Annotated in this window: 429 protein-coding genes, 4 tRNA genes, 1 other RNA gene, 2 pseudogenes, 1 riboswitch and 3 other annotated features (2 of these 440 cut by a window edge); of the genes and pseudogenes, 69 read left to right on the top strand and 367 right to left on the bottom strand. The window is 50.3% G+C overall.

Features of this window, described 5'->3' with window-relative positions; genetic code table 11:
• The 10 genes from der to ACLB09_RS03360 all read right to left on the bottom strand — a co-directional run.
• Positions 1-676, bottom strand: the 5' portion of a protein-coding gene (gene der / locus ACLB09_RS03405; RefSeq protein WP_410768342.1) for a ribosome biogenesis GTPase Der. Its footprint begins 647 nt before the window's first position; only the first 676 of its 1323 coding nucleotides appear in the window; the start codon lies at positions 674-676; its stop codon lies off the left edge, out of view.
• 184 nt (positions 677-860) lie between these two features.
• Positions 861-2096: a 30S ribosomal protein S1 gene (gene rpsA / locus ACLB09_RS03400; protein ID WP_410768341.1), complete on the bottom strand. Its 1236-nt coding sequence runs from the start codon at positions 2094-2096 to the stop codon at positions 861-863.
• A 103-nt stretch (positions 2097-2199) separates the two neighbouring features.
• Positions 2200-2799 carry a lysophospholipid acyltransferase family protein gene (locus ACLB09_RS03395; RefSeq protein WP_410768340.1) on the bottom strand — a complete coding sequence of 200 codons (600 nt, stop codon included), beginning with the start codon at positions 2797-2799 and terminating at the stop codon, positions 2200-2202.
• Positions 2796-3503, bottom strand: a complete 708-nt coding sequence (gene cmk / locus ACLB09_RS03390; RefSeq protein ID WP_410768339.1) for a (d)CMP kinase — start codon at positions 3501-3503, stop codon at positions 2796-2798. The genes ACLB09_RS03395 and cmk overlap by 4 nt, the downstream gene beginning before the upstream one ends.
• Before the next feature lie 116 nt (positions 3504-3619).
• Positions 3620-3829 (bottom strand): hypothetical protein, encoded by a 210-nt coding sequence (locus ACLB09_RS03385; protein WP_410768338.1) that lies wholly within the window; start codon positions 3827-3829, stop codon positions 3620-3622.
• A 95-nt stretch (positions 3830-3924) separates the two neighbouring features.
• Complete coding sequence (locus tag ACLB09_RS03380; RefSeq protein ID WP_410768337.1) at positions 3925-4578, bottom strand: flagellar brake protein; 654 nt, start codon at positions 4576-4578, stop codon at positions 3925-3927.
• 142 nt (positions 4579-4720) lie between these two features.
• Entirely contained in the window at positions 4721-6082 is a 1362-nt protein-coding gene (gene ypeB, locus ACLB09_RS03375) for a germination protein YpeB (RefSeq protein ID WP_410768336.1), read from the bottom strand.
• 296 nt (positions 6083-6378) lie between these two features.
• Positions 6379-7068 carry a glutamic-type intramembrane protease PrsW gene (gene prsW, locus ACLB09_RS03370; protein ID WP_410768335.1) on the bottom strand — a complete coding sequence of 230 codons (690 nt, stop codon included), beginning with the start codon at positions 7066-7068 and terminating at the stop codon, positions 6379-6381.
• 78 nt (positions 7069-7146) lie between these two features.
• On the bottom strand, positions 7147-7767 hold the full coding sequence (locus ACLB09_RS03365) for a genetic competence negative regulator (RefSeq protein WP_410768334.1): 621 nt from the start codon (positions 7765-7767) through the stop codon (positions 7147-7149).
• A 189-nt stretch (positions 7768-7956) separates the two neighbouring features.
• Positions 7957-8316, bottom strand: coding sequence for a hypothetical protein (locus tag ACLB09_RS03360; RefSeq protein WP_410768333.1), 360 nt, complete (start codon positions 8314-8316; stop codon positions 7957-7959).
• 96 nt (positions 8317-8412) lie between these two features.
• Here ACLB09_RS03360 and ACLB09_RS03355 point away from each other — a divergent pair, with 96 nt between their 5' ends.
• Positions 8413-9321: a polysaccharide deacetylase family protein gene (locus ACLB09_RS03355; RefSeq protein WP_410768332.1), complete on the top strand. Its 909-nt coding sequence runs from the start codon at positions 8413-8415 to the stop codon at positions 9319-9321.
• Between the two features lie 345 nt (positions 9322-9666).
• On the opposite strand, the gene serS is transcribed toward ACLB09_RS03355, so the two are convergent.
• From serS to ACLB09_RS03340, 3 genes are all read right to left on the bottom strand, one after another.
• Positions 9667-10968 (bottom strand): serine--tRNA ligase, encoded by a 1302-nt coding sequence (serS, locus tag ACLB09_RS03350; protein WP_410768331.1) that lies wholly within the window; start codon positions 10966-10968, stop codon positions 9667-9669.
• Positions 10969-11243: 275 nt separating this feature from the next.
• Positions 11244-11531 (bottom strand): hypothetical protein, encoded by a 288-nt coding sequence (locus tag ACLB09_RS03345; protein ID WP_410768330.1) that lies wholly within the window; start codon positions 11529-11531, stop codon positions 11244-11246.
• A gap of 104 nt (positions 11532-11635) precedes the next feature.
• A complete protein-coding gene (locus ACLB09_RS03340) occupies positions 11636-12229 on the bottom strand; it encodes a CPBP family intramembrane glutamic endopeptidase (protein WP_410768329.1) in 594 nt (197 codons plus the stop codon).
• A 229-nt stretch (positions 12230-12458) separates the two neighbouring features.
• Positions 12459-12695 (top strand) — a binding site (T-box leader).
• A gap of 216 nt (positions 12696-12911) precedes the next feature.
• Between ACLB09_RS03340 and serA the strand changes: the two genes are divergently transcribed.
• A complete protein-coding gene (serA, locus tag ACLB09_RS03335; RefSeq protein WP_410768328.1) occupies positions 12912-14501 on the top strand; it encodes a phosphoglycerate dehydrogenase in 1590 nt (529 codons plus the stop codon).
• 102 nt (positions 14502-14603) lie between these two features.
• Here serA and ACLB09_RS03330 read toward each other — a convergent pair whose 3' ends face one another.
• The 17 genes from ACLB09_RS03330 to ribD all read right to left on the bottom strand — a co-directional run bounded on the left by ACLB09_RS03330 (position 14604) and on the right by ribD (position 30416).
• Positions 14604-16040 carry a sensor histidine kinase gene (locus ACLB09_RS03330; protein ID WP_410768327.1) on the bottom strand — a complete coding sequence of 479 codons (1437 nt, stop codon included), beginning with the start codon at positions 16038-16040 and terminating at the stop codon, positions 14604-14606.
• Positions 16041-16757 (bottom strand): response regulator transcription factor, encoded by a 717-nt coding sequence (locus ACLB09_RS03325; protein ID WP_410768326.1) that lies wholly within the window; start codon positions 16755-16757, stop codon positions 16041-16043.
• 72 nt (positions 16758-16829) lie between these two features.
• The gene (gene ccsA / locus ACLB09_RS03320) at positions 16830-18092 is read right to left on the bottom strand and encodes a cytochrome c biogenesis protein CcsA (protein ID WP_410768325.1); all 1263 of its coding nucleotides are present in this window, start codon (positions 18090-18092) and stop codon (positions 16830-16832) included.
• The gene (gene resB, locus ACLB09_RS03315) at positions 18089-19762 is read right to left on the bottom strand and encodes a cytochrome c biogenesis protein ResB (RefSeq protein ID WP_410768324.1); all 1674 of its coding nucleotides are present in this window, start codon (positions 19760-19762) and stop codon (positions 18089-18091) included. The genes ccsA and resB overlap by 4 nt, the downstream gene beginning before the upstream one ends.
• A 21-nt stretch (positions 19763-19783) precedes the next feature.
• Positions 19784-20311 carry a peroxiredoxin family protein gene (locus ACLB09_RS03310; RefSeq protein ID WP_410768323.1) on the bottom strand — a complete coding sequence of 176 codons (528 nt, stop codon included), beginning with the start codon at positions 20309-20311 and terminating at the stop codon, positions 19784-19786.
• Positions 20312-20604: 293 nt separating this feature from the next.
• Positions 20605-21366: a pseudouridine synthase gene (locus ACLB09_RS03305; protein WP_410768322.1), complete on the bottom strand. Its 762-nt coding sequence runs from the start codon at positions 21364-21366 to the stop codon at positions 20605-20607.
• 72 nt (positions 21367-21438) lie between these two features.
• Positions 21439-21972: a spore maturation protein gene (locus ACLB09_RS03300; RefSeq protein ID WP_410768321.1), complete on the bottom strand. Its 534-nt coding sequence runs from the start codon at positions 21970-21972 to the stop codon at positions 21439-21441.
• 7 nt (positions 21973-21979) lie between these two features.
• The gene (locus ACLB09_RS03295; protein ID WP_410768320.1) at positions 21980-22612 is read right to left on the bottom strand and encodes a nucleoside recognition domain-containing protein; all 633 of its coding nucleotides are present in this window, start codon (positions 22610-22612) and stop codon (positions 21980-21982) included.
• Positions 22613-22642: 30 nt separating this feature from the next.
• Complete coding sequence (locus ACLB09_RS03290) at positions 22643-23824, bottom strand: D-alanyl-D-alanine carboxypeptidase family protein (protein WP_410768987.1); 1182 nt, start codon at positions 23822-23824, stop codon at positions 22643-22645.
• Positions 23825-23968: 144 nt separating this feature from the next.
• Positions 23969-24457, bottom strand: coding sequence for a GerW family sporulation protein (gene ytfJ / locus ACLB09_RS03285; protein WP_410768319.1), 489 nt, complete (start codon positions 24455-24457; stop codon positions 23969-23971).
• Entirely contained in the window at positions 24430-25113 is a 684-nt protein-coding gene (locus tag ACLB09_RS03280) for a DUF2953 domain-containing protein (RefSeq protein ID WP_410768318.1), read from the bottom strand. Before ACLB09_RS03280 ends, ytfJ begins: the two co-directional genes overlap by 28 nt.
• 224 nt (positions 25114-25337) lie before the next feature.
• Positions 25338-25967, bottom strand: a complete 630-nt coding sequence (gene scpB, locus ACLB09_RS03275; RefSeq protein ID WP_410768317.1) for an SMC-Scp complex subunit ScpB — start codon at positions 25965-25967, stop codon at positions 25338-25340.
• On the bottom strand, positions 25936-26751 hold the full coding sequence (locus ACLB09_RS03270) for a segregation and condensation protein A (RefSeq protein ID WP_410768316.1): 816 nt from the start codon (positions 26749-26751) through the stop codon (positions 25936-25938). The genes scpB and ACLB09_RS03270 overlap by 32 nt, the downstream gene beginning before the upstream one ends.
• 66 nt (positions 26752-26817) lie before the next feature.
• Positions 26818-27285 carry a 6,7-dimethyl-8-ribityllumazine synthase gene (gene ribH, locus ACLB09_RS03265; RefSeq protein ID WP_114495762.1) on the bottom strand — a complete coding sequence of 156 codons (468 nt, stop codon included), beginning with the start codon at positions 27283-27285 and terminating at the stop codon, positions 26818-26820.
• A gap of 36 nt (positions 27286-27321) precedes the next feature.
• Positions 27322-28560: a bifunctional 3,4-dihydroxy-2-butanone-4-phosphate synthase/GTP cyclohydrolase II gene (locus tag ACLB09_RS03260; protein WP_410768315.1), complete on the bottom strand. Its 1239-nt coding sequence runs from the start codon at positions 28558-28560 to the stop codon at positions 27322-27324.
• Positions 28561-28585: 25 nt separating this feature from the next.
• Positions 28586-29263: a riboflavin synthase gene (ribE, locus tag ACLB09_RS03255; protein ID WP_410768314.1), complete on the bottom strand. Its 678-nt coding sequence runs from the start codon at positions 29261-29263 to the stop codon at positions 28586-28588.
• Between the two features lie 13 nt (positions 29264-29276).
• Positions 29277-30416, bottom strand: a complete 1140-nt coding sequence (gene ribD / locus ACLB09_RS03250; protein ID WP_410768313.1) for a bifunctional diaminohydroxyphosphoribosylaminopyrimidine deaminase/5-amino-6-(5-phosphoribosylamino)uracil reductase RibD — start codon at positions 30414-30416, stop codon at positions 29277-29279.
• Between the two features lie 275 nt (positions 30417-30691).
• Positions 30692-30890, bottom strand: a riboswitch (FMN riboswitch).
• Between the two features lie 167 nt (positions 30891-31057).
• Between ribD and tlp the strand changes: the two genes are divergently transcribed.
• Positions 31058-31282 carry a small acid-soluble spore protein Tlp gene (gene tlp / locus ACLB09_RS03245; protein ID WP_410768312.1) on the top strand — a complete coding sequence of 75 codons (225 nt, stop codon included), beginning with the start codon at positions 31058-31060 and terminating at the stop codon, positions 31280-31282.
• 330 nt (positions 31283-31612) lie between these two features.
• On the opposite strand, the gene ACLB09_RS03240 is transcribed toward tlp, so the two are convergent.
• From ACLB09_RS03240 to fur, 16 genes are all read right to left on the bottom strand, one after another.
• The gene (locus ACLB09_RS03240; RefSeq protein ID WP_410768310.1) at positions 31613-32050 is read right to left on the bottom strand and encodes a peptidylprolyl isomerase; all 438 of its coding nucleotides are present in this window, start codon (positions 32048-32050) and stop codon (positions 31613-31615) included.
• 168 nt (positions 32051-32218) lie between these two features.
• Positions 32219-33550, bottom strand: coding sequence for a diaminopimelate decarboxylase (gene lysA / locus ACLB09_RS03235; protein WP_410768309.1), 1332 nt, complete (start codon positions 33548-33550; stop codon positions 32219-32221).
• 110 nt (positions 33551-33660) lie between these two features.
• Entirely contained in the window at positions 33661-35244 is a 1584-nt protein-coding gene (locus ACLB09_RS03230) for a spore germination protein (protein ID WP_410768986.1), read from the bottom strand.
• An 86-nt stretch (positions 35245-35330) separates the two neighbouring features.
• Positions 35331-35756 (bottom strand): stage V sporulation protein AB, encoded by a 426-nt coding sequence (locus ACLB09_RS03225; RefSeq protein WP_410768308.1) that lies wholly within the window; start codon positions 35754-35756, stop codon positions 35331-35333.
• On the bottom strand, positions 35753-36400 hold the full coding sequence (locus tag ACLB09_RS03220) for a stage V sporulation protein AA (RefSeq protein WP_410768985.1): 648 nt from the start codon (positions 36398-36400) through the stop codon (positions 35753-35755). The genes ACLB09_RS03225 and ACLB09_RS03220 overlap by 4 nt, the downstream gene beginning before the upstream one ends.
• 192 nt (positions 36401-36592) lie before the next feature.
• Complete coding sequence (gene deoD / locus ACLB09_RS03215; protein WP_410768306.1) at positions 36593-37300, bottom strand: purine-nucleoside phosphorylase; 708 nt, start codon at positions 37298-37300, stop codon at positions 36593-36595.
• 192 nt (positions 37301-37492) lie between these two features.
• Complete coding sequence (gene sigF / locus ACLB09_RS03210) at positions 37493-38248, bottom strand: RNA polymerase sporulation sigma factor SigF (protein WP_114495111.1); 756 nt, start codon at positions 38246-38248, stop codon at positions 37493-37495.
• An 11-nt stretch (positions 38249-38259) separates the two neighbouring features.
• Complete coding sequence (spoIIAB, locus tag ACLB09_RS03205) at positions 38260-38712, bottom strand: anti-sigma F factor (RefSeq protein ID WP_410768305.1); 453 nt, start codon at positions 38710-38712, stop codon at positions 38260-38262.
• Positions 38709-39062 carry an anti-sigma F factor antagonist gene (gene spoIIAA, locus ACLB09_RS03200; protein WP_410768304.1) on the bottom strand — a complete coding sequence of 118 codons (354 nt, stop codon included), beginning with the start codon at positions 39060-39062 and terminating at the stop codon, positions 38709-38711. Before spoIIAA ends, spoIIAB begins: the two co-directional genes overlap by 4 nt.
• Positions 39063-39151: 89 nt before the next feature.
• Positions 39152-40348: a D-alanyl-D-alanine carboxypeptidase family protein gene (locus ACLB09_RS03195; RefSeq protein WP_410768984.1), complete on the bottom strand. Its 1197-nt coding sequence runs from the start codon at positions 40346-40348 to the stop codon at positions 39152-39154.
• Positions 40349-40788: 440 nt separating this feature from the next.
• A complete protein-coding gene (locus tag ACLB09_RS03190; protein ID WP_410768303.1) occupies positions 40789-42120 on the bottom strand; it encodes a pyrimidine-nucleoside phosphorylase in 1332 nt (443 codons plus the stop codon).
• A 19-nt stretch (positions 42121-42139) separates the two neighbouring features.
• A complete protein-coding gene (locus tag ACLB09_RS03185) occupies positions 42140-42967 on the bottom strand; it encodes a purine-nucleoside phosphorylase (RefSeq protein ID WP_410768302.1) in 828 nt (275 codons plus the stop codon).
• A gap of 19 nt (positions 42968-42986) precedes the next feature.
• On the bottom strand, positions 42987-44174 hold the full coding sequence (deoB, locus tag ACLB09_RS03180; protein WP_410768301.1) for a phosphopentomutase: 1188 nt from the start codon (positions 44172-44174) through the stop codon (positions 42987-42989).
• Positions 44175-44259: 85 nt separating this feature from the next.
• The gene (gene xerD / locus ACLB09_RS03175; RefSeq protein WP_410768300.1) at positions 44260-45165 is read right to left on the bottom strand and encodes a site-specific tyrosine recombinase XerD; all 906 of its coding nucleotides are present in this window, start codon (positions 45163-45165) and stop codon (positions 44260-44262) included.
• A 102-nt stretch (positions 45166-45267) separates the two neighbouring features.
• On the bottom strand, positions 45268-45504 hold the full coding sequence (locus tag ACLB09_RS03170) for a DUF4227 family protein (RefSeq protein ID WP_410768299.1): 237 nt from the start codon (positions 45502-45504) through the stop codon (positions 45268-45270).
• Positions 45505-45724: 220 nt separating this feature from the next.
• On the bottom strand, positions 45725-46201 hold the full coding sequence (fur, locus tag ACLB09_RS03165; RefSeq protein WP_410768298.1) for a ferric iron uptake transcriptional regulator: 477 nt from the start codon (positions 46199-46201) through the stop codon (positions 45725-45727).
• Positions 46202-46783: 582 nt separating this feature from the next.
• Here fur and ACLB09_RS03160 point away from each other — a divergent pair.
• Complete coding sequence (locus tag ACLB09_RS03160; RefSeq protein ID WP_410768297.1) at positions 46784-47194, top strand: GNAT family N-acetyltransferase; 411 nt, start codon at positions 46784-46786, stop codon at positions 47192-47194.
• 91 nt (positions 47195-47285) lie between these two features.
• Here the strand turns inward: ACLB09_RS03160 and ACLB09_RS03155 are convergent, their stop codons facing one another.
• The 9 genes from ACLB09_RS03155 to ACLB09_RS03115 all read right to left on the bottom strand — a co-directional run bounded on the left by ACLB09_RS03155 (position 47286) and on the right by ACLB09_RS03115 (position 54200).
• Positions 47286-47573 (bottom strand): hypothetical protein, encoded by a 288-nt coding sequence (locus ACLB09_RS03155; RefSeq protein WP_410768296.1) that lies wholly within the window; start codon positions 47571-47573, stop codon positions 47286-47288.
• A 144-nt stretch (positions 47574-47717) separates the two neighbouring features.
• Complete coding sequence (locus tag ACLB09_RS03150; RefSeq protein WP_410768295.1) at positions 47718-48527, bottom strand: alpha/beta fold hydrolase; 810 nt, start codon at positions 48525-48527, stop codon at positions 47718-47720.
• Positions 48528-48552: 25 nt separating this feature from the next.
• Positions 48553-48783: a ribbon-helix-helix domain-containing protein gene (locus ACLB09_RS03145; RefSeq protein WP_410768294.1), complete on the bottom strand. Its 231-nt coding sequence runs from the start codon at positions 48781-48783 to the stop codon at positions 48553-48555.
• A gap of 88 nt (positions 48784-48871) precedes the next feature.
• Complete coding sequence (locus ACLB09_RS03140; RefSeq protein WP_410768293.1) at positions 48872-50011, bottom strand: sensor histidine kinase; 1140 nt, start codon at positions 50009-50011, stop codon at positions 48872-48874.
• Positions 50004-50684 carry a winged helix-turn-helix domain-containing protein gene (locus ACLB09_RS03135; RefSeq protein WP_410768292.1) on the bottom strand — a complete coding sequence of 227 codons (681 nt, stop codon included), beginning with the start codon at positions 50682-50684 and terminating at the stop codon, positions 50004-50006. The genes ACLB09_RS03140 and ACLB09_RS03135 overlap by 8 nt, the downstream gene beginning before the upstream one ends.
• A gap of 88 nt (positions 50685-50772) precedes the next feature.
• The gene (locus ACLB09_RS03130; protein WP_410768291.1) at positions 50773-51339 is read right to left on the bottom strand and encodes a class I SAM-dependent methyltransferase; all 567 of its coding nucleotides are present in this window, start codon (positions 51337-51339) and stop codon (positions 50773-50775) included.
• A 331-nt stretch (positions 51340-51670) separates the two neighbouring features.
• Positions 51671-52309 carry a stage II sporulation protein M gene (gene spoIIM, locus ACLB09_RS03125; protein WP_410768290.1) on the bottom strand — a complete coding sequence of 213 codons (639 nt, stop codon included), beginning with the start codon at positions 52307-52309 and terminating at the stop codon, positions 51671-51673.
• A gap of 128 nt (positions 52310-52437) precedes the next feature.
• Entirely contained in the window at positions 52438-53640 is a 1203-nt protein-coding gene (locus tag ACLB09_RS03120; RefSeq protein WP_410768289.1) for an endonuclease Q family protein, read from the bottom strand.
• Entirely contained in the window at positions 53637-54200 is a 564-nt protein-coding gene (locus ACLB09_RS03115) for an NUDIX hydrolase (RefSeq protein ID WP_410768288.1), read from the bottom strand. Before ACLB09_RS03115 ends, ACLB09_RS03120 begins: the two co-directional genes overlap by 4 nt.
• A gap of 82 nt (positions 54201-54282) precedes the next feature.
• Between ACLB09_RS03115 and mciZ the strand changes: the two genes are divergently transcribed.
• Both mciZ and ACLB09_RS03105 read left to right on the top strand, forming a co-directional pair.
• Positions 54283-54423: a Z-ring formation inhibitor MciZ gene (gene mciZ, locus ACLB09_RS03110; RefSeq protein ID WP_410768287.1), complete on the top strand. Its 141-nt coding sequence runs from the start codon at positions 54283-54285 to the stop codon at positions 54421-54423.
• A gap of 75 nt (positions 54424-54498) precedes the next feature.
• Complete coding sequence (locus tag ACLB09_RS03105) at positions 54499-55566, top strand: tetratricopeptide repeat protein (protein ID WP_410768286.1); 1068 nt, start codon at positions 54499-54501, stop codon at positions 55564-55566.
• Between the two features lie 79 nt (positions 55567-55645).
• Here ACLB09_RS03105 and ACLB09_RS03100 read toward each other — a convergent pair whose 3' ends face one another.
• Complete coding sequence (locus tag ACLB09_RS03100; protein ID WP_410768285.1) at positions 55646-56776, bottom strand: M20/M25/M40 family metallo-hydrolase; 1131 nt, start codon at positions 56774-56776, stop codon at positions 55646-55648.
• A gap of 81 nt (positions 56777-56857) precedes the next feature.
• Between ACLB09_RS03100 and prli42 the strand changes: the two genes are divergently transcribed.
• Positions 56858-56956 (top strand): stressosome-associated protein Prli42, encoded by a 99-nt coding sequence (gene prli42, locus ACLB09_RS03095; protein WP_410768284.1) that lies wholly within the window; start codon positions 56858-56860, stop codon positions 56954-56956.
• Here prli42 and lipB read toward each other — a convergent pair.
• The 5 genes from lipB to lpdA all read right to left on the bottom strand — a co-directional run bounded on the left by lipB (position 56953) and on the right by lpdA (position 62669).
• Complete coding sequence (gene lipB, locus ACLB09_RS03090) at positions 56953-57651, bottom strand: lipoyl(octanoyl) transferase LipB (protein ID WP_410768283.1); 699 nt, start codon at positions 57649-57651, stop codon at positions 56953-56955. The genes prli42 and lipB overlap by 4 nt on opposite strands.
• A gap of 26 nt (positions 57652-57677) precedes the next feature.
• A complete protein-coding gene (locus tag ACLB09_RS03085; RefSeq protein WP_410768282.1) occupies positions 57678-59084 on the bottom strand; it encodes a dihydrolipoamide acetyltransferase family protein in 1407 nt (468 codons plus the stop codon).
• A 27-nt stretch (positions 59085-59111) separates the two neighbouring features.
• On the bottom strand, positions 59112-60098 hold the full coding sequence (locus ACLB09_RS03080) for an alpha-ketoacid dehydrogenase subunit beta (protein WP_410768281.1): 987 nt from the start codon (positions 60096-60098) through the stop codon (positions 59112-59114).
• Between the two features lie 2 nt (positions 60099-60100).
• Positions 60101-61123, bottom strand: a complete 1023-nt coding sequence (locus ACLB09_RS03075; protein WP_410768280.1) for a thiamine pyrophosphate-dependent dehydrogenase E1 component subunit alpha — start codon at positions 61121-61123, stop codon at positions 60101-60103.
• 124 nt (positions 61124-61247) lie between these two features.
• Positions 61248-62669 carry a dihydrolipoyl dehydrogenase gene (lpdA, locus tag ACLB09_RS03070; protein WP_410768279.1) on the bottom strand — a complete coding sequence of 474 codons (1422 nt, stop codon included), beginning with the start codon at positions 62667-62669 and terminating at the stop codon, positions 61248-61250.
• 150 nt (positions 62670-62819) lie between these two features.
• Here lpdA and ACLB09_RS03065 point away from each other — a divergent pair, with 150 nt between their 5' ends.
• Positions 62820-63113: a DUF2627 domain-containing protein gene (locus ACLB09_RS03065; RefSeq protein ID WP_410768278.1), complete on the top strand. Its 294-nt coding sequence runs from the start codon at positions 62820-62822 to the stop codon at positions 63111-63113.
• Between the two features lie 36 nt (positions 63114-63149).
• A complete protein-coding gene (locus ACLB09_RS03060) occupies positions 63150-63539 on the top strand; it encodes a potassium channel family protein (RefSeq protein ID WP_410768277.1) in 390 nt (129 codons plus the stop codon).
• Positions 63540-63575: 36 nt separating this feature from the next.
• Here ACLB09_RS03060 and ACLB09_RS03055 read toward each other — a convergent pair whose 3' ends face one another.
• The 35 genes from ACLB09_RS03055 to ACLB09_RS02885 form a co-directional block, all read right to left on the bottom strand.
• Positions 63576-63791 (bottom strand): hypothetical protein, encoded by a 216-nt coding sequence (locus ACLB09_RS03055; protein ID WP_410768276.1) that lies wholly within the window; start codon positions 63789-63791, stop codon positions 63576-63578.
• A gap of 57 nt (positions 63792-63848) precedes the next feature.
• Positions 63849-64424 carry a methyltransferase family protein gene (locus ACLB09_RS03050; protein ID WP_410768275.1) on the bottom strand — a complete coding sequence of 192 codons (576 nt, stop codon included), beginning with the start codon at positions 64422-64424 and terminating at the stop codon, positions 63849-63851.
• A 35-nt stretch (positions 64425-64459) separates the two neighbouring features.
• Positions 64460-65506: a cation diffusion facilitator family transporter gene (locus tag ACLB09_RS03045; RefSeq protein WP_410768274.1), complete on the bottom strand. Its 1047-nt coding sequence runs from the start codon at positions 65504-65506 to the stop codon at positions 64460-64462.
• Positions 65499-65825: an ArsR/SmtB family transcription factor gene (locus ACLB09_RS03040; protein ID WP_410768273.1), complete on the bottom strand. Its 327-nt coding sequence runs from the start codon at positions 65823-65825 to the stop codon at positions 65499-65501. The genes ACLB09_RS03045 and ACLB09_RS03040 overlap by 8 nt, the downstream gene beginning before the upstream one ends.
• Positions 65826-66032: 207 nt before the next feature.
• Positions 66033-66833, bottom strand: a complete 801-nt coding sequence (gene spo0A, locus ACLB09_RS03035; protein WP_410768272.1) for a sporulation transcription factor Spo0A — start codon at positions 66831-66833, stop codon at positions 66033-66035.
• Between the two features lie 227 nt (positions 66834-67060).
• A complete protein-coding gene (gene spoIVB / locus ACLB09_RS03030) occupies positions 67061-68389 on the bottom strand; it encodes a SpoIVB peptidase (protein WP_410768271.1) in 1329 nt (442 codons plus the stop codon).
• 197 nt (positions 68390-68586) lie between these two features.
• Positions 68587-70308 (bottom strand): DNA repair protein RecN, encoded by a 1722-nt coding sequence (gene recN, locus ACLB09_RS03025; protein ID WP_410768270.1) that lies wholly within the window; start codon positions 70306-70308, stop codon positions 68587-68589.
• Positions 70309-70373: 65 nt separating this feature from the next.
• The gene (gene ahrC / locus ACLB09_RS03020; protein ID WP_410768269.1) at positions 70374-70823 is read right to left on the bottom strand and encodes a transcriptional regulator AhrC/ArgR; all 450 of its coding nucleotides are present in this window, start codon (positions 70821-70823) and stop codon (positions 70374-70376) included.
• Positions 70820-71320 carry a hypothetical protein gene (locus ACLB09_RS03015; protein ID WP_410768268.1) on the bottom strand — a complete coding sequence of 167 codons (501 nt, stop codon included), beginning with the start codon at positions 71318-71320 and terminating at the stop codon, positions 70820-70822. The genes ahrC and ACLB09_RS03015 overlap by 4 nt, the downstream gene beginning before the upstream one ends.
• A 153-nt stretch (positions 71321-71473) precedes the next feature.
• Positions 71474-72319 (bottom strand): TlyA family RNA methyltransferase, encoded by an 846-nt coding sequence (locus tag ACLB09_RS03010; protein ID WP_410768267.1) that lies wholly within the window; start codon positions 72317-72319, stop codon positions 71474-71476.
• A gap of 109 nt (positions 72320-72428) precedes the next feature.
• Entirely contained in the window at positions 72429-74336 is a 1908-nt protein-coding gene (gene dxs, locus ACLB09_RS03005; RefSeq protein ID WP_410768266.1) for a 1-deoxy-D-xylulose-5-phosphate synthase, read from the bottom strand.
• Positions 74337-74451: 115 nt separating this feature from the next.
• Complete coding sequence (locus ACLB09_RS03000) at positions 74452-75354, bottom strand: polyprenyl synthetase family protein (RefSeq protein ID WP_410768265.1); 903 nt, start codon at positions 75352-75354, stop codon at positions 74452-74454.
• Positions 75347-75604, bottom strand: a complete 258-nt coding sequence (gene xseB, locus ACLB09_RS02995; protein ID WP_410768264.1) for an exodeoxyribonuclease VII small subunit — start codon at positions 75602-75604, stop codon at positions 75347-75349. The genes ACLB09_RS03000 and xseB overlap by 8 nt, the downstream gene beginning before the upstream one ends.
• Positions 75579-76958 carry an exodeoxyribonuclease VII large subunit gene (xseA, locus tag ACLB09_RS02990; protein ID WP_410768262.1) on the bottom strand — a complete coding sequence of 460 codons (1380 nt, stop codon included), beginning with the start codon at positions 76956-76958 and terminating at the stop codon, positions 75579-75581. The genes xseB and xseA overlap by 26 nt, the downstream gene beginning before the upstream one ends.
• Positions 76959-76992: 34 nt before the next feature.
• Positions 76993-77850, bottom strand: a complete 858-nt coding sequence (gene folD / locus ACLB09_RS02985) for a bifunctional methylenetetrahydrofolate dehydrogenase/methenyltetrahydrofolate cyclohydrolase FolD (RefSeq protein ID WP_410768261.1) — start codon at positions 77848-77850, stop codon at positions 76993-76995.
• A 43-nt stretch (positions 77851-77893) separates the two neighbouring features.
• Entirely contained in the window at positions 77894-78349 is a 456-nt protein-coding gene (gene nusB, locus ACLB09_RS02980) for a transcription antitermination factor NusB (RefSeq protein WP_410768260.1), read from the bottom strand.
• Between the two features lie 185 nt (positions 78350-78534).
• On the bottom strand, positions 78535-78768 hold the full coding sequence (locus ACLB09_RS02975; RefSeq protein ID WP_114495067.1) for a DUF2273 domain-containing protein: 234 nt from the start codon (positions 78766-78768) through the stop codon (positions 78535-78537).
• 11 nt (positions 78769-78779) lie between these two features.
• Positions 78780-79322 carry an alkaline shock response membrane anchor protein AmaP gene (gene amaP / locus ACLB09_RS02970; RefSeq protein WP_410768259.1) on the bottom strand — a complete coding sequence of 181 codons (543 nt, stop codon included), beginning with the start codon at positions 79320-79322 and terminating at the stop codon, positions 78780-78782.
• A gap of 81 nt (positions 79323-79403) precedes the next feature.
• Positions 79404-79811 carry an Asp23/Gls24 family envelope stress response protein gene (locus ACLB09_RS02965; RefSeq protein ID WP_410768258.1) on the bottom strand — a complete coding sequence of 136 codons (408 nt, stop codon included), beginning with the start codon at positions 79809-79811 and terminating at the stop codon, positions 79404-79406.
• Between the two features lie 137 nt (positions 79812-79948).
• A complete protein-coding gene (accC, locus tag ACLB09_RS02960) occupies positions 79949-81292 on the bottom strand; it encodes an acetyl-CoA carboxylase biotin carboxylase subunit (RefSeq protein ID WP_410768257.1) in 1344 nt (447 codons plus the stop codon).
• Positions 81293-81352: 60 nt separating this feature from the next.
• Entirely contained in the window at positions 81353-81841 is a 489-nt protein-coding gene (gene accB / locus ACLB09_RS02955; protein ID WP_410768256.1) for an acetyl-CoA carboxylase biotin carboxyl carrier protein, read from the bottom strand.
• A 214-nt stretch (positions 81842-82055) separates the two neighbouring features.
• On the bottom strand, positions 82056-82874 hold the full coding sequence (locus ACLB09_RS02950; protein ID WP_410768255.1) for a SpoIIIAH-like family protein: 819 nt from the start codon (positions 82872-82874) through the stop codon (positions 82056-82058).
• A gap of 30 nt (positions 82875-82904) precedes the next feature.
• Entirely contained in the window at positions 82905-83549 is a 645-nt protein-coding gene (gene spoIIIAG / locus ACLB09_RS02945) for a stage III sporulation protein AG (protein WP_410768254.1), read from the bottom strand.
• Positions 83550-83568: 19 nt separating this feature from the next.
• Entirely contained in the window at positions 83569-84333 is a 765-nt protein-coding gene (gene spoIIIAF, locus ACLB09_RS02940; protein ID WP_410768253.1) for a stage III sporulation protein AF, read from the bottom strand.
• Positions 84334-84366: 33 nt separating this feature from the next.
• Entirely contained in the window at positions 84367-85560 is a 1194-nt protein-coding gene (gene spoIIIAE, locus ACLB09_RS02935) for a stage III sporulation protein AE (RefSeq protein WP_410768252.1), read from the bottom strand.
• Between the two features lie 17 nt (positions 85561-85577).
• Complete coding sequence (spoIIIAD, locus tag ACLB09_RS02930) at positions 85578-85967, bottom strand: stage III sporulation protein AD (protein WP_410768251.1); 390 nt, start codon at positions 85965-85967, stop codon at positions 85578-85580.
• Between the two features lie 11 nt (positions 85968-85978).
• Positions 85979-86182 (bottom strand): stage III sporulation protein AC, encoded by a 204-nt coding sequence (gene spoIIIAC / locus ACLB09_RS02925; protein ID WP_009225775.1) that lies wholly within the window; start codon positions 86180-86182, stop codon positions 85979-85981.
• Between the two features lie 60 nt (positions 86183-86242).
• Positions 86243-86761, bottom strand: a complete 519-nt coding sequence (spoIIIAB, locus tag ACLB09_RS02920) for a stage III sporulation protein SpoIIIAB (protein ID WP_410768250.1) — start codon at positions 86759-86761, stop codon at positions 86243-86245.
• Positions 86754-87746: a stage III sporulation protein AA gene (spoIIIAA, locus tag ACLB09_RS02915; RefSeq protein ID WP_410768249.1), complete on the bottom strand. Its 993-nt coding sequence runs from the start codon at positions 87744-87746 to the stop codon at positions 86754-86756. Before spoIIIAA ends, spoIIIAB begins: the two co-directional genes overlap by 8 nt.
• A 96-nt stretch (positions 87747-87842) precedes the next feature.
• Complete coding sequence (locus tag ACLB09_RS02910) at positions 87843-88109, bottom strand: YqhV family protein (protein WP_410768248.1); 267 nt, start codon at positions 88107-88109, stop codon at positions 87843-87845.
• 259 nt (positions 88110-88368) lie between these two features.
• Entirely contained in the window at positions 88369-89622 is a 1254-nt protein-coding gene (locus ACLB09_RS02905; RefSeq protein WP_410768246.1) for an aspartate kinase, read from the bottom strand.
• A gap of 221 nt (positions 89623-89843) precedes the next feature.
• Positions 89844-90401 (bottom strand): elongation factor P, encoded by a 558-nt coding sequence (efp, locus tag ACLB09_RS02900; RefSeq protein ID WP_410768245.1) that lies wholly within the window; start codon positions 90399-90401, stop codon positions 89844-89846.
• Between the two features lie 84 nt (positions 90402-90485).
• Positions 90486-91559, bottom strand: coding sequence for a M24 family metallopeptidase (locus ACLB09_RS02895; RefSeq protein WP_410768244.1), 1074 nt, complete (start codon positions 91557-91559; stop codon positions 90486-90488).
• A gap of 58 nt (positions 91560-91617) precedes the next feature.
• The gene (aroQ, locus tag ACLB09_RS02890) at positions 91618-92058 is read right to left on the bottom strand and encodes a type II 3-dehydroquinate dehydratase (protein WP_410768243.1); all 441 of its coding nucleotides are present in this window, start codon (positions 92056-92058) and stop codon (positions 91618-91620) included.
• A 131-nt stretch (positions 92059-92189) separates the two neighbouring features.
• Positions 92190-92684: a YqhR family membrane protein gene (locus ACLB09_RS02885; protein ID WP_410768242.1), complete on the bottom strand. Its 495-nt coding sequence runs from the start codon at positions 92682-92684 to the stop codon at positions 92190-92192.
• 148 nt (positions 92685-92832) lie between these two features.
• Here ACLB09_RS02885 and ACLB09_RS02880 point away from each other — a divergent pair, with 148 nt between their 5' ends.
• Complete coding sequence (locus ACLB09_RS02880) at positions 92833-93834, top strand: DUF1385 domain-containing protein (protein WP_410768241.1); 1002 nt, start codon at positions 92833-92835, stop codon at positions 93832-93834.
• 7 nt (positions 93835-93841) lie between these two features.
• Positions 93842-94168: a hypothetical protein gene (locus ACLB09_RS02875; RefSeq protein WP_410768240.1), complete on the top strand. Its 327-nt coding sequence runs from the start codon at positions 93842-93844 to the stop codon at positions 94166-94168.
• On the opposite strand, the gene ACLB09_RS02870 is transcribed toward ACLB09_RS02875, so the two are convergent.
• The 20 genes from ACLB09_RS02870 to adhE all read right to left on the bottom strand — a co-directional run bounded on the left by ACLB09_RS02870 (position 94162) and on the right by adhE (position 121492).
• A complete protein-coding gene (locus ACLB09_RS02870) occupies positions 94162-95133 on the bottom strand; it encodes a patatin-like phospholipase family protein (protein WP_410768239.1) in 972 nt (323 codons plus the stop codon). The genes ACLB09_RS02875 and ACLB09_RS02870 overlap by 7 nt on opposite strands.
• A gap of 65 nt (positions 95134-95198) precedes the next feature.
• Complete coding sequence (locus ACLB09_RS02865) at positions 95199-96842, bottom strand: family 10 glycosylhydrolase (RefSeq protein ID WP_410768238.1); 1644 nt, start codon at positions 96840-96842, stop codon at positions 95199-95201.
• A 172-nt stretch (positions 96843-97014) separates the two neighbouring features.
• On the bottom strand, positions 97015-97440 hold the full coding sequence (gene mntR, locus ACLB09_RS02860; protein WP_410768237.1) for a transcriptional regulator MntR: 426 nt from the start codon (positions 97438-97440) through the stop codon (positions 97015-97017).
• A gap of 131 nt (positions 97441-97571) precedes the next feature.
• Positions 97572-98285 carry a cytochrome c biogenesis CcdA family protein gene (locus ACLB09_RS02855; protein WP_410768236.1) on the bottom strand — a complete coding sequence of 238 codons (714 nt, stop codon included), beginning with the start codon at positions 98283-98285 and terminating at the stop codon, positions 97572-97574.
• A 34-nt stretch (positions 98286-98319) separates the two neighbouring features.
• Complete coding sequence (locus ACLB09_RS02850) at positions 98320-99123, bottom strand: metal ABC transporter permease (protein WP_410768235.1); 804 nt, start codon at positions 99121-99123, stop codon at positions 98320-98322.
• Between the two features lie 21 nt (positions 99124-99144).
• Positions 99145-99903 carry a metal ABC transporter ATP-binding protein gene (locus tag ACLB09_RS02845; RefSeq protein ID WP_410768234.1) on the bottom strand — a complete coding sequence of 253 codons (759 nt, stop codon included), beginning with the start codon at positions 99901-99903 and terminating at the stop codon, positions 99145-99147.
• Positions 99904-99939: 36 nt separating this feature from the next.
• Positions 99940-100953, bottom strand: coding sequence for a metal ABC transporter solute-binding protein, Zn/Mn family (locus tag ACLB09_RS02840; protein WP_410768233.1), 1014 nt, complete (start codon positions 100951-100953; stop codon positions 99940-99942).
• Positions 100954-101105: 152 nt separating this feature from the next.
• Positions 101106-103118 carry a methionine--tRNA ligase gene (gene metG / locus ACLB09_RS02835; protein WP_410768232.1) on the bottom strand — a complete coding sequence of 671 codons (2013 nt, stop codon included), beginning with the start codon at positions 103116-103118 and terminating at the stop codon, positions 101106-101108.
• Between the two features lie 404 nt (positions 103119-103522).
• The gene (gene yidD / locus ACLB09_RS02830) at positions 103523-103819 is read right to left on the bottom strand and encodes a membrane protein insertion efficiency factor YidD (RefSeq protein ID WP_410768231.1); all 297 of its coding nucleotides are present in this window, start codon (positions 103817-103819) and stop codon (positions 103523-103525) included.
• 1 nt (position 103820) lies between these two features.
• Complete coding sequence (locus ACLB09_RS02825) at positions 103821-104285, bottom strand: Fur family transcriptional regulator (RefSeq protein ID WP_410768230.1); 465 nt, start codon at positions 104283-104285, stop codon at positions 103821-103823.
• Between the two features lie 203 nt (positions 104286-104488).
• Positions 104489-106726 (bottom strand): copper amine oxidase N-terminal domain-containing protein, encoded by a 2238-nt coding sequence (locus ACLB09_RS02820; RefSeq protein ID WP_410768229.1) that lies wholly within the window; start codon positions 106724-106726, stop codon positions 104489-104491.
• Between the two features lie 225 nt (positions 106727-106951).
• Entirely contained in the window at positions 106952-108586 is a 1635-nt protein-coding gene (nagZ, locus tag ACLB09_RS02815; protein WP_410768228.1) for a beta-N-acetylhexosaminidase, read from the bottom strand.
• Between the two features lie 17 nt (positions 108587-108603).
• Complete coding sequence (locus ACLB09_RS02810) at positions 108604-110199, bottom strand: response regulator transcription factor (RefSeq protein WP_410768227.1); 1596 nt, start codon at positions 110197-110199, stop codon at positions 108604-108606.
• A complete protein-coding gene (locus ACLB09_RS02805; RefSeq protein ID WP_410768226.1) occupies positions 110196-112016 on the bottom strand; it encodes a cache domain-containing sensor histidine kinase in 1821 nt (606 codons plus the stop codon). Before ACLB09_RS02805 ends, ACLB09_RS02810 begins: the two co-directional genes overlap by 4 nt.
• A gap of 76 nt (positions 112017-112092) precedes the next feature.
• The gene (locus tag ACLB09_RS02800; protein ID WP_410768225.1) at positions 112093-112920 is read right to left on the bottom strand and encodes a carbohydrate ABC transporter permease; all 828 of its coding nucleotides are present in this window, start codon (positions 112918-112920) and stop codon (positions 112093-112095) included.
• Positions 112920-113804 carry a carbohydrate ABC transporter permease gene (locus ACLB09_RS02795; RefSeq protein ID WP_410768224.1) on the bottom strand — a complete coding sequence of 295 codons (885 nt, stop codon included), beginning with the start codon at positions 113802-113804 and terminating at the stop codon, positions 112920-112922. The genes ACLB09_RS02800 and ACLB09_RS02795 overlap by 1 nt, the downstream gene beginning before the upstream one ends.
• 136 nt (positions 113805-113940) lie before the next feature.
• On the bottom strand, positions 113941-115326 hold the full coding sequence (locus tag ACLB09_RS02790) for an ABC transporter substrate-binding protein (RefSeq protein WP_410768223.1): 1386 nt from the start codon (positions 115324-115326) through the stop codon (positions 113941-113943).
• A gap of 209 nt (positions 115327-115535) precedes the next feature.
• The gene (gene pflA, locus ACLB09_RS02785) at positions 115536-116279 is read right to left on the bottom strand and encodes a pyruvate formate-lyase-activating protein (RefSeq protein ID WP_410768222.1); all 744 of its coding nucleotides are present in this window, start codon (positions 116277-116279) and stop codon (positions 115536-115538) included.
• A 74-nt stretch (positions 116280-116353) separates the two neighbouring features.
• On the bottom strand, positions 116354-118624 hold the full coding sequence (gene pflB / locus ACLB09_RS02780) for a formate C-acetyltransferase (protein ID WP_410768221.1): 2271 nt from the start codon (positions 118622-118624) through the stop codon (positions 116354-116356).
• 252 nt (positions 118625-118876) lie between these two features.
• Positions 118877-121492 carry a bifunctional acetaldehyde-CoA/alcohol dehydrogenase gene (adhE, locus tag ACLB09_RS02775; protein ID WP_410768220.1) on the bottom strand — a complete coding sequence of 872 codons (2616 nt, stop codon included), beginning with the start codon at positions 121490-121492 and terminating at the stop codon, positions 118877-118879.
• A gap of 401 nt (positions 121493-121893) precedes the next feature.
• Between adhE and ACLB09_RS02770 the strand changes: the two genes are divergently transcribed.
• Positions 121894-122610, top strand: a complete 717-nt coding sequence (locus ACLB09_RS02770; protein ID WP_410768219.1) for a Crp/Fnr family transcriptional regulator — start codon at positions 121894-121896, stop codon at positions 122608-122610.
• A 235-nt stretch (positions 122611-122845) separates the two neighbouring features.
• On the opposite strand, the gene ACLB09_RS02765 is transcribed toward ACLB09_RS02770, so the two are convergent.
• From ACLB09_RS02765 to ACLB09_RS02720, 10 genes are all read right to left on the bottom strand, one after another.
• The gene (locus tag ACLB09_RS02765) at positions 122846-123625 is read right to left on the bottom strand and encodes a formate/nitrite transporter family protein (RefSeq protein ID WP_410768218.1); all 780 of its coding nucleotides are present in this window, start codon (positions 123623-123625) and stop codon (positions 122846-122848) included.
• A 48-nt stretch (positions 123626-123673) separates the two neighbouring features.
• Entirely contained in the window at positions 123674-124015 is a 342-nt protein-coding gene (gene nirD, locus ACLB09_RS02760; protein WP_410768217.1) for a nitrite reductase small subunit NirD, read from the bottom strand.
• A 32-nt stretch (positions 124016-124047) separates the two neighbouring features.
• Entirely contained in the window at positions 124048-126483 is a 2436-nt protein-coding gene (nirB, locus tag ACLB09_RS02755) for a nitrite reductase large subunit NirB (RefSeq protein WP_410768216.1), read from the bottom strand.
• A gap of 230 nt (positions 126484-126713) precedes the next feature.
• The gene (ric, locus tag ACLB09_RS02750; protein WP_410768215.1) at positions 126714-127424 is read right to left on the bottom strand and encodes an iron-sulfur cluster repair di-iron protein; all 711 of its coding nucleotides are present in this window, start codon (positions 127422-127424) and stop codon (positions 126714-126716) included.
• Positions 127425-127606: 182 nt separating this feature from the next.
• Positions 127607-128173 (bottom strand): NAD(P)/FAD-dependent oxidoreductase, encoded by a 567-nt coding sequence (locus tag ACLB09_RS02745; protein ID WP_410768214.1) that lies wholly within the window; start codon positions 128171-128173, stop codon positions 127607-127609.
• A 58-nt stretch (positions 128174-128231) separates the two neighbouring features.
• Positions 128232-128549, bottom strand: a complete 318-nt coding sequence (locus ACLB09_RS02740) for a winged helix-turn-helix transcriptional regulator (RefSeq protein WP_114495021.1) — start codon at positions 128547-128549, stop codon at positions 128232-128234.
• A gap of 207 nt (positions 128550-128756) precedes the next feature.
• A complete protein-coding gene (locus ACLB09_RS02735; protein ID WP_410768212.1) occupies positions 128757-129725 on the bottom strand; it encodes a sugar phosphate isomerase/epimerase family protein in 969 nt (322 codons plus the stop codon).
• 63 nt (positions 129726-129788) lie between these two features.
• Positions 129789-130871: a Gfo/Idh/MocA family protein gene (locus ACLB09_RS02730; RefSeq protein WP_410768211.1), complete on the bottom strand. Its 1083-nt coding sequence runs from the start codon at positions 130869-130871 to the stop codon at positions 129789-129791.
• Positions 130864-131634, bottom strand: coding sequence for a sugar phosphate isomerase/epimerase family protein (locus ACLB09_RS02725; RefSeq protein ID WP_410768210.1), 771 nt, complete (start codon positions 131632-131634; stop codon positions 130864-130866). The genes ACLB09_RS02730 and ACLB09_RS02725 overlap by 8 nt, the downstream gene beginning before the upstream one ends.
• Positions 131635-131695: 61 nt before the next feature.
• Positions 131696-132802 carry a Gfo/Idh/MocA family protein gene (locus ACLB09_RS02720; RefSeq protein ID WP_410768209.1) on the bottom strand — a complete coding sequence of 369 codons (1107 nt, stop codon included), beginning with the start codon at positions 132800-132802 and terminating at the stop codon, positions 131696-131698.
• Between the two features lie 145 nt (positions 132803-132947).
• Here ACLB09_RS02720 and ACLB09_RS02715 point away from each other — a divergent pair, with 145 nt between their 5' ends.
• A complete protein-coding gene (locus ACLB09_RS02715; RefSeq protein WP_410768208.1) occupies positions 132948-133769 on the top strand; it encodes an AraC family transcriptional regulator in 822 nt (273 codons plus the stop codon).
• Positions 133770-133860: 91 nt separating this feature from the next.
• Here ACLB09_RS02715 and ACLB09_RS02710 read toward each other — a convergent pair whose 3' ends face one another.
• On the bottom strand, positions 133861-134568 hold the full coding sequence (locus tag ACLB09_RS02710) for a TerC family protein (RefSeq protein ID WP_410768207.1): 708 nt from the start codon (positions 134566-134568) through the stop codon (positions 133861-133863).
• 365 nt (positions 134569-134933) lie between these two features.
• Between ACLB09_RS02710 and ACLB09_RS02705 the strand changes: the two are divergent.
• Positions 134934-135425, top strand: a pseudogene (locus tag ACLB09_RS02705) (TVP38/TMEM64 family protein); the annotation flags it as partial.
• A gap of 210 nt (positions 135426-135635) precedes the next feature.
• Positions 135636-136604 carry a peptide-methionine (R)-S-oxide reductase MsrB gene (gene msrB / locus ACLB09_RS02700; protein ID WP_410768983.1) on the top strand — a complete coding sequence of 323 codons (969 nt, stop codon included), beginning with the start codon at positions 135636-135638 and terminating at the stop codon, positions 136602-136604.
• Positions 136605-136704: 100 nt separating this feature from the next.
• Here msrB and ACLB09_RS02695 read toward each other — a convergent pair whose 3' ends face one another.
• Positions 136705-137286, bottom strand: a complete 582-nt coding sequence (locus ACLB09_RS02695; protein WP_410768206.1) for a CGNR zinc finger domain-containing protein — start codon at positions 137284-137286, stop codon at positions 136705-136707.
• Positions 137287-137426: 140 nt separating this feature from the next.
• On the opposite strand from ACLB09_RS02695, the gene ACLB09_RS02690 reads away from it, so the two are divergent.
• Positions 137427-137921: a DinB family protein gene (locus ACLB09_RS02690; protein ID WP_410768205.1), complete on the top strand. Its 495-nt coding sequence runs from the start codon at positions 137427-137429 to the stop codon at positions 137919-137921.
• 67 nt (positions 137922-137988) lie between these two features.
• On the top strand, positions 137989-138171 hold the full coding sequence (locus ACLB09_RS02685) for a DUF2188 domain-containing protein (protein ID WP_410768204.1): 183 nt from the start codon (positions 137989-137991) through the stop codon (positions 138169-138171).
• A gap of 51 nt (positions 138172-138222) precedes the next feature.
• On the opposite strand, the gene ACLB09_RS02680 is transcribed toward ACLB09_RS02685, so the two are convergent.
• Complete coding sequence (locus ACLB09_RS02680; protein ID WP_410768203.1) at positions 138223-138885, bottom strand: YitT family protein; 663 nt, start codon at positions 138883-138885, stop codon at positions 138223-138225.
• A gap of 452 nt (positions 138886-139337) precedes the next feature.
• Between ACLB09_RS02680 and hmpA the strand changes: the two genes are divergently transcribed.
• Positions 139338-140540 carry an NO-inducible flavohemoprotein gene (gene hmpA, locus ACLB09_RS02675; RefSeq protein WP_410768202.1) on the top strand — a complete coding sequence of 401 codons (1203 nt, stop codon included), beginning with the start codon at positions 139338-139340 and terminating at the stop codon, positions 140538-140540.
• An 89-nt stretch (positions 140541-140629) separates the two neighbouring features.
• On the opposite strand, the gene ACLB09_RS02670 is transcribed toward hmpA, so the two are convergent.
• The 12 genes from ACLB09_RS02670 to ACLB09_RS02615 all read right to left on the bottom strand — a co-directional run bounded on the left by ACLB09_RS02670 (position 140630) and on the right by ACLB09_RS02615 (position 154685).
• Positions 140630-141127, bottom strand: a complete 498-nt coding sequence (locus tag ACLB09_RS02670) for a Crp/Fnr family transcriptional regulator (RefSeq protein ID WP_114495008.1) — start codon at positions 141125-141127, stop codon at positions 140630-140632.
• Positions 141128-141279: 152 nt separating this feature from the next.
• Positions 141280-142197, bottom strand: coding sequence for a hypothetical protein (locus tag ACLB09_RS02665; protein WP_410768201.1), 918 nt, complete (start codon positions 142195-142197; stop codon positions 141280-141282).
• Positions 142198-142223: 26 nt separating this feature from the next.
• The gene (locus tag ACLB09_RS02660) at positions 142224-143588 is read right to left on the bottom strand and encodes a nucleotide sugar dehydrogenase (RefSeq protein WP_410768200.1); all 1365 of its coding nucleotides are present in this window, start codon (positions 143586-143588) and stop codon (positions 142224-142226) included.
• A 47-nt stretch (positions 143589-143635) separates the two neighbouring features.
• The gene (locus ACLB09_RS02655) at positions 143636-144442 is read right to left on the bottom strand and encodes a response regulator transcription factor (protein WP_410768199.1); all 807 of its coding nucleotides are present in this window, start codon (positions 144440-144442) and stop codon (positions 143636-143638) included.
• A 101-nt stretch (positions 144443-144543) separates the two neighbouring features.
• Positions 144544-145920 carry a glycosyltransferase family 2 protein gene (locus tag ACLB09_RS02650; RefSeq protein ID WP_410768198.1) on the bottom strand — a complete coding sequence of 459 codons (1377 nt, stop codon included), beginning with the start codon at positions 145918-145920 and terminating at the stop codon, positions 144544-144546.
• 43 nt (positions 145921-145963) lie between these two features.
• Entirely contained in the window at positions 145964-147157 is a 1194-nt protein-coding gene (locus ACLB09_RS02645) for a HEAT repeat domain-containing protein (protein ID WP_410768197.1), read from the bottom strand.
• A 72-nt stretch (positions 147158-147229) separates the two neighbouring features.
• Positions 147230-149449 (bottom strand): hypothetical protein, encoded by a 2220-nt coding sequence (locus ACLB09_RS02640; RefSeq protein ID WP_410768196.1) that lies wholly within the window; start codon positions 149447-149449, stop codon positions 147230-147232.
• Between the two features lie 623 nt (positions 149450-150072).
• A complete protein-coding gene (locus ACLB09_RS02635) occupies positions 150073-150570 on the bottom strand; it encodes a hypothetical protein (RefSeq protein WP_410768194.1) in 498 nt (165 codons plus the stop codon).
• A complete protein-coding gene (locus tag ACLB09_RS02630) occupies positions 150567-151820 on the bottom strand; it encodes a DNA polymerase IV (protein WP_410768193.1) in 1254 nt (417 codons plus the stop codon). The genes ACLB09_RS02635 and ACLB09_RS02630 overlap by 4 nt, the downstream gene beginning before the upstream one ends.
• 397 nt (positions 151821-152217) lie before the next feature.
• Positions 152218-152964, bottom strand: a complete 747-nt coding sequence (gene map / locus ACLB09_RS02625) for a type I methionyl aminopeptidase (protein WP_410768192.1) — start codon at positions 152962-152964, stop codon at positions 152218-152220.
• 50 nt (positions 152965-153014) lie between these two features.
• Positions 153015-153857 (bottom strand): TetR/AcrR family transcriptional regulator, encoded by an 843-nt coding sequence (locus ACLB09_RS02620; protein WP_461728998.1) that lies wholly within the window; start codon positions 153855-153857, stop codon positions 153015-153017.
• A 540-nt stretch (positions 153858-154397) separates the two neighbouring features.
• Positions 154398-154685 (bottom strand): stage VI sporulation protein F, encoded by a 288-nt coding sequence (locus ACLB09_RS02615; RefSeq protein ID WP_410768190.1) that lies wholly within the window; start codon positions 154683-154685, stop codon positions 154398-154400.
• A gap of 169 nt (positions 154686-154854) precedes the next feature.
• On the opposite strand from ACLB09_RS02615, the gene ACLB09_RS02610 reads away from it, so the two are divergent.
• Positions 154855-155352 carry a hypothetical protein gene (locus ACLB09_RS02610; protein ID WP_410768189.1) on the top strand — a complete coding sequence of 166 codons (498 nt, stop codon included), beginning with the start codon at positions 154855-154857 and terminating at the stop codon, positions 155350-155352.
• 105 nt (positions 155353-155457) lie between these two features.
• Here ACLB09_RS02610 and recG read toward each other — a convergent pair whose 3' ends face one another.
• From recG to ACLB09_RS02590, 4 genes are read right to left on the bottom strand one after another with little or no spacing between them, the layout of a single operon-like run.
• The gene (recG, locus tag ACLB09_RS02605; protein WP_410768188.1) at positions 155458-157503 is read right to left on the bottom strand and encodes an ATP-dependent DNA helicase RecG; all 2046 of its coding nucleotides are present in this window, start codon (positions 157501-157503) and stop codon (positions 155458-155460) included.
• Between the two features lie 18 nt (positions 157504-157521).
• On the bottom strand, positions 157522-158391 hold the full coding sequence (locus tag ACLB09_RS02600; protein WP_410768187.1) for a DegV family protein: 870 nt from the start codon (positions 158389-158391) through the stop codon (positions 157522-157524).
• 26 nt (positions 158392-158417) lie between these two features.
• Complete coding sequence (locus ACLB09_RS02595; protein ID WP_410768186.1) at positions 158418-160193, bottom strand: DAK2 domain-containing protein; 1776 nt, start codon at positions 160191-160193, stop codon at positions 158418-158420.
• A gap of 14 nt (positions 160194-160207) precedes the next feature.
• On the bottom strand, positions 160208-160567 hold the full coding sequence (locus ACLB09_RS02590; protein ID WP_410768185.1) for an Asp23/Gls24 family envelope stress response protein: 360 nt from the start codon (positions 160565-160567) through the stop codon (positions 160208-160210).
• Positions 160568-160862: 295 nt separating this feature from the next.
• Here ACLB09_RS02590 and rpmB point away from each other — a divergent pair, with 295 nt between their 5' ends.
• The gene (gene rpmB, locus ACLB09_RS02585) at positions 160863-161051 is read left to right on the top strand and encodes a 50S ribosomal protein L28 (RefSeq protein WP_068781907.1); all 189 of its coding nucleotides are present in this window, start codon (positions 160863-160865) and stop codon (positions 161049-161051) included.
• A gap of 103 nt (positions 161052-161154) precedes the next feature.
• On the opposite strand, the gene spoVM is transcribed toward rpmB, so the two are convergent.
• The 20 genes from spoVM to ACLB09_RS02485 all read right to left on the bottom strand — a co-directional run bounded on the left by spoVM (position 161155) and on the right by ACLB09_RS02485 (position 187245).
• Positions 161155-161235 carry a stage V sporulation protein SpoVM gene (gene spoVM, locus ACLB09_RS02580; RefSeq protein ID WP_036621610.1) on the bottom strand — a complete coding sequence of 27 codons (81 nt, stop codon included), beginning with the start codon at positions 161233-161235 and terminating at the stop codon, positions 161155-161157.
• A 185-nt stretch (positions 161236-161420) separates the two neighbouring features.
• Positions 161421-162080: a ribulose-phosphate 3-epimerase gene (gene rpe, locus ACLB09_RS02575; RefSeq protein WP_410768184.1), complete on the bottom strand. Its 660-nt coding sequence runs from the start codon at positions 162078-162080 to the stop codon at positions 161421-161423.
• Positions 162081-162084: 4 nt separating this feature from the next.
• Positions 162085-162993 (bottom strand): ribosome small subunit-dependent GTPase A, encoded by a 909-nt coding sequence (rsgA, locus tag ACLB09_RS02570; protein WP_410768183.1) that lies wholly within the window; start codon positions 162991-162993, stop codon positions 162085-162087.
• Positions 162994-163026: 33 nt separating this feature from the next.
• Entirely contained in the window at positions 163027-165171 is a 2145-nt protein-coding gene (gene pknB / locus ACLB09_RS02565; protein WP_410768182.1) for a Stk1 family PASTA domain-containing Ser/Thr kinase, read from the bottom strand.
• Complete coding sequence (locus tag ACLB09_RS02560) at positions 165168-165941, bottom strand: Stp1/IreP family PP2C-type Ser/Thr phosphatase (RefSeq protein WP_410768181.1); 774 nt, start codon at positions 165939-165941, stop codon at positions 165168-165170. Before ACLB09_RS02560 ends, pknB begins: the two co-directional genes overlap by 4 nt.
• Positions 165942-165947: 6 nt before the next feature.
• Positions 165948-166994, bottom strand: coding sequence for a dual-specificity RNA methyltransferase RlmN (gene rlmN / locus ACLB09_RS02555; protein WP_410768180.1), 1047 nt, complete (start codon positions 166992-166994; stop codon positions 165948-165950).
• Positions 166995-167206: 212 nt separating this feature from the next.
• On the bottom strand, positions 167207-170008 hold the full coding sequence (locus tag ACLB09_RS02550; RefSeq protein WP_410768178.1) for a DUF5704 domain-containing protein: 2802 nt from the start codon (positions 170006-170008) through the stop codon (positions 167207-167209).
• A gap of 511 nt (positions 170009-170519) precedes the next feature.
• Positions 170520-171431 (bottom strand): copper amine oxidase N-terminal domain-containing protein, encoded by a 912-nt coding sequence (locus ACLB09_RS02545; RefSeq protein ID WP_410768177.1) that lies wholly within the window; start codon positions 171429-171431, stop codon positions 170520-170522.
• 232 nt (positions 171432-171663) lie between these two features.
• On the bottom strand, positions 171664-173082 hold the full coding sequence (gene rsmB, locus ACLB09_RS02540; RefSeq protein WP_410768982.1) for a 16S rRNA (cytosine(967)-C(5))-methyltransferase RsmB: 1419 nt from the start codon (positions 173080-173082) through the stop codon (positions 171664-171666).
• 68 nt (positions 173083-173150) lie between these two features.
• Positions 173151-174095, bottom strand: coding sequence for a methionyl-tRNA formyltransferase (gene fmt / locus ACLB09_RS02535; RefSeq protein ID WP_410768176.1), 945 nt, complete (start codon positions 174093-174095; stop codon positions 173151-173153).
• A gap of 7 nt (positions 174096-174102) precedes the next feature.
• Positions 174103-174585, bottom strand: a complete 483-nt coding sequence (def, locus tag ACLB09_RS02530; RefSeq protein ID WP_410768175.1) for a peptide deformylase — start codon at positions 174583-174585, stop codon at positions 174103-174105.
• A 312-nt stretch (positions 174586-174897) separates the two neighbouring features.
• Positions 174898-177456, bottom strand: a complete 2559-nt coding sequence (gene priA, locus ACLB09_RS02525; RefSeq protein ID WP_410768174.1) for a primosomal protein N' — start codon at positions 177454-177456, stop codon at positions 174898-174900.
• Complete coding sequence (coaBC, locus tag ACLB09_RS02520; RefSeq protein ID WP_410768173.1) at positions 177453-178673, bottom strand: bifunctional phosphopantothenoylcysteine decarboxylase/phosphopantothenate--cysteine ligase CoaBC; 1221 nt, start codon at positions 178671-178673, stop codon at positions 177453-177455. Before coaBC ends, priA begins: the two co-directional genes overlap by 4 nt.
• 171 nt (positions 178674-178844) lie before the next feature.
• Complete coding sequence (gene rpoZ / locus ACLB09_RS02515) at positions 178845-179066, bottom strand: DNA-directed RNA polymerase subunit omega (protein WP_410768172.1); 222 nt, start codon at positions 179064-179066, stop codon at positions 178845-178847.
• 25 nt (positions 179067-179091) lie between these two features.
• Positions 179092-179691 (bottom strand): guanylate kinase, encoded by a 600-nt coding sequence (gene gmk, locus ACLB09_RS02510; protein WP_410768171.1) that lies wholly within the window; start codon positions 179689-179691, stop codon positions 179092-179094.
• 13 nt (positions 179692-179704) lie between these two features.
• Entirely contained in the window at positions 179705-179965 is a 261-nt protein-coding gene (gene remA / locus ACLB09_RS02505; protein ID WP_044479181.1) for an extracellular matrix/biofilm regulator RemA, read from the bottom strand.
• 51 nt (positions 179966-180016) lie between these two features.
• On the bottom strand, positions 180017-180907 hold the full coding sequence (locus ACLB09_RS02500; protein ID WP_410768170.1) for a YicC/YloC family endoribonuclease: 891 nt from the start codon (positions 180905-180907) through the stop codon (positions 180017-180019).
• 35 nt (positions 180908-180942) lie between these two features.
• Positions 180943-182829, bottom strand: a complete 1887-nt coding sequence (locus ACLB09_RS02495; protein ID WP_410768169.1) for a bifunctional homocysteine S-methyltransferase/methylenetetrahydrofolate reductase — start codon at positions 182827-182829, stop codon at positions 180943-180945.
• 675 nt (positions 182830-183504) lie between these two features.
• Positions 183505-184341 (bottom strand): diaminopimelate epimerase, encoded by an 837-nt coding sequence (gene dapF / locus ACLB09_RS02490; RefSeq protein ID WP_410768168.1) that lies wholly within the window; start codon positions 184339-184341, stop codon positions 183505-183507.
• A 105-nt stretch (positions 184342-184446) separates the two neighbouring features.
• Complete coding sequence (locus ACLB09_RS02485) at positions 184447-187245, bottom strand: calcium-translocating P-type ATPase, SERCA-type (RefSeq protein ID WP_410768167.1); 2799 nt, start codon at positions 187243-187245, stop codon at positions 184447-184449.
• Between the two features lie 183 nt (positions 187246-187428).
• On the opposite strand from ACLB09_RS02485, the gene ACLB09_RS02480 reads away from it, so the two are divergent.
• Positions 187429-189192 carry an Rqc2 family fibronectin-binding protein gene (locus ACLB09_RS02480; protein ID WP_410768166.1) on the top strand — a complete coding sequence of 588 codons (1764 nt, stop codon included), beginning with the start codon at positions 187429-187431 and terminating at the stop codon, positions 189190-189192.
• A 106-nt stretch (positions 189193-189298) separates the two neighbouring features.
• Here the strand turns inward: ACLB09_RS02480 and ACLB09_RS02475 are convergent, their stop codons facing one another.
• The 9 genes from ACLB09_RS02475 to ACLB09_RS02435 all read right to left on the bottom strand — a co-directional run bounded on the left by ACLB09_RS02475 (position 189299) and on the right by ACLB09_RS02435 (position 198055).
• Positions 189299-190174 carry a PHP domain-containing protein gene (locus ACLB09_RS02475; protein WP_410768165.1) on the bottom strand — a complete coding sequence of 292 codons (876 nt, stop codon included), beginning with the start codon at positions 190172-190174 and terminating at the stop codon, positions 189299-189301.
• A 43-nt stretch (positions 190175-190217) separates the two neighbouring features.
• Positions 190218-191123, bottom strand: coding sequence for a selenium metabolism-associated LysR family transcriptional regulator (locus ACLB09_RS02470; RefSeq protein WP_410768164.1), 906 nt, complete (start codon positions 191121-191123; stop codon positions 190218-190220).
• An 85-nt stretch (positions 191124-191208) separates the two neighbouring features.
• Complete coding sequence (locus ACLB09_RS02465) at positions 191209-191652, bottom strand: hypothetical protein (RefSeq protein ID WP_410768163.1); 444 nt, start codon at positions 191650-191652, stop codon at positions 191209-191211.
• 220 nt (positions 191653-191872) lie between these two features.
• Positions 191873-192136: a YlbG family protein gene (locus ACLB09_RS02460; protein ID WP_114494972.1), complete on the bottom strand. Its 264-nt coding sequence runs from the start codon at positions 192134-192136 to the stop codon at positions 191873-191875.
• A 39-nt stretch (positions 192137-192175) separates the two neighbouring features.
• The gene (locus tag ACLB09_RS02455) at positions 192176-192616 is read right to left on the bottom strand and encodes a YlbF/YmcA family competence regulator (protein WP_410768162.1); all 441 of its coding nucleotides are present in this window, start codon (positions 192614-192616) and stop codon (positions 192176-192178) included.
• Positions 192617-192728: 112 nt separating this feature from the next.
• Entirely contained in the window at positions 192729-194612 is a 1884-nt protein-coding gene (locus ACLB09_RS02450) for a helicase-associated domain-containing protein (RefSeq protein ID WP_410768161.1), read from the bottom strand.
• A complete protein-coding gene (locus ACLB09_RS02445; protein WP_410768160.1) occupies positions 194609-196300 on the bottom strand; it encodes a DNA repair helicase XPB in 1692 nt (563 codons plus the stop codon). The genes ACLB09_RS02450 and ACLB09_RS02445 overlap by 4 nt, the downstream gene beginning before the upstream one ends.
• Positions 196301-196398: 98 nt before the next feature.
• Positions 196399-196824 carry a CBS domain-containing protein gene (locus ACLB09_RS02440; RefSeq protein ID WP_410768158.1) on the bottom strand — a complete coding sequence of 142 codons (426 nt, stop codon included), beginning with the start codon at positions 196822-196824 and terminating at the stop codon, positions 196399-196401.
• A 61-nt stretch (positions 196825-196885) separates the two neighbouring features.
• Positions 196886-198055 carry a M20 family metallopeptidase gene (locus tag ACLB09_RS02435; RefSeq protein ID WP_410768157.1) on the bottom strand — a complete coding sequence of 390 codons (1170 nt, stop codon included), beginning with the start codon at positions 198053-198055 and terminating at the stop codon, positions 196886-196888.
• Between the two features lie 206 nt (positions 198056-198261).
• Here ACLB09_RS02435 and ACLB09_RS02430 point away from each other — a divergent pair, with 206 nt between their 5' ends.
• Complete coding sequence (locus tag ACLB09_RS02430; RefSeq protein ID WP_410768156.1) at positions 198262-198603, top strand: YugN family protein; 342 nt, start codon at positions 198262-198264, stop codon at positions 198601-198603.
• A gap of 12 nt (positions 198604-198615) precedes the next feature.
• On the top strand, positions 198616-199863 hold the full coding sequence (gene ftsW, locus ACLB09_RS02425) for a putative lipid II flippase FtsW (protein ID WP_410768155.1): 1248 nt from the start codon (positions 198616-198618) through the stop codon (positions 199861-199863).
• A 108-nt stretch (positions 199864-199971) separates the two neighbouring features.
• Here the strand turns inward: ftsW and ACLB09_RS02420 are convergent, their stop codons facing one another.
• A complete protein-coding gene (locus ACLB09_RS02420; RefSeq protein ID WP_114494964.1) occupies positions 199972-200334 on the bottom strand; it encodes an Asp23/Gls24 family envelope stress response protein in 363 nt (120 codons plus the stop codon).
• 131 nt (positions 200335-200465) lie between these two features.
• On the opposite strand from ACLB09_RS02420, the gene cax reads away from it, so the two are divergent.
• Entirely contained in the window at positions 200466-201536 is a 1071-nt protein-coding gene (cax, locus tag ACLB09_RS02415; RefSeq protein ID WP_410768154.1) for a calcium/proton exchanger, read from the top strand.
• 63 nt (positions 201537-201599) lie between these two features.
• Here cax and ACLB09_RS02410 read toward each other — a convergent pair whose 3' ends face one another.
• The 5 genes from ACLB09_RS02410 to ACLB09_RS02390 all read right to left on the bottom strand — a co-directional run bounded on the left by ACLB09_RS02410 (position 201600) and on the right by ACLB09_RS02390 (position 206688).
• On the bottom strand, positions 201600-201887 hold the full coding sequence (locus tag ACLB09_RS02410) for an Fpa/YlaN family protein (protein WP_410768153.1): 288 nt from the start codon (positions 201885-201887) through the stop codon (positions 201600-201602).
• A 202-nt stretch (positions 201888-202089) separates the two neighbouring features.
• Complete coding sequence (locus ACLB09_RS02405; RefSeq protein WP_114494961.1) at positions 202090-202335, bottom strand: HPr family phosphocarrier protein; 246 nt, start codon at positions 202333-202335, stop codon at positions 202090-202092.
• Positions 202336-202416: 81 nt separating this feature from the next.
• The gene (locus ACLB09_RS02400; protein ID WP_410768152.1) at positions 202417-203532 is read right to left on the bottom strand and encodes an aminopeptidase; all 1116 of its coding nucleotides are present in this window, start codon (positions 203530-203532) and stop codon (positions 202417-202419) included.
• A gap of 141 nt (positions 203533-203673) precedes the next feature.
• The gene (locus tag ACLB09_RS02395) at positions 203674-204510 is read right to left on the bottom strand and encodes a hypothetical protein (protein WP_410768151.1); all 837 of its coding nucleotides are present in this window, start codon (positions 204508-204510) and stop codon (positions 203674-203676) included.
• Positions 204511-204693: 183 nt separating this feature from the next.
• On the bottom strand, positions 204694-206688 hold the full coding sequence (locus ACLB09_RS02390) for a sensor domain-containing diguanylate cyclase (RefSeq protein WP_410768150.1): 1995 nt from the start codon (positions 206686-206688) through the stop codon (positions 204694-204696).
• A 470-nt stretch (positions 206689-207158) separates the two neighbouring features.
• Here ACLB09_RS02390 and rpsD point away from each other — a divergent pair, with 470 nt between their 5' ends.
• On the top strand, positions 207159-207758 hold the full coding sequence (gene rpsD, locus ACLB09_RS02385) for a 30S ribosomal protein S4 (protein WP_410768149.1): 600 nt from the start codon (positions 207159-207161) through the stop codon (positions 207756-207758).
• A 50-nt stretch (positions 207759-207808) separates the two neighbouring features.
• Here the strand turns inward: rpsD and ACLB09_RS02380 are convergent, their stop codons facing one another.
• The 3 genes from ACLB09_RS02380 to tyrS all read right to left on the bottom strand — a co-directional run bounded on the left by ACLB09_RS02380 (position 207809) and on the right by tyrS (position 210721).
• A complete protein-coding gene (locus ACLB09_RS02380; RefSeq protein ID WP_410768148.1) occupies positions 207809-208462 on the bottom strand; it encodes an SAM-dependent methyltransferase in 654 nt (217 codons plus the stop codon).
• Positions 208414-209244: a MerR family transcriptional regulator gene (locus ACLB09_RS02375; RefSeq protein WP_410768147.1), complete on the bottom strand. Its 831-nt coding sequence runs from the start codon at positions 209242-209244 to the stop codon at positions 208414-208416. The genes ACLB09_RS02380 and ACLB09_RS02375 overlap by 49 nt, the downstream gene beginning before the upstream one ends.
• A 223-nt stretch (positions 209245-209467) precedes the next feature.
• Positions 209468-210721 carry a tyrosine--tRNA ligase gene (gene tyrS / locus ACLB09_RS02370; RefSeq protein ID WP_410768146.1) on the bottom strand — a complete coding sequence of 418 codons (1254 nt, stop codon included), beginning with the start codon at positions 210719-210721 and terminating at the stop codon, positions 209468-209470.
• A gap of 62 nt (positions 210722-210783) precedes the next feature.
• Positions 210784-211054, bottom strand: a binding site (T-box leader).
• 155 nt (positions 211055-211209) lie between these two features.
• Between tyrS and ACLB09_RS02365 the strand changes: the two genes are divergently transcribed.
• Positions 211210-214320 (top strand): transglycosylase domain-containing protein, encoded by a 3111-nt coding sequence (locus tag ACLB09_RS02365; RefSeq protein WP_410768144.1) that lies wholly within the window; start codon positions 211210-211212, stop codon positions 214318-214320.
• Positions 214321-214375: 55 nt separating this feature from the next.
• Here ACLB09_RS02365 and acsA read toward each other — a convergent pair whose 3' ends face one another.
• Positions 214376-216100, bottom strand: coding sequence for an acetate--CoA ligase (acsA, locus tag ACLB09_RS02360; RefSeq protein ID WP_410768143.1), 1725 nt, complete (start codon positions 216098-216100; stop codon positions 214376-214378).
• A gap of 300 nt (positions 216101-216400) precedes the next feature.
• Here acsA and ACLB09_RS02355 point away from each other — a divergent pair, with 300 nt between their 5' ends.
• A complete protein-coding gene (locus ACLB09_RS02355) occupies positions 216401-217033 on the top strand; it encodes a GNAT family N-acetyltransferase (protein ID WP_410768142.1) in 633 nt (210 codons plus the stop codon).
• Between the two features lie 32 nt (positions 217034-217065).
• Positions 217066-218256, top strand: a complete 1191-nt coding sequence (locus ACLB09_RS02350; protein WP_410768141.1) for an acetoin utilization protein AcuC — start codon at positions 217066-217068, stop codon at positions 218254-218256.
• A gap of 34 nt (positions 218257-218290) precedes the next feature.
• Here ACLB09_RS02350 and ACLB09_RS02345 read toward each other — a convergent pair whose 3' ends face one another.
• From ACLB09_RS02345 to ACLB09_RS02330, 4 genes are all read right to left on the bottom strand, one after another.
• A complete protein-coding gene (locus ACLB09_RS02345; protein WP_410768981.1) occupies positions 218291-218998 on the bottom strand; it encodes a 5'-methylthioadenosine/adenosylhomocysteine nucleosidase in 708 nt (235 codons plus the stop codon).
• A gap of 142 nt (positions 218999-219140) precedes the next feature.
• Positions 219141-220145 carry a catabolite control protein A gene (gene ccpA / locus ACLB09_RS02340; RefSeq protein ID WP_410768140.1) on the bottom strand — a complete coding sequence of 335 codons (1005 nt, stop codon included), beginning with the start codon at positions 220143-220145 and terminating at the stop codon, positions 219141-219143.
• Positions 220146-220256: 111 nt separating this feature from the next.
• A complete protein-coding gene (gene ytxJ / locus ACLB09_RS02335) occupies positions 220257-220598 on the bottom strand; it encodes a bacillithiol system redox-active protein YtxJ (protein WP_410768139.1) in 342 nt (113 codons plus the stop codon).
• Positions 220599-220706: 108 nt separating this feature from the next.
• Positions 220707-221150, bottom strand: coding sequence for a hypothetical protein (locus ACLB09_RS02330; protein WP_410768137.1), 444 nt, complete (start codon positions 221148-221150; stop codon positions 220707-220709).
• A gap of 115 nt (positions 221151-221265) precedes the next feature.
• On the opposite strand from ACLB09_RS02330, the gene ACLB09_RS02325 reads away from it, so the two are divergent.
• Positions 221266-221802: a type 1 glutamine amidotransferase domain-containing protein gene (locus ACLB09_RS02325; protein WP_410768980.1), complete on the top strand. Its 537-nt coding sequence runs from the start codon at positions 221266-221268 to the stop codon at positions 221800-221802.
• A 95-nt stretch (positions 221803-221897) separates the two neighbouring features.
• On the opposite strand, the gene ptsP is transcribed toward ACLB09_RS02325, so the two are convergent.
• The 6 genes from ptsP to ACLB09_RS02295 all read right to left on the bottom strand — a co-directional run bounded on the left by ptsP (position 221898) and on the right by ACLB09_RS02295 (position 228508).
• The gene (ptsP, locus tag ACLB09_RS02320; protein WP_410768136.1) at positions 221898-223634 is read right to left on the bottom strand and encodes a phosphoenolpyruvate--protein phosphotransferase; all 1737 of its coding nucleotides are present in this window, start codon (positions 223632-223634) and stop codon (positions 221898-221900) included.
• Between the two features lie 210 nt (positions 223635-223844).
• Positions 223845-224270: a CoA-binding protein gene (locus tag ACLB09_RS02315; RefSeq protein ID WP_410768135.1), complete on the bottom strand. Its 426-nt coding sequence runs from the start codon at positions 224268-224270 to the stop codon at positions 223845-223847.
• A 24-nt stretch (positions 224271-224294) separates the two neighbouring features.
• Positions 224295-225587 (bottom strand): 3-phosphoshikimate 1-carboxyvinyltransferase, encoded by a 1293-nt coding sequence (gene aroA / locus ACLB09_RS02310; RefSeq protein ID WP_410768134.1) that lies wholly within the window; start codon positions 225585-225587, stop codon positions 224295-224297.
• Between the two features lie 30 nt (positions 225588-225617).
• Positions 225618-226094, bottom strand: a complete 477-nt coding sequence (locus ACLB09_RS02305) for a shikimate kinase (RefSeq protein WP_410768979.1) — start codon at positions 226092-226094, stop codon at positions 225618-225620.
• A gap of 250 nt (positions 226095-226344) precedes the next feature.
• A complete protein-coding gene (gndA, locus tag ACLB09_RS02300) occupies positions 226345-227754 on the bottom strand; it encodes an NADP-dependent phosphogluconate dehydrogenase (protein WP_410768133.1) in 1410 nt (469 codons plus the stop codon).
• Positions 227755-227911: 157 nt separating this feature from the next.
• On the bottom strand, positions 227912-228508 hold the full coding sequence (locus ACLB09_RS02295) for a hypothetical protein (protein ID WP_410768132.1): 597 nt from the start codon (positions 228506-228508) through the stop codon (positions 227912-227914).
• A 298-nt stretch (positions 228509-228806) separates the two neighbouring features.
• Between ACLB09_RS02295 and ACLB09_RS02290 the strand changes: the two genes are divergently transcribed.
• Positions 228807-229430 (top strand): YktB family protein, encoded by a 624-nt coding sequence (locus ACLB09_RS02290; RefSeq protein ID WP_410768131.1) that lies wholly within the window; start codon positions 228807-228809, stop codon positions 229428-229430.
• A gap of 898 nt (positions 229431-230328) precedes the next feature.
• Here ACLB09_RS02290 and ACLB09_RS02285 read toward each other — a convergent pair.
• Positions 230329-231645: an MFS transporter gene (locus ACLB09_RS02285; RefSeq protein WP_410768129.1), complete on the bottom strand. Its 1317-nt coding sequence runs from the start codon at positions 231643-231645 to the stop codon at positions 230329-230331.
• 189 nt (positions 231646-231834) lie between these two features.
• Between ACLB09_RS02285 and ACLB09_RS02280 the strand changes: the two genes are divergently transcribed.
• Complete coding sequence (locus tag ACLB09_RS02280) at positions 231835-233310, top strand: aminotransferase class I/II-fold pyridoxal phosphate-dependent enzyme (RefSeq protein ID WP_410768128.1); 1476 nt, start codon at positions 231835-231837, stop codon at positions 233308-233310.
• Positions 233311-233382: 72 nt separating this feature from the next.
• On the opposite strand, the gene ACLB09_RS02275 is transcribed toward ACLB09_RS02280, so the two are convergent.
• Both ACLB09_RS02275 and ACLB09_RS02270 read right to left on the bottom strand, forming a co-directional pair.
• Positions 233383-233706: a DUF1292 domain-containing protein gene (locus ACLB09_RS02275; RefSeq protein ID WP_410768127.1), complete on the bottom strand. Its 324-nt coding sequence runs from the start codon at positions 233704-233706 to the stop codon at positions 233383-233385.
• A 108-nt stretch (positions 233707-233814) separates the two neighbouring features.
• A complete protein-coding gene (locus ACLB09_RS02270; RefSeq protein ID WP_410768126.1) occupies positions 233815-234369 on the bottom strand; it encodes a copper amine oxidase in 555 nt (184 codons plus the stop codon).
• Between the two features lie 186 nt (positions 234370-234555).
• Between ACLB09_RS02270 and ACLB09_RS02265 the strand changes: the two genes are divergently transcribed.
• Positions 234556-235290: an MBL fold metallo-hydrolase gene (locus tag ACLB09_RS02265; RefSeq protein WP_410768125.1), complete on the top strand. Its 735-nt coding sequence runs from the start codon at positions 234556-234558 to the stop codon at positions 235288-235290.
• A gap of 63 nt (positions 235291-235353) precedes the next feature.
• Here ACLB09_RS02265 and ACLB09_RS02260 read toward each other — a convergent pair whose 3' ends face one another.
• The 9 genes from ACLB09_RS02260 to ACLB09_RS02220 all read right to left on the bottom strand — a co-directional run bounded on the left by ACLB09_RS02260 (position 235354) and on the right by ACLB09_RS02220 (position 241379).
• On the bottom strand, positions 235354-235593 hold the full coding sequence (locus tag ACLB09_RS02260) for a DUF3892 domain-containing protein (protein WP_410768978.1): 240 nt from the start codon (positions 235591-235593) through the stop codon (positions 235354-235356).
• Positions 235594-235674: 81 nt separating this feature from the next.
• A complete protein-coding gene (locus tag ACLB09_RS02255) occupies positions 235675-236124 on the bottom strand; it encodes a GNAT family N-acetyltransferase (protein WP_410768124.1) in 450 nt (149 codons plus the stop codon).
• A 271-nt stretch (positions 236125-236395) separates the two neighbouring features.
• A complete protein-coding gene (locus ACLB09_RS02250) occupies positions 236396-236647 on the bottom strand; it encodes a hypothetical protein (RefSeq protein WP_410768123.1) in 252 nt (83 codons plus the stop codon).
• 176 nt (positions 236648-236823) lie between these two features.
• The gene (locus tag ACLB09_RS02245; RefSeq protein ID WP_410768122.1) at positions 236824-238119 is read right to left on the bottom strand and encodes a glycosyltransferase family 2 protein; all 1296 of its coding nucleotides are present in this window, start codon (positions 238117-238119) and stop codon (positions 236824-236826) included.
• Positions 238112-238255, bottom strand: coding sequence for a hypothetical protein (locus ACLB09_RS02240; RefSeq protein WP_410768121.1), 144 nt, complete (start codon positions 238253-238255; stop codon positions 238112-238114). The genes ACLB09_RS02245 and ACLB09_RS02240 overlap by 8 nt, the downstream gene beginning before the upstream one ends.
• 32 nt (positions 238256-238287) lie before the next feature.
• Positions 238288-239163: a GGDEF domain-containing protein gene (locus ACLB09_RS02235; protein WP_410768120.1), complete on the bottom strand. Its 876-nt coding sequence runs from the start codon at positions 239161-239163 to the stop codon at positions 238288-238290.
• 79 nt (positions 239164-239242) lie between these two features.
• A complete protein-coding gene (locus ACLB09_RS02230) occupies positions 239243-240364 on the bottom strand; it encodes a glycosyl hydrolase (protein ID WP_410768119.1) in 1122 nt (373 codons plus the stop codon).
• Between the two features lie 77 nt (positions 240365-240441).
• On the bottom strand, positions 240442-240960 hold the full coding sequence (locus ACLB09_RS02225) for a hypothetical protein (RefSeq protein ID WP_410768118.1): 519 nt from the start codon (positions 240958-240960) through the stop codon (positions 240442-240444).
• 5 nt (positions 240961-240965) lie between these two features.
• A complete protein-coding gene (locus tag ACLB09_RS02220) occupies positions 240966-241379 on the bottom strand; it encodes a YkvA family protein (protein WP_410768117.1) in 414 nt (137 codons plus the stop codon).
• Between the two features lie 175 nt (positions 241380-241554).
• Between ACLB09_RS02220 and ACLB09_RS02215 the strand changes: the two genes are divergently transcribed.
• Both ACLB09_RS02215 and ACLB09_RS02210 read left to right on the top strand, forming a co-directional pair.
• Positions 241555-242208: a hypothetical protein gene (locus tag ACLB09_RS02215; protein ID WP_410768116.1), complete on the top strand. Its 654-nt coding sequence runs from the start codon at positions 241555-241557 to the stop codon at positions 242206-242208.
• Positions 242209-243322: 1114 nt separating this feature from the next.
• Positions 243323-243580 carry a hypothetical protein gene (locus tag ACLB09_RS02210; protein ID WP_410768115.1) on the top strand — a complete coding sequence of 86 codons (258 nt, stop codon included), beginning with the start codon at positions 243323-243325 and terminating at the stop codon, positions 243578-243580.
• 307 nt (positions 243581-243887) lie between these two features.
• Here the strand turns inward: ACLB09_RS02210 and ACLB09_RS02205 are convergent.
• Positions 243888-243960, bottom strand: a tRNA-Val gene (locus ACLB09_RS02205).
• Positions 243961-244149: 189 nt separating this feature from the next.
• On the opposite strand from ACLB09_RS02205, the gene ACLB09_RS02200 reads away from it, so the two are divergent.
• The 3 genes from ACLB09_RS02200 (at position 244150) to ACLB09_RS02190 (ending at position 245702) form a co-directional block, all read left to right on the top strand.
• The gene (locus ACLB09_RS02200; RefSeq protein WP_410768114.1) at positions 244150-244923 is read left to right on the top strand and encodes a polysaccharide deacetylase family protein; all 774 of its coding nucleotides are present in this window, start codon (positions 244150-244152) and stop codon (positions 244921-244923) included.
• Between the two features lie 137 nt (positions 244924-245060).
• Positions 245061-245426, top strand: coding sequence for a YidH family protein (locus ACLB09_RS02195; RefSeq protein WP_410768113.1), 366 nt, complete (start codon positions 245061-245063; stop codon positions 245424-245426).
• A 105-nt stretch (positions 245427-245531) separates the two neighbouring features.
• On the top strand, positions 245532-245702 hold the full coding sequence (locus ACLB09_RS02190; RefSeq protein ID WP_410768112.1) for a hypothetical protein: 171 nt from the start codon (positions 245532-245534) through the stop codon (positions 245700-245702).
• 104 nt (positions 245703-245806) lie between these two features.
• On the opposite strand, the gene ACLB09_RS02185 is transcribed toward ACLB09_RS02190, so the two are convergent.
• Positions 245807-246559: a glucose 1-dehydrogenase gene (locus ACLB09_RS02185; RefSeq protein WP_410768111.1), complete on the bottom strand. Its 753-nt coding sequence runs from the start codon at positions 246557-246559 to the stop codon at positions 245807-245809.
• 232 nt (positions 246560-246791) lie between these two features.
• On the opposite strand from ACLB09_RS02185, the gene ACLB09_RS02180 reads away from it, so the two are divergent.
• Positions 246792-247331 (top strand): DoxX family membrane protein, encoded by a 540-nt coding sequence (locus tag ACLB09_RS02180; protein ID WP_410768110.1) that lies wholly within the window; start codon positions 246792-246794, stop codon positions 247329-247331.
• Positions 247332-247368: 37 nt separating this feature from the next.
• Here the strand turns inward: ACLB09_RS02180 and ACLB09_RS02175 are convergent, their stop codons facing one another.
• Both ACLB09_RS02175 and ACLB09_RS02170 read right to left on the bottom strand, forming a co-directional pair.
• A complete protein-coding gene (locus ACLB09_RS02175) occupies positions 247369-247989 on the bottom strand; it encodes a phosphatase PAP2 family protein (protein WP_410768109.1) in 621 nt (206 codons plus the stop codon).
• A gap of 81 nt (positions 247990-248070) precedes the next feature.
• On the bottom strand, positions 248071-248772 hold the full coding sequence (locus ACLB09_RS02170; protein WP_410768108.1) for a PIG-L deacetylase family protein: 702 nt from the start codon (positions 248770-248772) through the stop codon (positions 248071-248073).
• Positions 248773-248892: 120 nt separating this feature from the next.
• Between ACLB09_RS02170 and trhO the strand changes: the two genes are divergently transcribed.
• Both trhO and ACLB09_RS02160 read left to right on the top strand, forming a co-directional pair.
• Positions 248893-249792 carry an oxygen-dependent tRNA uridine(34) hydroxylase TrhO gene (gene trhO, locus ACLB09_RS02165; RefSeq protein WP_410768107.1) on the top strand — a complete coding sequence of 300 codons (900 nt, stop codon included), beginning with the start codon at positions 248893-248895 and terminating at the stop codon, positions 249790-249792.
• A 27-nt stretch (positions 249793-249819) separates the two neighbouring features.
• Positions 249820-250446 carry a helix-turn-helix transcriptional regulator gene (locus tag ACLB09_RS02160; RefSeq protein WP_114494918.1) on the top strand — a complete coding sequence of 209 codons (627 nt, stop codon included), beginning with the start codon at positions 249820-249822 and terminating at the stop codon, positions 250444-250446.
• Positions 250447-250509: 63 nt separating this feature from the next.
• Here the strand turns inward: ACLB09_RS02160 and ACLB09_RS02155 are convergent, their stop codons facing one another.
• Positions 250510-250758 (bottom strand): YuzB family protein, encoded by a 249-nt coding sequence (locus ACLB09_RS02155; protein WP_410768977.1) that lies wholly within the window; start codon positions 250756-250758, stop codon positions 250510-250512.
• Positions 250759-250957: 199 nt separating this feature from the next.
• Here ACLB09_RS02155 and ACLB09_RS02150 point away from each other — a divergent pair, with 199 nt between their 5' ends.
• Positions 250958-251575, top strand: a complete 618-nt coding sequence (locus ACLB09_RS02150; protein ID WP_114494916.1) for a superoxide dismutase — start codon at positions 250958-250960, stop codon at positions 251573-251575.
• 929 nt (positions 251576-252504) lie between these two features.
• Here ACLB09_RS02150 and ACLB09_RS02145 read toward each other — a convergent pair.
• The gene (locus ACLB09_RS02145) at positions 252505-253536 is read right to left on the bottom strand and encodes a LacI family DNA-binding transcriptional regulator (RefSeq protein WP_410768106.1); all 1032 of its coding nucleotides are present in this window, start codon (positions 253534-253536) and stop codon (positions 252505-252507) included.
• Between the two features lie 110 nt (positions 253537-253646).
• Between ACLB09_RS02145 and ACLB09_RS02140 the strand changes: the two genes are divergently transcribed.
• Both ACLB09_RS02140 and manA read left to right on the top strand, forming a co-directional pair.
• Positions 253647-254564, top strand: a complete 918-nt coding sequence (locus tag ACLB09_RS02140) for an ROK family protein (RefSeq protein ID WP_410768105.1) — start codon at positions 253647-253649, stop codon at positions 254562-254564.
• Between the two features lie 21 nt (positions 254565-254585).
• Positions 254586-255530, top strand: coding sequence for a mannose-6-phosphate isomerase, class I (manA, locus tag ACLB09_RS02135; RefSeq protein WP_410768104.1), 945 nt, complete (start codon positions 254586-254588; stop codon positions 255528-255530).
• Positions 255531-255600: 70 nt separating this feature from the next.
• Here the strand turns inward: manA and ACLB09_RS02130 are convergent, their stop codons facing one another.
• The 10 genes from ACLB09_RS02130 to ACLB09_RS02085 form a co-directional block, all read right to left on the bottom strand.
• Entirely contained in the window at positions 255601-256125 is a 525-nt protein-coding gene (locus ACLB09_RS02130) for a DinB family protein (protein WP_410768103.1), read from the bottom strand.
• Between the two features lie 28 nt (positions 256126-256153).
• The gene (locus ACLB09_RS02125; protein WP_410768102.1) at positions 256154-256366 is read right to left on the bottom strand and encodes a DUF3006 domain-containing protein; all 213 of its coding nucleotides are present in this window, start codon (positions 256364-256366) and stop codon (positions 256154-256156) included.
• Between the two features lie 6 nt (positions 256367-256372).
• Complete coding sequence (locus ACLB09_RS02120; protein ID WP_410768101.1) at positions 256373-257077, bottom strand: ComEC/Rec2 family competence protein; 705 nt, start codon at positions 257075-257077, stop codon at positions 256373-256375.
• A gap of 337 nt (positions 257078-257414) precedes the next feature.
• A complete protein-coding gene (locus ACLB09_RS02115) occupies positions 257415-259637 on the bottom strand; it encodes an Ig-like domain-containing protein (RefSeq protein WP_410768100.1) in 2223 nt (740 codons plus the stop codon).
• Positions 259638-259769: 132 nt separating this feature from the next.
• Positions 259770-260444, bottom strand: a complete 675-nt coding sequence (locus tag ACLB09_RS02110; RefSeq protein WP_410768098.1) for a uracil-DNA glycosylase — start codon at positions 260442-260444, stop codon at positions 259770-259772.
• Positions 260445-260459: 15 nt separating this feature from the next.
• A complete protein-coding gene (locus ACLB09_RS02105) occupies positions 260460-261539 on the bottom strand; it encodes a hypothetical protein (protein ID WP_410768097.1) in 1080 nt (359 codons plus the stop codon).
• 196 nt (positions 261540-261735) lie between these two features.
• Positions 261736-264021, bottom strand: a complete 2286-nt coding sequence (locus ACLB09_RS02100; protein ID WP_410768976.1) for an ABC transporter permease — start codon at positions 264019-264021, stop codon at positions 261736-261738.
• On the bottom strand, positions 264021-264725 hold the full coding sequence (locus tag ACLB09_RS02095; RefSeq protein ID WP_410768096.1) for an ABC transporter ATP-binding protein: 705 nt from the start codon (positions 264723-264725) through the stop codon (positions 264021-264023). Before ACLB09_RS02095 ends, ACLB09_RS02100 begins: the two co-directional genes overlap by 1 nt.
• A gap of 38 nt (positions 264726-264763) precedes the next feature.
• Positions 264764-265387: a TetR/AcrR family transcriptional regulator gene (locus tag ACLB09_RS02090; RefSeq protein WP_410768095.1), complete on the bottom strand. Its 624-nt coding sequence runs from the start codon at positions 265385-265387 to the stop codon at positions 264764-264766.
• A 307-nt stretch (positions 265388-265694) separates the two neighbouring features.
• Positions 265695-265780, bottom strand: a tRNA-Leu gene (locus ACLB09_RS02085).
• A 131-nt stretch (positions 265781-265911) separates the two neighbouring features.
• On the opposite strand from ACLB09_RS02085, the gene ACLB09_RS02080 reads away from it, so the two are divergent.
• Positions 265912-266067, top strand: coding sequence for a hypothetical protein (locus ACLB09_RS02080; protein ID WP_410768094.1), 156 nt, complete (start codon positions 265912-265914; stop codon positions 266065-266067).
• An 86-nt stretch (positions 266068-266153) separates the two neighbouring features.
• Here the strand turns inward: ACLB09_RS02080 and ACLB09_RS02075 are convergent, their stop codons facing one another.
• Positions 266154-266408 carry a WGxxGxxG family protein gene (locus ACLB09_RS02075; RefSeq protein WP_410768093.1) on the bottom strand — a complete coding sequence of 85 codons (255 nt, stop codon included), beginning with the start codon at positions 266406-266408 and terminating at the stop codon, positions 266154-266156.
• 183 nt (positions 266409-266591) lie between these two features.
• On the opposite strand from ACLB09_RS02075, the gene ACLB09_RS02070 reads away from it, so the two are divergent.
• A complete protein-coding gene (locus ACLB09_RS02070) occupies positions 266592-267446 on the top strand; it encodes a manganese catalase family protein (RefSeq protein ID WP_410768092.1) in 855 nt (284 codons plus the stop codon).
• Positions 267447-267523: 77 nt separating this feature from the next.
• Here the strand turns inward: ACLB09_RS02070 and ACLB09_RS02065 are convergent, their stop codons facing one another.
• Positions 267524-268984 (bottom strand): aminotransferase-like domain-containing protein, encoded by a 1461-nt coding sequence (locus ACLB09_RS02065; protein WP_410768091.1) that lies wholly within the window; start codon positions 268982-268984, stop codon positions 267524-267526.
• A 103-nt stretch (positions 268985-269087) separates the two neighbouring features.
• On the opposite strand from ACLB09_RS02065, the gene ACLB09_RS02060 reads away from it, so the two are divergent.
• Entirely contained in the window at positions 269088-269879 is a 792-nt protein-coding gene (locus ACLB09_RS02060) for a PhzF family phenazine biosynthesis protein (RefSeq protein ID WP_410768090.1), read from the top strand.
• Between the two features lie 109 nt (positions 269880-269988).
• On the opposite strand, the gene ACLB09_RS02055 is transcribed toward ACLB09_RS02060, so the two are convergent.
• Together ACLB09_RS02055 and ACLB09_RS02050 are read right to left on the bottom strand one after the other, a co-directional pair.
• The gene (locus tag ACLB09_RS02055; RefSeq protein ID WP_410768089.1) at positions 269989-270210 is read right to left on the bottom strand and encodes a phage holin; all 222 of its coding nucleotides are present in this window, start codon (positions 270208-270210) and stop codon (positions 269989-269991) included.
• Between the two features lie 74 nt (positions 270211-270284).
• Complete coding sequence (locus tag ACLB09_RS02050; RefSeq protein WP_410768088.1) at positions 270285-270737, bottom strand: ASCH domain-containing protein; 453 nt, start codon at positions 270735-270737, stop codon at positions 270285-270287.
• A 116-nt stretch (positions 270738-270853) separates the two neighbouring features.
• On the opposite strand from ACLB09_RS02050, the gene ACLB09_RS02045 reads away from it, so the two are divergent.
• Entirely contained in the window at positions 270854-271192 is a 339-nt protein-coding gene (locus tag ACLB09_RS02045) for a L,D-transpeptidase (protein ID WP_410768087.1), read from the top strand.
• 76 nt (positions 271193-271268) lie between these two features.
• Here the strand turns inward: ACLB09_RS02045 and ACLB09_RS02040 are convergent, their stop codons facing one another.
• A complete protein-coding gene (locus ACLB09_RS02040; protein WP_410768086.1) occupies positions 271269-271739 on the bottom strand; it encodes a DinB family protein in 471 nt (156 codons plus the stop codon).
• 284 nt (positions 271740-272023) lie between these two features.
• Between ACLB09_RS02040 and ACLB09_RS02035 the strand changes: the two genes are divergently transcribed.
• The 4 genes from ACLB09_RS02035 to ACLB09_RS02020 all read left to right on the top strand — a co-directional run bounded on the left by ACLB09_RS02035 (position 272024) and on the right by ACLB09_RS02020 (position 274190).
• Positions 272024-272191, top strand: coding sequence for an aspartyl-phosphate phosphatase Spo0E family protein (locus tag ACLB09_RS02035; RefSeq protein WP_410768085.1), 168 nt, complete (start codon positions 272024-272026; stop codon positions 272189-272191).
• Positions 272192-272365: 174 nt separating this feature from the next.
• On the top strand, positions 272366-273037 hold the full coding sequence (locus ACLB09_RS02030; protein ID WP_410768084.1) for an SOS response-associated peptidase: 672 nt from the start codon (positions 272366-272368) through the stop codon (positions 273035-273037).
• A 158-nt stretch (positions 273038-273195) separates the two neighbouring features.
• Complete coding sequence (locus ACLB09_RS02025; protein WP_410768083.1) at positions 273196-273648, top strand: MarR family winged helix-turn-helix transcriptional regulator; 453 nt, start codon at positions 273196-273198, stop codon at positions 273646-273648.
• Between the two features lie 23 nt (positions 273649-273671).
• A complete protein-coding gene (locus tag ACLB09_RS02020) occupies positions 273672-274190 on the top strand; it encodes a GNAT family N-acetyltransferase (RefSeq protein WP_410768082.1) in 519 nt (172 codons plus the stop codon).
• A gap of 650 nt (positions 274191-274840) precedes the next feature.
• On the opposite strand, the pseudogene ACLB09_RS02015 reads toward ACLB09_RS02020, so the two are convergent.
• The 9 genes and pseudogenes from ACLB09_RS02015 to ACLB09_RS01975 all read right to left on the bottom strand — a co-directional run bounded on the left by ACLB09_RS02015 (position 274841) and on the right by ACLB09_RS01975 (position 283644).
• A pseudogene (locus tag ACLB09_RS02015) lies at positions 274841-275733 on the bottom strand (RCC1 domain-containing protein).
• Between the two features lie 119 nt (positions 275734-275852).
• Positions 275853-275926: transfer RNA gene (locus tag ACLB09_RS02010), tRNA-Ile, on the bottom strand.
• Between the two features lie 23 nt (positions 275927-275949).
• Positions 275950-276023 (bottom strand) — tRNA-Met (locus ACLB09_RS02005).
• Positions 276024-276079: 56 nt separating this feature from the next.
• On the bottom strand, positions 276080-276244 hold the full coding sequence (locus ACLB09_RS02000; RefSeq protein WP_181872992.1) for a hypothetical protein: 165 nt from the start codon (positions 276242-276244) through the stop codon (positions 276080-276082).
• Positions 276245-276348: 104 nt separating this feature from the next.
• A complete protein-coding gene (locus ACLB09_RS01995; RefSeq protein ID WP_410768081.1) occupies positions 276349-277860 on the bottom strand; it encodes an ABC transporter substrate-binding protein in 1512 nt (503 codons plus the stop codon).
• Complete coding sequence (locus ACLB09_RS01990; RefSeq protein WP_410768975.1) at positions 277857-278750, bottom strand: ABC transporter ATP-binding protein; 894 nt, start codon at positions 278748-278750, stop codon at positions 277857-277859. The genes ACLB09_RS01995 and ACLB09_RS01990 overlap by 4 nt, the downstream gene beginning before the upstream one ends.
• Before the next feature lie 49 nt (positions 278751-278799).
• Positions 278800-281739, bottom strand: a complete 2940-nt coding sequence (locus tag ACLB09_RS01985) for an ABC transporter permease (RefSeq protein WP_410768080.1) — start codon at positions 281737-281739, stop codon at positions 278800-278802.
• Entirely contained in the window at positions 281739-282839 is a 1101-nt protein-coding gene (locus ACLB09_RS01980) for an efflux RND transporter periplasmic adaptor subunit (RefSeq protein ID WP_410768079.1), read from the bottom strand. Before ACLB09_RS01980 ends, ACLB09_RS01985 begins: the two co-directional genes overlap by 1 nt.
• A complete protein-coding gene (locus ACLB09_RS01975; RefSeq protein ID WP_410768078.1) occupies positions 282802-283644 on the bottom strand; it encodes an ABC transporter ATP-binding protein in 843 nt (280 codons plus the stop codon). The genes ACLB09_RS01980 and ACLB09_RS01975 overlap by 38 nt, the downstream gene beginning before the upstream one ends.
• 192 nt (positions 283645-283836) lie before the next feature.
• On the opposite strand from ACLB09_RS01975, the gene ACLB09_RS01970 reads away from it, so the two are divergent.
• Positions 283837-285489, top strand: coding sequence for an S-layer homology domain-containing protein (locus tag ACLB09_RS01970; RefSeq protein WP_410768974.1), 1653 nt, complete (start codon positions 283837-283839; stop codon positions 285487-285489).
• 71 nt (positions 285490-285560) lie between these two features.
• Here the strand turns inward: ACLB09_RS01970 and pyrE are convergent, their stop codons facing one another.
• From pyrE to lspA, 10 genes are all read right to left on the bottom strand, one after another.
• A complete protein-coding gene (gene pyrE, locus ACLB09_RS01965; RefSeq protein ID WP_410768077.1) occupies positions 285561-286202 on the bottom strand; it encodes an orotate phosphoribosyltransferase in 642 nt (213 codons plus the stop codon).
• The gene (gene pyrF, locus ACLB09_RS01960) at positions 286199-286936 is read right to left on the bottom strand and encodes an orotidine-5'-phosphate decarboxylase (protein WP_410768076.1); all 738 of its coding nucleotides are present in this window, start codon (positions 286934-286936) and stop codon (positions 286199-286201) included. Before pyrF ends, pyrE begins: the two co-directional genes overlap by 4 nt.
• Before the next feature lie 81 nt (positions 286937-287017).
• Complete coding sequence (gene carB / locus ACLB09_RS01955; RefSeq protein ID WP_410768075.1) at positions 287018-290230, bottom strand: carbamoyl-phosphate synthase large subunit; 3213 nt, start codon at positions 290228-290230, stop codon at positions 287018-287020.
• Position 290231: 1 nt separating this feature from the next.
• Positions 290232-291368 (bottom strand): glutamine-hydrolyzing carbamoyl-phosphate synthase small subunit, encoded by a 1137-nt coding sequence (gene carA / locus ACLB09_RS01950; protein ID WP_410768074.1) that lies wholly within the window; start codon positions 291366-291368, stop codon positions 290232-290234.
• A gap of 28 nt (positions 291369-291396) precedes the next feature.
• Positions 291397-292692 (bottom strand): dihydroorotase, encoded by a 1296-nt coding sequence (locus tag ACLB09_RS01945; RefSeq protein ID WP_410768073.1) that lies wholly within the window; start codon positions 292690-292692, stop codon positions 291397-291399.
• A gap of 58 nt (positions 292693-292750) precedes the next feature.
• Positions 292751-293662: an aspartate carbamoyltransferase catalytic subunit gene (locus ACLB09_RS01940; RefSeq protein ID WP_410768072.1), complete on the bottom strand. Its 912-nt coding sequence runs from the start codon at positions 293660-293662 to the stop codon at positions 292751-292753.
• 1 nt (position 293663) lies between these two features.
• Positions 293664-294209: a bifunctional pyr operon transcriptional regulator/uracil phosphoribosyltransferase PyrR gene (pyrR, locus tag ACLB09_RS01935; protein ID WP_410768071.1), complete on the bottom strand. Its 546-nt coding sequence runs from the start codon at positions 294207-294209 to the stop codon at positions 293664-293666.
• Positions 294210-294670: 461 nt separating this feature from the next.
• Positions 294671-295924: an LL-diaminopimelate aminotransferase gene (locus tag ACLB09_RS01930; protein ID WP_410768070.1), complete on the bottom strand. Its 1254-nt coding sequence runs from the start codon at positions 295922-295924 to the stop codon at positions 294671-294673.
• 209 nt (positions 295925-296133) lie between these two features.
• The gene (locus ACLB09_RS01925; protein ID WP_410768069.1) at positions 296134-297084 is read right to left on the bottom strand and encodes an RluA family pseudouridine synthase; all 951 of its coding nucleotides are present in this window, start codon (positions 297082-297084) and stop codon (positions 296134-296136) included.
• Positions 297081-297575 carry a signal peptidase II gene (lspA, locus tag ACLB09_RS01920; RefSeq protein WP_410768068.1) on the bottom strand — a complete coding sequence of 165 codons (495 nt, stop codon included), beginning with the start codon at positions 297573-297575 and terminating at the stop codon, positions 297081-297083. The genes ACLB09_RS01925 and lspA overlap by 4 nt, the downstream gene beginning before the upstream one ends.
• A gap of 202 nt (positions 297576-297777) precedes the next feature.
• Here lspA and ACLB09_RS01915 point away from each other — a divergent pair, with 202 nt between their 5' ends.
• The gene (locus ACLB09_RS01915) at positions 297778-298515 is read left to right on the top strand and encodes a TraR/DksA C4-type zinc finger protein (protein ID WP_410768067.1); all 738 of its coding nucleotides are present in this window, start codon (positions 297778-297780) and stop codon (positions 298513-298515) included.
• Here the strand turns inward: ACLB09_RS01915 and ACLB09_RS01910 are convergent.
• The 42 genes from ACLB09_RS01910 to ACLB09_RS01705 form a co-directional block, all read right to left on the bottom strand.
• Positions 298502-298876, bottom strand: coding sequence for a DUF5665 domain-containing protein (locus tag ACLB09_RS01910; RefSeq protein WP_410768066.1), 375 nt, complete (start codon positions 298874-298876; stop codon positions 298502-298504). The genes ACLB09_RS01915 and ACLB09_RS01910 overlap by 14 nt on opposite strands.
• Positions 298845-298994 (bottom strand): hypothetical protein, encoded by a 150-nt coding sequence (locus ACLB09_RS01905; protein ID WP_410768065.1) that lies wholly within the window; start codon positions 298992-298994, stop codon positions 298845-298847. Before ACLB09_RS01905 ends, ACLB09_RS01910 begins: the two co-directional genes overlap by 32 nt.
• Positions 298995-299028: 34 nt before the next feature.
• Complete coding sequence (gene ileS / locus ACLB09_RS01900; protein ID WP_410768064.1) at positions 299029-302124, bottom strand: isoleucine--tRNA ligase; 3096 nt, start codon at positions 302122-302124, stop codon at positions 299029-299031.
• 54 nt (positions 302125-302178) lie between these two features.
• Positions 302179-302458 (bottom strand) — a binding site (T-box leader).
• A gap of 82 nt (positions 302459-302540) precedes the next feature.
• The gene (locus tag ACLB09_RS01895) at positions 302541-303053 is read right to left on the bottom strand and encodes a DivIVA domain-containing protein (protein ID WP_410768063.1); all 513 of its coding nucleotides are present in this window, start codon (positions 303051-303053) and stop codon (positions 302541-302543) included.
• A gap of 183 nt (positions 303054-303236) precedes the next feature.
• On the bottom strand, positions 303237-304019 hold the full coding sequence (locus ACLB09_RS01890; RefSeq protein WP_410768062.1) for a YlmH family RNA-binding protein: 783 nt from the start codon (positions 304017-304019) through the stop codon (positions 303237-303239).
• Positions 304020-304031: 12 nt separating this feature from the next.
• Complete coding sequence (locus ACLB09_RS01885; protein WP_410768060.1) at positions 304032-304304, bottom strand: YggT family protein; 273 nt, start codon at positions 304302-304304, stop codon at positions 304032-304034.
• 7 nt (positions 304305-304311) lie between these two features.
• Positions 304312-304761 (bottom strand): cell division protein SepF, encoded by a 450-nt coding sequence (locus tag ACLB09_RS01880; RefSeq protein ID WP_410768059.1) that lies wholly within the window; start codon positions 304759-304761, stop codon positions 304312-304314.
• Positions 304761-305453, bottom strand: a complete 693-nt coding sequence (locus tag ACLB09_RS01875) for a YggS family pyridoxal phosphate-dependent enzyme (protein ID WP_410768058.1) — start codon at positions 305451-305453, stop codon at positions 304761-304763. Before ACLB09_RS01875 ends, ACLB09_RS01880 begins: the two co-directional genes overlap by 1 nt.
• Before the next feature lie 7 nt (positions 305454-305460).
• Entirely contained in the window at positions 305461-306312 is an 852-nt protein-coding gene (gene pgeF, locus ACLB09_RS01870; RefSeq protein ID WP_410768973.1) for a peptidoglycan editing factor PgeF, read from the bottom strand.
• 103 nt (positions 306313-306415) lie between these two features.
• A complete protein-coding gene (locus ACLB09_RS01865) occupies positions 306416-306751 on the bottom strand; it encodes a YlmC/YmxH family sporulation protein (RefSeq protein ID WP_410768057.1) in 336 nt (111 codons plus the stop codon).
• Positions 306752-306928: 177 nt separating this feature from the next.
• Complete coding sequence (locus ACLB09_RS01860) at positions 306929-307546, bottom strand: hypothetical protein (protein ID WP_410768056.1); 618 nt, start codon at positions 307544-307546, stop codon at positions 306929-306931.
• 161 nt (positions 307547-307707) lie between these two features.
• Positions 307708-308490 (bottom strand): RNA polymerase sporulation sigma factor SigG, encoded by a 783-nt coding sequence (sigG, locus tag ACLB09_RS01855; protein ID WP_114494790.1) that lies wholly within the window; start codon positions 308488-308490, stop codon positions 307708-307710.
• 89 nt (positions 308491-308579) lie between these two features.
• A complete protein-coding gene (sigE, locus tag ACLB09_RS01850; RefSeq protein WP_114494789.1) occupies positions 308580-309302 on the bottom strand; it encodes an RNA polymerase sporulation sigma factor SigE in 723 nt (240 codons plus the stop codon).
• Between the two features lie 92 nt (positions 309303-309394).
• A complete protein-coding gene (spoIIGA, locus tag ACLB09_RS01845; protein ID WP_410768055.1) occupies positions 309395-310342 on the bottom strand; it encodes a sigma-E processing peptidase SpoIIGA in 948 nt (315 codons plus the stop codon).
• Between the two features lie 220 nt (positions 310343-310562).
• Positions 310563-315161 carry a pullulanase gene (locus ACLB09_RS01840; protein ID WP_410768054.1) on the bottom strand — a complete coding sequence of 1533 codons (4599 nt, stop codon included), beginning with the start codon at positions 315159-315161 and terminating at the stop codon, positions 310563-310565.
• 228 nt (positions 315162-315389) lie between these two features.
• A complete protein-coding gene (locus ACLB09_RS01835) occupies positions 315390-316214 on the bottom strand; it encodes a MerR family transcriptional regulator (protein WP_410768053.1) in 825 nt (274 codons plus the stop codon).
• A gap of 143 nt (positions 316215-316357) precedes the next feature.
• Positions 316358-317473: a cell division protein FtsZ gene (gene ftsZ, locus ACLB09_RS01830; protein WP_410768052.1), complete on the bottom strand. Its 1116-nt coding sequence runs from the start codon at positions 317471-317473 to the stop codon at positions 316358-316360.
• A gap of 57 nt (positions 317474-317530) precedes the next feature.
• On the bottom strand, positions 317531-318778 hold the full coding sequence (ftsA, locus tag ACLB09_RS01825) for a cell division protein FtsA (protein WP_410768051.1): 1248 nt from the start codon (positions 318776-318778) through the stop codon (positions 317531-317533).
• Positions 318779-318966: 188 nt separating this feature from the next.
• A complete protein-coding gene (locus ACLB09_RS01820) occupies positions 318967-319734 on the bottom strand; it encodes a cell division protein FtsQ/DivIB (RefSeq protein ID WP_410768050.1) in 768 nt (255 codons plus the stop codon).
• An 89-nt stretch (positions 319735-319823) separates the two neighbouring features.
• On the bottom strand, positions 319824-321104 hold the full coding sequence (murA, locus tag ACLB09_RS01815; protein WP_410768049.1) for a UDP-N-acetylglucosamine 1-carboxyvinyltransferase: 1281 nt from the start codon (positions 321102-321104) through the stop codon (positions 319824-319826).
• A gap of 16 nt (positions 321105-321120) precedes the next feature.
• Complete coding sequence (gene murB / locus ACLB09_RS01810) at positions 321121-322026, bottom strand: UDP-N-acetylmuramate dehydrogenase (protein WP_410768048.1); 906 nt, start codon at positions 322024-322026, stop codon at positions 321121-321123.
• A gap of 233 nt (positions 322027-322259) precedes the next feature.
• The gene (gene murG, locus ACLB09_RS01805) at positions 322260-323375 is read right to left on the bottom strand and encodes an undecaprenyldiphospho-muramoylpentapeptide beta-N-acetylglucosaminyltransferase (protein ID WP_410768047.1); all 1116 of its coding nucleotides are present in this window, start codon (positions 323373-323375) and stop codon (positions 322260-322262) included.
• A 4-nt stretch (positions 323376-323379) separates the two neighbouring features.
• Positions 323380-324477 (bottom strand): stage V sporulation protein E, encoded by a 1098-nt coding sequence (gene spoVE / locus ACLB09_RS01800; protein WP_410768046.1) that lies wholly within the window; start codon positions 324475-324477, stop codon positions 323380-323382.
• A 50-nt stretch (positions 324478-324527) separates the two neighbouring features.
• Positions 324528-325952, bottom strand: coding sequence for a UDP-N-acetylmuramoyl-L-alanine--D-glutamate ligase (gene murD, locus ACLB09_RS01795; RefSeq protein ID WP_410768045.1), 1425 nt, complete (start codon positions 325950-325952; stop codon positions 324528-324530).
• 2 nt (positions 325953-325954) lie between these two features.
• A complete protein-coding gene (mraY, locus tag ACLB09_RS01790; protein WP_410768044.1) occupies positions 325955-326920 on the bottom strand; it encodes a phospho-N-acetylmuramoyl-pentapeptide-transferase in 966 nt (321 codons plus the stop codon).
• Between the two features lie 24 nt (positions 326921-326944).
• Positions 326945-328342 carry a UDP-N-acetylmuramoyl-tripeptide--D-alanyl-D-alanine ligase gene (locus ACLB09_RS01785; protein ID WP_410768972.1) on the bottom strand — a complete coding sequence of 466 codons (1398 nt, stop codon included), beginning with the start codon at positions 328340-328342 and terminating at the stop codon, positions 326945-326947.
• Positions 328342-329832 carry a UDP-N-acetylmuramoyl-L-alanyl-D-glutamate--2,6-diaminopimelate ligase gene (locus ACLB09_RS01780; protein ID WP_410768043.1) on the bottom strand — a complete coding sequence of 497 codons (1491 nt, stop codon included), beginning with the start codon at positions 329830-329832 and terminating at the stop codon, positions 328342-328344. The genes ACLB09_RS01785 and ACLB09_RS01780 overlap by 1 nt, the downstream gene beginning before the upstream one ends.
• Positions 329833-329904: 72 nt before the next feature.
• Entirely contained in the window at positions 329905-331863 is a 1959-nt protein-coding gene (locus ACLB09_RS01775) for a stage V sporulation protein D (protein ID WP_410768042.1), read from the bottom strand.
• 77 nt (positions 331864-331940) lie between these two features.
• Positions 331941-334169, bottom strand: a complete 2229-nt coding sequence (locus tag ACLB09_RS01770; RefSeq protein WP_410768041.1) for a penicillin-binding transpeptidase domain-containing protein — start codon at positions 334167-334169, stop codon at positions 331941-331943.
• Between the two features lie 20 nt (positions 334170-334189).
• Positions 334190-334609: a hypothetical protein gene (locus tag ACLB09_RS01765; protein WP_410768040.1), complete on the bottom strand. Its 420-nt coding sequence runs from the start codon at positions 334607-334609 to the stop codon at positions 334190-334192.
• Between the two features lies 1 nt (position 334610).
• On the bottom strand, positions 334611-335585 hold the full coding sequence (gene rsmH / locus ACLB09_RS01760) for a 16S rRNA (cytosine(1402)-N(4))-methyltransferase RsmH (RefSeq protein WP_410768039.1): 975 nt from the start codon (positions 335583-335585) through the stop codon (positions 334611-334613).
• A gap of 75 nt (positions 335586-335660) precedes the next feature.
• A complete protein-coding gene (mraZ, locus tag ACLB09_RS01755; RefSeq protein WP_114494771.1) occupies positions 335661-336098 on the bottom strand; it encodes a division/cell wall cluster transcriptional repressor MraZ in 438 nt (145 codons plus the stop codon).
• 245 nt (positions 336099-336343) lie between these two features.
• Complete coding sequence (locus ACLB09_RS01750) at positions 336344-337609, bottom strand: adenosylhomocysteinase (RefSeq protein ID WP_410768038.1); 1266 nt, start codon at positions 337607-337609, stop codon at positions 336344-336346.
• 12 nt (positions 337610-337621) lie between these two features.
• The gene (gene bshC / locus ACLB09_RS01745) at positions 337622-339259 is read right to left on the bottom strand and encodes a bacillithiol biosynthesis cysteine-adding enzyme BshC (RefSeq protein WP_410768037.1); all 1638 of its coding nucleotides are present in this window, start codon (positions 339257-339259) and stop codon (positions 337622-337624) included.
• A 182-nt stretch (positions 339260-339441) separates the two neighbouring features.
• Positions 339442-340380 (bottom strand): ABC transporter ATP-binding protein, encoded by a 939-nt coding sequence (locus tag ACLB09_RS01740; protein ID WP_410768036.1) that lies wholly within the window; start codon positions 340378-340380, stop codon positions 339442-339444.
• On the bottom strand, positions 340377-341372 hold the full coding sequence (locus tag ACLB09_RS01735) for an ABC transporter ATP-binding protein (protein WP_410768035.1): 996 nt from the start codon (positions 341370-341372) through the stop codon (positions 340377-340379). The genes ACLB09_RS01740 and ACLB09_RS01735 overlap by 4 nt, the downstream gene beginning before the upstream one ends.
• An 11-nt stretch (positions 341373-341383) precedes the next feature.
• A complete protein-coding gene (locus ACLB09_RS01730) occupies positions 341384-342346 on the bottom strand; it encodes an ABC transporter permease (RefSeq protein ID WP_410768034.1) in 963 nt (320 codons plus the stop codon).
• A gap of 3 nt (positions 342347-342349) precedes the next feature.
• Positions 342350-343282, bottom strand: a complete 933-nt coding sequence (locus ACLB09_RS01725; RefSeq protein WP_410768033.1) for an ABC transporter permease — start codon at positions 343280-343282, stop codon at positions 342350-342352.
• 206 nt (positions 343283-343488) lie between these two features.
• Positions 343489-345198, bottom strand: a complete 1710-nt coding sequence (locus ACLB09_RS01720; RefSeq protein WP_410768032.1) for a peptide ABC transporter substrate-binding protein — start codon at positions 345196-345198, stop codon at positions 343489-343491.
• 221 nt (positions 345199-345419) lie between these two features.
• Positions 345420-345803, bottom strand: a complete 384-nt coding sequence (locus ACLB09_RS01715; protein WP_410768031.1) for a DUF3397 domain-containing protein — start codon at positions 345801-345803, stop codon at positions 345420-345422.
• 123 nt (positions 345804-345926) lie between these two features.
• Positions 345927-346901, bottom strand: a complete 975-nt coding sequence (locus ACLB09_RS01710) for a ketopantoate reductase family protein (protein WP_410768030.1) — start codon at positions 346899-346901, stop codon at positions 345927-345929.
• Positions 346902-347061: 160 nt separating this feature from the next.
• Positions 347062-347715, bottom strand: coding sequence for an RsfA family transcriptional regulator (locus ACLB09_RS01705; RefSeq protein WP_410768029.1), 654 nt, complete (start codon positions 347713-347715; stop codon positions 347062-347064).
• Positions 347716-348062: 347 nt separating this feature from the next.
• On the opposite strand from ACLB09_RS01705, the gene ACLB09_RS01700 reads away from it, so the two are divergent.
• Together ACLB09_RS01700 and ACLB09_RS01695 are read left to right on the top strand one after the other, a co-directional pair.
• Positions 348063-348299, top strand: coding sequence for a DUF2626 family protein (locus tag ACLB09_RS01700; protein WP_114494760.1), 237 nt, complete (start codon positions 348063-348065; stop codon positions 348297-348299).
• Between the two features lie 144 nt (positions 348300-348443).
• On the top strand, positions 348444-349529 hold the full coding sequence (locus tag ACLB09_RS01695) for a coiled-coil domain-containing protein (protein WP_410768028.1): 1086 nt from the start codon (positions 348444-348446) through the stop codon (positions 349527-349529).
• A gap of 38 nt (positions 349530-349567) precedes the next feature.
• Here the strand turns inward: ACLB09_RS01695 and ACLB09_RS01690 are convergent, their stop codons facing one another.
• Positions 349568-350821, bottom strand: a complete 1254-nt coding sequence (locus ACLB09_RS01690; protein WP_410768027.1) for an extracellular solute-binding protein — start codon at positions 350819-350821, stop codon at positions 349568-349570.
• 201 nt (positions 350822-351022) lie between these two features.
• Positions 351023-352354: a PhoH family protein gene (locus tag ACLB09_RS01685; protein WP_410768026.1), complete on the bottom strand. Its 1332-nt coding sequence runs from the start codon at positions 352352-352354 to the stop codon at positions 351023-351025.
• A 122-nt stretch (positions 352355-352476) separates the two neighbouring features.
• Between ACLB09_RS01685 and ACLB09_RS01680 the strand changes: the two genes are divergently transcribed.
• Complete coding sequence (locus ACLB09_RS01680) at positions 352477-353148, top strand: YhcN/YlaJ family sporulation lipoprotein (RefSeq protein ID WP_410768025.1); 672 nt, start codon at positions 352477-352479, stop codon at positions 353146-353148.
• Between the two features lie 38 nt (positions 353149-353186).
• On the opposite strand, the gene ACLB09_RS01675 is transcribed toward ACLB09_RS01680, so the two are convergent.
• The 6 genes from ACLB09_RS01675 to ACLB09_RS01650 all read right to left on the bottom strand — a co-directional run bounded on the left by ACLB09_RS01675 (position 353187) and on the right by ACLB09_RS01650 (position 358591).
• Positions 353187-353639, bottom strand: a complete 453-nt coding sequence (locus tag ACLB09_RS01675; RefSeq protein ID WP_410768024.1) for a pyridoxamine 5'-phosphate oxidase family protein — start codon at positions 353637-353639, stop codon at positions 353187-353189.
• A gap of 108 nt (positions 353640-353747) precedes the next feature.
• On the bottom strand, positions 353748-354827 hold the full coding sequence (locus tag ACLB09_RS01670; RefSeq protein ID WP_410768023.1) for an LCP family protein: 1080 nt from the start codon (positions 354825-354827) through the stop codon (positions 353748-353750).
• An 89-nt stretch (positions 354828-354916) separates the two neighbouring features.
• The gene (locus tag ACLB09_RS01665; RefSeq protein WP_410768022.1) at positions 354917-355231 is read right to left on the bottom strand and encodes a YlaH-like family protein; all 315 of its coding nucleotides are present in this window, start codon (positions 355229-355231) and stop codon (positions 354917-354919) included.
• Positions 355232-355271: 40 nt separating this feature from the next.
• Entirely contained in the window at positions 355272-357113 is a 1842-nt protein-coding gene (gene typA / locus ACLB09_RS01660) for a translational GTPase TypA (RefSeq protein ID WP_410768021.1), read from the bottom strand.
• 160 nt (positions 357114-357273) lie between these two features.
• On the bottom strand, positions 357274-357771 hold the full coding sequence (locus tag ACLB09_RS01655; RefSeq protein WP_410768020.1) for a hypothetical protein: 498 nt from the start codon (positions 357769-357771) through the stop codon (positions 357274-357276).
• 163 nt (positions 357772-357934) lie between these two features.
• Positions 357935-358591, bottom strand: a complete 657-nt coding sequence (locus ACLB09_RS01650) for a TerC family protein (protein ID WP_410768019.1) — start codon at positions 358589-358591, stop codon at positions 357935-357937.
• 147 nt (positions 358592-358738) lie between these two features.
• On the opposite strand from ACLB09_RS01650, the gene ACLB09_RS01645 reads away from it, so the two are divergent.
• Positions 358739-359449: a TerC family protein gene (locus tag ACLB09_RS01645; RefSeq protein WP_410768018.1), complete on the top strand. Its 711-nt coding sequence runs from the start codon at positions 358739-358741 to the stop codon at positions 359447-359449.
• 89 nt (positions 359450-359538) lie between these two features.
• Here the strand turns inward: ACLB09_RS01645 and thiI are convergent, their stop codons facing one another.
• The 6 genes from thiI to ACLB09_RS01615 form a co-directional block, all read right to left on the bottom strand.
• Positions 359539-360774 (bottom strand): tRNA uracil 4-sulfurtransferase ThiI, encoded by a 1236-nt coding sequence (gene thiI / locus ACLB09_RS01640; RefSeq protein ID WP_410768016.1) that lies wholly within the window; start codon positions 360772-360774, stop codon positions 359539-359541.
• A complete protein-coding gene (locus ACLB09_RS01635; RefSeq protein WP_410768015.1) occupies positions 360771-361925 on the bottom strand; it encodes a cysteine desulfurase family protein in 1155 nt (384 codons plus the stop codon). Before ACLB09_RS01635 ends, thiI begins: the two co-directional genes overlap by 4 nt.
• A gap of 168 nt (positions 361926-362093) precedes the next feature.
• On the bottom strand, positions 362094-362828 hold the full coding sequence (locus tag ACLB09_RS01630) for a lytic transglycosylase domain-containing protein (RefSeq protein ID WP_410768014.1): 735 nt from the start codon (positions 362826-362828) through the stop codon (positions 362094-362096).
• 173 nt (positions 362829-363001) lie between these two features.
• A complete protein-coding gene (locus tag ACLB09_RS01625) occupies positions 363002-363400 on the bottom strand; it encodes a hypothetical protein (RefSeq protein ID WP_410768013.1) in 399 nt (132 codons plus the stop codon).
• A gap of 29 nt (positions 363401-363429) precedes the next feature.
• On the bottom strand, positions 363430-363657 hold the full coding sequence (locus tag ACLB09_RS01620; protein ID WP_410768012.1) for a DUF1540 domain-containing protein: 228 nt from the start codon (positions 363655-363657) through the stop codon (positions 363430-363432).
• Between the two features lie 138 nt (positions 363658-363795).
• Complete coding sequence (locus tag ACLB09_RS01615) at positions 363796-364314, bottom strand: DUF3907 family protein (RefSeq protein WP_410768011.1); 519 nt, start codon at positions 364312-364314, stop codon at positions 363796-363798.
• Between the two features lie 183 nt (positions 364315-364497).
• Here ACLB09_RS01615 and ACLB09_RS01610 point away from each other — a divergent pair, with 183 nt between their 5' ends.
• From ACLB09_RS01610 to ACLB09_RS01595, 4 genes are all read left to right on the top strand, one after another.
• Positions 364498-366381 (top strand): S8 family peptidase, encoded by a 1884-nt coding sequence (locus ACLB09_RS01610; protein ID WP_410768009.1) that lies wholly within the window; start codon positions 364498-364500, stop codon positions 366379-366381.
• Between the two features lie 200 nt (positions 366382-366581).
• On the top strand, positions 366582-367610 hold the full coding sequence (locus ACLB09_RS01605; RefSeq protein WP_410768008.1) for a hypothetical protein: 1029 nt from the start codon (positions 366582-366584) through the stop codon (positions 367608-367610).
• 40 nt (positions 367611-367650) lie between these two features.
• The gene (locus tag ACLB09_RS01600; protein ID WP_410768007.1) at positions 367651-369384 is read left to right on the top strand and encodes an ABC transporter ATP-binding protein; all 1734 of its coding nucleotides are present in this window, start codon (positions 367651-367653) and stop codon (positions 369382-369384) included.
• A 16-nt stretch (positions 369385-369400) separates the two neighbouring features.
• The gene (locus ACLB09_RS01595; protein ID WP_410768006.1) at positions 369401-371170 is read left to right on the top strand and encodes an ABC transporter ATP-binding protein; all 1770 of its coding nucleotides are present in this window, start codon (positions 369401-369403) and stop codon (positions 371168-371170) included.
• 172 nt (positions 371171-371342) lie between these two features.
• Here ACLB09_RS01595 and rnpB read toward each other — a convergent pair.
• The 32 genes from rnpB to ACLB09_RS01435 all read right to left on the bottom strand — a co-directional run bounded on the left by rnpB (position 371343) and on the right by ACLB09_RS01435 (position 411750).
• Positions 371343-371748: RNase P RNA component class A (rnpB, locus tag ACLB09_RS01590), an RNA gene on the bottom strand.
• 54 nt (positions 371749-371802) lie between these two features.
• Positions 371803-372918: a Nif3-like dinuclear metal center hexameric protein gene (locus ACLB09_RS01585; RefSeq protein WP_410768005.1), complete on the bottom strand. Its 1116-nt coding sequence runs from the start codon at positions 372916-372918 to the stop codon at positions 371803-371805.
• Positions 372894-373655: a tRNA (adenine(22)-N(1))-methyltransferase gene (locus ACLB09_RS01580; RefSeq protein ID WP_410768004.1), complete on the bottom strand. Its 762-nt coding sequence runs from the start codon at positions 373653-373655 to the stop codon at positions 372894-372896. The genes ACLB09_RS01585 and ACLB09_RS01580 overlap by 25 nt, the downstream gene beginning before the upstream one ends.
• Complete coding sequence (locus ACLB09_RS01575; RefSeq protein ID WP_410768003.1) at positions 373652-374476, bottom strand: hypothetical protein; 825 nt, start codon at positions 374474-374476, stop codon at positions 373652-373654. Before ACLB09_RS01575 ends, ACLB09_RS01580 begins: the two co-directional genes overlap by 4 nt.
• Before the next feature lie 68 nt (positions 374477-374544).
• On the bottom strand, positions 374545-375675 hold the full coding sequence (rpoD, locus tag ACLB09_RS01570; protein ID WP_410768002.1) for an RNA polymerase sigma factor RpoD: 1131 nt from the start codon (positions 375673-375675) through the stop codon (positions 374545-374547).
• Positions 375676-375757: 82 nt separating this feature from the next.
• Positions 375758-377581 (bottom strand): DNA primase, encoded by a 1824-nt coding sequence (dnaG, locus tag ACLB09_RS01565; protein ID WP_410768001.1) that lies wholly within the window; start codon positions 377579-377581, stop codon positions 375758-375760.
• Positions 377582-377632: 51 nt separating this feature from the next.
• On the bottom strand, positions 377633-378094 hold the full coding sequence (locus ACLB09_RS01560) for a YaiI/YqxD family protein (RefSeq protein WP_410768000.1): 462 nt from the start codon (positions 378092-378094) through the stop codon (positions 377633-377635).
• 477 nt (positions 378095-378571) lie between these two features.
• Positions 378572-380650, bottom strand: a complete 2079-nt coding sequence (gene glyS / locus ACLB09_RS01555) for a glycine--tRNA ligase subunit beta (protein WP_410767999.1) — start codon at positions 380648-380650, stop codon at positions 378572-378574.
• Positions 380643-381530, bottom strand: coding sequence for a glycine--tRNA ligase subunit alpha (gene glyQ / locus ACLB09_RS01550; RefSeq protein WP_410767998.1), 888 nt, complete (start codon positions 381528-381530; stop codon positions 380643-380645). The genes glyS and glyQ overlap by 8 nt, the downstream gene beginning before the upstream one ends.
• A gap of 356 nt (positions 381531-381886) precedes the next feature.
• Positions 381887-382636, bottom strand: coding sequence for a DNA repair protein RecO (recO, locus tag ACLB09_RS01545; RefSeq protein WP_410767997.1), 750 nt, complete (start codon positions 382634-382636; stop codon positions 381887-381889).
• Between the two features lie 26 nt (positions 382637-382662).
• Entirely contained in the window at positions 382663-382803 is a 141-nt protein-coding gene (locus ACLB09_RS01540; protein WP_410767996.1) for a YqzL family protein, read from the bottom strand.
• A 139-nt stretch (positions 382804-382942) separates the two neighbouring features.
• Positions 382943-383845: a GTPase Era gene (gene era, locus ACLB09_RS01535; protein ID WP_410767995.1), complete on the bottom strand. Its 903-nt coding sequence runs from the start codon at positions 383843-383845 to the stop codon at positions 382943-382945.
• Between the two features lie 40 nt (positions 383846-383885).
• Positions 383886-384296 (bottom strand): cytidine deaminase, encoded by a 411-nt coding sequence (locus tag ACLB09_RS01530; protein WP_410767994.1) that lies wholly within the window; start codon positions 384294-384296, stop codon positions 383886-383888.
• Between the two features lie 28 nt (positions 384297-384324).
• Positions 384325-384699 carry a diacylglycerol kinase family protein gene (locus ACLB09_RS01525; protein WP_410767993.1) on the bottom strand — a complete coding sequence of 125 codons (375 nt, stop codon included), beginning with the start codon at positions 384697-384699 and terminating at the stop codon, positions 384325-384327.
• On the bottom strand, positions 384699-385196 hold the full coding sequence (gene ybeY, locus ACLB09_RS01520; protein WP_410767992.1) for an rRNA maturation RNase YbeY: 498 nt from the start codon (positions 385194-385196) through the stop codon (positions 384699-384701). Before ybeY ends, ACLB09_RS01525 begins: the two co-directional genes overlap by 1 nt.
• Positions 385168-387465 (bottom strand): HD family phosphohydrolase, encoded by a 2298-nt coding sequence (locus tag ACLB09_RS01515; protein WP_410767991.1) that lies wholly within the window; start codon positions 387463-387465, stop codon positions 385168-385170. The genes ybeY and ACLB09_RS01515 overlap by 29 nt, the downstream gene beginning before the upstream one ends.
• 120 nt (positions 387466-387585) lie before the next feature.
• Positions 387586-388557 carry a PhoH family protein gene (locus ACLB09_RS01510; RefSeq protein ID WP_410767990.1) on the bottom strand — a complete coding sequence of 324 codons (972 nt, stop codon included), beginning with the start codon at positions 388555-388557 and terminating at the stop codon, positions 387586-387588.
• Positions 388558-388563: 6 nt separating this feature from the next.
• Positions 388564-389745, bottom strand: a complete 1182-nt coding sequence (gene yqfD / locus ACLB09_RS01505) for a sporulation protein YqfD (protein ID WP_410767988.1) — start codon at positions 389743-389745, stop codon at positions 388564-388566.
• Positions 389742-390035 carry a sporulation protein YqfC gene (yqfC, locus tag ACLB09_RS01500; protein ID WP_410767987.1) on the bottom strand — a complete coding sequence of 98 codons (294 nt, stop codon included), beginning with the start codon at positions 390033-390035 and terminating at the stop codon, positions 389742-389744. The genes yqfD and yqfC overlap by 4 nt, the downstream gene beginning before the upstream one ends.
• A 110-nt stretch (positions 390036-390145) precedes the next feature.
• Positions 390146-390589, bottom strand: coding sequence for a GatB/YqeY domain-containing protein (locus ACLB09_RS01495; protein ID WP_410767986.1), 444 nt, complete (start codon positions 390587-390589; stop codon positions 390146-390148).
• 15 nt (positions 390590-390604) lie between these two features.
• The gene (rpsU, locus tag ACLB09_RS01490) at positions 390605-390778 is read right to left on the bottom strand and encodes a 30S ribosomal protein S21 (RefSeq protein ID WP_005547957.1); all 174 of its coding nucleotides are present in this window, start codon (positions 390776-390778) and stop codon (positions 390605-390607) included.
• A 132-nt stretch (positions 390779-390910) separates the two neighbouring features.
• Positions 390911-391273: a histidine triad nucleotide-binding protein gene (locus tag ACLB09_RS01485; RefSeq protein WP_410767985.1), complete on the bottom strand. Its 363-nt coding sequence runs from the start codon at positions 391271-391273 to the stop codon at positions 390911-390913.
• 311 nt (positions 391274-391584) lie between these two features.
• Positions 391585-392736, bottom strand: coding sequence for an ABC transporter permease (locus ACLB09_RS01480; RefSeq protein ID WP_410767984.1), 1152 nt, complete (start codon positions 392734-392736; stop codon positions 391585-391587).
• A 1-nt stretch (position 392737) separates the two neighbouring features.
• Positions 392738-393874, bottom strand: coding sequence for an ABC transporter permease (locus ACLB09_RS01475; RefSeq protein ID WP_410767983.1), 1137 nt, complete (start codon positions 393872-393874; stop codon positions 392738-392740).
• Positions 393875-393932: 58 nt separating this feature from the next.
• Positions 393933-394868, bottom strand: a complete 936-nt coding sequence (locus ACLB09_RS01470; protein WP_410767982.1) for an ABC transporter ATP-binding protein — start codon at positions 394866-394868, stop codon at positions 393933-393935.
• Between the two features lie 150 nt (positions 394869-395018).
• Entirely contained in the window at positions 395019-396128 is a 1110-nt protein-coding gene (locus tag ACLB09_RS01465) for a sensor histidine kinase (RefSeq protein WP_410767981.1), read from the bottom strand.
• A 4-nt stretch (positions 396129-396132) separates the two neighbouring features.
• Positions 396133-396774, bottom strand: a complete 642-nt coding sequence (locus ACLB09_RS01460; protein ID WP_410767980.1) for a response regulator transcription factor — start codon at positions 396772-396774, stop codon at positions 396133-396135.
• Between the two features lie 38 nt (positions 396775-396812).
• Entirely contained in the window at positions 396813-400265 is a 3453-nt protein-coding gene (locus tag ACLB09_RS01455) for an AAA family ATPase (protein ID WP_410767979.1), read from the bottom strand.
• Positions 400262-401443, bottom strand: coding sequence for an exonuclease SbcCD subunit D (locus ACLB09_RS01450; RefSeq protein ID WP_410767978.1), 1182 nt, complete (start codon positions 401441-401443; stop codon positions 400262-400264). Before ACLB09_RS01450 ends, ACLB09_RS01455 begins: the two co-directional genes overlap by 4 nt.
• Before the next feature lie 811 nt (positions 401444-402254).
• Positions 402255-406247, bottom strand: coding sequence for a helicase-exonuclease AddAB subunit AddA (gene addA, locus ACLB09_RS01445; RefSeq protein ID WP_410767977.1), 3993 nt, complete (start codon positions 406245-406247; stop codon positions 402255-402257).
• Positions 406241-409774: a helicase-exonuclease AddAB subunit AddB gene (addB, locus tag ACLB09_RS01440; RefSeq protein WP_410767975.1), complete on the bottom strand. Its 3534-nt coding sequence runs from the start codon at positions 409772-409774 to the stop codon at positions 406241-406243. Before addB ends, addA begins: the two co-directional genes overlap by 7 nt.
• A gap of 602 nt (positions 409775-410376) precedes the next feature.
• Positions 410377-411750: a class I SAM-dependent rRNA methyltransferase gene (locus ACLB09_RS01435; protein WP_410767974.1), complete on the bottom strand. Its 1374-nt coding sequence runs from the start codon at positions 411748-411750 to the stop codon at positions 410377-410379.
• Between the two features lie 321 nt (positions 411751-412071).
• Here ACLB09_RS01435 and ACLB09_RS01430 point away from each other — a divergent pair, with 321 nt between their 5' ends.
• Complete coding sequence (locus tag ACLB09_RS01430; RefSeq protein ID WP_410767973.1) at positions 412072-413094, top strand: Na/Pi cotransporter family protein; 1023 nt, start codon at positions 412072-412074, stop codon at positions 413092-413094.
• On the opposite strand, the gene ACLB09_RS01425 is transcribed toward ACLB09_RS01430, so the two are convergent.
• The 11 genes from ACLB09_RS01425 to ACLB09_RS01375 form a co-directional block, all read right to left on the bottom strand.
• Positions 413091-413522, bottom strand: coding sequence for an NUDIX hydrolase (locus tag ACLB09_RS01425; RefSeq protein WP_410767972.1), 432 nt, complete (start codon positions 413520-413522; stop codon positions 413091-413093). The genes ACLB09_RS01430 and ACLB09_RS01425 overlap by 4 nt on opposite strands.
• Before the next feature lie 128 nt (positions 413523-413650).
• Positions 413651-414991: a tRNA (N(6)-L-threonylcarbamoyladenosine(37)-C(2))-methylthiotransferase MtaB gene (gene mtaB, locus ACLB09_RS01420; protein WP_410767971.1), complete on the bottom strand. Its 1341-nt coding sequence runs from the start codon at positions 414989-414991 to the stop codon at positions 413651-413653.
• A 2-nt stretch (positions 414992-414993) separates the two neighbouring features.
• The gene (locus tag ACLB09_RS01415; protein ID WP_410767970.1) at positions 414994-415758 is read right to left on the bottom strand and encodes a 16S rRNA (uracil(1498)-N(3))-methyltransferase; all 765 of its coding nucleotides are present in this window, start codon (positions 415756-415758) and stop codon (positions 414994-414996) included.
• A gap of 122 nt (positions 415759-415880) precedes the next feature.
• On the bottom strand, positions 415881-416567 hold the full coding sequence (locus ACLB09_RS01410; RefSeq protein WP_410767969.1) for a site-2 protease family protein: 687 nt from the start codon (positions 416565-416567) through the stop codon (positions 415881-415883).
• Positions 416568-416571: 4 nt separating this feature from the next.
• Entirely contained in the window at positions 416572-417540 is a 969-nt protein-coding gene (gene prmA, locus ACLB09_RS01405) for a 50S ribosomal protein L11 methyltransferase (protein ID WP_410767968.1), read from the bottom strand.
• Between the two features lie 205 nt (positions 417541-417745).
• The gene (locus ACLB09_RS01400) at positions 417746-418867 is read right to left on the bottom strand and encodes an ROK family transcriptional regulator (RefSeq protein WP_410767967.1); all 1122 of its coding nucleotides are present in this window, start codon (positions 418865-418867) and stop codon (positions 417746-417748) included.
• Between the two features lie 41 nt (positions 418868-418908).
• Entirely contained in the window at positions 418909-420132 is a 1224-nt protein-coding gene (locus ACLB09_RS01395; RefSeq protein WP_410767966.1) for an MFS transporter, read from the bottom strand.
• Positions 420133-420177: 45 nt separating this feature from the next.
• Positions 420178-421305, bottom strand: a complete 1128-nt coding sequence (locus tag ACLB09_RS01390) for a Gfo/Idh/MocA family protein (protein ID WP_410767965.1) — start codon at positions 421303-421305, stop codon at positions 420178-420180.
• A gap of 62 nt (positions 421306-421367) precedes the next feature.
• A complete protein-coding gene (locus ACLB09_RS01385) occupies positions 421368-422165 on the bottom strand; it encodes a sugar phosphate isomerase/epimerase family protein (RefSeq protein ID WP_410767964.1) in 798 nt (265 codons plus the stop codon).
• A 193-nt stretch (positions 422166-422358) separates the two neighbouring features.
• Positions 422359-422538 carry a YfhD family protein gene (locus ACLB09_RS01380; protein WP_410767963.1) on the bottom strand — a complete coding sequence of 60 codons (180 nt, stop codon included), beginning with the start codon at positions 422536-422538 and terminating at the stop codon, positions 422359-422361.
• 42 nt (positions 422539-422580) lie between these two features.
• Complete coding sequence (locus ACLB09_RS01375; protein WP_410767962.1) at positions 422581-422949, bottom strand: hypothetical protein; 369 nt, start codon at positions 422947-422949, stop codon at positions 422581-422583.
• Positions 422950-423138: 189 nt separating this feature from the next.
• Between ACLB09_RS01375 and ACLB09_RS01370 the strand changes: the two genes are divergently transcribed.
• Complete coding sequence (locus ACLB09_RS01370; protein WP_410767961.1) at positions 423139-423579, top strand: hypothetical protein; 441 nt, start codon at positions 423139-423141, stop codon at positions 423577-423579.
• Between the two features lie 3 nt (positions 423580-423582).
• The gene (locus ACLB09_RS01365; RefSeq protein ID WP_410767960.1) at positions 423583-423861 is read left to right on the top strand and encodes a YxcD family protein; all 279 of its coding nucleotides are present in this window, start codon (positions 423583-423585) and stop codon (positions 423859-423861) included.
• Between the two features lie 86 nt (positions 423862-423947).
• On the opposite strand, the gene dnaJ is transcribed toward ACLB09_RS01365, so the two are convergent.
• The 15 genes from dnaJ to ACLB09_RS01290 form a co-directional block, all read right to left on the bottom strand.
• A complete protein-coding gene (gene dnaJ / locus ACLB09_RS01360) occupies positions 423948-425069 on the bottom strand; it encodes a molecular chaperone DnaJ (RefSeq protein ID WP_410767959.1) in 1122 nt (373 codons plus the stop codon).
• Positions 425070-425223: 154 nt separating this feature from the next.
• A complete protein-coding gene (dnaK, locus tag ACLB09_RS01355) occupies positions 425224-427068 on the bottom strand; it encodes a molecular chaperone DnaK (RefSeq protein ID WP_410767958.1) in 1845 nt (614 codons plus the stop codon).
• Between the two features lie 52 nt (positions 427069-427120).
• Complete coding sequence (grpE, locus tag ACLB09_RS01350) at positions 427121-427720, bottom strand: nucleotide exchange factor GrpE (protein WP_410767957.1); 600 nt, start codon at positions 427718-427720, stop codon at positions 427121-427123.
• Positions 427721-427837: 117 nt separating this feature from the next.
• Positions 427838-428869: a heat-inducible transcriptional repressor HrcA gene (gene hrcA / locus ACLB09_RS01345; protein ID WP_410767956.1), complete on the bottom strand. Its 1032-nt coding sequence runs from the start codon at positions 428867-428869 to the stop codon at positions 427838-427840.
• 104 nt (positions 428870-428973) lie between these two features.
• On the bottom strand, positions 428974-429441 hold the full coding sequence (locus tag ACLB09_RS01340; RefSeq protein ID WP_410767955.1) for an N-acetyltransferase: 468 nt from the start codon (positions 429439-429441) through the stop codon (positions 428974-428976).
• A 113-nt stretch (positions 429442-429554) separates the two neighbouring features.
• A complete protein-coding gene (gene hemW / locus ACLB09_RS01335) occupies positions 429555-430733 on the bottom strand; it encodes a radical SAM family heme chaperone HemW (RefSeq protein WP_410768971.1) in 1179 nt (392 codons plus the stop codon).
• A gap of 925 nt (positions 430734-431658) precedes the next feature.
• Positions 431659-433476, bottom strand: coding sequence for a translation elongation factor 4 (gene lepA / locus ACLB09_RS01330; RefSeq protein WP_410767954.1), 1818 nt, complete (start codon positions 433474-433476; stop codon positions 431659-431661).
• Between the two features lie 167 nt (positions 433477-433643).
• Entirely contained in the window at positions 433644-434702 is a 1059-nt protein-coding gene (locus ACLB09_RS01325; RefSeq protein WP_410767953.1) for a LacI family DNA-binding transcriptional regulator, read from the bottom strand.
• Between the two features lie 172 nt (positions 434703-434874).
• Positions 434875-439719 (bottom strand): glycosyl hydrolase, encoded by a 4845-nt coding sequence (locus ACLB09_RS01320; RefSeq protein WP_410767952.1) that lies wholly within the window; start codon positions 439717-439719, stop codon positions 434875-434877.
• 197 nt (positions 439720-439916) lie between these two features.
• Positions 439917-441986: a methyl-accepting chemotaxis protein gene (locus ACLB09_RS01315; RefSeq protein WP_410767951.1), complete on the bottom strand. Its 2070-nt coding sequence runs from the start codon at positions 441984-441986 to the stop codon at positions 439917-439919.
• Positions 441987-442052: 66 nt separating this feature from the next.
• Entirely contained in the window at positions 442053-443012 is a 960-nt protein-coding gene (locus ACLB09_RS01310) for an acetylxylan esterase (protein ID WP_410767950.1), read from the bottom strand.
• Between the two features lie 83 nt (positions 443013-443095).
• Entirely contained in the window at positions 443096-444118 is a 1023-nt protein-coding gene (locus tag ACLB09_RS01305) for a glycoside hydrolase family 130 protein (RefSeq protein WP_410767949.1), read from the bottom strand.
• Positions 444119-444153: 35 nt separating this feature from the next.
• A complete protein-coding gene (locus ACLB09_RS01300) occupies positions 444154-444987 on the bottom strand; it encodes a carbohydrate ABC transporter permease (RefSeq protein WP_410767948.1) in 834 nt (277 codons plus the stop codon).
• Positions 444988-444989: 2 nt separating this feature from the next.
• Positions 444990-445865, bottom strand: a complete 876-nt coding sequence (locus ACLB09_RS01295; RefSeq protein WP_410767947.1) for a carbohydrate ABC transporter permease — start codon at positions 445863-445865, stop codon at positions 444990-444992.
• 122 nt (positions 445866-445987) lie between these two features.
• Positions 445988-447340, bottom strand: a complete 1353-nt coding sequence (locus tag ACLB09_RS01290) for an ABC transporter substrate-binding protein (protein ID WP_410767946.1) — start codon at positions 447338-447340, stop codon at positions 445988-445990.
• 251 nt (positions 447341-447591) lie between these two features.
• Between ACLB09_RS01290 and ACLB09_RS01285 the strand changes: the two genes are divergently transcribed.
• From ACLB09_RS01285 to ACLB09_RS01270, 4 genes are all read left to right on the top strand, one after another.
• Entirely contained in the window at positions 447592-448611 is a 1020-nt protein-coding gene (locus tag ACLB09_RS01285; protein ID WP_410768970.1) for a LacI family DNA-binding transcriptional regulator, read from the top strand.
• Between the two features lie 233 nt (positions 448612-448844).
• Positions 448845-449801, top strand: coding sequence for a glycoside hydrolase family 113 (locus tag ACLB09_RS01280; protein ID WP_410767945.1), 957 nt, complete (start codon positions 448845-448847; stop codon positions 449799-449801).
• A 15-nt stretch (positions 449802-449816) separates the two neighbouring features.
• Positions 449817-451010 carry an AGE family epimerase/isomerase gene (locus ACLB09_RS01275; RefSeq protein WP_410767944.1) on the top strand — a complete coding sequence of 398 codons (1194 nt, stop codon included), beginning with the start codon at positions 449817-449819 and terminating at the stop codon, positions 451008-451010.
• Positions 451011-451103: 93 nt separating this feature from the next.
• Positions 451104-452273 carry a glycoside hydrolase family 130 protein gene (locus ACLB09_RS01270; protein ID WP_410767943.1) on the top strand — a complete coding sequence of 390 codons (1170 nt, stop codon included), beginning with the start codon at positions 451104-451106 and terminating at the stop codon, positions 452271-452273.
• Between the two features lie 946 nt (positions 452274-453219).
• Here ACLB09_RS01270 and ACLB09_RS01265 read toward each other — a convergent pair.
• The 4 genes from ACLB09_RS01265 to gpr form a co-directional block, all read right to left on the bottom strand.
• Positions 453220-454281 carry a LacI family DNA-binding transcriptional regulator gene (locus ACLB09_RS01265; protein ID WP_410767942.1) on the bottom strand — a complete coding sequence of 354 codons (1062 nt, stop codon included), beginning with the start codon at positions 454279-454281 and terminating at the stop codon, positions 453220-453222.
• Positions 454282-454385: 104 nt separating this feature from the next.
• Positions 454386-454931: a hypothetical protein gene (locus ACLB09_RS01260; RefSeq protein WP_410767941.1), complete on the bottom strand. Its 546-nt coding sequence runs from the start codon at positions 454929-454931 to the stop codon at positions 454386-454388.
• A 38-nt stretch (positions 454932-454969) separates the two neighbouring features.
• Entirely contained in the window at positions 454970-456295 is a 1326-nt protein-coding gene (locus ACLB09_RS01255) for a stage II sporulation protein P (protein ID WP_410767940.1), read from the bottom strand.
• 154 nt (positions 456296-456449) lie between these two features.
• Positions 456450-457466 (bottom strand): GPR endopeptidase, encoded by a 1017-nt coding sequence (gpr, locus tag ACLB09_RS01250; RefSeq protein WP_410767939.1) that lies wholly within the window; start codon positions 457464-457466, stop codon positions 456450-456452.
• A 171-nt stretch (positions 457467-457637) separates the two neighbouring features.
• Here gpr and rpsT point away from each other — a divergent pair, with 171 nt between their 5' ends.
• The gene (gene rpsT / locus ACLB09_RS01245) at positions 457638-457910 is read left to right on the top strand and encodes a 30S ribosomal protein S20 (RefSeq protein WP_410767938.1); all 273 of its coding nucleotides are present in this window, start codon (positions 457638-457640) and stop codon (positions 457908-457910) included.
• Positions 457911-458732: 822 nt separating this feature from the next.
• On the opposite strand, the gene holA is transcribed toward rpsT, so the two are convergent.
• The 3 genes from holA to ACLB09_RS01230 all read right to left on the bottom strand — a co-directional run.
• Complete coding sequence (holA, locus tag ACLB09_RS01240; RefSeq protein ID WP_410767937.1) at positions 458733-459752, bottom strand: DNA polymerase III subunit delta; 1020 nt, start codon at positions 459750-459752, stop codon at positions 458733-458735.
• 320 nt (positions 459753-460072) lie between these two features.
• Positions 460073-461302, bottom strand: coding sequence for an anti-sigma factor family protein (locus ACLB09_RS01235; protein ID WP_410767936.1), 1230 nt, complete (start codon positions 461300-461302; stop codon positions 460073-460075).
• Positions 461299-461373, bottom strand: the 3' portion of a protein-coding gene (locus ACLB09_RS01230) for an RNA polymerase sigma factor (protein WP_410767935.1). The gene runs 474 nt beyond the window's last position; the window shows 75 of its 549 coding nt (coding positions 475-549); its start codon lies off the right edge, out of view; it ends in the stop codon at positions 461299-461301. Before ACLB09_RS01230 ends, ACLB09_RS01235 begins: the two co-directional genes overlap by 4 nt.

The following is a 461373-nucleotide window of genomic DNA, read 5'->3' as shown; positions in this document are numbered from 1 at the left end:
ATTTTTGCCCGTCTTTTTCAAAAGGCGTATCGATGGCGTCGCGGGTCGTGCCTGCGATATCGCTGACTATGACGCGTTCTTCGCCGAGAATCGCGTTAACAAGCGAGGATTTACCGACATTCGGACGGCCGATCAGCGCCACCCGAATCACATCATCCTCGTAATTGTCATCCGGAAGCTCCGGCAAACTATCGGTGATCGCATCCAGAAGGTCGCCGATACCCGTGCCATGGCTACCAGAAACACCGATCGGATCGCCGAACCCGAGGTTATAAAACTCGTAAATATTTTCCATCCGGCCGATATTGTCCACTTTGTTGACCGCTACGACAATCGGCTTCCCCGAACGGAACAGCATCCCGGCTACCTCTTCATCGGATCCGGTAACGCCTGCCTTGGCGTCACACATAAAGACGATGACGTCCGCTTCTTCAATCGCAAGTTCCGCTTGCATGCGGATGGATTTCAGGATCGGCTCTTCATCGTCCAGCTCAATACCTCCGGTATCGATAATGCTGAATGGCTTGCCGTTCCACTCTGACGCGCCATAAATTCTGTCCCGGGTTATTCCCGGCTTGTCTTCCACAATGGCCAAGCGATCGCCGATAATCCGGTTAAAGATTGTGGATTTACCGACATTTGGCCTGCCAACGATGGCTACAACAGGTCTTGCCATGCGCATACCTCCTTAATTTCTGGATTTATATTTTAATCTTTCATGTCTATTTCCGGATATACCTAGAACATCATAGCAAAAAAAAGAACAAATGGCTAACCGGACCAAGGACAATTTCTAATGAAAGCAAAATCGGCGAACCCGATCAAAGGGTCCGCCGATCCATAGCCTGCCTAGGTCAAGCTTATTTCAATTTGCTCAGCTTGTCGCCGAAACGTTCTCCCAGCGTGATGCTCAGTCCTTGGTTGCTCAGCGAAACGTTAGGGTTGTCGCCCAAATCTTCTTTTCTTACGCTGCTACCCTTGGAAGGCTTCTCGCTTCTTGGAGCCGGAGCCGGAGCTTCTTCGGTTTCCTTGATGCTGAGGCTTACCCGTTTTTCGTTAGGATTTACATCCAGAACCTTCACTTGAACGGTTTGGCCTTCTTTCAGCACTTCATGCGGTGTGCCGATATGTTTATGCGAAATTTGAGAGATATGAACGAGTCCTTCAACGCCCGGTGCGATTTCAACGAATGCACCGAAATTGACGAGGCGCTTCACTTCACCGCTCACGATGTCGCCGGTGTGGAATTGCTCAGCTGCCGTTTCCCAAGGGCCTGGAGTAGCCGCTTTGATACTGAGGCTGATTTTGCCCTTTTCAGGATCTACTTTCAATACTTTAACTTTTACTTTGTCGCCTTCGGAGAGGACATCAGCAGGTTTCTCAACATGATTCCACGCGATTTCGGAAACGTGAACCAAGCCGTCAACCCCGCCTACGTCTACGAATGCGCCGAATTGGGTAAGGCGTTGAACCGTTCCTTCAAGAACTTCGCCTTCCTTCAATTGTCCCATTACTTTAAGCTTGTTGGCTTCGAACTCTTCGTCCAGGACATCCTTTTGGGAAAGGATGACTTTGTTGTTCTCACGGTCGATTTCCTTCACTTTAACGCGAAGCGTGCGGCCTTTGTAGTCGCTGAAGTCTTCAACGAAATGACGCTCAACCATCGAAGCCGGAATAAAGCCGCGAACGCCAACGTCCGCCACGATTCCGCCTTTTACCACGTCGGCAACCGTAACTTCAAACGTTTCTTGGCTGTCGAAACGGCTTTGCAGTTCGTCCCAAGCGTTTTCGCTGTCAATCGCGCGTTTGGAGAGAACAAGGCGTTCTTTCTCGTCGTCGATGCTGACAACCTTCGTTTCCACTTCCTGGCCAACCTCAACGGCATCAGCTGCACTGTCCAGGTGAACGGAGGACAATTCGCGAATAGGAATAACGCCGTCGTATTTATATCCAATGCTTACATAAGCTTGGTTATCTTCGATTTTGACGATCGTTCCTTTGACGGTGTCCCCTTTTTTCAAGGATACGATTTGTTCCATTTCTTCCTGGCTTGCCGTCTCGACGGCTTCCAATTCATTCTTTATTTCTTCCGACATGTGAATACCCTCCTCAATTCAGAAAAACCCATTTATTTAAACCCGCCTTGAAAGCGAAGTTCAAAACATATTCCAACCCTAGCTTTCCAAATGTCCCCTGCCTTCATGCATGAACCTTGGATGTTGCCTGTTGCTTGAGTTCCGCAATCCTCGACATGATCGCTTCGGTGGCCAATTCAGCCGAATCCGAGCCTTTCTCTTCCTTGAATGTCGACAAATCCACGGGTGCTCCGTAAATAACTCTCATTTTTCTAAAAAGTTTATAATTGCCGATAATCGCGACTGGTATGACAGCCGCATCGCTGCGGAGCGCGAACGTTGCCGCCCCTCTTTTGCCGATTCCTCCGTCTTCACCCTTGCTGCGGGTACCTTCCGGAAAAATCCCCATCACATGACCTTCACGAAGAAGGGTTAACGACGTTTTGATCGACTCTTTGCTCACGCCGCCGCGTTTGACGGGAAAAGCACCGAGCTTCTTGATCAACCAGCCGAAGCCAATAATATCGAACAATTCCTTCTTCGCCATAAAATGAACCTTCCGCTTCAGCAAGATGCCGATTGTCGGCGGGTCCAACAGGCTGATGTGATTGGAGCAGAGCAGAACGCCTCCCTCAGCGGGAATATGTTCCTTACCGCTTGCCTCCAAACGGAAAAGCAATTTGTAAATGAGGCGAAGCGCGCCCCGGCAAAAAACGTAGATCATCCCAGTTCTCTCTCTCTCACAAAAGTTCTGCACATGGAAACGATGGTTTCGGAAACTTCATCCAGAGTCATTTCCGTAGTATCCAGCAAAACGGCATCCTCTGCCTGACGGAGCGGAGAAATTTCCCGTTCCTGATCCAGCCGGTCACGTTCGCTGATGTCTCTGATGAGCTGCTCCAGTGAAATTTGGTGTTGTTCCTTCATTTCCCTGTAGCGCCGCCGCGCCCGTTCTTCGACGCTGGCAGTCATAAAAACCTTTACTTCCGCATCCGGAAGAACCGTAGTGCCGATATCGCGTCCATCCATCACGACGCCTTTGCGCAAAGCCATTTGCCGCTGAAGAGAGACAAGCCTGCTGCGCAGCCCCTCGATTTGCGCATATCGGGACACTTTGGCGTTGACCGCCAGGGAACGAATTTCTTCCGTTGCCTCTTGACCGTTGACGCGTACCCGTTGTCCATCTTCCCCGGGTATTAATTCAATAACCAGATTGGGTAACGTTTGAAGCACCTTTTCCTCTTCTTCCGGTTCAATCCCCAACTGGTCAAAATACCAGGTCGCCGCCCGGTACATGGCACCGGTGTCGACGTAAACATAGGACAGCATACCTGCAACCCTGCGGGCAATGGTACTTTTGCCTGCCCCGGCAGGCCCGTCGATCGCGATGTTAATCTTGCCATAAGATGATGACGCTCCACTTGCCAAAAGGGCATCCTCCTTAAAACACGGTCTCAAGAAAAAAGCAGGCATTGCCTGCGACGTGAAAATTATACCACACATAGCCAGGGGATGCAAAAGCCATCCGCGACCGGAAATGTTTTCTAGCGGCTTTCCGGCCGGTGCAAGGGTACTCCTTCATATTTGTCGGCCGATGCCAACAGATGCCGAAAAACCGGAATATTCAGCGCAGCCTGAAATAGGCAAAGGCTTACAACCAAAATGAAAATCGTTCTTCTGAGCCATCTCTCCGCCTGGTCCGAGAAAGTCAAAAATAAAGCCGTATAGGCTTCTCTCTCTTCCTTGTCGCGCATGAACGCTCCCCCTTCGGTGTATGGGTATCATCATCCATAGCATAACCAAATAAAGGAGTATTCTTAACTTCAATAACCGTAATATATAAGTTATTTTAACGATTGCGGAAATCGAACTGGCGCTCGAAACAGTAACGGATTATTTTTTGCCGCTCCATATCGGAAATACTGGCGAACTTGAGCATGATCAGCGTCTTTCCGGTTTCCAGCTTCTTGGTGCGGACGACTTCCGCTTCAAATGGCGCATGCTCGATGGAGCCGTTTTTATAAGGAATCAACAGCCAGCAGTACAGCTGGTCTCCCTGGGTCAATTTGTATTTTCCATCACACAAAAAAGAAACCCCGCCGCCGCCTACATCATCGGTATGTGCCACAAAACGGGTGTTGTCCTTCAGGCGGACCGCGATTTCCAGTTCAGCAACTACGCGCAGAAAATTGCGCCGCTGGATCTTTGTAATCGATTCCGGCACAGGCTTGCGGATCCGGATCAGTTGTACGACATCATCGACAAATCCCAGCACGTATGTATTGAAATAGTTTTTTATTCCGGCATCGGTTAAAAAATAGACGGACAGCTCGTCCCCGACAAATAGCCGCTTAATCCTTCCGCTCCCGATTTCGATCGGCATCTCGATCAGAAAAAAGTCTTCTTCAACGTCCGCGATACGGGATTTGCATTCTTTATCCGCTTCTTTATTATCCGCAGAGGCGACTTGGATATAGACCAGATCGTTTACTTTAGGCAACAACTTTCCCACCCACCCCTTAATGAAATCAAGCTGCTTTACTGTACAAGTATATCATGAGGCCGGACTTTCGAGCGAGGTTTTTAACGGTAAACAAAAATGAAAAAGGAGACCGCCTTAGATGGGTGGTCTCCTTTTAAATGCTTCACGAACGGGAAGGTGCGGCGGGACGGGTGTTGCGAATTTCTTCGATCGTCTCCTCAATACCGCTCTCTGCGTTAATGAAAATTTTGTAATCCGATCCGTTGATCGAACCGCCGAATTCGTAGGTCGTAACCTTCTCGGACATCTCGTTCTCGATTTGCGAGAGGCGGTGATACTTCTCTTTATAATCCGAATTCAAATATTTTCGGGCCTGCTGGACGGTTAGCTTCGGTTTCGCCGGCGGCTCCCGGTTTTCACGCTCGTATACGTAGTCGCTAGCCTGCATCCCCGTGACTTGCCCATTGTCCAATCCTACGCGAACCGTCACTTTTTCGGGATAAATCAGCACATCCCCTTCTTTGCTTACAAAAGTAAACGTGCCCGAGTTATCGTACTCGTCATAAGAAACCGGAGTCAAATCCGGGAATCCTTTATCCTTCAGGAACTTCTCCGCCTGTGCTCTCGCTTCCTTGACGCTTACCGTCTTCGGTCCGAGGGTCCGGCTATCGGCATACGCAATCAGATGCCCGCCGTTGCGCGTGAAGTCCAACGTCTTGGAGTCCCCTTGATTTCCTTGAATCTGAGCCGTAAAAGAAGCCCATTCCGTGCCGCGGCCGTTTTCGATGACTTTAATGTTTCCCGGATTCTCGTTGCCGGTAAATCGTGCGGCTTCCGTCTTGATTTTATCGACAGTCACCGGCGTACCGCCCAGTTTTTTGACCGAACGCTTATTGTACATACTGGATACGGAAGGCCCCCAGTCAAGCTCGGGATACTCGCCGACCTTCTTATCCACGGTTTTAAATCCGTCGATGATCGTATTGTCCCGCGGCTCCTTTTCGCTTGCGAGCGCTGTCTCTACATCCATCCAACGAAGCCGGTTATTGATGACCTTATTTTGAACAGCTTGTAAATCCTGCGATATCTGAGCCGAGCTTTTGTAAAGCTCTTTCAGATTTTTGATTTCGCCGTCCGACAACGGCTGCTTGGTCAAATCACGAACAGCCGTCTGGTAAGAAAACTTGGAGATCCGCGACAAAAACTCTTCCGTCTTGTTAAAAGGAAGAAGGGTCAGCGGAAGCTGGTTAATTTCATTTTGGGCTTCGCTCGTAATCCGCCATACATTGACCAGTCCCTTGCGGTGTGAGCCTGTCGAGGCGCTATGAACGGCAAGCGTGTTACCAAGTTCGCTATGAAGCTTGTCTACATGGTAGGACAGATCATGGAAAGCCCTTTGATATTGGTTCTCCGCTTTAATCAATATCGCGTTTTTCTCCTGATTCTCCTGATAGCCCCAGACCAATGATCCGATGAGTAGAATCGTGGCGATCGGAAATAAAATGGCACTCAATCGTTTATACATCAGTGAACGCACTCCCTTCTTCAACTGTCTGAGGATAGTTTGACTAGAAGCTGGGAGGTTTATGCGCGAAAATTACAATCTTTCCTCTTCGATTTCAAACAGATTGCGATTGTCGCAAATACACTGTTTAAAGCCGGTATCGATATGTCCCTTCTCTTTTTTGCCGCGAAGAATGAAACGCTCTCCACAATTTTTACATATGATTTTCACTTTTACCCGCACCAAAAAGGCACCCCTTCCAGATTAGCGGCACGTAGCCTTTCTTCTAGAATCAGGATGCCCTCTTTGAGTCAAAGTTAATCTTGCCCTCTCGCCTCCGTAATGCGGAACGGCGAACGGTTGTTGGCACGGATCATTTTACCGATTCCGCCGTACCATAAAAACGCCATCAGCGGAACGATATACCAGATCCAATATTGCGAAACGTTATCAAGGATCCAGTCGTACACCCCGTGCCAGAACAGCGGGAGCAGCAACGAGTAGATCAGGAACTTGCGGCTCTTCCAGCCGGTGGAGAATTTGGACCGGCCCAAGTAATAGCCCATCATGACGCCGAACATCGCATGACCCGAAACCGGAAGCAATGCCCGAACGAGCATCGTACCGATCGAAGCATGACTCGCCAAAGCGAAGATCACATTTTCGACGGTGGCAAAGCCGAGTGAGATTGCCGCAGCGTAAAGGATACCGTCATAAGGCTCGTCGAATTCCGTATGGTTGTAGATCATATGAAACAAAACAAACCATTTCAAAAATTCCTCGACGCCAGCGGATATCCAGAAAGCCGAAACCAAAGGGCCCTCGCCGAGCCAAATGGATAACCCCCGCTGCACGATCATCACCGGAAAAACAATCAAAAAGCCAAGCAGAAACACTTTGATAACCATAGAAAGCGGCTCGGCATCATACTTGTCCTTCAGATAAAAGTAGGTCAAGAGAGCGATACCGGGAGCAACCGCTGCCGAGGCAATCGAGAAAAAGAGCAACGGTTATCCCCCCTTACAGTCATTCGACCGTCCCTTATCTCCCATGTTGCAAATGTTCCATATCTGCATGATACGGAATTAATCCTGACGTTTAAAATGGCTGCAGATGACGTCGATCGCACGATCGGCCATGATTACATCGCCGTATTCATCCAGCATAGCCGGAGTTACGGAAGTCGCCTCGCCGAATTCGGCCAAGACAGCAATCAAAGCCGGGATTCTTCCTTCGTCAAGCTCGTCAGGTTCCAGCCTAAGAACCCATTTCCCGTTATATTTATACAGTCTGCCGGCTTCATCAAGCATATGCCGCAGAACGTGAGCCGCTTCGATCAGCACTTCAAAATCATCGAAAGAGTAGAGTATCGTATCGCTCTGCTCCAGCGTCACTTCCATTTCATATACTTCTTCGGGCAGTTCATCCTCATATGGCGATCCGACCCCAAAATGATGGTGATCGTATTTGCCTCTTGTTACGATGACGACCATTCCCTGTGCAGGAAGAGCAAACACTTCAACAGCCAGAGGCCCTGTGGCATCAAAGCCCACTTCGTTGTAAGCCTGATCCATCATCTCGGTGAACAGGTCGTGGACTTTAGGAATTTCCTGCCACATATCCTCTTTCTGAATACCGCGTTCGCTTAGATCGTCAAACGTGAGGAAAATCCGTATTTTATCCTGGCCAAGTCTCTCAATCCTCATACAGGATCCTCCTCTCCATACCGTGTTATAACAGATTATGAAACCTGCTCTAATATGTGCTGGAAATGGTTCTTTGTAAGTATGTTATCATTTATTTTCGGTAAATGCACGTAATAAAATAGTCAAAAAAGAATCATTTCCGGTTCCCGGAAAAGAGAAACCGAAAATGATTCCATGGGTGGTTATAAATTATAAACCGGGAATTGCGGTATGAGTCTCCTTCAAAATCGCATCGACTTCACGACGGACATCCGGATTGCCTTTAATAAAATCCGTGATCTGCTTCAAATTGTATTCCTTCGAATGACTCGAAGTTGACGAAGAAACCGGACTGGGATGCACCTGGGCCGTTGCTGCGGCTCCGCTTTTGTCTTGGCCGGAAGCGGCCTGCGACGGTTTGTTTTTTGTCTGATCCGAGTTAACACCGGGTATCTTCAGAAGCGAACCGGCACCGCCCATCATCGACATCATGCTTGATTTCCTGCGGGAGGCCCAGACGGCAGCTGCGGCCCCAAAAAGCACACCGCATAAAAATGAGGAAGATTTCACCTAAACAACCTCCTTAGATATGTTAAAATCAGTTGTAGTGTTCGCGCTTTAAAACAAACTCATGCGGCATAAATACAGGAAAGCGAGTTGATACACTTGATCAGCAAAAAAATACTGCTGTTTGCGGCTGTTTGTCTGCTTCTGAGCTCATGCGGCCAAAAACAGGCTGCTCCGGAACCTGCTCCTGCAAACGTAGAAAGCACAGCTCCTTCAACGAATGCCAACTCCAACTCCCCGGGCGGAGAGCAGGAACCGGGATCGGTGCAAGAAGAGGAAACGGGTACCCCGCCGTCTGATACGAAGGATCCAAGCTCGAATGAAACCAATCCGGACGGACAGGAGCAACCGGAACCGCCGGCCAGTCTTTACCATATCAACAAAGTTTACAACGTTGTTCCGAACGAGGAAGGGACCGAAAAGAAAGTCGTACTTCTTACGTTCGATGACGGACCCAAGGAGAAAGAAATGATCGATGGTCTCATCGATACGTTGGACAAGCACAAAGCAAAGGCGATTTTCTTCGTCAATGGCTACCGCGTCAAGGCAAACCCGGATCTTTTGAAATTGATTCATGACCGCGGGCAAATCATCGGCAATCATAGTTGGGATCATATCGATCTGAAAAAGGAAACGGAAGCTAACGCCCGCAAGCAGGTCGAAGACGTGCAGAGCATCATTGAGGAAACGATCGGAGAAAAGCCCCGCTTTTTCCGTCCGCCATTCGGCTCGGGGAACGACAAGCTGCATCAAATCGTCGAGGAGAACGACATGATTTACATGACCTGGTCAAACGGCTCACTCGACTGGGATTCCAAAAACAAAAACAAACCGGATGCGGTGATCCAGAACGTTTTGGACCAATTGCATGCCGGCAGCAATATTCTTATGCACGAGCTTCCCTGGACGGTTGAAGCCCTCGACGAACTCCTGACCAAACTGGAGTCCAAAGGATACAGTTTCGTTGACCCGGACACGATATCGGAAAGTCCGGAGGAATCCAAGTAGGGAGTCGAGTTCATGAAACGGTGTATTCGCGAACCGTACCGTCACCGAACTGAACGCCGCCTTACCTAGTTTGCTTCAATTAGCTGGATTTTCTACAGTTAATTCCTCGGACTTCTCAACATTTTATAAAATAGATGGAAAACCTCCAGCTAATCAACCGTATTTCCCAATTAATCAGGGATTGCGGCGGAAATAGCTGGAGGTTTTCCAGTTATTCCATGACAGATCGGTGGGCAGCCCAAAAGCAAAGTTCACTCTCAAGCGATAACATTCCTATCCCGACAGTTTATGGGTCAATACCTTTACTTTACCACTCACCACTTCATCGGCCTGCAGCTCAAGAGATCAGTCGGCCAGCGATTCAACAAGACCGGGAACCAGCGATTCCCTGCCGCCCAAATATTTGCGCAGCGCTTCGGGAATATGGATCGAGCCGTCCTCCCGCTGATGATTCTCCAGGAGCGGGATCAGGATCCGGGGTGACGCGACTGCCGTATTGTTTAAGGTATGACAGTGCACGAGCCGGCCTTCGCCATCACGACAGCGGATATTCGACCTGCGGGCCTGAAAACTGTGCAAATTGGATGACGAATGGGTTTCTCCATAGGCGTCCCGGCTTGGCATCCATGTCTCGATATCGTACTGCTTGTATGTTTTTTGCGACATGTCTCCCGCACAGACCGCCATAACCCGATAAGGAAGCTCCAGAAGCCGGAGCAATTGCTCCGCATAGCCGGTAATCTCCTGATGCAACGACTCCGACAGCACCGGGTCCGGCGCACAAATGATAACCATCTCCACTTTGGAAAACTGATGGACCCGGTATAACCCGCGGACATCCCGTCCGGCCGACCCGACCTCGTTGCGGAAACAGGTCGAGACCGCCGCCAATTTGACCGGGACCGCAGCATCGACAATTTCGTCGCCATAATATGCGATCAACGGCACCTCGGAAGTCCCCGCAAGCCAAAACTCTTCATCGTTGACCGAGTACGCCTGCTCTTTTCCCGTTGGAAAAAAACCGGTGTTCGTCATCTGCTCCCCTCTTACAAGCAGTGGAACCTCGAGCGGAGTGAATCCCGCATCAAGCAGCAGATCCAGCGCAAGCTGCTGAACCGCCCGGTGCAGCAAAAGACCTGGACCTTTCAAGTAATAACTGCGGCTACCCGCTACTTTCACCCCGCGCGGAATATCGATCATTTGATGCATCACCCCGAGCTCCACATGATCTTTCGGATCAAAATTCCATACCGGTAGCTCTCCCACTCTGCGGAGTTCCACATTGTCACTATCGTCCTTCCCAGGAGGCGTATCCGGCGAAGGTACATTGGGAACAAGCAGCATCAACCGGTTGAATTGATCCTCCGCCTCTTCCAATTCCACCGTTAAACGGTCCAACCGACCATTAATGGGCTTCAATGACATTTTCATTTGATCTGCCAGAGGGGTATTCCCTGCTTTAGCTGCCTCAGCAACCTTCCTCGAGCCTTCATTCCTCTGTCTGCGCAAATCTTCGCATTCCTGCAACAACTTTCTCCGCCGTTCATCCCACTCAAGCAATTCTGCCACAGAAACGTCCAGCTTCTTCCTGACAGCCGCTTCCTGCACCAGGGCCGCGTTTTCGCGAATCCAACGAATATCCAACATACTTACCCACCGCTCCTTTTCAGTGTAAAAAAACACAAAGAGCGCCCTCATCCTTGGGACGAGGAGCGCTCTGCTCGCGGTGCCACCCAACTTATTACAGGCAGAACACCTGTAATCACTTGGTTCCGCGATAACGGGCGGGCCGGTTAACTTAGAGAAACCTGAGGTTCCTCTTGGCGAAAACGCCTCCGAGTTGGATGCTCTTCATCGGCAATTTAACGAATTTAAAATTTTCCACATTATAGCGCATCGGATAAGCAACTTCAAGTCACTTCTTACATTCCGTGGCTCACTCCCCAAGGAGATTCACTAATCCCCCACCAAAGCAAAAAAATCATAATCGCGACAAATATGTACAATAAGGAATTGTAAAACCACCGCGTGAGTTTGATTCGTTGGGAAGGAAACATCTCCTTCCGTGTCGGAAGCTCGGCCAGATCGAGTTCTTTTTCTTCCGGGGGTATCTCGGCCCGTAAATAGTCATTGACGCTTTCCAAAGACATCTCAAGTACATCTTTCTCCAGCAAGAAGGATTCAACCGGTTCACGCGGTTCTTGAATCATTTCCGAAACTGATTCCTTCCGAGTTTCGGGCAACGCCATCCGGCGTGATCTGTTTGCGCTGCCTCGGCTTCTTCCATGCCTATCCGATCTGCTCAACCGTTCGTTCATGTTTCCCTCCGATACTTGATAGCTAATCCTGAGATGAGGTCGATGAGAAAATGGCAAATGATCGGTGCCCAAAGGGTACCTGTCTGAACGTAAATGAATCCTAAACCATAGCTGCTGGCAAACACCCAACCTGTCGGAATCCAATGCTTCAGATAACGGATATGGATCGCCGCGAAAAGCACGCTCGTCCAATAGGGGCCAAGTCCATGCTGAATAGCTCCACGAAACAACAGTTCCTCGCAAATGGACACAATCAGGGCGATCAGGACGATATGCCATACCGGCCGGTTCTGAAACAGCATGGTATTAATGCCGCCGTCATCCAAGGCTTCTTCCAGAACAAATTTGGACAGCAGCATGTCGATCAAAAGCATACATCCGGCCAAACCGATACCCCAATAAACAAATTCCGGGTTCACCGGAAACTTTAACACGGTGATCGGGTTTCTCTTTTGAAAAAAAAGAATGATCAATGCGACAAATAAAGCCAAGCCTTGCGTAAAATAAAGATTAATGAGCAGCAAGCGATCATTAAGCTGTGAAGGATCCACCTTCTGAATCTTCACGTTGCCGAATTTGAATTTTTTCATAATCTACGTCATACCCTGTCTTTTTAAAGTATAAGAATAATTCATACAGTAAGCAGTTATTAAATAAAAATTACATCCGTTCGTCTTTAACAGAGCAAATTCGACATTAATAAAATCATAACTAAAAAGAGTGCAGGATTCAAGCGCGCCCCGGCGTGCGGAAGAAGGGCGAACAAATAGTATTGACACCTCTTACCCGGCATGATACATTATGAAAAATTAGATTTCGCAAAATACTGTGAAGGAAACAAAGTCGTCCGGAAGCTCCCAGAGAGCCGGTGGTGCTGCAAACCGGCAGTGGAACGACAACTTTAGCGATCCTGAGTCACTGCGTTGAACTTATTGAACTTTTTAGTAGACGCAGTCGGAGGAAATCCGTTATCATTCCGTCATTATGACAATGAGGCTGTCACCTGCAAAGGTGCGGCGAATTAGGGTGGTACCACGAACAACTCTCGTCCCTTACTACGGCAGTAGTATGCGGATTGGGAGTTTTTTTATTGTTTTCTGCAGACTGCGGAAAAACTTCGGTTTGTCACCCCTTGCCAGGCCCATCCTTTGGTACAGTGTAACGGTAACGGAGAAAAGCGATCAAGTATGGTAATGCTCTACGGACTGTCAGGGAAACTTAACATTCCGGAAAAGCAATCCTATAAACAAAAAAATCAGGAGGCTGGAAATCATGTTTAAAGTATTAGTATCGGATCCAATCAGCGACATGGGGATTCAACAACTTATGGACGCAAGCGATGTAGTTGTGGAGAAAAAGACCGGGCTTAGCGAAGATGAGCTTGTGCAGATTATCGCCGGGTACGACGGTCTGCTCGTCCGCAGCCAAACCAAGGTAACCGAGAAAATTATGGAAGCCGGCAAAAACCTGAAAGTGATCGGCCGGGCCGGCGTTGGCGTCGACAACATTAATCTTGAAGCAGCTACCAAACGCGGGATTGTGGTCATTAATGCACCGGACGGAAACACGATCACCACCTGTGAACATGCATTTGCCATGATGATGGCTCTCGCCCGCCATATCCCGCAAGCCTACGCCAAGACGATTCAAGGAACATGGGACCGCAAATTCCTCGGCGTCGAGCTTCGTAACAAAACGTTGGGCGTACTCGGTATGGGCCGGATCGGCAGCGAAGTAGCCAAGAGAGCGAAAGCGTTCGGCATGGACATTCTCGGCTACGACCCGTTCCTGACCGAAGAGCGCGCCGATAAACTCGGCATCAAGCTTGCTTCCGTCGATGACATCGTACGTAACGCGGACTTCATCACGGTACACACTCCGCTGACTCCGGAAACGAAGCATATGATTTCCCGTCCGCAATTTGAAGTTATGAAAAAAGGGATGCGCATCGTCAACTGTGCCCGCGGCGGCGTAGTCGATGAAGCGGCGCTTGTGGAAGCGATCGATCAAGGGATCGTCGCCGGTGCAGCCTTTGACGTATTCGAGAAGGAACCGCCTGAAGCGGACCATCCGTTCCTGCACAATCCGAAAATCATCGTAACGCCGCATCTCGGGGCATCCACGATCGAGGCGCAAGAAAACGTGGCTATCGACGTTTCGGAACAGGTTCTGCATATCCTGCGCAACGAACCGTTCAAAAACGCCGTGAACATGCCTCCGGTAGCTCCTAGCGTGATGAACAAGCTGCAGCCTTACTTTGGCCTCGGCGAAAAAATCGGCGCATTTGCGGCCCAGCTTAACAATCAGGCCGTTCAGGAAATTCACGTGGATTATGCCGGAGACCTGGCTGAAGTCGATACTCAGCCGCTGACCCGCTACATCATTAAAGGCGTGCTGTCCCGTCATTTCGGAAATGACGTCAACATCGTCAACTCGGTGCATCTCGCCAAAGCCCGCGACGTGAATGTCGTCGTATCCCAGGCTTCGGCAACCAAGGGCTTCACCAATCTGATCAGCGTGTCGCTCAAAACCGAGGATGGCGCAGAACGCCGCATCGCCGGCACCTTGTTGAACGGCTACGGCGCCCGGGTGGTGCAAATCGATAAATTTCCAGTGGACATCGCTCCCGAAGGACATCTCATCTTCATTTCGCATAACGATAAACCGGGGATTATCGGCAGCGTAGGAACCCTGCTCGGCAAGAACGATGTCAATATCGCAGCGATGCAGGTCGGTCGTAAAATCGTCGGCGGCGAAGCGATCATGGTTCTGACCGTGGATAAAGAAACGCCTAAAGAAGTGCTGGATGAGTTAACTAAACTCCCGGAAATCAACAAGGCGCAACAAATTGTTTTCGAATAAATCCTGTTCAAATCAAAATATGTTTCACGTTGAACAAGATTAATCTTTCTGGTTCAACAAAAAAACACCCTTTTCTTAAAGGGTGTTTTTACATTTTTACCTTTATTGCCGCTTTTCGACAGGGAGCAGCATATGAAATACGGTGCCTTTGTTTACTTCACTCTCTGCATATATCGATCCGCCATGGGAATCCACAATATTTTTCACGATCGACAGCCCCAGACCCGTGCCTCCGCTCTCTCCGCGAACTCGAGCTTTATCGGCTTTATAGAACCGGTCGAAGACGAACCGCAAATCATCCGCAGGGATGCCGACACCGCTATCCTTTACGGACACGTGCAGCATGGTCCCTTTAAGGCCGTTCTCGGTCTCTGCTCCAATCGCAATCGTGCCGCCTTCGGGTGTATGGCGGAAAGCGTTATCCAGCAGATTCGTCAGAACCTGCTCCAGCCGATCCTCATTAGCCTCCTGCAAATCCAGGGGACCTTCCCCCAGCTCCAGTTGTAAAATAATCTCGTTCTCCTTGGCTCGCACGAGAAATTTGCGGTAAACCCGTTCGGCCAGCTCCCGGAAATCCATTTCCCGCATCGTCATGTCGGTGTGCCCGGCTTCCATGCGGGCCAAATCCAGTAAATCGCGGACCAGGCGGCCCATCCGCAGCGATTCGTCATGAATGACCTGCACCAGCTCCGCGCTTTCTTCCGGCGAGGCGGCCATGCCGTCGAGCAACGCCTCGCTATACCCTTGCATCATGGATAGCGGGGTGCGGATTTCGTGCGAGACGTTGGCTACGAAATCCCGGCGCATTTTTTCGAGCTGTACTTCTTCGGTGACATCACGAAGCACCGCCACCGCTCCGCGGATTCCACCGTCCGAAGCCAGCGGCGCCATATGCACGGACCAAACGCCTTTTTTCACATGAATGTTCATGCTTTGGTCGCCTTCCTGATCCTGTACGCGGCGAAACATCTGCAGAAGCGGCGTCGGAATTTTTTGCAACGACCCATGGGCCATTTCTGCCGTTTCGGTCTCTTCCTCCGGCAAATCGCTCCACATCTGCAAAATGCGATCCCCCGGCGGGTTGGTCAAAATGACATAACCGCTGCCGTCCAGCGTAATCACGGCGTCATTCATGCTGCGGAGCACGCTCGCCAGGTGTTCTTTTTCATGATTGAGGCTACGGATCGTTCCCTCCAATTCCTCGGCCATGTGATTGAACGTGTTGGACAGAACGCCGATTTCATCGCTTGTCCGCAAGGAAAGCCGGATGTCGTACTTCCCTTTCCGGACTGAATCGGCCGCTTGAATAAGCTGCTGCATCGGTTGGGTGATTTTAGTGATCAAGAACAAGGCAAAGAACGTCGTCAGCGAGAAGCCGATCATCGAAACGATGAGAAACAGTTTTTTGACGGCTCCCGGATTCGTAAAATTCGTATCGATATAGGGGAGAAAAAACAACCCGACAGACAGGAGAACAAATGCTACCAGACAGATGATCGTGATCCACAGCTTTCCGACAAGTGTTCTCAGGAAATTCACTTATTTCGCTACCTCCAGCTTGTAGCCCACGCCCCAGACGGTCGTGATCATGGCTGCGGATTCCGGAGATACCTTATTCAATTTCTCGCGAAGACGTTTCACGTGCGTATCAACGGTACGCAAGTCGCCGAAAAATTCATAATTCCAAACATCCTTCAGCAATTCTTCCCGGGAAAAAACTTTATCCGGCGAAACTGCCAAATAATGCAGCAGTTCATATTCCTTCGGCGTCAGACTGACCTCTTGGCCGCTGGCCGTTACCCGATGGGCATCATGCTCGATAACGAGATGAGGGAACACGATATTGTTGCTCGTTCCGCTTTCTTTGGTCAAATAAGCTGTCGCCGAAGCGCGACGCATAATTGCTTTGACCCGGTAAATCACCTCGCGGGGGCTGAACGGCTTGACGACGTAATCGTCCGCGCCGACTTCAAATCCCTGAACCCGGTTGATCTCTTCCCCTTTGGCCGTCAACATCAGGACCGGAGTCGCCTTCACCTGTCTAAGGCGGTTGCACACTTCCACTCCGTCGATTCCCGGCAGCATCACATCGAGCAAAATCAAACCGTAATCGTTAACGGTCGCTTTTTTCAGCGCAGTTTCTCCATCCTCGGCTTCATCGATTTCATATCCTTCTTTTTCCAGATACATTTTGAGTAGACGGCGAATGCGTTCTTCATCGTCAACTACCAAAATACGGTTTTCTTGATCTGACATGGACAACAACCCCTTCATCATCTTACACTTGAGCTCTGAACGTGGTTCATTATTAGTTAGATTATTATATCATTAGTCTGTGCCCGCATAGGAATGCAAACCTGCAATAATCAGATTGACCCCTACGAGAGTAAACATGACGACTAAGAAACCAAGCACGGCGAGCCAGGAAGCTTTGCGTCCCTGAAACCCCCGGGATAAACGAAGATGCAAATACGCACTGTAGAATAACCAGGTGATAAGGGCCCAAACTTCTTTCGGATCCCAACCCCAAAACCGCCCCCACGCCTGTTGCGCCCAAATCATGGCGAAAACTAACGCTCCAAGCGTAAAGATCGGAAAACCGATCGCGATCGCCCTGTAGCTGATTTCGTCCAAATCATCCGGATCGATGCCTTTCACCGTCGGTGCCAGTAATTTGCTGAGCGGACGGCGGACGGCCAGACGAAGCAGCGCATAGAGAATTACACCGGAAACCACTGCCCATAATACCGTATTGAACTTGCGTCCCGCGCTAGCCCCCTTCATCCAAGACGGAGCTTCGAACAAAGGCTTATCCATGCCCAGAAAAGGCTGAATACTCTCGGCATGGCTGCCATGCGGAGCTACAATCGGCGGCAATTTGTATACTTCTTGTTCTATTTTACTATCTTGCTCTACTTGGCTGTCAATCTTTGTCGCATTTTGGGTGAATACCGCTTCATATCCGGCGGTCCGGAATGCAAAAACAGATACAATAAAGCCCACTACTATAATAATAGAAAAAAGCGTAAATTCAACCCACCTTTTTTGCCGTCGGGAGGATTTGTCGGTTGCGTTAAAGTCGATCGTCCGCAGTAAATACATCAATCCGGCGGCAAAACCGACCGCAAAAAAAGATTCCCCCGTGGCTGCCAAGGTAACGTGAATGTACAACCAGATCGAGCGAAGCGACGGAATCAGCGGTTGCACATCCTGCGGAAACACCGCTGCGTAAGCCATAATAATGATAGCGATCGGAAGCGCGAACATCCCCAGCAGGATTTTGCGGTAAATCAAAAAAACGACCGTAAAAGCTATCATTACCATCATGGACAAAAACGTCATGAACTCGTACATATTGCTCACCGGGATATGTCCGCTATAGGCCCAGCGTGTAATGCAATATACAAGATGCGACAGCAGTCCAAGCGAAGAGGTCGCAAAGGAAATGACGCCCCATTTACGCTCGTGTCGTTTGGGATCGCGGTTTCTCCAGGTTTTCCCGGTTACCGCTACGACATAAAATATAAAAGAAAGACAGTATAAATAAAATGCGACTACAAAAGCCTGCCTGCTGATCTCCAAAAAATTCATGACCGGTTCCCCCCGTTTTCCAATTGCTTCTCATCCACTTCCACATCCATCGTTTTCAGGAACGAAGCTACCTCGCGGCGCAAGCCGAACCAGTTCTTCGCCGTGTGAGCACCGAGGGTCAAAACCCCGTCGTCGTCGACACGCAGCCAGATTCGCCGATGATGCCAGTAGAATCCCATAACCAATCCGAGCATAACGATGCCTAAGCCCAGCCATACGAAAGGCATGACCCGGTCAACACGGATGTTCAGATAGCTGGAAGACTGGATGAAATCCACATCCTCCATCCCGACGACATCCAGTGCAAGCTTATTTTGCAGGCCGCCCAATTTCTCGTTAATGGCATCCTGCTGGAAGCGTTCTTTGTCGATCTGTTTGGGAAAGTAAATATATTGGCTGCCTTCTTCAGGCAAATCCGGTCCCTTGACCACAAACAGAAATGCCGGAGCATTCGGATCCTTGGATTTGGAGATCGGCTGGCCCTGCTCGTTTAAGGAAAAGTCCATGTACTTATTTTTCAGTTCCAGCGTATAGGGTCCGAGTTGATATTCCTGTTGCGGATTCGTCATGTCCAGTTGGAACTTTCCGTATTGTTCCCCCGTCTCCACGTTAACGAGAACCGGTTTTACGGAGCGAAGCTTCGGCGTAAGATCGAAATCAAACTGATACGCTTTAAAGCCTTTATAATTCAAGGGGTCGTTTACCTGAATATCGTGCCGCTCGACCTCTTTCAATTGCGGTTCCTTGGAAGGATCGCCGCAATCCGCCGTACATTCGTAAAGGACCGCTTTGGTCTCAAACAGCTTGGGAACAATTTTACCCGTTCCGCGGAAATCTTCGGACATTTCTTCCTCGGAGTAATATTCAACCGTGAATTTTTCATTTTTCAAATAAAGATTCGTATCGGGGATTTTGGTGACTTCCCCTTCCGGGAACCAGTAGTGCTTATCCACATTCAGACCCGGCAATCCCCGGAACAGCACGGCAAGTAAAAAAATGATCAGACCGATATGAATGACGTAGGGTCCCCAGCGGCTGAACCGTTGCTTCTCCGCCAGGAGGGCAGAACCGTCCGTATGAACGCGGTATCCTTTTTTCTTAAGAGGCTTAACGGCCTGCTGCACCCATGTTGCACCATCTTCCCCTACCGTTCCTTGATAAACCACTTTCTGACGGGTCAAAAACTGCATATGCTTGCGGATTTTTTGTTTTGAAAGCGCTTTGTAAAGTGGAAGCACCCGGTCGAGGCTGCAAATGACCAGCGAGGCGCCGATCATGACGAGCAGCAGGACGAACCACCAGGACTCATACGTATGGGACAACCCCAGTTTGTAATAGATGTCGCCGATCGTTCCGTACTTATCCTTATAAAAGGTAGACGGGTCAAAGTTCACGAAATTGCTTTCCTGTTCGAAAACCGTTCCGAACATCGCCCCAATCAGCGTAAAGATAATCAGATAAATAGCGACCTTTACGGACGAAAAGAAATTCCAGATCTTATCGATGAAATTCGGATTGGCGCGTTGTGACCGCCTGGCCGCGCCGTCATACCGCATCTCCAGCAGTTCGTTGGCATCGCCGTGTTCATCGAGCGGTTTGCCGCAAGCCTCGCATAGAACCGTGCCGACCCGGTTCTGGTGCCCGCACTCGCACTTCGTATTTTTAATCAAAGCAAAGCCCCCTTACCTTCATCAAGGATTCACCAATTGCTTAATTTGGTCATCCAGTGTCGCCAAATTCAGCTCACCTTCATGGATAGAGGCAATTTTACCTTTCTTATCGACAAAGAAAGTCGTCGGCATCGGCACCACGCCGTAATCTTGAACAACTTCGTTATCCGAATCGTACAGGATCGGAAAATCAACGCCAAGCTGCTGTGCGAAGTTCCGCACCGTCATTTCGTCTTCCCCGGTATTGATCCCCAGCACGACCACACCTTGATCCTGCCACTTTTTCCACTGGGCTTGTAGCGCGGGCATTTCATTGACGCAGTAAGTACACCAAGTAGCCCAAAAGTTAATGACCACAGCCTTGCCCTTATAGTCTTCAAGGGTATGTACGTCACCGTCCAGCCCGAGCAGTTTGATCGCGGGAGGCTTATCACCAGTTTGCGGCTTTCCGCTTCCACCGCCGGAAACAGCCGTGCTGATGGCGTAGCCGCCAAGGATGACTATCAACACCAAAATGACGATCTGTACAGGACGTCTCGCCTTCCCCATAACCAACTCTCCTTCTATGACAATTATCATAATCAATGGACAAATAGTGAATATCCTATGAACATTATATCGAAAATTGCCACAGTTTCAGCCAGGGAAAATTTGAATATTATGTGTCCTTATCATTATATAATAATTTCATTATTCTGCAATTTACGGGACAGCGCAGTATAAAAAAACCGCCTTTTGCAAGGCGGCTAGCGTTGTTCCGGTATTCAAAATGCCGGTAAAAATCCTCTCCAGCCATAAAAAGAGGCACAGAATCCGACCGATTCCATGCCTCGTCCTTCTTATTACGATCTGTCCGCCGGCGCAATTCCGGATTTGTTGCCCGCGCTTTTGGCTTGTTTGATCAGCCCCTCAACCTCTTCCTTGGTCAGATGGCGATAAAGGCCTCTTTTCAGGTTACCAAGATAAAGATCTCCGAAAGAAATACGCTTCAATTTGATTACAGGATGCTGAATCGCCTCAAACATTCTCCGCACCTGCCGGTTTCTTCCTTCATAAATCGTGATCGAAATGGTCGATTGCTTCTGTTCAGGATCGATGTCATTGTATTCCACTTCTGCAGGCGCCGTCATGCCATCCTCCAGCATGATCCCTTTCTTCAGCTTGTCCAGTTCGGTTCCATGCGGTACACCCTTCACGGTAGCATGGTACGTTTTGGAAACGTGATGCTTCGGGTGCGTAAGTAAATGGGCGAAATCTCCATCATTGGTCAGCAGCAGCAAACCTTCGGTATCATAATCCAGCCGCCCTACCGGGTAGAGCCGCTCGGTAATGCCCTTCAGATAATCGGTGACGATTTTACGGCCTTGAGGATCAGATGCGCTTGTAATAACACCTTTAGGTTTGTTAAATACAATGTACATCTTTTTTTCAACGCCAATAGTCTTTCCGTTGACGGTTATGACGTCTACAGCCGGATCCGCCTTGGTTCCCAGGGTAGTCACGGTCTCTCCGTTAACCTGCACCTTTCCGCCGAGAATCAATTCCTCACATTTGCGGCGCGATGCTACCCCGGCCCCTGCCAATATCTTTTGCAATCTTTCCATGTTTATAAGTCACCTCATACACATGATACCCATAGGGGATGAAAATCACAATAGCGAGTGTATCGGATAGGACTATCCAAACAAGAACAGACACACGGCAATCGCGGCAATAAATCCGACAACGTCGGAGAAAAGCCCTACTTTTAAAGCATATCTGCCATTTCTGATCCCGACAGCACCGAAATATACGGTCAGGACATACAGCGTTGTGTCCGTACTGCCTTGAATCGTGGAAGCGATTCGCCCGATCATCGAATCGGGGCCGTACGTTTTTATCAAGTCGGTCGTAAAAGCCAGCGATCCGGTACCCGTCAACGGCCTTAAAAACCCTAAAGGCAGAATCTCTGACGGAACCTGCAGTTTCGCCAATAAGGGAGTCATCCAACCGACAAAGAACTCCAGCGCCCCCGAGGCGCGAAATACGCTGATCGCCACCATCATGCCGACTAAATTCGGGATAATGCCGATCGCCGTATTAAACCCGTCCTTCGCCCCGTCAACGAAAGATTCGTAGACGGGGACTTTTTTCAGATGCGCATATAAAGGAATGAAAGCAATCATTACAGGCACGGCCCAGGCGGACAAAATATTGATCCAGTTCAGCAAGAAGGTCTCACCTCTTCAACGATAGTGTAGACGAAGACGGAGGAACGAGCGGAGGCTGTTTCCAGGCATAGCGTTTTCTATACCAACGATCCGCCAATATCGCAGCCAGCGTAGCGATGGCGGTTGCGAGCAGAGTCGAACCGACGATTTCGGCAGGATTCGCGGAATGAAAATTTAGACGTATAGCAATCAGTGTCGTTGGAATCAGAGTGATGCTTGCGGTATTCAATGCCAGAAGCGTACACATTGCCGGCGACGCTGTCTCCTTGTCGGGATTCAGTTCCTGCAGCTGCTGCATCGCCCGGATGCCCATCGGTGTGGCAGCATTTCCTAACCCAAGCAAATTGGCGCTCATGTTCGACAAAATAAAACCCATTGCCGGATGATCTTTGGGAACATCGGGAAACAGGTAAGATACTACGGGACCGAGAATTTTTGAAATGGCTTTGACCAGTCCGGCATCCTCCGCCAGCTTCATGATTCCCAACCAAAAAACAAGAACGCTGATCAAACCCAGACAAACCGTGACGCCTGTCGCCGCCCCTTCAAATGCAGCCTGTGTTACGATGTTGATGTCCCCTTTGATCGCAGCGAAAAGAAATCCTATCAGGATCAGTGCCAGCCAAATTTTATTGACCATCCCATTCCCCCCTATCCTTCAATAGCTGCTCTAGTCTGCAAACATGAGCGCTCTCAGCACCGCTCCCAATGAGCCTGACCACTGAAGCCGCTTATTCATGGATCCGGTTCCGGCAGATGCCGAGATCTGCGTTCCGAAGCTCGGTTTTGACGGCGAACTTTGCCGTTCCTGCCCTTTATCATACACGGGTACGGAACCGATTCTGCTGTTCCCGATTGAAATCTCGATTTCTCCCCGGTATCCGAATGAATCGGTTCCCCCTTTTTTTAGCGCCAGCCTGATCTCCACATCCTCTTTTTCCTGTTCCGTGAGAGGATAACTGAAACTAATGCCTGTCTTTAGATCGTTTTGAACCGGCTGCCCCTCCTCGATTAATGTTTTGAGCGGATATTGGGTAAATCCGAAGTCGAGCAGCTTGCGGTGATCGTTCCAGTCATCCCCGTCATTGATCGTTACGACAACCAATTGCTGACCGTTTCTCGTCGCCGAGCTGACAAGGCATCGTCTGGCTGTTTTGGTGTACCCGGTTTTAACTCCATCCGCCCCTTCGTAAAAACGGAGCATTTTGTTCTTGTTATCCCAGCGGTAATCCCACGGATCATTCGGATTCGGGGCTTTTCTGGACGGCGTGCGCACGATTTCTTTGAATAACGGATTGTGAAGGGCGTAGGCGGTAAGCTTGGCCAAATCATTGGCGGAGGAATAATGCCCTTTGGCGTCCAACCCGTGCGGGTTTTGAAATGCGGTATGCTCAAGCCCGAGCAGCTTCACTTTTTCATTCATCAGATGGACGAAGCCCTGTTCCGATCCGCCGACATGTTCCGCAATGGCTGTCGCGGCATCATTCCCTGAGCGAAGCATCAAACCATACAACATATTTTCAAGGCTCATCTCCTCGCCGAGATGCAGATAAATCGATGATCCCTCTTTTCCGAACGCATTACGGCTAACTTTTACTTTCTCATCGGTCTTCCCGTGTTCTATGGCAACGATCGCAGTCATAATTTTCGTTAAGCTTGCTATCGGCAGCTCCTCGTCCCCGTGGGAACTATATAGAATCCGGCCCGAAGTAACATCTATCAGCGCTGCCGCTTGCGCATGTGTCGACGGCGGTTCCGGCGCCTCTTCCTTCGCCCCCGCCGCCATTGGGAGCGCCAATACCAGGCTTAGCGCCAACAATCCTACTGTTCTTATCTTGGCTGTAATTCTCATCATCTTCTTCCTCCGACTCTCGCTTGTGCGAACTAGTAAATACTATATGCTCCCGGACACGGGAGTATGTCCAAGCCTCCGCTTAATCCTACGTGTAATTATGTCAAAAAAAGACCCCTCCGGGGTTCCGGAAGGGAACGGCTTTTAAACATACGTCTGCGTAGTGGCTCCCGGCGGAATAACCGCTTCCGGATGGATCGGTACTCCTGCGCTTCCGGTCGGTTGCGATTCACTGTTAGCGGGGATCATCGACTGGATTTTATCGACCAGAATCGGTACGGAATCGATAATTTTTTCCATCAGATGGGTTTGATTATCCAATGGCACGATATGCACTCCTTGTTTACCTACCACCAGGAATGCGATCGGATTGATCGAAACGCCGCCGCCGCTACCGCCGCCAAACGGTCGGGACTTGCCCCCCTCGGACGAGGTTCCGCTTTTCTCCTGTTTATCGTCAATGTTGAAGTCGCTGCCCCCGGCCGCAAATCCGAAGCCGACGCGGCTGATCGGAAGGATCACGCTGCCGTCCGGCGTTTCGACCGCTTCGCCCACGATTGTATTCACGTCGACCATGTCCTTGATGTTTTCCATTGCCGTTTTCATTAGCCCTTGAATAGGATGCTCAACCACTTCTTCACTCCTCCTTTCACTTTTAACACGCGAACTATGAGTACCAGTCCAGCATATATAGCATATCCGCAGCGGATTTCAGCTATGCAGTTCAGTTCCGTGGAAAATAACGGTGGGCTTCCGAATACAGGTACGACAAATAACTTGGGTCGCTGCCGTAAGGAGATATGATAAGAAAGCCATCCGATCAGCGTAGTCTTCAATCCCCATAATGCCCCGGTCAGCGTAGCCGTATGCGCCGCGTCCGTAAGCGCAACATTCGTGGACCACTCCAAACTGAGAAAAGACACGCGGCGAAGCGTCGCGTTTGCCCATTTTTTCAGCCCTGCAGTTGCCCGCAAAATGTTGCGAAACTGGTCCGACCAATAGTTCACTTTATCCTTATCAATTTCCTGTTCCTCGGCTGAAGTGTGAGTTTTGAGAAAATTATCGACACGATCATTCTCGACCCACAAGCCCTCTTGGAGATTGTTCAGCCCGAGCGCGGGAATTTGATAATGAAACGTAAACAGCCCAAATAATAACGATACATCGATCAAAATCAATTCGTCCTTATTTTCCTTTTTGGCTTTCAATTCAATCCTAATTTTGGAAATCAAGATCAAAAACAGGATCAGCAGCAACAGGACCAGGATGACTCCGAGCCAAATCCACACGGGAGTGCCCTCCATGCTATTATCAGATAACAAGCTCTGAATAGTATGGCATGGTCTACTTTAAATAATTCCAAGTTTGGCATTTTGTAAATCTCCGGATCGGGAAAAGGAGCTTGATCAGGAGCTTACCTCATTCGTCATGAATGCAAAAAAGCCACCCTAAAAAGGGTGGCTGCTACGATGATCTTGTACAATCATGTACTTCAATCTTGTGACCGACTAGCTCAGTCCGCAGGTTCTTCTTCCCGTTCCGGCTTGTCCACATCATCAAACGTGAGCTGCTGCTCCTCCAGCTTCTGAAACAACAACTGCGTCTCTTCCTCCAGATGCTCCGCACTTTCGAAATCGGCTAAATCCGGCAAGTCCTTCAAGCTGGCCAACCCGAAATAGTCCAAAAATGCTTTGGTCGTTCCGTATAGGATTGGACGGCCAATCGCCTCCGCCCGGCCAACTTCTTCAATGAGATCCTTGTTAACCAGCGTATGAATCGCCCGTTCCGATTTTACCCCGCGAATCTCTTCCACTTCAATGCGGGTGATCGGCTGCCGGTAAGCAATAATGGAAAGTGTCTCAAGTGCCGCTTGGGACAAGGTAGAACGGGAAGGCGAATAGGCCAGTTTCTCGAAATAAGGGGCATGCTGCGGTAACGTTGCGAGCTGGTAATTCCCTGCAATCTGGACAATTTGCAGCCCACGTCCCTCCCGTTCGAAAGAGTTCTTCATGTCGAGCAGCGCATCGGTAATTAAATCCTGTCTCTGCTCGGTTACTTCCGCCAGCTGCTTCGGACTGATTCCCTCCTCGCCCGCGAGGAACAGCAATCCCTCAATAATCGACTTCAATTCCTGATATTTCATCTGCCTTTCCTTCCCCTCTCCACTCCATGACGATATCATCGAACAACTTGTTCTGATAACATACGATTTGTTTCATTTTCATTAATTCCAGAACCGCGAGGAACGTGACGACAATTTCATGCCGATACATTTCCTGATGCAACAGTTTGGAAAATAGCAGTCTGCCTCCCTTACCCACGCGTTCCAGCGCGGAGACGACTTCCTTGATCCGGTCCTTGACCGAAATTTCATCCCGGTGGATGCGGGCCACCGCGTTTCGCTTGACCGCTTTCCGGATCGCTTTCTGGAATACCGCAATCAAGTCCGCGGCATGCAAGCCCTTGACCGGATTTTCTTCAATCTCGGGTAAATAAGGCGTCAAATCCTCAGGCTCCTTGGAAAAAATCAGGCTGCGCTCCCATTCGCGCTCATGAAGATGCTCGGCAATCCCTTTATATTTGCGGTATTCGATCAGCTGGCGGATGAGTTCATCTCTCGGATCTACATCCTCCTCCATCAAATAATCGAAATCATCGTCAAACTCGATCACTGGCGGTTTGGGCAGCAATTGCTTGCTCTTCATCGACAGCAAGGTAGCCGCCATGACGAGAAACTCGCTGGTTACTTCCAGCTCAAGCTCCTGCATATTGTGCAAATATTCGAGGTACTGGTCCGTAATTTCACTGATCGATATTTGGTGAATGTCGATCTCCGCCTTATCGATCAAATGCAGAAGGAGATCCAGCGGTCCTTCGAACGTTTCCAGCTTGTATAATACGGTCGTCAATGAACATCCTCCACCCATAGCAAAACATAGCTTATAAAGAAAAATGCAGTACCCTGAAAAGAAGGGTACTACATTAAATAAGCACTATTTTAGCTGATTCGTCAAGTTCGCCATTTCAATCGCCGCCATAGCTGCATCCCAGCCTTTATTTCCGGCTTTGGTTCCGGCACGTTCGATCGCCTGTTCGATATTTTCGGTCGTCACTACGCCGAAGATCGTCGGAACCCCGGTTTTCAGGCCGATCGCGGCAACCCCCTTAGCGACCTCGTTGCAGACATAATCATAATGCGATGTGGAGCCGCGGATGACGGTCCCCAGCGTAATGACCGCGTCGTATTTGCCGCTTTCCGCCAGCTTTTGGGCGGCGAAGGGAATTTCGAAAGCGCCCGGCACCCAAGCCACGCTGACCTCTTCATCCTGGACTCCATGACGCTTCAGCGCATCCAGTGCGCCGCCAAGCAGCTTGCTTGTAATAAATTCATTGAACCGTCCCACAACAATCGCATATTTTAACCCGCTTGATACTAAATTACCCTCAAATACATTCATCATATGAATTCCGTCCTTTCACGAATAGAAATTATTTATTTAAACTTCGGAAGACTCGTTTTGTTCCAGATCGTCAAACTTTAACAAATGACCCAGTTTGGCCTGCTTTGTGTGTAAGTAGTTGGTATTATCCGCATTCTCCTTCATTTGAAGCGGTACGCGCTCCACAACCTCCAGACCATAGCCTTCAAGGCCTTTAATCTTGCGCGGATTGTTGGTCAGAAGCCGAATCTTTCGGACGCCAAGGTCCTTCAAAATTTGCGCCCCGATGCCGTAATCGCGCAGGTCGGCCGGAAAGCCGAGCTTCAGGTTGGCGTCCACGGTGTCCAGCCCCTGCTCTTGAAGTTTATAGGCCTTCAGCTTGTTGACCAGGCCTATACCGCGGCCTTCCTGACGCATATAAAGGAGAACCCCGCGGCCTTCCTGTTCAATTTGCCGCAAAGCCGCTTCAAACTGAGGGCCGCAATCGCAGCGGTGCGAATGGAATACGTCTCCAGTGAGACATTCCGAATGAACGCGCACCAGCACCGGCTCATCTCCGCCGATCTCGCCTTTGACAAGGGCGACATGCTCTTTGGCATCGACGTCATTGGTGTATGCAACGGTCCGGAATTCGCCGTAATCCGTCGGCATGCGGACTTCGACTTCCCGGTTGACCAGCTTTTCTTTCTCATTGCGGTAATGAATCAGGTCTTTGATGCTGATCAGCTTCAGATCAAACGTCTTGGCGATTCCCACCAGATCGGGCAGTCTGGCCATCGTTCCGTCTTCTTTAATGACTTCGCAGATGACGCCGGCCGGATAGGCCCCGCACATTCGGGCAAGATCCACCGCGGCTTCCGTATGGCCTGCCCGCCGCAACACCCCGCCTTTTTTGGCGATCAGCGGAAACATATGGCCCGGCCGGCGGAAATGAGTCGGCTTTGCCTCCGGATCCATGATCCCCCGTACGGTCAAAGACCGTTCATAGGCGGAAATGCCCGTCGTAGTGTCCTTATGATCGATGGAAACGGTAAAAGCCGTCCCGTGAAAATCGGTATTTTGCGCAACCATCGGCTGCAACTCCAACTCATCCGCCCGCTCCTGAGTAATCGGCAGGCAGACCAGGCCGCGTCCCTGGGTGATCATAAAATTGATGACCTCCGGTGTCGCTTTCTCTGCCAAGGCCACAAAATCGCCTTCATTTTCCCGATCCTCGTCATCGACAACAATGATCACTTTGCCGCGCATTAATTCATAAATCGCTTCTTCAACGCGGTCCAGTTGGATGTCGTTCATGATAATCCCCTCCAAATCGTTAACATTAAGCAAATCCGTGCTTCGAAAGAAATTCAAGGTCCAGGCTGCTTTCGTTCCCGACCCGATCACTCTGCATGCCGCTTTGAGCCGATCCGTAATTCAACAAATGCTCCACATACTTGCCAAGCACATCGCATTCGATATTCACCGTATCCCCCGGCCGTTTAAAGGCCAGGACGGTTTCCGCGAGCGTATGAGGAATGATGGAGACGGAAAATCGTCCTTCCACAGCTTTAACGACCGTTAAGCTGATGCCATCCAAAGTAACCGACCCCTGGGGGATAATATATTTAAGCATCGATGACTTTGCCGGTTCGATCTCATAAACGACCGCATTTTGATCGTGACTCGTATGCAGAATCGTCCCGATCCCGTCTACATGGCCTTGCACGATATGACCGCCAAACCGTCCACCGGCAGCCATGGCCCGCTCCAAATTAACCCTGCTGCCCTGTTTTAGGTTCATCAGGTTCGTATGGCGGTAGGTTTGCGGCATGACATCCACGGTAAATGAGGATTTATCAAAAGAAATCACCGTAAGACAAACTCCGTTGACGGCGATACTGTCCCCTAGCTTTATCCCGTCCGTAACAACCCGGGCCGAAATGCCGAGCAACATTGCCTCTCCTTGGCGACCGACCGACTTCATCGTGCCGATTTCCTCCACTAGCCCTGTGAACATAAACTTCCCTCCTTTACTCGGCGTTATTTGAATCTTGAATTTCAGCGCCGCTGTTAAGCCAAACCGGAGTGCCTTTAATACATACATTGTCGCCAATTTGCTCCACTTCGAGACCGGATAAAGTCACAGCGTCCGCCATCCGATCATAACCTTCAAACATAAAGCTGCCCGGCGCATGAAGGCCGCCGATCAACTTCGGCGCAAGAAACATCACGACCTCATCGGCCATTTGCTGCTCAAGCAACGAGCCGTTCAATCTCCCGCCGCCCTCCACCAAAATGGAAGAAATTTCGCGCTCCCCCAGTTGAGTCAGAGCCAGCTTCAAATCTACGCTTGGACCATCGCCGCAAATCAGCACTTCGATACCGCGTTCTCTTAAAGCGTCCGCTTTGTCACCATCCGCCTCAGACGTAGTCAGCAATAGTGTCGGGGCCAAACCATCGTTAAGCACTTTGCTGTTTAGGGGGATCCGCAGCGTCGAATCGGCAATGATACGCACCGGCGACAATCCCGGGACCGAAAGCCGGGTCGTCAATTGCGGATCGTCCGCCAGAATCGTACCGACACCGACCATAATCCCCTGATGCCGGTGACGCATCGTATGTACGATGTCGCGCGCGGCAGCATTCGAAATCCACTTGCTGTCCCCGGTTCTCGAAGCGATCTTGCCGTCCAGTGTGCTTGCCGTTTTGATCGTGATGTAAGGCAATCCGGTCGTAATGTACTTGATGAACATCTTGTTTAGGCGAATCGCCCGATCCCGGAGAATGCCGGTAACCACTTCGATGCCTTTTTCCCGCAGCATGCGAATCCCCCGGCCTGCCACCAGCGGATTAGGATCATCGCAGGCGATGACGACCCTGCTTACCTTTTCACGGATCAACCGTTCGGAGCAAGGCGGCGTCATTCCATAATGGCTGCATGGTTCCAAGGTGACGTAAACGGTACTCCCTTCCGCTTGCGATCCGGCCATATTAAGCGCATGAACTTCGGCATGCGGCGTTCCGCGTTTCAAGTGGCTTCCCAAACCAACGACAGCACCATCCTTAACCACTACCGCTCCAACCACCGGATTGATTCCGGTTTGTCCTTGGGCGCGTTCCGCCATTTGAAGCGCAAGATCCATATAGTATTCATCATCGATATTTTGCAAATCTCTCCCCCCTCTGCCGTGGAATAACACAAAAACCCTGCCGGAGCATTCCGGCAGGGTATATGAGAGTAATTTTAAGACAATAAGACAAGCAAGCATACGAAAAAAGAATGTGTCAAAACAAGACTATGACAAATCAAGCCGTCTGCTATCCCCAAAAAAGCATCCATTTCACTCATCATACCGAAGTTGTGAAAATAAACACTAAGTCGGATTGCTTACTTATGTTGAACACAAGTGTAAGAATCTGCTGAATTCTTCCACTTTATGTTCTTCGTCTCCTTCTCCCATCCAGACTATACTGTCGGTCCCGGAATCACACCGGCTCAGCCATATACGGCACTAATAGCGTATACGGGTCACGGACTCATGCTCGCCCCGTTTCAATCCATCTGGCATTAGCCAAATGAAATGTCTTAATCGGAACTCGCCATCACCGTCGGTAAGGAATTTCACCTAACCCCGAAGGAATGCTATTCAATTAGTTAGACCTTGCAAAACGAATGTTATCATTAACCCCCCTAAAAATCAAGGACATTACCTCACACTCGTCACAGAATAAAAAAGGGGATCGTGAGCGAAAATAATCTCGAAACACTTCAAACAGATCAAAAATATCACCAACCGGGAGGAATTTATTCGTGGCAAAACCAGACGACCGTTCCGATAACGTTGAAAAATTGCAGGGAAGCATTCAAAATACGATTCGTAATTTCCGGGAAGGCCAAGATTACTTAAGCGAACATGCCGATGAAATTTCCGGAGAAGAGAAACACCAGATTGAAGAAAAGAACGCCAGACGTTTGAACAGCATCCGCGGCTTCCGCGAGGAAGTCAAAGACGAGGCGTCAGAGCAACAGCAATAGTGTCTTTCGAATGGAAAAAGGTCGAGCAGGGGAAGAAATTTCTTCCCCTGCTCGACCTTTTTATTAGACAGCGGGCCCGCTAAGCTTAGTTTAGCTAAGCTGCAATGAAATTAACTGCAATTCCTACAGCTAATTTGATGCTGCAACCTTCTTCTTGCAGATTTACTGTAGAACCTCCAGTTATTTTCAACCTTTTAGCGGATATGGTGCAATATGCTGCAAATTAGCTGGAGATATTCCAGTTGTTTTGGCTGAAAGAGCTGAAAATAAAAAAATAACTGGATAAAATCCAGTTATTTTCCTAAACTCAACACAGAAACGATGCGATGCTTAAGCTTCGTCCCAAACGCTGACTTCTTTCATTTTGTCGCCAGGGCGAACCTGATCGACAAGGTCCATGCCGGAAGTCACTTTGCCGAATACCGTGTGAACCCCGTCCAGATGCGGCTGAGCTTCATACACGATGAAGAACTGGCTGCCGCCGGTGTCTTTGCCCGCATGGGCCATGGACAGTACGCCGCGCTCGTGTTTCGACGTGTTCGTGGCGGTTTCGCATTCGATGGTGTAGCCAGGACCGCCCGTTCCATTTCCGATTGGGCATCCACCTTGGGCAACAAAGCCCGGAATAACGCGGTGGAATGTAAGGCCGTTATAGAAACCGGAATTTGCCAGTTTCTCGAAATTTGCTACAGTTCCAGGTGCTTCTTCAGGCAGAAACTCGATTTCCACTTCTCCGCCTTTTTCCAAAACGATTTTCCCTTTTTTCATATCGGTCACTTCCTTCTTCGTTATACGATCAAACTTAAGACAAACCTATTCCAGTTTACTATGAAATGCCGCCCGTAGCAAAATTAACGGCATAAAAAACAGCATCTTCCGATCCAAACTTACGCCCGGACCGGAAGATGCTATCCAAATCAAGCTGCAATACGGCTATTACTTAAACGACGGTTGCTTTGCAATCCGCTCAGGAATGACATCGCATGCCGTAATATCTTGCAGCGATTCCCGTTTGACGACCAGGTCGCTCTGCCCGTTTTGGACGAATACGACCGCCGGCCGGCGAATCCGGTTATAGTTGCTGGCCATCGCATAGTTGTATGCCCCTGTGCAGGCAACGGCGAGCAAATCGCCGGATTTGACTTGCGGCAGTTCCAAATCCCAGATCAGCATATCGCCGCTTTCGCAGCATTTGCCCGCGATGGAAACCGTCTCTTCCGCGGCGTCACGGCCGCGGTTAGCCAGCATAGCTTCATACTTGGATTCGTACAACGCCGGACGAGGATTATCCGTCATTCCGCCGTCGACGGAAACATACTTGCGCACGCCGGGGATATCTTTGCTTGTGCCTACTGTATAAAGCGTAGTGCCGGCATCGCCGACGATGCTGCGGCCCGGCTCCACCCAGATTTCCGGCAGTTGCGGATAAGACTTTGCGAAGGACGATTTTACCGCATCCGTAATCGCCTTAACATAATCGGAAACTTTCAGCGGCGTGTCTTCAGCCGTATAACGAATTCCGAAGCCGCCGCCCAAATTGATGACTTTGAAGACGACATTCAGCTTTTCTTTCACATGAAGCGCAAATTGCGCCACCCGCTCCACAGCCAACTGGAAGCCTTCCACTTCAAAAATTTGCGAACCGATATGGGAATGCAGACCAAGCAAACGTAGGTTCAGACTGCGGGAAGCAAGCTTCACCGCTTCATACGCAGAACCGTTACCGATATCGAAGCCGAACTTCGAATCCGTTTGGCCCGTTGAAATATACTCATGCGTATGAGCTTCAACGCCAGGGGTTACGCGGAGCAAAATATTAACCGTGAGGCCTTTGTCTGCGGCCAGTGCTTGCAGCATGTGCATTTCAACGAAATTATCAACGACAAAGCAGCCGATATTGGCCTGGATCGCCATTTCAAGTTCTTCAGGCGTCTTGTTATTCCCGTGAAAATGGATTCGATGCGCAGGGAACCCTGCTTCAAGGGCCGTAAACAATTCCCCTTCGGACACGACATCAAGGGACAGTCCTTCTTCTTCGGCCAGCCGGCACATCGCCATCACGCAGAACGCCTTGCTTGCGTAAGCGACCTGAAATTGCAACCCCGATGCCCGGAACGCTTCCATGTATTCACGGCATCTTTGCCGGATAAGCGCTTCATCCATAATATACAGCGGAGTGCCGTACGTTTCTTTCAATTCAACTGTATCGCATCCGCCGATTTCAAGGTGGCCTTTAGGATTGATTTTGCTGGTACCGTGTAAATACATCTATGCAGTCCTCCACTTTCAATTTTCCACCAGTATAGCAAACAACGAGAGAACTGAAAAATGGATTTTTGTGAATATCATTTGTGTTTTTTACAGGACATGCTTAAAACCTACTTGTTGCGGGGCATCCGGGTATTGTCTCTCGTCTTGTTGAACGACGGTCTTTGTTTGGATGTCAGCACCGGAACCCGGAATAGAATTCCTGCCATTGCCTTTGCATTAAACGGTATTAACGGCCACAAATAAGATGAGTTGTACGAGCGTTGCAGACTGAGGAAAATGATAAACGCCGTGATTCCCCCCACCAGGCCTGGAGCACCGAAAATAGCGACCACAATGAGCAGGATTAGCCGGACCACCCGGTTGGCAAGTCCAAGCTCATAGCTGGGTGTCGCAAACATTCCGATCGCAGCGACAGCCATATATAGTACGACTTCATTGACGAATAAACCGGTTTGAACCGCGATATCCCCAATCAGGATTGCCGCGATCAGACCCATGGCCGAAGCTAACGGGGTAGGCGTATGCACCGCGGCCATCCGCATTAAATCAACCCCGAATTCCACCAGCAGAAATTGGACGATAATCGGGATCTTCGCCATTTTTTGCGGCCCTATGAATCCCAACGCAGCGGGCTTCAATTCGGGATGAATGACCATCAGCATCCACAGGGGAAGCAGGAATAAGGAAGCGAAAATCCCGAAAAACCGCACCCACCTGAGATAAGTGCCCATGAACGGTGTCTGTCTGTTTTCCTCAGCATGCTGACACAAATCGAAGAACGTCGTGGGCAAAATCATCACGCTGGGTGAGGTATCGACGAAAATAACGACTCGCCCCTCCATCAAATGAGAGGCGACCACATCGGGGCGTTCCGAATAGCGGACCAACGGGTAAGGATTCCAGCCCTTCTTCACGATCGCTTCCTCAAGCTGCTTGTCGGCCAATGGAATACCGTCGAGTTCCACGTTGGCGATCTTTTCTTTTACCGCATCGACCAGAACTTTATCCACAATATCATCGATATATGCAACACAAACATCCGTCTGGGAACGTCGCCCGACTTTCATTGACTCGAATTTGACGCCGGGATCTCGCAGACGCCTGCGGACGAGAATTACGTTCGTCACCAGCGTTTCGGTAAACCCGTCTCTGGCCCCGCGGACTACCCGCTCCAGGGACGGTTCCTCCGGGCTGCGGACCGGGTAAGATCGGACGTCCAGCAGAAGTGCCGTTTGTTCCCCCTCGATAAATAAAGCGGCCTGTCCAACGAGTACATTGTTGATGGCCGCGCTTAAATTGTCTGCTTTTTCAACCTGGATATGGGGAATGTATAAATCGAAAAACGAACGCAGCGCCCCCGAGCTGATATCATCGGGAGTCAGATAAGTGAGCCTTTTGATAATTTCCTGCAGGATACTGTCCTTCACAAAGCCGTTGATGAAAAAGAGGCCCGTCCGTTTTCCCCCAAAGGTCATCTCACGAAAAATGACGTCAAACCCCTGCCCGAGCCCAACTACTTCCTCCAGCGTTCGTTTGGTCGTATTCAGGCTGCGGCTGATCTTATCGCTCTTCTGCCAATACTCTACCGATTCCTTTACGGAGTCGGATCTTTCGGTTTCAACTTTGCGGCGACTCGTTTTCTTCTCTCCATCCTGATCTTCCTGCCAGGAAAACTCGCCGGTACCCGGCATAAATTCCGGTATGTCGTGCGAATGACCTTCCTGTCCCGTTCCTCCCCGTTCTTGATTCATCATCGCTGGCATGCCTCCTTGACTGTTTAACGCCTGTATATGAACCATTCAAACAACGAACCCGCTACCTTGCCGAAAACCATGGCGAGAAGAAGACCGAACAAATACTTTTGCATATGTAGTCTTTTCGCCAAAATAGGCAGCACATTCAAAACTTCCGTAAGCGCCGCCGCCAGCATGCCTACAAATACCCCGTTAAATAAGCCGACCACGCCGGTGCCAATCCAGGGACCGCGAATGTCCCAGTTCCAAAAATCCGCAACCGTTCCAAGAAATGAACCGCTCACCATCGCTCCCTCGTACCAATGAACCTTGTCATAGGATCTTGTGATCTGAGCGAGACGCGGTATCATATCCAGTACGATATATAAGGCGATCACCCCGCCTCCGACGGCGATGCCTCCCGACAACCCAAGGAAAAGAGAGAGGACCGCGGAAACAAAAGGGTTCAAGGATCTTTCTCCTTTCCGAGCGCTTCGGCTTTACGCATTTTCTCGTATTCCTCGGCGACGACATATTGATTCAAGTTTTCCTGGTACAGGTACATTTCCACTTCCAGCGGGGTAGGCTCTTCATTCCACTTTTTCTTGAACAAATGATTGAAAAAAATGATCATCCCGAAACCAATGCCTACGGAATAAGCGCCTTGAAACAAATAAGGATGATCATCTCTTTTTCCGGTCAGCATTTCGACGATCCTAACCTGTACAGCAGGCATGCTGACATCGGCGTGAAAATTCATGATTGTCAGGCCGGCACCGAAAAACAGCAGCAGCCAAACGATAGCAAACAGAATGAAAGATGGTTTCTTTTCGCGGGACACCATTTCTACCAGTACATGCGGCTCCCCCAGCACCTCAACCTTGATCGAAGGAAACTTCCGCCTTATGCAAGCAATAACCAGGAGCATGTCGATCACAATCAAATTGCCGTCACTGTATTCCGGCCTGTCCAGCACGAGTCCCAAAAGCTCGGTTTCGAGCTCGGGCTCGGCCAGGATACGCGCAATATCCCCCAGCCGGACCGGCGACCCGATCGGGAGCTTTACCTGCTTGCGCAGGCGCAGATAAACGGGAGAGACCGTCCCTTTCTCCATCATGGACACCCCTTTACTGCCGTATTGCCCATAGTATGCCAAGCCCGCCTCTGATTTACTCCCGGCTTCCGCGTTATGCAACAAAAGGAAGAGGCCGGGCAAGGAGCCTAATCTCTCCTTACTCGACCTCTTCGTCATTTATCATGATTTTCGGAAATCCAACAAAGCGATAGCTTTGAATTCCTGCTGCCTTTATAGCGCCGCAGCCGTGTCAAGCGCCACTTCCATCATCTGGTTGAACGTAGTTTGACGTTCTTCCGACGTGGTTTCTTCCCCGGTCAGCAGATGATCGCTCACGGTCAGAATCGTCAGCGCATTCACCCCATATTTGGCGGCCAGCGTATAAAGCGCCGTAGTTTCCATTTCCACCCCGAGCACGCCGTATTTCATCAGAAGTTGGGTAACGGACGTATCGTCCCGGTAGAACATGTCCGAACTGAAAATGTTGCCAACATGCAGCTTCAGTCCTTTTTCTACACCGCGTTCATAAGCTGCTTTCAATAAGTGGAAGCTGGCGATCGGAGCAAAATCGTATCCGCCGAACACATGGCGGTTCATGCTGGAGTCGGTGCAGGAAGCCTGGGCCAGAATCACGTCGCGTACATGGACATGCTCCTGCATGCCGCCGCAGGTACCGACGCGTATCAGGTTTTTCACGCCATACTCCTTAATCAATTCATTAGCGTAAATCGAAATGGACGGGATACCCATGCCTGAGCCTTGAACGGAAATCCTTTTCCCTTGATAGGTACCCGTAAACCCGAGCATTCCGCGTACTTCGTTATAGCAAATTACGTCGCTCAAATACGTCTCGGCAATATATTTGGCCCGAAGCGGGTCTCCCGGCAAAAGGATCGTTTCCGCGATGTCGCCGGCTTTGGCTGCAATATGTACACTCATGATAAGAATCCCCTTCATAATCAGTTTTGATGGTCGAACATGCTTTTATTATATAAGATGTACCCTTGCTCGTACATGAATACCTAAAAATGTTACCTGGACGAAGCACTTTCCTTCTACGCATGCATGAAAAATCCCCTCCGGTAAACCGCGTTGTTCACACGGTCTACATAAGGGGATCCTCTCATCAACCTATTGCGCGATCTGGTCGCGGATGTTCTGCAATATTTTCTTCTCCAGCCGCGATACCTGCACTTGGGATATCCCGAGCCGGTTGGCCACTTCGGACTGCGTCTGGTCGCGGTAATACCGCAAATATACGATTAACCTCTCCCGCTCGGATAGCCCGTCGATCGCCTCATGCAAAGCGAGTTTGTCAAACCAGCGCTCCTGGGACTCGTCGGCGATTTGATCCATCAGCGTGATCGGATCCCCGTCATTTTCAAATACGGTCTCATGAATGGAAGCCGGCGGCTTGTTCGCCTCCTGGGCAAATACGACGTCTTCCGGCGTAACCCCCAGCTCTTCGGCCACTTCCTTCACGGTCGGAAGCCGATTCAGCAGCTTGGACAGTTCATCCTTCTTTTTGCGTACTTTGTTGGCCATCTCCTTAAGCGAGCGGCTAACTTTAAGGGTTCCGTCGTCACGCAAAAACCGCTGAATTTCCCCGATAATCATCGGAACGGCGTAGGTTGAAAATTTCACGTCATAACTGAGATCGAACTTATCAACCGATTTCAGGAGGCCGATACAGCCGATCTGGAACAGGTCTTCAGGCTCGTAGCCCCGGTTCATAAACCGCTGTACGACCGACCAGACCAGCCTTATATTACAATTCACAAGGCGGTCCCTGGCAGCGGAGTCTCCGCTTTGACTCAGCGCGATCAACCGTTTAACTTCCGTGTCGTCCAAATACTCTCTCGAGGCTTGCTTCACTTCGGCATCCATAGCTCCAACCCCTAATTGTATAAAGCTTTCTTTGATACAATCCTCTTCTTCATCCGGATGGAAGTGCCTCCGTCCAGCTCGCTGGTCACGTCAAATTCGTCCATAAAGTTCTCCATGATCGTAAAGCCCATCCCGGAACGTTCCAGTTCCGGCTTGGAGGTAAACAGCGGCTGTTTGGCCAGCTCCACATCTTCTATCCCTCGTCCCTTGTCTTCTACGACCAAGGTCACGGTGTCCCCTTCGATCGCTGCGGAAATCGTTACGATTCCTTCCGGATCTCCGTCATATCCATGAATAATGGAATTGGTGACCGCCTCGGAAACCACCGTCTTCAAGTCCGTAATCTCATCCATGGTCGGATCGAGTTGGGACACGAAAGCTGCGACGGTAACGCGGGCGAACGATTCGTTCTCCGATTTGGCGGCAAATTGCAGGGTCATGAAATTGCGTTCGGTCTGGTTCATAGCGCGACCTCCAGTTCCGACAGCGCGGTGCTCTCGTTTTCGTAGACGGACATGATTTTGAAGAGCCCCGACATTTCGAGTAACCGGTATACCGGCGGATTGACGCCGCAAACGACCATGCGCCCGCCTTTCTGTTTGATCAGTTTGTATCTTCCCAAAATAACCCCTATGCCCGAGCTGTCCATAAACTGCAGAGACTCGAGACTAAGAACAAGATGGCGGCAGGCGCCGCGGCCGATTTCACCATCCAGGGACATCCGGACCTCGTCCGCCGTATGATGATCCAGCTCTCCTACCAAACGTACTACCAATGTTTCCCGGTGTCTTTCCATTTCCATTTGCAAATTCACGTCTGTTCACTCTCCTCCCTGACATGAACACAACAATTCTACAACCTAGTAATGGATTCCTTCCCGATGACAAAACTAGAAGAAAACTGCTAGGAATCTACAAAAAACAAATGTGAAGTCGTGCGCTTAAATATCGTCCACCAACCGGCCTTCTTGATTGACGAAGCTGCCTTCAGTTCGAACTCGGTCAGTGCCTGCCCGTTCTGATACACTACCAGCTTGCCGATAATCTGCCCCTGTTCCACGGGTGCGGCCAGCTTTTCCGGTACTTCCAGCTTCTGCGTGATCGCTCCCGGCTCGATTCCTTTTTTAACAAGCACACTCATCGTTCTCGAAGCTGCCAGTTCCAGCTGGGAAGCCTCTCCCTTGCGTACTTTGATCTTGCCGATCACTTCGCCTGCTTTGTAAATGGGATGCAAGGCGTATTGGGAGAAGGCATAGTCAAACATGGCTGATACTTCATTGTTGCGTGTTTTCGTATTCGGCTCGCCCAGAACGACCGCGATGAGCCGAAGTCCATCCCGCTTGGCCGTGGCCGCAAGACAAAATTTCGCTTCCGACGTATATCCTGTTTTCAGCCCGTCCGCACCGCTGTAAAACCGAACCAGCTTGTTCGTATTGACGAGCCAGAAGGGTTTCTCCGTCTCTTTGCGCAAATAGTCCTGATAGGACCCGGTATACTTCGTTATACCTTTGTACTTCAGCAACTCCCGGCTCATCATGGCGATATCGTGGGCGGATGAGTAATGATTCTCCACCGGCAATCCGTTGCAGTTGGAGAAATGGGTGTCCTTCAGCCCAAGCTCCCTGGCCCGGTCATTCATCATCTGCACAAATGCTTGCTCCGTCCCGGCGATTTTCTCGGCCAAGGCGACGGAAGCATCGTTGCCGGATGCCATCGCTACTCCCTTCAGCAACTCATCAACCGTCATTTCTTCCCCGGGCTCCAAAAAGATCTGCGATCCCCCCATGGAGGATGCGTACTCACTGGCCGTTACTTTGTCGCTCAACTTGAGCTTGCCCTTGTCGATCGCTTCCATCGTGAGCAGCATCGTCATGACCTTTGTAATGCTGGCGGGCGGCAGCTTCTCATGACTCTTTTTCTCGTAAATCACCGTTCCCGTATCCGCGTCAATCAACACGGCGGAAAGGGCGTTTTCGGCCAATGCCAGCTCGTTTGCCGCTACTTCCTCATGCGGTCCGCCGTGATTGGCAAAACCCGTAGCCGGCCATAGCGGCAGTGCCATGATCAGTGCGGTAAACCCGATTAACAACACCTTTTTCAACATTAGTCCCCCTTTTGTACAAAAATCAGGATTCTGCTAACCTAGTATGGACGAATTCATGTAATAATATTCCTTTACTAGTGCAAATGGGGGGCAAGCCGAATTAAGGTCAGCATATCGGAACTCCCATCGTTATGGAAAGCGACTTGGCTCATTCATTGGAGAAATTCCAATCTTGCAGCAAAAGCGTTAGCATAATGATCTCATTGGTTGGAAATTCCCCAAGGAAAAATGTGGTTTTCGGGAGAAAACCGGCCATCTTGGACGGCATCATTGGAATTCATCCAATCAAGACTCGGCTTGCCGAGGTTTGATCAAAATATATTGGAAATATTGCAATGAAAGCTGTCAAAAGAGTGGTGGAAATAAGAAAAGAGCGGTGCAAGAATGAAATCTTGCACCGCTCTTTTTTATCTTACGGGTTAATCGTAACCGTCTTGCTAGAATCTCCGGACTCCTTCGGGAGTCACTAGCGCAAACACCAGCGGTCTTCGCGGTACCTTGTCATTCGAGATCCCATAGGCTTCCCTCACTTTTCGGCTGGCTTCTTCAAGCCGGCCCTCGTAAGCGGAATTCAGATGCAGCACGGCCAACACTTCGCCGACCTCCACCGGATCCCCGATTTTTTTGCGAAGGGTGAGGCCGGCCGCCAGGTCGATTACCGAATCCTTCGTTTCCCGGCCGGCGCCAAGCAGCATCGCAGCGACGCCGATCTCTTCGGCTTGGATCGACTCGACAAAACCCCCGGCTTCCGCCTTCACTTCGATGTGAAGCTCCGCTTGAGGCAGCAATTCGGGGTTTTCGATTTGCGAAATATCGCCGCCCTGGGCTTCGACCATCATTTTCAGCCGCTCCAGCGCCTCGCCGCTCTCCAGCTTTTGCTGTAGAATCGCCCGTGCCTCTTCTTCACTTTCCGCCTTGCCGCCTAGAACGAGCATATGGGATGCGAGAATCAGACAAACCTCCTCCAGGTCTTTCGGTCCTTCACCGCGCAAGGTCGCAATCGCCTCCTGGATTTCAAGCGCATTGCCGATCCCGTAGCCAAGCGGCTGGTCCATATCGCTGATGACGGCGATCGTACTGCGCCCGACCTGGGTTCCGATATCGACCATAGCTTTGGCGAGCCGGATGGAATCGTCCAGCGTTTTCATGAACGCGCCGCTTCCGGTTTTTACATCCAGCACGATGGCATCCGCTCCGGCGGCAATCTTCTTGCTCATGACCGAACTCGCAATCAGCGGAATGGAATCCACCGTCGCGGTAACATCGCGCAAGCCGTACAATTTTTTGTCCGCAGGGGTCATATTTCCGCTTTGTCCAACGACGGCTAATCCGATCTCGTTCACTTGGCGGAAAAACTGCTCCTGACCAAGCTCCACGGAAAAACCGCGAATCGCTTCCAGCTTATCGATCGTTCCCCCGGTATGGCCGAGTCCCCGGCCGGACATTTTCGCTACGGGTACGCCGGCTGCTGCCACGAGCGGGCCGATGACGATGGTCGTCTTGTCCCCTACGCCGCCCGTAGAATGCTTATCCACCTTTACCCCGCGAATGGAAGCAAGGTCGATCATATCGCCGGACGAAGCCATGTGCAGTGTCAGGTCAGCCGTTTCCCGGGCGCTCATCCCCTGATAATAAACAGCCATCGCCCAGGCTGCCATTTGATAGTCGGGGATTTCTCCTTCACTGTACCCTTTGATCAGATAACCTATTTCTTCGCCGGTCAGCTCCAGGCCGTCTCTTTTTTTGCGGATTAGATCTACAGCTCTCATCTTATTCTCACCTCCCAGTTTACATCTCGGGAATAATCGACAACACCAGGCTCAAGAATTTCTCGCGGACCCGGTCCGTTGTCTCCATCACTTCATCGTGGGACAACGGTTGATCCAGAATTCCGGACGCCATGTTGCTAATGCAGGATATGCCCAATACCTCAAGCCCCGCATGTCTGGCCACAATGACCTCAGACACCGTCGACATGCCTACGGCATCTCCGCCCAGCGTGCGGAGCATGCGGATTTCGGCCGGAGTTTCGTAAGAAGGACCAAGCAGTCCAACGTATACGCCTTCCTGAATCGGAACGCCGCTGCCTTCCGCCGTTTTCCGCGCCAATTCCCGCAGTCTGCGGCTGTAGGCCTGAGACATGTCCGGGAATCGCGGACCCAGTTCATTATCGTTTTGACCAATAAGCGGGCTTGTGCCGGTCAAATTAATATGATCCGAAATCAGCATCAGGTCACCCGGTTGGAATGAGGTATTGATTCCCCCTGCAGCATTCGTAACGAGAAGCGTTTTTACGCCTAGCTCCTTCATGACTCTTACCGGAAACGCGGTCAATTGCGGACCGTATCCTTCATACATATGAAAACGGCCTTTCATCAGAACTACCGGCGTTCCGTTTAAAGTACCGATCATCAATTCGCCGGCATGGCCTTCCACGGTGGATTGCGGAAAATACGGAATATCCTTGTAGGGAATGCTCGTAGCTCCTTCAATATGATCCGCCAGCACGCCAAGGCCCGAGCCGAGAATCAGCCCCACCTTGGGTGTAATTTCCGTCTTGGATCGGATATAGTCGGCCGCTTCCCTTATCATGCCTATCGTAAGTATCGTAGTCATATTCATCTCTCCCGTTTGGTTATTTCAGCAGTTTCAAAAAGCTCTTTCCGTGCTCGGTGCCATGAACGCCGAAATTGTCGGCGATCGTCGCCGCCAAGTCCGAATACGTGGCCCTCACGCCAAGATTCCCTGGCGAAGACAATCCTTTGCCATAGACGAGCAGGGGCACATACTCACGGGTATGGTCCGTTCCCGCATGGATCGGGTCATTGCCGTGATCCGCCGTGATAACAAGCAGGTCGCGCTCGCCTACTTGGGCGAGCAAATCGGGCAGCGAGGCATCGAATTCTTCCAGTGCACGCGCATAGCCCTCCGGATCCCGACGGTGCCCGTACAACGAGTCGAAATCCACGAGATTCGTAAACAGCAATCCATGGAATTGCGTGCCCATCAATCGAATCGTTTCGTCAATACCATGACGGTTGCTCTTGGTCGGATAGGAAGCGGTGATGCCTTCCCCGGAAAAAATATCGTTGATTTTCCCGACGGAGATCACATCCTTGTCCGCATGCTTCAGCGCGTTCAAAACGGTCGGTTCCGGCGGTGTCACCGCGTAATCGTGACGGTTCGGCGTACGTTTGAAATCTCCGGGCTGTCCGACGAAAGGCCGGGCGATAACGCGTCCCACGGAATGCTCCGGTTCAAGGGTCAGGCGGCGGGCAATCTCGCATGCCCGGTATAATTCATCCAACGGAATGATCTCTTCATGAGCGGCGATCTGAAACACGCTATCGGCTGAGGTGTATACGATCCAGGCCCCCGTCTTCATGTGCTCTTCGCCCAACTCATCGAGAATTTCCGTTCCCGAGGCCGGTTTGTTCCCGATCATTTTGCGTCCGGTCTCCTGTTCGAAACGGGCGACCAAATCGCGTGGGAAACCATTCGGGTACGTTTGAAACGGAGTCTCGATCTTCAACCCCATGAGTTCCCAATGCCCGGTCATCGTATCTTTGCCTGTTGAAACTTCGGCCATTTTCCCATAGTAAGCCGCCGGTGCTTCTGCCAGGTTCAAATGGGGAAGTTCCGCGATATTCCCCAGTCCGAGCTTTTGCATATTCGGCAGGCTCGTGTTCGGTACCTTTTCCAGAATATGTCCCAGCGTATGAGACCCTTTATCCCCGAATTTATCCGCATCGGGCAATTCGCCGATACCCACGCTATCCAGTACAATTACTGTAATCTTATTGAAGCTGTTCTCATTAGTCATGTGTGTCACTCCTTCGACCTTTGCTGTTTAGTTATCCCTGCTTGAACCTAATCCATTCCCATACTTTACCCGCCGATAGACCGGATTATAGTTCGACCTTGCCCTTACTTCGCGGATGAAAATGATCATATACCGTTTTTAGATTCGGCCGGGAATAGTTTAAATACATTTGAATTGTCGCCAAATCGGCATGTCCGAGCATCTCCTGCACCGACCTTACATCCGCCCCGCCTTCAAGCAAATGAATGGCAAAGGAATGTCTCAGGGTATGCGGCGTAATCTCTTTCGTAATCCCTGCCGCTTTGCCATACTTCTTAATCACCTTCCAGAAGCCCTGACGACTCATTCTGTCGCCTGAACGATTGGGAAACAAGGGATCTTGCTGCCCATCAGGACTCCAGCCGGGCCGGACTTCGCGCAAATACCGGTTAAGCCATTCCGCTGTCACGGTCCCGAACGGCAGGATCCGTTCTTTCTCACTGTTCCCGGAACAGCGCAAAAAACGGACTCCCGTATCGACATCTTCGATGTTCAATGAGATGAGTTCGCTGACACGAACGCCTGTAGCATACAGGAGTTCCAGCATTGCTTTATCCCTCTGTCCGAGAGGCTGATTTAAGTCCGGCATGTCCAGCAATCTCTCCGTCTCTTCCACGGTAAGCACGGACGGGGGAGTTTTGTCGATTTTAGGCATCTTTACGGCTACAAAAGGATCCTGAAAAATGATCTTCTCCTGGAGAAGATACTGAAAAAATGCCTTCAGGGACACGGATATGCGCATAACCGTCGCCGGAGCTTTCCCCTGTTCCCGGAGCGCGGCAAAATACAGCAAGACTCCCGCACGGGTTACTTCGTTCAGATCTCCGATCCCCTTGCCATGCAAATATTCAAGAAACTGGGATACATCCCGCTTATAACTTTCCAGTGTCGAGCCGCTTAAGTCCTTCTGTCCGGTCAAATATGAAATAAAAGAGGCAGCATACGGCTCCATGTTTAGCGCCTCCTTTCGTCTCCTGAGCAAGGATGTCAGATAATAATAACACGCCTATTCATCAATTCCACACACGTTCTTCTTTTCCCTGCTGACGTCTCATTATTCCCCGTACCAAAAAAACAGGATCAACCGTTCACTTAACGTTTCCGTTTCATGACCCCCTAAGCTTCCGGGGAAAAACACTTTTACAGCCGAGCCTTCCGGGATCCGGTATTTGTCCAAAGGAAATACATAGGCATCCAATAACCCGAGTCCTTTATATAAAGTATAGGCTAACGCGACAAACACGAGCAAATACTTCAACGACCTTAGCATACTCCGCAGCGAAATAACCATAACTCTCCCTCTTTCATTACCCATTTTCCTGCATATCTTATAGGAGCCTGGACACTATTTCTATCAGTATATAGAGGGAGTTCTGACAGTATGCTGGGTTTGAAAGGGATAAACCTGCTCTATGGGATCAACTATGTAAGTGGATGTAGATTTGGATGCTACTTCATCCACAAATCAAAAAGCCCCTAACGGCCCGGCCGTTCGGAGCTTTGCGTCATTGTTATGATTTCTTGCCGCCGTTACCACTCTGGTCATTATTCTTGTCTTTGCACCGGTAGCAAATGCCTTGAAAATCCAAGCGGTGATCCAGCACCGTAAAGTTGAATTCCTTCTCCAGCCGTTCCTCCAGCGGTCCCAACCAATCTTCGCGAATCTCATCCATGGCTCCGCACTGTACGCAGATCAAGTGATGGTGATGATGCTTGGTCGTGTCCGTACGCAGATCGTAACGGGCCACCCCATCCCCGAAGTTGATCTTCTCGACAACATGAAGCTCACTCAGCAACTCCAGCGTCCGGTATACGGTTGCCAGGCCAATCTCTGGTGCTTTATCTTTTACCAGCATGAATACATCTTCCGCGCTGAGATGATCTTCTTCATTTTCTAGCAGTACTCGAACCGTGGCTTCCCGTTGGGGCGTCAATTTATAACCGTGGGATTGCAGCTGCTGTTTAATTTTATCGATCTTTTCTTCCATGTTCTCCCCCCCAGGAATTGCCGCAACTTGCATTTAAATCACTTCTTTCATTATAGGGGGTTGGAATCAACAAAGTCAAACATTTACTAGAGGTTATGCGGGACGGAAGACTTGTACGGATGGGCACACCACAATTTTCCTTTTGTCATTTTTCGATTAATAGTAATATTATGCTAGCAACTCCCTCAGCCGATGGGGAACTTATAGGGACGATATGGACTTAAAAAAAATATTTCTTGCTTTAATCTTCACGATATTGCTACCGGATGCGGCGACATGACCAATATATTCTTTTCAGCAATGGATTCCGAGGAGGAGACGACAGTCGATTCAAGCGATTCCCGAGATTCATTCCAAACGGAAGACATTCGATATACGCCTTATTCGGACGAAACGTTTTCAAATGACTATCCGGATTACTGGGAAGAGGTCGACTTGCAGGAGTTGAATAGTCCTTTAGTTAAGTCTGCCGTAAGAAATAATAATTCCCGGTATCGTTTAGTCGAAAAGTCACACATCTAATAGCGGTCACTAACAACTTGAATAATTAATCAAATCCCTGACTTAGAAAGGAAAAGATAAATGAGAATATCTTTTGCAACCGAAAAAGACTATGAGTGGATAAAAAATCGAGATCGTCATGTCGTAGAAAAATTGATATTGCCCAAAATCACTGGGCAGGAAATATACATATTGCAGGATGAAAACGAGGCCCGGTTCGGATGGATGCGTTACGGGTATTTCTGGGACAATACGCCTTTTATGAATATGCTTTGGATCGAAGAAGCTTTCCGTAATAAGGGCCTGGGAAAAGATGTGGTCCAATTTTGGGAGAACGAAATGAAACAACAGGGTCATAACTTGGTAATGACTTCTGCTCAAGCTGATGAAGGATCCCAACACTTTTACAGAAAACTTGGGTTTAAAGATGCAGGATGCCTGTTGCTTGATACCCAACCCTTAGAAATTATTCTTATAAAAAAGCTGAATTAACGGAGCAAGCAAACCCAAAATGGTAGTATGCGAAAAAGAAAAATCCCCGCCGATCGGTTAGATTGACGGGGATTTTGTTTACAAAACGTAATTAAAAATCAGAAACAGCAATCTGAATGGTTCCCGTTACTGCTCCGGCTGCCGTAGCTTGAAGGGCCGCTACCAAAAGCAGAGCCACTTCCAACGTGAGACTGTTGAATCCGGGTATAACATACGTTATGACAGGTGCGTTGACACGGGTAACCACAAGATTTACCGGATTGGCGCCGGTATTATTAACTGTAATTGTAGCATTTGTTCCCCCGTTTAAGTTCTCATAATAGGATTTACCTACTCCGGCAGCAAGATTATAAATTTGCGACGGTAAGAGAATCGCCATCTGAATCACCTCCTATCGATCTGGATACTGTATTCTATGATTTAAGTGAAAAATTGATAGGGTCACTAGAATCAGCAACAAGGCACAATTTTAACGAATAGAATGTTAGGCTCATAATATATAAAACAAACCCGCCAACCGTCTCTAGGTCAGCGAGCTTGTTGACAGAAAATCATGAACTGCTTGATTGAATTCGATCGACGCCTCGATAAACGGGAGGTGACCGCAGTCTTGCATGATTATTCTCGATGATAATTTTATTCTTTTATGTAAAAATTCCGCAGTCTCCCTGTTAAATCGATGATCTTGATCAGAGATTATGATCAGAGTAGGTATGTTTATTTCGTGTAATCGATTAAAAGCAAAAGGTTTAACAGTATTTGAAAGGCTCGGAGAGAATCTGCAAAAGTTGTTTGGATTCCTTACATTATCGAGTAATTTCGTTCTTGCTTCTTCTTTTTTTAAGGAAGGGAAAAAGTATTGCCAGAAAGGATCGGCTATGAATGATTCAATCGCTTTGTTGCGTCCTCTCAGGCGAAGAAGAATAAAATTTTTTATCCCTTGCCACATCATCTTCATAGGATAAGGATTACCGTTTATGGAGGGTGCAACCAATATAAGGTTTTTGACCAAATGAGGATAAGTAAGCGTGAAGTCTGTAGCAATGCTTCCACCCATAGAAGATCCAACTAAAGTAACGTTACCGAGCTCCAAAAAATCAGTCAGTGCTTTTAAATCATCAAGATTGGAGAATGTGGTGTTTGGCGTACTGGAAAGGCCGTATCCCCGCAAATCATATCGAACTAATTTATAATGTGCGGAAAAAGAGTCCACCTGTTCATTCCAGATTTGATGATCATTGAAATTCCCATGGATCAGAACAACGGGATCGCCTTCTCCGGAAACCGTGTAATAAAGCTGTCCGCCATCTATATTTAACAGGCCTTCTTTCATAACAAGAACCTCCCCACCTACTAAATCATAATTGAGCGGCATTATGAAGGTTATCTTCAATAATGGATCGCAAGACTTCGGAAACAGAATAATCCCCTCTGTGACAGTAGCGGTCTATTTCTTCCCAACATTCCTGCGGTAATGTTAATGAAATTTTTCTAGTTACGCCTATCGGCTTGCGGCCTGCCCCTTTTCGGTTGCCTCCCCTCTTTCCGGCTGAAAAATCTGCAACTTCAGTTTTAACTAAACTCGTCATATCATCACCCTATTTCATGATTCCACAATAATATTTCATAGTCAATTTGTGCTACCTTAATCAAACCCCCGAAATTTCATTCGCTACTTTATTCTTCATGATCGTTCGCTCTTACTGGCTCCATGCTGTTAGCCGCAATTCCGTCAATAGGCAAAGCAACAGTGAATATAAATAAGTTGTTTATATGGTTGAGGGTTAATGTCCCCCCATGCAATTCAATAATATTTCTGGCTATAGATAGACCAAGGCCAGCTCCCGTTTGAATGCCTTCGCTACTACGTGAATGATCAACTTTAAAAAATCGTTCGAAGATTTTGTTCTCTTGTTCTTGAGTAAGGGGTTTCCCTTTATTTTCGACATCAATCTTAATTTGCTTACTATCCGTTTTCATTAAAACGCGAATACTTCCTGGTTTTACGGAATACTTGAGGGCGTTCATTAATAGATTATCCATTGCTCTTGCTATTTTTTCACTGTCAATGAACGTTTCAACCGTAGAGGTCCCGATCTCTTTCACGATAAAGACGCCCTTTTCTTGGGCGATCGGCTCAAATTCAAATAACAACTGATCCAGCAGCTGAAATAAATCAATTTTCTTTATATCCAGGTTAAAATCCACCGAAGTTAGTCTCGTATATTCAAATAAATCATCAAGCAATCGTTTTAAGTGAATCGCTTTATTGTAGGTGTTTTGAACAAATCGCGTGTATTCTTCTTTATCTTGAAATGATTCTGTCCTTAAAAGCTCGATATAGCCAATAATGCTTGTAAGAGGAGTGCGTAAGTCATGTGATATGCCTGCGATCATCTCCATCTTTGACTTCTCGGTTTCGCGCTCCTTCGCAATCTGCCGTTGCAAACGTTCCGTCATTTGATTAATGTTAACCGCCACCCGCCCTAGTTCATCTTGTCGTTCAACACCTACCCGGTAATCTAAATCCCCCTCGGAAATAATTTGAAGCCCACGTTCCAGGTGTATTAGGTCTTTAACGATTTTTCGCGTTAAAACTAAAAAAATCATAATAAAGTTAACCATATAAAGAGGTGTAAGAAAATAAGGCAAGGAATTGAGGAGCCATCCCCATTTCAGTTCATTACCTACCTTGGTGAAAAGTAAAATGATTAAATTATTTATAGCAATAGCAATAATAAGACTTAGCACCATTCTGAACAATATATTAACCTGGATTTTTTTTTGTCTTTTTGGCTTTTTTACTTGTTCAGTCAATTTTATAACCCACTCCCCAAACCGTTTTAATATAATGGGGTTCTCTTGGTGATTCTTCTATTTTTTCTCGTAAATTACGAATATGAACCATTACGGTATTATCCGAATTCCCGAACGGCTCTTTCCATACGCTTTCATAAATCCTATTGGAGCTAAATACTTGTCCCGGGCGGCTTGCAAGCAACTCCAGAATCGAAAACTCCAAAGGGGTCAACGATATGTCGTTTCCTTTTAACGTAACCGAATGTTTATCCTTATCAATGACAAGATCTTTAATGAGGATTAGCGAATTAGATTCTTCTTTTCCTATTAAGGATTGTCGCCGCAGTTGAGCTTTTACCCAAGCAAGCAATTCTAGAGGATTGAAAGGTTTTATCATGTAATCGTCAGCTCCGGTAGTAAGACCCGTAATTTTATCAATATCTTCTTCTTTAGCCGATAACATGATAATCGGAGCGTTCGAGATTTCCCTAATTTTAATGCAGGCGCTAATTCCATCCATTCGAGGCATCATCACATCCAGAATGATCAACTGGATAGGGATTGTTTTTATTACATCAAGCGCGTCAAGGCCATCAACAGCATCGATTACGCGGTATCCTTCATTTCGCAAATAGATGTGAATCACATCCCGAATCTCCGAATCGTCGTCTACGACAAGGACTGTATTCATTGCTTGGTGCTCCTTTTTAATAGGTATTATAAGTTAAAATATAGCTATTAAATGTTAACCAGGAAATATATCAAGTCATTAATTTCATTTAAAGCGTCTCCCTTTTGCGACAGACATATACGAAAGCCGGAGGGAAATTGAATGGCACGAACTCAATTTTTTCGATAATTAATTCTTCAGCAAATGTTTTCTTCATCTGAAGGGAGTACTGAAAAGCGATAAAAATCCCTCCTGGTTTAAGTGCCTCAACAATCTGATTCAATAAATTTTCTCGCATTTCCTTCGTGAAATTAAAAAATGGCAGTCCGCTTATAATACAGTCAAGCTGACTGATTCCATCTTGGGTCATATTTTTAACTAATTGGCATGCATTGGAATGGCAAAAGTACTCGGGGTATCCTATCTTTAAATTATTTCTCATTTTCTTATCTCTTTCAAACAATAATACTTTTGTTGATTCGTTTAGCTGTGTTTTCATAAAACGCGTGATGGCACCTGTGCCGGACCCGAGCTCCGCGACTGCCTTTACCTCATTCCAAGATACTGGCTGAATCATTTTATCGGCTAAAAATCTGGAACTGGGGATGACACTCCCCACTCGTTGTGGATTATTGAAAAATCCTTGCAAAAATAATAAAGATTCATTGATTTTCAACTGCTATTCCCCCATTATTCAATTTTTTCTATTAATTACAGGCATAATTAAAGATCCATATAAAAAATGCCGGATAGCCGTAATTGTAGCGAAAAAGTCTAAGGATTTTATGAGGGTATATCTAAAGAAAATCTGAAGTTTCCGCTGGACGCGAATTTTTTCGATAATAAAAAGCGGCAAACTAAGATGAAAATAACTTCTTAGTTTACCGCTTTTATTTTTTTCTTATTCAAAACGAAATATTCAGCAGCCTTCCACTATCATAAAGCTTATTACCGATTTAGCAAAAGCTTTAAACGGCGAGCATCATGCTATTCTCTGCTAAAAGCGCCTACAAGCCGCTCTGGCCGATCATCGGCGTAACCCAACTCATCATCGTTGGCGTGACCCAGGTTTCAAAGGAAGAAACCGCAAGCAGCACCGCCGCCATCGCCAGTGTGAGGCCCGTATAGGACAAGAAGGGCTTTGCCGCGTTTCCGGTTCGATGGAGAAGGACCCGGTTGCGGATAATCCCCAAGGAGAAGCCGATGGCAGCCACGCTGCTGATAACAAGCGCCGGAATTACGATCAGATTGTGGGGAGCGACGGAGACGAGCGCGAACAGCAATCCTTTCCAAGTATATTGCCCCACAAGACAACCTACGGTAAATCCGATCAGCACGCCTTTAAGAAAATCCAGGACAAGAATCCCGGGAAGTCCGATCACGGAAAGTCCAAGCAGCCAGATTAACCCCAGCCATTTTAAATGTACACCGGCAACTTCCCAATAGGCCATAGGCTGAAAGCTCTCTCCGCCTTCGTTTACCGAGACGAAAAAGTTGCCCAAATACCTCGATAAATCCTGCTGTTGTTCCAACGTCAGCGCATTTACCATCAACGCTCCAAATACAACGCCCATCAAAAACAATGCGGCGACAAATACATAGAGCGGCGTCTGATCCTTAAGGGTATGGCGAAAAGGTTGAAGCATAGTGGGGCCCCCTATCTTGTTCATCGATTTCATACGGGCTGCAGGTAGCTGCCTGTGAGATGCAGATCTTGATGACCCGCTTATAGTAATCTATGAACAAGCTGTTCCCCATATGCTAGCTGGAACCCTTACGTTTGCGATTTCGCGACTTTTCCGTAGATTCCGCCGCCGCCCGATTCGAGCAGTAACGTTCCGCTGCGTGCAGCGGCTATTTTGCCTGCCAGTTCTTCACCGACGACAACGGCAAGTTCGCCTTCCGGCACCCTGTGCAAAATGTTCATTTCCGTGCCGAAGGTCCGTAGCAACAGTTCCAGCTTGGCCTTGCCAAGTCCGGGAATAAACTCCAACGGCACCTGATAATGATACGGCGGCCGATGCTCCGGTATCAGGGGGACCGACCGGTCGGCGATCGAAATAATCCGGTCGAGCACACCGCGGACCAATTTCGGACTACCGCAATAAGGACAGCGGTCAACGGCCGTGCCCGACTCATCGATAATGTAACTGCAACCGCCGCAATAAGTTCTGTGATATTTGCCAAGCCGGGGGTTAAGACCGTAATTGGCTTCCACACTTCTGCCTTCGGCTCCTTTAAGAGCCTTTTCAAATTCACGGTAGCTTGGTTCCCGTAGTATAAGTTGATTGTACTCCCTGCCGATTTTGCCCAGCGAGTGGGCGTCGGAATTCGTCAAGATGGTATACTTGTCCAACTCGCTGATCCACCCCGCCATTTCGCTGTCCGCACTTAAGCCCAGTTCTACCGCGCTGATCAGCTCGGGATCAAGCACGTCCGCCAGACGGGGGGCGCAGCTGCCATAGACGCTCCGGTGCGGCGTGAAAATATGCGCCGGAATGACGATACCGCCGCGGGCGTAAACCTCCTCCTGCAAAACCTTGGCGGGCGCGTACACCCGCTGGGAACTCAAGGTTACGTTTTTCATTCTTTTTTCCAGCCAACCGGTAAAGGAAGAGATCGTTCCAAGATCGGGAAAGAACGCCAGCAAATGAGCCGGTCCCATCCCGGGCTCGCGGATTTCCAGCTCGCTGCCGAGCAGAATGGTTGTATTCTTATAAGAAATCCCGCCATCATTTAATTCCTTCATCTCGCCACGTTCCAGGCTGGCTCTGATGTCCTCCTGGACTCCAGGAGAATGGCAATCGATAATTCCTACCAAATTGATCCCCTTGCGCTCCGCAGCTTCCTTAGCAATGTTGGCAAATGTTAGATCCCGGCTTCCGCTGATTTTCACCGGTTCTCCCTTTCCGGTTCTTCCGATATGAATGTGCAAGTCGGCAAAAAAGGATGACAGCCCGGTATTGGAATCAGTCATTTCTGTCCCTGCTCCGTTTTGAGGGTAAGCTGATGCTGCCAAATATACGCCGCTAAAATCGTCTTTGCATCGGCAATCCGACCTTCGGCAATATATTGCTGTACCTCTTCGAATGAAGCCTCGATGACTTCAAGAAATTCGTCCTCATCCGGTGCCATTTCTCCAGCCGTTAGTTCTTCCGCCAAATACAAATGAATGATCTCATCCGCGAACCCGGGGGATGTATAGAAAGAGTGCAGAAGCGAGATTTTCCCGCAGCGGTAACCCGTCTCTTCCTGCAATTCTCTTTGCGCAGCTTCGAGCGGATCTTCACCTTTCTCCAGCTTGCCCGCAGGGATTTCCAATTCGCAGCGTCCCATTGCCTGACGGAACTGATCCACCAGCAACAGGCGCCCGTCCTTTACGGCCAGAACGGCCACCGCACCCGGGTGACGGATAATCTCGCGGGTAGCCCGAGAGCCGTCAGGCAGTTCGACGGTGTCGATTTGCAAGGATATCACTTTCCCGGAAAATACCGGCTCGGTGGAGATGGTTTTTTCGTTCAATTGATCATTTATCATTCATAAATCCTCCTGTCATAACTTGTCCGTTTAAAACATACGTTGTTATTATACCAAACCTGCGAAAAAAAGGAGCAGCGCCATGAAGAGCTACTTTTCCAACAATGTGATTACCGCCCAGGGTAAAGGCTGGCAGATCCGCATTCTTTTGAACCAATGGAAAAAAACAGCCGGAAGCAATGCGAAAATCAAAGATTTCATCGAAATGCGTCTCTCCAAATAAAACGTACAAGTTCAACAATGCTACTTATTCAGTTAGCAAAAATATGGTTAATGGGTAAGGGAGGTGTATGGGAGAATGATGTTTCATTGCGAAAGAGCCCATAGTTCGGAATCCGGATCAACCTATCCGCTAAAAATACATAACGAACCAAATACGGAAAACCAGCGAGTCCGGCAGCAAAACGCCAAAGCACGATACCCGTCTGTGCTCGAAGAAGCATTAATGATGCATGGAACAGACCTGCTGCGTAGCGGAGCATCTGATGACGCCATTTGCGTTGCATTAAGGCAGGATTTGACGGAATGTCATCTTTCCGATCGTGATGAAACGATACTGCTAATCCGGTCTCTAAACCGGCTGGGCGCTTACCCAACCGCATTGACACTCTTCCCTGCTTCTCCGATGGTTGATGAGGAAATCCGAAGTATTTATGTGGAGTGTTTAATCCGTTGCGGAGATTTTAAAAAAGCTCAGGACGTCTTGGTGGACTGGAAGACCGGGCACTCGCAATATTGGGAGGACAACGCGGAATCATTAAGACAGTTAGCGACAATAGCAAAATTAGATTCAGATAGGAATGCCGCTTATTCTCATCTGCAAATAGACTCCAGCAGTGAAATTCCCGATCTGATCCGGCGTGCCGTTAAATTGGGCGTTTTGGACGCAGCGGAGAAATTAGCCGGGGACGTCGATTCCTTTTACCTTTGCCAATACATTCAGTCATTGTATGCTGAAGGATATGTGATTAAAGCTAAGGCCAAGCTCGCCGAACTGGATCCCTCATTCTTGTTGCAAACCGTGCCTACGTACAAGGAATCACTTTATATCTATGCGGAGATTTTACATGACGAGGGTCAATTCGCCGAAGCGGCGGACATTTTCGAACGGCTTGCGGAACAATTTCCCGACATGGCTATCGCCCGCTTTGCCGCTAGTTCCTGTTACTTGCATAACACCATGAACAATTTAGCGGGGCGGATTGAATTGTATCATCCTGGCGAAGAAGAACAGACGAAGATTGAAAAATATATGAACGATATCTCGGAAGCCCTGCAAGTGATCCATTCCACCAATTGGCATACGGTCTGGTCCCCGGCGCAAAGCAGAAACCTGCCCGCCTCTCATTCCAAAGTGCTTCAATAAAATCAAAATGTGTAAAAAACAGCCGCCCGGGCAGCTCACTGCGCCCGGGCGGCTGTAGCCGCTTATTCTTTAATATGGACTATTTCAAGGATTGGGAGACGATTTCAAGCGCATATTCCGCGACTTTTACGATATCGTCAGCTTTGATCCGTTCTTCGGTGGTGTGGATATTCTCGTAACCGACCGCCAGATTTACGGTTGGAATTCCGAAACCGTTAAATACGTTGGCATCGCTGCCTCCGCCGGAAATAAAGGTGCTGCCGGACAATCCCAACTGAGCCGCCGCTTTTTTGGCAAGCACGACCACGTCGTCATTATCCGAGAAATGAAACGCCGGGTAGGCGAGATCGCTGTTGAAGTTAAACCGGGTTCCGTAATCCCGGCACACGGATTCCACCGCTTCTTTCATGCTTTCGATTTGTTTGGTGATCTTGTCAAGTGACGTGCTGCGCGCTTCCGCATACAGTTTCACGTAATCCGGCACGACATTCGTTTCGCCGCCGCCCTCAAACTTGCCGATGTTGGCAGTCGTGGTCTCATCAATCCGTCCGAGGTTCATCCGGGCAATCGCTTTGCCCGCTACCTGAATGGCGCTGATGCCATCCTCGGGATTGACTCCGGCGTGTGCCGATTTCCCGTATATTTCAATATCGATCTGGGCCCGTGTCGGAGCTCCGACACAGATCGAACCCACCTCTCCGTTCGAGTCGATCGCGAATCCGTATTCGGCATCCAACAGGCTGGCGTCCATCGCCCGGGAACCGGCCAGGGCCATTTCTTCTCCGGCGGTGATGACAAATTGAATCTGCCCATGCGGCAAATTCTTCTCTCGAAGCACTTTGATCACTTCAAGCAGCGCGGCTACCCCCGCTTTATCATCGGAGCCGAGAATCGTAGTGCCATCACTGCGAATCCATCCGTCTTCCCCGACGATCGGTTTGATCCCGTTGCCTGGCGCAACCGTGTCCATATGACAGGTGAACAAAAACGGAGCAACGCCCGCCGTGTCCGCCCCGCTTGCCTTCAACGTTGCTACGAGATTACCCGCCCCATGTCCGGTTCTGGAGGCGGAATCATCCTCGACAACATCCAGCCCCAGTTCCGTAAACTTGGCTTTCAAAGTATCGGCGATCCGGCGTTCGTGTTTTGTTTCGCTATCGATCTGCACCAGTTCCAGAAACTGGTCAATCACTCTCTCCTTGTTGATCACTGGACTTTCCTCGCTTTCATTTTTACGATAATATAAGAGTAACTGTTCAAAATTATTGTCCGAGAAGGGGTTATATGAATTATGCAAAAAAAATGGTTTAAAATCGTCGTTTATTTGATGCTCTTCGCTATGGTAGCTTCTACGCTGATCGCTTTGCTTGAACCATTTTTCATTCGTTAATAATCAGCTTCGTCCGCAACTATAGCCCCCGTATATCCAAACAAATTGTTGAAATACGGGATGATGCCTTGAGCCGCTTCCTCTACCGTGAAAGAACGGCCGGTCACATCCTCCAGCGAGGTAACTCCATACTCCTGAATGCCGCACGGAACGATCCCGCGGAATCCTTCCTCTTGAATGCCTGACTTGACGTTAAAGGCAAAGCCGTGACTTGTGATAAAGCCTTTACGATGTCGGCACTTGTTGAATTTCACGCCGATCGCGCAAATTTTCTCGTCCCCGACCCAAACGCCGGTATATTCCGGCTTTCTTGATCCTTCAATCCCGTAGTACGCCAAATAGTCAATGATGACCTGCTCCAGAAGTCTTAAATAGCCGTGCAAATCAAGGCCTTTCCCGCCATCCAGCCACAATAGTGGATACCCGACGAGCTGGCCGGGACCATGATATGTAATATCCCCGCCGCGGTCGATTTCAAACAGGGCGATTCCTTGCTCGCGGAGCTGCTTCGGACTGAGCAGCAGATGTTCGGGATGCCGCTGCGAACCGATCGTAAAGGTCGGCGGATGCTGAAGCAGCAGCAGATGTTCCTTCTGCTGCTGCTCATCAATCGCTTTGACGATTTGCTTCTGTTTATCCCAAGCTTCACCGTATTCGATCTCCGGAATATATGAGATGTTAATGGATTTCGCCATGCTGTATTACCTCCAAATCATCACAATCAATAGACTTGAGTATCCAGGGAATAGCTTTCCATATTATCTTTAACCCGCTGCATGAACCGTCCGCAAATGACTCCGTCCAAAATCCGATGATCGAGCGACAAGCAAAGATTAGCCATCGACCGGACCGCAATCATATCGTTGATGACGACCGGCTTTTTCACGATCGACTCGAAGGTGAGGATGGCCGCTTGCGGATAATTAATGATCGGCTGAGTCAGAATGGAACCGAACGAACCGGTATTGTTCACCGTGAAAGTTCCGCCTTGCATATCGTCCAGCTTCAGCTTCCCGGCGCGCACCTTGGTCGCCAGTTCTTCGATTTCGCGGGCCAGGCCGGCGATATTTTTCTGATCGGCTTTTTTGATGACCGGCGTCAACACGGAATCTTCCGTACCGACGGCTAACGAGATGTTGATATCCCGTTTTACGATAATTTTATCCACGGCCCAAACCGAGTTCATAATCGGATAATCCTTAATCGCGCTAACTACCGCTTTAAGCAGAAAAGCGAGATAAGTCAGATTGACGCCTTCTTTTTTCTTGAATTCGTCCTTGATTTTGTTCCGCAGTTGCACGAGGTTGGTGACATCGACTTCGATCATCATCCAGCCATGCGGAATTTCCGACACGCTCTGGCGCATCCGGGTAGCGATCGTATTGCGGATCGGGGTTACGTCGATAAAATACTCCGAACGGTCGCCGCCTTCCACTTCGATGGTCGGAATTCGCGGCGTTTCCGTTAAATGCAAACCGGAATGGCGCACCGTCTCGAATGCAGCCCGGCTCAGGTCCGCCGAAATGCCGCCCGGAGCTTCTTGCGCTTGAGGCTGTTGTACCGGTGGCTGCTGCGCCGGAGCCGATTGCGGTGCGGATGGCTGCACGGCTGGAGTCGTAGGCTGCGCAACGGCAACTGCCCCTGCGCCACCGTTATCGATGAAGGCCAGTACATCCTTACGGGTGATGCGTCCGCCAAGTCCCGTACCGGGAACGGACCGGAGATCGATTCCATGCTCTGCGGCCAGTGTCTGAACGGCCGGAGAGTACCGGTGGCGCTGGGACGCATCTGCCGGTTCCGCAGTCGTGAAGCCTGCGGATTGACCTGCCGTCACCTGCGGTTGTTCACCGGAAGCAGCCTCTGCGGAAGGAGCCGCTTCCGTCTCAATCCGGCAGATCACCGTGCCGACCGAAATCTCCTGGCCTTCCTCGGCCAACAGTTCGCCCATGATTCCGTCCAGCGTGGAAGGAATCTCGGCATTGACTTTATCCGTAATGACTTCACAGATGGGCTCATATTGTTCTACCTTGTCGCCCGGCTTCTTCAGCCACTTTCCGATCGTGGCCGATACCAACGATTCCGCAAGCTGAGGCATAACGACATCGGTTAATTGTTTATTGGATGGCATATCTCACTCACTCCCATATAGAGGTCATTAAAAAAGCGCCAATTGCTTCATCGCTTCTTTAACTTTGTCTTTGCTGAGCATAAAGAACTTTTCCATCGGCGGACTGATCGGCATGGCCGGCACATCCGGCCCGCAAAGTCTTTGGATCGGCGCATCCAGCTCGAACAAGCACTCTTCGGAGATGATCGCCGCCACTTCGGCGCCAACGCCGCCCGTCTTATTGTCCTCATGAACAATCAGCACCTTGCCTGTTTTACGCGCGGCTTCAATAATCGCTTCGCGGTCAAGCGGCTGAATCGTCCGAAGATCCAGAATGTGAGCGCTGATGCCTTGCTCGGCTTCCAGTTCAGCCGCTGCCTGCATCGCAAAGTGCAATGGCAAGCTGTAGCCGATAACCGTAATATCGGTTCCTTCACGCAGTACATTCGCCTTGCCGATCGGTACGATGTAATCGTCCTCCGGCACGTCTTCCTTGATCAGCTTGTAGCATTTCTTGTTCTCGAAGAACAGGACCGGATCGGGGTCTCTAACCGCCGCCTTCAACAAGCCCTTTGCGTCATACGCGGAATATGGAGCAACGATCTTCAAGCCGGGCGTTCCGAAAAAGATCGATTCCGGGCACTGGGAATGATACAATCCACCGAAAATCCCTCCACCGATGGGCGCGCGAACGACTACCGGACAGCTCCAGTCATTGTTGGAACGGTAACGGATCTTAGCCGCTTCGCTGATAATCTGGTTCGTTGCAGGAAGCATGAAATCGGAGTACTGCATTTCCGCGATCGGCTTCATACCGTACATCGCGGCTCCGATAGCCACCCCTGCTATCGCCGACTCGGCGAGCGGAGTATCCATGACGCGCAATTCACCGAACTGTTCCTGCAATCCTTTGGTAGTTGTAAATACGCCGCCTTTTACTCCGACGTCTTCCCCAAGTACAAAGACGTTCTCGTCCCGCTCCATTTCTTCCTTCATAGCAAGACGGATTGCATCGATATATTCCATTACCGGCATGATTAAACCTCCCCTTCGCTGGCATACACATGCAGGAGCGTATCTTCCGGTTTCGGGAACGGAGCCAACTCGGCCGATTCGATCGCTTCTTTAAGCTGCTGGGAAATTTCCCTGCTCAGCGCCTCTTCCTGTTCTTCACTCCACAAGCCATGGTCAATCAAATACTGTCTCATCTTCGGAATCCCGTCTTTTTTCCAATTCTCGTCGACTTCTTCCTTGGTCCGGTACGCCAGATCATTATCCGATGTGGAATGCGGGGATAACCGGTACATCATCGCTTCGATCAAGGTTGGCCCTTCGCCGCGAACGGCCCGTTCGCGCGCTTCTTTGACAACCCGGTAAACCTCCAGCGCATCATTGCCGTCCACGCGGATACCCGGGAACCCATAACCTTGGGCCCGGTCGGCCACTTTGCCGCCGAGCTGTTTGGTGGTCGGAACGGAGATCGCATATTGGTTGTTCTCGCACATGAAGATCACCGGAAGCTTCTGTACCCCGGCAAAGTTCAAGCCTTCGTGAAAATCCCCCTGGTTGCTGGAGCCCTCGCCGAAGGTTACAAACGAAACGATGTCTTTCTTCTGCATTTTAGCCGCCAATGCGATTCCGACCGCATGAGGCACTTGCGTCGTCACCGGGCTGGAGCCGGTTACGATGCGGAGCCGTTTGGACCCAAAATGGCCCGGCATCTGGCGGCCGCCGCTGTTCGGATCATCCGCTTTGGCAAAAGCCGAGAGCATCAATTCCGTCAGACTCATGCCGGCGGACAAAACGAAGCCGTAATCGCGATAATACGGCAAAAAGTAATCCCGTTCACGGTCAAGGGCAAACGCCGCAGCTACCTGCGCCGTTTCCTGTCCGATTCCGGAGACGTGAAAATTGATCTTGCCTGCCCGCTGCAGCAACATATTGCGTTCGTCGAATTTCCGCGCGAGCAGCATATATTTGTACATGTCTACGACTTCGGCATCCGACATTCCGAGCTGCTCATGTTTTGGCTGAGTAGTTGTTGAACTTTTTGCATTCATGGGAGTTACCTCCTTAAATTGGTACCCGAGTCCAATCTAATGCTCATCTTATAACCTGGTACTAAGACTTGGGATAACCCTATTATAATCCCTTTCGGCATAAAAAGAAAATAATAGTTGGGGATCAGAGCGCCAGAGCATGTCCATCGATAGCAAGTGCCGCTTCCCCAAGGATTTCCGACAGTGAAGGATGCGCAAATACCAGTTGTCCGATTTCCCATGGTGTGGCGTCCAAAAGCTGGGCCAGCGCCGCCTGGGCAATCAATTCGGTAGCGTGGGCTCCGATGATTTGGACGCCCAGCAGGTCGTTTGTCTTGGCATCGGCGACCATTTTCAGAAACCCTTCGCGTTCTCCCTGTACCAACGCTTTGCCGATTGCCGAGAAAGGAACTTTAGCCGTCTTGACTTCCAAGCCTTTTTGCTTTGCTTCCTTCTCGGTCCATCCAACCGATGCTACCTCAGGACGGGAGTATACGCACCGCGGAACTTGTGTCGCATGGTAGCCGTGAGCCGGTTCGCCCGCCAAATGGTGAACGGCGACCAAGCCTTCATGACTGGCCGCATGCGCCAACTGAAGACCGCCGATGCAATCTCCGATGGCATAAATATGAGGCTCCGTCGTTTGCATCTGTTCATTTACCCGAATAAAGCCCTGATGCAGGCCGATATCGGTGTTTTCGAGTCCGATATTTTCCACGTTGGCTTGCCGTCCGACCGAAACCAGCAGCTTGTCTCCTTGGAGGACAGTCACATCTTCCCCACGCTGCGCGGAAATATGTACGCGGCCGTCCTTCACTTCATAAGATTCCGTCAGCACCTTGACTCCGGTCATTACCGTAATGCCCCGCCGCTGCAGTTGTTTTTGCAGTTCGCGAGCTACTTCTTCATCTTCGGACGGAAGCAGTTGCTCCGCCGCTTCCAGCAAAGTAACTTGAACGCCGAAATCGTTTAACAGAGAGGCCCATTCTACGCCAATGACTCCCCCTCCGATAATCAGCATCGAAGCGGGAAGCTCCTCCATAACCATGGCCTCATCGCTGCTCAACACATGGGTTCCGTCCGGTGTCAAACCCGGAAGCGTACGAGGACGAGACCCGGTGGCAATAATCAGATTGCTTGGCACGACGGTTTCCATTTCGCCGTCGCTGAGTTCCACCGCGACCGCCCCGCTTTTGGGCGAGAAGATGGAAGGCCCGATAATCCGGCCTTTTCCCTGAATGACCTGGATTTTATTTTTACGCATCAAATATTGAACGCCTTTATGGAGCTGATCAACGATTGCCTGCTTTCTCTCCTGCACTTTCGGAAACACGAGCGTAACGCCGCTTGTTTCGATCCCGAAGCTAGCACTGTCCTTCATCTGGGCATACAACTCGGCGCTCCGCAGCAACGCTTTGCTTGGAATGCAACCGCGGTGCAGACAGGTGCCGCCGATTTTGTCCTGCTCGATGATTACGACCTCTTTACCGAGTTGGGCCGCGCGGATCGCGGCAATATATCCCCCGGTGCCGCCGCCGAGTACTGCAACATCGCATGAAATAGCCATCTTCTACTCTCCACCATTCCTTTTGAATTAACCTTTTATCATTGTACCTTGTTTTCGGACTAATACAAATCGGCTCTGAAATAGACAGAATTTAAAGAAAACGGTATGATAATTAAAATAACTGCAGATGAAAGGAAGACGCTTGTACCGATGAAACTGATGATATCCAGGTTTATTGCCGTCATCATTTTGGTCATCCCCGGAATCGCTGCCATGACCGGCTTCCTTAAAATGAAGGATGCGCTGTTCCTATATATGTCGCAGCACGGAGACGAAACCCTGGCTGCCGTATCGTTTGACTGGCTGAACTTTCTGGTCGGCCTGCTGCTTTTCGCTGTCGGAATCGGATTTCTGGGCGGCTGGATTTTTTTCCGGGACCGCAAGCGGAATTACGTCGGACCGAGAAGAAAAGCCCGCAAAGCGGCATCCGAAACCCGGCCTTAAATTTTTCGTCATCGGACCAGCCGTAAGGAGTGTAACATGTTATCATTTGTACTGACCTTAAAACGCCTGCTTAGCGGCTTGCGTCATTCGTTTAAAAGACACCATTTTCAGGTTCTGTTGTTTCTGATTGCCGCCACCTTGTTATCCGGAACGATATTTTATGTAAAAGTGGAACATTTGAACTGGCTGGACGCTTTATATTTCTGCGTGGTGACGCTGACAACGGTCGGCCACCCCGAATTCGTTCCGCAAACGTCGCTCGGCAAAGTTTTTACGATGGTGTACGCGTTCGCCGGTATCGGCCTGACTTTTGGCACGATCTTTGAAATCGCAGCCGGCATCATCCTGCCGCGGACAAGCAAAAATAAACGGAATGATCCGAAAAATGAGGATACCGATCCGATCCAACCGAACAAAGTCAATTAAAAAATCTTTCCCGTTAGTCCAACGGGAAAGATTTTTTTATTCGTATAATGCGTCTCTCAATTTGCTGGACATCCGCGGACTATTCCCGGAAGTTTGCCGCAGAATCGTTTTACGGAGCCTGACGTTTTCCGCGCTTAAGCTCTCCACTTTCACTATCAATTCGCGGACCAAATTCTGTTCTTCCTGGTTAAGTCCGGGATGCTGCAGCAACTTCCGCTGGGGATCCAAGTTCAATTCACTGTGATCCGGCATCTTATCCCCTCCAATTGCAGGTCTACACCCTATCGGAATTATAACATGGCAAGACCATTAAATGAACCAGAGGTACCTGGGGGTAGCTTCGGCGTATTTCCGGTATTCAACGCCGAAGGTTTGGTCCAGATGTTTTTCTTCCTGGCGGATTAGCAGATGGAACAGAAGCAGATTACATAACCCAACGCCAATGTTTGTCGTACTTGGATACATCAGCATGAAACCGATGAACATCAGATCGAAGCCGACGAAAGCGGGATTTCTGCTGAAGCGATACAAGCCATCCGTGACTAAAGCCGTTTCGGTCGTTTTGTCGATCCCCACTCTCCAGGAAGATTTCATATAAAGCATCGCTATGATAAATATCAGCACTCCAAAGGCCGTAATCACGCTCCCCGTCCAACCAACCCATCCGGCTGTCGAAAAGGACGTCAACCCAACCAAGCTCCCCAAACTGCATGCGAACCAGAGAATCCCCCATAACGCTGAAAAAATCTTCACTCCGGTTTCCACGATCCTTGTGGAGCCGGCTTTACCTTTCTTGCCCAGAACATGGGCTTGAATACCTTGCTTTTTTGACAAAAGCCATAACTTGAGACTATAACTGACCAGAAAAATAACGAACAGTGACAAGCTAACCGCATCCCTCATGTCCGGGTTTCACCATCCTAAACCAACAAGGCAGAATGCCGGATAAGCGGGGTTTCGATCTGAATTGTGGCGTGAGTGATTGAAAATTGTTGTTCCAGCAGCGAAATCGCTTCTTGCAATACTCTCTGTTGGTCCTCCTGCTCATCAATCAGCAAGTGACAACTGAGCGAGTCCATACCCGAGGTAATCGACCAAATGTGCAAATCATGCACTTCCCGTACGCCTTGAATATGTTCCAAGTTCCGTTTGACCTCGTCCTGATCGATACTGCCTGGCACTCCCTCCATCAAAACGTGAATGGATTGGGCGATGACTCCCCAGGCGCCTTTCAAAATCAGCAAAGCGACCAGCACGCTTACGATCGGGTCAAAAATGTACCAGTCGAACGCCCACATCACGATCCCGCCTATAATGGCGCCTACCGAACCGAGCGCATCGCCCAGGACGTGCAGGTAAGCGCTACGGAAATTAATGTTACCTTTGACATCCCCTTTTTTTAGCAGAGCCCAAGCACTGGCCAAGTTGGCCAGCAAACCGATAATGGCAATTAGCATCATAGGTCCGCTTGATACCGTCGGCGGATCGAAGAACCGTCCATAAGCTTCCCAAATGATGAATCCGGCAATAACGAACAAGGTAATCCCGTTCAGCAGCGCGGCCAGAATTTCGGTTCGGTAAAAACCGTAGCTCTTACGAGGTGATGCCGGGCGGGCGGCAAACCAGATCGCAAGAAGACTAAGCACCAATGAACTGGCGTCGCTTAACATATGTCCCGAATCGGACAATAAAGCCAAACTGTTCGTAAACAAGCCGCCGAAAAATTCCAGAACCGCAATCGAAGCCGTAATCAGCAGGGCGATCAGAAGCCCCTTTTTGTTTCCCGATCGGGCGCCATGATGATCGTGAGCATGTCCATGTGCGTGAGCATGAGAGTGAGAGTGATTTCTATTGGATCGATGATGATCATGGGTATGTTGATGTTTTCCGTGGCTGTGGTCGCTGTGGTCATGGTCGTGATCATGGGAATGATTGTGCGCTCCCTCTTCATGTTCGCGTTTACGCATGTCCTTCCCCTCCCTCGCAACTCGCATGCTCAATCGCTTGTCTCAACAGCGAAATGACATGGTCGTCGTCACAGCTATAGTACATCGTGTTGGCAGATCTTCTGAACTTCACCAGCCGTAAATTTCGTAAAAAGCTCAGTTGGTGGGAAACTGCGGATTGAGATAAGCCCAATACCTCAGACATATGCGTTACGGAGCATTCTTCTTCCGCGAGCAGATATAAAATCCGAATGCGTGTCGGATCCGCCAATGCTTTAAAAATCGTCGATACCTGATCGATGGTCATTTCAGTTAAAAATGAATGAGTATCCTTTTCCATGTCATATCACCCCTATAACGGTATATGAGCATATGCTCATATACAGATTAACACTGAAGGATTTTTATGTCAATCCAATAAAACAAAAGCGGTTTCTCCTCCGGAATAATCCCGGAAAGAAACCGCCGCCTTTTAGGTTCAAAAATAATAAAATTACGTTTTCCCATGTTGTCATCCCTCAAGCTGTTATTTATCTTTCGGATCCTTTCACGACACCTTATGCTCAATCCGCAGCTTATCGGCCACCATCGCGATAAATTCGCTGTTCGTCGGTTTGGATTTACTGATATTGATCGTGTATCCGAACAGATGGCTGATGGAGTCGATGTTACCGCGTGTCCAGGCTACCTCGATCGCATGCCGGATGGCACGCTCTACGCGGGACGGAGTGGTTTTGAATTTTTCGGCGATAGCCGGATATAGCGTTTTGGTGATGGCACCCAAAATTTCGATGTTATTGTACACCATAGTAATGGCTTCGCGTAAGTACTGATATCCTTTAATATGAGCCGGAACGCCGATTTCATGTATGATTGACGTAATGTTTGCGTCTAAATTTTTTCCTTTTCCCAATGGGACTACGTTGGATTTTGCGAAAGGAACGGAGGTTGTGCCACCGTTAGTTGTTACGCCTACAAGCTGCCGAATCCGATTTGCAAGCACCTCCATGTCAAACGGTTTGAGGATGTAGTAAGATGCCCCTAATTGGACGGCCCGCTGCGTGATGTTCTCCTGACCGAAAGCCGTCAGCATGATAATTTTGGGTTGCGGATTTAGATTGAGATCGCGCAGACGCTCCAATACGCCGAGTCCATCCAGATGCGGCATAATAATGTCCAGTATCAACACATCCGGAACCTTGGAAGCATTGTCGATCATCTCCAGCACTTCTTCTCCGTTATAAGCAATCCCTGAGACGACCATATCGTCCTGCCCCGAAATATACTCCGCGAGCAAATTTGTAAATTCCCGGTTATCATCCGCTAACAAAACTTCAATTTTCTGCACTGACTTTAGTCCTCCTTAAGTAAATGTTTAAGTATTTTTCTTTTCTCTTCTTCCAGAATAAGGATTCGACACGTAAAAGTAAATTCCTTCTGTCGAAAATTATTTTTCTTTATTTTTTTATTTTGTTGATATATAATAAATCATTTATTTACATATTATTATTTTATTCAACTTCATTCGACAACATCATTGTTTTTTTCCAAAAAAATATAAAAATCTTAAGGCGATTAACCCGCCTTAAGATGTTGGGAAGAACTGTTGCCTTGCAGTATGCCGGCATCCTGAAGCATCCATTCGATGAAACAACCATATCCCGAACGCGGATCGTTCACAAATACATGGGTTACCGCTCCGATCAGCTTACCATTTTGAATAATCGGGCTGCCGCTCATCCCCTGGACGATCCCTCCCGTCTTCTCGATGAGTCTTGGATCGGTAATCCTAAGCACGATTCCTTTCGTTTCGGGAGCGCTCTGCTTGGATACATGAACGATTTCGATTTTATATCTTTCCACCTTCTGCCCCTCAACGACTGTCAGTATTTCCGCCGGTCCTTCCTTTACCTCTTCGGAAAATGCTACAGGAATCGGCGTTTCATACACACTGTGATCGGGATTTTGTTTCATTTTTCCGAATATCCCGAAGTGCGTATTGCGTTCGATATTCCCCAGCGTTTTTCCTTCTTTGATGAAATGGGCCCTTTTTTCCCCTGGTTCGCCGCTCTCGCTCTTGGAAATTGACGTTACGCTCGATTGAAGAATTTCGCCGCTTCCCACAACGATCGGAGTCTGCGTATTCATATCGGTAATTACATGTCCCAGCGCGCCGTAGACACCCTGATCCGGTGCGTAAAAAGTAAGCGTACCGACACCGGCCGCCGAATCGCGGATGTACAAACCAAGTCTCCAGGCGCGATCCTGATCGTCATAAGCTGGGGATAACGAGGTGTTAAAAGATTTTCCGCCACGAGTATAGGTTAACTTCAGCGGCTTGTTACTTTTCCCCGCCTTCCCGGCCATCTCGGCAACATCCTTGACGTCCTTGAGACGAACGCCGTCAATGTGCGTAATTAAATCGCCGACCTTTAAGCCGGCGTCTTCTCCGGGCGATAGCTTCCTGCTGTTGTCGCTAACCTGATGATGTCCGACAACCAATATACCGGCGGACTTCACCTTGACGCCGATGGTTTGACCACCTGGAATCACCTTCAAATCGGGAATGACATTCAACTTTACCGTTTTTAGAGGGATTTGACCGAATAATTTCATGCGAAGCTTGGCTTCTCCACTATGCACCGGGGACAAGTTAAGCGGATTTTCAAGCGACACGGTCATCGACGGAACCGCCTGTCCATTTAACATAATGACGTCGGGCTGATCTACACTGACGCTTGCCTGCACAGGCAAAGCAAGATGGATTTGCCTGCCCTGGCCCTGAAACAAACGAAGTTCGTCCGGTAGTTGCGGCAGGCGACCTTCAGCAGCGGAGGTACACAGGAAACAAAAGAAGAAGGCAAAAAAAAGGCCGAGCAGTCTTTTCCTGAGGTTAGGGTTCAATGGCTGTCACGCTCCCTTAGCTTCTTTCGCTTGACGAAAAGGTGGTCGCCAATTGCGTACCTATAAGATACCCCCGGTCAGGCCTTTTATTACTGTCAATCATTGTCCCGGCACATAAAGTGATTGTTAAAAAAACAATTTTTGATTTCCGAGGGAGCTCTTGCAGCCATGACATTTCATCAAAAGTCCATAATTAATTACAGTCCTTTTTGCGCTTTAGCCAAATTCAGCATTTCTTGAGCATGGTGTTTTGTCTTCTCCGTAATTTCCACACCGCCCAACATGCGGGCAAGCTCCATTACGCGTTCGCCTTCACTGAGCTCTTCCACCCGGGTCATCGTCCGGCCGTCTGAAACCACCTTTTCGATCAGATACTGCTGGTCGGCCATGCAAGCCACTTGAGGCAAATGCGTAATGGAAAAGACCTGACAGGTCTGTGACAATCGGAACAGCTTCTCGGCGATCGACTGGGCGGCACGTCCGCTGACGCCGGTATCCACTTCGTCAAAAATAAGCACCGGTACCTCGTCATGTCTTGCAAAAATACTCTTGAGCGCAAGCATGATCCGCGACAGTTCTCCGCCTGAAGCGATTTTACTGAGCGGGCGGAGCGGTTCTCCCGGATTTGGTGATATCAGAAATTCGGCATTATCGATGCCTTGTTTACCCGGCCGAATTTTAGTTCCTTCCCAATCCACGCCGTGAGGATCTTCATTCCAAGAAAGTTTCACCTGAAGCGAAGTCCTGCCCATTTGTAAATCCTTCAGTTCATTTTCGATTAGCCCGGCTAATTCCTCCGCTTTTCTGCGGCGAACCTGACTTAAATTGACGGCCTTGTCCATCAGAATCGACAGCAATTGTTCCCGGCGGGCATGCAACTGCTCCAAAAGCTCGTCTTTATTTTCAAGTGTATCCGTTTCTTTGGAGATTTTATCGTAATACTCCAAAATTCCTTCAACACTGTCTCCGTACTTCCGCCTTAACGTGGTGATCAGGTCCAGCCGGTCCTCCACTTCATCGAGGCGTTCCGGGTTGAATTCAATGTTCTCGCGGTACGATCTTAAACCGAATGATGCATCCTCCAACTGGTAATAAGCCGACTGAAGCTGTTCAAGTAGCGGGGTTACGTGCTTGCTGTCAAAGGCAGCCACCTCATTCAAGCGAGATATAGCCTTGGCCACCGCCTCAAGACCTTGAGATCCATACAGCAACTCATATGCCTTTGAAATGGAATCCATCATTTTCTCGCTATGGGATAGTCTGACCTTTTCTTCGGCAAGCAATTCATCTTCTCCCGGTTTTAAACCGGCGGCAGAAATTTCCTCCAGTTGAAACCGGTACAAATCCAGCATTTGCAAGGCTTGCTGGCTTGTGCTGCGCAGGTCGTTCCATTCTTTGTTCACTTTAATAAAATTAGCATACGTCTCTTGATAATCTCCCTTAACGGTTGCGATTTCCTGACCGCCATAAGCATCAAGCAATTCCAGATGGCGCTCTGGACGAAGCAGCGTCTGGTGCTCATGTTGTCCGTGCAAATTAATCAGGCTTTCCCCGATCTCGCGCAGCATCGTTAAATTAACAAGCTGTCCATTGATTCTTGCCGTGCTCTTGCCCTGTGCGCTGATTTCGCGCCGAATGATCAGCGCCTCGGAGGGATCACCGCCGATGCCGAATCCGGCCAGACCCCCCCATACCGAATGAGTCTCCGGCAGATCAAAGGAGGCTTCCATTTCCGCCCGGTCACAGCCATAACGGATTAAATCCGCAGAGCCGCGCCCCCCGGCGATCAGACCCAGCGCATCGATGATGATTGACTTACCGGCCCCCGTTTCGCCGGTCAGCACATGAAAACCCCGGTGGAAAGTAAGGTCCACCGCCTCAACCACAGCCAAATTACGAATCGATAAATGGACAAGCAACGTATCTGCACTCCCTTCGAGAGCAAAAATAAGGAATATTTACTTTATAAGAGATATCGACCTCATTAAGAGATGAAACCCATAATTTGATCAATGATAAACCGGCTGTATTCTTCGTTCCGGCAAATCATCAGAATCGTATCATCGCCGCAGATCGTTCCAAGCAAGTCGGGCCACTCCATATTGTCAATCAATACGGCTACGGAATTGGCTGTACCCGGCAGGCATTTCACCACGACCAGATTGCCGGTGTAATCGATATGGACAAAGCTGTCCACCAGCGCCCGCTGGAGCTTCTGAACCGGATTATAGCGCTGGGCGGTCGGCATGGAATATTTGTATCTGCCGTCGTCCGTCGGCACCTTAATCAGCATGAGCTCCTTAATATCCCGCGATACCGTGGCCTGCGTCACTTGAAAACCGGCCCTTCTCAAAGCTTCGACCAGATCGTCCTGTGTTTCGATTTCCTGATTTGTAATAATTTCGCGTATCTTAATATGTCTTTGACCCTTCATAACGTCCTCCATGTCCCTTCACGGGCTGATTCGTCTTCATCTTCATCTGTCGTTAAGGCAATTTCTTTAAGGGTACCCTGCTCTATGTCCAAATACAGTAATCCTGCACACTCGGGATACAGAAGCAAATACGGCAAAAGATCTCTTCTCAGACCGCTGCCCGTCCACTCGATGGGCAATCGTTCACGCGCTGTTCTGACCAGATAGAATTCCCCGCCCTTGACCGCGATATAGTCGATAAACAACCGGCTGTGCAAAATCTGATGATCCACTTTAAAAGCAAGCGGCACCTTCAGCTTGTCGCTAACCACTTCATAGCCGGCCGATTCCAGCATATCTACGGCGGGATGCTCCACTATCTCCTCGTTCATCTCAAATCCGATGCCGGATCTCAACGTAAACGGCTTACGCACCCAGGAGCGGAAACCGCGGTATCCGAGAAAAATCGCCACTCCGGCAATAACCACCATCAGCAGACTGTCGGAATATTCCCCCATAATGAAAATCACCTCAAAAGACTTATTCGACGCAGAACTCCTCAGCTCCTGTCACACGGAGTCATTAAGTTGAGGTACCGAGTCATGATTTTGAGTTATTTTCATTATAGGGAACGTTTGTTCTGTTGGCAAGATAACATATTTAAAAACCCGTCATTTTGACGGGTTCACATGAAAAGTCTGGGTAGCTTCCTCAATGACCCGGCGGGCCATTTGGCTGATTTGTACCTGCTCCGTACCGGTTGGTCCTTCATCTCCGTACAGGCCGAAGTGCGCCAAAAACTCAATATTCCCTTCACCGCCGGTAATGGGGGAAAAAGTAAGCCCCTTAATGCAAAATCCCAGCTCACTTGCATAATTAAGCACGGTCTCAAGCACTTCAAGATGCACCTTGGAATCCCGGACAACTCCGGATTTCCCCACCTTCTCGCGTCCTGCTTCAAACTGAGGCTTAATAAGAGCCGCAATATCGGCCGGACGGTTCAGCAATTCCAGTAATGGAGGCAAAATGATCTTCAACGAAATGAACGAAACGTCGATGCTGGCGAAATCCGGAACCGGTCCATCCAAATCGGCCGGCGTCATATAACGGAAATTGGTCCGCTCTTTAACATTTACCCGTTCATCGTTTCTAAGCGACCAATCCAGTTGATTATAACCCACGTCGATTGCATAGACATAGCTCGCTCCATTTTGGAGGGCGCAATCCGTAAAGCCGCCTGTCGATGAGCCGATATCCAGCATGGTTCGTCCGTGTAAATCGATACCGAATGTTTTGAGCGCCTTTTCCAGCTTTAACCCGCCGCGGCTGACATAGGGATGAACGGCTCCCTTCACGGTAAGCGGCAGATCCCTGGACACTTTTGTACCGGCTTTCTCGATCCTCTCCGTCCCGCTCAAGACAAGACCGGCCATGATAGCCGCCTTCGCTTTTTCCCTGCTTTCAAAAAAACCCTGCTCCACAAGCAGGACGTCAATACGTTCTTTGGATACTGACATGAGATTCTCCTGACTTTCCCGGTGAAAGGAGAAACTCGCGGACGGAGAGTCCGTCAGCGAGCTTGCACCAATCCCTATTTATAAAACTTCAATACGTTTAATGCCGGCGTTATGAAGGCTTGACCTTCTTACCGAACGTAAACTTCTGGCCGGAGCGAAATTGCTGCACTTCCCGGACCACCGCTTCAGCCGTTAATCCGACCTCCTGCAGTTGTTCCTTGATGCTTCCATGCTCAATGAAACGGTCCGGTACGCCCATAAGATGAATATCGAGACCGGACAGCCCATGTTCCGCATAAAATTCCAGCACGGCGCTACCAAGGCTTCCCGCTTGCGAAGCTTCCTCCAAAACGATCATATTACTGCCGCGGTGCGCCAGGCTTAGCAACATCCCTTCATCTAGCGGCTTCAGGAACCGTGCGTTCACGACCGTCGCCTGAATGCCTTCCCGTTTCAGCGTCTCGGCCGCTTCCTCGGCGACCTGAACCATTGGCCCGACAGCCAAGATGACAGGGCCTTCACCATCGCGCAGCATTTCCCAGCTTCCGATCGGAATCGGAGCCAGTTTCTCATCCATCGGAACACCAGGTACGTTGATCCGCGGATAGCGGTACGCAATCGGACCGTCATTATAATCCAGCGCCGTCTTCATCATATGGCGGAGTTCATTTTCGTCCTTCGGCATCATAAGCACAATATTCGGAATATGGCGCAGAAAAGCGATATCGAACACGCCCTGATGCGTTTCCCCGTCGGCTCCGACAAACCCGGCCCGGTCAATAGCGAACATAACGTTGGCGTTATGCCGGCATATATCGTGCACGATCTGGTCGTATGCGCGCTGCATAAAGGTCGAATACACGGCAAACACCGGCTTCATCCCTTCCATCGCGAGCGCGGCGCACATCGTGGCCGCATGCTGCTCGGCGATGCCGACATCGATCATTCGCTCCGGAAAGCGCTGTGCGAATTTAATCAGTCCGGAGCCCCCCGGCATGGCCGGAGTAACGGCGACAATCCGTTCATCCTGTTCGGCCAGCTCGATCAGCGTCTGCCCGAACACATCGGTGTACATCGGGTTTCCAACCGCTTTTAACACTTGGCCCGATTCGATTTTATATGGAGTAATGCCGTGCCATTTGTAAGAATCCTCTTCCGCCGGCGTATAGCCTTTCCCCTTCGTAGTCAGCACGTGAACAAGAACCGGGCCGGAAACGTTGTTGGCTTGATTGAACGAGTCGATGAGTCCGGGGAGATCATGACCGTCCACCGGGCCCAAATACTTGAATCCGAGTTCTTCGAACAATACGCCGGAAACCATCAGGTACTTAAGACTGTCCTTCACTCTTTCCGCCGTCTTGGCCAGCTTGCCCCCGATTGCCGGAATTTTCTTCAGCAGTTGCTCCACTTCGTCTTTCGCCCGCAAATAATTGCGGTCGGAGCGGATTTTGGTTAAATAATTGTGCATCGCACCGACATTGGGAGCAATGGACATTTCGTTATCGTTCAAAATCACCATTAGGTCTTTCTTTTCATGACCGATATGGTTTAGCGCTTCAAAGGCCATTCCGCCCGTCAAAGCACCATCCCCGATAATTGCCACGACCTTATGATGCTCGCCCTTAAGATCACGGGCCAAAGCCATCCCCATAGCCGCGGACAGCGAGGTACTGCTATGACCCGCTTCCCAAACGTCGTGCTCGCTTTCGCAACGTTTCACAAAACCGCAAAGACCGTTCTGCTTGCGCAGCGAATCGAACCGGTCCATCCGGCCGGTCAGTATTTTGTGGACATAAGCCTGATGGCCTACATCAAAAATAAATTTATCCTGCGGGCTGTTATAGCAATAATGCAGGGCCATGGTCAACTCCACCACACCCAGATTCGATGCTAAATGTCCGCCCGTAACGGATAGCTTTTCAATTAAAAACTGGCGAATTTCGGCAGCAAGCGGAGTCAATTCCTCAATGGAACATGACTTTAAATCGCCGGGCCCTTTAATTTGTGAAAGCAGCACCCAAATTCCCCGCTTTCCTTCATGGATTTCTCTAGGATGATCATTCGAACATGATCTTATTGATAATAGTTTTTATTATAGCACATGAACCCGTGATGTCGAAATTGTCCATGCCTTAATGATCTCTTTGCAGCAAATAATCTGCGATGGCCAGCAAGTTGCCCGGATTCGGAATACTGCCGTCCGTGATCGCTTTCTTTGCGGTCAAGGTCAGCCGGTCAACCTCGGCGCGGGATTCATCCAAACCGATGAAATAGGGATAGGTAACCTTCCCCTGCTTGACGTCGCTCTGAGTCTTCTTGCCCAGCTTGGCCTCGTCCCCCACCAGATCGAGAATGTCGTCCTGGATCTGAAAAGCGAGCCCGATGCAGCGGCCGTACGTTTCCAGCGCAGCCAACTGCACATCCGAAGCTGCGGCGATTCGCCCCCCGGCCTTGAGTGAGAACACGATCAGGTCCCCGGTCTTATGCTGGTGGATGTACCGGAGTTGTTCCAAATCGGTCAACCCCTGTTCCCCCTCCATATCTGCAACCTGGCCGCCGACCATTCCTGACGGTCCGGCGTAGACAGCGAGTTCCTCGATGATCGAAAGCACGTTTTCGGCGCTAACCCCCTGTTGCCGTGACGCTTGCACGATGCTGTAAAACGCATGGGTCAGCAGTCCGTCACCCGCCAAAATCGCCATCGCTTCCCCGAACACCTTATGATTAGTCAGTTTTCCCCGACGATAGTCATCATCGTCCATCGCGGGCAAATCGTCATGGATCAGCGAATAGGTATGGACCATTTCCACGGCGCAGGCGACGGGCAGCGCAGCCTCCTTGCTCGCGCCCAGCGACTCCGCCGCGGCAATGACGAGGAGCGGCCGCAGCCGCTTGCCTCCGGCCATCAGCGAGTATTTCATCGATTCCGCCAGCCGAACCGGAACCTCCCAGGACCCTGGAAGGAAGACCTCAAGCCGGGAACCGACGAGCCCGGAAATTTCCTCGATGTATTGCTTTATCGAAGGCTTATCCAAGGGTATCGCTCTCCTCTGCCAATGAATTGAACGGTTTCTTTCCGATTTCCCCGTCCGCTTCGACGATCATCTCGATCTTCCTCTCCACCTGCGACAGCTTCTGGCTGCAAAGCTGGGACAGCTGCATCCCTTTTTGAAACAGATCGATCGCCTGCTCCAGCGGCACATCTCCCCGCTCCAGCTGGGATACGATCTCCTCGAGTTGATTCATCGCCTCTTCAAAATTAATCTCCTGTTGTTCCTGCGCCATGATCGTCATCTACTCCTTTCCGCATGCCCCAAACTTGGCAATCCAGTTCCCCGTCGGTCACTTTTACTTTCACCATATCTCCCGGTTCCACATCATTCATCGATTTGATCAGCTTTCTGCCCTGTTCGTCGTACACAAGGCTGTACCCCCGGCCCATGACCTTCAGGGGACTAAGCGCATCGAGCTGCCGGATTCCGTACATCAGCTGCTGCGACTTCTCCTTGAGCAGGGCGGTCATCGCCTGGCGGAGCAGCCGCTCCCCATCGCTCCGGCGCCGCTTGGCAAAGAGCAGCCCTTCCTGCGGATGGTACCGCAATAACCGCTGATGCAGCCGGTCGTGCCGGGCATCCGTCAGCTCCTTGCGGGACATCATCACCGTCTGCAGCCGCGACTTTAGCGTATCCAGCCGTTCCGCGTGCTGGAGCAGCGCCCGCTGCGGCTGCCGCAACGCCGGCGACTGCCGGAGCCGGCGCAGCCGTTCGCGCGCCTGCGCCAGGCGGTGCTGCAAGCCCTGCTGCAGCACCTGCTCGCGCTGGCGCAGCTGCGCCTTCAGCTCGGCCGTGTGCGGCACGGCGAGCTCCGCGGCGGCGGTGGGCGTGGCGGCGCGCAAATCGGCGACGAAATCGGCGATCGTAAAGTCCGTTTCATGGCCGACGGCCGAAATGACCGGGATTGCCGATTCGTAAATCGCGCGCGCGACCGGTTCCTCGTTGAACGCCCACAGCTCTTCGAGCGAGCCGCCGCCCCGGCCGACGATCAGCACGTCGGCCTCGCCCATGCCGTTCAGCGTCCTTATCGCTTTAACGATGGATGCCGCTGCTCCCTTGCCCTGCACCAACACCGGATACAGAACCACGGAAGCTTGCGGATAACGGCGCTGCAGCGTCGTCAAAATATCGCGTACCGCCGCGCCGGTCGGCGACGTCACGACGCCGATGACGCGCGGGAAACGCGGCAGCCCGCGTTTTCGTTCCGGTGCGAACAAGCCTTCCGTTTCCAGCTTGCCTTTCAACTGTTCGTAGGCCAGATATAAGCTGCCAATCCCGTCAGGCTGCATATGCGTGGCATAAAACTGGTATTGTCCATCCCGTTCATAGACCGACACATTCCCGCGCGCAATGACCCGGGCGCCTTCCTTCGGAATGAACGGAAGACGCTGGTTGTGGGAAGCGAACATGATGCTCTTGATCCGGCTGCTCTCATCCTTCAACGTAAAATACATATGTCCGCTCGAATGATGCGTGAAATTCGATATTTCGCCACGGATCCATACTTCGGACAATAAGGTATCCGATTCCATTTTCATCCGGATATACCGGTTCAATTCTTTAATCGATAAGATGCGCTGTTCCATGGGGCTTCCCCCTTTCCGTTCCAGCCTGCCAAACTTAAACCAGGCCGCTCAGTCGTTTCGCCGCAATCAGCGTGTTCTGCATTAACATCGTGATCGTCATCGGACCGACGCCGCCAGGTACCGGAGTAATCGGGCCGGAAACTTCCTTCACGCTTTCGAAATCAACGTCGCCGGCCAGCTTGCCGTTATCCAGCCGGTTCATACCGACATCAATGACGACCGCGCCCGGCTTCACGAAAGAAGCATCCACGAAGTTGGCGCGTCCAATGGCCACCACCAGGATGTCCGCCTGTTTGGTCAATTCCTTCATGTTGGCGGTACGTGAATGACACATCGTAACGGTGGCGTGTTCGCGTTGCAGGAGCAAGGATACCGGTTTGCCGACGATATTGCTGCGTCCGATCACTACAGCATGCTTGCCGGCAATTTCAATGCCTGTCCGCTTGATCAATTCGATAACGCCAGCCGGCGTGCACGGCAGCAGACTGTCGTCACCGATGACGAGGTTGCCCACGTTGACCGGATGGAAGCCGTCGACGTCTTTCTCTACGGCAATCGCATCGATCACGGCTTTCTCCTCAATATGTTTCGGCAAAGGCAATTGCACAAGAATTCCGTGAATATTGTCCTGGTGGTTCAGCTTGTCCACCAGGGACAAAAGATCGTCCTGGGAAGTGGAAGCCGGAAGGCGATGTACTTCCGAATAATAACCCAGATCATGGCATGCCTTCTCTTTGTTCCGGACATATACCTGGGAGGCTGGATCTTCTCCAACGAGAACGACGGCGAGCCCGGGTGTTAAGCCCTGCTTTACCAAAAGTTCAACCTCGCCCCGCAGGGCTCCTCTAATCTCCTCCGAAACTTGCTTGCCGTTAATGAGTGGTGCTGACACAGATATCCTCTCCTTATGATCAAGTTTATTATTTTATCAAAAATTATTTATTCGCCTTCAACCGGTCCAAATCTTGGATCATTTTCCCCAATACGCCGTTGACAAACTTTCCCGAATCGGCCGTACCGAAATGTTTAGCCAATTCGATAGCTTCATTAACGGCCACCTTCCCGGGTACATCATCACGGAAAATCATTTCATACACCGCTTGACGCAGCACTTGCCGGTCGACTTTGGACAAACGGCTGATCTGCCAGCCTTTCAAATAATCGGACAACAGTCCGTCAATCGCTTCTTTCCGGCTCCAGGTCCCGTTTACCAGTTCCAGAATAAATTCCTTGGCTTTAGCTCCGCTCAAATCGGAGACCTCCACCTCTCCTTCATTCTCGCCGGCAGCTTCGGCAAGCAGCATCGTTACCGCTTCCTCCGCCTCAACCTCGTTCATTTCCATATGATACAAACTTTGCACTGCAATTTCTCTCGCCAATCTTCGTTTCATGGGTTGCCTCCTTAACATGATCTGAGCTTATCTTAATCATGAGCCAAAATTGCTCCGATCATCACGAATTCCAATTTCCTTGTTTAAACTGCATCTTTACGCAAAAAAACCTGTAACATGCTCTCTCCACAAAACGGGCAAGATGAAAACGGTGCTCTTTTTCCGGAGAAAGCATATCACAGGAATCATTTAAAAGGTCGCCAGCGCGAGACCAGCCAGTTCTTTAACTCGCCCCATGGCAGGAAGGAACCTTGGTCCAAATCCTTGTACTTGCCGATCGTGTACCCGACAAATAGTAAGAGGGCGCAGAACAGCATATTCCAAAATCCGAAAAACAGATAGATCGGGCATAAAAACACGGCCGCCCCCAACCCAAGCAGGCGTCCCCTGTGACTCTCCCACAGTTGCTTCCAAAACACTGCGCTTCCCCCTATTCAACCCGGCTTTTCATGACAGGCGACTGGACAAGGTTAGCAATATAGACCGACACATAAGACACCGGTATCCCTGTAACTTCCTCTACGTGATCATGAACCTGCTTTTGTACTTCCTCGGTCAGGGCAGGGATGGAGGAGTCTCCGTCAACCATAGCCCGAACCATAATTTCCAGACCCGATTCCGTAATCCGGATTCTCGTCTTGACTTCGCGAACACCTCGAACGCGGGATGCCGCTTTATAAGACAGGTTCTCGATCGTTTCGGTCGAAATCTGGATATCGCCGTATTCGGTCCGTTGATCGATCGAGGTGAGCGAACGGCGGTCCCGGCGGATGGAGATGTAGAAAAAACGGATGCTTAGTATGAAAAGGATCGCAGAAACTACAATCGCCGCGATAAACAAGCCCCGATCTTCCTCAACTATGTCAAGCGAGAAAGGAACCGCATCGCTCAGCAGGAGGATGGCTAATACGGATAATATTCCGATACTCAAGCTGTATACGAACAGCAAAAGTCTGTCCAAAATTTTGGCCACGACGGGAACAGCCCCCTTAATCAATTGTCTGAAACTATAGTAAACCCCTGACGCGATCGGTCGGGGGTTCGGTGCCAGGCATTATTTCACCCGATGGCTCAATTCAGTTTCTTCGTTTCGTTCTGCTGCTTTGAAAATAACGTCGTGAATATGTACGTTGACTTCCACCACAGTCAGCCCGGTCATCGTTTCAATAGAACGCTTGACGTTGCGTTGGATTTCCGTAGCCACTTCCGGCAGACGGTTGCCGTATTCCACGATCACGGACACATCCACAGCCGCTTCGCGTTGGCCTACCTCCACTTTAACGCCTTTGGACAAATTTTTTCTTCCAAGCAGTTCGGCAATGCCGCCGGCAAAACCGCCGCTCATACCGGCAACGCCTTTGACCTCCACGGTAGCCAGGCCCGCGATCACTTCAATGACTTCCGGTGCAATTTGGATCTCGCCGATCTCTGTCCGTTCGAATTCCGTAGGTAAAGAACTCATTCTATCATCCACCTCTCAATAAGTATGACGCGCTCTTTAAAGCATATAATTCAGTCTCGATTTATAGCTAAAGACCGCGCACTTATTATAAATACTATATCATTTCGGGTTCATTATGACAAACCGGAGACTTGTTTTTAAATCTCGTGTTCTTCCAAAAATTTAATGTCAAAATCACCCTTAAGGAATACCGGATGCTCCAGTAGTTTCTGATGGAACGGAATCGTGGTGTGAATGCCTTCGATCGCGAATTCGGACAAAGCGCGCTTCATCTTGGCGACCGCTTCTTCCCGGGTTGCCCCCCACACGATCAGCTTCGCAATCATCGAGTCATAGTACGGCGAGATCGTATAGCCCGGATATGCCGCGCTGTCCACGCGGACTCCAGGGCCGCCGGGAGCGAGATAAAACCCGATTTTGCCAGGTGAAGGCATGAAATTCCGGGAAGGGTCTTCCGCATTGATCCGGCATTCGATAGCCCAACCGTTCAATTTCACGTCATCTTGCGTAAAGGAAAGCGGATTTCCTTCCGCTACAGAAATCATCTCCTGAATCAGATCGTACCCGGTGACCATTTCCGTGACAGGATGCTCTACTTGAATCCGCGTATTCATTTCCATGAAATAAAATTGACCGTCCGGACCAAGCAAAAATTCAAGCGTACCCGCACCGGAATAGTTTACCGCCAAAGACGCGCGAACGGCCGCTTCGCCCATTTCCTTCCGCTTTTCGGGCGAAAGCACTGGGCACGGCGCTTCCTCGACCAGCTTTTGACGGCGGCGCTGCACCGAACAGTCACGCTCGCCTAAATAAACGGCGTTTCCATGCTTGTCGGCAATGATTTGGATCTCGACGTGCTTCATACCGGTCAAGTACTTCTCCAAATAGACCCCGGCATTACCGAATGCTTTTTGGGCTTCCTGCTGGGCTGTCGTGATCTGCTTGACCAGGGATTCCTCATCCTCGGCAATCCGGATTCCTTTACCCCCGCCTCCGGCGGTCGCTTTAATGATGACAGGGTATCCGATATCGCGTGCAACCATCATCGCCTGCTCCAGGTCTTCGATTAAGCCGTCGGAGCCTGGAATGACCGGAACATTCGCTTCTTTCATCGTCTGCTTGGCCACGGCTTTATCCCCCATCTTGGTGATCGCTTCGGGCGAAGGACCGATAAAGGTGATATTGCAAGAACCGCAAATCTCCGCAAAGTCCGCATTTTCAGCCAAGAAACCGTAACCCGGATGAATAGCGTCGCAGTCCGTTAAAGTAGCCACGCTCATCAGATTCGTGAAGTTTAAATAGCTGTCTTTCGACAATGTCGGACCGATGCAATAAGCTTCATCCGCAAGCCGGACATGGAGCGAATCTTTGTCGGCTTCCGAATATACCGCAACGGTTGAAATTCCGAGCTCGCGGCAGGCGCGAATAATACGAACCGCAATTTCACCGCGGTTCGCAATCAATATTTTATGAAATTTCACTTGTTCCCATCCTCCTTGGAAAGCTTACCGCACCTCTTGAATAAGGCATCGGTATGCGTATTACTCCGGCTTCACCAGAAAGAGAGGCTGTCCGTATTCCACGAGTTGTCCATTCTCTACGAGAATATCGGTAATTTCGCCTTTGATTTCGGCTTCCAGTTCGTTCATCAACTTCATGGCCTCGATAATACAAACCGTCGTTTTCTCTCCAACCTTGTCTCCGATATTCACAAACGAATTAGCGTCCGGAGAAGCTGCACGATAAAATGTTCCTACCATCGGTGACACGATCGTATGTAGGTTAGCTGCCGTTTCCGCCGGAGTTGTTGCCGCTTCCGCTGCAACGTTCGCGGCGGCGGTTGGTGCCGGTATGGCCGGAGCGGCTGCGCTTGCGATTCCGGATACTACCGTCGGCTGCAGTTGCACAACTTCGCTCTTGCCGGGCTTGCGAATGCACAGGCGTGCACCTTCGTTCTCAATCTCCAGTTCATGTACGGACGTTTTGTCCAACAATTCAATCAATTCCTTGATTTCATCCAATTTAAACATGTACGTTTTCACTCCTTCAGCTTTTTCAAACAAAGCCTTGGCCTTCTTAAAATCTGATCCTTATTTGAATCCTTTACCGTAACTTTATGTATTATATCACAATCGATTAAAATGGAAAGAGTCCAAGCTTTACTTGGACTCTTCCTACTTCGGCGCGTTTTTGCAATGTTCGCCAAATTTCGAGCGGGATCATTTCCTGCAGGAGTTATCTTCCTTATTGCGTTACATATTGCACGCTGACTTTATCTTGAGAAATGCCAAGTTCCTTGATGACCAGGTCCATAATACCTACAGCTTCATTGGCAGCAAGCTTTTCGCTCACGACGAGCACTTTATATTTGTTGTCGCTTTCGGTAACGACAGCATTCGCATACTTTTGTTGTAATTTTTCTTCGATATCATAGATTTTCTCTTCTTTTTCTTCTAGTGCATTCAGCTCTTGTTGGGCCATGGCCGCTTCATCCAAAGTCTTGCTGCTGTCATTGATCGTTTGCATCAGTTCGTCCAGCTTCTTGGCGTTTGCATCGGAACGCTGGAATTGATAAGCCGTCAGCGAATCGGTTCCCGAAACGCCTTGGGTTTCCAATTGTTTCAGCACGTCTTCGTCCTTGGTTGCCGCACTGTTCTCGGAAGAGGAAGATTCGGCGCCATTTTGATTTTCCGTCTTGCCATCCGATTGCTCCGACTCCGTACCGCTGTCTTGGGCGGCCCCGTCACTCTCAGAAGCATCAGGTGTTTTCGTATCGGAGGCAGCCTCCGGGTTTTGTGCAGGATCTACGATTTCTCCCTCCGTAATAACCGGATTCTCCTCTCCCTCCGCAACCACTTCGGACAAGATCACTTCATCACCTTCGGCTAATTCACTGCCTGTAACCGTCTCCTGGTTCTGTCCGTTATCCATTGTAGTTACCTGCTGGCCATCAGCAACCTGATTTTTTGAAGGTGTATCTTCGGTAAAAAGATAGTATGCGGATAAAACCACCATCAAACTAAGCATCGATACCAGCCATACGGTCTGTCTTTTAGATTTCATTGAATAATTCCTCCCATAAATAAATTGGTTTTATTGCGATTGCTTTCTCGGAACTACGGAAATCCGGTAAGCCGGAACGTTCAGTCCTTTCTCAACGGCATCCACGATCAGCGCTTTGACGGTTTTGTTTTCGGCACCCCTGGCAACGATCAGCACGCCCCGTACTTTCGGTTTGATCTTTTTCGTAACGATCGGCTGTTCATTCCCGGAGGCGTCGTAAGTAACGATCTGGCCGTCTCGGGAATATTGGTTGATGTTCCGCTTCCCCCCGTCGGCGTCGGTCTCCTCGGTCATTTCCTGGGTATCCTTCATATTACGCTGGACGATGATTTCTTCCGTCGAATCGATCGTTACCATTACGTCGACTGCCCCGACCCCGACGATTTTTTCCAGAATTTCCTTTGTTTTGTTTTCAAACGATAGCTCGATTTGCGAGAAGGGACTCTCTTCCTGACCGCTCTCCGAAAACGATGAAGACGTCATTTGCTGCATCGCCGGAGGTTCTCTTCCCTCCCCGCCGGGCTCTACACGTTTCACATTGACAAAGGAATTGAACAGCATGATCGCCAGCCCCACAAGGCCTACGATCAGCAACAGGCGAAATGTCTGGCTCCTTTTTTTGCCGTCAGCGCCTTTTCCGAGCCATTGCTCCAGTTTCTTCAGCCATCCCGGCATCCGCCTCACCTCCTTAACGTTATTCCCGGCTTGTATCCGTTACGGTAACGGATTCCCGGGATATCCCCCATTCCCGATACAGCAAGTCTTCAATCTGCCCCTCCACCAGAGCGTGGATCTGCTTTTTCTCCATGCTATCCGCACTCTGTTCCGATTTTCCGCTTTCCGGTTTCGCCATGGCTTCTATGGTCTGCGCTCCGCTTCCTTCCGGAGGGTTAGACAAGTCTACTTTTACTTTTTGCACCGGCTTTATCCCTGAAGACTCGCCGCTTTTCTGTTCGTTCACGGTATCTTGATCTTGCTTCATGACCACTTCCACGGTTTTGATGGAAGGCGCGATCTCTTCGGTTTTTTCCTTAGAGCGGGTCTCTTCGGCGGGCTTTCCTCCGGTCAAAGTGACCGTTACTCGTTCCACCGCCAGGCCGGTTTCGCGTTCAATTTGTCCCTTCATTTGCCTGGCTGCTTCTTCCCCCGCCCACTGAAGGGCTTCCTGTTCATTTTGCTTTCTCAGCTGTTCGCCTTGCCGGAGGATAACCTCCGTACTTTCTTTCGTACCGGAATACTCCGGATCGTCCCAGCTGCCCGCAAAAGCCGACTCGATTTGCTGCTCGGCATCGGAGGAGAACAGTCTCATGACCGGAGACAGCAGCGTCAACAAGATCAGCAGACTGACCACAAATTTCACGTAACGTTCCATAGACCGGTTGGGGAGCAGCAGATCGATGAATACCGCAATCAAGACTACCAATATAATTTCTTTCAGCCATTCTCCAAGAAAATCCATTCGCTTTCACCGCCTAGCCCCTTCTTTTCCCGGTCATCTCATCATCATTGTGACATTGCCTGCCGTCAGCATGATCGTAATCGCCAGAAAGAACATCATTCCCACTGCTGCCAGCGCCGCAAACACGTACAACATACTTTTTCCTATCGTTTCCAGACAGGTTACGATCGGCGATCCGCCAAGCGGCTGCATGACCGCGGCCGACAAATTAAAGATGAGTGCCAGCGTCAGTATTTTGATCGCCGGGAAAGCGCAGAGGAAGAGAAGGATGATGACGCCAACCAGACCGATGGAGTTTTTCACGAGCAATGAGGCCGAGATCACCGTATCGGTTGCATCCGCAAACACTTTGCCGACGACCGGCACGAAATTTCCGGTAAGGTACTTCGCTGTCCGCAGCGTCACCCCGTCTGCCACGGATCCAGTGATGCCTTTGACGGAAATCACGCCCAGAAAAACCGTCAGCAGGACGCCGAGTAGCGCCATCCCAACCGTCCTCAGCAGGTTCGCCAGTTGAGTTAATTTGTATTTGTCGGACAAAGAGCTGACAATATGAAGCACCGCAGAGAAGAATAACAAAGGAAAGACGATGGTATGAACGACCGTACCGACCGTATGGACCATAAAGACGACCAGCGGATGCGTCACCGAAACGGTTACCACATTTCCCATGGAAGCTAACAGCGTGAACAATAACGGCACCATCGCCATCATAAAATCGATCATCCCGGTGATTGCCCCGGTCGCGTAAGTAATCGCCACATGGAAGCTGTTGATAGCCAGAACCAGAACGACCATGTAGCAGATCGAGTAAGCTACCTTGCTGACCTGATTCCGTTCGAAAGCGGACTGCAGCGTCTCCAGAATCATACTGAACACGGACAACAGGACGATGGTCACGAGAATATGTCCGTTGTATAGGACCTCATGCCACATGTATCTCATTAAGCCCGTCAAACCTGATTTTAGAGAGAACCCTTGATCTTTGGAAAAAAGCATATCCATAAAGGAAGGCATGTTCCCGTCAGGAAAAAACCCGCCGTAATCTTTCATCAAACTCTGCCAGTAGGACTCCACCTGATCCGTGGGAAGTTCCTCCGCCTGACGATGCATCCAATCATCCGCGGGACCTTCGGCCATCACCCGCAGCGGCAGCCAGAAGAGCAGGAGGCCGAACATGATCATAAGCCCCGTTTTCAGCACCCATCCGGAATCCCTAACTCTCATTCTTGTCCCACCTTCGTTTAAGCCGGCAGCAGCTTGATGACCGTTTCGATAATGATGCTGATAATCGGAATAGCCAGAACCATAATCAACACTTTTCCTGCCAGCTCGATTTTGGATGCGATGCTTTCCTGGCCCGCATCCCGGACGATTTGCGCTCCAAACTCGGCGATATAAGCAATACCGATGATTTTTAAGATGGTTTTCAAATAAATCATCTGCACGCCGGAAGACTCCGCGAGCTTTTCCAGAACCTCGATAATTCCGCCGATCTTGCCGACCAGGTAAAGAAAAATATAAATACCGGTGCTTGCAGCGATTAAAAATGCGAACAGCGGCTTTTGTTCTTTGATGACCAGGATCAACACCGTCGCCACGAGCCCAAGTCCTACAATCTGGATCATTTCCACGGCGTTATCACCTACTGGAAGAGAAAAATCGACTTGATTTCCTGAAACAGGCTGTCCAGCAACCGGATGACCATGAACAGCACGACGACGAAGCCGATCAGAGTCACCCAATGAGCCATGTCTTCTTTGCCCATTTGCTTCAGCACGGTGTGAATCATGGCGATGATGATTCCGATGCCCGCGATTTGAAAAATGGCGTTCACTTCTATGTTCATTGATTTGGCACCTCGCTATCATATTCACAGGCGATAACAGGAGTAGGGAGGGTAAAGGATTTAGTAGAACAAAATGACGATGAACGCTCCGCACAGCAGCCCCAGGCTTTTGAACATTTTTTCATAGCGGTTTTGCTCGTCCCGTGCCGCAGCTTCCTCGCTTTCCAGTTGGCGGACCGCTGTTGCAATATGTCCCAGCTGGTCCTTCCGGTCGCTTGTCCCAAGTGTAAAGCTCAGTTGGTTCAGCACATCCTTTTCTGCCGCCTTCATTGCCGTAAACCGCCAGGAAGCCTCTATCGAGCTCTGCAAGCTGTCTTGCGCCGTCCGGTTTTTCGGCGGGTTCATTTCGGCGGCGGCGCCGGAGAAAATCGCTTTGATCGGCTCGCCGCTCTGCTCGCCGATTCGCTGAAGCGCATCCGGCAAAGGTGTGAAGCCGTACATAATTTCCGTCTGAAGCCTTCTCAGCGCCAGAATCAGCTTGCGAATCTGGTTTGGCCTGTTTGCATACTGCCTGGCTTGAAGCCAGCCGGAGACTGTTGCGGCAGCTATGACCAGAACGGCTCCGATTATTTTAAGCATGCTCTTCCCTGCCCTTCCAGCCCTGATCCTGGACCCTCCTTCGTTTTCCGTCCCATAGACGAAATGCCATCCCACGCTCCGTTCGCCTAACTACCGCGAACATTTGGAAGAATGAAGACTCAAACAGCTTGGACAGCGCCGGGCGGGAGGGCATGTCTTCCACGCTGGAACCGTGCGCCGTAGCGATCACCCGTACGCCGGCATGAAGCGCTTCTGCCAAAGCCTCTGCATCTTCCGGCCTCCCGATCTCGTCCACGATCAAAACATCCGGAGACATGGAGCGGATCATCATCATAATTCCCTCCGCCTTAGGGCAGCCGTCCATCACATCCGTGCGCGGCCCGACGTCAAAGCTGGGCACACCCCGTTTGCTTCCCGCGATTTCGGAACGCTCATCGATCACTGCAACCTTTAGCCCGGGCCATCTTGCTTCAGGATGTCCCCAAGAGCCGCTGCTGATCTGGCGTGCCAAATCCCGGACCAGAGTCGTTTTTCCTTGCTGCGGAGGGGAGAGGATCAGCGTATGAAACACGCTTTGATGCTTAAAATCGAGAAGATGCGGTAAAATCGGATCGGCGATACCGCGGATTTCCCGTGCGATCCGGATGTTAAACCCGCTAATATCGCGCAAATGCTCTACTCTGCCGCCGCTAAGCACGGTTCTGCCGGCCAGCCCGATCCGATGGCCTCCCGCGATGGTAATAAAGCCTTTACGAAGCTCTTCTTCCATCGTATAAAGCGAGTGGTTCGTGATCAGATCCAGCAACCGATTACTATCCTGCTTCCCCGGAATGAAGGCGGCTCCGGGCTCACGGGTCATTCCGCCATCAGGAGTCAAAAAATAGTAGCGGCCTCCGGCGTTTACTTCAAGCGGACGTCCCTCACGGATCCGGACCTCTTCCAGCCCTGCGAAAATAGTAGGCGGAAGCTTGGCCAGCAGAGCACGGAGGTTGTCGGGAAATACGGTCAGCCAGCTTTGGTCCATAGACGTTCCCCCAAAACTCTTTCTCGTAAATGATCAATTCATAAGTCGTATACATCATGTTTATGCCTGTACTTCGTCTTTATGACGGTAAATCTATCATTTCTTTAAAATGCCGATTAAGAGACACGCGACCCCGCTAGCGATCCAAAGCATCTTCCCCCAGGAAAGCTTATCCGCCATCCCCGCGAGTCCGATCCCCGTCGTAATGATCAGTACGGTGGGACCTACCAGCGCCAGCGCGGAATTGACCGCAAGCGCCTTGTCTACCCGCCCGAGCCTTAACATGAGCAGCGCTGCCGCGATTTCGATGGAACCTGAGATAATCCGGAGTGAGGCCATCCCGGTCACGAATTTATCAAGCATAATGCCCTCCTTCTTGTCCAAAGTTGCTTATTTTATCGATATGCCGCAAAAAGGGGTTTTATTAAAAAAAGAACATTCCGGAAAATCTTGAAAAGCTCTTCTGCTTGGTCTCCTCTCTCTCAAATTCAAGGGATTTCGAAATAGAACAAAAAAGCTGCCCTAAAGTAGTTCACACTACGATAGGACAGCTTTGATTTATGGTTTCGAAATAATCTCTTTGATAATGAGGTTCAATTATGGTTTTTCGTTATGATGAATCCTAACGGCGATCCTGTGGCCCGCCGACAAAAACCTGGCTTTCCGTGTCCAAGCCATAAGCGGTGTGCAGCGCCTTAACGACTTCGTTCAGCTTGCTGCCGTCGATGACGCATGACACTTTGATTTCCGAGGTGCTGACCATTTTAATGTTTACGCCCTCTTTGGAAATAACGTCAAACATTTGAGCAGCTACGCCGGGATGACTAACCATGCCAGCGCCGACAATCGACACCTTCACGAGGTTGTCTTCGGAAGTGACCTCCTCGAACGGCAGCTCCCCGCGAATTCCGCCCAGCACGTTCAGCGCCTTCTCCCGGTCGGACAAAGCTACGGTGAAGCTGAAATCGGCCTTGCCGTCCGTAACGCCGCTTTGCACAATAATATCCACGTCGATTTTGGCCTCAGCCAGCGATCCAAACACTTTCGCCAGCACGCCAGGTACGTGGGATACGCCCAAAATGCTGATCCGGGCTACATTTTTATCGTAAGCAATTCCGCTAACAACTACACCTTGTTCCATATTGACTTCCTCCTTGACTACTGTACCTTCATTATGGTTAAAGCTGGAACGGACGACGAGACGAACCTGATGATGCTTGGCGTATTCCACCGCGCGGGGATGGAGTACAGCCGCCCCCAGATTGGCCAATTCCAGCATCTCGTCATAAGAAATCTCTTCCAGCTTGCGGGCATTCTTTACGATTCTCGGATCCGTGGAATAAATACCATCGACATCCGTATAAATTTCACAGAAATCAGCGGATGTTGCTGCGGCCAAGGCGACAGCCGTCGTATCCGATCCGCCGCGTCCGAAGGTGGTGATCTCCCCCTCTTCGGTCAATCCCTGGAATCCTGCCACGATTACGATGTTGCCTTCCTCAAGCGCCCGTTTTACGCGTTCAGGCCGTATATCTGTAATCCTTGCCTTTCCATGCACGGGTTCCGTGCGGAATCCCGCCTGCCAGCCCGTAAATGACATCGCTTTGCGGCCAAGCTGATGAATCGCGATCGACAAGAGTGCGATCGAAATTTGCTCGCCGGTCGTCATCAGCATATCCATTTCACGCAGCGGCGGATCATTGTTCAGAAGTTTTGCCTGATCGATCAGATCGTCCGTGGTGTCACCCATCGCTGAGACGACAACCATCACCTGATGCCCTTCATCTTGTTTTTCAACGACGCGCCGGGCAACGCGCTGCATGCGCTCCGTATCCCCTACGGAGCTCCCCCCGAATTTCATCACATATAAAGCCAAGTCGGACCCTCCCTAATGTGTCTCAATCCTATCCAGCAAGTTTATCTGCGGGCATAATACCTTTTTTCAATCAGTAACGCTTTAAACCAGTATAATACGAAAGACTAGAAGGAAGTCAATGCTTTTGGCGACATTACAAAAAATTCCCCCATCCGGGAAGGATGGAGGACGGCGGTTAAGATCGAAATCTTGTAAGATCCGGCAGAACCGGCCGAAAAAAACTATGCGCGGGAAATGTACTTGCCTTCGCGAGTATCGATAAGCAGCACGTCGTCTTCATTAATGAAGAGCGGCACTTGAACGTTGAGGCCGGTTTCGACCTTCGCATTCTTCGTAGCGCCGGTTGCCGTGTTGCCTTTGATGCCAGGCTCGGTTTCAACTACGCGCAGTTCAACGCTGTTCGGCAGGTTAATCCCGAGAATTTCGCCTTGGTAGCTAACGATTTTAACGTTCATGTTTTCTTTAAGGAAGTTCAATTCCCATTTCAGTTGCTCCGCAGTCAACGTAAATTGATCGTAGGTTTCATTGTCCATAAAAGCATGCTCTTGGCCGCTTGCATACAAATATTGCACGTCACGGTTTTCGATCAAAGCGCGGCCGATCGTTTCACCGGCACGGAACGTTTTCTCCACCGTATTGCCGTTGCGTAGATTTTTCAATTTGGAGCGTACAAAGGCAGCGCCCTTGCCCGGTTTAACATGCTGAAAATCAAGTACCGTAAAAATATCGCCGTCAACCTCGACGGTTAAGCCTGTTTTAAAGTCGTTTACTGAAATCACAAAAGAACCTCCTCAAGTGGGTTAAACTATTTATTATTTATTATTAATTAAAAATTACCCATTTCACAGTCCTGCATTCGGACATTAGCCTAAAATAATAAAATCCTTGGTGGATTCGGTCAACCGCCGGACACCGGTTTCGGTGACCACGACATCGTCTTCAATCCGCACTCCGCCAAAGCCCGGTATGTAAATGCCCGGTTCCACGGTCACGACCATCCCCGGCTGAAGCACGTCATCGCTCTGTTTGGAAAGGCGCGGTGCTTCATGCACCTCCATGCCCAGTCCATGGCCCGTACTATGGCCGAACTGATCGCCGTATCCGTAACGAGCAATGATATCGCGGGCTAAAGCGTCTCCTTCGCGACCGGTCATGCCGGGACGGATGAATTCCAGTGTATGCATTTGGGCTTCAAGCACGATGTCGTAGATTTCACGGTGCTTAGGTGACGGTTCTCCGATAAATACCGTACGCGTAATGTCCGAGCAATACCCGTTCATATATGCGCCGAAATCCATCGTAACGAATTCATTCTTTTGAATGACTTTGCTGCTCGCCACCCCATGCGGCATAGCCGAACGCTCACCGGAAGCCATGATCGTCTCAAAAGAAGTTCCGGACGCACCGTTTTTTCTCATGAATGTCTCAAGTTCCAGCGCCATATCCCATTCCGTTACTCCCGGTTTCAGTACTTCCAACATATGCAGGAAGGTCCGGTCCGCCAGATCGGCCGCTTCTTTCATCAAGGACAGCTCATCGTTGTCCTTAAACTGGCGTAAACCTTCGACCAGTCCGGTTACCGGGACAAGCTGACAAGGATGAAGATCGCGCTCATAAGACCGATACGTGGAGAATACCACATTCTGTTCCTCGAATCCAAGCCGGGTAATTCCTTCTGCCGCAAGTAATTGCTTCAAAGTCTCGGTCACGGAAGGACCGTGCTCCACGATTTGAAATGCAGCCGCCTGTTCAGCCGCTTGCGTCGTATAACGAAAGTCTGTCAACAGATAGGCTTTTTCCTTTGTGACTAAAACATACCCTGATGATCCGGTAAAACCCGTCAAATAGCGGCGGTTCACATCACCGGTAATCCAGACGGCTTCGATCTGCTGAAGCTCCATGGCTTTACGAAGCCCGATAACACGTGTGCTCCCCATAATTAGCTCTCCTTAATATTCAACTTAACCACCATAACTAAGCTTACATCCAAAGTGTTCATTTCTGCTGCAAATGCCGCTTGATCGCCATCAAGCCCATGTCATACCCGTAAGATCCGAATCCGGCGATCTGGCCCACCGCTACCGGGGCAATCACCGAATGGTGCCTGAATTCTTCGCGGGAATGAATGTTGGACAAATGAATTTCCACCGTCGGAATGCTGACCGAAGTAAGCGCGTCCCGAAGCGCATAACTGTAGTGGGTCAACGCTCCCGGGTTAATCAGAATGCCGTTGCAAGATCCGTGCGCTTCATGAATTTTGTCGATCAGGGCCCCTTCGTGGTTGGACTGATAGAACGCAAGCTCGATTCCTTCTTGCTCCGCGAGCTTGTTCAGCCGTTTTTCAATGTCGCTTAAACTTTCGGAACCATATACCCCAGGTTCGCGAATCCCCAGCATATTGAGATTCGGTCCATTCAGCACAAGGATGCGAAACATTCTGCTCACCCTTCCTAATTTAAGAGGTCGTTCAAAATTGTTGAAACCCCGCTTTTTTTGAACACGCACTGTAAAAATAACCAAAAGTTATTTTAACATACGCAGGATGATGTTGAGAAGCTTTTTTGTCCTTATTGGAGAGCACCTTCAGGTTCGCGCACTCTTTCGTTCGTATACTCCTCAGCCGCCGTGTAGCCGATAAACAATCCCCACAACAGAAACAAGCAAAATTCACTGAAACCCGTATTGAAGGAAAGCTTCTGAATCGGCTGGGTCATTCCGAACAACGGCCCGAGTGCCATAAATATGACGAACCACCAAACCACGCCATAGACCAAGCCCGGGAAAGGTCCTTTCATCTTCCGGAATAAAAGCGTATAAATCAAAGCCGCTATCATCGAAAACAGAATAAAGAACAGCCAGCCGACATAATAACCCGATTGGGTTTGCAAAAATTGATGTTTGAAAAAAGGTTCCACTAAATATCCCGGCAATACGGATGTAAAGCGCATATAATAAAACAAGCCTTTAACGCCCCCCCAGATCAGCCCGGCAAAAAATCCGATCTGCAAGGAGAAAAACCATATATTTGTACTCTGTTTCCGGCTGTCTTTTTGTTGATTCATCAGAATCTTCCTTTCCTGAAAAAGTCCGAACTATTTGCCGGTTAGTATGCGCAAATTGAAAAAGACTAATCAAACTAGAATTTGCCCCCAAAGTTCGATACAATGGAAACAGAAATACTCCAATTACTACTCTAGGAAGGTGAATTAGTTGCCTGAGCAATCCACACCAACGATATATGGCGGCCAAGCCGTTATGGAAGGCGTCATGTTCGGCGGGAAACACGTCAATGTCACTGCAGTTCGCCGTAAAAACGGAGAGATCACCTTCTTGGAAGTTCCCAAGCAGGATAAGGACTGGGTGAAGAAGCTTCGTAAAATACCGCTTCTCCGTGGTCTGGTCAGCATTATAGACTCCAGCGCCAAAGGTTCGAAGCATTTAAACTATTCTGCCGAGGCCTTGGCCGATGACGAGACCGAGCCGGAAGAACGCGCCAAGCAAAAAGAAAAAGAGGAATCCGGATTCTCCCTCTCCATGATTATAGGCGTGGCTGTCGTAGGCGTTCTATCCTTCATAGTCGGCAAGCTCATTTTTACGCTTGTCCCGGCATTGGTTGAGCAATTTCTCTTCCAGCATGCATTCGACAATCAGACATTGCATACGCTGATTGAAGGGGTCATCAAAATTGTGCTGTTGCTGGCCTATTTATGGATCTTGTCGCAAACGCCGATGATCAAGCGGCTGTTCCAATATCACGGTGCCGAGCATAAAGTGATCAGCGCCTATGAAGCCGGCGAAGAACTGACACCGGCCAACGTGCAAAAATACAGCCGGTTGCATTACCGCTGCGGCAGTAGCTTTATTATTTTGACGGTAATTGTCGGCGTAATCATTTATTCCCTGCCTATTTTCAGCTGGGACAATGTGTGGGAACGGATGTATATCCGTGTGTTGCTGCTTCCTGTCGTTATCGGCGTGTCCTTTGAACTCCTCCGCTTTACAAATGCGGTTCGGGACATCCCGGTGCTTCGTTTCCTCGGTTACCCTGGACTGTGGCTTCAATTGTTGACTACGAAAGAGCCGCACGACGACCAGGTTGAAGTATCCATCGCTTCCTTTAACCGGATGCGTGAACTTGATGCCGAACTGGAGCAGACTTCAGTGACGGAAACCACGGTTGGCCGTTCTTCCTTGGATCCCGTGAAAGGATGATAACGACATGAGCAAAAAACAGGCCATTCTATTCTGGGTTGTCATCGCACTTGCCATATTCAGCATCATAAATGGACTGTTTGCGGGAGGCAGTTTCTCTTTCGGAGGTCTCCTGATTCCTCTCATTATAGCGGGAGTAATATTCTTGCTTTACAAATATCCCCCGCGAAAATACAAGAAACAAACGCCGAAGATCAAGCCTTCGGCCCGTACCATGGCCAAAATTGCGGCGGAACGCCGTCCGTCCTCCGGTACAAAACGTAAATCCTACCCTTTTCAGGTCATCGAAGGCCAAAAGGGAAAAAACGACGACGATCTGCCGAAATATCACTGATTTAAATGAGCCTGCTGATACTTTATGAACTGCTCTTCATAATACTGGGCATTCCAGTCTCCGAAGAAGCGGTTGCCGGACCGGAGTCCGGATTCATAGAGCAGCAGGCTCTCTTCTTTTTCAATATGAAACTGGGTCGTCGATATGCCCAGCGTCGGAATCTTTATGGTCCGGTACCGGTTCGATTGTTCGATATAACGTTCATCATGAGCGGACAACATGGTCTCCACCAGTGCTTGAAGCATCGAAAAAGGGCCGCGAATCTCATGCGGCTGATTGCTGTTCTTCCCCACCATTTGAAACCCTACCGTCGGAATCCTCTTCTCGTCATTTGCCGTTTGATCGCGGTCAAACAACCATAAGGGAAAATTGCTAAGCAGCCCGCCATCCACGACATGCAGGAATTGATCGCGAAACTTCTTGCCTTTCGCCATCCTGGTAGGTAAACGCAGCAGCACGGGATCGAAAAAATAAGGGATGCTGCAACTCATCCGTACGGCTTTGGCAACCTCGAACTTCGCCGATGACAATCCGATCTTCGGCAAATCATCGGGCAGCACCAGAATTTTGCCACCGGTGATGTCCGAAGCGATTATCTTCAGTTTGCCTTCCTCCAGATCGCCGAACGTCCGCACTCCCTTTTCCATTAAAACCCGGCGGATCCAATCCTCCAAGGCTTCTCCGGAATATAATCCTTTTTTCACAAGCACTCGCAGTGCTGGTCCGATGAATGCCGTATTGAATAGGGGAGCCCGTTTTAAAAAGCTGGAGAACGATGTTTCCAGAATGATGACCTTCATCTCTTCAGCGGTATAGCCGGCAGCGATGAGTGAAGCCACAATAGAGCCCGAAGAGGTACCCGCTACCTGGTTAAATCGGGCCCCATGGCATTCAGCAGCCCGGACTGCCCCCGCCAAGGAGATTCCCCTCACCCCTCCGCCCTCGAACACCCCGTTCATGAGCATAGAAAAACCCCCATCCCATACACAAGTCTTATGCTTATGTATGATGACGGAGGTTGTCAGTATGCTTAGTTATTGCTGTAATACGATTGCAGAAGCGGAATAAGTCCAAGTGGATTTCTTCTCAAATCTTTGGCGCTAAAAAAGATGCTGCCCGAGATCTCCGGAATTTGGCGGTTGTACTCCAACTGATTAATAATCTCTTGGGCGCTGCCCCATCCGATTTCCGGACTACCCAGTTTGTAAGGCGCATGCCCGATATAGAGCTTCACGTTTGTGCCTCTGACTTTCCCGGCCCACCAGTCCGCGATAATGTCATACTGCACTTCTTTGCGGGTCATGCTCCAATAGATTTGCGGCGTCACATAATCGATCCAACCGCTCCTGATCCAGGTGAGGACATCGGCATAGGTACTGTCATAAGCCGTTACGCTGGCTTTTGTATCCGAGCCGGTCACATCGCTTGCCTTGTTCCGCCAAACACCGTAGGGGCTTATCCCGTACGATACGGCAGGCTTTTCCTGATGAACGCTTATGCCAAGGTCGCGGACAAACTCGTTGATGTTATCGCGGCGCCAGTCGCCTTTATTGGCTATTTTGTTGGCATTGTAGCTTTTGTATGTGCTGTCGTCGTTAAACTTGGCGGATGCGGTCTCTCCCGTAGGATAGAAATAATCGTCGAGATGAACCCCGTCGATATCATAACCTTCCACCACTTCCATAATCGCACTTATTACATGCTCACGGGCAGCCGGAATACCCGGATTGATGTACAGCTTACCGCCGAATTTCACGATCCATTCGGGATGCTGTTTCGCCACATGATTAGCCGGCAGCTTGCTCGTGTCGCTGCCCGTGCTGGCCCGGAACGGATTAAACCAGGCATGGAACTCCATTCCCCGCCGATGCGTTTCCTCGATCAGGAACTGCAGTGGATCATATCCCGGATCCTTCCCGGCCGTGCCGGTCAAATAAGTAGTCCAAGGGACTAGTTTGGATGGGTAAATAGCATCCGCAGAAGGCCGGACCTGGACGAATACCGCATTCATGCCCATGGCTTGCAGATCGTCCAACAGCTTGATATATTCTTCTTTTTGAGCCTCGACTTTGCCATATGAAGTTTTACTCGGCCAATCCAGATTGGAGACGGTAGATACCCACGCTCCGCGTAGTTCGTCGCTTTGAGCAGGCTGCTCCGGCCCTGAAGGTTCGGGAACTTCCGTTGGAGGCACCGTCACAGGCGGCTCCTCAATCACGGCATCCAAAGACGTGAGCGTGATGGTTCTTGAATTCTGATTCCAGTCGACGGTGAGCCCTAACTGTTCGCTGACGAAACGAAGCGGCGCCATGCTCCGGCCGTCTTTGTTTTCCACGGATACCTCAAGCGGAACCGAATTTCCATTCACTTGCGCCGTTTTTTTGCCGATCCCTAAAACCAGAACGCTGCCGTCCTTCGAAATGGTTGCGGATCGTGAAGCTGCCGACCATTCGACCTGGGCGCCCAGCCCTTCGCTGATCACTCGAAGCGGCACCATCGTCACGTTCTCCGCATTCTTGATATAAGGAGCCGTATCGCTAGGCAGCAACGCCCCGTCCAGGAAGATTTGAATGTCGCGGCTTACAGGAGCCGCAGCGCTCTTTTGTGTACCGGTCATCGGCCACACGATCATCAGAATTAACAGAGGAATCATCCAAGTACGTACAAATTTCATCAGCAACCTCCAAATGATGTGATAGGACATAATAACACTACTTATTTGTAAACGCCCCATTCACCTCAAGAGTTGCGGAAAAATGATTATTTCTTTTGAAAATGATTAATTCTGCCGTATAAGATATGTAGGAAATACAAAAGCATCTGTCCGGTCGAGACAGATGCTTTGCTTAAGATTCGCCCAGCAGTTCCCGGCGAATTTGCTCCAAATCCAGGGTTCGGGAGTCCTCCCGTTTGAAATATTCGACCAGCGCTGCAATGCAAGTGATCGAGTCCCAGCTCAAATGATGCTCGATCCCTTCCACATCCTTGTATATGTTATCCTGATCGACGCCGATCATCTCCAAAAATTCTTCAAGCAGCTCATGACGGTCAACGAGCCGTTTCCCGACTTTCTTACCCTTATTGGTCAGAACCAATCCCCGGTACTTCTCATAAATCAAATATTCATCTTTATCCAGTTTCTGAATCATCTTGGTGACGGATGAAGGATGAACCTCCAACCCTTCCGCAATATCGGAAACCCGGGCATATCCCTTTTCGTCGATCAGTTTGTAGATACGCTCCAAATAATCCTCCATACTGGGCGTTGGCATCTGGTATAACCTCTTTTCCATGAGTTCACGCGGACCTGCATCATCGGTATCCCGCTACTTGTTTAATGATACATGTTATTCTCGCCTGTTGGCAAGTCCAGAAAACACGTGAACAACCTCTTGGAACGATCTCAAAATTTTAGCCACTCCGGGGTCAACTGCTGAAGCCATATCGTAATTTGAGCCATCTTGTTGGTAAACAGCAGCACGCCCATCAACAGCATGAGCACCCCGCCGATCTTCATCATGATCCCCGAATATTTCACGATCCAACGGGTAGATCCGATAAAAAAAGCCAGTACGAAAAACGGCAACGCGAATCCGACCGTGTAAGCCGTAATGAGTCCCAGCCAGGCTCCCGGTTCACTGACGGCTAACGCGATAATCGCCGCAAGAATCGGACCGACGCAAGGAGACCAGCCGGCGGAAAACCCGATCCCGAAAATAAAAGAACCTATGTATCCCGTCGGTTTGAATTTCAGATTCATTTTCCGCTCGCGCATCAAAAACTGCGGCTGGAAAACCCCAAGCAAGAACAGGCCCATCAGCATGATCAGAATCGCGGAAAGCTGGCGGATCAACGCCCGATTCTCATTGAAAAACTCGCCGAATAAGCCCGCACCGAAACCTAAAGTATAAAAAACGGCGGAAAACCCGAGAATGAACGCCAACGTATGGGTCATCGTCCGGAAGCGGACCTCTCGTTTGTTTTGCTCCGTTTTCAAAGTCTGCACCGACATGCCGGTGATATAAGATAAATAGGACGGATATAATGGCAGGCAGCAAGGCGAAATAAAAGAGGCTACTCCTGCCCCGAAAGCGACCCATAAATTGATGTCGGCCATAACAACCCCCGTATGCACATGTATATTTTATCAATCAGGCGGGAAGCCCTTTCTTGCCGATCAGCGTTAAAATAAGCATCGCGATCAACAATAGCACGATCGTTGCCCCCGGGGCCAAATTCCAGACTCCGGCAATCACGAGACCGGCAACCACGGCGATTTCCGCAATGACTACGGAGAAGATAACCGAGGTTTTGAAGCTTCTGGCGATCAGCAGACTGCAAGCCGCCGGTATGGTCAAAAGGGCGGAGACCAGCAATGCTCCGACGATCTTGATAGCCGTGCTGATGACAAGCGCGGTCATTACGGTGATGAGCAGATTAAGCAGCTTTACCGGCAAACCGCTGACCGAGGCTGCGTCCTCTTCAAACGTGAGCAGAAACATTTCTTTGAAGAATACGGATATAACTACCACAACCACGACGGTTACCGCTCCTACCACATATAGATCGGTGGTATCCAACGTATAAATACTGCCGAACAGATAGCTGACTACATCGTTATTGTAACCCATTCCCAACGTAAAGAACAGCGAGGCGAGCGCAACGCCCCCGGCCATAATGACGGCAATGGACAGTTCCGCAAAGCTTTTGTAGGCTTTCCGGAGCTTTTCGATCGCAAAGGAGGCGGCCACTGCAAATACCAAACCCACCCCGATCGGATACACTTCAATCAAGAATCCCAGCGCGACCCCGGCGATCGTCACATGGGCCAGCGTATCCCCAATCATGGACAGCCGCCGTAAAACAAGAAAAATGCCGATCAGGGGAGCCGTAAGCCCGATGAGCAGCCCGCCTGTCAGCGCTCTTTGAAAAAAATCCGCAGTTAATATTTCCAAGTGTCACATCTCCAATCATTTCTATAAAAGAGAATGCTGCAGGCCGGGTATGGCGCAGTCCTGTTCGTGCGAATGACGCACATAAAACTTGATGCCGCCGCAGCGGTCACGGGGTTCTTTCCCAAGCTGATCTTCAATCATTTCAATATCATGAGAAACCATCAAAAACGTCATGTGGTGATGGGCGTGCATATGAAAAATAAGCTCAAAAAAATCAGCCTGCGTTTGCGCGTCTATCCCCACCGTGGGCTCATCCAGGATCAGCAAGTCAGGCTGGTTGATCAGGGCACGGGCCAGAAACACCCGCTGTTGCTGCCCTCCGGATAGCTCCCCGATCTTTTTTCCGGCAATATCTCCAATCCGCATCACTTCCAGCGCATCTTCGCACTTCCGCTGGTCCGCTTTGCCGACCCGCTTGAACAGCTTCTTGTTGCTGTACAAGCCGGACATTACTACTTCCCTGACCGTAGCCGGGAACAGGGGATTGAAGGCATTTTTCTGCGGCACGTATCCGATTCGTTCCCAATCGCGGAAACGGCGGATCGGCTGACCGAACAGCCGTATTTCCCCATCCGTGGGCCGGAGCAGTCCGACCATCATCCGCAGCAGCGTCGTTTTTCCGGCGCCGTTGGAGCCGATTACGCCAACGAAGTCGCGTTCATTAATAACGAGATCCAGGTCGGTGATGACCTTCTGATCCTTGTAGGCGAACGAGACTCCGTCCAATTCGATGATACTATCATGACAATATGCCGCCGGAGCGGCAGTCTCTGATTTCATTAGTCCTCGTCCTTCCGGTTCCGATAATTTCTCTCTTTATTGTAGAGCGAGAATCAAATTTTGCAAATTTTTCTCCATCAATGTAAAGTAATTGTCTCCCGCTTTTTGTTGATCCTTCGTCAATCCTTCCACCGGATTCAGCACCAGCGTTTCCACGCCTGCTTCGCTTGCCAGAGTTTTGGCCAGCTTGTCGGAGACCAATTCTTCGAAAAAGATGTAACGGATGCCTTCCTCTTTTACCATTTTGGACAGGTTCACCAAATCTTGTGCCCTTGGCTCCGCTTCCGGCGACAGGCCCATGATCGCATGCTGCGTGAGCCCGTAATCACGGCATAAATATCCGAACGCCTGGTGAGATACCACAATTTCATGTTTCGCTGTTTTGGACAACTCTTCGGTAAATTTCGTATCCAGCGCATCCAGCTTTTGAACAAGTTCCGCATACCGTTTTTCGTAATTTTCCTGATGATCCGGGTCTACTTCCACATAGCTGTTTTTGATGTTCTCGGCGATAATTTTCGCGGACTTCGGACTTACCCAGGTATGGGGGTCGATATGATGATCCGGCGTAGCTTCGTTGCCTTCATGATCATGTCCTTCTTCTTCGTGTTCATGAGCTTCTTCTTCATGACCGTCTCCACCATGGTTATGCCCGTCATCACCCTCGGTATAAATGAGGTCGATGCCATTACTGACTTCTATAGTTTTTACCTTGGCATCCTTGCCCATCCCTTTCAGGAAGTTCGGCGCCCAGCCTTCTAAACCGGCACCGTTGTACAGGAACAGTTCCGCTTTGGAAGTATTAAGAATGTCCTGGCTGCGCGGCGTCCAGTCATGCGGCTCCACCCCTACAGGAAGTAGGTTAATCACATTGGCGTCCTCTCCGCCGATGGCTTTGGCAAACTCATAGATAGGATAAAAGCTGGTCACCACGTTCACCTTACCCGGGACGATCTCTCCGCCCGCGCTCTTTCCGCATCCCGCCAACAAAATAAGCGAAGCGATTACCGGCAAAAACAGTTTCCATCCGTTCTTTATGTAGAAATTCATAATTTCTCTCCTTCTTAATCGTAATAATTACAAATATGATTATAGGGGTAGTTTGAACGAAGTGTCAACCACCTTCTCTATTATTCTTATTATTGGAACTCCATGAACAAAAAAAACGCCAAGGGCAGCCCCTTGGCGTTAACTTCTTTATTTTATTTCACGATGGCTCCGTTTGGCATGGAAGCGGGTACCGTAGCCAGGGTCAATTGGTCTCCCTGGGACGCCGCGAGAATCATCCCTTGGGACAACTCCCCGCGCAGCTTCACCGGCTTCAGGTTCGTTACGCAAATCACTTTGCGGCCGACAAGCTCCTCCGGCTTGTAAAACTTCGCAATGCCGGATACCACCTGCCGCTGTTCATACCCGAGATCGAGCTGCAGCTTCAGCAGCTTGTCGGCTTTCGGCACCTGCTCGCAAGCCAGTACCTCAGCGACGCGCAGCTCCACCTTGGCGAAATCGTCGATGCCGATTTCGTCCTTCGTCTCCGGCTTGGCGGCTGGCTCGGCGCCCGCCTTTACAGCCCCGACTGCCGCTGCAGAATCTCCCGTGGCTGGCGTATCCGCCACGACCGAAGCAGCGGCACCCCCGGCCATCGAGTTGGCAATGTACTCGATTTCGGCTTCGGCGTCGAGCCGCGGGAAGATCGGCTCGCCTTTGCCTACCTTCGTTCCGGCCGGAATGAGGCCGAACGTCTTGGCGCTCTCCCAGCTCGTCAGCTCGCTGGGCACAAGCCCCAGCTGGGCCCAGATTTTGGCCGGCGCCTGAGTAAGGAACGGCTGCAACAGAATTGCGGCGATCCGCAGCGATTCCACCAGGTGCGCCATTACGGATGCCAATTCGCCTTGTCTGGCCTCGTCTTTGGCGAGCACCCACGGCTGAGTCTCATCGATGTACTTGTTGGTCCGGCCGATAAAAGCGCCTATCGCGGCAAGCGCCACGGAGAACTCCAGGTTCTCCATCACTTCCTCGACCTTGGCGACCGTTTCCAGCGCCAGGTTCGACAAATCCGCGTCATATGGCGTAACTCCAGGCGCGTAAGCAGGCACGACGCCGTCGAAATATTTTCCGACCATCGCTACCGTTCGATTGAGCAAGTTTCCGAGATCGTTCGCCAGATCGGAGTTCACCCGCTGTACGAAGCTCTCCGGCGTAAAGGAACCGTCCGCGCCGAACGGAACTTCGCGCAACAGGTAATAGCGGGTGGCGTCCAGCCCGTATCTGTCGATCAACACGGACGGATCCATCACATTGCCTTTGGACTTGGACATTTTGCCGCCCTTCATCAAAAGCCAGCCATGGCCGAACACCTTTTTCGGCAATGGCAGATCCAGCGCCATGAGCATAATCGGCCAGTAAATCGTATGGAAACGGACGATCTCTTTGCCGACCAGATGGACGTCCGCAGGCCAATATCGGTTGAAAAGCTCGTTATTTTCCGTGCCGTACCCGAGTGCCGTAATATAATTGGACAAGGCGTCGATCCACACGTAAACGACGTGCTTCGGATCGCCTTTGACCTTAACGCCCCAATCGAACGTGGCCCGGGAAACGGCAAGATCTTCAAGACCCGGCTTGATGAAATTGTTGATCATTTCATTTTTGCGGGATTCCGGCTGGATAAAGTCGGGGTTATCCTCATAATACTTCAGCAATCGATCCACATAGTTGCTCATCCGGAAGAAGTAGCTTTCTTCCTTAACCAGCTCCACCGGACGTCCGCAGTCAGGACAGTTTCCGTCCACTAACTGGCGTTCCGTAAAAAACGATTCGCAAGGCGTACAGTACCAGCCTTCATATTCTCCCTTGTAAATATCGCCTTTTTGCAGCAAACGGTCGAAGATTTCCTCGACAACGGCCTTGTGCCGCGGTTCTGTAGTACGGATAAAATCATCGTTGGAAATATCGAGTTTTTTCCAAAGTTCTTTAATTCCCACCACGATATCATCGACAAACTGCTGCGGCGTTTTGCCGGCTTCGGCAGCTTTCCGTTCAATCTTCTGGCCATGCTCATCGGTACCCGTTAAATACCGGACATCATACCCGCGCAGGCGCTTGTAGCGCGCAATGGCATCCCCGGCGACCGTGGTGTAAGCATGCCCGATATGCAGCTTATCGCTGGGATAATAAATTGGTGTCGTGATGTAGAACGTCTTTTTGTCTGACATCATCTTCATCTCCTTTTTCTTATAGAGCTCATCAACTTCAAACGATAATCTTGGAAAAACAAAAAACTCCCGTCCCATCATGGGACGAGAGATAGCTCACGTGATACCACCCAAATTCCCCGCCGCTTTACAGCGAACGGGCTCAGCCGGTCAATGATGACCCTCCGCTAACGCCGGATGCCGCGCCGCTCCCTTATCGAACCAACAATCAAATCCGACTCGAAAGCAGTTTCTCCCGGACCATATTCCAAGGCCGATCCAGACCGGTTTGCAGCTACCCCGGCTCTCTGTTGCTGGACCCAAAACCTTGTACTCATCCGTTCATCGAAAATTACATTATTACTTTATATTAAGAAAAGACATTATCTCTGTCAAGGAGATGCCGTACTACCTTAAAAACAGCACTATTTCGCCGAAACCGGATCCCGGTTGCCGTTGTCTTGTTCCGGCGGCTCCTCCTTAAGTTCGCCCCTTTGACGCTTCGGGGGCACCGGATCAAGCCCGCCCGGATGAAAAGGATGGCATTTGGCAATCCTCTTCGCCGCCAGCAGGGAACCTTTGATCGGCCCGTGAACCTCAATCGCCTCAAGCGCATACGCGGAGCAAGTCGGATAAAAACGGCAAGTGGGCGGCTTCAGCGGGGAAATGAATTTCCGGTAAAAATGAATCGGGCCCTGAAACGTTTTTCGCACTATGCCCATCCTAGCTTCCCCTGCTCTGCTGGGCAGCCTTTTCTTTCTCCCCGGTACCATCCCGCCGGCAATCCTTGCAATAACCGAAAACTTCGAATTTATGCTTTACCACTTGAAATTCTTCCGGCGCGTCCGTCAGCGGCATCGGACAGAAGTGAATCGGGTAAGTTTTTTGGCATTGCAGGCAGATCAGATGGTGATGGTGATGCCCTTCGCTGTTGCAACTGGCCCTGAATTTCAACCCGTCCTCGAACACGATTTGTTCGATGGCCCCAAGCTCTTCCATGACTCTCAGGTTCCGGTACACCGTATCAAAACTGAGGCCGCTATACTGTTTACACATATAGTCGTATACGTCCTTAGGCGTCAAATAACCGTCGCGCTCGGCAAACAGCTTGGCCAAGGTTCTACGCTGGTCGGTTATCCGCAACCCTTGGGCGGACATGACCGCGATAATTTGCTCTGTTGACAGCATGCGACATTCCTCCCGTCATAAAAACCTCCATGCGTCACTATTAATAATGACGCAAAACGGAGTCTCCGTCAATGAAGTCGCTCGCTACGGGACAGAAGACAGCCGCTAGCCAATCCCACTGTTCATTCGGGCAATAAAAGAGCCCCGGACCGGAGTCCAGAGCTCTTGGATTTAAACTTACTTCATGATTTCGCAGCTTATGCTTATGGTTGCTTCACTTCCGGCATCGGCTGGAACAGCAGATTGACCGACAAGTTGCTGCCCGGTGCGGCAGTAAACAGGAATTCCACAGTCTGTTCGCGGTCACCCGAACGGAACAATACGCTGTTCTCGTTTGGCGCGCTCAAACCGCTACTGTTCGCGATCGGCACGATATTGCCGTTAACCATGATATTACCGGTATAGAACCCGCCGCGCGGATTGAACGTAATCAAGGTGTTCGGAGCGACACGGTGAAGCTTGATCGTGTAAACGACGCCGAAGTTGCCGGCATTCAATTTGTACTCTCCGGTCGGGCCGTCTTCTCCTACAAGGAACGGATCGCTGGAATTGTCCCCAATCAGAAGCCGGGTCGGTGTCGTACCGATTAATTCACCATATTCGATATGTCTTGTTGCCTCAGTGTACGTCCCCCGATTATGAATATCCGAAGGCAGGACGCTGAGATAAGGTAGCGATTTGAACGGATCCTTGCTTGCGTCGAGCATGATCACGTCATATTGCAACGTATGATCGCTGTACAAATCCGCGAAGAGGGAAATGACTTCTCCCGGCTTCATGGAAGTAGCGCTAAGTTCGGTCAGGATGATTTTGCTTTCGCCGGGAGCGATCCACATGTCTTTGTACTTATTTCCGGTCTGCATCGATTCATAGTAACGCTGAACCGAAGCCTTGCCTACGCCCGTTGCGTATTGGTTAGGTCCCGCAAAACCCAGGTTGGTTTGCGTCAGGCGGGCGGTTTCCGTCGTATTCTTGTTGGTTGCGATGACATACATTTTCACGCTTTTGCCGGTTGCGTTCGCGTGATGGATCATGAAACGCGTATCTCCGATAGCGGATTCACGGTACACAACCCCTTCGGAATACACGGTTTCGGGGCTGTTACTGCGGATCAGCGTAGTCGAATCCGAAGTGAACGTATAGTTGGCTTTGGCCCAGGACGGAACCTGTGTTCCGTCAAACATATATTTGTCTCCGACCGGCGTGAAGATTTTGTTGAAATCATCACGCGTATACAACGTTTCGTTCGTAATTGTAATCGTCTTTTCAATGCTTGAAGTCAACCCGAATTGGTTGGTCACAGTCAATCTAATGGATACCGGCCCCGGAGTAAAGAAAGCAAGCTCCTTGTTCTCCCAATCGCGGTCCTTGATTCCGACTTCATCGGTACTGAGATCGTTATAAGTAATGAGTTCGCCCATTTTATAGGTTTCTTTATCCGTAGTGAAGTTGGCTACAGGAGGCGTATGCGGCTTCACCACGTTTACTGTCAGCGAGAACGGGTCGCTCCATTGCCCGCTGGAATCTTGAACCCGGTACGTGACGACATACTGGCCCGGCGTCATAAACATCTCTTCGCGTCCCAGCCATTCCTCATTCACGATCGGCAATCCCGACGGCGAGTAGGAGTTGGCCAGATACTGAACCTGGGTTTCGCCGGAAATTACTTCTTTGTTTCCGATGGAAAACGAAGCAACCGGCTTCGTGGAAACGCTCACGATGACGCGTTTGCCTTTTTGATCCCATTCATAAGGCATGTTCAAAGCTTTCGTAATGGCCGTCAACGGAACCATGAAATTGTTTTTGACGGAATAAGAGGTGCCGCTCATTTTGGTCGTGACGCCGTTGACTTTATAACTCGAAGTATTCATTTTAAAACGGAGTTCGTCGCTTCCCCGCTGTATAATCGTTTCTTTGGTTTTGCTGTCATAAGCAATCTGCAGTCCGGCGCGTTCCACGATGGCGCGGATCGAGACGTAAGAAACCCCTTTTTTGACTTCCATCGGATATCCGGCCAGATATTCTTGCCCGTTTTGATACATTTTTTTGCTGTTCATCATCAGGATGAGTTGACCGTCCGTGCTGCCGGCAGAAGTGCTTTCTGCAACCGGTGGAGTCGTCGTAGTAGGGTTTCCGCCTGTTTCCGAGCCTTCCGCCCCGGTTACGTCTTCCGTACTGCCCGGAACCGTAGTTCCGCCTGTTCCATCAGTCACCTGGCCCTCGATTTGGCCATCAACTTGCCCTTGATCCGGGTTCGTAGTTCCGTCTACCGTCCCATTCTGGTTCAGGTTTCCGGTATTCCCGTTATTAACCGCTTGCCCTGAAACATTGGCTTCGCTTGGAGGATTTGTCTGGATCATCTCTTCCGCACTGGCGGGGAGGACCATCGCAACTTGCGAAGCCGCTAAAACTGTTGTAATGACCAATCTTTTGAAATTCATGCTAGACTCCTTCTCTACTCCCATTTTGTAACTCTCTCGTCAATCACACATACTATTAAACGCTTAAATTCGGGAAAAGTTGCTGTTAATATCATAGCAATGTAAAAATAACTTCCCCTATTAGTAAAATAAAAACCCTGTGCCAGGGCAATAAAATAAAACGGCAGACCTTTCCTTAACGAAAGGTCTGCCGTTAGTGGCTTTACTAGGTCTGAATCAGAAAAATTATTGCAGCCGGAACCCTGACGGATACCGGGTATTTAGGCTCACCGGGAGTTTTCCCGAGGGAACCAGCTTACCCGTTAAAACCTTGGCCAGCGCATCCAGGGAAAATGAGCGGTTCTCATACAGGCAGAGGTAGGTACCTGTATCCGGGAATGAGTTGATATCATACGGGTTTCGTGTCGAAACAACGATGATTTTGGAGCCATGAGCCCGGTTCAAAGCCTCTACAAGCCGGCTCTGACCATCCGGTAATTGTCCTTCAGCCGTATAAGTTACAACTACGATTTGCTCGTAATCCGCACTTTTCCTTAGAACCTCGTGGATTTCAGCGTCCGTAGGAACCGTTCCGATGACGAACAGCTCAACTTTGCAGGCCAATGCTTCAAGCGCATCCGCCAGCGTATATCTATGCACAGCCGGCTCATCGACTTCCGTCCGATGACGGAGTTCCGGCCAAATAACCAGAACCGGATCGGTACTTTTCAGAGGCAGGTTGCCGTCATCCTTGACGAGCGTAACACTCCCTTCGGCGATCCGGGCCAGAAGCTCTCCGCTTTCTTCAGGCGGCGTCAGCGGTACGGGAACCGGCGCAGAATCTCCTCCTGCTTGCTCGGCACCTGCAGCGAGACGCTTCGCCTTCAAGACCAGCACCCGCTCCACGGACTGGTCAATCCGCTTCTCACTGATCCGGCCGCTCAGAACGGCCTCCGTGACCGCTTTGATCGCCGCGATCTGGTCTTGAAGCGTGTGGCTCACGAGCACGATGTCCGCGCCAGCCTCGATCGCCGCCACCGCCCCCTCAGGAATCCCGCAGGACTTGGATATGGCGTGCATTTCAAGGCAATCCGTCACGATGACTCCTTCATACCCCAGTTCTCCGCGCAAGAGATCCGTAAGGACCCGACGGGACAACGTTGCCGGTATTTCTTCCGGCTCGAATGCCGGGAAGATGACATGCGCCGTCATGATCGCATCGACTCCCGCTGCAATCGCTTCGCGGAACGGCAGCAGTTCGACCTTGCCGAGCCGCTCCTTGTCGTGCGGAACAACGGCCAGTCCGCGATGGGAGTCGACCGCCGTATCTCCGTGACCGGGAAAATGCTTGGCGGTCGCGATCACGCCGGTTTGCTGATATCCGCGGATCGCCGCATTGCCATGCTCCGCCACCTTCACCGGATCTTCGCCGAACGATCTTACGCCGATAACAGGGTTAGACGGGTTATTGTTGACGTCGATGCAAGGCGCGAAATTAAAATTGATTCCGAGGGCGAGCATTTCTTTAGCCGCAAGTACGGCCGCAGCCTCCGTTAATTGAGGATCCCCGGCGGCCCCCAGCGTCATGTTACCCGGAATCCGGCTCATTCCCTCATGATCCAAGCGCGCTACCATCCCGCCTTCCTGGTCAATCGAAATAAACAGCGGGATTTCCGGATTCTTACGCGGCAGTTGTTGCAAACCGGAGGATAGCGCCGCAAGCTGCGACACCGATTCCACGTTCCTGCGGAAGTAAACCGTTCCGCCGATATGATAATCTTTCGTCAACGTCTTGATCTGCTCGTCGGCTTCCAGCCCGTGAAAACCGCAAATGAACAACTGGCCGATTTTTTCTTCCAAAGTTAATTTGGATAATTCCACATTGGCACCTTCCTTGCTCAGGATATGGACGTTTCCTTCAACCTGAATTCCGAAGGAGTCATCCCGGTATATTTCTGGAATACTTTCGTGAAGTACCTACGCTCCTGATAACCTACGACGGAGCCGATTTGGGTTACTGACTTCTCGCTTCCGCTCAGCAGGCATTTGGCCATCTCTACGCGTTGCTTCGTTAAATACTCGACAAAGGTCTCGCCGAAATGGTTTTTGAAGAGCAGGCAGAAGTAACTGCAGCTGATGCCTAAATATTCCGCTATATCCTCTATGCCGAAATCATCGCCCAAATGATGCTGTATATAATTTTGTGCAGACATCATTAGCGTTTCGGATGACTTCTTGGCCGCAAGCGATTCTCTCGCACGGTCCACCAGGGAAATAACGAGCGACGTCAGATCCTTCAAACTAAGCGATTCCTGAAGCCTGAGCCAAACGGCTTGCTCCTGCTCCCCTGACAACATTTGTAGCTCGCGCATTTCCCGGAGCAGGTGAATCAGCAGGTAATGCAGGAGCTTTTCCGCCGCCCGATTCTCCGCCATATGGCCCACGTAGTATTTCAGCTCCGAAACGACCTGGACAAGCAGTTCATGGCTACCATTCCGAAGTCCGTTCCCGATTTGCTCTATAAACCGCCATTGGGATCCTTCCGTATCCGTATAGGACGCAGATGATTTTGCAAAGAGATCGGCATCCAAAAACCATTCCTGCGGCGGGCATAAGATTAGCATTTGCTGCATGCGCTGATAGACAGAGGACATTTCCGTCCATCCAACCGGATTCTGTTCCAAACACATGCGGATCATCATGCCTTCCTTTTCGCCGACAATCTCTTGCAGTTGTTCAAAAGCCGGTCGTAGCCGGTCCTTCGCGATGATCTCTTCTTGCTGGGAATGAAAAATTATGCACCATTCCCCTTCCCTTACTTGCAAAACCGTATATTGCTTGATTATCGATGCAAACATTTCCTTGAGCAGATTTTTGATGTGCAGATTCCAGGCCTTCCGTTCATGCAATGTCCAGGATATGGACCTGTGGGCATAACCCTCCAGGTCCAGCAGCAGGACGCCGCGGGTTACCCGCTCTTCGCTTCCGTCCTCTTCATCCCACAATACGCCTTCTTCTTCTCTCTCCTGCCCCAATAACGTGTGAAGCATATAGTTTTCATTAGCTAAAGAAGCCACCCGGTCTAAACGTTGCTCTTTGCTTTGTTTCTTTCTTTTTTCCAAAATTTGATCCGCAATCTTTCGTACAACTTCCTCAAGCTCATAATAATTGATCGGCTTGCAAATATAGTCCTTGACCCCATATCTGATTCCGGTACGGGCATATTCAAATTCCTGATATCCTGTCAGAAGCAAGATCTCACTGCTCAGTCCTTGCTCGCGCAAATGTTGAATCAACGTCATTCCATCCATGATCGGCATGCGGATGTCGCACAAAATCAGATCAGGCTGATGCTGAATTGCCGTTTCCAGCGCTTCCACGCCATTTTTGGCCAACCCGACAATTTCGAAACCCATGGCCTCCCAAGGGAGCACTTTGGATAAATTGTTTAAAATATGAATCTCGTCGTCCACCAGCAAAGTCTTCAGTTTCATATTTTATCACCCAATTCATTTTTTGGAATCACGCACTGGATCACCGTACCGCGGCCAGGCTGTGAACAGATGAACAGTCCGTATTTGGCGCCGTACTGGAACCGGAGACGGTCAAACACGCTTCTCAGTCCAAGTCCCCGCCGTTCATGGCTAGGATACGATTTCACGGCTTGTTCGTCCAAATCGGGGTCCGCATATTGAATAATTGACAGCTGTTCACTGGACATTCCGATGCCGTTATCCTCGATCCGGAGCAAAATACGGTCTTCCTCCATAAATCCCGTTACCTTGATGACGCCTTTATAGTCTATGCCCTCAAACCCGTGCTGAATGCTGTTTTCCACGAGCGGTTGCAGGGTAAGCTTGAGCAGCATACAATTCATCATCTCTGCCGGAATCTCGATCTCGTAATCGAACAACTCCTCGAATCTGAATTTCTGGATCTCCAGATAGTTTCTCAAGTGCTCGATCTCCAGACCCAGCGAAATTTCTTCCTTGTCCTGGATGCTGATTCTCAAAATGCTGGCGAGCCTTATTACCATCTCGCTCACTTTCCGCCCTTCGTTTTGGACGGCCAGCACATTGATCGATTCCAGCGTATTGAACAGGAAATGCGGCTTGATCTGCGCCTGCAAGACCCGAAGTTCGGCATTCGCTTTTTGCAGCTGCTCTCTTTTTACCTGATTAAACAGTTCATTGATTTTATCCATTTGACTATTGAAGCCTTGCTGCAACAAAAGCAATTCGTCGTCGCCTTTCTCGTCGACCCGCGCGTTCAGATCGCCATCTTCCACCTTTCTCATGAATCGGACGATGACGCCGATCGTCCCGGTGATCCGGTTCATGAACAAGAAGTTAAACAGCAAGGCCGTAAGTACGCAGATCAGAATGATGGCGACGAACCATTTGGCAAAAGTCGTTACTTCTTGGGATAAATAATGCCAGGAGGTGACGGACACCAGCTTCCACGGATATTCCTTCAAACTGTAAATCGATATGACGCTCTCTTCCCCGTTGAACTTCCCTTTAAAACTGAGTGCGTCCTTAGTCACGGCAAGTTTCTTTTGGATATTAGGCTGCAAGGTTTGCCCGTTCAATTCCGATTGGTAATCGTAGAGCACCTGTCCCTTGTCGTTTACGAGAAAAAAGCGGGTGTCCTTCATTTTGCTGCCCAAGGTAAGGTTTTGAAATATTTTATCGAATTCCCAGTTTTTAATTTGGACAACCAGAACGCCTACCCGTTTAAAGCTGCTCAAATCCTTGATCAGCCGAATTTGCGTAAACACGTTTTCCGAGCCGGTCAGCTCCGGATATTCGTGCGGCGCAATCCACTTCGGAATGCCGTTAAGCGCCATGACCTCATTGTACAGCTCATGTTCCTTGAACTGCTCATATGGAAGCGTCTCAAAATTTTCCTTATTGAATATCGTAATCACGTTTGAATCCTTATAGCCGTGAACATTGTACAGAAAGGCATAATCAATAGCGGGATGGTTATACAGCAAGGAACGAAAGTTCCGCTGGTTGGCATTCAGCTCAAGCTGATTCGCTGCGGTCAAATCCTGAGCATCCGGATCCTGGGCGATCAACGCTGCCTGAAACACGCCTTTGGCAATCCCGTTGTCGGTCACGTTATCCATCTCATGAAAAATATTTTTGATGCTATAGCCGATCGCTTTCAACGAATATTCGGCCTGCTGACTGTATTTGGTTTCTATCGACCGGAACGTGATCAGAAAAGTAATGATCCCCAGAATAAATAAGGGAATAATTACAAGCCCCAGAAACGCCGTAAATAGCTTGATTCGCAAATTCATGAGATGTTGGCTCCCGCTTCGGATTAGTACGAGGAATCTAAGAAATCATTCGCATATGACCTTAATCCCGCCCCTATTATCCTTTGACACTGCCTGCCGTAACTCCTTCAATAATTTTTTCCTGCAGGATGGCGTAAATGATCATAACCGGCAGTACGCTGAAAATAATCCCTGCGGACATCTGCGCATAGTTGGTATTGTAAGCGTCTCTGAAACCGACCATCCCGACGGGCAGTGTTCTTAATTCTTCGCTGGAAAGGAAGTAGTTGGCGAGCAGGAACTCGTTCCAGTTACCCAGGAAGTTAATGATGAACACCGTAACGATAGCCGGCACGGTCAATGGAATTATGATTCTGGCAAAAAGGCCCGCGGAGCTAAGTCCGTCAATAACGGCAGCCTCTTCAATTTCCCCGGGAAGCGAGCGCATAAAGGCCGCCAGAATAATGACCGAGAACGGAATCGCATTGGCTACATAAGGCAAAATTAACGCCATATGCGTATCCAGAATATTCAGCTTTCTCATAATTCCGTAAATCGGAAGGAGCAGCGAGTTGTTCGGAATCAGCATGCCGAGCAGAATCAATTGAAAAATAATGGCGCTGATTCGGTTATAGCGCATCCGGGTAACGGCAAATGCCAGCATTGCCGCGAACAGAATGGATAAACACGCCGAAAGGACGCCTATATATAAGCTGTTAAAAAAGTATGTGCTTATTTTCGCATTGACCCAGGCATTGACGTAGTTATCGAACGTAATCGAACCGGGAAGTCCGAACGGATTCGAAGCGATATCCTGGTTGTTCGTTTTAACCGATGAAAAGAGAACGAACAGGAACGGATATAGGATGACGAGCAGATAAGCCATCAGGAAAATGTGCGGAATCGATTTTTTGAGCGCTCTCATCAGTATTCAATCCTTTCTGTCCGTTTGGAGATCAACACCTGATACAGGACGGTGATGATGATGGTAAATACAAAGATCAGAACGGCAATGGAGTTACCAAAACCGTGTCTAAAGCTCGTTATTGCATATCGAATCATATAGGTAGCCATGACGTCGGTCGAGCCTGCCGGTCCGCCCTTGGTCATTACGAGCACAATATCCGCAGCTTTCATCGCTCCAGCAATGGACAGCATGATAACAACGGAAATAATCGGCATGACAAGCGGAATCGTGATTTTTGTAGCACGTTGAAACCCGGTCGCTCCATCAATCGCCGCCGCCTCTTCGAGTTCCTTCGGTATCGCGATAATCGCGGCGAGCACCATAACAATGTAGAACCCGGTCCACTGCCAGGCATTAGTAATCAGAATTGAGATCATCGCCCAGTTTTTGTCAGACAGCCAGTACACCGGGGAAACGCCGAACACGCCCAATATTTCGTTGGCGAGACCAAAGTCCGGATTGTAAATAAAACCCCACAAAATCCCGATGACAGCCGTCGACATGATCGATGGCATAAAGACCGCGGTTTTATACAACCCTTTGAGTTTTTTGACATTCGCGATCAAGAGTGAAAATATGACGATGAGCGGTACTTGGATAAGACATGAGAACAATATGAAATACACGTTATTTTTTACCGATTTCCAAAAAGCGACGTCATTGAAGGCGGTAACATAGTTGTCAAATCCGATATAATTGATGTTTTTGGATATCCCGTTCCAGCTCGTAAAACTGTTATTGACCGCCGTAAAGACCGGATAGATGAAAAAGGCAAGAAACAGAACGAACGCCGGGATCACAAATATCAGATAGATCAGAGGATTTCTAAGCGCTTTATTCATGATAAACCTCCGTTGCTAATGCGAAATTAAACTCCCTGCAAAACATGTGTGTAAACATATTCATTCTTATTTAGTGGAAAAGGACGCCCCCCACATACTTGAGACGGGTGGCGCCCTTTTCGTCATTCGCTAAACCTTATTGCTCTGCTGCATTGGCTGCGTCTTGGGCGGCCTGTACGTTTTCCAGCATCTTCGCCGGTTCGATTTCACCACCGATGATTTGTTGAATTCCCATGCTAAGCGCCGTATTTACTTCTGCCTGAACAAGTGCGTCAAAAGCCGGGAACGAAGTTCCGATTTCACTTACGGCCTTGAAAATATCTTGCATAAGTGCGTCATCAGACGTAGTTTTCATTTGTTCCAGGTCCATCTTCATTGCTGGAAGCACGCCGTCTTCTTTCAGACCGCGAAGCTGCATTTCGTCCGTCCACATATTTTTGATGAACTCTTTGACAGCTTGCAGTTTGCGAGGGTCCTCACCAACCGCAGCGGAGAAGCCGTAACCATTATTGGCGTCCTGCATGACGATTACCGGATCGCCTGCATTGACAGGAGGCATATTGAAGAATCCGATTTTGCCAACCATATCGCCGGCTTGCTCAGCATCTCTGAATACCGAGTTAGCCCAAGAACCGTCCATCATCATGATTGCTTCGCCAGTCACTACTTGGTTTCTCATATCGGCATACTCAAAGCCGAGTTCGCCTTTTTTGTAGTAGCCTTTGTCAACCCATTCTTTATGCTTGGCAATGGCTTTAACCATGTTTTCGTCCGTCCACTTGGTTTCCCCTGTTTTGAAACCGTAAGTAATTTCAGGTCCGGCATAGTAGGACCACAGGTTATTCGTAGTCATGAGCGGAATCCAAGCATCTTTGGAAGATTGAGCGAACGGAATTTTTCCGTCGGCTTTAATCGTTTCGGCTAACTTATCCAACTCGTCGAGCGTTGTCGGAACTTTCAGCCCTTTTTGTTCAAAGTACTCTTTATTATAGAAAAATCCTTCGATTGAGCCCCCGATAGGAAGACCATAGATCTTTCCGTCAACTGTAAATGGCGCCAGTGTAGTAAATTTGTCCTTGAGGCCAAGTTCGTCCAAAATCGGAGTAAGATCGAGCATCAAACCTTCTTTGGCATAAAGAGCTGCATCCGGGCTGCCGAATACGTCAAAGACTTCCGGCGGCTTGCCTGCTGCCATTTCGCCTCTCAGCTTTTCCTTCCGATTAACTTCGGAATCTACGGCGTCCAGTTTGACCGTCAATCCCGGTACGGCATCTTGAGTCTTTTTGACGACATCTTCCAACAATGCGAGACGGAATTTCTTGGATTCACCTACTTGGGTATGGCGAATAGTAATTTCGAACGGTTCATCGTTCACCTTCGCCTCATTTCCACCATTGTTGGTCGTAGTTTGTCCTTCGTTAGCCGGAGCGTTTCCTCCGTTGTTGTTAGATTTTCCGCACCCTGCCAGCATTGCTGACGCTACGAAAATCAGCGTCATGAGCAGCATCAAACTTTTCTTCATGTTTCTATGACCCTCCTCAAGATCGGTTTGTGTTACATCTTTATTATAGAAAGCGTCTCCATTTCTGATAAGGAGGACATTTTTCTATTCTGGGGATAATATCATCTAATCGACAAAAAGAAAGCGGTTAAACTTGACATGTATCGTCGAGTTTAACCGCTTTTTTGTGAAAAGTAAATATTAATGTCATATTATCTTACATACTAAACCTATTTATGAGATGATTCCAGTTGTTGTCTTCCCTCTTCAATGAGGCGATTAGCACGGTCAATTTCTTCCGGCGTAGGTGAAGGTACCCCCTCCAACGGATAGTCCCAACCAAGCTCTTGCCACTTGAAGACACCCATTTGGTGATAAGGGAGAATTTCAAATTTCTCGACACCTTGCAGCTTGCCGATAAAACGGCCGAGGTTCAGCAAGTCTTCCTCATCATCGTGAATGCCCGGAACGAATACGTGCCGTATCCACATGTTGCGTCCGTGATCCGACAGCCATTCGGCCATCTTGAGCATCCGGTCGTTCGGTTTGCCCGTCAGCTTGATGTGCTTCTCATTATCGATATGTTTCAGATCAAGCAGAACGAGATCCGTTACATCGAGAAGATCTTTGATTTTGTCCCCATCATTATAACCGTTCGTATCCAGCGTAGTATGCAAATTCCAGCGTCTCTTGGCTTCGCGGAACAATTCGGTTACAAATGGAGCCTGCAGCGTCGCTTCCCCGCCTGATACCGTCAACCCGCCGCCTGAAGAACGGTAGTAGTTGAGGTAGGGTTCAATTTCGGCCAATACCTCTTCCACGGTCATTTCTTTCCCGTCCGTCAGGCTCCAGGTATCCGGATTATGGCAATACTGGCATTTAAGCAGGCAGCCCTGCATAAAGAGTACGAAACGAATACCCGGGCCATCGACCGTTCCGAAAGTTTCCAATGAATGTATGCGACCTTTAAGCATTTTTCGTCACCCTTCCTGATTCAGCTGCCTTAGATGAAAGCTCAAACTAATATTACTCTACTACCCGGGCGTTATTACATCGAACCGTGGAAGGTCCGGTTAATAACGTCAAGCTGTTGCTCACGGGTCAATTTGATGAAGTTAACCGCATATCCCGAAACGCGGATCGTCAACTGCGGATAGTTTTCCGGATGTTCCATCGCATCCATCAACTGTTCACGGTCGAAGACGTTGACGTTAAGGTGATGTGCTTTGCTACCGAAGTATCCGTCCATCATCGATACCAGGTTCGATTTGCGGATTTCAGCTTCTTTACCAAGTGCCTTAGGCACGATCGAGAAGGTGTTCGAAATTCCGTCCAAGCTGTGTTCATACGGCAGTTTGGCTACGGAGCTGAGCGATGCCAGCGCACCTTTCTTGTCGCGGCCGTGCATCGGATTGGCGCCTGGAGCAAAAGGTTCGCCCGCTTTACGTCCATCCGGTGTAGTTCCTGTTTTCTTACCATATACAACGTTCGATGTAATCGTCAATACCGATTGTGTCGGCATAGCATTACGGTAAGTTTTGTGTTTACGAATCATGCTCATGAACGATTCAACGAGATTTACGGCGATTTGGTCGACTTTGTCGTCGTTGTTGCCGTAGCAAGGGAATTCGCCTTCGATTTCAAAATCAACAGCGATGCCTTGTTCGTTGCGGATCGGTTTAACTTTAGCGTATTTGATCGCGCTCAGCGAGTCGGCCGCTACGGACAAGCCGGCGATACCGCAAGCCATCGTGCGGAGAATGTCGCGGTCATGCAGCGCCATTTCGATCCGTTCGTAGCAATATTTATCATGCATATAGTGAATGACGTTCAGCGTGTTCACATACAGTTTAGCGAGCCATTCCATCATTGGTTTGAAGCGTTTCATGACTTCGTCGTAATTCAGGTATTCGGAAGTGATAGCCGGGAATTCAGGGCCTACTTGAGCGCCGGACTTCTCGTCTTTACCGCCATTGATCGCGTACAACAGAGCTTTCGCCAGGTTGGCGCGTGCTCCGAAGAACTGCATTTGCTTGCCGATTTCCATGGCGGATACGCAGCAGGCGATACCATAATCGTCGCCGTAGATCGGACGCATCAAATCATCATTTTCATATTGGATCGAACTGGTTTCGATAGATACTTTAGCGCAATATTTTTTGAAGGCTTCAGGCAATTTTTCAGACCAGAGAACCGTCAAGTTTGGCTCCGGAGCAGGACCCAGGTTATAAAGAGTATGCAGAAAACGGAAGCTGTTCTTCGTTACTCTAGTCACGCCGTTAACCGACATGCCGCCGATCGATTCAGTAACCCATGTAGGGTCGCCGCTGAACAGATCATTGTAATCCGGAGTACGCAGGAATTTGACGATCCGCAGTTTCATAACGAAATGGTCAACCAATTCTTGAGCCGCTTCTTCAGTCAAAGTTCCTTCAGCCAGATCGCGTTCGATGTACGCGTCAAGGAAAGAAGATACACGGCCAAGCGACATTGCCGCTCCGTCCTGCTCTTTGACTGCTGCCAGGTAACCGAAGTATACCCATTGGAACGCTTCTTTTGCATTTTCTGCCGGTCTCGAAATATCGAAGCCGTACATTTCGCCCAGTTGTTTCAATTCGCCCAAAGCGCGGATTTGTTCGGAAAGTTCTTCGCGGAGGCGAATCACGTCTTCGTCAATCACATCGACTTCAAGGCTCTTCAGTTCGCTTACTTTTTGTTTAATCAGGAAATCCACGCCATAAAGCGCTACACGGCGGTAGTCACCGATAATGCGGCCACGGCCATATGCATCGGGAAGACCTGTAATAATACCAGCTTTACGGGCAGCTCTCATATCGGAAGTATAAGCGTCAAATACGCCTTGATTATGCGTTTTGCGAATCGTAGTAAACATATCAACAATCTCGCCCGGCAGGTCGAATCCGTAAGCTTTGCAAGCGTTGATAACCATGTTGATCCCACCGAAAGGATGGATCGTGCGTTGGAAAGGAGCTTCCCCTTGCACGCCTACGACTTGTTCTTTGTCTTTATCCAGGTAACCAGGAGCATGGGATACGATTGTGGAAGGCTTGTTGAGTTCAACGTCAAGTACGCCGCCGGCTTCTCTTTCTTTCTTGGTCAAATCGGAAATGATATCCCAAAGCGCTTTAGTGTTATCCGTTGCGCCTTTCAAGAAAGATTCGTTGCCTTCATAAGCCAGAATGTTGGTCTCGATGAAATCGCGGGTATTTACTTCCCGCATCCAGGTTCCTTTTTTAAAACCTCTCCAAGCTGTTTGAACTTCTTGCGTTTTTTGTACTTCTCTCTCAATCACCGACATCTTAATCCCTCCATATATATTTTGTAGTACGCGGTTTGAAGGTTTATACCGCGCCTCATGATCCCTAAAATTTGTGATAATTTTCACAACTTCGACACTGATAAGCCCTTAGATTTAGTTTCGAATCCACTGTACTCACCATTGTACGGGGGATCATTTATATTATTATCATATAATAACCCCTATAGAAAGAGTGTGACAAATATCACTTTTGAAGTGATATTTGTCACTTTTTTCAACCTAAATGTTCACTTATTCTTCAAATCTTCCGTAGAAAGCATCACGGTAAACATCAGCCAATTCGGTTACGAGCGGAAGCTTCGGATTTGCTGTTGTGCATTGGTCTTCAAAAGCACGGTCTGCCAGGTAATCTACGCGCGATTCGAAATCTTTCGCATCGAAACCGAGCTCTTGGAAAGTTTCAGGAATGCCGAGTTTCTTATTCAGATCGCGGATGGCGTTGATCAAGCTCTTCACGCCTTCTTCCGTTGTCCGTGCTGGCAGTCCCAGAATGCGGGCGATTTCTGCATAACGCTCGTCAGCCACGAAGTGGGTGTATTTTGGCCATGCTGCGAATTTCGTAGGCTTCTTAGCATTGTAACGGATAACGTGCGGCATCAGGATCGCATTAGTACGGCCATGCGCGGTGTGATATTGTCCGCCCCATTTATGCGCCAAGCTGTGATTAATGCCCAGGAATGCGTTCGCGAAGGCCATACCGGCTAAAGTCGAAGCGTTGTGCATTTTTTCGCGGGCCAGCTTGTCGCCGGTCAAAGCCGATTTCTCGAGGTATTGGAATACCAATTGGATGGCTTTGATCGCAAGACCGTCCGTGTAGTCGCTCGCCATAACCGATACATAAGCTTCGATAGCATGAGTCAGAACGTCCATACCCGTGTCGGCTACAGCCACTTTAGGCAAGCTGTATACGAACTCAGGGTCGATGATGGCTACGTCCGGTGTCAACTCGTAATCAGCCAAAGGATATTTCGTGTTGCCATTGATTTTATCTGTAATTACCGCGAACGAAGTTACTTCCGAACCTGTACCCGAAGTGGTTGGAATCGCAACGAATTTCGCTTTGCGTCCGAGGCGCGGGTATTTGTAGATCCGTTTGCGGATATCCATGAATTTTTGTTTCAGGTTGTTAAAGTCGGTATCAGGATATTCGTAGAACAGCCACATGCCTTTTGCAGCATCCATCGGCGATCCGCCACCGAGTGCTATGATGCAATCCGGTTGGAATTTCGACATCAATTCCGTACCGCGTTCTACCGTTGTAGTCGATGGATCCGGCTCAACATCCGAGAATACTTCAATCGCTACCGGAGTTTGACGTTGACGGAGATAGTGCTCCACTCTTTCCACATATCCCAGTTTAACCATCATTGGGTCGGTTACAATCAGTACGCGAGTAATATCCGGCATTTTGGCAAGGTATTGCGTCGAGTTTTTCTCGAAATAGATTTTATCAGGTACTTTGAACCATTGCATATTCACGGTACGACGATTCACCCTTTTCACGTTGATCAGATTGACAGCCGTTACGTTCGACGAAGTCGAGTTACGTCCATAAGATCCGCAGCCCAGCGTCAGCGAAGGCAGGTTCGTATTGTAAATGTCGCCGATACCGCCTTGCGAAGATGGTTGGTTGACGAGAATCCGGCAAGTAGGCATCCGATCCGAATATTTTTGAATGATTTCTTCATTATTACTATGAATTACCGAAGAGTGCCCCATGCCTCCGAATTGAACGACTTCAAGCGCGCGTTCGATGCCTTGTTCTGCTGTTTTAACTTTGTAGCAAGCCAGAACCGGGCTCAATTTCTCTGCGGACAACGGGAATTTAGGACCTACGCCTTCGATTTCGGCTACCAGAATTTTCGTTCCGGCAGGAACATCAATACCGCACATTTGAGCGATCTTCACGGCAGGTTGACCGACGATATTCGGATTCACCGCGCATTTATCTGCAATGATAGCTCCAGCTGTAAGTTTAGCTGCTTCGTCTTTGTTGACAAAGTAACAACCGTTAGCAATCATTTTCTTCTTCACTTGATCAAAAACGGGCTCTTCGATAATAACCGCCTGCTCGGAAGCACAGATCATGCCGTTGTCGAACGTTTTCGAGAGAATCAGGTCATTAACCGCTTGATCCAGATCCGCGGTCTTCTCGATAAAGCAAGGTACGTTACCAGGACCTACGCCGAGTGCCGGTTTGCCGCAGCTGTATGCCGCCTTAACCATGGCCGATCCGCCGGTTGCCAGGATGCAAGCTACGTCAGGATGGTTCATCAGGCCGTTCGTGCGATCCATGGAAGGATTTTCGATCCATTGAATGCAATCTGCAGGCGCGCCGTGCTTAACGGCAGCTTCGAGCAAGATTTTCGCGGCTTCCGCGCTACATTTTTGAGCCGATGGGTGGAAACCGAAAATGATAGGATTACGAGTTTTGATAGCAATAAGAGATTTGAAGATGGTTGTCGAAGTCGGGTTGGTTACAGGAGTGATCCCCATGATGATGCCAACCGGTTCAGCGATCTTTTGGAAACTGTCATAAGGGTTATCTTCAATTACGCCAACTGTTTTGTTGTTCTTGATGCTGTGGTAAATGTACTCGGTCGCAAACATGTTCTTAATGATCTTGTCTTCGTACACACCACGTCCGGTTTCTTCAACAGCCATCTTGGCCAGATACATATGTCTGTCAAGTCCGGCCAGCGCCATGGCTTGCACAATATTATCGATTTGTTCTTGATCCATGCTCATGAAAGCTTCGGATGCTTTCTTCGCCTTGTCGATCAAGGTTTGGATGTAATCTTGTGCAGCGGGCTCGGCTTTTGTCGTAACTTCGTTCTTAACGGCCATTTCTCTCATCCTCCTAAGTTGGGTAATGGATAACCCTTTCTTTCTAGTGAATTTTTTCACGTTCGGGTTTATCCTTATGAAGCGGTGCGCTTCTCTTATGGTCTTAGCATAGCATAGCTGGTTCAATTTGTATAGTGAATTTTTTCACGTACTTTAAAATAGTGAAACTTTTCATTTTATTTTGATTGTTTTTTCAGTTCAAATTTCCATTCGGGCCGCTCTGGGCTTAGATTCTCCTTGTTTTTTGTGATGAATATCTCTTTTTTCAAAAAGTGAAATTAGTCACAATGTTGAAATTTCGACACTTTTTCGGGCTTTACAGTTCCCCCAAAACCGTAAAAACGTTATATAATTAATTTAAAATTTTCAGAAAAATTTGGAACACAAAGGGGAAATCAATAATGAGTGAAATAGTTAGCGCCACCCTGCCCCGCGGCAATACGAGCTGTTTTACAGAACAAAACTTCAACCGTCTTCTCGTCACAATGAAAGAAAAAGCGTATCCCGAAGGAACACATCTGTTCTGGGAAGGCGACTTTTCCGATAAACTGTTCTATATTAAACGCGGACGCGTGAAACTGACCAAATCCACGGACGAAGGCAAAGAGCTGATTCTGTATATGTACGGACGCGGCGATATGGTCGGTCAGGCAGATCCTTTCTTCAGCACGAAGCACAGCTTTACCGCGGAGGTCATTGAAGACAGCGAGATCGGAGTCATTGAGCAAAAGGATCTGGAAATCATGATCTGCCAGCACTGCGATTTTGCCATCGACTTTATGAAATGGATGGGTATCCACCATCGTCTGACGCAAACCAAGTTCCGCGACCTGATGATGTACGGCAAGCCTGGTGCCCTCTGCTCGACCCTGATCCGTTTAAGCAATACTTACGGCGAACAGCATGGCGACAATATCCTCATCAATAAGAAGATTACTCATACCGACCTGTCGAACATGATCGGTGCTACACGCGAAAGCGTCAACCGGATGCTGAGTGATCTGCGCAAGAAAGACGCACTGGAATATGAAAACGGCATGATCGTAATCAAAGACCTCGTTATGCTGCAGGACATTTGTCATTGCGAGCTTTGCCCCAATGAGATTTGCCGGATCTGACCTCGTGTACGACATGGCGGCTCCTCTTTCTTCGTCAATCCGAAATTTCAGCCAAATAAGGACGGCGCAGTAGGTAATCCACTGCCCTGTCCTTTTTGTTTTTCCGGCTCGTGCAATTCGTATTACCGTCCATTAGAAGCATGGCATAACTTCACATCACAGTACCCCGGCAAAAAAAGGCTGCTTTAACGGTCCATTCAGACCTGTTAAAGCAGCCCTTTCCTGTAAGAGGAGGTTATTTCTTGCGCACCGGGGAGATAAACCAGTAGGCCATCCCGACAAAGACAGCACCGCCGATAATATTGCCCAGCGTGACCGGGATCATGTTATGGAACCAGCCGGCCAGAGATACCGTATCCGGATGATTCGGCAGCAGCACGGACAGGCTGAGCAAGGTCATATTAGCTACACTATGCTCATATCCGCTAGCAATAAAGGCATAGAGGCACCACCAGATCAAGACGAGCTTGGAAATATCGTCCTTTGCCCGGTTGGCCATCCAGATTGCGAGACAAACAAGCCAGTTACACAGAATGCCCCGGAAAAAGAGTTCCATTACCGGTGCGCCCATCTTTTTCGCTGAAGCCGCAAATATCAGATGTTCTGGCGCTGCAGTCTTGAACAGTCCTGTACCTACAATAAGTAAACTTAAAATAATGGCTCCCAGCAAATTGCCGAGAAAAACGATGACCCAGTTTTTAAGGGTATCTTTTACCGTAGTCCTTTTTGCTAGAGTACTAGCCGTAAAAAACATATTGTTCCCCGTAAACAGCTCGGAACCGGCGAAGATGACGAGCGTGAGCGCAAGCCCGAACGACATCCCCATAACCATGGTCTGAAACGGCGACTTCGCCGCAGCCAGCGGCGCACCGACGCTAAAGATCAAAATGATGCCCAGACCAACATAAGCCCCGGCCATTAGGGTCGAAACAAAATACCTGGGCAGGCTTTCATTCATTTTCTCTTTCTTTTTTACTGCTGCTTCTACAATGGACTCCACGCTCTGCGTAAACATTGTTATCCCCACTCTCTCCCAAGTGCGTTTCTGTAACTTTATCGCGCGCTATACGGCCTGCAGTTCTCCCGCTGCAATCCATACTTGCCCGTCCTCTACCTTCACCGTCAGCATTTGCGCCTGACCGTTATCCGGAGCCTGGACGAGACCGGTGGTCAAATCGATTTTCCAATCGTACAAAGGATCGTACAAATAATGGCCCGACACGATTCCCTCCGCTAGCGGTCCGCCTTTAGGATGCGGGCTTTCATTTACGGCAGCGAAGATCCGGCCATCGGAGAGGCGGAAGACGGCAATCTGCCGTCCACCGATCTCCACTACGCGTCCGATCTGCACCAGAAATTGATCCAAAGCTCCTACAGGGAAAAACTCGTTTTTATTTATACTCATGTTAGGGCTCTCCTTTCTCTCTCCACCGATAATTACAGTTGATTGCTCATTTCCAAACGGTTAAACAGTTTGCCGCTGTTGTCTCCGTCACGAAGCATTTTCTTCCATGGATCCTCAACTTGTTTCAGGGCGAACTCGATGCGTTCCATCAATGCTTTCCGGTTTTCGAGATCGTCGACTACCACGGCCTTGATCTGTTCCAGCCCGATCCGTTCCACCCACTCCGAAGTTCTTTCCAGATAATTGCCGGTTTCACGGTAGTACTGCATCACCGCACCTACGATTTCAATCAATTCTTCATCGGTCTTCACTTTGCAGAGCGTATCCGCGAGCCGGGCTTTGATCCCGCCGTTACCGCCGACGAAAATTTCCCATCCGCCGTCATTCCCAACGATCCCGATATCTTTCGTGCACGACTCCGCACAGTTCCGCGGGCAGCCATTCACAGCCAACTTAAATTTGGCAGGGAAATCAAGCCGTTCGAATTTGCGTTCCAACGTAGCGCCCATACCCATCGAATCCTGCGTACCGAACCGGCAGAACTGCGAGCCTACGCATGTTTTCACCGTACGCAGCGATTTGGCGTAAGCGTAGCCCGACGGCATGTCGAGTTCTTCCCAGACCTTCGGCAAATCTTCTTTCTTCACGCCGATCAAATCAAGCCGTTGACCGCCGGTTACTTTGACGACCTTCACGTCATATTTCAGCGAGATGTCGGCGATCTTCTTCAGTTCTTCCGGCGTAGTTACGCCGCCGTACATCCGCGGAACGACCGTATAAGTCCCGTCTTTCTGGATGTTCGCGCTCATGCGTTCATTAACGAAACGCGATTCTTTCTCATCTTCATGCGTGTCCGGATTCAGCATACCGAGGTAGTAGTTGATCGCCGGGCGGCATTTCGAGCAGCCCTCCGGCTGGCTCCATCCAAGCACGTTCATAACTTCCTTCGTCGTTTGCAATCCTTTTTCTTTAATCTCTGCTACGATTCCATCACGGCTCATGGTAGTACAGCCACAAATCCCTTGTTTGGCCGATGTCTTGAAGCCGTCACCGAGTACATACTGCAAGATTTGCTCCACTACCGGCTTGCAGCCGCCGCACGAACGGGTTGCCCCGGTACATGCTTTGATCTCATCGACCGTCGTCATTCCCTGATTCGTAATTACGTCAACGATGGTGCCTTTGGTTACGCCGTTGCAACCGCAGACGATTTCTTCGTCCGACATCGTCTCTACCGAAGTTGACTTCTTGCCCCCGTCGCCGCAGCAGCCGGTTCCCATGAGCGAGCCGTACAATTCGTCCGTCATGACCGTTCTCAATTTAATGAGCTTTTGCAGTTCCGCCGAATCCGTAATATCGCCGAACAATACCGCACCGACCATGACGCCGTCTTTCAGCAAGATCTTCTTGTAAGTACGTTTCCAGTCATCTTTGTTTGCGATCACCGTATGCTCAGGACCATCGATGAATTCTCCGGTCGAGAACACATCGACTCCCGAGATTTTCAGTTTGGTCGATACGACCGACCCTTCGTATGGAGGAGCTTCCACGCCGCTGATATGCTTGGCCAGTACCATCCCCTGCTCGAACAACGGAGCGACCAGGCCGTAGCAAACGCCGCGGTGTTCCGTACATTCGCCGACCGAATATACGCCTTCCATCGAAGTTTGCATATAATCGTTTACGACGATCCCGCGGTTGACGGTAATTCCGCTTTCCTTAGCAACCGTTACATTCGGCTTGATCCCTACCGCCATGACGACAAACTCGGCATCGAGCACCGTATCGTCGGCGAACCGGAGGCCTGTGACTCGCGTATCGCCCAGCAATTCGGCCGTTTGCGCACCCATTTTGAATTTGATTCCCTGACGCTCAAGTTCAGCCTTCAACATGCTGGCGGCCTGATGATCGAGCTGGCGCTCCATCAAATCTTCCATCAAGTGAACGACCGTGACATCCATTCCGAGCTGAACGAGCCCTTTCGCGGCTTCAAGACCGAGCAGGCCCCCGCCGATTACGGCTGCCGTGCGGCACGTTTTCGCCGCTTCCAGCATTTGATTACAGTCGGCGATATCACGGAAACCCACCACGCCTTCTTTATCGCTGCCCGGAATCGGTAAAATAAACGAATTGGAACCCGTTGCGATCAAAACTTTATCATAAGGTACCCGCATTCCATCAGCAGTCACCACTTCTTTTGCCTGTTCGTCGATTTTCTGGACAGTAGTTCCCGTATGCAGCGTAATGCCGTTGTCACGGTACCAGTTCAAATCATTCAGTACGATGTCATCGATCGTTTTGCTACCTTCCAATACATACGAAAGCATGATCCGGTTATAGTTGGGATGCGGCTCGCTCCCAAACACCGTAATTTCAAATCTCTTCGTTAATTTTAAAATTTGTTCAACTGCACTAATTCCCGCCATCCCATTGCCGATCACCACGAGTTTTTCTCTATCTGTTCCCATTTTCAGTGTGCCTCCTTCAATTTACAGCTGCTTGTTAGGCTTACTAGACGTTTCAATCTTTATAATGAAATTATAAATTTAAAATTCAAAGTACATTGTGATCCATTTCACACTAAATGTGAATTTTATCACAATATTGTTCAAAAATTTCCGTGTTTTTCTATTGAAAAACACGTTTGTAGCCACTCTCGAGGAGAGAGGGAATCATTGTGTATTCATTTCTAACCTGTTTATTGAACCGTGTACCGGGGAAACAAGATATTATTTTCAAGATGAATATGACTGAATGTCATTCCTTCGAGTTCTTCCAAACGGGCATATGTCGTCCGGTAAGTCGTGCATGCATGCGCCGGCGGCTGAAAATCGCCGGTAATTTCCCGCAAACGTTTCAAAATATGGCCCGCACCCTCGTGCTCCGCCTCAAGTTCATCGATTGCCGTACGAAGCTTTAACAAAACTTGCTGCTCATGCCCAAGTTCCCAATTGATCATTTTCGGAAAAACTTCGGCTTCCTCTTTGGCTGTGTGTTCGAGCAATTCATCGCGAAGCTGGCCATACAACTGTGCTACCTCGAGCAAATGAGGATCATGCTCCCCATGCACGCGGGACACTTTCGTCACGCTTTTTTGAAGCTCCGGTAATTCTTCCCGCAAAAACGCATGATGTTTGTTCACGATATGCCCGATCAGGTCCTCGGAATCGGCATCTATCCACGATTCCCTTTCTTCAGCACTCGGATGCTCCGCCGCGAGCCGGGCCAAATCTGCCAGCAATTCTTCTACTTCGATATTTCTTTCCACTGCCGCTTCTTCAAGAGGACGGTTGCCTCCGCAGCAAAAATCGATTTTGCGACGGCGAAAATAGTCAGCCGACTTTGGAAACTCCAGCACTATGTCCCGGATCAATTTGTCCTTAGCGAAACCCTGCTTGTTCTCGGTCATAACCATTCCCCTCTCTGTTGGTTATTCTTTCTTGTTCAAAGTATACTGAACCTAGCCTATCGTATCTTCAAACCGGGCTTTGTGATTGCGGTCACAAACATTATGTCTAATCTGCGCAAAAAAAGCTTCCCCTGAGTTTTCAACTCAAAGGAAGCGGTAAAACACGTTTGATGCCATTTATTTCACTTTAATACATCATGATCAACGTAGCGTTCGCCGTTCAGTTCACTGATCAGCTCAATGGCTACTCTGGCTCCGTCTCCCGCCGTAATAATCGTGTGAACGCTTACGCCGGCGACCGTGCCTGCAGCCCAAATACGCGGATTGCTGGTGCGCCCGTTTCCGTCCGTTTCAATAACCGTCTTGATTCTCGGCTCTCTGCCCTCTTTGAGTTCAAGCCCGATGCTGCCGGCCAATTCCGTTAATGCCCCTGTTGCCAAAATCACGTGGGAAGCCTCATAGCTGCGGCCGGATTCCGTTTTTACGGTGACTTTCGAACCACCGTTCGTATCCACTACCGTGACTTTCTCTTCGATAAACTTGGCTCCGAACTTTTGGGCTTGCTCCCGACCGGTTTTTAGCAAATCCGGCCCGGAAATGTCCTTGGCTCCATAGTGATTTTCAATCCAAGCCCGTTTCGTCATACTGGCATTGCTGTCCAAAACCAGGGTTTCCTTCCCCGCCTTGGCCAGAAACAACGCCGCGCTTGATCCCGCTGGTCCCGCTCCGATTACTATTACCTCAGCCACAAGTACACCCACTTTCTATATATTTCGCGCCGCTCCGCTACGGGAAAACGGCACGTTCTTACTCAATCCACTGCTCCGCCCAGCACTGCACCTGCTCCATCACAGGATTGAGAGCTCTTCCCTTTTCCGTCAGTTCATATTCGATCCGTACCGGGGTTTCGGGATAGACATGACGGACAACGATGCCTTCCGTCTCCAGGTCCTTCATCCGTTCGGACAGCATCTTGTCGCTCATGGCCGGGATCCCGTTCGAAATATCCTTAAAGCGCTTGGGTCCACTCATTAGCGTACGAATAATCAGACCGTTCCAGCGTTTTCCCAAAATCACAAACGCCGACTCAAAACGCGGACACATTGCGAAATTGTTTTCTTCCATCTAAATTCACCTCTTAAAGTAAGAAACCAATTGGTGGATGTTAAACTTACAATTAGTTAGTATGTTCCATGATAGCATATTTTTTTGGTTATGAACACTTCTGTTCCAATGGCAGATTACTTTAGATTATACAACAACTCCCTGATGAGAAAAACGGCTGCCTCGGCGGCAGCCGCTAATGCTAAGTATATTTCGCTTCAGATCAACTTATACCCACCACATATCCGTAGCGGAATCTTCGATCAGAACCTGTTGGAGATTCCGGACCGCTTTGGTAAAACCTTCTTCCGTGGACATCAACCCGTCTTCATGCTCGATACTGACGACGTAATCATAGCCGTACAGACGCAATGCGCTGATAATGTCCGCCCAGGTTTTGAGATCATGGCCGTAGCCCACCGTCCGGAACTGCCAAGCCCGGTCAAGCATCGCTGTATAAGGCTGCATATCCGTGATCCCGTAACGGTGAACGTTCACCGGATCGATCGTCGTATCCTTGGCGTGGAAATGATGAATCGCACCCGCCCGGCCGAGAATGGAGATCGCTTGAACCGGATCGATTCCCTGCCACCACATATGGCTTGGATCCAGGTTGGCACCGATTACTTCACCGGCTGCTTCGCGCAAGCGAAGCAGTGTCGCCGGCGTGTGCACGGAAAATCCGCCATGCAGCTCCAGCCCGATTTTCACATGATGATCCGCGGCATATTTGCCCCATTCCGTCCAATACGGAATGATCTTATTTTCCCATTGCCAGTCCAAAACTTCCTTAAAATCATTCGGCCACGGAGCCACCGGCCAGTTCGGATACTTCGCGTCCTCATGATCCCCCGGGCAGCCTGAAAAAGTATTTACAACAGGCACTTCCAAAAGCTCGGCCAATTGGACTGTCTTCACATAAACATCATGGAATTCCTTGGCGATCGCTTTTTGCGGATGCAGCGGGTTGCCGTGGCAGCTGAGCGCACTAATGGTCAACCCTCTCGATTCAACCGCTTTTTTGAAATGATCGCGAGCCGCTTTATTTTCCAGCAGTTCATCGGGATTGCAGTGCGAATTGCCGGGATGGCCGCCAGTGCCGATCTCTACCGCCTTTAAGCCTTGGGATGCTACCAGATCCAGCGCTTCCTCCAGAGGACGTCCTCCGAACAATACAAGAAAAACACCCAGTTTCATGTTCATACCTCCTGAAAATGACTTTTATATTCCTAATCTATTATAAAGTACAAATTGCCGGTATTAATCAAAATAAACGGTTTTGCCGGTTTTGGCCGACTCATAAATCGCTTCAAGGATTTCGGTCACGACGAGAGCCTGCTCCGGTTTCACTAGCGGTTCCTTATCTTCAAGGACGGCTTCGACCCAGGCTCTGGCTTCACGGACGGCGTCGGTTTCCTGCTCGCCCTCGAAGAAGGCCACGCCGCCGGAGCCGAAGTCGACCTTCGTTTCGTACAACCGGCTCAGTTTTTCGCCGTTCAGACGCAGCCCGTCGTTCATATCCGCTCCGCCTTCCGTGCCGCACAGCAACGTTCTGGCTTCGCCGAAGTCCAGGACGTTAAGCGCCCAGCTGGATTCCAGGGCGATCGTCGCACCGTTCTTCATAGTAATGAAGCCGAAAGCGGAATCTTCCACCTTAAATTGCTCAGGATCCCACGGTCCGAATGCGTTAGCCGCGTTGGCACGGCCGCCCAGCTTATGGAATACCGATCCGGTAACGCTTTTCGGCTCGTAATTATCCATGAGCCATAACGTCAAATCGAGCGCATGGGTTCCGATATCGATCAACGGCCCGCCGCCTTGCTTCTCTTCATCGAGAAACACGCCCCAGGTCGGCACCGCCCGGCGTCTCAGTGCCAGCGCCTTGCCGAAGTAAATGTCGCCAAGCTCGCCGTTTTCGCACAGCTGCTTCAAGTACAAGCTATCGCTGCGGAACCGGTTCTGATAGGCGATGCTAAGCTTTTTGCCGGTGCGCTTGGCGGCATCCAACATTTGACGCGCCTGCTCAGCCGTTTTGGCCATCGGCTTCTCGCACATGACGTGTCTTCCGGATTCCAGCGACGCTACGGTAATTTCGGCATGGGAGTCGTTCGGCGTGCAGACATGTACCACTTCAACGTCACTTTCCGCCAGCAGTTTGCGGAAATCGCTGTACACCTTTGCGCCTTCGGCTCCGTATTCCGCGGCTGCTTTGACCGCACGCTCTTCAACAATATCGCAAAATGCGACCATTTCCACCTCAGGCTGTTTGGCAAGACTCGGCAAATGTTTTCCGTTAGCGATACCCCCGCAACCGATAATTGCGACTTTTAATGTTTTAGACATTGATTTTTCCTCCGTTTTTTGCGTAATTACGAACCCAGTCCATGCTAGTTGCGATGCTATCCAATGGTTCGTTGGCACAATAATCCTGTTCCACTACGAGCCATTCCGCTCCGTTGGCGATCGCGGCATCCGCTATCGCTTTTACGTCAACTTCCCCTTTACCGAGTTCCACCGTTTCAGGCGAACCGTCGTTTTTGGTGACCATATCTTTCAGATGCAGCAGCGGAAGGCGGTTGCGGTATTTGGAAATGTACTCCAGCGGATCCAATCCGGCAAAGTTGACCCAGCAGGAATCCAGCTCCACTTGAAGATGCTCGGCAGGGACCCGTGAAAAAATAGCATCAAGCACGGTTTCTTCTCCCAGCTTTTGGAGCAGTTCGAACTCATGGTTATGATAGCAAAGTACCAGGCCTTCCTCGGCAATGCGCTTACCGATCGCTTTTATATCCTCGATAACTTCGTCCCAGCGGCTCCGGTCCGCTTCCTCCAAGAACGGAAATACGAGATAGCGGTTGCCGATCGCCTTGTTGAACGCGATTTCTTCTTCCAGCGCATCGCGCAATCGGACATACGGAGTATGTGCCCCCAATACGGCCAATCCGGTTTCACTCAAAATCTCCTTAACTTGCTCAGGAGTTCGTCCGAAAAAGCCGGCAAACTCCACGCCTTGATACCCGAGTTCGGCCACTTTGCGAAGCGTGCCTTCAAAATCGCGTTCCATCGCATCACGAACCGTATAAAGTTGCAAACCAACTTGTACCATTTGGAATCACCTCAATATTTTATTTGTACAAATTATATAGTTGCTGTATTTGCCTATCCATTTAAACAAGTGCGTTAGCCTGAACCAAATGTCCGTCTTCATTGAACTGAAGCCGGGTTGCGCTGACAAGTTCGATACGACTGCCTTCCCGGGAGGAACGCTCGAAGGCATGCATTGCTTCCAGCACATGATAGGCCACCATTCCGTTCGCACGGTGCTCATGACCCGCTGAGATTGCTCTCGCCATATCTTCAAGCCCTCTTCCGCGTTCATTCGGTCCGGACATGAACACCGGCGGAAGTGTCTCCCACTGTTCCGAACCGGAACGGCGGATCTTGACATCACCGTCGAAATAGTTCGGATCCGGAAGCGACAGACTTCCTTCGGTTCCGTAGATCTCGATCCAGGGCAGGCTGCTGCCGCCCACAATGTCAAAGCTTGTCACCATCGTGCCGACGGCACCTCCGGCAAAGCTAAGCGTGCCGCTGTAATGCGTTGCCGTCCGTACCGGTATGGTTTCGAAGGCCCGTGGTCCCGATCCGATGGTCCGCTCCGGAAGCGGACTTGCGACCGTTGCGCTGATGTGCGTGACCGGACCCAGCAGATTCACGAGCGCCGTCAGATAATACGGACCCATATCAAACATCGGTCCTCCACCTTCGGCATAGAAAAACTCGGGATTCGGATGCCAGCCTTCCGGGCCCGCTCCCATCATAAAAGCGGTTGCAGCCACCGGCTTGCCTATGAATCCTTCTCTGATAGCCCGGCGGGCTGTCTCGATCCCGGCACCCAGGAACGTATCCGGAGCACAGCCGACGCGAAGTTGATTGGCCGATGCCATATCCAGCGTTGCTTTCGCATCCGCGAGCGAAATCGACAACGGTTTTTCTACATAGACATGCTTTCCGCTGCCGAGCGCGCTCATATTAATGGAGGCATGGGACGCGGGGATCGTCAGGTTCAGAATGATCCCGATTTCGGGATGCATCAGCATCTCCTCCACCGTGCATACGTTTGCAATCCCGAATTCCCGAGCCCGCTCCTTCGCCTTCTCCGGCAATAAATCCGCAAGGGCATGGATTTTAATTACGTCGCTATTCTCTAGGTTCCTTAAATAGGCAGGGCTGATATTGCCGCAACCGATAATTCCTACTTTCATTTTTGTCATTCTCATCACTCCTCCCGAAGCGATATTGGTGTATGTCGACTCTCCTACATGGTATTTCAAATTGCGTTAATGTAAAATGAATAATATGATTGGAACATGAACAATCTGGTCATTATTTTTAGAGAAGCACAGGAGTACGCCCTTTATGGATCATCTAAACCTGCAAATATTGCTAGCCGGTTATTCGGTGCACCGAAAGCCGTTCCACAGTTACCAGCCCGACGGACTTGAAAGCCATCTGATTCGGCTCCAGACTGCAGGCCGCTGCCGCGCTCGTCTGTCCGGACGGCTGGAGCTCCTGGAACCCGGCGATCTGCTGCTTGTTGAACCGGGTGAGTCTTACGAACTCAAAATCGAAGCCGAGCCCACCCCGCTTGGCGAGACTGCGGTCAACAGCGGAGATTATCATATTTTTTTGGCCGGAGAATGGGTAGATGCCTGGTGGAAGAAACATGTCCGTCCCAAAAAAATCAAAGTTCCACTCTCCGAGGGCATTGTCGGCGCTTTTCGGCAAATTATGCTCGAACAACAGCGGATTTCCAATCCGACGCCTGAAATTGCGGAATACTACCTTAAGATCCTTTGCATGGATATCGACCGGAATCTGCTGCAGCAACCGCTGCCTGCCTTCCCAACCTATCTTGCCCATCGCATCAAAACTTATATCGAGGAAAACGCCGCCTCCCCTTTCAAGCTGGAAGACGCCGCCTCCCACGTCGGAATTAGCGTTTCGCGCGCAGTTCATCTGTTTAAAGAAGCTTTTGATACCAGCATTATTCAATACACGCTCGAGGTCAGGTTAAATATGGCCCGCGAACGGATCATTTTTAGCCCGCTGACGTTAGAGCATGTAGCCGAAAGTTCCGGATTTCCCAGCTACAATTACTTTCACAGGGTGTTTCGCAAGCGATACGGCATGTCGCCGAAGCAATTTCGCCAAACAGCCCGAAACACAGACGGTACCTGAGAATACGTTTTTCACGCCATAATCGACATCAACGCAAAACGCCGCCATATCCATCCTTTACGGGGGATACGGCGGCGTTAACTTTTTGCTCTTATGTCGGCTGATTGCCATGCTTCAGCGTCTGTTCGATTTTGCGCTTATGCTCTTTTTTCTTTTTCATTTGTGTGCCGATGGCAACCACTGCAATAATAGCTATGATTTCAAATCCGTACTTAATGAATCCATTTGCGAACCAGTCATGGATCAACGGCTCCTCGACCAGCATTTTCGCGGCGGTCCAAGCGAGTACGGCCGCTCCGATCGTAATGACGATTGGAAACCGTTCCGTAAGCTTCAGAATCATCGTGCTGCCCCAAACCATAATCGGTACGGATACGGCAAGTCCGACAACAACGAGCAGGAAATCCCCATGCGCAGCGCCGGCTACGGCCAGGACATTGTCCAGCCCCATCATCGTGTCAGCGATAATAATCGTGCGAATGGCCGCCCACATCTGGTTCCCTGCATTAATGTCATGATTTTTCTCTTCGGTAAGCAGTTTGTAAGCGATCCAGAGTAGTGCGAGCCCCCCCACGAGACGAAGACCCGGAATTGTGAGCAGTTGCAGTACAAGCAGCGTCATAATGACACGAACGATGATGGCTCCGAGGGTTCCCCACAAAATAACTTTTTTCTGATCCGCCTTCTGCACATTTCTCGCTGCAAGCCCGATTACGATTGCATTGTCTCCGGCAAGCACGAGATCGATCAGAATAATGGATAGCAAGGCACCCCAAAATTCGACGCTAAAAAAATCCATGTTCTCTCCCCTTTCTGTCCTATACATACTTTGGTTTTTGGCGCAAAAAAAAATACGCCACTGCTCATATTGGGCTTTGGCGTATTTACGCATCAAAGAGACCTTCACCCAATAATCGCCGGGCAAAGGTCTCGCTAACAACTTAAGGTTGCCGATAAAACCGGGGTATGATCCCGTAATGACGACTTTATCGTAACTAGCTACTCCCCTTTGGGAACCATGCATGTTTAATTTGAGGTTATTATAGCATGAACCAACTGATAACGCTAGATTTTTCATAGGACCGTTAGTGAAGGCGAAAGCTTATGAGAGACTCATTTCTTACATTTTATTTGGTATGATAAAGAGAACGGAAAGGAGTCATCATGAAAAAATGGACAGCCCTTGCGGTTTATGCCGCAGCTTTTATCATAGCTTACATGTACAGGGACGCGCTGATGGGATGGATTACCGGCGATCCCCCCGTTTGGAGCCTGCTTGCACTTTCTACCCTGCTGGCTGTCTTCCCTCTAATGCCCTATCGGATCGTCATTGCTGCGGCAGGGTACGTAATGGGCGCTTTAGGCGGCGGCATCGTTACCTTGATCGGCTCCACTCTTGCCGGAGCCTTATTTTACTGGGGTTCCGCGTACGGGTTCCGCGACTCCGCACGAAACTGGGCCGCCCGGTTCAAGCCCCTGGAGCGGGTGACCCAAGCGATACACCAACGCCCTTTTGAAGCGATCGTCGTCTGCAAACTGATCCCCGTACTGCCGCAGACACCGGTCAATATTTATGCGGGGGCTTACGGCATTCCCTTTTATGTCTACCTTTCGGCTTCCGTCATCGGCAAGTTGCCCGGCGTTTTTTTGTATGCTTTTTTGGGTGCCTCCCTGCTGAGCAGTCCATGGACGGCTTTAGGAATAACTGTGCTTTACGGGTTGTTTCTATTGCTCGTTTTGCGGGTTTACAGAAAGAGAAGGCGCGAAAATCAGACCGCCGGTTTTGGCTTTCGCGAGAAAAGCGATATAATGGAAGCCGGAATAACACCTGCAATACTATCCGCAAATCGAAACGGAGGGATCAGCATGAATTCATCGCAAGCTACGGACCTGGAACTTGCCACCTTTGCCGGAGGATGTTTCTGGTGCATGGTGTCACCTTTTGAAGAGCTCCCCGGAATCCATGGGATACTCTCGGGCTACACCGGCGGAATAACGGATAATCCGACTTACGAGCAAGTATGCGCCGGAGGGACCGGTCACTATGAAGCCGTACAAATTACCTTTGACCCAGCGCTCTTTCCTTACAGAAAGCTGCTGGAGCTATTCTGGCAGCAAATCGATCCGACTGATGAAGGCGGACAATTTTATGACCGGGGTGAATCCTATCGGACGGCCATCTTTTATCATAATGAGCAGCAGCGGTTAGAAGCGGAACAGTCAAAGAAAGAGCTTGCGGAGAGCGGCCGGTTCGATAAGCCGATTGCTACGCAGATTTTACCTGCGGCCCGGTTTTATGAAGCTGAAGAATACCATCAGGGATATCATAAAAAGAACCCCGCCCATTACAAGCGCTACCGCAAAGGCTCGGGCCGGGAAGACTTTATCGAGCGCCACTGGTCCGGTCCGGCGAATCCGGAGGAACTCAAAATAAAGCTGACACCGATTCAGTATGAAGTCACGCAAAACAATGCCACAGAGCGACCGTTTACCGGTGAATACTGGGATCATACGGGGGACGGCATCTATGTTGACATCGTATCGGGGGAGCCGCTGTTCAGCTCGCGCGACAAATACGATGCCGGATGCGGCTGGCCCAGCTTTACCCGCCCCCTGCGCGATTACAGCATCAAAGAGAAAACCGATACCAGCCATTTCATGATCCGCACGGAAGTCCGCAGCCGGGAGGGCAATTCCCATCTGGGCCATGTGTTCGACGATGGACCCGAACCTACCGGACTCCGCTACTGCATTAACTCTGCCGCTCTTCGCTTCGTACCGAAAGAAGACCTCGAAAAGGAAGGCTACGGAGAGTATAAATATTTGTTCCAGTAAGGTTTATAGCATTCAAGCTATTGTTAGATAGAAAAATGCGCCGCTGCCGGCATAATTTGTGGCAGGGGCGCATTTTCTATTCTTATGGGGATCTTCAGGCCTACTTGTCCTGTTCGGAGTCTGGCGTCAGGTTCTGTTCCTGCTTCTTTTTTGCCCGAAAACGGCGCACCTTCATCAGATTACCGCACATTTTGTCATCGCAATATTTTTTGGTCCGGTTACGGGTATCATCATAGAAAACCCATCGGCAATCAGGATTATCGCAGATGCGAATCCGGCCGCCTTCCCCTTCGACAATACTCCGTAAAAAACCGGCAGCCACTTCCGCCATCACCTGCTGCCAGTCCTCCCGTACCGGAACCAGACTGATGCCGAGTTCTCCGGCTTCCACCTTCACCTTCCGCTTCACGGGTCCCAAATCCAGAATACAGTTAAGATCCTCCACATCCTCTGCGGTTACTGCGCCGCCAGCGGCACAACGCACCGACATATCATGCAAGCGGCTCCGAAACTCCCGCATGATGCCGACCGTTTCATCATCAGCCGGCACCTGCGCTTTCAATTGCCATTGATTTAAATAGTAGGTTTGCCATTTTTCTTGGCCGAGCCGATCTTCGGAATACCCGCTCCCCTTCCAGTCGTGCCACTCACTATTCAGAAAATCGCTCCACAGCGTCTCCACGTCCATGACCTCCAAAAAAACATGTAACTATCTATACGTAAAATAAGTGGTTACATCCTAACCTTTAATGTGCTACAATTTCATTGTAACCTCTAAAAGCAGATTTAACCAGTTACCATCTACCAAAGGAGATGAAAAAAATGGACATCACTTCCGTGGATTTGCTGTCAATTCAAAAAGACAATACCTGGGATCGTGAAGAATGGATTGTCCCCCTTTCCGTAGCCCTTCAAAGCGTTACCGCCGAACAAGCCGAATGGACTCCTCCCGGAGGGGGCAATTCGATCCGTGAAACCGTGAACCATATCAATTACTATAACAAGCGGATTCTCAACCGGCTTAAAAATCTTCCTTCCGTTCCTGGAGTTCAGAGCAACGAAGAGACGTTTTCCAATCTGGAGCATCCTGCGGGCGTCGAGGGCTGGATCGCGACCTTGGCCGAAACCGAACGGACCGCGTATGAGCTTCACCAGGCCATTTCCGGACTGAAGGAAAGCGATTTGCAGGCTCCTTATTCCAGCAAATCCAGCGACGTGAAGCTAGGTGAGGAATTGTCCCGCTGGCTACTGCATGACGCCTATCATGCCGGACAAATTGTGCTGATTCGCAAACAGCAGGGTTCATGGCGATCCTAGACAAAAGTTTCTTAGCTCTAAATCGGGGTAATGACAAGATATAATTACCGGCAAGGAGGATACCGTCATGCCCTGGAATAAAAATGATTACCCGCCGTCCATGAAGAACTTGGAACCCCGGGTCCGGAATAAGGCGGTTGAAATCGCCAATGCCCTGCTTGACGATGGCTACGAGGAAGGGCGCGCCATTGCCATCGGCACGGCCAAGGCCGAGGAATGGGACAAGAACCACCCGAAAGACAAAGATTAGCCTAAATCCATCCAAGCGCTTAAGTTTACAACAAAAAAAACAGCTCAAGCCTCAGGCTCGAGCTGTTTTCTTTTTCATTCCGTAAGCAATCTTGCGTGGTGCCACTTCTCTCCGGCCGTAAGTAACGGTCCAGGTAATCATTTTCCCGGCGATCAACACCGCCATAATGGTAAACAACGTTTCTTTTAGAGGCAAATAGAGCAATGAGACCATCAGTACGACCGCATCCATCATGATGAACACCGTTCCGATTTTAATGCCGGACCACTGACTTATCATCATCGACAAAATATCATCTCCGCCTGTCGCTCCGCCCGTTCGGATGACGAGACCCGCCCCGAATCCGGTAAGCAGTCCCGACAACAGTGCCGCAAGCGGCAGATTGGCGCCCAGATTCATCGACAACGGCGAGAACTGCTCGCACAATTCGTAAAATACCGAGAACGCCATCGAAGCAACCAGCGTATTCACAATAAACTTCCGGCCTTTCAAAAATAGGGCCACAATAAAAATCGGAACATCCAACACGATCATCGAAAGCGCCGGAGGCAAATCAAACAAATATTTGCCCAGGAGTGCTAGCCCCACAAAACCGCCTTCCGACAATCCATTCTGAAAATTGATGTGATAATACGTAAATGCCAATAAAAATGAACCGAACAACATCGTCAATAATTGCCTGCCGTCAACTTTCCAATCTGTCTTCTTCCTCATTAGGAATCCCTCTTATCGTAGTTTTGTTGACCTTACGGCCATCATTCCCTACGTAAAAGAAGAAAGTCCTTGAGGGCTTCATCCTTCGCATGCTAGCACGCTTCTTTCGTAGGGTTGTTGGCCATAAACCGACGCTCCACGAAATAAGCTAAGTGTAAGAGAGATCACAACGTTTCCAAATCGTCCTTTGGGGATTCGTCCTTCGGGGACACATGGTATCCTGATCCTTTCTGTTTTTGTCTATTCTTATTATAACACAGAAAGAATAATGACTAAACAGCTTGGAACTGCAAATAATAAATTGTCGGCAAAATTGTGATATTTTTCATTGCAATAAATTAAGAATTCACAATTCGGAGGATTTCAGTGTGACGTTGGTCACAATTGCGACGAATTGCAGCCGCCTATACTAGTTAAGTAATCGATTATTTCGAAGAAAGAAGGTATCGATCGTGTTAGATGCAAAGACGATTGAAGTGATCAAATCAACAGTTCCGGTACTTGAAGTACATGGACAAACCATTACAAAACAATTCTATCAAATGATGTTTAGAAACCACCCTGAATTGCTTAATATTTTTAACCACGCCAACCAGCGGCAAGGCAAACAGCCGGCGGCATTGGCCAATGCGGTTTACGCGGCGGCCGCCCATATCGACCGTTTGGAAGAGATCCTGCCGGTCGTCAAAGGCATTGCCCAAAAGCACCGCGCGCTCGGGATTTTGCCGGAGCATTATCCGATCGTCGGCGAAAATCTGTTGGCGGCGATCAAAACTGTGCTCGGAGAAGCAGCAACCGATGAAATTATCGATGCATGGGCCCAGGCTTACGGCGTTATAGCCGATGTGTTTATTAGCGTGGAAGCGGAGATGTATCAGGAAGCCGAGCGGCAAAAGGGCGGATGGCGCGGTTTCCGCCGTTTCGCGGTCGAACGCAAGGTCAAAGAGAGCAAGGTCATTACGTCTTTCTATTTGAAACCGGAAGATGGCGGCGAAATCGCCTCCTACAAGCCTGGACAATATATTACCGTCCGCGTCAAACCGGCAGGCCAGGAATTCACCCATCTCCGCCATTACAGTTTATCGGCTGCCCCGGGTCATCCCTATTACCGGATTACCGTGAAGCGGGAAGACGCCATAAATGACAACCCGGCAGGAGTAGTATCCTCTTATTTGCACCAAGAAATCAATGAAGGGGATATCCTTGAAATCAGTGCACCGGCGGGCGACTTTACTCTGGATCAAAGCAAACAAAATCCGGTAGTCCTGCTTAGCGGGGGCGTAGGTCTTACTCCGATGGTCAGCATGCTGGAAACGCTGCTGGAGGAACATGCCAACCGCGATGTCGTGTATATTCATGCTGCACGCTGCGGAAGCCATCACGCCATGAAGGCACATATCGATCAGCTTACGCGCGATCATGGCGACAGACTCCGCTCCTACCATGTCTACGAATCACCGGCTGCCGGAGAAAGCTGCGACAAGTCCGGCTTCATCGACCTTCCTTGGCTTAAATCGGTCGCTCTTCCGGAAGCCGAATTCTATTTCTGCGGTCCTTTGCCGTTCATGCGGGCTATCAACGGGGCACTTAAAGAATGGGGCGTACCGGAAGACCGCATTCATTTTGAATTTTTCGGTCCTGCGGACAGCCTGTAGGGAACCTCATTTCGCAGCCTGATTAAAAATAAGAACCCCCAAACCATCCGCAACATGAAATGCGGAACCGCTTTGGGGGTTTCTTTCCCTTAGTGATGGCGCAGCAAGCGATTGACCGTTTCTCGCCGGACACCGATCAACTGACCGATTTCTTCCTGGGTCAAATATTCCGTCAACGGCAATCCATGCGCATGCTGGCCCAGCCATTTTGTCAGCAGTTCCAACCGCTCCGCCGGCGTGCCGACCGTCAAATGATCCAGCCGTTCCTGCATGAACCGTACTTTCTCCTGCAGCAGTCTCGCTACTTCCAGCGGCTTCTTCGGGTCTTCCTGCAACTCCCGGTACCACTCTTGCGCAGGAATACTCTCTACTTCGCTGCGCACCAGCGCGATCGCCGTACCGTGCGTCTCCTTTGGTGATATCAAGGAATGGTGAGGAACCGTCTCGCCGGGGTACAAAATATTAAATAATACCATATTTCCGTTCTCATGCAGTCGGGTTACTTTAAACAGGCCGCTCTTAATATGATATAAGAACTTGCCGTCGTCTCCCTGACGGAACAGAATTTCTCCTTTGTGCAATATCATTTTATCGCTCCATTCCCCATATACACTACATTGTTACCTATCATTATAGCAAAAAAAGAAGCTAACTTCTAAATCAGCTCCAAATATCGGTTCTGGCCGTACATTACCAGCAATACCCCCGGGCTTTCCTGCCGGGGGTATTGGATCTGTGCTTATTTTTTTAGCGATTGTTCCCACTGACTCAATTTGTCACGCCATGGCTCATAGCTGTGAATCGCAATCCCCGCAAAGGAAGAGTGCCCCTTGACCAGCCTTACAAGCTTATTCATTTCCCCGGTCAAAACATGAAATGATTTACCGTGAAATGACACGCCGGGGCCTTCCTTGCTCTTGCCCAATTCTACGCCGACCCAAACGTCCTTGTTCTGACGATCCCCTTCCTCCAGGGTCGCCTTGGCCGCGGTATAAATTCTGCCCGCTTCATCGCGGTATGCCATGATGGCGACATAATCGAATTTATCGACCATCCACCGGTTCAGCGGAATTTTCTTGTCCGCGCCGGGATAGTCGATGCCGTCCAGCCAAAAAGGAACCGCAGCGCCAACCTCGATGCCGCCGTCTTTTCCCGCCTCGATCCAACGATGGATGTTCTCTACCCACTCTTTGACGATAGAAGCCTGGCGCTTCTCCCAATCATCAAGCAGATAGGGCTCCACATCGAATTGGACCCCGCCGAATCTTTCTTCCGGCTGAGATTCGGCATTGTATTTTTCTACCCAATCGAGAAAATCGTCGGCTTCCTGCCGGTGTTCGCGCAGCGCCCATTCCGGCTTTCCGTTTAACGCATGCACCTCAATGCCCGAGGAGGAAGCGGTCCGGACAAAATTCCGGTAGCTCTCCTCCTTTACGTCTCCGCCGATTTGCAAAAAGATGATCTTTACTCTCTGCTTTTTGGCAAAAGCAACGATATCTTCACTATGCTGCTGGATCAACTTCGTGTTCCAAAGCCAGGTTGCCTTGGCTTCGGAGGAGGAAGGACGGATGACGAGAAGCAGAAGAAACAGAGCTATTCCTCCGCACAGGATGAAAAGCTGCTTCTTGCGCCCTACCCGAATATTCCAGATCTTCATTCGTCGCCTCCCATTCTTTCGGATTCTTAGCCTACGATCAGCGCCTCGTCTTGCTGTTCCACATGCTGTACCGAATGGCCGATCTTGTAAATATGCGGCTGCCGGAAATCCCGGAACGCATTGCGCGTATCGACGATCGGCACGCCTAAATGAGCGATGGCTCCGTAGTCGAGATTGCTGTGATTCGTCACGAGCACGATGCAATCATACGATTTGAATTTGTCCAGATCGTACTCCACGCTTTGCACGGTAACTCCATTTTTGTCACGGAAGCTCGTTGCGAAAGGATCGTAATATTCCACGGCTGCACCGCTGTCTTTGTAAAGTTCGTACACTTCCAAAGCCGGCGATTCGCGCAGATCGCTGATATCCGGTTTATAGGCCATGCCCAAAATAAGAATGTTCGATTTCTTGATCGACTTGGCATATTCATTCAAAATCTTGGAGGTTTTGTTGACTACATAGTAAGGCATGTTATCGTTCGTCGATTGCGCCAACTCGATAAACTGGCTGTAAAAGCGGAAACCTTTCGCTTTCCAGGACAAGTACATCGGATCCAGCGGAATGCAGTGTCCACCGATTCCCGGTCCCGGATAAAACGGCATGAAACCGAACGGTTTCGTCTTCGCCGCATCGATGACTTCCCAGATGTCGATGCCCATCCGGTCGCACATCATTGCCATTTCATTGATAAAGGCGATATTGACGCTGCGGAACGTATTTTCCAGCAATTTGGACATTTCCGCCACCTTCGGCGTGCTGACCGGAACGACGGTCTCGACATATTTGCTGTAAAGCGCATTGCCGAGAGCCAAGCAGGATTCCGTCGTTCCCCCGATTACTTTCGGCGTATTAAACGTATTGAATTTGGTGTTTGACGGATCCACCCGTTCCGGGGAGAAGCAAAGGAAGAAGTCTTCCCCGACGGTATGGCCGAGTCTCTCCAGTTCCCGCTGGATCAACTCTTCCGTCGTTCCCGGGTAAGTCGTACTCTCCAGGGTAATCAGGATTCCTTTTTTCATATAACGTTTAATCTGCTCCACAACCGTCACGATATAGGAAGTATCCGGATCCTGATTCTCGCTGAGCGGGGTCGGAACACAGATGCTGATCGCGTCAATCTCACGCAAGGAAGCATAATCCGTCGTTGGCTTGAACCGTCCGGAACTCATTACTTCGGCCAAGGTTTCGTTGGAAATATCGTGAATATAGGAATCGCCGCGTTGAATTCTGTCAATTTTGGAGACATCGAGATCGATACCCACGACCTTAAATCCCTGTTTCACCATTTCCACGGCCAGCGGCAGACCTACATATCCAAGGCCTACCACTCCCAACACTGCGTTTTTCGATTCGATGGCTTCTAGTAAAGTCCGATATTGTTTATTCACTGCTCCAACCTCCGTTTTATCTGTATAGGTGTATTTTTTATCGTGAATTAGTGAATGCAACGGCGAATCCGGGCATCCAGTTCGACCGGCGAGAACGGCTTGGTAATGTAATCGTCAACTCCGTTTTGGAAGCACAGGCTGATCGTCTGCTCCACCCGCTGCTCCGTTAAAACTACGATTTTCGGGACCGTATCCACATCAAGCCGTTGAATATGGTGAATATAAGGAAGGCCGTCAATGCCGTACAGATTAAGTTCCGTAAGCACCAGATCGGGTTTCCAGGACTCGATCAATTCCAGGGCGGAGAGTCCGTTGTCGGCCACCGTAGTTTCATAGCCTTGCATTTGCAGGCGAATTTCCAAAAACTCGCGTACCGTAGAGTCCCCTTCGACGATCAGGATGCGGCTCCGCGTAGTCTGGATATCGTCTTTTGTAAAAATATGAATTTCGCCCGAGGCCTGGTGCATGACGGAGTCTTCCATCTGTATGAGCACCTGCTGCGTAAGCTCCTGCCCTTGAAAACTGGCAAGGGTCATCCGCGGATCAAAATCGGCGATGATTTCCTGCAGCCGCTGCTTTAGCAGCAACCCTTGAAAATGCACGGCGTCCAGGCTTTGGCCCGGCAGAAGAACGAACAGGCTTCCCGGTTCTTCTCCGCTCCAAATCTTATAAGTCAAACCCGGTTGGGATTCCAAGATGCCACGCACTTGCGTTTCCAAATAGGATGGTCCGCCTGCACAAGAAATGAACAGAACCCCGCTGGTTTCAAATGTCGTTTCCCTCACGCTTTGCTCAATATCCAGATATACGCTGGACTGTTCCCGCTGACTTTGCAATGTCGTATTCGGCATCATTTATCCCGCCTTCCTCAATTATGGTTAAAATATATTCGGCCATAGGTTTGGCCGTATTCCTGCCTATCAACTCCCTTCCCGTCAGCAAATCGAGAACCAGTTTAAGCCGATTTGGCGTCACTGCTTTTCTCTTGCCAACTTTGCCGGGTCATCGTTCCCCAGGAGTTGTTGTTACGCAAATATTGAATATGCCCCTGAATGCGCCATAGCCCGCCAAGTTGGGCATATCCGAAAAATTTAAACGCAGAATAGAACATCATGCGGGCCAGATCGGATATTTTGCTGAACCGTTTGAATGCGATCTCTTCCAGAAGCAGCGCCCCGATGCTGAGCAAATAACCGCTGAGGAAATTGATCAGCCAGAATACCGCCAGCACCCGCCAATGTGTCATATCGAGCATTGTATATCCAATCAGGGCGAGCAGCCCTGTAATTTTAAAGTAAGGGTTCAGCGCCTCAAAAATAATGTTATAAGGCATCGTGAGCATCCCCATCACTTTGTACTTCGGATTAAAAGCCATATCGTAGTTCTCGATCATATTTTTCAGATTTCCGCGGCCCCAGCGTTTACGCTGATTGGACAGAATGCGGTACGAATCCGGCGCTTGCGTCCAGCATACCGCTTCCGGACAAAATGCGATCCGGTATTTCAGCTTGTTCTCCAGCATATAACGGTGCAGCTTGATGATGATGTTCATATCTTCGCCGGGGTAACCTCCCCGATAGCCGCCGACCGCGATCACGTAGTCTTTGCGGAACAAGCCGAAGGCACCCGAAACGATGATCAACCCGTTGATCGAACTCCAGCCGATCCGTCCGCCGAGGAATGCCTTAAGATACTCGACAGCCTGAAACATCGGCCACATTTTGCGCGGCAGCGATATTTCCTTGACCGCACCGTTTTCGATGACGCAGCCGTTGGCAATCCGCACGTCTCCGCCGATCGCGACGGTTTCTTCCGGATTTTCCATATACATGCGGGCCATTCGAATCAATGCGTCTTTCTCGAGCAACGAATCCGCATCGATCGAAGAAATGAGCGGATAATGCGACAGGTTGATTCCCGCATTCAGCGAATCCGCCTTACCGCCGTTTGGTTTATCTATTACATACAGATGCGGATACTGAGGATTGTAGTAAACCGAATTAATCGGTTGGCAGTCGATCGAGTTTCTCATTTCCGGATTCGGCAACGGTTCCAGTCCGAATTCCTTTCTTAGCACGCCAAGCGTATCGTCGCTCGAGCCATCATTGATTACGATGACCTCATAGGTCGGATAATTCAGCGTCAGCAAACATTTTACGTTCTCGATGACCGTCACTTCCTCGTTGTAAGCCGGAACCAATAGCGAGATTGACGGGACTAGCTCCGAACCGGACAGCGTGTTGAACTTGGAGTAAGCGGCCCGGCGGAAAATCGTCAAAATATTTCGGAATGAAAATGTCATAATCGAAAAATAAATTACATTTACGCTCATTACATAGTAAGTCGCAAACAGGCCGTAAATGAGCAAAATATCCCTAAGCAGTGTAATCCCCTCCGACCGCTGCGACCTGTCGAACCGGCTTGCTTTCGGAAACTCCGAAATACCGTTCGTACAGGAGCTTCTTTTTGTTGTACGCCACCATCTGATCGAGCTTTTGGTGTTCGCTCTCCTCGAGCATCGTCTTCTCGATATGGTGCAGGGCGGTTTCCCGCTCGATCCCGGAGCCGTGCTTGGCCACCTGGCACAGCACTTCAAATCCCGTGTCGCCCAGCTTCGCCAGACTTTCGGCACTATTGTTGCGCACCCGCCAGTTCTGGTCTTTCAAAGCTGTGCGCAGCAGCGGGATACTTCCGGCCGCATGCATATTCCCCAGCGTCTTGGCCACCTCCGCCCGGATTTCGGAGTCCGGGTTGGCCATCAATTCCGTGATCGTTTCGTCCTTCAGCACGGGATTGGAACTTAAATACAGCTTCACGGCTTCCGCCCGTACATCTTCCTCTTCCGCGCCGACCAGCCGGTCGAGCGCAGGAACGACCTCGGGCACAGCCTGTCCCCACATGGCGACGAGCGCCACCTTCACGAAGTCCGGATTCTCGTCTTCCAGCAATTTCAGCAGCAAGCGGCTTGCATCCAGCCCTGTCTCCATAACGATATCGGCGGCCATGTTGTGAATCGGCTTGCCGTGCCGGAGCAGATGGTGCAACATTTCCTTGAGCTGATCGCCGCGTTCTGCGCTCTTGGCGATGGCGCGGGCGATGACGATCGTGAGCGGACTGTACTTCTGCTTCTCCATCATCAGCAGCATTCTCGGCACGGCTTCCGCCGCCCGCATACCGCCGAGGCGGTACGCCGCCGAAATCCGCCGGCCGTAGAACAAGCTTTCCAATAATTTGATGTCGTCGCGCACAAAGCCTGCGTCATGACACAGCTTGACCAGCTTGTCGCGAAGATCGCCCTTAAATTGTTCGATCCATTCAATCAGCTTCTGCTGAATCACCCGCCGTTCCAGTTTCGTCAGTTTACCCGGCGGCAGCTGCAATTCGGCAGCTCCGTTCAAATGCGTCTGAACAAATACGAAATAGTCCTGATGTTTTTGCAGATATATCTGTGTTTTCTTTGCGATGCCGAGTGCCCTGATTCTAAACCAGAACAGCAGCACCACTCCTGCCCCAATCAACCCGAGGCAAATATAAATAAAATAAATTGCCACGGTAAGATGCGAGTCCATAAAGAAAATTTCCTCCTCCCTGATACTTGCACAAAAGCGTCCCATTATCGGACAAGATTACCGCGAACGGATCTATCTATGATCCGGCAAGCTTGCATAGTAATCCTTCAAAGCATAATAGCCCGCCTTCAGGTGCTCGGTATACTTGACGGTCTCCCATGGAGACCAGGTGTATTTCGGCTGGGTTGTCAGATCCAGCGTACCGGTATCGCCGGGCCAGGATACATCGCCGCTGCCGCGGTCGACCATCCACGGAATAAACGTGATTCCCGACGTTTTTTCGGTAGTGAAGCTGCGGTCTTTTTTCAGCGGTCCGTAATCGATCACCTGCAGCGAACTTGGATCGGCAAATCCCAGCAGCATCCATGGAATGCGCAGCTCTACCTCATTGCCGCTGTATTGCCATGAAGTCAGCGAGTTGAAATTCTCGCTTTCCCGGTCCGATGTCCCCCGTACCAATTTTCCGACCGTCATATCCTTAAACGGTTGGGCGAACCGGGTATCCGGCGGCGTCATCGTCAAGCTGACAGCCAGCTTCCACGGTTGAAACTGAACCTTCTGCTCCTCGGTTTGCTCGTCAAGCATCCAGTAACCGTACTGACCGTACAGACGGCGGTGAAAATCATACGTAGGCGCCACTTTAACCTGCGTTTCCTCGTCGCTGCCGATCACGATCAGATTTTCCAGCCCGTCGCTCAGCGTCTTGCCGGGAAGCTCGGTCTTGGGCTGATCTCCGCCGGACAGAATATCGCTGCCAAGATAGATTTCCCGCTTGGCCGGATCGAACGGCTCGTCCAGCGTGAGCCCCACATAAACATAAGCTTCATCATGCGTGACGCGCAGCTGCTTCATGCCGGGCGAAGGATTGTCCCACGACTTTACTTCTCCTTCGGCTAAAGCACCCCAATCCTCCAGCTTGCCGTCGATCGTAATTTGATCTTCCTTGCCCGGCCCCATGGAGAGAATGCCGAACAGCTTCTCGTTCGTCAGCACGTTCAGCCAGTAGGAACGGCGATCCTCCGGAATCTCGAAACGCATCGTATTCCACGTCTTCTTGAACCATTCATCCTGCCACATGAACAGGATCGCTCCCGCGTAGCCTTCGTCGTAGATGTCCCGGGTGAGCGATACGTCGATCTCCCCTTGTTCCTGCTCGCTGTGTCCGCCCTGGTTGCGGCCGCCTCGGCCGAGGTGGGATACGCCGAGCGAAGAAGGAACCCCGTATTCCGTCACCATGACCGGAATATCTTTGTAATAGGCCTTCAGCTTTTTCAAGTAAGCTTTGTACGTGTTGTAATCGTTATTCCCATCCGGGATACTTTCCAGCGTTTTGTCCAGATGAAAGAAATCCGGGTAATAAGGATACACATGATACGCGGCAAAATACCCTGCTTCCCAGTCCACCGGCTGGATATGGGTGGCATCGACGCTCGCCATATCTTCTTCGAAGAGCGGTTCGCCGGGATGCTCCAGCACGTCGGTAGTCACCCAGTTCGTGAACGTGATCGGATGCTCCCAACCGTAGGCCCGTTCCTGCGTGGCCGTCTGGTCAACCAGCTCCGCCAGCCAGCTTTCGAACGGGCTCGCTTCTGCGGTGGCCGCAAAGTGCTTGCCTTGATACGGCTCCGTTCCTGCATGCACTTTGTTCGTGTTGTCGACCATTTCGGGATCCCATTCGGTGCCGATGTGCCAGCCCATCAGATAAGGTCCCGCGTTGGCGGTATATTTCCCTCCCGATTCTCCTTGAACGGCTCCGGCCTTCAAATCGCCGTACACCGCTTTGACCGCCTTTTCAATTTCCTTGTGGAATTTTTGTTTAATTCCCGGATTGTAGGCGTCCTTCAGTTCGATCAGCTGTTCTTCGGGAGACCAAATCCCTTGCATGAAGTACAGCGGATTTTCTCCCTTGTCCCGATTGTATTTAACCAGCGACTTATAAAATACCGGATTGTGCACCGTGTAAATACGAATCACGTTGGCTCCCATCTCGTCGATCTGTTTAAACCAGCGTAGATAATCGTCTTCCGTAAGCGGGAACTCCCCCGGAAAATGTCCGGGAACCGTCGCGCCTAAATTCACTCCTTTTACGAACATCTCATTCCAGACCCCGTCACCCTCATATTCCATGAATCGGTCACCCGAGGTTTGGAATTTGATCTCTGCGCCATCGGAGGTCGCGAAGCTAATGTGAGACGGAGGCAGAATCAGTGTTACCAGAAAAACTCCTCCGGCGATCAGGGCTGCTCCGAGTCCAATCCAAATAGCCAGTTTTTTTCGCGCTAATGTTGTCATCGGTCTTTAATTTTTTCACCTCGCTAATCTTTTTGTATGCAGGCGATCATCAGTACGGCCCCTCACACCTCCACTCCTCAAATTACTTCTATCATTAACCAAGTGAACCTATAATGTAACTAGGCTAATGGAAGTGTTTTGTTTCTGGGCCCTTTCCAGGACCTGTCATCCTTATCAGTACATTTTTCCATAAAAAGGGAATGAGAAGCCTACCTCGCCATATACACCGACTTCATGAAAAAACCTGTGAAAACCCATGCATTCCATGCGAGGTTTCCAACAGATTATTTTCAAGGAATGCGGTGTTTGCGCCTATTGCCCTTATTAGACGCACGAAGGAATTCGAAGTTTCGCTCTTTTTTTACACCCTTTTCCATAAAGGTTACAGAATTGATACCAAAGTCATGTTAGAAAATCGCTTAACCGCGCAGTTTTTCGCCGATTTGGATATTACATCCAATGTGACAAAAAACATACTGTGGTCCCAGACTAGGCCCATTGGTTACTTGCTGGAGTGTTCCTTCCTCTTTGGATGATGGCTTTTCGGCCCAAATCGGTGACTAATTCCCCAAATCGGGAGGGTAAATTTCCAAAAAAAAGAACAGCCATTAAGCTGTTCTTGGTCAGGACTTGCCTTTCATTTCGGTTTCTTTGGCGTGTTCCTTGAGCAACGTTCCCAATTCGGACATATACTTCGTCAGCCGCAGACTGATCTCCGATCGCATCACATCCCGGGTCATGCCGAACCGTTCCTCGTATCCCCGGCAAAAATAACGATAATAGACTACGAGATCCGCTTGCTCCTCGCTGAGGATTTTAATGTTTCGCTGTTTTAGTTCGCGTCGCAGCTTGTAGGAATCCCTGATGATCCGATTCAGAACGTACTGGTTCACCATGAGATGCAGGCGTTTGAGAATATTGTTGGAATACTCGATGTCGGAAATGCTCTTTTGAACCATTTTCTCCATATGCGGCAACAAAATATAGTCGCGGAGAATACTGCGTTCTTCCGAAGTAATGATCCTGCTCTCATTGAAGCGGTGCTGCTCCTCGTATTTCTCGGCATGCTCCGTCAGCAGCATTTTGGATTTCCAACGGTCGTTTCCGTCAAGCTTGCTCATTTGTAGTGCCCCCCGATTTGCCCGGCTCTTTCCCGCGCAACGCCGGTTTCCATCAACGAAGAAGCGTGGATGATGGCGTCGCTCCCGTACCGGTCTTTAATGCTGTCGATGGCCCGCTCTTTATCGTAAGCACGGGATCGATTGTCAAACAAAGTAAGCTGAATCATGCTGTCGTCGGTTAACTGGGACAAGGCGACGCTTAAACGGCTGACAGGCAGTCCACTCCAATATTTCTTGAACAGCTTCTGTACGGCAGTGGCCACTTCATGGGTCAGAGCCGTAGGTTCCGGCAGCGTGATCTGCCGGCTGAAGGAAGAAGAACGCGTCCCGTCCGTCTCAGCCACCGAAACGGAAACGACCGAACCGAGGAAATGGTGGCGCCTTGTGCGCCGGCATACCTCCACCACCAGCTCGAGGAGGACGATTTCGATGTCCTGGAGCCTTTGATACAGCTTCCAACGAAGCGCCTTGCCATGGCTGACCGACTTCAATTGATGACGGATGCCCGACACGACGGGGCTTGGATCGATCCCGCGCGCGGTTTGCCAGTAATACTCGGCCTGGATATCGCTCTGTTTGCCCATTTCTCGCCGCATCCGCTGCTTGAACTCAGGGAGCTCCATGCGCGCGATATCTCCGATGCAGGATAGGCCCATCCGGGTAAAATGACGGGTCATCGCGGAGGCGACCATAAACATTTGGTGCACGGGAAGCTTCCACAGCGTGGATTCCAGATTCTCAAAAGAAAGCTCAAATATGCCTTCGGGCATTTTTTTGGCATAATTATCGGTCGCCATTTTGGCCAGCACCTTTGTAGGGCCGATTCCCACTCTCGTCCAGACGCCCGTCGATAATAGAACATGGTTCTGAATCCTTTTGGCCATTTCATACGGGGAACCAAAATAAGCCTGAGAACCCGTAACATCCAAAAATTGCTCGTCGATGCTAAAAGGCTCTACAAGGTCGGTGTAAGATTCAAAAATTTCCGTGATCAAGAGCGAAATCTGGATATAAGTGCGCATTCTGGGCCGGATGACAATCAGCTCCGGGCATTTGGCCAACGCTTCCCCGACCCGCGAGGCGGTCGTTACGCCTCGGGATTTGGCGATTGGACATGCCGCCAGAACAATGCCGTTCAGCCTGACAGGGTCTCCTACAGCCACTGGCTTATCGCGGTACTCAGGGTGGGCAGCCTTCTCCACCGAGGCATAAAAAGACTGTCCATCGATTAAAAAAATCCGTTTCGACATAGGTGACCCCTCCATAAACCTTATCCTGAAAAAGAAGCATAATCAGATTTCTTTATGCTCCTGTCGTTACCCCTAGCCCCTTGTTTTGCGGGAGCCGAAAAGGTTCCTAGAATGCCGGGCATTCCAGTATTATGTTGTTTCTTTGCGAAACCGCAATTTTGCATAAGGAGCAACCGGTTGGAGATTAAACACAGAACGTTTGTTCTTATTATATTCATAATACGAACAAATATTCGCTTTGACAACAGGTTATTGCTGGATAATGAAAAATCACTGTGCGAAAAAGGGGCCCATGCAAAAAAAACGGTCAAGACTTTCGTCTCGACCGTTTGCAAAATTCAGTTTGGCAGCCCTGCAGTTTGCTGTATCCCCGCAGTTGCGTTTTCTTGCCCGGCTCTTACTGGGCCGTCAGGATGAGCGGTCCATCCGTCGTCAATGCAATCGTATGTTCGAACTGGGCCGACAGCTTGCCGTCCGCCGTTCTGGCCGTCCAACCGTCCTCGTCGATGGAAATGCGGAAGGTGCCCTCGTTGATCATCGGCTCAATCGTAAACACCATGCCTTCCTTCAGCCGAATCCCTTTCCCCGCCACGCCAATGTGCTCATAGCTCGGTTCTTCATGCAGCGTTCTGCCGATCCCGTGCGCGAGAAGATCACGAACGACGGAGTAACCGTTGGATTCCGCATGCTTCTGAATTGCCGAGGTGATATCTCCGAGCCGATTACCCGGAACCGCTTGGGCGATGCCGAGCTCCAGGCATTCCTTCGTGACTTTAAGCAATTTTTCCACGTCAGGACTAGGGGTCCCTATCGTATAACACCAGCATGAATCACCGAACCATCCGCCGTATTCCGCAACGATATCCAGCTTTAGCAAATCACCGTCCTGCAGCGGTTTGGAAGAAGGAAATCCATGGGCTACCACATCATTGACCGAAGCACAGGTTTCGGCAGGAAATCCGTTATATCCTTTGGTAAACTGTTTCCCGCCCAATTTGATGATATGCTTGGCGACAAAATTGTTAATTTCCAGCGTGCTGATGCCTGGCTGAATCAGCTTGGCAACCTCACGGTGACAGTCGGCGACGACCTGATTGGCCGTCTTCATTTCTTCGATTTCCCTTGGTGATTTCAAAATAATCATCTATGCTTCGCTCCACTCTATAATCAAATTATGCCGGCAAACCGGTCTTGTTAAAATAAAAACTGTACGATCTGTCCGGCCTCACTACGCAGCATTCCGCGCCGGATCGACGCCAACGCGCATCCCGTCAATGCCGCGAGCAGCCATTCCGCCCGGCGTTCGGACCCGGGGACCGGAGACCCGGAATGCCCGGAGGCGTCGGCGGGCCTAGCATGGCCGGGTTGATCGGATGGCCCGGGCGGGCCGAGTTGGCCGGACATCCCGCTTCCTCCGTTGCCGTCCGGATTTATCAGGCGGGACAGCGGGAGGAGTACCTGCTCGCGATAAGCGGATGTAAGCCGAGCCGCCTGCTCCTCGGGCAGCGCCCGAAATTGATCGCCGCCGAGTTGGCAAGCCAAATAGAAAGCATGGTCGCCACTCCAGGACTCCAGCAGCCTTCCGGCCAGCTCTCGCAGATCATCCTGATCCTGCGCTGGCCCCGACCCGGATTTTTCCGCAGCAACAACCCGCGCTTCAGTCGCCACGGCGGAAATCGCCGCGATGCCCCCGCCGTTTCCGGAAGTTCCTGCCGGGAACGCTGAAGCAACACTTACTCCACCCGCATCTGCCGGGATGTCCGCTGTATTTGCCGCCGGTACCCCCACTGTCGCGGATGGTAATCGCAATACCTCCTCGGCCCGGTTCATCGCTTGCGCCAGCAAATCGTGCAGTACATCGGCTTTATTTTTATAGTAGTGGTATACGGTTCCGTAACCCAGACCCGCTTCGGCGGCTACATCCCTAATCTCCATCAGCATACCTTTATCCAGGTACACATCCGCCGCAGCCTTTAAAATTTGGGCCATTCGCCGGATACGAATTTGTTCGTTCTGTTCTTTGGTCCGCGGAGTCATCATCTGCCTCCTAATTTGCATTTTTATATTGACCTACTATCATGTCAATTTAAAAATACAACAGTATTCCCATAAATGCAAGCCCAATTGTCCCGGGATTATTAATTCAGCGTAAAATAGGCGTATCACCTAGGGGAAGATCCCTTTATAACCCTCAGGTTTTACACAAATTATTACTGCCCTTAATCTCAATTTTACATCCGCTGTACCTTTACATTTCTTTAACAATATTCCCTGTAGCTCACTCTAAAGTCCGCAAAAATTTAACTGGAAAACATGCCGTTAATTTCAACAATTTAGTCAATTTGAGACCAACTTACTGGAAAACATGCCGTTAATTTGGCGGAAACCCGTCTCCCAGCAATAACCAAGCGAAATAAATGTATTTTTTCCAGTTATACTTTCCCCTGTCTCCGTTGGAGCTAAATTAGATGCGTAAAATCCATCTAAAATCCGCGTACACGAAAAGTCAGCCGGAAAATTTCCGGCTGACCGATTTTGCCCGAATTAGACCGGCAATAAACAACAAGTTCGTTCCGTTTAGCGGAACATTCCCCACAGCTTGATTAAGTGAAGCGTGCTCTTCGGATCGATTTTTTGCGCAATGACAAACTGGACGATCTGCTCTTCCTGCACCCCGGTCAACCGTTCATTCAGCAAGGCAGTCGCCGATTTGACCAGCCGCCGTACCTTCACGCGATCTTGAAGATCGGTTTTGGTCAACCCCTCCACCAGCTTTTTGACGCGTTCCTTGGTAGCCGGATTTTTCATTTTTAATTTAACCCGCTCCACCAGCTGCGGACTGATTCCATATTGATGATAACTCAAAGATGTCCACACCTCCCGTTCTTTAGGCCTTCTCTCTAATATATGACCCGGGGCACGTCCATAGTGCAAAAAACACCATCCTTTCTTCAAAATCCGCCTGCCAGCCAATGGAACAATAACGGGAATTGATCCGTCAAAGAGGTAAGGACAAATAGGAAGGGGAAAACGCATGAGAAAAAAGAGGCTCATTTCATGGATAGCATTAACAGTATTAACATGTACATTCACATTCTGCGTTGGTTATATCATCGGTGGCCGAAACCACGATTTAGAAGACCAGTCCGCCCTTCATCAGGCCCTGCGTTCAAAGTGGGTGAAGGAAGAAACGCCGCCTTTGCCGGCAATTACCATTGAAGGTAATCCCATTGAGGTAGTTAGAGGGGGCTATAGCTGGTGCTCGCCTCCATTGGGAAGTGAGAGCCGTTGTGTGAGCGTAGACGCCTCTATCCCTGAGTTGACAGCAACCGCCGTTCCCGCCGGCTCGGAGATCAAAACAGAGGCGCCTCAAGGAATCAAGGAATTCACGCTAACAAACACAAGCAAAGATGGAAATGATGACCCGTATTTCGTCCCTAAAACTAAAGGAAAGTACTTGTACAACATTCACTGCGAGTGGTTTATGGACCAAGGCCAAGCCGATTATTATTTTCTCGTTGAGGTCCTATAGTATAACGCAAAAAATGGCGGCCGTTCCGGCCGCCATTTCCTTCTATATTATAGTGAAAAGTTTCTTCCTATTATAATAGAAAGAAAACAATTTCAAGCCAATCATCTAATCGATCAGCTCGCCCTGCAAAATCTGCTCCCGCTGCAAATAGTACCGCAGCGGCGCGTACTGCGGCGACGTCCAGAAGGACGGGTCGCCCACCAGCCGGGCGGCGTCGTCCCGCGCCGCCTCCAACACCTTGAAATCGCTGACCATGTCCGCGATTCGAAATTCCGGCACCCCGCTCTGCTTGGTGCCGAAGAAATCCCCGGGACCGCGCAGCTCCAGGTCCCGGCGGGCCACTTCGAAGCCGTCGTCCGTGTCGGTCATGACCTTCATCCGCTCCTGACCGACCTCCGACTTCGGATCGGCGATCAGCACGCAGTAAGATGCGTGCTCCCCCCGGCCTACCCGGCCGCGCAGCTGATGCAGCTGCGACAGACCAAAGCGGTCGGCGTCCATGACGATCATCAGCGTCGCGTTCGGCACGTCGACGCCGACCTCGACGACCGTCGTTGAAACGAGCAACTGTACCTCGTTGTCGTAAAACGCACGCATCACCTCGTCCTTCTCCGCCGACGTCATGCGCCCATGCAGCAGGCCGACCTTGAAATCCGGGAAAGCCTGCTGCATCCCGACATACAGGTCGATCGCATTTTGCACATCGAGCTTGTCCGACTCTTCGATCAGCGGACAGATCAGGTAAGCCTGCCGTCCCAGTGAAATTTCGCGGGAAATGAAGCCGAGTACCCGGTCCATCATCCCGTGTTTGACCCAATAGGTCGAGATCGGCTTACGCCCCTTCGGCCGTTCCGACAACGTCGACACATCCATGTCGCCGAATGCCGTAATCGCGAGCGTGCGCGGAATCGGCGTCGCCGTCATCGTCAGCACGTCGGGATTAAAGCCTTTGCGCCGCAAAATGCTGCGCTGGTTCACCCCGAACCGGTGCTGCTCGTCCGTAACGACCAGGCTGAGCGACCGGAAGAAGACATCTTCCTGAATCAGCGCATGGGTGCCGACGATGATATCCGTCATCCCCATCTGCAGCGAAGCAAGCAAATCCTTGCGCCGCCGCCCTGTTACGCTGCCCGTAAGCAGGCCGACGGTAATACCGAAGGGCTCGAACAGCTTCGTCAAAGAACGGACATGCTGCTCGGCCAAAATCTCGGTCGGCACCATGAACGCACCCTGATGTCCGGATTTTACGGCCGCGAACAAGGCGATGGCGGCGATGACCGTTTTGCCGGAGCCGACATCCCCCTGCAGCAGCCGGTTCATGCAATAAGGAGAGCGCATATCCTGCAAAATCTCCAGCTCGACCTTCTTCTGCGCATCGGTCAGCTCGAACGGAAGGCTGCGCACAAACTCGCGAATGATTGCGTTCTCCACCTCATGCTGCACGCCATCCATCCGCTCGTGATTCATCGCCCGGTACGCCTGCAGCTTGAGTTGGAACAGAAAAAGCTCCTCGTACACCATCCGGCGGCGCGCAAGCTGCCCTTCCTCACTGTCCTGAGGCTGATGAATCCGCTGGATCGCGCGGCGGCGCGGCATCAGATCATACTCGCGCAACAGTTCCGGAGGCAAATTCTCCGGGATCATTTCGCCGTACTGCAACAAAGCCTGCCCAATCGTCTTGCGGATCCAGGCCTGCGTGATCTTGCCGCCCACCGAGTAGACGGGCTGGAGGCTGCCGCTGCGTAGTGTCCCTTTGTCGGGAAACTCCGATTCCGACACCGTCAGCTGACTCCGTCGCATGTCCCATTTTCCCGTTAGAATAATTTCGCGGCCGGCGGTTAACTCCTCCCGCAAAAAGTGGCGGTTAAACCACGTTGCCGTAAACATCCAGTCCTCGGCTACCATTTTGCAGGTTAACCTGGACTTCTTGCCGTACCGCTGGAGCACGGGAACGCCCATGATTTTGGCCTGTACGGTGATCTTGTCCCCGTCCTTGGCTTCAGTCAAAGAGCGAAGCCGGTAATCCTCGTAACGAAACGGATAATATTCAATTAAATCGTTCACCGTAAAGACGCCAAAGGCGTGAAGCTCTCCTGCTTTAAGAGCGCTCACGCCGCTGACTTGCCTTACCGGTATATCATTCAAATCCATAATGATAATCCCTCACTTTTAAGCCGGCCACACAAAAACAGCAACCGTACCTGGCCCGACATGAGTGCCGACGACGGCACCGATACTGGTGCGGACCACCTCATGCAAAGTGAAATGTTCCGCCATCAGGCGAATCATTTCCTCGGCGCCCTCCGGATTGACGGCGTCGCAAACCGCAATGTTTATATCCTTCCGGTCTCCCAAATCGTTTAAGAACAACTCGATGACTTTGGAGACGGCCTTCTTCTGGCCTCTTACTTTGTCGACCGGGTAGATAACGCCCTCCTGATCCACCGACAGAATCGGCTTGATATTCAGAAGGGAGCCGACAATCGCAGCCGATTTTCTGATCCGGCCGCCTTTTTGCAAATAATCCAAGACATCCACCAAAAAGTAGAGCTTACGCTCTTTGCCGACACGCTCCACTTCGGCTTTGATTTCTGCGGGAGAAATGCCCTGCTTAGCCATTCTGGCGGCTAAAACGACCTGAAGGCCAAATCCGTAAGTAGCACATAGTGAGTCGATGACCGTAATATCGACATCCACTCCTTCATCTTCCTCCAACATACTTTTCGCAAGCAGAGCCGATTGATACGTACCGCTCATGCCTGAGGAAATATGAATGGACACGATCGGAGTGCCAGGGTGCTCCTGCATCAAATTCCGGTACACCTCAACATACTGGGATGGAGAGGTTTGTGAAGTCGTCGGCAACTCCTTGGATTTGGTCAGTTTGTCATAAAACTCCTCGACGGTAATGTCGATGCCTTCCACAAATGAATCCTCACCAAATGCAAGCCGCATAGGAACGATATGAATCCCGTATTCCGCAACCATATCCTTCGGGACATCTGCCGTACTGTCGGCAACGATAATTGCCTGCTTCAAAGAGATCCCCATCCTTTCATCTTTCACTAGGATTCAACCGAGAACAAATAATAGTAGATCGGCTGACCGCCTTCGTGAACTTCCACCTCGGCGTCAGGATAAACCTCATGAATCCAGGCTGTAAGCGATTCGGTAATGTCCGGGGACGCTTCTTCGCCTACCAGGATCGTTACGATCTCGTCTCCGCCGGCAAGCATTTTGGACAGCAGTCCTTGGCTCGTTTCCAGCAGTCCTTCTTCCGTGCTTACGATTTTGGAGTCCGCAATGCCGATATAGTGTCCGGCCGTGATTTCCAGATCGTCGAATACCGTATCCCGGACGGCATAGGTAACTTGTCCGGTCTTTACGTGCTGCACGGCATTCATCATGCTATCCGTATTGCTGTCCGCGCTCTCTTCTTCCTGGAACGCGAATGCCGCCGCAATCCCTTGCGGGATGCTCTTGCTCGGAATCACCGTCACGCTGCGTTCCCCTTCAAGAAGATCGCGCGCCTGTTGGGCCGCAAGTACAATATTGGAATTGTTCGGGAGCACGAAAATATGCTCGGCCGAAATCGAATGGATCGCCTTCACGAAATCCTCCGTGCTCGGGTTCATCGTCTGTCCGCCGGACAAAACGACGTCGACGCCGAGGCTTTTGAAGATATCGGAAATCCCTTGGCCCGAAGCCACGGCGATAAATCCGTAAGGAGCCATTTCATCGGCCGGAAGCTTGGCCGGATCACTCGGGCGAACCGGTTCCGCCGGAATCTCGGCGAACAATTCCGGCATCGGAGCCGCGTCCATGCCGGCCGTGAGCAAATCGCGATGCTGCTCACGCATATTTAAAATATGAATTTGCGTAATTTCGCCAAAGCGTAGCGCAAGATTCAAAACCTCGCCCGGCGCTTTGGAATGGACATGCACTTTAATCACTTCATCGTCAGCGATTACAATAATGGAATCTCCATTAAGTGACAGCGCTTTCCGGAATTGATCCTCGTCAAAGTTCGAGTTTGGGCCTTCACCAAGCTTACGATTAATAAAAAATTCCATATCATACAAAAACTCGATGTCTTCGGTTTCAAGCTTTGCCTGTGCCGAAACAGGATGTACGGTATCGAATGCCGCAGGGGTAACTCTAGGCGGAGTGACGGTAGCTGCCGGTGCTGCGGATTGACCTTGAACCGGTACGTTAGCCTGTACTTTGCCTGTCAATTGCTCGTAAAAACCCTCGTAAATATAAACCAGTCCCTGACCGCCGGAATCCACGACGCCGACTTGTTTCAGGACAGGCAGAAGCTCCGGGGTACTGGCAAGGGCTTCTTTGGCTTTAGCCAGTACTTCGGTCATAAGTTCCGTAATATCATTGGTTCTTCTGGCGTAAAAGACCGCATGTTTGGCGGCTTCTTTCGCCACCGTAAGGATCGTTCCTTCCACCGGTTTGACGACCGCTTTATATGCGGTATCAACACCGCTTTGCAGGGCTGCCGCAAACTGAACCGTATTTAATTCCTCATAGGATGACGCATAACGGCCAAATCCACGGAACAACTGGGACAAAATAACCCCCGAGTTCCCCCGTGCGCCCATCAGCAGCCCTTTGGACAGAACGCCTGCCCGGCTGCCTACGCCGCCTGATCCGTTGTTTTTCAGCTCGGTTACACCGGCCGTCATCGTCAAATTCATATTTGTGCCGGTATCTCCGTCGGGAACCGGAAACACATTCAAAGAATTGACATGCTCGGCATGTTGTCCCAGCCGTTCCGCCCCGGCAAGTACCATGGCGGTAAAATCTGTTCCATTTATAGAACGCTTACTCAAGAGAATTCCCCTTCCTAGCTTGATACACGTACGCCTTGAACCACGACGCCAACCTCGGCGACATCGAGTCCAACGACTTCACTTAACACGTATTTTACTTTTTGCTGTATGTTGTGTGCGACCTCGGAAATTTTCGTGCCATAACTGACTATAATATAAAGATAAATTGCCAATCGGTTATTATCAAGGTTCACTTCAACACCCCGGGCCAGATTTTCGCGCCCAAGCAATTCGGCGATGCCGTCTTTAAACTGCTTTCGGCTTGCCATTCCCACCAGTCCATAACATTCCATGGCGGCCGATCCGGCGATAACCGCTATCGCTTCTTCCGAGATATCGATGTGTCCATATTCGGTATCCAATTGTATAGCCACGCCTGCACTCACTCCTCCCTTGAAATTATTATGGACTAAACAATATTGTACTATAAGAATAAAGAGAAATAAATAAAAGATGGGCATGCTGACAGAAATAATGTTTGACGATCGGTTGACGGGGCTTTTTTTACTATGATATTATATTTAAGTATTGTTTTATGCGGTTTTCCCTGTCCTTAAGTATCAGGCCGGGAAATCGACCGGCATTTATGGCCGGCTTGAACAATAACTGTGAACTTGCTAATAAGCTGTTATTTTCAAGACAGGTGTATTGGAACAGGAGGTGTAATGAATGTCTCGCAAATGTTATGTAACAGGTAAAAAGCCTAGCAGCGGTAACCATGTTTCCCATGCTAACAATCGCAACCGCCGTTCTTGGGGCGTAAACGTGCAAAAAGTTCGGATCTTGGTTGACGGTAAACCAAAACGCGTATACGTCAGCACTCGGGCTTTGAAATCCGGTAAACTGACCCGTGTATAAGACTCAAATAAGCATATAGACAAAAAGCACCTTTTCTAATAGAGGTGCTTTTTTGGTGCTTCCATTTCGTTCCGGGTCTTACTTGGCCTGGCGTCCGTCCGATCTAGTTTTTGTGGAACGTGTTCAATACGGCCTTAACGAATCCTCCCAGAAATTTAGGCAGCTTGAATGTGTAAAATTTCATCGTTCACCCTCCCCATCATTCTCATGCCTTCACCCATATTCTATGTTCCGAGCCCTTTACCCGTGTATTTCCACTACAAAAAAAAGGCTACATGAGAACCCTGCTCATGTAACCCATTCTATGCGAAGCGATGATTCCCTATGCCAACGGACAAGAGCAGAAATAAGCTCATTGCCGTGAAAGTGCTATAGGCTGGCCCTGATTTCGGCAATGGCGGCGCTCCGGTCGGGGCGGCCGAATACGGCGTTCCCCGCCACCAGCACATCGGCGCCGGCTTCAACCACGAGCGGCGCGGTGGCAGCGGCAATCCCGCCGTCAACCTCGATGCGTAAATGATCCAGGCCAAGTTCGGTCTTCCATTTACTCAACTCGCGAATTTTACGCAGCGTCCCGGGAATAAAAGCTTGTCCGCCGAAGCCGGGATTCACGGTCATGACGAGCACCAGATCCAAATCCTCGACGACTTCACGGATCGCCGATACCGGGGTAGCCGGATTAATGGCAACGCCGGCTTTGACACCATGCTCCTTGATCAAATGGATAACGCGGTGCAAATGCACGCAGGCTTCGGCGTGCACGGTTATGACATGCGCTCCAGCCTGGGCGAAGGCAGGCACATACTCCTCCGGCTTCTCGATCATCAGGTGCACGTCAAGCGGCAGCTTGGTCAGCGGGGCGATCGCCCCCATCACCAGCGGTCCGAAGGTCAAGTTCGGAACGAAATGTCCGTCCATGACGTCCACGTGAAGCCAATCGGCTCCACCGCGTTCCACATCTGCCACTTCCTCACCGAGCTTGGCAAAATCCGCAGATAAAATAGAAGGTGCGATATAGATATTCGACATGATGCTAATACCTCCGTTTTTTCTCTTTCATCTCTTCGTGGAACTGCACGTAATGCTCATAACGACCCGATGCAATGGCACCGTCTTCCACCGCCTGTCTTACTTTACAACCCGGCTCATGGAGATGGCTGCAGCCGCGGAATTTGCATTCCTCGGCAAACTGGCGGAATTCTATAAAACAAGCGGACAGTTCCTCTACGCCCAGCTCCAGAAAATCAAGCTGACTAAACCCCGGCGTATCAGCTACATATCCGCCGTTTTCCAATTCAATCAGTTCGACATGACGGGTCGTATGGCGGCCCCGGCCAAGTTTCATGCTGATTTCGCTCGTTTCAAGAGTCAAGCCGGGAAGCATGGCGTTAAGCAGGGAGGATTTACCTACGCCGGATTGACCGGAGAAGACGCTAATCTCCCCGGCCAGACGGGATTTGACTTCCTCGGTTCCGGTCCCGGTCCGGGAACTGGTTACGACCACTTCATATCCGATTTTTTCATACAATTCCTTAATCTGACCGGTCAGATCCCCGTCCCGGTCACTTTCATCCTCATCCAGCAAATCTTCCTTGGTCAGACAGATTAGAGTGCGTAGCCCAGCTTGCTCGATATGAACCAGAAATTTATCCAGCAGTTGGAGGTTCAAATCCGGTTCCTTTAATGAAAAAAGCAAAACGGCAAGCTTCGCATTTGCTACCGGCGGACGAATAAGCTCGGTATCCCGCGGCAAAATTTCCTCGACCGTTCCCTCTCCGTTTTCGGTGGGCGTAAATATAACACGATCGCCCACCAACGGAGTCAGGCCCTTTTTCTTGAAAATGCCGCGCCCGCGGCACTGGACCGTTTCCCCAGATGCCGCTGCGTCGGGTTTCACATAGTAATATCCGCTTAATGCTTTAACAATCAAGCCTTCAGGCATACTTACTTGGCCTCGCTTTCGTGTATGTCTGCCTTAATGGTTATTGTTTCCTTTGCCTTTGTTTCCTTTACCGTTCCCTTTTCCGCTAGCTTTTTCCGCATTAGCCAGAGAACCGGTATTAATCATGCCCGTATCGGGAATATTCTCTTCCTCATTCGAATTCATTACGTCCTCGTCCTGCTGTTCTTCTTCAGGAAGCGACAGTTCGGGAACGGTTCCCTGTTTGGCATCGATGTACGATACCGGATACGTCTCTATAAGCACGCCGTCGCGCAATACGGAAACATAACCGTTCTTGTTGGGAGCCAGAATCAGATCGACCGATAAATACTGCGGTTTGCCGATCGTTTTGGTGCCCCAATCCAGGTTTTCGCCGCGCGCATCCCCGTACGTAAGCTGAATCTTGCTCTTTTCGCCTTCGACGGCAGGAGTGACGGGGATTTCATACGTGAACTGAAGCGCCTCCGGCGGATAGCCGGAACTTACGGTCAATCTAACCCCTTCGGAATCGGCCGGTACTTTATCGTTCGGTGCGAACGGCCATTGTTCCATAACTTCGCCGGCTTTCTTTTCGAAGCTTGATTTTTCCTGAATCCCATCCTTGGCGATTGGAATACCTGCTGCCTCAAGCATCGCTTTGGCTTCATCCAGCGTCTTTCCGACCAGATCCGGCATCTCCACGCTGTCCGGGCCCTTGCTGACTTTCAAGACTACATCCACCATAGCAGGATCATATTCCGCATTGGCATCGGGGCTTTGCCCGATGACTTTACCGATTTCTTCATCGCTGAAGTCCTCGGTCTTCCTGATCCGGTCCTCGTCAATCCCATGCTGAACGAGCTGTTCTACCGCATCCTCGTAAGTCATACCGGACAATGAAATCATCTGAGGGAGCTCCTTGGCGGTACTGACAGTAAAGTCGATCGTTGCTCCCTCTTTGACCGTCGTCCCTTCCGGCTTGCTTTGTTCGTAAACGATACCCTCGTTGACGCCTTCCTTATACACCCGCGCGACGTTCCCGACTACCAAGCCGAGCTCGGTGAGCTTCGTGGTCGCCTCTTGCTCCGAGAGATTGAGCACGCTCGGAACCTTCGTTTCGGGTACGGTAACCATCTTGTTAACGTACCAGGCAACGCCCAGCATAGCCAGCAGCACGACCACCGTAAGGCTGATCCAAAGAGCGGCTTTGCCTTTTCCCGACGACTTTTGGGCCGTCTTTCCATCATCGGGAACCTGGGCATCCCGCGATAGCTTTGATCCGCCTGCCGCAGCCTTGCCTTGAGGCTTGATCGCCGGAACGATCCGGGTACTGTCTTCATCATCTTCATCGACAAAAGACAATTTCGATTCCAGCCGTCTTTCCGGCAGAAGGCAGGTTTCCAGATCCCGCAGCATTTCCTTGGCCGATTGATAGCGTTCGGCGGGATTTTTCCGCATGGACTTCAAAATAATATTTTCTACGCTTTGAGGAATCATCGGATTCACCATCCGCGGCTCCTCAAAATGTTCTTGCAAATGTTTAAGCGCCACGCTGATCGGGCTTTCGCCAAGGAAAGGCAGTTGTCCCGTCAGCATTTGGTAAAGCACGATCCCCAGGGAGTACAAATCCGACTTCTCCCCGGTCGTTACGCCCTTGGCGTGCTCCGGCGAGAAATAGTGGACCGAGCCTACAACCGAACCCGTCTGGGTAATCGTGGCCGAGGTTACCGCCCGGGCGATACCGAAATCCGTTACTTTTACCCGTCCGTTGCGTCCTATTAAAATATTATGAGGTTTAATATCACGGTGAATGATCTGATTTTGATGGGCATGATCCAGCGCGTCGGCGATTTGCGAGGCGATCCGGATCGACTCCTCCACCTGCAATGGTGCGCGCTCCTTAATGATTTCGTTCAAATTCTGGCCTTCGATATATTCCATGACAATATAATGAATGTCTTCTTCCTGGCCGACATCATACACGCTTACGATATTAGGATGAGACAATGAGGCTGCCGACTGCGCTTCCCGGCGAAAACGGCGGATAAACTCCTCGTCATTCACAAATTGCTGTCGTAGCACTTTAATAGCTACGAATCGGTTTAAAAGGATGTCTTGTGCTCTGTATACAAGCGCCATTCCGCCTCCGCCGATTCGCTCGATAACCTGGTAACGACCGCCTAATTCGTGTCCGATCATGAATTCCACTCCTTTACGCTAGACCCGTCTTCTCCGCAATGCTCCAGTAATGCGACGGTAATATTGTCGTCGCCCCCGGCTAACAAGGCAAGCCGAAGCAAACGGTCGGCCCGGTCATTCAACTCGAGAGCCTCCGAGCTTAGCGTTTGGGTCATCTGTTCCAACGTTACATAATTGCTAAGCCCGTCGCTGCACAGCAGCAATATTTCCCCCGGCTCCAAAGAAACGGGATACAAGTCGACAACGACTTGCGGATCCGTACCCAGAGCCCGGGTAACTACGTTGCGGTGCGGATGCACGATGGCTTCCTGTTCGCTGATCTGCTTGCTTTTGAGCAGCTCATTGACCAAAGAATGGTCCTCTGTCAATTGGACCATCTCGCCACGGCCGAATTTGTAGACCCGGCTATCGCCGATGTGGCCGATCATGCCTTCCTGATCACCAAGCAGTACAGCTACCACTGTCGTTCCCATGTTGTGATACTCTTCATGTTCCGAAGCTTCGCGGTAAACGACATCATTGGCATGCAGAATAGCCTGTTTCAGCTTTTCGCCGCAAGCCTCGGCGGTAAGGCCCGGAGGGAGATCATGCAGATCCCGCACGATCGTCTCCACAGCCAACCGGCTCGCGGTGTCTCCGGCCTGGTGGCCGCCCATGCCGTCAGCGACAATGGCCAGCGTATAGCCTTGCTCCAATCGGGCAACCCAGGAACTGTCCTCATTTACCGAGCGGACACGCCCAACATCACTTACATAAACCGTCTTTATCAAATTCGATCACCTCGTACCAGACTCCATGTGCTTCGCCCGCAATTGTCCACAGGCCGCAGCAATATCATGGCCTTGCTCCCGGCGGATAGTAACGTTGACCCCTTTTTCCGCCAAAATCCGTTGAAATTGAAAGATGTCATTTCTGGATGTTCTGACATACTTGCGCTCCGGTACATGATTGACCGGAATCAGGTTGACGTGGCAGAGCATACTTTTCAGTACATCGGCCAGTTCTTCGGCGTGCTCGGGACGGTCGTTCACCCCGCCGATCAGCGCATATTCGAAAGTGATTCTCCGGCCTGTTTTGGCGATGTAATACCGTAAAGACTCCATCACATCGTCAAAAGGAAACCGCCGGTTTACCGGCATGAGCTTGGATCTTAACGCATCGTTCGGCGCATGAATCGAAATGGCCAAATTGATCTGCGTGTCCTCATCGGCGAATTTGTAAATGTTCGGGACGATCCCGCTCGTTGATACAGTAATATGCCGTTGTCCGATGTTCAAGCCCTTTTCATGGATCATAATCCGCAAAAATTTCATCGTGGCTTCATAATTCTCAAACGGTTCGCCGGTCCCCATAATAACGATGCTGCTTACCCGTTCGCCGCGGGTATCGAGAATCTTCTGGGCCTGGACGACCTGGGCGACGATTTCACCCGCCGTCAAATTCCGTTTGAGACCTCCCAAAGTGGAGGCGCAAAACGTGCAACCGACCTTGCAGCCGACCTGAGTCGTCACGCAAATGCTGTTGCCGTAGTTATGCTTCATAATCACCGTCTCGATCGCATGCTCATCATGCAGCCCGAACAGGAACTTCACGGTGCCGTCTTTGGATTCATACTTCGTAATTTCGTTCAGGGTTACAAACGCAAACTGCTCGTCCAGCTTTTGCCGCATACTTTTGGACAGGTTCGTCATTTCCTCAAAGAAATTAACCCGTTTAACGTACAGCCAGTCAAAAATCTGGCCCCCCCGAAATGCCGGTTCACCTTGTTCAACGGCCCATTGTTGCAGTTCTTCCAAACTAAAATCATATATAAAGGGTTTCATTTTCACACACCTATTCGTTTAAATTTATCTGTATTTCTCCATTCATTCTTCCTATTTTAGCATAAAACGCGATTACACTAAAGACTGGGGCAGGTCGGCGGCTCCAAATACGCATTTCCGTACGAAAAAAGACCGGCTCACGCTCTTGTTTCAGCGCATTCCGGCCTCTTCCGCGAGGCTTCTAACTCAAAATCAACTCACTGATAAGATCGTTAATGCGTAACCATGGAACGAAAGTCATCCCGGCTTGAACCGGCGGCTTCATAAAACACTACGTCTCCGTCCATAAGCACAAAAGTACGGCCATAGGGATCACTCACCCGGCGGACAAATCCTTCGAGCTGATTCCACTGATTCATCAATGGTCCATGAATATACTGCAAATAGGGATGTGCGACATCTCCGTTGCGGACAGTCTCAATATTGAAATTAACTACAATATACCCATCTTTTAAAAAAATCGGCGATTGATTGCTCAGTCCATTGTGAGTTCGGCCATATTCAGCCACATTCGTCCCAACGCTCACCGCATAAAGGTCGGCGGGCAGACTGTACTCCCCGTACCATTTCTGCACGGCGGCATTGACTCTTGCGGGATCTACTCCGGTCGGTATCCCGCTTTTCGGCCCGATCAAGGTGCGGATACGCTGATTCAGCTCTAGCAGGCTTAACCTGCCAATCGGTGTTTTTTGCAGGGTTATTTTTGAAATGTAGTTCTGTACATATTGCGCACGTCCGATCCCGGCGACTTGATCAAATGTGAAATCATGGTCGTACTTATACAAGGCCGTATCGGTCAACTCCTCCGTAGGCACATTGCGCAGCCGCTCGTTCAGAATCACATAACGCTGAACTTTATCTCCCTGCGATCCGATTTTCACGTAGCTGCGGTCACCGGCGTGATAATAAAGATCCACCGCCCTCCGTGTACCGTCTTTGGCGCTGACAAAATAAAACGAAGGCGTAATCGTGATGCGGTCTTCCAGCCCGAACATATTCCCCTTCGTCTTTAAGTCAAACTTGAAATGGTACCCGGTCTTGATAACCGCGTTGTTATATACCGGATGACTGCCGGGAGTGATCGGCAGCGTGAATCTCGAGATATTTCCACGAGGTGCGCCATCTATCCCGTCTAATCCAACCCAATAAAACGCTCCCGTAGGGACCGAAGAGCCGACCGAAGTACGAAACACCGTCTCCCAGTTATAGTCGGCGATATCCGTAATCCGGAAATCATACACCCGCCCGATAACATCGACCGGAACCTTATCGTAGGCAATATGATGCGCAAGATCCAAATTTGCCTGGTTCTGCTGGCTCGCTCCGTCCGGCGCATTATGCGCTATCGTGCGAAACTCCACCTCATAGAACCCCTCATCCACCCATACCGGAAGAAAGTACGAGAAAGACTCTATGGCTTTATCGACTTCAATCCAGGTGTTCTTCGGATGAAACGTCACCTTGTTCCCATCGTACACATCAAAAGGAAAACGAACCTGCTTGCTGCCTATGTATTTTTCATAACTGTTATAACCGTATCCCTTGTAATCGGCATGCTGGCCGCTATTCGGGATGTAAACCGTAAACGGCCGATCCAGAATAACGGCGGACCGTCCGGCGGCCGGCACCGTTTTCTGATTGTGCTGCGCATCGTCCGACACATCCGGATACATGACCACCGGTGTATGAACCGTCACCGGATTAATTCCATAGATCGGATAATTCACATCCGCCCCGCCATGAATATTTCCGTTCATTAGACCGTAATAAATCGTCCCGCTGCTGCTTTGGCTCCCCTTATTCGTCTTACTGACAGGAATCATATTTCCGGGGCTATAAAGAACATTTTGATGAATTAGCGACGGCATTGGTATAGAACCCGGTGCGGGTCCGGTCTCACTGGTTTGAGCTCCGCTCATGATCGTCGAACCGTTAAAAGTGAGCGTATCGTTTTTAACTTTGACTTTTTCAACGGCCTGCTGTGCATAAGACTCCAGATTTTCGTTCGAAATATCCGGCTTCTCCTTTCCTCCCGTCTTGCTTCCTTTAGGAGCATCCACAGAGTCTGGAACATCAGGCGGTATGTACTCATTTGACTCTGAAGAAGAAAAACTCGGCGGCGAATATCCGCTTGGCATGATCGTAATGCCGCCGCCATTAAACGCATAATTCCACAATTTCGCCTGATCGATCTTATAGACCTCAAGATTTTCAATCACCCAGAAGGAATAAGGCCGTTCAATCGTATATGATTTTGTCAGCGTCTCCGTTGCAGTTTGCGGATCAGGCGCATCCATTTCACCGGTACCATCCGGTTTGGGCACCTTTTTTCCAGGATCCCATTTCAACTCGTACTCTCGGTTTACAGTGACTTCATATGTACATTTCCCGCTCATTTGCACGAATTTATTTTTGGACAGATAGCTATTCGCCAAAACATTTCCGTACAAGCTTTCCGTTGTGGGTATTCCGTCGAGGACGTCAAAGCGTTCATTGCCCCGAGAATCGGCTCGGATTACGGCGCTTACGTCGGGAGAAGTCAACGGAGCTTCCCTGACTTGTCCACTCGGGCTCGGTTCTGTACATCCCCCCGTCGGCGGATCGGTGTTTCCGCCTCCATTGCTGTAATAGAGATTAAGATAATAAATCGGAAAACTTCCGTCATAAGTAAACGACATAGGCTCGCCATAAAGCGGATTTGTTCCCGACGGGTCCCTTTGAGTACTCTTTCGGTAATATTCATACTTGTACTTGGCCGTCCCCGGAGTTGCTTTAAAATTATATGGCTCATCCACTTCTAGTTTTTCCTGGTAATCTTTAAACCCGTCAACACCATCCAGCGATTGTCCACTGGTCGTAAAATGTTTGATGATGGCTTTGCCTTCTTGAGTTGTTTCGGGCTCTAGTTCGATAATTAGTAAGTTTGGAAAGAAATAGCGCCGTCCTTCTACGCCGTCGGATAAACCACCGCCGCCTTCTTCGGTTATGTCTTTATGACTTATATGTGCGGTCAATAATCCATTAGTATAAACTGTAAAGCTTACCTTACTAGTACTTTTACCACTGATTGGCCCAACTATTGACGTATAATCCTTACTAACAAACAGAAAATTATCCGACCAAGTTTCTCCATATCTCGAATTTTCATAAACCTGTGTTGCTCCCGTTAATCCTAGTCCTATATTAGCAATTGCTAAGTTTTCATTTTCGTCGAACGCTCTAACATCAACATTTTTGATTTTTCTCCCGGGGAATTCAAATGAATAATTCCAATCCATCGACTTTCTTGTGTCAGGAGATCCATCCGAAGTCCACTCACCGTTAGATTTCCTCCAAATATCATGGCTAAAATTCCCAACAAAGTAATAAATATTCGGATTGTTTTTATCCTGAGTTGTTTGTAAACTCCCCGCGGCATATACCGAATTAGACATAAAAATAAAAGATATACTAGAAAATAATAATGTGCACGAAATTATTAAGCTTATCGGAGTTTTTAACTTCCGCATTATTAAGTACTCCTTTTTATTTCAATGGATCTTTCAAGAAGAATAACGATTCAAAAGATATAACAAACCCCAAATAAATGGCTTCATCAATTGTAAAATTTTCATAATTTTTATCTTTAATTAAATCACCATCTCTTCTTGAATCCACATGGTATGTTAAAGTAATTGATCCGTCTGCATTTTTTATCCGCATACCTTCAACATCATACCGAACACGCGCGCCTGTAATATTCTCCGATAGATAGTAGATTGCAGTCTTTCCCGATGAATATCTAATTCGAATCCCATCGTTTCCTGCTTGTTTAACTTCCCATATGTCATACAGAATCCGATCACAGATTTTTAACGGCAGTTGATCATATGAAAATACATACGCATCTTTTCTTCCTTCATAAAGCCCAGCTACTGGATCGATCAGGTCTTTGAAACTTTCAATTTCTTGTGGTTTTATTCCCGCCTCCTCTAAAGTCGGCACCTCCTTCGACCCGATCCAAACCCAATTGCCAACTTGATCCCAGCTCACCGGTTCTCCAAGGTTTTCGCTCACAAACCGAAGTGGAACGTAGGTACGTCCTTTTACCGCTTTAGCAGCGGCATCCATCGTTACGCTGTTGCCATCGACCACGGCTACTTTGCTTCCAAGCGTCAGGACAATCGACTTAGCCTCCTTCGTATAAGTCACCGTATTTCCACTGAAATCCACTTCTGCCCCGAGCGCTTCGCCAATTCCCCGGAGCGGCACTTGTACGCGCCCATTTTCCGATACGGGGTCGCCCCCCTGAAATTTTACTTTTCGACCATCTACCAAGACTGCAAGCTTAGGACTGCCGATAACCCTATCTGGGGACGCCGCTCGTGCAACTGGTCCTGATTGGAATGAAGCAACGCAAACTATAAGGCAAAGTAATAATCCCAGCATTTTTTTCATGAAAAAATCTTCCTCTCCTTAAAATGTCCTAAATACCTACTCATTCGTGAATCACATCACTTTTACCTCCTTTTCTATTACTATTTTGATAATATAAGGAAATTTAAACAATAAAAAACACACCTTTATCGTCGCTTAACGAAAATAAAGGTGTGCTTCACCGATTCCAGTATATACCATTAAATACAATTCGTAAATGGCTGTATCTCAAACCGTTATTTAAAAGCTATTCTTAGGCTTGCTTCACAAGCCGTGCGATGTAAAAACCGTCCGAATGAGCGTCCTGCGGCAAAATTTGCAGCCCGATCGATTCCCGGCCTTTAGCCTCATCAAGATTCCTCCAGCTTTCCGGCTCATCTTCGGCCAGTTTGAATTCCGGATGGCGGTCCAAAAACCAGCGAACCATCTCACTGTTCTCCGCCTTCTCAATCGTGCAAGTGCTGTAAACAAGCACCCCGCCCGGCTTGAGCAATCCGCTTACGGTATCCAGCAATTCACGTTGTACCGCAGAGATTTCCGCGATATCTTCCGGTGTCTTGGCCCATTTTAAATCCGGTTTACGGCGGATAACGCCGAGTCCCGAGCAAGGTGCGTCAAGCAGCACCCTGTCAAAAGTTGCCGGAGCAAACACCTCCGTTAGCTTTGTCGCATCCCCTGACAAGGTGCGGATATTGCCCAGACCCAGCCGCTTCGCGTGATCTTCGATCAGCTTCGCTTTGTGGGGATGAATATCATTGGCCACAACCTCGCCGCGGCCGCCCATCAACTCTGCGACATGGCAGGTTTTCCCGCCGGGAGCCGCGCAGCAATCGAGCACGGTCATGCCGGGTTCCGGATTCACCGCTTCACCAACCAGCATGGAGCTCTCATCCTGAACGGAAATCAAACCTTCCCGGTACCACGGAGTCAACGCCATATTTCCGCCGCTTAATACAAGAATGCCGTCCTGCGACATTGGCGAAGGAACCGCTTCAAGATCCTGCCCTTTCATCGCCTGCAGCATTTCATCGCGGCTGTTCCGGGACCGGTTGACCCGAACGCTGACGGAAGGCGGTTCATTGTTCGCCCGGCAAATCGCCTCCGCGGTTTCTTCTCCATACTGTTTCACCCAGCGGGCAACGAGCCAATCCGGATGGGAATGTTCCAGCGCAATCCGTTTTACCGGCGGCATATTTTCCGGTAACGTCAATTCCTCTTTGCGGCGCAGCACATTTCTCAGCACGCCGTTTACCATCCCCGAAATTCCTTGATGTCCCCGGCGTTTCGCAATATTAACCGCTTCATTGACCGCCGCGTGCGGCGGAATCCGGTCCAAATAATACAACTGATAAAAACTAAGCCGCAGCAAGTTGCGGACCCAAGGCTGCAGCTTGGCCATCCCTTTGGCCACGAAAGCCTCCAAAAAATAATCGATCGTATTCAGGCGCGAGATCGTCCCGTATACGAGCTCCGTCGCAAGACCGGCATCCGCACCGGACAAACCGGACTTTTGGAGCGCACCGTTCAAAAGCAGGTTGCTGTATGCACCTTCCTGCTCTACCGCCGTCAGCACCTGTAGCGCCGTATCCCGTGCCGTTGGCTTAGCCTGCTTTGACTTTCCACTCCCGGAGCCTGTTCCTTTGCCGGCGCTAGAACTACTGGAGCCTGTCACGGAACCGGAGTTCCCTCCCGTATTGCGGCCTTTTCCTTGAAAACGTTCCGTGTGATCTTTTTTTTCACTCATAACAGGACCGTTCCTTTTTTCATCACGCCGCCGCGGATAAATTCGGAGGCATCCATGGCCTTTTTGCCCGCTGGCTGAACGCGGGTCAACAGCACCGTGCCATCGCCCGTTTTGACCTCGATACCCGCAGGAGACAGATCCAGCACCGTGCCGGGAGCTTGTCCGGATGAGGCTCCCTTCCCGCTTTGCGAAGGATTTGCGACGGACCAGACCTTAAACACCTCTCCGTCCCAAGTCGTAAATCCGCCCGAAAAAGGGACGAGTCCCCGTACCCGGTTGAAAATATCCCGTGACGATGCGCTCCAATCGATCCGTTCGTCATCACGGGACAAATTGGGAGCGTAGGAGGACTCGGCATCATTCTGCGGAATCCGCTCCGCTTTTCCGTCCAAAATGAACGGAAGTTCCTGAATAAGAAGCTCGGCTCCGGCGACGCTTAATTTTTCAAAAATGGTGCCTGCCGTGTCTTCATCTTCAATTGGAATGACCGATTTGGCGATCATATCGCCCGTATCCAGACCTTCCGCCATATACATCAGCGTAATGCCGGTTTCTTGTTCCCCGTTAATGATCGAACGCTGAATCGGCGCCCCGCCGCGGTATTTCGGCAGCAGGGAACCGTGCACGTTCAAGCATCCGTATTTCGGCAGATCAAGAACCGCTTTCGGCAAAATTTGGCCATAGGCTGCCGTCACGATTAAGTCTGGCTTCAGCGCGGCCAGCTCTTCCACCGCTTCCGGAGCGCGCAAGCGCTGCGGCTGCAGCACCGGCAAATCATGTTTCAAAGCAGCTTCCTTGACCGGCGTTGGGGTGAGCACTTTTTTCCGGCCTTGTGGACGGTCCGGCTGGGTTACGACTCCCACGACATGGTAGCCTTCCTTCAGTAAAGCCTCCAGGGAAGGCACCGCAAATGCCGGAGTTCCCATAAAAACTATATTCACGGAGAAATCACTCCTTCTCTTCTTCCTCAGGGGGAATTTCATATACGCGTTCCGCAATCTCGGTATACAGCACGCCGTTCAAGTGGTCAATTTCATGCTGAAATGCCCTGGCGAGCAAATCGGATCCGGTATATGTAACCTCATTTCCGTTGCGATCCAACCCTTTGACGGTCACCGTTTGCGCACGGCGCACATCTCCGCGGTATCCCGGAATACTCAGGCAGCCCTCCGGCCCGAATTGCTCACCGTCTTTGGAGACGATTTCCGGATTGATCAGCTCGATCAGCCCGTTTTCGTCACCGACGTCAACGACGATTACCCGTTTGAGAATCCCGATCTGCGGGGCAGCCAGGCCGACGCCCTCTGCCTCGTACATCGTTTCGGCCATATCGGTCAAAAGTTTTTGCACATTCGGCGTAATTTTTTTGACTTCCTTCGCCACCTGGTGCAGCACTTCGTCGGGTTCCAATACTATAATTCTCAATGCCACAATATCCACCATCTTTCCAGAAGTTATTCGTATATATTATTTAGAAAAACGCCAAAGGGGTTCCTCAACTAGCTCGATTTTATTTCATTCCAGTAAAATAGCTTACCCGCTTACCGCACATGCCACTTGTAAATTGAAATTTCCAATCCGAGTACACTCATTTACTCTTCATGAGATCGTTCATTGGAAATAACCCGTCTCGGCCTTCCTTAGAGCGATTCGTTGAGACTCCCGTTGGATATTTCCAATAAGCTAAGCGGCAATGACCATTCACAAGAGTGCAACCTCATCGCCCCGCTGCCCCGCATGAACCTACATCAACATCTGAGGATCCACATCGATGCTAATTTGCAGCGATGCATCGCGCAAGTTGTCGAGCGTCGCTGCCGCCGTTTCCCGGACCAGCCGAACGGCATCGAGCGGTCCGCGATACTTCACCATGCACTGGAACCGGTAGCGGTTCTTGATGCGCGGAATCGGTGAAGCGACTGGCCCAAGAATATCAAGCGCCTCCGCCGCAAAGCGGTCCAGGTCGCCATACCATCCCAGCTTTTGGGACTTCGCGCGCAGATCGCCGGCAAAATTCTCCGCCATCCGCAGCAGCAGCGGCAGTTGTTCATGCGACAACGTCACCAGGATCAATCTGCTGTACGGCGGATAATGCAGTGTCCTCCGGTGGTTCAGTTCCTCCCGGACGAACGAGCCGTAATCATGCCCGCTGGCATGAATAATGGAGTAGTGTTCCGGCATATAGGTCTGGATGAACACTTCCCCGGGCAGCTGATGGCGTCCGGCTCGACCGGCCACTTGGGTGAGCAATTGGAACGTTTTTTCCGCGGAACGGAAATCCGGGAAATTCAAAGCCGTGTCCGCCGCAATGACGCCGACCAGCGTTACATCGGGAAAATCCAGTCCCTTGGCGACCATTTGCGTGCCGAGAAGCACATCGCCTTTTTTCTCCCGGAACGCTTGCAACAGCTTCTCATGCGAACCTTTCTCGGTCGTCGTGTCCACATCCATCCGGATGACCCGGATTCCCGGGAACAGCTTCGCCAATTCTCCCTCGACCCGCTGCGTACCGGTTCCGAAATAGCGGATATGCTCGCTGTTGCACTCCGGACAAACCGAAGGGGCAGGGACCGCATAACCGCAGTAGTGACAGCGCAGGTTGTTTGATTTTTGATGATAGGTCAGCGAAATATCGCATTCCGGGCAACCTGCCACATACCCGCAAGTCCGGCACATCACAAAGGTCGAATATCCCCGGCGATTGAGAAATAGCACGGTCTGTTCGCCCTTCTCCAGCCGGGAAGAAATCCCTTCGTGCAGCGCCCGGCTGAACATCGAGCGGTTGCCGTCCCGCAATTCTTCCCGCATATCGACGATATGCACGCCGGGCAAACGGCTCCCGGAAGGACGCTGCTTCATCTCCAGCAGCAGCGGGGCAAAATCGTCATCCGCCCGGGATCGGGCGGCATGGTAACTTTCCAGCGACGGGGTCGCCGAACCCAAAATAACGGCAGCTCCATGCTGCCGAGCCCGCATAACGGCTACATCCCGTGCATGGTATTTCGGTGTTTCCTCCTGTTTATACGAGGTTTCATGTTCTTCGTCCATGACGATAAGGCCTAAATCCGCAAATGGAGCAAACACCGCAGACCTGGCGCCTATGGCGACTTGAACCCGCCCTTCGCGGATTTTACGCCATTCATCGTATCGCTCTCCGGTAGACAGCCGGCTGTGCATGACCGCCACCTTGCCGCCGAAACGTCCTTTGAAACGCTCCACCATCTGTGGCGTCAGCGAAATTTCCGGCACCAAGACGATTGCCTGCCGCCCCAACGCGATGCAGCGCTCGATCGTCTGCAGATAGACCTCCGTTTTACCGCTCCCGGTCACACCGTGCAGCAAAAACACGCCATATCCGCGGTCATCCAACACCTCGGTTACTTTGCCGAATACAAGCTCCTGCTCCGGAGTCCGTTCCAGCGGTTCGGAACCCTTGAACCGGCGACCCTGGTAAGGGTCGCGGAAGACCTCGACATCCTCGATCACCGCAAACCCTTTTTCGGCCAGCTTGCTCACCGTTCCCGCGGTAACCCGCAGCGTTGACAGCACTTCCTGAAGGGTTAACGGAGTACCTACCTCGAGCAGAAATTGCAATACCTCTTTCTGACGCCGGGCTTGGCCGCTAAAAGATTTCAGCGCTTTCTCAGCTTCTTCTCCACTCACTGCTGCCGCGACAGTTTTTATCGTTTTTTTGCGTACCTTATCCTTGATCATTTGGCTTTCCGTGAGAATACCGCGCTGGATAAGGCCTTTAATCTCACCGGCCCGGCCCGGATAGCGCCCGCTCAAGTGATCCATCGTCACCTGTCCCAATGCTTTGACGTAGGCGACGATCTCCTCTTCTTCCCCGGTCAGCAGAACCGGGACGGCAAACAGTCCTTCCGCACGGCCTCCTTCAACCTCAGCCTCAGCTTCAACCTCATTCTCGCCCTCAAGCCCGGATACGGATATATATCTTTCCGCCTTGCCTTTCAGCGCGGCGGGAATCATGGACTGCAGCGCCGAGATCATGCTGCAGGCATATTTCCGGCTCATCCATTCCGCCAGTCGAACGAGATCCGGCGGCAGCGGCGGCATCAGATCCAGCAACTCCTGAACCGGCTTCATCCGTCTCGGGTCCATCTCGCTTTCCTGATGCAGAGACAGCACAAACCCCTGAACCGTCCGCCGTCCAAAAGGCACGCCGACCCGGCTCCCGATCTCGATCCATCCCTGCATCTCGTCCGGGATCAAATAATCAAAAGGCCGGTCGGTCTCTCTGCTGGGCACATCTACTATGACCTTGGCCACCCGGTATGTCATTGCCGAGCTCCCGGTAACCGCGCCGCCGCCAGTTCCATTATCCGCATGCCCAGTTCTTCCTTAGACAAGAGCGGAAGAGACTCAATCAAACCGGTTGTGGCGTAAATATTCACCAGGTTCGTATCGGTGCCAAACCCGGCGCCTTCCCGGGTCACATCATTGGCGATAAGCAAATCGCAATTTTTCCGGTAGAGCTTGTCCATGGCATACTTCTCCAGGTCATTCGTTTCAGCCGCAAAACCGATCAGCAGCTGCTTTGTTTTTTGTTTGCCCAGCGACTCCAAAATATCGATATTTTTCACCAACTCCAGAGTTATCGTATCCCCGGACTTTTTGATTTTACGGTCCGACACTTCCTTGGGCCGATAATCCGCCACGGCAGCGGCTTTTACCAAAATATCGGTATCGCTCCATTCCGCCAATGCCGCTTCATACATCTCCCGGGCGGATTCCAAATGGACTACCCGGACTCCAGCCGGTAAAGGCAAGTGCGTGTTTGCCGCAAGCAAAGTGACGTCCGCCCCGAGCTCATGAGCCGCTTTTGCCAGAGCGAAGCCCATTTTACCCGAAGAATCGTTGGAAATGTATCGGACCGGATCGATCCGCTCCACGGTTCCTCCTGCCGTGACCACCACTTTTTTTCCCGATAACGGCAGTTGACTCCGCTCATGAAGACGGTTGAAAAAAGAGTTTACTACAGCCACGATGCTCTCGGGCTCTTCCATCCGCCCTTTGCCGGTATAGCCGCAAGCCAGCAGCCCTTCTCCAGGCTCGACCAACATGACGCCACGAGCCGCCAGCTCCGCCAAATTGCGGCTAACCGCCGGGTGAACGTACATATGGACATTCATGGCAGGCGCAAGCATAATCGGCGCTTGTGTGGCAAGCAAAGTTGTGGAGAGCATGTCATCGGCGATGCCCGCTGCCATTTTTCCGATGATGTTGGCCGTCGCCGGGGCGATCAGCACCAGGTCGGCCCAGTCGGCCAGATTAATGTGCGCTATTGTCGCCGGATTCTTTTCATCAAAAGTATCGGTATACACCGGATTTTTAGACAAGGACTGCAGCGTCAGTTCCGTAATGAACTTCGTGGCCGAGTCCGTCATAATTACACGGACCTCCGCCCCTTGCTGAACAAGCTTGCTGCATAATGAAGCCGCCTTGAACGCGGCAATTCCTCCAGTGACGCCAAGCAGAATTTTTTTTCCGTTTAACATCGCATTCCCCTCGCTTTCTCCCAAAGAACTCGATAAGAGTTTTTTAAAAGTCATCTACCTATCACGAAACAACCCATGACATGAAGTCCGGCAGAGAAAAAAATAACAACCTCGCGGTTGTCATAAAGAGGTTGCTATTTATATCTTTCGACCCACGAGGTCACATGGAAACTATTTGTTTTCATCCGGTTCTACCTGGCTACCTTGCTTAAGCTTCACATAGTCACCGTATATTTCCTCAAGTGCCACCCCAACCTGCTTATGGGATCTTGGCTGCTTCAACTCGCTTTTCTCGCCTTCTCTCAGTAGTCTTGCTCTGCGGGAAGCCGCTACAACCAGGGAGTACTTGCTGCCGACTTTGCCCAGCATTTTATCGATAGATGGATACAGCATTAATAATACACCTCTTCTATTAGACTCATTTACCAATCTGTAATTCTTTGGCTTTGCTTCTGACCTTACAATGTTCGGCAACGATAATCGATTCTATTCTTTTGCAAGCCAGATCAATTTTGTCATTCACGACCGCATAGTCGTAATTTTCAAGCAGCCCGATTTCATGAGCCGCTACGGACATCCGGTGGTCGATCGTTGCCTGATTCTCCGTACCCCGGCCTTGAATCCGGCCCTTCAATTCATCGAGTGACGGCGGCAGAAGGAAAACAAAAATACCTTCCGGAAATTTTTCTTTCACCTTAAGCGCACCTTGAACCTCGATTTCAAGAATGATGTCCTTGCCGTTCTCGATCGTCTGTTCCACGAAATCCCTCGGCGTACCGTAGTAATTTCCTACGTATTCCGCATGTTCCAGCAGCTGATCGTGCTCAATCATGTCCAGAAACTGTTCACGAGTCTTGAAAAAATAATTCACGCCATGCTCTTCGCCGAGCCGGGGCCCTCGAGTAGTGGCCGAAACAGAATAGACGAGCTCGGGCAAACGCCGCCGCAGCTCGTTACATACTGTACCTTTCCCTACTCCCGAAGGTCCTGATAAAACAATGAGTAACCCTTTAGCCATATTTCTCTCCATTTTATTCGTCGTTGTCGTCATCTTTAGCAGAAAGGCGGTGGGCGACCGTTTCCGGTTGCACTGCCGACAGGATGACATGATCGCTGTCCGTAATGATCACCGCACGGGTGCGGCGGCCGTATGTAGCGTCGATCAGCATATGCCGGTCCCTTGCCTCCTGAATAATCCGTTTGATGGGAGCGGATTCCGGGCTCACGATAGAAATGATCCGATTGGCCGATACGATATTCCCAAAGCCGATGTTAATAAGTTTAATAGCCATGTTAAGGTAGTTCCCCCTATTTTACTTGACTCACCTGTGTCAAATGTGACGTTATTCGAGATTCGCTACCTGCTCGCGAATTTTCTCCAGTTCCGCTTTCATTTCAACGACACGGTTGACCAGAGCCAAATGATTGGCTTTCGATCCAATCGTATTCGTTTCCCGGTTCATTTCCTGTATTAAAAAGTCAAGCTTTCGTCCGACCGGCTCGGAAGTCTGCAGCAGCGCCCGGCATTGTACGAAGTGGCTCCCCAGCCGGGTCAGTTCCTCATCGATGTTGGAACGGTCCGCAAAAACGGCCACCTCCATCGCGAACCGATGCTCGTCGAAAGCTCCTTCCAGCAATTCGGAGAGCCGCCCCCTAAGCCGGTTGCGGTATTCGCTCACCACCTGCGGGGCAAGTTCGACAAGCTCGGCGTGGAGTTCCTCCAGCCTGGACAGGCGTTGCTCCAGATCGGCGGCGAGATGAAGGCCTTCCTTCCTGCGCATTTGCAGCAGTCCGGCTACCGCCTCATCCAGCCCGTCCATAAGTACGCTCTCCCAAGCTTCACCCGTGACGGCTTCTCCATCTAATGAAGGATCCTGCGGGATTAAAACATCGGGAAGAGACAGCAGATCTCTTGCAGTGAGGGAAGACTCCATACCATACTTCGCTTTCAGATCCTCGGCCGCCCGCAAGTAGGATTCCACTACGCCTGAATTCAGAACAAAAGGCAGGGTACTTTCGTCATCCTGCTCTTTGCTGATATATACATCAACCCGTCCCCGTTTCAAGTCACGCTGAACCAATCGCCGCAATCCGTCCTCATAACATGTCCATTCCCGCGGCAGGCGCAGGACGACCTCGGAATAGCGGTGATTGACGGATTTTATTTCAAACTGAATGATATACCCGCCGAAGACTCTGGCGGAACTACCGTATCCTGTCATACTGTGAGACAAAGGCATCACATCCGTTACCCTATTGTAATTGATAATTATGAACGAGACAAGTGGGCCGATTTCTGTTTTGACTTCTCGTGAACATAATTTGTCAAAGCGACATTCATTTCATAAAACATAAACGGCGTCATCAAATAGATCCCGTTAAAATGCTCCATCGCCGTATCGAGAAGTTCTTTGGCGATTTCAACGCCCATGGCCCGTCCCTCGGCTCCCTGCAGCCCCTCCATCCGTTTCCGGACTTCGTCCGAAAGCTGGATGCCTGGAACTTCATTATGAAGATATTCCGCATTTTTGCCGCTGGCCAGCGGCATGATGCCGATAAAGATCGGAATATCCAAATGGGCGGTCGCCTGTTTGATCGCGACAATGAGCTCGGGATCATACACCGGTTGGGTCATAATGTAATCCGCACCGGAGGCGATCTTCTTCTCAAGCCGCTCCACCGCTTTGTGCAGATGCTTTACATTTGGATTAAAGGCCGCGCCGACTACGAATTTCGCTTTTTGCTTCAGTGGTTTGCCGGAAAAAGCCACGCCCTCGTTCAATTGTTTGATCATGCGTATGATTTCGAAGGAGGTCGTGTCATATACGGAACTGGCTCCCGGTAAATCCCCGAAACGGGCCGGATCCCCCGTAACCGCGAGGACATGGTCGATGCCGAGGGCGTCGAAGCCCATCATATGCGACTGGGTTCCGATCAAATTGCGGTCGCGGCAGGCGATATGAATCAACGGCCGCAGCCCCAGCTTGAGCTGAACCAGATGGCCTAACGCCATATTGCTCATACGCGTAACCGCAAGGGAATTGTCGGCCAGCGTCAGCGCATCCACGCCCGCTTCCTTAAGCGCGGCCGCACCTTCCATAAATTTGCCGATATCCAGGTCCCGCGGCGGATCCAGCTCCACGATCACGGTATGGCGCTCTTTCACGAGCTCCGTAATACCGCGGAGCCCGCCGTGATCCGAAGAATCGCTGCTTTGCTCTCGCAGATTGCCGAGGACAACCGACTCCCGCGGTTTCGGCAAAGGCGCGCCCTGCTGAAGCGACTTTGCTTGATACCCCTGCAAAGCTTGCGCGGTAGCCGCGATATGCTCCGGCGTCGTTCCGCAGCACCCCCCGATCAGGCGGGCTCCGAGATCAGCGAAAGAACGGGCGCATTCTCCGAAATATTCCGGAGTGGCTCCATATACATATTCTCCATCCACATAATCCGCCAAACCCGCATTTGGGAATACGGAAAGCGGAACATTCAGCGGTCCGTCCAGCCCGGACATCACACTCATGATCCCCTTTGGTCCCGAGTGACAGTTAAAGCCGAGAACATCGGCCCCTTCGTCCCGCAAAAGACTGAACGCATCGGAAATCGTATACCCGTCCAGCGTCCGTCCGACCTGGTCGACGGCGAATTGGCAGATGGCCGGAATCTCCGTCAACCGGCGGGCACGGCTAAGCACAAGCCGCATTTCTCCCAAATCGTAGAACGTTTCGAACAAGAGCGCATCCACACCCTCGGACAACAGGGCGGCAATCTGTTGCTCGTAGTACTCGTTCAATTCCTGATCGGTCACGTTCACGCGTCTACCGCCACGGATCGAACCGACCGCTCCGGCAACGTACGCCTCGCTCCCGGCCGCTTGTCTCGCAATGCGGACAGCGGCCCGGTTGATCTCCTCCACCTGCGATTCCAGTCCGAATTTGGACAGCTTATAATAATTGGCGGAGAAGCTGTTCGTCTCCAACAGCTCCGCACCAGCATTTATATAATGGCGATGAACGTCGCCAATCACCTCGGGTTGCAGCAAATTCAGCTCTTCATATGAAATGCCGACGGGAAATCCGAACTTGTAGAGATACGTCCCCATCGCTCCGTCGCCGACCAATACCCCATTTTCCCATCTTTTGCGCAAATCAGGTCTCATTTCAGTACCTCCTGAGGCTTTTAATGAATATAAAAAGAGCCTTCCAAGCTCGTTTCCTTCATAATTTCATTCTAATGTACCATAAATCCACCTGAATGATAAGAATTGATCGAAAAATCGGTATAGTTCACGTTCGTTTGCGGTAGTGATTGGGGTGAGGGCGTGTATTGGTGTTTATGCTGGTGCTTATGTTGGTGCTTATATTGGTGTGGTGTGCTGTTGTCGGTACTGTTGCTGTCACTTTGTTGCTGGTGCTGGTACTGTTGCTGGTGTGATTGCGCCTTATTCTACTTATACCGTTGCTAGTCTGCTACCTGTGTGTTCTGCTACTTGTGTGTTGATGTATTTATTTTAGTGTTTATACTGTTGTTCTTTTTTTGCTTCAGTTGTTACCTCCAAAGCCCCGCTTACTCCTCCGCTTTTGCCACCCTCGAGTTATAACGGACATGAAGGACGTTAAATCACCTAAATCGTCCATTTTTCCGAGCTAACGGACACAGCGGACCTTAAACATTAAGAACTGGCTGTTATTCGAGTGTTCCGGTATGTTTAACGGCCCTCATGTCCGTTAGATTTGAAAAACAGCGGTTGTAGTCCGTTTAACGGCCCCCATGTCCGTTAGAATCCATCAGCAAAGCAAAACGGGCAACCCTCGGCTGCCCGTTTCTTCATTACTTAAATGTCAATGTTGCCTTTGAATACGGCCTTCGCCGGGCCGGTCATATAAACATGGTTGTCCCGCTCATCCCATTCGATGAAAAGGTCCCCGCCCTTCAGCCCGATCCAAGCCGCGCGATCCGTAAGTCCGTTCAACACGGACGAGACCAGGGTTGCGCAGGCTCCTGTGCCGCACGCAAGCGTCGGCCCCGCTCCGCGTTCCCATACGCGCATCTCCACCCGGTCGCGCCGGGTGACCGTAGCGAATTCCACGTTGATTTTCCGCGGAAAAAAAGGATGCACCTCCAGCTTCGGCCCCCAAGTGCCGAGATCGAAATTCGGCGCGTCATCCACATAGATAACGCAATGCGGATTTCCCATCGATACCGCCGTGAACTGAAATTCCCGCCCGTCAGTTTCGATGGGCTGCGCCAGTATCGGGTTTCCTTCCAGCGTGGTCGGAACCGACAATCCGTCCAGAACCGGTTCCCCCATATCGACCCGGACCGTTTGAACGATTCCTTGCTCAATCTGCAAGGTTACCTGCTGTACGCCGGCTCCCAGCGTCTCGATCGTGATCCGCTCTTGATCCGTAAGCCCGTTGTCGTAGACGTATTTGGACACGCAGCGAATGGCATTTCCGCACTGCTCGGCTTCCGTTCCGTCCGAATTGATGATCCGCATCTTAAAGTCGGCTTTCTCCGAAGGCAGAATGAAGACCAGTCCATCCCCGCCGACCCCGAAATATCGGTTGCACCATTGAATCGCCAGCTCGGAAACGCATTCCGGCAGCTCCTGTTCTCCATAAAAGACCAGAAAATCATTTCCGAGTCCATGCATTTTCGTGAATTCCATCTTACCATCCACCCCTTAGAGTCTTTGCGCACCTGACCTGCTTCGTGTGCAAAGCTTGCTTCATGGGGTAAGTCTACCCTCTCAAAGAGTGGATGGGTATTGATTCTATGCACGAATATTTGTACTTTTCGCGGTGACCATCGGACGCGGGCCGCTGTATTTGCGGCGGCGTCTGCCGGACCATACGCTGCCCGCACCCATCAAGAATGTCGGTATTCCGGCTGCGACCAGAGAAATCGCCCACTCGCGGGTACCGAGCGGCACCGTCTTAAAAATCGGCTGCAGCGCTTCAATATACATGACCCCGAGCAACAACAGCACGGACGACAAGACGGCCACGACCAAATAGCGGTTCTGGAAAATGTTACGATGAAATATCGAGCGTGAACTGCGGCAGTCAAACACATGGATGAGCTGAGCCATAACCAGCGTAACGAAAGCGACCGACTGCGCGGTTGCCAATTGTCCCGCATCGTCCGGGGCGATGCTCAAGGTAATCCAGAACGCGCCAAGCGTACACAACCCGATCAAAAGTCCGCGGCTGAGAATTTTCCACCCAAGCCGTCTGGCAAAAATATTTTCGTTCTTGCCCCGCGGCTTGTGCTCCATCAGATCCTTCTCCGGCTGATCCACCCCAAGCGCCATGGCAGGCAAACCATCGGTGACAAGGTTGACCCACAAAATCTGGATCGGGAGCAGCGGCAGCGGCAGTCCTGCCAGCATCGCGAACAACATCGTCAATATCTCGCCGACATTGGACGCCAGCAGATAACGGATAAATTTGCGGATGTTTTCGTAAATGTTTCTGCCCTCTTCAATCGCCGATACAATTGAAGAGAAGTTGTCATCGCTAAGGATGAGCGAAGAAGCTTCCTTGGAAACGTCGGTGCCCGTGATCCCCATAGCGATACCGATATCCGCCGCCTTGATCGCCGGCGCATCGTTAACGCCGTCGCCCGTCATCGCGACGACATGGCCTTTGCGCTGGAGCGCCTTGACGATCCGCAGCTTGTGTTCCGGGGCGACCCGGGAATACACGTAGATTTGATCGACCTTCTGATCCAGCTCCTCGTCGCTGAGTCCGGCCAATTCACGGCCCGACATCGACGCTCCGCCCCGCGGCAGGATGCCGAGTTCGCCCGCAATCGCTTCCGCCGTAAGACCATGGTCGCCGGTAATCATCACCGTCTTGATGCCTGCCCGGCGACACACCGCAATCGCGTCCCGCGCTTCGCGGCGCGGCGGATCGATCATCCCCGCAAGTCCGATAAAGATGAGCTGCGATTCTACGCACTCCTCGCTGTCCGTATTCTCATGCGCCTTCACATCCCGGTATGCAAACCCCAGAACGCGCAGTGCGCTGCGGGCCATCTTTTCATTTTCAGCCTGCACCCGGCCCCGAAGCGTACCGGTAAACGGTACGATCTTGCCTTCCCATAAGATGTACGTGCATTTATCCAGCAACATATCCGGCGCACCTTTAACGAGCGCCATCTTCCCGCCCTGGTGTCCAACGACTACGGACATCATTTTGCGCTTCGAATCAAATGGAAACTCCTGCTCCCGCTGGTACGAAGCGCTAAGCGCTCCCGGAGAGAGTCCCATTTTCGAGGAAAGTACGACCAGCGCCCCTTCCGTCGGGTCGCCTTTGAGCTTCCACTGGGTTCCCGGGCCCTCTTCCTTTGCTTTTTTACGCCCGCGCATATCGGCGTCCGCTTCATAAATGACTGCATTCGAGCACAGGGAGCTAACCTGGAGAAGGCGGCGCAGACTCTGATCCTTCTTCAGATCGACCGGCTGGGTATTTTCCAGAACATGGCCCACCGGTTCGTATCCTTCGCCCGTGACTTCAAGCGAACGCCCTTCCACCCATAATCTTGTCACAGTCATTTTGTTCTGCGTCAGGGTTCCCGTTTTGTCCGAGCAAATGACGGAGGCGCAGCCGAGCGTTTCCACGGAAGGTAGCTTGCGGACGATGGCCTTGCGTTTAATCATCCGCTGTACACCGAGCGCGAGCGCGATGGTCACAATGGCAGGCAGCCCTTCCGGAATCGCGGCTACTGCGAGGCTTACCCCGGCAAAGAACATCGCTCCGGCAGGCTGTCCGCGTAAAATCCCGACGAGCACGACGAGCACCGTCAACGCTAGGGCCAGATAGATCAATATTTTGCCGAGTTGCTCAAGCCGTCTTTGCAGCGGCGTCTCCTGACTGTCCGTGTTCTGAATCAGGTCGGCGATTTTTCCCATTTCGGTATCCATTCCCGAACGGATGACGATCCCCCGACCGCTACCGCGCGTAATCATCGTGCCCATGAACCCGATGTTTTTCTGGTCGCCCAGCGGGACCTCCGCTTCATGAATGGCCCCGGCGTGCTTGCCGACCGGATGCGATTCCCCCGTCAGGGCTGACTCTTCGACGTCGAGACTGTGCGTTACCAGCCAGCGGATATCCGCCGGAATCCGGTCTCCGCTTTCCAGTGCCACGATATCTCCCGGAACCAGCTCCTTGGCGGGAATATGCCGGACAACTCCATCCCGCAGCACATTGGCATGGGGAGCCGACAATTCCTTCAAAGCGCGGAGGGAGCGTTCGGCCCGGAACTCCTGGACAAATCCGAGCACACCGTTCAAGACGATGATGGCTATAATAGTAACGGCGTCCAGGTATTCGCCGAGAATGCCGGAAATTAATGTGGCGCCCATCAGAACGAGCATCATAAAATCTTTGAACTGGTTTAAAAACAGCAGCAACGGTGAAACCCGCTGCCCCTCCGACAGCTCGTTCCATCCGTACTGCTCGCGCCTCCGAGCCGCTTCCTCCTGGGTCAGGCCCTGCTCACGCGTGACGCCAAACCGTTCCAGAAGCTCATCCCCACTCCACTGGTGCCAGTTTTTTTGTTCCATGCTCCCTAATCTCCTCCCGTATTTTGTGCAGTTTACAGCGTGAAGGCTTTTCCACCTAGGGTAAATGTATTCCGGCCAGTCCCAAATTATCACAGAGGGGCACTTAAGTTTTTGCCCGAAGTTATGTATCATAAAGGAAGGCTTACATCTTCTATACAATCAGAGACAGGAGAAAACATTGATATGGCATTGGACGGAATTGTAACACACGCGATTGTTCACGAATTGCAAGCGGTCGTAGGCGCCCGCATCAATAAAATACATCAGCCATCTTCAAACGATATCATCATCCAGCTGCGCTCTTCGGGCGGAAACCGGCGCCTGTTGCTGTCGGCTAATCCCACGTACCCCCGCGTACAGTTCACGGAGCAATCATTTCCGAATCCGCTGGAAGCACCCATGTTCTGTATGCTGCTGCGCAAGCATTGCGAAAGCGGGATTATCGAATCCGTCACCCAGGTCGGAATGGAGCGGATTATTCATTTCGACGTGCGCCAGCGCGATGAACTCGGCGATGTTTCGCTCAAAAGACTGGTAGTCGAACTGATGGGCCGCCACAGCAATATTATCCTGCTCGATCCCGCCACGGGAACCCAGTTGGACGGAATCCATCATGTGACCCCGGCGATCAGCGGATTTCGCGTCGTCATGCCCGGCTTTACTTATACCGAACCTCCGCAGCAACACAAGCTTGATCCTCTCAACACAAACAAAGAAGACTTTCTAAAAGCTTTAGATTCGGCCCGGGAGGAAAATCAGGGCACAGGCTGGCTGGTGGCCGTATTCAGCGGTCTCAGTCCATTGATGGCGGAGGAAATCTATTTCCGGGCTTATGGGCAGCGGGAATCAGGGGATTCAGGGGATGAGGAAAGAGAACCCGAAAAACTCTGGATCGCTTTCGACCGGTTGATGACAGAGGTAAGAGAGCATCGCTATAATCCGGTTACGGGAGAGAACGCCAAAGGCAAAAGCATCTTTTCAGCCGTAACGCTGACGTTAATTCAAGGGGAAACGCAAACTTACGACTCCATCAGCGAATGCATGGAGGACTACTTCGGCGAAAAGGCGCTGCGGGACACCGTTAAGCAAAAAACGAGCGACCTGCTGCGGTTTCTGCAAAACGAACGCAATAAAAATATCAAGAAGATGTCGAATCTTGAAAATGACCTGGCGGAAGCGGAGGACGCGGAGCGTTACCGGATCTGGGGCGAACTGCTGCTACCCGCCCTGCATACGATCTCCAAGGGAGACCGCAGCGCGGAACTGGTCAATTATTATCATGAGGATCAGAAGACGAAAACCATTCCGCTTGATCCGCTGCTCACCCCTTCGGAGAACGCCCAGCGCTATTTTAAAAAATACAACAAATTCAAAAACAGCCTGGCCGTGATCGATGAGCAGATGAAAAAAACGAAAGAGGAAATATCGTATCTCGAGGGTTTGCTCCAACAGTTATCTTATGCCACGTTAAGCGATGTGGATGAAATCCGCGAGGAACTGATCCAGCAAGGCTACTTGCGGGACCGGGCGAAAAAGGGCAAGAAGAAGAAAAAGAACGACCGTCCGACGCTGCACGTTTACACTTCTTCGGAAGGAGTCGAAATCTGCGTCGGCAAAAACAATCTGCAAAACGAATATGTAACCAACCGGCTGGCTGGCCCGAACGATACGTGGCTGCATACCAAGGACATTCCCGGCTCGCATGTGGTTATCCGCAGTTCCAATTTCGGCGATAGTACCTTGAACGAAGCGGCCCAACTCGCCGCGTATTTCAGCCAGGCCAAAGAATCTAGCAGCGTCCCGGTCGACTGCACCCTGATCCGCTATGTCCGCAAACCTAGCGGTGCCAAACCGGGCTTCGTTATCTACGACCATCAGCGCACCCTGTTTGTGACGCCTGATGAACAGTTAATCAAACGGCTGCCGAATACGGTGAAGAACGGCTGATTGGGTTTGATTCTGGCACCATCCAGCTACCCAATCCGCTTTAAAAAACTAAAATAGACCGTCCCTAACGGGCGGTCTATTTCTTTTATAAATTAAGAGCTTGATGCTATTTCAACGAGTTCGCTGCAGCTTCCCGCAAAAGCCCTACGCATTCGCCGGAGACATAGCGGCTGCCGAGATCGCCATGAAACACGACTCCCTGGCGGAAGCCGTGGTAATCCGAGCCGCCTGTCGGGATCAACCCGTAGCGTTTAGCCAAAGCGGCATACCGCCCTTCATCCTCCGGTCCATGATCGGAATGATACACTTCCACGCCTGCGGGACGACCCCGCTCCAGTATATCGACGACCAGATCGTCGTCCCCGTAAAGTCCCGGATGTGCTAGCACGGCAGCCCCTCCGGCTTCACGGATCCAGTCCATTGCTTCTTCTGGCGCTATGCGCGGCAGCGAAGCATAACCGGGCTTCCCTTCGCCAAGATAGCGGTCAAAGGCGTCCCGCAGATCCTTGGCATACCCTTTACGTACAAGCGTATCAGCAATATGAGGACGGCCCAGGCTTTCATCATTCCGCAACGGGCGGCCAAGCCCTTCGATAACTTCATCCAGCGTAATGGATATCCCGAGCTCCTGAAGCTTCCGGATGATTTGCCCGTTCCTTGCATCCCGGGTTTCCCGTAAACTTGCCAGCCTTTCCAGCAGCTTAGAATCCCTCGTATCCAAAAAGTAACCGAGCACATGAATGTCCTTACCGGCGGCGCGGGTGCTGATTTCAACTCCGGGAATGACGAGGACCCCCAGCTTTTCCCCTTTTTCAATAGCCTCCCGGACTCCCGCCACCGTATCATGATCGGTGATGGCGAGACCTGTTAAACCTTTTTCCTTTGCCAGCCTTACGTTTTCAGCCGGGGGATTCATCCCGTCGGATGCCCGGGTGTGGGTATGCAAATCAAACCGCTGCGCCGGGCCGTTCTCTATATTCATACCATTCGCTCCTCAAATTTGTATCTGATCAGGTGTTGTTAGTTTACAAAGGCTGCTTTGCATCTTTTAAAAACGCCAGGAAAGTCACCGCAGATACCGGTAACAACGTGGATTTTAAATGAATCGAGTAAAATTTTCGTTTGAATTCCGCATCCTCAATATCAACGACTTTTAGTATACCTAGCGCTTGCTCATGCTTTACTGAAGAAGGCGAGATGATCGTCACCCCAAGCCCGGCCTCTACCGCCGACTTCACCGCCCCCGTACTGCCAAGCTCCATCACCGTTTCCAGCCGCTCCGGTCGAAATCCCCGGCGTTCCAATTCCGCTTCCATCACTTGCCGTGTTCCCGATCCTTTCTCCCTGAGCACGAACGGATAAGTTAATGCCTCGCCAAGCTTTATCCGGCCCTTTGCTGCGAGAGGGTGCTCCGCAGGAACGATCAATTTCAGTTCATCTTCCATGACCGGCTCGGAGACCATATCCGGATGATGCACCGGGGCTTCAACCAGTCCGAAATTGAGCTGATGGCTAACGATATCTTCAATAATCTGCGTCGTGTTCATGACTTTTAATGCGATCGAAATATGAGGATGTTGCTTGCCGAATGGTCCAAGAAGCCGGGGTAGCACATATTCCCCGATCGTCAGGCTGGCACCGAGCTGGAGCCTGCCCTCCAGCATGGATGTAAAGCGGGACATCGCCTTTTCGGTCTCCCGCATCAGCTCCATGCTTCGAAGCGCAAAAGGAAACAGCGTGTGCCCGGCTTCCGTAAGCTCAATCTTTTTAGTGGATCGGATCAGCAACTTGCTGCCGAAATAATCCTCCAGCGCCTGAATCTGCATCGTTACGGCAGGCTGCGTCATATGCAGCGCCTGGGCGGCGGCCGAGAAACTGCCCCGTTCCGCAACGGTATAAAAAATATGAAGCTGGTGGTAATTTAACGCCATGCTTCTCCACTCCTTCTCCCTTTACAATAGCATGACCGAAAGCGCAAAAAAAGCATGCTCCCAGGGAACATGCTTGGTCTTGAAGTTATCTCCGTTTACGGCTGTTCTTCATCAGCGTCATCCGCCTTGAATGGCGAAGCCAGGAATAATAAGACTTCAGATCGCGAAGTTCGATCGTCTCCGACATCTTGCCCAGGAAAGTAACGATAATCATCCTGTGCATCGGATTCCCCTGCAGATCGAATTCTCCGGGAATCTCGGCAAATTCGGCCACCATGACGAGATCATCATCCACTAAATAAACATCTTCTTCATTCCGGTAATAAGGCTCGATTCTGTCCTGCTTCAAGCAATCCCACGCCCAGCGGGCGATATTGTCCACCCCGTTATTGGTCCGGTCAATCCGATCCTGATACCGGAGCTTGGCATGATGAGTAATGACGACATCGGCAACTCTTTTATCACCTAATAGAACATGGTATGCTTCACAGGTCCCCGTACCCCATCGCTCCGTAACCTTATCTCTCATGCCCCACCTCACAATATAGGTCTTTGTAACTAAGTATAATTACCTATTATATTACATCATTACCTATGTTTCGACAATGGATTTTCCCCACAAAGTGGCATTTTGCCATGCAGTTTATTCCAAAACCTTTCGAGGCCCCCGATAACTTATACAAAAAAAATTTGCGCAAATAAAAAAGCGGCCCGAAGGCCGCTGAATAATTCTGGGTAATGCAAATCCGCTAAAGTCCGTAGTACCGGGTTTTGTCCGGAATGTCCTTACTGTATTCCGTCTTGATTTCATTACGGTAAGAACGTTCAATTTTACGAACATAGGGAAGTTTGCGGACATTTTTCATCGTCTCTTCCGCCCGCTCTGCGTTCACATACATCACAACATAATGCATTCGGCGGGATAAATAATGCACGCTCCCGTATTTGTCCAAATTCCTTGCAGCTTTCAAATCGCTTACCCAGATGATATAGCCTGTACGCTCCGGAAACATGATTTGTCCCTCCTTTGCTAATAATTCATTTCCGATCCTTTAACCGCAGCCGCAACTTCCTCCGCTGCCGCAGCCTCCGCCTTTCGGATTCGGATCGTTGCTCGGCACCTTAATGCTTTCCGAAACGGCCAATGCAATCGTCTCCGACATCTGGTGCAGGATATCGTCCAGTTCTTTCTCCGCGGCCTTGAAGCGGCGGACGGCTTCAAACTGTTCAAGCTCGACCTCGACCTCGGTCACCTTATCCTTGGCCTCGTGATAATTGGGGTGAAAATGGCCGAAACGCTGTGTCTCTTCGAAGAGTTCCTTCTTTGCGGCCAGTTTCTTGACGAGGACCTGAATATCGGCATCCTCTTCCACACGGCGCTTCCAATATAAATAGTCGGAAACGGCGGCGGACTGATTTATCATATCGCCTAATTCATAGGCGTTTGTCAGCAGCTCGGCCATATCGACCGTGTTGGTCTCCGTTACGCTCATGAATGTTCAACTCGATTCTATTCAAAGTATTCCACCCGAAAGTAGACGAATTAATCATACCACAATCTCTTTGCCAGCAGAAGAAGTAATCTGCATTCGGAGAATAAAGAGATTATGAAAATTCCGGCAGGATCAGGCGCATGGCTTCCCATTCGCCAAGGGCCAGTTCTGTTTCCGTTCCGTCTTTCCCATCCGGTCCGTTATCGTTTAAATAGATATGTCCCTTTACCGTCCACTTCTCTTCTTCCGTTAATGAAACCGGCTTGAATTCCGCTATATCCCCGTCCTTCATCCGCAGCACTACTTTAGTTTTCCATGCGATAGCCTGGAACATGATTTGGCGGGCGGTGGAACCGTGGTAATCCCGCATTTCGTTCAGCCACATGTTAGGGATTTCATTCCAGCCGGGAAATAACTCCTCCGGCTCCGGAATCTCATCGGAGCGGTCATAAAAATGAAGCTGCGAACCTTTAAAAATCCAGGCCCGCTCCTCTGCTCTCCCGCCGCCGAATATGGCCGGTGCCACCGGCGAACCGGGTTCTTCGAGCCTCGGATATTCCAACTCGGCCAAACCCGTATTCCGTTGCTTGGGGGGAGCCAAGGACACTTCCTCCAGAACCTTGCGGACTTTGGCGGACTGCCCTGCATCGACGATGAAATCGCGCGGGCCGATTCGTTCAACCATCCCGGCCAGAGCGGGTAAAGCGGCTACCGTATCGGCCGCTTTCTCATCGCCGCAGCGCAGCAGAAGCTTTTCCTCCAGCGAGGTCCGGCCCATTTCACCGGCCCACTGCTCCAGGGCCAGCTTTACATTTTCAGGCACGCCCGCCGAAGACGCTTCAAGAAAACCAAGCACGGCGCCGGGTGAGCGACCGAGTTCGGAAGCCCGGGCCACGCTGGCACGGCTAATCCGGTAAACGGACATTGTATCCGTCGTCTGATTGTCGCAACAGGCCTCCAGCTCCCAGCGGACCCGGTAAGACACGTCGGGCGGAACCAGGATTTCATAGTCCGGCTGAACGTAAAATACGCCGGAAAGCGCTCCTGTTTCCCTATTTCCCGCCGGGTGAATCCCGGTTGAATTCGCTGCATTCGCAGCTCCCTCCAACCCTTGCAACAACTCCAAACGGGGTCTCTTCCGCCAGCGGACCAGTTCTTCCCGACCGGGACCGGCATCCTTTCCGAGATCCAGCCACCCAAACCCGCTCAAAGCGTTCAGCCAACTCCCCATCCATACGGTCACCTCTTCCGGCAACCGTTCGGGCAGCATTCCTAAAGCTTGCAAAGAGTCGTACAGATCCTTCAGCGAATACCAGCTCCCCTCCTGCAGATCGTTACGCGCCAGTCTGTACACCGCATGCCGAATGCCGACATGATCCGGGAGATAGCGTTGAAGCAATTCGCGAAACAGAACGGCTTCTTGCATCTCCGGCCCCAGGTCCAGCCAGGCGGTCAATTCCTTGGGGTCCAGTCCCCATAAGGCGCGCTCTTTTGACAGGAGCCCAAGCGCCTGAAGCAAATCCAGCACGATGGCGAACTGCGGAGAATACACGTCCTGATGAGGATAACGCAAGTCCAGCCCGGCCACCTCTTCTTCCTGCAAATACAAGTAACCGGTCAGCTTACTGACCGATTTCTGATGAATCGTACCTTTGGAAGTCATCGGCAGTCCATTTCGGGCGATCCAGGTCAAAGCCCGGAACAAATTGATCGCCAGTCCTGGTCCGGCCTCTTTGTCCAGTTGTATCGAGCCGCCTGCATGGGGACTTGGAGAAGAAACGTTCAGGTGCGCCCAAAGCTCCGGCAAATGATCCGCAGGGATGTAGTAGAGCTTCTCGCCCCAGGCCTTCTTGACCGCAGCCAGCTCTCCCCGCCGCAGCATCCCGGGGAGAGCCGCGCGTAAGTCCGCACCGGACACGCGGCCGGACGCAGCCTCATCCACCTTTTCAAGCTTGAACGGAAGACCGGCGAATCTTCGAAAAATGTGCTGTATCATGCCCCTTCCTCCCGCTCGAAGCTAACTGCGTATTCATAGCCCTGCTCGATCAGAAACAACTGTCTGCGCATGGCGAAATCCTGCTCGCGCGTCTCTTCCGATACGAGCGTATAGAAAAATGCGCCGCTCCCGTCTTGCTTGGGCCTCAGGATTCGCCCCAGCCGCTGGGCTTCTTCCTGACGCGAGCCGAAGCTTCCGGAAATTTGGATGGCCACGGAAGCGTCCGGCAGATCGACTGCGAAATTGGCCACCTTGGATACGACCAGCACCGGAATTTCGCCTTTGCGGAAGAGAGCGAACCACTTTTCCCGTTCTCCCTGCGGCATGCTCCCGGTAATGAGCGGAACGTCCAAAGACCGTGCCATTTTGCGCAGTTGGTCCAGATACTGGCCGATAATCAAAATCTGGCGACCGGCATGGCGCTCCACCAGCCGTTCCACAATTTCGCTTTTTCGCGGGTTCTCCGCCGCGATCCGGTATTTCTCCCGGCCTTCAGCCTGGATGTACCGCTGCTTCAATCCACTCGGCATGCTTACCCGGACCTCCTTGCATTCCACCTGGGCGATAAATCCCTCATCTTCCAACGCTCTCCAAGGCACCTCAAAACGCTTGGGTCCGATCAGGGAAAACACGTCCCGCTCGCAGCCGTCTTCACGAACCAGCGTCGCGGTAAGCCCCAGCCGGCGGGTAGCCTGAATATCCGCAGTAGCCCGGAACACGGGCGCCGGCAGGAGATGAACTTCGTCATAAATAATGAGCCCCCAATCCCGCTCGTTAAACAGGCTCATATGCTTGAATTCCTCGTCTTTTTTCCCCCGATGGGTCAGGATCTGATAGGTCGACACCGTTACCGGACGGACAAGCTTCCTTTCTCCCGTATATTCTCCCACTGCTTCCGAAGGCAGCGTAGTCTTGTCCCGGATTTCGGAAATCCATTGCCGGACCGAGGTTACGTTGGAAGTCAGAATCAGGGTTTCACATTGAAGCCGAGCCATCGCCGCCAGACCGATCACCGTTTTTCCCGCACCGCAGGGCAGGACGAGAACTCCGCTTCCTCCGCGGCTGTCATGTTCTCCCGCGAAAGCTTCGACCCCCGCTACTTGATAGGGTCGAAGCTCAAATCGTTTACCGCCCGCAGTAATGGGTTGCAATTGAAAAGAAAGACCTTGTCCATGATGATAACCCGCCTCATCCAGAACCGGATACCCGAGACGGGCCAATGCCTGCTTCAATGCTCCCCGCCACAAGGAAGGGAATAGCGCTCGGCAGGGATCAATCAGTTTCAAATTAAAATTGGCCACCCCTTTCTCCTTAATCAACGACTCGAGCAGTCCGGTTTCGCCGTTGAGACATTCCAGACACAGCTGTTCTGGATCATTTTCGAGCCCCCGAATCTCCAAGCTTCCGTATCTGGACATCCACTTGCCGATGTCTTCCAGAACTCCGCCGGGAATATCCCAACGGGATAACCGCTTTAGTTCCGACGTAACCTGTTCCGCCGACATGCCTACCGCGGCCGCATTCCATAAAGATAAAGGCGTAATTCGATATGTATGATAATAAGCAGGGCTCTTTACCAGTTCGGCAAATTGCGCCAAACGCTCCCTGGCATCTTCAAAACCGGGATGGTTTTTCTCCAGCAGGACCGTAAGATCCCGTTGTACGATGCAAGCTCCGTCCGTGTTCATCGTTGTCGCCCTCCAAATTTCCATACTTATAAAAAGAAGCCCGCCAGCCAGCGGCCGCGAACTTCCTTTCCCGCGCCAATCCATCGGGTTAAGCAGTACTAATGCACATGCTCCGAAATTTCAGACAGAGCCTCGCCGGCGTTATCCGCAAAGATGTTCCGCACGGCCAGGTCGCCGATCGAAACGATTCCGACCAGCCTGTCTCCTTCGGTGACGGGAAGCCGGCGGATTTGCTGCTGCGCCATCAATTCGGCCGCATCGTCCACCGACATCTCCGGCGACGCCGTTTTAATGCCTTTGGTCATCACGGTTTCCACCGCAGCCGATCCCGGATGCTTTTCCGCAATGCCCCGAACGACCAGATCACGGTCAGTGATAACGCCGATCAGTTTGTCGCCGCCCTTGTCCACCACCGGGATAAAACCGGTGCCGTGCTGTTTCATTTTAACCGCAACTTCGTAGACGTTGTCTTCCGGAGTTACCGTAACGACTTCCCGGGTCATAATCTCGTCAATTTTTTTCAACTTCATCCCTCCTTCGGACATAGAATTCCTAGGGAGAAACCTTTTTATGCGAGTGAGCGACTCACTTGTCTTCGCTGCAGTAGGACTCTCTCATCGCGATCAGGAGCGACGCCGCATGCAGCATGGACTCTTCATCTATATCAAATTTGGGATGATGATGCGGATAAATGATGCCTTTCTCCGGGTTTCCGGCCCCAACTAGCATAAAGCAGCCCGGAACCTTTCTTAAATAATAAGCAAAATCTTCGGCCGGCATAATTTTCGGTGATACTTCCGGGATAAGGCCTGCTGCAGAGGCAGCTTTTCCGTAAAACCGTTCGAATTCCCTCGGCTCGTTAACCAGGCTCGGGTAACCCATCATATAATCTACCGAAGCGCTGGCACCGTAAGCTGCAGCTGTTCCTTCAGCCAACTCATGAACCCGGGTGCGGATCAGATCCCTGGTTTCCTCATCAAAGCAACGAACCGTTCCCGCCAAACGGCAACGATCGGCGATAATGTTCTGCGCCGTGCCTCCCTGAATACTTCCGATCGTGACCACGGCGGGATTGAGCGGGTCCACCGATCGGCTGACGACGCTTTGCAATTGCAGCACAAGCGCCGACGCCGCCACTACGCTGTCGATACTTTTGTGCGGCATACCGCCATGTCCGCCCCGGCCCTGGATATCGATGAAAAATTCATCGGTCGAGGCCATAAGCGCATCCGGTGCGCTTCCTCCCTTGCCTACCGGAATCGGCGTCCAAAGATGAACACCATAGATGACATCCACCCCGTCCAAAGCTCCCGCCTGTATCATGGACACCGCTCCGCCGGGACAAACCTCCTCGGCCGGCTGAAATATCAGCCGGATTTCTCCTTGTAATTCATCCCTACGACGGCTGTAATATTCTGCGACGGCAAGGAGGACAGCCGTGTGGCCGTCATGCCCGCAAGCATGCATCACACCGGGAGACTCGGAAGCGTATTCGCATTGTTTCTCGTCCTGGATCGGCAATGCGTCCATATCCGCCCGCAGCGCTACCGTTTTTCCCGGCATATCCCCGCGCAAAGTACCGATCAATCCAAAGCCTCCGACACCGGAGGTTACTTCTACACCAAGTTTTACGAGCCGATCCGCGACAAAAGCCGAGGTCTCCTTCTCCTTAAAAGACAATTCCGGATGGCGGTGCAGATGACGCCTATCTTTCACCATACCCGGAAACAAAGCCTGAAGCGCTTCCTTTTCCATTTTAGCCACTTCCTTTTCAGTAAATCCCTACTTTCATTGTAGCAGAAAACGGACGGCCTTGTAGCTGACATAAATGCGACGGACCAGCGAAAACGTCACTTTTTTCTAGGGTTCCCCATGCTTGCACAAGTGATGGAAACATAATATCATGGGGAGAGAACTTCTATGACTTTTTTACGAACTTTTGAAGGAGGCCTTCTGAAAAGATGATTGTTGAAAATACGGGTTTGGACGGATTAAAGAGCGATTTGGCCTATTTAGATGAATCTGCAGAAAAGGTAGGCTTCGTCCGTTGGCAGTGGGAATATTATCGGGCTACATACGATTATAAAATTGAATTCAATAACGACGAATACTTCCTTCGTATTAATACTCGTGCCGTTGAAGGCAAATTGGAGCGTCCAGACACCGTTCTGGCGATCGAAGCGGTCTACATGGGGCGGGCCACTTTCCCTCACGGTCTGGAATACGAATCTGAAATTCCGGCTTTGGTCATGAAGACCGCAAGCCACAAGCTCGCCGAGTTGAAGGAACTCCTGGAGGCCTAGGACACAACTTCCATGAGAGACAACAAGGAAGAGCCCCGGCGCGGAACTCCCGATTTCCAGCTTCTAATTCTCACCCTGCTGATGGTGGGCTTCGGGATTGTCATGGTGTTCAGCTCCAGCTCCAGCATCGCTCAAGTCAACAAATCTTTCGGATATGATCCTATGTATTTTACCAAACGCCAGATTGCCTTCGGGGCGGTTGGCTTTATCGGAATGTTCATTTCGATGAACATTCCTTATGAGAAATACAAAAAGCTGTTTGCTCCTGTATTTATTCTCGCGATCATCCTGCTGTTGATCGTTCCGTTCTCGGGAAGCATCAACGGCGCCAGCAGCTGGTTCAAAATCGGCACCCTCGGAATTCAGCCGACGGAGCTAGCCAAGATTACAACCATTATGTACTTGTCCGCCCTGATATCCAAAAAGGGCGAACGATTTCGCGATCTGAGGACCGGCTATATCCCGGTTATGGTCATCGTCGGATTTGTCGCCGGATTGATCATGCTCCAGCCGGACCTCGGTTCCTGCCTCATTCTCGTTGCAACGGCGGGATTGATTATTTTTGCGGGGGGCGCGAATCTGAAGCACATTATGGGTTCGATCGCGTTGCTCGTCCTTGGCGCCAGTATCGTCATGGGAGTCGGAGCGCTGTGGGACAAGATCAACCCGAGCGAATCGGCTGCAGCGGAGAGCAACTACAAGCTGGGACGGATCCAAGCGTATATCAACCCTTGGGAAGACCCTCAGCATACCGGCTATAACCTGATCCAATCCATGACCGCCATCGGTCACGGAGGGCTCACCGGTACGGGATTCGGACAAGGCATTCAGAAGCTTCATTATTTGCCCAACGCTTATAACGACTTTATTTTCTCCGTCATCGGTGAAGAATTCGGATTTATCGGCAGTATTATTTTTCTAATATTTTACATTTATTTTATATGGCGAGGACTGCTGGTATCCCTTCGTTCGCACAGTACCTTCGGCACTTTAATGGGCGTAGGTATTATGGGCCTGATCGCCATTCAGGCTTTCATCAACATCGGCGGCGTGACCCGAACGATTCCGGTGACCGGAGTTACGCTCCCCTTTATCAGTTACGGCGGCTCCTCCCTGCTGGTCATGATGGTAGCGATGGGAATTGTCCTGAGCATTTCACGGGAATCCTCGCTCCCTACCAAGCAGGAAAGAACGAAATCGGTCGTAGTTAAAGATTCAGCCTCCTACGACTGGAGCAACCGCAGACGGCATCAAGGCTAAATAGCTACTACGGATCATGGTCGGAGCATTTCCCGACATAACAAAAAAGACTTCAGGACAAGCCCTGGAGTCTTTTTGATTTGCCATAGATTATTGATCACCTTTGGATCAAATCTCATCGTCCTTGAATGCGACGCCCTCTACCTTGACGTTCACTTCAACGACCTTCAGCCCGGACATGTTCTCCACAGCTTCCCGTACATTCTGCTGCAGCATCCGGCATACTTCATGAATCGGAGTCTCGTACAGAACGATGATCCTGAGATCGATCGCCGCTTCCAATTGACCGACTTCTACGGTGACGCCCTTTTGTACATTTTTACCGCTCAACCGTTTGGCCCATCCTTCGGACAGCCCTCCGGACATTGCGGCTATACCAGGGGTTTCCAAGGCGGCCATTCCGGCGATTTTGGAAACGACGTCATCTGAAATCCGGATAAGCCCCATATCGAGTTGCAACTGTTCGGTCATGGTCATTCCTCCTTCAACCTCATTATTCTTCATTGTAATTGCTAATTTCCTTTTAAGCAAATATAGACCATTTTTCGATCATCGTTTATAATCACTACGTTATTGGTTATATTGAACTTGGAGGTGTTGAAATGAAAAAATATTTGTCTCCAGGACTACTCGTCCTCTTTTTTGTACTAAGTGCCATCGGTCATTACGCCCATTGGTCCGCAACTTTGGAATTCATCATCTCCGCGGTCGCGGTCATCTTTGTCGCCGGATTCCTTGGCAAAGCCACCGAAAGTGTGGCCCACTATGCAGGGCAGCGTCTGGGCGGTTTTTTGAATGCCACATTCGGGAATGCGGCCGAATTGATCATCGCCATCATGCTCTTAAGGGAAGCCAAATTCGACATGGTCAAAGCCAGCATCACTGGCTCCATTATCGGCAACCTGCTGCTTGTGCTCGGGCTTAGTTTATTCGCGGGCGGATTGAAGCACAAGGTGCAGAAGTATAATGTTTCCCTTGCCGGAATGAACGGTTCCCTGATGATCGTAGCGATCATCGCTCTGTTCGTGCCCGCCATCTTCCTGAATACGCATGTGCTTCACGAAGATGACCGGAATATCCTCAGCCTCGTCGTAGCCGGTGTACTGATTGTCGCTTATATTCTCTGGCTGATCTTCTCCATGGTTACCCATAAGAATTATCTGGCCGATGTTACCGAAAGCGTCGATCAAGAACTGCCGCATGAACATGAACCGACTTGGTCCAAGAAACGTTCTATTTTGTATCTGGTTCTCGCTACAGTCATGGTGGCGTTTGTCAGTGAATGGCTCGTACATAGTCTCGATACCTTTACCACCAAGTTCGGCCTGAGCGAAATTTTCGTCGGCGCCTTTGTCGTCGCGATTGTCGGTAATGCAGCCGAACACAGCGCAGCCATCCTGCTCGCCATGAAGAACAAAATCGGTGCCGCGGTCGAAATCGCGGTAGGAAGCAGTCTGCAAATCGCCTTGTTCGTTGCTCCGGTCCTGATATTCGTCAGTCACCTGCTCGGTAATCCGATGGATATCGTCTTTACGGTCATCGAACTAGCGGCCATCGGCGTCGCTGTCTTCATTGCCAAATCGATAACCCAAGACGGTCAGACCAACTGGTACGAAGGCCTGCTGCTGATCGCCGTATATTGTATTCTCGGTTTCTCTTTCTATCTGGTATAATAACTGCTAAAAAAAAGCGCATGCCCTGTTAGAAGGGTCATGCGCTTTTGGCTTTAACGAGCATTACTCTTTATTGTTCATGGCTTCGTAAAGCGTAGCCAGATTACGTTCCAGTCTGCTCAAGATCTGTTTGCCTACCGGCTCCTGAACCAATCCGATGCGCACCGCATAATCGACCTGCCTGGAGAAACCGTACATCTGGGTATCCAGTACTTCCTCATAGAGAGGACAGTAACGCGTAGCCAGGTTCTCCATCTGCACTTCGATCAGCTTTTCTATTTTATCTGCATCCTCTTTCAGAAGATTGAGCGCTCTGAGATTCAGTTGCTCTTGCAAATCAGATGAAGTCATGTTCATCCCCCCCTAGGTCCTCCAAAATCTCCACAAAGCTATTCTATTCATAATTTTAGACGAAATCGGAAGCCAATACAAGAACCCCGCTAAATAAACGATATTTCAAAACTATTCTCTTATTATACCGCAATCCAAAATAAGATTATCCATACAAAAAATACCCCCGCCATAATGGGGCAGGAGTATTTCTTGATCCAGCTTATTCGGCCACTATTTTTACATCCAAGCCGTATTTTGCAAATACTTCCGATACAGCTGCTTTGGCTTCATCTGCATCCGGTCCGTGAACATGCAGTTCATAGCTCTTCGTGTTCACCAAGGTAGTGAAAAGACCGAGGATACTTTTAACGTCAATGTACTTATTGTCCGCTTGCAGCACAATAGATGAAGTAAACTTTCCTGCTGTTTGAGCAATTTCCACTACTGCTTCGTTATTAGTGGCCATAGCGATCCCTCCGTGTCTAACTTTGAAATAACATATCTTTATGATACATTGAATCCGCTTTCCAAGCAAGGGATTTTCACTTTATTTCAGGTTCTCCGGATTCAAGCCCTCCAGTTCCGGAAGCACGAAAATCCCGTCTTTACGAATGAGGACGTCATCGAAATAAATTTCTCCGCCGCCGTATTCCGGCCGCTGGATCAAGACGAGGTCCCAGTGAACCGAAGAACGGTTGCCGTTGTCCGTTTCATCATAGGCCTGGCCCGGCGTGAAATGAAGGCTGCCCGCGATCTTCTCATCGAACAGAATATCCTTCATCGGATGAAGAATGTAAGGGTTAAAGCCGATCGCGAATTCCCCGATATATCTGGCACCCTCATCCGAATCAAGAATCTCGTTCAAGCGTTCGGTATCATTGCTTGTCGCTTCAACGATTTTGCCGTTCTCAAAGCGGAATTTAATATTTTCAAAAGTGACCCCATTGTACAAAGTCGCCGCATTGTAGCTGATCGTGCCATTTACGGAGTCCCGTACAGGTGCGCTGTACACTTCGCCATCCGGAATATTTTTTTGCCCGGAGCATTTTTCCGAACCGATGCCTTTGATCGAGAAAGTAAGCTCCGTTCCCGGACTGGTAATGCGCACTTTGTCGGTACGGTTCATCAATGCTTGCAATGCGTCTTGAGCCCGGTCCATTTTTGCGTAATCCAGATTGCAAACATCAAAATAGAAGTTTTCGAAAGCTTCGGTGCTGACATTGGCCAGTTGAGCCATGCTTGCATTCGGATAGCGAAGTACGACCCATTTCGTGTGTTTGACCCGCTGCTCGCTATGTACCGGATGGTTATATAACGTATTGTAAAGCTTCATGCCCTTTTCAGGAACGTCGGACATATCGTTGACATTGGAGCCTGCGCGAATCCCGATGTAGCAGTCCATCATCTTCATCCGGGCCAGGTCATATTCCGCCCACGCTTTGATTCCTTCTTCCGTGGCATATTTCAATTGGGCGCTTTGCACGGTTTTATCCGTCAGCTCAACAAAGGCATTCCCGCCCTTTTTACCGATCTCTTCGACCACGGCTTTGATCAGGTCACGTTCATTGCCGATCATCTCTACCAGGACATTTTCCCCCGGTTGAACATTCACCGAATAACCTACCAGGTTCTCTGCCAGTTTTTGTATTCTTGGATCTCGCATACCATTACGCCTCCTCAAAATAATGGGCTCCCAAAAGCCCGGAGCGGCTTCATTAAGTGAACCCGCAAATATGTTGAACATTGGTTAATTCTCATCTTCTATTGTAGCACGCTGTTTCCTTGAAGTCAGCCCAACCCGTTTTCAATGAAATTGATCAAACCGGCTGTCCGTAATCAGCACTTCGCGTTCCTGTATACCCAGTGCGTTCGTATAGTTCAGTTCCGTCTCCGAAGAAAGTCTCACCGGCAGGCCGGAATTACGCTTAATCGTTAAATGATAAACCACTTTGGCCTCCGCCCGATTCAGCATGGATACCATTTGTTCCCGTCCCTCCGACCATTCCTTCCGAAGTTCGCTTTCCACCTTCGCGCGCCGCTCGCGTGACACCTGAGCAAGCTGCTCTTTCCATCCGTCTTTAATGGCCTCCATTTCCCCTTCAAGCTTTACGCCCAGGCGTTGTCTCGCCTCCTCCGGGTCGAGCTCGATCCGCAGCACCCTTGTCCCTCTCCCGGCTCCTTTTTCCGTAGTTATCGACTTCTTCATTGCGCGTATTTCCTCCAACTGATCCAGCGGATTCAGCCGGGCAATCCCCCGAAGGAGAACATCGTTTTCATTCGATTCCAGGCTCCAGCTCCCGCCTTTCCACTGAAGATCCGCTTTAAATGCCGCCGGATGGATTCCTTTCGCCTGAACTCCCGTGTTCTTTTCGGTTGATCCGGATTTTGGCAGCACCGTACGGATGGCTAATTGATGATGGTCTTTCAGCTGTCCCGTAAAATTTACGGAGTCCTCCATCTTGGAATTTTGTCCGCGAAAAACAGCCGCGCTGCCGCGAAAAGTCAATGAATCGCAGCCGGCAAGACCGGACCAGGTATAATGGAACCAATCCTCAGCCGTCTTAGTTTCGCTAAGGCCGCAAGCCGATAATAGAAGGATAACGCACCCGATCCAGCCCGCCTTAATATACGCCTTGTACATAATGATCCAGCGCCTCTCTATTTCCGGAAAGCCGTATGCCGCAACCTTGACCGGAAAAGGTATATTAGCTGTAGCCTATCCTGCCTCGAGGAATCTATACGCAAAGAAAATGGACACCTCCGATGAGGCATCCATTTTCTTAAAAGGCTTAAGCTTTATGCACGAAATACAACAAAGCGAATCCTAGTTTTCGTGGCTCAGGCCGATTTGCGTCTGGTTCCGGCCGTTATTCTTGGCTTTGTACAGGGCCATATCCGCCAGGTAGAACAAGGACTCTACGCTGATTTTCTCACTTTCGCGGTTCCACTCAGCAATTCCGCAAGAAACGGTTACCCGCGGCTCCGTTTCCATCGCGACCCGAAGGCGGATCGTTTCCGCGATCTGGTATCCGCTTTGCACATCGGCAGCCGGTAAATAAATCGCCAGCTCCTCGCCCCCCCATCGGGCCGCAATATCGGTCTTACGGACCGTGCTTTTAATGATGGAGCATACCTGCCGCAAAATTTTATCCCCCGCTTGATGACCGAATGTATCATTTACCTGCTTGAACAAATCAATGTCGACGATGATCAGGGAGCCCCCTTCATCCCGCTTTTGGAGCTCCTGGATCCGGTCGTCCAGATAACGGCGCGCATACAGATCGGTCAGCATGTCGTGATTGGCCATCCGCCGCACTTCTGCATGCAGCGAGGCATTGGCGATCGCAAGGCCGATATGCGAGGACAAGACCTGAAGCAATCTATAATTTTCATAGGAGAAAAAGCGTTCCGCGCGATGTGCCAGCATAATTGCCCCGATAACTTCTCCCCGGACGACCAGAGGCGCCACGATGAGCGAGCGGGCGCCCGTTTCATCCATTAGCCTGGACTGAATTTTATCGTAAGCCTTGTAATCGGATAAAATAATCGGTTCTTTGGAAGAAAACACCATGCCGCTGAATCCGTAATCTTTAGGAAAATACTCCTTGGAGAGCGATGGAACGTTGCAGGCCATCACCTCAAAGAAATCACTGTCTTTTTCAATTTGGGAAATACAGCAGTACTCCGCTTTGAAGATGGATAACAGCTCCTCGGTCGCGAACTTGAACACTTCCTTCAGCCTCAGACTCTGGTTGAGCCGTTTGGTCAACTCGTTAATCAACCGCAGCTCGCTCACCAAAAGATTGGATTGTTCGTACAATTTCGCGTTCTCAAAAGCCGATCCCGCCGTATCTGCGAGCATACCGATCAGTTGCAGATCCACCTCTTCGATTTCGTCGCGGGGCATAATCAAATGAAATACGCCATAAACCCCTTGCTTGCCCACCAGCGGCACCGCAATTTCCAGGCAAGGTTCTTCATCCTTGCCCCAAATCTCAGCCCGTAGCATCCGTCCCTCCATAAACGCACGGACGCACATATGATCCTTCTCACCCTGCAGTTGGAGCGACTTGACCCGGGGATCCCGGCTGAGATGGTCCTGAGACATGAGGAGCTCTACCTTCGCATTGGGATACATGCCGGCAATCCGCTCGAACACCTCCGTCAGCACCGCATCGACATCGATTTGATCATGCAGCTTCTGAACAACCTGAAACAGGATGGATCGCCGGTATTCTTCCCGTTTGGCCTGCTTCTGCACATGCAGTAAATCCGATACGAACAATGCCTCGAATCTTCTATAGAAGCATGTCCGGAAATAGCGGGCAGCCATGCTCACCCAGGCTTGTACTATGGAAGCTCCATCCTTCTCCAGACCTGTTACCTGGCATCCCAGCACTGCGAATACTTCGTTAGTGTGCCGCGTAAAAACCGGAACCGCGATGCAATAACCATCTTCGAAACCCGACATCGTAATGTCCCGGCGCAGCAAACAAGCCTGGGCTACCTCAAGCTGAAATCCGTGGCGCTCCTCGACGTCAAGGTTACGCTGCCCTGTCTCTACCAGCTCTCCCGTATGGTTAGCGGCAAACCAAACCATCCGGCAAGAAGCTGGAGGTTCTTGCATCTCATTAATCCAATCGGTGTACGCCGACTGAAGCAAAGAAGATATATATGGATAGTCATAGAATGTGATATCAAGCAGTTTCAACCAGTTCATCTGGTCGTCTTGCTCTTTCCCTTCATTCATTTGCGGCAGAGTAATGCTTGTATCCGGGTTAAACGACTGCGTGCAGTTATCTCTTGATTGTTTTGTCATGAAAAAAGCTCCTTTTTCACCGCGTCCAGCCCGCAGCGAGATAATGTAAACGAAGCCGTTTGACTCTGCCCATAGTTATGCGTTAATCTCAATAAGCTTTGATTTCTCTCTAGCTAGTTATTATGTTCATTTTACTATCTTCCTGATTGTTTTGCATTAAAATTCCTTCATTTTACCCTAATATTTTAGGACAAAAGCCCTATCGACAAATTTCCACCTAAAAAAACAAAATCCTCCGCTTGACTTTACTGTCCCGATTCATATAATATTTATTGTTGATAAAGATCTGGATAGGATCTTGATTAGGGCGTAACGCATGCGAGCACCCTCTCGGTTTTTGTTGCTGACAGGACAGCGGCTGAACTTTCCTGTTAGAGAGCGGATTCTACTATCCTCCGCCCGTCCAAACAAAACCCGCGCAAGTAGAACCCTACACGAAAATTTCATGATAAAAGGAGTCTACCTATACAATGGCACGTTACACTGGTCCTAAATTTAAACTCAGCCGTCGCCTCGGCATTTCCCTGAGCGGCACTGGCAAAGATTTGAAACGCCCTTTCCCTCCTGGACAACATGGTCCTAACCAACGGAGAAAAGTATCGAACTACGGCATGCAGCTTTTGGAAAAACAAAAATTGCGCCACATGTACGGTTTGGGCGAAAAACAATTCCGCACTTTGTTTACCAAAGCGCAAAAAATGCCTGGTATCGCCGGCGAAAACTTCATGGCATTGCTTGAAAGCCGCCTGGACAACCTGGTATACCGTCTTGGTTTTGCAAACTCCCGCGCTGGTGCGCGTCAATTGGTTTCCCACGGTCACATCACCGTAAACGGCAAGAAAGTGGATATCGCTTCCTACCGTGTTAACCTTGGCGACGTTATCGGTCTTCGCGAAAGAAGCCGCGGCCTTTCTTCTGTTAAAGAAGCTTTGGAAAACCGCACGCATCTTCCAGCTTACCTGGAATTCAACGACAGCGCTGTTGAAGGCAAGTACATCCGTCTGCCTGAACGTTCCGAGCTGTCCCAAGACATCGACGAAAAACAAATCGTCGAATTCTACAACCGTTAAGAATAGCAAAAACCGGTCAACCCCTTTCGGGATTGGCCGGTTTTTTTGGTTTAAAAATTAAATTCTCCTGCCCAGTCGAAATACGCCGACTTTTCCAGACTCCCCGGCCAGTGCCGACACCATTCCGGGACATGAGGTGATTCTACCCGATCAAGACTAGGCGTATAAGGCTTTAAGTCAATAACCGGCGAACCTTCATTGGCATCGATAAAGGGAATCTGAATAATGCCCTGGTTTTCATCGATATGAATCGCCTGAACTACGCTCAAGGCTACCGGATTGGGCCTGAGCGGCGAGCGGGTAGCAAATGTCCCCAGACTTGGAGGAGAAGATTTATAAGGTGACTGCACCTGCATCATATTTCTGGCCTCTTCATTGTCAAATTCATGAAACCACCAAACAACAACCACATGGCTGAAGCCTTTCAATCCTTTTAATGCCGGAACGTATTTCTCATCCACAACGATACATGCCCCATCCTGACCCGTTTTTATAGTTCCGATGGGATTGACTAATAATTTTTCCACTTCGCATCCTCCTTGTTTTTTATAAACCAATTCCAAATTCAATTTCACTTTAAAGCCTCCCACCATGTGAGAGTCAAGAAACGAAAAAAAACAGCCCGCAAACACATCGGCAGGCTGTATTAATAAATTCATATTTGTTTTTTTACCACCGGAATTTGAATCTCCGTGAGATAACATTCCGGATTCTCCTCGTTCCACGGGCCCTTATGGCAAATTTGCCTGTTCAAGCCTTCCATACTGTATTGATCATGGGAATGGAGCCAGCGTGCTAACGCCAAAAAAGCGGATCCGATATTTTCATAAGGGCCATCTACCAGAGCGCAGGCCATCGTATCGATTTGTTCCGTTTCACGAAACGTAAATCCGTTGCCGATTTTACGAAGATTTTCACCCACCACTACACATACCTCAACATCTACATTGCATTCTTTAAAATCCTTGTCATGATAAACCGCGAAAGTTTTGCTGCTTTGAGGAACGGCCAATCCTTCGGCTTCAATATAACGGGTGATCTCCGACCAAAGCGCCCCTTCGCCGAAATAGTCCGGTATTATTCTTCTCAACGATAAAACACCGTAGCTTGGCACGCTTTTAAGCGTAACGTTGCAATGAACGGCCATTTTTTCGTCATGAATGTCGCGGAGGGCGATTTCTATTTTTTTCAGTTTCTCCTGCTCTTTTCTGATTTCGGAGGCTATCTCTTCCTGTTTGTCTCTGAGCTGCCTGGTTACGAAGGAGGCCTCCCAGTTGCCGATAGCGAGAGCGATCTCAGCAACCGTGAACCCGGTATCCCGCAAAAAAACAATTTTATGCAAAAGGGAGATTTGTTCAACCGAATAATAACGGTATCCCGAATCGTTGTCGATCCGCGCCGGCTTTAACAGACCTGTCTCGTCATAATAACGCAGCATTCTTATCGAAACCTGGGTAAGCTTTGAAAATTCACCGATTTTAAACATAGCAAACCCTCCTTTCCAGGACCAAACTTAGGTTATGCTACTGTATTTTATTCGAACTATCCTACTGTTACAGTAATAAAATTCTCCATCTATTTTATTGTTCTCTTACCGATAAGGCCGATTATCAATAAATTAAATGGAAGTTTTCCAGTTATTTTTATAAACGCCATCCTTTTTGGAAGTAAATTTAAATGTAAAAAGGGGCCTTACGGCCCCTTTCCTATTATTTTACCGATAGCTTCGCAAACTTTCGTTTGCCCACTTGGATAACATCGCCATCCGAAATGACAATTTCAGCATTCGGATCCGTAAGCTTCTCTTCGTTCACCTTGACTGCACCTTGCTGGATACTGCGCCGAGCTTCGCTATTGGAAGCAGCAAAGCCGAGCAGCGACAACAGCTTGATCAGGCCGATTTTGCCGTCTTTCAGTTCGCCGGCAGGTACCGTGATCTCTTCAATATCTTCCGGCAGCGCCCGTTGCTGGAAGACGGTAATAAAATGCTCTTGCGCCGCTTCAGCCGCGTCTAAGCCATGGTACATACGGACAAACGTATAGGCAAGCTGCATTTTAGCGTCCCGCGGATGTACCGCACCTGTCTTGACGCCTTCGCTGAGTACAGCCAATTCCTCGTTCGTCAGGTCGGTCGCCAGCTCATAGTATTTCAGCATAAGCTCATCCGGCACGGACATCGATTTACCATAAATTTCGTTCGGCTCTTCATCGATGCCGATGTAGTTTCCAAGACTTTTGCTCATCTTCTGCACGCCGTCAAGACCTGCGATCAGCGGCGTCATAATCGCCACCTGCGGCTCCAGGCCGTATTCCTTTTGCAGCGTTCTGCCCATCAGCAGATTGAACTTTTGGTCCGTGCCTCCAAGCTCGATATCGGTATGCAGCGCGACCGAGTCCATTCCCTGCATCAACGGGTAGAAGAACTCGTGAATGCTGATCGGCTGACCGCTCTGGTAACGCTTGGTGAAGTCGTCTCTCTCAAGCATCCGGGCTACCGTTACCTTCGCAGCCAGCTTGACCACTTCTTCGAACGTCATCGGAGCGAGCCATTCGGAGTTAAAGAATACCTTCGTTTTTTCCGGATCCAGAATTTTAAAAATTTGCTGACGGTACGTCTCGGCATTCCGCTGCACATCCTCCTCGGACAACTGCTTGCGGGTTTCCGATTTACCCGTCGGATCGCCGATCTTCCCGGTAAAATCGCCGATAATGAGCTGGATCTGATGTCCAAACTGCTGGAACTGGCGCAGCTTTTGCAAAACCACCGTGTGACCTACATGAATGTCCGGAGCTGAAGGGTCAAGTCCCAGCTTTACATTTAACGGGGTTCCGGTCACAACCGATTTCATGATTTTTTGCTTTAATTCATCCTCCGGCACAATCTCCACCACACCGCGGGAGATCACCTTCAATTGGCGCTCGACTTCCTCCTGCTGGATTGACGTTAATTCTTCCCACTTCATTTCAGCATTCCTCCTAAAATTGATTCAACCTATCCGAAAACGACAAAAAGCTCCTTATCATCCCAAGGGACGAGAAGGAGCTGCTCGCGTTACCACCCTAATTAAAACCGTTATCCAGCCTTGTCCGCCGTAGGGCGGGCCAATTTGAACAGAACGGTTTTCACCTCATTTCAATAACGGGTCTTCCCGGTACCGGACTACTGACTATTTCTGCGTTCCCCCGGACGGCTCCAGACGGTAATTCAAAAGGGATCCGCCCATTCGGTTCGCAGCGACCACCGATTCTCTGAGCGGCGGGATTCCGCCTTCTACTAAGTCTTTCCAAGCCTTTAACGATATGCAATTGACTATTTTATATCACAGAAACTTTCGTCAAGTCAAACGCAAAGCGGCTCGAATCCGGGTCGGATCCTGTCCGAATGAGCTGAAAAAGACACCAAACCACCATTTTTATGCTATAATGTTGCTGTTAAAAAGGAGGATCATCCATGGTTCATGAGAACGATAACAACTCCGGGAAGGAGCAACGCAAATCGCGAAGCGAATCACGGAGCACATCGCGAAACAAAAAGCCTGCGCCCAAGCGTAAACGGGGACGTTGGGTTTGGACAACGCTTGGCTGGCTCGTTTTGCTCGGGTTTGCCGGAGCTTTGTTTGCGGGAGGAGCCGTATTCGGATATGTCTCCTCGATCGTCGTAGACGAACCCGTGAGAACGCGTGCCGATATCGAGCAAAAAATCAATTATAACGAAATTACAGGATTCGCCTACTTCCGCGACGGCCAGCCCATCGGCCAATTGCGTTCGGAAGAAGACCGGCGGCCCATCAGTTATGAAGAAATTCCTTCTTCCGTTATTGATGCCGTCATAGCCATCGAAGACAATAATTTTCAAGAACATATGGGTGTCGACTTCAAAGGTACGATGCGTGCAGTAAAGCAAAAACTGCTCAAAGAAGATATCCAGACCGGCGGAAGCACGCTGACCCAACAGTTGGCACGCCGGGTATTTCTGAATCTCGACCGGACGGACAACCGGAAAGTGAAAGAAATTTTGCTGGCGATGCGGCTGGAGCGCTTCCTGACCAAGGACCAAATCCTTACGGCTTACCTGAACAAAGTACCGTTCGGAAACGGGTCTAACGGGTATCAGGTTTACGGGATCAAGGCAGCGGCCAAAGGCATCTTCAATATCGTCAACCTGGAAGATTTGAATATCGCCCAATCGGCCTATTTGGCCGGGTTGCCTCAGCTCCCTTCCTCTTATTCTGCCTATAACGGAAAAGGGGAGTTCAACCAGGAAGCTTTCGATCGCGCGCTCAAGCGGCAGCGTCTGGTTCTTCAGCGTATGCTGGAAGAGAACAAAATAAATAGCGCCCAGTATGAAGAAGCGCTTGCGTTCGATATTAAAGCGTCGCTCGCGCCGAAAACGAAGAAAGCGTATGAAACGTTCCCTTATCTGATGCTGGAGACGGAACGGCAGAGCGCTATAGTGATCGCTATGCTGAACAATCCGGAAATGACCAAAGAAGAGATCTCCAAAAACTCGCAGATCCTTGAAGAAGCCCGTCAGGAGCTGCTTACCGGAGGATATCGGGTCTTTACGACGATTGACAAAAAAGTATACAATTCCATGCACAAGGTTTCGGAAAACAAGGAGAACTTCTCCAAATACAGCGAAACCAAAGGGCTGGAACAAGTGGCCGGCATGATGATCGACAACCATACCGGGGCGATCCTCGGGATGATCGAAGGCCGGGATTTCTATACGGAGCAAATGAACTATGCTACACAAATGATCCGCCAGCCCGGTTCGACCATGAAGCCGATCGCCGCCTATTTGCCGGCGATGGAGGCGGGATTGATTCAACCGGCGAGCATCATTGACGATTCGCCGATTATTTTGCGGGATTACCAGAAGGGGTACCATATCCCTGTCAACTCCAGTGGAGGCTACAAAGGTCTGGTAACCGCGCGCACGGCGCTGAATGAGTCGCGTAACGTTCCCGCCCTGAAGGTGTTCAATCAAACCGTGGGTATCGACAAGGCTTGGGATTTTGCCAAGAAGCTGGGCATTACGACCTTGGATGAACAGGACTACGGAGCCCAAACCGGAGTACTCGGCGGATTGAAGTACGGCGTTACTGTAGAAGAGCTTACCAACGCCTATACGGCGATTGCCAACGGCGGAGAATTCAACGACTCGTACATGATTGCCAAAATTACGGATTCCAAAGGAAACATCGTTTATAAACATGAAGCCGACCCGCAGCGCGTATTTTCCAAGCAGACGGCCTACCTCATGACCGATATGCTGCGCACCGTCATCAAGGACGGAACCGGGAAATCCATCAAGAGCGATTTTAAAAAGTACGGTGAAATTCCGGTCGTCGGGAAGACCGGCACGACGCAAAATTACGCCGACGTCTGGTTTATGGGCTATTCCCCAGACGTAACACTGGGTGTATGGATCGGCTACAAAGAACCCGTCAATACGCTGTCGGAACCCGGGAAGTCCCGGGCACGATCCATTTGGTCGAAAGTGATGAACGAAGTGACCGAAAACGAACCGGATTTATTCGTCACGCCGGAGTTCACCAAACCGGACGGCATCGTCTCCGCGACGGTGTCGGGATTCAGCGGCAAGCTGCCGACCGAGCTTACCAAGCAGGCCGGTAAAATGGTTACGGACATTTTCAATGTCAAATACGTCCCGAAAGAACCGGACGATGTGCTGGTTCGTATGAAATACATTACTTATGAGGGTGTGAACTACATTCCTCAAGAAGCTACACCGTCCGATATGGTGCTTGAAAAAGTGGTGATGAAACGCGAAAAGCCGATCAAGGAATTGATCGATGAGCTGGAAAAGGCCTTCTCCTCCATGAAAGGCGGCCATAAACCGCTGAGCTTCTATCTGCCGAAAGATGCGGGAGAAGATGCTCCAACGAAGCCGGACCCTCGCGTGGATGACGGAGCGCCTCCGGCAGCGCCTGCCAATGTGAGGCTAACTTCCGAGAACGGAACCTCCAAGGTTACGTTCAGCAAGAACGGCGAGAACGATGTCGTGGGTTACCGTCTCTACCGGTCCGCTGACGGCGGCACATTCCAGTATACGGGCAAGGCGGTCCTTACCGGACAGACGACCGCGATATCCGATTCAGACACCGGCGGATTCATCCATTCGTATTATGTGACGGCCGTCGATGTTGCCGGAAAGGAATCGGAACCAAGCGCGATTGTAAGCTCGGACGGCTGGATTCCGGATTTTCCGGAGGGTGAAGGAGAGGTAACGGAGCCTGGCGGCGATCCGGGACAGGAAGAAATCTTCCTTCCGCCTGCAGTTCCCGGCCAGGTAGCGATTCAGACCTCGGATAATGAGATTACGGTTACCTGGGGAAGCGCCCCGCTGTCTGACTTCGTGTCAAGTTATAACATCTACTTCTCTGATGCGGCGAACGGTCAGTTCAGCTTGCTCGGCTCTACGGCCGGAAATCAGTTTTCCTTCAAGAGCGACGCGGCCGGTGGCTGGATTCAAGTAACGGCGGTCAACGCTTTCGGCGAATCCGCCCCGTCCGCTCCCGTGCAATATAGCAAGTAGACTCAACCAAAAGGGTTCCGGGATGAATTTCATCCCGGAACCCTTTTTTTAACTACTAATCCTCGATCGTCGACAAATCGCCTGCTGGGAGGTTTAGTTCCCATGCCTTCAACACGCGCCGCATGATTTTACCGGAACGGGTTTTCGGCAGTTTATCTTTAAATTCAATCTCTCTTGGAGCGGCATGCGCCGACAAACCTTCCTTCACAAACCTGGAGATTTCCGCTTTCAGCTCTTCGGAAGGGAGAAACCCTTCACGAAGCGAAATGAACGCCTTAATGATCTCGCCGCGCGTCGGGTCGGGTTTGCCGATCACGCCGGCCTCCGCCACCGCAGGATGCTCCACGAGCTTGCTTTCCACCTCAAACGGCCCGATCCGCTCCCCGGAGGAATTGATGACGTCATCGATCCGTCCCTGGAACCAGAAATACCCGTCTTCGTCCATATAAGCGGTATCGCCGGAGATATACCATCCGGGGATTCTGAAGTATTCCTCGTATTTGGGGGCATTGTTCCAAATTAACCGCATCATCGATGGCCATGGTGTACGAATGGCCAGGTTGCCCATCCGGTGAGGCGGCAGCACTTTGCCGTTGTCATCGATAATCGCCGCTTGAATGCCAGGCACGGGTTTCCCCATCGAACCCGGTTTAATCGGCATGGAAGGATAGTTGCAGATTAGCTGTCCCCCCGTTTCGGTCATCCACCACGTATCATGAATCCGGTGACCGTATACCTTGTATCCCCAGCGAACGACTTCCGGATTCAGCGGCTCGCCGACCGAAAGAATATGTCTCAGCGTGGAGAGATCATATTGTTTCACGATATCCTCTCCTGCGCCCATAAACATCCGGAAAGCGGTTGGAGCACTGTACCATACGCTTACCTTATTTTTTTGAATCGTCTCGTACCAGTCTCCGGGACTGAAACGCCCTCCGCGGACTACATTAGTGACGCCATGCAGCCAGGGAGCGAAAATCCCGTAAGAAGTGCCCGTAACCCAGCCGGGGTCGGCCGTACACCAGTAGACATCTCCCTCCTTGAGATCCAGTACGACTTTGCCCGTATAATAATGCTGCAGCATTGCATTGTGAACATGGTAGACGCCTTTCGGCTTTCCGGTGGACCCGGAAGTGTAGTGAAGAATCAGTCCATCCTCCCGGTTCACCCATTCGATTTCGGCCTCCGGCGAAGCAAGCTCCATCTCTTTATAGTAATCTACGACGCCTTCCTCAGGCTCAATGTCTTTTCCTACGAGAAAAAGATGTTGAAGCAGCGGCAGCTCCTCCCGCTTTACTCTTGGCAGCAAAGCCGTCGTGGTCACAAGCGCGACCGCTCCGCTGTCTTCCAGACGGTCTTTAACCGCAGTCTCCATAAACGCTTCAAAGAGCGGTCCCACTACGGCTCCGACTTTGATAATGCCTAAAATGCTGACGTATAATTCCGGACTTCGCGGCATAAACACAAATACGCGATCTCCTTTTGAAATCCCCTTGCTACGCAAAACGTTGGCAAATTGGTTCGATTTGGCCTGAAGCTCTTCAAAAGTATAAGTTTCATCACGGGTGAGTTCATTAAACCGCAATGCAATCAGATTCCCTTTTCCCGCGTCAACATGACGGTCGATCGCTTCATAGGCTAGATTGACCTTTCCGGTCTCATACCAGGAAAACTGCTTCTCAACGTCCTCCCAGCTAAAATTGTCATAGGCTTCCTCGTAGTTCCCCAAGTTGGAAGAAGGGGTACCCACCGAAATAATTTCTCCTTGCAATTGACTCATCGTTCCATCCTCCCTTGATCTGTACAACAGTTTGGTATAAATAGATCAAAATCATGAAAACGGATACAAAGATATTGGGGTTGAAAGGATCATTAGGACGTCATTTAGTGGGACAGCATCCGTTTAATGAACGTAATAACTCAAAAGAAAAAGTATGCAACAATAATCACGATGTCAAGTGAAAAATGTGAAAATTTTATGTCGGAAACATTATAACATACGTCTTACATAGCGGCTATACTTTTCAATTTTTCATTTTTCTGTTATAAGAGAGTGGAACGAGCAAAGGAGGCGGCAATTATGAAACACCGTAAAACGTATATCCGCCATACCCTGCCCCATGACGAGAGCGAAATTGTTTTGGAAGGTCCCGTGACGCCATCTCATCTTCGCAGCCTTCGGATGCATCCGGAACTGGACGCTTTCCGCCGTCCGGAAGATCAGCTTGCGGCTTTAATCGAGATCGCCGGCCTTCCGGAGGGGCGGATTATTTTGGCCCGGGTAAATGAAGTAATTATCGGTTACGTGACGTTTCACTATCCCGATGAAATGGAACGCTGGTCTCAGGGAAACATGCAAGATCTGATTGAATTGGGGGCTATTGAAGTAGCCAACGATTACCGCTCGCTCAAAATCGGATCCCGCTTGATTCGTACGGCCTTTGAAGACGGCCAAATGGAAAAATATATCGTCTTCACTACCGAATACTATTGGCATTGGGATCTCAAAAGCAGCGGCCTGACGGTTTGGGATTACCGGAAAATGATGGAGCGGCTGATGCAAACCGTCGATATGGTCTGGTATGCTACGGATGATCCCGAAATTTGTTCCCATCCCGCCAACTGTCTGATGGTCCGGATCGGCAAAGAGGTCCCGCTGGAATCCGAGGAACAGTTCGACAGAATCCGATTCCAGCAACGCTTCATGTATTAATCAATGACCCTAGAGGAAGGACGCGTGACGCCATGTCTGGAAGCGCTTTATTTGTCCATCACGACAAAACGATGAATTACCGGTTCCATGATCATCATCCATTCCATCCGATCCGGCTGCAGCTCACGCTGGACCTTTTGGCAGATATCGGAGCCCTTGCCCCCTCCCAAATGATTCTATCCCGGCCGGCGAGTGAAGAAGAACTGCTGAGGATCCACCAGCCCGGTTACGTCGAGGCCGTAAAAGCTTTAAGCCAGGCCCTGCCGGACCCCGAATGGATCGGCCGCGCGGATCAGTATGGCCTGATGGATGAGGATACGCCCTATTTTGCCGGGATGCATGAGGCGGCATCCTATGTGGCCGGCGGTACCCTCACGGCCGTCGAAACCGTCATGTCCGGACGGGCGACCCATGCCCTTCACCTGGGCGGAGGCCTGCATCATGCCCTGTCCGCCAAAGCGGCCGGCTTCTGCGTCTACAATGACGCTGCGGTCGCGATCGCTTACGCCAGGAGGAACTACGGTGCCCGGGTGCTCTATGTGGATACCGACGTGCATCACGGCGACGGGGTGCAGTGGAGCTTTTACTCCGATCCGGAGGTATGCACCTACTCCATTCACGAGACAGGCAAATATTTGTTTCCGGGTACCGGTAACGTCAATGAGAGAGGCGAGCATCAAGGTTACGGGGCTTGTATGAACATCCCCCTCCAGCCGTATACCGAAGATGACTCCTGGATGGAATGTTTCGAGGAGTCCATTCATCGCGTGACCGATTACTTTAAGCCCGATTTAATCGTCAGCCTGCACGGCTGCGATGCCCATGCCCTGGATCCGCTTAGCCATATGCACTGCAGCATGGACATATACAACAAAATGCCGACCATTTTACACAAGCTTGCCCATACCTATTGCGAAGGACGATGGGTAGCCGTTGGGGGCGGAGGCTACGACATGTGGCGGGTTGTCCCCCGCGCCTGGAGCCTGCTCTGGCTGGAGATGAGCCACCACCCTTTGAAACAGGCGCTCGACCGGAGGGATGCTTCGCTGATGCGCCTTCCCGAGTCCTGGATCGATAAATGGCAGGGACAGACCGAACTGCCGCTGCCGACGGAATGGCTCGACGATTTATCCCGCTGGGAGGCGATTCCGCGCCGGAATGAGATCACGGCAAAAAACCGCGAGAATCTCGCGGTTGCGCTGCAGGATTATCCTGAAGTGTAACATCTAGGTTGAACAGTTGATGTTATAAGTTGATTTAAAGGTCTACATGTTGAATCATATCTTCCACGATATCGAAAGAGCGTTTGGAGGCGGCAACGGTAAATTCGGCGAAATTCACATTCGCCGTTCCGTCCGCCTTGTCGGACATCGAGCGCAAAATGACATAAGGCACCGAATTGCTATGGCACACCTGCCCGATTGCGGCACCTTCCATCTCTACGCAAGCCCCGTTCATAACTTCGTACAAGAACCGCACAACATCGGAATTCGCAACGAACTGATCGCCGGACAGCACTCTTCCGATCTTATAACCATGTTCCTTGCATATGCGGGAACAAGCTTCCTCCGCCAGCTTGATGTACCGCGGATCCGCAGGAAAATCCGATACCTCCTGAAACGGCGTTATCCCGCGTTGAAATCCAAGCGGGGAGCAGTCCATATCGTGCTGCTGGCAGGACGACGAAATGACGATATCCCCGATATTAAGCGCAGGATCCAACGCTCCCGCCACGCCCGTAAACCAGATCACTTGCGCCCCAAAACGGTCGATTAAAACTTGCGTTGTTATCGCTGCATTAACTTTCCCCACCCCGGATTTGCACACGACGACGTTTTTACCATGAAACCGGCCTTTTACAAAGGAAACCCCTGCATGCATTTCCGGCTCCTGTTCCTCTATCCCTTGCAGCAGTAATGATATTTCTTCATCCATCGCTCCAATGATTCCAATCGTTGTTGTAATGGGCATATTCATTACCTTACCTCCTTTGCCTCTGGCAATTAGCAGCTGAACCCTAAAAAAAGCCCCTAAATTTAGGAGCTTTTTCCGTTATAACCTTTTTCATATATTTGTCTTTTTTATCTCTTTATAAACTTAACCAGCCTTAAATATGGCTGACGGACAACCGCAAAATCGTTTCATGCGGCAGGATCACCCGAGGATTCTCCACCGTTTCTTTCTTCATCAGCTTGGTCAAAAGCCGCATCGCCACGGCGCCGAGATCGTACATCGGCTGAGCTACCGTAGTCAGTTGCGGACGCACCATGGAGGCCATGCGGATATTATCGACACTGATGATCGAGAAGTCGTCAGGCACTTTCAAGCCTTCGTCCTGAATGCTGTGGATTGCGCCGATCGCCATCTCATCCGTAGCCGCAAAAATGGCACTAGGGCGTTTCTTCAATCCCAGGAAATACTTCATCGCTTCAACACCGGATTCGTAACGGTAATTCCCGATGCGAACAAGATCTTCATCGTACGGGATGCCTGCGGTTTCTAACGCGCGTTTATATCCTTGGAAACGGGCGTAGCCGTTAGCCGGATCCTGCAGCGTACCGCTGATCATGGCGATATGCCGATGCCCATGGCGAACCAGCGTACTAACTGCATCAAACGCTGCAGCCTCATGATCGATATCCACCGATGGAATCATGCCGTTCTCATCGCTCGTAGCACACAAAACGATCGGCACCGCCGACGTCTGAAATGCCTGAATATGCTCTTCCGTCACTGTTCCGCCCATGAACAACAGCCCGTCCACCTGCTTTTCAAGCAGTGTGTTGATAACGCGGATTTCCTTTTCTTTCTTCTTGTCGGCATTACATAAAATAATATTGTAGTGGTACATGTTAGCGATGTCTTCGATACCTCTTGCGATCTCCGCAAAAATCGAGTTCGAAATATCCGGGATTACCACTCCGACCGTGGTTGTCTTCTTGCTGGCAAGTCCTCTTGCCACTGCATTCGGACGATATCCCAAACGTTCAATCGCTTCATACACTTTCTTCCGGGTTTGCGGCTTCACGTTTGGATTGTTGTTCACAACCCGGGAAACCGTTGCCATAGAGACGCCCGCTTCACGTGCCACATCGTAAATGGTAACCGTCACATTCTTCTCTCCATTGCCAATAGATTTTCATTCATTCATCACGAAAGTCCTGTGCTTCAATTAGATTTATCTTACGACAAATTACTACTTTGTGCAATGATAACGCTTCATTTATGCAAGAATTCCTCTTAATGCATCGGCAGTTATCTTGGAATGGGAGGTATGCCATACCGCCTGCCCGTCCTTGACCAGCAAAGCCTGCGGGGATTCGTGTTTGACGCCCAGCACATCGGCAGCCTCATTCGATACGTCACGGTCTTCAATCACATAGATCAGTCCATATGTAATCTTCTCATTCGGAGTATTATTCAGATACTTCTCCAATTCCCGGTGAGCTCCGGCACTAATCGGGCAGCTTGTGCTGTGCTTGAACAACAATAACGGCTGTTCCGCCGTGTGTTCCAAAGCGCTGTGAAGATCCTCTTTAGAGACTATTCTCTTCAAACCGGACATCCTGCATCCATCCCCTTTCAGAAAATGATTTTCATTTTTCTATTCTTATCTTACCAAAAAGGGAAAGCTAAAAACAACTTATAACGACAAATTCATGTAAAATTGTATCTATTTCGCGCTAAGAGATTGGCGATTCCTTACATACTTCGACAAAACCGAAAGCCTTACGGCAATCTCGTTCATCCATGAGGAATCATTCATTTTTTGAGCGCATCCGTACAAATCAAGCAGCATATTGATCCGCTCATTGCATTTCTGTTCGAGAGCCGCTTCGAATGACGAAGAGTTACTCTTCTCTTTTTGCCGGGTCATGCTGTATAAAACATCCGCTAATTCGTTCATATCCGTAAAAAATACCCGCACGCTTTCTCCCTGCTGCTTCAATTGACTCAACAAGTCGATCACGTCCGCTTTAACGAAAGGCAGCACCTCATAATAATCGCAATCTTCACATTCAAGAATCGGAACCCGGTCAACCTGGAACTTATTTTCGAAAATAACCAGCCTAAAACCGAGGTTCATTTTTTGTCCGCAACAGCAGTGCTTGCGCACAGGATCACCTCATTAATCCTCATCTTTTTATAACCTGAATGAAAGTACTATTTTTGATACAATTAAAATATCGAAAACGATTTTCGTCAATAGCAAGAAAAGACAGGAGGAGACGATTTTGAGACTAACTGGAAAAAAAGTAATCGCACTGGTGGACGAGGAATTCGAAGATTTGGAGCTCTGGTACCCGATCTATCGGGTTCGTGAGGAGGGCGCCCTGGTACATTTGGCCGGTGCGGAGAAAGGCAAAAAATACATCGGCAAATACGGCGTCCCGGCCGAGGCCGAGTTAGCGTTCGAGGAAATCCGTGCCAGCGACTATGACGGGATTCTCGTTCCCGGCGGCTGGGCTCCCGATAAGCTGCGCCGGTACAGTAAAGTGCTGGAAATCGTTCGCGAGCTTCATCAGGCGAAAAAACCGGTCGGCCAAATTTGCCATGCCGGCTGGGTATTGATATCGGCGGGGATCCTGAACGGAGTCACGGTTACTTCAACGCCGGGAATCCGCGACGATATGGAGAATGCGGGAGCAATCTGGAAAGACGAGCCCGTTGTGGTTGACGGACATATTATTTCGGCGAGACGTCCACCGGATTTGCCGGAATACGGCAAAGCGTTCGTCGATGCATTGATAGCTGCGTCAGAAAAATAGACGTTTACCAGATGAAAAGCCGAGGAGAGTTCTCTCCTCGGCTTCTTCTATGTGCAGTATGATTCCGGCAGAATTCGTAAAACATTACTCCCTTTTTACCGCCCCAGCACCGGATCTTTCCCCAGAAAACCCGCCAGTTTTGCTTCGATCTCTTCGCTCGTGGACAACTGGTAGCATTCTTTGCCTTCCGCCTGCCCCTCTTTGAGCGTGCTGTTCAAGATGCGGTGTTTCACGCGAAGCAGCGCCTGTGGCGACATGCTAAGGCTGTCGACCCCCAGATGAAGCCAGATCGGCAGCGCTTTCTCATCACCCGCCAATTCCCCGCACACGCTGACCGGGATTCCGGCTTCCTTGGCGGCCGAAACGGTCTGGCGAAGCAAGCGAAGCACCGCAGGATGATAAGGATGATACATATGCGCAATTTTTTCGTTCATCCGGTCTACCGCGAGAATGTACTGGACAAGATCGTTGGTACCGATGCTGAAGAAATCGGCCTCCTTTGCCAGCAGGTCGGCAATCGCCGCAGCCGCCGGCACTTCGATCATGATCCCCGCCTCGATATCGGAACGAAATTGGAGACCGCGGGCGGTCAAATCCTGCTTCGCTTCTTCCAGCATCGCTTTGGCTTCCCGGAATTCCACCAGGGATGAAATCATCGGAAACAGGATTTTCACGTGACCATGCGCGCTGGCCCGCAATAAAGCGGTAAGTTGTGTTTTGAACAACTCCTTACTGTCCAGGCTGATACGGATACCGCGATAACCGAGTACCGGATTCTCTTCCTCAGGCAGCGTGAAATATTCCAGTTGCTTATCCCCGCCGATATCCAGCGTTCGGATCACGACCGGGTGTCCTCCCGCTTTTTCCGCCACCTGACGGTAAACCTCATATTGCTCCTCTTCGGTCGGAAAAGTAGGCCGGTCCATGTACAGGAACTCTGTACGGAACAAGCCTACCCCTTCCGCACCGAATTTTATCGTCTGTTCCAAATCCTTGACCGAGCTGATATTGCCGGCCAGCCGCAGCTTGTAACCGTCTTTGGTCACAGCTTCAACGGAAGCGAGCAGCTGCAACTGTTCCTTTCTGCGTCGCTGTTGCTTCGCTATCTCGGTATACCTGTCGACAACGTCCTGAGTCGGATCCAGGTAAATTTGGCCCTCGTCCCCGTCGATAACGAGTAAATCTCCGGTCTGCAACTGCTCGTCAAGCTTGTTCTCCAAGCCGGATACGAGCGGAATGCCGATGGCCCGGGCCATAATGGCGGAGTGAGAAGTTTTCCCTCCAGCCATGGTAACCATACCGAGTACATTCTCCGGGTTCAAATGAACCAGTTGGGAAGGCGACAGCTCCTTCGCCACCAGAATGTACGGCTGCGTATCCGCAGGCAGCGTAATTTCCGGAGTCCCCAGCAAATGCTTCAGAAGCCGATTGCCGACATCTTTGATATCGAGCGCGCGCTCTTTCATATATTCATCATCCAGCAGATCAAACATCGTCACGAAGTGGTCGATCGCTTCTTTAACGGCTACCTCGGCCGCCTTATATTGACGTTCGATGATTCCCTGGATTTCACTCATAAACACAGGGTCTTCCAAAATGGCGAGATGCGCGTCAAAAATACTTGACTCGGCCACGCCAACCGTCTCCTTGATTTCATTCTTCATGAATTCGATCTCGGTTTTGGACGTGCGGATCCCCTCGTATAATCTCTCGAATTCCTTCGCGAGGTCCACTTTCTCCATTCGCCGATCCTGGACATCCCATTCCCAGGCGGGCAGCACAAACGCTTTGCCGATCGCTACGCCGGAAGCTGCGCCGATACCCTGTATCATGTTTCGACCCCCTAATGTCCTACTTTTGTAAATATAGGATACCCTCTCTCTAATACTTTATGGTAAGCCCAGCTTTGCAAATTTGTCAAAGGAATTCGGAATAACCTCATGATAAATTCATGTCTATGTCCGCATTGGACCGTAGTTGCGCCAAAAATAAAAAACCCGGCGCCAATACATCCGGGGCCGGGTCTGTTACTTGAAAAGATATTATCGCTTGCCGATCAAGATACTGTCTTCCACTTTGATGCAGCGGTCCATGATGACCGTCAGTCCGCCTTGGGAGGCGATCTCGTAAGCTTCGTCGCTTACGATGCCAAGCTGCAGCCAGAGCACCCGAGCGCCGATTTCCACCGCCTCGCGGGCCACCTCCGGCGTATATTCGCTGCGGCGAAACACATTGACGATATCCACCGGCTCGGGGATGTCCTTCAGGGAACCGTACACCTTCTCGCCCAGAATTTCACCGCTGACGGACGGGTTCACCGGGATAATCCGGTAGCCGTTATTTTGAAGCGCCTGAGACACCATATATGAGGTGCGGTCGGTTTTATCGGACAAACCTACGACAGCAATATTGCCGGCTTTCAGCAAAATTTGTTTGATTTCTTCGCGGCTTGGATTTTCAAAAGCCATATAAGATCACACCTTTCCTTATTTTTATTTTACCCACTCGACCGAAGCGCCAAGCGCGGACAAGTGATCGAAATATTGCGGGTACGATTTGGCCACATGATGCGCGTCCTTGATCAGCAGCGGTTCCCTGCACCGTAACCCGACGACCGTAAGCGCCATGATCACCCGGTGATCGAAATGCGCGTTGATGGTTGCCCCGCCCTCAAGGCCTGAAGGACGACCGTGGACAATAATCTCCGACTGCCGTTCTTCTACCTGGGCGCCCGCCTTTTTCAACTCGTTCAGGTAGTCCGTAATACGGTCGCATTCCTTATATCGCAGATTTTCCACGTTGTAAAATCTCGAAGTCCCGTCGGCAAACACGGCCGCCGCCACCATAGCCAGCACCGCGTCGGTCGCGGCATCGCCGTCGAATTCCACCGGGCGCAGCCGTCCGTTGCCGAGCACATGAACCGTGCCGTCTTTATGGGTCAACGGAACGTCCATCATCTGCAGCACATCGACAATAGCTCGTTCCCCCTGCTTGCTCCGTTCCATCAAACGGTGAACCTTGACGTCGGATTTCGTCACGGCCGCCGCGGCCAAAATGGCTGCGGAACCCGGATAATCCCCCTGAACCGTGTAGTTCTTTGCCTGGTAGGCCTGACGGCCGGGAACCCGGAAGCTCATATAATCGCTAGCCGCATCAATCGTGATCCCCGCCTGCTCAAGCACTTCCAAAGTCTGTCCGATAACCACTTTGGATTTCAGATCGCCCAACACTTCGATTTCGCTGTCTTCTTCCAACAGCGGAGTCAGGAATAATAATGCGCTCAGATACTGGGAGCTAACCTCGCCCGATACTTTGATTTTGCCGCCTTTAGGATTACCGCCGCCGATCGTGATCGGCAACCGGCCGTCCTGATGTTTGATTTGCACGCCCATACTTTCCAGTGCCTCGATCAGGTCGCTATGCGGGCGTTTGCCGAGGGAGTCCGGATACGCATTCACGAAAGTCACTTCCGGACAAAGCGCGGCAATCGCCATCAAAAATCGCAGCACCGCGCCCGCATTGCCGACGTTGAGCTCTTTGACATCACGCGGATGCTTGCCGAAGCCGGTGATGACGATCTTCTCGTCATCCTCCTCCAGCACGGCGCCGAGATCCTGAATACAGCGGCGCATCGCGTCGCTGTCCTCGCTGTGCGCCGGATAGTATATAGTGCTGGTTCCTTCCGCTAAAGCGGCGACCAGCAGATAGCGGGTCGTATAGTTTTTGGAGGACAACGCTCCGATTTCTCCCTTTAGTTCCGCAGTGGGCCTAACGATCATATCCATATGTATACTCCCCTTTTGTATAATTGTTGATTAACCGCGGTAATGCATTAAAATCTCAACAGACACTTCTTCTGCGCTTTTGCCGGATGTATCGACGGTTACATGTGCGAAATCATAGGCGTGCTTCCGTTCTTCCAACAGCGCCGTAATTCTTTCCCTGGCCCCGCCGGCAAGCAGCGGCCTGCCCTTATCCTCACCGACCCGGGATACGATTTCATCGGCGGAAGCGGCAAGCGCAACGACCCAGCCGGAGTTCAGCATCTCCCGGCAGTTATAAGCCCGAAGCACGGCTCCGCCTCCGGTTGCCAGGATGGAACCCGGCTTCTTGAGCGATTCGCACAGAATTTCGGTCTCCAGATCGCGGAAATAGGACTCGCCTTTTTCTTCAAACAACTGCGGAATCGAACAGCCCGCCTTCTCTGCGATCAAAGCGTCCAGATCAAGCAGCCTGTACCCCGTCTCTGCGGCAAGATGACTGCCAACCGTCGATTTGCCGGTTCCCATCATCCCTATTAGTACGATAATGTCCCTTTTGCTTTGCAAATTCTCACCTACTTCGGTTTCTGACCCAGGGTTCGCAAATTAACTTTTTCATATCATAACACAGGCTGGTAACTTTGGCACTTCCGCATACAAAATAACCGACGAGGCCGATTACCACCGGATAGCCGACAAGAAAAAAGCGCCGCGACAGACGGAAATTCCGCTGCCATGGCGCCTCGTTGCAATTGTTAGTGCATGATTTCAGATGCGGCTCTTAGAACCATTGGTGATGGAATACGCCTTCTTTGTCCACGCGTTTGAAGGTGTGGGCGCCGAAGTAGTCGCGCTGCGCCTGAAGCAGGTTGGCAGGCAGACGTTCCGTACGGTAGCTGTCATAATAGGACAGCGCGCTTGAGAAGCCTGGAACCGGAATACCATTTTCCACAGCGGACGATACCACTTTGCGCCATGCATCCTGATAGCTTTCCACGACATTTTTGAAGTAGGAATCCAACAGCAGGTTTTTAAGTGCAGGATCGCGGTCATAGGCATCTTTAATGTTTTGCAGGAACTGCGAACGGATAATGCATCCGCCGCGGAAGATCATCGCGATGTTACCGTATTTCAAATCCCAGCCGTATTCATCGGAAGCGGAACGCATTTGCGCGAAGCCTTGGGCATAGGAAACGATTTTACTTGCGAACAGCGCTTTGCGCACGTTCTCGATAAATTCGGCTTTGTCGCCGCTGAAGGATTTCTTTGCAGGGCCGCTCAAAATTTGGCTTGCCGCTACGCGCTCTTCCTTCATTGCGGACAAGAAACGGGAGAATACCGATTCCGTGATCATGGACAAAGGTACGCCGAGATCGAGGGCGCTTTGGCTTGTCCATTTACCGGTGCCTTTTTGTCCGGCTGCGTCGAGAATGACGTCAACCATCGGTTTGCCGGTCTCTTCGTCATATTGCGAGAAGATGTCTGCAGTAATTTCGATCAGATAGCTGTCCAGCTCGCCTTTGTTCCATTCGGTGAAAATTTCATGCAGTTCTTTGGCGTCGACGCCAAGCACGTCTTTCAGCAAATGGTAAGCTTCGCCGATCAACTGCATGTCGCCGTATTCGATGCCGTTGTGGACCATCTTGACGTAATGTCCGGCACCGTCCGGCCCGATATATGTACAGCAAGGATCGCCGTTAACTTTAGCGGAAATCGCAGTCAGGATTGGCTCAACCAATTTGTAGGCACTTTCTTGTCCACCCGGCATGATTGCAGGGCCTTTGAGCGCGCCTTCTTCGCCGCCGGATACCCCGGTACCGATGAAACGGAAGCCTTTGGCTTCGAGTTCTTTGCTGCGGCGCTGCGTATCAGGGAAGTAGGCGTTGCCTCCGTCGATGATGATATCGCCTTGATCCAGGTAAGGGAGCAGGCCTTCAATGGTCGCGTCGGTAGCGGAACCGGCTTGTACCATGATCAAAATTTTACGGGGCGTTTCCAAGGATTGCACAAACTCCTCAACCGAGAACGTGCCGACAAGGTTCTTGCCTTTGGCTTCGTTCTCCAGCAGGTCATGCGTTTTTTGCGGGGAACGGTTGAATACCGAAACGGTAAAGCCCCTGCTTTCGATATTGAGGGCCAGGTTTTTGCCCATAACGGCCAGGCCGATAACGCCAATCTGTTGTTTTGACATGGTCTCCATCCTTTGCACACTATATTTTTATCAATAGTATCATTTTAACTCTTTTGAGCACAGAAGTGAACCCCTTTAAGCCTCCATCCACAAAACAACCCCCCATAAATCAGGGGGCATGCAATGAATTAAATCATAGTTTGCGTTATTCGAAGGGCTACCATTCAAGCCGGATCAATTTAATTCGAAGTTTACGGAGCTTCTCTTTGCAGGCTTCGGCCAGTTCCTTGTCGCCTTTCTGCAGCGCGTCGTAAAGTTTCTCCAGTTCCCGATCGAGCTCCTGCTGAAGGCTTTCAAGTTGTTGCTCCGCTGATTGGGAGGCATATAATTCGGCCATTTTTTCCGTATCCAGCACAGGACCCTTTTGATAAATTACCCGGTGTTCCATCCCGTTGATTTCCACCAGCCGGATCACTTCGCCAAAGAGGATATTTTCAATCAGGATCTGCCGGTCCTTGAAGCGTTTGACCACGGCGTGACCGCGGAGGTCTCCGATCAGCTTCTCAAGCCATTCTGCCAATTTGGCATCCTTGATCACATAATCGCCTACCAGCTTGTATCCTTTGGCCAGACGCTGAAAACGAAGCTTCGTCAGTTTGCGGCCCGTGCGTACGGAAATAATGAAAACGGATTCGTTTTCGCTCCAATATAAAGAATATCCGTCTTGGATCAAATCGCGGATCAGCTGCTGTATGTGCCGGCGGTCGAATCGGAGTTCCAGGTTGCAGTATTCCACTTCATAGCTTTTATTCATGGCACTCCCTCCCTTTTTTGGTCGAACCCGAACCGGGCTTGGTGCATCGCTTCGGCTAGGGCTTCACATCTCTCCCACTTGCGGCTTACCATATCTTATACTTCATACTATGTAACGGAACTTGGATTATTGATTATTTTTACCCGTTTCGGGCTGGTTCTGACGCAAAAGGGCGGTATTTCGGCTACTTCGCAGCCTCTCCCGGTGAATATCGGTCCATCTCGAGCCGGTAAGCTGAAATATGCTATACTTGGTTAGCAAGACAAGCTGGCAACAAGCCCGTGATGGAGGTAAGAATATGACGTTTAACGGTTTTTCCGAGCAGGATTTCGATAGTTTGACGGTCCCGGGGCTGGAACCCCGGATGGAGGCGATTATCAGCCGGGTCAGACCCAAGCTTGAAGCGCTGGGTACCTCGCTATCCCCCTATCTCTCCGCTATATGCGGCGAAGACATGTACCCTCATGTCGCCAAGCATGCCCGTCGTAAAGTGAATCCGCCAATCGACACCTGGATCGCCTGGGCTGGCAGCAAGCGCGGTTACAAAGCGCTTCCGCATTTCGAGGTCGGGATGTTTTCGACCCACTTATTTGTTATTTTTGCAGTCATTTATGAAAGTCCGAATAAAGCGGTGTTCGCCGATTACGTGCTGAAGCAAACCGCCAAAATCAAAAAAGCCGTGCCCGGCGAGTTTTACTGGTCCATGGATCACATGGATCCGGGAGGCCGGTTGCACAGCGATACCGGTGCTCAGGATTTAAAAGCCATGGCCGAGAAGCTCATAAATGTCAAAAAAGCGGAAATCATGTGCGGTCTGCGCATCGACCGGGATCAGCCGATCCTGCGGGACGGAGAGCAGCTGACGGCTAAAATCGAGGAAACCTTCGCCTCCTTGCTACCGCTGTATAAAGCTTCTTATTGAGTTCTAGGGGAAGTTGAGTGTGGTGCTGTTTTCCGATGAATTAACTGGATTTTCTCCAGCTAATTTGCAGGAATTCAGCCGAATATTAAAAATAACTGGAAAACCTCCATCTAAATTTCGGATGTTACCCCCTCAAGGGCGATAACGTTGAAATTAACTGGAGGTTTTCCAGTTAATTGGGCTAGAAAGCTCATGTGACGAAAAATAGCTGGAGGTTTTCCAGCTAATTGGTAGGCGGAGCTGTGATCGGCGCGCACTGTTCAGGGAGCTGCTAGCAAGGAGTAGCGAGCAGGGAGTAGCGAGTCAGCGTGTGGTTGCTGGTGAGCTATAGTAAGTGGAAACGCACGGTAATTACTAAATATTAGTTGGATGCGGGCGGTCAGCGGCAGACGTTGATGAGGTATAAGAGTAACAAAGGCTGTAAAAGTAAATGAGGCTGTAAAGTTACTGAGGCATGAGTTACTGAGATGTGGAGTTACTGAGATGTGGAGTTACTGAAGTATGCGTCACTGAGGTGTAAAGTTACTGGAGTGCGGAGTTGCTGGAGTGTGGAGTTACTGAAGCATGACTTACTGAGGTATGCGTCACCGAGGTGTAAAGTTACTGGAGTGCGGAGTTGCTGGAGTGTGGAGTTACTGAAATATGACTTACTGAGGTATGAGTTACTGAGGTATGGAGTTACTGAGGCGTGGAGTTACTGTGGTTGAAGTGGCTGCAGACACCGTCGGGTACCGTCGTTTTATCCTTTATGCTCTTGGGTGTTTTGTTTGTTGCAAGGAGCGACCGCTGCCAACATCCCAAATCACTGATGCTCAACCTGATGTACAGCAGGTATAAAGCCTCGTGCGGGGAGCTTTGTGTTCCGACCCGCACCGCTTTTTCGAACAACAACCCGCCCTTACCGGGAAGAAATCCCCGGGGGAGCGGGTTGTTGTTTGCGTGAGATATACAAATGGATGAAGAACAGCAGCGCCATCGAGACCGAACTGGCGAGGAACGGAGCCGGGGGGCCCAGCGCGTCCCACATTTTCCCCGAGACGATCGGTCCGACCACCATCCCGGAGCCCTGAATCGTCAAGAAGAGACCCCAGACGGTTCCCTTCTCCCCTTCTGGCAACATGTGGGAGATCATTGTATCCCAGGTAGGAAGAATGAACGCGTAGCTGACGCCGATCAGCAGGACGAGCAGCCAAACGACCGGCATCGGCCTCATAAAAGCAAACAGGCCGACGGATACGGCCGCCAGCGCAAAGCCGGTATTCAAAAACCGTCTGGTCCCGTAGCGGTCGACCAATTTGCCGATCGGAATCAGCCCGAGCACGGTAACCCCGCCGCCGGAGATGAGCATTAGGCTGAAAGCTTCCGGCGACAGACCCAGCTCGGAGCGGACGAACAGCGTGATGACCGGCGTCAGCAATCCGACGGCGAAGGATTGCAGGAACAAGGCAGGGTACAGCAGCGGGCTGACCTTCAGATGGGTGCGGATATGATGCAGCGTCCCCCTGATATTTTGCCAAATTCGAGCTGGCCCGCCCCGCCATAAGCCGCCGGTTGTTCCCTCCAGAGCAGCAGGAGTTCCCGATCCCTCCTGAGCGGCCGAGGTTGATTCATCGGCATTTCCCGGTCGATTCGTATGCCGCGGCAAGAATAGAGACACAAGAATTACCAGCCCCATGCACCCCAAGAGCACCCAGAACACGAGCGTGTAAGAGACGCTAACCAGAAAGTTGATGATGACCGGACCCAGGCCCGTTCCGCCAAGACTGGAGATCTGAATGACCCCCATCGCGGTTCCGAAATTTTTATTTTCCTCCGTTACCGCCGTAATCCCCATCAAAACGCAGGGCCACAGCGGCGCCGTGCCGATGCCGAGCAAAGCACAGCCCAGAACGATGAATCCCATCGTTTTCATAAAAGTAATAATAAAGACGGCTCCAAATGTGATGCACAGTCCGATTGTCATCGTCAATCTGAACCCGATCCGTTCGATCAGCCACCCTGCCGGACTACGGAACAGATTATCCCCTATGTACTGGCAGGAGAAGGACAGGCCGATGGCAAATGCGCTTAATTTCAAGACGTCACCCATATAGACCGGCAGTATGGCGACGATCAGCGATCCTTTTACAAACTCCACCAAAAACATAATAATCCACAGACTGACAAAGGTCGGGGTTAACAATTTCTTGTTTACAAGCTTTGCCGTCAATTCCATCCGTCATTTCTCTCCCTTCCCCTATTCCTCTCTTTACCTTGCTCTCTCCCATTATTTCCAGATTGGCCCGCAACTTAACCTCCCGCGGCATATACATGGTTCTTCCCAAACTCTTGCTTGCATTCCGGCCCCATTTTGCTATACTCAACCTTGTTGAAAATTTACATTACGAAAGGCAGGGACGGCCCTATGGATCATCAGCAGACGCCGCTTTTTACCGCACTCAAGAAGCACGCGGCCGGCAATCCCGTTCAATTTCACATTCCCGGGCACAAAAAGGGGCTCGGAACCGATAAAGAATTCCGCGATTTTATTGGCGATAACGCCTTATCCATCGACTTGATCAACATCGCTCCACTCGATGATCTTCATCAGCCAACCGGCGTGATCGAAGAAGCCCAGAAGTTGGCCGCCGATGCGTTCGGCGCCGATCACACTTTTTTCTCCGTGCAAGGAACAAGCGGAGCCATTATGACAATGGTACTCTCCATTTGTTCTCCCGGTGATAAAATTATCGTCCCGAGAAATATTCATAAATCGGTCATGTCGGCGATCATTTTTGCCGGCGCGAAGCCGGTGTTCGTTTCTCCCGCACAGGACGAAAATCTCGGGATCGACCACGGCATCACGACCTCGTCAGTCCGCCGCGCCCTTCAGCGCCACCCGGATGCCAAGGCCGTGCTCGTCATTAACCCGACCTATTTCGGCGTATGCGCCCATCTGAAAGAAATCGTGGACCTGGCCCACAGCTTCCATGTGCCCGTACTCGTGGACGAAGCTCACGGCGTGCATATCCAGTTCCACGAAGAGTTACCGATGTCGGCCATGCAGGCCGGCGCCGATATGGCGGCAACCAGCGTGCACAAGCTGGGCGGTTCGATGACACAGAGTTCGGTGTTGAACCTGAACGTCAAGAACGGCTTCGTCAACCCGCAGCGCGTACAGACGATCATCAGTATGCTGACGACGACTTCGACGTCGTATTTGCTGCTCGCCTCGCTCGACACCGCCCGCAGAAACCTGGCCCTTAACGGCCGGGAAATGGTGCAGCAGGCACTCGACCTGGCTCATTATCTGCGCAGCGAAATCAACAATATCGAGGGCTTGTACAGCTTCGGACGCGAAATTCTGGGCGGCGAAGCCACTTACGATCTGGACCCGACCAAAGTGACGGTTCATGTGCGTCATCTGGGCATTACCGGATACGAAACGGAGAACTGGCTGCGCGAGCATTACAACATCGAAGTCGAGCTCAGCGACATGTACAACATTCTTTGTATCATTACCCCCGGAGACACAAAGGAATCGGTGGATACCCTGCTGTCTGCGCTGCGTCAATTGTCGGAGACCTACTACAAAGAAAACAATGCGAACGAGCTGATTGTAAAAATTCCGGAAATTCCGCAATTGTCGCTGATTCCGAGAGACGCCTTTTATGCGGATACGGAAGTCATCCCGTTCAAGGAGTCGGCAGGCCGCATTATCGCCGAGTTCATCTATGTTTATCCGCCGGGAATTCCAATCCTGTTGCCGGGTGAGGTCATTTCCCAAAGTAATATCGACTACATCGTCGACCATGTGGAAGTCGGCCTTCCCGTGAAAGGTCCGGAAGACCGTTATATCAATCAGGTTAAGGTCATTGTGGAAGCCGATCCGATTTTCTAAAAAAGAACATGCAAAAAGGGTGATCCCAAGCTGAATGCTTAGGACCACCCTATTTTTTATTGGATCGGGTTATTAATCTTCTTCTTGCTGGGAGACGAGCTCGTTATATGCTTCCTCCACTTGACGCCATTCGTTTTCGTCTTCGATATTGTAAAGCACCATTTCTTCGTTTTCTTCTTCCATGCGAAGGATGATGCCGTCCGCTTCCGGATTGTTGCGTTCCAGCAGAAGCGCATATACTTTTTCGCCTACATCGAATGTCTCGACAAGAACCATTTCTACGTCATTGCCTTGTTCATCCGTCAGCGTCAATACGAACTCTTCATGCTCGTGGTCATGATCATGGTCGTGTCCGCAGCCGCAAGCTTCACCATGTTCGTGATTGTGGTCGCTCATTGAAATACCTCGCTTTGATTGATTTGATGTGTTAAAACCTGTCGGTTCCCTCGTATCGTATCATTTTACGAAGGACAGGTCAATTTTGGAATCATGCCGATTTGATGGCTATTTGAGCACATTGATTCCCTTCTCGGACACGAGCGTAAAGTCGGAGCCGCCTGCGGATTTCATATAGAAACCGATCGTATATTTTCCCGAAGCTTTGAAATCATAGGTATAGTCTTCCGTACGGAACCAGAAGTTATCCCGCTGCTCTTTAATCTCGCTCGTCTGAATCACTTTGGAAGCACCGTCAGGCGCAGTAATGGAGACGCGAACCGCGGAAATATCACTCTTCAAATTATCGATTTGGGAAAACACGTTGAATTTCAGTTTGCCTGTCTTCTTGATATCTCCAAATACCGCATCGTCCGTAAACAAAAACATGTGGACATTCGGTTTATAGTAATTTACCGTCTTGGTGGAATCATTGTATTCTACCATACCTTCAAGCTCGCGAACGGGGATGTAGGTTTTACCGTCGATCATATACCCCCCGTCTTCCAATTCACGGCCGTTAAGAAGCATTTTGACTTTCTGGGATGCCGAATCAGCAAACAGCAGCGAACCTCCCATCAGGGAGAAAGCAACGACTAGTAAGGCAACTCTTCTCCATTTCATTCGTAATAACCCTCCAATTGATTCATGTTGATGTAAATTTATACTCCGGGCAATGAATCAAGTTGCGGTCGTTTACGAAAACAACTAACTTTTTTTACAAACACGGACTTTCGTTTAAATTAATAATTGTGTACATTAGGTGAGACAAGGGTTATTAATAGGATTTACAAAAAAAGGAGAGAATTCATGACACTGCGACTACAAATGCTGGGTACGGGCGGCGCCTTCGCCAAAAAGTATTTCAACAATAACGGTTTTGTATATGCCGATGATTTCAGCTTGCTTATCGACTGCGGCATCACGGCCCCGCTTTCACTGCATCAATTAGATAAACCGTTGGACGAAATCGATGCGATTCTGATCACGCATATCCATGGGGACCATGTCGGCGGACTGGAGGAACTCGTCTTTCGAATGAAGTATGGATCGGGGCGTAAACCGGTTCTATACATAGCCGATACCCTGGTTACCCCGCTTTGGGAAAATACGTTGAAAGGCGGGCTTGGTCAAGACGGCATCGACTCGCTCGAGGATGCGTTCGAGGTACGGACGTTGACGGAGGGAACGGCATGCGAGTTGTCGCCCAACTTGAGCGTGGAGATTATCCGGACGCCTCACATCCCGGGAAAGACTAGCTATTCGCTTTATATCAATAATGAAATCTTCTATAGTGCGGATAAAGTATTCCAACCTGATTTGCTGCATCACCTCGTGGAAGAAAGAAACTGCCGGAAAATTCTGCACGAGGTTCAACTAACCGGACCCGGAGAAGTACACACGACTCTGGATGAACTGATGTCCCTGCCGCCGGAGATCCGCAATAAAATACTTCTGATGCATTACGGAGATGAAATGGAGAATTTTATCGGCCGTACGGCGGAAATGGAGTTTCTTCGCCAGTATGAGATTTATACTTTATAAAGAAGCAGCCTTCCGGATGGTTTTATCCGGAGGGCTGTTTTGGCTTTTTGCGTTCAAACTATTCTAATCAAAGCGGGGCAGCGAGTCCAGGTTGTTGCTCGGATCACCGTCGGCATCTCCCCGGATGTGCATCTCCCCGTCTCTACCCTTAAACAAATTCACCCCGGCGATTGCACCTGCCTGGATTTCCTGTTTTGCCTGAGCATAGTCCAATATACGGCCGCTTGATGTTTTAAAAGCAGTCAAATCGCCGTCTCCGTTTTTCTTCACCGCAATAAACCGTTCCCGCGCATCGAGTGCCATGCTTTTCATCACATCTCCTCTGCTTGATTTCCCTAAGAATGGGATGTATGTATCATGTCCCCTTATGACGGAATCTATGATCTAGGATTTAAGCGGTTTTACCATCCGTACATGCGGAATGCCTGCATCGTCGAACGGTTCCGTGGAGATCGTCTCATAGCCTAGCTTCCGATAAAATCCCTCGGCTTGGCATTGTGCATCCAGCACCGATTGAGTCAATCCAAGTTCCCGGCCGAGTTCCTCCAACGCGATCAACAGTATTTTTCCCATCCCTAGCGAACGGAAGTTTTTGCGTACGGCGATCCGCTGCATTTTAGCCGCATTATCCTTATAGTAGGTCAATCTTCCCGTAGCCGCAAAGGCACCGTCTACCTCCACGAGAACATGGTGCACCTCGGGACTAATCCGGTCAAATTCATCGATTTCCAATTCAAGAGGAACCTTTTGCTCCTCCACAAATACTTCTTTGCGAATGTCCAGGCACTGTTCCAGTTGCTGTTCCGTTTTTACATGTATGATGACTGCAGCCATCTCTCGTTCGCCTCCCCAGTATGTCCTCTATTCTATGTAAAACAAATGAACCGCATTATTATACAAAAAAAAGGGATTCATGTATAGTTGAGTCAAGATCGAGTATTATCCGACTATTGAAAGGAGCTCCCCTATGGTTATGGGCATCACCATCGCGGCGGCCGTGTTGATCGCCGTTCTTCTGATCGCCTCCATGTTCTATGTCACGAAAAAAGGCTATTCCCGGAAATGGGACGAAGACTGAAGCCAAGAATTCTCGAATTGACCGCCGTCAAGGATGCATCAAAGTTTCCTTCGAATACACATCCTCCCGTACGGCCGGCGAATACACCCCGTCCGATACGGACGGACCAAAAAACCACCAGGGCGAGGACGCCTGTCTGCGCAATGTGGCTTCATCGGCCTGAAGGCTGCACCCTACAATAAAAGATAGTGCACCGATCCCGATGATCAGACCAAGCAAACGATACGGTATTCTGCTGTGACCTTGGGATGATGCATCCTTGCTGCTGTCGATAATCACGGCATGATCTCCTCCTTCAACTTATGTCTTGCATCATGTTTTTCAGTGTTGCCCGGAATACCTTTCCTATACGCTAACGCTCGGAACGGGAAGTATTTTCGAAAGACGATATCAAAAAGACTTGTACTCCTGCTTATGCAAGAATACAAGTCTTTCTCTACTTAATAGGGAACTTCTCAGTCGAAGCGCTCCGTCTTATACCATTTTGTTTTTCTGCGAAATATTTTATCCATAATCAAAGAGTAAAACGCCCGAACGGAAATAACGAGAAACAGTTGGGAATACGTAAAATACGAAACGACGGAAACAATGAAATTGCGAACGTTGCTCTGTCCGATATCGGCCGCCAGGGCCAGATTGATCTGCAGGACATAAATATAGTACATCAATGCCCAAGCGATCATTAAATAGACGAAAATATCGCCGCCGAAAATAAAAGGAGATACAATCGACGGAACAAACAAAGCTATGATCTGATAAACGATATTCGTTATGAAAATAATGTCCGAAATAATAATGGCGACCATGAACCAAAAATAACTTGCCGCATAATACAGGACATGTAGTTTGATCCGCCAGCTTGACCTGTTGAACAGATGATGGATATTATCGATAATGACATGGTAATTCCCCTTGGACCACCGTTCCCGTTGCCTCATATAAACGCTGAGCCTCTCAGGCTCCTGCTGATAAGCCTCCGCCTGCGGCGCCAAAGCGATTAGTTGGCCGCGCGTCAAAATCTCAAAAGAAATCGCGGTATCCTCCGTAATCGCCTCCTCGTCCCAGCCTCCGATTTCATGGATCAACGCCGTCTTGACGATAAAATTCGTCCCCGGGATCGTGCCGATCTTAAACAATTCCCATAATCCCGTATGATGTACCCGTTGTACGGTCACAAGCTCCAGGTTAATGCATTGGGTCAGGAAATTCTGGCTGCGGTTTCTCGCTTTGTTCCGACCAAAGACGGCACCGTACAGGTGTGGTTTCTCCATCGCTTTCTGCACAAGGAAGGCAAGCGCGTTGCGCTCCGGTGCGGCATCCGCATCATAAACGCAAAGCCACTCTCCGGTGGCCAGCTTGCGCGCATCGTTCAGCGCCCCGGACTTGCCGCCCTTCCCTGTTCGTTCAAGAATCATAAAATCCCGGTGGCGGTAAGCATCCTTGTTCTTTAACGCCTTCAAATTCTCGGCCGTGCGGTCCGTGCAGTTGTCCGCGATGACGATGACCTGTACTTTTTCGGCCGGATAATTAAGCTGCAAGATATGCTCCACCGTTGAAGCAATAACGATCTCTTCGTTATGGGCCGGGACAAGAACGCTAACGGTCGGATAATGTTCCATATTTTTCGGAATGGTTAACGGAGAACGATTCTGCCTGAATATGAATTTAATCGCACCCGCCATAATCACGATGGCTTCCAGGACGGCAATCCAGATACTGATCACGGAGAAGATCAAGAAGAAGTCAGACATGAGGCTTCCCCCGATCATACTTCTCAATCACTCTGGCACGAAATACCAGCGTGAAAACCGTTAATATGATCACCGCCAGGGTAAATAACGACGAGATGACAATGCATAATATGATGAACCATTGATAGTCGATCATGCTGCCACTTCCTTTCTGCCGCTTCCAGTTGCCTAAATGTATTCCGCAATAAGGTCGGTCTCCGTGCCTCTTTCAAGGGCGTTAATAACTTGATCGGTCTGCAAAAAGAAATCGGCCCGGTCCGGTTGAAATCCGAGCGTAGCCGAGCGCACGACGAGCTTCAGGGGTTGTCCCTTTTTATCTTCAAAATTGAGATTCATCATCGCGTTTTTCACCCGCTCCGTCACAACTGGGAAAAAGCCGCGGTCCGTCAGCGGGCAGAGGATGATGAAGCGGCCCATGTCAATCGAAAACTTGGAGTCTTCCAGCCGGATTTGCTGTTGAATAGTAGAAGAAATTTCAAGAAGAAACCTAGAGTAACGTTCCGGACCGAGCGATTCCAAAACGAGCGGCAAAAACTCGATTTTAAATATCGCCAGGGAGAAATCATATTTGTCCGGGTATCGTTTGGCCAAATTGGTTTGCTTGGACAACATGTCCGCAAAGGCTTCCTTGTTTCCGAGGCCCGTATCCAAATCTATGGCCGGGTTCTTGTCATTTAAATCTTGTAATCGAACCATCATGTTTTTCGTCCGGATAAGTCCATTGTTCAAGAAAGAAGCCACAAGCACATTGGCGGGGATAAACAGAAGCCAGGACACTTCAAGAAAGTCGCTGCGCCCGTGTGTCGTAAGCCACACCAAATACGTAACCAGGAAAATAAATACAAGCACGACCGAGTATCCGACCGGCAGAAGCAGACCTGCGGCGACCGCCGCGAGAGCCCCCACGCTTGCGGCCATTTCCCAGGCGGAAAAATGCTGATCCATAAACAGATTTGCATACACCGCCAACTGTTCCAGCAGTAATATGGCCATCAGGCTGAGGAAGCCGATATCGATGCTGCGAAGTTTCTTTTTGTGATCCAAGGTGCGTACCTCCCCACAGTCCGACGAACCACTGTTGTAGTTTATTTGGAAGACTATTTTCTATTAAATTAAACTATTATTAAAAATCCGATGCATATTCCCGATAACGGATTTCAGCCAAAAGGGGCACCAGATTATCGAACAGATGACAATTCCGATCAAACACATAACCGCCTGCATACTTGGGATCATTGTCCCGCATGGCGATCATGTAAGGGTAGAGCTGATCCGCCCAAGTTTTATCCTTGGTCTCGTAAGCCAGCAATATGGCCAAACCGTATACGGCCGGAGATTCGTAATTCACCGACGGCTCCCTGGATTCCCGGGTATAACGACCTGGGAGCATGTCCCGTGCGGTCAGCTCCCGCTTAAGAAATCCGGTAAGCGGCTCCACGGACTCCCCCAACTCCGCCAGATGAATCGCTACGATCAATTGATCGATCAAATTGATCTCCTGATCGTAATTGTACTTGCGGGAAGCGACTTGAAACGTTTTGGGAAAGAAAACTCCGTCATTAGGCATTTCGAGTAACAAATCCGTATGCCTGTCCAGTAAATTCCTGTCTATGAGCCCGTGCCGATGCATCGCCTGCAACGCTGCCGTGTCCACGTAAGCCAAGCTTAACGCATCGGCCGACGACTCATGCTTGAAATCATGATAATCGACAAAATAACCATCTACGGTGACCGAGGTGCGCAGCGTTTCCGTTAATTTTCCGGCCGTATCCAGAACCTCTTGCTCTTGCCAAAGGTCATAAGCGTCCAGAAGCGCACCGATGATCCTGAAATCATCGCCAAGCGCATTGGTGTTTACCTCGGTTTTCCCGTCAGGCCGGAGCTTCCAAAAAACGTAATTTTGGGGCGAAATAAATAGTTTCTGCAGCAGCTCGAAACTCGCGTCAAAGCGCTGTTTATCCTTATTAAGTACCGCCGCCTGCATCCAGAGCCCCAAAGACTCCGACAAAGCTTCGTGTCCGGCGACGATATCCGGATTGTCCGATTCGAAATTGTGCAGGTATGAGGCTAGCGTTCCGTTGGGATTGGTCATATGCTTCTCGACGAAGGCGATGGTAGACGAGGGGGCGTTTTTCTCGGTTTTTCTGATATATAGAAAAGCTGCCATAGCCAGAACTAGCGCGAGAATGATGAACAAGAAAACGACGTTTTTTCTTCGCTCGCCCAAAAACGGTTTCGATTTCACGAGTTCCCCTCCTCGCTTGGTTCAAAAGCATATCCGCTACCAAAAAAAGCCCTTTTTATAACAGGACATTAACCGGACTATTTCTCGGGAGAAAAGCGCTCCAAAAAAATTTTCATTACCTTTTCGCGTGCGCCGCCGAATCTCTGCAACAGCTCCATCGCGGTTTGATTCGCTTCTTTTTCCCACTGGCTATCCTCATAAGCCGTTGAGAAATATTCCTCAAAGGTCATGCCGTCCTTCAATTGCCGAATATGAACCAGTTCATGAATCCATACAAATTTTACGAACAGCTCCGCCAGCTCATAAAATTCATCCGAATTCGTGTCTTTTGAAAACAGACTGTTTATACTTTGACTAATGCTCCCCGTAAAAAAGACGATTCTGTCGATTCGATTCGTGTCATAATTCGGAATGCCGCTGGCCTTAGTGGCCCCTTCCGGATACCCGTCCTTAATTCTTACGGGCGCAGTCTCGATTTGATATTCCATGTCCTCGATTTGGAGTGTATTTCTTATCGTGGCGTGAAACTCCCCTTTCAATTGTTCGATCCATTCTTCAATATGTTGACTTGTAGCTTCATTAACCCACAAAGCCATTGTAATCACTCCGTCTCTTCAATTCCTTGATCTTTTGCGAGCTTTTTGTCGAATTCCTTTAAGTCTTCCAGGCTTTCCGAGCCAAACCAGTCTCTCAATTTAGACTTCGCCTTATCCCTGATATCGTCATTGATATAAACGGCCACAACGCCCAAGGCAGCCAATAACGACCCCAAATCATCCGTATAACCTGCCACAGGCATGATGTCGGGGATGGCGTCAATGGGGCTGATAAAGTAAGCTAATGCGCCAATAATCACGGTCTTAGTCCACGCAGGCACCTTCTCGTCCTTTAGGCAATAGAACAGTAACAGCGCGGCATAAACGACTTTGGATCCGGCCTTCTTTCCGAACTTCTTGATCTTCTCCCAGAAGGATTCTTCCGAATAATTCTTGTTTAATTTTGTATTTGTATCCATTGTATTCACTCCTCGAAAACCGCAAATATAACGATAAATATAAGTCTTGCAAAAATAGTATCAGTAAATGCATAAGTACCGCAACAAACAAGCGAAGAATAGGAAAACGTGATGACCTCGGATGGTGGCTTCTGCTAATATTAGTACAAGAGGACTATTTGGGAGGGCATTCATTTTGAAGGTGATCAAAAAACTGGCTTCAGCACTTTTAATCATTTTAGCTTTCATCTATCTCATCATTTTTATTATCGGGATTTTTACCCCTATGACAGAAAATGTCGGGTTAGCGGGTATATTAGCGGTTGTATTTGCGATCGCAGCGATGTTGATTAATCGAAAGCCTACATACAAAGCGGAACGAGTTAAACTTAGCGAAGAATTAAAAGGATTGGGAGTTATTGTGAGTAGTCCTCTACACCATATTCAAGGACTGCCGCTGGCTGAAAAGACTCAATGTAACGTTCACGTTACGCCTCATTTGTTAATCATCGAAGGCGGCGGGACAACCTTTGAACTGAAAATGAATCAAATAAGGGCCGCTGAAGTCAAGACGGATGTAGAAATTGCGAATAGCGTGCACAGTAGCGCAGCGAAGGGAATTGCAGGAGGACTCTTATTTGGTCCTGTTGGGGCAATGGTTGGTGCGAGGGCAACAAACAAAAAACAAACGACATTTACTTATTACTTAATTATTAATTTCGAGAATTCTCAAGGGGAAACGGCAGCTCTGCTGTTCGATGGCGGCAATATGCCGCTTAAGGCGCAACGGATAAGCAATAAGTTGTATCCTTTTTTAAAGCAGAATCCTAAGGTGACGGTGCAATTGTAACAGAATCGTTTATAAGCGCCTTTTGGCGCTTTTTTATTTGGATTGGAGGAAGAGAGGATTATATAAGTCCTAATGGCGACTATCTTCTTTGCTTTTCTTTTCCTCCACATCATCTTTCCACTTCATATTACGAACCAGGTATCATGTAATAAAAAACGAGACAGAACCAAATGATGGATTTTCTACCGCAAATACAATGATTCATCTCAATTATGGTGATAATTACGGAAAGTTAAGTAGTTATTCCGATTCGGATAATTGGGAATTTTATACTAAATCCAATCGTAATCACTATGTTCGAATTGTACTTCCCGTGTATACAAATTATTATTTTACAGTTTATGAAAAGAGTGCGATTGGTTATAGTTTAATATCTTCATCAAGTGATTGGGTAATGATTCCGGGAGATAACACAACAACTGGTCTCCCAAGGGAGTATTATGTAGTTGTAAGATCAACTTCCGGCTCGTATCTTTCACCCGAGTCATATAGATTATACTTTTATGATGATCTCCCCTAAAAATCTTGTATTAATCGGCAGTATTGGGGAAATTGATATATTGATGTAAAAGAATCCGGTTATATCAGAAGACGCCAAATATTATACACTGTTTCAGCGAAGCAATTGAGTTAACACAACAAAAGCCCTCAGATCGGAATGAAGCACACCCTTTAGAACAAACATTGGAAAAACCCTTTGGTTTACCGATGATCTCTAGGGGGTGCATTTTTTATGGCGAATAAAGGCCAAATCTAAGATAAATTCATCAACTAGTAGATTTTAAAGGTTCTAATTTCAAAGAAGACATTCATTGTAATAAATGTATACCAATTCACCTACCAAGAATAATGGTAGACGGTAAACAATTTGACCATGATTCTTTTTTATCCCAACCTTGATTAACCACTAATTCGATAACTTTAAATACAATATCTTCGATGTGCTATCTCCCTTTGAAAGGTTACCTTATTTTTATTAAAGCATCCTACTGGTGATCGATTATATTTACTTAAATTAAACAACAATTCTCTTCTGTAAAGAGGATATCATGCTTTACATGTAGAAACTATCCTCTGAGAAAATAAGATAATAATTTGGAGGTTTTTTCCGACCATGTTTAAATCAACTGCCCAATTTGAAGCATGCTTAGTAAAAGTACTTGTATCCATTCTTAACGAAGAACCAGACGCCAATAAATGGTGTCCCGGTATTTCAGACATCGAACTGAATGACGTTATAGCACAGGCCCTTCTGTCTGGATTTATCACCGGAGTTCAACCTCAATTAACGGGTGATCAACTTCACCTTGTAGTAAGTTACCCTCGCTTAACTTATAATGGTCTTCAATTTCTTGAAAAACTAGGGAAATAAATACCGGATATGGATAAACATTTATTACAGAGATAAAAAGTTTCATAGCTAGGACATTGAATTGATTCTATGAAATTATACAGAAAATAATTAAGAGTATAGCGATTTGGCCCTATTAAGATCAATACCCGAAAAAAGGCTTATAATTTAAAAAAATGAGCTAACCCGGTTATACCTTACCCTTGTTTTATATAAACAATATCAGTTATTTACGTCAATTTTGCAGGATACCTTATTTTCTCATAAAAATTGCCGTAAGTGAAAAGAAAAAACCCTTGAAGCCTTACGCCTCAAGGGTTTTCCCGTATGATCTGTAGTGGGCTCGAACCACTGACCCCCACCCTGTCAAGATGGTGCTCTCCCAGCTGAGCTAACAGATCAAAATATATAGTGAAGACAAAATTTATCTTATCAGGGCGGAGAGCCGATGTCAAACGTTTTTTCCGGCAGGCTTGGATAAAATCGTCCTTAGGAAGCAAAATAAACGAATACCTGAAATCATGAATGACGCATGAGGACGCATCCGAGATTGGATGACTACATGTTCTGCAATGGAGGAATAGGTACCGATGTTAAAAAAGCAAACCGTCATGGCCCTGGTCTTATCCTTGTCCGCTGCTTTGTTTCCGATACATGCCGGAGCCAGCGCTTCCTATCCCGTCGCCCAGATGAAGGAACGCCGCTATTACGAGGAGCGGGGCGATATTGTCTGGGAAGTCCCTACCGCGGAGAAGTATATTGCCTTTACCTTCGACGACGGCCCTGACGACAAGCAAACCCGGGAAATTCTGCAAGTTCTGAAGCAGTACGAGGCAAAGGCGACATTTTTCCTGGTTGGAGACCGGGTGGAGCGCTATCCCGAAATTGTGCGCCAGGAGTTGCAGGAAGGACACGAGATCGCGAATCATTCCTTCCGTCATCCCTCTTTCCAGGGTCTGTCGGGAAGTTCCATGGAGAACGAACTCGCTAGAACACAGGACGCCATTTTTAAGGCGACGGGACAAAAGCCGGTGCTTTTCCGGCCTCCCGGAGGCTACTACAACGAGACGATCATCCATCTATCCAAGCAGCATCATTTGCAGATGGTATTGTGGTCCTGGCACCAGGATACGAAAGATTGGAGATCTCCCGGTGTCCGGCGGATTGTGAACAATGTGCTGGATAACGCGAGGAATGGCGATATTGTCCTGATGCATGATTTTGTCCATAACAGTAACCAAACCTCTGAAGCGCTGAAGACCATCCTCCCCGAGCTAAAAAAGCGCGGCTACTCGTTCGTTACGGTTTCCGAGCTGATGTCCCATAAGGTTGCCCCGAAAAACCATATCAAGGTCAGTCATTAGTCTAAGCACTCAACTTGATTGGAAAAATTTGTTCCTGGAGAAGGCGTCCCCTTCTCCTTTTCCCTTTTAAACAGGTCATGAAGAGAATCCCGGCGGAGAATCTGGTTAATGTATTAGAAGATAAAGGAGGGATCGGGATGGAAGACCAATCTTCTGCCGAAAATCGCTATGTTCAACAGCACCTGGCGAATGAGCGGACGTTCCTCGCCTGGATTCGTACCAGCATCTCCATCATCGGCATCGGGTTTCTGGCCGCAGGACTCGTGTTCAACTCCACCTACAGCGGCATCGCCCGCCTGTTCTCGATCATTACGGGCATGGGCTCCCTGCTATTCGGAACGGCCGTTATCATCGGGGCAGCATTGGAGTACCGGCTCAAGCGGGAGCAGATCAACCGGAGCATTTTCCGGTCTTCCTATATTATCGTGACCCTGATGCTGATTTTGATGCTGATTATCTTCGGGCTGCTCTTTTTCCTGATGTATTTTCTCTTATTTGCTTAAACGCGCATGGTTCAAGTCTCTCCCGGCAGGTTATCGGTTTACATAGAACGGATAATGTGGGCACACCCTAACGACAGATCTAAACAGACGGAAGGAGAATTAACTATGAGCAAAAATAAAGAAAAGTTCGAAGGCATAGATAACGGTCCCGGTGTGGACCCGATTCCCGTCCCGGACGACGATGTCGTGTCTTCCACGGAAATGTTGGAAGAGATCGTCGACAAAGTGCTGAATGATCCAAAAGATGAGGAAGATAAGAACAATTCGCGAGAGTGAACCGAAACATGGACTGAAGATAGACTTAAGATAGTGCATGAGTGTAAAAAAAGAGCCCGGCGCAATTCCTGCGCCGGGCTCTTCGCCGTTCTACCGGGTTCCAATCAGTGAGCGGTCCAGCCGCCGTCCGCTGTCAGGACAACGCCGTTCACGAAGCTTGACTCATCCGAAGCGAGAAACAGCGCCGCATAGGCGATCTCTTGCGCTTCGCCCATCGGAGCGGATCCGGCGCGCCCGATGGCTTCCATCCCTAGCTGATTCGGTGCTGTGATCGTTCCGCTAATCGCCGTGTTTACCCCGCCGGGAGCAATCGCGTTTGTACGGATTCCTTTTGAACCGTAGACGGCCGCCGTATTTTTCGTGAGTCCGATCAAAGCATGTTTCGAAGCCACATAGGCAGCTCCGCCTCTGGCCCCGAACAGCCCGCCTACGGAGGCGTTATTGACGATCACGCCTTTTCCTTTTTCCAGCATAATCTTCAGTACCGCCCGAGAAGCATACATCGGCCCATTCAAATTAACGCCTAATACCCGCTCCCAATGCTCATCGGTAACTTCGCCGACAGGAATGAAATTGTCCATAATACCGGCATTGTTGACCAGAATATCGACGGTGCCGTATGCTTGTACCGCCCGGTCGACCAGTTGCTGCACATCGGATTCCTTGGCCACGTTCGCCAGGACCCCGAGTACTTCTCCTCCAGCCTCTTTAATGGAAGCAGAAACCTCATTAATCCGCTCTTCACTGATATCCGATGCAACTACTTTCGCTCCTTCTTTGGCGAACAATTCCGCAATCGCTCTGCCCATGCCGGAACCGGCACCCGTTACGATAACCACTTTACCGGACAATCTCATATCCATGACCTCCCGCTAAATGAGTTGGTTAATTCTTCAAATTTAATATAGCTCACGGTCACCCATTATGCAAAATTAATCTATTCAAAATCACTTAACTCCAAAATAAATAATTAAAATTTTAATAACTGTGATTTAAATCACATGACATGTGAAAATAATCACTTATACTAAAGACATCAAAGATGATCATCCAGAAAAAAAGAGAACAAATCCAAAAGGAGTGGTAATTATGTTTAACAATTTCCTCAGAACTAACAAATTTGCAATGTGGTTTTTGACCGTACTTCGGATTTACCTCGGTTATCAATGGATTACCGCCGGATGGCACAAAATCACTGGCGGATTCGACGCCGCCGGATTCCTGAATGGAGCCATCGCGAACAGTACTGGCGAACACGCAGCCGTCCAAGGATGGTGGGCCACATTCCTGCAGCATGTAGCACTTCCGGGCGTAGACATCTTTAACGTCATGGTTCCATACGGTGAATTCCTGGTAGGTTTGGGCCTGTTGCTCGGAACGTTCACTACCTTCGCCGCCCTGATGGGCCTGGTCATGAACGCAGCCTTCCTCTTCTCGGGTACAGTAAGCACTAACGCACAAATGCTCCTGCTTGAAGTACTTGTAGTCGTAGCCGCCGCCAACGCCGGAAAAATTGGACTCGACCGTTATGTTCTCCCTTATCTGCGTAAATTATTCCACAAAGAGAGAGCTGCAAGCCCGGTTACACCGGCTCCAAAACAACCATTAAAAGTAAAACATACGGCTTAAGCCATCAAAAATAGAGCCATTAAAAAAACGCCGGGGATCATCCCCAGCGTTTTTTTCTTTCCGTAGTCTTGCTCCATCCTTGATAACAGAGCACCGCAATGCATACGCCCGCCAAAAGGCCACCGGCTATATCGCTGGCATAATGTACGCCGAGATACAGGCGGCTTATCCCGATCAAGACAATGATCGCGAGCATCAGAACTCCGCAAGCCCGGACCCAGCCTTTTCGGGAACCAAGCAACATCATGGCGATCAATCCGTAAAAAGCGGCCGAAACCATAGCATTTCCGCTAGGAAAACTGAAGCCGTCAGGTTCCACTAAACTATCCCAGAGCTGCGGTCTTTCCCGGTGATACAGCGCTTTTAACCCTTTGTTGAACAGCCAGCCGGCGGCTAAACCGACGGTTAACCATAAGGCAGTCATCCAACGCCGCATGAGCAGGGTAATGATCAGCACGATAGCGAAAATAACGATGTAACCCGTCGTTGTTCCCAGATCGGAGATAGCCTTAATTGCCGGGGTCAATGCCCCACTCCTTAGACTGAAGAAAAAATCGCCGATCCGACGGTCCAAGGACTGCAAAGCTCCCGTATGTATGCCGAATCCGAGCAGAACAAAACAGACTGCCAATACGACGGCTGTTATCCAGGCTTTCACTTAAACTCCTCCCCCACGGTAATAATCTAGCCTATTGTACAAAGATCTCTTTGGGGGAGCAATACTTTCTACGTATTAAATTTATTTTAGGTGATCGAAGATAGATGTCTCGACTTTTTTCGGAAAATGAACCCCGTGCTCCCATGCCAGCTCGAATGCTTCAACCTGGTGCTGTGAGGGAACGTCCGGTCCCAGCTTGCCGAAAACGCGCTCAATGCTGAGGATTTGCGATTCATGTGCCGCCAGCGCCCGGCGCTTGACGTCCCATCTGCCTCTCTCTTCTATTCGGATTACACTTGAATTTTCCGATGTAAAAGAGCCCATCTGGTTATAGTACAACTTTTGCACCGACGGAGCCTGCCCGCCGAATATGACTTCATTTACGGCGTGATGAATGACGATATGATCCGGGTGGCCGGATATGCCGTCCTCCGGAAAGGTAACGACGACATCCGCCTCATGCCTCCGCAAGAAATCGGCAATCTGCTGTTGCAGCACGGCCGGGTCAACTTCCTTCAGTTTCCCGTCGCCCATCCCCGCCTGCTCCATCACGGTGATGCCAAGAATGTCTGCGGCATTCTCCAGCTCAACATCTCTTTTTGCCGCCAGTTCCTCGCGGGTCATTTCCCCTAAACGGCCTGTTTTTCCCGCATCTCCCCGGGTAGCCGTATAGAGAATCGGCTTATTTCCTTCATCGGCGATTTGCCGGATCAAGTATGAACAACCAAACGTTTCATCGTCGGGATGAGCATAAATAAAAGCTAGCGTTCTTGATTTTGTCATGATGAATTCCTCCTCATTCTCTGCTAAACAATATTTACTATACTTACTATACTTTAATATTGACTAAGTTAATAAAATTCACTACAATTCAGTAGAATCTAATATAGACAGGTGATTAAAATGAGTCAACATGCATATCGCATTTTATTATTTTATAAATTTACGCCGATTGCCTCCCCTGAATCGTTCACGGCGGAGCATCTACAATACTGCAAAGATATGGGGCTGAAAGGCCGTATTCTTATCGCTTCCGAAGGCATCAACGGCACCGTATCCGGCACCGTGGAACAAACCGACCGTTATATGGCTGATCTTCGCGCCATGCCGGAGTTTAAGGACATCGTGTTCAAGATCGATGAAGCTGATGGCCATGCGTTCAAAAAAATGTTCGTCCGTCATAAACAAGAGCTGGTAACCTTCCGGTATGAGCATGAACTGGACCCGAACACGCTGAGCGGCAAGCGCTTGTCTCCGGCGGAGTTCCACGAACAGCTTCAGGAAGAAGACGTGATCGTCATTGACGGCCGAAACGATTATGAATACGACATCGGCCACTTCCGCGGCGCGATTCGTCCGGAGGTCGAGTCTTTTCGGGAGTTTCCGGAGTGGATCCGCGAGAACTTGGGCGAGCATAAGGACAAGAAAATTTTGACCTATTGTACCGGCGGCATCCGTTGCGAGAAGTTAACCGGTTTTTTACTCAAGGAAGGATTTGAGGATGTTGCTCAGCTTGAAGGCGGTATCGTCACCTACGGCAAAGACCCTGAAGTTCAGGGACGATTGTTTGACGGTAAATGCTATGTGTTTGACGAACGGATCTCCGTGCCGATCAACCGTACGGATGAGGACATCGTCATTGCCAGCTGCCATCATTGCGGAGTAACTCATGACCGATATATTAATTGTCCGGTCTGCAACCTGCAATATGTATGCTGTGAAGATTGCGAAGAGGAGCATCAGGGCTTTTGCTCCGACGCATGCATGGAATCCGTACAGGCGAAGGCCGTTAACCACAGCTGATCTCGCGCCCCGAAGGGAGTGTCTGACATGAATCAACCCAAGGATTTATCCACCCGTAACCGGATTTTGCAGATGATGAAGACCTCCGGTCCCCTCAGTACCAAAGAAATCACCGGGCAGCTCGGCATCACGGAAATGGCGGTCCGCCGCCATCTCGGAACGATGGAACGGGACGGTCTGATCGAATCGAAAATGGTCCGCCAGACGCTGGGCCGCCCTACTGCCGTTTACGGGCTTACCGAGTTGGCTGAAGGTATGTTCCCTAAAAAATATCATACCCTGACTTTGGATTTGCTTGGCGAACTGGAACAAGAATGTGGCGAAGACACGGTGAACCGGCTGTTTGACCGCCGTAAAGAGAAGCTGAACCGGCAGTACGAAGCCGATATGCAGGGGCTGGACCTTCCGGAGAAAGTGCGACGGCTGGCTGAAATTCAAAACGAAAACGGCTATATGACGGAATGCGAGCAGCAGGGGGATGACCACTTCGTGCTCATGGAACACAATTGCCCGATCTCCCAGATCGCGAATCAATACAACCATGCTTGCGATTGCGAGTTGAAGCTGTTTGAATCGCTGCTCGATGCCAAGGTTGAGCGTACGGAATGCCTGGCCCAGGAAGGCCGGAAATGCGTCTACGTCATCAAACGATAAAATAATAACCTCCGGATGTTCAGCTTTTCGGCTGCCGGAGGTTATTTATTTATGCTCTTTTTTTTATATATCATGAAAAGCGTTTAACTCTTCTTCAATAGTCTGCTTGATCAGCGCGATGCATTCCTCCGTCGTTTTGGCGAATACTTTTTTTCCGTTGACCATCGCATAAGGTCTGATTTTGCACAGGCCGCATAAATTAAGACAGTCCAGCCGGAGCACCGCGATTTCGGGGTACTCTTCCTCCAACTGCTCCAATTCCAGCGCACTCATCAGATTACTGTCGCACACCTCCACGACAACGATGCCCATACCCACGATTTACTCACCCCAAACCTGAAATTATCTGCTGCGTTCGATCCCTCATTATGAGGAAACATGGCTTGTTTGTCAATGTATAGCCTGGTTTAACATACTTAATATACATTTATGTTGACTAAGTGACAACGGATAATTATAATAGGGAGTGTTCAAACTAACATTACATATTCTATGGAGAGGATGATAAACAATGGCACATCAATTACCGGCACTTCCTTATGCAAACAATGCACTCGAACCGCATATCGACGAGCAAACGATGATGATTCACCATGATCGTCACCATAATACTTACGTAACGAACCTGAATGCGGCACTGGAATCCGCACCTGAGCTTCAATCGAAATCCGTAGAGGAACTGATCGCCGATCTGGACAGCGTTCCGGAAAGCATCCGCACTGCAGTCCGCAACAATGGCGGCGGCCATGCGAATCACTCCCTGTTCTGGGAAACGATCGGACCAAACGGCGGCGGCGCACCATCCGGCAAGATTGCTGAAGCAATCAACAGCGAACTCGGCGGCTTCGACAAATTCAAAGAAGATTTCTCGAAAGCAGCTACAACCCGCTTCGGCAGCGGCTGGGCATTCCTGGCGGTAGACGCTAACGGCAAATTGTCCGTTTACAGCTTGCCAAACCAAGACTCGCCGATCATGGAAGGCAAAACGCCGATCCTTGGTCTGGACGTTTGGGAACATGCCTACTACCTGAAATATCAAAACAAACGCCCTGATTACATCGCAGCCTTCTTCAACGTCATCAACTGGTCCGAAGTTGAGAAACGTTACGAAGCGGCTCTGAACAAATAATCAGCGACTACCAAAAAGACGGTTGGACCGAGGGGGAGCCCCCCCGATCCAGCCGTCTTTTTCTGTTCGACTTATGTTATGACGCGTCTCCGCTCAAAACGAAGCCTACCGTTGCATTCCTCTGTGTCCCTATTCCCAACTGTCTGTTGATTTTTCCGCTCGTATGCCTGATTAGTCTTGTTCCTCTTTTCGACCACTATATTTCCATATACCAACTCACCATGTTCCGATCTTGCGTTTTTCTACAATGCTACTTTCTTCTGGTTTCTCTACTGGTACTTCACTACTGTTACTTCTCTTCGGTTACTTATCCTTCTGTCACTTCTCCTATGCTACTTCTCCTATGTTACTTCTCCTATGCTACTTCTCCTATGCTACTTCTCCTATGCTACTTCTCCTATGCTACTTCTCCTATGCTACTTCTCCTATGCTACTTCTCCTATGCTACTTACCTAGCGCCAGCTTACGCAAACCTCTTACTACTCGCTTTATCCTCAACTACCTGTTCCCCTTTATATCCTATAACCTATATCCTAATTAACTGGAAAACCTACAGCTAATTTGAGAGAAAAGCTTATTTTTAGCAACTTAACTGTATAAACTACAGCTAATTTCGAGCTATTCAGCCTTTTGGGGCATATCAGCCAAAATTAACTGGAGGTTTTCCAGCTAATCTCCACAATGACTTTAATTCCGAAAAAAATACCTGCATAAAATACAGCTAATTTTGTACCCGTGCTATGTGGAAGCTTTTATCATGTCCACCTGTCCATGGAACCTATTATCATGTGCGTGCACCTGTCGTGGAACCCCCGCATTACCTTTGTTGCTTTCCCCCGTAAATCAGTTGCCCGTATCTCCCGTTCCCAGGGGCACTTACCCTCTGAACCTCCCCTCAGAAACCTTACCTATGTGCCCTTAAAAAGGTTCTAGCGCTCACGAACGGAATTGCCATGCCGAAGCGTTGGCGGCACATACACGCGGACCCTCTCCCGGTTCGGACCGGACAGCGACAGCAGGAGCTTCGCCGCGGCATCGCACATCTTTTCTTTTTCCACGGACATCGTGGTGATATTTAGCCCGCCTAATTCCTCATATTTGAGACCATCGAAGCCGACGATGGAGATCTCTGCAGAGCCGTCTCCGTGTCGCTTCCTGAGCTGCCTCGCGAGCAGATAAGCGATCCGGTCGTTGCCGCAAAAGAAAGCGCTTGGCAGCATGCTTAGTCCCTCCAAGAAAGAACCGATTTCCTCCTCCGTATGATCAAAACTTTGCGATGAAGTCAGAGTAAATCGGTCTTCAATTTTTAGCCCGTGTTCGTGCATGGCTTTCCAATATCCGAACCAGCGTTCTTCATGGCTCGTCGTCAAATTGGTCGGCCCGATGAACCCGATGTCCCGGTGCCCCGCCCCGATCAGCACCGAGACGGCTTCCCAGGCTCCCTCGATATTCGCAGAAGTGACTACCGGACAGGGAAGATCCCGGTAATAGGAATCGAGCATGACGAGCGGAGTATCCAGCTCCCACACGACCTTGGCATAAGCGTTGTCCACGATGCCGAACAAGATGATGCCCTGATAAACGATATCCGAACAGTGCCGGGGAAGCTCAAGCCGGGATTCCATCTCCCGGTCGATCGGCGCGATGACCGCGTTCATTCCTTTTTTTCGGATGACTTTTTCCAAGCCCCAAATCATGTCATGATAAAACTGGAAATGGTCATTGTCCTCATAACTCATGATCCGTTCGGGCACCAGAACCAGAATGTTTCCGCCACCGTTGCCCGGCGTTTTCCCGGCGAATTCGCCGTACCCCAATTCCTTCGCTGTTTGCATTACCCGGCTCCGCATCTCTTCGCTGACGCCCTTCTTATTTAAAAGAGCCAAGGATACCGCATTTTTGGATATGTTCAATTGATCGGCTATGTCCTGCATCGACACTTTCTTTTTGCGGGCCATCATCTTTTCATTCCTTCCGAAACATGCTAAACTATGCCTAATGATACTTTACAAATTTGATATTTGTCAAGTTTGTCAAGTAAACCTGCACTGTTCATCTGGAGGAATGCATTTTGAGTTACGCAGTTGGTATAGACATCGGCGGTACAAAAACCGCCATCGGACTCGTCGATTCCGACGGGCAAATACTGTCAAAGATCTCGCTGCCTACGGATCATGCGGTGTCGCCGGCCGAAATGGTGGACCGGATCGCGTCTGCTGTCAAGCAGCTTACGGCGGAGAGTGGTATCCCGGAAGCAGAACTGCAAGGCATCGGCATCGGGGCGCCCGGGCCGCTGAACACCAAATTGGGCCAAATCGTGGAGCCGCCCAACATGCCGGGATGGTGGGGCTTCCCCGTCATCGAATCCTTCAAACGGCATTTCAATTTGCCATTTTTCTTTGAGAATGACGCCACCGCTGCCGCTCTCGCGGAAAAATGGCTCGGCGCGGCCCGAGCAGCTGAAGACTTCGTCTTCATAACGATCAGCACCGGTATCGGGGCTGGCATCTACAGCCACGGCAAGCTGATTACCGGGGCAACCGGCAATGCCGGCGACGTCGGCCACTTCGTTATCGATCCCGAAGCCGGAACCTGCGTCTGCGGTCAGCAAGGCTGCTGGGAGCATATCGCCTCCGGTACCGCGATCGCTAGACAAGCGAGTCAATTACTGGGTCGCTCCGTTTCCGCCAAAGAGGCCTTTGATCTCGCTTTTTCGGGTGCGGACGTCCGGATCGAGCAACTGGTCAAGAAGGTGTTCCGCTATATCGGAATCGGCTGCGTCACCCTGATCAATACGCTGGATCCGGAACTGCTTGTCATTGGCGGCGGGGTTTCCCAGATCGGGGATCCGCTGTTTGACGCCGTCACCGATTATGTCAAGCAATATGCTTTGAATCCATCGGGACGCAACACGCCTATCGTTCCCGCCGCGTTGCAGCAAGATGCCGGTCTCATCGGCGCCGCGGCCCTGGTCCATGTTACTTATTAATTCGAGGAGGAAGCAATTATCATGAATCAACCGATTTTTTTAGCACCCGTATTTCAGGAACGCATTTGGGGCGGCACGAAACTCAAGCAACTGTTCGGGTACGAGATCCCGAATGATAGAACCGGGGAATGCTGGGCCGTATCCGCACATCCCAATGGTCAAAGCGTAGTCAAGAACGGCCCTTATCAAGGCATGCCGCTTGGCGAACTCTGGAGTTCGCATCCGGAGCTGTTCCGTTCGAATTCAACCGTTTTTCCGCTGCTCACCAAAATTTTGGACGCTTCCGACGATCTTTCGGTTCAAGTCCATCCCGATGACGAGTATGCGGGCAAGAATGAGAACGGAGAGCTGGGCAAGACCGAGTGCTGGTACATCGTCGATGCCGAACCGGGCTCCGTGATCATTTACGGTCATGAAGCCAAATCCAAAGAGCAATTGGTGCAAATGATTCAGGATGGCCAGTGGAACGATCTTCTGACCCAGGTACCCGTAAAGCCCGGCGACTTCTTCTATGTTCCGAGCGGAACGATTCATGCCCTTGGCAAAGGGATCGTTGTCCTGGAAACCCAGCAAAGTTCCGATACGACTTACCGTGTCTATGATTATGACCGCAGGGACAAAGAAGGCAATCTGCGCGACCTGCACCTGGAGAAAGCGATTGATGTTACGACGATCCCTCAGGCGTACGAACCCGTGACATACAGCAGCAAAGAAACGGACGGCCTTTCCGTGACAACCTTTGTGTCCAACTCCTTCTTTACCGTGGAAAAATGGAACCTGTCGGGAACCGCGAAATGTCCATCCAACGAAAAATATACGATCTACAGCGTGCTCGAAGGCGAAGGACTGCTGCACAGCCAGGGTCAGGCGTTTCCGCTGACCAAGGGCGACCATTTCATCCTGCCCGCTGATTTCCGCCCTTTCGAACTGGAAGGAAGCCTCATGATGATCGTTTCGCATGAATAGCGAATGAAGTAAATGCAGAATGCAAAAAGACGCTCAATCGTCCGTTTCGGACAACTGGGCGTCTTCTTTACTATACTTGCTTTTGCAAATAACGTTCTTGGATGATTGCGAAATGATGAATGGCATGTCCTGCGATGATATAAGCTAGCGCCCGGGCCGATCCCGGATTGTCGCTGAACGTACCGATGCGTTCCCAGGCTTCATCATCAAGCTGGCGGATCAGCGACAGCGTCGCAATCCGAACCGCGGCAAAATCCTGCAGCAGCTCATTTACCGATAGGCGGTCCGAGTGGGCATGACTGACAAACAGATTTTCCTCAAATCCCGGCAAAGGAGTCGTATCTCCCCGGGCTATACGAAGCAGCCGGTAACTCATGATGCGTTCCGTATCCGAAATATGGCCAAGCACTTCCTTCAGACTCCATTTTCCCTCCGCATATCTGTAAGCCCCATCTTCCTCAGAAAGGTTACCCAGCAGTCGGATTACCTCATCAACTTGTTTTTCCAGGAGGGACGGCAGATTTCCTTCCGGCACCTTCTGAATATAAGTTTCAAAATGAGTTGCATATTCCCCGGTTTGCGGTTTTTCCAACATCCTTCATCTCTCCTCTTTGTTTATGTAGTCAATCTTCCCAAACTTCATCCATCAGCTTTTTAATTTTCCGGGTACGTTCTTCCGTCAGTTCCGGATCGGGAACCCATTGCGTACCGTTCCACAGTACGACATCACCCGCTTTTGCGCTGCCATCCACTTGTTGTCTGGGCACATCCTGCCTTTGTCCTTCGATTTCAAGGAGACAAAAATCCCCCTCAAATCCTTCCACAATTGCGCTCATCCCGCTTCACCTCTCCGTCGCGATCTCGTAATGCCGACCATCCGATGCAAACTCAATCGTCCCTTGCAGATCATTGCGATAAACCTGAACCCCGTTTTTGCTCAAACGGTTGAGAATCTCCTGCTTGGGGTGACCGTACGAGTTCTCCCCGACTTGAATGACCGCAAACTTTGGAGCAACCTGCTGCAAAAATGACAGCGAAGTAGACGACTTCGAACCGTGATGTCCAACCAGAAGCACATCAGCCGATAAGTCCTTGCCCGAGGCAAGCATGGCCTTCTCGCTTTCGCGTTCGGCATCGCCGGTCAGCAGAAATGAGGTGTGCCCATAGGTCACTTTGAGCACGGCGCTCATATTGTTGTTGTCCTCGCTGCGTTCAACCGGGGCAAGCATTTCTACTTGCACCTGGTCGTCCCATTCCAGCCGCAGACCGGCCTGCGCCGTTTTGACCTTGAGTCCTTTGTTTCGGATAGACTCCAGCAAGGACTCGAACGTCTTGGTATTCGCCTGGATTTTCGGCATATAGATCGCGCCTACTTCATACTGATCGATCACGGCGTCCAATCCGCCGATATGATCCGCATCCGGGTGCGTGCCAATGATCACATCAAGGCGATCGACACCGTAATGCCGCAAGTAATCCACCATTTGCTGCTCCCGGTCATTGTTGCCCGCATCAATCAGCATCGTACTTCCTGACGGACTAATCAAGAGTTGTGATGCCCCTTGGCCAACGTCCAAAAAAATAACCCTCAGCCGGTTCTCTGAAGTTATGGATGAAGAAGATGAATCTTTGCTTTCTTGGCCGGGAATATCCCCGAATTCCAAAGAACAACCGGAAAATAGAGTGAATAGAACGACAAGGCAAATCCAAAGCAAAACTCGCTGTGTCCAAATCCAGTTACGTCTGATCATAGATGTTGAATTCCTCTTTCCAAAATCCTTTTTATTAATATATCACAGGCAAGTGCCCGCTTTACAGTAAATGTTACCAATGAAAAAAGCAGCCTGCCTTCACCAGGAAGGCAGACTGCCGCATACTTACCGTCTATTTAACCGTTACGCGAACCGTTACCGTCTTGCCGCCGTATACCCCTTTGATTGTAGCGCTGCCCTTGGCGACCGCTTCAATCTTTCCTGCCGTTACTTTCGCAACGGAAGGCTTGGAACTGGTCCAAGTAGCGCTTCCGGTGACGGAAGGTTTTTTACCGTTATCGTACTCGGCCGTCAAAACTACCGTTTTGGCGGAGCCCGGAGACAATTTCAAGCTCTTCTCGTCTACCGTTAGCTTCACAAGCTTAGGAACTACGTTAACTTTCACGCTTAAGTCATACCCTTGATAAGAGCCTTTCAGCGTTGCGGTTCCCTCGGCTACCGCCTTGACTGAGGTCGATGTGATCGTTGCAACTTCCGAGTTGGAAGATTCCCATCCGACTTTGCTGGACAGATTAACCGTCTTGCCGTCTTTATAGAATCCCGTTACCTTAATCGATTTTGACTTTTTGATATTCAGTTCTATATTGACCGGATCAACGATAACTTTAACGATCTTCGGCTCAATCGTAACCGGGATGCTGATCGTTTTGTTCGAATACGTTCCTTTGAGGGATGCCGATCCTTTGGTCAACCCTTTCAGTACTTTGCCCGTTGCAGTCGTTTTGATGACGGCATTGGAGCCGGATACGCTCCACTCGATCGAGTCGGAAACGCTCGCCTCTTCCCCGTCTTCCCAAACAGCGGTCACTACCGGAAGCTTGGTATCTTCACCGATCACGGCGCTAAGTCTTTCCTCTTCGCTAATCAGAGCAAGCACTTTCTCCTTCACGGTAAGCTTCACCGTGATCGAAGCGCTGCGAATCGGAGAAGCAGTCCCCGAAGTGACTTTGGATTCCGGCAGCTTGGCTGTCAAGGTAACTTCGCCCTTGTCTACGCCAACGATCTTACCGTCTTCCACTTTGGCAATTTTATCGTCGCCTGATGTCCACGTTACTTCTTTGCTGAAATCCACTTCTTCATCATCGAGTTTCGTGCCCGTTACTTTCGGCAGACTGAGCGATTCGCCTTTATAAAGTTCCAGTTCCGTCTTCTCCGTGGTCAGCTTGGTGACCGTCGAGTTTACGGTAACTTTGAAAGATTTGCTGATGCCCAAATGACTTACTTTGATCGTCGCGGTTCCTGCAGCCTTGGCGGAAACTTCTCCGCCGGAAACCGTAACCGCAAGCGGATTGGAAGACGTCCAGGTCGCTTTCGAAGTTACGTCTTCCGAATTGTTGGCACCGCTTCTAACCTCAGCTTCTACCTTCAATGTCTCACCGATAAACATCGACTGATCCGCCGAAGGGTCGAGCAGAATGGCTTCATAAGGAGCGCGGACGTAAACGTCGGCTTGAGCCTTCACGCCAAGATATTCTGCGGTGAGGGTCGCTTTGCCGACAGCCAATACTTTGATTTTGCCGCCTTCCACGGTGACTACATCTTTGTCGGAAGACGTCCAGGTTGCTTTGTCCGTAACTTCCAGTTCGCTGCTGTCACTGGCGAGCGTGGACCATGCCTGCAAGGCGGCTTGATCGTCGCCGACTACCAGCTCGATGTCTTCGGCCGGCAGTTCTTTATCTTTGTTGAAATATTTCATTTTCAATTTCGAGTATGGCGAGCTGACCGTAGCGGTGAATGTCGCGGTAAGCCCCGAATATTTAGCGGTAACTGTAGCCGTACCTTCCCCGACAAGGGTGATTTTCCCTTTCTCGATCGTCAGGACGCCCGAGTTCGAACTGGACCAGTCCGCATCCGCGGTTACGTCCTTCGTACCCTCGGACCCCTGAATTGCGGCCAGTGCTTTTACGGTTGGATTTTCGCTGGCACCCAGGCTGTATTTCCCTTCCTGAGCATATTCCAGATTCAATTCTTTATAGGAATCCTTTGCTTTTACTTCGATCGTTGAAGTAGCGCCTTGGGCATGATCCGCGCGAATCGTTACGGTGCCCGCTTTCAGCGCGGTTAAGAAGCCATTCGTTACTTTAATGGTTTCGCCGTCGCTGGAGGTCCAGGTAACGGAATTCGTCAAATCGCGTTTTACCGTGGAGCCTTCAACCGTGCCCCATACTTTAAGCTGTTTCGTCTTACCTACAGTAAGCTCGAGCGTCGTCCCTGATCCTTCGATGTCAATCGAAACTACGTCGTTTGTGGCTGCAATAGCTCCATTTGGAAACACTGTGGCAAGCAGCAACGTGAGCATCAGGAGCCATCCCGTCAATTTCTTCTTTGCAGTCATTCATTTCTCTCCTTTTGATCCATCTTTGGCGGAAATCCTTCCTTTCCAGGCCTATGCGTTGTATATCGGTTTTTAGGAGAATTTTAGTAACCTTTTCCTCGAAAAACGCGACCTTGGTCCTATTAAAAAATATCAAGCCTCCGCCAAATTCGCAGACCAATTAATAGGCATCTCTCCATGCTCCTCCAAGAAAAGATTAATCCGGGAAAACGGACGGCTTCCGAAAAAACCTCTTCTTGCGGACAGAGGACTGGGATGCGGCGAAGAGATCACCGCATGCTTGGACATGTCGATCATCTCTGTCTTTTTCTGGGCATGGCTTCCCCACAATACAAACACAACCGGCTGTTCCCGGCGGTTTAAGGCCTCAATTACAGCGTCCGTAAATTTCTCCCAGCCTTTCCTCTGATGGGAGCCGGCCTCCCCGTCCCTCACGGTAAGCACCGTATTTAGCAGCAGCACCCCTTGCTCCGCCCATGACGTCAAGGTTCCCGATGCGGGGATCGGACATCCCAGGTCGCTCGATAATTCCTTGTACATATTGCGCAGTGAAGGCGGAATCCGTACTCCCGGGAGCACGGAAAAGCTGAGTCCGTGCGCCTGACCCGGTCCGTGGTAAGGATCCTGTCCCAATATGACCACCTTGGTCCCGGCATAGCTTGTCAGCTTCAAGGCCTGAAATAAAAACTCCCTCGGCGGATAAACGTCATATTGCTCATACTCCCCGTCAAGCCAGCTCATAAGTTCCTTAAAATAAGGCTGCTCCACTTCCCCGCGAAGCATTTCATCCCAATCGTTGCCAATCATACCCGCCCTCTCCCTCTATCCCGGGATTCCATATTCACGCATCATCAATTTCATCATAGGTTCCGCATCCTCGCAGCGCGGCTGATCGAAGTTAAAGCTTTCAAAGCTGCATGCATTACGGTTCCTGCCGTCCAGCGTCCAGCTTAACCGGAATTTGCACCAGTCCACGGTCGCATTTTGAAAACCGCAGAAATGGCAGCCGTTCCGTTCAAAATGACAACGCAGGCTTGACGGCAAGCTCTCGACCAGGTCGATATAAGTGTCCATATTTTTCAGCTTCAAGATGACCTGAACCTCTAACGTATGAAAATCAATGATATAACGCGCAACCCGTTTATTTTTGAGATAATACTCAATCGAATCATCCTTATAGTGCGGGGCCAATTTTAATTTATCGGCAAAGTAGCTGTTTAGCGCCAACAGCAGCTCTCCGTTATTCTCATCGAGCAGCGCCGCAATATCCCGCACCTCGCAATGTTCAGGCAACTTGGCCCGTTCGGCTACCCTTTTATAATCAAAGTAGTAAAATTCGTGCGGATCGTCCCCCTGAAACGGTTCTGCCAGAGCATAGGCCTTGATCACGTACATTAGCAGCGGGTTCCCCGGGAAAGCGATAACCATCGATTCGGCATGCTTTGCTATCTTCTCTCCGTCAAACCCGCTGATCGTAAATCCGAAGTCCGTCAGCCTGCTCAAGATGAGGTGAACTTTATTCACCTTTTTCAGAGCTGCTTTGAAATCGGCAACCGCAATTTTCAGCCCGGCGGCATCTTGCTCACCGAACTTACCTATTACTGCGATTACGTCGCCTAACCGTTTCACGGAGCGCCAGGAGGCTTTTGCTAAATTGCCGTCCGCTTTATTTTCATTGACCAGATCAATATCGACTATCATTACCCCGTATCCCTCTGGTCTTAACTCCATATCGCGGTATATGCGTCCCATGATCTCTGTAAATTGCGAGAACGACGTAACGAATTCTTTCTCGCTCATCCCGCCTAGCAATAACGGATTTACTGCAAAATGCTCCGGCACATGCGGTATATGCCGATAATATGTAGTTACCTCACGCTGCACATGATATTTGTGATCCATAACTCATCCTCCTAAAATAAGCCGGATTAGCAAATCAAATACATTTGAGAAACTATTCACATTTCAATAGGACGTACAAGATTATTTTACCACTTAAATAGAACCACGGTATGCCAAAATATACAAATCGCACAGCCGCACTTACGCGCAGCCATGCGACTCTTATCCTGCAAAACAGATGGGTGAAGCATAAGCACTAATCTATCGCTTTTAATGATGTAACCATATCAATTTGCATAACTTTTCTGCTGATTAGTCTGTTTACGGCAAATGAGCACAAAAGTGTGATAGTAACTGCAATAAGATAGCTTGATATTCTCACTGTAGGAAACAACATAATGCTTTCGCTCGTACTCAACTTTTCGAGGGCGTGGATAGCCCCACTACCCAATGGAACGGCCAGCACGATGCCAATCAACGTTAGTATCATATTTTCTCGGGACAACAGGGTCCGAATTTCCCGTTGATTAAAGCCTAGAACCTTTAATGTGGCCAATTCCCGCGCCATTTCCGTAAGGTTAATCAAGCCCAAGCTATAGATCACGGCAATTCCCAAAAAAACGGCTGCAATGGTAAGTCCCGCAGCGGAGGCAAATACGCCTTCGTTTAATTTCAAATTTGCATTTTTCATCTCTTCTTTAGAAACGATTTGAGTAACAGGATATTGCTCTTTAATCATCCCTAAATCTGCCTGATCCCCAATCAAAAGGGAGGTAACAACAAACTGCGCCCCCATCTTCTCCCAAGTGTCTCCGGAAACATAAACATGATTTGCTACGGGGGCCTTAATCGTTTCCGCTACCTTTACATCTCTCCATTCATCGTCAGCTATCTTCAGCTTAACTTTATTTCCCTTTTTCACACCCAAAACATCTGCTGTTCTTTCGGATAAAATAATTCCTTCTGAGGAATTGGTCACGGAGTTGCCGTCTGCATGATTTAAGTTTATGTAATCCCCCGAACCCATCACTGTAACCGGCAAATTTCTTACCGCTCGATCCGATTTTATCTGAACCCTGGATTCCTGTATGTACTGCACCGCGTCCTCTGCCAGACCAGGAACAGGCAAAGAAGCTGCATCCGAAGACTGTATGTCCGCTTTATAGGTATAACGGTATTGCTGTTCAAATTCAACGAGGATAGACTTGTTGCTCGAATCAATATTGGCGAAACCAAACAAAATCAAAAAAGCACAACCAAAGGCACCGATGATTCCCATAAAACCACGTAATTTGTGAGCTTTTAAATTTCTGAGAATCCAGAGATTTTCAAAGGAAAGCCGAGCTTTGGAAGCCTTACCTGCCATCGATTTTTGGCGGCGGGTCTGTATGCTCCCTCTTAATACTGCCGCCGGCGATTCCTTAAGTTTCTTGCCGCAGGCCATTAACACAGCAAGGATGCAGCATCCGCACATGGCGACAATGGCAAACAAAGATTCGAAAGGGAAAGAAACGATCCACTGGGGTAAAATAAAGGACTGGGTTAATGTTCTCATGAAAATCATGGGAATTCCAAAGTATCCCGCCGCCATCCCGATAAGACTCCCTGTAAGTCCTAAAAACAGGCCAAAGCACATATAATGCCATCTAATCTGACGGGCGGAGAATCCCAGGGACATTAAGGTGCCGATCTGTATTCTTTGATTGCTGATAAGTCTGCTCATGGTACTGGCAACCACGAGTACAGCAAGAACAAAAAACAGCAATGGAGTGACATAAGCCAACGTTTTGAATTGGGCAATTTGACTTGCGGCACCAACGATGCTTGTATGGTCGTCATGAGTGATGCTGTTTAAATATTTACTTCCCAAAACCGTTTCGGTCTGAGTAATAATATTTTGTTGATCCGCTCCTGCCTTTACCTTTAATAAAATCTGATTATAACCGGTTACATGGATGGATTGGCGGGCGGCTTGTTCCCCGATAAAGGCATAACCGTAGAGATCGTGCCGGGTCGACAATGTCTCCGAAGAGATATCTATCAATTTTTCCGGGCTCATAACCAAACCTTTTACAGTCATCTTCACGGTACTGTTACCATCGGAAGTAAATTCTATGGTGTCCCCTACCTCAATCGCATTGGCTAAAGCAAACTCCCGATCCAGCCAAATGCCACTCTCGCCGGAGCGAAAAAATTCACCCGTGATGGGAAAAGGCTGAGCAAGCTTATTCTCATTGAGGATGAACAATTCAATGCTTCGATTGCCGGAATGAACCTTCAATACATTTCTTCCCTGTGCCTCTTCAACTCCAGGAAGATGTTTGATGTTGAGTATATCCTTGTCCTCAATATTTTTGGCATTGATCCAGATATCATTTATCCTGGTCTTATCGTAAAAGCTCGTAACGCTCTTCTCCAGACGGTTACCAACCGTGATAGCCCCGACAAATGTAAATACCCCACAAGCTACGATAATAATGATGGTAATAAATTGGGCTTTGGCGCTCCAAATGTCCCGAAACATTTTTTGGGGTAAAATCATCACCAGCACACCTCACTCATGGGAAGCGGCGACTCATTGATTACTACCTCGACTACTTTACCGTCCTTAAGACGAATGACTTTATCGGCTGTATCCGCAATTGCGGCATTGTGAGTCACAATGATGACCGTCTGGCCGTTCTTCTTGCTGACATCCCGGAGCGTTGTCATTACAAGCGCCCCTGTGACACTGTCAAGTGCGCCGGTTGGCTCGTCGCATAACAGAAGCTTTGGATTTTTACAGATGGCTCTGGCAATGGATACCCTCTGCTGCTCACCGCCCGAAAGTTCTGCAGGAAAGTGATGAATCCGGTGGCCAAGGCCCACGGCATTCAGTATTTCCGTACTTTCAAGTGCGTGTTGGCAAAGCTTCTTCGATACATCGACATTTTCTTTGGCTGTCAAATTGGGAATGAGATTGTAAAACTGAAACACAAAACCAATCTCATTACGGCGATAATGGCCGAGTTGATCCAGCGAATAATTGGCAATATTCACCCCATCGATGAAAATATTACCCGAGGTTGCTTGATCCATTCCTCCCAACAAGTTCAAAAGCGTGCTTTTTCCGGATCCGGACGGACCAAGAATAACGACAAATTCTCCTTTTTCAATCACAAAACCCATCTCATGAATTGCGTTTACAGTCATTTCCCCTACCGTGTACTGACGTTTTACTTTTTCTATTTCTATGAATGGTTTCATGTATCCGGTCTCCAGTCTTTGTCATCAATTCCTAAATATCAGTTCCCCTCCCCTAGAAGAAAAAGAAGGCTTCTGGCTAAAGCGTTAGTTAATGATATTTCATCAAGCGATACCCCGGTATCTTCACCCGGCAGCGAGTAACATTTGAAGATGACCAAATCTCTTACTATTCCATCCATAGATGCTACAGCGAATGAAAAAATGCCGGGTAAAGGCATAATGGGATTTAACGTACCGTCCTCAACCTTCCCCGCAAGGTACACCATGGCATGCTGCATCAATTTTTCGAAATCCGTAACCTCGGCAATTTTACCTTTCTTTTGATTGTATAATTCAGGATTTGCAAGAAACTTGGTATTCATTTCGAACGTAAATTTGCCTTCGGTCGGAATAGATTCGATCAAATACTCCCCTAAATAATGAAAGACCTTCAAAATAACTTCCCGTACGCTTTTGTTTTCCGAAAATAAAGGCTCGCAATTGGCCCATAATTGATATTGATCCTGGTTGCGATTAGTTAAGCCTATGAGAATATCATCAATATCTTCAAAATACCTGTAGACACTGCCTACACTGAGCTTGGTCTGACGGATAATATCTCTCATAGTTACTTCATAGGCAGGTTTTGTTTTGCACACCTCCTGTGCCGCATCCAGAATCATATTGCGCATCTTCTCTTCATACCCTTTCGGAACTTTGGGCATATGAACTCCTTTCCCATATATTAAAAATGACGGGGGCGTCACTTTTATAATATATGGACCTGATTTTATTTTGTCAAGACGAATTAACACAAATTGGGACGAGCGAAATGCTTGTCCGTTATTACTATAGGTGCCAAAACAGGTTTAGTAAATAACGGCTTTAAACCAAAAAGAACGTCTCCTCCGCTTCATACGGTGAGACGTTCTTTTTGGGGGTCGGTTTCGATGTTCAAAGAACGTTGAAACGACCGGTTATTTACAATGATGCCGAGGACCGGGATCGAACCGGTACGGTAGTCACCTACCGCAGGATTTTAAGTCCTGTGCGTCTGCCAATTCCGCCACCCCGGCAAGGGTACAAGGAAAAATTCCCGTAGATATGATTATAAACGGATTTCCGATTAGTTTCAACTCTTTTCTCAATCATGGATTTTCACCCTGGAGGGAAGACTAAACGATATTACAGACTGGAGGGAAAAACGATGGAAATATTAACGGATAAATACCAGGTTGCACCGCTGGATGCGGGAGCGGATGCGGTTGCCGTCATCAAAGAAGCGGAAGCGGCGCTTGAAGAGATGACTGGCGGGAAAATTACGCTGATTGCTTACGAAGAGACCAAAGGAGACCGCAGTTAAATAATGACTGGATCAAATCCCGTCATGGTTAGAAGAAACAAAAAGGCTTCCGACGGAAGCCTTTTTGTTCTTTCGCACGTATCGTCCTAGGAACGACGATCGGTTTCTCTTCTGCGCATCCCGGCAAGCCCGAGCAGGCCGATCAGACCGAGCCAGCCCCAATCCATGCCGTTATCGTTATTGTTCGCAGCATTGGCCCGGACATTATTCGTCGAATAATTGCCCCCTGTGGTGTTATTCATATCTGTGCCGTTCGTGTTGTTTCCGTAAGCCGAAGCCGGCAGAACAAGCACCGCGGAAATCAACGCCGTAACGAGCATGGCGGTCAAACTCTTTTTCAAAGAAAAGCACCTCCTGAGTTAGTGACTACATGCAGTAAGTTTCCCGGGAATGCTGTCCTTTATGCAGTGAAGGCTGGAGAGAAAAAAAGCGGAACTTATGCCCGAGAAACAGAATAAGACCTTCAGGGCTTAGGTAAACTATGGCAATCAAGCTGATAAAATTGATCTGCCAGGAGGTTTCTCATGTATTTTTACAAAGAAGATTTGATCAACGTAATTGTCCCGGATAATCCAGATCCTTCAGCAGCCAAGGTTCTCCAGGAGACGCTCGGCGGACGGTTCGGCGAAATGCGGACCATGATGCAGTTTTTCTTCCAAAGCAATAACTTCAGGGGCGGCGCTACGCAGTTTCGCGATTTGATCCGCGGTGTGTTTTTGGAGGAGATCAGCCATGTGGAGCTTGTTCAACATACCATCAACCAGCTTCTGACCGGTTCAGGAGACCCTCTTCCCGGCGATTCCGGAGTGGATGGAGCACCGCTGGACGAAGCGATTAAGCATGCGAATCCGCATCATTTCATCATGGGCGCGCAAAGCTCGCTCCCGGTGGATGCCGCGGGCAACCCTTGGAACGGCAATTATGTTTACAGTCACGGCAATCTGATCAGCGACCTTCTGGACAACCTGGTGCTGGAATCGACGGGTGTTCTTCAAAAATCAAGAATTTACGAAATGAGTTCAAATAAAACGTTCCGCGAAACGCTGGCCTTCCTGATCGTACGCGACAACGCTCATCAGAATGCATTCGCCAAGGCGCTGGAAACGCTGGGCGTGAATTGGGGTAAACTGTTCCCGGTGCCGAACTACGACATCCATAAATATCCGGAATGCCGGAAATACGTCGATATGGGCTTCCACAATGCACAGTTCAACTTTCGGCTGGATCCGACCAGAATCGGCGAGATTTTTAGCGGACAAACGCCCAGTCGTAATGGAGGAACCCTGGAAGTCACGGCACCTCCGGAAGGCTTCCCGCTTCCGTTCATGCCGGAGCTGCCCAACGAGCACAGCCCTGGCTTGCATGACTTGAATAACTAATAAAATACCGCTGCGGAAGCCTATATTCCACAGCGGTATTTTTCTATCCTAAGCTAGTTACTGATGGGTTTGCTCGTTTACGTTCCTCGGGGGCTGCCAGCTCCCTTGAGGGTAGCTGCTGCCGCAATCAAACGCTTGATCCCTTCTTCTATTTGACTCTCTTTGATAAAGGAATAGCTGAGCCTGATCCGGTCATTGAGCTGTCCGAGAGGATCGCAAACGGTGCCGGGTATGAAAGCTACGGAGTGATCCAGGGAACGTTGCAAAAGCTCCTCCGCCGAGATCGCCCCCGGCAATTGAACCCATAAATTCAATCCGCCCATGGGGCTCAGCCATTGCCATCCCGTTTCGGCAAGCTGCGCCTCCATTTTTTCTTTTCGCAACTGGAGGGCGGTTCTGAGTTTAGCGATATGCTCTTGAAGCCGGTCAGAAAAAAAATAATGCTGGAATATTTTCTGGCCCAATAACGGCGATCCATGATCCGTCAATGCTTTCATCGGAACCAAACTGCTCATAAGCGGCGGACGGGCGCTCAGAAAAGCAACCCTTAGCCCGGGCGCCACGTATTTGCTAAAGCTGCGGATATATACAACATAGCCTTCCGTATCGTAAAAAAACAACGGCGGCGGCGGCGCTTTTTCAAAATAAACATCATGGCTGACATCGTCCTCCACGAGGATACACTGATAGCTTTCCGCCAGTTCAACCAGTCTTTTGCGCTGGAAGGCAGGGACTGTGAACCCGGTTGGATTATGGAAGGTAGGGTTCATGTAGAACAAACGAGGGCGGTATTGCTTCATGATCACTTCCAATTGATCAAGATCGTATCCTTCCGGAGAAATGGGAATCGGAATCAGATTCACTTTCTGCTGCCGAAACAGATCGATAGCCGGACCGTATGTCGGCCGCTCAATTAATACCGGATCGCCGGGTTTGACCAGTGACCGCGATACCAGATCGATCGCCTGCTGGGCCCCCGTGGTTACCATCAGTTCGTCCGGACCTATCACAATTCCGTTTTTTTGCAAAAAATAGCTAGCCATGACCTCCCTCAATCCCGGGTCGCCCATAACGTCGGAATAGGAACTGAGCACCTTGGGATACAGATCGAATACTTGCCGCACATAATTGGACAAGTACCTGTTTGGGAGCAAATTCGGGTCTATCAACGCCTTGGACATTTGGTATTCCATGTTTTGGTTTTGAATTTCCGTCGCTCTGCTGCGGCCGACAGCGGACATATGCACTTGATAATCCCAAGGCCTCCGATCATCCGCTTTGCTGAACCCCGCTTCATGGGCTGCCTGTTCTCCACAAACGAAATAGCCGGATTTATATTTCACCTCGATAATGCCCTCATCCCGTAGCTTCCGATATGCCTTCAGCACCGTTAACCGGTGGACCTTCAGACGTTCGGACTGAATTCGAACCGATGGAAGCTTGTCCCCAGGTTTCCAATCCCGTTTTGCAATGCCCTCTACAACGGCATCATAAACCAGTTGCATGCGTTGACCGCTTTTTTCTTCCCTATCGTTCATGTCATTTCTCCTTAATGCGGCGCTTCATTTCGAATCTGTTCTATTTCGACAATCTGTTCTACGTTCTATTTATTATAGTATACAAAAGAGGAGGAGTGAAAAGATGCAGTATTATGTTGTGGATGCATTTACGGATGAATTTTTCAAGGGAAACCCGGCTGGCGTATGCATTGTGGATGAGTTTCCTGACTCAGCCTTAATGCAAAGCATTGCCTTTGAGAATAACTTGTCGGAAACCGCTTTTGTTGTGCCGCGAGACGGTTATTATGACTTAAAATGGTTTACGCCGGAATTGGAAATCGACCTATGCGGCCATGCGACATTGGCGAGCGCTTATGTGGTTCATCATTTTATCGATCACGGTCTAAATGAGATGAATTTTCATACGTTAAGCGGCATATTGGAAGTCGTAAAGAAAGACGATCTGTTTGAATTGAACTTTCCTGCCCGAATCGCTGAAAAAATTGAATCCTTCTCTTCCATCGAAGAAATTCTCGGAACGACTCCGGTAGAATTGGTTGTAACCCGGAATCAGGTGGGAATCCGTTATTATGCCGTACTTGAAAGCGAAGAGCAGGTTGCGCAATTCGACCCTGACTTTGAATTAATTAAGCAGTTGCCGGACTCCTTCGGATTGGTCATAACGGCTAAAGGAAAACAAAGCGATTTCGTTTCCCGATTTTTCGCTCCCCACGCCGGCGTCAACGAAGATCCCGTTACCGGATCCGTACACTGCACGCTAATTCCCTATTGGGCCGGAAAACTCGGGAAAGACAAACTGCTCGCCAAACAATTGTCCAGAAGAGGCGGAACCCTCTATTGCGAGAATCTGGGGGCCAGAGTCGCGATCGGCGGACATGCCGTTCTTTATTTGGAAGGAAGTCTGTACGTCTAGGAAAGATTGTTTGAAACGGGCAAGACCACCTGCACACTGTGCAGGTGGTCTTCTGTGTTAGGCAATCAGATCATGGGATAAAAAATTATGTACATAAGCATTGGTTGTTTTAAAGATTGTACCCTTTGGAATCCGGCTTCGTTGGATTCGAAATAATCCCAAGCGTCGCCAAAATGCCAAGCAAAACGTCAATGGCCGTTAGTATTTCTTGGGCCATGACTTCCGTTAAATCAAAAAGTCCCGTTAAGTGGCCAATTAACTGGATGAGCAACAGAATTTGAGAAGCCACGCTCACCCAAAGCGCGTAATTCCGCCATCTTTTCTTGTTCATCCCGATCCCCCCTATTCTCACCTTCTCCTCGCGCCATATAATATATGCATCCTATCTTAGTTTTAATATAAGTATTACGAGTTCGGCTCCCAATTCCAAAACCCCTGACGCCCTTTTGCCGGTACCGGGTTAGGCAACTGCCGTACATCTCTCAATTCCCATGCAAACCTTCCATCCGTGAAATCTCCGAACGCCATTTCTTGCTTCTCAATAGGATACCTATTCAGAGAGTTCTGACTGCCACATTCAATTGAAGCCTCGTCATTCGGTGTTCGGGAAACGGAACAGCACGCCTTTAATCGGCATACCGCAACGACGGCCCCAGTCGGTAAATTATCACCATGATATCCGTGCTTAGCAAGAATGGTTCGGAACGGCTCTGCCTGACAGATTTTCTTATCTATTTTTTTACCGGCATGGATCGCCAGTTCCCCCCGGTAATTCGTAGCCCAACTTCGCGTTTCAAATCTTTTTTCCCCGAGAGCGATTAATGTTGCCCAAGGTTGATGGATCGTGATGGCTTTCAATCAGGTTCCTCCTTACGTAACGTCATGAACATACCGAATCCGCAATTCGCTTTCGCCCAATCCATTTAGGCAGGATCATCATAAACTGAATAAAAAACGGGAGGCATAGATTAATCATGCCAAACTACCGGATCATTGTCGACCTTTCGGACCGGATGCTCTACTTACTGGATAACAATCAAGTCAAACGGGGATTTCCCGTGGGCATTGGTACCATGTTGAAGCAAACCCCCGTTGGCGTCTACACGATTATCAATAAAGCGCCCAATCCCGGCGGCCCTTTTGGAGCTTACTGGCTTGGGTTGTCCAGACCCCATTACGGCATTCACGGAACAAACGATCCTTCTTCCATTGGCAAACAAGTCTCACACGGCTGCATCCGAATGTATAATCAAGATGTTATTCAATTAGCCAACCTTGTGCCGATCGGAACGAGCGTTACGATTCGGAAATAAAATCAATCAGTCTGCATCAAAAGCAAGAAGCCCGGAAGTAAGCTCCAGGCTTTTTGCTTTTTTGGTGTTGTTGATATTAATCCCAAACTCTGGGGCGTGTTATTTCTGCTGTTCTTAAATAGTCCAGCAGCTGACCCGTGTGGACGGATTCATGATAAGCTATGCGCAGTAACATATCACCCAAGGAACGAATATACCCCGCATCGCTCCGGTCTATTTTTATCAGGGATAAATCCTCTTGAGAAAAAGACTTAACCGTATCGATAAATTGTCTTCTATACGGTTCAGCAAACGCCAACTCCTCCTGAACCGTCGTAAATTCCCGATCCTCGAATGGTGACTCATAAGAAGATAAACTGCCGCGATGAAGTAAAGCCAAATGGTAGTAATGTTCACTGTCCAACACATGGCGAATCATTTCTTTCATGCTCAGGGCTTCCGAATCGGGCTTCCAATCCAGCTTTTCCCCGGGAATGCCTAACCACACTTTGACGCTTCTGCGTCTAATCTCCTCAAAATTCAAAACAATAAGTTCAAGTGCGTTCATGATAGCGTTACTCGTCCCTTCTTCTACGTTGTTGAAAATAATTATAAGGTTGGAATCTTGTCGAAACAACATCGGGTTTTGCTTCTTTTGGAATCTAAGATCAATGATCTGTCCCCTTCTTCTATGGATAAAAGAGGGCTTTGCAGGAAAAAAGTGCTATTTTATCGAATTTTGTAATACCACTTTAGTCTGGTGCGGACAGTTCTTTAGTGGGATCCGCATAACGGTCGCCAGTGCACAGCGGACGTATTCACATAGATACTCGATTTTCAGGAGTGTCCGCTTTGGAATTAAAACGCAAAATTGAAGAACTTCGAGCCGAACTAAACAAATATGCTATGTATAGTCGTTTAGCGGATCAGAAGTTGGTGGAGTTAAGTCAGAAACTTGATCGGTTACTGAACGAGTTTCAAGAAGTCAAAGAAACGCTAAATCGTCAAAAAGAAAAATAAGTCTAGGGAGCCGTGAAAACGGCTCCTTAATAGAAAGGGCCCTCGTGCTAGCCAATTTTCAAATTTAAACGTTCTCCGCCACGCAATAAAGTACCCTCAATTAGTAAAGAGGTATTAATATTCTCGAATTTTATGGTTTACAATATTGATATTAAACTTTTGAGGAGCCCTGATATGTGCGGACGATATACAATCACAGTCACATTGGACGAATTGATGCTAAGGTACCTTGTTTACGAATCGACCATCACCGATTTTCGCCCAAAGTATAATGTTGCTCCTATGCAGTTTATACCTGCAATAGTTCAAAGCACAAGCGGAAACCGTTTAGGAGAACTCCGCTGGGGACTTGTCCCCTCTTGGGCTAAGGACGATAAAATCGGCAGCAAAATGATTAATGCCCGGGCCGAAACATTAACGGAAAAACCTGCATTTCAACGGCTCTTGGCGTCTCGCCGATGCATTATTCCTGCGGACGGGTTCTATGAGTGGAAACGGGACGGCAACCATAAACAACCCTACAGAATCCAGCTGCGCGATGGGGACATTTTCTCGTTCGCGGGCCTATTCGATATCTGGAGCGATCAACAGGGAAACAAGATACCTACCTGCACGATCATTACCACGGAACCCAACAGTCTTATGGCAAATATTCACAATCGCATGCCAGTCATTCTTCATCAAGAGGATGAGACGGAGTGGCTTGATCGCGCAAACACGGAAATCCCCGTGCTAACGAAATTGCTAAAACCCTACGATGCGAATAAGATGAGAGCTTACCGGGTGACGACTGCGGTAGGGAATGTGAGAAACGATACTAAAGAATTAATTGAGGAAATAGGGTAAGCAGTCGCAAAGAATTTCCCAATCCTTAAAAACATATCTCACTTTACTCGGCCTCATTACCGCAATTTTTTTGTTGCAAATACAACAAATGTTTGATTAAATTTAATACATACTATTTTTGTAGCATTTGCAACGAAAAATATGTTAAGGGGTTAGTTATGATGGAAATTCTTCGTGAAATTGGCATGATCGCAAGAGCATTAGATTCTATAAGTAATATAGAATTTAAAGATCATGACCTTACTAAAGGGCAGTATTTGTACCTTGTGCGAATATGTGAACACCCGGGAATCATTCAAGAAAAGTTAGCTGAGATGGTAAAAGTAGATCGAACAACAGCTGCTCGAGCTATAAAAAAACTAGAAATTAACGGTTTTATTGAAAAGAAAGAAGATAAGCATAACAAAAAAATCAAGAAACTCTTTCCGACAGAAAAAGGAGAAAGCGTCTATCCTTTTATAATAAGAGAAAATGATTACTCCAATATTGTCTCCTTAAAGGGATTATCCGAAAGCGAAGTAGAAACCCTTTTTAGTCTTCTTCAAAGAGTAAGAAAAAATATTGAAAAGGACTGGGACTTTGTAAAGAAGGGAAACAAGAGAAATTATTGACCACAAAGGAGCTGCAAATTTATATGATTATAAACCTAAAAAAGTGTATCCCTGAAGATTTACACGAACTTCAAGAAATGAGTTATGAAACATTTATGGAGACATTTAAGCATCAGAATTCACCCGAAAATATGAATGCTTATTTGGAAAAAGCGTTTAACTTAAACCAATTAGAAAAAGAATTATCCAATATCTCCTCGAAATTCTTTTTTGTTTATTTTGATAATGAAGCAGCCGGATATTTAAAGGTCAACACCCATGATGCTCAGTCTGAAGATATGGGCGATGAATCCCTTGAAATTGAGAGGATTTATATCAAACACAAATTTCAAAAACATGGGCTGGGCAAATACCTGCTAAATAAAGCGGTGGAAATTGCGATGGAATGTAGTAAAAAGAAGATCTGGTTAGGCGTATGGGAAAAAAACGAAAATGCTATAGCTTTCTATAAGAAAATGGGATTTGTTCAAACTGGAGCGCACTCTTTTTATATGGGTGATGAAGAACAAACGGACTTGATAATGAGTAAATCACTCCTATAGCGGCTAGGCTTGGATAAACGAACCCTCACGGGTTAGCGACTTTACGCGCTCCATTTGGCTTACACAAACAACTGCAGGCACCATGCCCGGTGTTTGGTTTCAGTTGTTATATGAAATTCATCTCTTACAGGAAGACTTTCCAGATCCTTAGAAGCTTCGTCCTTCTTCTAAAAAAACGACTTCATTCCTATACACTTGGTAAAGATAATGCTTAGCTTCACCTTCCCAAATCTGATATGATTTAGTAAATCGCATTCATTGAGAGGTGGTCATAAATGAAGTTTGGAAGACTCAAATCGGAAAGATTTGCCAACACCCTCACTTGGCTTTCTGAAGCTTTGTTTTATCTCCCTAGGTTGATCATTAAAATGTTCACCTAAATATATCATTGATCGGGAGCCGATCCCTGACTTCTTTTGACAATAATACTTTGGAGGTCCAGAAAAGTTTTCGCTTGGGAGGGATTCTTATTACTATTATTTGGCAGAATATTGTAGTGCAACTTTTAGTAATAGTTGCTCTAATAGGATTATGTATAATTATTGTCAGAAAGAAAACACAAAGTAGAAAAAAATGAAATAACTATATGGCACTAGTTGCTATATAGTTATGCTAATCGATACCAATACTCTTCATGAAGTGACCGTAAGCTAATTGCCGGGCAGTTGGATGCCACTCCAGCCGCTTACATTGCATTGGCTATATTTATTATCCCCTACAGCTACCACCGTACCGTCCGATTTAAGTCCGAGAGTATGAGCGCAACCCGCCGCTACCGCTACAATATCGCGCCAGCCGTTTACATTGCATTGGCCATGCTCATTCCAACCCACAGCCGTCACCGTGCCATCCGATTTAAGCCCGATGGTATGATGACTACCCGCCGCTATCGCAACAATATCGATCCAGCCGCTTATATCGCATTGGTCATGCTTATTCAACCCCACAGCAGTAACCGTGCCGTCCGATTTAAGACCGACGGTATGAAGGTAACCTGCCGCTGCCTCCATTATGTCGCTCCAACTGCTTACATTGCGTTGGCCATATCGATTATTACCCACAGCCGCCACCGTACCGTCCGATTTAAGTCCGACGGTATGCCAGTCACCCGCCGCTACCGCCACCATATCACTCCAGCCGCTTACATTGCATTGGCCCTCATTATTCCGGCCCACCGCCACCACCGTGCCATCCGATTTAAGCCCGACGGTACGGCGCCAACCTGCCGCTACAGCAACAATATCGCACCAGCTGCTTACATCGCATTGATCATGCTTGTTCCAACCCATAGCCGCCACCGTACTGTCCGATTTAAGCCCGACGGTATGGGTATTACCCGTATGAGCATCCCCCCCCCCCCCCCCGCAACCGCCACAATATCGTGCCAGCCGCTTACATCGCATTGGCCATATTTATTATCCCCCACAGCAACCACCGTGCCGTCCGATTTAAGACCGATGGTATGCCTATAACCCGCCGCTATGATATTTTTAGGCCACCATTTCAACTTTAGCTCTGCTTCATTGGGTGAAATGTAATCCATGTTTACCTCCTTAAAAACAATAGGTTTCAGATTTCTTCATTAGCATTCCGAATTCAATACGACCCTATCAACCCCAAACATAGCAAAAAACCCTTGCTAGGCAAGGGTTTACGCATGAATGGGCCCTGAGGGACTTGAACCCCCGACCAATCGGTTATGAGCCGACCGCTCTAACCAACTGAGCTAAGGGCCCGGATACCAGGAGACAAAAAAAGATTGCGGGGGCAGGATTTGAACCTGCGGCCTTCGGGTTATGAGCCCGACGAGCTACCGGGCTGCTCCACCCCGCGTCAGTAAATAGCGACAATTAATAATATACACGATATTGGTATGTCTCGTCAAGGGCTCAGGGGATAAATCTTACGCCATATTTTCCTCTCCGGGAACGGAAGATTTCGATGACCCTCATTTCATCGAATCCGTAAATCCAGCCGTCATGCTCCAATCTCCTGGCCAGGCAACCTGCTTGAAATTTGGTGCGGTACAATTTATTAAAATAGACCCAGCGCATCCACTATAACTCCTTTCTTCGTTATGTGTATATTCTCCACCTTACCTATAGATTACCCAATAACGCGCAAAAAAAGCCGCCGATTTTCATCGGCGGCTTGATTGTTAATATTTAACTCCCCCGTTGACACCCTCTTCAGGAACGAACGGCGTACCGTCCTCCTGGAATTGTGTTTTCGGGTTGATCTTGATTTCCTGAAGCATTTTATTCCCCTTCTCTGCCCATTCATTGAGCGCTTCCTCAGGGGTTTTCTTGTTCTCCAGGACTTGTTGGAAGAAATTCCGTCCAATATTGTTTACGCTGTACAAACCAGGCTTATCAACCATCAATTTGTCGTCCTTCGGATTGGTTGGCGGGAATGGTTTGAGCAAATAGAACGCCTGGATGTTATAAGTCAACCCTTGCTTTGGCTCGATGAAAGACTTCCGCGATACCATTTCATAGCTATTGCTGCGGGATTTCAGCTTCGCAAAATCGGGACCGTTAACGAATTTAATGAATTCCCAAGCCGTATCCGCATTCGGTGCGCTGCTGTTGATCGAGAACGTATTGTTCAGATAAACGTTACCGCCCACATCCGGTTTTTCTGGATGAACCGGAACGGTTACTACATCCCAATCCACGGGAGTGAAGTTTTTAATTTTGGAGGCATTATTATTGGCATCCGCGATTTCGTTCACATAATTGCTCTCGCCGATCGTCATGGCAACTTTTCCGGAAAGGAACAAATCGCTGCTGACAGCAGTCCAGGTATCGTTATTATTCATATTGGTGGTACTGTCCGGAATGATTTTGTCCTTAGCCAGCTTACTCATCGTCTCCCATACTTTCACCCATTGCGGCGAACTCACGGTCATATTTTCAGCTTTTTCATCAAATGTCTTGAGCTGCAGGCCGTTAATGTAAGAATATTGCATATCCCAGAAAGGATCGCTACCCATGTAACGGTTAAAGGAAAAGCCGTATACCCTGTCCTTGCCTTCACCTTTAGCTACAAGCCGGGCCTTAGCAAAAATATCATCCCAGGTCGACTTGTCGGTTGGCGGTTCCACGCCGGCGTCCGTGAAAATCTTCTTGTTGAAGTACAGCGCCGAGGAAGAGAAGGAAGGCGCCAAAGCGTACAGGTTTCCTTCGCCCAAATCTTTAAGCCCATCGATTACCGAAGGAACAAAATCGGTAGTATCGAATTTGTCCTCCTGAATCATTGGATCCAACTGCTTTAACAGATTTTCTTGAATAAGCTGCTTCAGCGTGCCCGTATCAGCAATTACGATATCGACGGGGTTGCTTCCCGTCATCAGTTTTTTCATGCTTTCCACGTAATCGGGCTGCACATACGGTTCAGTCCCGTCGTTATATCTATATTGGTTCTGATCGATGGCAGGCACGATTTCGATTTTAATATTTTGATTCGTGTATTCAAAAATATCCGTGTATTGTTGCCGGAACCAGGAATCGTCGCCGCCTCCGTACATCATCCCGATCCGGAGCACTTTCTCCTCATTTTTATCCGATGCCTTGCTTCCGTTACATCCTGCCAGCAGCCCCAATGCCAGAGTGGCTACCAGAGAAACCGTTAAAACTTTACGCAGCTTCCCAAATCCGTTCTTCCTCATGATTTATCCCCCTCCAAAGATTTCGGTGCTGTAATGACGATTTTCTCCCCGTCAAATTCCATGCTTGCGCGTCCCCCAATGCCAACGGCCTCCAGATATTCTTTGGGCACCTGAAGCCTCCCGACCCGGTCAACCACGACAAACGCCTCGTGCACTTCCTGCAATCCTCCATTCCCAAACCCGGGATCCCCGGACGCAAGATCCAAATTCGGATTTCGCTTCACGAATTCAGTACTCGTTAAACCATCACGGATGGCAACGACGCGGTCTACCTTTCCGGCAAGCGTAAGGTCATGGGTAACGATCACGATCGTTATGCCAAGTTCCTTATTGACCTTTCGAAAGATCGACATGATCTGGTCGGAAGTAGCCGTATCCACCGACCCTGTAGGTTCGTCGGCCAGCAGCATTTTCGGGCGGTTGGACAGCGAGATCGCTATCGCGACCCGCTGCTGTTCCCCACCCGAAAGCTGATGCAGCTTGTTGTGCATCCGGTCTTTCAATCCGACCCATTCGAGCAATTGTTTAGCATAGGCACGGTCGAGTTTGCCCGCCAGCAGCATGGGCATCTCGACGTTTTCCAGCGCCGACAAATAGGGCAGCAGATTGCGGGCATTGTTCTGCCACACAAAACCTACGGTATTGCGTTTGTATTCCACAAGCTGGTCATCGCGGATTTTGAGCAAATCCCAGCCTCCGACGTTGACCTGACCGGCGGATGGCCGGTCAAGGCCGCCCAGCATGTTCAGCAGCGTCGATTTGCCGCTGCCGCTGTTGCCGATGATCGCCATCATCTCGCCCTGTTGTACCGTCAAATTCAAACCCTGGAGCGCGACAACCTCGATGTCTTCCGATTTAAAAATTTTTACGAGTCCTTCGCAGTTAATCATATATCCGGTTGAGTTTTCGCCGGAACTTTCATTCATGTTGTCACTCATCTTACCGCTCCTCCCCCATCTTCACGGCCTGATGAACACGCAGACGCCTAATTTGCCAGAAGAGCAGGCCGGCTCCCATGATCAGCATGACCAGCACGACCACATACAGCTTCATCGTATCCGAAGAGTTAAAGATGATGCGGAACGGCGGTACTTGGGTCGTGACGTTGTCCGTCGTTTGCAAAAATGGAAGGTACAACTTGCCGGCCACTTTACCGATGACAATCCCGAGAATAATGGATAGCCCCGCTGTCAGGATCTGCTCCGTCAAGAGCATGAAAGTCAATTGCTTCCGGGATAATCCCATTGCGCGAAGAATCCCGAATTGCACGACTCTGCCTGAAAGATTAAAGAACCAGTACAACACATAGCCAATCAAAGAAACGATAACCGAGACGATGAATCCAAGACTAAGAATCCCGAACACGCCGCCCCGAGTCGGGTGCTTGCTTTGAGCAGCCAGCTCGCTGCGGACGTCCTTAACGGAATACAAGTCGATTCCTTGCTCGCTCAATTTGGTAACAAGCGGAGCCACCTTCGCCTCCGGTTTCATCTTCAGCCAGACTTCGTAAGGAGTTAGCGGCGATTGATCATAAATGTAATCCAGATTTGCGATAATAAACGGCTTCTCGTCAGGATACTGGCTCGGCCAGTACGGCAAGATTCCGTAAACCGCAAATTCCAGCGAAGCTTCCCCTAAAGAGACCGTGAACACATCTCCGGGCTTGAGTTTATATTTTTCCGCCATATTAGACGGCACCAGAGCCGCGCTTTCGTTCATCCCTAGCAGATTCAAATACTGATAAGGATGTGCGGGAAACAAATCGTTCCGGAACCAGGCAACCTTGGAAAAATCGACGTTGTCGATCCCCATCAGATTCCCCTGGCCCGCCGAGCGGCCGGAAATAATAATGTTGCCTTTGGTTTGCAGCACGCGTGCGGCATGTTCCACGCCTTCAAGCTTACGGAACACCTCAAACGGCGGCTCCGAGTAGATCAATTTGGTTGGCTGCTGCCCGCCGCCTTGACCGCCACCCTGCCCGCCGCCACCGCCTTGGCCGCCACCCTGCCCGCCGCCACCGCCTTGGCCGCCACCCTGGCCGCCTCCGGACCCTCCTTGGCCTCCGCCTGCGCCGCCCTGCCCCGAACCCCCTTGCTGAGGATTCTTGGACATCTCGGGAGTAGCTTCCCAGACAGTCTGCATGACTACATCGGCCCCGTATTTGTACAAGGTACGTTCCGTCGAGTTCAAATCGATCGTCCGGGCAGCGGAAGCATTGTAAACTCCGAGTCCCAATGTCAGAACCAGAAGGATCATTAACGGATAATAGGATGATGCCGAACGAGACAATTGCGTCAGACTCAAATAATACGGTACCGGCAGCCATTTCTTGCCGATCCAGCCGATCAGTTTCAGAATCCACGGGAAGACGCGCAAGAAGAACAGGCCGATCGAGAAAATGGCCAGCGCCGGCACGAAGAAGAGAAACGGCTGCACCTGCAGCTCATCCGTGGTCATCCCGGTCTGGAACGTAAGCATCTGACGTTCATAGAACAAATAATAACCGTAACCCGCTATGCCCATCAGCACGATATCGATAAACCATTTCTGCCACCCCGGGCGTTGGTCGGAACGGGCCTGCTTCTGCTTCGCGTTAACAATAGAGGCCCGCGCATAGGATATCGCCGGCAGCAAGGTAGCAAGGATCGCGATAATGACAGCTGCGGCACCCAAAAGGAAAGCATCCGTATTAAAACCAACCGGAATGGACTTCCGATTGACGAAAGCCAGGAACCCGTCGGCGGAGCCGATGCTTTTCGACATGAACCATCCAAGCAAAGGACCGGCTACCAGGGAAATAACCCCCAGAATTAATCCCTCAAGCAGATAGATGAAAATAATTTGCTTAGTGGAAGCCCCCCTGCTTCGCAGGACGGCAATATCGCTCTGTTGTTTGTCGAGCGACTGGCGGGCATTCATGACAATAAAATAGAACACCATTGCAATCATCGGTGCCGCCAGCGTAAACAACAGCGTCTGCATTTGCAGACTTTGCTTCCGGAAATCGTTCAGCAGGCTGCCGAACGAAATGTCCACTTTCGTATCCTTCAGCTTTTGATACAACTCGATATTCAGCCGATCCAGCGTGCTGGATAACGAGTTAAGCTGGCTGGTCTTGATTTCGCGCAGATCGAATGCATAATACCAGCTTGAATTGTGCAACGGGATGTTCAATTGCTTCAAAAGGCCGTCGTTAAATGCCGCTTCATTGACATAAAAAGTGTTCATCATGCCTTCCAGGCCTTGATACCAATAAGCATCGGTATCGTCCAACGGCTGGAATGCCCCGACGATTTTCACTTTAAGCGTGACGTCCACGCCGCTGTATACCGGGTATTCCATCACGTCGCCGACATGCAAGTCCTGGCGGTACATCGCTTCTTCCAGCATCATCGCTTCAATCATGGTTCCGTCGGCTTTATCCGAGAACAATTGACCGCCCGTCACGGAGACATGTTCCTTCAGACCGCTCATGGAGGAGATGCCCATCGCTCTCGTCCGGCTGGCGTCAACCTTGGTAGGATCTTCAGGATAAACTTCCGTTCCGCGAATGGAACGGGTATTTACATAGCTTTGATAAGGAAAGCCGATCTCTTTCGGTACGCCATCAACAATATATTGATTCACGGCTTCAAGTCCGGCCAGATCGGTTTTGGCACCCCCCGGCGCTTGATAGCTCATCACGAGTGAGCCTGCCGGCAAGCCTTCGCTCTCCGCTTTCAATGTACTGGAAACGACCCGTTTCAACGCGCCGTCCGAATACATCGGAATGCTGACCGTAAACGAAACCGCAACGATCAGACCGAGCAAGGTGCTGAGCGTCAGCCACTTGGTGTTCCACATTTTGCGGAACAATAACCGTAATAAAGGAACACCCATTAGCGACCCACTACTTTCTGCCCCGGCGAAAGCCCTTTAAGGATTTCAACGTCCGTCGAGGTTTGCAGACCAACCTCCACGTCGGCTTCGCGCTTCGTTCCGTCCTCTTCAATGACCTGTACATAAGTACGCGATCCAATGGAACGGAGGGCGGAGATCGGAATCAACACGGCGTTTTCTTTCCGTTGAGTCACGATGGATACACTGAGCTGGCGACCGCGTTCAACATCCTTCGGCCACTTATCCAGCGACACGATCAAATACTTGTCGATCGAGTCTTTTTCCGGAGGAGTACCCGTTCCGTTGCCTCCGCCGTTACCGTTATCGGAAGTACTACTTGCCACCGGCATTACTTTCACCTTGCCGTCAAACGTTCCCGCCGCATTGATATCCACTTTCGCCTTCATGCCGACGGAAATTTTCTCGAGATCTTCCTTGGCAAATGAAGCGGCTACGACCAGAGAAGAAGTATCAGAAATAATGCCGAGCGATTCATAAGCCTTCACGGTGCCGCCCTTTTGGGCGCTCATCGATACGATCGTTCCCGCAAACGGCGCCTTCAGCGTGCCGTCGGCGATTTTTTGCTCCAGATCGACCAGTTCCTGCCGCTGCTCCTCAAACACGATGGATGCTTTTTCAAAATCAATCTCGCTCATCTCATCCTTTGTTCGCAGCGTTTCTTTCATCGTAAGTTCCTGCTGGCGGAAATCGAGGCGCTTCTTGCGCAGATCCTTCTGCAAGTCCTTCACGTCGAGAACCACGAGAACATCGCCCTGAGCGACTTTGTCCCCGGCTTTCACCTTGACCTCTTTAATATGAAGCCCGTCTTCCGTAAAATAAAGCGGCTCCTCCCGCTGGCTCATCATCTTGCCTACGGCGCTGACTCTAAGCTCGATCGTCTCCGAGCGCACTTCGTACTCCGGTTTCTTCGAGATGGTAGGTGGCGTAATGACCGGCAGAACCTCTTCCTCATCTTCGTTCGGAAGCAATCCGCAGCCAGTCGTTGCAACGATAGCTAGGCATAAAGTTAATAGTCCCAGACTCCGTCTAATCCCCCCTTTCCTACCCGATAAATTTTCCATCCACCATTTCGTAAACATGGTCTGCTACCTCCAGGATTGTAGGATCGTGAGTAGTCATACAAATCGTCATTTGCTCCGTATGTATGATATTTTTGAATACTGCCATGACCTGCGCTCCCATTTGGGAATCCAGGTTGGCTGTCGGCTCATCCGCCAATAACAATTTGGGCCGGTGCGCAATCGCCTTGGCAATTGCCACCCGCTGCTGCTCGCCCCCCGAGAGCTCGAACGGGCGGTGGAACATCCGCTTGCCGAGGCCGACAAGCTCCATACAATGGGTCACACGCCGCTTCCATTCCTGCGGAGGAACTCCGGCCATCCGCAGAGACAGTTCGACATTTTCCCAGGCCGACAACAGCGGCAGTAAAGCGTAAGCCTGAAAAATAAAGCCGATCTCGTTCCGGCGGAGCAAGGTACGTTTGTCATCGTTCAATTGATGCAGCCCCTGACCCCGGAACAAAATTTCGCCCGACGAAGGCTGGTCCAGCCCTCCCAGCATGTTCAGCAGAGTCGTTTTCCCCGACCCGGATCTCCCCTTCAGCATGACCAGTTGGCCGGGATTGACCTCCATATTAATGCCTTTCAGTACGTGAATTTCTCCGCCGCCCACGGGAAAAGTGCGGTGCACTTCCCTCACGCTCAAAATAGGACCTTTCTCCATTTCCCGCACTTCAATCGGAACAGGTTCAGGAAGGGAGGCGCCGTCCAAAAGTTCTTCTGTTATCGGTTCTGCCTCTGCGGCCCCGGCCTCGCCCGCTGCCGCGGTTTCGGAAGGCGCTGCAGCTTCTTCAGGTTTTACTGGTTTGCGAAGCCATCGCATCATCTTGTATCGGTCTCCTAAGTATCATATTGTTGCTGCCCCAAAACGGTAAGTGCCTGACGGAACCGTCTCATCCCTGCTCCGCCACGTCTTCACGTCTTGCATTATAAACGAAAATTCATACCAAAAAGTTACAAGAAATTTTACGATATTGATATTTTTATTTCCATAATTTTAGCACTGATGGAATCTAGTATATTTGTTAGTATTACGAGGATTGCTATTATTTATGGAAAAGAGGGGAACGTTATCAAACCTGTAAAGACAGCCCTTCTCGTACTTACCTTACTAACCTCGGCGATCATTCAGCCGATAACATATGTTTCCGGTAAGGAGTTGCCTTTTAAAGATATTGAATCAAGCTATGCCAAAGAAGCTATTATCCGGCTAAATAGTAAGCAGATTATGAATGGTACTTCGGAATTTCTGTTTTCGCCGGCCAAGCCGATTACCCGTGCCGAATTTTTCATTACGATAAATCGCATGCTGGGACTGGAATCCGTTGCTTCATCGGTTCCCGCCTACAGGGATGTACGTAAAAGTCATTGGTTTTATTCCGGAGTTCAGGCACAGACCGAGCTCGGATTGACCGAAGGAAAAGGGGATGGCACTTTTGCTCCTTTTCAATCCGTAACAAGGCAGGAAGCGGCGGTATGGATCATTCGTATTTTAAATGAGCGGACCGGAGGCTCCGGACCTATAGATGAATATCAGGATGATGCCTCGATCGCCATTTGGGCCCGCCCCTATGTTTCCGCGATAACCGATCTCGGTCTTATGGAGGGAAGTTCAGAACGGTTTAACCCGAACCGTTCTTTGACAAGGCAGGAAACCGCGGTGATTCTGGACCGTCTGCTTCAGAACGACAACTGGTCGCGTAAGCTCACGGCAAAAACTGCTCCAGGCATCCAGATGGGATGGCAATTCGGTCAAACCGATGAGCAGTATAAACGGTCGGTCCTGAAGTCGAATGTGAATGTGCTTTCGCCAAGATGGTTTTTCTTAAATAAGGACGGGAGTATTTCCGATCACAGTGAACCCACTCTGGCGACATGGGCCAAACAAAACGGGAAACAGGTATGGGCGTTGTTCGGCAACCGTTTAAATCAGGAAAATACGCAGATGCTCCTCTCGTCCCCAGAGAAAACAGCTGCGGCGATCACCACAATCGTCAACCTTGCTGTGAAAAATGGAATCCTGGGGATTAATCTGGACTTTGAAAATGTAGCGCCGTCCGATCGCAAAAAATTCACTGCATTTGTCGCTGAGCTTGCGCGTCAGTTGCACGCAAACAAAATGACGTTGTCGGTTGATGTATCGCCGGATCTCAATACTGACTGGACGGATGGCTTTGATTATGCCGCATTGGGCAAAAGTGCCGACTATATCGTTTTGATGGGTTATGACGAGCATTGGTCCGGCGGAAAAGCAGGCTCCGTCTCCTCCTTGCCTTGGGTTCAATACGGACTCGACACTCTGCTGAATGAAGTTCCCGCCTCCAAAGTCATTTTAGGCCTCCCATTGTATGTGCGGGATTGGGAAATCAACAGCAAGGGAGACACCATAAAATCAGAGGACTTGTCCTTGGGAGAACAAATTCAGCGCCTGAACCGTGTGGGCGCCAAGCCGGAATGGAACAACGAGCTCGCTCAATACACGGCAACCTACTACTCTGCTGCCGCACACCGGGTATGGCTTGAAGAATCACGCTCCCTGTCGGAAAAGTACGGGATGGCGAAGAACCGGAACATCGCAGGTTTCGCCTATTGGCATATCGGAGGAGAAACGGCGGAGATTTGGCCCGCCCTGCGCAACGCCGAGAAGTACTCGGCGGTAAAATCGCAATAATCTTCATAAATAAAGAAACAAGCCCGCGGACCATAGGTCCTGCGGGCTTGTTATTTATTAACGGAGCCGGCTCACTTTCCGAACGAAGACGGGTCCTCTCTCCAGGACTTCAACAAGACCAAATCCTCCGGTTTGATCTCGCCGCGCTCGATGGCAACGTCAATTAAAGCGGTGTAGTTGGACAACGTTTGCAGCGGGATCCCGGCTTCTTCGAACCCTTGAACCGCTTTGTCCAGCTGGTAGCTGAAAATCGCCAGCACGGCCAAAGGCTCGGCGCCCGCCTCGCGGACAGCTTGGGCCGCCTTGATCGAGCTGCCCCCGGTCGAGATTAAATCCTCGATGACGATCACTTTTTGCCCCGGCTTGATCAATCCTTCGATTTGATTTTCTTTGCCGTGGCCTTTAGCCTTATCGCGAATGTAAGCCATTGGCAGTCCCAGCTTTTGGGAAACAAATGCTGCATGCGGAATACCCGCCGTCGCGGTTCCTGCAATCACCTCGGCATCCGGGTAGGCTTCGCGGATGACCGCCGCGAAAGAATCGGCAATCAAATCGCGAATGTCCGGATAGGACATCGTCAACCGGTTATCGCAATAAATCGGCGATTTGATGCCGGACGTCCAGGTAAACGGCTGATGCGGGCGAAGCGCCACTGCACCGATATCCAATAAGCGCCCTGCTACTTCATTAGCGATCTTATTTGTATTAATCATGCCTTCATCATCTCCTCAATGATTAGTTCAGCAGCCTTGCGCGGCTGGGGTGAGGCGGTAATCGGGCGGCCGACAACGATGTAGTCCGTTTCCTGACGCATTGCTTCTCCCGGTGTTAATGTACGGGATTGGTCGCCCGCACTGCTCCCCTCCGGACGAATTCCCGGCGTAACCGTGATGAACGATGTCCCGCATCGGCTCTTAATCGCCTGGACTTCCAAGGGAGACGCTACGACGCCATCAAGACCCGCTTCCTGGGTCAAGGCTGCATAGGACAGTACTGACTCTTCAACGCTGCCCGGAATTCCAATTTCCCGGTTAAGCATTTCCTGATTCGTACTCGTTAATTGGGTAACTCCGATCAGAATCGGCTTTTTTAGCGAAGCATCGCTGTCCAGAGCCGACAGTACGCCTTCTTTGGCCGCCGCCATCATCTTCAGCCCACCCGATGCATGTACATTAAACATATCGACGCCAAGGCGGGTAAGGCTGTCCGCCCCGCCTTTTACCGTATTGGGGATGTCATGCAGCTTCAGATCCAGAAATACCGAGTATCCCTTGGCTTTCAGCTCCTTCACAAAATCGGGCCCCGCGGTGTAGTAAAGCTGCATTCCCACCTTCATATAGCATGGGATTCCCTCAAGGTCTTGAATCAGATTCCGGGCTTGTTCCGCCGATGGATAATCCAGGGCGACCATCAGTCGGCCTGCGGCCTGTTCATACGAAAACGCCATTACCTCTCCTCCTATTCATACTTGCGGCTCCGAAGCCGTAAGAGCATCCGGAGCCGCTTATTAACTTTGATGATTACTCAATTACAGCGAAGGCATTGCCTGGGAGGAGAAGTTGATCGTCTCCAGCATGTTCAGCAAGGCGCGAACCGTATCCAGCGAGGTCATGCACACAATTCCGTTCTCCACCGCTTCCCGGCGGATCCGGAAGCCATCGCGCTCCGGCTCCTTGCCTTTGGTCAGCGTGTTGATCACGAAGTGCGCCTCCCCATTGCGGATCAGATCGAGAATGTTCGGCACGCCCTCGGTCAGCTTGTGTACGGTGGTGACATGGATGCCCGCTTCAATCAAAGCAGCCGCCGTTCCTTCGGTAGCAATGATCTTGTAGCCCAGGTTGTAGAACCCGCGCAGCAGTTCAACGGCTTCCTGTTTGTCTTTATCCGCAACCGTAGCGATGATGGCGCCCGTGGAAGGGATTTTCATGCCCGCTCCGATCAGGCCTTTATACAGCGCTTTGGCATATTGCGGATCCCGGCCCATCACTTCGCCGGTAGATTTCATTTCCGGTCCGAGCGTAGGCTCGACGCGGCGGAGCTTGGCGAAGGAGAATACCGGCACTTTCACCGATACCTGTTCGCTTTCCGGCCACAATCCGTCTTCGTAGCCCAACTCTTTCAGCTTCGTGCCGAGGATAGCTTTCGTGGCCACATTGGCCATCGGAATGTTCGTTACTTTGCTTAAGAAAGGAACCGTCCGCGAGGAACGCGGATTCACCTCAATCACATACACTTCGTTTTTGTAAATAACGAACTGGATGTTGACCAAACCGACCGTTTTGAGCTCTTTGGCAATTTTAATCGTAATATCGACGATCTTATCCTTCAACTCGTCTGACAGATATTGTGGAGGATATACCGCAATCGAGTCGCCGGAGTGAACCCCGGCCCGTTCGACATGCTCCATGATGCCCGGAATGAGCACCGTTTCGCCGTCGCAGATCGCATCGACTTCAACCTCTTTGCCGAGCATGTAGCGGTCGATAAGGACCGGATGCTCCGGATTAATGTTGACGGCCTCTTTCATATATTTCAGGAGTTCATTATCAGAGTAGACGATTTCCATCGCCCGTCCGCCAAGGACATAGGATGGCCGTACCAATACCGGGTAGCCGAGCGACTGCGCCGTACCTACCGCTTCGTCCACCGAAGTCACGGTGCTGCCCTTCGGCTGGGCGATATTCAGTCTGGAAAGGAGCGCCTCGAACTTCTTCCGGTCCTCCGCCTCGTCGATGCTTTCAAGCGAGGTGCCGAGGATACGTACTCCGGCGGCTTGCAATGGCGCCGCCAGGTTGATGGCCGTCTGACCGCCGAACTGGACAATGACGCCGACCGGATTCTCTTGCTCGATGACGTTCATGACGTCTTCGAAGAAAAGCGGTTCGAAGTACAATCGGTCCGAGGTATTAAAGTCCGTCGACACCGTCTCCGGATTGTTGTTGATGATAACGGCCTCATAGCCGGCCTTTTGGATCGCCCATACCGCATGTACGGTGGAGTAGTCGAATTCGATCCCTTGGCCGATCCGGATCGGACCGGATCCCAGTACAACGATCTTCTCCTTTTCCGTATGGATGACTTCATTTTCCGTCTCATACGTGGAGTAGTAGTAAGGCGTTGAAGCTTCGAACTCCGCCGCGCATGTATCTACCATTTTGTAAACCGGACGAAGCCCTCTCTCCTTGCGGAACAGTGTGACGCTTTGCTCGGTCAGGTGCGTGCTTCCCTTCTGACCGGCGCTCCGCAGCTCGGCGATCGCCCGATCCGTAAAGCCGAGGCGTTTTGCTTCATACAGCGTTTCGAAAGTCAGTTCCGCTTCGGCCGCGATTTTGGTCTCGAATTGGACCAAGCCTTCGATTTTGTCCAGGAACCACCAGTCGATCTGCGTCAGGTCCTGGATTTGCTGCAGGCTGTAGCCGCGGCGGAAAGCTTCGGCCACCAGGAACAAGCGCTCGTCGTCCGCCTTGATCAGACGCTGATCCAACGTTTCCTTGTCGAGTTGGTCCGCGCCTTTCAGATAAAGACGGTGCGTGCCGATCTCCAGCGAACGAACCGCTTTGTGGATCGATTCTTCAAATGTCCGGCCGATGGCCATTACCTCGCCGGTCGCTTTCATTTGCGTGCCCAGCTTGCGGTTGGCGCTGACGAATTTATCGAACGGCCAACGCGGGATTTTGCTTACGATATAGTCAAGAGTCGGTTCGAAGCAGGCGTAAGTCTGCCCGGTTACCGGATTTACGATCTCATCCAGCGTGTAGCCGAGCGCAATCTTGGCTGCCATTTTCGCAATCGGATAGCCGGTTGCTTTGGACGCGAGCGCCGAAGAACGGCTGACCCGCGGATTCACTTCGATGACATAGTACTGGAAGCTTTGCGGATCCAGCGCAAATTGTACGTTGCAGCCGCCTTCGATGTTCAAAGCGCGGATGATTTTGAGCGATGCCGAGCGCAGCATTTGGTACTCCCGGTCGGACAGCGTTTGGCTTGGCGCCACTACGATGCTGTCTCCGGTATGTACGCCGACCGGATCAAAGTTTTCCATGTTGCAGACAACGATGCAGTTGTCATTCGCGTCGCGCATAACTTCATATTCGACTTCCTTCATGCCGGCGATCGACTTTTCGATCAGGCACTGGCCGATCGGACTGTAACGAATCCCCGAAGCCACGGTTTCTTTCAATTCCTCTACCGTGGCGCAAATGCCGCCTCCGGTGCCGCCGAGCGTATAAGCCGGACGGACGATGACCGGGTAGCCGATCTCATCGGCAAAGCTCAGCGCTTCAGCCACCGTCGTAATGATCGTGCTCTCCGGTACCGGCTGTTCCAGCTCCCGCATCAGGTCGCGGAACAGGTCGCGGTCCTCCGCTTTCTCGATCGAAGTGAGCTGCGTTCCGAGCAGCTTCACATTCTCGCGCTCCAATACCCCTGCGCGGGCCAGTTCAACGGCCATATTCAGGCCGGTTTGGCCGCCGAGGGTCGGCAAAAGTCCGTCCGGGCGCTCCTGGCGAATGATTTGCGTAACAAACTCCAGCGTGATCGGTTCGATATATACTTTATCCGCCATATTGGTGTCTGTCATAATCGTAGCCGGGTTACTGTTAATCAGCACCACTTCAACGCCTTCTTCTTTCAGCGCCTGGCAGGCCTGGGTACCGGCGTAGTCAAACTCCGCCGCCTGGCCGATGACGATCGGACCTGACCCAATGACGAGAATTTTCTTGAGTTCTTTGTTGATCGGCATGTTACAGTACTCCTTTCGCTGCTGCCATGAGTTCGGCTTGACGCGGTTTTTGCGGATTCAGCCGCTTGTGCTCCCGGATCATTTCAATGAAGCGGTCGAAGAGATAGCTGTTATCATAAGGTCCGGGCGCCGCTTCCGGATGGTACTGCACCGAGAAAGCGGGGTGTTTGAGATGCTTGACGCCTTCGACCGTTTTATCGTTGTTGTTGATATGCGTCACTACCAGATCCGTCCCGGAAAGCGATGCTTCATTTACGGTATATCCATGGTTTTGCGACGTGATGTAGCAGCGTCCGGTTTCGAGATCTTTGACCGGATGGTTGCCGCCCCGGTGGCCGAATTTCAGCTTTTCCGTATCGGCGCCGCAGGCCAGCGACAACAGCTGGTGTCCGAGGCAGATGCCGAAGATCGGATATTCGCCGAGCAGTTCGGAAATCGTGCTCACCGCATAAGGCACATCCTTAGGGTCGCCAGGTCCGTTGGAGAGCTGGATGCCGTCAGGATGCAAGCGGCGGATTTCATCGGCCGTCGTGTCATGCGGCACGATGACGACGTCGCAATCGCGCTTGTTCAACTCGCGGAGAATCCCGCTTTTTGCCCCGAAGTCGACGAGAACGATCCGTTCTTTCAATCCAGGGCTGCTGTATACGTTTGGCGTCGATGTCCGGGCAACCTGGTTGCGCAGCTCATCGATGCTTGTAGTCGCCATCATATCCTGCAATTCCGCTACCGACTTGGAGGAAGTCGTCAAGATTCCCTTCATCGTCCCGTGCTGGCGGATAATCCGGGTCAGCATACGCGTGTCGATATCGGTAATGCCGGGAATACCGTATTCCTTCAGCAGATCGCCCAGACTGTACTGCGCCCGCCAGTTGCTTGGCGTCGGCTCATAACGGCGGACGACAAACCCGTGGATCGAAGGGGCGATCGATTCGAAATCGTCTCTCGAAATCCCGTAGTTTCCGATCAGCGGATATGTCATCGTCACAATTTGTCCGCAGTAAGAAGGATCAGACAATACTTCCTGGTACCCTGTAATTCCTGTATTAAAAACGACCTCGCCGGTTTTATCGACTTCCGCGCCGAATGATTTCCCGGTAAACAGCGTGCCGTCTTCCAACAATAATCTTGCCTGCATCCTGCAGCACTCCTTTGCGTTAATCTATTTATAATTGCTCTTTCCAGATCAGCTTTCCTTCAACGATCGTTGCCACAGGCCAGCCTTTCAGCTTCCAGCCGGTAAACGGCGTATTGCGTCCTTTGGAGGCAAATTCCTCCGGATTAACTTCCTTCTCAAGATCCAGATCCACAATCGTCAGATCGGCTGGAGCTCCCGGTTCAAGCCGTCCGGTTTCAAGGCCAAACACTCGGGCCGGATCGGCCGTCATTCTCTCTACCAGCATTCTTAAAGTCCAGCGGCCCTCCGCGACAAATTTCGTATACAGCAGCGGAAACGCAGTTTCAAATCCGACGATGCCGAATGGAGCAAGCTGCATCCCTTTGGCCTTTTCCTCCGCGCTATGTGGAGCATGGTCGGTAACGACGATGTCGATCGTCCCGTCCTCCAGTGCCTTGATACAGGCCTCAACATCCCGTTTGGAGCGCAGCGGCGGATTCATTTTCCAGTTCGCATCTAACCCCGGAATGTCTTCCTCGGACAGAATCAGGTGATGCGGGCAAATCTCGGCGGTCACGTTGATGCCGATCTCTTTCGCCTGACGGATCAGGCGGATCGATTGCTCCGTGCTGACATGGCACACATGGTAGTGAACTCCCGTCGCTTCCGCCAGCAGAATATCCCGTCCGACATGAATCGCTTCCGACTCGTTCGGAATCCCTTTCAGCCCGTGGCGCTTAGCAAATTCACCTTCAGCTACCGGCGCCCCTTCCACCAGGGAATTGTCCTCGCAGTGGGCGATGACCGGCATCCCCATCGATGCAGCCCGGTTCATCGCGTCTTTCATCATCTGCGCGTTTTGGACGCCGACGCCGTCATCGGTGAATCCGATCGCTCCCGCCGCTTTCAGCGCGGCGAAGTCCGTCAACTCGCGGCCCAGCTCGTTCTTCGTAATCGCCGCGTAGGGCAGCACGTGAACCAGCCCGGCTTCTTTAGCTTTTTCCAGTACCAGAGATACGACTTCCGGGCTATCCGTCACCGGCCTTGTGTTGGGCATGCAAGCAATGGTCGTGAAACCGCCTTTGGCCGCCGAACGTGATCCTGACTCAATCGTCTCTTTATGTTCAAATCCGGGTTCTCTCAGATGTACGTGCATATCGATAAATCCCGGCGTCACCAGCTTGCCTGCCGCATCGATTTCACGGATTTCATCTCCGGGAGCACTCATCGGCTCCTGATCGGCGTTCGTGATTTGGTCGATTACCCCGTTCGTAACCGTGATGTGCTTTCTTTCCAATTCGTCGTTTGCGTTCAGAACACTTGCGTTTCGAATAATAAGCTGCATGGATGAAACCTCCGCTTTATCTTTTAAAATCTATTAAAAAGTTCCGATTCGTTGTTTTCTATTTCATGGCTCTTTCCACAACCGCCATCCGGATGGGTACCCCATTCGACATCTGCTTGAAAATCCGTGATTGCGGATGTTCGACCACTGCATCGTCGATCTCTACATTGCGGTTGATCGGGGCAGGGTGCATGATAATGACGTGCGGGGCAAGCCCGGCTGCCCGCTCCTCGGTGAGCCCGTACTCCAGACGGTACTGCTCCGCCGATCTCAGTAATCCTTCGGCATGACGTTCCAGTTGTACGCGCAGCATCATGACTACGTCGGCGCAGAGCGCCTCATCCATCGGTACATAAGGTGCGTATCTTCCAAGTTCCGGGGCCTGCATGATTTCGGGGGCGCACAGTTTGACTTCCGCTCCGAATTTTTGCAGCGCCCAAAGGTTGGAACGTGCTACCCGGCTGTGCTTAATGTCTCCGATAATCGATACCTTCAACCCTTTCAATTCCCCGAAATGTTTCTTCATCGTGTACAAATCGAGTAAGGCTTGAGTCGGATGCTCGTTATTGCCGTCGCCGGCGTTGATGAGAGGCATCGACACTTTGGTAGCCAAATCGGCTAGCAGCCCGACCGGTTTCAAGCGGATAACGCCGGCATCGATTCCCATGGATTCGAGCGTGCGTACCGTATCGTGAATCGATTCGCCTTTTTCCACGCTCGATACGGCTGCTGAAAAGTTCAGGACTTCCGCTCCCAATCTCTTCTCGGCCATCTCGAAGGAAAAGCGGGTGCGCGTGCTGTTTTCAAAAAACATGTTGGCAACAAAACGGTCTTTCAGAACAGGGACCACTTTTTCGGTCCGGCTTTCCCAATAGGCAGCCCGATCCAGAATCGAACCGATCTCGGAGGCGCTGAGCTCTTTAAGCCCCAGCAAACTGCGTTCTTTTAGAGCAGATGCCGTCATAGTCATCTTACTGTTCCCCCCGTTGCTGCAAAATGCGGACCTGATCGCTGCCATCCTTTTCCTCAAGAAGCACTTCGATTTCTTCCGCTTTGGAAGTAGGCACATTCTTTCCGATATAATCCGGACGGATCGGCAGTTCCCGATGTCCACGATCCACAAGAACGGCTAGCTGGATGGATTCCGGCCGTCCGGCGTCCATGATGGCGTCCATCGCGGCGCGGATCGTCCGTCCCGTATATAATACATCGTCGAAGAGGATTACTTTTTTGTTTTGCACCGGTACAGCATAGTCGGCCTGCTCAGCCACACGTTCTTGGACAGTACGGTCATCTCGGTAAGATGTAACGTCCAGTTCGATCCAAGGGATCGGCTTTCCTTCGATACTTTCCAATCGTTCGGAGAGCCGTTTCGCCAGAAATACGCCTCGTGTTTTAATTCCGGCCAAAATGCAGCCTTCAATGCCGTTGTTGTGCTCAAGAATTTCGTGGGCGATTCTGGTTAAGGCACGGCGAATGGCTATTTCATCCATAATAATATGACTTTCAGTGCTCATTGGATTCTTTGCCTCCTCAGGATAAGTTTCATCCAGATTCCGTGATAGGCCATAAAAAAACTCCTTGCCTGATCGAGGCAAGGAGTCTCTAGTCATAGTTAAGCCATGACTGTCATGCGGATCCAGGGTATGCATTGCCGCAGCAATGGACATAGTCTTCCCTAAATCCTCATTCACGTTACCTTGCCAGCCTCACGGGACTGAATTAAAGGTTCTTATTGATTTACATGAATTATGACAGAATGCGGCCTACCTGTCAAGGCAACCAGCCTGGATAAATATACCTGCGTAAAATGAACGGCATAATTTCCAATAAGTCAACGAAAGCATTATTTTCTTATAAATATACACTATTATTAATATTTATTCAAACCCTTTTTATCTCTTCCCTCAATGAACGCTTGCGTCCATACGAAAAAAACACCCGGCTAGATAGCCGGGCGGTCGCATAAAATACGATTCTAGAATACAAACTTCACTTCGCCAAGTCGGCGTTTGATTTCCGCGATGACTCTTTCTTCTTCTTCAATACCGGCAGCGGCAAAGGTGACCGAGAACCGTACATAATGGCCGGCATCATCCCAAGGTACCGTCGATATCAGCTTTTCTCTGATCAGGTATTGAGCAAAATCCTCGGCCGTCGCAAACGTCGGTCCGCCCTCGACTCCCTTCGGAGCCGCCACGTACAGGAAAAACGAACCTTGCGGTTTTTTCGCCTTGAAACCGAGCTCATTCAGTGCGCCAACCAGCAGATTGTGTCTGCGCGAATACTTCTCGGCAATCTTCTCGGTAATTTCCGGGTGGGCCAAACCGTAAGCAGCCGCTTTTTGGATCGCGATGAACTGACCGGAATCGTTGTTATCTTTTACGTCGCTGAACGCTTTAACAATAAGCGGGTTACCGGCGACAAAACCGATTCTCCATCCGGTCATGTTGTACGATTTCGATAAGGAGTGCAGCTCCACACCTACGTCCTTCGCTCCCGGAACGGAAAGGAAGCTCAGCGGCTTCAATCCGTCATAGGTCAGGGCTGCATACGGCGCATCGTGAACGACAACGACATTGTATTTGCGCGCCCATTCTACGACTTCCGCAAAGAATCTCGCGGTAGCGCTGGCGCCTGTCGGGTTGTTGGGGTAGTTCAGGTAAATCAATTTTGTCTTGCGGGCGATCTCTTCAGGAATCGAAGCAAGATCCGGCAGGAAGTTATTCTCTTCCGTCAAAGGTACCGTGTACACCTCTCCGCCCAAATATTTCGTATGCGTCCCCAGAATCGGATAGCCCGGAACCGTCATAATTGTAATGTCCCCCGGGTTAATGAAGCAGGAAGGCAACATCGCAAGCGCCGGCTTGGAACCGATGGAGTGCACGATTTCCGTATCGGCATCGATTCCTTCCACGCCGAATACTTCTTGCAAATAGCGGGCAGCCGCGACCTTGAACTCGGGAATTCCGTTATCCGCATAACCCCGGTTTTCCGGTTTGGACGCTTCCTCCGCCAGTTTTGCCACAATGCCGGCATCCGCCATTTCATCGGGTTCGCCCACGCCCATATCAATCAATTCTATGCCCGGGAAATCCTTTTTCGCTGCGGCTTTTGCACGCTTAATTTTTTCGAATTTATAAATTGCCGTATCTTTTCCGTAATTCGCGCCTCCGATGCGATCCGCAAACTGGAGTTGAATGTATGTGTCCTGATAGAGTTCTACGCTCATAAAAAAGTCCATCTCCTTCTTAAAATCTCCCTTTTAAATATGCTGGAATCGAGGTTTTTAGAGAATGGATTAATCACCAGATCGTTTGTACTTTTCGACTATGCCCCAGGAATGTCACAGGTATCCATGAATCAAAAAAAGCATCTCCCATCCAACCTTGTGACCTGCGTGGCTGGAGAAAGATGCTCAATAAGTTTAAATTATTTTCCCTAACGATTGCGAAGCGAATGCAGTACGTCCTCCATGTCTCCAGGAATCGGAGCGCTGAACTCCAGATATTCGCCGGACGATGGATGAACAAATCCCAAAACGGCCGCATGCAGCGCCTGCCCAGTCATCTTGATGCCTTTGCTTCGCCCGTAAAGCGGATCTCCGACAAGCGGATGGTTAATAAATTTCATATGCACGCGGATTTGATGTGTCCGCCCGGTTTCCAGCTTAAGCTCCAACAGCGTGTAATCGCCGAAGCGTTCCGCGACCTGAAAATGGGTCACCGCTTCTTTGCTGTTTCGCTCGATGACCGTATACATTTTCCGGTCGACCGGGTCCCGGCCGATTGGCGCGTCGACCGTCCCTTGATCATGGCTCACATTCCCGTGAACAAGGGCGAAATATTTCCGGGTCACGGAATGTTCCTTCAGCTGTGCGGCCAATGAAGCATGAGCTTTATCGTTCTTGGCGGCCATCAGCAGTCCGGATGTATCCTTGTCGATCCGATGAACGATTCCGGGCCGAAGTTCGCCGTTGATACCCGAAAGATCCTTGCAGTGAAACATCAACGCATTCACCAGCGTACCTGTAGAATGGCCTGGAGCCGGATGTACAACCATTCCCCGCGGTTTATTTACCACAATGACATCGCCGTCTTCATAATAAACGTCAAGCGGGATATCCTCCGGGACAATGGCCACCGGTTCCGCATCCGGGACAGTCAACGAGATGACGTCGCCCTCGGAAATTTTGTAGTTGGCTTTGATCCGCGCCCCGTTGACCAAAATGTCTCCGTTTTCAATCCAAAGCTGGATCTGGCTGCGCGAGAATTCTTCGCCAACCTGTGCTTTTATATATTTGTCAATCCGATCCTTTGCTGCTCCGGCATCCGCCGTCCATTCCGTGTTTCCGTCTTCAGGATCAAAAAAAGGCTTGTTGTCTGATATCATACTTGCTCCTCATGCTCGCGTCCCGATTGATGTTTCTTTTCTCTCCGAATTTCAAGCAGCGAATCCAGAACGATCAAGGCAACCCCGATAACAATGCAGGAATCCGCAACATTAAAGATCGGGAAGGTGTAAGTTCCGAAATTAAACTGCAAAAAATCGACGACTTCACCGCTAACGGCCCGGTCGAGGAAATTGCCTACAGCCCCGCCCAACACGAGCGATAACGCGGTTGGCAGAAGCTTGTTGCCGGAATTCTTCACTTTTTGCAGATACCAAATGATACCTATCACAACAACCGTCGTAACCGCGACAAAAAACCAGCGCTTTCCTTCCAGAATGCCGAACGCCGCACCAGTATTCCGGTGAGATGTAATCAGGAAGAAGTTGCCGATCACCGGAATTTGTTCCCCGATGGTTAAGCTGTTCGCAATCAGATACTTCGTTCCTTGGTCAATTAGAAACATAATTAATGCAATCACAAAATAAATCACTCGGGAATTCACCTCGTTTTTTCGTTAGGCTGCCGATAAGTTACGACAGAATGTTCCACTTGAAGACCTGTATATTGTAGCACAGCCGCAATTCACCCGTCCATGCACGAAAGGATTTTCCTTAGGTAAAACGTCATGGTTTTGCACAAAATAGCTTCACGGCGAAATACTCAAGCAGCTTTCACGGAAAGGAGTTACATCCATGTCTCATTTAACGAAACAGCAACTAGCGGAGTTGAAATTGGATCTTGAAACCGAGATTAAAGCGACTTGCCGCAGGTTGGAGGAAAAAGAGCACTACGGGCTTCGCGGCTCCATGCGGGACAATACCAGCGAGCTCTCTTCCATTGACAACCATCCTGCCGATATCGGCAGCGAGATGTTTGAACGAGGTAAGGATTTGGCGCTGAACGAGCATGACGAACTGAAGCTGACCCGGATTAACGGCGCCTTGGACCGCATGGCCGAAGGCACTTACGGGTACTGTCAAACCTGCGCCCAGCCGATTGGTTTCGAACGGCTGAAGGCCGTGCCGGAAACGGCATATTGCATTCAGCACAGTCCCCAGTCCTTTGTTTCGGCGGGACGGCCGATAGAAGAATTATTCCTTGCTCCTCCGTTTGGACGGACAAGCCTTGACGAGCATGAAGACCAGAACGGCTTTGACGGTGAAGATGCCTGGCAGATCGTCGAAAGCTTTGGCACATCCGACTCGCCGGCACTCGCCGAGGATAATGAGATCGATGATTACAACGATATGGAGATTGAAGCCTCCGAAGAACTGGACGGATTTGTCGAGCCGTATGAAACGTTTATCGCTACAGACATCTACGGGGAGAACGTCGTTTTTTACCGTAACGGCGTGTACCGCAAATACATGGAAGCCACCGAGCATCTGGACAGCGAGGATTCCCTGGGAACCGGGTCTAATAAGTATTAAGTTCAAGTTGTCTTTGTACGATTCTGACGATATCGGCGATATAATCCCCGATAATCGGCAGATTGAGAGCTCCGAGTACCTGAAGCACATAAATGATGGTCGCCGCAAAAAAAGTAAACCCGATCGCAATTCCGACGCCTCGCGCAGTACCGGATAATAAATTTAGCCAGATCAAACGCCACGGCGAGTTGAGCAGCTGCGTATATTCGGCAATTCTGGATTTCTCCAGCTGCCGGCTCCAGTTCAAAGTCAGCCGGTACATGGCCCCCATCTGCTCCTCCGGCGTCCCGGGAGGCAGGTGCAGCTCGGACTCTTCCTTTATTTCTATTTTAGGTTTTCCTCTCCATATTCGGCGCTTCATCGGTATCCTCCGGCAAAAATGAAACGAGCCGGGTCGGCTTCTTCCACTGGAAGATCGCCTCGCCCAAGCTCGTTTTTTCTTGGTTAATTCTAGTATGACCGCCGGATCGGCGTGTCATACAAAGTAATCTGCCTTCTACCTATTTCGCTAGCTTATGCCCGAATGTAGACGCCGATTTTTTTACCGCCTAAATCTACCGTCTCACCTTGGCTTTCGGCCGTTCCGAAGGACACATCCGTAATGAGTACATTATCTCTGAGCACATTCTCAAACGCCGTAATCGCTGTCTTCAGCTCATCGTCCACATCCAGCGTCAGGTGCACTCTTTTTTCGATCGGAAGGTCCAGTTTTTTGCGCGTATCCTGAACGGCACGTACCACTTCACGAACCCATCCTTCCTGCTCCAGTTCCGGTGTGATGTCGGTATTCAGCGCAACGGTGATCCCGTAACCCGAAGCGGAGGCAAAGCCCGATTTCGCCTGTTTCTCGATCAGAAGTTCCTCGGCGGTAACGTTCAGTTCCTCGCCTTCAGGCGAAGTAATGTTCACCTGGCCGTTTTCCACGATTTTACGCGTTTCTTCGGCGCTCAGCCCCTTCAGGAAGCCCTGCAGGAACCCGATGTTTTTGCCGTATTTCTTTCCGGCCACTTTCAAATTCATCTTTAATGTGAAATCGACGAATCCGCTGTCGCTCGTTTTGAGTTCGATTGTTTTAATATTGATTTCTTCTTTGATGATTTCCTCATATTGAGCAAGCGCAAAGTCACGGTCCATGGATACGATCAGGCTCGACAGCGGCTGACGGGTCTTGATCCCCGTCTCGTTACGGACGTTGCGCGCCAGTTCGACGATTTGCCGGGCACTTTCCATATCCGCTTCCAGTGCCAGATCGATCAGCGATTCATCTACCGACGGATAATCGGCCAAGTGCACGCTTTCTCCGCCGCCCAGATTGGTGAAAATTTCCTCAGACAGCATCGGCGTAAACGGAGCCATCAGCTTGGACAGCGTAAGCAGCACATGAACAAGAGTTTGATAGGCGGACACTTTATCCTCGCCAAGGCCGCTGCCCCAGAAACGGTCGCGCGAACGGCGGATATACCAGTTGCTCAATTCGTCGATAAACGACTCGATCGCTTTAGACGTGTTTACGAAATCATTCACGGCCAGACCTTTATCCACCAGCAAAATCAGGCTGTTCAACCGGGACAGGATCCAGCGGTCCAGCTTGTTATCGGAGCGACGGAACTCGTGCTCTTCCGGCTTGTAGCCGTCGATGCCGGCATACAGCGTAAGAAAGGCGTGGGTATTGACGAGCGTATCCACCACTTTGGATTTGGCTTCCGCAACGATGCCTTTAGAGAAGCGCTTGCTGTTCCATGGCGCGCTGTCGGACAGAAGCGCCCAACGGAAAGCATCGGTGCCGAATTCATTGATGATATCCCAAGGATCGATGACGTTTCCTTTGGACTTGGACATCTTCTGTCCGTTTTCGTCGAGCACGTGTCCGGTCGCGATAACAGCTTTATATGGCGCTTTGCCCGTAAACAAGGTGGATACGGCCAACAGACTGTAGAACCAGCCGCGCGTTTGGTCGATCCCTTCGCAGATCATATCGGCCGGGAACTGCTCCTCGAACGTCTTCTCGTTTTCGAACGGGTAGTGATGCTGGGCAAACGGCATCGAACCGCTGTCGAACCAGACGTCGATCACTTCGCTCGTCCGCTCCATCACGCCGCCTTCGCAGTGAGGGCATTTGACCTTGACTTCATCCACGTAAGGTTTATGAAGTTCGAGATCCTCGCTGACCTCGCCGATCGCATGCGCGCGAAGCTCGGCCAGACTGTGTGGCGCGAATTGCTCCCCGCAATCCCGGCATACCCAAACATTGAGCGGGGTGCCCCAATAGCGGTTCCTGCTGATATTCCAATCAACCAGTTCCTCCAGGAACTTGCCGAAGCGCCCTTCCCTGACATGCCCCGGATACCAGTTAACGGAGTTGTTATTGGCAATGAGTTGATCCTTGACGGCAGTCGTTTCAATGAACCAGCTATCCATCGCATAGTACAAAAGCGGGGATTTGCAACGCCAACAGAACGGGTAGCTGTGCTCGTATTTCTCTTTGCTGTAGAGCAGTCCTTTTTCGGACAGCGTTTTGACGATATCGAGATCGCAATCCTTCACGAAACGGCCGGCAAAATCGCTTACCGTCTCAGTGTAGCGGCCTTGGCCGTCGACTACGCTTACGAAGCTGATGCCGTTCTCGCGGCAGGTCCGGTAGTCGTCTTCCCCGTGCGCCGGAGCCATATGCACGATCCCGGTACCGCTGGCGTCCGTTACGAACGAAGCGCCTACGATGACGTTCACTTTGTCCGCTTTAATATAGCTGAATGGCGAAGCATAGGTTTGGCCCACCAGTTCGTCGCCCTTAATGACCGATTCGATCGTGTAATCGCCCTTCATTACTTTTTCAACCAGGTTCTTGGCGACGATGTATACGCCATCTTCCTGCTTCACTTTTGCATATTCCATCTCGGGATTGACCGCCAAAGCGACGTGGGCCGGCAAAGTCCAAGGGGTTGTCGTCCAGGCAAGAACATACTCACCGGTGCTGTCCAGCTTGAATTTAGCGGTCGCGCTAAGGTCTTTTACATCCTCATACCCTTGCGCCACTTCATGCGAGCTGAGCGAGGTTTGACAGCAAGGGCAGTAAGGGCTTACCCGGTGGCCGCGGTAAAGCAATCCTTTTTCGTGAACGGTGGCCAGAATGTTCCACACGCTCTCGATGTAGTTGTTATCCAGCGTAATATACGGATTGTCCAGATCGGTCCAGTAAGCAATCGCTTCGGTAAATTCGCGCCATTGTTTTTCGTAGCCGAACACGCTGGCTTTACATTTCTTGACGAATTCTTCAATGCCGTATTTTTCGATCTCCTGTTTCCCGGAAATGCCAAGTTGCTTCTCGACGCCAAGCTCGACCGGAAGTCCGTGCGTATCCCAGCCTGCTTTACGAACGACACGGTATCCTTTCATGGTCTGATAACGGCCGATAAAGTCCTTGATCACCCGTCCAAGTACGTGGCCGATATGCGGAAGCCCGTTCGCGGTCGGCGGACCTTCATAAAATACATAGTTCGGACGGCCTTCGCGGTTCTCGATACTGCGTTTAAACGTATTTTCGCTGTTCCATTTGTTCAAAATGCGCAGGTCGCGCGTGCGAGCCTGTTCTTTGACATCGACTTTTTTCATTTTCGTTTACTTCCCTTCAAAAAATTTCGTTAAAAACAAAAAAAGCCCCGTCCCAAAAGGGACGAGACTTTGTGCTCGCGTTACCACCCTTGTTTCATGCAAAGCCGGATGCGAAAAAAAATTATCGCAGGCAGCATGACACCTTGATCCCATACGCTTCATATGGGTCCGGTATAACGGCCGGCTGCCGGCATAGCTTACGCTTTCCAAACGGAAATTCAGCTAGGCTTCTCCGGGAGGATTTTCCGTCAGCGTCTTGAACATTGGCTTTCAGCAAATGCCAACTCTCTGGGGGACAACATCGCCGCGTACTTGTTCCCATCATCAAATCGATATGGATCTTTCATACATTCAACAAGAAATATGTTATTATTTATAACTTATTTCCACGGGAAATGTCAACCTGAAGCGATTGCTTAGTAAATTTCTTTCACTTCGCGGTCGCGGTCCTGTTCGAAGGAGCGCTCGCGATTCTCGAGCGAATCCCATCCGTCGTGGCTCAGCAAATCCAACTGAGCCTCCACCAACGTGCGGAAACGCGCGCGATAGATGGAAGCCTGTTTCTTTAACTCCTCAACTTCCATCGCGATTTTGCGCGATTTGGAGAGGGACTCGTTAACGATCCGGTCCGCGTTTTTCTCGGCTTCCTTCACGATCAACTGGGCTTCTTTCTTCGCATTATTCTTAACTTCGTCGGCCGCTTCCTGCGCTACGATAATCGTCTTGCTTAACGTTTCTTCAATATTGGAAAAATGATCCAGCTTCTCTTGCAAAGAAAACAATTGATTGTGCAGTTCCTTGTTTTCCCGGATCACGATTTCGTAGTCTTTAATGACCTGGTCGAGGAATTCGTTTACTTCGTCTTCATCATAGCCGCGAATGCGTCTCGAAAACTCCTTGTTATGTATATCCAGCGGTGTTAATGGCATGATCCGCACCTCCTATTATATTCAAAACTCCCCCTGCGGGAAGCCTGTCTCACTCACTACTTAGAGGTTGTTCAAAAAGCGGGCTTCTAATCGCAGGCCCTGCTAAAAATCTCACTTTTTGAACTCTCAATTTATACGTAAGTAGTTAATTTCGACAGGAATTGCAGATCTCCTGCAACGAGATCAACTAAATTTTCCGATTTTTACTCGGAGCCTGCCTCTTTTTGTCACCCCGTCGCATTCAAGCACCTTAAACCGCCCGAACCCTTGCAAGGCGACGATATCGCCTTCTTTTAGCAGCTTGGAGGGATTTTCCTCCGTCCTCCAGTTGACCCGGCAGCGCCCCGCTTTGATCGGCACCAGTACCTTGCTCCGGCTAAGCCGGAACACATCGCCGGCAATCCCGTCCAAACGTAAAGAAGCCACCGTTAAATCCAGCGGCTCGAGTTCGGCTTCCGTCGTTCTCAGTGAATCCAGATCCAGAAGTTCGGTCATAACCTGGACCCGGTGTACCTGCTGCAGATTCATGCTGAGAAAAGGGGATATTTCTTCCGCGACGATGACATGGCAGCCGTCTTCCCGAACATGGATGTCGCCGATTTTCTCCCGTTTCAGCCCGAGGCCGAGAATCGCGCCCAAATAATCCCCATGCTGCAAAACGGCCAGCTTCTGGTCGTCCGAAGTAATGCTGAGTATCTTCATACGCATCGGTTCGCTACCGAGGTCCCGGTAATCCGGAGCGATGAGACCGCGCTGCCGCTCCGCACCCTCGTATCCGCCGTCCAGCCGCACGGCCGTATCGGGATGACGGTTCGCCAGCGATTGCAAAATAAAGCCTTGCCGCGGATCGAGAAAATCAGTCAGCTTCACTTCGTGATAATCCCCGGCTCCGACGACCCACTCCCATGCCCGGTCCACAAACTGGCGTTCTTCCGGCTTGAAATGATCATAAATATCGCTTTTCATGATCTCAACCCATCACACAAAGATATAATTCAGCACGCTGATGAGCCCCACCGCCGCCAAACGAAGAACAAGCAAAGCTATGATCGGGGAGAAGTCGATCGTTCCCATAAGCGGAGGAATAAACCGCCGGAACGGAGCCAAAAACGGCTCGACCAGCTTTCCGAGCAGTTCGCCGATAAAACTTTCACGAACGTTTGGAACCCAGGACATCAGAATATAAGCAAAAATCATATAAAAATAAATATTGTAGATCAACCACACAATGTCTCCGATTGTATTACCCAAGCTGTCATCACCTCATTCTGTTATATTCGGAATCTTCGGTCAGTATTTCCGTAATCGCTCCCTGAATTTCTACGGTATCCGGCGTGCACAGAAAAATATTGCCGCCGATTTTGGAAATGCTGCCGCTAAGCGCATAAATCGTACCGCTCAGGAAGTCGATAATCCGCATCGCCTGGTCGTTGCGTACCCGCTGGAGGTTAACTACGACGCTCCGGTGGGAACGCAAATGATCCGCGATCTCTTGGGCTTCATCATAAGAGCGCGGTTCATAAAGAATCACCTTGACGTTCTTTTGCGAATGAATGCTGACCACATTGCTTCCTCTTTGATTCTTACGGGTTTCAAAGCTCGGGGTTTCAAAATCCGGCTCATCATTTCCCGGAAACGTTTCGCGCTCCACGATTTCTTCCTCTTCCTGAAGGCCCAAGAAGTTCATGAACCGGTTCATTACTCCCATTACATCTCGTCCCCTTTCCCTACTAAAAGAGTCCCGAGGCGCACCCAAGTCGCCCCTTCTTCAATCGCCACTTCAAAATCGCCCGACATGCCCATGGACAATTCCGTAAGGGGCTCTGCCGTCACACCCTTGGCATTCAACTCGTCCCGAAGAATCCGCAGCCCGCGAAAAACGGGTCTTGCGTCTTCAGGATCCTCTACTTCCGGCGCCATCGTCATCAGCCCGATGATCTTGATATGGGCCAACTGCCCGGCCACCCGAAGGAAAGCCTCGGCTTCTTCCCGCGCAACCCCTTGTTTGGACGCCTCGCCGGAAACATTGACCTGCAAAAACGCCTTCACTACAGTTCCGGCCGCTGCTGCCCGCTTGTCCATCTCTTGGGCCAGCGAAAGCCGGTCCAGCGAATGAATATATTGAAATTTCCCAACGACGTCCTTAACCTTCCTGCTTTGGAGATGGCCGATAAAGTGCCATACCCCCTGCCCGCCAAGCGCCTCCCACTTCGGCACCGCTACGCCCGGGCGATTCTCCCCCAGGTGCTTGATTCCGCTGTTCAGAACCGAGGAGGTCATCTCTGCCGAGACATACTTGGTCACGGCGATTACCGTAACCTCATCCCGATGTCTTCCGCTTCGGTCACAGGCCGCCATGATCATTTCTTCTACATGCTGTATCCGTTCTTTAAGTGACAAGAAAGGATCACCTCTCCTTCAAACCAACCCAACTCGCCATCCGCCCGGTTAACCCGTTATGTTTACGGTAAGAGAAAAACCGGTCGCTATGGCAGCTTGTACACCAAGATGTACATTCGATATGTGTCGGCAATATTCCTGCTTTTATCATAATAATTCGATTCATTTCTTTCAAGTTCAGCATACTTCTCCCTTCCCGAAGGGAAGGAGAATAAATTTTCGGAGCCCATTCCTCCTCGGGCATCCCTTGAAAAGCATCCCGCACTTTCCTCATGACATGCTCATCCACCTCGTAGCAGCACGAGCCTATGCTGGGGCCGATGGCCGTCATGATCTGACTTCTGCGGCTGCCGTATTCCTGTTCCATCGTGGTGATCACCGCTTCGGCAATCCGGCCCACGGTTCCTTTCCATCCCGCATGGGCAAGGCCTACAGCCCGGTTCGCCGGATCAAGAAAATAAAGCGGCACGCAATCGGCATAAAAAGAGGTCAGCAGTACGCCCGGCACATTGGTTACCAGTCCATCCGTTTCTTGAAAGGCGCTGTCCCGGTCGCGGAATCCTTTCCCCCGGTCCTTCTCTCCTACGACAGCGACCGAGACCCCGTGAACCTGCTCCCCGCAGGTCCATGACTCCGGCGAAAAACCAAGCGCACCGGCCAGCCTGCGGCGGTTTTCAAGCACGTCGTCCGGTTCATCCCCGACATGAAACGCCAAATTCAGGCTGGCGTACGGTTCTTTCCCCGCCCCTCCCGAGCGTCCGGTAAACCCCACGCACAGCCCCGGGACAAGGTTTTTCCATGCGATTATTTCATATTGTTCAGGAATATCCTGTTTAGGATTCCAAATAAACGGTTCCATCATCCATCTCCCCTTGATGCTCGGTAAATTCCTTCTCCAAAACCGGCGCGTCTTCCCAATTACACTATTTTACTAACCAGTTTAACATATCTCAACTCCCGTGTTATCCGCGGCGTTCCGCTCTCCCGTCCCGGTCGATATAAACGGTGGTCTCATAGGCCGGCTGATTTCGCGATTCCCGCAGTTCCTCCATCTTGACTAGGACGACGTCGGAGCCGATTTTCACGATATTTTTCCAGGGGATGATCAGATCGTTGCCGCCGCCAAAAAGCCCGAGAAATTTCGTATTCACCGGCACGACGATCGCCTCGATCAGTCCCTGCCGCAAGTCCAGTTCCAGATCGCTGATATGCCCCAGCCGCTTGCCGTCCACGACATTGATGACGTCTTTCGTTTGGAAATCCGAGATTTTCATGCTCGCTCTCACCACATTATCCATCCACCATCGCCCCCTGACTGCGAATGCTATCCCTTTACTATATGATTGCGGACTTCAAAAAATAAGTAAACATGGATACGTACTAAACTCCTGACCAGAACCGATGAAAGGGATGGTTAATGGTTTCCGTACACAAGAAAAACGCCGGGCAAGAAAACCCCGACGTTCCAACATCAATTATTTTTCCGAATCCGTTTGCTCTTCGGGCTTCCGTTTTTGTTCCTCCGTAATACTTGTTTCTAACTTATCCGATTTACTCTCGCCTACTCTCAAACGTTCGCTTCTCTCCATCATTTCGTGCTGGTCTTTATGTATTTTCATCGACTTTCCTATAATTTGTGCCGCAATCTGATCCGCTTTCGCATAGTTATGTCTATTCTCCATCTCTACCTGCACTTTTCGCAATGTCGTCATTTGTGAAAGCTGGTGAGATGAAGATATCATATGCTGAACCTCATTCGAGAAAATAAGCTCATCGCCATCTTGGTTTCTTATCGTTTGCGCTTCCGCATGCTCCGCCATTTTCGTTTGTCGCTCTTCCAATTCTTCCTGTTTCTCCTGCATGGCGGCTTCTTGCAGCTGCACTTGAAGCTGTTTAATTTGTTCTTGAATCTGCTTGATCGCCGATCCTTTAGTTTCATTGCTGTCTTGACCTTGCCTGATTTTATCCATTTGCTTTTGCAAACTCTCGATTTGTTTACGTATTTGCTGGGAGACACTAAGCTGATCTCTACCCGCCGAAGGCACTATCGGTTTTTCCGTACGTTGGTTCGAAACCGCATGAATTGTAGACATTGATTTTCCTCTCCAATCTGGTTTTACAAAACATTCCAAATTCCTAATCGTTATATCGGCTAAAAAACAGTTCCTTTGAAGATGTTAATGTGGATATTTATGGAACAAAAAAACAGTAGGATAAGGTTGTCCCTTATACCTACCGTTTTGCCGTTCTTGCCTTACGACTTCACATGTTTCTGCATTTGTAAGATGGCGGATTTCTCGAGCCTGGATACCTGGGCCTGGGAGATGCCGATTTCGTCGGCCACTTCCATCTGGGTCTTGCCTTCGAAGAAGCGCATCGACAAAATCATTTTTTCCCGCCGTCCCAGGCGCTGCATCGCTTCCCGAAGGGCAATCTCCTCGATCCAGGAAACATCCTTGTTCCTGTCGTCGCTGATCTGGTCCATGACATAGATGGGATCACCCCCGTCATGATAGATCGGCTCAAACAACGATACCGGGTCCTGGATGGCATCCAGCGCGAATACAACGTCTTCTTTCGGAAGACCGAGCGCTTCCGAGATTTCGAAAATCGTCGGTTCCCTCGAGTTCTGGTTCGTCAGGCTATCGCGCATTTGCAGTGCCTTATATGCGATATCGCGCAGGCTGCGCGACACGCGGATCGGGTTGTTGTCCCGCAAGTACCGGCGGATTTCCCCGATGATCATCGGCACCGCATAGGTCGAGAATTTGACGTTCTGCGATAAATCAAAATTATCGATGGCTTTCATGAGTCCGATGCAGCCGACTTGAAACAGGTCGTCCACATACTCCCCCCGATTGTTGAACCGCTGGATGACACTCAGTACGAGTCTGAGGTTGCCATTCACTAACTTTTCTCTGGCTGATCTTACGTGGTCCTGCTGCAAAGAGTGGAACAATTCACGCATTTCCGCATTGGTTAGAACGGGCAATTTTGCGGTATCAACCCCGCAAATCTCGACTTTGTTTCGGGTCATCAAGTCTTACCTCCCAAGGAGAAACATTAATGATCATTATCTCCCGGGACTGTATTTTTATTCCTGAATTTACTCCTTGCCCGCCCCGCCTACACCATCTTGTTGAATTCCTTGCGGAGCCGCTTGATGATCCGTTTTTCCAGCCGGGAAATGTAGGATTGAGAAATTCCGAGCAAATCCGCCACGTCTTTTTGCGTTTTTTCGTCGCCGTCGACGAGGCCGAATCGAAGCTCCATGATCATCCGTTCCCGTTCGCTCAGTTTGTCGAGCGCCTTGTGCAGCAGCTTGCGGTCAACCTGTTCCTCGATATTGCGGTATATGGTGTCATTCTCCGTGCCAAGCACGTCGGAGAGAAGCAATTCGTTTCCGTCCCAATCGATGTTCAAGGGTTCGTCGAAGGATACTTCCGTCCGGATTTTGCTGTTCCGGCGTAGATACATAAGGATCTCGTTCTCGATGCAGCGTGATGCATAGGTCGCCAGCTTGATTTTTTTCTCGGGATCGAACGTATTCACGGCCTTGATGAGTCCAATGGTGCCGATCGAGACAAGGTCCTCGATGTTAATGCCCGTATTCTCGAATTTTCGTGCAATATAAACGACCAGCCGAAGATTCCGCTCGATCAGCATCGCCCTGATCGCGGCATCCCCGGTAGACAGCCGCTGCAACAAATATTCTTCTTCTTCGCGCGTCAATGGAGGCGGCAGCGCTTCGCTTCCGCCGATATAATAGATTTCTTCGCTTTTCAGTCCGAATAAAAACAATATCCGGTAGTACTGCAGCTGCAGCATCAGTTTCCATTTTACACGCATGGCTTCTTTTTCCTCCCATATTACTTTCCCGTATTTCCAAAAGGTCTAACAATACAGAAAATTTCTTGTTCCGAATAATTTCCTTCTGCGGATTAGCCGGCTTGTTGTTGCGCACCCATCGCTTCACCCGTTAATGAAGGATGTATGATGGCCCGGTAAGCCCCCTCCGACGATAAAATTCCCCCGTCCAATCCGATGAGGACCCGTGACGTGCTGATTTCCCGGCCTTCAAGGATAACGATCACTTCATCCGGCTTCAGGGCAAGCATAAATTGCGAGCCTTTGTTCACCCCACGGTAAGGAACCAGCCGCAAACGGTCACGCCAGGGAAAAGACTCATCCTCCGACCATTCCAGAATAAGGTTGTCCGCCTGATTTCCCGCCTCAGACCCGGATGAAGCATCCGGCAAAAACTGGCGCCATAACGAGGTCTCCATCACCATCACCGGCAGCCGGCTCAGCGGATCGGTCAATTGATTGCCGGTATCGATCAACCCGGTACAGCAAATCTCCGCCTCTCCGATCCGGACCTTCACGTCAGCAAGGTAATTGGAGATCAACTCCTGCCTTCGACGTGAAGACATAACCAGTTTGAACCAAATCAGTACGGCAAAAAATGCGGCCAATGTAAACAAGGTTCCGATTTGCAGCGAGAACCCCATACCGCCGGAAGCGGAATACCAGATTCCGTTCCAAAGCTCTCCGGAGTTTTGCAGCAAGTAATGGATTCCCAGAATACCGCCCGCCGCCGCAAAATTGATGATGTAGAACGCCCCTAAATTCCGCAAATAGTTTTGCAGGCTGCCAAAACCGAATGCGATCCATAACATGACGACGGAAAACAGAAACTTTACCATAAAAGTAAACATAAAAGAAAGTTCCGGCAGAAACATCATAACTACATAGGACGCTCCGACCGCTGCGGAAAGAACCAGCCGCCAAACGACAACTTTCCGCTTCCTCATCCACGCGGTTACGGCCAGAAGGCTTCCGTCAATTAGCAGGTTCATTAAAAAAATCAGATCGAGATAAACAACCAAGCCTTCATCACCTGCCTGAACCCGTTCTTTACTAGAATCTATCTGCCTATGACGTGGAGATGGTTCTCAGTATAAAGACTTCCATATGTAAAGTCTGTCTAAAATTGAAGGCGGGAGCCCACTAATTTTGTCGAGCGCGAGAGATAGAACGGTTCAAAAAGAAGAACCGGTCCAAGGTTCTCATTTCTCCTTGGGCCGGTTCTCTTTGATTTATTCTTCTTTAAAATTGCCCTGTTACTTGCATAAGCAGGGTCAAAACTTTCGCTACCTGTTCCCGGGTCGCAGTTTCTTGCGGAGCAAATTTGCCCTCCGGCGTTCCGCCGATCAGACCCAGTTCTCTTGCCGCTTTCACCGAGTCAAGCGCAAATTTGCTGATTTGTCCTTCGTCCGCAAAGGATGCGGAAGATGGAGTACTTTTCGCTATCGGCAGGCCTGCGGCATTCTTTTCTTTTGCATAATCGTAAGCATTCATCACCATCGTAAGCATCTCTTCCCGCGTTACCTTTTGATCCGGCCGGAAGCTGCCGTCCTCATAACCAGAGAGGATCCCGGCCTGCTTCATGGCGTTTACAAAACCGTGGTAATAAGCATCGGCGTATACATCGGTAAACGCTGTATTCCCGCCGCTAGCTTCATCAAACTGCAAGGCTCTGCCCAGGAAGACCGCTATCTGCCCCCTAGTCACTGACGCTTGCGGATCAAAGCGCTCTTCGTCGATTCCTGTGGCGATACCCCGGGCCGCTAAAATCTCAATATATTCTTTTGCCCAGCTATCAACAGAATCCTTGAACGTTTTGGCTGATTCCATGACAGTATAATTACCTGTCTCCAACACTTCAGAGTCGACCACTCCGCTACCGAACTTCCCGCCGCGAAATTGAACGAAGCCGTCAACGGTCATCTGATAAATACCCGATTTTCGCTGATCGCCAAGACTCTTCATTTCCTCCGCCGACAGCGTCAGCAATAGTTTCACAGGCTTGCTGAATGCCGTGATTGGACTGCGGTTGCCGGAAGCATCAACGGTGAAGCCTGTGAAGGAAATGATCTTTCCGACCGGCTTCAGCGCCCGATCAGCGATTCCCGCATTCGATAACAGGCTTTGCGATTCCGCCTCGCCAATCCGGGCAAATCGGAGGGTCATCTCCTTCAAGCCGGAAAGCTCCGTCCCGGCGACTGCCGCGCCGGCGGGGATAACGATGGCCGCATTCGCTGTCCGGACTTTCAGCGAGATGCCTGCATCCTTCAGCTTGATTAGATAAGACCCCGGCAGCGTGAGCTCGACGATATCCGCCGATTGCGCCCCGGTATCGATGATCACGGCTGCCGCCGATTTAATTTGATTCAACAGGGTGGTTTGGCCCGTTAAATGTTGCCCAGCCAGTTCCAGACCTTTCGTCAGTCGGTCCATAGCGGCTTGAAGTTCTCCCGCTTTCAAACCAATGACTTTCTTTCCGTCTTTATCAGTTGCCTCTATGGAAGAAACCGTGCCCAGTTTATCAAGTTCTTTCAAAATCGTTTCCGCCGCCTCCGTCTGATCCGTAGGCAAAGCATCAAACAGCTTTTTCAATGATTCCAAGGAGCCGTCCTTTGCCGGTTGGGCAGATGATGAAGATCCCGTAGACCCCGTCCCGGTTCCTCCGCCTCCGCTGCCCGGGTCCGGATTGCCGCCGGAATCCTGTTTATTAATCACGACCGCCGTAAGAGGCTCAATCGTGATGGAGCTCGAGGTAAGCCCGAAACCGGAAGGTTCCGTCACGCCGATGCTACCGGCTTCGTCATTATCGACAAGAACTTTGCCCTGCGTTAAATTTTCCTGCAAAGTCAGCGTTCTTGGCACACTGTCTGCGTTTACGAATACATAATAGTTTCCGCTGCCGTCAGTGGCTTTGTTTTTGTAGGCAATGATCTTATCGCTATCCGCTATTTCAGGAGAGTCGATCAGCATGACGTTTTGATTCACAAGCTCGGCATTTCCAAGCGTAAAAGCATTACTCGACTTTCTCAGCGCGATCAAACCGGCCGTATACTCCCTCGTAATGTGATTGACAGGGTAAGCTTGCGTATCGCCCGCTTTGGCCCAGTCGAACATATTGATCGCATCGGAAGAATCGTAGGAATCGTGCACGAAATAGCCGAAGGAATTTCCGGATTCATCTTTCAATTCATGATATTTTTGCTCCGGCACTCCTTCACCTTTCCACTGCTTGGTCCGGCCGTATTCTTGCCCTGCATGAAGGAAGGCACTTCCTTGAGAAGTCAGAACCAGCAAATTCCCAAGCCGGATACGCTTGTGGATTTCCAGGTCATTGGCCGGTATCGCCGGATCTTTTTTTATCGACTGGGCGATAACATCATAGAGCGGCAAGTTGTCATGCGCCTCGATATAAGAGACCATGTCCCCCGGATCATCCGCAGGCGTATTGGAAGGCTGCGCTTTGATATTATTGAAGATCGTCTCAATCGGCCTTGCTCCACCCGTAATGAACCTTGGCTCACCTTCCGAGCCGTAACCGGACTTCAATTCATTTCGGATTTCGTCCGAGAAGACGCCGACGTTGTCCGTCCGGTTCATCCAATCCTGGGTGGCGCCATGCCCGTCTAGTGCAGGTTCCGCAATCCCGCCGCTGAATGTTCGCCAACCTTCCCCGATAAAGAGGGCATTCGGATTGATCTTGGCCGCTTCGTCATATGCGTGCTGAACGGCTTCATAGGTGGCATCGCCCATCATATCCCAGCGCATGCCGTCTATTTTATATTCGTCGAACCAGTACTTCACGGAATCTACCATTAATTTTTCGGCCATCTTGTGATTCGTCGCCAGATTGTTGCCAAAGCCTCCGACATTGTTCCCGTTCGCATCCTTCCAGGCATAATAACCCGGCACGATATCGTTCAGGAAATCGGCTTTGGCCATATGCGTATAGACCACATCCAGAATAACGCCCATTCCGGCATCATGTACCGCATCGATCAGGCCCTTGAGTTCTTCGATCCGCAGCTGCGGGTCGGCCGGGTTTTCGGAATAAGCTCCGTCCGGAGAAAAATAATTATGCGGATCATATCCCCAGTTGTATTCGTTCCCCTGAGCCGAGTAAGCGAGTTCTCTTTCTCCCATGTTCATTTCGTCGCCGTAATACCATGCCATGACGGGCAACAGTTGAACGTGGGTGACTCCCAGCGATTTCAGATAATCCAGTTTATCGCCAAACGCCTTGTAGGAACCCCATCTCGCATTCAGATCCCCTTCTATCGATGGGTCGGAGGTGAAGTCCCGCACGTGAATTTCCCAGATGACGGCATCCTCCCGCTGCTCATAACCGTCAATTTGAGCATAACCGTATCCTTCAGGATCGGTATCGTTCAATTCCACAATTGCCGCTTTCCCTACGGTATCTCCATCGGGACCAACTTTCCCGCTCGTATCCACCCGGAACGGAGCCATGGACTTGGCATATGGATCAAGCACGGCTTTCGTTACTCCCTGATTGGTGACAAAGTACTGATAGAAGTATCCTTTCAAGTCGGAGATTTGAAAGTCGGACGGGGCCGCCTCCGCTGTCCAAACGCCCTGCTCTCCTAAAGCCAGATCGATGCTGCCTATGTAACGGGTCGCATCGTCTTTGTCATACACGCTCGCCGTAACTGAGCTAGCCGTCGGAGCCCAGAGCTTGAAGGTGACGCCGCCGTCATGATAGGTCGCCCCCAGATCGTTTCCGTCGTAGTAAAACATTTCATCCAACATTCGCCACCCTGTGGAAGCCGAGACCGTCCTGCCGGAGTAGGTCACACTAAGCGGCAGGTGCGCAAGCAGATTGCTGCCGGAAATTTCCACTTCAGCCGCGGTGGAACTGATTAAATTCACCTGTACGGCGGGAATGCCATTTCCCTGGCTGTCTTTGATTATTAGTTCATTTTTCAAAGCTTCCGGATCCAAGCCGTCCGTCATCGTAAAGCCAAGCATTAGTTTGCTTTCGGACAAAACTTCCGCGGATGCGAGCCCCACCGGAACTTCCCCGTAAGGGGAGACGTAGACATGGTTGTCGCCCTGCTTAATCCATAGGCGGTTGTAGCGGTCGACAAGACTGAAGGCTTTGTCTCCGGCATCTTTCTCGTCCCCATTATTGCGGTTGACGACCAGAAAACCGATCTTCTTGGCATCCGGTTTGAGCCGAACGTCCACATAGGCGCCGTATCGGTCGGTTTGCCCCGCAATAAATGGAGTTGCCCCGCCCGGCCAACCATCGGAGGGTGCCTCTACATCATCCCAGAACCAAAGACCATAGGTATCGTAATCATGGTCATCGCGAGTGTAGTGAATTCGTACGGTATTCTCCGGCAAATCTACCGGCTCATACGAATAAACCTGATCCGAACCGGATTTGATCCAAACCTCATTCACATTCGGAGATAGCAACGTGAGATTTTTGTCCCCGCCTTCTTTCGCTCCCGAAGTCCGATGAACCACCAAAAAACCAATCTTCTTGGCGCCTTCGCTAAGTTGGACGTCAATATAGTGTCCGTATGAATCCGCCAGCGCAGGATCGAAAGCGCTTGCACCGGAAGACCAGCCGTCCGATGGTTTCGCAACATCTCCCCAAAACCATAAACCCATGCCTTCGGTATTCCCGTTGTAATGAATCCGCAGATAACCGTCTTCAATTGCTGTCCCGCCAACAGCCGAGAAACTCTCAACTTGGTCCGGATCGGCATAGGCTTGATTCGCAGTGAAATTGAAACCGAAGGAACCAAGCACCAACGAGAAGATCATGAAAAACGGAAAAACGGTTTTCCCTTTCCCTCTAAATCTCAGCTTCATACCAACTTGCCTCCCTTGATGATGCGAATAAAATCGAATTTTGCGCAAACGGTTGCACAAACAGCCTTATTCTCCTCCTTTCTTCGCTATATTTAATAACTTCCGGGTTCGCAATTTTATGAAACCGTTTGCATTTTATATATCATATGAACTGCTTAATCGTCAATTCCTTCAATCTTGTCTCACATAAAAAGGCCTCCCTTTTGGGGAAGCCTCCGTAAATCTGCACTATTTTCCGCCTGGAGTCACCGGAATTTGCACTTCCGTTAACCACTCGCCCGGATCATTTTTGTTCCAAACTCCATCGATGTACGATTCTCTCGGCAAACCGGCCACTTCATATCCGTTCCCTTCGATCCACTTAAACAGCGCTCCGTAAGAGATTCCTATAGTTTCGTAGGACCCTTTATGCAAAATACAAGCCGCAGTTTCAACCGCATCGATCTTTTTGAACTTGATCTGGTCGGAGTCCTTACCGTATTCGGTTACGGCTTCGCAAATTTCGACATCGATGTCTTGGTCCTTGTATTCCCCGTCATGGAAAAGGGTAAAGCAGTAGGCTGGTTCGGCACACTTCACTTTTTGGGCGGTCATAAAAGCCCCCATCTCCGGATACAGTAAGTTAAACGCCTCGTAGTTCGCCACCGTCCTTCTGAGCGAAGCGACGATGACCTCCGGCAATGCTTTGATAATCACGTTATTCATACAGTTATCCTCCTTTTGCAACATAGTTAGATGGTGCTGGATCCGCCGCATCTTTTGCTGCTCGGCTATCAAAGTCTGAAGCACTTCGGAGCGTTTGTTCTCAAGCAGTGCTACCATTTGCTCGTTCGTCGCCGAAGGTTCCAACGCCTGTTTTATTTCCTGAAGCGATAACCCGATTTCCTTTAAAACCAAAATCTGATGCAGGCGCGGCAATTGATCGGCCGAGTAATACCTGTAGCCGGTAAATTCCTCGACATAGGCGGGATGTAACAGCCCCAACTCATCGTAATGACGAAGCGTTTTAATCGTAATCCGGTTCATTTTCGAGAAAACCCCGATTTTATACACTTCAAATCCTCCTGTGCGCACATTGGATTCTGAACTAAGCATAAATGCTCCCCTAACCGGAGAGTCAAGAGTATGCAAAAAAAAGACCTTGCCCCAGAACAGGGACAAGGTCTTCGGGGAAGACTTTTGATAATCAAAGAAAATTATTCGTTATTTCTACGGTTCCGAAGAAAAGTCGGGATATCCAGCTGATCTCCGCTCGGTTGGTTGCCGAAAGGGCGGAGCGTAGAAGACGACGTATTGCGGTTCTCTTGCGGCTCGGACGTTCCGGCCGCAGGTTTTCTGCCCGGAATCATTGGAGGAGCCTTATGCTCAAATCCGGTCGCAATCACCGTAACCTTGATATCTTCCTTCATATTCTCGTCAATGATGGCACCGAAAATCATGTTTACTTCCGGATCGGAAGCGGAAATTACGATTTCGGCGGCTTCATTCACTTCATACAACGACAGGTTTGCGCCGCCGGTAATGTTCATGATGACGCCGCGCGCGCCTTCGATCGAGGTTTCGAGCAGCGGGCTCATGATAGCTTTACGTGCGGCTTCAGCCGCACGGTTCTCGCCAGTGGCATGTCCGATTCCCATAAGTGCGGAACCCCGCTCCGTCATGATGGTCTTCACGTCGGCAAAGTCAAGGTTGATAAGGCCCGGTACGGCGATCAAGTCGGAAATACCTTGAACCGCCTGACGTAGTACGTTATCCGCTTCACGGAACGCTTCCAGCATCGGCGTTTTCTTGTCGACGATTTCCAACAGCCGGTCGTTTGGAATGACGATCAAGGTATCTACTTTCTCTTTCAGGGCTTCAATGCCCAGGTCTGCTTGCGAAGAACGTTTGCGTCCTTCAAAAGTGAACGGACGCGTTACGACACCGACGGTTAGCGCTCCGCATTCCCTAGCGATTTCCGCGATAACCGGAGCTGCACCGGTTCCCGTGCCGCCGCCCATCCCGGCAGTCACGAACACCATATCGGCGCCTTTCAGTGTGTTTGCAATCAGATCACGGGATTCTTCGGCGGCCTTCTTACCCACTTCCGGGTTAGCACCGGCACCGAGTCCGCGTGTCAGTTTATCGCCAATTTGCAGTTTATGTTCGGATTTGGCCAAATGCAGTGCCTGGGCATCCGTGTTCACCGTAATGAACTCTACCCCCTGAACACCGTTTTCAATCATCCGGTTTACGGCATTGCTTCCGCCACCGCCGCAGCCTATGACTTTAATTTGAGCCAAGCTCTCCATTTCAAAATCAAATTCCAACATACTATTCCATCTCCCCCTCATTATGCATGGATGGCCCGTCCATCGTAATATCCCTGATTATATAAATTCGCTGAATAATTTCTTAAGGCGTTCCATAACGCCCGTCTTCCGAGCAGCTTCCTGCGTTCCCGCCGATTTAGGACGATTCGCCGTCTTCTTCGGTCCCGCATTCCGGATTCGGATATTCTTGATCACCTTATACAGGATGCCTACGCCTCCGGTGAAGCCCGGGTCGCGGACGCCAATATAATCGGGAACGGCGACACGAACGGATGCTGCCAGTTCTTCCTGGGCTATCTTCAGCAATCCCGGCATGGAAACGGTGCCTCCCGTAAGTATATAACCCCCAGGCAGTTCATTGTAACCAAGTCGCTTCACTTCCTGCCCGATCAGTTGGAAAATTTCCTGTACCCGAGGCTCCGCAATTGCCGCGAGATCCTCTTGGGTAAATTCTTTGTCCACATTGCTGCCAATGCGGGTTACTTTAAAGGTGACGTCTGCCGCCGCATCCTCGATGGATGCGCAGCCATACTTCAACTTCACTTTCTCCGCCTGGTCAGTCAGCGTACGGAGACCGTACGCGATATCATTCGTTATAAATTCTCCCCCAATCGGAAGCGTAGATGTAGCTACAATCGTGCCGCTTTCAAATACCGCGATTGTTGTGGAACCGGCGCCAATATCGACCAGCACCGAGCCCATAGTCTTTTCGTCCTTGGATAAGGCCAATTGGCCTGCGCCTAATGAAAGAAGCACAAGGTCGCGCACCTTCAGTCCCGACTTTTCCACGCAGCGAAGCAAATTATGTATCGCCGTTTTGGTGCCGGTAACGATGGTTGCTTCCACTTCCAGGCGGACTCCGATCATCCCTCTGGGATCCTGAATCCCTTCCAATCCGTCAACCACGTATTGCTTGGCGACGACGTCTAATATTTCCCGTTCCGGAGGAAGCGCAATCACCTCGGCTGCCTTCAGTACCCGATCGATATCGTCTTCCCCGATTTCCCGGTCTTCATTTTGAACGGCTACAACTCCATGGCTCGTTTGGAGTCCGATATGATTTCCCGAAATGCCGACATACACTTCCGATATTTGAATACCCACCATACGTTCCGCGTGATCCACAGCACTTCGGATCGATTGAACGGTCTGGTCAATATCTACAATCGCGCCTTTGCGAATTCCTTCCGAGTCGGCAGATCCAACCCCAATAATATTAAAGGTTCCATTACTAATTTCCCCAATAATAGCACGAACTTTGGATGTACCGATGTCCAAACTAACAATGATGTCATTGTTGCTCAAGCCCCTGGCACCTCCTATTTCCCATTAAAAATATGATGTGGCTGTAAATTTCACTCTTTACATATTCAACGCCGTTTAACCTTTCCCTCTTTTTTCTACAAATTTTTTGGCTTCCAAGTTTTGCATTGAAATCAGAAAAAAGAGGTACAAAGGGAACTAGCCCATAAAATGTATTTTATCATTGTTTGTCAATCATGAGTAGTATCATTTTCATCGCCGTTTTCATCTACGATTGGCGTATAAGGCACGTAAGTATCGGCTTCGAGCAAAGTCAGCGTCCCCGGATCTTGTGAGTCCATGATCATATTCATATATTCGGCCTTATCGGGCAATACGGAAATCGCTGAAATGATTTCAAAATGAGATCTCGTATACATTTTGATCCGGTCCGGGTAGGAAACCGAAGGCGAAGGCGTTATCTCGGAAATCTCCGACGTTAACGATTCCGGAATTTTAGCCAGCGTGGCACACAATTTGACAAAATTGGGGTCGTCTGCGGACCAACCGGTCAATATCGGCTTCTCGATCGGCATCGAGCCGTTCTTCAAAGGAATTTTCGTTCCGTTCGCCAGCAGTCCGTTCAAATGACCTTCCTCCGTTAGCTCGTAAGCCACCACCGGAAACTCATGTACGGTAATCTCGATGCTTCCGGGAAAGGACTTGTCCACCGTAACTTCCTCTATCGACGCCACGCCGGATAATCTACTTTTAATTTTGGAGGCGCTTGTCCCAAAAAAAGGGGCTCCCGTCTTCAAACCGCTGATCTCCAGCAGTTCCTTGTCCGACTGATACGTATTGCCTTCAAAAGTAATCACCGAAATTTTGCTCAACGAGGAACGAAAAAACAACACGCAAAGCAAGATCAGCACCAGAAGAAAAAGAATTCCGGCTACTTTGCGGCTGCCTTTCTTTTTCGGCTTTGGCTCTTTAAGAAGTGGCACATTTGCTTTTGGCATAATTATTCTCCGATAAAGTGAAAGTCAGTTTTTTGAAAATTCGGTGGTTTACAATAAAGCCTGTATCCCCTCCTAGGAGGGGACTAAGCTCAGGCCAAATCCAGTTGTTTCAGGGCCGGGTTTTCCCGGTACATAACGCCGCCAAGCCGCTGAAACATCAGTTCGATCCGGTCGTAGCCGCGATCAATATGATGAATTTGCTCAACAACCGTCTTCCCCTGTGCAGCCAATCCGGCGATGACGAGCGCAGCTCCTGCCCGCAAATCCGTAGCTTCCACAGTTGCACCGTATAATCTCGGCACCCCTCGGATGAAGGCCGAATTCATATCGACCGAAATATCGGCGCCCATCCGTACCAGTTCATCCACATGTTTGAATCTGCCTTCAAACACCGTTTCTTTCATTAAGCTTAGTCCGTCGGCCAGCGACAGCAGCACCATTACCTGGGACTGCAAATCGGTAGGAAAAGAAGGATACGGAGAAGTCACGATCCGCTCGACGGCCTTCGGACGTCCGCTGCTGCTTACGGTTATTATATCATCGCACGTCCCGATTTGAACACCGGCCCGGCGCAGCACATGGAATAGCGAGGTTAAATGCGCAGGATTGCAGTGGGTCAGCGTTACCGTTCCCCGGGTTGCGGCAGCGGCTATCAATGCGGTACCCGCCACGATCCGGTCGGGTATGATCTCGTAGTCGCAAGGTGCCAGCGAATCGACTCCCCGAATCGTGATCGTATCCGTTCCCGCTCCGATAACGTTTGCCCCCATGGCGACCAGAAAGTGCTGCAGATCCTGAATTTCAGGTTCACGGGCGGCATTCGTGATCACCGTGGTTCCCTCAGCCAGTGCAGCAGCCATCATAATGTTCTCCGTGGCCCCTACGCTAGGGAAATCGAGATGAATATCGTTACCTCTCAGTTTCCTCGCCCTGCACCAGATTTGATGATCGTTCTCTTCGATCACTGCTCCCAGAGCCTGCAAACCTCTCAGATGCAGATCGATCTTCCGTTCTCCAATCGCGCAGCCGCCGGGCTGGTAAATGCAAACTTCGCCAAACCTGGCCAGAAGTGGGCCCATAAGAAAAATGGAAGAACGCATCTGTTTCATCAAATCTTCCGGAACATGGCTGGAATCCGCCCCTCCCGAATCCACAATAATCGTATCGTCTCTATGGGACGCCGTGCAGCCCAAACGGTTCAGAATGCCTAGCATGACGTCAATATCGAGCAGACGGGGGACATTTCGAAGTTGCACCTTGCCTTCAGCAAGCAGGCTCGCCGCCATAATCGGCAGTGCGGCATTTTTCGCTCCATGGATACGAATGGATCCTGATAGGGGTCTCCCGCCTTCGATCACCAATTTGTCCAATGTATCACCTCCGAGTTTACCGTTCACCCACGAAGAAGACCTCCGGCACCAGTGCGACTTCATATTTGGAAGCGATGGTGGCTTTGATTTGCTCCATGAGCCTAAGAACGTCCTCTGCTGTCGCTTGCCCGGTATTGACGATGAAGTTGGCGTGCAATGTGGATACTTCGGCGCCGCCTACGCTCAGGCCTTTTAATCCTGCGGCTTCTATCAGTCTGGCCGCATGATCGCCAGGCGGATTTCGGAATACACTCCCTGCGCATGGCTGCTGTAGCGGCTGGGTTTTGCGCCGCCGGTCCTTGTAAGCCGCCATGGCTGCCGCAATTTCCAAACGATCGCCCGCCTCAAGCGAAAAGTGAGCCTGGGCCACAATTCCGCGCCGCTCGTGCAACATGGAATGGCGGTATGCAAACTCCATATCCTCAGCGCTGCAAGTTACCAATTCACCTGTCTCCAGAACAATTTCAGCGGATTTGAATATGCGTGACACATCGGACCCATGAGCGCCGGCATTCATATACACGGCTCCCCCTACTGTTCCGGGTATTCCGCCGGCAAATTCCAGACCGGTTAACCCCTGTTTCCCGGCCATAATGCTTAATCTTACGAAGGATGCGCCTCCACCGGCCTCAATTTCCGTTCCGTTGAACTCGATCTTCTCCAATTCGTCGCCCAGCTTAATAACGGCGCCGCGGACGCCTTTATCTGAGACGAGCATGTTGGAGCCTTTGCCGATCATCATCCATGGAATCTGCTCTTCATTTAGCAGGCGGATGAGGGTTGCCAGCTGGAATTTGTTCTCGGGAACGATCAAGGCATCAGCGGGACCGCCGATTTTCCATGTTGTATATTTCGACATCGGCTCGTCTGGCATAACCGTTCCGACTTCTTGGTGTGTTAGTTTCGATATCCACTGCTGCATCGCAAAATCCCTCCCTGATAAACATGCCGGATCTATACCCAGCCTGCGAAGGCATGGATAGTCCGGTTGTGCCGCCCGGCTGAAAGCCGGCGCCCGGGTCCGCGAAAGACCAAGGAAGAAACGCGTTCCTCTTCCCGATCCCCATAAAGTTAAGAATGTCACGATTTATAGGGTATCTTATGCCTTCCATATGGAGAGTGTGACAATCGCCCAGCCCGGAGCTTGGCAGCAGATTATGAATGTATAGCCCCGGCAAGCCGCCGCATTTCCTGAACGATCAGATGAGCGGAATCCGGTTTGCCGAGCCGTTTTGAAGACTCCGACATAGAGTTATGGCGGGTCTTGTTTTGCATGATTTCTTTTACTGTCTTGAAAAGAACATTCCCGCTGAGATCCGGTTCCAAAATGACTTGAGCCGCACCCGCTTGTTCCATCGTTCTGGCATTCTTCTCCTGATGGTTGTTCGTCACATTCGGCGACGGGATCAGGATTGATGGAATTCCCAGTGAGGTCATTTCGGCCAAAAACGAAGCTCCCGCACGATTAATGATCAAGGATGTGGCGGCCAGTACCTCCGGCATATTATGCACGTAAGGCAACACCTGCAAATTCTCCGGGATCCCCCCAAGATTGGCTGTGATGGCCTCCAGGGTCGGTGTATAGTAATTGTCCCCGGTCACATAAACAAAAGAAAGCTGATCCAGCTCCTGTAAATAAGGGGCCATTCCGACCATCGCCTCATTGATCGCTTTCGCTCCGCGGCTCCCTCCCACTACAAGCACAATAGAACTGCTTTTAGGCAGTCCAAGGGATTCAAAGCCTTTATTTTTATCAGCTTCAAACACGGTGGTAGCCCGCGGATTTCCCGTATACAAAATATTTTTTGCTCCGGCAAAAGCGGCCTCCGATCCTTCAAAACTAACCGCTACTGTAGAGACGTATTTGCTTAGAAAACGGTTCGTCAATCCCGGCACCGCATTCTGTTCGTGAATGATGCTTGGAATGCCGAGCTTGGCTGCGGCATAAACCACCGGACCGCAAACATATCCGCCTGTTCCGATCACCACGTCGGGCTTGAATTCGCGAAGCATTTGCTTGGAGCTCCGCACGCCTTTCAGGAACCGCATGACGGTTTTCATATTTTCAAATGACAGCTTCCGCCGGAAGCCGGTAATATCAATCGCTTTAAAAGGAATGCCCGATTTCGGAACCAGGGAGCTTTCCAGCCCTCTCTGACCGCCGACATATAAAAATTCGGCTCCGGGAAATTCCTCGGCACATCTGCTTGCTACGGCCAGCGCGGGATAAATGTGTCCACCCGTGCCGCCGCCGCTCAGTACGACGCGCATATACTCACCTCGCATAACGGGATAAATTAAGTAGAATACCAAGTGCCGTCAGCATCAACGTCAGGGAAGAGCCCCCGTAACTGATGAGCGGCAGGGTGATGCCCGTGACAGGCATGAGGCCAATGACAACGCCGATATTGATGACGACTTGAACGCCGACCATGCCGACGATGCCGACCGCCAGCAAACTGCCGAACATGTCGTCAACCGTCATCGCTACCCTCATGCCGCGCCACACAAGAATCAAGAACAACATTAAAACCAGCAAACCTCCGATAAAGCCCAGCTCTTCCGCCAGAATCGAGAAAATAAAATCCGTTTGCGGCTCCGGCACATAACTGTATTTTTGCCGGCTCATGCCCAGTCCCAATCCGGCCAGGCCGCCCGGACCGATCGCATACAGCGATTGAATGATTTGATAGCCCGCCCCCAACGGATCGGACCAAGGGTCAAGAAACGCCGTGATCCGCTGCAGCCGGTAGGGTGCAGCCAGGATTAACCCGACAAAGCCCAGTGCGCCTACAGCAGCAAGTCCCGCCAAATGCTTGATCTTCGCTCCGGCCGTGAAAACGATCAGCAGCGCCGCTCCCAGCATGACCGTACCCGTGCCCAAATCCGGCTGCAGCATAATGAGGCCGAAAGCGGCGCCCATGACGCCAAGCGGCGGCAGCAGGCCTCTAGTAAAATGCGTGATTCTGTAATCTTCTTTACTCAGCCAATAGGAAAGAAACAGGATCATGCCCAGCTTCATAAATTCGGAAGGCTGGATGCCGAACGAACTGATGCCGAGCCAACTGCGGGCACCGCCGCGAACAACGCCAATACCGGGAATCAGCACGATGACGAGCAAGCCGAAGCAGATCAGGAGCAGAAGCTTGGCGTATTTTTTCAGGATCCGGTAATCCACATTCATCGTGAAAAACATGGCAACGAGGCCCAGCACGGCGAACAGAACCTGACGTTTTACAAAATAAAACGAATCGCCGTAATCATGGAAAGCGAGTACCGAACCCGCGCTGTAAACCATCACAATTCCGATTGCCAGCAAGCCGAAAATGCTGGCCATTAACCAAAAATCCGGTGCAGAACGGCTCTTGCCCATCGCGGAAGCCACCTCTTGTTAAGAAAGTAGGGGCTTTTCCACCCCTCTACTTAAAGGGTATGCACCGCCTCTTTAAAAATGCGTCCACGCTCTTCATAGGACGAGAACATGTCCCAACTCGCGCAGGCCGGAGAAAGCAAAACAATGTCGCCTTGCTTCGCCAGGCCGGCGGCCTTCCTGATCGCGGTGCGCAGCGTCTCGGCGGCACTGTCACCAGTATCGACCAGCACGATCTCGGTTAGACCCGCAAGCGTGGCTACCTGCCCTATTTTCTCTTTCGTTTGACCAATAGCCACTACGGCCTTTACCTTCTCTTTGAAAACGGGAAGCAGCTCCATATAATCCGAGCCGCGGTCGAGCCCGCCGGCAATGAGAACGATCGGTCGATCCAACGCGCCGAGCGCCATCACGGTAGCTTTGGAGTTCGTAGCTTTGGAGTTATTGTAGTAGGTTACGCCGTCTTTCGTCTCCACAAACTCAAGACGGTGTTCCACGCCGCGAAATTGGCGAAGGGGCTCTGCCAGCGCCTCCGGCGCAGCTCCGGCTGCCAAAGAAGCTGCCACCGCCGCCAGCGCGTTCTCCACGTTGAAGCGGCCTGGCAGGCCGATTTCAGTTGTATCGATAATCACGTGCTCCCGGCCTTCTTCATCGCGGTAAATGATGCTGCGGCTTAATCCATCCTGCACATCCGGAATATAAGCGGGCTGAACGTATACACCGGGCGTACGCAGTTCCTCCGTCATGGAGAACGGGAGAAGTTTGGCCTTGATATAAGGCACCAGTTCCCGGCAAACGGGGTCGTCCCAATTGATGACGGCCGTGTCGGATGCCGTTTGATTGGTGAAAAGCTTGGCTTTGGAGGAGATATAGTCCTCCATCGTTCCATGATAGTCCAGATGCGTCTCGGCTACATTGAGCAGAACAGCTACCGCAGGCCGGAATTCCTGGGTCCCTTTTAACTGGAAACTGCTGAGCTCGACAACCAGTCTGTCGTCCGCTTCAGCCGTTTCCGCGGCGGCACAAAGCGGTGTGCCTATGTTCCCTGCTACAATCGGCGACAGCCCTGCCGCTTCAAGCATTTTACCGATCCACGTCGTGGTAGTCGTTTTGCCGTTGGAGCCGGTAATACCAATCATCGGCGCTTTTGCCAGATGATAGGCAACTTCAACCTCGGTTACAATGTCAATGCCCAGCTCCAGTGCCTTAGCTACAGGAGGTGCGTTATAAGGGATACCGGGATTTTTGACGACCAGTTCCACACCGGGATGGATCAGGCCGTCGGGATGACCCCCGCATACAACAGAAATTCCCAAAGCCTCCAGTTCGGATGCTTCGGGACTGTCTTCCCTCGCCTTTCTATCGTTGACCGTGACGACCGCGCCGCTCCGGTAAAGGGTTTTTGCAACTTGTACGCCGCTTTTCGCTAGACCGAGAACAACCACCTGGCGTCCCCGGTATTCATCTGGATGTTTCATTTCTACAGCCCCTTGTTCAAATAAAGTCCAATTCCCGCCAGCAGCAGGCCGACAGCCCAAAACGTGACGACAACGCGCCATTCCGACCAACCCGACAATTCGAAGTGATGGTGGATCGGACTCATTTTAAAGATTCGTTTCCCGCGGGTTTTAAACGATACGACCTGCAGGACGACGGATAACATTTCAATCACGAATATTCCGCCGATGACGAGAAACAGCAGTTCACTTTTGGTGACGATCGCGATGGCTGCGATAGCCCCGCCGATCCCGAGCGAGCCCGTATCGCCCATGAACACCTTGGCCGGATGCGCGTTAAACACGAGAAAGCCCAGCACCGCGCCGATCATGGCCGCCGCGCAAACCGCGGCCGGAAGGGACGTGGCCTGCATGGCGATTACTGCATAAGCTCCCAGCGCAATTGCGCTAACACCGGAGAGCAAGCCGTCCAGCCCGTCGGTAAAATTGACCGCGTTGCTGATAGCCAGCATCATCACGATGATAAACGGATAATAGAACCAGGCTCCCCAGTCAAAAGAAATCTGCGTGCCCGGAATGCCGATGGCCGTACTGTGTCCTTCCGAAATCAGCAACGCGCAGACAATTCCGGCGAACAACAGTTGTCCGAACATTTTTTGTTTGGGCGTTAATCCCAGAGATCGCTTAAACACGATTTTGATATAGTCGTCCAGAAATCCGACTAATCCGAAACCGAGCGTCGCTACAAGCAATACATAAAAATCCGTGTTGATTACGGAAAATTTTAAGAAAGCCAGTGTAAACGCCAAAATAATGACGATTCCGCCCATTGTCGGCGTTCCCGCTTTTTTTTGATGGCTCTGCGGCCCCTCGCCGCGAATCTGCTGTCCGAATTTCATCCGCCGCAGCAAAGGAATCAGCAAAGGGGCCGAGATCACCGCTAAAATGAAAGATACGCCGATCGTTAAAAGTATAAGTCCAAAGTCCATGGGATCACCCCCCTTTCGCCGGTATTATTGCTCTAATCTGCTATTTTTGACTGCGTCGACGACTTCTTCCAGCTTCATTCCGCGCGAAGCCTTCACAAGCAGTACATCCTTGGGATGCAGCATGGAAATCAGCATTTTAATAAGCTCACTTTTATCATGATATGCAAAAATGGTGCCTGGTTCCAATCTTTCTGCTGCGCCTTCCGCGATTTTCTCGGAAAGCGGGCCGTAAGTAAACAATAGATCCACCTTCTCCGGCGCAAGAAATCTGCCGACTTCGCGGTGAAAATCCTCCTCCGCAGCCCCGAGCTCCAGCATATCCCCAAGCACGGCAATCTTTTTCCGGTAACCCCGTTTTTTCTCAAGAACGCCAATTGCGGCTTTCACCGCGATCGGACTCGAATTGTAAGCATCGTTCAGAATCGTAATCCCGCTGGCTCCGACAACCGTTTCAATCCGCATTCCCGTTAACTGGACACGGCTCAGCCCTTCCGCAAGATTCGCCTCGGATACTCCGTAATGCCGGGCAACCGCAAGGGCCGCCAACGCATTGACCACATTATGCTCGCCAAGCAGCGGCAATTCTAGAGACGTGCTTCCGCCCGCCCGGGAGGTGAACACCGTTTTGTCCTCCATGAACATGATACCGCTCGGATAATCGTCATTGTCGCCGCCAAGGCCGAAGGTCATCGTTCTCAAGCCGTCCGGCTTGGCGGTAGCGGGCTCGGCCAATACCTCCTTGATAAGAGGTTCGTCCCCATTATAGACAAACAGCCCTCCCGGCTTCATGCCCGACAAAATCTCAAGTTTGGCACGGGCGATTTCGTGCCTGGAGCCGAGTTGAAGCAGATGCGCCTCACCGATATTGGTGACGATGGCGGTTTCCGGCTCAGCCAGCTGTGACAGCAGTTCGATTTCGTGCCGCCCGCTCATCCCCATCTCCAGCACGGCGATGTCGCTATCCTCGGGCATAGCCAGAATCGTCAGCGGTAAACCGATATGGTTGTTAAAGTTCCCTTGCGTCTTGTGAACCTTATACGTCGTGGCAAGCAGCGAGAAAACAAGATCCTTGGTCGTCGTCTTTCCGTTGCTGCCCGTAATGCCTACCACTTTCGTGCCGCAAGCTGCAAGATAACTCTTCGCCATCGCCTGCATACCTTCCAGCGTATCCTCGACGATGATGCCCGGACCCGGTGGAGTCCCTTTGGACGCAGCCCATAGGACGGCTGCCGCGCCGGCATGGAGACAGTCGGCGGCAAAGTCATGACCGTCAAACCGTTCGCCGGCCAGCGGGATGAACAAACATCCCGGCGTAATTTTGCGCGAGTCGGTAACGACTCCTTCTATGATGATATCGGAATCGCCGGCGTTTGCGACGTAGCCGCCACACATGGCGGCAAGTTCCGCTAATTTTCGTTTTATCACTTGTCTAAACCCCTTATCGCTTCTTTAGCCACGATCCGGTCGTCGAAATCGTGCACTTCTTTTCCGATCAACTGGTAGGTTTCATGGCCTTTCCCCGCAATCAATACTACATCTTCGGGGCTTGCCATTTCAATAGCCTTTTGAATGGCTTCGCGACGGTCTACGATGAGCTCATAACGGTCGCCCGGCACCTGATCCTCTTTCAATCCATCTTCGATATCTTTCAAAATAAGATCCGGATTCTCCGTCCGCGGATTATCGGAAGTCACGATCACGTGATTAGATAAGCGGGCGGCGATTTTACCCATAATCGGGCGTTTCGTCCGGTCCCGGTCTCCGCCGCAACCGAAGACGCTTATGACGCGGCCCTTAGCAAACTCGTTTACCGTGTTCAATACATTTTCCAAGCCGTCAGGCGTATGCGCATAGTCGACAATCACCGCGAAGTCCTGGCCTTCATCTACGGCCTCAACGCGCCCCTCCACGCCTTTGATCGATTCGAGGCTGTCTTTGATTGCTGCTAGCGGGATTTCTTCCAACAATGCTGCGGATATCGCCGCCAGCGCATTGTAAACATTAAATTTCCCGACCATTCTCAGCATGATGTCGGCACTTCCCCGAAAGGTTTCGACATGGAAGGAGGTCCCTCTCGCGGTGATCGAAATGTTCGAGGCACGCACATCCGCCTCATGCTCCACTCCGTAAGTAATCGTCTCCGCCGCAGTCTGCTTGGCAAAATAAACCGAAGCCGGATCGTCGGCATTCAACACCGCATAGCTGCGAAGATCGGAAGCAGGATCATAGGTGTTTCCGAGCCGTGAAAAGAACAGCCCTTTGGCACCGCGGTACTCCTCCATCGAGTGATGGTAGTCCAGATGGTCTTGCGTCAGGTTCGTGAAAATCGCCGTACGGAATCTTGTTCCTTTTACACGACCCTGGTCCAGGGCATGCGAAGATACTTCCATAACGCAATACTCGGCTTTAGCTTCCTGCATTTCATGAAGATAACGCTGAAGGTCAAGGGATTCCGGCGTCGTACCCGACATCGGAAATGTCTGGCCGGCAAACTTGCGTTGAATCGTCCCGATCAGTCCTGTGCTCTTTCCTTGATCTTCAAGAATTCGCTCGATCAGATAGGTTGTTGTCGTCTTCCCGTTCGTACCCGTAACCCCGATTATTTTCATTTGCGAGCTTGGCGAACCGAAAAACACATTGCCCAGCACCGCCATCGCAAGCCGGCTGTCTTTCACTTTAAGTTGCGGCAGCTCGACATTCTCCAGCCATCGCTGTACTACGAGCGCAACAGCCCCTTGGTCGGCAGCCCTCCGGGCATAGTCATGCCCGTCTACCGTATGGCCCGGCAAGCAAAGAAACAAATCGCCTGGCTGGATTTTTCGTGAATCAATGGAAATGCCGCCGCACTCGACTTCTGCGTCCCCTCGTATTTCCGACGCTATGATATAATTTGCTAAATCTTTAAGCCGCATAAGTTACCCCTCCGTCAATATTCAAAACGCCACTATCCATATTATCACCAAAAAAGGCGAAGTTCAGGAATTTTATTCACTAGTTTCATGATTATGACTTTGTTCCGCATCCGCTTCGCTGCCCATATAAATCCGGATCGTCGATCCCTTATCCACTCGCGTACCGGCTTTAGGCGCCTGATTGATCACGATATTCCCCGCTCCCGATTTGGCAAGGTTGAAATTCATATTCAGATCCTCGTAAATCTCCTGAGCCGTATGCCCGATCAAATCAGGGACAGTAACGACCGGAGTTTCGCCGTATTTATACTTCTTGGCAACCTGATCCTTGCGGGGCTGAATTTGCATATACTCCAAGGCGTCCTTCATGATGTTGCGGACGATCGGAGCCGCCACAACGCCGCCGAACTGAATGCCCTGAGGATTATCCACCGCCGTATATACGACGATTTGAGGGTCGTCTGCAGGCGCAAAGCCGATAAACGAGACGATATGCTCATTTTGCGAGTAACGTCCATTGATTACTTTTTGCGCGGTTCCCGTTTTTCCGCCGACACGGTAGCCGTCGATAAACGCGTTGCCCCCCGTTCCGTTCGCCACTACGCTTTCCAGCGCTTCCCGGACCTGTTTGGACGTATTCTCTGAAATGACCTGCCGGACCATTTCCGGCTCGTTCGTGTAAACTACCTCACCGGTTTCCGGGTTGGTCCAGGATTTGGCTACGTAAGGCTTATACAGCTTCCCGCCGTTGATCGCGGCCGATACGGCCGTAATCTGCTGGATAGGCGTCACCGACACCCCCTGCCCGAAAGACGTCGTGGCCAGTTCCACCGGGCCGACCCGGGACAGTTTAAACAGGATGCCGTTTTCCTCTCCGGCAAGATCGATCCCGGTTTTGGTGCCGAAACCAAATTCCCGGATATATTTAAACAAGGTTTCTTTACCCAGCCGTTGGCCCAGCGCCACAAACCCGGGGTTGCAGGAATTCTCCACCACCTGCAGAAAAGTCTGGCTGCCGTGCCCGCCTCTTTTCCAGCAGCGTAGCGTTGCGCCCCCTACCTTAACGAACCCTGGATCGAAAAACCGCTCGTGCAGAAGACTTACTTTCTTCTCTTCCAACGCGGCTGCCAGCGTGATGATCTTGAACGTTGAACCCGGCTCGTAAGTCATCCAGATCGGCAGATTGCGATTATAAACCTCCGCCTTCACCTCCTGATACTCGGCCGGGTCATAGCCCGGTCTTGCCGCCATCGCGAGAATTTCTCCGGTTTTGGGGTTCATCGCGATGGACAGGGCAGAATTGGCTTGAAGCCTGGCCATCGCTTGATCCAATTCTCGTTCCATGATGCTTTGAATCGATTTATCGATCGTCAGCGTAAGGTTCAGACCGTCTTTCGGCTCCGCGTATTTTTCCGAAGAGCCCGGCATCAGCCTGCCCCCGGCATCCGACAAATAAGAGACACTGCCGTTCATGCCGCTCAGTTCGCTCTCATACTTGCTTTCGACTCCCGTGAGTCCCTGGTTATATCCCCCCGTAAAACCGAGGATATGGGCGGCAAGCCCTCCATAAGGATAATACCTTTTATTGTCCTCGGCAACGACAATACCCGGAAGAGCCAAATCACGAATTTGCTGCGCCTTTTCCATCGTAATTTTGCGTCCGCCGGGTTGCAGCCTGACTATGGATTGTTTTTTGGTGATCGCTTTTAATACGGACTCCTCGCTCATACCGAGCAAAGGCGCCAAACTCCGGGCCGTCGTCTCGGGCTTTTTAACCTGAACGGGAATCGCCATAACCGTCGGCGTCGTAATATTGTAGGCCAGCACACTACCGTTACGGTCCGTAATTTCGCCCCGCTTGGCGGAGTAAGGAATATTGCGCCGCCATGAGTCTTCCGCCTTGGCCGACAATTCGGCGCCCTTGCCGATTTGTACATACGCAAGCCGGACCGCGAGAGCTGCAAATAGCAGACAAAGCAGCGTTAGCAGCAACAACAGCCTCCGCCGGACAATAACTTTGGATATTCTCATCGATTGCCCCCCTGTTCATCCTGACACATGGTTATCTCATCACATGAATATTCAGGACAAACAGGGGTTAGAACAAGCTATGGAGAAGAGCCGGATGCCTCATCGGTATTTTCATATTCCTCCGCCTCATCGGCGGCGTCATCTTGGACGCTATCTCCGGCTTGCTTGACCGGAGGCTCCAGAACCAGATGAACCTTTCGCTGGCCGCCTTCTTCCGAGGCGGTTTGCGAAACGACATATCCTTCGCCTTCCGCCGTCACCGATACTTGGAGCGCAGATAGAAGCTCCATCGCTTCACGAAGCGACTCTCCTTTGAGATTCGGAATCGTCATCGCTTTCCCTTCCTCGGTCAGGAGATACATATGCTGGCCAGCCTTTAGAGTACTCCCCGCCTTAGGAAACTGGGACACCAGTTCTTTGCCGCTACCTAGCGTCGCGTAAGAAATCCCCTTGCTGCCGAGCAGATTTTTCGCTTCCTGCAGGGACAGATCTTTTAAATCCGGCGTTTTTTGCCCGCTATTGCTTACTTGCCCGCTTTTAGCCGCCGTATTTTCCATCTTTTTAGGCACGCCCAAATACTGAAGCGTCTGATTGGCGATCTTCTGGAACACCGGCGCAGCGGCAGCACCGCCGCCAAGCTCCGAGTCCTTCGGCTCATCGATCAATACCAGGATGGCGATTTTGGGATCATCCACCGGGGCATAGCCGATAAACGATATAACCTGTTTGGTATAATCATATACCCCGTTCACCGGTTTTACCGCTGTTCCTGTTTTCCCCGCAACCCGATAACCTTCGATATAGGCATGACGCCCAGTCCCGATTTTCCGGTCGGATACGACCTGTTCCAGATAGCCGCCGACTTCCTTCGCCTTATCCGGGGTAAGAATTTGTCGGATCTCCTTGGCTTGGGTCGTAACGGTTTCTCCGGTTTGCGGATCGGTAATCGACTTCACGATATGCGGCTCCAGCAGCTTGCCTCCGTTTGCCACGGCCGCGACCGCAGCTACCTGCTGCAGCGGAGTAACCAGCAGCTTACCGTGACCATAGGCCATCGCCGCAAAGTCCGCCTGTTGCTCCGGAGTTACGACACCCTTGGCTTCTCCGGGAAGCTCGATCCCGGTCTTTTGCCCGAAGCCGAAGCTATCGACATATTCCTTAAGACGATCCGGTCCAAGCATCTCATAGCCCAATTTGACGAAAGCTACGTTACTTGAACGCTTAACCCCTTCAATGTAACTGATTTGACCCCAACCGGAGCGCTTCAAGTCATGGATCGTTTGCCCCGGCACCCGGATGCTTCCCGATAAATATGTGGCATTCGGATTGAACAGTCCTTCCTGGACGGCTCCGGCCAAGGTGACGATCTTGAACGTCGAGCCCGGCTCATAAACCGACTTAATCGCGTGATTGTAGAAATTTTTCTGATCTACATCTATCCAGTATTCATTCGGATTATAAGTGGGCAGATTGGCCATTCCCAAAATGTCCATCGTCTTCGGATCGGCTGCGATGACCGTCATACTGATCGGCTTTAACTCATCGAAAGCTTCCTTCATCGCTTCTTCGATATAATACTGGATTGTATCGTCAATCGTCAGCTGGATGTTCTTGCCATTCTTTACGGGGTTATAGATTTCGCTCGCTTTGGGAATCTCGATCCCTCTGCCGTCGCTCTTATATTCAATGGAGCCGTTTTGTCCTTTAAGCTCCTCGTCATAATAGGCTTCAAGCCCGGAAACCGCATTCCCTTCCCGATCCGTATATCCCAGCACATGTGCAGCCAGACTATTTTTAGGATAATAGCGTTTTTGTTCTTTGACCAGGTAAATGCCCGCATCGTCCAGTTTATGCTTCTCCTTCAATTCCTTCGCGAAAGCTTCCACCTGATCCCGTAATTCCTGATCGATCTTCCAGCCTTCATTGCGGACTTCGCGCTGGGAGTAAAATTGGCCGTCCTTCTTCTTGGCAGTTACCAACTGCTCAAGTTCTCCCTTGTCTTTGCCAAGCAACCTGTTCAACCCGTCCACTACTTCATTTTTCAGATCCAGCTCATTAATTAGCTTGGGATTTATGGCCACCGTATACGCGGGTGCATCCACGGCCAGAACATCTCCGTTCCGGTCAGTGATCGTCCCCCGGGTAGCCGGGAGAATTTTCTTTTTGGACCAGAGTTCTTCGGCGTGTCCCTGCCAGAAATCGGCTTCAACGACCTGGAGCCAAAACACTCTCCCCATCAATACAGCAAAAAAGAGGGTAATACATCCCCCTATCAGCAGTGTCCGAAGTCTTATTCTCTTGATCATCGCTAAACCTCTTTAAATCCTTATTTTTTGGCGGTGGTCACTTCATCCACCGATCCGTTTGCTTGCGAATTTGACGGAACCTGAATATGGAAACCTTCTTGTTGTTCCACGTAGCCAAGCGCGGCTGCCTTTTCCGGAATTTCTTCCTCCAGCTTTTCCTTCTGCACGGACAATTCCTTCACTTCTACGGTAATCGCCTGCATTTCGGCATCCAAATTGTACATCTGCCGTTTGATGTTGTAGAGATTGGCATTTTGCCACAACAGGCCGCCCATGACACCCACGCAAAACAGTATGGTAACCAGGTAAAGCAGCTTCTCCTTAACGGGAAGAGGCGAACGCCGTGTTACTACTTTTGTCGTTTCACGGTACCGCGGAGACTGTAGTCCACGTTCCGCCGTTTTCTCTTTTACAGCAAGATTCCCCCGTGTATAAGCCATTTCACATGTCCTCCGCTTTAGATTGCAATTTCTCCGCTACGCGCAGCTTTGCCGAGCGCGCCCGCGGATTTTGCTCCAGTTCCTCATCCGAAGGAACCATAGGTTTCCGGTTAATCAGTTTCAATGATCCTTTGCCTCCGCACACGCACATCGGAAAATCAGGCGGGCAGGTGCATTTTTCTACATAACTTGCAAAAATCTGTTTGCAAATTCGGTCTTCGAGCGAATGAAAAGTAATGACCGATACTCTTCCTTCCGGCGCAAGGCAACGGACAGCCGCGTGCAGCCCTTCTTCCAAAGCGCCCAGTTCATCATTCACCGCGATCCGCAAAGCCTGAAAGCTGCGTTTGGCGGGATGCCCGCCAGTCCGGCGAGCCGCTGCCGGTATACCTTCCTTTATCAACTCGACCAATTGGCCCGTCGTCTCGATCGGAGACGCCTGCCTTTTCTCCACAATGACTTTTGCGATCCGTCTCGAGAACTTTTCCTCGCCATATTGAAACAAAATACGAGCAATTTCGCGTTCCGGCCATTCGTTAATGATCTCTTTCGCCGTCAGCGTCGCGGATTGGTCCATCCGCATATCCAACGGAGCATCGGCGTTATAACTGAATCCGCGCTCCCCTTCATCAAACTGGGGAGACGAAACCCCTAGATCGAACAAAATGCCGTCCACCTGCGGGACCCCGTCATGCCGTGGAATGCCGTCCAGCTCAAGCAGTTTCTGCTGCAAATGGCGGAAATTGCTTTTTACCAGCGTCAGCTTATCACCGTAAGAGCCAAGATGTTCGCTGGCATTGTCATGCGCCCAATCGTCCTGATCAAAGGCAATCAATCTTCCGCCTTCGCCAAGCTCGGACAAAATGACCGAACTGTGCCCGCCGCCGCCTAATGTACAATCTACGTAAATACCGTCCGGCTTAATGCGCAGCCCTTCTGTCGCTTCTTTCTTAAGCACCGTGATGTGATGAAACAAGACTGCAGCCCTCCAGACCGACCCGGGTCAAGCATTATGTATCTTGCGATTTGAGCTGCCCGGTTTTCATAAGTTTTATAAGTCGAAATTAAAGTCAACCAGCTTTTCTGCAATTTCGTTAAAAGTATCCTCGGATTGCTGAAAGTACTGTTCCCACGTATCCCGGCTCCAAATTTCTACCCGGTTCGACACGCCGAGGACAACGCAATCCTTCTCCAGCTTGGCGTACTGCCTTAAATTGGAGGGTAAATTTACCCTTCCCTGTTTATCCCACTCGCATTCCGTCGCACCGGAGAAAAAAAACCGGGTAAACGCACGCGCATCGGATTTCATCAGCGGCAGAGCTTTCAGCTTCTGTTCCAGTACTTCCCACTCCTGCAAAGGGTATACGAAAAGGCACTGGTCCAGGCCGCGGGTAACGACAAAAGAGCTTCCAAGGAGATCACGAAACTTAGCCGGGATAATAATCCGGCCTTTCTCGTCAATGCTATGTTGGAATTCCCCCATAAACATTGGTTAGCTCACTCCTTACCTCTTTCCCCCACTTTAACCCACTTTCCACCACTATGAATAGTATTTATTCTGCATGCAAAGGCAAAATCCTTCTAATGTTCAAACTTTTTTTATTGGTAAAATCGCCCTGATCTGGAGAGGGGGTGTCCTGAAGTACGTCCGAACGCCCGGAAAACTCCTGATTGCAACGCAAAAAAGCCCCTCCCACTATGACGAGGGAAGGGCCGTGCACGTATGTTTATATCTTAATGTTCTTGCCAACTGTCAAGGTAAGCGCGTTGTTCATCGGATAATGAATCAATGCCCATTCCCAGGCTTTCCAACTTGAAGCGGGCCACCTGTTCATCGAGCTCATATGGCACATTGACTACCGTTTTACCGATTTGTTCATACTGCTCGTTCACGTATTTTAGCGACAATGCTTGCAACGCAAACGTCATATCCATGATTTCGGCCGGATGTCCGTCACCGGCGGCGAGATTGACGAGACGCCCTTCCGCAAGGACATACATCTTACGGCCGTCCTTCAGCTGGTATTCCTCGATGTTGCGGCGTACCGTCCGCACGGAGCTGGAACGCTCCGCAAGTTCCGGCTTGTTTACTTCCACGTCGAAGTGTCCGGCATTGGACAGAATCGCGCCGTCCTTCATCACATCGTAATGTTCGCCGCGAATAACGTCGCGGTTACCGGTAACCGTCACGAAGAAGTCGCCGATCTTAGCCGCTTCAAGCATCGGCATAACGCGGAAGCCGTCCATATAGGCTTCAACCGCTTTAATCGCATCCACCTCGGTTACGATGACGTTGGCGCCAAGTCCTTTCGCCCGCATGGCCACGCCTTTGCCGCACCAGCCATAGCCTACAACGACAACCGTTTTGCCGGCTACAACCAGATTGGTGGTCCGGTTAATTCCGTCCCATACGGATTGTCCCGTTCCGTAGCGGTTATCGAACAAATATTTGCAATAGGCATCGTTGACGGCAACCATCGGGAATTTCAGTTTCCCTTCTTTATCCATCGCTTTGAGCCGTAAAATCCCGGTCGTTGTTTCTTCGGCACCGCCGCGGACATTTTCAAGCAGATCGGGACGCTCGGAATGTAAAATCGTGACGAGATCGCCGCCGTCGTCGATAATCAGGTCCGGTTTGGTTTCAAGCGCACGAACCATAAGTTCCTTATATTCCGCAGGGTCCGGATTATATTTTGCAAAAACGGTGACTCCGTCCTCCACAAGCGCCGCGCATACGTCGTCTTGAGTAGACAACGGGTTGCTGCCCGTAATCGTCACTTCGGCACCACCCGCTTGAACCACTTTAGCCAGATAAGCGGTTTTGGCCTCCAAGTGCAACGAAATGGCAACTTTCAAACCTTTAAAAGGCTGCTCCGCCTCGAACTGCTTCCGGATGCGTCCAAGCACCGGCATATGGGCTTCTACCCAGTCAATTTTCAAATGCCCTTCCGGGGCTAATTTCAAATCCGCAACAATGCTGTTTTGAAGCGCAGAACTCATGATTCATTCCTCCTACAAATATATAATCCGGTGCTTTCCCGTTACATCATAAGGAATTACTGCCAAGTCGTCAATCCAGTTACTTCCGTAGCGGTTCAAGTAATAAAATATGTTATAAACCCGTTCCTGCGGTTTACCGAGCGGAAAGAGGGAAAGCTCGATCCGGTCGAAATGCCGCAGCCCGGCTTCATTCCCTTTTTCAAGCGCATCCTTTGCTTTCCCGCGCAAATAATCGATCTGATCGATGATTTTATCCCGGTTGGCGTTACCGAGCTTGGTCAAACCGGCTTGAATGCCGCCCAACTGTTCGATCAATGGGTCGTACATGCCGGTAAATGCCTGCTTGATTTCATCAAATCGCTCGGAAAGATGAAGCGCATCCTGTCCGGAGAGCCAAGCCTCGCGTTTGGCTTGAAATACCTCCCGATCCTTGACATCCTCCCAGCGGAGACTGTATTTATCCATATGCTTCTGAAGCGTACCTTCCAGCAGCGTAAAGGATTCCCGGGGGAGCAGGATCGGCATTTGCATATCCAGACGCAGGAACGCCCCACGGGTCAAGCCCCAGTAGGCAATTTCACCGGCCCCCAGTACCGTACCAAGGACCGGAAGCAGCGAATCCTGCATCAGAGGCCGGGTCAATACATTGTTGCTGAAACGCTCGGGATGATCATGCAGTCGATCAAGGAGCTCCTGTTTCGTCAGAACGACCTTCCCTTTCCGGTCGCAGAACTTGCCGTCCTGCTTAAATAGCAGCAATCGCTCACCCTCATGTATGTAGAACAGATTGGCCCCGTTCTCCCGGGCATCCGCTTGAAGCGGGTGGCCGAGGCGAAGCATATCGTCCGCCGCCTCCAAATATGCTTCTTCAAGCTCGTCGTTACGTGTGATCATCGTTTCGAATACGGGAATTTCAAGTCGCCGTAATTCCTTATCAGCGGAATCCAGCAGGACGAGTCCGTATTTACCAAACCAGTGCCCCATGAGCTTGGCGAAAGATTCGCTCAGCGTGGATGAGGATGCCGCGGTGTGCCGATACAACTCCATCAGACCCGATTTGAACTCGGTCTCCGGCAGCAACTGCTCTAGCTCCCCGGCAACCTGTTCCCATGACTCAGCACCAAGCTCGCTCCAGCTAACCGGCAATCCCTTTTCGTGCTCATGCGCGATCCGGATTCGTTTTACTTGCAGATCTTGGGACAAAACATAAGTATGATTGACTTCGTCCCAATCATGATCCTCGCCGGCAATCCAAAACACGGGTACGACCGGACGGTTCAATTTCAAGGCAGCTTCTTTTGCCGCTTTAATGATCGTCACGGCTTTATAGATGACAAGCAGCGGGCCGGTGAACAGACCACTTTGCTGTCCCCCTACGATCACAGCCGTTCCCGGCTGCTCCAACTGATCCAGATGACCGGTAACCGCCTCATGCGGATTGTGCATCAAATTGAATTCGCGAAGCCGTGCCACAAGCTCTTTCCGGCCTACACGAAGCCGGTCGCTTTGATCCAGCCATTTTAACCTTTCGCTCCAGCTATGTTCGTCAGCCGGGTTATATTGATAGAGATGACTTACTTGTGAAAAATCTTGAACGAGCGCATCCGCCAGCGGTTGCCCGGTTGGCAGAGGCTCCTGAACAATATTCATCAGAGTTTCGATCCTCCTGTCTCTTCTCAAAGGTAGACTCTATAAAAATATAGCACACCCTGCAAATAATCGCTAAACAGGAATAAGCTTTCTGAAGCTACCCGATTATAAAAAGCTCCCGCACCTCAAAAACCGGTGCAGGAGCTTCCACGATTTGAATCCGGGCTTATCCGGAAACAATATTATTTATTCGGCATCGATACCCAGTGGCCTTTGGACACTTCCACGAGTTCCGAATTGTCGAGATCAAACGCGCCGCCGTTTGAAGCCCCATCTTTGGCCGAAGTAATCGGACCGTTAGCGCTGTCCTCAAGCAAAATCCGCTTCTTATTGGCTTCCACTTCCGGGTCCGGAATCGGAATCGCCGACAATAACGTTTTGGTGTAAGGATGCATCGGGTTGGCGTACAATTCTTCGCTCTCCGCCAATTCCACGATTCGTCCCAGGTACATAACGGCAACGCGGTCACTGATATGTTTGACCATGGACAAATCATGCGCAATGAACAGATAGGTCAAGCCGAGACGATCCTGCAGATCTTTAAGCAGGTTGACGACCTGGGCCTGAATGGATACGTCAAGTGCGGAGATCGGTTCGTCACAGATGATGAACTTCGGATTTACCGCAAGCGCGCGGGCAATCCCGATCCGCTGGCGTTGTCCGCCGGAAAATTCATGGGGATACCGCGTTGCATGGTCCGGGTTCAACCCTACCATATCAAGCAGCTCTTCCACCCGTTTTTTCCGTTCGGCACGCGAGCCGGCCATTCCGTGAATGTCCAAAGCTTCGCCGATAATATCGGTTACCGTAAACCGCGGATTAAGCGAAGCGTACGGATCCTGAAAGATCATCTGCATATCGCGACGCATCGCCTTCATTTTGCGTGGCGACAACTGATTGATGTCCGTACCGTTAAAACGTACGCTTCCGCCCGTCGGCTCGTACAAACGAAGAATCGTCCGGCCGGCCGTTGATTTGCCGCAGCCCGATTCGCCTACGAGGCCAAGCGTTTCGCCTTCGGCTATCGAAAAACTGATATTGTTGACGGCCTTAAGCACATTGCCTCCGCCGACATTGAAATATTTCTTCAATCCTTCTACTTCGATCAGGTTTTTGCTCATGACGACTGTCCCTCCTTGGCCATCGGGTGAAGATCCCAGCAACGGGCCATATGGGTGTCGCTGAATACAGTCGCACCCGGATCGATGCGTTCGCAAATCTTCATAGCCTGATCACAGCGTGCCGCAAACGGGCAGCCGATCGGCGGCTTGATCAGATCCGGCGGAGTACCGATGATTGGAATGAGCGGCTCCCCCTTCTTCTGGTCAAGGCGAGGCATCGATCTGAGCAAGCCTTTCGTATAAGGATGCTGTGGGTTTTTAAAGATTTCCCATTTCGTGCCGGTTTCCACTACTTCGCCGGCATACATAACGATAACCCGGTCACACATGCCTGCTACTACGCCGAGGTCATGCGTGATCAGAATGATGGATGTGCCGAGACGCTGTTGCATCTCCTTCATGACATCCATGATTTGCGCTTGAATCGTAACGTCCAGCGCGGTAGTCGGTTCATCCGCAATCAGCAGTGCGGGGCGGCAAGCCAGTGCGATCGCTATCATCACACGCTGCCGCATACCGCCGGAAAATTCGTGAGGGTATTGGTTAAAGCGGGCTTCCGCATTTTTAATGCCGACAAGCTTCAACATTTCAATGGCCTGTTTTTTCGCTTCGCCCGCTGACATTTTCTGATGTTTGATGAGTACTTCAGTAATTTGTTTGCCTACTTTAATAGTAGGATTCAAAGAGGTCATCGGATCCTGAAAAATCATGCCAATATCTTTACCGCGAATTGCTTCCATCTGTTTGATGCTTTTTTTGAGCAGGTCCTGTCCCTGGAACAGGATTTCACCTTGCTTGATGATTGACGGAGGGGACGGGATCAGGCGCATGATCGTTTGGGCCGTTACGCTCTTGCCGCTGCCGGATTCACCTACGATCGCAACCGTTTCTCCTTTACCTACTTCAAAGTTCATGCCGCGAACGGCTTTCACTTCGCCGCCTTTCACTTGGAAAGAGACGTGCAAATCTTTGACTTGTAAAATCGGCTCCATCATTCCACCTCCTATTTCTTCAGTTTAGGATCCAACGCGTCACGAAGACCGTCGCCAAAAATATTAAACGCCAACATCGTCAAACTGATGACAATGGCCGGGAACAGCATACGCCATGGATAGTACAACCAGCCTGTGAGGGCATCATTGATCATCGAACCCAGTGATGCGATTGGTGCCTGTACACCAAGACCAAGGAAGCTAAGGAAAGCTTCGGCAAAAATCGCGTTAGGTACGGACAAAGTCACCGTAACGATGATCGGGCCTACTGCATTCGGCAGCAGGTGGCGGAACAAGAGTCGTCCGGAACCGGCACCCATCGAACGGGAAGCAAGCACGAACTCGCGGTTTTTAAGCTGCATAATTTCACCGCGTACAATCCAAGACATGTTAATCCAGCCTGTAATCGTCAGAGCCAGAATAATCGTTCCCAAACTTGGTTCCATTACGACAAGCAACAGGATGGTAACCAGCAAGTAAGGAATGGAATACAGGATTTCGGAAAACTTATTCATGATTTCGTCAACACGGCCGCCGAAGTAGCCCATAATGCCACCATAAATGACACCGATAAACAAATCGATACAAGCGGCTGCAAAACCAACGAGCAGGGAAATTTGCGTCCCTTTCCAGGTACGTACCCACATATCGCGTCCGAGATCGTCTGTCCCGAACCAGTGTGTACCGGATGGACCTTTGTTCGTATTCAGCAAATCATTGGAATAGTAGTTATAACCGTGCACCCATTTTGAAATCAACGGACCCACAAAGGCAGTGATCGTAATCAACAGCAACACGACAAGCGCGGTCATCGCCATCTTGTTAGTGCGCAGGCGTTGCCACGCATCGCGCCAAGCGGAAATACTTTCGCGCTGGATTACTTCGGCTTCTTTTTCATCCGTGCCGATTTTACGGAAATCATCGGGAGTCAGATCGGCCGGAGTCGTCATCACTTTAATTGAATTCGTATCCATCCTTTATCCCTCCTTCCCTTTCGTAAGCTTGATCCGCGGATCAACGAAGACGTAAGCGATATCCGTAATGAAACGCGCCAACATCAACAAGATGCCGTAGAAAATCGTAATCCCCATAATGAGCGGATAATCACGAACGCTGATCGCTTGCACAAACTGCTTGCCGATCCCGCCGATACCGAAAATTTGTTCAATAACGACCGAACCCGTTACGATGTTGGCCGTCATTGGTCCAAGATAAGTAACGACCGGCATAATTCCGTTACGAATAACGTGACGGAACAAAATCGTCATCCAGCTTAAACCTTTTGCTTTCGCTGTTTTGATATAGTCGGCATGCAATACTTCCAGCATACTCGAACGCGTCAAACGAGCGATAAATGCAATCGGCTGTGCGGTCAAGGCCGCAACCGGCAATACGTAGTACAAAGGCCCTTTAAAGCCCATTGTAGGCAGCCAGTGCAGTTTTGAAGCAAAGACATATTGCAGTAATGACGCTACCACGAAGCTTGGTACTGCAATACCCAATACCGCCAGCACCATGGCCACGTTATCGATAAGTCGACGATGATACAACGCGGCAAGCATCCCCAAAGCTACCCCGACGATAACGGCAACGACAATCGCCACAACGCCTAGCTTCAGAGAAGCCGAGAAAGTTTGGCCGATAATTTTGGATACATCTTGATTGATCATTTTCATCGAGATGCCAAAATCACCTTGGACAATATCACCTAAATATTTTACATACTGCTGAAAGACGGGCTTGTCGAGTCCATATTGTTCATATAGACGCTCTTGAATCGCAGGCGGCACCTTTTTCTCCGATGTAAAAGGATCGCCTGGAATGGCTTTCATCAGAAAGAAGGTGGCTGAAATCAATATAAATAGCGAAACCAACATGAAAAAAAACTTATTGGCTACATAACGTACCATGCCCGTTAACACCTCCTCCTAATAAAATTTCGACATAATTCGATTTTAGGTGAAACAAACAGCTTTGTCTATTCCATATAATTGTATAAGTATGAAATCATTGGGGAACAGCCGCACACAAAAAAAACGGGATATATATGGAATGCCCACATATATATCCCGAAGTTGCTATTCGCTTCGTTCTTGCATATGCATGCTAATTAGAATTAATGTTCAAGCAGATATGCGCGGGAGTAGTCAACACCGCCGCTGAAATCAAGAACTACACCTTTAAGGTAAGGTTTCTCAGCCGAAACGTTAGTGTAATAGTAGATTGGCATCAAAACTTGATTGTCTTTAATCAGGATTTGTTCTGCCTTCGAGAAGTTCGCATCGCGAGTTTCTGCTTTATCAGTAGTTTTCGCTTCAGCAATCAATTTGTCGTATTCTTCGTTGGTAAAACCAGTGTCGTTGTTACCGCCGCCGGTTACCCACATATCCATGAACGTCATAGGATCGTTGTAATCGGCAGTCCAGCCGGCACGAGCCACTTGATAGTTCAGGTTTTGACGGTTTTCGATAAATACGCCCCATTCTTGGTTTTCCGTTTTCACGTCAATGCCAAGATTTTTCTTCCACATGTCGGCAACAGCAAGCGCAACTTTCTTATGCGCGTCACTGGAGTTATAAATCAAAGTGATTTCAGGAAGTTTTGTATAGCCTTTTTCTTGCATACCTTGCTCAAGCAATTTTTTGGCTTCTTCCAGGTTTTCAGTGAAGTAATCGTCTTTGTGCTCGTTACGATATTCGTCGCTAACCCCTTTGATGCCCGGAGGAACGAAACCGAATGCAGGAAGCTGTCCGCCGAGAGTTACATTATCAACGATCGCTTGGCGATCGATGGCCATTGCAAAGGCTCTACGGATATTTACGTTGTCGAACGGCTCAGCCGTCACGTTAAATTCGTAGTAGTAGGTACTTGCGATACCTTTAATTCCTAATTCATCTTTCAATTGATCTTTAAGGATCGGAATTTGGTCGGTTGGAATTTCGCCGTTAGGATGACCTACGCGATCCAACTCGCCGTTTTGGTAACTTGCCAATTCAGTTGCGCTGCTGTTTACCAAAGACATCGAGATTTTGTTCAGCTTAATGCTGTCTTTATCCCAGTAGTTTTCGTTCTTGGTTACTTCGATCGTTTGGCCTTTAGTCCAGTTAGTCAACGTGAACGCACCGTTAACGATCATTTTGCTAGCGTCAACAGCCCATTTGTCATCATTCTTGACGGACTGGTGAACAGGATAATAAGTGTAGAAAGAAGTCAGACCCAGGAAGTAAGGAGTAGGAGCTACGATTTCTACTTCCAGCGTGTAATCGTCGATCGCTTTTACGCCGACTTGGCTAAAGTCCGTAACTTTTCCTTCATTATATTCCTGACCGTTTTTAAGGTAATACAACTGATAAGCGTAAGGAGCAGCCGGTTGTGTGTTCGGGCTGAGTACGCGTTCCCAGGCAAATACGAAATCATTTGCGGTTACAGGGTCGCCATTGCTCCATTTAGCGTCTTGACGAAGATGGAAAGTGTACTTGGTTCCGTCGATTTCCCACTTCTCGGCAGCAGCCGGTTGCGGTTCGCCGGAATCATCCATGCGTGTCAAACCTTCGTACATGGTTTTCAAAACCGTGTTGGCTTGGCTGTCTTGCGCTTGAGCCGGGTCGAAAGTAGGTGGCTCTGCACTCAGGTTGATTCTAAGCGTTTGATCTGCGGCCAACTTCTCATCACCGCTGTTAGCAGCATTTTCGCCGCTGTTGGAAGCTGCGTTGTTACCGCCGTTTGAGGCACCATTATTCTTGTCGTTCGATCCGCATGCCGCTAGCAGCGTACCAACCGCAAGAACTAGTGTCAAAAGCAGCAATAGACTCTTACTCTTCTTCATCTTGCAGTGTCCCCCTTAAAAATTGTGGTATATGTTTTTAGATTATACAACCAGCGGTCAAAAAAATCCAACATAAATTTTCAGAAATTTAATCATTGGTTAATAAAAAGGACTATTTTTTTAACAAAATAGTCCATTATACAATATTGACTTTTTCTAAGCTTAACAATTAACCAAACATGTCATTATTTTATGTAACGCTTTCTTCTCTTTAACTTAACTTATGCGCCGCTAATATATGTAATGAAGCTAATGAGAAAAAGCAGGATATAGGCGACGCCGGTACCGGCGAAAGTCAGTCTCCAGACCGCCCTTACCAGCCTGCGCATATCTACCTTGCCTTTCAAGCGGTTTTGCGCCCCTCCGATCAATCCGGTCGCAATCAACAGTACAAGCAAGATAAGATAAAAACCGAAATTGGAACCGAAGACGTTGTTAAACAAGGCGGAAACGGACAGGATCAGAAACACCGTTGTCACATCCATAGCTAGCTTTACCGCAGCCTTTTTGTCTTTTTTCACGTAAGAAGCAATAAAATAAACAAGCACAAAGGGAATGACAGGCATGATGGCGAGAATGATGACAGACGTGAGCAAAATACTCAAAGTTCCACCTCCTCAAAGTATTTACCGGGCGTACTTTCCGGCTAATGGTCCTCATCCTTCAAGACCGTATGCAAAAGGTTACTTACTTGGTGAGTTACTATAATATTATATCTCTTCCGAAGACTATAGAGCGCTGATCAGCCGCCAGAGCGTTTCATGTCCAGGGATATGAAGATTTACCTTTCGGGCCATTTCAACGAGACGGCCATTAATGTAGTCGACTTCCGTCGGGGAACCCTCGAGGACATCTTTTAACATGGATGAAGTATTGGCGGAAGTAGATTGGCAAACCGCCGCGATCATACCGTACATATCCGGATCAACGGGAATCCCGTAGGCTTGGTATACGGCCACCCCTTCATCACAAAGCTGGTGCATCAGATCCGTACGCTCATTTCTTGCCAGTAATTCTCCATTAGGAATTCGCAGCAGGGCGGTTAAAGGATTAATAACGGCATTGATCAGCAGTTTTCTGTAAATCACCCTATCGATGTCATTCGACAAAAAGGCGGCAAATCCTGCCTTTTCAAGTCCAAGAATCAAACTTTCCGCGTTTTCTCGTCCTATTCGGTCCATCTCCGGCAGACTTTTTTGCTCCCTATTTTTCAACTCCGCTGATTCCGGGATTCCTACTTCCGTTTTCCCACGCCCTGCGCGTATCACTTTGCCGGCGCTTGTCCGTTTTGCTCCTTCGGTAGTAATAACCGCGTAGACAAATCTGCCCGGAAAGGCCGTCTTTATTTTCTCGAGGTGTCCGATGCCGTTTTGATAACAGGCGATCTTCGTCTTTTGCCCCATAATATCACCCATAGCTGTCAACAGCCGATCATCGATATGCCGCTGCTTCACGGTTAGCAAAATCCAATCCGGTTCACGGCCCTTTTGCTCTGCCGCCTCTTGTAGCGAAAACGCCGAAAAGCTGCCGGAATCAATAATATGTTTAGACTCCTCGGGGACTTCCACTTCAAAACCTTCATTATTAAGCAACTCCGCCTGTTCTGGAGTTCTTGTCCAAAAAACAACCTGTTCGCCGGCGCCCGCCAGCATTCCTCCAAACAACATGCCAAGGGCTCCCGTACCGATAACATCTATTTTCATACTTTTTTTACTTCCTTTCCTGAAGCCGCCGAGCTTTCCTACTTCTTTTATACCAAACCTCCCCCTAAAAATACAAAACAACTCGCGAAGGAACTTTCTTGGTCAAGATTGCATACAAAAAAATCCCGCCTCAGAGGCAGGATTTTATTCGATAGCTTGATTATTCGATTCGTTCCAAATTCCCATTCGCATCCATTTTAAATCTCGTTTTTGCATCCTCTTCTTCTTCATTAAGAAAAGCCAACCGGCGGGCACGATCCATAATCTGGATTAACGCTTTGTAATCGTCATTAACCACCCGGTAGTCGGTCTGCACTTCGTTGACTTGCGCGGACAAATGTTCATTTTCCTCGCGAAGTCTGGCAAGCTGATCTTCCTTTTCCCTCAGTTCTTTCTCAAGAGATTTAACATGCCGGCTCGTATCCTGAATCGTGCTTTTCCAACCGCGTAAAAACCGGATCACGGCATCGATCGAAATCGTCTCTTCCGTTACCCCTTCGCTTCTGTAGTTTCCTTCATCCAATTCGACCGGAGCCAGCGAGGAAATCGCCGGATTACCCGCTATTGAGCCTTGCTTCTTCAAATAACTCCGTTTTTGCCGCTGGGCTTTGGCAATGCCGATCGCCGCCTCATACTTTTTGCGGACACAACTGTTCCACCGGAAGCCGCATGCTGCCGCCGTTCTCCCGATACGCTCTCCCACTTCCTCAAAGGCAGTTAATTGAGTGCTGCCCTCCCGAATATGGCGCAGAGTCACTTCCGCCAAAATCAAATCATCTTCCGCACTCCACGCATCTTGTCTCACCGCTGTCATGCTATAAAAACCTCCTAACGACATCCTAATATAACCGTCTTCCGGCCGGCTGTTCCGGCAGGCGTGCTGGTAAAAAACTTCTTACTCCATTTCTATGCCTCTCATAGAGTTCATAGAATCTATTTGATACTAAAATGTATTGCCAATTTAAAGCGCCTCCATACCTCAATTCAAAAAAACAAAAAACGCGCACATCATTCACGTATGGAGGGCAATAATATATATCACATAACAGGCCGTAACTTCCTAATTATTATCGACTTTTCGTTTACACATGTTGGGGTAGCGGGTATAATGAGGTATAGATATCGGTAGACGTGTATACATAGGAAAGGGGGATTTTTCTCTTGGCACGCATGTTCCGCGTTCTTGGCTTTTTTACACTGGCCATCGGACTAATGGCTTTTGCCGGCAACCTGATTGAAATGGCTTTGCTGTTCTTCCTGCAAACCGCCTTCTTCGTACTGTTCGGTTACCTGAAGTTCACGGAAAGAACATATATCTTGCTCTTCTGGGGATATATGATTGTAGCCTTTACAGGCTTCAGCTACTGGACAATCTTTCAGATGGGAATGCCGCTATAATCCCCTCTGTTCCAAAACTAAAGGCGATCCGGCCCATCATCCGGAACGCCTTTTTTCATTTTTAGCAAATTTTTTAAAATAAATAACATACTGATATTTATTTTGCTGCTATCATATATATGGATGAAATCCAATGTGGGGAGAGTGGATCGAATTATCAGAGTAATATCGGCATTTTTCCTCTCGATATCGTTAACGGTCGCCCTCTTGCTGCCCGCGCGATCAATGGCCGCCCCGATGTCGGACGAGGAGTTGAAAGTGCTGCAGGAAAGCTTATCCATCGTGGAGATCGACCGGGAAATTGCCAGAATCGAGAGCGAGCAGCAGCAAACCGAGCAATCTATTCGAAAACTTGAGCTGCAGCTTAAGGATAAGAACATACAGATTCGCGGAAGTCAGGAACAAGCAGGCAAGCGGCTTGCTGCTTATTATATGGGCGAACGGGAAACGCTGCTCTCAGCACTGCTATCCGCCAACAGCTTGAAGGATTTTTTCACCATGCTGGATTATTATCAGCTGATCGCGGAAAGAGACCGGTATATTTTGAATAGCTACAAAAAAGAATATGCCGATTTAACAAAGACGAAACGCAAGCTTGACAATTTATCCTCAGACCTTGAGCAAATGAAAGCTGGGTTACTGCAACAGCGCGAGCGCGTCGCCCTCCTGCAACAAAGCGTTGACGGATCACTCAGTACCAGTGCGAACCCCGAGAAATTGCAAGAAATGATCCGGGAGCTAACCGTTTACTGGGAAAATGTCGGTTTGTATGAAGTCCGCCGCTATTTCCGAGCGCTATCAACCGCGATGTCCGGATTCCCTGACTTTTTGAAGGATCATGAAGATAGCCTCTCATCCGATAAGGAAGGTTATACTTTGACGGTTAAGGAAGAAGACCTGAATGATTTCCTTCATAGCAGAAACGAGCTTTTAAAGAACATGTCCTTCGTGTTCGAAGACGGACGAATTGTAGCGCAAGGCCGCAGGGAAGGGCTTGAACTGAAGGTTGAGGGCCATTATACCGTTGAGAATGAACCGCAAAACTCGATTACGTTCCATGTGGACCGGCTGCTGTTTAATGGTCTCGAATTGCCTGATACCACCCGGTTTGAGCTTGAAAATGACTTCGATCTCGGATTTTATCCCAAAAAAATAGTCCCCTTTGTCGAAGCCACCGAAGCGGAAATTCGTAAGGGAACCTTGATCATAAAGTTAAAGATCGCTCTGTAAACCGTATATTGCTCTATCGTAAATGTAATGAAAAGGACTCATAATTCATTTAACTCATTCAAATAAGATTTGGAGCTGAGCTTTCCGTAAAAAAAAGATGACGACAACGCGGCATACCTCTCCATCAGATTGGGAACTCCGGAGCCCACGGGCATCGGGGTTCCCTTTCCATTTACGAGGGAAGCCGGTATCCAAGAGGGAAGCCCGTTTCGCGACGCCTGATAATACATCGTTTTTAATACGGGAAGATGTCCGGTCAATTCATACCACTGCCGCTGCTGCAACTGCGATGTCATGGCCGAAATCCATACCCCTGCCGCCTCCTTATTGTTCGATCTAGCCGAAACGGCAAAACTTCTTCCCTCGACCCACATTCCTGCCGAGTATTCCAGATCGGGGTATTTTATTTGAATCTCGGGGCTCTGATGACGGTTTGCATCGCTCCACCTCACCAAGGCGAGAGGGATCTCCCCGCTGTAAAGCCGGCTCCAGATTTGCTCTTCTTCTCCGGACTCCCGGAAATCCATCAAGAACGGCCGTAGCGCATCAAGCTGCTGAACAGCTGCTTCAAGCTCTTCTGTTTTTTTGAACAAGGAAGCTGATTCCGGCGGTTTGGACTGGCCCGTCAACTGCCACATCAGGGACAAGGCGGCATACGGATCGTTAAAATCCAGGGCAAACAAAAATGGCGAGGTCGGCTGTTTCGTAAAAGCATTGATGAGTTCTTGCCAGCCGTTAGCGGATGCGGGAAATTCCGTCCCCATTTCTTTTAGCTTGCCAGGGTGATACACCCAAACATAGGGATCCGCATCCATCGGAACCGCCCATACATATCCGTTCCATTCATTCTGGCTCAAGGAAGCGCTTAACACTTCACCCGTCAAAGATCCCGAATAATAACTTTCCGTCGGCAACAAATAACCGCCGGCAGCAAATCTTCGAACCCAGGTATTGTCGAGCAGCAGTACATCCGGAGAATCCCCCAGTTCCAGCTCCTGCCGTACGGCGGAATAATCCTTCCCTGCCATAAGGTTCGACAATTCGACTTCAATATGATATTCATCCGCAACCTCCTCATTCAGTTGCTGCAGACGAGAAAAATCAGATTCGGGCAATTGAACCGCAACGTATATTTTCCCCGGGATTTGCTCCTTCTCCAGGTTTTGCGGCGTGATCGGTTCCGTCTCTCCCTGGTCTTCAGATCTCATCAATGTCGATGTTTCGCTCGGTGACAAATTGATCAAGGCTAGCAAAAGGATGGCAAAAAGCACCCAATGGTTTTTTCGCTTCACACCTGTTCTTCCTCTCCGCTTGGTAAACCCTATAACTCCTGCTTGTGGAGCTTCAGATCACATTCCACTCAGGTCCCCCCTATTGTAACAAATCTCCCTGAAGATTGTCCTTACAAATCATTACAAAATGACTACTTATAAATTACAAGGGGCCGGAGGCTTGCGCCTTCGGCCCTTATCACCAACTCTAATTTCCGCTAATTACAGCAGATCCGCCGCCAATTGGGCCAGCTTGGAACGTTCTCCCTTTTCCAAGGTAATATGTCCGCTAATTCCCTGTTCCTTAAACCGTTCCACCAGATAGGTCAGCCCGTTGCTCGCCGAATCCAGATAAGGATGATCGATTTGTTCCGGATCGCCCATCAGAATAATTTTACTGCCTTCACCTACGCGCGAAACGATCGTTTTCACTTCGTGTCGGCTTAAATTCTGCGCTTCATCCACGATGATAAATTGTCCTGGAATGGAGCGGCCGCGGATATAGGTCAATGCCTCGACCTGAATGCTTCCCAAGCCCATCAGAATTTTCTCGATGTCACCGGATTTTTTCGTATCGAACAAATACTCGAGATTATCATAGATCGGCTGCATCCAAGGGCGGAGCTTCTCCTCCTTTTCCCCAGGCAAATAACCGATATCTTTGCCCATTGGCACAACCGGGCGTGCAATCAGCAATTTTTTATATTTATGGTCATCCTCCACTTTCAATAACCCGGCCGCCAAAGCTAGCAGCGTTTTGCCGGTCCCTGCCTTCCCCGTAATGGTCACCAGCGGAATGTCGTCGTTCAACAGAAGTTCCAGCGCCATCCGCTGCTGAGCGTTACGTGCGCTGATTCCCCAAACCGGATCATTGCTTAAATACAATGGTTCGAGCCTTGAAGCGTCCCAATTGACCCGGAGCAAAGCGGACTTCCCTGTCCCCATTTCATCTTTCAGGATGACGAATTCATGAGGATACAAGGAATAGGAAAGCCCGAGCGGTTTCACCGGCAAATAGCGGTACGAGTAAAACTCGTCGATAACGGAAGGATGCACCTTGATTGTCGAATATCCGGTATATAAATCGGATGGACCGGCGGTACGATCGGATAAATAATCCTGTGCGTTCAATCCAAGAACATCCGCCTTGATTCGGACAAGGACATCCTTGCTGACCAGAACGACCGGGCGGGGATCATGTTCCTCTTGCTGTTCGAGGTGGTAGTTAAGCGCAACCGCCAAAATCCGGTTATCATTCGTAATTTCAACAAACATCTCTTGCACTTTGAGAAAGCTGCGATGATTCAACTCCACCTTCAGCATGCCGCCGTTCGCCAGCTGGACTCCATCGTGCAAATGCCCTTTTTCGCGAAGGCCATCCAATAACCGTGACACCCTGCGCGCATTTCGCCCGATTTCTTCGGCATTCCGTTTCTTGGAATCAATTTCCTCCAGAACTACCGCTGGAATGACCACCTCATGCTCCTCAAAAGCAAAAATTGCTCCCGGATCGTGCAACAAAACATTGGTATCGAGCACATAGATTTTCTTCACGGATTATCCCCTCCACCGAAAATCGTGCAGCCTCTAATTCGCATACATACTTTCCTCCGTCCGGGAAATGTTAAAATGTATAGTTTCCCACAAGATTTCTATGGAAAGGACGGTAACAGTTCATGCGAATATGGCTGTGTTTGTTTTTGACAATATTCCTGCTTACCAGTTGCGCTACAGCAACTAAAAAGGCATCACCCTCTCCTCAGGATCAAAACAACAATGGTCCACGGGTTCAAAGTACGAATGACGGGATCAGGAATATGAACGATACCGGTGCCGACGCCGGTACAATGTCGCAAACCGAGCGTCAAAATCATCTGGAAGAGCTTGTAAAACGCGTACCAGGTGTCAAAGGGGCCCATTGCGTCGTTATGGGCAAGACTGCGGTTGTCGGTATTGATGTAGATGCAGGGCTAGAACGCGCCCGGGTCGGAAGCATTAAATATACGGTAGCGGAAGCGCTCCGCAAAGATCCTCAAGGTGCCGGAGCCGTGGTTACCGCCGATATCGACCTGAACCAGCGGATCGCGGAAATCGGACAAAAGATTTCCAACGGTAATCCGATTTCCGGCTTTGCTACTGAACTGGCCGATATTATTGGACGCATCATACCTCAACTGCCCGGCGATACGGCTCCAAGGAATACCAGACCTGCCGGTAATAACGGAACAAACGGTCTTAACGGCAATACCGACAATGTAACGGGCAATAACGTAACCGGTACGCCTCGGGACGACATGCGGTCCAACCAACGCGGAACCAAAGAAATGCAAATCGCGCCAGGCAGATAACGGTATGTCCCAAAAGAAAAAGCCCAGCGAAATACTCGCTAGGCTTTTTTCATGGCGGCAAACACTTGGTTGTCCAACAGTTCCGCCGCACGCTGATCATATACTTTGGCATAGGTCGGCGCGGATGCAAGCTGCGCTCCATAAAAGAGGGCATTGCGCACCGCGTCAATCTTCATGTCGAAGCAGCACATTTTGAAGGGAACCCCTTCAAGCGGGTCCTGGACGACTTCGGCTTTGCCGTTAATAGCGTAAATCGTCTCATCGCCGAAAACGGTAACCGTAATTCTTGGATGCGCCTTGATGTTTCCGACCAGTCTTGAACGGTGATCGATCGCAAAGCGCAGGGTGGAATGATCCACGGCATAAATCCATGAGATCGCACTCGAAGTCGGTCCATCGGTCTCTACGTCAACCGTACTCAGCAGCACAAATGTTTCGGACTGGAATGCAACGTACAACGGTTCAGACAATTGGGTAACGAGTTCAGACATAGTACCAGCCCTCCTGTAGTACATATCATCCTTATACAAGTTGGAACTATTATCATACAGCTAATAACTAATTGTATTATACCATGGCCGAAAACTTGCCTTCAATCGTCAGTTGCCTGCTTGTACCGAACTTTCGTCAGTCTGGGGCGGCGTTTTCGTCCCGGCAAGCTCATTTTTGAGCGCTTGCTTGGCTTGCTCCAGTTCGTCGTCATTCAAGTAAACGTATGGGTTTTTCCATTCTCCGGTTACCGGCACAAAATCGACGTTTTCTTTCGAAATGCTCCAGTAAGCCGAAATCATGTTTTTCATTTGCTTGGATTCCAGATCGGTCTCCATGTTTTTGCCGACCGACTCGATCACCTTGCCAGCACCTAGCACCCCGTTTAACGATTTTGCCTGATCGATCAGGGCATGCAGCACTTCGTTCTGGCGGCGGTTGCGGTCAAAATCGTCCGAAGCCTTCGTCTTCGGTTTACAGTTGGACTTCCGGTAGCGGACATAGCCGAGCGCATCCTCGCCGTTCAAATGCTGCGGTCCCGCAGTCAGGTTAATATCGGTCCCGTCGGCCGTATCGCGGTAACACATATTGGCATCCACATTCACGTCGACGCCTCCGAGCGAGTCAACGACGTCACGGAAGCCCTGAAAGTTCAGTACGGTTACGTAATCGATCGTCAGCCCGAAATATTTACCCATCATCGTCTTCATTTCCTGTTCGGCGGAGATCCCCGATTTCTTCTCCGCAGCCAGGAATTTCGGATAAAAGGCGTTCAGTTTATTTGTCTTGTAGCCGTCCATTTCAAAACGGGTATCCCGCGGCAGTGAAACGACGGTAGCCGATTTCGTGTCCGGATTCATGGAAATGATCATCATGACATCGCTTAAATGCGTCCCGGTTTCAGGCCGGTAATCCGTCCCGAGCAGCAGCATCGTGAGCGGTTTAGTTTTCGCCGATTTTTCCGGCGCTACATTTGCCGAAGTCCCTGTATCATCGATCACTTTGTCGACCGTGAGCCATAAAAATCCTACGTAGGCACCTACGCCGACAACCGCTAAAATCATGATGCTCAACAGCACCTTCAAAAAGGTTTTGGCACCGGATTTTTTTCTTTTCTTCGAACTGTTACCTTTAGGAGCTACTCTTTGGTTCTGTCCCCGAGGGGGTAAACCGCTGCGATTAGAACTCATGAAATCTAACACCTAATTTCGTCTGGATTAAGTCGCATGAATTATGACGAATAAAGTAACCGGAAAGTTACAGGATCTGTATCCCCGCCCTATTCCTGCTTGTTCACAGTAGACGGCGCAGAAGATGACTTATCCTTCCGGTTCCGGCGTCCTTCCACAAAATAACGGATACGCACCATCAACATCAAAACCACGGCTACGAGAAGACATTGAATAATCGGCAGCTTGTCGATCTGAAAAATAAGCAGAAGGAAAGAACCGATCGCCATGAGCAGGTACAGAATGATCTCCTTAAGAAGCGGAAGTTTCTGCTGGGTACGGAACACTTTGTTATACACGAAAATCACAAGCACATAAATGACGATGTAGGATATTACCGGATTTTGCGCAAACCAAGCCTGCAAGACGGGTCCCTCCTTCAATATCTTTAATCTTTAGTGTTTATTATAGATTGGCTTCCGCATTTTTGCGATGCTTTTCGGCACGTTCGCGTTCGCTCTTGTTCAAGATTTTCTTGCGGAGACGCACCGATTTCGGCGTAATTTCGCAATATTCGTCATCGTTCAAATATTCCAGCGCCTGCTCCAGCGAGAAGAGCCGCGGCGTTTTCATTTTAACCGTTTCGTCTTTAGTCGCCGAGCGAACGTTCGTCAATTGCTTTTCTTTACAAATATTAACGACGATGTCATTGTCGCGGGTATGTTCCCCTACGATCATGCCTTCATAAATCTCCGTTCCCGGCTCTAAAAACAGAATACCGCGATCTTCGATGGACAAAATACCGTACAATGTCGAAACGCCGTTTTCACTCGAAACGAGTACGCCCTCATGGCGTCCGCCAACCTGGCCGCCGATCAACGGTCCATAGCTGTCAAACGCATGGTTCATGACGCCGTAGCCGCGAGTTAATGTGAGGAAGTGCGTGCTGTATCCGATCAAACCGCGGGCAGGAATCAGGAATTCCAAACGGACCTGGCCCGTTCCATTGTTGACCATGTTGACCATTTCTGCTTTGCGGGAGCCCAGGCTTTCCATCACGGCGCCCATGCTCTCTTCAGGCACGTCGATCAGCAGCCGTTCAACCGGCTCCATTCTCATGCCGTCGATTTCTTTAACGATAACCTCAGGCTTCGAAACTTGAAGCTCATAGCCTTCGCGGCGCATGTTCTCGATCAGAATGCCAAGATGCAGCTCACCGCGTCCCGATACGATAAACGCATCAGGGCTGTCCGTTTCGTCGACGCGCAGCGATACGTCGGTTTCCAATTCTTTAAACAACCGCTCGCGTAGCTTACGGGAAGTGACCCATTTCCCTTCGCGTCCGGCAAACGGACTATTGTTGACCAGGAACGTCATCTGCAGGGTCGGTTCGTCAATCTTCAGAACCGGCAGTGCTTCCGGCTGATTAGGATCGGCAATCGTTTCACCGATATTGATATCTTTGATCCCTGCGATCGCGACGATATCGCCGGCGCCAGCTTCTTCGATTTCCACCCGGCGAAGCCCCTGGAATCCGAACAACTTCTCGATCCGTGCCGTTTTCTTGCCTCCATCACGAGTCATAACCGCCACCGGTTGACCTTGACGAATTACGCCACGGTTTACGCGGCCTATTGCGATCCGGCCCAGATATTCGTTATAGTCCATCAAAGTTACGAGAAATTGGAGTGGTTCGTCTACTTTCTCCGTAGGAGCCGGAATATGATCGATGATCGTTTCGTAAAGAGCCAGCATGTTTTCGTCCTGCTTTTCAGGATCCATACTGGACGTTCCGTTCAGAGCGGATGCATATACAACGGGGAATTCGAGCTGTTCATCGTTTGCCTCAAGCTCGATAAACAGATCAAGCACTTCGTCAATAACTTCCGCAGGACGGGCTGCCGGACGGTCAATCTTATTGACGACTACAATCGGAGTTAATTGATGTTCGAGCGCTTTGCGGAGCACGAATTTGGTCTGCGGCATGCAGCCTTCGTAGGCATCGACGACAAGCAGTACGCCGTCGACCATTTTCATGATCCGTTCCACCTCGCCGCCAAAGTCGGCGTGTCCCGGAGTATCCACAATGTTGATCAAATAATCTTTATAAGTGATCGCTGTGTTTTTTGCCAAAATAGTGATCCCGCGTTCGCGTTCCAAATCGTTGGAATCCATCGCGCGTTCTTGAACGGATTCATTTTCCCGGTAAATACCGGATTGTTGAAGCAATTTGTCGACCAGTGTCGTTTTACCGTGGTCTACGTGAGCGATAATCGCAATGTTGCGGATTTGATTTCTTTCATGCATGTGTTTTCTCCATATCCTTTCGTCTCTGTTTCTTATTCTGAAAAGCTTAAACAGCCTGAATCGCCATAAAACAAGCGTCGGACGATTTATTACCCCGACGCTTGGACATATCCCTTATATTATACGCAAAATTTAGAAAAATTCAAGAACTTGCCATACATCACCAACTGCGCCGGCTCTTCCCCCTCGCCGCAATCAGCCAGATGCCTCCAATGATAAGCGCGGCGGCAATGAAATAAATGAGCGCGAACGAGAACAAGGTAATGCCCAGCAATACAATCGATATCACTCCGAGAATCACGGCAGCGATCAGAACGCCGTTCTGGCGGACGGTAGAAAAAAATTCATACTCGTAAAGCCCGACCGCGATCCCGAGAATGAATCCGGGCCAGGTGTACTTCAACGTACTCCAGCCTCCGATGTTGGCGATGATAAACAAAATACCGTAAACCATCAGAATTCCACCAGGAAGCAATAGCTCGGAAGGTCCTTTTCTCCAAAAATGCCACAGATGAAATATAATGCCCGGTATCAGCAACAGTAGCGGCCACAAGGCCTTTCCAAGAAAACTGAATACCCCGAGTTTCCCAAGCAGGATGATGATCCCGGCAGCCAGAATCAAAATTCCGGTCATGAGCTTGTTGTTATCGGACATCATATCACACACCTTCCGGTTGACAATGAGGGACAGGCCGCAGCAAATTACGACATTTCCCTTCTGATCTCAGTTTAAATGAAAACAGCACAAAAAACCACTCTCTCCCATGCCAAGAAAGTGATTTTTTGTCACCCGTGTCCGAGGGGAACAGTTGAAATGATGGTCACCGTTTCAAGTGATATTTTTTTACCCAGCCGAACATAATAACGAGCACGGCAAGTGCCACAGGGAGCAGGTTTGCGAAGCCGGGAAGAACCGCCGAAATCATGGTTCCGAGCTGAGGATCGTGCAAAAACATACCGCCCGCGGTATAGCCTAAAATCCCCGCACCTGCGTATGTCAGCACAGGCAGCCTCTGTAGCCAGTCGGCAATGAGATTGCTGCCCCAAACGACAATCGGGATACTAATTGCGATCCCGATGACCAGGATGGCCAGGTCCCCGTCGGCCAGCGCGGCGATGGCGAGCACATTGTCCAGGCTCATAATAAAATCCGCCGCCAGAATCGTCTGTACCGCACGCCACATGGTTCCCGCTTCTTTTACTCGGGATGATTCTTCATGAGGCATAAGCAGTTTAAAGGCGATACCGGCAAGCAACAGGCCCCCGGCGGCCTGAATAAAAGGAATTTGCAGCAACACAACCGCAATCCAGGTCAACAGGCAGCGGAGCAGCACCGCCCCCAGCGCTCCCCACCATACGGCCTGTTTACGCTGCTTCAGCGGCAAGTCCTTACTCGCCAACGCGATGACTAAGGCGTTGTCCCCGCTGAGTACCAGATTTATAATTAGGATTTCCGATAATAAAATGAACTGATCCACGCTGATCCCCCTTTGTACAACCTCTTTTCATTTTTATGAGGCAAAGGGGCAAGCTATGCTTTTTTGTCCGCTGTTAAAAATAATCTGGACAAATGAATCCATTTGGTTAATTAATACGTATATACGTCTGAAGAGGAAGTGACATACGTGGAATTTTTCAGTGCAACTTTTTTCCTGTCTCTGCTCAACATCATATTCATCGATTTGATTTTGGCCGGGGACAATGCAATCGTTATCGGAATGGCGGCAAGAAAGCTTCCCAAAACAGTCCAGAAAAAAGCGATATTATACGGTACGGCCGGTGCCATAATGCTTCGCATCGTCGCTACGCTCGTTGTCGTCTGGCTGCTTGGCATTCCCTGGCTCCTTGCCGTGGGCGGACTCATGCTTATCTTTATCGCTTACAAAGTGTTGGCGGATGAAGGGGATCACGATTCCATCGATGCCAAAGACTCGCTGTGGCCCGCGGTGCGGACGATCGTCATCGCCGACGCGGCAATGGGACTGGATAATGTGATCGCCGTCGCGGGTGCGTCAGGACAGCACACGATTCTGGTCATCATCGGTCTCTTGATCAGCGTGCCGATCGTCGTTTGGGGCAGCACTTTATTCATCAAGCTGCTTGGCCTGTTTCCGTGGATCGCCTACGTCGGCGCAGCGGTGCTGGCATATACCGCAGCTCACATGATAACCGAGGAACCGCATTTTCTTACCTTTTTTGAGGACAACCCTTTGCTGCGGTACCTGTTTATCGCACTCGTCATGGCCGGTGTTCTCTTTGCCGGTTACCGGAAGAAGAAACAGCATCAACGCAATGACGAAGAGAAGAAGACCCAATCTCATCCGGCGACCCGGTGACAGACTGGCGTTACGATATTCGTTACAAGCAAAAAGATCGCTCCCGTGGGCTTAATGCCTTTTGGGAGCGATCTTTTTTTGGACCCTAATTAAAACCAATTTTCCTGCACAACCTCATCCTCGGCCGATTTTCTTTCCAACTTCTCGTTAGGCTTGATTATAAGCGTCTCCGTATCCCTTACCGCGGTCTCGATTTGACCGGCCAGGTCGCTTAGGCCCGTTTCGATTTTTTCGATAATCCGTAAATTCGGATTCGTTGTGGGCGATTTCGGGACGAATAATGTACAACAATCCTCATAAGGCAAAATGGACAAATCGTAGGTTCCTATTTTCTTGGCCAAATGAATAATCTCATCTTTATCGCTCATGACCAGCGGCCGCAGCAGCGGCAGCTCGGTAGCCCGGCCGATCACGTTCATGCTTGGCAGCGTCTGGCTGGCGACCTGCCCCAGGCTATCCCCCGTCACCAAAGCTAGCGCCCCGTTCCGCTCGGCTAACAGCGAAGCTATCCGCAGCATCGCTCTGCGCATCAGCGTAATGATCAAATTATCTTGGCCGGTACTCGCCAAAGAAGTCTGAATGTCCGTAAACGGAACGAGATGGAGCTTGATTTGACCGGCAAAGCGCGATAACACGCCGGCAAGTTCAATGACTTTCTCTTCGGCCTTTTTGCTCGTAAACGGATAGCTGTGAAAATGGATGCATTCGATTTCCAGGCCCCGCCGCATGGCCGACCAGCCTGCTACCGGGCTATCGATGCCGCCGGAAAGCAATAGCATGGCTTTGCCATTGGTGCCTAGCGGAAAACCGCCTGCGGCCGGAATAACTTCGCAGTACAAATAGGTACCCTGCTCACGAATTTCCACTCGCAGGTCAAGCTCCGGATGATGGACGTCCACTTTCAGTTGGGGACATGCTTGGAGGATCGGCCCCCCCACCAATCTGTTCATTTCCTGCGAACCGTGGGGAAATCCCTTCCATACCCGGCGAGCGCTAACTTTAAAAGTGGTTGGCTGATCGGAGGGCAGGCTTTGGATAAAGGTCTTTGCCGCATTCACGATGTCCTCCAGCCTGGACGGAATCATTCGGACCGGGCTGATCGAGGTGATGCCGAATACCTGTTTAAGCGATTCGCTGACCGCCTCCCAGGGTTCACCGTTCAATACGACATAAATTCGCCCGAATTCCCGGGTCACTTTTGCCGCAGGAAACGGCAAGAGCAGCGATTTCACGTGCGAAACCGCCGCTTTCTCAAACCTGGACCGGTTCTTTCCCTTGATCGTAATTTCTCCAAAGCGAAGCAGCAGCATATCGTAGGATGTCATGATTTATTCTCTCCCTTTAAATGCCGGACGCGCGAAATGGACTTTCGCATCGCCTCAAGCAGACCTTCAATATCTTCTTCCGTATGTTCATCTCCGAGACTGATCCGTATGCCGGAAATAGCCGCCTCCGCGCTTTTTCCCATCGCCTGCAAAATCCGGCTAGGTTCCGAACGCCTGGAGGAACAGGCCGACCGGGTCGAGACCAGATATCCTTCTTCTTCCAGCATGTGAAGCAATGCCTCCGCCTTCATTCCCGGATACGAAAAATGCACGATATGGGGGGCACCGCCCGGCGCCGAGTTCAGCTCCAGCTCCGGCATCGCCGAGATCTCCCGAACCAGTTTTTCTTTGAGGCGCTTCATTTTCGGGGCAGTCTCCCCTTCGCCTTCCTTGGCCAGCCGGATCGCCTTGGACATGCCGACGGCATACGGAATGTTTTCCGTCCCGGAACGTCTTCCTTCCTCCTGGCCTCCGCCCGCAAGCAAAGGTTGCAGGATGACTCCGTCGCGAACGAAGAGCAGCCCGATCCCTTTCGGTCCTCTTAGTTTGTGCCCAGACAAGCAATATAAATCAATACCGCTCTCTTTAAGAGGCAGTCCAACTTTGCCGAATCCCTGTACCCCGTCCACATGAAAAAGGATTCGCGGAAATTTCAGCTTCAGCATCTTACCGATGTCCGCGACAGGCTGAACAGTTCCCGTCTCATTATTGACATGCATGACGGATACAAGCACCGTATCGCTCCTTATGGCATCTTCAACCTGCTGAACTGATACTTCCCCCGCTTCATTCACCGGCAAAAAAGTGACTTCCCATCCCCATCGTTCCAGTTGCTTGCAGCTCTCAAAAACCGAAGGATGTTCCGTAGCCGTAGTAATCAGGTGCTTGCCGCGGCTTTCGTAATGCAGCGCAGCACCTTTGATCGCCAAGTTATTGCTTTCCGTCGCGCCGGAAGTAAATACGACCTCACCCGGCTTTACGCCGAGTGCTTCGGAGCAGACTTCCCGCGCTCTGCGCAGCAATTTGGCGCTTTCTTCGCCGAACCGGTGCAATGACGACGGGTTTCCATAATGCCGGGCCATCACCTCGGCAATAGTCCGGGTCACTTCCTCATAGGGAGGGGTGGTGGCTGCGTGATCAAAATATTTCATACGATCCCTCCTAACCAAAAATCCAAATCCAACCATAACCTTTACTTCAAAAAAAGATCAAAAGAAAAAACGCGAAAATCCGAGTGGCCGGAGCGTTTTCCCATTTGATCTTTCACGGAATGATCCGCTCTTCCGAGCGGTTCAGTACAACCTTGTTATAACCAAGACTTACAATTCATACTTCGAACGGGCAGCAGCAATCTTAGAGATATACTTCTGAGTTTCCTCAGGAAGCAGATGCAGCTTCTCCATCAATTGCTGATCATTGGAGATGCCGAGTCTCTGCAGTCTGCCCGGTCCGGCATTATAAGCCGCCAGCGCAGTGTTCTCCTCACCGCCAAACCGTTTGAGCTGATAAGACAGGTAACGCGTGCCTCCATCAATATTTTGGGCAGGATCGAACGGATTGCTTACACCCAAACCGTTTGCCGTCCCGTCCATAAGTTGCATCAATCCTTTGGCGCCTGCCGATGAAACGGCTTCCGGATTAAACGACGATTCGGTTTCGATCACCGCTTTGATCAGACTCTCCGGCACGCCATACTTCAAGCTGGCTTGAGTAACCAGATTATCCATTTCTCCGCGGGTTTTGCCGATGGTAGCCGATCCCTCGGAGGAGGAAAATGACTCCGCCTGGATTCCTGCGGCAACGCCCTCCGGCAAAATCTGTGACATCCATCCGTCGTAGGACTCTCCATAGCTGAGCGCAGATAACGGAAGCTGGCCCACCAAGTCTTCCGATTCGGCACGCCCTTCCGACATCATCATTTCCTGAAGCAATATATCAAACAAGGAGCCTTCGCTTTCCGCACCGATGCGGGTAGCCGTATTCCCTTGCAGATCGATTTCGTTTTTGGTCTGAAGCTGAATCAGCTGCGTCATGGTGCGTGGATCAATTTGCATTTTCGCTTGCTCCTCTTCTTGGTCCATAGGTGGTTATACCCTGTATTTTACACTTGAAGTGAAAACTTGACCACCCATTTATCGCAAATTGTAGAAAAAGCAAGCCGTTTTATGGAAAAAGACCGGCGTCATCGACGCCGGCCCGGGATTAAGCGACATGTGAGCAAGCTTTTTTAACGCGTAAAGGGAATGAGAACGAAATAGCTCAATGTAGCGACAACTCCGAGGCCGATCGCCCAGGCTCCGGATGTTTTATTCGCCTGGCTGTAGGCGTAAAATCCCATTACGGCTGCCAGAGGCCCCAATATAATGGACCACATGAACAGCGCGGCAATCCCGAATCCGACTCCTATATAGCCGACCGTTCTTCCCGCCGTCGATGTTCCGTTGTCGGAGCGTTCGACGCGGTTATCGGCAGATTCCCGCTGTTCTCTTCGAACATCCCGGTTCACAGCCGTGTTCATCGGCACTACCTCGGCCGCGTACTCTTCCTGATGGGTTTTTCGCGGATAATCGACTCGTTTCTTCGAGGACACGGGATGGTTTCGTTTTTCCTTGGTACGATCAGTCATCACAGCACCTCCTGATTTAGACTTCCAGGTTAAGACGATTTCGCCTTAAAGGTATGGCAGCAAGTTGCGGAAGACGAAGCGGCAGTGTCCTTATGCTCAGTATCAAAACTTTCACCGGCAAATTCGGCGTTATAGCTCTTGCCTGCGTGCTGATCGATGTCGATCATGATCAGGTCGGCTTGGCAGACGTTCTTCTCGCCCCAATAGGTACAATTGGATACGCTGCATTTGACTATGGGTTTGTCCCCATTTGGCATTTTGATCACCTCACAGTTCATTTTCTCCGGACCTCAGTAACCGTATGCGGGGTATGCAATGTCAAATCGAAGCAAATCCCCCTCAAAGCGGGACTCAAGAAAACAAAAAAAGATGCCTTTCGGCATCCTTTGAACTATTTATTGGTTATACGCGGGTTTATCCTGATTTTTCCGCATCCGTAACTGCGTTAAATAATCGCTTTCGTAATATGACAATTCGTCACGAAGTTCTTCAAACTCCCTGGTGATATCCAAAATCATGTCCCTTGCCGCACGAACCGGCTTTTTGCGGAATCGGATAGCGTCCTGGCCCGTATAAGCATAACGTCCATCTTCGGAATAACTTTCATTTTTCGGATAGAAAAAACGGTTCACGCAATCGTGATAAACCTGGTAGAGCGTCTTTTCCGCAGCTTCCTGGTCGAAAGTCCCCCGGCGTAAAACGATTCCCAGCTTTTCCTTGCACACTTCCGAAAATACAAGCAAATGCCGGAGATCACATAAATACCCTTGGTAAAAAAGAATCGTTTCTTCATCCTGCCCTTCAGCCAGCTGTTGCAACGGAGTATGATTCAAAAAATTTTCCATTTTACCGATCGCGGTGTCTAATTGTTCTTTCGCAGATACGCACAGTTGCTGGATGTTTCGTTGTGACATGACTTACAACTCTCCCTCTTCCGTGAGCCGTCAGATTCCGGCATTTTATAGTTTGTCCTGTAACGGATTCATCGTAACATAAAACAGCTGAAAGCGGTATCCTCCAGACAAAGATTCCAGAATAAAACGTCCGTTTTCACCTCATTCTATGCCTATCGTTGTATTCTGAAAAGGAGGAACGTCATGAGATGGCAGAGATGGGCCGCGCTGGCCCTAATGGGCGCCGCCGCAGCAACGCTTTACACGTTGATACCGGACACGCCTGAACGCCCTTCCAGCCGGCAAGCCGAAATCAATTCCGTTAAAGGAGCACCGCAGGAACAAAAGCTGAAACAAGCGATGCTTAAGCGCGATATGACTGCGACAGAACGCCTTGCCAGGCTTGACGCCAAGAAGCATCTCCGCAAACTTGCCGATGCATATGCTTCCGCACGGCCAGGAGTCATCCCGGGGGACGCCGGCGACTTGCAAAAAGATCATAAGCAATTTCCTTCCTTGCGCTGGTTCTCCGGCGAGAAAGAACAGGAATTCCGGAGAGCGAAGTTCAAAATGGAAGCAGCAGATCAAAAACAAATGGACAGTTACTTGAACTTTGCCCGCAAATCGCTCCGTAAAGGCCAGTCCTACGAATCGCCTGCCTTTCCGCAGGGGAATCCGAAATATGTAGTGGCGGCGGAACCGGCTCCGGGAGGAAAACAAGGCATGATTGCAGTCATGGATATGAGCATCCTGAAGCGGGTACAGGATCATCAACACAAAAATCTGCGCCTGATCCCGTACCCCAAAGAAGGAAAATACAAAGTGGAATCGGTACATACCGATACTTTGCATGACATTACCGTCAAAACCGGCCATGACAACGAAAAAGCCAGCCATTACTACGAAAATGAAATCGTCGTTACCTTCGCCAAGGCACCATCTGCCACTGAGATGAAAAAAATCGAAGCCGATCTTCGCTGCAAGCCTGCCCGAAACATCGGCAATACCTATATTTTCACTTCGAAAACGATGGACATGAAACAACTTCGATCCTATTTCAAAAAGCATTGGAAGCCGAATTATGTTGAGCCACACTACCTGTACATGACCAATGAAGACGAAATGAATCCGGCCGAAGAGAGCCCGGAAATCCCCAATGATTTGCTGTTCTCCGAATACCAGTGGAATCTGCCGATTATCGAAACCAACCGCGGCTGGAATCTGTCCAAAGGCAGCGACGACGTCATCGTTGCGGTCGTAGACACAGGCGTCGATCTTAGTCATCCCGATCTCAAAGGCAGGCTGCTGGAGGGATACAACGTTGTCTCGCCGGGAGATGAGCCGCTTGATGATGTCGGACACGGTACGCATGTCGCCGGGATCATTTCCGCCAACGTGAACAATAGCGAAGGCATCGCCGGCATGATGTGGGGTGGCAAGATCCTGCCGGTAAAGGCACTCGACAGCACCGGGTCCGGAACGACCTACTCCGTCGCTCAGGGAATCATCTGGGCGACCGATCACGGCGCCAAGGTGATCAACATGAGCCTTGGCAACTATGCGGATGCCCAGTTTCTGCACGAGGCGATCAAATATGCTTATGACCGCGATGTCGTGCTTATCGCGGCGACGGGGAACGACAATACGGAACGGCCGGGTTACCCCGCCGCTTATCCGGAGGTCTTGTCCGTCTCGGCGACGGACTATCATCTTCAACGAGCGTCCTTCTCCAACTACGGCGATTACGTTGATGTGATGGCGCCGGGTGAAAGTATCGCCAGCACCTATCCCGACAACCAGTATGCCGCCTTGTCCGGCACGTCGATGGCAAGTCCCCATGTATCGGCCCTGGCAGCCCTGATCCGTTCGGTGAATCCGGACCTGAAAAATACGGAGGTCATGGATATTATCCGTACCAGCGTTATCGATCTCGGGGATTCCGGTCATGACAAATATTTCGGATACGGGCAGATCGACGTATTTTCGGCGTTGGAAGCCGCGAGGGGTAATCAAGCTCCGCTGCAATTCTGGCCGCAGCATACGGACCAGAAGTTGAAGCGGGTGCTGGAGAACGCTAAGAAGCACTAACCCGCATGCATAAGAAAACTCCGTTCGACGTGCTTTCTGAGAAGAAAGCTGCGTTAACGGAGTTTTTTGTTTGAATGAGATAGGTTGTTTTGTAAATTGAAATATAAATTTGTAGTTTTTTTGAATAAAACCAATATTTATTGACTGATGGTAATATATGACTTATGATTCATTGCAATGATTTAGGAGGGATTACCAAAATGAGGAAAATACTTCAAGTGGAGAAACCTACTGTTGCGGTTTACAAAAGATACTCGCATTTTCTGGGGATTATGGAGAAGGATAAAGAGGCCTTGACCTGGGTCATTAATCATTTCCTTCAATTACAAAGTGAGAAATCGATGGAGGAGGACATCCATTGGCTAAGCTTTTACACCGGCCATCCTTTATTGGTGCGGCATTGCAACAATCCTTTCTTGTATATTCAAGAGATCGAAACCGAGCTGGTGTCTTCCCTGACAGACCTAGCCCAATTTATCATCAAATGCATTAATAACGATCAGTATGTTTACATAAACTGCAACTCTTATTACATACCAAACTCCGTATATTACTTAAAATACCATAAACGCAGCCAAGTATTAGTTTGCGGATATGATTCGGAAGAAGGACTCATCTATTATATGGATTACTCCTTAAGGCATCGTTATGAGATGCTATCATTGCCGATCTCCGACTTTCTTGCTGCCGCTAAGCAAGGAAATGTCGACGAACCGAACAACCGGGCTAAGATTCTCATTATCGAACAGGAGAAAAACGCAAAATACCAATTTAATATTCGGTTGGCATATGATTTGCTCGAGGATTATTTGCATGCCCGCAATACATTCGAAAGGTTTCCGGTTTTTCCAAAACCCCGGGATCAAGCGTTATTCGGGATGAATATTTATAGTGAGTTATCCAGATATACAGCACTTATGGGCGAAAACAATTCCAAAGTACACCAAACTGTTTTGCCTTATCAAGTTTTTATGGAGCATAAGCGCTGTTTATCATTGCTTGTACAATATTTGACCAAGCATTCTTACATCGAGTGCTCAGAGCAACTCATACAGGCTTTTGCAACAATTGAAGATAAAGCTCGTATTTTAAGGAACGCCTACATCAGATATCATCTGAACCTGGACATATCGATGAAAGAACGTCAGCTTATTCGCTTAAACGAAGTGAAAAATTTGGAATTCGACGCCATTTCCAAATTAGTAACCAGCCTTGAAAAGATCATTTAATCATTAATATTAATTCACTTTGTACTGGAGGACCAAATCGGTGGGCGCTTTTTTTTCCAAGCTACTAACGCTTACGTTCACGCACCGCAAATGGATATCGATATACCTGGCAGCTGCGCTCATTGTAGTCCTTTGTGATGTCACTGTCGGTTATCTCATCAAAACTATGTCTGACTCTGCTTTCGATTCTCTCCATTCTATATGGAAAATAACAGGCTTGTTTGTCACTGCTGCAGTCCTTGGAGGGGGTTGCAAATATCTTGCCAGGTATGCCGGAGGTTATTTTGGCAACCAAGTGATTCGCGATTTGCGAAACCGGATTTCTTCCCATATCTCTCATCTCCCCATATCCAGTCATAGCCAAATACATACCGGTGATTTCGTTTCCCGAACGACCAATGACATAAATCAGCTCCAGCTTTTTTTACAAACTACATTTTTTCAAATCGCATATCAGCCATTGGTTTTCTTAATCACGATTTCTTACCTCCTATATTTAAATGCAAAATTAATACTAGTGACATTGCTAATTGTTCCTATCGCCGTCTTCGTGGCCAATATAATCAGCAAACCGATCAAAAAAAATAGAACCGAGGAATCGGAAGTCGAAGCCCAGGTACTCTCCATTGTTCAAGATTCTATTTCCGGAGTCACAATTGAAAAGGCTTTCAACCTGCAACAAATATTGGTCAATAAATTTTCCGAAGCCGTCAAGAAGTCAACTCGCCTTCAACTCAAACGCGAAAAACGTCAAGCTCTGCTAACGCCTTTCGAAATCATCATTCGCATCATCCCTCTGCTCGTTTGCTCGGTATACGGCGGATATTTGGCCGTTCATCACGAACTTTCGCCTGGTGAATTATTCGCATTTTTGTTTCTTATCAACTATCTGGTAGAACCGTTAGCCATCATCCCCGAAAGTTTAGGTCAACTAAGAATCTCGGAAGCTTCGTTGAACCGGCTGGAACAATTTTTAGAGCTACCCATGGAACGTCAGGGCGGACAAACGCTCAATATAAATTATCGGGATGCTTTATTATCGTTTATCGATGTTTCTTTTCAATATACGGAGGATGCTCCTGTCTTAAAATGTATCTCCTTCAATGTTAAACAGAATCAAAAAATCGCAATTGTCGGCTCAAGCGGCTCTGGAAAGAGCACCATTTTCCACCTGCTGTGCGGTCACTATCAGCCAACCGAGGGGTCTATCGAATATATGGGAGAAGATCTGAATAAGCTTGACCTCGAACAGGTCAGAACTATGATCTCAATCGTCTCCCAAGATACCTTTTTATTCCCCGGGACCATTGCTGAGAATATTTCATATGGCTGTCCAGAAGCATCGTTTGAAGAGATCGTCAAAGCCGCACAAACAGCATGCATTCATGAATTTATTATGGATCAGCCGCAAGGGTATCAAACAATGATTGGAGAGCGGGCCTTCCGTCTTTCGGGAGGGCAAAAACAAAGAATTTCGATTGCGCGGGCCATATTGAAAAATGCCCCCGTACTTTTGTTTGATGAAGCAACTTCCGCGTTGGATTCGGAAACAGAGTTTAGGCTTCAGCAGCATCTGCATGATTTTATGAAAGATCGTACCGTCTTGATCATAGCTCACCGTTTGACTACCATACTTCAAGCGGATGAGATTCTCGTTCTTCACCAAGGCGTTATTGTAGAACGAGGGAATCACGAATACCTCTCCAAATACGGGGGGCGCTATCAAGAGTTATATCGCCATCAATTTTCGGATGAACCAAGCTGGTCCGTTTAGGAAAAGGGAGAATGATATGATCGAGTTGAACGAGTCTACTGTTCGAAAAGAGTTTGTTCGTTCTATGTCTTTTATGAAAAGACGAATGCTTATTTACCTTACGGGCATGATCGGCATGTCTTTTATGTTATCCGTCATCCCGGTTATTCAGGCCATGATTATGAAAAAGATGATTGAGGCTGCCGAGAGAAGCAACTTTAACTTGCTGCTTGAAGGTATACAAATATTATTGGTTTCGCTTGCTCTAATATGCGTTTTTATTCCATTGTTCCGTTATATGTATAATGCATGCGCAAAACTCGCTACGGAAGAATTGAAAATTACCGTATTTGATCAACGAAGCAAGCTGCCGATCCGATATTTCGAGAAGAACCATAGCGGGCAGATTCTCTCTACGCTTACAAATGGCGTTACGACGATGGCAGGGCTATATACAGGACGCCTTCGGCGCCTGATCCATCCCATCATTTACGGTTTGACGGCCGCCGTGCCGATGTTTGTAATGGAATGGAGGATATCCTCCATCCTGCTTGCTCTTAATTTACTATCCGTATATCTGAACACGTTATTCACGAAAAAAATGCGAAGGATCAGCCGAATCATACAGCAATCGTTAGGAAATTTATCATCCAGCCTGGTAGACATGCTTTCAGGTGCCTTAGTCATGAAGATGTTTCCCATTCACCGACTGATTTTAAATCGTTACCAAAATAATAACGACGCAACTACCCAATTCATGGTGGAACGAGAAAAGGTAAGCGGGAAATTAGACGGCCTCAACTACTTTATGGGCTTTGCCAGCAATATTATTATACTCACCTTAGGTTCTTTCATGGTTTACGCAGGAGGTACAAGCTTCGGAACCTTATTTGCGCTCATGTTCTTGCAAACCAGACTAAGCCAAGCATTTCTGGAAATCGGAATCTTTATTCCGGAGGTTCAGCAAGCCTTATCGGGGTCGGAGCAAATATTTCAATTATTGGACGAACCTCGGGAGCCTGAACAATATGAAATTTCAGAACACAATGATCAAACAACGGATACTTCGAATTCTTACATCAGCTTCAATAACGTTTCTTTCGGTTACGATCTCAACCATCCGGTACTAAACGAATTCGGGGTTTCTATTGGCAAAGGACAATCGGTAGCCCTGGTGGGTCCGAGCGGCTGCGGAAAAAGCACGGTTTTAAAACTATTGCTGGGTTTTTATCCGGTTGATCAAGGCACCATTATTATCGACAACAAACCTCTAAACCAATATCACCTGAAGGAGCTTAGGAATAAGATCGCGTACATCCCGCAGGAAAGTTATTTGTTTAGCGGGACTATCGAGGATAACATTCTTTACGGAAAACCGGAGGCCGGAGAAGAAGAAATCGTCGAGGCGGCGAAAGCTGCCTTTGCTCATGAGTTTATTATGGGTTTTCCTGAAGGTTATAAGACGATGGTTGGGGAACGAGGAAACAAGCTATCCGGAGGACAAAAACAAAGAATCTCGATCGCCCGCGCCATTCTCAAAAATTCACCTATCCTTCTGCTGGACGAAGCTACCTCTTCCCTTGACTCCGAATCCGAACATCTCGTACAACTGGCTCTAATGGGCCTAATGAAGGACAGGACAACAATAACGATTGCCCATCGCTTCTCGACCATTGAGCAGTCGGATCTCATCTGCGTAGTCAGCCAAGGATCCGTCATTGAAAAGGGAAGCCATTGTGAACTCATTCGTACAAGCTCAATGTACAAGCAGTTATATGAACAGCATCATCAACCGGTGATTATTTAAAGTTTATGGCAGGTACTGCCCATTCATTGGCCCTAACACGGACGCCAAGCTCGGAATTAAACAAAAAGAAGATCGCTGCGGCTGCCTGAAGGCGTTCGCTTAGCGATCTTCTTTGATTCGATTCGTGAATAGGAACAGCGCGATGACTGTTCGTTTAAAAACAAGTTGCAGTGATGAAAGTTTGCCGTAAGCCGGGTTCTGTACTCTTTGCGGTAATGACGGGAACTACCCTCCCGCTTTTGAGCGACAATCATCTATCTAGGCCGCACATTACTGGGCGGCTCCAGCGACCAACCCGGACGCGCCTCGGGCTAAGGCTGCTTCGCGAAGAAGCTGCGTCCCATTAGGTCTTGCTCCAGATGGGGTTTACCAGGAACGAAGTCACCAGCGTTCCTCGGGGTCTCTTACACCTCGGTTCCATCCTTGCCTGTGCACGCTTTGCAGCGGCCATCGGCGGTCCATTTCTGTGGCACTATCCTTCGGCTCGCGCCGACTGGACGTTATCCAGCACCCTGCCCTATGGAGCCCGGACTTTCCTCCCGCGGCATAAAGCCGCCGGCGATTGTCTGTCAAACTTTCGAAGGCAACACTTGATAGTATACAGCCATTAGCTCGTAATCACAAGTAGGAATCTACAGGAAAGTAAACGGCTCAGTACGGACTTCGGAAGGAAATACCTTTGTGTCGTACTTGCCTTCCTGCAGTTTTTCCCGCAGCCAGTCGGCCACGCGGGTCTTCATGATTTTCTCGGCGTTGTGGCCGGGATCGATCAGGGTTAAACCCGCCATTTCCGCATCTTGGGCCGTATGATAATCGATATCGCCCGTGACCAAGACATCCGCACCCTTAAACATGGCCGCTCTCCAGTAACCGCCTCCCGAGCCGCCGATCACCGCCGCCTTTTTGATCTGGCGGCTCAAATCCCCGACTACCCGCACGGCAGGCACATCGAGCTTTTCTTTCACTCGTTGCACGAATTGTTCAAGCGTTACGGGCTCTTGGAGCTTTCCGACCCTTCCCAATCCAAAGGTCCGACCCTTTAAATCCATGGGGTACAAATCATAGGCTACCTCTTCATACGGATGGCTTTTAAGCATCGCCTGGATCACTTTGCTGCGAATGCTTTGCGGTACGACCGTTTCGATCCGCATTTCTTCCGCTTTCTCCATTCGTCCCTGCTTGCCGATATAAGGTTCCGTTCCTTCGCCGGGTACGAAGGTGCCGTAGCCCTCAATATTAAAACTGCAGTGGCTGTAGTTGCCGATGGCACCCGCACCGGCGTTCAGAATGGCGTCCAGCACGCGCTGATGATGATCCTTCGGCACGAATACAACCAGTTTATACAAATGGTCGGTATGAATATCTTCCACAGGCGCACTGCTCTCGATCCCGAGCGCTTCCGCCATCCAATCGTTCATTCCGCCCTCGGTCACATCAAGATTTGTATGCGCCACATAGACGGCGATATCATGCTTGATCAGCTTTTCGTATACCTTACCCATTGGCGTATCGCTCTGCAAATTCCGAAGCGGACGATATATGATCGCATGGTGGGCGATAATGAGATTCGCGCCCCGGGCGATAGCCTCGTCGGCCACCTGCTCGTTCACGTCAAGCGCCGTCAGAACACCCGTAATTTCTTTTTGCAAACTGCCGAGCTGAAGGCCGATCTTGTCATCCTCCATCGCTACATGCTTGGGGGCAAGCTGCTCCATGTATTGAATTACGGTTTGGCCTTTCGCAAGCATGCCAGCACCTCCTTATACTGATTGGAAAGATGGATTAGCGCCTCTTCTTTTTCACGGGATGCCTCTTGTTTGGAAGCCGCCACCGAAGATATGATTTTACCCAGTTTGTCGATTTCCGATTCCCATTTGGCAAACCACGCTTCATTCGGCTGTTGCGTCAACCGTGGCCCCATCAGCATGAGCAATTCCTTGGTAAAAGAATTCGTGCTGTCGGGAATAGGGCGTTCTGCATACAGCTCATCGTTTAAATCTCTTGCGGACGGGCTTCTCTCCGCCGTTAGGATCTCGTAAATTTTACCGTCTTCCTCCAAAATGACTTCTTCCGTCAAATACCAACCATTGGCGAACAGCCAACGCCGCACGAGATCTTCACCGACATTCGGCTGAAGTACCAGCCGGGTAACTCCCTCCAATTTGTCGGTCCCGGCCGTCAGGATGGAGACGATCAAAGCTCCGCCCATGCCGGCGATCGTGACGGCATCCACTTCTCTCGGCGCGATGACGGCGAGACCGTTCCCTTTTCGGACGGACACCCGCTTTACCTCTCCAGCCTCGGCTACCTGCCGCTTTGCCGCCTCCAATGGACCCTCGTTCACTTCACCTGCCACCGCGTACGAAGCCTGTCCGCTTTGTACCGCATATACGGGAAGCAAAGCATGATCGGAACCGATGTCCGCAAACCTGCAACCAGGCGGAAGCCGGTCTGCTATATGCTGTAATCTAGCTGAAAGTTTCATGATGACAACCACACCACCCATTTTTTTCTAAGTAAAAACAATAAAGCAAATGCTGCAGTAATTTTTAACAAAATCAATAGCTCCATCCCTTGTGCAGACTGCTGTCTCAATAAAAGCGCATCGGCTTCCGGCATGAACCACAGCGTAAGCGATACCGCAAAACATACTCTGGACAGCCTTTTTAGCCGATGATGGCTTAGCCACGTTAACCAGAACAACACGAGGCTTAGCGGCAGCCAAAGCAACTGGAGCATCCCCCACGACGCCTGCGGATGCAAGCGTCCAAAGAAAAAGGCATACAACAGGATCACGCAGGCAAAGCCGCAATAATCCAAAATGCCGAATTGGAGAAATACTCCCGACAATAACCAAATGGTACCACACCCGGCAATCAGCAAGATAGTTGCTGCTTCTCCTGTCCAGCCTTGCAGGTTTACAATCCAGCATCCCATGCCCAGTAGCAGTAGACTTCCCCCTCCCGCCATTACCAGTGAAAAGGTCTGCCGTTTATGGCGGTAATAGCTCGCGACGACATAACAGCCGGAAGTAAGCAGCAGTGCCACGCCCATTTGCAATGGCCAGGGAAAAAAGCTAAAATAAATAACAATAAAGAAAAAGAAGGAAATTATTCCAAAAGAAAGAAGCCAAGCCTTCCAGCTCCCCTGCAGCAATGATCCCAAGGAGAATAAGCTTCGCGGCGGCTCGGCCTTCTCGTCCCGGTACAAATTTTCAAGGAAATCGCAGTAATGTTCAGGCAGCAGCCGGCTTCGCCGCCACTGGCCGATTTCCTGTAATATGATTTCCCTTTTGTCACGTTCCAAGGCTTCACCTTCTTTCTGTGAAAAAAAAGACCTTGCTGCTTGGCTGCAGAAGGTCGGGAGTCTTTCGCTTATTCGAGAAAATCCTTCAGCCGTTTGCTGCGGCTCGGATGCCGCAACTTGCGGAGCGCCTTCGCCTCAATCTGGCGAATTCTCTCCCGCGTTACGCCGAATACCTTGCCGACTTCCTCCAACGTTCTAGTTCGGCCGTCATCCAGTCCGAAACGCAGGCGAAGCACATTCTCTTCGCGTTCCGTAAGCGTATCAAGGACATCCTCCAGCTGTTCTTTCAGAAGTTCGTAAGCAGCCGCATCGGCAGGCGCCAAAGCTTCCTGGTCTTCGATGAAGTCGCCGAGATGGGAGTCGTCCTCTTCCCCGATCGGCGTTTCAAGCGATACCGGCTCTTGAGCGATTTTCATGATTTCGCGTACTTTTTCAACGCTGAGTTCCATCTCCGCCGCAATTTCTTCCGGCGACGGTTCGCGCCCCAGCTCCTGAAGGAGCTGACGGGAAACCCGAATCAGCTTATTGATCGTTTCGACCATATGCACCGGAATCCGGATCGTTCTTGCCTGATCGGCAATGGCCCGCGTGATGGCTTGACGAATCCACCATGTGGCATAAGTACTGAATTTAAAGCCCTTCTTGTGGTCAAATTTCTCAACCGCTTTAATAAGGCCCATATTGCCTTCTTGAATCAAATCGAGAAACAACATACCGCGGCCCACGTACCGCTTGGCAATGCTGACCACAAGGCGCAGATTCGCTTCGGCCAGACGGCGTTTGGCTTCCTCGTCCCCGTTCTCGATTCGTTTGGCCAGTTCCATTTCATCATCTGCCGATAGCAATGGCACGCGGCCTATTTCCTTCAAATACATCCGAACCGGGTCATTGATTTTAATGCCGGGAGGCAGTGTGAGATCGTCTTCAAAGCTGAACTCATCTCCACCTTCGCGCCCCTCCTCGTCATTATTCCGTCTCGTCAGCTCTTCATCACTGTCACCGGTGATGTCAATGCCCATATCAGCCAAATGTTCAAAAAACTCGTCCATCTGCTCTGGATCCTGCTCGAAAGGGGAGAGCTTCTCCATGATTTCTTTATAGGTTAATGAAGACCTCTTTTTCCCTTGCTCAATCAGACGATCCTTCACCTGATCCAGGGTTAGTTCCGATTCTAGTTCTGTATGCTGATCATTCGTCATTTCCTGGCTCCCTCCTCCCTAGAAACATCCGAAAGTCCATCCTTTTAGAGGTTGTTCAAAAGCAGCTTTTGAACACGCACTTCTACTGTCTCTCTAGGGCAATAATCTCACTTGCAATTTGTGCCGCACGCAAAAAATCCCCGGCCCGCTCAGCCGACACCATTTCTTCTTTCTTGCGTTTGATTTGAACTTGCAGCGGTACCTTTTGGATTTCCCGGATACAATCATCCAGCTCCTGCGTGCTCCACTCTATCGGTGTATCCATCATGGCGATGGAAATGACGGTTTGCTCCAACCGTTCATCCTGAAGCGATGAAATGAAACGACTGGCATCCGGATCTTTTCCTTGCGCATAATAGGCGTATAGATAAGCAGCAATAGCTGCATGTTCATCGATGTTAAAGCTGTCCCCAAGACGATCGCCTACATACCGGGCGACTTCGTCATCCTGAAGCATAAAGGAAAGCAGCCTACGTTCCGCAACATGATAAGCGGGCAGCAGAACCGGCATGGACGCCTGCCCCTTTTTATGCCTACCATTATTCCACCTTTTGGCCGTATTATCCCCCATAGGTATGTTTTTTTGCATAGCCTGGCGCATTTCGTTGCATTCCTGCTTCAAACTGTCAAAAGACACCTGGAGGTCGGCGGACATTTCCTTCAAATAAATCTCCCGCTCCGTTGGTGACGGCAAGGGTGCTATAACTTCGAGCGCATCTTTGATGTAAGCGACCTTTCCGTCTTCCTCTAGCAGTATATGGTTTTTTTTCAGATATATAAGCTTAAATTTGACGGATGAAACAGCCCCATCCAACACTTGATGCCTGAACCGTTCGGCCCCGTACTTCTGAATAAATTCATCCGGGTCCAGCCCTTCGCTTAGCAGGGCTATTTTGGTGTTAAAACCGATCGATTCCAGAATCGGAATGCTTTTGAGAGCAGCGGCTTGTCCTGCATTATCCCCGTCGTAACAAACGATGATCTCGTCGGCGAGTCCTCTCATCATGGCTGCATGACTTTCGGTCAATGCCGTCCCCATCGTGGCGACACCGTTATGAACACCGGCTTCCCACGCGCTGATGACGTCCCCATACCCTTCAAACAGCACGATTTGCCGGGATTTTCTGATCTCCGACTTCGCCTGATGAAGATTGTATAGCGTTCGGCTTTTGCTGAACAGCTTGCTTTCGGGAGAATTCAAATATTTGGGTTGACCTTCCCCGAGCACTCTTCCGGCCAAAGCGATGACTTTGCCGTTCCGATTGTGCAACGGAAATATCACCCGATCGCGAAAACGGTCAACGTAGCCGGTACCATCCTGCTTCGCGGACAATAAACCGCCCTTCTCCATCGTCCCGAGGTCAAAGGATCGCTTCTCCAAGAACTGAACTAGCGTATCCCATCGTGCCGGCGCATAGCCGATTTGGAACGTGTCGATGGCCTTGTCGGTAAACCCCCTGGATTTGAGATAGTCCATGGCCGGTTTGCCGTGTTCCGTATTTTTCAGCAGAAAATGATACAGCTTGGAAGTCCATTCGTGAGCCTGCAGCTGTTGTTCCAACTCCAGATTGCGCGGCGAGTCCCCCGAATTTCCCGCACCGAAATCATACGGGATATGCGCTTCTTCAGCCATCATTCTTACCGCTTCGGGAAAAGTGAGCCCCTCGATTTCCATCCGGAATTTGATGGCATTTCCACCTTTGCCGCAACCGTAACAATGAAAAATTTGCCGTTCGGGCGTCACCGTGAACGAAGGGGTCTTCTCCGAATGAAACGGACATAACCCTTTCATATATTTGCCCTGTTTAGTCAGATGAACGTGCTTGCCGACCGTGTCGACGATATCATGCTGCCGCAAGACTGCTTCGATGACTTCCTCCGGAATGCTTCCTCGTCCGGTACTCATCTAAACCACCTTCATCTTTCTTAAGACGCATTACACGTAAATAATAATTCGCTAAAATTGTACATTCTCCTGCATATCTTGCAAAAGTTTTAACAAGACTGCGGTAAAATTCAGCCGATCCTCGTCGGTAAAAGGCTTCGGGCCTTTGAAATATCGGCCCCCGCGCCGTGCTTTAGCATGATGATGACGGCGTTCCAGCAAATAATCAATATTCCCCGGGTGAAAAATTTCGCCCCGGGGAGACAAAGTTCTGCATGATTTGGCAATCGCCAATGCCGCAAGGCCGTAATCCTGGGTGACGACAATGTCGCCCCTGGCGATATGATTGGCAATATACAGATCGGCGCTCTGCTGGCTCCTGTCCACTTGAACGACCTCTACCCCTTCGCTCCCGCGAAGGACATGATCGTACGATGATACCATGAGAACCCCGACACCATAGCTCCGCGCCACTGTCACTATTTCTTCCTTGACGGGGCAGGAGTCCCCGTCAACGACGATTCGTATATCCATCAGACTCCCGCTCCCTTTCGCCGGACTCCCGGCTGAATAAGATTGAACTATACTATACGTTACGTTCCTACGACTACTTCTTTGCAAGCTCCGGCTGCCCTCTTCCTTCTGCCTTCTGCCTTCTGCCTTCTGCCTTCTGCCTTCTGCCCCATAAAATAACTGCAAAACCTACAGCTATTTCGGCCATTTACCCTCAGTACCCCAAATTAACTGGAAAACCTACCGTTAATTTGAGCTATTATGCCAATTCTCCGCCGAAAGAACAAATTTAGCTGCAGTTTTTACATCAAAATTGCTTCAAACGGCCTTACAAGCTTGAATTAGCTGCAGGTTTCCAGCTAATTCAAGGCAGATTCCTTATTTCACTGCTCCGAACTTTAACTTACTTCGGATCAAAGCCCGGCTCTTTGAACTTCTTCTTCTAATCAGGTTCAAAAACCGGGCTTTCAGCACCGAGAAGGTGAACTACCTTTATTATTATGCCCAGACTAGTTTGCTGAAATCGGCGAATGCTTTAAGATCCCGATCAATTGCCGCCAACAAAGCAAGACGGTTCGTGCGGATCTCTTCATCCTCAGCCATGACCATAACCGCATCAAAGAAAACGGTGATGGCGTTCTTCAGCCCGCCGAGATGCTGCAATGCCTCAGCAGCATTGCGAGCTTCCAGCGATTTCCGGTAATCATCCGTAACTTTGCGCCATGTATCATAGAGCACTCTTTCTTCAGGATCGCTGAGCAGATCGGATCTTACTTTGGCTGCTGAAGCTTTCGCGGCCAAATTGCTGACCCGGCCGAAAGATTCAACGGTCGTTTTGAAGTCTTCACTCTCATGGACAGCGGCCATCAAAGCTGTGCCGCGGTCTACAACGGAAACGACATCATCATAACCGGCGGCCATAACGGCATCGACTACGTCATAACGGAAGCTGTCGGACAATGTTTTTCTGACGCGCAAACCAAAGAACTCCATCAAGTCTTTCATGATTTCTTCCCGGGTCCGCTTCAATTCATGGAAATTCATATGGGTATCCAGGGCGAGGGCGAAAATATCGCCGAGCCGGACGGAAAGCTTATGTTCCAGAATGATTTGGACAATACCGGCAGCCTGGCGGCGAAGTCCGTATGGGTCCTGCGATCCGGTCGGAATGATTCCGATGGAGAAGCAACCCGCGATCGTATCGATTTTATCCGCGATACTAACGATGGAGCCGACATACGAGCTTGGTGCATCATCTCCCGAGAAGCGAGGCTGATAATGCTCAAAAATCCCTTTCGCCACCGCTTCGGATTCTCCCGCTTTACGCGCATAATCTTCCCCCATGACGCCCTGCAGTTCGGGAAATTCATAAACCATTTGCGTAACCAGATCGAATTTGCAAATTTCCGCGGTGCGGCTGATTGCTTCGGCAGTCCCCGTATCAATGCGCAACAGGTCGGACAATTTCTCCGCATTGCGGCGAATCCGGCGAACCTTGTCTCCGACAGTTCCAAGCTCTTCATGGAACACGATGCTCTCCAGCTTCGAAAGCGCGTCCTTAATGGCAAGCTTCTGGTCTTCCTCATAGAAAAATTTAGCATCGGACAATCGGGCGCGAAGCACCTTTTCGTTCCCTCTGGCGATAACGTCAAGCGAATAGGCATCGCCGTTACGTACGGTCACGAAGAACGGCAGTAAAGCGCCTTGTTCGTCCAATACCGGGAAATAACGCTGATGCTCGCGCATCGAGGTAATGAGTACTTCCTGGGGAATATTCAGGAACGACTCCTCAAATTTGCCGAACAAAACAGTAGGCGTTTCGACCAGGAATAGAACCTCTTCCAGCAAATCATCCTTTACCGCGATGTTCCAGCCCTTTTCCTCAGCCAATGCTTTGATCTGTTCACTGATCATCTGTTCCCGCTCGTTCACATCCGCGATTACATGTTGATCGCGCAATGCTTCCACATATGCGGATGGCTCCAAAATGACCGTATCCCGACCGAGAAAACGATGGCCTCTCGTCACGTTGCCCGATTTGACGCCAGCGACTTCCAAGTCGATGATTTGATCTCCGAACAGAGCCACCATCCAGCGAATCGGACGGACGAATTTGAAATCGTAGCTGCCCCAACGCATATTTTTCGGAAAATTCATCGCATGCAGGATGCCTTGCAATCCCTCTGCAATGATGGATTCCGTTTCAACGCCTGCCCGGCTTTTGTTGACGTAAATATACTCCGTACCGGCAAGTTCCCTGAACGTAAACTTTTCCGGATCGACTCCCTGGCTGCGTGCAAATCCGCGTGCTGCTTTGCTCCATTCCCCGTCCTCGCCTAATGCGATTTTGCGGGAAGGTCCTTTCACTTCCTCGTGAACATCTTCCTGTTTCTCCGCCACGTCTTTAACCAGTACTGCTAAACGGCGAGGCGTCGCGAAGCTCTCAACCGCACCATGCGGGATTACCGATTCCTCCAGCCATTTTTCCAGCCGTTGCTTCAATTGCTCCATAGCAGCGCGAATAAAGCGGGCGGGCATTTCTTCCATCCCGATTTCAAACAGAAGATCTTTAGTCACGGTCAACGCCTCCTTTCTGCAGCATCGGGAATCCCAGCTTTTCGCGTTCCTCCAAGTAAGTAGCCGCTACCTGGCGAGCCAAATTCCGTACCCGGGTAATGTAGCCCGTCCGTTCCGTCACACTGATCGCCCCGCGGGCGTCAAGCAGGTTGAAGGTATGCGAACATTTTAGAACATAATCGTAAGCCGGGAAAACGAGGTGCTGTTCCATCGCCTTGCCTGCTTCCTGTTCATACATATTGAACAGGGTAAACAGCATTTTTACGTCGGAAATTTCAAACGTATATTTCGAATGTTCATATTCAGCCTGATGGAATACGTCGCCATAGCTTCTGCCTTCAACCCATTCCAAATCGAATACATTTTCCTTATCCTGAATATACGAAGCAAGGCGTTCCATTCCGTAGGTAATTTCCACGGCGACCGGATGGGTTTCGATCCCGCCAACCTGCTGAAAATAGGTGAACTGCGTAATTTCCATCCCGTCGAGCCAAACTTCCCAACCGAGACCCCAGGCACCAAGCCCCGGATGTTCCCAGTTATCCTCGACAAAGCGGATATCATGCTCCAAAGGATTAATGCCAAGCCGTTTCAGGCTCTCCAGATAAATCTCCTGAATATTATCCGGTGACGGTTTCAAAATCACCTGAAACTGGTGATGCTGATACAACCGGTTCGGATTCTCCCCGTAACGGCCGTCCGCCGGACGGCGGGAAGGTTCCACATAGGCCACATTCCAAGGTTCAGGTCCGATGGAACGCAAAAATGTCATCGGATTCAGCGTACCCGCGCCCTTCTCCACATCATAAGGCTGGACCACGATACATTTTTGTTCCGCCCAGAACTGCTGCAGAGTCAAAATCATATTTTGAAAATTCATGAGCCATATCTCCTTTACCGTTGTTTGTGTCAGTTCAGACAAGGACGAAACGAAAGACACAAAAAAGTCCCGCCGCCTACGCCTGCTGCCAGACGTAGGGACGAGACCTGATGTCCCGCGGTTCCACCCTACTTGATTTGCCGAACACCGGTCAGGCCGGTACAAACACAAATCCGCTTTTCACGATTCATTTTTCCGTGCTCCCGGGGTGCCGTTTCATGTGTTCTTCACTCCGGGCTTCCACTTTCCCCGGCTCGCTGAGTTTCGGTTACGAACTCACTACTTTTCCCGTTCAACGCAGAGATCTCCTTATAAGGAGAATTTCTCATCTATGATAAATGAATTTAAGTAGTTCGTCAAATTTCGTACTTGTCCAACTGGTCCAGAAATTGACGGGATTTGAGCTTAAGTCCAAGCTGCATATCCATGAAGGCGCGCATCACGGTTTTCAGTTCTCCCTTTGTGGCATCTTTTACTTCGATATTGCCGAGTCTTCTCAGATCCATTTTTTCAAAAAGAGTCAATAGCTTAAGACTTCCCGGCGATAGCTGCAGCGCTGCTGGGTCGTTATGCCGGCAAGCCCGGCATAACTTGCCCCCCAAACGGGGGCTGACTGCGTTTGAATCATCTACCCGTCCGCAGGAGATGCAGCCTTCAAAGGAAGGTCCGTAGCCTGCCGCCTGCAGGATTTTCATTTCAAACAGATGGATGACCATCTGCGGATCTTTCCCGGCAGTAAGACCCTCCAGGCATGCCTTTAGCTGCGTAAACCAAAAGCTTCCGACTTCTTCATCCTGCAGCGTCTTGTCAAGCAATTCGCAAGCATACGAAGCATAGGCGGCCAGATACAGATCTTCACGTAAAGAAAAGTGAGATTCAATAATCTCACCTGAATTCAATGTACCCAGACCGCTGTTTTGACGAAAAAAAGCAAATTCCCCAAAAGTAAAGAGCTGGGTGAGCGCCGCATGGCGGCTTTTCACTTTTTTCGCTCCGCGTACCAGCACCCCGATTTTCCCATGGGACTCCGTGCAAAGCGTTATGATTTTGTTACCCTCGCCGTAGTCCATGCTGCGGATGACGATTCCCTCCACCCTGTATAGCATGCCTCTTCCCCCAAGCCTAACCTATTTCATTCCGCTTGCTCCTCCTGAATGAGCAATTCCTCGGCCGCTGCGGCCTCTTCATCGGAATTGCCGCCGGCTTCTCTGTATAACAAGTAAGCATCGACATCTCCAGTCATTGCAAAATACTTCCACGAAAAATCTCGCATTCGTATTCACCCTTTCTTCGGAAATGACGCCTGCATCTTCAAAGAATAGGATGTGCGGGTGAACCCGAACTATGCGTTGCAATAACTCCCAGTATAAAAACGATTGGCCTTAAGATTGTTCCGTCATTCTGTCTTCAAATTAGACATCTTTGTGGAAACCCAAGTCCCTTAATACCCGCTCCTGATTGCGCCAATCTTTCTTCACTTTGACCCAAAGCTCCAGGAATATTTTGGAGCCCAGCAAATTTTCAATATCATGTCTGGCCAGCTTTCCGATCTCTTTGAGCAGGGATCCCTGTTTGCCGATAATGATACCTTTCTGGGAATCTCTTTCGACGAAGATTACGGCCGATATATAAACGACTCCATTATCCTCCACCCGCATGTCTTCGATAGTCACGGCGATGGAATGCGGCACTTCCTCCCGGGTCAGGTGCAAAATCTTCTCGCGTATAAGCTCCGCGCAAACGAACTGCTCCGGGTGATCGGTAACCTGATCCTCAGGATAGTATTGCGGGCCTTCCGGCAAATATTTGCCAATTTGCTCCAGCAGCGTGTTCACGTTGTTTCCCAGCTTTGCCGAAATCGGAACGATTTCCGCAAAGTCGTACAACTTCCGGTACTCTTCAATAATCGGCAGCAATTCTTCCGGCTGGATGCGGTCGATTTTGTTCAAGACGAGAATTACAGGAGTGCGGATGTCCTTTAGCCGTTCGATAATAAATCGGTCGCCGCCGCCCAATCCCTCTGCCGTATCCACCAGAAACAGAACCGCTTCGACTTCTCCCAGCGTGTTCAATGCCGTTGTATTCATGTAATCGCCGAGCTTGGACTGGCGTTTATGGATGCCTGGCGTATCGAGGAAAACAACCTGCATTTCCTCCGAGGTATATACGCCGTGAATTTTATTACGCGTTGTTTGCGGTTTATCCGACATGATTGCGATTTTTTGACCGATGATCTGATTCATCAGGGTCGATTTTCCGACATTAGGCCGGCCGACGATCGCTACAAAACCGGATTTGAATTTGTTTTTTGCCATGTTGTTAGTCCATTCCTTCCGTACATAGGGTCTCTCTATTTTATTTGTTCTCGTTTAAATTAGAGGAGCTGAAATAATGAGGCAGCAGTTCCCCTACCGTCGTTTCAAGGATATCGCCCTTCAGGTTTCCGAGAATGACCGGCATGTCCGGGCCGCACAATTCCAGCATCACCTGACGGCAAACGCCGCATGGCGCTATCGGTCCTTCCGTATCGCCGACCACCGCGATCGCCTTGAAAGTTCCCGGCTGCAAGCCGTCCGCGATTGCCCGGAACATCGCCGTCCGTTCGGCACAGTTCGTCGGCGCATAGGCCGCATTTTCTATGTTGCAGCCGTGATGCACCTGCCCGTCCTGATCCAGCAGGGCGGCACCAACCCCAAAACCGGAATAAGGAATGTAAGCCGCTGCCCGGGCTTTAATGGCTTCCTGAAGCAAAACGCTGTTCTCCATGTTATCATCTCCTCTAAAACTTCATAAATCATACCCAGCCCAGCCAGGATAAAACCGGTCCATAAAACAATAAAATCCCGATTAGAACGGCAAAAGCCGCGGCGATCAGAACAGCACCGGCTGCGGCATCCTTGGCGACTTTAGCCAGCCTGTGCCATTCCGGAGTCACAAGATCGACTGCAGCTTCAATAGCGGTATTCAACAATTCTGCCGTAATCACTAGAGATATAACGAGCAAGAGCAGCGCAATATCCCGAAGCGGAAGACGGAAGAAGAAGGCGGCCAAGGTGACTATAACGGCTGCCGCAACATGGATCCGCATATTCCGTTCGCTTTTCAGCGAATTCCATATCCCGTTCCAGGCATTCCGAAAAGTCGTGCTCCAAGTACGCCGGGATTCCATTATCGGACAAGCCCGACCTGGGCCAGAACGGCTTCCTGTTTTCCCATCATCACTTTCTCGCTAGCTACATCCTGATGGTCGTATCCTAGCAGATGAAGAAATCCGTGAACAAACAAAAATCCGATTTCGCGGTTCAGCGAGTGTCCGTATTCTTCCGCTTGAGCCTCGGCACGTTCCACGGAAATAATGATATCCCCGAGCACATCGGTCAGTTCATCCAGTTCCTCATCCTCTTCAAGCTCATACACGATGTCCATTTCTTCATCCAGCGACTCGTTCATGGCGAAAGACAGAACATCCGTCGGCCGGTCGATCCCGCGATACTCGCGATTTAATTCATGAATGGCTTCATCGGTAACGAAGGTAAGCGCCACTTCTCCTTCCGTAACGCCTTCAGCCTCGCCTGCCTTTTGCAGCAACTTGTCCAGCAGTTCGATTAAATGTTCGTCAATATCCAGTTTCTCCTGTTCATTGTTCCAAGCCAGACTTAGACTCATTCACATCATGCCCCCTATCCTTTTCTTCCGTTGCTTTAGTCTTTTTGATTTGTTCCGGATATTCAATCCGGGAATGGAAAATTCCCATCACCGTTTCCTTTAACGTTTGGGCAATCAGATCAAGCTCGCGCATCGTCAAATCACATTCGTTGAACTGGTGATCGTCCAGGCGGCTCTTGATAATTTTCTCGATCATCGTTTCGACCTGTTCCACCGTCGGTTTGCGCAAGGAGCGTACCGCAGCTTCTACGCTATCCGCAATTCCTACCACCGCTGCTTCCTTGGATTGGGCTTTGGGACCGTGATAACGGAAATCCTCTTCCGTGAAATCCGGCTCCACGCCTTGCTCCTCGGCTAATGTAAGGGCCTTGTGATAGAAGTAATGCAGAAAGGTCGTTCCGTGGTGCTGCTCCGCAATGTCCCGGATCGGCTTGGGCAGTTTATATTCTTTTTGCATTTCAACCCCATCGCGGGCATGCGCGATAATAATCGACTTGCTCAATTTCGGGTCAATGAAATCATGAGGATTTTCCATATTGTTCTGATTCTCGATAAAATAACTCGGACGTTTCGTTTTGCCGATATCGTGATAATACGAACCTACACGGCATAGAAGTCCGTCCGCGCCGATCGCCTCCGCTGCGGCCTCCGACAAGTTGCCGACCATGACACTGTGATGGTAAGTCCCTGGCGTTTCGGTCAACAATTTGCGAAGCAACGGATGATTCGGGTTGGACAATTCCACTAGTTTCAGCGCCGATAGAATCCCGAACGTGACTTCAAAGAACGGCATCAGGCCGATGACCAGGATCGTCGTAAGCAAGCCGCCGGCAATGGCAAACCCGATCGCGTACAATGTGTTGGATTCCGTCCAGCCGTTATTGTTAATCACGATCAGCGTAAAGACCGCCGCGGAACCGAACAGGCAAATCATGATGCCGGCCTTCAGGAGCGTAGACCTCTGACTGGCACGGTGTATCGCAAAGATCGAAGCAAATGAGATCACGAATGCAAAAAATCCGAACTGAAAATCAAATATTTGCCCCTGATGGACATTTAGAATCACGCTTGCAAGTATACTAAACATGATGGAACAAATATAAGCCAGAGAAAGATCGATCAACAGTGTAATCAACATGGCTCCGGTAGCCACAGGCGCCAAATAGCCGATATAAGGCCGCTGTTCGTTCTGTACGATGCCCGTAACATGCATGGAAATGATCGTAATCAGAATGATCATTAGCAGCATGACGAATTGAGAGTTGTTATATTTGAACCGGCTGACTCCTTCCGATTGGCGCATGAACATAATTAGTCCGAGCGCCAGCAGGCATGACAGCAGCACCAGTCCGAACTGTGGCCAATAGTTGACTTCGTCCTTAAGCAACCCGTTCTTTTCAAGAAGCGTATACATTTCCTGGGTAATTTTCTCGCCCTTTTCGACCAGGACGTCCCCCTGCTTGATGAACACCGTCGGCGTATTCTCCCGGGCTTCCACCTTGGCCGTTTTCGTCGCTTCCTCGTCATAGAACTTGTTGGCGGTAATGGACAGCCGTGCCAGTTCCTGTACCACTTCGCGGGAAATCCGCTTGCTTAACGAACTGGTGCTGACCATTTCGGCTACCTTCGCCCGCGCCGTTTGTGCGTCGACGATCTGATCGGTCATCAGACGCGCAACGATGTCGGCGGCCACCGGCTTCATCTCATTGATATCCTCAGCCGTCAGTTTCGGTATCTTAATAAATGTTTCTTCCGAAATATGATATTGCTGTTCATCTACCTTCTGCGTCACTTCCTGAAAAAGCGTCGAAGAATAAGTACTCGAGCTGCGGTTATTCATAATGAAATTCTGGACGTGATCCTTCACGCGTTGCGGCAATTCTTCGCGGTAAATGTTAATCTTGTCTTCCGTTGCCACCTGGTCATCCTGGTTCAGCCTGAAAATCCGGTCAATCAACTGTGCAACCAAGGCTTCGTTACGAAGCGGCAGAATGGTGTAGACTTGTCCCACCTTCTCTGCTGCTTCTTCCTGTGCTTTCAATGTTGCCTTCGTATTCGGAATTTCCATCGGAGCCAAAATCTCTTTATCGGCCGGCATTCCTACTGCAATATCATAAGTTTCAGGCAGCAGTTTTGGAGACATGCTCACATAAAGCATAGCGATTAACAGCACATACAGTACATAACGTACCGATGCGCTGTGTTTCCACCCTGCCGTTCTGGAATGAAATTTGCTCTTTTCTTGGCGATACTTTGGGTTAGTGTCCATGGAGACAGCCCTCCTGAAAAATTTAAAGCCCTGCGAACCCTGCTATACATTACTATTAACGCTGAAACGCGAATGTAATGCTAGATGAATCCTAGTCGGAAGGGTCCGGGGGCTGGATGATTAACCCTGATTTTCAGCAGCACGGTCATAAGCAACAATAATTTTCTGAACAAGCGAATGCCGCACGACATCCGACTCCGTAAAATACACAAATCCGATTTCTTCGATAGTTTCTAAAATCTTCTTGGCTTCTACCAACCCGGATTTTTTTCCTTTTGGCAAATCGATCTGTGTGACATCGCCGGTAATGACCATTTTCGAACCGAAACCTAGCCGGGTCAGAAACATCTTCATCTGCTCGGGCGTCGTATTCTGAGCCTCGTCCAAAATAATAAAAGAATCGTCGAGCGTCCGGCCGCGCATGTAGGCGAGCGGAGCAATTTCAATCAGTCCGCGTTCCAATGCCTTCGCCGTTTGGTCAGGGCCCATGACATCGTATAAAGCGTCGTACAGCGGTCGCAGATACGGATCTACTTTTTCCTGTAAATCGCCCGGAAGAAATCCAAGGCTTTCGCCGGCTTCCACGGCAGGACGGGTCAAAACGATCCTCTTTACCGAGCCTTCCTTCAATGCCGTGATGGCCAAAACAACGGCCAGATAGGTTTTGCCCGTACCTGCCGGTCCGATTCCGAATACAATATCGCGTTTCCGGATCGTAGTGACGTAATGTTTCTGCCCGATCGTTTTGACTCTGAGCGGTTTCCCGCGATAGGTGACGGCAATTTCACCTTTATATAAATCAAGCAGTTGATCTGCGCGAAATTCCTTGGCAAGATCGATGGCATAGAGAACGTCTCTTTCGGTAAGGATATAGCCGTTACGGACCAGTTCCAGCAGCACCTCGAACAATTGTTGGATCCGCTCTACTTCGCGTTCTTCTCCCCGTATGGATATTTCGGACTCTCTTAAGACGATGCTTGCGTTCAAATGCTGTTCAACCAATTTAAGAAATACATCCTGGGGCCCAAATAAGGATAGTCCCTCCGCTGCGTTTTGAAGACTTATTTTCACACTGTGTAGTTGTTCTGACAAATAGCCTCATTCTCCTTGGTCGTATACTATCGGAAGTTCTTCCGCAATATTTTGTTCCACTTCAAAAAGCACTTTCATATAAACTTTACCATTGTCTGTCTTCTCATGCAAAATTTTTTGATTCAAAATAACGCTGTTCGCCCCGTGCTTGGCCAAAATATCTCTTCTGGCACGTTCAATCCCGTCATTCACTGCCTGATTCTTGGACAGCTTGATTTCCAATTCGGTCGTTTCAAGTATTTTTTCGTTCATCCAACCGATCGGCAGCTTGATGGATCTCCAGGTTAATGGGTTAAACTCTGTCAGCATTTGGGAGTGGCTGAAGTTCACTTTTCCGTACCCCGAAAGCTGGATCGCCGTTTTTCCGAAAAAGAGATAGCCTCGCTCCTTCTTCTCCCCGGTGTATGCCTTTTGCTTCCGGAGGAGCGGCACCTCGATATTATACTCATGCCATACATTGCCTTTAACCTCACCTTTGGAGACGACCGCTTTACCTCCCTGAATGCCGGACACAAGTATCTGGCCCTTCCGGACGCGGTCGTTCTTTTTCACTTCAGGCTGGCCTTTTTCCGCATAAATGTATGTAATAATTCCATCGGCCTTGCTAACCAGATGCCGCGGACTCGCGAGCCCCTGCTCTTTCGGCTGCGTCGCCTCGACGATCTGAATGGAAATTTTCGTACCCGTACGGGATACTCCGACCCAAGAGGTTCCCGGCAGCTTCCGGTTCAATTCGGCGGAAAGCTTGTCCTGCTTAGGCAATGAGAAAATCCATTGAAAAGGATACAGCCCTTCCTCACGCGCGACCTTCAGCACGTCTTCATCCGGTATTTTTACATTTCCTTTGATTTCGATATCCCATACCAGTTGGGACAAGCTGAAAACGACGGCTATAAAGACGGCAAAACCGATGCCGAACCATTTCCTTTGCCAGAGCCGGGCCAGAATGAAAGGAAATCCGGAACGTTTCTTGATTCGCAGGCGGCAGCCTGTCCTTTTCAGAAGCGGACGCAAAGAAAAAAAGTCCGCCACCTGTAAATTCATTTCCATTTTACCGTCAGGTAAAGCTGCCAAATCCCAAATCCGGATGCCCTGCCTATAAAGTTCATTAATGAATGATTCGATTGCCTCGCCGCGCACGACCACGGTCACTGTTCCACGCAATTGGGAAAATACCGGTGATTTCACTTGGATTCCTCCGTTCCGCGATATTTAATACCAAAAATCATTCCTTCGATCACAACTTCCTCCGGCATAATCTCTTTAATGACCAACCCGCTTCCCTCAACCTCCAACTTGCCTTGGCTGAGTTCCAAATGCAATGACTCGGGGGAAAAATGCACCACGCCCCGATGGTTCTCTATGTAAAGCTGCTTATTTCCGATCAAGGTGAGCCTGGGTAAATCGAGTACGAGATCACCCGGCAGGTCGAGCGCGTCGACCGTCCATTTGCGGAATTTGCGGACAAACCGGCTCATATGAGGCAATCCTCCTTCCTCTACTTTACAAAGTATGCGGAAGAAACATCATTTATGAGAAACAGAAAAAACACCCCCTACAAAATGTAGGAGGTGTTGCTTTGTCTCACCTATTGCAAAAGCTGTTGAACTGCCTGATTGACAAGCTTGCCGTCTGCCCGGCCTTTGACCTTAGGCATAAGCGCACTCATCACTTTCCCGATATCGGCTTTCGAAGTAGCCCCGGTTTCCTGGATGGTCTGCTGTACAATAACTTTAATTTCTTCTTCGTTCAGCTGTTCGGGAAGGTATTCGGCAATGATCTCGGCTTCCGCTCTGACGTTTGCGGCAAGATCGTCTCGACCCGCTGTTTCAAATTCTTGGAGGGCATCTTTGCGCTGTTTGATTTCACGACTTAGGATATCAAGCACTTCATTATCGTTCAAAGGTCTTTTCAAATCTATCTCAAGATTCTTAATCGTAGCACGAACCATTCGAATGGTGGAGAGTTTGAACTTGTCTTGACTCTTCATCGCCTGCTTCATATCTTCGTTCAATCGCTCGCTAAGATTCATGGTAGCATAATCCTCCTAAAACTTTCTTTTACGAGCAGCCTCAGACTTTTTCTTGCGCTTTACGCTTGGCTTTTCATAATGCTTGCGTTTCTTCACCTCAGCCAATACGCCATCTTTAGCAATAGAGCGTTTAAAGCGACGAAGTGCAGCATCAATTGTCTCGTTTTTGCGAACTTTAGTTTCAGACACCAGTTTTCCCTCCCTCCGACCAGACCGTCCAAGAGCATAACACGGTTCATCAAACTTCATTATAGGGGAAAAATAAATAGGGTGTCAACCTGACTACCCATTTTAATATATGGAAGACTTAAAATTTCCGGTTCAGGCGTGTGAATCGGAATTCTGTACCAATGCGCCCAAAGGGGCTCCGCCAAGCAAATGGTAATGGATATGGTATACCGCTTGTCCGCTGTCTTTGCCGCAATTATTGATCAGCCTGTAGCCGCTCTCGGCTACTCCAAGCTTCTTGGCCGCTTCTTGAGCAATGCGGTGCATCTCCCCGATCAGGGCAAAATCTTCCGGACCGACGTCATTCATCGTTGCGATATGTTTCTTCGGAATGATCAGCACATGCGTCGGTGCCGCCGGTTGAATGTCATGAAATACGAGAAATTGGTCGTCTTCGTAAACTTTGTTCGATGGGATCGCGCCTTCCGCAATTTTGCAAAACAAACAGTTTTCCACCTGAAACCCTCCTAAGATTATCGTAAATAGAATACGTAACTCAATTCATGCTCAAAAATGTATGTTTGAACAGCTTCTACATGTTATCATACCGGAAAAAAAGGGCAAAAAAAAGAAGCACCCTGCTCACTCAGCGAGTTCGCTTCTCGGACGAACGTATTGGACCGAAATACGAAAATATAATCTCTGTCTCAATACGTCCATCGGGGTGCTTCACAAAATTGATGTCGGCTAACTGTAGTATAACAGCGGGGTGATACTGTATCTGTGATCTGTGTCACGTTATAAAACAAAGGAGAAAAAATGGTTTTTTAAATAAACCTGCGGGTGTCATTGTTGTGCCCGAACTTGTAGGCGGCAATCAAAAAGAACACGACGGCAAAAACGAGCAGGATGAACAGATTGAGCCAAATTCCACCGAATCCGCTGCCGCCCTGCAATTTCTCGATCGCCTGCAACACCCAGCGCTGCGGCATAAAGTCGGCGATCCGGCGCACAGCCGTAGGCATAATCTCAACCGGAAAGAAGCAGCCGGCAAGCAGGCAGGTCGGCGTGACGATCAGATTTTGCAAGGAGTCGGATACACCCCTGTTTTTGGAAAAGGCGACAATTACCAGCGAAATGCCGACGGAAACTAGGGCAAACAGTCCAAGCAGGCCCGCCAGCGTCGTGATCGGAATACCGGGGTCCAGCTTGAATACGTACCGCAAAAAGAACAGCGTCACTATAATTTGCAGCAGCATCACGATCATATTGACGATTATATTGGATACCGCATAGGCTTTGGAACTGACCGGTGAAGAGATAATCCTGAAAAAGGTCCGGTCCTCCCTGTGTTTAAGAATCAGTTCCGTCAGGTTGACCGATGACATCATCATGAACAGGATCAGGAACCCGATTGATTGATAGGTCATATCCTTCGTTACCGATTTATCGTTTACGGTTTCCGCTTGCAACTTAAAGTCCGTTTTCCGGTATTCCTCAAACAGCACCTGATACCTCGTAGGGTCGCCTTCGGCAGCCCTGCCGAGCGAAGTCATATTATCGATATAGCTGTACAGCATCGCTTTTAGGTAGGCAGTAACTTCTACGCCTTTAATGGCCGAGATAACGATATGATCAGGCTCACCGGCAAGTACGCTTCGGGAATAACCTTCCTCCAGCAAAACTCCGCTATCCAGCTTTCCTGCGGCAAGCTTACGCGCTAATTCCTCTTCCGTTACATTCTCGGCCTGCACCTGTCCCATTTCCGAAATAAACCGAACCGTATCCGCCGCGATAGCCTCTGTCCCGTCGCCGTTGACCACGCCGACCCGCAGTAAATTTTGTCCGGCATTTGCGTAGAGAAACGTCGAAATCAGAACGCCGGCAAGCGGCAATCCGAAATAGATAAGAATGTTGCCTCGTTTGCGGAATTCCCTCTGTAGCGTGGATATAACAATCCACCATATATTTTTCCCCATATCAGATCCCCTCCCTACGGCGCATAAACATGGCCGACGCCATCAGCATCAACACGGCCAGACCGATATTCAGGCCAATGACAGGCCACATGACCGCCGTTTCACCACTGTAAACGATTTTGGTCAATGCGACATTTCCCCACCGGATCGGAGACAGACTGGCGATCCAACCGACTACACCCAAATCCCCGTCTACGCTCATCGGAAAGTATGCCCCGCCAAAAATAGCCGCCAGTTGCGTGAAGATCATGAGCACATTACGGCTTGCCGTGCCTTTAAAGAGATAACTGACCGCAAGACCCAGACTCACCGCCAGAATAACTTCGGTGAACAGGACGGTAAGTACGGCGAGCAGATGGTCGCCCCAATAGGCCTTGAACAGAAATTTACTGACGACAATGATCAAACAGACGCAGAGCATGTTCGAGCCGATGCTGCCGAGTATTTTTCCGGCAAAAATAGCTCCCTTTGAAACCGGGGCGGCAGCGAGACGCATCGCCGTCCCTTGTCTGGTCTCGGAAGTGATCAAGCGGCTTGCCGACCAGGCCCCCCACAAGGCGACCATACAGGTCATGGCCAGGGCATAATAATCAATAGCTCCAGGTTTCCTGTCGGCGACGATAGAGGTCTCTTTAATATAGTTTGCTTCATTCCCTTCCCCCGTGCCCTCCGACTGCATGACAGATATATCCTGCCCCGTCCGGGCTAAGGCGGAAACGGCTTTGTATTTATCCGTAAACGCGGCCAACATGCCTTGAACGATCGAGCTTTCAATGGCGCTACGACTGCTGCCGTACAAGGAAATGCCGCTCTCTGTCAACTCGACATAGTCGTCGTACCGGTGCTGCTCCACTTCCTTCCGTCCGTCCATCCCTTCATTCCAGGACTGAAACTTTACTCCGGATTTCTCCACCGCCTTGGCAAAGGCATCAAAACTTTGCGTTAAAGGCCCGCCTGCTGTCTTATCTTGGACCAGTACGCGGATTTCTCCAATATCCGAGGTGCTTGAGAAGTTGTTGCTCAAAGCGACCCCTAATATCAGGATCAGCAAGATTGGAAAAGCGAGCATGAAGATGATTGTCCACCGATCGCGAATATCATGCTTGATTTCTTTTAATGCTATATTTAAAAAATTCAATCTATTAACCTCCCGTCGCTTTGATCTATCCATTCGATAGGTCTAGGCCGATTTTGACTTAATCTCTCAGGTTACGGCCCGTCAGCGTCAAAAACACCGTTTCCAGGTTGGGCTCCTGCTCCTCCACGGACCTGATGTCCGCACCGCTGTCTATCAGGAGCTTCAGGATTTCGCTCAAATTATCGACCGCCATATCGCTGCTGATGCGGATCATATTGTCCTCCACGCTGACGTTTCTAACCCCGGGAATATGTTTTAACGAAAGGGCTAGCCCTGGCTCCCCCCTCTTCAGTTCAATGCGAATGTCCTTCAGGTCCGTAATCGCAGCGATAAGTTGCTCCTTTGTACCGTCGGCGATGATTTTGCCGTGATCGATGATCGCGATACGCGAACAGATCTCCTCTACCTCCTCCATATAGTGGCTCGTGTAAATGATGGTACAGCCCATCTCGTTCAGTTTGCGCACCGACGCCAGAATGTAAATCCGCGATTGGGGATCGATGCCCACGGTCGGTTCATCCATAATGATCAACTTGGGGCGATGGGCGATGGCGCAAGCGATATTCAGCCGCCGTTTCATGCCTCCGGAGAAATTTTTAGGAAAATTCTTCGCCTTGTCTTCAAGGCCTACAAACTTAAGCGCCTCTTCCGTTCTTTCCTTGAGTTCTTCACCTCGCAGACCATACAACCCGGCAAAAAACTTCACATTCTCGTAAGCTGTCATATCTTCATAAATAGCCAATTCCTGCGGTACGATCCCGAGATTCATTTTGGCGAAGCGACTATGTTTCGCGATATTCTTATCCAGAATATTAATCTCGCCCCCGCTCGGCCTTAGCAAGGAAGCAACAAGGTTGATCGTCGTGCTCTTTCCCGCTCCGTTCGAACCAAGAAAGCCGAAAATCTCGCCTTCGCCCACAGTCAGCGACATATTGTCAACCGCTATGAAATCGCCGAATTTTTTGCTTAATCCGCGAATATCCAATACGTTCATCCAATCCACTCCGTTTCCGGTTCTTCTTTGAATCATGGATTCATTGTAAATAAAAAGGATGACCTTATGTCAGTGCATAAGTTCATCCTTTGAACATGAAGATATTCATAATTATCCATGGCATAAGCCGATTATAGGAAGTGAGATTTCTCATGCATCTTCGAGAGGCATCAGCGTCGTTACGCTGAATCCCCGGGTCCCATCGGCGATAATCGTTCCGTTTACCGCGGCTGTCCGCTCCTCCATCCCCAGCAGGCCGAGCCCTTTAACAATCTTCGGCTGACCCCGTCCATTGTCGGAAACCACAGCTTTAATCAGTTTGCCGAGGACCCTAACCTCCACATGAACGGCGTTCGCCGAGGCATATTTAGCCGTATTGGTCAGCGCTTCAGTCACGTTGTCCTGAATGATTTTCCACTGCAGCGGGGTAATCCGCTCCATTTCTCCGTCATGAATCACGGTGGTACGCAGCCCGGATTTGCTGCCGAAAGCCTCGACCCCCGCCTTCAGCCGATGAATACCCAACTGCTGCACCGGTGGCTTCATATTTTTGAGCGTGAGTCTGATCTGTTCGATGGCCTCTTTAGAGATACCGATCGCGTTTTGCAACAGCGCCTCCGCCGCTTCAAGATCGGAACGGAGCATCACTTTGGCCGCCTCCATCTGGATGAGCGCCCCGGTCATGGAATGGCCGACACCGTCGTGCAGTTCCTGAGACAGGCGGTTGCGTTCCTCCAGCTTATACATATACTCCGAAGCACGGATAAACTCCTGATTTTCATGCAATCTTTTCGCCAGTTTTTCCTGATCGTCCCGCATCTTGTCGAGCAGTTCCTCCTGACGCTGCATTTTGCCCGTTTGCCGGCTGGCATAGTTTCCGTTGAAAAAAACCAGGAGGGCAACGAAGGAGTACAGAAGAAACAGATTCTGCTGATCTATGATCAACAAAGGAACAAGCATCACGGCCAATAATAGAATCCGTCTGCGAAAATAGGGCGTGGCCAGTTCATGCAGGCTAAGCGGCAGAAGCAGTAAGAATTCCGCCTCAACATAAAAAGCGCAAAGCAGAAGATAAGCAATTACGGTAATTACAGCGGCACGCTTAAGATAGATTGGCTTTAAAAGCGGTTCTATCAGGCTCAGTGCTATATAAATCAAGAAAAACAGCACCAGCCAGGATGACGGATCAGCGGTTGTAACATAGGCGGCGACCACGAATAACAACAGGATCAGCTTATTCCCCAGATTCCACTGCTCCATGGCTTTAGCGGGTCCTTCCCGTCAAATAGTAAATGGCGATTTGCGTCCGGTGTTCCAAGGCCGTTTTGTTCAATATCGAAGTGATGTAGTTGGCAACCGTCCCTTCGGAGATGAACAATTCTTTGGATATTTCCTTGTTGGACAGGCCTTTGGCGATCCGCGACATCACTTCCAGTTCCCGCTCCGTAAACAGGGCCGCATTGATCTGCGGCGCAACCGGGACGCGGCTTTCGCCGAGGCTGCTTTTAAGCTTGTCCAGGATGACATTTTGCAGCACGTTATGGCCGTGGTATACACTTTTGATCGCATCGCAAATCCGCTCCGGATCATTATTTTTCAACAAGTATCCTTTTGCGCCGAAACGGATGGCGTCCATGATATATTCATCGTCGTCAAACGTGGTCAGAATCAGCGGCTTGGTCTTCGTCTCTTCCACCAGCAGCCGTGTAGCCTCCACGCCATTCATATTGGGCATGCGAACGTCCAGCAAGGCCACATCCACCTCATGCTCCTTGCAGTAATCGACGGCTTCGCGGCCGTCTCCCACCGTCGCAAGCACTTCAAAATCATCAAAAGTATTCAAAATGATGCGCATGCCTTCCCTGATAAAGGAATTGTCATCCGCAATCAACACCGAGATCTTCATCCTCAGCCTCATTTCCGCACATAGTCCAGTCTCCGCCGTTACATCCGCTCCAGCATCACTTTCGAGCCCTCGCCCCCGTTTTCCGCAGGGATCACGATGAGCTTACGGGCCAAACGTTCACGCAATTCCGCTACATGCGTAATAATTCCTACGGCAAGATGGTCGTGATGCAGATGCTCCAGCGAAGTAATCACCGTATCCAGTAATTCCGGATCCAAGGTGCCAAATCCTTCGTCCAGGAAAAAGAATTGCAGCGGATACTGTCCCCGCAGTTGAATCTGTGCGGATAAAGCCAATGCCAGCGCCAGGGAGGTCAGGAAAGTTTCGCCACCCGACAGGGTGGAAACCGGCCGTTTCACGCCCCCGTTGGCATCGTCGCAAATAACGAAGCCGCCGCCCGAGTCCGTCTCGAGGGCATAACGTTGCTTGGTCAAAGAACGCAAGCGCTGGGAAGCCGCATGGCTGACGTTCATCAACTGCTCCTCGGCGACATATTCCACGAAGGCATTGCCGCGCAGCGAGGACTGGAGTTTCCCCAGCAATCCCGACTGATGCTCCAGCTTCAGCCTTTCCGTCTCCAACTCCTTCCAGCGGACATGTCTTGCTTCCAGATCCTCCAGGTCGCGCTCTGCCCGGGCTTTGCCCTGAAGTGCCGCTTCATCCTGCGCCTTGGCCAGTTCCAGAGCTTGCCGGCAAGTCTCCCATTCCGCTTCGGTCACCATGTTTCCGCCCAGCTTGGCATCGATCTCCTTCAAGTTGATTTCATGCTCGCGTTCCTGGTCGCGGTGATCTTTTACGGTTCTCGCATCCCGATCCCCTTGTTCGGGATCCATAAAGGACTCCACCACTTCCGACTCCGTATTAAACGGAGAGGAAGCCAGCCCTTCTTCCCAGCGTACCAGGCATTCTTGCTCCTGCTCACGCGCGGATTGCAGCGCCTGCCGGGCTAAAGCATTCCCCTGCGCCGCTTCGCGGTTCGTGGCCTCGCATTCCGCAAGCTTCTTACGGCTGTCCTCGGCGGTCTGGCGAAGTGTCAGCAACTGCCGCTCCGTCTCAGGCAGCAGTTTCTCCACGGAGCCTTCGCCGATCCAGGCTGCAAGCCGTTCATGCTTCTCCCGGAGCAAGGAATCTTTTCCCTGCTCCTGTACTTCCCATTGCAGCAGCAGCTTGTCCAGCTCTACTGCTTTTTGGGTCAGTGCGGAAATACTCCCCAATTTCTCCTCGATGAACGGAATGCTTACTTTCAGCCGCTGTTTGATATCTTCCCCGTGCCGGTCCTTCTCTTCGATCTGCAATTGAAGCCGTTCCACCTCATCGAGATTCAAATCGGGATATTCTGCGGTCCACTCGGCTTGCTTGGCCGAGAGCGCCAACCGGTAGTCGCGGTTCCGCTCGGCAGCCTGCTCCAACAAGCTTGCAACCGAGGCAGCTTCCGCCCGGGCAGCGGCGAACTCGGGGGTCAGCGCTGAGAGCGAAGCTTTCGCTTCCCGGGCATTGCGCTGGAGCCGCTCCAACTCCGGCCGGTGCATTGCGGCCTGCTCCTCCAGCTTGGCTGTATAATGCCGGAAAGTCTCGAGATCTTGCCTTTCAAGTTTCTGGCCGCTTAGCTCATCGGATGACCTCACGAGGATGGCTTCCGCTTCTCCGGCAGCCGCCGTTTCCAATTGTGCGGCCTGACTGCCATCAACCTCTTGTTCCAATGCGCCCAGCATTTCGATCAGATCGCGGCACGCATCGGTCTGGCGGGGCACGCTATATTTCAGTTCGCGGACCGAAGCCAGCAGCATCTCCCATTCTTCCAATTCCGGCTCGTTTCCGGCTCCCTCCTCATGTAACGAGACAGCCCCGGGGTGATGCAGCGAACCGCAAACCGGACAGGGCTGACCGTCTTGCAATTGCTCGGCCAGGCGAAGCGACAAGAGATGAATCTCCCTTTCCTTCAATAAGGCGCGAAGCTCCGCTTCCCGTGATAACAACGCCGTTTCAAAGGCCGGAATTTCCTCTTGGAGGACATTCAGGTGAGACAGCTGCTTTAAAGCTTCCGCCGCCAATTCACGGCACTTTGCCTCCGCCGATTGTTCGCGGACCCCGATCTCCCTAAGCTTGAGGGCAGCCTGCTCCGCTTTTGCCCTCAGAGCCGTCTCTTCCAGCCCGGCTTTGTCCGCTTCCTCCCGCAACCGGATGAGATCCTGCCTGCGGGTGGCCGCAAGCTGAACCCGCTGTCGTTCGGACGGTTTCACTTCGCTTTCGGTCAGCAGCCCCTCCAGCTCCTGCTGGCGCTGCTTGGCTTTGGCGAGGAGCTGTTCTTCCTTCAGCAGCTCCTCGGCGACGGTCTGACGCTGCTGGGCCCCTTGCTCGCGGGAAGCCTTCAGCTCCCGCAGCCCGGCGGCCAGTTCGTCGCATTCGCGCTGGAGCGCTCTTGCTTGCTCCAGCTGATCCAGGCGCAGCAGCAGGGCGGGTTCCTCGCGGCTGAGCGCTTCACCGGCCGCTCCGGCTTCGGCGGCGGCCTGATCTGCCGCGGCCGCGGCCTGGACGGCCGCTTCTCCGGCGCGGCTGGCGGCGGTTTCGCGCTCCGCCGCCAGCTGCCGCGCCGCTTTCCAGGCCGTGAGCATCGGCCTGATGCCCGCGGCTGCGGCGGCCTTGGCGAGCCGCGCCTCCAGCTCGCGGATCGCGGCGTCCTGCCCGCGCAGCGCGTCGAGGAGAGCCGCCCGGCGGGTGCGCTCCTCGCTAAGCTCGCGAACCTTGGCGAGCGACTCCGCGCGCTGCTGTGCAGCGCCGAGCTCCCGGCGACGCGCCTCCGCCAGCTCCGAGGCCGCCTTCAATGCGGCCTCCGCTTCCCTTAGCGCCTCTTCGGAGGCGCTGCCGAGCCCTTGCTGTTCGGCGGCGAGCTCTTTGATCGCCTGCTCCGTTCCCTTCACCTTGCGGGCCAGTTTCTGGCCGAGTAAGTCCCCGTATTTCTCCAAATGGAACAGCCGCTGGAGCATCTGTCTGCGATCCACGCCTTTCAGGGACAAAAACTCGGCGAATTTGCCCTGCGGCAGCACGACGGCCCGGGTGAAGTCGTCCATCTTCAGACCGATCTTCTCCTCCACCTGGCGCGTGACCTCCGCCAGCTTGTCGGCGAGCACCTTTTCACCCTCCGGAGAAATCTCAATGAACCGGCTGATCGTATTGCTCACCGACTGCTCGCCCTGCCGTTTGAAGCGCCGTTCCACCCTGTACCGTTCCGGCCCTTGCGCGGAAACCAGTTCGAACGTGAAGGCGACAAACAGGCTGTCTTCGGAATGATTCATGATTCCCTGGGTACCGCCGGTTGCGCGGCCTACTTTTCCGTACATCGCCAGGGTAATGGCGTCCAGCAGGGTCGACTTTCCGCTGCCGGTCGGTCCGAAAATCCCGAATAAGCCCGTATCGCAAAGACTCGTAAAATCAATCTCCTGCGTCTCGCGATAGCTTTGGAGACCGGATAATTTTAGCGATATCGGCTTCATGCTTCCGCCTCCCCGTCTTGCGGCTCTTCATCTTCGGACACCAGCGACATGAACAATTCGACCAGCTCCTCCTCCGGCTCCGCCCCTCCGCTCTGCCGCTGATAAAACTTGCGGAACAGTTCATGGACCGGCATCTGGGAGCGCGAAGCAACCAACTCCTCGGCATCCCGTCCGGGATAGACGGGACGGATATGTACGATACCCTCATGCGCCTTCCGTAGCCTCTGAATATCGCCAAGCGACATTGCTTCTCCAAGATGGATTTCCAAATCGATAAATGCGTTGCGGTCCCGGCCCTCGTCCAAATAGCGCCAAACCTCTTCCAGGCCTCCCCGGCAGCTCCAGCGCACAAGCGGTTTCCCGCTGGTCAAGAACAGCTCCTCCACCTGGGGAACCCCGCCCGGTGCCAGATCCAGCTGAATCACCGACTTGGCCTGCCCCGCTTCCGAGAAGCTGTATGCCAGCGGGGACCCGCTGTACCTGATCATTCCGCCGCCTTTGACGGCCTGCGGCCGGTGCAGATGCCCCAGCGCCGTGTACTGGGCCCCAATGTCCAAGGCAGACGGGTCCACCGTATACGCCCCGCCGACCTGAATCGGCCGCTCCGAATCGCATTCCAGTCCGCCGAGCACGTAAATATGGCTCATGGCCAAATTTACGGTATCCGGGCGGAAGGCTCCGGCCAGTTGCCGCATTAATTTGCCCACCTTGGCGCTGTAGGCGGTGCGCAGCTCTAACTCGTCTCCGTCTCCTGCCAGCAATTCGGCCAGCCGGGACTCCGAAGGATAAGGAAGCGCCGCAATTACGGCTGTCTCCCCGCTCCGGGGTACCTGCAACGTAACGCTGTCCGCCGTCGGCAGACCGACCAGCGAGATGCCACGGCGCGAGACTAGCGGAGCCACGGCGGATACCCGCTCCGGCTGGTCATGGTTGCCGGAGATGACCACAAGCTGCCGCCCGTTCTCCGTCAGCCGGGCAGCAGCTTCGTAAAACAACGATTCCGCCGCAGCCGGCGGGTTGACGCTGTCATAGACGTCGCCGGCCATAAGGATAACGTCCGCCTGCTGCTCATCCGCCATCCGGACCAGCTCGTCCATAAACTGCGCCTGTTCCGGCAGCCGGCTTCTTCCCTCCAGCGTCCGGCCCAAATGCCAATCGCCCGTATGCAATATCCGCATGTTTTTCCCTCCATATCTGATGCTCCGGTATTGCGCCCGGTGCTCTATTGTCCGTCGGCTTTCCGTATTGCTACCGCAATCGGACGCATACTCCCAAAGGAGCCCCGGTCTCATATCTTCCGCATGGTATTGATCGTTGCCTTTCGCTCACAAGTTTCGCGAAGCGTGACCCTTAAGCCCTACCTGGGGGGCGCAGGCTTTGCGCCCGGTGCTCTGTTGTCCGTCGGCTTTCCGTATTGCTACCGCAATCGGATGCGTACTCCCAAAGGAGCCCCGGTCCCAAGTCCTTCGCATGGTTCATTACTAGTTGCTCACGGGTTCGCAATTCTTAAGCTCCGTTTCATAGCCCTACCGTGGGGCGCAGGCTTTGCGCCCGGTACACTGTTGTACGTCGGCATTCCGCATTGCTACCACAATCGGAAGCGTACTTCCAAAGGAGCCCCGCTCCCAATTCCTTCGCAGGGGTACTGTTAGTGCTACTCGCTCTCGGGTTCGCGAAGTGTGGCCCGTAAGCCCTGCCGTGGGGCGCAGGCTTTGCGCCCGGTGCTCTGTTGTCCGTCGGCTTTCCGCATTGCTACCGCAATCGGACGCGTACTCCCAAAGGAGCCCCGGTCCCAATTCCTTCGCAAGGGTACTGTTTGGTGCTACTTGCTTTCGGGTTCGCGAAGTGTGGCCCGTAAGCCCTACCGTGGGGCGCTGGCTTTGCGCCCGTTACTCTGTTGTCCGTCGGCTTTCCGCATTGCTACCGCAATCGGACGCGTACTCCCAAAGGAGCCCTATCGCTCCCGTCCGGGCGCCTGGGATCAGAACCTTATAACTTAACCGCATCGCCGCTGTCGAAGAAGTAAAGCCATTTTTCGTCCACGGGAATGCCCGTGATTTGTTCGACGGCGGTAGCGTAAAGTTCGAGTTGGAAGCGGTAGGTTTCTCTCAGGGCTTGGACGCCGCCGCGATGAGGGAGTACCTTGTCGCTTTTGTAATCGAGCAAAATTTGTCTGCCGTCCACATAGAACAGGCAGTCCACGATCCCCTGGATCAGCACGGTTTCCTGATCAAGAATTTGAGCGATCCGGATACCGGATGCCTCAGCTTCCGCAAGAGGGCCGTTCACAGGCGGCGCCAGCCGCGGAAACGCATCGGCTGCGGACAAGCCGTAGCTGAACGGCATTTCCCGGCGAACCCAGTCCGCTTTTTGGAGCATCTGTCCCAATGGACTGCTCAGGAAATCCGCAATTCTGGCCACGTCCATTTCCGCGGTTTGTTCCGGCGTCATGATCTGATGCTCAACCAACATGGTTAATGTATCTTGTACCGTTTTTTCGCATGGTTCCTTGTCAAAAGGCAAATGCTGCATCACTGTATGATAAGCCGTTCCCCGCTCGGTAGGCGTCATTCTGGCCTGTTCCAAAAATTTAGGGCGGCGGAGATGGAGCTTGAAATCAACTTGATCCGTCGTCTGCTCCAACTCTCTCCGGAGTTCATTAGCCGCAAAAAGATCACTAGGCGGTTCCTCCTGATCGGCCAGCAGTGATTTCATTTCAGTGACCGAGGTTTTAGCCGAAATCCGGGTTGACATTTCAAAAGGATAAGACCAGCTCAGTTTGGAATTCACCTGGTTCTCCAGTTCGCGGTCGAGTTGGTTCAATACGCTTACAGGTCCTCCGGATAGGAGTGCTCTTAGATGAGCAGGGTCGGTTCCTGAATCCGGATTCCCTTCCTGTTCCAAGACATCGGGCTCTTTGGCCGCCGCAGCCGCGGCTGTCGCAGACAGAACGATTTCCCGGGCAGGCATGAAGCCGATCACCCAATCGGAAGCACTGTCTCCGAAAATAGCCGGGGAAACCTCGGGAAGGCCCCCGAAACGGCGCAGTTCAGCCGCGGCGGGATGTCGGATAAGGGACGGTCCGATCCAATCGAGATAGGATCTTCCCCGGGCCAACAGGTAGTCGGGGAGCTTTTCCTCCTCTGTTTCCAGCGCTCCCCCCCAGGTCTCCACGGTCCCAGCCAAATCTTTGACCGACGAAATCAGGATCAGCTTGTCTTTCGGACGGGTGAGCGCCACGTAAAGTACCCGCATTTCCTCCGCCAGCAGTTCCATTTGCGCCCGACGGCGGATCGCCAGGTTCGGCAGCGTCGGATAACTCACCCGTAAGGCACCGTCGACGAATTTCGGTCCGAAGCCCATCTCCTTGTGCATGAGAAAATTAGCGTTCAAATCTTGACGGTTGAACATTTTGGACAAGCCCGCGACAAAGACGACCGGAAATTCCAATCCTTTGCTTTTGTGGATCGTCATGATCTGAACCGCGTCTTCCTGCGCGCCGGCAGATGCCGCTGCACCCAGGTCTCCGCCATTTTCCCGGAGCCGGTTTACATACCGAAGAAAGCGGAACAGCCCTCTTGAAGAGGTTGTCAGTTCATATTGTCTGGCCCGGTCATGCAGGGCGCGCAGATTGCCTTGCCGTAAGTTCCCCCCAGGCAGTCCGCCGACCCAATCAAGATAACCGGTATCCCGGTAAATCCCCCAGATCAGAGTGCTGAGTTCGTCTTCTCTGGCCAGATTTCTCCAGGTTTCCAGCTGATTCAAAAATGTTTGCAATTTCAATGCCAGGGGTGTCTGATCCAGAGACATAACGGAATCTTCTCCGGATTCGGATTTCGATTCATCACTCCCCGACGCGGCGGCCAAAAGCGCTTCAAAGAAATTGCCAGTTCCGGCAGCCAATCGAATTTCAGCCAATTCTTCCTCGGATAGTCCGTAAATGGGCGACCGCAGCACGGCGGCCAGCGGAATATCCTGAAGCGGGTTGTCAATAATTTGCAGCAAGGACAGCATGGTTTCTACTTCCGAAGCCTGAAAATACCCTTGGCTCAGTTCGCCGAACGCCGGAATACCCTCCATCCGAAGCTCCTCGATCATGACAGGGGCCCAGGACAGGGTCGAGCGAAGCAAGATGACCATATCCCGATATTCCACCGGCCGGGTTTCTTTCAAATGTTTATCGAAAATCAGCAGCGGCGGTTTTCCGCTATCTCCCGTCAGTTCACGGATCCGGGCAGCGATCCCCCGCGCTTCCAGCCGGACGGCTTCGAGTTCCGCCGCAGTCTCCTCGTCGCTTCCCGGTTCTCCCCCGGCCTCTTCGCTTGAAACGGACTCCCCTCCGAAAACGGATGCCGCATCCGAGTTGCGATCAATTAACAATAATTCCGGGCGGTAGTCGCTACCGTCAGACAACTCCGGGAAACCATCGCCATAAACGAGCTCGGCCCGGGAATCGTAAGCAATCTCGGCAACGCCTTCGTTCATGATCTGTCTGAATAAGAAGTTGACCGCATTTACTACCTCGCTTCGGCTGCGGAAATTCCGAGCCAAATCGATCCGTAACCCGCCATCGTCAAAACCGTTACCATAGCTGCGATATTTCTCCAGGAACAGTCCCGGATCCGCCAACCGGAATCGGTAGATGCTTTGCTTAACGTCACCGACCATAAACCTGTTCCCCGGCTCCTGCCGGGAAATGAGGCGGACAATGTCCTCCTGAACGGTATTCGTATCCTGATACTCGTCCAGCAGGACTTCATCGTACAGCGCCTGATATTCCCGTGCGGCATCCGATGGCGCCGTCGCTTCGGGAGTTGAATCGGAATGGCGTAAAATCTGCAGGCAATAGTGCTCCAGATCGGAAAAATCAAGCCACCCCTTGGCTGTCTTTTCCGCCTTGTAACGCTCGCCGAATTCGATGACCAATTCCGCCAGTTCCTCCATTACCGGAGCCGCCAGATGAAGCTCGTTCAAGAACGCCTCGGCCGGACGGCCGAACAACTGGTTCCGCAGGTCGGTAACCAATTTCTTGGCTTCTTCCCGCAACCCTTTAACCCGCTCCTGCACCGCCGGGTCTGTCTGATCCTTTTTGCAGGGCTTTAATTTGCCGAATCCGACAGTCTGAAAGGTTTCGTACAGCCCGGACCAGGACTTCTCCAACACGGCCGACTTCAAACCCAGAACCGTCCCCAGATCTTCTTCCAACGTCAGGGCGTATGGCTCGGGACCTCCGGGAGAAACCGCCAGCGTTTTCGCCTGGCGAAGCAATTCGGCAGCCCCATCCAACGTAATCGACGAATCGGCTAAAATACTTGCCACCCATAAGCTGCCTTCCAGCGCCGTAGGATCGGGAGCCCGGAATGCCGACGCCGCCTGACGCAGCCAATGTTCCGGCCAGGAATGGCTTCGGGAGAAATCATACAGTTTTTGAACGAGAGCAAAAACCGCATCATCGCTACGCTCGCCGCTAAACCAGTCCACAAGCGCCAAAAAGAGGCTGCCCTCCTGCTCCGAGGCATACTTCTCCTCGAACAGGTCCTCCAACACCTCTTGCCGGAGCAGGGCGGTCTCGCTTTCCGAGGCGATGCGGAATCCGGGATCGAGCGGAATCAGGGTGTAATAACGCTGAATGACCTCCATGCAAAAAGAATGAAGCGTCGTAATCGACGCCCTGCCCAACATGGCAAGCTGCCGGGTAAGATGCTCGCTGCCGGGATCCCGCGCCAGTTCTTTTTCCAGCGCCTCGCGGATCCGCTGTCTCATTTCGGAGGCAGCCGCTTTGGTAAAAGTCGCGACCAGCAGCCGGTCCACGCTGAGCGGGGCATCGGCGGCGGACAGCTTGCGTATGATCCGCTCCACCAGCACCGCCGTTTTGCCGGAACCCGCCGCAGCGGCCACAAGTATATCTCCGCCGGAAAGCGAAATCGCCTTCCACTGATCATCGCTCCAATAGCTTCCCGGCGGCTTGGGTATAGTCAACATGGCTCATCCTTCTTTCCGTCCGGTCTTTCCAGCAGCTCCCACAGCTGGTCCTTGCCCGGCTTGTTCAACACCTGATAGTCGCTGCCTTCCAGCGCCTCCTCGAACCGGCACACCGGTTTATAAGCGCAATGGGTACAGGCCGTCTCGGTTCCAAGGCGGTAGGGTGCTATTTTGACGTCCCCGTCCGTGATTCTTGTGCCAATGTCCACGATCGTACGGCGCACCGAGCCCAGCAGCGTCTGCCACTGCTCCGGCGTCGCTACGGAGGCGCTGCTGTAAAAGCTGCCGTCCGCTTTGACCGCCACCGGCAATATTTCCGAATATCCTTTTTCGAGCTCACCGTCCATTTTGGCGATGACGTCTCTGTCCGCCAGAAGGAGGCCTTTCATTTTAAACCGCTTGAGCAGCTCTAACCGGGCTTCTTCGGCTCCAAGTCCGTTTGCGCTTTGAAGCAGCGGATTATGCACATGAAAATACAGCGTGCCTGCCGGAAGGGCAGGCTGGCCCAGCCATGTTTCCGACGAGCGAAGCAATACATCCAGATAAGTCAACATCTGAAGCGACAATCCGTAGTAGACTTCATGCAGCTTTAAATCGGTTTGGCTTGATTTATAATCGATAACGCGCAGCAGCACGCCCTCTTCGCCTTCCGCCATATCGACCCGGTCGATCCGGCCGACGATTTCCATGACGCAACCGTTCGGAAGCTCGAAGGTCAACGGGGGCAGCGGACGATCCGGTCCGAAGTCCAGTTCAAGACCGACCGGTTCGAAGCTTCCCCGCCGGGACTGTTCACCCAGGATAACGGAGGCGCGACCGACGATATTTTTCAGTTTGCGCGAGATGTATCCGTACCGCTTCGTACTGAGCAAAATTTCCCCCTGGAGCTTCGGCGCAAGTTTATCCACCGCGGCGTCCGCTTCCCTGACGCACTCTTCCGGAGTCAAGCTGCCCCAACTGCGGTTCTGTTCCTTGAAGGTAACCGCCATTTGGCTCAGCGCCGCATGGAACAACTGACCGATATCCGGTGCCTTAAGACGATACAGCTGGCGTTCCTTCAACTTGAGCCCATGCGAGGCGAAATGCGAAAAAGGACATGCCGAAAATTTCTCCATTCGCGAGACGCTGGTCCGCAGCCGTTTGCCGTACAATTTGCGGCTGGTTGCCGGAGTAAGTCCGCTCACCCGGTTGCGGTAATCCAGCGAGCCCAACAGGGAATCGACTCGGAATTCCCATTGCGGCTGCTCTTTATACCATTTGAGCACACTCCACCAAAGAGGAGAAATGGCCTGTCCCGATTTCCAAGTTCGAAGCTGACCGATCAATCTCGGTAGCGTAGGCTCCGGACGGCTGACGAAATCAAGCTGGTAAGTTAAAGGATCGGAAACCGACGGTGCTTCACCGATCTGTTGTTCTTGCAGCATGCCTGCCGGAAAAATCCGTTTCACATGCCGGATAACCTCGGATGGGAGCAATCCTTTCCCGTCCTCATCCGCAGTCGGATAACTCAGCCACAACGAGCGGCTTGCCGCGGAGAGCGCTCCATATATCAGGAATCTCTCGTCAAGCAGCCTGCGGGTAATTCCGGGAGCCAGTTCCACCCCGATCTCACCCAAACGCAGGCGCTCCTGATCGCTCAGCAATCCCTCTTCCTGAAGGTTTGCAGGCATAACCCCTTCATTAATGCCCAGCAGGAAGGCGTGTTTGACGTGACGGGTCCGCGTACGGTCCGTACTGCCGACCAGCACTTGGTCCATAGCCGGCGGAACGAGTCCCAGCTTCAAATCTTTAAGGCCCGTCTCCAGAACGCCGGCGAACAGTTCCGCCGAGAGGTGCTCCTCACCCATCATCTCCACGATTTGATCCAGCAGATCCAAAATCGAATTCCACAGCTGTCGATGCTCCATCGCCTGTTGAGGTTGTCCGCCCTGCAGGGCCCGATGGGCCAAAAGATCCAGCCGCTGAGGCGCGGAGGTCTCTTCAAGCAGCCGGTAAACGGCTGCACACATCTCCTGGACCGTTTTAGCCCGCTTCAGGCGCTTTTCAAATCCGGTCAGCGGAACGGTCACTGCCGCACGACACCGCTCCAACAGTTGGAGCCTCTCGCTTTCGGCCCGGTTCCGCGCTCCCTCGTCCCCGTCCAGCGACAGGCTGGGAGCCCCTTTCCAGGGCCGTCCGTCAGTCCAACGGTAGCCTTGAATCCCGCTGGCCAATGCGTAATTTTCCAGCAAATCCATATCCGCCCGTGTCAGGCTCCCGTCCAGCGGAAGCAGAAACTCGCTCTTTACGCAGCGGAACACATCCTCGTACTTCCAAAATTTCAGCGCGACGTCCAGCCCCCCGCGGATAAATTCGATTAGCGGGTGGTGAAGAACGCTTGCTTTCTGGTCCATAAAAAACGGGATCCCGTAATCTTCGAACACAGGCCGAATGATATGTTCATAGTCACCGAGATTCCGCACAAACAGCGCCATATCCCGAAAACGGGCACCTCGTTCGCGAACCAGTTTCACCATTTCCCTCGCAGCCCCCTCCACCTCGATCCGGCGGTTTCCGGCGGCATGGAGGGACAAAGACCCGGCAAGATCAACGGGAGGCAAGCTGCCCTCCCAAGGCATCCGCCGCTCATAAGCCGATTCGAGATAGGACAGCGTTTCGCTGCCGCCAAATCTCGGAAACGGACGAGCGTCCAGAAGTTTATAGGGCTTCACTTCCACGCCGAGCGACTCGGCCAACTCCAGCAGCTTCGTATATGTCATTGCCGTTTGATGAAACAGGTTCAGCTCATGCGGAACCATGCCGCCGTCATACGGACGGTCCAGCGTCAGCGCGACGGTAACGGAAGACGCCACCTGCATCAATGCGCCCAGCGCTTTATATTCCTGCGGCGTAAACGCATGAAACCCGTCGATCCACAAATCGGCTCCCCGCAGATAAGAAGATTCGGGGGCGCCTTCTGCCAGTTTCACGACATGGTCTTCCGCATCGATATAGAGACGGGCCAGTTCCGCATCAAATTCCCGGTACAGTATATTCAAATCATGCAGCTTGTCTTTAAGCAGCGGAGATTCTCCGGCTGCGGCTTCCAGCGCTTGAAGCTGCTCGTCCAGCCGGGTAAAATCGGCATTATACTTTTTCATTTCCGTATAGAGCGCATTGATCTCGTCGATCAGTCCAAGCTGGTCGCTGCCATGGCTATATAACTTCAACTCCTCCTTGTGCCGTCTGAGGATTTTGTACAGCAGCATTTTTTTGCCTTCCTCGCTGATCGGCACAAGGGCGGACCCTCCCGTTTCCTGCATAACGCGTAAAGCCAGCCGGCGGAAGCCGAGCACCTGAACGCGCACGGTTCCCCGCAGTCCCGGAGCGCTAACTAGGGCCTGCTCGATCTGGAAGGTTCCCTGTTCCGGAGCCAGCAAAATCATCGGAGGGCCCAAGGGATCTTCCTTAAGCTTCGAGGTGATCTGTTCCAGTACCATACTGCTCTTGCCGCTGCCCGAGCGGCCGATGATAAATTGTAATGACATGAAGGTGCCTCCTACCTGCGAAGGCATTCATCCCTCGCCAAAATGGACTTATATGTTATTTCTCCAGTTCAACTTCAAGTTACTACCCAGTATACCATATCGAGTCGAAATAAGAATGTACGTTCCCAGCCACACAACAAAAACAATCCCTTCCGAAAAATCCAGAAAGGATTGCCAATTTTCATAGTAATCATAAGGTTTGCTAGAGACATGCTTTCGGCTTGAAACCCGCCCGAAACCAGCTTGAATTCTGCTTGAAACCTAGAAATCCGCTAGGGCTCTGCCCTTGAACGCCGGCAAAAAGCACACCGTCAGCAACAGAATCCATCGAGAATCGTAGTTCTCGTTCATCCGTTCAGGCCCTCATCATAATTAACTGGAAAACCTACAGTTAATTCTAGCCATTTGCAAGGTGCACCACATTTAACTGGAAAACCTACAGTTAATTTGGCGCTTCAAGTGCAGATCCACTCAAAACGGAGGAATTAGATGGAGGTTTTCCAGCTATTTCATCCAAATAAGCCGATTCACGAAAATTAACTGTAGAAAATCCATTTAATTCAGTAAGATCCTCGCGATCATCTACTCAAGGGACATTCTATTTAGAAATTTTTGCTGCGGACTTCAAAAATCGCAAATTTCAAATAATGGCCTTCGTCAACGCCCAAAATTTGCGGGTGATCCTTGCCCGCTGCGCGCCACTCGACGAGGCGGAGGATTTTACCGGCATCGGCCGCGGCCTCCTGAATCGTCTCCAGGAAAAGCTCGGGACGCATATGGTACGAACAGCTGGCGGTTACCAGGTACCCGCCTTCATTGACCAGCTTCATCCCGTGCAGATTGATGTCCTTGTATCCCCGGCAGGCGCCTTTTACGGCACTCCGGGTTTTGGCGAAGGCCGGCGGGTCCAGAATAACGACGTCCCAGGTCCGTCCGCCTCCGGCCGTCATCGGCACCGAGGTGTCGGTTTTACCCTCGCTGCCCGCAGCCCGGTTACTGCGCTCGGCCAGCCCCTTGACCTGGCTGCGGAGATAATCGAAGGCGTCGGCGACTACAAACTCGACGCGATCCTCAAACCCGTTCAGCTCCACATTGCTTTTGGCACTTTCGATCGCATGCTCGGAAATGTCCAGGCAGGTGACTTTTTTGGCTCCGTATTTGCACGCATGAAGCGTAAAGCTGCCCGTATGGGAAAAACATTCCAACACCGTCGCTCCATCCCAATACGGAAAAGTAACTTCCTTGCCTTTCCGGTTGACTGGAACCTGCCTGATCTCTCCACCTTCAACCTCCACCTCCTGCAGCTCGATGCCGCTTCTGTCTCCCCAGCCGGTCATCAGCGGTTTGATTGAAGCCCGGTTTTCGCGCTGGTCGAAAAAGTACCCGGTCTTCTGTCCTTGCTCGATATCGACCAATATTTTCAGCCCGTTCTCCGTTACGGTCACATGGCGCGGCGGGTTGCCGTACAGCGGACCCTTAACCTGTTCGAGTCCCTCCATCTCGCGGATCGACACGTCGCTTCGTTCATAGATACCTGCCGGCTGCAATACAGTAACCAACGCCTTGACGATGGCTTCCCTGCAAAGATCCATGCCTAGTGTCAGCAACTGGATCACCAGCACCTCGCCGAAACGGTCCACGATCAACCCCGGCAAGAAATCGGCCTCACCGTAGACAAAACGATAGGCGTCCTCCCGGACAAACCGCTCGCGATGCTTCAGGCATTCCCGGAAGCGTCCCTCGAAAAAGGCTTCGTCCATCTGCCCCAGTTCCACGAATGAAACGGCCCGGACGGTAATTTGCGAAGCCGGATTATAATAGCCTGTAGCCAGAAACCGGCGCCGATGATCAAAGATCTGCACAAGGCTTCCCGGCGCCGGCTCCCCTTCCACACTTTCAATTTCACTTTTATAAACCCAAGGATGACCTTGTTCCAGCCGCTTCTTGCGGCTGCGCGATAATATAACCGATGCCACGATTGTTCAACTCCTAAAAGTTTTGTGAGCATTACTTCAACGAATAGCTTCGTACAAAACTACTTCGTAAGCATAGGCCAAGTTTTGTGAGCATTACTTCAACGAATAGCTTCGTACAAAACTACTTCGTAAGCATAGGCCAAGTTTTGTGAGCGTTACTTCAACCAATAGCTTCGTACAAAACTACTTCGTAAGCATAGGCCAAGTTTTGTGAGCGTTACTTCTATGTTCATCTTCGTACAATACTGCTTCTGGCATGGACCCCCGACCGGAAGCATATATGTAACTTGTACAACTTTGCGAAAAAGGAGGACATTGCCGATGATTCACGACATCCTGGTTCCCGTAACGTTCGGACTGGCCCTCTTTCTGTTCGGCATGAAGCTGATGGAAGCAGCGCTTCATGCCTGGGCCGGCCCCAGGCTGATCCGCGCGCTGCATGTCACGACGCGAACGCCTTGGACCGGTCTGGTGTCCAGCACGGTCATTTCCGCGGCGCTCCAGAGCAGCACCGCCGTCACGGTGATGACGATCGGGCTGGTGAACGCCGGGCTGCTGTCCTACGCCCGGACGCTGGGCATCATTCTGGGCGGCAATATCGGAACCTGTTTGACTACGGAGTTGATCGCCCTGGATATTTCAAGTATTGGCGTTCCTCTGCTCATTATATCCCTGCTCTTTTGGGCGGCTGCCGTAACGGTTCAGGAAATGGTCCCCGGATGGAAAAACTCCAAATGGTTCTCCCTGCTTACCCCCGTGCAATTCGGCTCCTTCGCCGCCGCAGGGTTCAGCCTGATCATGATCGCCATCCGCTGGATGCAATCGATCGGTCCCGCGCTCAACACTTACGGCGTCATCGACTGGCTGCTGGATCACGCCGGGGACAGTCTGCTCTGGGGAGCCGTCGCAGGCGCGATATTGACCGCACTCGTTCACAGCAGCGCCGCCACGATTGCGATGACCATGGGACTGGTCGCCACCGGAGCCCTGCCCGTTCACCTTGGCATCGCCGTGGTGATCGGCTCCAATGTCGGGACCTGCGTCACCGCGCTGATCGCTTCCATCGGCGGAACCCGGGCCGGAAGCTTTGTCGCCTGGTCGCATATTGCGCTGAATGTATTTGGTGCGGCGCTGTTTCTCCCGCTGACGTCTCAACTCGGAACCGTATCCGCCTGGCTGTCCTCCGACCTCTCATCGCAAATCGCGCATGCGCAAAGCATTTTTAACATCGTTTGTTCGCTCCTGGCCCTGCCGTTATGCTATCTGCCGGTTTGGTCGCGGTTGGATCGGCCTCCGGCAACTCCCAATGGACCAGCCGCCTACTTAAGCAGCCGAAAGAGCTAAAACTCCAGTCCCAGCATCAAAAGCCCTTTTTCCAAAATAAAATCATTATTGTCATACCCCGATTTAAGCTGTTTCTCCCAGGCATCCTTCGGCTCGTACCAGGCTACGCCGCGGATCTCCTCAAGCTGGGGCCGTAGCTGGCCGCCCCGGCTTTCCACCAGATAGTAGTGAACCTCTTTGTCTACGGGTCCGTGAACAGGATGATTATACGTATAAGCTATAATATCGATCAGCGCATCAATCTTGCCGGTAATCCCGGTCTCTTCCCGTATTTCCCGAAGTGCCGTTTCCTCTACCGTTTCACCCGGCTCGCTTTTACCCTTGGCAAAAGAAAGCCTGCCGTACCGGTCCGTAATGAGCTGTATCTGCAACTGCCCGCCATCCTTCCGGTAAACAACGCCTCCTGCGGATATTTCCTTGTCCGGCATGATTCTCGCCTCCTTACACCGTATTACCCCGATTCAAAACAAGGACTTCAGCCCCGGCGGGGTGAAATCCCTGTTCAGTCCAACGTCTATTGTTCATAAGGTTAGCCCCGAAACAGGCCTTCCGGAAATTACGCCAAGGCTTGTGCCGCTCCATCCATAACGCGAACCAAATGTCCTTCGCTTGTGTTGGTATCGGCCTTCGTCATTTTGACGCGGCATATTTTGCCTGCCAGATCGTGGGAACCGTCAAACTTGATCTGCAAATAATTATCGCTGAATCCGGTCACGAAGCCTTCGCCCCATACGCCTTTTTCATCGCGTTCGGGAATCACGTCCAGCACCTGGCCTACAAACTTCTCGGCATAGGCGAGCTGCATTTGCTCTGACAAGTCTATCAGCTCCTGCACTCTGGCATGCTTGATCTCTTCGTCGATCTGATCCTCCATGCGTGCGGCCGGTGTCCCGGTCCGTTTGGAGTAAGGGAAAACGTGCATCTCCGAAAAGCCGATCCGTTTAATCGCTTCAAATCCCTCGCGATACAGCTCATCGGTTTCTCCCGGGAAGCCCACGATCAAGTCGGTCGTAATCGCCACGTCCGGCATAAATTCACGGATCAGCTTGATTTTTTCTTCAAATTCTTCGATGGTGTATTTCCGTCTCATGCGCTTCAGCACTTCATTGCTGCCCGCTTGGAGCGGAATATGGAAATGACGGCACATCTTCGAAGAGCCTTTCAGCACCTCAAGCATGCGGTCATCGATCTGGCTTGCCTCAATCGAACTGATCCGGATACGGCCCAACCCTTCCACCTTATCCAGCTCCCAAAGCAGATCGGACAAGCGATAGTTCTCAAGGTCGTCCCCATAGCCGCCGGTGTGAATCCCGGTCAGCACGATTTCGTTATACCCCGCCGCCACCAGTTGACGCGCTTGGGCCACGACGCTCTGCGGTTCCCGGCTGCGGGAAAGTCCGCGGGACCAAGGAATGATGCAGAAAGTGCAGAAATTGTTGCAGCCTTCCTGAATCTTCAAAAAAGCGCGCGTATGGTCCGCAAAATCCGGAACGTCCAGTTCTTCGAATTGGCGGGTTTTCATAATATTCCGCACCGCATTGATCGGTTGGCGCTGCGCCTGAATTTCCTTCACATACGGAATGATCTTCTCGCGGTCCTGCGTTCCGATCACCAGATCGACGCCCGGAATGTCTAAAATTTCCGCCGGAGAGGTTTGGGCATAACAGCCCGTTACCGCCACGATAGCGTCCGGGTTGCGACGAATGGCGCGCCGGATAATCTGCCGGCTCTTTTTATCGCCCGTATTGGTTACGGTACAGGTATTAATCAGATAAACGTCGGCCGTCTGTTCGAAATCGACCTGTTCATATCCTTCACTTTTAAATAACTGCCAGATCGCTTCTGTATCATAAAAGTTCACTTTGCAGCCTAGCGTGTAAAATGCAACGGATGGCATCCTCACATTCCCCCCATTTCTCCAGATTCATACATGATGCATGTCAGGGCGGCCATGGCGGCCGTCTCCGTCCGCAGTACGCGCCGTCCCAAGCCGACCGATAAAGCTCCTGCCTTCTCGGCTTCGGAAACTTCGCGCTCGGAAAAACCGCCTTCGGGGCCAACGATCACAGCTACGCTGCAGGACTGGCCCGCCGCTAGCCGGCTCACGAAAGGCTTAAGCACGTCGCGAAGCTGCTGGCCGTGTTCTTTTTCGTAACATAGGCATATCAGGTCGAAAGACGATAGACTCGCGAGCATCTCCCGCCAGGAGACAGGGGCCTCCACAACGGGAATCCGGCTGCGATGGGCCTGTTCGGCCGCTTCTTTGGCGATTTTACGCCAGCGGGCCGTGCGTTTCTCTTCTTTCTTGCCATCGTACTGAACCACTGTGCGTTCCGATAGGAATGGCAAAAACGAAGCCGCTCCGATCTCCGTGCATTTCTGGATTACGGTCTCCATCTTGTCGCCCTTAGGCAGGCTCTGCGCCACCGTCACGCGAAGCCATGGCTCGCCTGACGGCTCCAGAGTCTCTATGATTTCCGCAGTCACTTCCTGCGGATCTATGCTTACGATCTCTGCGAGCACTTCGCGGGCTTCCCCGTCGCTGACGATCAGCTTATCCCCCGGTTTGGAACGCATGACTTTGCCGATATGGCGGGCGTCCTCACCGGTAATGACAACGGTCTCTTCCCCGAACTGCTCCCGATCAATAAAATAGCGCTGCATTTTCATCATTCCTTGCCCTAAAATCACCAAATTACATCATACAACTTTTATTTTGCGCTTTCCAGTACCTGTTCATTGCCATTATGCCGGTAAAGTCCGGAAAATCAATAATTTCCGTTTATTCAAGCTCCGAACAAGACGCGGAAAAAGACCAGGAAATGCTCCGACAACGAGTACGCAGCTCCATACAACGGCCCGATCGTGTAAGCCTGCAAGCCGGGAACGATCAGGATCAAGAGAAAGATCAGAATCGACCATTGCTCAAATTGCTGCAGCTTTCCAAGCACCCGACGCGGAACGACATCCTCAAGAATCCGGTATCCGTCAAGAGGAGGAAGCGGGATCAAGTTGAATAAGCATAAGAAAAAGTTCGTGACGATAAACAGGCTGAAGAAGATATGAATAGCTTGGGAAAGCTTATCTTCTCCCATATAAGGCGAAACGACGCCAAATTGCAGAAGTGCCGCAAAAATAGCCGCTCCGGCGATGGCCAACAACAGATTGCTTAAAGGACCCGCCACGGATACGATCACGCCCATCAGGCGGGGTTTGCTGAAATTGTCCCGATTGACCGGAACCGGCCGCGCCCAGCCGAACCCGGCGATCAACAGCAGAATGATCCCGAGCAGATCGAAATGGACTGTCGGATTGAGCGTAACCCGTCCAAGCAGCTTGGCGGTCGGGTCTCCGAATTTATTTGCAAAATAAGCATGGGAAAACTCGTGAACCGTGAACGCAATGACCAGCGTAATCAAATAGAACGGCAGCTGGCTTAACGGAACGCGAAGTATTTGGTCAAGAAAATCCATCGATTTACCTCTTTCTCGCTACGAAAGCGACCCAGTCTTCTTCCCGGGCCGTCTCTGCTATTTCAAATCCCGCGGCAGTTAATGCTTCTTCTACGGCCTGTTCCTTATTCTTGTAAATTCCGGACGCGATATAATAACCGCCCGGCTGCAAAGCCTCGTAAACATCTTCAATAAACAGCAAAATGATCTCGGCCAAAATGTTGGCTACGACGACCCGAACCGGAAGCTGTACATTCACGGTGGCATCGGCTCCTTTTTTCAGCACCGATAGCAGATCGCTTTCCACCACTTGGATTTGCTCTTCCAACCGGTTCAGCCTGGTGTTCTCCATCGCGCTGGACACCGCAACCGGATCCAGGTCCAGCGCCAACACCCGGGAGGCACCCAGACGGCATGCGCCGATCGCCAAAATGCCGGAACCCGTACCGACGTCGATTACTTCGTCTCCCTCTTGGATAACTCCTTCGAGTGTCCGAAGGCACAATGAAGTCGTCGGGTGCGTCCCGGTTCCGAATGCCATCCCGGGATCCAGTTCAATAATACGCTCCTCCGGGGATGCAGGGGTATATTCTTCCCAAGTCGGCTTGATCGTTAGACGGTGTGACACGCGCAGGGGCTTGAAATACTGCTTCCAGTTATTCGCCCAGTCATCCTCGCTAACGTCTCTTACCGTAATGACCGGATTTCCGGGATCAATGTCATACTCCCGAAGTTCTTCGGTCCGTTCCGTGACCTGCCGAATCACTTCCTCCATATCAACACCTTCGGGGAAATACCCGCTGATCTTCGCTTCACCCTCGGGAATATCGTTCGGCGGAATTTCGAACCATTGTCCCAGGGATGTGTCGCGAGGCTTGTCATTATCCACATGCTCATCAATGGTTACGCCCCCCGCTCCTGCTTCATGCAGGAAATTGGAGATCATTTCCACCGCTTCCTCAGTTGTATGTATAGTCAGCTCTTTCCATATCATCGTAAGTTTTCCTCCTCGAATGGGTACATGAAATCTATTGTACTATAGAATGAAAAGAGTGACAAAAGTAACTCATACAAGCAGGGCTTAAGCCATTCTTTTAATATTAAAATTTAAAAAACGATTGAGCCTGGATGCCATCCATACCCAATCGCTTCCTAAAGAAAGCCTCTAGCTCACGCTTCATTTTATTAGTATATTCCGCTTAATCGGCCAGCACCATCCGAAACATTTCATGCAACCCCAACGTCGCTGCCCCGACCGCCGCTCCGTTAGTCTTCCAGTGCGCCGCTTTCACAGGTGTCGGGTTCGGAAGACTGTGCTCCCGTTCCTGGATCCGCGCCGCCAGCTTCGTAAAAAAGCTCTCGTCCTCTGCGATCCAGCCGCTTAAAATCACGGCTTCCGGATTGATCAAATCCGTCATCCGGCAGCAGCATGCGGCAATTTCATCCACCATCCGCTCCAATTCCAATGCCAAGGGACCTGGCCCGGACAGGCCATGTAGGGTAAACCGCTGCAGGGTCTGTTCGGGTGTGCCGCAATGCATAAACTCTTCCGGAAATTGCCGGGTCAGCCGCTCCGCACAGCGGATGGTACTGAATTGGCCCAACTCCGGCGTCCTTCCCGCTCTTCCGGTACTGCCCCGATAGATTTGGTTATCGATGACCAGCCCCGCTCCTACCCCGTAATCGATTAAAATATACAGAATGGTCCGCAGATCCTGCGCCGCTCCGTTGTAACGCTCGGCAAAACCGGCGGCGTCGATATCGTTGACAAGTTGAACCGGCGCATCAAAGACTTCGCCGACCATAGCGCCCAGCTCCATCCGGTCCAGGCCGATCGGGATCGCCCCGATAACCGCTTGACCGGTCTCATCGATTCTGCCGGGCACGGAAACTCCAATTCGCCGCAGTTGTTCCTGACCGATGTTCTGACTGTCCAAAAAAGACTGCACGGTACCCGTTAACCCGCCGGTGATTTGGTCCGGGCCTATGAAACGGGGCATTTTTTGCACGGCCTTCAGCTTGCCTTTCATATCCAGCAATACGCAGCGCGGGTTGGAAAGATCGATGCCGAGCACATAGCCGCTATCCGCCTTGATTTCCAGCATCGTCATTTTGCGGCCGACCCCGCTACCGCTGGTCCCGGTTTCATGAACTAGCCCTTCTCTAATGATTTCGTCTACCAAAATGGAGACGGTAGAAGGGCTTAATTTGGTTTCCCGGGACAATTCGACCCTGGAAACGGGACCCTTTTGGTGGATCAGGTGCAGCAACAGCGCTTTATTGATTTCCCGGAGCATTTGTTGGTTCCCGGTTTTATTCATTTCCATATCTCCTGCCGACTATTTTTCATTTCCCCATTATATCATTTGCCGATCGTTCCGGCTGGAGATTCCGTAGGGACCTCTCCGAACGACTTTCGAGTCAGCCTCAGCATAAACAGAAAGCCGAAAACCCCCGCCATGGTGATCAAGGCACTGATCCGGTATAACGCAACGGGACCCAGATGTTCAAACATCCAGCCGCCCGTTAGTCCGGCAATAATGCCGGAGACCCCGCCCCAGGTCAATCCGTATACCGCTTGCCCCGTAGACCGGAAAGAATCGGGAACGAGGCGCGAGGTCAGTTGGGTCCCGATATAGTAGTAGGCACCGAAAGTAACGCAGTGCATCAATTGAATCCAGATGATTCCCGCCGCCGTTTCCACCGAGCTCATGAGCAGCCATCTTACGGAATATAGAACGCTGACGAGCGACATCCAGAGAATCATTTTTTGCGGAGCCGGCTTGAGAAAACGGTCCAGCAGCAGAAAAACGGGGGCTTCCAATATGGCAGTGGCAAATATCGACCAGCCTACGACCGACTCCGATCCGCCCAAATCCGAAATGTATATGCCTACGAACGTATTGTTAATGGAATTGGGCACAGATACCAGAATGCCGATCAACACCAGCAGCATAAAGGGCCGGTTCAAAAAGACCTGACGGTAACCGCTGTTGGAGAAGACCTCTTTTCTTTCCGATTCACCGCCGGTCGGTAGCAGAAACGCAAAAATTAATGCCAGCAGAATCATGACGTCAAAAACGATCCAGAGCCGGTCTATTCCCAGCTTGCCAATAAGCGGCCCGAAAGCTGCGGCGCTGATCGCCCAGCCCAGTGATCCCCATAATCGAAATGCTCCGAACTTCAAGCCGGTCCCCTGGATGGAATTCAGAATCAAGCTGTTGCTCTGCGTGTAAAGCGGGCTCTGGAAAACAAAAAAGGCAAGCAGCGTGCCAAAAATGAACGGCTCGCTGCGCGACAAAAAGACAAACTGCATCGCAACCAGCGCCAAAGCCAGCGTAATGATCAGAATCCTCCTGTTGTTGCGGAGCCGATCGGCCCAATAGGCCCAAAACGGATTTGCGATGAGCGATACGACAGGGCCGCCGGCAAGAATGGCACCGATCGCAATATTGGACACGCCCAGATTTTTAAGATACAAAGCAAAATAGGTGCCGAAGATAGCCAGCGCTCCGTAAAGAACAAAATTAAACACTTTCAACATACGATAAGCGCTGCGTTGAATCTCGTTGTCATTCCCCGGCATGCCGGACCTCCTCTCCATTTCAACCTCTTTCAATATAGTCTTGCCTTACAAGGGAATGGATCGGGAAACCGAATGCTGTTTGACTTCCTCCCCTGAAACGTCGCGGCCAAGTTCATGGGACAAATACAGCCCTTCGCTGATCAGCATCGTATTCAACGCGATTCTCGCGGTCGGCAACAGCGGGACCTGGCCGGATAAAGCGGCGATCCAATGATGCTGCGAAGAGGCATAGGCATCCGGATGCGGACTAAGGCGACTGTGGCGTAAAGCCGCCAATTCGAGGTTTACCGAACAGTCCATGTCAAGATCTGCGATCGTTGTATGGTAAGAAAACCGGTTGGGCTCTTTCTCCGAAACCGCCCCGGAAAACCGGATGCCGCCTTCCGATCCAAGTAGCGAACTCCCTTCCAAGCCGCCCAGATGCATAGACCAGGATTCGATGATGTCCAGGGTCACTCCGCCTTCCATTTTTACGAACCCGGCGCCCATTTCCTCCACGTTGAAACCGCTGGCTGCTCTGCGATCTTCATCCATCGCCATCTCCTGATAAATTTGACCGGAGATCCGCAGTACCTGCGGATTGTCCAGCAGATACAGCATCCGGGAGATGTGATAGACGCCCATGTCATACAAAGCTCCTCCACCCGCCGTTTCCTTGCGGGTAAACGAGGCGGTTCCATATCCGTCCACGAACGGACGGTTCCGGCGCCGAAAGCCGGTAGATCGGGCGTGATATAGCCTACCGAGTTTGCCGGCATCGATTAGCTGTTTTGCGGCCCATGTCTCCACATCGTACAGCTTACCCAGCTGAATATGCAGCTTCCGGCCATGACGTTCCGCATCCTCCACCATGCGCAGGCCGTCCGCATACGTGCCGGCAATCGGCTTCTCGCAGTAGACATGCTTTCCCGCTTCCAGCGCCGCCGAGGTTACCGGCTGGTGCAGATTGTTATGCAGGCACACATCTACGGCCACTAAGTCCTTCTGCCGAAGCAATTCCCGAAAATCATGGTATACGTGAGGAATTCCGTACTTATCGGCAACCGTCTTTGCTTCTGCAGTATTCACGTCGCAAATGGCGGCCACTTCCGCTCCGGGAATGCTCAAATATTGATCCAAGTGCATTTTGCCGATCTGTCCTGCCCCTATGAGCCCGATTTTTATTTTTTGCATGTTTATGCCTCCTGTCTTTCCGTCTTTATCTTTCCCTTTCAGCACCTTCAGTTCGGAACCGCTTATATTCCGGCATCGGCCAAAACCTTCTTAACCTGCCCGATCACTTGCCCGATTTCAATATATGGATTGGACTGCGCATTGTATTCGATGGCCCAATAGCCGTCATAACCGTATTTTTGCAGCATTTGGACAGTTTTAATAGCAGCATCGTCGGAGGCTACCGTCGCTGCATCAAAATGGGTATGGAAAACCCATGGAGCCACAATTTCATTGCCTGTTTCCTTATCTTCGTTCCACCGGTCCAAATGAACAAGTATTCCGAAATTATCCTCATCCACCGCTTGGGCAATTCTGGACAGCTGCTTCGGTACAAGGGAAGGCCCCATATGATTCTCCGGCCCGACCTTCAAGCCGTAATCTCTTCCGATCCGGCAATATTCCCGGTAACGGGAAACGATCCAATCAAAGGCTTCCTCCGAAAACTCGTTTTCGCCGTATCCCCCCGTATCGATCCTTACGGTCTCCGCCCCCAAAATAACCGCAGCTTTCAAATGGCTCAACGCACTTTGGTAGAGCGCTTCGCGCATGTCAGGATCGGGATCCCATAGATGAGCCGTGTCCACGGCCAGGTTGATCAACCGCAATTTCTTTTCATCCAGGGCTTCCCTGACTTTGTGCAGATAGCTATCATCCGCCAGGGTCAGAAGCGGCGTCGTCCGCACGGCGATCTGGGCGTTCCACAAATCGACCGCATCCAGCCCGTAACGGTATTTGACACTTTCCAAATAACCGAACACATCCATCTTTCCCTCCAGAAACAATTGATTGAATGAATACCCGCCCAAAGAAATTTTCATAGGCTTCAGCCTCCCGTTAATTAATTATTTCGATGGAAAAATTAATTATAATCAACATAATACGTTTGCTTATGACTGTCAATTTTTTTGTACGGGAGCCTCTCTGCCTAGATGGCGTTTATCAAAATAGAACAAAGAACAGGCCGCCGAAACTTACGCCGGCGGCCTGCCTATAAGATTGTCGCTATTCCAGCTATAAACGGTGCTGTCCCTGCTGACGAGCATCCGCCCGTTCGCTTCGTTCCAAAGCTTCCCAATCTTCCTGATCGGCAAACTCATCCGCAAATTCTACGTCCTTATTGTGCCCGATTTCCATGCCTGACGCTTTGGATGACTGTCTTTTCGTTACGCGGTCCGGATATGATTCACTCATTTGTTTTCTCCCTTCGCTTATCCAATTCAAAGGTTACCCCAGTTATGTCAGCCCGCCGGCTTCCTCAACGATTCGCAACGCCTGATGATGAATGCTTTCATCCACGACAGCCGTAAGCAAGATGTCATGGCCGGTTGGTCCTCCTTGACCGCCATGGCTCATTCCGCTGGCTGCCGGGTCCGCCGCAGTCAAAATTCCGGCCGAAGTATTGGTGATCGCCGCATCCTGCGTTATCGCCGATAAACTGCTTATTTTTCCGGTAACCGGATTCATCGGATCATAACCCTCACCGGCATACCGGCTGAACCGGTCTACCGAAACTTCGAGAGCCCGCAGCGCATTTAATTTTCTGGCTACCCCTTCAGCTTCCTCCGGGCTTTTGAAATACGCCAAAATATTTTTCTCACCCATTCCAGAACCCTGCCTTTCCCTTGCTAAGCATAGTAAGAAACCTCATTGAACGGTTCTTTCGATTAGAATGACATTTATTCTTATCGTTTATTCCGTGTTCTTTAAAATTTGAAACGCTTTTACCGTTGTTCCGTATTACCTGTATAGCATAAGAACATACTATAAATCACAGGAGGGTATCTACTTCAAATGCTAAAAAAATTAACGATGATTGTGATGGCGTTTACGCTAATGTTCGCCTTCACTACCCCGGATTTGGCGGATGCCAAGCGCGGAGGATTTAAATCCGGCCCCCGGTCGTATACGCCGGCGCCAAAAAAATCAACAAACAGCGATTATCAGAAATCGGGCGATACTTCGAACACCAGAAAGTCGGGAGCAACTACAGGGACTAATACCGGCCGCGGTTTCTTTAGTGGCGGAGGCTTTATGAAAGGCTTGATGCTCGGCGGACTGGCCGGCATGCTCTTCGGAGGATTGTTCGGGGGTATGGGCTTTTTGGGCAACCTGCTTGGACTCGCAGTAAACCTGCTTGCGATATATGCAATCATAGCAGTCGTAGTCTGGCTGTTCCGCCGCTTCAAACGCCGACCGCAGAATGACGATTATCACCGCGGAGGAAGATACTAAGCGATGGTCCTCAGTATGGACGAAATCATTAACGCGATCTGTATTCATACGGCTGAACGGACGGGTCTCCGTCCCACCGATGTGCAGGTCGAGCTGAGTTGGGACGAAGAGACCGGTTATACCGGGGAGATTTGGGCTGGCGGCAGAAGCAGATATATCGTGGAATCCAACATCATGGAAGCGATCATGCAGTATGTTTACAAGGAATACGGCATCCGGGCTTTCCGGGATGACATATCGCTGGAGCTGGATGAGGAAATCACGGCTTTGATCAGGCAATAAATATAACAAAAACAAAAAGGCAATTAGGCGAGGATCACTCCTCCCTAATTGCCTTTTTGTTCTCGATCAATAAACTCTTTGTCTACTTAGTCTCCGCGGAAAGCCCGTTTCATTCGGTCGAAGAACGACTGTTCATGTTCATGCGTATGCTCGCCGTCGAGCGCCGCAAATTGCCGCATCAGTTCTTTTTGCTCGTCACTAAGCTTGCTTGGCGTCACGACTACGACCTTGATGTGCTGGTCGCCTTGACCGATGCCGCGCAGCTTCGGCACTCCTTTGCCCTTCAACCGGAAATAAGTTCCGGTTTGCGTGCCGGCAGGAATTTTCAGCTTAACTTTTTCCGTCAGGGTCGGGATTTCAATCTCATCGCCAAGCGCCGCTTGAGCAAACGTCAGAGGCACTTCGCAGTAAATATCGTCACCTTCGCGCTCAAAGAAATCATGCGGCTTCACGCGGATAACGATATACAGGTCGCCTGCTGGCCCCCCGCGCAATCCGCCTTCTCCTTCGCCGGACATCCGGAGCTGGGCGCCGTCATCCACGCCGGCAGGAATGCGAACGTGAATTTTCCGTTGTTTCTTGACTTTGCCGCTGCCTGAGCAGGTCGGACATTTCTCTTTGATGATTTGCCCTTTGCCGCCGCAATTGTTGCACGCCCGGCGGTTCACCATCCGGCCGAACGGCGTGTTCTGCACGACTTCCTGTTGCCCGGAGCCGTGGCAGACGGAACAGGTCTCCGGCTTGGTGCCGGGTTTGGCACCCGATCCGAAACATGTATCGCAATTTTCGGTTCTCGGAATCGTAATATCCGTCTCTTTGCCGAATACCGCTTCCTTAAACTCGACCGTCATCGTATATTGCAGATCATTTCCCCGCTGAGGCGCATTCGGATCGCGCCGGCCACCGCCGCCGCCGAAGAACATATCGAATATATCGCCGAAGCCGCCGAAGTCACCGCCGCCAAATCCGCCGCCCATCCCTTGGTTCGGATCGACATGTCCATATTGGTCATATCTGGCCCGTTTGCCCGAATCGCTCAGGACATCATAAGCTTCCTTTACTTCCTTGAACTTATCCTCCGCATCCGACGCCTTGTTTACGTCCGGGTGATATTGACGCGCCAGCTTGCGGTAGGCCTTCTTAATTTCATCGTCAGAAGCGCTCTTGCCAAGGCCGAGCACCTCATAATAATCCCGTTTTTCAGCCATCCTTCCACCCCCGTTTTGACTTGTTTGGCGTGCCGGAGGAAAGCTCCCTTAATCCGGCAAAAGGAAAGTCAAAGCACGGAAACAGCCCGCACTTTGACCTTCCCAATTCACCTAAGTCTATTCACCGGTCAGCCGACCTGTGATTTTGCTTAAGTTAGTCCTGCTTCTTGTCCTCATCGACAACTTCGTACTCGGCATCTACCACATTGTCCTTGCCGCCGGCCGACGATGCCCCTTGCGCGCCCTCAGCTTGTTGTTGAGCTTGCGCAGCTTGTTCATAAAGCTTAACGGACAGTTGCTGAACGATCTCGGTCAATTTCTCGGAAGCCGATTTGATGGTTTCCAGATCGTCGCTTTCCAGCGCTTTTTTCAACTCTTCTTTTGCCGCATTGGCTTGTTCCGTTTCAGCAGCATCGACTTTATCGCCAAGCTCTTTCAGCGTCTTGTCAACGCTGTAGACCAATTGGTCGCCGTTATTCTTCGCTTCAACCAGCTCTTTGCGTTTCTTGTCTTCCTCGGCGTGAAGCTCGGCATCCTTCATCATGCGCTCCACTTCGTCGTCGCTCAGACCGCTGGAGGAAGTGATCGTGATCTTTTGGCTCTTGCCTGTTCCTTTATCGGTAGCCGACACGTTAACGATCCCGTTGGCGTCGATATCGAAGCTAACTTCGATTTGCGGTACGCCGCGCGGAGCCAGAGGGATGTCGCCCAGCATAAAGCGACCAAGCGTTTTGTTGCCTGCTGCCATCTCGCGTTCCCCTTGCAGCACGTGGATTTCAACGCTAGGCTGATTATCCGCATAAGTCGAGAAGACTTGCGATTTGCTCGTAGGAATGGTGGTGTTGCGTTCGATCATTTTGGTGAAAACGCCGCCTGCGGTTTCAATCCCGAGCGACAGCGGAGTTACGTCGAGCAATACGACGTCTTTGACGTCGCCGGTCAATACGCCTGCTTGAACGGCCGCACCGAGTGCAACGACTTCATCCGGGTTAACGCCTTTATGAGGGTCTTTACCGGTCAGTTTCTTGATCGCTTCTTGTACAGCCGGAATCCGGGTGGATCCACCCACGAGAACGACTTTATGGATGTCGGCCGGAGTCATGCCCGCATCGCTAAGCGCACGGCGGGTTGGTCCCAAAGTGCGTTCTACCAGATCCGCGGACAGTTCTTCGAATTTAGCACGAGTCAGGTTCAATTCCAAGTGCTGAGGCACGCCGTCAACAACGGTGATGAACGGAAGGGAAATGGTCGTCGTAAGAACGCCGGACAGTTCTTTCTTCGCTTTTTCAGCCGCGTCTTTCAAACGTTGTACAGCTGCTTTATCCTTGCTCAGGTCAATGCCTTGGTCTTTTTTGAATTCGGCTACCAGGTAGTCGATGATTACTTGGTCAAAGTCATCGCCGCCGAGACGGTTGTCGCCGCTGGTCGCTTTTACTTCAAAGAATCCGTCGCCAAGTTCCAGGATCGATACGTCAAACGTACCGCCGCCAAGGTCATATACGAGGATCGTTTGATCTTCGGACTTTTCCATACCGTAAGCAAGCGCTGCTGCCGTAGGTTCGTTGACGATACGCAGAACTTCAAGACCGGCGATTTTACCGGCATCTTTCGTCGCTTGACGCTGGCTGTCATTGAAGTAGGCGGGAACCGTAATAACCGCTTGAGTTACCGGTTGGCCCAGATAAGCTTCGGCATCCGATTTCAGTTTTTGCAAAATAACCGCGGAAATCTCTTGCGGCGTAAAGTCTTTGCCGTCAATGCTTTCCTTGTGGTTCGTACCCATATGTCTTTTGATCGAGATGATCGTGCGGTCCGGATTGGTGATGGCCTGGCGTTTTGCCGTTTCGCCGACGATCCGTTCGCCGTCTTTCTTAAAGCCTACAACCGAAGGGGTTGTACGCGCGCCTTCCGGATTCGGAATAACGACGGCTTCGCCGCCTTCCATAACCGCAACGCAAGAGTTCGTGGTTCCAAGGTCAATACCGATTACTTTACTCATAGGAAAGTATCCTCCTTAATTAATTGCTTTTTCATGATTTCTGTTACATTCATTAACCGCTGACTTTAACCATGGCCGGACGAAGCACTTTGTCCTTCAGCAGGTAGCCCTTCTGAACTTCCTCCACAACGGTGCCTTCCTCGTATTCATCGCTTTCTACCTGCATAATTGCCTGGTGGAAGTCCGGATTAAAAGGTGTGCCCACGGATTCCATCGGAGTCAGGCCTTCCGCCTTCAAAATACCTTCAAGCTGGCGAAAGATCATCTCCACGCCTTTCGTATAAGACGAAATCTCCGCATTGTCCGCAGTGGTGCTCAATGCCCGTTCAAAGTTGTCAATGACCGGCAGCAGCTCGGTAATGAGTTTGGCGGATGCATATTTGCCAAGCTCCTCCTTCTCCTTTACCGTGCGGCGGCGGAAATTATCGAAATCGGCCTGTGTGCGCAGCAGACGCTGTTTGTGCTCCTCCGCTTCAGCCCGCAGTTGATCAAGCTCGGGTTGACCTTCCGTTGTAACCTCCGGAACATCCTCTACGGAAATTTCTTGCTCTTCCGCCGTCAGGTTAGGATCCTGGTCCTCAACGTCATTCACTTTCAATTCTTCTTCCACACCCGTCTCGATGTTGTCTTGAATCGGTTGTTGTTCCTTCAAGATGTCACCTCCTTAACAGTAAATGTTGCCGTGATCGACTAGGTTTTGTTTTTGCAGCTATTTCTTGTTGCTTAAAACAAAGCTGGTGTTGTACTGAGCTTCTGCATACATTCCAAGTTAATGCAGCCGGGATAAAAACTTGGTCAAGTCTTTAGATAATATATCCAAAATCCCGATCACCCGGGCATATTCCATTCGGGTCGGTCCCAAAATGCCGATCGTTCCCACCGCTTCGCCTTCAATGGCATAGGTTGCCGTAATCAGGCTGCAATTGGCAAAAGCCTCATGATCATTCTCGGTCCCGATCCTTACTTGAATGCCGGTGCCCGTCGACGCTGAAACCATCATCTTCATTAATGTCGGCGTTTCTTCGAACAGGTCGAGTATGCTCTTCACTTTATCGATGTCCCTGAATTCAGGCTGGTTCAGCATATTGGTCGTTCCGCTAAGGAACAGCCGCTGCCCATCCTGACCGCCTTCGAGCACTTCATCCAGCACGTTCATCAGATCTTCGAAGTGTTCGACATGCCGCTGCATTTCCTGACCGATCTCATTGTAAAGAGCCGTCTTCAGCTTAAAGATAGGTACCCCGGCCAACTTGCGGTTAAGCAAGTTCACGACCTTTTCCATCTCCGACACGGAGACACCGGCCGGAATCGAAACCGTCTTGTTCTCAACCTGGCCCGTGCTGGTCACTATGATCGCTACCGCCGTGTTCTCATTCAGCGGAAGCAGCTGGAAATGCCGCAAAGACGTATGAAAAACTTCCGGCCCAAGCAGGATGGAAGTGTAATTCGTCATATGGGATAATATCGTTCCGGCATGCTGAACGACCTGTTCGATGGCATTTAGTTTTTCCGCAAAAAAAGCTTTCATCATTTTAAACTCGTTGGGCGCTAGCAGATTTAAGGGTGCCAGATGATCCACATAGTACCGGTAACCTTTGTGAGAAGGTATGCGGCCGGCAGACGTATGCGGCTGTTCCAAAAATCCGAGTTCCTCCAGATCGGCCATCTCGTTGCGGATCGTAGCCGGACTGTACCCGACGTCCCCGCGTTTGGAGATGCTTCGGGATCCCACAGGTTCCGCCGAGCGAATATAGTCATCCACAATAGCCGTCAGAATCATTCTTTGGCGTTCCGTCAACATGGAAATCCCTCCTGTAAAGGTATATTTAAAGCTCGTTAGCACTCTTGCCCGTTGAGTGCTAAACCATAATACAAAAATACCAAACCAACCTGACGATTGTCAAGTCAGTCCAGTATCTTGAGTACGGCTATTTCGTCGCAAGCATGCTGCTTGGCGCAATTTACGCAATCCGTCCAGACTTTCTCCGGAAAAATTTCTTTTTCGACCACGGAAAACCCGTTTTTCAGAAAAAAAGAAACTTCGTAGGTCAATGCCATCACCTTGGGGAGCGAACGCTTTTTCGCCTCATCGATAAGCTGCTCGACTAGCATGGAACCGAGCCCCCGGCCTTTGTAACCTTCCGCGATGCCGAGCGAACGGATCTCCACCAATTCTTCCCCCAGCTTGCATAAAGAGCCGCAGCCGACGATCTTGTCGTCCATTTCGGCTACAACAAAATCAGCGATCTGCCGTTCCAGTACCGCGCGCGAACGCGGAAGCATAATCCCTTGACGGGCGTAGTTTTCAATCATCAAAAAAAGCGGTTCTACATCATCCAGTTTTGCTTGTCTGCATACTGCAACGGCTTGCATGCTCTCTCCCCCTCAAAAACAACGTTCAAACTAATATGAATAAATATACACGATGGCGTATAAAAGTTCAAGAGAGATACGAGGTGATTTTTTGCAATTGTAATTGTTGCGACTCAGGTCAGCGCCCCGACAAACTCGGCAAACACTTCATTCCCGAAAAGAATTCCTTTTTCACTGAGTCGATAGCCGCCATGGTCTTCATGCATCTCCAGCAAACCCGCCGACGTCATCTTATGCAGTTGGGCATGAAACGTTTCCTCCAGCGATACCCCGAATTGGGCGAAGAAATGCTGAATCCGGATTCCTTCCAGCATCCGTAGGCCAACCATGACGAAGTCCTCCATCGCTTCTTCCTTCGATACCTCGAACTGTTCCAGCCGCGGGAGCTTCTGCTTGGCTGCTTCGACATAGGGATTGACGCCTTTGATATTCATGTGCCGCTGACGCTTGACGTAGCCGTGGGCTCCCGCCCCCAGCCCGTAATAATCCTCATTCCGCCAATACGTAATGTTATGCCGGCTTTCATAGCCCGGTTTGGCAAAATTGCTGATTTCATACTGCTTATATCCTGCGGCCTTCATCCGTTCCATGAGCAGAAGGTACATTTTCAGTTCATCTTCTTCACCGGGAAGCGGAAGCTGATTCTTTTGAAACAAGGTATGGAATAGCGTATTCTCTTCCACTTTGAGGCTGTAAATCGAATAATGCGGCAATCCCAATTCCAGTGCACGGCCTACACTGTACTCCAGCATCTCCACCGTCTGGTTCGGCAACCCGAACATCAGGTCGATCGACAAATTGTTAAGATCCGCTTCACGGGCGTTCTCCAGGCTCCGGTAAACATCGTCCGTATTATGGATACGTCCAATACCGGTAAGCAGCTCATTCTGAAACGCCTGCACGCCAAAGCTGACCCGGTTGACGCCACCCGCCTTCATGACGGCCAGCTTTTCGGGATCGGTCGTACCCGGGTTGGCTTCCATCGTAAACTCAATGTCTTCCGCCCAGTCAGGAAAGTGCTTGCGGACCGAGTTCAGGAAAAACTCCATTTCTTCCGGGTTCAGCACCGTCGGTGTACCTCCGCCAACAAATATAGTCTTGATTTCGCCCGGAGGCGTTTCCCGCACGGTCAGTTCCATCTCCCGGTCCAACGCCCGCAAATAATCCATTACCGGCTGATCCTTCAGCACATAAGAATTAAAGTCGCAATAAAAGCACTTGTTCGTGCAAAAAGGAATGTGTATATAAACCGCCTTGGGAGCGATATTGCTTTCTAGCCCGTTTTCAGGCATTCCCTGGCCAGTCGGCCCTTCAATATGATTCATCATGGCAATGCCTCCTTTTCTATTGATTTATATAGTAGTAGTAACTCTCAAGATAAAGCTGAGGTAACGAGACAACTAGTTGAGCAAAACTAGTCGAAACCCGAGTAAGAGAGTTATGGCTATGGCTGGTGCTCAAAATGATGGCGGGTGACTGTGGCTGTTATTATAAATGGTTAATATTACTCTGACTGGTGATTGGTGATTGGTGATTGGTGATTGGTGATTGGTGATTGGTGATTGGTGACTAATGACTGATGATGACTGATGCTGAATGTTACTGCGACTGCGACTGCGACTGTAATTGTGACTACTAACTTTCTAACCGGTAACTATGGCTGTATTTGCAACTATTGATGACTGGTAACTCGAACTGGTGATTATGACTGTATTTGCAACTACTGATGATCGGTAACTCTAACTAGTGAATCGACTGTTTATGCAGTAAATTCGAGTTTATCTAAGCTTATCCTCTCTGATTGGAATTTTCCAATCGTGACTTTATCCAATTAAAGAGTTGAAACTACGTCTCAGTTGGATGATCTACGGCTCGGGTAAACCGGATGTCCAGTAGATCCCTTCTTCTCCTTCACTCCCCTTGGCTTGACTTGATTGGATAATCTCCAATCGGTAAGGGTGGCCTTCACTTGTATCGGAGCGTAGATTGGATAATTCCCAACCAAAATACCGCATATCAGGCCTAAAGCAGGGAAATACATCTGTTTGCCTGGATTTTATCCAATCGAGCAGGTTAGCTAATGGGCAAAAGAATCTTTCGTTGGAATTTATCCAATGAAATATTCTTGACCCCGGCGGACGGTTTTACTCGTCGTAATAAGGAAAGGAAAGCCCGCGGGCTTTCCTTTATCAACGATAACGCTGACGCGCATCTGTCTTATTTGTCGTCGATTTTCAGTACCGCCATAAAAGCTTCCTGCGGCACTTCGACATTGCCGACTTGCTTCATGCGCTTCTTGCCCTCTTTTTGCTTCTCCAGCAGCTTCCGCTTCCGCGAAATGTCGCCGCCGTAACATTTGGCGAGGACGTTTTTGCGCATCGCCTTAACCGTCTCGCGGGCGATGACCTTCGTGCCGATGGATGCCTGGATCGGCACCTCGAACATCTGCCGCGGAATCAGCTCGCGCAGCTTCTCGCAAATGATCCGGCCGCGGTGGTAAGCCCGCTCCCGGTGCACGATGAAGGACAGGGCGTCGACCTGTTCGCCATTGAGCAGAATGTCCATCTTCACCAGGTTGGACTGGCGGTACCCGGACAGCTCGTAATCGAACGAGGCGTATCCCTTCGTACTGGATTTCAGTTGATCGAAGAAATCGTAGACGATTTCCGACAACGGAATCTGATACGTGATCGTAACCCGCGTCGTGTCGAGGTATTCCATATTGACGAACTCGCCGCGCTTGCCTTGGCAGAGTTCCATCACGGTCCCGACATAATCGTTAGGCACGATGATCCCCGCCTTAACGTAAGGCTCCTCAACATATTCGATCTTGCCGACTTCCGGATAGTTGGACGGGTTGTCGATGGAGATCATTTCCCCGTTCGTCAGCGTGACATGATAGATAACGCTCGGCGCCGTCGTAATGAGCGGGATGTTGAACTCGCGCTCGATCCGCTCCTGAATGACGTCCATATGCAGCAGACCGAGGAACCCGCAACGGAATCCGAAACCGAGCGCGCTCGAGGTTTCCGGTTCAAAGCTCAGCGAAGCATCGTTGAGTTGCAGCTTCTCCAAGGCTTCCCGAAGGTCGTTGTAATCCGAAGTTTCGATCGGATAAAGGCCGCAATAGACCATCGGATTGATTTTGCGGTAGCCGGGCAGCGGTTCGGCGGTCGGATGCTTTGCGTCCGTCACCGTGTCCCCGACCCGGGTATCGCCCACGGTTTTGATCCCGGCGACGATGAAGCCGACATCGCCGACGTTCAACTCGTCCACAATCGTCATGCGCGGTTTGAACGCGCCGACTTCGATGACCTCGAACGTCTTGTCCGTCGCCATCATTTTGATTTTCGAGCCGGCTTTGATATGTCCGTCGATGACGCGCACATAAACGATAACGCCTTTGTACGGATCATAGTGGGAATCGAAAATCAACGCTTTAAGCGGCTGATCCGGGTCCCCTGTAGGTGCGGGAACCTTTTGGACGACCTGCTCCAAAATTTCCTTGATCCCGATGCCCGCTTTGGCGGAGGCATGCACCGCTTCGCTGGCATCCAGGCCGATCACGTCCTCGATCTCCTGTTTGACGCGATCCGGATCGGCGCTCGGGAGATCGATTTTGTTAATGACTGGCAAAATTTCAAGATTGTTATCCAGCGCCAAATATACATTGGCGAGTGTCTGAGCTTCAATGCCTTGAGCCGCGTCCACGACGAGCAGCGCCCCTTCGCAAGCGGCAAGGCTGCGCGAGACTTCATACGTGAAGTCGACGTGCCCCGGCGTGTCGATCAGATTGAGCAAGTACTCTTCTCCGTCATCCGCGCGGTAAGACAGAGCCACTGCCTGCAGCTTGATCGTAATGCCGCGCTCGCGCTCGAGATCCATTTGGTCCAGCACCTGTTCCTGCATTTCGCGGGAAGTCAGAGCCCCGGTATATTCGAGAATCCGGTCGGCCAAAGTCGATTTTCCATGGTCTATATGTGCGATAATACTGAAATTCCGTATCTTTTCTTGTCTTGCCCTAATATCTGTCATCCTTACCCCCACCACAAATCCTCGAAGTACAATCAATTTATTATATCAGTTGCAAAGGACGGCATCAATTGGTGATCCCGCGGAATGCGCCATTTCATCCTATAAACCGTCATACGAAGCATACAACTGCATGCGGAGCGCAAACTTCAGCTTCAAACCGGGCCCCATCAGCGCGGCTCCGGCGGAGAAGCAATCGACTCCCGGTACACGATGGAGGCCGACATATAAATCGTTTCCTTCGGAAATTCCGGACGGTTCATATGGTTGAACAGAACCTGCACCGCTCTTTTCCCCATCAGCTCTTTCTCCACATTTACGGTCGTAAGGCGCGGCTCCGACAAAAAGGCATCCTCGATATTGTCAAAACCCGTGACGGACACTTGGTCCGGTACGCCGATATTCATCGCTTTGAGCGCGCTCACCGCGCAGGTTGCGATGGCGTCGTTGGCACAAACCAGCGCGGTAGGAAAAGCTTCCTTCCCTTTCATGGCTTCAAGAACGGCCCTGATTTGCTCCGTATGTTCCCCCCTTGTTTCACCTTGAAGGCAGGATAACGGGTGCTGCTTCGGCACTTCCAGTCCGGCTTCCTCCATCGCATCCTTATATCCCTTCCAGCGGCTGAGGAAACTGAGCGAATAATCCGTATTACCCACAAAATAAATGTAGCTGTGACCCAAAGAGAGCAAATGATTGGTTAACTGGGAGGTGCATTCCCTGTTGTCGGCAAACAACTTGCTGGCCTTTACCAACGGTTCCTCGTGGTCGATCAGCACAATGGGCACCTTCAATTTTCCGACTTCTTGAAGTACCTGGGTACTGACTTGTCCGACTCCGATAAACCCTTGGATATTATCCTGATGAACCAGCGACAAAAAGCTGTCCGCAGTCTGATCCGTAATTACGACTGCCCTGGAGTCCGCTTCCTCCAGCTCCTGGGTGATCCCGGTGACAATGCGTCCCCAGTATACCGAATCCAGAAGTTGATAACGCACGTTCGGCAGCAACACCACCACGGTCGTCTTCCCTATCTCACCAAGTCCAGGCGAGCCTATATCCGCACTCGTCGTGCGTGCTTGAAACCGGTAACCCAGCTTCGCGGCCACCTGCAGTACGCGTTCCCTGGTTGCCGTATTGACGCCTCCTTTTCCGGAAAGCGATTTTGAAACGACATATTTGGATACGCCCGCCGCATCCGCTACATGCTGCATGGTTACTTTTTCGCTCATGAAATTTCCTCTCCAGACATCCTATTGACTATTTGTGGAAGCATTGCTTAATTCATCACATTATAACATTGATATTTAGTTTAGTTCCATGCCCGGATGTAATCTAAAAAAACAGGAGCGAATCCCCCGTTCAAACGAGAGTCCGCTCCTGTTTAATAAAATAGAAAGAAAATTAGTTCTTATACCCTCTGACTTCATCGATATATACGGTAGCATTTCCCGCCGAACCATCCGGTGTCACAAATTGAATGCCGATGGCGTTGCCTGCCTTCAGATCTTCCCGGGTAAAAGGTGGTTCTGTCGAATTACCGATATAAGGGTTCATGTTGGAAAAATCGATTCTCAACGTCGTGAAGCCCTCCCCGTCCGCGCTCAAAGCGCCGGAATCGATCCAGATTGCGTAATTACGCAGCTTGATAAACAATTTGGCCTGGACGCCGGGGATGTCGGAAACGATTTTCACCTTTGCCTCAATACCGTCGTAGGGGCTAAAATCCGTGGCTGCCATTTTGCCGACTGCGATAAATTCACCATCGGCCTGCCAGGTCAGTTCATTCTTCAAGACATTCCAGTCTTGCCCGTTCTCGGAATAGACGTCTTGGGTCACGGTGACATTCCCCGAATCTTTCGCCCAGCCTTCCGTATCCTTTTCGAAACCGAAGACGAGCTGCGGCTCAGCCTTGTTCAGCGCAACGTCGTTAAGATACAGCTTGGCCGTACCGCCGTCGTTTCCAATCTCCTCGACTTTGATACCGATCACTTTAATATCCTTCAGATCAACACCAGCACCCTTGGCAGCTTCCGGCAAGGAGATACTCAAGGTGGTATAACCGCTCGAATCTACAGGTACCGGTGATCCGCTGTCACTCCAGGTCCACCCCGACCCGCTCTTCATGAATATGCGGGCTTTGGCCGTACCTTCGCTTAATTTCACACGGACGGTAATGCTGTCCAGCCCCTTGAGATTCAGACCGGAAGGCGGCTTGGAAACTTCAAATTCTTCATTTGAAATGCCTTGAGCGTTTTTTCCCGTGTTCACTAAAGGAAATTCAACGCTGAGCGCCCCCTCGGCTTGGTCAAACACAGGAGCAAGGGCCTTGGCCGTATTGCCGCTCAGGTTCCAACCATCGACATCCGATACGGATTCAAATTTGTACAATACGCCCGGCGGCGTACCGGCCGGTTCTTGCCCGTTATCAGGGATTTCGGGAAGACTGTCGTCCTTCACCGCGCGAATATCGTCAAAATAAAGAACGCCGCTATGCTTGCCCTGATCCATAGAGTTTACGTAGATCTTGAAGTCGGTTACTTTTTCCAAGCCTTCCTTCGATACGGGCCCGCCTGAACTCCATGACGCCACTTCAAAGTCGCTGAACGGAATACTCAACTCGTTCTCCGTGGAAAGATCCAGCTCAGGATAGGCTTCGTATGCCGTATTGTTCATATGGACCTGGATGACCAGTTTGAGCGGCTTGCCTTCCTTGGCATAAGCACCCGTAACCCCCGTGGCTACCCAAAGATGCAATGCGTTCGTATCCGACCAGTCCACGGTGCCCAGATTTTTACCCACGCCCGTATAGCCGGCCGAATCAATATTGTATTGCAGCTTCATTCCATATTCGCCGGACAGTTTGTGCTCGGTGGTTAAGCTTACGCTCACATCATCACCGCCCGCTTTCGGATATTTCGCTGCTAACGCATCATCCGATCCGCCATAGGCTTCGTAATCATCGACAAGTGCCGAATCGAGAATCGGAGCCGTGTACGCGCTGAATAACCCCAGATCATCCAAGAAAATCGATTCGCTGCCGTTTTGCTGCAATGCGCTTCCAACTAGTGAAACCGCCAGGCCCGATGCTTTAGCTGCGGCATCAGCATTGTCTAATTCAATTACAGCATCATACTTATAGTACGCTTTGCCGGCAATTGTCACTTGTTCCAGATCGCTCAATGTCTTTTTGGTGGCATCCATTCCGTATTTATGCTTCCCTCCGTCTTCGGGATACATAGCAATCGCCTGGATCGCCGATCCCGGGCCCGCAAGTGAAACCGGAACGAGCGCCGACAACTTCAAGCGCTTGACTTGAGCCAAATCGACGTCGGCTAACGCCGTGCTTGTCAGTTGAAGCTTCAGTTCTTGCCAGGATTCCGAAGCCGTCAGCCCGGATACCTTGAATTCCAGCTTCCCGTCTCCGTCCAGTACGCCGTGAGCCAACTCCATTGCAATGGTGCTCGGCCAAGTTCCGTTGTTCTGAACCGCGTCAAGACTGTCGGCCGTATCGAAAGTGAATTGTTTAATGGTCAACTCGCGCACTTTCACGAATACGGATACGGTTTGTTCCAATTTGGCAGAGTCGGTCAGATAAGCACGAACCGTAATCTCCGCCGAATTGCCGTTCAACGCCGCTTCAGGAAGCCAGTCCGCGGAATAATAACCATCCGCATCGAGCTTCATCTCGATTTCCGGTCCATTCGTTCCGATGCTGTAGGTCACTTTGGATGGAATCGCATTCAAGACTTTGGCCCGAATGACCGCAGGTGCTTCGCTTACCGTTCCGACGTTCGTCGGCGTTACGATGTGCAAAAACGGCTTTTCGCTCGCGGCGATAACGGTACGTTTGTAAATATTCGCCCCTTTGACATCCATGGAGAAATACGTGTAAGGATCGTTGTAAAATTGAATGAAATCGGGCAGCAGCTCATGACTGCCTTTCCCAGGAATATCTTTATAAGGTACGAACAAATTGTTGCCCTCGCCAAAATTGGCCCAAGTCAGCATGTAGGCGATTCTCTTGGCATCGGGATGGCTCTTGATCGCGTTACTTATTTTCGTAAACCAGTTCAATTCGTTGTTTCCGGTCGTTTTCATACCCGCGGCACTGTAACCGTACTCCGACAAAGTTGCCACTTTGCCGCGACTGTCCGCCAGTTTGGAAATCATCGCGAGATCCTTGACAAGCCCGTTCAGGAATCCTTCGCTGCCGGCATTTTCCTTGTCGTCGTACTGGTCCATGCCGAGAATATCGACAAATTCGTCTCCCGGATAGGTAGTCAGGTACTCATTCTGATTGCCGTTAAACGGTCCGTTCGGCGAATACACGTAAAGGAAGTTGCTTACGTGCTTCACGTCCCGTAAATATTCGACGGTATAACGGTAGAATTCCACATATTCGCTCTTCGTCGTCGTAGCCGATCCCCACCAGAACCAGCTGCCGTTTTGCTCATGGAACGGACGGAACAACACGGGAATCGGTTTGCCGTTATCGTCCTTCAACTGGTTGGCAAATGCGGCGATCCGGTCCAGATATTCCCGGAACTTTCCGTTAGCATCGCCGCCTGGCAAGATCCGGGTCACCACGGATTGCGTAGCCCCCTCCGTATTGCTTGTATCTTTGAAGTCGCCGCCGGTGACGGGATTGTAAGGATGCGTACTCAGCGTCACGATTCCGCCAAGCTCGTAAGCTTCCTTCATCGCTTTGGAAAGACTGAGTCGGCTCGCTTCATAATCTCCGGCCACGCCCGGCGGATTCTCAAGCCCATCCAGGCTTAAAGTATCCCAGCCGAACACGACCGGATAATCGCCGACCGAATGGTATACGTCCGATATGACCTTGCCCTGGTCGTCTTTACCGGCAAAAGAAACCGTAGTATCGTGCTGATGCCCGAACAACACCTGTTTGCCCCGCGTTTCATTCAGGAATGCATACAGCGATTTCGTTTCGGCGGTAGCCTGGTCATCCACCAGATTCACGGTCTTGGCGGCAGGCGTCCCCGGATCGGTTCCCGAGCCGCCGGTACTCCCCGAACCGGAGCCCGTACCCGAGCTGCTGTTACCGCTGCCGTTACTCCCCGGAGCAGGCGTCGTACCCGCCTGGGCAACATCCTGTAATTTTCCGTTCTTTAGCGCATATTGCTTGTTCATTTCCGCCGTCTGGCCGTTTATCTTCACATTGTCGGCCAACACGGTGATTTCGGCCACGCTGCCTTGACCTTCAAGCACGGAGCCTGCGGCCCTGCTCCCTATAGTAAGGCTGGATACTGCGGTCCCGTTCCCCAATTCCAAAATAGCCGCAGTGTTCAGGGAAGCTTGACCCAGCGTCGTTGTTCCCGACAAAACCGTTCGGACCTTGCCGCCGATACGATTGGCGATTAACTTGGATAGGTTTGAATCCACGATATGTATCGATTGGTCTCCGCCTCCCGATACAAACGTCGTTCCCTTCACCGTCACCCTGTTAAGCTCTGCATCCCCGTCTCCAATCCCTGGAGTTAGGTACAGATTGCCGGAGATGTTGCTGTCCTTCAAAGTCACGCCGCTCTGATTAATCATGACATGGCTGGCAACTTCTCCCCCCGAAACGGTGCCCGGGTTATGAACATATTGGCTCACCAGATGATCCAGCACGGTGACAAGTTCGGCCCGGGTCATAGGTTGGTTCGGGCGGAACGTGCCGTCCGGATAACCGGATACGTATCCGGCTATGGCCGCAATCGCTTCGCGGGCGTAAGCGCTAATCTCCGACTCGTCTTTATACGACGAGAGATTAACAGCGCTTTCATTTTTCAATGACAACGCTTTCGTAATCAGAGTTACTGCGTCCTGTCGTGAAACATTGGCTGTTGCCTTGGATAAATTACCCGGCAGGCCTTCATAATACCCCGCAGCCCGTGCGATCGCCATCGATTCGCCGTACCAGGCTCCCGCCGGTACATCCGTAAACGGGACGTCCGATTTTACGCTGAAGCCGAACATACGATTAATGATCGTGGCCAATTCGGCCCGGGTTACTTTTTCGTCCGGATGAAACGACCCGTCCGGATAACCTTTGACCACGCCGCTGCTCATCCATTGATCGATACTTGACTGTGCCCAATGCACTCCGCTCTGAACGGCAATAGTTTGTGCCTTTCCCTGAGAACTCTCCGCGGCTTGGATGGAACCTGCAGGTACTGCGAGTTGCATGCACAAGAGTGCTGCCAGAAGGGCAGCCGTGCCCTTTCTTTTTACGCTGTTCAAAACCTCACTCCTCCACTTCAAAATGGGTGCCATAGCAAAAAGACAAAAAAAGTAGCACTAACCTCCCTTCATGCACTAATTTTCTTGCCTTCGCAATAAATATTAGCATCATGAAGCAAATAAAACAATAAAGTTAGTGCTAAATATATAATTTATTTATTTTAGTTTAATAACTTTTAGCTAACAACACAAAAAAATTACAACTTAAATAATGCCAGCTTCTCTTTAAGTGCCGACGAAGCCTGTTCCAGCTTTTCGGATAAATGGACCAACGTCTCGCTAACCTCCTGCTGCTCTCCGCTGAGCGAAGCGACTTCCTCGGACGTAGCGGAGGATTGCTGCGCAACCGAACTAACGTTGCTCATGGAATCGAACAACACGGTTTGAGTCGTGTTCAGCTGCCCGATGGAGGACGTAACTTCGTCCAGCCGCCGGATAAACACTTTCATTTGTTCCTGCACGTTCTGAAAAATGGCCCCCGTTTCCTTGACGGCATCCATCTGCCTACCGAAAAGCGGCGTCACTTCGGCCAGCGCGGTTGTCGTCTCCTTCATTTCGGCCATGATGCTTTCCGTGATCCGGGCCACCATCTCGATGGACTGCCTGGACTGCTCCGCGAGTCCCCTGATTTCATCGGCAACCACCATGAATCCTTTGCCTGCAACGCCTGCCCTCGCCGCTTCGATCGTGGCATTCAGCGACAGAATATTCGTTTGCTTCGTAATATTCTGCATGACCTCAAGCACTTGCAAGACGGAAGAAGTCGTATCCTTCAAACCGTTCACCTTGTCTACCAGCGCTCCGGTTTTTTGCCCTGTCAAATCGGTCTGATGCTCCAGATCGTTCAACCGGCGGAGTCCCTGTTCGCTGGACTCCCCGACACCGAGCGCGGAATCCCCCATCTCCCGGTTCACTTCAACAAATAGATGCATCTGTTCCGACATTTGCTCCGTCAGTTCATTACCGCGCTCCGCTTCCTGCGCCAGATTACTCGCTCCGACGGCGATTTGTTCGGTTGCCGCCGCAATTTCCTTGGCAGAGAAAGCCGTCTTGCGTGAGGCCTTGCCAAGCTCGTGGGCCGTTTCTAGCACCTCCATCGCCGTTTGGCCGGTCTGATCGACGAGCCCCGTAATCTGCTCCATCATTTCGTTAAACGAGAGGGATAATTCCCCGATTTCATCCCTGCTCTTGAAGTTCATTCGTACCTTTAAATCGCCCGTAGCGGCTTCGCGCATCAAAACCTTCATATTATTGAGCGGGCCGGCGATCGTTCTGGCCATCCAGAATCCAACCGCAATCGCAATCAATGCCACGATCAGCACCGATAGATAAGTAGTCAAAAGTATCTTCTGCGCATCTTTGAACAGTTCTTCGACGGGTATGACACTGATCAGCCGCCATTTCGCGCTGCCCAGCGTGCTATAAACCGTCAAACTGTTTTTGCCGTTCGCAGCTTTCCCCTGAAGGCTTCCCCGTTCCTGCTCCGCGTTCACGGAGCTTAAAACGCCTTCATAACCGGCTTGTCCGGAAGCTGCGGAAGTTGCGATCAATTGCTGGTCTCCCGATATGAGCTGGGCTACCGACTTATCGCCCAGACTGATTTTCTTCAACTCGTCCGTCAGTACGGAGGATTTAATGTCGGCTACGATCACATAACTGTTTCCCACCGAGCCCGGAAGCGCATTGGCCAATCGGAATAACGAGGACGTCGGATCCTCACTCTCCGTCATCCAGACCGGCTGATCGGAGTCCAGCGCCTCTTTGAACCACGCCGCTTGTTTGGCCCCTTCCAAAAACGCCTCATCATTCATTCCCGATGTCAAACTTGGCATCACGTCATTTTCGGGAATCAGGTAAACACCCAAAACGCCCGGATTCGAGAAAGCCCAGTTGCCGAGTACCGAAGTGAGCTTCTGCTTGATTACGATCTTCTGCCTGGCATCCGTGCTCTTCAGGGATCCCTGACGAACCAGATCCTGGATCTCGTTGCTGAACATCGATTGCTGGAGAGAATTTTCATACCGCTGAAGAAGCAGGTCCAGCTTTTCCGCCGTCTGATTGACGGTTTGTTGATGCGCTTGCCTGGCATTGCGTTCGATCGTGTTCTTGGACATTTGATACGAGATGACGCCCAGACTTAAAACAAAGATCAAGGTTGCTGAAAAGAAAATAAAAAACAGGCGCGCTCCTACCGATTTCGAGGGATGGAGCTTCATCCCGGCAAACCTGGCTTTCCACTTGTTCGCATGCGGCGGCGTGTTGTTCACCCTGATTTCCTCCTAGAACCTGTACTATTCATTGCGCTTTCGACTTACTCTTTTCGGTTTGGCGGGCTACAGCTTCAACATTTCTTGCAAAACGCGGTCGCCTAAATAAGGCAGGTACTCATGACCGTATTCATGATATACGACCAGTTCTTTTTCCGACCGGATTTTATTATAAGTAGCAAACTGCGTATACGGAGGACACACCGGATCTGCCAGCCCCGTAACAAATACCACCCGCGCCGAAATCCGGTCCGCAAGGTTCTGGATGTCGATATAACCCAGTTTGTTAAATACTTCATCCTGCCGCTTATGCAACGGATCCATGAAGCGGAAATAATAGGCGATTTCTTCATACGCCGAGCTCATGATATCCATTTCCCACGCTTTTTTGTAATCCGTCAAGAACGGATACACCGAAATCGCCAAGCTTACTCTTGGCTCCAAAGCCGCACAGGCTATCGTCAAAGCTCCGCCTTGGGAGCAGCCGTGAACGCCGATTCTATCCGGGTCGACCTGTTCCATGGACATTAATATCCGAACGGTTTGCGCCAAATCTAGAAAAACGTTGCGATAGTACAATTTATCCGGATCTTCTTCATCGATGCCGCGGATGATATGCCCCTTCAGCGTCGTGCCCTTGGTAATCGAATTGTCCTCGGACAAGCCTCCTTGTCCCCGGCAATCCATGGCAATCACCGTGATGCCGTGTGCGGCGTAAGACGCCTTGTCGGACCAATCCCCGCTTCCCGTGTGATACCCATGAAACAGAGCAAGCCCGGGACCCTTTTCGACTTGGGGTTGTCTCGGTTTAGCGAATTTGGCATGCACTCTGGAGCCGCCGACGCCGGTAAAATACAGATGGTAGCACGCGGCAAGCGGTGTCTGAAAATCCGCTTCCACCAATTCGTAATCCAGGGACTGAGCGTCCAACTCCTTAAGGGCCCGCTCCCAATAAGCGTCAAAGTCGTCCGGCTTGGGACTAGTCCCGGTATATTTCAGCAAATCTTCCACCTTATCGTTAGCCATGGCCGCTTCCTCCTGAAAGTCAAAAACGGATAAATCGATAAGAGTTATCCGTTTTCGTCAAAATTATTCGTACTCGTTCGGAATTACATGATTCCGATTTCGGCGTCGTCGCCTACTTCTTCATGCGTTGCTTTTACATAATCCACGATTTCCTGAACCGTCGTATAGGCAACGCCGACGTAAGTATCCGCAGCCCCGTAATAAATCGCAATTTTGCCTGTTTCCGCATCAGTCAACGTCGCGCAAGGGAAGACGACGTTCGCCACGAACCCGCGTTCCTCGTACCACTCTTCCGGCGTGAGCACATACGTGCTGGAACGGTATTTCACTTTGGACGGTTCGTCCTTGTCAAGGATGACGGCACCCATGCTGTATACGAGCCCGTTGCAAGTTCCGGTAACCCCGTGATAAAACATTAGCCAACCTTCCGAAGTTTCGATCGGAGCGGGACCTCCGCCGATTTTCACCGATTGCCACCAGCCTTGGCCGCCTTTAGACATGACATGCCGGTGCTTGCCCCAATACACGAAGTCCGGGCTTTCGCTCAAGAATACATCCCCGAACGGCGTATGTCCGCTGTCGCTCGGACGTGAGAGCATCACGAAATTACCGTTGATTTTTTTCGGAAAAAGCACGCCATTCCGGTTGAACGGCAGGAACGGATTTTCCTGACGTACAAAGGACTTGAAGTCGGTTGTCTTCGCTACGCCGATGGAAGCCCCGTAAAAATCGGTGCACCAAATGATATAGTAAGTATCTTCCACCTTCACCAGGCGGGGATCATAGGCATAGTTCGGTTGAAAAGGCTTGCCTTCCTCGTCCACGAAAGGAATGCGCTCTTCTTCAATTTTCCAGTCCAGCCCGTTATCGCTCCAGCCCATATGCAAATGGGGACGTCCATTGATCGTTTCCGCGCGGAACACGCCGACGAATCTGCCTTCAAACGGAACTACGGCACTGTTGAAAATGCGGGCGATGCCTTTTGCGGGATTTCTTTTTACGACCGGATTTTCACTGTGTCTCCAGACCGGACCTACCGCACCTTCCGGTTTGTCTTGCCAAGGGATGTTCGGCAGGTTATCTCCAATAATGTTCACTGTAGTCATGTTGCAATCTCCTTCCATAATAAAAAATAATAAGTTTATTTAACCGAGCCTTGCGCAAATCCGTTATAAATATATTTCTGAAGAGCCAAAAATACGATAAGAATCGGAAGAATCGTAATCATAATACCGGCGCAAATGACTTCCCATTGCGAGCCGTACGGGCCTTTGAATTTAAACAGCGCGGTTGAAAGGACCTGCAGGTCTTCACTCGGCATATAAAGGAACGGCGTATAGAAGTCGTTATAGATATTCACGCCTTTGACGATGATCACCGTAACGATGGCCGGAGCCAGCAACGGCAAGATGATCCGCCAATAGATTGTGAAATAAGACGCCCCATCCAGCATGGCCGACTCGTCCAGCGACTCCGAAATCGACTCCAAAAACTGAATAAAGATGTATACGGCGATAATATCCGTACCGAGATACAGCAAAATCGGTGCAAAACGGGTGTCTACCAAATGGAAAAAGTTAATGATCCGGAAGGTAGCGACTTGCGTCGTTACGCTTGGAATCAGGGTAGCCAATAGAAATGCGCCCATCAACAGCTTGTTGCCCCGGAATTTGAAACGGTTCAATACGTACGCGATCATGGAGCCGATCAACGTGGCGCCGATGATCGAAATGACGACGATAATTACCGTGTTTCCGAAACCTAACAGCATTTTTCCGTTGATGAAAGCTTTGGAGTAGTTGGCGAAATTAAACCAGTTATCCGGAGGCGTCAATGGACTGGAAGCGCCGTATTCCTTGTTCGTCTTGAAGGAGGCAAACAGAACGACAACGATGGGAATCAAAGCAGCAAACGCGCCAAGCAGCAAACTTGCGTACTTGACAATGCTCGCCGCTGTATACTTAAGTCTGTACATGTCTACTTCTCCTCCTTAATCAACAGACGCTGCAGCAAAGTCACGATAATGACGATGAATAGCAGAACGACAGCCATGGCCGAGGCGAGGCCAAGCTTGTTGTATTTAAACGCGGTGGTCACGGTCTGGATAACGAACGTATTACTGCCATTCGATCCGCCGGTCATAATATATGGAATGTCGAAGGCGCTAATGGCTCCGCTAATAGCCAAGATCAGATTCAACTGCACGATACTCTTGATGCTTGGAAGAATAATGTGCCGGAATTGATGCCAGCGGTTGGCTCCGTCAATTTCCGAGGCCTCATAGACGTCTTTACCGATCGAAGAGATCGCGCCGAGGAAAATGATAAAGTTGAAGCCCATGTATCTCCACAAAGAGGCACCCGCAAGCGAGATGTTGATGATCTTAGGATTCAGCAGCCAGCCTTGCGTATAAGCGCCCAAGCCAATAGATTGCATTAACGTGTCAAGCGTTCCGTCAGGCCGGAAGAAGAACAGGAAGATAAATCCGATGGCAACCCCGTTTAGCAGATACGGAAAAAACAGGACGCCTTTAAAGAAATTTTTAAAACGAACATTGAAACTCAAAATCGTCGCAAAATATAAGGCCAGGGCCATCTGCACGAAAGAGCCCGCGAAATAGTACAAACTGACTTTAAATACGGTAAAATATTTGGAATCCGTAAAAATCGTTTTGTAATTTTCCAAACCTACGTAATCGTAGCTCTTGCTGTAGCCGTTCCAGTCCGTAAAGCTGTACTTGAACATATTAAATACGGGCAAATATGCGAAAGTGAACAATAACGCGACCGGAATCAACGAGAAGGCGACAATGATGACCTTTCGCTGCGTTTTGTAGCTTAAATTTTTGAACACCACTCACACCTCCAATAGTCTTGCTGCATATGGTTTCTGTCTCTGCAAGTCAATAGAAGGGAAACGCACTGATCGCGCGTTTCCCTATTTATATATCCGGTGTCGATTACTTGATCGGCCAGTTATTCTTTCGTTACTTTCGCACGGGATTTCACCCAAGCGTCGTTCAGATCCTTCATGATATCATCGTAGGACTCGTTCAAGTTACCGATAGCCGCTTCGATGATGCGTTTTTTGAATTCCGGCTGCCACAAACCGATTTCGGCATCCTTGTCAATTTTGTCAACCAAGCCTTCTTGACCTGCTTGAGCCGGAGTTTGCAGTTCGAATTTCACTTCGGAGCCTTCGAATTGTTTCAAAGTTGCCGGAAGCGGAGCGCCGACAACCGGGCTCATACCGCCGGCTTGTTCCGTAGGATAGCCGGATTCGTTGATGAACCAATCGAGCCAAGCCCGTGCCGCTTCTTTATTTTTGCTGTGTTTGTTGATCCCGAGCGTGTAGTCGTCAGCGAGCGGCATAATCACTTCGCTTGCGTTTGTAGGGAAAGGCATGTAGGCGATGTCGTCCGGATTAGCGGCCAAGCCTTGAACTTGTCCGATTGCCCAGGAGCCGAGTACCATGGCGCCGATTTTGCCGTTAGCCATGTCGGCTTTCGAAGCTTCCCAGTTTGTTGTGGTAGGGTCTTTTTCGATCAATCCTTCTTTTGCGGCGTCGTACATTACTTTGTAAAGCTCATAGTGAGGCTTGCCGGCCACAAAGTTCTCGTCGGTGTTCGGCTGTTCCACGTTAACATAATCCACGTTGCCGGCTACCGTAGTCAGCACGGATTCCCATTGGGTCAAAGGCCAGCTGTCGGCATAGTTCGTATACAAAGGAATCGCGTCGCCTTTTTCTTTAATCGCTTTCAAAGCGGTCAAAAATTCATCCGGCGTTTTAGGTGCCGTAGTTACGCCGGCATCCGCAAATACCTTTTTGTTGTACAGAATACCGGAGAAGTTTACGGCAGTCGGGATCCCGTATACTTGTCCGTCCACCGTTCTTTCTTCCAAACCGATGTATTGCTTGCTCAGTTCAGACAATTCGCCGAGCGGCTCATAAAAATCCGGAGAATCCTTCAGCGGAATGCTGGTCGGCAAAAGCAGAACGTCGCCGTAATCGTCGGAGTTCATGCGAACCGTGATTTGGCCTTCATAATCGGACAAGGCCTGAAAGTTAACTTTAACGTCAGGATATTTTTTGTTGAATTCTGCAGCGTAATCTTTGAACACCGTGTCTACGATATCTGTTCTCTGCGTGAGCACGGTGATTTCGCCGGAGATTTTTTTCTCCGTTTGTTCCGTTGATGTATTGTTAGCCCCCGTTACGTTTTCAGGCGTGTTACTTTCCGCCGAATTGTTGCTCTTGCCACATCCTGCCAGCATTGTAAGTACGAGTACCAATGCCATGAAACCAAATAATGCTTTGTTTTTCTTCACTTCATAAACCCCTTTCGACTTAATTAATTAAGTTATCGATAAACTACTTTTTTATTCTATAATGAATACGCTTTCTAGTCAATCATGAAATTTATATTACTTTATAAAATTAACTATATTGTTAGGTTATCAATAGTTTACAATAATTATTAGAATCCTTCTCTTTATATTTATAATTGATAAATGTATACTGATTTTAGACTTAAGAAGCTGATTCCGGATAAAGTTTAACAGGATGGTGAATGAAGTTAATGAAAAGTAATATTACAATGAAGGATATCGCCGACAAATTGGGAGTCAGCAGCGTAACGGTATCTAAAGCGCTTAATGATAAGGAAGGCGTAAGCGATAATCTTAAATTGAAAATCAAGAAAGTAGCCGGAGAAATGGGGTATCGTTTTAATTCTGCGGCCAAATCGATTAAAGACGGCCTCTCCTATAATATTGGTGTAATGATTCCGCAGCGCTTCACCGGAATGAACGACTCTTTTTATCTGCGGGTTTATCAGCAAATCGCCATTCATCTAGATCATTACGGCTATTTTGGCATTCTTAACATATTAAGCAGCGAAGATGAAGAACAATTGAATTTCCCTAGGGTATATAGCGAGAATAAGGTAGACGGCATCATTATTTTGGGTCAAGTCAGCAAGTCCTATATTGAAACGGTCCAGAACATGGATCTTCCCAAGCTGTTTCTGGATTTCTACGATGAGCACGCGGCAATCGATTCCATCGTAACGGACAATTTTTACGGCGCTTATGAGTTGACGAACTATCTGATCCATTGCGGTCATCGCGACATCGCTTACGTAGGTAACATCTATTCCACAAGCAGTATCCAGGATCGTTTTCTCGGTTATTATAAATCCTTGCTGGAACACGGTTTAGCTTTTGAAGACCGGCTGCTGCTAAACGACCGCGACGAGCGCGGCAAATTCGTCGATATTGAGCTCCCTGACAAAATGCCTACCGCCTTCGTCTGCAATTGCGACCAGGTTGCGTATAATTTATGCGAACGACTGAACGATCTGGGATACAAGGTGCCTGATGATTGCTCTGTTGTAGGATTCGATAATGACGTATACGCAACGCTTACCTCCCCCCCGCTGACTACCGTCGAAGTGGACATCGAACAGATGGCCCGCACGGCTGTCAAATCGATCATGGATAAAGTATCGAACCCGAACCGCCGCAACGGACGCGTTCTGGTACAAGGCAAGATTATTTATAGAGATTCGGTTAGAAAGATTGGAGAGAATGTAACATAACTTAATAACAAAAATTTCTGTTCATACTTCCCTATGTACAACTGCACGAAACCGTCGATATACCGGCGGTTTTTTTGTTTTATATCATCAGTTAATCTAACAAACCATAAATTATAGAGTTGAAATATTATGGGGTTTAGACTTATATTAAACATAAGGTAGCTAATTTGTTATATAAAAATATAACAAATACTAACAAACCAACAAGATACCGAGACATCGAGGTGATTGCAATGAAACAGCTAGAACAATATGTGGCAGGCATGACCTGGGGATTCATGGGCGTCCGGGGAACTTGGGCAAACGAGCGGGCATCCGATTCCATGGAGACCATGGTGGAGACAACCGGCGTCAATTGGACGGCGATATCTTTTTCCGCACTCCAGGAGACAGCTTTCTCTACGAAGATCCCCTATTGGAGTGAGCCGACCGTAAGCGATGAAGAAGTCAGATGGGCCATAGGGAAAGCGAAATCCTTGGGACTTAAGGTCTGCCTGAAACCTATCGTCAACTGCGCCGATGGAACCTGGCGCGCTCACATCAATTTTTTTGACAAAGACGTTCCTTGTGAGCCTAAATGGCGTGACTGGTTCGCCTCTTACAACGACTATATTCTTCATTTTGCGCAAATCGCCGAAGAAACCGGCTGCGAGATGCTCTGCATCGGCTGCGAAATGGTGCAGACCGACCGGCGTGAAACCGAATGGCGGAATTTGATCTCGGAAGTACGCAAAGTCTACAGCGGCCTGGTTACCTACAATTGCGACAAATATCAGGAAGACAATGTCGTTTGGTGGGATGATCTTGATCTCATCAGTTCCAGCGGCTACTATCCGATCGATGATTGGGATAACCAACTGGACCGGATTGAAAGCGTTGTAAAGCGGTACAACAAGCCCTTCTTCTTTATGGAAGCAGGCTGCCCGAGCCGTACCGGATCCGCCGCCATCCCTAATGACTGGACCCTTCAGGGTAAGGCGAATCAAGCTGAGCAGGGTGACTTTTACCGGACTATGTTCCAAAAATGCGGCGAGCGCGATTGGGTTCGCGGATTTATGCTCTGGGATTGGCCTGCAAAGCTATACGACCGGGATGAGGCAGCAAACGATGACGGCTACTGCGTTTATGGCAAGGAAGCGGAGAAGATCGTCTCCGATACTTACTCGGCCATGCTAGGCATTACAAAATAATGAGGAGGTCCCGACGTGGACAAACAACTGTGGAAAGAGCAGCTCCAGCAAGAACTGAACCATAATATTTTGCAGTTCTGGATCGACAAGACGATCGACTCTCAGCACGGCGGCTTTATTGGAGAAATCGATCAGAAACTTCAGGTCAAGCAGAATGCGGACAAAGGACTCGTGCTGAACGCCCGGATTTTGTGGACATTCTCATCGGCGCACCGAATGACTCCGTCACCGGAATATCTGAATATGGCGGAACGTGCCTACGATTATCTGGTGAATCATTTTCTGGACCGCGAACATGGAGGTTTATACTGGATGGTTGATTACTTGGGACGTCCTGTTCAGGACAAGAAACAAGTATACGGCCAAGCCTTCGTCATTTACGCCCTGGCGGAATATTTCCGCGCTACCGGCCAACAGAAAGCACTGGATCTGGCGATCGAAATCTATCATGTGCTGGAAAAACACAGCTATGATCCAGTTCATAAAGGTTATATCGAGGCGCTGTCCCGCGAATGGACGCAAACCGGAGATCTCAGCCTGAGCGACAAGGATTTGAACGAGAAAAAATCGATGAACACCCATCTTCATGTGCTTGAGGCCTATACCAATCTATACCGGGTGTGGAAATCGCCGGAACTGAAACACAGCCTGACCGAGCTTATCGAAGTGACGATAGATCATATTATCGACCCTAAGAGCGCCCACTTCTTACTGTTCTTTGACGAGGCGTGGCAAGTGAAAAGCCATCATATCTCCTATGGCCATGATATCGAAGGCAGCTGGCTGCTTGTGGAAGCCGCCGAGGTACTCGACAATCCCGATCTGCTGAAACGGGCCATCCAAACGGCGGTAGCGATGGCGGAAGCCGTTCACGCCGAGGGCGTGGACAAGGACGGCGGCATTTGGAACGAGGCCGACCAGAACGGTCTGACCGATACCAACAAAGACTGGTGGCCACAGGCGGAAGCGATGGTCGGGTTCTACAATGCCTACCAAATGACCGGCGACGAAAAATTCAAAGCGGCGGCAGCCCATTCTTGGGAGTTCATCCAGAACTTCATCGTAGACCGCACCGGCGGCGAATGGTATTGGAGCGTGGACCAATCCGGCACCCCTCTGCCTCATGAGCCGAAGGTCAGTGCGTGGAAATGCCCTTATCATAACGGGCGGGCATGCATGGAAATGCTCGAGCGTTTGGAACGCCATTAATCGCGGAATTCCGGAAATCGGGAATTCAGTAAAACCGGCCTGCTATGATTACACTTCTATATTAAGTTAATGATTCCATTGGGGGGAAAAACCATGAGTTTATTCGAGGAAAGAAAACAACAGCTTACCGACCGCTACGAAGCGTTAATCGACCGGCGTAATGAAAAAGCACCATACGGGAATGGAGTTTATGATCGTTACAAATATCCCGTTTTGACGGCCGAACACGCTCCATTGATCTGGAAATATGATTTCAATCCGGATACGAACCCGTATTTCTCCGAACGTATCGGGGTCAATGGCGTATTTAATCCCGGTGCGATTCAACTGAACGGCAAATATTACCTCGTTGCCCGCGTGGAAGGCATGGACCGCAAATCGTTCTTTGCGGTCGCAGAAAGCGATAACGGCGTTGACGGCTTCCGCTTCTGGGACCGCCCGGTCGTTCTGCCCGAGACGGATGAACCGGACACGAACGTCTACGACATGCGGGTTGTTCAGCATGAGGATGGCTGGATCTACGGCCTGTTCTGCACGGAACGCAAGGATCCTAACGCTGCGCATGGCGATCTTTCCAGCGCGGTTGCCCAGTGCGGCATTGCCCGGACGAAAGACCTGATCACCTGGGAGCGCCTGGCCGATCTGAAAACCCCGTCGCAGCAACAGCGTAATGTCGTGCTTCATCCGGAATTCGTGGATGGCAAATACGCTTTCTATACGCGTCCGCAAGACGGGTTCATCGATACCGGCTCCGGCGGCGGCATCGGCTGGGGGCTGTCCGATTCGATCGAGAATGCCGTAATCGATCGGGAAATCATCATCGACGAACGTTTCTATCATACGATCAAGGAAGTAAAGAACGGCCAAGGCCCGGCGCCGATCAAAACGGATCGCGGCTGGTTGCACATCGCCCACGGCGTCCGCAATACGGCAGCCGGACTGAGATACGTCCTTTACGCTTTCCTCTCCGACCTGGAGAAGCCTTATGAAGTCACGCACCGTCCCGGCGGCTATCTGATTGCGCCGGAAGGCGAAGAACGCGTCGGCGACGTTTCGAACGTCGTATTCTGCAACGGGGTTATCGCTAACGCAGAGGGCGAAGTGTACATTTACTATGCTTCCTCGGATACACGGATTCACGTAGCTGCTACGACCGTTGACCGGCTGCTGGACTACGTGTTGAACACGCCGGAGGACGCCATGCGCTCTTTCGCTTCCGTGGAGCAAAGAATCGGGCTGATCGACCGGAATTTGTCGCTATAATAACTTAAAAGGGCAGCCCCCGCAGTTAATTTGCGGGGACTGCCCTTTTCTTTTCTTCAAGACTAACTTGCGGCGCGAATTAACTGTAAAACCTACAGTTATTTTCACGAAAAACACCGTTTAGGGGAATTTAGCTGTAAAAACTACAGTTAATATTGAGCTTAGGCGTCGTACTTCTCAAATCGGAGGAAATTAACTGTATGTTTTACAGTTAATCTCCCCTTCCGACTCATTACTTCTAAAATAGCTGTAGGAAATACAGCTATTGGTGAACGAGCCCGCCGCTCGCTGGCTGATATGTTGATATGGTTGATATGGTTGCCCTGCTCCATTCACTCGCTCACTTACCCTTACTCGTTAAGCGAATTAACTGTAAAACCTACAGCTATTTTCACGAAAAACACCGTTTAGGGGAAATTACCTGTAAAATCTACAGTTAATATCGAGCTTAGGCGTTGAACTTCTCAAATCGGAGGAGATTAACTGCATGTTTTATAGTTTATCTTCCCTTCCGCCTCAAATCTCATAAAATAGCTGTAGAAAATACAGCTATTGATGATCGTGCCAGCTGGCCTGCCGGTTAATGCAGGTGCCCTACTTCCCTTACTCGCGTGCTTGTGTCTACTTTCCCTCGCTTGTCTTACTTGCCTTACTTGCCTTACTTACCTTACTTACCTCACTTACCTTACTTGCCTACTTGCTTACTTTCCCTTACCTTGACCTTGCTTGCCTACTTCCCCTACTCACATTACTTACCTTAACTCATCTACTTGCTCTACTTGCTCTACTTGCCTTACTCGCTTACTTTCCTTACTAGCCTACTTGCCTCACTCACCTACTTGTCTTACTTCCCCTACTTTCCCTTACTCATCTTCCTTGCCTTACTTGCTTACGCCCCACAATTGCGTTGCTCAATGCTTTTACTCCCCACAATCATGCCCTCAATTTATGCATCAAAGGGTGCCGCCGTAGACTCGCGGTGAACCAGTTCGGCGGATACCAGTACTTTTTCATACACCTGTTCCGGGTTCTCGATCCGCTCAATCAGCTTTCTGACCGCCCGGCGTCCCATCGCTTCCTTCGGCACATGTACCGTGGTGATCGGCGGCTCGCTCCGGTAAGCATCATCGATATTGTCAAAGCCCGTAACGGTGATCTGGCCGGGAACCTCGATACCGATTCTCTTCAGTACCTCCTCCACTCGTATCGCAATGGAATCGTTGGCGCACACAAGAGCAGTCGGCATTTGCCGGTTTTTCTTCCGGTTCAAAATCCATTCCTCAAAATCAATCGCAAACTCTCCCGTATCGACACCATTAAGCTGCAGCATCGGATCATCGACTCTAGGCGTCTCCAGTCCGTTCTGCTCCAACGCTTCCCGAAATCCGGACCAGCGGTCGCGGAAGCTGCGTGAAAACTGGATATTCGCGATAAAATGAAGCCGGGTATGACCCAGTCCAAATAGATGGTTGCATAGACGGGAGATGCTGTCCCCGTTGTTGGCGAACACGGTGTCCGTTGGAATGAGCGAATCCTCATGATCCACCAAAACCATCGGAATCCCTAACCGGTGCACTTCGAGGAGCAGCGAGGAATCGATTTGGCCCACGCCGATCATGCCCAAAATTCCCTCGGGATTCAGGACATGAATAAAGTGGTCTACCCGGGATTCCGAAACGATCACCATGCCCAGTCCCCGCGATTCCAGTTCTTCGGAAACTCCCTCCAGAATTTTTCCCCAATAAAGCGAGTCCTTCGTCTGGAATCGGATGTTTGGCATCAGCACGATGACCGATTGCTTTCCGGCAAATGAAGTCGGTTGCTGAGACAGGGACTGATTTTTCATATAGGCGTTTTTTTGAGCAAAATAACCGAGCTGGGAAGCCGCCTGAATCACCCGGTTTTTAGTAATTTCGTTTACTCCGCCTTTTCCTGAAAGCGCCTTGGATACAACGAACTTGGACACTCCCAGATGGTCGGCTATTTGCTGCATCGTAATTTTCTTCAACTGGCGATACCCCCGCGAACAATAATAACGTTTGTATAATATTCTCATTCCATTATAACAAAGTTAGCACCGGGGATACATTGGATTTAGGCAATATCGCAAAATTATTCCGTGGATGGCCCGAACAAGGAAGCAAACCAGTGAATACTTTTGCGGGAGACCTGCTGAAGCAGATTTGCAGTCTTATCCGCAAAGCGGTCCACGGCCGGAGCATCCGGCTCCGGCAGCAGCAGATCGCCCGGGGTCTGAACCACATTATAGCCAGGCGTTTGCCCGTTGTTATACCCGCCTTGGGAAGTCCAGTTCTGCGTTGAAGAACCTTGCGAGGGATATAAGCCGTTCGCTCCATCGGCAGACTGGCTGCCACTGTTATACAGGTTCCCATTGCTCCCGTTATTGTATTGGCCGTTGTTAATCTGACCGTTAGCGTACGGACTGACATTATCTCCTTGCCCGGCCTGGGTTTGATAGAAGGGCCCGTTTACGGCACCATTAGAAGAAGCAGCCGCTTGCCAGCCATTGGCTGTCCAGACCCCATTTTGCTGGAACCCGTTCTGGCCGGATCCCGTTTCCGACATCTGCACCCCTAATGTAACGCCGGCAACCAGCAAAATACCGTATAGCATGCTCTTCCTCAATGTTTTCGCCATGGAGCGCACTCCTTATCGCTAAATTTTTCGCTGCTGATTTATGACTTTTTATTGCTTGCGCCGGCCTCCGCCTTTGCCTGCTTCGAATCCTGTTCTTTTCCTTCGCCCTTCGTCAGAGACCCCGCCTTCTCCGCCTCCTGGCTTTCCCAATAAAGATCGGCTATGATTGCAGCCAGAACTTTGGATGTCCGCTCCAGCTCTGCCTCCGTATTGTCTATACCCCCGATTTCAATCAAAATGCTTTGCGGGGACAACGACTGATTGTATTCTCCGTTTCCTTGAGAGCTAGTTTTGCCCCAAATGCCGCGTGAAATGCCGGGATAGGATTTCTCCAGCCGATCATGGATCGAATTCGCGAAAGCTTCGTTCTTCCGCCAGTTTTCGTTTGCATGTCCAATAATGAAGTAGACTTGTGCGTAGGACTCCCCGTTGATTTCCGTAGTCGTTTTCTCATGGCGCTGCGAATCTCTGTGAATATCGATAAAATATTGCAATTTGCCGTTTTCGGCCATGGCCGTTTTTACGGTCTCCCTGGAATATTTATATGAATAATTGTAATTGTAATTACTTACAGTGGCCGCATAGTTTTGAAAAGAGTGCAGCGCCGCTACCCCTTTACGCTCCAGCTCATTGGCGAGATATTCACCAACCAGACCGACGTTCTTCTTCTCCTCTGCCGAACTGGGGTTATCCACACTAGTTCCAAGCAGGGGATTGTACGATTCCTGCGGATGGGAATGATAAATCATCACGATGTTTTTGTTTCCCGGTTTGATGGAAGCATCTCCAGTCTGACCCGATTCTCCGTTAGATGGATTTCCCGGAGTTGCATCGGGCGGAGTCTTTCCGGGGTCATTCTCCGGAGGCTGCTGGCCGCCTGCATCCGGCTCAGGATGATCCGGAGCGGTACCGTCGGCCCCAGTCCCCGGCCGGTAATCCTCCGGCGCCTGTACAGTCGTATTGCCTGAGCCTGTGCGCAGCAGGATCGGACTGTCCGAGCCAAGACCCGGGACCTCCCTGGCGACCAGGCTTTTAGGATCTGCCGGATTTACGTCGGTCAGCAATTGAAACACAAACTGGGACATCTGTTTTCCCGAAAAAGCGGGCGTCTGTTGTTCGCTGACGGAATGCGGCAGTTCCATACCGACCATCTCGATGAAAAAACGACTCGACAGCGATGCCGCTAACCCTTTCATGGATGAGACGGGCGACGTGTTCAAGTTTTTTTCGGCGATCCCAAACGTGCCAAGCAGAACAAAAAATACGACCGACAATACCGACATCAGCAGAAAAGTTTGCCCCATCGCCAGCACGTGCAGCAGATTCCGCTTTATTTTTCCGATGTTCCAAGCTCTGAATTTCATTTTGTCTTATCCTCCTCCAGCCGGTAAATCTTAAGGCTCAATCTCTTTTAATCCAAATCTATGAACCTAGCGCGCAGATTAGAACCTTGGATTCTCACAAAAAGAAAGAAGTCCGCTAGATTGCGAACTTCATAGGGAGGAGGAGTTGATGATTTTAATGGGTATAGGTGGCGACGTTATCCGGATTTACGGCCTCATGAAGGGCCAGGTTAAGGCCGCTCGCGATCACATTGGCAATGTCTTCGATAAATTCGTCGATTTCCTTGGGGGTTACGATTAGATCATGCCCAAGCGGCTCGAGAACCTCTTTTACTAGGCCTAGACGTTCGCCTTCGCTTAGCTCCGTAAGGAGTCCAAGAATCTGTTTCGTCTGACCCGGCTGGCTCTCGCCGCTTTCCTGGTCAAAATGGGTCTTCATCAAATCGAATACATTGTTCACGATCGTGGAGGCGTAACATACGGTAGGAACGCCTATCGCGATGCAAGGAACGCCTAATATTTCTTTGGTCAGTCCCCGGCGTTTGTTTCCGATGCCGGAACCCGGATGGATTCCGATATCGGCAATCTGGATGGTGGTGTTCACCCGCTCTAATGATCTGGAAGCCAATGCATCGATGGCGATAATAAGATCGGGTTTGGTTCTTTCCACAATTCCCTGTACGACTTCGCTTGATTCAATACCTGTAATTCCAAGCACACCAGGTGCTATAGCGCTAACTTCCCTATACCCCGGGGACACTTGGTCCGGAGCGAGCTCAAAATAATGGCGGGTGACCAGTGCATTCTCCACCACAAGAGGTCCAAGCGCGTCCGGCGTTACGTTCCAGTTACCGAGTCCGACAATGAGCACTTTGGCATTCTCATGGATGCCGATCTTGTGCAGGAACAAGCCGAACTCTTTGGCAAAAGCGGCCGAAACTTTTTCCTGAAGATCGCTGTCCTGACTACGAAGTCCGGGAACCTCGATGGTGATATAGTGTCCGACCATTTTGCCGATTTGCCGTGATGCTGCCTCATTCGTTACATCCAGCCGGGTAATTTTGATTCCGTCGTGTTCGTCGATCTGCTCGTTCAGTCCCGGCACCGGCCCGCCGTAAGCAGTCTCCGCCATCTCTTTTGATTCCACGGCCAGATCGGTCCGGACAGAGTAGTCCCGCAAATCCAAATTCATGTCATAATGACCTCCTTTTCCTCGGTTGCCTATAGTTTGCGGGAGAGAGAATGACATTATACACATGATCTTTGTTTCTACGAATCGATTGCATTTTAGCGGGGGGCATGATAAAATATTTTAAGTTGTGAATCATCTGGGATGATATATGCTTTACAGGAGGTGAATGCAATGCCAAACATTAAATCCGCAATCAAACGTGTGAAAACAAACGACAAGCGCCGCGCTCTGAACGCTTCGCAAAAGTCCGCTTTGCGTACGGTTGTTAAAACTGCCGATACCGCTCTGGCGAACAACGAAGTAGAAGTAGCTAAAGCCGCTTTCGCTGCTGCAACCAAAAAATTGGACAAAGCCGTTACTAAAGGTTTGATCCACAAAAATGCAGCTGCCCGCAAGAAATCCCGCTTGGCTAAAAAATTGAACGCCCTTACGTCCCAAGCGTAAGCGTCGCTATTTATAAACTTAAGCTCAGAGAGACCTGAACGATTTCGTTCAGGTCTTTTTGATGTTATATGTGCTAGACAAGGAGTTCGGCAACGGGTGAGAGCTGCCAGCGTGCGGTAGGGGAGAGCGGAGGGGGGGGGGCCGCTGCGAAAACTTGCGAGGATCAGTCACTTGATGCCTCTTACTGCTCATAAGGGCTTATGCCATTTGATTCGCAGCAGGAGTTTAGGGATTAAGTACTCGTCCGCTTTGCTAGATCGATCACTTTAATTGTCGCTATGGTGGCTTCGATGCTATTGGTTACTTGGTTTGCTACAGGGCATGGGGCACTATCTTGGCTCGGTTTGCTATAACGGCTCGGTTTGCTATGGTGGCTTGGTAGAATTTAGTTACTTTTGTAGCGCAGTGGCTCAAGGAGGGTTCAGTCACTCAATACACCAAGGTAACCTAGGATTACTTGGAGTTATAAGTTACTTTGGAGTATTACGGTGGCTTGTGCGGCTTAGTTGCTTCGTGGGCTGCGGTGGGCTTGGGAGTAAGCGTGCTAGCTCAAATTTAACTGCATTTTATACAGCTAAATTCTTTCATGCAAGTTAGTTTTGTAAATTTACTGGATTTCCTACAGTTAATTTTGTATGTTTCGCGGATCACAGCTGATTTTGGGGAAATTAACTGTAGGTTCTCCAGCTAATTTGCCCAAAACAGTAAAAAGCCACGAAATAACTGGAGGTTTTCCAGTTAATTCGTGGTTCTAAACGTTTTAAGCTGTCAGCCGACCGGCCCGGTCCCTCTCTATCGGTTCCGGCGGAGTTCAGGCTCCGTCTACGCCCCCAGCTTCAGCAAAAACAGCTCCAGCCCCAATACTTTGTCGATGCCGCCGCTCTTCATTTGATAGTCAAGCTGGGCCAATTCGGACAGGATTCGCTTCAGCCGCGCATGCTCAAATTTCCGGGCTTGTTCACCGGCAATTTTAACTGCGTACGGATGCAGTCCCAGTTGCGAGGCAATCTGCTGCTGAGAATAGCTTTGACGCGCCATATCCTTGACCTGTAACATGATCCGGAACTGGCGGGCGATCAAAGCCGCAATTTTAATCGGCTCTTCGCGCTGTTTGAGCAGTTCATAAAAGATATCCAGCGCCTGTTCCAGTTTAAGGCCGGCAATATGCTCGACCATCGCGAACACATTTTGTTCCGTGGTTTTCGCCACCAGTTGATCGATTGCCGCGGCATCGATCATGCCGCCCTCACCGGCGTACAAGCACAGCTTGTCCACCTCAACCGCCAGCGCCGTCATCTGCACGCCGACCGCTGCGACCAGTGCCTCGGCGGCTTCCCGGCCGATCCGGCGGCCGCGTTTTTCCACTTCGCGCACGACCCATTGGGTCAATTCGCTGCCTCCAAGCGGCATAAACGACAACACCGTTCCCGCAGCCTTCATCGCTTTGACGATCTTTTTACGCTCGTCCAGCTTCTCGCCATGAACTACAAAAACGACAATGCTATGCTCGGCCGGATTATCCATGTAAGCCGTTAGTGCTTCTACCTTATGCTCGATTTTCCCGCCTTCTTTGCCTGCCGTAAATAATGCGGAATCCCGCACGACAATCAGCTTGCGCTCCACAAGAAAGGGAAGCGTCTCGGCTTCTTCGACAACTACCTCCACCGGAGTCTCGGCCAGATCAAACGCCGCCATCGAAAAATCCTTCTGGTCCGGATCCACCACTTGCTCCTGCAGCAAACCGATGAACTCCTGAATCTGATATTTTTCACTTCCGTAGCACAAATATAACGGGGAGACTTGCCCTTGTTTCAATTGTTTGACCGCCGTTTTAACATCCATCCGGCATTTCCCTCCCCTCTTCACGATTTCAATCCGCTCTTTCTATGATACTGTGAATTGGCCAAATAGTCCAAGGTGCACAAAAAGGCAAACAAAGGGACCTCTGCACGCGGCGCAAGGTCCCTTTGTCCCGGAGCATCTATATAAACGCGGGCTGAAAAGCTCTAGAAACTTTCCCGCCGGCGGTCATACGACGATCAGGGTCAATCCTGTCTCTATTTATCTATATAACCTATTCCATATCTCCCGAAAAGGTGACTGGGGCATAAGCCGCATTTTTTTTAAAAAATATCGACATACCTAAGCCGACAGCTTGTTCGTCAAGGCTGATTTGCGGAAGAATTGTTGCCGGCGTCCTTTTCCGGTTGTACCGGCTGTATGGTATGCGCTGCTGATGTCCCGTCCTTTTCTGTCTCATACGTAAATGTTTTGCCGTCCTGGGACCATTCTCCCTTTACCCAATTGCCGTCCAAGGTCTGATCCACAAGGAGCGTTTGATCCTCAGCGTCATTCCGGTATACGTACAAATGATTATCCCGCAGTTCAGCCGTATATTTTCCGTCCGGGGAAGGCCACTGATTTGCCGCCAGGAAATTGGCGATTCCCATCATACTGCTGTCCGCAAGTTCGTCAACAGGCGTCTTTTCCGGAACTATGGTTTTAAAGCTGGCATCGCTATCCTCTGCCTCTGCCCCTCCCTCATTATTCAGGGGAGCACTTTCCTGCGGCGCCGCAGCGTTACTGTCCCGATCGGATTTCGCCGAACCGTTAGCGGGGGTCCCGCTATTCCCGCTGTTCGCCGCCGGATTAGCCGCTTTGGGAGGTACAGCGTCATTGCCTGAGCGATCCGCCGTAGTTGACTCCTGGGATCCGCCGCTTCCGGCTTTGGAGGAGTCACTTTTGTTCTCTCCGCCTGCATTATCGCCGCTACCGGAAGGCTTCAAATTTTCATCGGCTGCAGGAGTATTTGGATCTTCCTGCGGGCCGGAACCGGCCGCACCTCCGTCTTGCTCCGCCAATGAATCCGCGGTCTCCGCGCTTTCGTTTGCGGACTCAGACGAGGAGGACTTGTCAGCCGTAGAAGAGTTGCTATCGTACGCGACCCGTGAAGCTATTTCCGCATCCGGCATCGTCTCCGGTTCGTACTGATAAATAAACACGCCTAAAATCACAGCTGCGGCGAGGCCAAAAGCACCCGTCCGGTAAGCGCGGCTGCGACGTCGTACCGGCCGTTCGCTCCGGCTCCGGCTTAACTCATCCGTGCTTTCCGCGGCCACCATCGTGCCTGTGACATCTTCAGCCGCACTGCCTTCTTCCCGCCGCGCCCGGTCAATCGCATCCAGCTGAGGAAGAATCGAGTCGACAAGACTAAAGCGAGGAGTCACCTTCGGAAGATCTTCCAGCTTGGCCGACAGTTCATTCAGCATGGCGAATTTCTCGGAGCAATCCGGGCAATTTTGCATATGTTCAAACAGAACTGAACTTTCTTCCTCGTTCAGATCATGATCGATATAACGATGCATCCATTCCACCGCCTCCGGGCATTTCATCCTGATACACCACCTTTCTGATAATCTTGGAGTAAGTGTTGAAGCTGCTGCCTGGCCCTGAATAAATAGGA

The organism is Fontibacillus forbon, assembly GCF_046559655.1.
In the GTDB taxonomy this organism is placed as follows: Bacteria; Bacillota; Bacilli; order Paenibacillales; family Paenibacillaceae; genus Fontibacillus.
The sequence above is the reverse complement of the archived record's forward strand: the minus strand, read 5'-3'. Positions and strand labels throughout refer to the sequence as shown.

Bases quoted from the DNA above. Each gene is read 5' to 3' on its own strand.
- rpsA (WP_410768341.1), bottom strand. From the start codon at position 2,096: ATGTCGGAAGAAATAAAGAATGAATTGGAAGCCGTCGAGACGGCAAGC.
- ACLB09_RS03395 (WP_410768340.1), bottom strand. From the start codon at position 2,799: ATGATCTACGTTTTTTGCCGGGGCGCGCTTCGCCTCATTTACAAATTG.
- ACLB09_RS03385 (WP_410768338.1), bottom strand. From the start codon at position 3,829: ATGCGCGACAAGGAAGAGAGAGAAGCCTATACGGCTTTATTTTTGACT.
- ypeB (WP_410768336.1), bottom strand. From the start codon at position 6,082: ATGTATAAACGATTGAGTGCCATTTTATTTCCGATCGCCACGATTCTA.
- ACLB09_RS03365 (WP_410768334.1), bottom strand. From the start codon at position 7,767: ATGAGGATTGAGAGACTTGGCCAGGATAAAATACGGATTTTCCTCACG.
- serS (WP_410768331.1), bottom strand. From the start codon at position 10,968: ATGTTGGATATTCGTTGGATTCGCGAAAACGCGGCCCTGGTGCAGGAA.
- ACLB09_RS03345 (WP_410768330.1), bottom strand. From the start codon at position 11,531: ATGATTCAAGAACCGCGTGAACCGGTTGAATCCTTCTTGCTGGAGAAA.
- ACLB09_RS03340 (WP_410768329.1), bottom strand. From the start codon at position 12,229: ATGAAAAAATTCAAATTCGGCAACGTGAAGATTCAGAAGGTGGATCCT.
- serA (WP_410768328.1), top strand. From the start codon at position 12,912: ATGTTTAAAGTATTAGTATCGGATCCAATCAGCGACATGGGGATTCAA.
- ACLB09_RS03325 (WP_410768326.1), bottom strand. From the start codon at position 16,757: ATGTCAGATCAAGAAAACCGTATTTTGGTAGTTGACGATGAAGAACGC.
- ccsA (WP_410768325.1), bottom strand. From the start codon at position 18,092: ATGAATTTTTTGGAGATCAGCAGGCAGGCTTTTGTAGTCGCATTTTAT.
- ACLB09_RS03310 (WP_410768323.1), bottom strand. From the start codon at position 20,311: ATGGGGAAGGCGAGACGTCCTGTACAGATCGTCATTTTGGTGTTGATA.
- ACLB09_RS03305 (WP_410768322.1), bottom strand. From the start codon at position 21,366: ATGGAAAGATTGCAAAAGATATTGGCAGGGGCCGGGGTAGCATCGCGC.
- ACLB09_RS03295 (WP_410768320.1), bottom strand. From the start codon at position 22,612: ATGGTCAATAAAATTTGGCTGGCACTGATCCTGATAGGATTTCTTTTC.
- ACLB09_RS03290 (WP_410768987.1), bottom strand. From the start codon at position 23,824: ATGAGAATTACAGCCAAGATAAGAACAGTAGGATTGTTGGCGCTAAGC.
- scpB (WP_410768317.1), bottom strand. From the start codon at position 25,967: ATGAAATATCAGGAATTGAAGTCGATTATTGAGGGATTGCTGTTCCTC.
- ACLB09_RS03270 (WP_410768316.1), bottom strand. From the start codon at position 26,751: ATGGGTGGAGGATGTTCATTGACGACCGTATTATACAAGCTGGAAACG.
- ribH (WP_114495762.1), bottom strand. From the start codon at position 27,285: ATGATGAATGTATTTGAGGGTAATTTAGTATCAAGCGGGTTAAAATAT.
- ACLB09_RS03260 (WP_410768315.1), bottom strand. From the start codon at position 28,560: ATGAACGACATCCAACTGGACCGCGTTGAAGAAGCGATTTATGAATTA.
- ribE (WP_410768314.1), bottom strand. From the start codon at position 29,263: ATGTTCACAGGGCTAGTGGAGGAAATCGGCACGATGAAGTCGGTCGGT.
- ACLB09_RS03240 (WP_410768310.1), bottom strand. From the start codon at position 32,050: ATGAAAAAAGGGAAAATCGTTTTGGAAAAAGGCGGAGAAGTGGAAATC.
- lysA (WP_410768309.1), bottom strand. From the start codon at position 33,550: ATGTATTTACACGGTACCAGCAAAATCAATCCTAAAGGCCACCTTGAA.
- ACLB09_RS03230 (WP_410768986.1), bottom strand. From the start codon at position 35,244: ATGCCGGGTACCGGCGAGTTTTCCTGGCAGGAAGATCAGGATGGAGAG.
- ACLB09_RS03220 (WP_410768985.1), bottom strand. From the start codon at position 36,400: ATGGAGAAAGGGACGGTCTCTCCCGTTTATCTGCGCCTGCGCAAGCAG.
- deoD (WP_410768306.1), bottom strand. From the start codon at position 37,300: ATGAGTGTACATATTGCAGCCAAAGCCGGCGACATCGCGGAAACGATC.
- sigF (WP_114495111.1), bottom strand. From the start codon at position 38,248: ATGGATGCCGAAGTGAAGCAAGCCTCGAGAGAGTATTTGGACGACACG.
- spoIIAB (WP_410768305.1), bottom strand. From the start codon at position 38,712: ATGAACCAGACCGAACGCAATTTCATGACCCTGCAATTTGCCGCCAAA.
- ACLB09_RS03190 (WP_410768303.1), bottom strand. From the start codon at position 42,120: ATGAGAGCTGTAGATCTAATCCGCAAAAAAAGAGACGGCCTGGAGCTG.
- ACLB09_RS03185 (WP_410768302.1), bottom strand. From the start codon at position 42,967: ATGACTACGATACTTACGATAGGCATGATAAGGGAAGCGGCCGACTAT.
- deoB (WP_410768301.1), bottom strand. From the start codon at position 44,174: ATGACTAATGAGAACAGCTTCAATAAGATTACAGTAATTGTACTGGAT.
- xerD (WP_410768300.1), bottom strand. From the start codon at position 45,165: ATGGAGCCGTATGCTGCCTCTTTTATTTCATATTTGACCGGACAGAAG.
- ACLB09_RS03170 (WP_410768299.1), bottom strand. From the start codon at position 45,504: ATGGTTATTTCGCTGCGGAGTATGCTAAGGTCGTTGAAGTATTTGCTC.
- fur (WP_410768298.1), bottom strand. From the start codon at position 46,201: ATGGAAGAAAAGATCGATAAAATTAAACAGCAGCTGCAATCCCACGGT.
- ACLB09_RS03160 (WP_410768297.1), top strand. From the start codon at position 46,784: ATGAGAATATCTTTTGCAACCGAAAAAGACTATGAGTGGATAAAAAAT.
- ACLB09_RS03155 (WP_410768296.1), bottom strand. From the start codon at position 47,573: ATGGCGATTCTCTTACCGTCGCAAATTTATAATCTTGCTGCCGGAGTA.
- ACLB09_RS03150 (WP_410768295.1), bottom strand. From the start codon at position 48,527: ATGAAAGAAGGCCTGTTAAATATAGATGGCGGACAGCTTTATTACACG.
- ACLB09_RS03145 (WP_410768294.1), bottom strand. From the start codon at position 48,783: ATGACGAGTTTAGTTAAAACTGAAGTTGCAGATTTTTCAGCCGGAAAG.
- ACLB09_RS03135 (WP_410768292.1), bottom strand. From the start codon at position 50,684: ATGAATACAGTCCTTGTCGTAGACGACGATTCGGAGATTCGGGATGTG.
- spoIIM (WP_410768290.1), bottom strand. From the start codon at position 52,309: ATGCTTCAACCTTTTCGCCATACCCTTAAGGATCAGACGCCGCTCTAT.
- ACLB09_RS03120 (WP_410768289.1), bottom strand. From the start codon at position 53,640: ATGACTGATTCCAATACCGGGCTGTCATCCTTTTTTGCCGACTTGCAC.
- ACLB09_RS03115 (WP_410768288.1), bottom strand. From the start codon at position 54,200: ATGATAAATGATCAATTGAACGAAAAAACCATCTCCACCGAGCCGGTA.
- mciZ (WP_410768287.1), top strand. From the start codon at position 54,283: ATGAAGAGCTACTTTTCCAACAATGTGATTACCGCCCAGGGTAAAGGC.
- ACLB09_RS03105 (WP_410768286.1), top strand. From the start codon at position 54,499: ATGATGTTTCATTGCGAAAGAGCCCATAGTTCGGAATCCGGATCAACC.
- prli42 (WP_410768284.1), top strand. From the start codon at position 56,858: ATGCAAAAAAAATGGTTTAAAATCGTCGTTTATTTGATGCTCTTCGCT.
- lipB (WP_410768283.1), bottom strand. From the start codon at position 57,651: ATGGCGAAATCCATTAACATCTCATATATTCCGGAGATCGAATACGGT.
- ACLB09_RS03085 (WP_410768282.1), bottom strand. From the start codon at position 59,084: ATGCCATCCAATAAACAATTAACCGATGTCGTTATGCCTCAGCTTGCG.
- ACLB09_RS03080 (WP_410768281.1), bottom strand. From the start codon at position 60,098: ATGCCGGTAATGGAATATATCGATGCAATCCGTCTTGCTATGAAGGAA.
- ACLB09_RS03075 (WP_410768280.1), bottom strand. From the start codon at position 61,123: ATGAATGCAAAAAGTTCAACAACTACTCAGCCAAAACATGAGCAGCTC.
- lpdA (WP_410768279.1), bottom strand. From the start codon at position 62,669: ATGGCTATTTCATGCGATGTTGCAGTACTCGGCGGCGGCACCGGGGGA.
- ACLB09_RS03065 (WP_410768278.1), top strand. From the start codon at position 62,820: ATGAAACTGATGATATCCAGGTTTATTGCCGTCATCATTTTGGTCATC.
- ACLB09_RS03060 (WP_410768277.1), top strand. From the start codon at position 63,150: ATGTTATCATTTGTACTGACCTTAAAACGCCTGCTTAGCGGCTTGCGT.
- ACLB09_RS03055 (WP_410768276.1), bottom strand. From the start codon at position 63,791: ATGCCGGATCACAGTGAATTGAACTTGGATCCCCAGCGGAAGTTGCTG.
- ACLB09_RS03045 (WP_410768274.1), bottom strand. From the start codon at position 65,506: ATGCGTAAACGCGAACATGAAGAGGGAGCGCACAATCATTCCCATGAT.
- ACLB09_RS03040 (WP_410768273.1), bottom strand. From the start codon at position 65,825: ATGGAAAAGGATACTCATTCATTTTTAACTGAAATGACCATCGATCAG.
- ahrC (WP_410768269.1), bottom strand. From the start codon at position 70,823: ATGAAGGGTCAAAGACATATTAAGATACGCGAAATTATTACAAATCAG.
- ACLB09_RS03015 (WP_410768268.1), bottom strand. From the start codon at position 71,320: ATGGGGGAATATTCCGACAGTCTGCTGATGGTGGTTATTGCCGGAGTG.
- ACLB09_RS03010 (WP_410768267.1), bottom strand. From the start codon at position 72,319: ATGTCAGTATCCAAAGAACGTATTGACGTCCTGCTTGTGGAGCAGGGT.
- xseB (WP_410768264.1), bottom strand. From the start codon at position 75,604: ATGGCGCAGGAACAACAGGAGATTAATTTTGAAGAGGCGATGAATCAA.
- xseA (WP_410768262.1), bottom strand. From the start codon at position 76,958: ATGGAACAGCGCATCTTATCGATTAAAGAATTGAACCGGTATATCCGG.
- nusB (WP_410768260.1), bottom strand. From the start codon at position 78,349: ATGAAACGAAGATTGGCGAGAGAAATTGCAGTGCAAAGTTTGTATCAT.
- ACLB09_RS02965 (WP_410768258.1), bottom strand. From the start codon at position 79,811: ATGAGTTCTTTACCTACGGAATTCGAACGGACAGAGATCGGCGAGATC.
- accB (WP_410768256.1), bottom strand. From the start codon at position 81,841: ATGTTTAAATTGGATGAAATCAAGGAATTGATTGAATTGTTGGACAAA.
- ACLB09_RS02950 (WP_410768255.1), bottom strand. From the start codon at position 82,874: ATGAAATCTAAAAGACAGACCGTATGGCTGGTATCGATGCTTAGTTTG.
- spoIIIAG (WP_410768254.1), bottom strand. From the start codon at position 83,549: ATGCCGGGATGGCTGAAGAAACTGGAGCAATGGCTCGGAAAAGGCGCT.
- spoIIIAF (WP_410768253.1), bottom strand. From the start codon at position 84,333: ATGGATTTTCTTGGAGAATGGCTGAAAGAAATTATATTGGTAGTCTTG.
- spoIIIAE (WP_410768252.1), bottom strand. From the start codon at position 85,560: ATGAGAGTTAGGGATTCCGGATGGGTGCTGAAAACGGGGCTTATGATC.
- spoIIIAC (WP_009225775.1), bottom strand. From the start codon at position 86,182: ATGAACATAGAAGTGAACGCCATTTTTCAAATCGCGGGCATCGGAATC.
- spoIIIAB (WP_410768250.1), bottom strand. From the start codon at position 86,761: ATGCTTAAAATAATCGGAGCCGTTCTGGTCATAGCTGCCGCAACAGTC.
- spoIIIAA (WP_410768249.1), bottom strand. From the start codon at position 87,746: ATGGACCAAAGCTGGCTGACCGTATTTCCCGACAACCTCCGTGCTCTG.
- ACLB09_RS02910 (WP_410768248.1), bottom strand. From the start codon at position 88,109: ATGCTTGATAAATTCGTGACCGGGATGGCCTCACTCCGGATTATCTCA.
- ACLB09_RS02895 (WP_410768244.1), bottom strand. From the start codon at position 91,559: ATGGGGAGCACACGTGTTATCGGGCTTCGTAAAGCCATGGAGCTTCAG.
- aroQ (WP_410768243.1), bottom strand. From the start codon at position 92,058: ATGTTTCGCATCCTTGTGCTGAATGGACCGAATCTCAATATGCTGGGG.
- ACLB09_RS02885 (WP_410768242.1), bottom strand. From the start codon at position 92,684: ATGAATCAACAAAAAGACAGCCGGAAACAGAGTACAAATATATGGTTT.
- ACLB09_RS02875 (WP_410768240.1), top strand. From the start codon at position 93,842: ATGAGCAAAAAACAGGCCATTCTATTCTGGGTTGTCATCGCACTTGCC.
- ACLB09_RS02870 (WP_410768239.1), bottom strand. From the start codon at position 95,133: ATGCTCATGAACGGGGTGTTCGAGGGCGGAGGGGTGAGGGGAATCTCC.
- ACLB09_RS02865 (WP_410768238.1), bottom strand. From the start codon at position 96,842: ATGAAATTTGTACGTACTTGGATGATTCCTCTGTTAATTCTGATGATC.
- mntR (WP_410768237.1), bottom strand. From the start codon at position 97,440: ATGCCAACGCCCAGTATGGAGGATTATTTGGAGCGTATCTACAAACTG.
- ACLB09_RS02855 (WP_410768236.1), bottom strand. From the start codon at position 98,285: ATGGCCGACATCAATTTATGGGTCGCTTTCGGGGCAGGAGTAGCCTCT.
- ACLB09_RS02845 (WP_410768234.1), bottom strand. From the start codon at position 99,903: ATGAAATCAGAGACTGCCGCTCCGGCGGCATATTGTCATGATAGTATC.
- ACLB09_RS02840 (WP_410768233.1), bottom strand. From the start codon at position 100,953: ATGAATTTCTACATAAAGAACGGATGGAAACTGTTTTTGCCGGTAATC.
- metG (WP_410768232.1), bottom strand. From the start codon at position 103,118: ATGTCAGACAAAAAGACGTTCTACATCACGACACCAATTTATTATCCC.
- yidD (WP_410768231.1), bottom strand. From the start codon at position 103,819: ATGGGCATAGTGCGAAAAACGTTTCAGGGCCCGATTCATTTTTACCGG.
- ACLB09_RS02825 (WP_410768230.1), bottom strand. From the start codon at position 104,285: ATGCTGTCAACAGAGCAAATTATCGCGGTCATGTCCGCCCAAGGGTTG.
- ACLB09_RS02820 (WP_410768229.1), bottom strand. From the start codon at position 106,726: ATGAATTTCAAAAGATTGGTCATTACAACAGTTTTAGCGGCTTCGCAA.
- ACLB09_RS02810 (WP_410768227.1), bottom strand. From the start codon at position 110,199: ATGAAACTGAAGACTTTGCTGGTGGACGACGAGATTCATATTTTAAAC.
- ACLB09_RS02805 (WP_410768226.1), bottom strand. From the start codon at position 112,016: ATGAATTTGCGAATCAAGCTATTTACGGCGTTTCTGGGGCTTGTAATT.
- ACLB09_RS02800 (WP_410768225.1), bottom strand. From the start codon at position 112,920: ATGAGAGCGCTCAAAAAATCGATTCCGCACATTTTCCTGATGGCTTAT.
- ACLB09_RS02795 (WP_410768224.1), bottom strand. From the start codon at position 113,804: ATGAATAAAGCGCTTAGAAATCCTCTGATCTATCTGATATTTGTGATC.
- ACLB09_RS02790 (WP_410768223.1), bottom strand. From the start codon at position 115,326: ATGAAGAAAAGTTTGATGCTGCTCATGACGCTGATTTTCGTAGCGTCA.
- pflA (WP_410768222.1), bottom strand. From the start codon at position 116,279: ATGCTTAAAGGTCGCATACATTCATTGGAAACTTTCGGAACGGTCGAT.
- pflB (WP_410768221.1), bottom strand. From the start codon at position 118,624: ATGTCGGTGATTGAGAGAGAAGTACAAAAAACGCAAGAAGTTCAAACA.
- adhE (WP_410768220.1), bottom strand. From the start codon at position 121,492: ATGGCCGTTAAGAACGAAGTTACGACAAAAGCCGAGCCCGCTGCACAA.
- ACLB09_RS02770 (WP_410768219.1), top strand. From the start codon at position 121,894: ATGAGTGAAATAGTTAGCGCCACCCTGCCCCGCGGCAATACGAGCTGT.
- ACLB09_RS02765 (WP_410768218.1), bottom strand. From the start codon at position 123,625: ATGTTTACGCAGAGCGTGGAGTCCATTGTAGAAGCAGCAGTAAAAAAG.
- nirD (WP_410768217.1), bottom strand. From the start codon at position 124,015: ATGAGTATAAATAAAAACGAGTTTTTCCCTGTAGGAGCTTTGGATCAA.
- nirB (WP_410768216.1), bottom strand. From the start codon at position 126,483: ATGGGAACAGATAGAGAAAAACTCGTGGTGATCGGCAATGGGATGGCG.
- ric (WP_410768215.1), bottom strand. From the start codon at position 127,424: ATGACCGAGAACAAGCAGGGTTTCGCTAAGGACAAATTGATCCGGGAC.
- ACLB09_RS02740 (WP_114495021.1), bottom strand. From the start codon at position 128,549: ATGGAAGAAAACAATTTCGCAATGTGTCCGCGTTTTGAGTCGGCGTTT.
- ACLB09_RS02735 (WP_410768212.1), bottom strand. From the start codon at position 129,725: ATGAAACTGGGTGTTTTTCTTGTATTGTTCGGAGGACGTCCTCTGGAG.
- ACLB09_RS02730 (WP_410768211.1), bottom strand. From the start codon at position 130,871: ATGTCTAAAACATTAAAAGTCGCAATTATCGGTTGCGGGGGTATCGCT.
- ACLB09_RS02725 (WP_410768210.1), bottom strand. From the start codon at position 131,634: ATGGTACAAGTTGGTTTGCAACTTTATACGGTTCGTGATGCGATGGAA.
- ACLB09_RS02720 (WP_410768209.1), bottom strand. From the start codon at position 132,802: ATGACAAAAATGAAAGTAGGAATTATCGGTTGCGGCAATATCAGCCCT.
- ACLB09_RS02715 (WP_410768208.1), top strand. From the start codon at position 132,948: ATGGATCATCTAAACCTGCAAATATTGCTAGCCGGTTATTCGGTGCAC.
- ACLB09_RS02710 (WP_410768207.1), bottom strand. From the start codon at position 134,568: ATGGATTTTTTTAGCGTCGAATTTTGGGGTGCCTTGCTATCCATTATT.
- msrB (WP_410768983.1), top strand. From the start codon at position 135,636: ATGAATTCATCGCAAGCTACGGACCTGGAACTTGCCACCTTTGCCGGA.
- ACLB09_RS02690 (WP_410768205.1), top strand. From the start codon at position 137,427: ATGGACATCACTTCCGTGGATTTGCTGTCAATTCAAAAAGACAATACC.
- ACLB09_RS02685 (WP_410768204.1), top strand. From the start codon at position 137,989: ATGCCCTGGAATAAAAATGATTACCCGCCGTCCATGAAGAACTTGGAA.
- ACLB09_RS02680 (WP_410768203.1), bottom strand. From the start codon at position 138,885: ATGAGGAAGAAGACAGATTGGAAAGTTGACGGCAGGCAATTATTGACG.
- ACLB09_RS02670 (WP_114495008.1), bottom strand. From the start codon at position 141,127: ATGATATTGCACAAAGGAGAAATTCTGTTCCGTCAGGGAGACGACGGC.
- ACLB09_RS02665 (WP_410768201.1), bottom strand. From the start codon at position 142,197: ATGAAGATCTGGAATATTCGGGTAGGGCGCAAGAAGCAGCTTTTCATC.
- ACLB09_RS02655 (WP_410768199.1), bottom strand. From the start codon at position 144,442: ATGATGCCGAATACGACATTGCAAAGTCAGCGGGAACAGTCCAGCGTA.
- ACLB09_RS02650 (WP_410768198.1), bottom strand. From the start codon at position 145,920: ATGAGCGTAAATGTAATTTATTTTTCGATTATGACATTTTCATTCCGA.
- ACLB09_RS02645 (WP_410768197.1), bottom strand. From the start codon at position 147,157: ATGGACTCGCATCTTACCGTGGCAATTTATTTTATTTATATTTGCCTC.
- ACLB09_RS02640 (WP_410768196.1), bottom strand. From the start codon at position 149,449: ATGACAACATTAGCGCGAAAAAAACTGGCTATTTGGATTGGACTCGGA.
- ACLB09_RS02635 (WP_410768194.1), bottom strand. From the start codon at position 150,570: ATGAGCAAGCTTGACGGAAACGACCGTTGGAAATCCAAAATGCTGCTG.
- ACLB09_RS02630 (WP_410768193.1), bottom strand. From the start codon at position 151,820: ATGTCGAAACGGATTTTTTTAATCGATGGACAGTCTTTTTATGCCTCG.
- map (WP_410768192.1), bottom strand. From the start codon at position 152,964: ATGATTATTTTGAAATCACCAAGGGAAATCGAAGAAATGAAGACGGCC.
- ACLB09_RS02620 (WP_461728998.1), bottom strand. From the start codon at position 153,857: ATGACTCCGCGGACCAAAGAACAGAACGAACAAATTCGTATCCGGCGA.
- ACLB09_RS02610 (WP_410768189.1), top strand. From the start codon at position 154,855: ATGAGAAAAAAGAGGCTCATTTCATGGATAGCATTAACAGTATTAACA.
- recG (WP_410768188.1), bottom strand. From the start codon at position 157,503: ATGGATTTGAATGATATACCGGTAAGGCAAGTCAGCGGCGTGAGCGCT.
- rpmB (WP_068781907.1), top strand. From the start codon at position 160,863: ATGTCTCGCAAATGTTATGTAACAGGTAAAAAGCCTAGCAGCGGTAAC.
- spoVM (WP_036621610.1), bottom strand. From the start codon at position 161,235: ATGAAATTTTACACATTCAAGCTGCCTAAATTTCTGGGAGGATTCGTT.
- rpe (WP_410768184.1), bottom strand. From the start codon at position 162,080: ATGTCGAATATCTATATCGCACCTTCTATTTTATCTGCGGATTTTGCC.
- rsgA (WP_410768183.1), bottom strand. From the start codon at position 162,993: ATGCCTGAAGGCTTGATTGTTAAAGCATTAAGCGGATATTACTATGTG.
- pknB (WP_410768182.1), bottom strand. From the start codon at position 165,171: ATGATCGGACACGAATTAGGCGGTCGTTACCAGGTTATCGAGCGAATC.
- rlmN (WP_410768180.1), bottom strand. From the start codon at position 166,994: ATGAAACCCTTTATATATGATTTTAGTTTGGAAGAACTGCAACAATGG.
- ACLB09_RS02545 (WP_410768177.1), bottom strand. From the start codon at position 171,431: ATGAAAAAAATGCTGGGATTATTACTTTGCCTTATAGTTTGCGTTGCT.
- priA (WP_410768174.1), bottom strand. From the start codon at position 177,456: ATGACATACCGGGTGGCCAAGGTCATAGTAGATGTGCCCAGCAGAGAG.
- coaBC (WP_410768173.1), bottom strand. From the start codon at position 178,673: ATGTTAAACGGAAAAAAAATTCTGCTTGGCGTCACTGGAGGAATTGCC.
- rpoZ (WP_410768172.1), bottom strand. From the start codon at position 179,066: ATGCTGTATCCATCTATCGATAAAATGCTGGGCAAAGTCGGCAGCAAG.
- gmk (WP_410768171.1), bottom strand. From the start codon at position 179,691: ATGGCTAAAGGGTTACTCATTGTTTTATCAGGACCTTCGGGAGTAGGG.
- remA (WP_044479181.1), bottom strand. From the start codon at position 179,965: ATGGCTATTAAACTTATTAACATCGGCTTTGGGAATATCGTATCGGCC.
- ACLB09_RS02495 (WP_410768169.1), bottom strand. From the start codon at position 182,829: ATGAGACCTGATTTGCGCAAAAGATGGGAAAATGGGGTATTGGTCGGC.
- dapF (WP_410768168.1), bottom strand. From the start codon at position 184,341: ATGGAATTCACGAAAATGCATGGACTCGGAAATGATTTTCTGGTCTTT.
- ACLB09_RS02485 (WP_410768167.1), bottom strand. From the start codon at position 187,245: ATGGAACAAAAAAACTGGCACCAGTGGAGTGGGGATGAGCTTCTGGAA.
- ACLB09_RS02480 (WP_410768166.1), top strand. From the start codon at position 187,429: ATGGCATTGGACGGAATTGTAACACACGCGATTGTTCACGAATTGCAA.
- ACLB09_RS02475 (WP_410768165.1), bottom strand. From the start codon at position 190,174: ATGAATATAGAGAACGGCCCGGCGCAGCGGTTTGATTTGCATACCCAC.
- ACLB09_RS02470 (WP_410768164.1), bottom strand. From the start codon at position 191,123: ATGGCGTTAAATTACCACCAGCTTCATATTTTTTATACCGTTGCGGAA.
- ACLB09_RS02465 (WP_410768163.1), bottom strand. From the start codon at position 191,652: ATGAGAGATAAGGTTACGGAGCGATGGGGTACGGGGACCTGTGAAGCA.
- ACLB09_RS02460 (WP_114494972.1), bottom strand. From the start codon at position 192,136: ATGTTTCCGGAGCGTACAGGCTATATCATCTGGGTAAGCGATTTGAAA.
- ACLB09_RS02455 (WP_410768162.1), bottom strand. From the start codon at position 192,616: ATGAGCGTAACGGAGACCAACACGGTCGATATGGCCGAGCTGCTGACA.
- ACLB09_RS02450 (WP_410768161.1), bottom strand. From the start codon at position 194,612: ATGATACAGCACATTTTTCGAAGATTCGCCGGTCTTCCGTTCAAGCTT.
- ACLB09_RS02445 (WP_410768160.1), bottom strand. From the start codon at position 196,300: ATGAACACGGACGGAGCTTGCATCGTACAACGGGATCTTACGGTCCTG.
- ACLB09_RS02435 (WP_410768157.1), bottom strand. From the start codon at position 198,055: ATGGAAAAGGAAGCGCTTCAGGCTTTGTTTCCGGGTATGGTGAAAGAT.
- ACLB09_RS02430 (WP_410768156.1), top strand. From the start codon at position 198,262: ATGATTGTTGAAAATACGGGTTTGGACGGATTAAAGAGCGATTTGGCC.
- ftsW (WP_410768155.1), top strand. From the start codon at position 198,616: ATGAGAGACAACAAGGAAGAGCCCCGGCGCGGAACTCCCGATTTCCAG.
- ACLB09_RS02420 (WP_114494964.1), bottom strand. From the start codon at position 200,334: ATGACCGAACAGTTGCAACTCGATATGGGGCTTATCCGGATTTCAGAT.
- cax (WP_410768154.1), top strand. From the start codon at position 200,466: ATGAAAAAATATTTGTCTCCAGGACTACTCGTCCTCTTTTTTGTACTA.
- ACLB09_RS02410 (WP_410768153.1), bottom strand. From the start codon at position 201,887: ATGACTTCATCTGATTTGCAAGAGCAACTGAATCTCAGAGCGCTCAAT.
- ACLB09_RS02405 (WP_114494961.1), bottom strand. From the start codon at position 202,335: ATGGCCACTAATAACGAAGCAGTAGTGGAAATTGCTCAAACAGCAGGA.
- ACLB09_RS02400 (WP_410768152.1), bottom strand. From the start codon at position 203,532: ATGCGAGATCCAAGAATACAAAAACTGGCAGAGAACCTGGTAGGTTAT.
- ACLB09_RS02395 (WP_410768151.1), bottom strand. From the start codon at position 204,510: ATGTACAAGGCGTATATTAAGGCGGGCTGGATCGGGTGCGTTATCCTT.
- ACLB09_RS02390 (WP_410768150.1), bottom strand. From the start codon at position 206,688: ATGACAAAACAATCAAGAGATAACTGCACGCAGTCGTTTAACCCGGAT.
- rpsD (WP_410768149.1), top strand. From the start codon at position 207,159: ATGGCACGTTACACTGGTCCTAAATTTAAACTCAGCCGTCGCCTCGGC.
- ACLB09_RS02380 (WP_410768148.1), bottom strand. From the start codon at position 208,462: ATGTTATCTCACGGAGATTCAAATTCCGGTGGTAAAAAAACAAATATG.
- ACLB09_RS02375 (WP_410768147.1), bottom strand. From the start codon at position 209,244: ATGTTTAAAATCGGTGAATTTTCAAAGCTTACCCAGGTTTCGATAAGA.
- tyrS (WP_410768146.1), bottom strand. From the start codon at position 210,721: ATGAAGTGGGAAGAATTAACGTCAATCCAGCAGGAGGAAGTCGAGCGC.
- ACLB09_RS02365 (WP_410768144.1), top strand. From the start codon at position 211,210: ATGGTTCATGAGAACGATAACAACTCCGGGAAGGAGCAACGCAAATCG.
- acsA (WP_410768143.1), bottom strand. From the start codon at position 216,100: ATGAGTCAATTGCAAGGAGAAATTATTTCGGTGGGTACCCCTTCTTCC.
- ACLB09_RS02355 (WP_410768142.1), top strand. From the start codon at position 216,401: ATGAAACACCGTAAAACGTATATCCGCCATACCCTGCCCCATGACGAG.
- ACLB09_RS02350 (WP_410768141.1), top strand. From the start codon at position 217,066: ATGTCTGGAAGCGCTTTATTTGTCCATCACGACAAAACGATGAATTAC.
- ytxJ (WP_410768139.1), bottom strand. From the start codon at position 220,598: ATGTCCGGTTTGAAGAGAATAGTCTCTAAAGAGGATCTTCACAGCGCT.
- ptsP (WP_410768136.1), bottom strand. From the start codon at position 223,634: ATGATACAGGGTATCGGCGCAGCTTCCGGCGTAGCGATCGGCAAAGCG.
- ACLB09_RS02315 (WP_410768135.1), bottom strand. From the start codon at position 224,270: ATGGCTTTTGAAAATCCAAGCCGCGAAGAAATCAAACAAATTTTGCTG.
- aroA (WP_410768134.1), bottom strand. From the start codon at position 225,587: ATGGATATGATCGTTAGGCCCACTGCGGAACTAAAGGGAGAAATCGGA.
- ACLB09_RS02305 (WP_410768979.1), bottom strand. From the start codon at position 226,094: ATGATGGGAACCGGCAAATCGACGGTTGGCAGTCATCTTGCCGCAGAG.
- gndA (WP_410768133.1), bottom strand. From the start codon at position 227,754: ATGTCAAAACAACAGATTGGCGTTATCGGCCTGGCCGTTATGGGCAAA.
- ACLB09_RS02295 (WP_410768132.1), bottom strand. From the start codon at position 228,508: ATGAATAAAAGCTATGAAGTGGAATACTGCAACCTGGAACTCCGATTC.
- ACLB09_RS02290 (WP_410768131.1), top strand. From the start codon at position 228,807: ATGACGTTTAACGGTTTTTCCGAGCAGGATTTCGATAGTTTGACGGTC.
- ACLB09_RS02285 (WP_410768129.1), bottom strand. From the start codon at position 231,645: ATGGAATTGACGGCAAAGCTTGTAAACAAGAAATTGTTAACCCCGACC.
- ACLB09_RS02280 (WP_410768128.1), top strand. From the start codon at position 231,835: ATGGATCATCAGCAGACGCCGCTTTTTACCGCACTCAAGAAGCACGCG.
- ACLB09_RS02275 (WP_410768127.1), bottom strand. From the start codon at position 233,706: ATGAGCGACCACAATCACGAACATGGTGAAGCTTGCGGCTGCGGACAC.
- ACLB09_RS02270 (WP_410768126.1), bottom strand. From the start codon at position 234,369: ATGAAATGGAGAAGAGTTGCCTTACTAGTCGTTGCTTTCTCCCTGATG.
- ACLB09_RS02265 (WP_410768125.1), top strand. From the start codon at position 234,556: ATGACACTGCGACTACAAATGCTGGGTACGGGCGGCGCCTTCGCCAAA.
- ACLB09_RS02260 (WP_410768978.1), bottom strand. From the start codon at position 235,593: ATGGCACTCGATGCGCGGGAACGGTTTATTGCGGTGAAGAAAAACGGA.
- ACLB09_RS02255 (WP_410768124.1), bottom strand. From the start codon at position 236,124: ATGGCTGCAGTCATCATACATGTAAAAACGGAACAGCAACTGGAACAG.
- ACLB09_RS02245 (WP_410768122.1), bottom strand. From the start codon at position 238,119: ATGTCTGACTTCTTCTTGATCTTCTCCGTGATCAGTATCTGGATTGCC.
- ACLB09_RS02240 (WP_410768121.1), bottom strand. From the start codon at position 238,255: ATGATCGACTATCAATGGTTCATCATATTATGCATTGTCATCTCGTCG.
- ACLB09_RS02225 (WP_410768118.1), bottom strand. From the start codon at position 240,960: ATGGCTTTGTGGGTTAATGAAGCTACAAGTCAACATATTGAAGAATGG.
- ACLB09_RS02220 (WP_410768117.1), bottom strand. From the start codon at position 241,379: ATGGATACAAATACAAAATTAAACAAGAATTATTCGGAAGAATCCTTC.
- ACLB09_RS02210 (WP_410768115.1), top strand. From the start codon at position 243,323: ATGTTTAAATCAACTGCCCAATTTGAAGCATGCTTAGTAAAAGTACTT.
- ACLB09_RS02200 (WP_410768114.1), top strand. From the start codon at position 244,150: ATGTTAAAAAAGCAAACCGTCATGGCCCTGGTCTTATCCTTGTCCGCT.
- ACLB09_RS02195 (WP_410768113.1), top strand. From the start codon at position 245,061: ATGGAAGACCAATCTTCTGCCGAAAATCGCTATGTTCAACAGCACCTG.
- ACLB09_RS02190 (WP_410768112.1), top strand. From the start codon at position 245,532: ATGAGCAAAAATAAAGAAAAGTTCGAAGGCATAGATAACGGTCCCGGT.
- ACLB09_RS02185 (WP_410768111.1), bottom strand. From the start codon at position 246,559: ATGAGATTGTCCGGTAAAGTGGTTATCGTAACGGGTGCCGGTTCCGGC.
- ACLB09_RS02180 (WP_410768110.1), top strand. From the start codon at position 246,792: ATGTTTAACAATTTCCTCAGAACTAACAAATTTGCAATGTGGTTTTTG.
- ACLB09_RS02170 (WP_410768108.1), bottom strand. From the start codon at position 248,772: ATGACAAAATCAAGAACGCTAGCTTTTATTTATGCTCATCCCGACGAT.
- trhO (WP_410768107.1), top strand. From the start codon at position 248,893: ATGAGTCAACATGCATATCGCATTTTATTATTTTATAAATTTACGCCG.
- ACLB09_RS02160 (WP_114494918.1), top strand. From the start codon at position 249,820: ATGAATCAACCCAAGGATTTATCCACCCGTAACCGGATTTTGCAGATG.
- ACLB09_RS02155 (WP_410768977.1), bottom strand. From the start codon at position 250,758: ATGGGCATCGTTGTCGTGGAGGTGTGCGACAGTAATCTGATGAGTGCG.
- ACLB09_RS02150 (WP_114494916.1), top strand. From the start codon at position 250,958: ATGGCACATCAATTACCGGCACTTCCTTATGCAAACAATGCACTCGAA.
- ACLB09_RS02145 (WP_410768106.1), bottom strand. From the start codon at position 253,536: ATGATGGCCCGCAAAAAGAAAGTGTCGATGCAGGACATAGCCGATCAA.
- manA (WP_410768104.1), top strand. From the start codon at position 254,586: ATGAATCAACCGATTTTTTTAGCACCCGTATTTCAGGAACGCATTTGG.
- ACLB09_RS02130 (WP_410768103.1), bottom strand. From the start codon at position 256,125: ATGTTGGAAAAACCGCAAACCGGGGAATATGCAACTCATTTTGAAACT.
- ACLB09_RS02125 (WP_410768102.1), bottom strand. From the start codon at position 256,366: ATGAGCGCAATTGTGGAAGGATTTGAGGGGGATTTTTGTCTCCTTGAA.
- ACLB09_RS02115 (WP_410768100.1), bottom strand. From the start codon at position 259,637: ATGACTGCAAAGAAGAAATTGACGGGATGGCTCCTGATGCTCACGTTG.
- ACLB09_RS02110 (WP_410768098.1), bottom strand. From the start codon at position 260,444: ATGATTGGCAACGATTGGGATGAAATGCTTCGCGGGGAAGTGGAGCAG.
- ACLB09_RS02105 (WP_410768097.1), bottom strand. From the start codon at position 261,539: ATGGATCACAAATATCATGTGCAGCGTGAGGTAACTACATATTATCGG.
- ACLB09_RS02100 (WP_410768976.1), bottom strand. From the start codon at position 264,021: ATGATTTTACCCCAAAAAATGTTTCGGGACATTTGGAGCGCCAAAGCC.
- ACLB09_RS02095 (WP_410768096.1), bottom strand. From the start codon at position 264,725: ATGAAACCATTCATAGAAATAGAAAAAGTAAAACGTCAGTACACGGTA.
- ACLB09_RS02090 (WP_410768095.1), bottom strand. From the start codon at position 265,387: ATGATTCTGGATGCGGCACAGGAGGTGTGCAAAACAAAACCTGCCTAT.
- ACLB09_RS02080 (WP_410768094.1), top strand. From the start codon at position 265,912: ATGGAAATATTAACGGATAAATACCAGGTTGCACCGCTGGATGCGGGA.
- ACLB09_RS02070 (WP_410768092.1), top strand. From the start codon at position 266,592: ATGTATTTTTACAAAGAAGATTTGATCAACGTAATTGTCCCGGATAAT.
- ACLB09_RS02065 (WP_410768091.1), bottom strand. From the start codon at position 268,984: ATGAACGATAGGGAAGAAAAAAGCGGTCAACGCATGCAACTGGTTTAT.
- ACLB09_RS02060 (WP_410768090.1), top strand. From the start codon at position 269,088: ATGCAGTATTATGTTGTGGATGCATTTACGGATGAATTTTTCAAGGGA.
- ACLB09_RS02055 (WP_410768089.1), bottom strand. From the start codon at position 270,210: ATGAACAAGAAAAGATGGCGGAATTACGCGCTTTGGGTGAGCGTGGCT.
- ACLB09_RS02045 (WP_410768087.1), top strand. From the start codon at position 270,854: ATGCCAAACTACCGGATCATTGTCGACCTTTCGGACCGGATGCTCTAC.
- ACLB09_RS02040 (WP_410768086.1), bottom strand. From the start codon at position 271,739: ATGAACGCACTTGAACTTATTGTTTTGAATTTTGAGGAGATTAGACGC.
- ACLB09_RS02030 (WP_410768084.1), top strand. From the start codon at position 272,366: ATGTGCGGACGATATACAATCACAGTCACATTGGACGAATTGATGCTA.
- ACLB09_RS02025 (WP_410768083.1), top strand. From the start codon at position 273,196: ATGATGGAAATTCTTCGTGAAATTGGCATGATCGCAAGAGCATTAGAT.
- ACLB09_RS02020 (WP_410768082.1), top strand. From the start codon at position 273,672: ATGATTATAAACCTAAAAAAGTGTATCCCTGAAGATTTACACGAACTT.
- ACLB09_RS02000 (WP_181872992.1), bottom strand. From the start codon at position 276,244: ATGCGCTGGGTCTATTTTAATAAATTGTACCGCACCAAATTTCAAGCA.
- ACLB09_RS01995 (WP_410768081.1), bottom strand. From the start codon at position 277,860: ATGAGGAAGAACGGATTTGGGAAGCTGCGTAAAGTTTTAACGGTTTCT.
- ACLB09_RS01990 (WP_410768975.1), bottom strand. From the start codon at position 278,750: ATGATTAACTGCGAAGGACTCGTAAAAATTTTTAAATCGGAAGACATC.
- ACLB09_RS01985 (WP_410768080.1), bottom strand. From the start codon at position 281,739: ATGGGTGTTCCTTTATTACGGTTATTGTTCCGCAAAATGTGGAACACC.
- ACLB09_RS01980 (WP_410768079.1), bottom strand. From the start codon at position 282,839: ATGTTTACGAAATGGTGGATGGAAAATTTATCGGGTAGGAAAGGGGGG.
- ACLB09_RS01975 (WP_410768078.1), bottom strand. From the start codon at position 283,644: ATGATGCGATGGCTTCGCAAACCAGTAAAACCTGAAGAAGCTGCAGCG.
- pyrE (WP_410768077.1), bottom strand. From the start codon at position 286,202: ATGATTAATACAAATAAGATCGCTAATGAAGTAGCAGGGCGCTTATTG.
- pyrF (WP_410768076.1), bottom strand. From the start codon at position 286,936: ATGGCGTTTTCGTATGAACAGGCCGCAGGCCGACTGATGGTCGCCCTG.
- carB (WP_410768075.1), bottom strand. From the start codon at position 290,230: ATGCCGATCAACAAAGAACTCAAGAAAATTCTCGTCATTGGGTCAGGT.
- carA (WP_410768074.1), bottom strand. From the start codon at position 291,368: ATGCAGGCAAGATTATTGTTGGAAGACGGCACGCTGTTTACCGGGAAA.
- ACLB09_RS01945 (WP_410768073.1), bottom strand. From the start codon at position 292,692: ATGCAGCTTATTATTCGAAACGCAAGTGTTCTGAACGCAAACGACGAA.
- ACLB09_RS01940 (WP_410768072.1), bottom strand. From the start codon at position 293,662: ATGACTATGACGGCATCTGCTCTAAAAGAACGCAGTTTGCTGGGGCTT.
- pyrR (WP_410768071.1), bottom strand. From the start codon at position 294,209: ATGAGCACTGAAAGTCATATTATTATGGATGAAATAGCCATTCGCCGT.
- ACLB09_RS01930 (WP_410768070.1), bottom strand. From the start codon at position 295,924: ATGAGCGTAGAACTCTATCAGGACACATACATTCAACTCCAGTTTGCG.
- ACLB09_RS01925 (WP_410768069.1), bottom strand. From the start codon at position 297,084: ATGATATCAGACAACAAGCCTTTTTTTGATCCTGAAGACGGAAACACG.
- ACLB09_RS01915 (WP_410768067.1), top strand. From the start codon at position 297,778: ATGTCTCATTTAACGAAACAGCAACTAGCGGAGTTGAAATTGGATCTT.
- ACLB09_RS01910 (WP_410768066.1), bottom strand. From the start codon at position 298,876: ATGAAGCGCCGAATATGGAGAGGAAAACCTAAAATAGAAATAAAGGAA.
- ACLB09_RS01905 (WP_410768065.1), bottom strand. From the start codon at position 298,994: ATGACACGCCGATCCGGCGGTCATACTAGAATTAACCAAGAAAAAACG.
- ileS (WP_410768064.1), bottom strand. From the start codon at position 302,124: ATGAAAAAAGTCGATGTCAAAGAACAGGCTCGCACGCGCGACCTGCGC.
- ACLB09_RS01895 (WP_410768063.1), bottom strand. From the start codon at position 303,053: ATGCCATTAACACCGCTGGATATACATAACAAGGAGTTTTCGAGACGC.
- ACLB09_RS01890 (WP_410768062.1), bottom strand. From the start codon at position 304,019: ATGAAAAGCGATATTTATGATCATTTCAAGCCGGAAGAACGCCAGTTT.
- ACLB09_RS01880 (WP_410768059.1), bottom strand. From the start codon at position 304,761: ATGGGAGTAATGAACCGGTTCATGAACTTCTTGGGCCTTCAGGAAGAG.
- pgeF (WP_410768973.1), bottom strand. From the start codon at position 306,312: ATGGAACCGTTTATTTGGAATCCTAAACAGGATATTCCTGAACAATAT.
- ACLB09_RS01865 (WP_410768057.1), bottom strand. From the start codon at position 306,751: ATGGATAATGTGGTGAGAGCGAGCATGAAAATCTCGGATTTCCAAACG.
- ACLB09_RS01860 (WP_410768056.1), bottom strand. From the start codon at position 307,546: ATGTCTACAATTCATGCGGTTTCGAACCAACGTACGGAAAAACCGATA.
- sigG (WP_114494790.1), bottom strand. From the start codon at position 308,490: ATGACCCGAAACAAAGTCGAGATTTGCGGGGTTGATACCGCAAAATTG.
- sigE (WP_114494789.1), bottom strand. From the start codon at position 309,302: ATGCGTGTAAAATGGAAACTGATGCTGCAGCTGCAGTACTACCGGATA.
- ACLB09_RS01840 (WP_410768054.1), bottom strand. From the start codon at position 315,161: ATGAAGCTGAGATTTAGAGGGAAAGGGAAAACCGTTTTTCCGTTTTTC.
- ftsZ (WP_410768052.1), bottom strand. From the start codon at position 317,473: ATGTTGGAATTTGATTTTGAAATGGAGAGCTTGGCTCAAATTAAAGTC.
- ACLB09_RS01820 (WP_410768050.1), bottom strand. From the start codon at position 319,734: ATGCCAAAAGCAAATGTGCCACTTCTTAAAGAGCCAAAGCCGAAAAAG.
- murB (WP_410768048.1), bottom strand. From the start codon at position 322,026: ATGCAGCAGTGGATATCGAAACTAACACACCAAGAAGTCGGAACGGTT.
- murG (WP_410768047.1), bottom strand. From the start codon at position 323,375: ATGCGCGTCGTACTGAGCGGCGGCGGCACGGGTGGACACATTTATCCC.
- spoVE (WP_410768046.1), bottom strand. From the start codon at position 324,477: ATGGGCAAGAGCCGTTCTGCACCGGATTTTTGGTTAATGGCCAGCATT.
- murD (WP_410768045.1), bottom strand. From the start codon at position 325,952: ATGAAACATCCAGATGAATACCGGGGACGCCAGGTGGTTGTTCTCGGT.
- mraY (WP_410768044.1), bottom strand. From the start codon at position 326,920: ATGGACTTTGGACTTATACTTTTAACGATCGGCGTATCTTTCATTTTA.
- ACLB09_RS01780 (WP_410768043.1), bottom strand. From the start codon at position 329,832: ATGCGGCTTAAAGATTTAGCAAATTATATCATAGCGTCGGAAATACGA.
- ACLB09_RS01775 (WP_410768042.1), bottom strand. From the start codon at position 331,863: ATGAGAATATCCAAAGTTATTGTCCGGCGGAGGCTGTTGTTGCTGCTA.
- ACLB09_RS01770 (WP_410768041.1), bottom strand. From the start codon at position 334,169: ATGATCAAGAGAATAAGACTTCGGACACTGCTGATAGGGGGATGTATT.
- ACLB09_RS01765 (WP_410768040.1), bottom strand. From the start codon at position 334,609: ATGGCTTATACACGGGGGAATCTTGCTGTAAAAGAGAAAACGGCGGAA.
- mraZ (WP_114494771.1), bottom strand. From the start codon at position 336,098: ATGTTTATGGGGGAATTCCAACATAGCATTGACGAGAAAGGCCGGATT.
- ACLB09_RS01750 (WP_410768038.1), bottom strand. From the start codon at position 337,609: ATGAGTTCTGCGCTTCAAAACAGCATTGTTGCGGATTTGAAATTAGCC.
- bshC (WP_410768037.1), bottom strand. From the start codon at position 339,259: ATGAATATTGTTCAGGAGCCTCTGCCAACCGGGCAACCGCTGGCGGAT.
- ACLB09_RS01740 (WP_410768036.1), bottom strand. From the start codon at position 340,380: ATGAGCAAAAACCTGATCGAAGTAGAAGGATTGAAGAAATATTTCAAT.
- ACLB09_RS01735 (WP_410768035.1), bottom strand. From the start codon at position 341,372: ATGGAGCCGATTTTACAAGTCAAAGATTTGCACGTCTCTTTCCAAGTG.
- ACLB09_RS01730 (WP_410768034.1), bottom strand. From the start codon at position 342,346: ATGGATACGAATTCAATTAAAGTGATGACGACTCCGGCCGATCTGACT.
- ACLB09_RS01725 (WP_410768033.1), bottom strand. From the start codon at position 343,282: ATGGTACGTTATGTAGCCAATAAGTTTTTTTTCATGTTGGTTTCGCTA.
- ACLB09_RS01720 (WP_410768032.1), bottom strand. From the start codon at position 345,198: ATGAAGAAGAGTAAGAGTCTATTGCTGCTTTTGACACTAGTTCTTGCG.
- ACLB09_RS01710 (WP_410768030.1), bottom strand. From the start codon at position 346,901: ATGAAAATAGATGTTATCGGTACGGGAGCCCTTGGCATGTTGTTTGGA.
- ACLB09_RS01705 (WP_410768029.1), bottom strand. From the start codon at position 347,715: ATGACAGCGGTGAGACAAGATGCGTGGAGTGCGGAAGATGATTTGATT.
- ACLB09_RS01680 (WP_410768025.1), top strand. From the start codon at position 352,477: ATGCGAATATGGCTGTGTTTGTTTTTGACAATATTCCTGCTTACCAGT.
- ACLB09_RS01675 (WP_410768024.1), bottom strand. From the start codon at position 353,639: ATGTCTGAACTCGTTACCCAATTGTCTGAACCGTTGTACGTTGCATTC.
- ACLB09_RS01670 (WP_410768023.1), bottom strand. From the start codon at position 354,827: ATGAGTTCTAATCGCAGCGGTTTACCCCCTCGGGGACAGAACCAAAGA.
- typA (WP_410768021.1), bottom strand. From the start codon at position 357,113: ATGCATGAAAGAAATCAAATCCGCAACATTGCGATTATCGCTCACGTA.
- ACLB09_RS01655 (WP_410768020.1), bottom strand. From the start codon at position 357,771: ATGATGTCCGATAACAACAAGCTCATGACCGGAATTTTGATTCTGGCT.
- thiI (WP_410768016.1), bottom strand. From the start codon at position 360,774: ATGACATCCTACGATATGCTGCTGCTTCGCTTTGGAGAAATTACGATC.
- ACLB09_RS01635 (WP_410768015.1), bottom strand. From the start codon at position 361,925: ATGAAATATTTTGATCACGCAGCCACCACCCCTCCCTATGAGGAAGTG.
- ACLB09_RS01630 (WP_410768014.1), bottom strand. From the start codon at position 362,828: ATGCAAATTGATCCACGCACCATGACGCAGCTGATTCAGCTTCAGACC.
- ACLB09_RS01625 (WP_410768013.1), bottom strand. From the start codon at position 363,400: ATGACTGATCGTACCAAGGAAAAACGAAACCATCCCGTGTCCTCGAAG.
- ACLB09_RS01620 (WP_410768012.1), bottom strand. From the start codon at position 363,657: ATGCCAAATGGGGACAAACCCATAGTCAAATGCAGCGTATCCAATTGT.
- ACLB09_RS01615 (WP_410768011.1), bottom strand. From the start codon at position 364,314: ATGTCACAACGAAACATCCAGCAACTGTGCGTATCTGCGAAAGAACAA.
- ACLB09_RS01610 (WP_410768009.1), top strand. From the start codon at position 364,498: ATGAGATGGCAGAGATGGGCCGCGCTGGCCCTAATGGGCGCCGCCGCA.
- ACLB09_RS01605 (WP_410768008.1), top strand. From the start codon at position 366,582: ATGAGGAAAATACTTCAAGTGGAGAAACCTACTGTTGCGGTTTACAAA.
- ACLB09_RS01595 (WP_410768006.1), top strand. From the start codon at position 369,401: ATGATCGAGTTGAACGAGTCTACTGTTCGAAAAGAGTTTGTTCGTTCT.
- ACLB09_RS01585 (WP_410768005.1), bottom strand. From the start codon at position 372,918: ATGCTTGCGAAAGGCCAAACCGTAATTCAATACATGGAGCAGCTTGCC.
- ACLB09_RS01580 (WP_410768004.1), bottom strand. From the start codon at position 373,655: ATGAAACTTTCAGCTAGATTACAGCATATAGCAGACCGGCTTCCGCCT.
- rpoD (WP_410768002.1), bottom strand. From the start codon at position 375,675: ATGACGAATGATCAGCATACAGAACTAGAATCGGAACTAACCCTGGAT.
- dnaG (WP_410768001.1), bottom strand. From the start codon at position 377,581: ATGAGTACCGGACGAGGAAGCATTCCGGAGGAAGTCATCGAAGCAGTC.
- ACLB09_RS01560 (WP_410768000.1), bottom strand. From the start codon at position 378,094: ATGGATATACGAATCGTCGTTGACGGGGACTCCTGCCCCGTCAAGGAA.
- glyQ (WP_410767998.1), bottom strand. From the start codon at position 381,530: ATGAATTTTCAAAATATGATTTTGACTCTGCAGCAGTTCTGGGCGGAA.
- recO (WP_410767997.1), bottom strand. From the start codon at position 382,636: ATGCTATACAGGGTGGAGGGAATCGTCATCCGCAGCATGGACTACGGC.
- ACLB09_RS01540 (WP_410767996.1), bottom strand. From the start codon at position 382,803: ATGCGAGATTTTTCGTGGAAGTATTTTGCAATGACTGGAGATGTCGAT.
- era (WP_410767995.1), bottom strand. From the start codon at position 383,845: ATGGCAAAAAACAAATTCAAATCCGGTTTTGTAGCGATCGTCGGCCGG.
- ACLB09_RS01530 (WP_410767994.1), bottom strand. From the start codon at position 384,296: ATGGAGAACAGCGTTTTGCTTCAGGAAGCCATTAAAGCCCGGGCAGCG.
- ACLB09_RS01525 (WP_410767993.1), bottom strand. From the start codon at position 384,699: ATGGAATCCCGGCGTACTTGGAGCACGACTTTTCGGAATGCCTGGAAC.
- ybeY (WP_410767992.1), bottom strand. From the start codon at position 385,196: ATGAGTCTAAGTCTGGCTTGGAACAATGAACAGGAGAAACTGGATATT.
- ACLB09_RS01515 (WP_410767991.1), bottom strand. From the start codon at position 387,465: ATGGACACTAACCCAAAGTATCGCCAAGAAAAGAGCAAATTTCATTCC.
- yqfC (WP_410767987.1), bottom strand. From the start codon at position 390,035: ATGAGCCGGTTTGTCCGCAAATTCCGCAAATGGACGGTCGACGCGCTC.
- ACLB09_RS01495 (WP_410767986.1), bottom strand. From the start codon at position 390,589: ATGAATCTTAGCGAGCGATTGAACGAAGATATGAAGCAGGCGATGAAG.
- ACLB09_RS01480 (WP_410767984.1), bottom strand. From the start codon at position 392,736: ATGGGGAAAAATATATGGTGGATTGTTATATCCACGCTACAGAGGGAA.
- ACLB09_RS01470 (WP_410767982.1), bottom strand. From the start codon at position 394,868: ATGAACGTATTGGATATTCGCGGATTAAGCAAAAAATTCGGCGATTTC.
- ACLB09_RS01465 (WP_410767981.1), bottom strand. From the start codon at position 396,128: ATGGAGCAGTGGAATCTGGGGAATAAGCTGATCCTGTTGTTATTCGTG.
- ACLB09_RS01460 (WP_410767980.1), bottom strand. From the start codon at position 396,774: ATGAAGATCTCGGTGTTGATTGCGGATGACAATTCCTTTATCAGGGAA.
- ACLB09_RS01455 (WP_410767979.1), bottom strand. From the start codon at position 400,265: ATGAAGCCGATATCGCTAAAATTATCCGGTCTCCAAAGCTATCGCGAG.
- ACLB09_RS01450 (WP_410767978.1), bottom strand. From the start codon at position 401,443: ATGCGGATATTGCATACGGGCGATTGGCATTTGGGCCGGACGCTGGAG.
- addA (WP_410767977.1), bottom strand. From the start codon at position 406,247: ATGTTGACTATACCCAAGCCGCCGGGAAGCTATTGGAGCGATGATCAG.
- addB (WP_410767975.1), bottom strand. From the start codon at position 409,774: ATGTCATTACAATTTATCATCGGCCGCTCGGGCAGCGGCAAGAGCAGT.
- ACLB09_RS01430 (WP_410767973.1), top strand. From the start codon at position 412,072: ATGATTCACGACATCCTGGTTCCCGTAACGTTCGGACTGGCCCTCTTT.
- ACLB09_RS01425 (WP_410767972.1), bottom strand. From the start codon at position 413,522: ATGCCGGACAAGGAAATATCCGCAGGAGGCGTTGTTTACCGGAAGGAT.
- mtaB (WP_410767971.1), bottom strand. From the start codon at position 414,991: ATGCCATCCGTTGCATTTTACACGCTAGGCTGCAAAGTGAACTTTTAT.
- ACLB09_RS01415 (WP_410767970.1), bottom strand. From the start codon at position 415,758: ATGCAGCGCTATTTTATTGATCGGGAGCAGTTCGGGGAAGAGACCGTT.
- ACLB09_RS01410 (WP_410767969.1), bottom strand. From the start codon at position 416,567: ATGGATTTTCTTGACCAAATACTTCGCGTTCCGTTAAGCCAGCTGCCG.
- prmA (WP_410767968.1), bottom strand. From the start codon at position 417,540: ATGATATGGAAAGAGCTGACTATACATACAACTGAGGAAGCGGTGGAA.
- ACLB09_RS01400 (WP_410767967.1), bottom strand. From the start codon at position 418,867: ATGAATAAAACCGGGAACCAACAAATGCTCCGGGAAATCAATAAAGCG.
- ACLB09_RS01395 (WP_410767966.1), bottom strand. From the start codon at position 420,132: ATGCCGGGGAATGACAACGAGATTCAACGCAGCGCTTATCGTATGTTG.
- ACLB09_RS01390 (WP_410767965.1), bottom strand. From the start codon at position 421,305: ATGCAAAAAATAAAAATCGGGCTCATAGGGGCAGGACAGATCGGCAAA.
- ACLB09_RS01385 (WP_410767964.1), bottom strand. From the start codon at position 422,165: ATGAAAATTTCTTTGGGCGGGTATTCATTCAATCAATTGTTTCTGGAG.
- ACLB09_RS01380 (WP_410767963.1), bottom strand. From the start codon at position 422,538: ATGAGTGAATCATATCCGGACCGCGTAACGAAAAGACAGTCATCCAAA.
- ACLB09_RS01375 (WP_410767962.1), bottom strand. From the start codon at position 422,949: ATGGGTGAGAAAAATATTTTGGCGTATTTCAAAAGCCCGGAGGAAGCT.
- ACLB09_RS01370 (WP_410767961.1), top strand. From the start codon at position 423,139: ATGCTAAAAAAATTAACGATGATTGTGATGGCGTTTACGCTAATGTTC.
- ACLB09_RS01365 (WP_410767960.1), top strand. From the start codon at position 423,583: ATGGTCCTCAGTATGGACGAAATCATTAACGCGATCTGTATTCATACG.
- dnaJ (WP_410767959.1), bottom strand. From the start codon at position 425,069: ATGGCTGAAAAACGGGATTATTATGAGGTGCTCGGCCTTGGCAAGAGC.
- dnaK (WP_410767958.1), bottom strand. From the start codon at position 427,068: ATGAGTAAAGTAATCGGTATTGACCTTGGAACCACGAACTCTTGCGTT.
- hrcA (WP_410767956.1), bottom strand. From the start codon at position 428,869: ATGTTGACGGAACGCCAAAGAATGATTCTGACGGCTATTGTGGATGAC.
- ACLB09_RS01340 (WP_410767955.1), bottom strand. From the start codon at position 429,441: ATGCAAGCCGTTGCAGTATGCAGACAAGCAAAACTGGATGATGTAGAA.
- hemW (WP_410768971.1), bottom strand. From the start codon at position 430,733: ATGCCTGAAAACGGGCTAGAAAGCAATATCGCTCCCAAGGCGGTTTAT.
- lepA (WP_410767954.1), bottom strand. From the start codon at position 433,476: ATGACAGATATTAGGGCAAGACAAGAAAAGATACGGAATTTCAGTATT.
- ACLB09_RS01325 (WP_410767953.1), bottom strand. From the start codon at position 434,702: ATGAGCGAAAAAGTAACCATGCAGCATGTAGCGGATGCGGCGGGCGTA.
- ACLB09_RS01310 (WP_410767950.1), bottom strand. From the start codon at position 443,012: ATGGCTAACGATAAGGTGGAAGATTTGCTGAAATATACCGGGACTAGT.
- ACLB09_RS01305 (WP_410767949.1), bottom strand. From the start codon at position 444,118: ATGACTACAGTGAACATTATTGGAGATAACCTGCCGAACATCCCTTGG.
- ACLB09_RS01300 (WP_410767948.1), bottom strand. From the start codon at position 444,987: ATGTACAGACTTAAGTATACAGCGGCGAGCATTGTCAAGTACGCAAGT.
- ACLB09_RS01285 (WP_410768970.1), top strand. From the start codon at position 447,592: ATGAAAAGTAATATTACAATGAAGGATATCGCCGACAAATTGGGAGTC.
- ACLB09_RS01280 (WP_410767945.1), top strand. From the start codon at position 448,845: ATGAAACAGCTAGAACAATATGTGGCAGGCATGACCTGGGGATTCATG.
- ACLB09_RS01270 (WP_410767943.1), top strand. From the start codon at position 451,104: ATGAGTTTATTCGAGGAAAGAAAACAACAGCTTACCGACCGCTACGAA.
- ACLB09_RS01260 (WP_410767941.1), bottom strand. From the start codon at position 454,931: ATGGCGAAAACATTGAGGAAGAGCATGCTATACGGTATTTTGCTGGTT.
- ACLB09_RS01255 (WP_410767940.1), bottom strand. From the start codon at position 456,295: ATGAAATTCAGAGCTTGGAACATCGGAAAAATAAAGCGGAATCTGCTG.
- gpr (WP_410767939.1), bottom strand. From the start codon at position 457,466: ATGAATTTGGATTTGCGGGACTACTCTGTCCGGACCGATCTGGCCGTG.
- rpsT (WP_410767938.1), top strand. From the start codon at position 457,638: ATGCCAAACATTAAATCCGCAATCAAACGTGTGAAAACAAACGACAAG.
- holA (WP_410767937.1), bottom strand. From the start codon at position 459,752: ATGGATGTTAAAACGGCGGTCAAACAATTGAAACAAGGGCAAGTCTCC.
- ACLB09_RS01235 (WP_410767936.1), bottom strand. From the start codon at position 461,302: ATGAAATGCCCGGAGGCGGTGGAATGGATGCATCGTTATATCGATCAT.